The following is a 449648-nucleotide window of genomic DNA, read 5'->3' on the forward strand; positions in this document are numbered from 1 at the left end:
CCGGTGCTGGACTTCCTGCAGAAGGATGGCCTTGTCGCGAACCAGGTCGTCTTTCAGACGAGCCTCAGCGCGCATGTCGGTCACGTCGGTGATGGCGACAAGCAGGCGAATATGCTCAAGATCGCCGTCATCGAGCTTGCGCGCGTTGATGATCAACTGCCGCGTTTTCCGGTCCGATCGCTTCAGGTCGATCTCATAGGCATCAATGCTCGCACTGCCGGTGACGGTCGCCGTCAACAGGGACTCGAGCCTGGGCATGGCCCATTCCCCGTGTCCGAGTTCGCCAAGGCGCTTGCCTGTGACGGAGGCCGGGGCAATCTCGAATGCTCGGCAGAAAGATGCGCTCGCTGCGATGATCCTCAGATCATCGGACAGAAACAGCAGCGGTTCGTTGGACGACATCACCACGGCAAGTGTGCTCGCCGCTTCGAAATGTACTTTCGGTATCTGTGACATGATAGGGCCCTCAAGGGCCGGAGACTCACGGCGCAAGTCATGACTCGGCAGGAGCGTTGGACAAGGCGCTGAAAGCCGTATCCTACTGAAACACAATAACACACCTCATGCGTAGTTTTGCTTTAATTCTGTCGGGCAGACGTGAACTCTGCCCTAGCTCGAGCAAAAGGCGCCCGAGCCGATCATGAAGCCGCCCGCTTCGCGGAACATGCGCGCGCTAGCACCGGACTGGCGCGGTCGCATTTGGTGAGTATGGGGCGCATCGGTTGGCGTGTCGCCATCTGTTGCCGGGACGGTCGTGGCCTGGATAGGCAGACAAAACGCGCGCTACACCATATCGGCTGGCTTTCTACTGGTGGAACATGACGTTGAAAGCGCCGTCTGCGGGGGAAATAGGTTAAGCGCTGTTGCGCGGCTCTCATAGTCGAATTTATCCGTCGATTGGACCGGAACCTTCCAGCAGCCATGCCGTTGAGCGGAATGCAAAGATCTTTCTTCCGCGAGCGTAATGACCTGGAGCTCGATGTGAAGGCATCGAGTTTACCGATGATGTTGCTTACGTGTCGCGCCTTGTCTGCGAAAACATCCAAGTTGAACCGACCCGGTGATGGCTGATCAACGCCAGTGTTCTGGTGTCATGAGGTAGGAAATCGGCGGATTGCAGTCGCGAACCAGTTATGGCGAAACTACTCGAAGATTGTTGTCTCGCTCTCCAGAGCCGCGACATAAGGAACATGCCAGAATGTCCATCCAAAGAGCCAGTTTTTATGTGCTCCTGGTCATCGTGACGATTGCATTTGTGTGGCTGCTCATTCCCTACTACACTGCGGTCCTCTGGGCTGTGATCCTTGCAATCTTGTTCTTCCCCGTCCACAGACGGCTAGACCGAATGATTGGTGGTCGTTCCACGATCGCGGCACTGCTGACCGTGCTTCTATGCGTCTGCCTCGTCATCCTGCCGGCCCTCGGCATTCTGGCATCGCTCATCCAGGAAGGGACCAGCCTCTACCAGCGCATCAGCAGTAACGAAATCAACCTGAATGCCCACCTGCTGCGTCTTCAATCCATCCTCCCTGCCTTCGTCGACGACTGGTTGACTTCCCTCAAGCTCGATGGCTTTGCTGAAGTCTGGACGAAGCTGTCGTCCGGCTTCATGGAGGCAGGCCAGTCGATTGCCGGCGGTGTGCTAAGCTTCGGACAGAACACGCTGCAGTTCTTCATCAGCCTGGGACTGATGCTCTATCTGCTGTTCTTCCTGTTCCGCGACGGCGCATCGCTGGGGAGGACTTTACGTCACTCCATTCCGCTCAGTGACGACTATACGCGCCAGTTCGTCGATAAGTTCGCCGCCGTTGTCCGCGCCACGGTTCGAGGCAATGTGATCATCGCGATCACACAGGGTCTGATTGGCGGCCTGAGCTTCTGGTCCCTGGGGATCGAGGCCGCATTGCTCTGGGGCGTCGTCATGACTTTCCTGTCCATGCTGCCTGCCGTCGGTGCCGCGATCGTCTGGGTACCGGCTGCTATCTGGCTCTTCCTTATCGGCGCTTGGATCAGGGGCATCCTGATGGTGGTGATCGGCATCTTCGTGATAGGGCTGATCGATAACATCCTTCGTCCTCCGCTGGTCGGGCAGGGAGCGCGGCTGCCGGACTATGTCGTGCTCATTTCGACTGTCGGTGGAATTTCCCTGTTCGGCCTCAGCGGCTTCGTGATTGGTCCCCTGATCGCCGCCCTCTTCATCTCCGCGTGGTCCCTGTTCACGCTGCAACAGCAGGAACCCGCATTACCTTCAATCAGTCCTGACATCGAGAAAAGAGGCTATTGAGGCGCGCGGAACGTGTCGCGAAATGAAGAATGCATGTGCGGTGACGGAGCTAAAGCCGCTGCCAGCCGCAACTCGAGACCGCCGATTTGATTTTCCGGGCGTGTCTTTTTCCCGCGCAGAAAGGAACTATTCGAGGCTGGAGACATGATTTCAGCGTCTTAACGGTCATTGCCTTCGTTCTCGTGCGAGTTACACGGGTCTGGATCAGATATCGCTGATAGAGGGAAGGTGAATCTCGATCTCCCTGCGCCTCTTGTCATCTAATGATGCAACATTCGCATTCCAAAACGCATCGGCCTCGGCAGGCTCATCTTCCCACTTCCGCGTGCTGACAATGTTGTCATCGACCTTTACACGGCGTCGCCCTCCAAGCCTCATGTATTCTTCAGCCATTTCCAGCGATGGTGTCTTTCCATCGTCCGATACGACGATCTCGTTTGGCTGTTTTTCTTCCGCGAGAATGGCACGTAGTGCGTCATGCTCTGGCCCGAAGGGTTTTTGCGCCAGAAACGCTTCCACAGTCGAGCGTGTCTCATGGCCACCTGAAGGCGAATTGCCGACATGCAGAACCATCGATTCACCGCCAAAGCTATCTTTTCGAACAAACCAACGGTCTCCGTTGGAGCTTTCTGCGAATTTCTGATCGTCCATAATGTTGTCCCTTCCGATGGGATCGGATCCATTAACTTCTAAATCGCGGCGCAGCCACGAGGAGCGAAAATAAGGCATTACGCAAAGGCCCGATCGTGTTGACCGGGCCTTTGCAAGTCATCGATTAATAGGGAGACCTGCACTGCTGGCGCGGACCATTATTGGGCTGATAGGTGTTGTCATAAGCCCGATACGACCGATAGCGATTGGCACACCAATTGGCTGATTGGTCATCAATTTCGACAACCCGCTCTCGCCTGGTTCCATTCGTCAACGCACCGCCGATGATCGCTCCTGCTCCAAATGCCGCAAGCGGATACCAGTAGCCGTCATTGTGACGGCGATATCCGTCACGGCGTTCGCGGTATCCCTGGTTGCCATTCCAGTGGCCGCGGCGCATGTCACGACGATATTGGACAGACTGAATGTCGGGGCTAACTTTGTACAACATGGGCGTAGCGGGAGCCGCTGCCGCGGGGGTGTACGTCGACAAGCCGATCGTGGCGGCAAGCGTTGCCGTGCAAACTGCAGATATGATGTTTTTCATTGGATCTTCCTTGGTTGAACCAGGATTTCCTGGTTCACAAGGCTAACCATCGTGTGGGGTTAATGTTCCGAACCTGTGACATACTTCGCGAAAGAGCGTGAGCCGCCGCGATGAGAATGTCGGGAGCCAGGCCATACAGTTTAGTTATGGCTTAGAGCGTTGCTTGCAATAACAAGAAAACATCGGAAACGTGCGGAACCAACTGTGCATTGCGCGGTTATGCTGCGTTGCACAAATGTCAATTTGGAAACTCACGCGGATGAACAAGATTCACTGGACAAAACCGGTACGGATATCGGCCCTTCAAGGCGGCGAGCAGGTGATCAATGGGCCTTTGGAAGCACTGGAGAGCCTTAACTCCTGGCTTCATCATGAAGGATGGTTCTTTGAGCGCGCAAAAGACAGGTGTCACGCTGCGCTGGAGATTGGTCTATCACCAGAAGAAGCGCGCCGAGCTTTCATCGCCGCAGCCCTCGATATGAACGTACCGTTTGCATGAAGTCCCATTTGGGGGCTACCTTAAACATAGTCCATTTTTATCCGTGAAATTCGCGTCGCGTTCGTCATAGTTGACGTCCCATTTCTTGCCGATCGGCTTTTGTCGAGCAGGCGCCTTGTGGGCTGTGGCGTTGTCGGAGCCGGTAATAATCCGTGGCTTTGCACTCGCCAAACCGTTGTTACCGCTAGTGCCAGGCCTTTGGCATATTGACCCTTTGCATCCTGATGAATGGCCGCTACCCCTGCCTGTTTCTTCTTCGTTATCACTTGTCTCCCTTCGTCTTGCCTGCATCCGTCAGTTTTGAGCGATTGGGGTCATCCAAATTTTATCCGGCCGCGTCACGATCGGTCGCGTGATTGTCGACAGCCGGTAGATAGCCGCGCGGGCGCGATTCTTCCGGTCCCTCCCACCGCGGAGATTGATCTGTAGTCCCGGCTAGTTTCGCCACAATTTCGGCCGAAAGCGAAGATCATTTCCGCTTCGCGGCTTCATGCCGGTTATCGGCGCCGTGGTCGCCCATGCCCGAAAGCGGACGAGACCGTGCTTCGGCGTAGCGTTTGACCCTACCTTTTCGACGCTTTGGGACTGACGGCCAAGGATCTTCTGCGCCGCTGCGAACGGGCGACGCCGGATCGCGGCGACGCCTGCATGTTGTTCTGGACGCTCGGCGGCAATCAAGTCGGTAAGGCCGCATTAGCCGGCTGGCGTGAGATTATCCTGCCGAACCTCGGGGAGCTATCGCTATGGCCGTTCGACGGGCCGCTCCCATGAACTGATGATACCGGGTGCCACTGTCGGGACCGAGACCTATCCCGGCGACGTTTGTGGCCAGCTTGGAATTCCCCGACGTCCGGTATGGAGTAAGCGACAGCAAGACGGACGCCGGTCCGTGGCAAGTCATCTGGTGCGGTGGCTGGAAAACAGGCCACACGTCGACGGGAGCGCACTCCAAAGTCTGATCAGCGATGGTTTCGGAAATGGCAAGGATGGTGAGGACCGGTTCGACGCCACGGTCGGCCTGCTCGGCATGATCGACGTCGTCGATGGTAGACGGAGCGAAGGGGTACCGGAAGCTGATAATGTCAAAACCTGGGAAGGCTGGATCCTCGGTCAGCGGGCTTAAGTCTCCCGCACGTTGATCCACAGCGAGACGATTTGATGCAGGTTGCTCGCAACTCGAAACAAATTGCGCTCATTCGCTTCGAACTTCCGGGCGAACGATTCGAACGTCTAGGGCAACGTTTCCAAACTCTGGGCGAACGTTTCATTCGTCCAGATTTCCGATTCATCCGAAGTCGGAATGGTCGCACTCTGTACGTCCGGAGCCGTGAATATAGCTGTAGGATTGCCGGCAACCTCTCGACGTGCCCGCAACCTGAAGCAAATTGCGCTCATTCGATTCCAAACTCGAAAATTCCGATTCAAAACAAAATGATTCCGTTTCGGCGAAAAACGCCTTGCGCCATGCCGCCGGTCCTCTGACCATTATAGTGCCATCAACGAGAACAGGGAGGACAACGTGGCACGACAGACCTTAGAGCAGCGGAACGCGAAGCAGCGGGAACGGCAGCAGCGGCTGAGGGACCGGCATCGGGCCGAGCGGCGCCCGGATCGAGACGACGTCGCGCGCACCATGCTGTTCTGGGCGATCACCGGCTATCTAAAGGAAGATCGGCCCGATCGGATCGATCAGCTAGCCGACGCCGTGACTGCCCTGCTGGTCGACCAAGGATTTGACGAGCGGGCAGCCTACGAGGTCTTCGATGATCTCGTTGACCGCTATGCCCGCGACGACCAGCCCTTCCGCCGTAAGCCTCACCTGCGGGGCTGAAGAAATCAGGCCATCTGCTCTGCTGGATCACCAACTTTTTGCAAACGGCGTTATCATCAGAGACTTCGTCCCCCCGTTACTTCGTGAAACGCCGTTTGCAACTGAATCGTTTTTATAAAAAAGCCTTTCGCTTCCGGTAACCCGCGGTTACCAGAGGTTAACCCCATTCCCATAGCTCGCGTGCCCCGCATCTGCGGGAACGACCAACAACAGCTACGTGAATGGAAATGAACCAGTTTTCTGCCAAAACCTTTCAACGCAAGATCGACGCCTTCTGCCAACTGCGGCTAGCGCCGCTGTTGGAGGATGACGAACTTCTCCGACTGAAGTGGTATATGCACACGCTCATTCAGACGAGGAAATCGGCGCCAAGAACGAGCGGCAAGACGGACTGGGACGTTGTCGCGGCAGCCTGCGGCGTGGACGCCAAGCTCCTGGCGAACAATGCGCGGCAGATCAACCCGGCGTTCGACGCGATTGCTCGGTGGATCCGAGACGCTCACCCTTCAGCAACCGCCGCAACTTCCAAAGTCCTCCAAACACAGAAGACGCCGAGGACGCAGGCGCCGCCGACGGTGCCTCGGCCTGCCTCGCGGATGCCAAAGCATCCGACCGCGGCGCGGCCGGCTCCCGCAGCGAGCACAGGCGCAAATCTCGAATTTCCAGAAGCACTGTTCGAGGTCTGGGAGGATCCGGCTGACTTTTCGGAGGCCTTGCAGCTTCATCTTCGGCGGCATGGCGAAACTTACTGGACACTCTATCGCGGCATCATCGGTTCGGATGACACCACGGACAAGAATACGCTTTTAAGCTGGATCGAAGGTCGGAGGATCCCGCGCACCACCGAGAGCTTTGAGATCTTGTCGCGGATCGAGCGGCGGTACCGGCTTCCGGCCGGTTATTTCAAAGCCAAGTTACCGCACCCCTCACGATCGGCGTCAGGGTTTGAACTGTCTGGTATCGAACCTGCCGAGCGGCGTCGGATCGCGTGGCATCTTCCTGAGGATTTCAACACGCTGTCCTTCCAGAAGAGGGAGGAGATCGTCGATTGGGTGCGGCGGGTTATTATCAGCGGCACGACGGACTACCGGAAGTACCAGGCTGCCGCCGCCAAGCAACGCTACGCCATCCGATTTCCCGGCGTCTCCTATGGCGGCCGGGCGCCACGCGACGGTAAAATCATTGTGCCTGCGAACTACGAGCAGACATGGGTCGAGGATCCTGATCTGCTGTCCGGGGTGATCGAAGCGCCACCAGCTCTTGCCATGGAAATGGCTGACCTCGTGCGCTTCAAGACGTCGGCTCTGACGTCTGTGGGTTTTCAGCGAAACGGGGTTTGGGGCGAAGAAACCGCCTCGCAAAAGATCGAGCACCTCGGGCTTATGTTCGGCGCCCTTGCGGCAGCGAGAGATGGAGAGGTGAAGGGCTACGGGGTGCCGGTCCGACAGTTGACGTTCGGGCTCCTCATTTTCCCCGGAGTCTAGGATTGGTATCTGCAGTGGCGGGAGACGCGCCGCGGCTTCTTCACCGCTTGGGAAGTTGACATGTTGCGGATCGCTTTGGCGATCACCAAGGAGGGGACGGGATGGCTTCGGCAGCATCCGGAGCTTCTGGCGCGGGTTCAACCGATCGCCGGCCTCGTCTCGCAGAATGAGATCGACTATGCAAATGCGGACTGGCACGGTGCCTGCGACGACTTCCACAAGCATGCCGCTCATCGCGTCAAGGAAATCCAACGGATCGCGCGCGTCCATCGCGATCCGTTCGAGCCGATCATGCCGGTCCTTGAGGCGGCGAGCCCCGTTGGCGAGTATCGCAAGATCACCGAGGAGATCATCCGCCTGATGCCGGATGAGCATCGTTATCCTCGGCCGGCTGCCGAAGCGGTCCGGTCATTTCTGATGCTGAGGCTTGGCTTGCACCTGGGGCTTCGCCAGAAGAACCTCCGGCAACTGATGCTCAATCCGAAAGGGTCCATGCCGCGCTCGGAACGCGCGTTGGAAAAGATGAAGCGCGGCGAAATCCGGTGGAATGATCGGGAAGATGGCTGGGAGGTCTTCATACCTGCGGTCGCCTTCAAGAACGCACACTCATCCTTCTTTGGCGACAAGCCGTTTCGGCTCGTGCTTCCGGACCTCCTGGATCTCTACAAGTACATCGACGCCTATGTCGACCGGTACCGCTCGGTGCTCCTGCGGTCGGCTGCGGATCCCGGCACGTTCTTCGTCAAGACTGTCAAGACGACCAGCACGAACGCGGCCTATGACACGACGAGTTTCTACGAGGCCTGGCGTCACACCATCCAGCGCTACGGCATCTACAACCCCTATACCGGACGAGGCGCGATCAAGGGGCTGCTCCCGCACGGGCCTCACAATGTCCGTGACGTTCTGGCAACCCATATCCTGAAGCAGACTGGCTCCTATGAGCAGGCGAGCTACGCCATACAGGACACCGCCGAAATGGTCGCCAAGCACTACGGGCGCTTCCTGCCCCAAGATAAAGCAGCGCTTGCGGCACGCATCCTCAACCAGGTATGGGAAGCCGCCTGACGCGGAAGGAGGCGTCGGAAATTATTTCCGGCGTCTTGCCTCGTTCTTTGCCTCGCGCGCCCAAGGCGGCGGCTGCCGTTTTTCGATCCATGGGAGAAGCTTGATCGGCTTGGGTTCGATGCCGGCGGTGATAATCGGATACTTGCTGAGAGCATCGCGCATCAACGGCAGACCAGCGGGGTTGGTATAGCGAAGGCTCGTTTCACCGCCCTGACTGAGTCGTCCCGAGATGTCGTCGATGACCAGGGGCGGGACGCCTGCCTGAAGGAGGGTATCTGCCATTCCGTGGCGTAGCGCATGGAAAGCGCGATCCCACATGTTCTCTCCGAGGGACTGCTTCATGATCGGGAGGAAGACGTCGTAGAAGCGGTCGCCCGGATCGTTCACGGTTTTATCGGAGAAGAGGTCAGGGAACACGGCCTCGTACCCCAGGTTCTGGAGCGCAGCGCAATAGTCCATGAAGCCCAAGCGAACCAGCTCTTCCGGGACTGGCAATAACCGCTCTGATTGCTCAGTCTTCAACCGCCGAAATTTGTTTGTCCGCAGGATCAGCACGAGACCGCCATCGTCTTCGGCAATATCGTCTAATGCAAGCCCTGCAAACTCGCGCCGCCGGGCCCCGAGGTATGAGAACATGATCGGCAAGAAATAGGCGGCGTCATGAAAGACGTGCGGTCCCGGCTTTTTGCGGCCCCGGTCGTGGTTTAGCGAGCCTGTATAGATCGGGCTGGAGAAAATGGGTTTGATCTCGTCGGGCGTCGGCTTGTGCTGCTGTTTGCGAATACTGCCAAGCTTCGGCTTTTTCGGCCTCAAGCCTTCGAAGGTCCAATCTTCGACGTCAAACCCGTGGCCGCGAACATGTTTCAGGAAATGGTTCACATTCCCGATATGCTTTCGGATGGTAGCGGCGCTTAAGCCCACGGCGGCATCCTCGCCCTTCGTTTCGGCCTGCTCGCGGAGTCTCTCGCCCGCGGCCCGAAGCTCAGGTGCCGACATCGCCCTCATTCTGGCGCTCTGCCCCCAGCGGAGGGGGATCTCGTTGAAGTGCTTACGAAGCTTGCCGATATGGTACTGGGTAATCTGGCCGGTGTGTTCAACACCGTGTTCTTCGAGTACGCCCTTGAACATGCGAACCGCTGCGCGTGCGTCACGTGCGGTACTATCGTCCCAGGCATCCTTCATGTTCTTGACGAGCTGCTCGCACTCAGCTTCGAAATCCGCGAGGTGAATGACGGGGCGGGTCTTTTCCTCAACCGGCTCATTGATGGCGGCTACCCGCGGCGAGGGAGTGAGATCGAGCGTTACGATCGGTCGATCTTCGGGCGCCAGGGGCTCGACAACGTCATCAGCGGGAGCTGCGATCTCCGACGGCGGCGGCGTCGTGTTTACGGAGGGAACTTCAATGGAGACAGGTTGTGGCCTGGGACCCGAGCCGCCCGTGAGTTCGCTAAGGTCACGATCGGCGAGCGGATGCCGTTCCGCGACGTCGAACAGAGCTTCTGCCCGGCCGCTGAAATAGGCCTTCATGGCCTTTTCCTCGTTGAGCGGGTTTGGGCTGATTTCGAAGAGGTGCATCAATCTTCGAATGCCCGCCTTGAAGCCGCGCGTGTTGGCCTCGTGAAGCAGTTCGAAATAATTGGAGCCGACCGCGAAGATATGGGAGGCGGGAACCCCGTTTTGCCTCAGGTAGGCTAAGCCGCGGCAATCTTCCTTCAGCGTCAGGTGATGGGTGATGCCGAATATGCCGAGCAGTCTATAGGCCCATGCATTTTCCAGATCCATTTCCAGCTCTGAAATATCGGCGGGACGGCCATAGCGCCGCGCCACGATCGAAACATCTTCCAGATGCATGAGCATCATGTCTCGTTCGTGTTCGCAAAGCTTTTGGAGCTGCGCCTTGGACATGGGTTCCTTCTGCTTCAACTTCAGTTCGGCAACCAGCATGTTGAGCTTGCGGCCGATCGCCTGCGCTTTCTTATGATCAGAACAGTGAAGGCTCAGTGAAAGCCGGCTGCCTGGTCGGCACTGCCCGAAGGCGCTTGGGACGCGCGCACGCCAATAGAAGATATTGCCGCGGCGGGTGAGGTTTTCGACGTCGTGGCGGACCGCCATCAGGTTGTTGCTCTTGCCTGCCACCGGCGTCGCCGCCGCGCATATTTCGCGTGGGCATCACCTGTGGGCTACAGTTCTGGGCATCAGGTCGCCAATGATGCCAAAACGATATCCGGCGCGACTGGAAAATCAAGGAATCAAGGGGATTTAGAGAGAATTGGCTGGGGAACCTGGATTCGAACCAGGACTAACGGAGTCAGAGTCCCTAACGCAAGTCTGTAAAAGTGACGCTTTTTCTCCAAATGCGGAGAAAACGCCTTATGACATATCAACAGGTTACGAGCAATCCGCCAAATGGATTATGCCCGGTCAATGCCGCTGCTGAATGGTTGGCGGCTCATCGTGGCGAGTGCAAAGGCGCACTTATCCCTCAGGTGCGCGAGCGTTTCGGTCTCTCCAATCTCGAAGCCATTGAGGCTCTGAAACGCGCCAATGTTCTCCGACATGCGAGGGCAATGTAATGGGAGAGGCGAAATTCAAAGGGCTGAGCTTTGTCATTTACAAACAACGCGCCAACGTTTCGGGCAGTAACGTTGGCAAGTGTGGCTCTGTTAAATTGGCCACCCTGTTCGGTGAGCGGGATGTGCGAATGTCTTGTTGCAAGTTGCATCAGGAAGTAGGTACCCGTGCGTGACAATTTCACACGTTTCAGGTTGGCGTGGCTCGATCAGATATGGGCGGACAAAACGCTGACGCCAATGTCTCGTGACATCGCTATGCGTATCAGCACACGTTTCAACCGAAGGCGCTATTCTGAGAGTGGTTCTTTTTCAGCTTGGCCGTCCTATGAAACGCTTGCGGATGAGGCCGGCTGCTCCAGTAAGACGGTGCAGCGAGCGGTTTCCTTGCTCAAAGTCAAAGGTCACATGGAGACGAAGGGGGCCGGCGGGCGCCACTGCTCGCTCACCTATTACGCGATAATAAAGCCAATCGAGGCAGCTATTGAGGGTGGCGACGAAGTGGAGAAAGGTGGACATGTGTGTCCACCTTTCGAAGCGGGTGGCAATGTCGATGGTGAAAACGTGGACATCGTTGTCCCGAAACGTGGACAAATGCGTCCCCAAAAGGTGGACACCAGTGTCCTACTAACCTCTTTGAATAAACCCTTTGATGAAATCTCTGATAAAGCGCGCGCGACTGTTGAAGCTTCGCCGGCTCGTGCTCCGATCGGAACAGTCGTCCTTTCCATTCTTGCAGGCGGTCCCACGGTAGACGTGGTGCTGCCGCCAATGCTGCGAGGCAAGGAAGATCAATATCCGGAATTGGTCAAAGCTCATCGGGCCGACAAGGGATGGCCTGATTTGCATAAGCGATGCCTCGACCCGTCGCTCCGCACCGGAGCGATAGCCCGCATGGCTTTGGAAATGGAACCCGTGAAGGCTGATAGTGCGGAATGGCAGGCTTGGAAGTCGGAATACCGCGAGCGTGGCTGGCCCCTGCCAACACCGATGGACGGCATTGCCTGCTTCCCTTCGGGAGGCCCCGAGAAGCTTGAACGCTTTCTCGTACGCATGAGCATTTTAATGCTGAATGAAGCGGTCGACGAGGCTCAGAATGTTGTGCGGCTCGAAAGTGGGCGATCGAGAAGATAGATTTGCTGCTCCCTGGGAGCAATGGGTCCTTCCAGCGAGAAGCATGCCCCACGGGTAATTCGCACCCCGGTCGGTTTGACCGCGTTCCACTGCGTGCAGGTTAGTTTTTAGCTTGTTGTTGTTGTTCTTCAGAGGGTTAAGTGCCGTGAACTGTTCACTGGAGCCGCAAAAGTGAAATCTGAAAATCATCAAGTGCCGGTTGGCTACGTGTGGGTTGATCTGCCAGAAGCTGCCGCATTCTTCAAAATTCGACAGTTCAGAAACCTCTCTGCGCTGGCAGGTGTTTCTGCCAGGGGGCGGGTCGGCGGGCCTCTGAAATGCAAAACCGAGATACCGCCGACCGCATGGCTGCATCTGAGTTGCAAGGTCGAGAACGGCGATTTTTTGGCCATCACACCTGAGGGAACGCGCATCTATGACGTTCAGATCGCCTTGCCATTGGACGACGGGCGGCCGACGCCCGCCGACGCTTCTACGCCGCCGCCTGTTGAGCAACGCGCCAGTCAGGATGTATCGCAAGAGCCGGCCGACGTTTTTCGTCGCATCGCGGCGCAGGAGCGTCCTGCGGGCGCGTTCTGGACCATTGAGGAGTACAACGACCACCTGAGCAAAGCTGGGCTTTGTGTCAAGCCAGACAAGCAGCGTGTGCCTCGCGTTTCGATTGGGCCGGGAGGAAAAATTACGCGGGGTACGGCCTCAATTTCGTTGCACAATCTGTTGCTCGTCTCGCGCTTCGAGGTTGAAACTGAACGCGGCGGTTTTGCTGGCTTTCGGTTCAGTCGTGATATTGCACGCGAATTGCTTCGTTGGCTTGCGGCTGATCATGGCGGCCTATCAGCCGCACGCGGTCCCATCGATGACAAAGCTCTTGACAGCTTAGTCGATGATTTTCGCCGGCGCTGGAGCGTGCAGATCAGGCCACAGCGAGACGTCGCGGAAAGTACCGCAAATCAAATTCCGTACTACGGCAAACCATTTGCCGTATAGTTTTCCGTACTCACTCCATGACAGGCTTCTTGCTGCCGGGTCAGCCGAACGGATCGCCGCCGGCCGTTGAACCCGTGAAGGAGCGAAGGCATGAGAGACCTTGAATTCGATATCAAGGGCCATAACAAAACCCGGCCGGCCTTCAACCAGGTCATAGACGATGCGCGCGACGCCAACCGTCATATCGAGATGATGGCGCGTAGCTGGAACCTGGCCGGGACCGCCGCAAAATTGTTCGCAGCCGGCTTCACGGTCTCGGCTGCTGTCGATTTCGGGTCGCGGGTGCGCGGTGTTATCACTGAAGCTGCTGATCTTGTCGATCTCGCCGATAAGGTCGGCGTTGCGACCGAAGACCTTCAGCGGATGCAGTACGGTTTTGAGCTGGCAGGCGTGGAGGCTTCCAATCTCGACCAGGCGCTGTCGCAGTGGTCGAAGCGGATCGGCGAGGCCTACACCAACGGCGGCCGGCTCGCCAACATCCTCGCGGCAAACAATGTGAGCCTCGTTGACGGAGAAGGTCGTCTTCGCTCTTCCGTAGATCTGATGCGGGACTACGCCGATCTTGTTGCTCGCGCAGGCAGCGAACAGGAGCAGATGACCCTTGCGACTGCTGCGTTCGGCAAGTCCGGCGCGGAAATGGTGCTTGCACTCAAAAACGGCTCTGCGGGCATGGATGAGCTGATGCGCGCCGCCGACGAAGCCGGCGGTGTGTTGAAGGATGGCTTGTTGAGGCAGGCCGGTGAAATCGACGATGCCTTCAATGCAATGTGGCGGGATTTCGAAATTGGCGCGAAAGGTGCAATCTTGACTGCAGTCACAGCTATGGCACCGCTGCGGGCGGCGGCTGTTGAATGGAATAGGTCCTATAAGGCGGACATTGCTGCGGCATATGAACAAATTCAGGCGCAATCAGCGGCCGATGGCGCAATACTCGATAAAGGTGATCGCTTGAGTGGTCCTGTTGACAAGCGGATCAACAATGCATTCGGCGATCCGCGCGTGCTCAACGATAACGACCGGAAGTTAGCGGAGGCAGCGCGGCTGTGGGGGCTGAAGAAGCTCGGGGACACGATTATCCCCGGCGGCAATGATGACGACGAAGAAGGTGGCACTGGCTCGCGCTCGCGGTCCATTGCGGTCGCCCGCGAGCAAGAAAGCGCATACCAGCGGATCATCGATAAGCTCAACGAAGAGCGCGCTGTCATGGGGTTGAACACGATAGACCGTCGCATCGCGATTGAACTGCAGCGGGCCGGCGTCGAAGCGACCAGTGCTGAGGGTATGGCGATTGCTGATCTTGTCGCCAACATCGAAAGGCAGAGGGAAGCTTACGACGCAGCGGCGGAAGCCGGTGAATTCATGAACGACAATCTGCGCGAAAGCTTTTCCGACCTGCTTCCCCAGATCGAAATGGGCAACCAGGCGCTTGACGGTTTCATTAACAGGCTTGCTCAAGCTGCCATGGATGCGGCTTTCTTTGGTGAAGGCCCTCTTTCCGGCGTTTTCGGCGGGGGTGGCGGCCTGCTTACGTCGCTGTTCGGCGGTGGTCGAGCCATCGGCGGCGGCGTCGATCCGTGGCACGACTATCTCGTCGGCGAAAACGGCCCAGAAATCGTACGTATCGGTGCGCGGGGTGGCGTAGTCGGCAGTGCCGGCGCCAGCGGCGGCGGCTCGATCACATATTCGCCGGTCACCAACATTAGCGCGCCTGGCGCTGATCAGGCTGCAATCGCCCGGCTTGAGCGCACGATTGCGGAGCAGAACCGTACGGAGTCCAAACGTTTCGCTGCGTTTGTGCACACGAGCCAGGTCCGGGGTGTTCGCCCCTGAGGATACCTCGCCAGTCGCTGGCGAGTGGTAGCAAGCAAACCCTTTCAATGAAATTGGAGAGAACGATGTTGAGCATTATCCGTGACAATGTTCGCAGCCCGAAAGCAAAGGCTGAAGACACCCTCGACCGCGTCCGCCGCGCGCTGGCGGCAGCAGACACCGCCGCGAGTGTGATGGCGTGCGGTGAGGATATCCCCGCTCTCATTGGCGATATCGAGCTCGCTCGCGAAAAATTCGATGACGATATCGCCGCTGAAGCCGAGTCCATCGACCGGACGCGCGCCAATGCCCTGCGCAGCGAGCGGAGCGCGTTGAGCGACTTGCTCACCGACGCCGAATATCTGCAGCGCCGCATCGAGGAAAAGCATCGAGCGATGCTGAAATCAGAGACCGATGCCGAGATGAAATCCCTTGCCGCCGCCGCCGCCGCCAAACAGGCAGAGGCGAAAGCGTTGGTGATCAAGCTGGCCGGGCCGCTGAAACAGGTTGTTGACGCTGCAGCCGCCTATCAGGCACTGGCTGACGAAATCACCGACATCAACGCAAAGCTTCGCAACGCCGACCGCAACGAACTCTGTGTGCGTCCGCCGCTCCACTCTGTCACTGTTCGGGACGAAAATCTCGGCGCTGCTTTCGGGTTCCTGTATTCGGGCCGCCTGACCGTGCCCGGGGTGGATGGGCCGAACCTGCTGGAAATCGCGGATCGTCTGAAGCGCGAAGCGGCGCAGAAGTGAGGTGTGAGATGAACTATGGTGAACAGGTAAACGTCTGGCACGAGGAATGGCAGGCGAACGCCGATCTGCAGTTTCAGTTTCCGCTCTGGACTGATTATGCATTCGGCCGGCGGCTGCGCGAAGCCTGGGACGCGTCTCCGGAGCTTCAGGCAAAGCATGCGGGCGATTTCCGCTCCTTCAAGACAGTGACGAAGAAGCACGCCAGCGATGCCGCCCTCAGAGTGCGCGAGAAGGCAAGCCGCGACGCTGCCAAGCGGACGGGCGCGAAGGGGCCTGTCGGCTTGTTCGTCGAGAAGATGCTTGGCAAACAGCAATCCTGATCAAATCAGGGATGAAGCAAGGCGCAGTTAGCGAAGGTCGAAGAGCCAGACCCACAACGGAAAGCTGATCTCCCCGCGCCCGAGCCATGTTTCGAGGGGTCAAGGTTGGCGAGGCAATACACGAGGTACTTCTGAAATTAGAAATCTGCGGGGGTGTCATATAGCCACCGCTTATTTACTTCGCATTAGTTGAATCTGGTTTGACAGATCGACGGGTCCGAGAACAGTCGGACCCGGTAAAGGCGATCCTCGGGCTTCGCGGATTGATTGATGTGGATCGCTTCGGCCATGGTCCATATGCAGGAGCGTCCGGTTCCGCCGCATTGGGGCATGTCGAGATTGTCTGCGACGCTGAGCGCGACCAGCATACTTTGATGCCGCAGACCTCCTGATGAGGCTCTTAAGAATCGCCTCCGTCGTCTGCGTTCACCGCCTCGGGCAAGACTGTCATCCATAGCTTGGCGCGGGCCTGGACGGGGCCTCATTTGGTGGGTGGCCGCGTATCGAACGCTATTATTTTTGTCAATGGATCAATATTCATGTCTGTGCTGGTCTCCGCCAGCAAAGGAGACCCTTTGACCAAGTCCACCCCCTTCGCCATTCAACTAAGCGACAAAGACTGGCTTGTGACTTTTGTCCGCGAGATCGGTATCGCTGAGACAAGACGAATGACGGCGGCTGAGTTCGTAGCCATGGTGCTGGTTGAAGCCAATTTGACCCACCAATGTCCCCGCACCCCACTCGTAATCGAGAGCTTCAACTCTGGTCCATCGAACGGGTACTTAGGAAAAAGGATTCTCCGATTGGGTTTTCGGCTCTGGCAGAGGGGGAATCAGGGGAGCATCTGGTTTTGGCAATTTGAGCCACGCCGAAATTGCGGCAAGAGCCTGTGGATGTGAATACGACCAAGAATGCGTGAGAAAAGCATCTATGCGCGCGGTATCGTCGCCTGATTCAACCTCGTATCGGCCAGGTGGCGTAGCTTCAACCGAGACCACTACCGTGGCGGCACACGGGCCCAGCTCCGGCACGCTCGTGATAGCGAGGAAAGCAGTGCATGAAACGGCTACCAAAAAACACAGCCCTAGAAAAACTCCCGCGCTGACTGCAAGTGAGAATGCGAAGCCGGTTAAGCAGAGGAAGATGAATGTTGGAAATGCGGTGATAGCGATCGCTGATATCAACCAGAATGGCAGTACCGCTGTTGAGTAGTGGTAGATTATTCCTAGCATTGGCCATAAATGCGAGCGCGGATTGAACGGTGCCCACGCGGTTCTCTTTATTTCCTCAGTTTGTTCTGGAAAGTTTAGACTAAAAATCGCTGCGGACATAAAAGCGACAACAGTCAACAGGTTGCCAAGCCAAAACCAAGCCCATGATATCGCGCAAAACCACATTGGAACTGCATTCAGAATCCTTTCGACACCATTCGAGAGGCGTCGCGCGCTTGCAAGGATAAACCTATCAAAAGGCCCTCGGCGACCCCAAATTGCTGTCACAAGCAATTCCAGTCCGTGAAACAAGCTGATAAGCGCACTTGCCTCGTCGCTTGGTCCGCGCACGATCAGTAGACGACCAGAGTGGATGTTCGGGATTTTCATTGTCGTGAGAAACCAGTTGGTGAGTTTTTCGACGCCAATAATTATTCCGGCTATCGCCATCAGGCCCACTACAGGCAAAGCTAGTCCGACCAAAAAAATCGGTGCTCCTAAATACCATGGCAGCTCGGAGTCGATATAGGCCGCAAACGGGATAGGGGCGAAGCTCGCTGGTATCGCGAAAAAGGCGATAAAGCCGAAGATGAGGGCGATCATGCCTAAGATGCTCAGCTCCCTCGGCCGGGCGATCAAGAATGGGGTCGATAGCGATATGACGCCTTCAATTCGTTTTGCGAGGTCTTGGTCTCGAACGGCGTACAAGCCGACTAGGGCGCCGTGACTATGCCCGATTACAAAATGCCTTCCAGGATGGCTCGTTGTTAAGTCCCATAGGTACTTTTGAAGCCGCATCCCGGCAACATGTCGGTTCAAGTGGCTGGGAAGCCCCCACCACCAGAAGTCACTGTGGAATTCGATGCGGCCATCAAATTCCTCAGAGATCGTATTTCGAAAGAGCGAACCGGGTTTTGTCCAGGCAGCACCGGGAGCGAAGGTGCCATGGATTAAGGTGATGTGGATTGTCTCTTTAGGGTCGCTCAGAGGGGACCGCTGTGCATCCTGCCGTTTTGCCACGGTCTCCTCATTACTTCGTGGCGCACGACTCGGCCGGCTGTTCGATCCACTACCGATGTTTACGCACTTCGGCTCCAGCAAGGATCATAATGGTTGTTGTATTAAGATCAATCTTCGAAGGTAGATGTAGAGCAGCTACGTCTTCGTCTGGCGCGGATCACGTTGTTGCAATTGTCCGACGGGTTGCAGTTGACGCGGCTTTGGAATTGCAGTGAGGAATTGTTGTTTGCAAAAAAAAACGAGACCAGTTGCGAAGCTCGAAATCATCGCGATTGTTCTGCTGCTTAATATTGGTTTTGTAAGTTGCACACGAAAAGAGACGTGAAAACGTCAGCCGCTGCCGGTTATCAGTATGATTGCAGAAATGAGCGCACTGAATGCGAACAAGAATATTGATCCGTAGATGAGCGCGCTCGACCAGACAAGCGCTCTATTCAGAAATCGGTCTACATAGCGTGAAACCGCGTAAAGCCGCCGATGACGCATATGGCCAACCATCACACCTCTGACCCGCGAGGCAACACCTTCGACTTGCACAAATGCCATGACATGGCCGCCAGCCATCATAATCAGGCTTACGATGGAGAAGAAAATCATTACTTTCGCCGCGAGGACGGCTGCTGGACTTGGTGTTGAAATTTGGCCGGACAACAGTGTAAGGCAAGCCAGGATCGAAGCGCCATTTATTAAGACCATGCTGCGCAAGGCTTCGAGGGCCAAGTTTGCCATTCCGGAGTAATTTCGATCAAGCCATTCGGACCACATTTTTCGAAGGTCATCATTGTGGGCCCTGCGGTTCGCAACAAAGTCACGCTTTAGATCGTGATGCCGGACAGCAGCTAGCCAGTCGCCTTCCCAGTCGAAATCTCCCTCCGCTGTGCCTGAAACAAAAACCTTCTCACGCTGGAACTCGATGTAGTCTTCCAAACGGTCGATTGCAGACTCAGAGTGCCATCCTCTCCGCCAGAGTTCCAGGATGCTCTCCCATTGTCGGCGGACGGAGCATTCAATGCTGATGCTTTCGGGCGGACGTGGGAGCTTGTGATCGTCTGTCATCTCAGTTCCAAGACAATGGCTTTGCCGCTGTGCTGGTGGCTCATGCGGTTACCTTTGCAAAACTGGCAAGCCAAATAAGCCTACCGGTGGCGGCCACGAAGCGTATGCCTGAAGTGAAATAACAACAGGCTCTAATGCGGTCGAGTATCGGCCCATGATGTTCTTTTAGAAGTCTTTGGTGAAGCTAGGCGCTTGTTCCAAATTGCATCAATCTGAGCGACTGAACCAGCTCACGGAAGAGACAAGCCGCGATCGCTGATACAGAAAAGCGAAAGCGACGCACTCTAAGTAGATTTTGCCACGAGCTGCATTCTCGCCATACTGGGCCGTCCATCGGGGATGCAAATCTTCTAAGTTGGAAAGGAAATCTGACGCTCGCTCAAGGGGCATCAATTTACCGACAAGTGCAGACGCTGATCGAATGACACTCATTGAGCGCGCTTTGCATGTTGCCCGTTCGGCCAGCACCTTCGCGAGATCATATCCCGACTCGGTTTCTATTGCGAAAATGGCATCCGCGAGGTTCGCCATCTGCCTTCTTATCAGTATTTCGGAGGGAAGAGGTTGCATGGCGCGTAACTGGCGATCAGTTGCGTGGATCGCTTTCATGTAGACGCGCTCTCGGGTTTCGGGTGATTGCTCTGGCAGCCCGTTCAGTACGTTACGAAGAACGCGCTCGAAATTGGCCATCAAAGTTTCTCCGTTTCACCAGATTATTTTACGAATTGCGGTAAACGTCTCTGTGATGCGATCAACCCAATGGCGCGCTGCCATACGAGCGCACTGAGAGTGCCACAGCATATTAGCCTGCCGCTTCCCATATCGTGTCAGCCATTTTTCAGAATAAACGATTTCAAGATTTGCGAGAAAATCACCAGACAAGGCTACTGGCACCAGCAACTCGAACAAGAAGGCAGACGGTAGGGCTGGCTCAGCTTTTTTCGTATGGCCGTCTAGAATTTGGGTCGCGCGATCAATCGCATTCTGTGTTTGAAGCAGCTCAGTCGTTGCGGCGAACCCGGTAGAAAGAGACACTCTAACCATTCCAGGCTGGTCAGGTTCTTCTTTGAGCGCATTGAAGGCGGCAATATCCCGTTCGGTTAGCGTGAGATCGAATATTTCGCTTGCTTTTCGCCCCGAAGGGGAAGTCATGCCGTTCGCGTCAAATGTACGAAGAAGCATTTTCAGCCCTAAATTATTCAACTTCCGAAGGGGCGGTTTATCCATCGAAGGCGTGCTTTCATCCATTGAAAGAACCTCCCAATGCAAGCTTCCCCCCGTAGGAATTCACAGCATGCGTTGCATTGTAAGCCTCGTCCAGCGCTTTGCGGCCCGCGCCGGTGATCGTGAACAAGCGCTTACCGCGTTTGTCCTTTTCATCTTTGGTCTCAGAGACCATTCCTTTTTTGACCATGCGATCGATCGCGGTATAGAGCGCCGCGAATTGCGGGGCCTTTTCAAGGCTTGTCTCCAGAACCTCGAAAACCTTTGCGGCGTGCGCGTCAGGTCCAGCTTTTACCAATGCCAATAGCGTCAATTCTTCGAATTTCCCTATCAACGAGCCACCTCATGAGCTTGTTTATATATGCAGTGCATACTTGTAATTGGTTTGCGCTGCATACGTCAATAGGGTCTATCTTATGCGACGTAGTTTGTGGTGATGTCGATTAGGCTTGCTTGTCCCATGCAAAATTGGAAACGTTCGCATACTCGGTCTTGCATTCCGGGCACATCATATTGAGCATGCCTTTGCCAAACCTGGTAAGTCGATAAAATCGCCCGTGGTTTTCTTCACATCGAGGGCAAAACGGGCGGCCTCTGGGGCTTCCGTCCTCGAAGGCTTCATACTTGAACCCGTGATACTCGGCGAGTGTGCTGCGAAATTTGAAGGCCTCTTGGAGGCGTGCGATTTCCTCCTCTCTCGCCTTCATCTCGCCTTGGGCGTCCGCAAAAGCCATTTTTGCATCAGCTAGTGCCGAGTATAAATCGGCCATTTTTGCCTTGATCTCTCCCTGATCAAGGCCCCTGTCAATCTCGCGGATATCCTTTGCGATCCCGATCGCTTGAGCAAGCATGCCCATCCCTGCAACTATATCGACCATACTTCTCTCCGCGTTGGCAATGCAGCCACTGGGTTGCGAGTTCTTGTATGTGACGCGGTTCGGCTAAGCGCGACCGTATGAAAAGGCGTTGCATGGTCGGCCGGATACGTCAACAGCAGGTCCGGAAGGCCGGCCTTACCTCAAACGCGAAAAGCATTCCTGATGAGAATGCTTTTCAGGTTACTCATGGCTTGCAGACGCTGCATTCTTTCATACCAGAGCGATTTAGAGAATTTGCTTTGGTCGACGCCGTGTCGCGATCATAAGGGCCGTGCCACTTGCCGTTTTTGCCACCATCCTCGGCCTGGAATCCTTTGCCGAAATTGCAATAGCGACACTCGGCACGGTGGATACCGCCTCGGTCACGCCGCCAGTTTTCATAAACGTAGAATTCGCTACTCATTCGGCTTGCCGCCATCGATGACGGAAAAGCGCGGTCGTGAGTCGCTTTCGTCGGAATATTCCGCCCTGAAGCGCTCGATTTCGGCTATCCCTGCTTCGATCTGTGTCCTAGTCGCGGGGCTACAGTCCTCAAGCTCCGTTTTCCAAAATTCCGTATCCCCGGCAATGCTATCGTTCCAAACCTTCGCCAGCTCTTCATCATTGACCAACAACAAGGACATAAGCCGCCGGATTATCGTCCGGTGAATAAGCGCCTCGCCTTGCATTTGCAGAATTTTGTTACTGTGAACATTGATCACGTCAACTGCTGCGCTGAGCGCGCCTTCTACGTTTTCATAAACCACGGTCGCCTCCGCTGTTCCAAATTCGGTTTCAGCCGTTTTTAGTTTCCGTACAGGTGGCAATTAATTGTCGCCTACTTTGCTTGAACCCAGGCTTTGCGCCTGGCACAAATGCGAGAAGCCGTTTCGGCCGAAAACGCCGGTCGCGATCTACTGTTGCTCGAAGTGCACAAAGGCGGCCAGCAAATTGCGCCGGCGAGAGGCGGAGCGCGAGAGCAACGTCTTTTACCTCACGCGCGAAATCTTCGACCGCTGGTTCCGGCAGGCGGCCTAATTATGCCTACTGGGTACGCTTTCCTTGGAAATCTGTAGATTTGTCTGCAAGTACCTCGTACATCTCAGATGCAACAATCTCTCCTTGGTCGTTTACCGCGACAACACGAAGACGTCCGCTTTCATCTTTCAGCACTATCTCATGAACCTCACGGATCGATTTACTCCGAAAGGGCCGTGACCTTCTTTTGATTCTCAGAAACTGTTTGACCCGCTTGGGCGGCGTGTCTAGGCGTCTGAGCTCAAGCTCTCGCTCCAGAAGGTCTTCTGCTTGTTTTAATGCCCACATTTCCGCGCGTAGGGAGAGCCTCACTTTTTCGGATTGAGAGGTCTCGCTATCGTCGATCTGGGAAATCTCCGGATTGTCTACTTCACCCACTGTCACTTCGCTATTCAAAGTGGCAGATAGCACCGGATCCTCCGGCCTCTCCTCGCTACCAACCTGTTCGGAATCCCCAGACAATTGGGCTCTATTTAGCGAATAGGCAGTTCTGAGCCCACGGGCAGTCAGATGCTGATGAACGGCAACACCAACACCAAAAATAAGGGCTATACCGGAGGTTATCAAAACAAAGGATAGGGTCACGCCGTCTCCTCTACCAGGTTATTCAGAATTTTATGGCCTACGAAATAAAGGAACAATGCGACGAAAATCCAGACCCAAGTGTGTGGCTCTTCAACAATTCTGATCTGGCGTTTTTCAATTGCTGGTGACAGAAGAAAGGAGATGAGAAACGCCAAGGCGCCATTCCCATAAACCTCTGCCCACCAAATTGTGCGAGCATTTGCGACCTTAACACGGCGGTGCAGTTCCTCAGGCGGAAGGTCTTGAAAGCGGTAAAGTGTTTTCACGAAGTCAGGGAGTATCATCTAGTCGAGCTCTTACAACCATGGGCAAATAACGTTCCCAACTGGAACACTTATCGCGAGATGGAAAACCTTCCAAGTGAGAAGGCTTCAACTTCGTGAGCTGCGACATATAAAAATTGTCGCAGCTCACGACCTTTTCGGATCAGCAAATTTGCTGGCCCTAAGGCGATGAGCGCTTAGGCGTTGTTATCCGTTCTCACATTGAATATTCGACGTCCACGGTCGCCTATAGGCTTCATTTCAAGCATCCTTTTCATCTCGCCGGATGTAAGGCCAATGCCATTCTTTTTATTGGTGTAATATTCCCGCTCTTCAAGCACTAGTCGCTCATAAGGAGTTGCTTGCATTAGGAGCCTCGTAAGTTCGTCAACTTTCTCCTGTAGGCGCCACTTCTCTTTTTCTAGGTCGTAAATTCTGTTTTCAACTTTGGCGTGCGAGTGCAGTGAGTTCTGGAGGCGCTCAATAACTTCCTCTTTGAAGGACCGGTTGTTCCAGCTCGCCTCATTCAGCAAATGGAAAGTGAGTTCTTCGGGAAACTCCCAAGCCGCCTGTTCCGCAAACGCAACGTGAATTTTTAAGGTCGCTGCCAGCCTGTGAATGATCTCGCCATTCATGGAACGGCCGCTTTTTTCCGCTTCCGCTTTTATCTGGTCGCGCATCCCGTCTGGGAAGCGCACCACATACTTATCCTGCGGTTGAAGTGTTTTCTCGTTCATAGAGGCTACTAGCCATGAATTCAGCCTTGATGCAAGTATGGCTATAAGCCATTTTGTGCCGCATGGCTAATAGCCACTAAAAGGAATCGCGAATGGAACAGAAAACCGAAAGAGTGCCCATTATGCTGGAGCCATCTCTGCTCCGTGAAATTGATGATTATCGTTTCGAGGCGCGAATAGGGTCAAGGGCGCAAGCAATTAGGTTGCTTGTTCGGAATGGTCTTGACCTAACCCAAAACGAAAAAAGCCAATCGGTAGCTTGAGACCCGCCGATTGGCTTTACGCATCAGAAAGGAATCTGAAATGCCCGATGATCCTAATACCGAACCTTTGCAAGATGCAACACCACTCGAATTGGTGGACATCATTGATGACATAGAAGATCGCCTGCGCTGCGTTTGGCTGGCTTTGTACACGCTTGAGGATGGCGGCCTAAAAGGGTCGAAATGCCTGCGCGATCTCGTCAACAGATCGATCGAAGACCTCGAAGCCCCTCGCGCCTGGCTCAATCGGAATGTGTTTGCGGAGGCTAGCCGATGACCGCTCTTTCTCGACGTACCCTTTTGGGCGGTGGCGCGGCTGTTGCAGCGGCGGCCGTAGTTTCCCGTGATGAACTCGCGTGGATCGAAGACGCTAAGGCGGAAGCTACAGGTCCATCGCCGGATATTGCGTTGAAAACCGAGATCGACGCAGCGTTCGAACATCTACGTAGCCTTCTGATGAAGATGCACCCGCAGGCGGTGAATGTCGCTCATGGGTGGGTGACCAATCAGGATGGAAGCTTCCGGGGTAACTTCTACAGCCAGATCAAGTACCAGCCGTTCGACGGTGATGGCTTGTATCTTTTGAGCATGGACGGTTTGGCGGTCCCGTACTGGATCGAGGCGTTCACGGTACTTAACGGCAAGGGTGAGCCGATGCTGATCGGTGGCAAGCCCATCACGCATTATTGGGGTTGGCAGCTAGTTGATGGCGAATTCTTCGACCGTAGCCAGCGCTTTGTCTCCCTCAACATCATTCGAAAGCTGGACGATCCTTCCGATGGTTTTTCTGACCGGCCGATGAGCGCCTAGCATGTCAACCAGAGCGAGGGACTGAAATGGCAGCCGACAAAAAGAGACCGTTGAGCATTGGCGAAATCGCCCACGAGCTGGGTGTCTCCACGAAAACAGTCCGCCGCTATCATGCGGCGGGCAAGCTGAGGACATTCGAGGGGGACGGCAAGACCAGTCCGATCAAGATGCGGGCCATCGACCTCACCCGATACATCAAAAAAGGCGGTGGCTGATGGCGCGTCTTATTCCCTTTAAAGAGGCGGATGTCATGCGTGCAGTGCGGGGCGCAACAAAAGCGGGCATGACGATCGGCAGTGTTGAAATCGATCCAAAGACAGGGCGCATCGTGATCGCTGCGCCTGGCGCGGTGGAAAGTGAGGGGGCGGCGTTGGATAAATGGCTGTCGAAGCAAAATGCGGGTTAGGCTGAAGGGCGTAAACCGCGTCAAGACGAAGCTCGCTGACGGCTCTGAAGCCGTCTACTTTTACGCTTGGAAAGGCGGGCCTCGTTTGCCCGGCAAGCCGGGTGACCCTGAATTTATCGCTGCGTACAATGCGGCGGTTGCAAAGAAGGTGCAGCCGCCGAGCGGGGCCCTTCTCTCCATTCTCAGTGCCTTTCAATTCAGCAGTGATTGGGACGAACTCGCGCCGCGCACGCAGAAAGACTACGTGGGGCTGATCAAGGTCATTGAAGCGAAGTTTGGCGACTTCCCGCTATCGGCGCTGTCCGACCGCCGGACGCGGGGCATTTTCATGGAGTGGCGGGACGCGCGGGCGAAAGCCTCGCGCCGACAGGCTGATTACGGTTGGCAGGTGCTGGCCCGCATTCTGTCTTGGGCGCATGGGCGCGGTCTGATCAGCGCTAACCCCTGTGAAAAGGGTGGCCGTCTTTATCGTGGATCTCGGGCCGAGAACATCTGGACCGACGATGACGAGGCCCGGTTCATTGCCAGCGCTCCGCGTCATCTCCATTTGCCGTTGATGCTGGCGCTTTGGACGGGGCAGCGGCAGGGCGATCTCTTGAAGCTCGCGTGGACGCAGTACGATGGCGAAGTGATCCGTCTCAAGCAGGGGAAGACTGGAATGCGCGTCGTCATTCCGGTGGGTGCGCCGCTCAAGGCCATGCTGGACGAAGCGAATCGCCGCGACGGCCTGTTCCTCCTTAACAGCGACGGTGAGCCGTGGACTGCGGACGGGTTTCGCTCCTCATTTAACAAGGCTCGAAAGGCGGCAGGTGTCGTCGGGGTTACCTTCAACGACCTGCGAAGAACGGCCGTAACGCGGCTTGCGATCGCGCAATGCACCGAAGCAGAGATCGCGACAATCACCGGGCATAGCCTACGTGACGTGCGCTCGATCCTCGACGCCCATTACCTCAAACGTGATCCGAAACTAGGGGAGAACGCCATCCGGAAGCTCGAAGCAAGAACGAAAACTCCCAAATGAACGCCCAAACGTTCGAAGATGTTCTGATTTCAATGTGGGAAAAGCGTAGCGAAAACAGTTGGCTGGGGAACCTGGATTCGAACCAGGACTAACGGAGTCAGAGTCCGTGGGTCTACCGTTAACCTATTCCCCAAAAGGGCCAAGCAAACATGATGTGTTTGCGCAAAAGCGAGTTGAAGGCAGATGCCATTCTGTCCCGGTCAGACAGACTTGAGCTCGTTTCGTGGCGCCTTCTAGCATATTCGCGCATTCAGGCAAGAGGCTTTTTGGCGCCCTGTGGAAAATTGCAGGTGTCGATGAAGGCTTTTTTTACAGCCTGATGTTTCTCCAAAATCAGCGCCTGCCATCCTCTAGCCGGGCAGGTGGGTCGAAATGGTACGCAAAGCCGGCGCGAAAGCCGGTGGAACCCGTTGATTGTCCCGGCCTGACCGGACGCGTCTGATGTGCCCAAAAATGAACCAGATTTTCCTGCCGTCAATTAACCATTCGGCTCAACTTCGGCATTGCACAATCTTGCCAAAGACGCTTATATTTAATAAGTAGTTAAAAAAAGAAAAAAGCCATCAAGCCTCAGTTCACTTCCGGGGTGGAATTACATCCGTTCAGGGAAATGTCATGGCGGAATGCGCCTGTTGGTGCAGGTTTGCCTGTTTTTAAAATAAAGATTTTTTTGGGGACCGGGGCGGAAGGCCTTTCCGCGTTTTGGAGAGGCAATGTCTTGGTCTGAAGTCAAAAATTCCAGAGGTATTGGAAGTTATGACGGAAAATATTGTTTTACATCATTCGTCTGCTCTTTCGATCGACGGGTCTGTTCTTGCTCCGAAGTCCTCCGGGCGCGGTGAATTTGCATCCCTGCGCCAAAAGCGCGCCCCGGAAGAGAGCAATTTCTACATTAATCCGGCAAGCGCTCCGACCAAGTCGGCGCAACTTGTCGCCAAGCGCGTCATCGATATTATCGGTGCTTTCGGGGGGCTTCTCGTTCTTGCCCCCTTGCTGATCCTGGTCGCGGCCCTCATCAAGATCGAGAGCCGTGGTCCGGTGTTCTTCCGTCAAATCCGCACGGGGCGGAACGATGTCCCGTTCGAAATCCTGAAATTCCGCTCGATGTATACGGAGCAGTGCGACACCTCAGGCGTCGCGCAGACCACCGACAACGATCCTCGCATCACGCGGTTGGGCAAGGTTTTGCGCAAGACCAACCTCGATGAAATTCCGCAGCTGTGGAATGTTCTGATCGGTGACATGTCACTGGTTGGTCCGCGTCCGCATGTGCCGGATATGCTGGCGGCCGGGCGCAACTATTCGGATCTTGTGCAGGGGTATGAATATCGCCATCTGATGCGGCCGGGCCTCACGGGGCTGGCGCAGGCGCGGGGTCTTCGTGGCCCCACCACGCACCGCTGGCTGGCGATCCGCCGCATCGTCTGCGATGTCGAGTATATCCGCAATTTCTCGCTGATGCTCGATATCAAGATCATGATCCGCACGGCCATCAACGAGCTGCGGGGCGGCACGGGTTTCTGAGAAGCCTTGCAGTCACATTTCAATGGACGTCGCTGATCGGAAAAGGTCGGCGGCGTTTCTTTTTTCGATGAGCAGGCTTTTGCTTGCCTTACTGTCCCAGTCCAGGCACCCGCGCGCAGGTCTCATCAGTTCTCTGGAGCGCAAACCTGTGCCTTGAGGCGCGTTGACGCTGTGATTGGATCCGCCAAGGTGCTGCCCAGAAAAAGAGTTTGGTGAAATTCCCGCTCGCTGGTAAAGTCCCTGCCAACGAAGATCAAGATGAGCGCCTTGAGCGGCAAGTTCCGCGCGGTGCAATGGACAGTTACGTGAGAGACCCCGACAACGGCGAAAAGCCGTCCGTTTCCGGGGCGTCGGCAGCAGGCCGTATCGAGGGGCAAACTGTGTCCCGGTCCGGCAAAGGGAAGCGCAGGCGGGGCAAGCCGTCGCGTAGCCCGTCTGCGAATGTCAGCCTTACCGGCGTTGCCGGCGAGGCAGGGCGTCCCGAATTGAAAGATAACCCGGGCGCGGAGCCCGTTCGCAAGCGCAAGCGCAGGCGGCGGTCCAAGGCCGCGCAGCCTGTGAATACCCTTTCCGCGGGCAGCGAAGCCCCAGGCGAAAAAAAATCCCAGGATGGCAAGTCTGCTCTCCACAAGGAGCACGGGCGAAAGCAACGCAATCGGCGTGGCTTGCAAGGGCGGCCGCTTGCTGCGGAAAAATCAAAGAGCAGCGGCACGGCGGCAACCCGCGTGAACCCGTCACCTGTTGCGGAGACGTCTCGGGCGCACGATCGGCCGGTCGGCCCGCCATCGGGAGAACGTCGTCAGTTCCATGGCGCGGAGGGCGTGTCCACCGATCACGGCGCGCCGCTCTATGCCGCGCTCGATCTCGGCACGAACAATTGCCGTCTCTTGATTGCCCAGCCGACACGGCCGGGGCAGTTCCGCGTTGTCGATGCCTTTTCGCGAATCGTTCGTCTGGGCGAGGGGCTTGGTGCATCCGGGCGTCTTTCTCCGGAAGCGATGGATCGTTCCATCGAAGCCCTAAAGATTTGTGCGGCCAAGCTTAAAGGCCGCAATATCCGCCGCAGCCGCCTGATCGCCACGGAAGCGGCGCGTGCCGCCGAAAACGGCGAAAGTTTTCTGGAGCGAGTGCGGGAAGAAACCGGTCTCGAACTGGAAATCATCAACCGCGAAACGGAAGCCCGGCTTGCCGTGTCCGGCTGCTCGTCGCTTGTCGGACGCGAAACGAAATCTGTTGTACTCTTCGATATCGGTGGCGGCTCTTCGGAAATCGCCGTGATCCGTATCGGTGAAAACCGCTCCAGCCGCCTGGCCAATCACATCACCCACTGGACGTCTCTGCCCGTCGGCGTCGTTACCCTGTCGGAACGTCATGGCGGGCAGGATGTGACGCCGGAAAGTTTCGAGGCGATGGTGGTCGAGGTGGAGGGCATGCTGGCGCGGTTCGATTGCCCGGCGATCCATCTGCTCGACGATGCCGGCAATGACAGTGGCTTCCATCTCATCGGCACCTCCGGCACGGTGACGACCCTTGCCGGCGTGCATCTGGATCTGCCGCGTTACGATCGCCGCAAGGTCGATGGCGTCTGGTTGTCCGATGATGAGGTTTCGGCCATGCAGGCGCGGCTTCTCTCCTGGGATTTTTCCGCCCGTGCCGCAAACCCGTGTATCGGGCCGGATCGCGCCGATCTGGTACTCGCCGGCTGCGCCATTCTGGAAGCGATCCGTCGCCGCTGGCCGTCGCAGCGCATGCGCGTGGCGGACAGGGGGCTGCGCGAAGGCCTGCTCACCGATATGATGGCCGACGATGGCATCTGGCGCCGCGGCCGCGGTCGCCGTCATCCCCGCGGCAGCGCGCCGCATGGTTCGCGCGAAGGGAACGCATCATGACGAAACCCCCGATCGGCGGAAACCGCACCGGGCGAAAACTGGGTCAGAAGGTCAAGAAGGGCAAGCTGAAGGCATCTTCGCGCCGCTGGCTGGAACGTCATATCAACGACCCCTACGTTCAGCGCGCCCAGCTCGAAGGCTATCGCGCCCGCGCGGCTTTCAAGCTCTTGGAGATCGACGAGAAGCACAAGATCCTGACCGGTGCGAAGCGCGTCATCGACCTTGGCGCCGCGCCCGGCAGCTGGTCGCAGATCGCCGCGAACGTGACGCGCTCGACAGATGCAGACCCTAAGGTCGTGGCCATCGACTTTCTGGAGATGGACCCGCTTCCGGGCGTGCGCATCTTACAGCTCGATTTCCTCGATCCGACCGCGCCGGATCAACTGATGGACGCGCTGGGGGGCTCTCCCAATCTCGTCCTCTCCGATATGGCAGCCCCGACCACGGGCCATCGCCAGACGGACCACCTGCGCACGATGCACCTCTGCGAAGTCGCGGCCCATTTTGCTATCGATGTTCTGGCGCCGGGTGGCCATTTCCTTGCGAAAACCTTCCAGGGTGGCACGGAGCGCGAGCTGCTGACGCTGCTGAAACAGAATTTCAAGCAGGTCATCCATGTGAAGCCGGCCTCATCGCGCGCCGAATCGGTCGAGATGTTCCTGCTCGCCAAGGGCTTCAAAGGCCGCTCTGGTGCTCGGCCGACGGCGGGTGATGAACTGCACGATGACATCGATGATCTCGATGTGGATCGCGATCTCGCCGACGACGTCGAGGCAAACTGAAAGCATGCTGCTTTATGTGACGATCGGCACCAATGATCTGGCGGCTGCCGGTCGTTTCTATGATGCGGCCCTCCTTCCGCTCGGCTTCGAGCGCAGGAAAGAAGATGCGGTCGAGATCGGTTATGCCGCACCAAGCGACAGTCGCTGCCGCCTCTGGGTCGTCACGCCCTATGATCGCCGACCGGCAACGATCGGCAATGGCTCGATGGTGGCGCTTGAGGCTGAAAGCCGGGCCGCCGTCGATGCGTTCTACCAGGCGGCTCTGGCGGCTGGCGGCACGGATGAAGGCCCGCCGGGGCTTCGACCCTTCCATGCGAACTTCTATGCCGCCTATGTGCGTGATCCCGATGGGAACAAGCTGTCCGCCGTCTGTGAAAAGCCGGAAGAATAAGCGATCCGGCCTCTCTTGCGATCCCGCAGTGTTTCACCAGCCGATGAGACAGATTTCACCGGCTGGCATTTGCCTGTCGTCAGTTCCCGACGACGCCGTTGTCGTCGCGGGTAATCACGATCAGCGAGGGGCGGGCCGGCATGCCTTCGGCAAAATCCGGCCAGGCCGTTCCCGCATCGGCAATCGCGGTCGCATCTTCATTGTCCGAGAGACGCAGTTCGCCCGGATGCTGGACGGAAACGAAAACGTTCGTTCCATCCGGCGTGAAGGTGGGCGAGCAGCATTCCGAACCGACCGGGGCGATGTAGAACAGTTTCGGCAGGGCGCGGCCCGGGCCTTCCGTGTCCATCACATACATCGAATCGGCGATGCCTTCCGGCGGCGGGCCGTCGGTGGTGACCCAGAGGCGACCCGCGGGATCGACGCCGAGATTGTCGGGATCGGTAAACCAGCCGGATGCCGAGGTGCCGGGGTTGAACATCGCTTCATCCTCCGCCTTGGCCGGATCGCCGCAGAGCACGAACACATCCCATTTGAACGTGTCGGCGGCATGGTCCGGCTTGTCCGGCGCGCCGGGCGGCACGAGTTCCAGCAGGTGGCCATGCGGATTGGGGCCGCGCGGGTTGGCGACATTCACCGTCTCGCGTTCGTCACCCTCGCCAGCCGCCAGCCGGTCTTCGTTCTCGGTCATCGCGACATAGAGCTTGCCGGTGCCGTGGTGAGGAACGAAACCTTCCGGCGCATCCATCGGCGTTGCGCCGACGAGATCGGCGGCAGCGCGGGTGTTCAGCACCACATCGGCCTGTGTCGCAAAGCCGGCTTCCGCCGTCAGCGGGCCGCTGCCGGCGATGAGCGGTATCCACGTCATGGTGCCGTCGCTGGCAAACTTGGCGACGGAGAGCGTGCCGTCGTCGAGCAGGTTCTTGTTGGCGGCGCGATCATTGGGGTTCCACGGATCGCGAGTGACGAAGCGGTAGAGATATTCGAAATCGTCGTCATCGCCCATGAACACGACCACGCGGCCATCCGGCGCGACGGTGACCTGCGCGCCTTCATGGGTCATGCGGCCGAGCGAGGTGCGCTTCACCGGCTTGGCCTCGGGATCGAAGGGATCGATCTCGACCACCCAGTCGAAACGCATCCATTCGTTCGGCTCTTCCTCGAACTTGAAGCGCGGCTCGACGCGGCTGACGGAATAGATGTCGTTCTCGTCTTCATCCCAGCCTTGACGCTCGACCAGTTCCTGGTTCGGCAGCGTCTTGTAGTCGCCGGCAAAAACGTCCATCGCGCCTTCCTCACCGGAGAGCATCGTGCCCCATGGGGTGATGCCGCCATTGCAGTTGGAGATGGTGCCGAAAACCTTACGGCCGGTCGGGTCTGCCTTGGTCTTCAGGCGCTCATCGCCGGCGGCCGGGCCGGAAATATCCATTTCCGTGCCCAGGTGGACGCGGCGGTTGTACTTGCTGTCGAGAACGACCTTCCATTCTTTGCCCGTCTTCCTCACCTCGAAGACGCTGACGCCAAGACAGCCCATCAGCGCGCGGATCTGGTCGTCGCTCAACTTCTCGCGGTAGTCCTCTTCGGTGAGGCCAGGGAACATCAGATAGGGCGTCGCGTATTCGTGGCTGACGACCATCAGGCCGTGATCGGCCGTCGTCGATCCCTGCGGCAGCGGCAGAAACTGGGTAAAGTCGTTGTTGTAGCCGAACTGGCGCTCGGCCGCCTTGCCGTTCAGGCTCGCTATGTCGAACGCCGGACTGTCGGGAAACAGCGCATCGCCCCAGCGCGCAACGATCTGGCGGCTGTAGCCCTTCGGCCAATGGTCGGCGGGGTCGCGAACCCGTTGCAGTTCCTCGAAGGTGAGGGTCGTCGAAGCGGCGGCTTCGGCTCGCAGAAGGGACAGACCCTGCCCGAAGGCGGCGATGGCCGCCGATCCGAAAAGGCCCTTGAGAACGGTGCGGCGATTGACGCCTTCGGCGAGGATTTCGCCGTAGGATGCGGAAAAGGCGCGTCGGGGATTGGGCCGTGCGCGGGTCTTCTGACGGTCTGACATGCGAGCCTCCGGTTGAGCTGACGAAGGGGATATTGCATGGCGCCGTGAACCTGCTGTGACGTTCGGTCGTGCCCGGAAAAATAAGGGTTGCACGGGAAAATCGGCGAGTAATCAGGCTGCCTTCGAGGTGCGGTATCCATCGATTCCGCATCGCGGCTGAGCTCACATGAAACAGCGCGGCCACCACCTCCCGGGATCGGAAAATTCATGCGAAATCTTTATGTCTTCGCCGATTTCGACCAATGGATTTCAAATGGGCGGCCCCTCTATTTTCCTGGCATCGAAACTTTTCGAGGCCATGACGTCGATGTTTTCCACGTATGCGTATCTGTCCTGTCGTGACGGCTTTGCCGAAACGATGCCCCAAGCCGGTCGGCAGGATGTTCCTGCGCACTGCTGCACTAGCTCTGTCTCCGGCACGTTCCACATTCGCGCCGCCGCCTTTTCGGTGCTTGCCGTCGGCGCCCTTCTCGTCTTTTTCGGGTGAGGCGTCCCATGCTGTCGATATCGTCGGCGCAGTCTCCAAGAGAGGCGCGCGCTGTTTCTTCCGAGCTTGAACACATGACACCGCCGGAGGCGCTGGCGAGCCTGATGGCCCGCGTACAGGCCGGCAGAGTGCATGAACACCACATCTGGGAGGCCGTCCGCATCCTGTCGCAGGCCGGCCAGCTGTCGGATGACTTCAGGTATTCGCCGGAGTTCCGCGCCCTTATGGAGCGAAATGCCCTCCGCGACGCCCTGCTTTTGGTCGTGCAGAGCACGCGGCCAGCCCGGCGGATCGAATTTCTTCATCCGTCCGATAGCGATTGGACCTGCATTGTGAAGTTCGTCGATTTCCCCAGCGCGTCGTTCAAGGCGACGCAACGGGATGCGGTCGCCGCAATCCTTGCCGCCCTGCTTTTCAGTGTCCGCCAGCACATGGTCTTATCCGGAAACACGGAGGGTGAAGCCGATGTCTGAGAGTTTGCGAGCATCGCTCCCCGGCAATGTCATCTGCGACCTGGTGACGCCGTTCAATGGACTGGCGCTGGACGAAGTTTCCTTCGTCCGCCTTATCGAGTGGCAGATTGCAAGCGGCGTCGGCGGTCTTCTGGTCGCCGGCACGGCCGGCGAGGCCTGGGCCTTGACGGACCGCGAGCGCGCAACGCTTCTGCGCCTTGCCGTTGCGGCGACGCGCGGGCAGGTTCCGGTCATCGCCGGCACGGGAACGAATTCGACCGAAACGACCATCACCCGAACGGCCGAGGCCAAATCGCTCGGTGCGCAGGCGGCCTATGTCGTGACGCCCTATTACAGCAAACCGTCGCAGGAAGGGCTGTTCCGTCATTTCGAGGCGATTGCCCAAAGTGTCGATATGCCGATCCTCGTCGGGCTTTCGCCGTCCCATTGTGCCGTCGATCTCGCGCCGCGCACGCTGGAGCGGCTTGCCGGACTTGCAGCGATCAGGGGCATCGTTGATGCGACCGGCGATATCACCCGGCTCATGACGATGCCGGCGGCGCTGCGCCAGCGCTTCGAGCTTTATTCCGGCCATGACCTGACGGCGCTGCCCTTCAATCTCGCGGCCGGTGTCGGCACCGTTTCTGCCGCCGCAAATGTCGTGCCGCGCCTTGTGGTGACGCTGCATCACGCGGCCTCAACAGCCAATCTCGCCTCGGCGCAGATGTTGCAGGAAAGGCTCATCCCGCTGTTCCATGCGCTGGAGCGGGAAAGCGCGGTTGCTGCCCTTAAATACGGGCTCTGCCTGCTACGCGGCATGAACGACGATGTCCGCCTGCCAATCACGCCTATCGTGGCGGAGACCGCCGCCGCGATCCGCATGGCGCTTGCGCCGGTGCTCTGCCCGTCGCCGGCTGCTCCCCGTCAACCCCAGCATTACCAGAAGTGAGAAGACAATGCCTGACATGGCCGATGAACCGCGAATTCACGCCGTGAAACTCAACCCCGTCACACAAGCAACTAAGCCGTTCGACGGCTTCCGCTACACGATGATACGGCTCGGCGGCGTGCTCGTCTTCGCCGGCGGCCTGCATGTCATGGCCGGCTGGCTTGCCCGTCAGACGTTTTAATCAAAATCAAAAGGCAGCAGAATTATGGGTAGTCAATTTCCGCTCAAATCGGCGACGCCGCGCTTCACCGTCGGCCGCGATCATCATGGCTGGTGGGTTGTCGAAGACAAGCTTGATCGCGTCGGCGGGCTGTTTGCCTCCGAGGCCGCAGCCCTGCATTTTGCGCAGGAGGAAAGCAACCGCGATCCCTCCGCCGTCTGCCGTGCGCCGATGGGCAAGTTCATCGAGTTCAAGCGGATAGCGCCGCCGCGTCAGGCGACACGTCGGTAGGGCATCACTTGCCGCTGCCCATGCTCTCTGCCCCGATTCCTTCCTTGCGCGGCATCCGGTGACCGGACACGGAGGCGCCAGCCGATTTCGACATGCGGATGAAGGGAATGATGGACGTGAGCGTGATCGCCGAAATCACCATGAAGGCTAACTGGAAGTCCTGCAATTCAAGGGCCGAACCGCTAAACGTCGATTCGATTTCCAGGATGCCGCCAGCAATCGCGACCCCCATGGCAAGGCTCATCTGCTGAAGCACCGCGCTCATCGAGGTGGCTTTGCTGGCGTCCCGATCCGGGATGTCGGCAAAGGAAAGCGCGTTGACGCTGGTGAAGAAGAAGGAGCGCACGAAGCCAGCCAGCAGAAGCACGCCGATCATGACGAGTGCCGGTGTGGCGGGCGTGAAGAGGCCGTTGATGAAGGTGAAAATCGTGCCGCAGATGCCTGCAACGATCAACGTCGTGCGAAAACCGGTGACCGTCAGCACCCGCTTGGCGATGAACTTCGTGGTGATCGCGCCGATGGCGCCGGAGAAGGTGATCAGGCCGGACTGAAAGGGCGTCAGCCCGAAACCGACTTGCAGCATCAACGGCAGGAGGAAGGGCGTTGCGCCGATCGAGATGCGAAACAGAGTGCCGCCGATCGCCGCTGCGCGAAAGGCGCTGTCGTGGAAAAGCTTGAGATCGAGAAGCGGGGCCGGGTGCGAGCGCGCATGACGCACATAAAGAAAACCCGCGACAACGCCAATCACGACGGACATTGCGCCGACCACCGGCGGAAGCGCCGGCAGGCTCATCACGGAGAGGCCAAACATCGTGCCGGCGGCGGCGATGGCGCTGAGGATGAAGCCGGTGACATCGATGGGCGGCGGTTGATCGCTGCGCACCTCCGGCAGGTAAATTCCCGACAGGATGAAACCGACGATGCCGACCGGCACGTTGATGAGAAAAATCCAGTGCCAGGAAAAATAGGTGGTGATGAAACCGCCAAGCGGCGGACCGGCAAGCGGCCCGACCAGCGCCGGAATGGTCAGAAGCGCCATGGCGTTGACAAGCTGGCTCCGCGGCGTGCTGCGCACCAGAACCAGGCGGGCGACCGGCGTCATCATGGCGCCGCCCATGCCCTGCAGGAAACGGGAAACGACGAAAGCGAAGATGCTGTCGGCCACCGCGCAGAAGATCGAGCCTATGACGAAGACCACGATGGCCGCCCGGAAAATGCGTTTTGCACCGAACCGGTCCGCCATCCAGCCGCTCAACGGAATAAAGATTGCCAGCGAAACCATATAGGCGGTCAGCGCCAGCTTGAGCGTAATCGGCCCGACCCCCAGATCGTGCGCGATTGCCGGCAGCGATGTCGAGATAACGGTGGAATCCATCTGCTCCATGAAAAGAGCAACGGCAAGGATCAGCGGGACGATACGATTCATGCGGGGCGGGCCTGGGCAAATGCGGATGTCGATGCGGGAAGATAGGCTTCTTGCGGCGGAAAAGACGGATGCGCAGTCACTTTGCCATCACTTCCCTGTGAGCCCCCGCACAGCGTACCGTTGTGGCGCTATGTTTCCCGTTGCCTATAGAGCATGTCGCAAAACTGTGCAGCGGTTTTGCGAGAGAGAACGTGAAAAACCGAAAGCCGAAGCGTCGGGCGAGAACCTCCGTCGGTATCGGTTGAAACGGGAAGTTGAGACAACGGCGAAACCTTGGAGGCACTTTCGATGACATCTTTTTCATCAGACCGTCGCGGACTATTCAAGATCACGGCTGGCGGCGCGCTCGCCGCTCCTTTCATCATGACCGGTGCCGCGCAGGCGCAGGACCAAGCCACGGAAACCGCCATGCCACCCGCCAGGACCAACAGCTTCAATATCGGTGCCTTCAAGGTCACCGTCATCAGCGACGGCACGCGACTTTCTGAAAATCCGCATGAGACCTTCGGCACCAATCAGCCGCAGCAGGCCGTTGCGGACTTGCTGCAGGCGAACTTCCTGCCGACCGAAAAATTCGTCAACGGCTTTTCGCCGACGCTTGTCGATACCGGCTCGGATGTGGTGCTTTTCGATACCGGCATGGGCGAGGCGGGCCGTGAGGCCGGCGCCGGGCGTCTGCTGGATGGGCTGAAGCAGGCCGGCTATTCGCCGGAGCAGGTCAGCGTGGTCGTGCTCACCCATATGCATGGCGATCATATCGGCGGCGTGATGGAAGGCGGCGCGCCGGCCTTCAAGAATGCCCGTTATGTTGCCGGCCAGGTCGAATATGATTTCTGGAAGGATCCTGCGCGTGTCGGCACGCCGGCGGAAGGCGGCCACAAGGGCGTCGTTTCGAAAGTCGTACCGCTGGCTGAAAAGATGACCTTCATCAAGGAAGGCAGCGAAGTTGTCCCCGGTATCGTCGGGGTCGAAGCCTTCGGGCACTCGCCGGGCCACATGATCTTCCGGATCGAATCCGACGGCAAGCAGCTGTTGCTGACCGCCGATACGGCCAACCATTTCGTTCTGTCGCTGCAGAAGCCTGACTGGGAGGTGCGCTTCGACATGGACAAGGCGCAAGCGGCGGCAACGCGCAAGAAGGTCTTCGACATGGTATCGACCGATCGTCTTCCCTTCGTCGGATACCATATGCCGTATCCATCCGTCGGCTTTGTCGAGAAGGCGGGTGAGGGATATCGTTTCGTGCCCGCGACCTATCAGTTCGACATCTGACGTTCGAAAATGCGAAAAGGCCCATGCGTGATGGGCCTTTTTGCCTGAAGTCGGCGGACTTTAGTAGCCGCGCATGTCCTTGGCGACGTCCTTCAACAGGGCGATCATGCGGTTTTGCAGTTCGTCGTCGGAACAGTTGACGCCGGCCGTCTTGAAGTCGGAGCGGACGCGATCATAGGCGCCGCCCGGTGTGGTGACATCGGCAACCGCCAGCTCGCGGGCATACTGCTCGCCATCGGTCCGGCGCATTGTATTGGCAGCCCAGATGCCCAGCATCGCGTTGCGGCGTGCCGTGGCCTTGAACATGAATTCCTGCTGATAGGCAAATTCGTTTTCGAGCGCTTGCGCTCTCTTCTTCAATGCAGACATTGCTAATCCCCGTTTACTTTGCGTTGTTTCTTGACGTGACCTTGTTTTGCCCCGGTCACGGAAAGTCTTTTACAGGATAAGCTTTAAAAGACCGGCAGCGGATACACCTAAGAATTGATGAAAACGCACGCGATGCGGGAATGCGGCCTTGACGCCGGTTTTTGCTATTCCTTTCTTGTCAAACTCGTGTTACGAGCCCTCGCCAACTTCCAAGAATTTCTTGCAAGCGATCAAGGTGGACCACTCCCAATGTTCCCCCTTGGATAGCCCGTTTTTACCCTGAAGGAACTTGGCCCATGGCGCGCATCATCGAAACGGCAACCGGTCTCGAAGCTTTGACCTTCGACGACGTCCTGTTGCAACCCGGACATTCCGAAGTCATGCCGGGGCAGACGAACATCGCCACCCGCATCGCCCAGGATATCGATCTCAACCTGCCGATCCTCTCGTCCGCGATGGACACAGTCACCGAAGGCCGCCTCGCGATCGCCATGGCGCAGGCCGGCGGCATCGGCGTCATTCACCGCAACCTGACGCCGGCCGAGCAGGCCGAGCAGGTCCGGCAGGTGAAGAAGTTCGAAAGCGGCATGGTCGTCAACCCGGTCACCATCGGCCCGGATGCGACGCTTGCCGATGCGCTGAACCTGATGAAAATCTACAGCATCTCCGGCATTCCGGTTGTCGAGAACGTAGGCCCGACCGGCAAGCCCGGCCGCCTCGTCGGCATCCTGACGAACCGCGACGTGCGCTTCGCCTCCGATCCGAACCAGAAGATCTACGAACTGATGACCCGTGAGAACCTGATCACGGTCAAGGAAAACGTCAACCAGCAGGAAGCCAAGCGGCTTCTGCACGCGCACCGCATCGAAAAGCTGCTGGTGGTCGATGGCGACGGCCGTTGCGTCGGCCTCATCACCGTCAAGGATATCGAGAAGTCGCAGCTTAACCCGAACGCGTCCAAGGATGCCCAGGGGCGCCTGCGCGCCGCCGCCGCCATCAGCGTCGGTGACGATGGTATCGAGCGTGCCGAGCGCCTTATCGATGCCGGCGTTGACCTCATCGTCGTCGATACGGCGCATGGCCATTCGCAGCGCGTTCTCGATGCCGTCACCAAGGTCAAGACCATGTCGAACTCCGTTCGCATCATGGCCGGCAACGTCGCGACTGCCGACGGGACCAGGGCGCTGATCGACGCCGGTGCCGATGCCGTCAAGGTCGGTATCGGCCCGGGCTCGATCTGCACCACCCGTATCGTGGCCGGCGTCGGCGTGCCGCAGCTCGCGGCCATCATGTCGGCTGTCGAAGCGGCTCAGGACTCGGGCATTCCTGTCATCGCCGATGGCGGCATCAAGTTCTCGGGCGATCTCGCCAAAGCCATCGCCGCCGGTGCCTCGGCCGTCATGATCGGCTCGCTGCTTGCCGGCACGGATGAAAGCCCGGGCGAGGTGTTCTTGTATCAGGGCCGCTCCTTCAAGGCCTATCGCGGCATGGGCTCCGTCGGCGCAATGGCCCGCGGCTCGGCAGACCGTTACTTCCAGGCGGAAGTGCGCGACACGCTGAAACTCGTTCCGGAAGGCATCGAAGGTCAGGTTCCCTACAAGGGGCCGGTCTCGGGCGTGCTGCACCAGCTCGCAGGCGGCCTCAAGGCCTCCATGGGTTATGTCGGCGGCAAGGACATCAAGGAGTATCAGGAGCGCGCGACGTTCGTGCGCATCTCCGGCGCGGGCCTGCGCGAAAGCCATGCGCACGACGTCACTATCACCCGTGAAAGCCCGAACTATCCGGGCGCCGTATAAGCGGGTTTCATATCGGCTAAATGGCGAACGGCGGGCTTGTCCCGCCGTTTTGCTGCCAGGATCAATCACGTCCTGCCAGCTTGGCGGTGCTGCAAAAGTTCTTCCCCATCCTGTGCTTTCCGGCGAAACGTTCTACGTATGAAACGATCGATTCCATGGGAGCCCGCATGAACGCCAATACCGCTATTTTCTGGCCGATGATCGCGCAGACGGCGCTGATCTTCGCAATCTACTTGCTGATGTCCCTTCGCAGGGTTGGCGCTGTCAAGGCTGGTCTCGTCAAGGCCCACGACTTTAAAATTCCGTGGATCGAGCCCGATCCGAGCGCCACGGTGGCACGAAGCCTCATCAACCAGTTCGAACTGCCGATGTTGTTCTACATCGTCTGCATTCTCTTCAACATCACGTCCGGGGCTACCTATCTCGCGCTCGCCATCGCATGGCTCTTCGTGATAAGCCGCTATGTGCATGCCTATGTGCATGTCACGTCCAATCGGCTGATGCTGCGCCGGCGTCTCTTCCTGTTCGGATTTTTCTGCGTGGTCGCGCTGTGGGTGCTGTTTGCCGTTCACATCGCATTTCCGTGATCCGGCGGGTCTTTGTTTGCGCGCTGCACAAAGCTGGATTATGGTGCCTTCATCCGGCCTGCCGGGTCTGAACGGATTGCCTGATAAAATATTGATTATCATGATCTTGGCTCTGATCTCCTTCATGCCTCCCACTGTCATCTTTCCATGATTTAATCTTTGCGATGGGAACCGCGATGCTGCTCGTTTGGTTGATTGATGCAATGCAGCATTCAAGAGGTGGCGTTTATGAGGGATGAGAAGATCGTGCTGGTGTTTCAGGGCGGCGGCGCGCTCGGGGCTTACCAGGCAGGGGCCTATGAGGCGCTGCATGAGGCCGGCATCCGGCCGGAATGGCTGGCCGGCATCTCCATCGGTGCGATAAACTCGGCGATCATCGCCGGTAGCCCGATCGACCAGCGCGTCGAAAACCTACGCCGGTTCTGGCACAAGGTCTCGTCGGGGCTGTCGGGGGTGTTTTACGGCAATGGCGATATCATGCGGCGATGGTTCAACGAAGCCTCGGCCTTGATGGGCTCGTTCACCGGCGTTCCAGGCTTCTTCACCCCGCGTCTGATGGAGCCTTGGGCGATGATCGGAGACCCGATGGCCGCGATCAGCGTTTATGATACAGCGCCGCTCTGCGAGACGCTGGGCGAACTCGTCGACTTCGACCTCATCAACAAGGGTGATGTCCGCGTGAGCCTCGGGGCCGTCGATGTCGAGAGCGGCAATTTCCGCTACTTCGACAACACCGTGGGCAATCTCGATTTCGCCCATGTGGCCGCCTCCGGGGCGCTTCCGCCCGGCTTTGCGCCGATCGAGATCGATGGCCGGCATTACTGGGATGGCGGCATCGTTTCCAACACGCCGTTGCAAAAGGTGCTGGGGCAGCAGCTAGAGAGTGATCTCTGCATCTTCCAGGTGGATCTCTTCAGCGCCACCGGCCCGATGCCGAAGACCATGTTCGATGTCGAATCGCGGCAGAAGGAAATCCGCTATTCCAGCCGCACGCGCATGAACACCGATCTCTTCCGGCGCATGCAGCGGGTTCGCATGGCGGCCAAGCGCCTGATGGCAAAGTTGCCGCCGGAATTCGCAGATGATCCCGATGCGCGGCTTCTGGAGGAAATTGGCAATGATGCCGCAGTCACGATCGTTCACCTGATCTACCGTCAGGCGGCCTATGAGAGCCATTCGAAGGACTATGAGTTTTCACGCCTCTCGGTCGAAGAACATTGGCGGGCCGGTTATGACGATGTTGTCGAGACCCTGTCTTCGCCGGAATGGAAGAACCGCAAGCGGCCGAAACACGGCATCGAGATTTTCGACCTTGCCGAGAAGCGGCTGAAACCCTCAAACTGAGACAAGGACCGGCCGCTTGAAACCGCGGTCGCCTAAAAAGGGAGCGACATCATGAAATTGAAGGAAAAGATTTGCATCGTCACCGGCTCCGCCAGCGGCATCGGCCAAGCGATTGCCAAGCGCTATGTCAGCGAAGGTGCAAAGGTCGTGATCGCCGATCTGAAACTCGATGCGGCGGAAAAAACAGCAGCCGAGTTGACAGCCGCCGGTCCCGGCGAAGCCATCGGCATCGAGATGGACGTGACCAGCGAAGAAGCGGTCAACAGCGGCGTTGCCGCCGTCATTTCGAAGTGGGGCAGGGTGGATGTGCTGGTCTCCAATGCCGGCATCCAGATCGTCCACAAGATCGAGGACTTTCCCTTCGCCGATTGGAAGAAGATGCTCTCGATCCATCTCGACGGTGCCTTCCTCACCACCAAGGCCTGCGTGCCGCATATGAAGACGCAAGGCGGCGGTGCGATCATCTACATGGGCTCCGTGCATTCGCATGAGGCTTCGCCGCTGAAATCGGCCTATGTCACCGCCAAGCATGGCCTGCTCGGCCTTGCCCGCGTAGTCGCCAAGGAAGGCGGGCCTCATGGCATCCGCTCGAACGTCATCTGCCCCGGTTTCGTGCGCACGCCATTGGTGGAAAAGCAGATACCGGAACAGGCCAAGGCACTTGGCATTTCCGAGGAGGACGTCGTCAAGAAGATGATGCTTTCCTGCACGGTCGATACGGAGTTCACCACCGTTGAGGATGTCGCCGAAGTCGCCTTGCTGTTTGCCGGTTTCGAGACCAATGCGCTGACCGGCCAGTCGCTGGTCGTCAGCCACGGCTGGTATATGCAGTAGGGGAGATGGCTGCTCACGGGCGCATCACGCAATTTTGTGATGCGGACGGGTTTTCCGTTCCACCCGCCTCTGGTCCTCTCATGCGCATGGACTAATCTTTCGGCCACTGGCGGCGTAAAGTCCGCCGGGAAGTGAGGGCCATGAGGGCCAGAGGAGGATGTGGTATGGATAAACCGGTCATTACCCAGGCGATGATCAACGCCTACGACGAATATACTCACCTGTCGCTGGATCGCCGGCGGTTCATGGAAAAGCTCACGGGCCTTGCCGGCTCCGCGGCCGCTGCCGCCGCAATTGCGCCGATGCTGGCCGCCAGTAGTGCCAAGGCGCAGATCGTCGCGGACAACGACGAGCGTATCAAGGGCGAGGATATCACCTATCCTGGCGCAGCCGGCGAGATGAAGGGCTATCTGGTGCAGCCCGTTAACGCCGCTGGCAAGCTGCCGGCCGTGATCGTCATCCACGAGAACCGTGGCCTCAATCCGCACATTCGCGATGTGACACGGCGCATGGCTCTGGAAGGTTCCATCGCGCTCGCGCCGGATTTCCTGTCGCCCGCCGGGGGTACGCCGACCGACGAAGACAAGGCCCGCGAAATGATCGGCACGCTCGACCCCGCTGCAACCGTTCAGAACGGCGGCGCAACCATTACCTATCTGCAAGGCAACGCTCTGACCAATGGCAAGGTCGGGGCGATCGGCTTCTGCTGGGGTGGTGGCCTCGTCAACCGGATGGCGGTCAATCTGCCGGACCTGAAGGCCGGCGTCGCCTATTACGGCTCCCAGCCACCGGCGGAAGATGTGCCGAAGATCAAGGCCGCGCTGATGCTGCACTATGGCGGTCTCGACGAGCGCATCAATGCCGGCATCGATGCTTACCAGAAGGCGCTGACCGACAATGGCAAGGAGTTCCAGCTCTTCGTCTATGACGGCGTCAATCACGCATTCAACAACGATACCTCGTCTGCCCGCTATGACAAGGCGGCCGCCGATCTTGCCTGGGGGCGAACGGTCGAGTTCCTGAAGACGAAACTGAGTTGATGCTCTCGATTATCGTCTGCAACATCGGCAGGAGCGCGCAAGGCGCTCCTGCCGATTGATCGCCGCGTTCAGTCCCGGGTTTCGAGCAATGCGGGTTTTGGTCCGCCGTAAGCCCAGTCGAGCAGTTCCACTGTGTGCAGGATCGGCATTGCCGTTCCCGTTGCAATCTGGGTGATGCAGCCGATGTTGCCGGTGGCGATGATATCGGCTTTGGTCGCCTCGATGTTTCTGATCTTGCGAGCCTTGAGCGTCGTCGAAATCTCCGGCTGTAGGATGTTGTAGGTGCCGGCAGAGCCGCAGCAGAGATGTCCTTCGCCGGGATCGCGCACGGTGAAACCCGCGTTGCTCAGCAAAACCTTCGGCGCCATCGTGATTTTCTGGCCGTGCTGCATGGAGCAGGCGGAATGATAGGCGACGGTCAGCGCCCGTTTCTCCAGCACAGGCAGTTCGAGGCCTGAAAGGTATTCCGTGATATCCCTGGCCAGCGCCGAAACCTCTGCCGCCTTTTCGGCATAGTCAGGGTCAAGCCGCAGCATATGGCCATAGTCCTTGATCGTCGTGCCGCAGCCGGAAGCGGTGATGATGACGGCATCGAGGCCACCGTCTACCTTCACCTTGAGCCAGGCATCGACCATGCGGCGGGCGGCTTCCAGCGCCTGTTCCTCGCGCCCCATGTGATGCACGAGCGCGCCACAGCAACCCGCGTTTTCCGGCACGACAACTTCGACGCCGAGCCGGGCCAGCAGCCGCAGCGTCGCCTCGTTGATCTCTGGTCGCAGGACCGGCTGGGCGCAGCCGGAAAGGATTGCCACGCGGCCGCGCTTCAGACCATCGACGCGGTGGGTACCCGGCGTGTCCGCGATGGAAGCGGGCGCGACCTTCGACGGCGCCAGATCGAGCATCGTGCCAAACGGTTTCAGCGGACCGATACGCTTCAGGAGCCCGGCAAAGGGTCGGCCGAGGCCGGCGGCCTTCAGTGCCAGCCGGAAGCGGCCCGGATAGGGCAGAACCGCCGCCAGCACGGCGCGCACCAGACGGTCGCCGAGCGGACGTTCATACGTCTTTTCGATATGAACGCGGGCGTGATCCACAAGGTGCATGTAGTTCACGCCGGAGGGACAGGTGGTCATGCAGGAAAGGCAGGACAGACAGCGGTCGATATGGGTCACGACCTCCTCATCCGCCGGACGATCGTTTTCCAGCATGTCCTTGATGAGATAAATGCGACCGCGCGGACTATCGAGCTCGTTTCCCAGCGTCACATAGGTCGGGCAGGTGGCGGTGCAGAAGCCGCAATGCACGCATTTGCGCAGGATCTGCTCCGACGTCGCAATCTGGGGATCGGCGAGCTGGGCGGGCGCGAAGGATGTTTGCATCAGGCGACCGCCTTACACGTTTCGGAGATGGCAGGAAATTCTTGCATCATCACCCCATCAGCCCCGGATTGAAGATACCCTTCGGATCAAACTTCTCCCGCAACCGTGCCGACAAAACGGAGACCGCCGGAGTTTCGGGTTCGAAGGCGGGCGTCACGGCGCGGACTGCGCTTGAGGCGCGCATCAGTCGCGCGTGCCCGCCACCCAGCGCCTTGATGAAGCGACGCACGAGGTCTGCTTCCGGATCAGCCTCCATGCGCAGCCAGACGCGCCCGCCCTGCCAGTCGTAAAAGGCATCGACACCGGTTTCGAGACGAAGCGCTGCGACCAGTTGATGGCCGACGGTCGGGGCGACGGACACGCACCAGAGCGCGCGTTCGGTTCCGTCGGCATACGGTTTCACATCGCGAACCTCGCGCCACAGCGCACGGCTGTCCTGATCCTCCAGAACCGTTACGGGGCCCGCGACTGCGCAGGCGGACGTCAGCTTTTCCGCACGCGCCGAGACGGTGGCGGGCAGGCCTTCAAGCCGAAAAATCGTTGCCGGGCCATCCGGCAATCGCCCGCTGATGAAGCGTCCGCGCACGCTTTCCGGCAGATGCGCGGCACTTGAAACCTCGGATGGCATCGACATCACCCGCGCCATGGCACCCGCCGCCTCGGCATCGTTGAGGCTCGAAAGCACGATCGTTGCCGATGCCGGCGGCAGCGGCAGGACCTTGAACGTCACCTCCGTCATGAGGCCGAGCGTCCCGTGCGCACCGGCCAGCAGCTTGACGAGATCGAGACCTGTCACGTTTTTCATGACCCGGCCGCCCGATTTGATCACGATGCCCTCGCCATTGACGAAGCGGAGGCCGAGCAGGTGATCGCGCGCGGCACCGGCCGAAAGCCGCCTTGGGCCGGAGCTGTTGGTGGCGAAAACGCCGCCGATCGTCGGCTCGCCGGTAGCGCCCGAAAGACCGCGCGGGTCCATCGGCTCGAAGGCCAGCATCTGACGATGCTCGGCAAGCTTCACCTCGATCTCGGACGCCGGCGTACCGGCAAGCGCGCTCATCGTCATTTCGGCGGGGTTGTAGCTGACGATGCCCGAGAGCTTGCGGGTGGACAGGACCGCATCGGCCTCTATGGCCGCGCAGATGCCGCGCGTACCGCCACCCTGTATCCTGAGCCGGGCCGAACGCTGCGCAGCCGCGCGCACGATGGCGGCTGCGTCGTCTTCCGTCTGCGGTTCGAAATCGATGTTCATGCGGTCGGGCGCCCCTCAAGCGGGAAGACCTTGGACGGGTTCATGATCCATTGCGGATCGAAGGCGGCACGGGCGGCCATCTGCTGGTTGAGGTCGGCCTGCGTGAACTGGTGCAGCATCAGGTCCCGCTTCTCGATGCCGACGCCATGCTCGCCGGTCAGGCAGCCGCCGGCATCGACGCAGAGTTTCAGGATATCGTTGCCCGCCGCTTCCGCGCGGGCGGCGTCTTCCGGATCGTTGATATTGTAAAGGATGAGCGGATGCATGTTGCCGTCGCCGGCATGAAAGACGTTGGCGACGCGCAGGCCGTAACGCGCCGCGATCTCGCCGGTCTTGCGCAACACCTCCGAAAGTTTCGAAAGCGGCACCGTGCCGTCCATGCAGATATAGTCGGCGATCCGGCCGGTGGCGCCAAAGGCGGATTTGCGGCCTTTCCAGATCAGCGCCGCCTCGGTCGCGGACTGGCTTTCGCGGATGGTGGTCACGCCATGACGCCGGGCGATGTCGATGATGCTGGCCAGCGTCGCATCCATTTCCGCTTCGGAGCCTTCGACCTCGACGATCAGCAGTGCCTCGACATCCATCGGATAACCCGCCTTGGCAAAAGCCTCGCAGATGCCGATCGCCGGCTTGTCCATGAACTCGATGGCAACCGGAATGATGCCCGAGCCGATGACTTCAGCGACACAGGCTCCCGCCTCTTCAGACGAGGAAAAGCCGAAGAGTACCGGCCGCGCTCCTTCCGGCCGCGCCAGAAGCCGTACCGTTGCCTCGGTGACGATGCCGAGTTGACCTTCAGAGCCGCAGACGAGACCAAGCAGGTCGTAACCCGCCGCATCCAGCGCCTTGCCGCCAAGCTCGATGATCGTGCCGTCGAACAGCACCATTTTCACGCCCAGCAGATTGTTGGTCGTGACCCCGTATTTGAGGCAGTGCGCCCCGCCCGAGTTCATGCCGATATTGCCGCCGATGGTGCAGGCGAGCTGCGAGCTTGGGTCCGGCGCGTAAAAGAAGCCTTCGGGCATCACGGCTTCGGAGATGCTGATATTGGTGACGCCCGCCTCCACGGTCGCGGTGCGATTGGGAAAGTCGATGTCGAGAATGCGCGTCATCTTGGAAAGGCCGATGACAACGGCATCTTCCTGCGGGATCGCGCCGCCGGAAAGCGATGTGCCCGCGCCCCGCGGCACGACGGGAATGCCGTAGCGGCTGCAGTATTTCAGAACCGCCGCCACCTGTGCCGTCGTTTCGGGCAGGGCGACAGCCAGCGGCACACGACGATAGGCGATAAAGGCATCCGTCTCGAACGGCACGAGGCCCCTGACATCGCTCACGAGACAGCCCGGCGGCAGCAGATCGGCGAGATCGGCGACAATCGTTTCGCGGCGATCGAGCACGGATCGCTTGGGCTCCAGGAATGCGATCTGTTCAGACACGCCGTGATCTTTCGCTTTCGAATTGGTCTAGTTTCTTTACCACTATCGAACCTGCTCGACAAATGCTATTGCATCTTTTCCATTCCCGAAACAATCAAGTCCATTCATGACAAATCTGGGCGATCTCGAAATCTTCACCCGCGTTGTGGCAACCGGCAGCATGTCCGCGGCGGGCCGTGCGCTCGGGTTTTCTCCGGCGGTTACTTCCAAACGCATCAAGCGGCTGGAAGATCGGCTGGGCACGCGGCTTTTCCAGCGCACCACCCGGCAGATTTCCCTCACTGAAGCCGGGCAAGGCTTTCACGATCGCATTCTAGGGGTCTTGGCGGGCATCGAGGAAGCCGAAGCCTTCGCGGCCGGCCGCTCGCAACTGGCGCAGGGGCGGCTGCGCATCACGGCGCCCACATCCTTTGGCCGGCTGCACATCGCGCCGCATCTGCCGCGCTTCATGGAGGCGCATCCGGCCCTGGTAATCGATATCGTCCTGACCGACGAGTTCACCGATATCGTTGCGGATGGTTTCGATCTCGCGATCCGTATCGGCGAACTGGTGGATACCAGCCTCGTCGCCCGCCGGCTGGCGCCTGTCCGGCGCATTCTCTGCGCCGCACCGGACTATATCGCCCGGCATGGACATCCCGAAACCATCGCCGATCTCGTGCACCACATCTGCCTGCCAGCCCATAACAATGAAAGTTGGCGGCTGGAAGGTGCGGAAGGCCAGATCGTTTACCGCGCCGAGGGGCCGCTGGTCACCAACTCGTCCGAAATCATCCGCGAAGCCGTCATCGCCGGCGCCGGTATCGCCCTGCGCTCGACCTGGGATATCGGGCCGGAGCTCAGAAGCGGAAAGCTGATCCAGGTTCTTCCCCAATGGGAGGGCTCGAAACATCTTGCCGTGTCGGCCCTTTACCCCAGCCGTCAGTTTCTGCCTGCCAAGGTGCGCGTGTTTATCGATTTCCTGGCCGATCTTTATGGTCCGGTGCCCTATTGGGAAAGTTGAAATTAGTACCAATATACGGTACTAGTAGCCCATGCAACGGAAGCATGTCGCGACACTTCGGCAGATATTCAGTCGTCCTGTGAGCGGCACCATCCGCTGGTCGGACATAGAGGCGCTTTTTCTGGCGCTTGGTGCCGAAATCAGCGAACGCGAAGGATCGCGCATCGGCGTTTTTCTGTTTGGCGAAGTCAGGGTCTTCCATCGGCCACATCCGTCGCCGGAAACCGACAAGGGTGCAGTTGCCAGTATTCGCAAATGGCTTGAAAGCAATGGGATCACACATGAAAAACACGATTGAAATCGATGGTCACCGGGCGGTCGTGTCGCTTGATCCGGAGATCGGCCTGTTCAGGGGGGAGTTTCTCGGCCTCAACGGTGGTGCCGATTTCTATGCGGACAGCATCGATAACCTGCGGAAGGAAGGCGCGATCTCGCTGAAAGTCTTTCTTGATATGTGCGCGGAAAAGAACGTTCCCGCCTTCAGGAACTTTTCCGGCCGCTTTAACGTCCGGCTTTCGCCGCAAACACATGAAGCCGCGGCCATTGCCGCGAAAGCGGCCGACAAGAGCCTTAACGAATGGGTTTCCGACGTCATCGAAGAAGCGGCAAGCCGCTGATCTTCACTGACCATCCTCCTCCGCGTGATACTTGCGGATGCGGCGGACGATGAACCACATGGCGATGATGGCGATGGGCACAAATAGACCCGTCAGCACGCTGGATTTGACCGGCAGACCTTCGCTGTCGAGTGCTTTGGCGAGATAGCCGAACAATCCGACGATGTAGTAGGAAATCGCGGCGACCGAGAGGCCTTCGACGGTCTGTTGCAGGCGCAGTTGCAGTTTCGCCCTCTGGTCCATCGAGTTGAGGATCGCCGTGTTCTGGCGCTCCAGTTCGAGATCGACCCAGCTGCGCAGCAGTGCGGTGGCGCGGGTGAGTTTGCGCGAGAGGTTCGCCTGCCGCTCCTCGACGGACTGACAGGTGCGCATCGCCGGCGCCAGACGCCGTTCAAGGAAACTGCCGATGGTCTCGTAGCCATGAACGCCGGTTTCCCCCAGCGCACGGATACGTTCCTGCACGATGCCGTAATAGGCGCGACTGGCGCCGAACCGATAGAGGCTGAGGGCGGCACTCGCCTCGAGCTCCGCTGCCAGTCGGGTGATCTCGCCCAGCATGGTATCGGCATGCTCGCGCGCATCGTTGCGCATCTGTTGGGTTATCGCCGTCAGGCCGTCCTCGATGCGGCGCAGGTCAGGAGACAGGGATTGCGCCATCGGCAGGCCGATCATCGCCAGCGTGCGATAGGTCTCGATATCCAGCAGACGCTGCACCAGCGCGCCGGTTCCGGCCTCGCTCATGCCGTCGTCCAGCACCAGAATGCGGGTCAGCCCGTCGCCGTTCTGGCGAAAATCTGTAATCACGGCCCCTTGGCCACCCTTTACATCGCCGTAACATAGGCTGGTCGGATCGAAGGCGGCCATGGCCTTGCGGATTTCCGGCGTGTCGGGACGGATCTCCAGCCGGATCCCCGAGATCAGGGTACCCGGCGGCTGGAAGCCGTCGCCGAAAGGATGGAGCGTCACCGGATCATCAAAGTTTTCCGGTGCCGGACAGTCCCAGAAGTAGGTCGAGAATTCCGTGTGCCGTTCCCACCGCAGCGTGCCCTGACCCCAGGGCATGGCGTGATGATTGGCTTCGCGACCGGGAGGGGTCACACCCCGCGCGCGTGACAGCTCCGATAGAACCGCATGATCGACGACGGAACCGCCATCCGTCATGAAGGCAAGCTGGAAGATGACCCGCGGCGCACTGACCAGCGCATAAGGCCGCGCATGGATTTCTCCCAGAGCCTGCGCCCTTGCGGCCGCGGCCGGAAACGAAAAATTTCCCACGAAGCGTGTCCCCTCTGACGCCTTCATCAGCAAGGTCTTACCAACCTCGGACGTAAAAAGAAAAGGGCAGTTTGACGCATGGACAAACTTTGCAGCACTGAAAGTGGCCAAACAATTTGACCACTTTTTGCGGTGCAGCTAGATTTGCCGCCAAGGAGCCAGCCGTGACCGACGCCCCCATCGATACCTATTCCCGCATCGCGCCGAGCCGCACGGCAGATGAGATCGTTCATCAGATCGAAATTCTCATCCTCGAAGGCGTGCTGCGCGATGGAGAGCGGCTGCCGAGCGAGCGCGACCTGTCCGGCCGTCTCGATGTTTCCCGCCCCATCCTGCGCGAAGCGTTGAAGGAGCTTGAGGCGCGTGGGCTGCTCGTCAGCCATCATGGCGGCGGCACCTTTGTCGGCGATGTCATCGGCCAGATCTTTTCAAAGCCGGTCATCGATCTCATTGCCCGCCACCAGAAGGCGACGCTGGATTATCTGGAATACCGGCGGGAACTGGAAGGCATGACGGCGGCCCTTGCCGCGCGCCGCGCTACCCGCTTCGATCGCGACATGCTGACCCGGATCATGGAAGAGATGCGCGCCGCCCATCGCGACGGGTCAGCCGAAGGCGGGCTGAAGACCGACGTGGAACTGCACAACGCCATCGGCGAAAGCGCCCATAACATTATCCTCCTGCATACGCTGAGGGCCTGTTACCGGCTTTTGAGCGAAGGCATCTTCTTCAATCGTGCCGTGCTTTTCGATGCCCCTGGCGCAGGGGAGCGGCTGCTCGCCCAGCATGAAGCGATCTACGCCGCCATCATGTCAGGCGATCCGGACGCGGCGCGCGACGCCGCCCACGCCCACATCGATTTTATCATCACCGCCACGCGGGATGCCGAGCGCAGCGGCGAGTGGAGCCGGATTTCGCAGATGCGCATGCAGCAGCGCGACGTCGGCACCTGAGCGTATCGCGGGCCGCCTTTAGAAATGTGCGACACTTTTGTCGCATGTGCATCGCCTTTTATCGCATTCGGAAGAGCGGCGTTCGCAACGCTTGCCTAGTTTGACCTTTTTTAGGCCGTCGGGCTCTTCTTTGCGACAACCTTAAATACTATATGTGTATCACTAGATCTGCGCGTTTACAGGCTTCGCGAACGGAGCATACTGACACGAACGCATCGGAGATCGTGATTCCCTTTAAAAAACTGAAAGGATGCCCTGACATTGAACTTTTTGGACCGTATCACCAGTGAAGTACGACTGATGTTTCGCCGCCCCGTGCGCGTTCAGTGTGCTGCATTGTGTTATCGGTTCAAGAAGAAGAGCGCCCAGCCGGAGATGCTCGTCATCACCAGCCGCGATACCGGCCGTTGGGTCATTCCCAAGGGCTGGCCGATGGATGGCAAGACATCCCATGAAGCCGCCGCGCAGGAGGCTTGGGAAGAGGCGGGCGTCAAGGGTGAGGTCAGCGAGCAGAGCATCGGCTATTACACCTATTCCAAGGGCCTCGATCACGGCATGAAGGTGGCTTGCCGCGTTCAGGTCTATCCGATCGTCGTGTTCGAGATGGCTAGGCGCTTCAAGGAAAAGGGGGTGCGCAAGCTCGAATGGGTAAGCTTCCCGGAAGCGGCGTCACGCGTGGCAGAGCCGGAGCTGAAGGAACTCATCCTGCGGTTTGAGCAACAATTGCTCGATACGATGCGTCCGCAGCCATTATCGGCCGCCGGCTAAATATCTTCATCCCCTGATCGCATGGAAGATGCCGCTTTCCCTCGTGGCGCGCAAAGTGGATGCACACGCTTGCATTTCACAAAGAATCATTCGAAAGCGGCTAGAATGCGGGGAAACAAGCCGGTCGAGGGCTGGCAAAACAACAAGCCCCGAATGGAGACGTGTCTGTGGCAAAATCACCGCCCAGCCTTGAAAAGCTGACGCTCGACAAGGATTTGGAGAAGGTCACCTTCAATGAAGAGGCATCGCATTTTGTGCTGAAGCCCTGGGCCGGGCTTGGTCTCGGCCTGCTCTTCATGCTGACCAGCGGCATGTTCGCAGCCCTCTATGTTCTGGAACAGCCCGGCTTCCTCATCATCGTATTTGCGGCCGTGATCGCCGGTTACATGGCGATGAACATCGGTGCCAACGATGTGACCAACAATGTCGGCGCTGCCGTCGGTTCGCGGGCGATCAGTCTGCCCGTGGCTCTTGTAATTGCCGCGGTCTTCGAAATCCTCGGCGCCTTGCTTGCAGGCGGCAATGTCGTCAGGACCGTGGAATCCGGCATCGTTTCCGCCAGTTATATGCCATCCGGCATGGCCTTCGTGTGGGTCATGATGGCCGCACTCCTGTCTTCCGCCATCTGGATCAATATCGCGACATGGTCCGGGGCGCCGGTTTCGACGACGCATTCGGTGATCGGCGGCATCATGGGTGCCGGTATCGCCGCAGCCGGCTTTTCCGCGGTGCAATGGCTGCCCCTGGCCGGCATCACGCTGAGCTGGATGGTTTCTCCCCTGCTGGGGGGTGGCATTGCAGCGGTGTTTCTCGCTTTTATCAAGACATTCCTGATCTATCGGGAAGAAAAGATCACGGCGGCGGTCTTCTGGATGCCGATCCTCATCGCCTTGATGTTCGGCATGTTCACCAGCTATTTCCTGCTGGCCGCGCTCGATCGTATCGTCGAAATTGCCACATGGAAGGGTCTCGTGGCGGGGATCGGCGTGGGGCTGCTCACGTTTTTCGTCATGCGCCCCGTCATCCGGCGGCAGGCAATCGGCCTCGACAACCGCAATCAGTCTCTGCGCAAGCTGTTTTCGATCCCTCTCATCTTTTCCGCGGCCCTGCTTTCCTTTGCGCACGGCGCAAACGACGTGTCTAACGCCGTAGGGCCGCTGTCGGCGATCGTCACCGAACTGACTACCAGCAGCGTCGGACCGTATTCCGCAGTTCCGCTCTGGGTCATGCTGATCGGGGCATTGGGCATTTCCTGCGGGCTTTTGCTGTTTGGCCCGAAACTGATCCGGGTGGTCGGCGAGGAAATTACGCGTCTCAATCCCATGCGCGCCTTTTGCGTGGCGCTCGCGACAGCCGTCACCGTGATCATGGCATCCGCCATGGGCCTGCCCGTCTCCACGACCCACACCGCTGTCGGCGCCGTCTTCGGCATCGGCTTTTTCCGCGAATGGTACACCCGCAATTCCGCGCGGCGGCTGGAGTATGTGCGCAAGAAAACCGGCCATGAAGAGTTCCAGCGCCGCGCGCCGCAAAATCCCGATGAGAAACATCGCCGCCGGCTCGTTCGCCGCTCGCATCTTTTGACAATCGTGGGCGCATGGGTGATCACGGTGCCGATTTCGGCATTGCTTTCGGCCGCCATGTACGGTCTTTTCGACCTGTTTTTCATGTAAGAGGCTTTGATGCGGGCCAATTTCCGGATGCAGCGGCTGTTCATCGATACGCCGCTTTCAAAGGGCGCCACCTATGAGGCGACCAAGGAGCAGTACAATTATCTCGTCAATGTGCTTCGGTTCGAGGAAGGTGCCGTCGTGCTCGTCTTCAACGGGCGCGATGGCGAATGGCAGGCGGAGCTTTCATTTCCAACCCGCAAGCGGCTGATCCTGATCGCGACCGAACAGGCCCGGCCGCAGCCGGCGCCATGCGATCTCCATTATCTGTTTGCGCCGCTGAAAGTGGGCCGGCTTGACTATCTGGTGCAGAAGGCCGTCGAGATGGGGGCAGGGCTGCTCCAGCCGGTGATGACCCAGCATGTGCAGGGCAAGCTCGGAAGCCTCGATCGCGTGCGGGCCAACGTCATCGAGGCCGCGGAGCAATGCGGCGTGCTCGGTATTCCCGATGTGGCCGAACCGCGCAGGCTCACGGATATCCTTGAGACCTGGCCGAAGGAGCGCCGTATCATCTTCTGTGATGAAGGCGATGAAGGACAAAATCCCCTGCCGATCCTCTCGCGGATCACGGAAAGCAAACACGCGCTGCTGATCGGTCCGGAGGGCGGGTTCTCCGACGACGAGCGCAGGCTGCTTCGAAGCCTGGAATTCGTCACAGCCATTCCACTTGGGCCGCGTATCCTGCGGGCCGATACGGCAGCGGTTGCCGCCATGGCCGTCATTCAGGCCGCGATCGGCGACTGGAAGTAACGTCCTCGCCTGTTTGCGACATGCTTTTTCATGCTGTTGATTTTTTGAACGCGCCTTGAAAGAATTTCACTTGCGCGGTGGCCCAATCCGGTTCAAGCAGCCGGAGCCTTTCCGCCTGTTCCATCCATTCAGAAGAAGATGCCCATGGCTCGCGATACCACCGATCAGACCCCGATTGCCTCGATCGCCGAACTGAGCGACTATCTGGCTCAAGGGTCCAAAACGGTAGATCGCTTCCGCATCGGCACCGAGCACGAAAAATTCGCCTTCTTCAAGGCCGATAACAGTCCTGTTCCCTATGATGGCGAAGCCAGCATTTCCGCGCTGCTCAACGGCATGGCGAAGAAGAGCGGCTGGGAGCCGATCATCGACGCCGGCAAGATCATCGGCCTCGTCGAGCAGTCCGGCCGCGGCGCGATTTCGCTGGAGCCGGGCGGCCAGTTCGAGCTTTCGGGCGCGCCGCTCGAAAACATCCACGAGACCTGCAAGGAATCGAACCGGCATCTGGCTGATCTGCGCGAGATCGCCGAGCCGCTCGGCATCCGTTTCCTCGGCATGGGCGGTAGCCCGAAATGGTCCCTGGCGGAAACCCCGCGCATGCCGAAATCCCGCTACGACATCATGAGCCGCTACATGCCGAAGGTCGGCACCAAGGGCCTCGACATGATGTATCGCACCTGCACGATCCAGGTGAACCTCGATTTCTCCTCGGAAGAGGACATGCGCCGCAAGATGCAGGTGTCGCTGAAGTTGCAGCCGCTGTCGACGGCGCTGTTTGCCAGCTCGCCCTTCACCGAAGGCAAGCCGAACGGCCTGCAGTCCTGGCGCGGCGACATCTGGCGCGATACCGATAACCAGCGTGCTGGCGTTCTGCCCTCCGCCTTCAAGCCGGAGTTCGGTTTCAAGGATTACGTCGAATGGGCACTGGACGTGCCCATGTATTTCGTGGTGCGCGACGGCCGTTATCATGACTGTACGCATGTGACCTTCCGCCAGTTCATGAATGGCGCGCTGAAGGGCGAAATCGCCGACTGGCAGCCGAACATGGGCGACTGGACCAACCACCTCTCCACGCTCTTCCCTGACGTGCGCCTGAAGCGCTTTCTCGAAATGCGCGGCGCCGACGGCGGTCCGTGGCGTCGCATCTGTGCGTTGCCGGCTTTCTGGGTCGGCCTTCTCTATGACGATGCGGCGCTGGATGCAGCAGAACAGCTGACACGCCACTGGAGCTATGAAGACACGCTATCCATGCGCGATGCCGTGCCTGCAGAAGGTCTGAACGCCAAGCTCAACGGCGTCTCGCTCTTCGATATCGGCCGCGAGGTTATCGGCATCTCCCGCCTCGGGCTCCAGAATCGCAAGCGACTGAACGGTGACGGCATGGACGAAAGCATCTTCCTGTCGCCGCTCGACGAGGTCATCGCCAAGAAGGCGACTCTCGCGGAAGACATGCTGGCGCTTTATAATGGCCGCTGGAACGGTTCCGTAGAGCCGGTCTTCGAGGATTATCAGTATTGAGTTAGCCGGCATCGCAGAAAGCGATTTGCTGCGGACTTTTTCCCGTTATAGTGCAACGACATGGGTCGATTTGCCCGAAGCGCTCCATCGATTGTGGAACGCTTCAGCTGGAGAGGGTCTTACATGCTTCCGCTTTTTGACGTGATGCTGAATGCGCAGAATGGCCAGGCGATGGAGGTCATGGCCCGACAATTCGGACTTGCGCAAGAGCAGATGGCGAAGGCGACCGCGGCCCTCATGCCGGCATTTTCGACGGCGATGAAGCGCAATGCTTCCAATCCCTACGATTTCAGTGCCTTTCTCGCCGCCATGACGAGCGGAAACCACGCGCAATATTTCGAGGACATGACGAAAGCCTTTACTCCGCAGGGTCTGGCGGACGGCAATGGCATTCTCGGCCAGCTTTTCGGCTCAAAGGAAATGTCGCGGGCAATCGCGGCGCAGGCGGCGCAGATGACCGGCATCGGCCAGGAGATCTACAAGCAGATGCTGCCGGTCATGGCGACGGCGCTCATGGGCGGGCTCTTCAAGCAGGCGACGGACCAGATGACCGGTGCCGGCAATGCTTTTGCCAACACGCCGTTCGCGCCGATGATGCAATCCTGGCTGGAGGCCGCGGGCCTTGCCCGGAAGCCCGAGCCGGTCGCCAATCCTTTCGACAATCCCTTCACCCAGGCCATGCAGGCCTTCTTCCAGCCGACACCGGTCGAAAAGAAACCCGCGCCGGCAGACATCTTTGCCGGCAATCCCTTCATGAAGGCGTTTCAGGACATGATGACGGCCGGCAGCCCGCCCGGTGAGAAGCAGAAGCCGGCTGATAAAAGGATGATGGCGCCGTTTGCGGAGATGGTCGGCACCATGTTCGACAGCGGTATCGAGGCCCAGAAAGAATATCAGAAGGCGATCGACGGCCTGTTCGAGACATACCGTCCGAAGGGCGTTTAAGGCATATGTCGCAAAAGTGTGCCGCGGTTTTGCGGAAAGACATGCGTAAAAACAAAAACCTAAAGCGTACGCGAATCTGAAAGATCGCGAGACGCTTTAGTTTTTCAGGTGCCAACCGCGCCGTAACGGAGGCCATCCAGAAACAGCGCCACCATTCGTCTTGCTTGAGACGTATCGCCGTTCGCATCGGGTGCGGAGAGGCTGGCCACAGCGCGCAGCAGGTCCTGAGGCTCGATGCCGCTTCTAATTTCCCCGGCGGATGCGGCCGCATCCAGCAGGTTTTGCAGAGCCGGGCGAAGCCGCTCCTGGAAATAGGCAGGCAGACCGTCGAAGGCCGGATCGCCGGAATGCAAGGCGGCCGCAAGCCCTCGCTTGGTCGCGATGAAATCCATATAGCGCTCCATCCAGCGCGACAGCGCCTCGCCGGGCCCGTGGGAGGCCGCCAGAACCGGGGCCGCATCCGCGCAGGCGTCGACCTCATGGCGAAAAACGGCAATCACCAGATCCGATCGTTCCGGAAAGTGACGGTAGACCGTGCCGATCCCGACGCCGGCTTTTTCGGCTATTTCTCGCACCGGCGCATCCACACCCGATGTCGCGAAGATTTTTGCTGCGGCCTGAAGCAGTAAATCCAGATTGCGTTTTGCGTCCGCCCGTACGGGCCGGTCCGGATTTTTGCCGGTCTCCAACACCTGTCTCTCCTCACATTTCGAATTATCCGACGCGCCACCTTGATAAACGGAACAATGTTCCGTATATAAATGGAGCGACGTTCCGTTTGTTCTTTTAGCACGGAACGTCAGTCTAATCCACACATCAGCATATATAGGAGACGGATATGCAATATCGAACGCTGGGACGGATAGGCATTAAGGTCAGTCCGTACTGCCTCGGGGCGATGATGTTCGGTGCCGCCGGCAATCCGGATCATGATGATGCCATTCGCATCATCCACAAGGCGCTGGATGCCGGCATCAATTTCATCGACACGGCCGACATCTACAGCCGGGGCGAATCCGAGGAAATCGTTGGCAAGGCCATCAAGGGGCGGCGCGACGATATCGTGCTCGCCACCAAAGCGCATCTGCCGATGGGGGACGATCCGAACCAGCAGGGAAACTCGCGGCGCTGGATCACCCGCGCGATCGATGACTCCCTTCGTCGCCTGCAGACCGATTACATCGATCTCTACCAGATCCATCGGCCGGCGCCGGACACCGATATCGAGGAGACGCTCTCCGTCCTGACCGACCTGATGCGGGCCGGCAAGGTTCGTGCGATTGGCTCCTCGACCTTCCCGGCATCGGAAATCGTCGAGGCGCAGTGGGTGTCAGAGCGTCGGGGGCTCGCCCGATTCCGTGCGGAACAACCGCCTTACTCGATCCTCAATCGTGGCATCGAGCGGGAGGTTCTGCCTGCGTGCCAGCGCTACGGCATGGGTGCCATCGTCTGGAGCCCTCTGGCGATGGGTATGCTGACCGGACGTTATCGCCGCGGGCAGGAAATGCCGGACAGCGCCCGCGCCCGGCGGTTCCCGCGGCAGATGGCGGATGAGCGCCGTCTCGATGCCATCGAACGACTGATCCCGGTCGCGCAGGACGCGGGCCTGTCGCTTACCCACATGGCCATGGCATTTGTCGTTGCCCATCCCGGCGTGACCTCGGCAATTCTAGGCCCTCGCAAGATGGAGCATCTCGACGATCTTCTGCTCGGCGCCGACGTCGCCCTTGGCGACGACGTCCTCGACAAGATCGACGCCATTGTTCCGCCGGGCACAGATTTGGGGCTGCTGGAAGCGGCATATAACCCCCCGGCAATCACCACGGCAACGCTGCGCCGTAGACCACTGGTCGAGCGCAACGCCGCTTGAACATACCCCGGTCGCGGACATCCGGTCCGCGGCCGGATCGCCACCGGCCGGCCGTCGCATCTCCCGGAAGGCCGTGGGCATAATTGAAATCAGGAGAACGGATATGAGTCTCAACAGAATGTTTTTCAAACGCAAGCGCGACCAGCTTGTGCTGCAGGAACTCCAGTCCATGAGCGACCACTCGCTGGATGACATCGGCCTTTCGCGCATGCAGGTTCTTTATCCCGCGCCGCGGCGATCCCTGCGCAGATGGCTTTCGCGTCGGGCTGAATCTGGCGCCACCGGCAAGCCGATGGATAGTCAGGCCTGACCCAGGTTTCGACTGAGGGGCGTGACCGTCCCTCTGTCTTTTCATTTTGAGGATCAAACGACAGCCGAAGAAAGAAAAAGCCCGGTGTCGATCTTGGGATCGGGACACCGGGCAAGCAGCAGGGTCTATTGGCTCTAACCCTGCGGGGAAGGAGGGGCGCGCAGAGGCGGCTGCGCGCCTGCCATGGCAGCCCGCGGGACATGCGGACGCACGGCAAATCGGGAAATCGGACGGATTGCTCAAGCCTCACGCTTTTCGAAATCCGCCGGGGCAGGCAGGTCAGGCTTCGGACTGCTCCTTGTAGAGAGCATCCCGATAATAATTGCGCGTACGGTGCCGCGCAGCCTGGGTCAGATGGGCACCGACATCATCGAAGAAAGCCGACGTCATCGCTGTACGCACGTCTTCGCGGCAGAGGCCTAGATCGAGCAGCTGGCGGTCGTCGAGTTCGTCGAGGCGGACGAGTGCGGTTCGGTTTCGCAATACGCGCCAGATCGTCGCCATCAGGGCGACCAGGCCGTTGCGTCGGGAGGCAGCCGCCGTCCCTGCAAGGGTGGGGCCAAGGGCGTAATCTGTCGTGCGCATCGGGAAGCTCCTTTTCACAGGCACGAAAAGACCCATCCTCCGGGGAGGTCATGAAGAGAATGGGTCAAACTGGATGATCCGGAAGAGTTGGTCTCGCCGGAGCGGTGATTTGCGGTGTTTGCAAAATCAAATTCGCAAATCCTTATTGATCAGTCCAACGAATGTTTCTAATGATATCTATCAAACAATCTTATGGGTATTTCGGCCATGTCCGCACCGCTCGATATCGATCAGTTGCAAACCTTCGTTGCCATCGCCGATACGGGCAGTTTTACCAAGGCGGCCGAGCGGGTCTTCAAGACCCAGTCGGCGGTCTCCATGCAGATGCGCCGACTGGAAGAGCGGATCGGCAAGCAGCTTTTCGCCAAGGACGGGCGCGGCAACCGGCTGACAAGCGAAGGCGACCGGCTTCTCAACTTCGCCCGCCGCATGATCCGTCTCAACAACGAGGCCATAGCCTCCTTCGACGACAACCGGCTGGAAGGCATGCTGCGTATCGGCACGCCGGACGACTATGCGGACCGCTACATGCCCGAAATCATCATGCGCTTTGCCAAGACACATCCGAACGTCGAGCTCTATATCGTCTGCGAGCCTTCCGTGGATCTCGCGGAAAAGATGGCAAAGGGTGATCTCGATATCGCGCTGGTGACCCACAATCCCCGCGCCCGCGCCTCGGATGTTGTGCGCACCGAGCCGCTCTGCTGGGTCAGCTCCATCAACCATCCGCTGCCGGAAAACGCGCCGGTGCCGCTTGCGGTCGGCAAACGGGATTGCCTCTGGCGGCAGGCGGCCTGTGCGGCGCTCGATGCGACCGGCAAGGAATATCAGATCCTGTTTACGAGCTGGTCCTCCACCGTGGTCGCATCGGCCGTGCTCGCCGGCATGGCGGTGTCGGTACTGCCGGAATCGGCGTTGCGAACCGGCATGAAAGTGCTCACGCAGGCCGATGGTTTCCCCGCATTGGCACCGGTGCAGATCGGCATCATGAAGCGTCCGGGGCTTTCCCCTTCGCTCTCGAATGCCATCAGCAACCACATCACCGCCTGCCTCGACAACATCACGCCGGTTTCCGCCAGCGACGATCTCGATGGCGATGTGAAGAGTTTCCCGCGCTACCCGCGCCTGCGCCAGAGCCATATGCTGCCTGGCTGGTAAGGGATCCGACCCAATAAAAAGGCCGCATCCTCGAAGTGAGGCTGCGGCCTTTGCATTATCGCTCTATTATAAAAATCGGCCGCGGGGCCTAAATGCCTGCAATAGGTTTTGGTAAAAAATCACCGCCTTCGTGGCCAGCGGTGGCGCATCAATAGCTGAGCTCGATGACAAACCGAAGATGGTGCATGTGACCATTTTTGGGTCAGAACTGAAATTTCGCTCACACATGGTTAACCCGGACATCGGCTGCGTGCGCGCGCCCGTGATGCCTTTGCCGTTGTATTCATGTCGAGAATCTAATGTTTGACGAGAATGGAGTCTTGCGCGGCCGCACGCCAAACCGCGCGTCTCGATGACGCGCGGCAGAAGCGGACGAAAGGATCAGCCGCCGAAAATGGTGCGCAGGATATCCACGCCCCGGTCGTCATAGGACACTTCGCCCTGCTTGTTTCCGGGACCGATGACGATGACCTTGGTGCCGATCGCCGTGCGCTCGTACAGATGTTCGACATCCTGGTTCATCATGCGGATGCAGCCGGAGGACATATTCTGGCCGATCGTCCAGGGCTGGTTGGTACCGTGGATGCGGAAGCCCGAGTCGGACCTGCCCTTGTAGAGATAGAGCGCGCGGGCGCCGAGCGGGTTGTCGATGCCGCCTTCCTGATAGGCGGGAAGGATGTGGCCCTTCTTGCGTTCGCGGGCGATCATCTCCGGCGGGGGCGTCCATCCCGGCCATTCGGCCTTGCGCTGCACCTTGACCACACCCGACCAGCCGAACCCTTCGCGGCCAACGCCGATGCCGTACCGAATGGCCTTGTTGCGGCCCTCGACGAGGTAGAGATATCGGTTGTTGGTATCGACGATGATCGTGCCGGGCGCCTCGTCCGTCTGCAGGCGGACCTTGGTGCGCCAATATTGTTTCGGCGGCTTCTTCTGCGGCATGGCGACGAGCGTGACGTCGCTTTGGGTTGCGCCGGTCGTCGGTGCATGCCCCGGCGTGAAGGCGGCGGCATGGGATGCGGTCAGCAGCAGCGCGGCCGTCACGGCGGCCGCAAAGGATGTGCGCAAGGTATATTTCATGAAAATCTCCCCTCTCAAACAATCGGTCTGGCAGCCACGCCTTCAGCGGTCGATCATTGGTCGCAAGACGCTAACCGATAACGCTTTCAAGGCAAGGCTGGGTTCCATCCGATAGACCGAAAGTGATTGCTTCTGCTGTATCGCGGGGAACAGTTGTTGCAGAAACGACACGGGCGGCGCCGCGGAAACCAAGTCTTCCGCAGCCGCCGCCCGTTTGTGCGTATGTCGTCCTGTCAGATCACGACCACTTTGGTGCCGACCGGCACGCGTTCGTAGAGGTCTACGACGTCCTCGTTGCGCATGCGGATGCAGCCGGAGGAAACGGCATAGCCGATGCTCCAGGGCGCATTGGTGCCGTGGATGCGGTAGAGCGTCGAGCCGAGATACATGGCACGGGCGCCCAGCGGGTTTGCCGGTCCGCCTTCCATCGAAGCGGGAAGATAGTGCCCCTTGGCGGCCTCGCGGGCGATCATCTCCGACGGCGGCCTCCAGGTCGGCCATTCGGCCTTGCGGGTGATCTTGTGGGAGCCGGCCCATTCGAAGCCCGGTTTGCCGACGCCGACGCCGTAACGACGGGCCTCGCCCTTGCCGGTTACCAGATAGAGAAAGCGGTTGTTGGTATCGATGACGATGGTGCCGGTTTTTTCGTTGGTGTCGTAGGCCACCGTCTGCGGCAGGAACTGCGGGTCGATTTGCCGGGCCGCGGGCTTCTGCGGGCGCACCATGGCGACAGGTTGAGCCTGGGGCCGGGCGAATACGCCGGGAAGCTGGCGCATCGGCTCGCGAACGCGCATGTTTCGGGTGGCGGTGCGGCGCTGCGGTGCTACGGCTTGCGGCTGGCGCTTGCGATAGACGCCGGGTGCTGCCTGCACGCCGAGCTGCATCACCCACGGGGCGGTGAGATCGGGGCTGACCACAACGGGCGGGCGGTTGCCGTAGCGGTCCTGCGCTTCTGCAACGGAGGCGAGGGCGACAAACAGGGCAGTGGAAAGGATCAGGCTTTTCTTGAACATGGCGGACAAAATACCTTTCGCCGAACGGGGTCGATTGCACCGGCGGCCGCGGGAAAGCCTGTCGCCGATGTCATGTTGCTCGGCCGGATCGTGGCACCGCGGGGCAAGCGAATGGTAAACGCGCGACGTGTAAAAGGCCGTTGATCCCATAAAGCTTTCGGTAGGGTTATCGGCGGCTTTAGGACTATGGTTGGCGATTGGTAAAACAGTGAATCAGAGGTTAAGACGTGACGAAAGAGGCGCTTCCACGGGGTATCATCACCGGCAGCGATGGCCGCAACCGCTGTGCCTGGCCGGCGGGCCTGCCGGATTACGAGCACTATCACGACGAGGAGTGGGGCCGCCCGGTCACCGACGATATCCGCCTGTTTGAGAAGATTTGCCTTGAAGGGTTCCAGTCCGGTCTGTCCTGGCTGACGATCCTGAGAAAACGCGAGGCCTTCCGGGCAGCCTTCGCCGGTTTCGATTTCGACGTCGTCGCCGGGTTCGGAGAAGCCGATATCGAGCGTTGCCTCGCCGACAAGGGGATCGTGCGCCATCGCGGCAAGATCGTCTCGACCATCAACAACGCCCGCCGGGCTCAGGAGATGAAGGCCGAATTCGGCTCGCTGGCGCGGTATTTCTGGGCTCACGAGCCGAGCGCCGCCGAACGCCCCGATGTCGTCACCTGGGAGACGATCGCCGCCAATCCCACGACGCCGGTTTCCGTGCGGATTTCAAAGGATCTGAAGAAGCGCGGCTGGACCTTCGTCGGTCCGACAACCGTCTACGCCTTCATGCAGGCCATGGGACTGGTGAACGACCATATCGAAGGCTGCATCTGCCGGGGCAGGGTGGAGGAGATGCGAAGGAACTTCGCGAGGCCTTGACACTGTCTCCCTCTCCCCACAAGCGGAGAGAGGGGACGTGCGGCCAGCTTTCAGCCGCCATTCCTGGCGAGCCACTCCTTCATCATTCTGATCTCGCCTTCCTGGGCGGCGATGATCGCCTCGGCGAGTTTTCGAATGGCTTCGTCCTTGCCGTATTGCAGTTCGATCCTGGCCATGTCGATCGCACCCTGATGATGGGCGATCATGCCGCGCACGAAATCGACATCGGCGTTGCCGCTATAGGTGATGTCCATGTCCTTGTGCATGCGGGCATTGGCCTCCGCAAAGGCCTTGCTTGATGGCCCGTTGTCGCCCTTGGGTGTTGCGGTTTCCATGGTGCCGTGGCTGCCGTGGTCCATGGCGTTCTGATCCTGCGCGATGGCAGGGCTGGAAAGCGCCAGGGCGATCGCCGTGGCAGCAAGAATGTGTTTCAGGAACATTGTCTTTCCTCTTTTCCTGGTCTTGAAGATGCGGGCACGAGGCCCGTGCTGTTACAGGAGGAAAGAGGGCTTGGGCGGCGGGAACTGCGGCTCCAGCGGGGTCTCGTCAAGGCTTACCTGCAGCGCCGGCGGAACGCCGCGGTTTTTTATGACCGGATGCGGCGAGAGCAGATTTTCGGCCGGGATAGCGTAACAGGCGGCGCACAGCATCGGATGGCCCGCCCGCTTGCCGCATTGCTCCGCATCCGTATCGCAAGCGGCGTGCTGGACCATCGTGCCGTGCGCCGCATGCCCGCTTTGCCCTGTCGCATGCAAGCCATGGTTCGGATTGCTGCCACCCAGTTGCTGCGCCTGGCCAAGCGCCGACGTCCAGCCGCTGAGGATGGCACAGACAATCGAGAGCACGAAAACGATGCGACGCATGCCAAGAGCATAAGCGGGAGACGGCGGGAATAAAAGATGCTTCTTCGCACGGCGCAGCACAGATGCCGCGATCAGGAAGGCTGGCGCCCATAGGCGAAAACGCCCTGCATGCGGTCGCCGGTCGTCTCGTTGCCGAGCGTCGAGGTGCCGATGCACCAGACCGGATGACCCTTATCTTCCCCCAGTCGGACAAGGGTGCAGAAACAGAAACACGAGGCGACGGCGGTTGCCTCCTCTAGGATCGTCAGTGCGGTTTTGCGGCTTTCGGCGTCATAGGCGCGCATGATGTCGAGGAGCCCGCAGATCGTATCGGCCAGACCGTGCCGGTTTCGGGTGATCTCGCCGACCGAAAAGAGCCCGGTATCGAGGTCGCAATGCCATTCCTCGATCTCGTGATCCCCCTGCATTAGCTCGCGCAGCCACTGTTCATGGGCCCAGCTTTCCTCGGGCTCGATCACGCCGAAGCCGGGTTGAGGGATTCTAAACATGCGGACAGGCGCTCCTGCAGGCGGAATTTCAAATTTGAGACAGTTTCAGGCCCGCCGTTTTGGCGAAAACGAGAATGCGCTTTACCCGACAGGCAAAAAGGCCTGAAATCGCAAACCGATCGCCCCATCGGTTTTGCGAAAGGCCTTCCCCTTGATTTTAGAGAGTAATCGACCACGAACGGCTTCGAAATGGCCCGGATTGATCATTTGCTGTCCTCATGGTCGAGTGATTGGTGTTGATTCTTCTTCCGGTTGCGTGAGGGGCGCATGCTGATCTCGAATGTAGGCGAACTCGTGCGGCAATTGCGGGAGTACCGGTTGCGGGCAGGCCTCAGCCAGGGCGACATCGCCTGGAAGCTCGGCTTCTCGCTGCCAACGGTTTCCCGGTGGGAGCGGGGAACCTGCACACCCGATCTCAGAGCCGTCGGCGCCATCGTCGATTTTCTGCGCCGGGCCGACAGTCACGACGAAAAGGCGCTGATCCGCGCCGTGCTGATGGCCCGCGACAGCCGCAACCTGTGGGAGGGCGAGCATGTGCGCTATCTCGCGGGCTCGCGGCAGGAATATATCGATACCCCGCAGATGCGCGCTGCCGTGGGCACCAGCATCCGTCATCACCTGACCGGCCTCTACCAGGATTTCATCGAGGATAAGGCGATGATCGCGAGCCTGAAGGCGCGGGAGCTGTCCAGTGTCGAGGTCTACAGCGGCGCGGCCCTGGCCACCACCAGCATTCCGGAAGGGTTCGTGCAGCTCAAGCGCATGACCTTCCAGTCGCAGGTGAAGGGCATCATCCGCGCCGAAACCCACTCTATCCTCATCCCGAAGGCCGATGCGCCGATGGAGCATGGCGCGCGGCTGCACAGCTGGGATACGCTGTCGCGCCCCCTGTGACGCCTCAAAGGCTTGCCGCCGTAGGTGCGATCGTTTAGGGAAAGCCCAACAGCGCACAAGCCCGGACGTAATCCCCATGAACGACAAGAAGAAAAAGCCTCAGAAGCTCAGAGCCCGCCTGCCGCGTGGCTTCGTCGACAGGTCCGCCGCCGATATCCGCGCCGTCGACGAGATGACCGCGAAAATCCGCGAAGTCTATGAGCGCTACGGTTTCGATCCGGTCGAAACACCGCTGTTCGAATACACCGATGCGCTCGGAAAATTCCTGCCCGACAGCGACCGTCCGAACGAAGGCGTCTTCTCGCTGCAGGATGACGACGAGCAGTGGATGAGCGCGCGCTATGATCTCACCGCGCCGCTCGCCCGCCATGTCGCCGAGAACTTCAACGACATCCAGCTGCCTTACCGCACCTACCGCGCCGGCTACGTCTTCCGCAACGAGAAGCCGGGTCCGGGCCGCTTCCGCCAGTTCATGCAGTTCGATGCCGATACGGTCGGCGCCGCTGGCGTCCAGGCCGATGCCGAAATGTGCATGATGATGGCCGATACGATGGAAGCGCTCGGCATCAAGCGCGGGGATTATGTGATCCGGGTGAACAACCGCAAGGTTCTGGATGGCGTGCTCGAAGCCATCGGCCTCGGTGGCGACGAGAACGCCAATGCGCGCCTGACCGTGCTGCGTGCCATCGACAAGCTCGACAAGTTCGGCCCGGAAGGCGTCAAGCTTCTGCTCGGTGCCGGCCGCAAGGACGAAAGCGGCGATTTCACCAAGGGTGCGGGCCTGAATGAAGAGCAGATCGCCAAGGTCCTGTTCTTCGTCGGCATCACCGATTACGCCAAGAGCGCCGATGAACTGGCCGCTCTCGTTGCCGGCACCTCCAAGGGTGCCGAAGGTGTCGAGGAGCTGAACCTGATCGGCAGCCTCGTGACGAGCGCCGGTTATGACGCTGGCCGCATCAAGATCGACCCGTCTGTCGTCCGCGGTCTCGAATATTACACCGGCCCGGTCTTCGAAGCCGAGTTGCAGTTTGCGGTCACCAACGAGAAGGGCGAGAAGGTCGTCTTCGGTTCGGTCGGCGGCGGTGGTCGTTATGATGGTCTCGTGTCGCGCTTCATGGGCCAGCCGGTGCCGGCCACGGGCTTCTCCATCGGCGTCTCGCGCCTGATGACGGCACTGAAGAACCTCGGCAAGCTCGGTATGGAAGAGGTTGTTGCCCCCGTCGTCGTCTGCGTCATGGACCGCGATATAGAGAGCCTCGGCAAGTACCAGCAGTTCACCCAGACGCTGCGCCATGCCGGCATCCGCGCCGAGATGTATCAGGGCAACAAGAAGAATTTTGGCGACCAGCTGAAATACGCCGACCGCCGCAACGCTCCGCTTGCCATCATCCAGGGCGGCGACGAGCGGGCGCAGGGTGTCGTGCAGATCAAGGACCTCATCGAGGGCAAGCGCCTTTCCGGCGAGATCGAGGACAATGCGACATGGCGCGAGGCGCGCGTGGCGCAGGTGTCGGTGCCGGAGAGCGAACTGGTCGATAAGGTCCGCGAAATGCTGGCGGCGCAGGCCGAGGATCGGGCGAAAACAAAGGGTCTCTGACGTGGCGAGAGCCTACCCCCCTCTGTCAGCTTTGCTGACATCTCCCCCTCAAGGGGGGAGATCGGCCCGGAGCATGCTGCTTGCTTCCTCTTCTCCCCTTGTGGGAGAAGGTGGCGCGCAGCGCCGGATGAGGGGGACGGCTGGCTCTGAATTCGCGGCGAAGACCCCCTCATCGCCTCGCATTGGCTCGGCACCTCTCCCCGTGGGGGAGAAGAGGGATGAGCGGCAAACTCCATCGTCCCCTCTCCCCGCGTGCGGGGAGAGGGCTAGGGTGAGGGGCAAACTTTCATCCTCGATATCGTCACGATACAGCCCCTCATCCGGCCTGTCGGCCACCTTCTCCCCGCAGGCGGGGAGAAGGGATATGCCGCACCCTCTCGCTTCCGCTCTTTCCTTTTCGGTAAAATGCCTTCTGGCGGACATCGGAATAAACCCATGACTCTCATCAACCTGCCGGATTTCGCCGGCGATCTCATCGCGGATTTCGAGCGGCTCGGCACCACGCGGGTCGACACGCCGGTCATCCAACCGGCCGAACCTTTCCTCGATATGGCCGGCGAGGACCTGCGCCGCCGCATCTTCCTCACCCAGAGCGAGACGGGCGAGAACCTCTGCCTTCGGCCGGAGTTCACCATCCCCGTCTGCATGCGCCATATCGAGACCGCAACCGGCACGCCGAAGCGTTACTCTTATCTCGGTGAAGTCTTCCGTCAGCGCCGCGAAGGCGGCAGCGAATTCTATCAGGCCGGCATCGAAGATCTCGGCACCCGCGATTTCGCCGGTGCCGATGCTCGCGCCGTGGCCGATGCCGTGGCGATCCTCGGCAAGCTCGTGCCGGAACAGCCGCTCGCCGTCACCATGGGCGATCAGGCGATGTTCGAAGCTGTGGTTGCCGCGCTGGGCCTGCCCGCCGGCTGGCAGAAGCGCCTGATCCGCGCCTTTGGCGAACACGCACAGCTCGAAGCGCTGATGCAGCGGCTGGCCAAGCCGGAGCACGTCTCGGGCCTCGGCGCGGAAGTCGAAACTCTTGCGAAAGAAGATGAAGAAGGCCTGATCGCCCATATCGATGGCGTGATGGAAGCGACCGGCTATCTCACCAATGCCAGCCGTTCGCCGAAGGAAATCGCCCGGCGGCTGAAGGAGAAGCTGGCGCTGGCCGGCACCTCGCTCGATCCCGCAAAGCTCGATGTGCTCAGGGAATTCCTGTCGCTGAATGTCAGCCTGCGCTATGCGCCGGGCGTGCTGGCCGATTTCGCCGAGAGTACCGGCCTGCCATTGCAGGCGGCCGTCGATCGTTTCGATGCGCGCGTTGCTGCTTTTGCCAATGCCGGCGTCAAGCTGTCGGACATCACCTGGCGGGCCGCCTTCGGCCGTCCGCTCGATTATTACACCGGCCTCGTCTTCGAGGTCACCTTGCGCAATGATCATCGGGTTCTGGCCGGCGGTGGCCGCTATGACGGCATGCTGACGCTGCTGGGCGCTGAAGAAAATATCCCGGCTGTCGGCTTCTCGCTGTGGCTGGACCGGATAGAAGCGGTGAGGGGAGAGCGCTGATGATCACCATAGCCTTGCCCTCCAAGGGCCGCATGAAGGACGATGCCTCCGCGATTTTTGGAAAAGCCGGTTTCAAGGTCGTCGCCGTCGGCAACGAGCGTTCCTATCGCGGCCGCCTCGAAGGAGTCGACGATGTCGAGATCGCCTTCCTTTCGGCGTCGGAGATATCCCGCGAGATCGGCAATGGCTCGATCGATTTCGGCGTCACCGGCGAAGACCTGATCCGCGAAGGACTGGCTGAGGCAGATGTCCGCGTCGAGTTCTGTGCCCGCCTCGGCTTCGGTCATGCCGATGTTGTGGTCGCCGTGCCGGAGATCTGGCTCGATGTCGACACCATGGCCGATCTCGGCGATGTCGCCGCCGATTTTCGCGCCCGCCACGGCCGGCGCCTGGCGATCGCCACCAAATACTGGCGGCTGACCCAGCAATTCTTCTCCAGCCAGCACGGCATCCAGCTTTACCGCATCGTCGAAAGCCTGGGCGCAACGGAAGGGGCTCCGGCTTCCGGCTCGGCCGATATCATCGTCGATATCACCACGACCGGCTCGACGCTGCGGGCCAATCACCTGAAAATCCTGTCGGACGGTGTGATCCTGAAATCGGAAGCCTGCCTCGTGCGGGCCCGCAAGCCGGAGCATGAGGGCGATGCGACGGTGGCTGAGATCATCAGCCGCGTGCGCGCCGTCGTCTGAGACCGGCATGGGAGAGAAGGACGCCGACGCCATTCCCTCTCTATACAGCCGCCACGCGGATGCCTTCGACCGGCTGCGCGGAAAGACGCTGTTCGAAAAGCCATGGCTCGATCGTTTCACGGAAGGCCTGCCGAAAGGCGCGGATATTCTCGATCTGGGCTGCGGTTCCGGCGAGCCGTTGGCTGCGGCCCTCATCGCCTGCGGTTTCAAGCTCACCGGCATCGATGTCTCGCCACGCCTGATCGAGCTTTGCCGGGAGCGCTTTCCGGAGCATGACTGGCGGGTCGGCGACATGCGCGCTTTGCCGCCGCTAGGCAGCTATGCGGGCATTCTCGCCTGGCACAGTTTTTTCCATCTCGATTTTGAAACCCAGCGCCGGATGTTTCCGGTCTTCGCGACGCTCGCCGCGCCGGGTGCCGCGCTGATGTTTACGTCCGGCCCGTCCCATGGCGTGGCGATGGGGACGTTCGAGGGGGAGCCGCTGCATCATGCGAGCCTTGCGCCCGAAGAATACCGTGCGCTTCTCACTGAAAACGGCTTCTCAGTTGTCCGCCATCAGGTCGAGGACCCGGATTGCGGCGGCGCCACGATCTGGCTGGCGCGCAAGCGATAGCGTTTCGATGCGGGATTAAGCCATCGCCCGTCGCTGGCTTCAGTTGACGGCGCTCGGGCCGGCAGGCTACGTCTGGTGAAAAGCATATCCATAAGGGTGGAGCAGACGTGGCAGGAAGACTTGTTGTAGCGGGCGGCGGTCAGGCCGCCTTTGCCCTGGTGGCCAAATTGAGGGCGCTGAAGGACGAGCGCCCGATCACCGTCATCGCCGGCGAAGCGAGCCTTCCCTATCAGCGCCCGCCGCTTTCCAAGAAGTATCTGCTGCGCGAGATGGATCTCGACCGGCTGCTGTACCGACCGGCCGAATGGTACGGCGAGCACGATATCGATATCCGTCTCTCGACGACGGTGACCGGTGTGGACCGCAGTGCCCGCAGTGTGACGCTTAGCGATGGCACGGTTCTGGACTATGAAACTCTGGCGATCGCCACCGGCTCGACGCCCCGCCGGCTGCCGGCTGCCGTCGGCGGCAATCTGGATGGCGTTTACACCGTCCGCGATTTCACCGATGCCGACAAGCTGGCCGAAGACATGAAGCCGGGTCGCCGCGCGCTGATCGTCGGTGGTGGCTATATCGGTCTGGAGGCCGCCGCCGTCGCGCGCAGCCTTGGCCTTGAGGTCACAGTCATCGAGATGGCCGATCGCATCCTCCAGCGCGTCGCCTCGGCCGCAACATCCTCCATCGTGCGGGAGATACACAGGAGCCGGGGCGTGGATATCCGCGAGGGCCTCGGTCTTGTGAAGCTCGTGGGCACGGGTGGCCGTGTTGCCGAAGCGGAACTCACCGATGGCACGACCTTGCCGGTGGATCTGGTCATCGTCGGCATCGGCGTTGTCGCAAACGACACGCTTGCCCATGATGCCGGTCTTGCCGTTGCAAACGGCATTCTCGTCGATCAGTTCGGCCGCACGGAAGACCCGGCCATCCACGCCATGGGCGATTGCGCCGTCCTTCCGTTCCAGGGGCTGAATATCCGGCTGGAATCGGTCCAGAACGCCGTCGATCAGGCCGAGGCCGTCGCCGCGCTTCTGGCAGGCGGCAGCGCGCCCTATGAGCCGAAGCCCTGGTTCTGGTCGGATCAGTATGACGTAAAGCTGCAGATCGCCGGTTTCGGCCTTGGCCATGACGAAACCATCGTGCGCCCCGGGCAGCGCGAGGGGGCGGTTTCCGTTTGGTATTTCCGCCAGGGCAAATTCATTGCCGTCGATGCGATCAACGACGCCAAGGCTTACGTAACAGGCAAGAAGCTGCTCGATCTCGGCGTGACGCCGGATCGTACGGTGCTGGAAGATCCTGCAACGGATTTGAAGACGCTGCTGCAGTAGCGCCTTGCCCTATTGGTGGCTGGCCAGATAGCTGCGGGTTTCGAGCTGGAAACGCGGGAAGAAAAAGATGCCCTGCAGCGTGCCGGAGTAACGCTGCTCGAGGCCGGAGGATTCGCCGACGCAGAATACCGGCTGCTTGCGGCCGGAAAGCGTCACGATCGTCGTGGAGTAGCAGAACGAAGATGACGTGGTTGCCGCCTGCTCGAAAAGCTCGAGCACATGGTTGCGATCGGTCTGATCGTAGCAACGCACGAGGTTGAGCAGGCCGCATTCCGTCTGCTCAAGGCCATGAAGCGACGCGGCATTGTCGCCGATGCGGAAAAGCCCGTTCGAGAGATCACCCGACCACGCTTCCGAAACGCAGAATTGCCCAAGCATTTCCTGGCTGCATTCCGAGAGGGAAAGAGCGCCGGGAATCGGGAACTGAGAAAGACCCGCTCTGGCAATTTTAAACACGTTCTGCTCCGGAATCGGCGCGTCGTTTCGGACGCATCCGTCTGATTTATCGGTATGTTCAACAAGATCTCACGATACGAAAAGTATCCGGTCGCAATTCCGGTTGTTTTTGCATCTCGTTATATCTTGCGCCACGGTCTAAATGCGTTGCCGTATTCTTCTTCGTTGAGAAATCAAAGAAGAAGGGCAAGCATCACACGAAATGAACTAAACGATCCATGCAGCCGAATCAAAGCGATATTCTCTGCACGGTTAATACGAAAAAATTGAACGATTTTATTTTCGAATCTTTCGCATTTCTACTCCCCGTGAATCTAACGTTCACTTGGGGCGCTTTTATAATTGCTTTTTTTTGGGCATCAATGGGGTCTGTGCAAATATTTCACACCCCTTGTTATATTAGATAACGCTCCATGTTGCCTTCCTTAGAGAATACGCCATGAGATCGTGCTGGCAATGGGCTATTTACCGTAGGTAGCGACCAATCTTGGGGGCTTGCAAGGGTATTTTTACGGCTGAAAAAAGAAAGGGCGGCCCGAAGACCGCCCCTTCAAATTGTATGTTTGTGATGCCGTAGTTAGGCTTGCGCCTTATCACATCATGCCACCCATGCCGCCGTTTCAGCGCGCTTGACGCGCTGAAACGCTTTTGAACATGGGCGAAGCTTTATGGTCGTCATTCGTAATAAGGCTGACGCCTTATTACATCATGCCGCCCATGCCGCCCATGTCAGGCATGCCGCCGCCCATCGGAGCGTCCTTCTTCGGCAGCTCGGCGATCATGGCTTCGGTGGTGATCAGCAGCGAAGCAACCGAAGCTGCGTTCTGCAGGGCCGTGCGAACAACCTTGACCGGGTCGACGATACCCATGGCAATCATGTCGCCATATTCGCTCGTCTGAGCGTTGTAGCCCCAGTTGTCTTCGTCCTTGTCGAGGATCTTGCCGACAACGATCGAGGCTTCATCGCCAGCGTTCTCGGCGATCTGGCGAACCAGAGCCTGCAGCGCGCGGCGGATGATGTTGATGCCGGCTTCCTGGTCGTCGTTCGCACCCTTGACGGTGATCTTGACGGAGGAACGCAGCAGAGCGGTACCGCCGCCGGGGACGATGCCTTCCTGAACGGCAGCGCGCGTCGCGTTGAGGGCGTCGTCGATGCGGTCCTTCTTTTCCTTGACTTCGATTTCCGTCGAGCCGCCAACGCGGATAACGGCAACGCCGCCGGCGAGCTTGGCAAGGCGTTCCTGCAGCTTTTCGCGGTCGTAGTCGGAAGTGGTTTCTTCGATCTGAGCCTTGATCTGGGCAACGCGGCCTTCGATTTCAGCCTTGGCACCGGCGCCATCAACGATGGTGGTGTTTTCCTTGGAGATCGAGATCTTCTTCGCACGGCCGAGCATGTCGAGCGTGACGTTTTCGAGCTTGATGCCGATGTCTTCGGAGATGACCTGGCCACCGGTCAGGATGGCGATGTCTTCGAGCATAGCCTTGCGGCGATCGCCGAAGCCCGGAGCCTTAACGGCAGCGATCTTCAGGCCGCCACGCAGCTTGTTGACGACGAGGGTCGCAAGCGCTTCGCCTTCGACGTCTTCAGCGATGATGACGAGCGGCTTGCCGGTCTGGACAACAGCTTCGAGAACCGGGAGCATTGCCTGCAGGTTCGAGAGCTTCTTCTCGTGGAGGAGAACGAAAGCGTCGTCGAGGTCTGCGACCATCTTTTCCGGGTTGGTGACGAAGTAGGGCGACAGGTAGCCGCGGTCGAACTGCATGCCTTCGACGACTTCGAGTTCGGTTTCAGCGGTCTTGGCTTCTTCGACGGTAATAACGCCTTCGTTGCCAACCTTCTGCATGGCTTCAGCAATATCGAGACCGATCTGCTTTTCGCCGTTTGCGGAGATCGTGCCGACCTGGGCAACTTCTTCCGGGGTGGTGATCTTCTTGGCCTTTGCCTGCAGGTCCTTGACGACTTCGGCAACCGCGAGGTCGATACCGCGCTTCAGGTCCATCGGGTTCATGCCGGCTGCAACGGCCTTGCCGCCTTCGCGAACGATGGCCTGGGCAAGAACGGTAGCAGTGGTGGTGCCGTCACCGGCGATGTCGTTGGTCTTCGAAGCAACTTCGCGGACCATCTGGGCGCCCATGTTTTCGAACTTGTCTTCGAGTTCGATTTCCTTGGCGACCGATACGCCGTCCTTAGTGATGCGCGGAGCGCCGAAGGACTTGTCGATGATGACGTTGCGACCCTTCGGGCCGAGCGTGACCTTCACTGCGTCAGCGAGGATATCGACGCCGCGCAGCATCTTTTCGCGCGCGGTACGGCCGAATTTAATTTCTTTGGCTGCCATGATAAAAACTCCCGGGCTTTAGCCCAATTGGTTTTTGGAATGAGGTGAGAAGAACCGGCCGGATCAGCCGATAACGCCCATGATGTCGGCTTCCTTCATGATCAGAAGGTCTTCGCCGTTGAGCTTGACTTCGGTGCCCGACCACTTGCCGAACAGAACGCGGTCGCCAGCCTTGACGTCGAGCGCGATGAGGGCGCCCTTGTCGTCACGGGTGCCGGTGCCGACAGCGACGATTTCGCCTTCTTGCGGCTTTTCCTTGGCGGTGTCCGGAATGATGATGCCGCCCTTGGTCTTGGCTTCGGACTCGACGCGACGTACAACGACGCGGTCATGCAACGGGCGGAAGTTGGTGGTTGTCATTGTCTAATCCCTCGATCAAATGACTTCACGGATCGCCTGGTGGATCCGATGGATGATATTAGCACTCTACGGAAGTGAGTGCTAGCGGTTCCGAGATAAGGACGGCGGGAAGACGAGTCAAGGACGGGCCGTCGAAAATATTTCACGAAAACTGGTTACTAGCGGCCATGGATATCTCTCAGCAACACGACCTCAATGTGACAACCGCACGGCCGACGTTCCTTGAAGCCGCCAGGGTCTGGTCACGCATCGGTCTTCTCGGTTTCGGCGGGCCTGCCGGCCAGATCGCCCTCATGCATCGGGAAATCGTGGAAGAACGGCGTTGGGTATCCGAAAACCGGTTCCTGCATGCGCTAAACTACTGCATGCTGCTTCCCGGCCCGGAAGCCCAGCAGCTGGCAACCTACATCGGCTGGATGCTGCATGGCACACGCGGCGGGGTCGTTGCGGGCACACTTTTTGTTCTGCCCGGCTTTCTTGTCATGCTGGGGCTGTCTCTCCTTTATGCCCTCTACCAACAGTCCGGCTGGCTGGAAGGGCTGTTCTTCGGGCTGAAGGCGGCAGTGCTGGCGATCGTCATCGATGCCATGGTGCGCCTGGGCAAGCGGGCGCTGAAAAGCAATTTTGCGCGAACGGTTGCGGCGCTCGCCTTTCTGGCGCTGTTCGTGTTCAACGTGCCGTTTCCCCTGGTTATTCTCACGGCAGCCCTTGCCGGCTATCTTGCCGCGAAGGCTGGACTTCTGCAGCCGCCGGCAGGCTCCGCACAGGAACGGGCGGAAACGTCATTGCTGTCGGCTCACGCCCAAGCCGAAGGTTCCGGCTTGTATCGCGCCGCAAAGGTTCTGGCGCTCTGGCTTTCGCTCTGGATCGCCCCCTTCGTGCTGATTGCCGCGTTCGCGGGCATCGACAGTGTTTTCATGGACATCGGTCTGTTCTTCTCGAAGATGGCGGTGGTGACCTTCGGCGGTGCCTATGCCGTCCTGTCCTATGTCGCCCAGCAGGCGGTGGACGTCCACCAATGGCTGAAGCCGGGTGAGATGCTCGACGGATTGGCGCTCGCCGAAACCACGCCGGGGCCGCTGGTGCTGGTCCTGTCCTTTGTCGGTTTCATGGGCGCATTGCGCGGCGCAACCGGGCTCGATCCCCTGTTCGCCGGCACGCTTGGCGCCGTCCTCACCACATGGGTTACGTTCGTACCCTGCTTCCTCTGGATTTTCCTCGGCGCACCCTATGTGGAAGGCTTGCGCAGCAACCGGGTCCTGTCTGCGGCGCTCGCCTCGATTTCCGCGGCGGTAACCGGCGTCATCCTCAATCTGGCTCTGTGGTTCGGTCTGCATGTGCTTTTCGCCAGTACGGTCAAGGCCGATAGGGGGATCGTTTCCGTGACGCTTCCCGATCTTTCCAGCTTCCAGCCGATGGCATTTTTCCTCACGCTGCTTGCTCTTGCCATTACCTTCATCGGCAAGAAGGGCGTGGTATGGGTTCTCGCTGTCTGTTCTGCGGTGGGTTGGCTCGGCAGTCTGTTTTAGGCTTTGCTGTGTCCGTTCGGGCTCGATTGTTTGGGATTTGGCGTCGAAATGACGGTCACAGACTTGTTTTTTCGCTGTCCGCCTGCGATGTCACCCGCACCCATGTTTTCAACGGAAGTCGGAATGGCCGCCCGGATCAACAGTTTTCGCGATATTGCCAGCCGATACGATGTGGTGCTCTGCGATGTCTGGGGCGTGCTGCACAACGGCGTCGCGGCGTTCAAGGAGGCTTGCGAGGCGCTGACCGAGGCGCGCGCCCGCGGATTGACTGTCGTTCTCATCACCAATTCGCCGCGTCCGCATCCAGGCGTCATCGTCCAGATCCGCGGCCTCGGCGTGCCGGATACGGCCTATGACCGGATCGTCACCTCGGGCGACGTGACCCGTGCGCTCATCTCCGCCGGGCCGAAGAAGATTTATTTCATCGGCGCGGAGAAGGATCTGCCCCTGCTCGACGGGCTCGGTGTCGACATGGTTTCCTCGGAAAGCGCCGAGATCATCGTCTGCGCCGGCTTCTTCGATGACGAGACCGAAACGCCGGACGATTACCGCGCCACGCTGATGGGTCTTGCCCGGCGAAAGATCCCGTTCATTTGCGCCAACCCGGATCTGGTCGTCGAGCGCGGTCACAAGCTCATCCCCTGCGCGGGTGCGATTGCCAAGGTCTATGAGGAACTCGGCGGCGAAACCCGGATTTCCGGCAAGCCCTATGTGCCGATGTATCGCGCATCCCTCTCCGAAGCCAAGGCGATCCGCGGCAGTATCGATCTGTCGCGCGTCATCGCCATCGGCGACGGCATGCCGACGGACGTCAAGGGCGCGCAGGATTTCGGGCTTGACGTTCTCTATATCAGCGCCGGCATTCATGCCCGCGAATACATGGCCAACGACAAGACCGACGAGGCAAAGCTCAATGCTTTCCTCAAGGCCGAAGGCGCGACGCCGAAATGGTGGATGCCGCGACTGGCGTAAGAAAAATGGCTTTCAGCCTTTATGAAATGGCATTGTGACGATGACCGTATTCCACCGCAACGAGACCCGCCAGCCGCTTCCTGAAGCCCTCTGGGGCGGCGTGGTCGCCATCGGCAATTTCGACGGCGTGCATCGCGGCCATCAATCCGTCCTGAACCGCGCCCTGGAGGAAGCTCGCGCCCGTGGCGTCCCGGCATCGGTCTTGACCTTCGAGCCGCACCCGCGCACGGTGTTCCGGCCGGATACGCCGGTCTTCCGCCTGACGCCTGCGCCGCTGAAAGCCCGCATCCTCGAAGGCATGGGCTTTTCCGCCGTCATCGAATATCCCTTCGACCGCACCTTCTCCGAACTTACGGCTTCCGCCTTCATCAAGACGATCCTGCTCGACTGGCTGCATGCAAGCCATGTCGTCACCGGCTTCGATTTCCATTTCGGCAAGGGCAGGGAAGGCGGCCCGGCCTTCCTGATGGCGGCCGGTGGCGAAAACGGTTTTGGCGTCACGCTGGTCGATGCCTTTCGCGACGAGAACGCCTCGGTCATTTCCTCCAGCCATATCCGCGCGCTGCTCGGCGAAGGCGACGTTTCGCAGGCGGCCGGACTATTGGGTTATCGCTATACGGTCGAAGCCGAAGTGATCGACGGCAAGAAACTCGGCCGCACGCTGGGTTATCCCACCGCCAATATGCAGCTCCCACTCGAAGTCGAACTGCGCAACGGCATCTATGCCGTCAAATTCCGCCGTCCTGACGGCAGCGTCCACAATGGCGTCGCCAGCTTCGGTCGCCGCCCGACCGTTGATAGCGATGGCCACGCGCTGCTTGAAACCTTCGTCTTCGATTTCAACGACAGCCTCTATGGCGAAATCTGCTCCGTTTCCTTCTTCGGCCACCTGCGCGACGAGCTGAAATTCGACGGCCTCGATCCGCTGGTCGTGCAGATGAAGCAAGACGATGCCGAGGCGAGGGCGTTGCTTGCGGGTGTGACGCCGCTCAGCGAGATCGATCGGAAAATCTGCTTCTAAATCAAAAGCCGACTGTCGAACGGATAGCGGATGGTCTTCTCGATCACCAGCCGCTGCGCATCGGGATGCTGTGTGTTGATCAGGATATTGCGCGCCTCCGGCATGATTGCCGAGGGCACATCCAGCAGGCAATGTTTCGCAGCCTTCAGCAGTCGCGTGCCTTCCCTGCGTGTCCAGCCCGCGTCGTGAAGCTTCTTCAGCTCCACCTCCAGCCGAAACACCCCGATCTCCTCCGGACAACGGATTTTCAGAAGCTGAAAGTCCTCCGGCATGTCTTCGGGGTCGACATGGACAAGAATTTCCAGAAGCGCGGTGGAAGGGTGATCGCAGCAATAGACGACGGGATGGCCCTGTTCATGCCAGCGGCCGGCCGCGATCAGGCCGCCGCGCCCGGAAAGATCGGCATAATTGGATATCCGCCAGAGGATCATCAGGCCGCGATGCCGTGATCCAGCTGGTGCAGGCTCTGCTCGACGATATAGGCGCCGCTTTCCGATTCGAGCAAATCGAGCGGTACGACGCCTTCCAGCGCCCGGCTCGGCTTGCGCAGCCAGCGATGCGCCTTGTCCCGATTGCCGAACACCCGCTCGGCCAGTTGCACGACGCGCACGATGCGAAAGGCGCTGTCATTTTCGGCGACTGTCAGCGGCTCGCTCTTCTCCATGCGCCGCGCCAGCGTTCGCCGTGGCACGACAAACCGGTAGATTTCATCCATGGTGAGGCCGAAATCCGTCAGCGAAACGATCGTCTGGGCATCGTAAACCGGCAGCCGCCCTTGTGAGGCAAGCTTCAGCCGCGAGCGGATCGGTTCCTGAAAGACGGTTTGCGAGGACGTATCCACTGGGTTATCCTTTGACAATCTGCGCATCAATATAGTGGCACTTGGCACAAACGACAAGCCGGCGTTCCGTCGCCTTGTTCCCCGTTTTCCCCTTCCTTTCCGCAATAAAAACCCGTATGAACCGCCCTCATGATGCTCATGTGGCTGACCATCGACCTGCGAATTATTGGCCCGGCCTTCCGCGCGCTTTGAGAGCCGCCGGAAGGTCCGGGTTTCCGGCGCTTGCCTGAGCGCCCTCGTCATTTCCCCATTCCCGTTCGCATGCGCCTTTGCTGCGCTGATCAAGACGATTGAAAACCATGACCGATACCGCTGAAACGCTCGATTATTCGAAAACCCTCTATCTGCCCGAAACCGATTTCCCGATGCGCGCCGGCCTGCCGCAGAAGGAGCCGGAAACCGTTGCCCGCTGGCAGCAGATGGACCTCTACAAGAGGCTGCGCGCTTCCGCCGCCGGCCGCGAAAAATTCGTGCTGCATGATGGCCCGCCCTATGCCAACGGCAACATCCACATCGGCCACGCGCTGAACAAGATCCTCAAGGACGTCATCACCCGCTCGTTCCAGATGCGCGGCTTTGACAGCAACTATGTTCCGGGCTGGGATTGCCATGGCCTGCCGATCGAGTGGAAGATCGAGGAAGAAAACTACCGCGCCAAGGGCAAGGCGAAGCCCGACCTGAAGCAGCCGGACGCGATGATCGAATTCCGCAAGGAATGCCGCGCTTACGCTGAAAAGTGGATCAAGATCCAGGGCGACGAGTTCAAGCGTCTCGGCATCATCGGCGATTTCGACAATCCGTATCTGACGATGAATTTCCACGCGGAAAGCCGCATCGCCGGCGAACTCCTCAAGATCGCCATGAGCGGCCAGCTCTATCGCGGCTCCAAGCCGATCATGTGGTCGGTCGTCGAGCGCACGGCACTGGCGGAAGCCGAAGTCGAATATCACGACTACGAGAGCGACACGATCTGGGTGAAGTTTCCGGTTGCCTCGCTGCGAGTTGCTCACTCCCGTTTGGATGGCGAAGGCTCTGCGGCTGACAACATGAGCAGTGCTGGTGAGCAGAGCAGAGATCTGCAGGGCGCCTTCGTTGTCATCTGGACCACCACGCCGTGGACCATCCCCGGCAACCGCGCCATCGCGTTTTCGCCGAAAGTTGCTTACGGTCTCTATGAGATCACGGCTGCCGAGAACGATTTTGGCCCGCGTCCGGGCGAAAAATTGATCTTTGCGGATGCGCTCGCAGATGAATCTTTCAAGAAAGCGAAGCTTGAAGCCAAACGGCTGAGCAACGTCTCCGCTGATGAACTGGCCTCGATGACGGCTGACCACCCCCTCAAGGGCCTTGGCGGCGGTTACGACTTCGCCGTTCCGCTGCTCGCCGGTGATCACGTCACTGACGACGCCGGTACCGGCTTCGTCCATACCGCGCCATCCCACGGTCGCGAAGACTTCGAGGCCTGGATGTCGAGCGTCAAGGAACTCGAAGCCCGTGGCATCGATCCTCGCATCCCGTTCCCGGTCGATGATAGCGGCACCTATACCGCCGATGCCCCCGGTTTCGAGGGTGCCCGCGTCATGGATGACAACGGCAAGAAGGGCGATGCCAATGATCGCGTCATCAAGGCGCTGATCGAGCGCAACGCGCTCTTCGCCCGCGGTCGCCTGAAGCATTCCTATCCGCACTCGTGGCGCTCCAAGAAGCCGATCATCTTCCGCAACACGCCGCAGTGGTTCGTCTATATGGACAAGGACCTGAAGGACGGCACGACGCTGCGCACCCGTGCACTGACCGCGATCGACGACACCCGCTTCGTTCCCGCCGCGGGCCAGAACCGCCTGCGCGCCATGATCGAGCAGCGCCCGGACTGGGTTCTGTCGCGTCAGCGCGCCTGGGGCGTGCCGATCTGCGTCTTCGCCGACGAAGAAGGCAATGTCCTGCAGGACGAAGCCGTCAACCAGCGCATCCTTGAAGCCTTCGATGCCGAAGGTGCGGACGCATGGTTTGCCGCTGGCGCCAAGGAGCGCTTCCTTGGCAACCGCGAGGATGCCGCCAAGTGGACCCAGGTCATGGACATCCTCGATGTCTGGTTCGACAGTGGCTCGACCCATACCTTCACGCTGGAAGACCGCCCGGACCTCAAGTGGCCGGCCGATGTCTATCTGGAAGGGTCCGACCAGCATCGCGGCTGGTTCCATTCCTCGCTGCTGGAATCGGCTGCCACCCGCGGCCGCGCGCCTTATGACACGGTCATCACCCATGGCTTCACCATGGATGAGAAGGGCCAGAAGATGTCGAAGTCGCTCGGCAACGTCGTCTCGCCGCAGGACGTGATGAAGGATTCGGGCGCCGACATCCTGCGTCTCTGGGTCATGACCACGGATTATTGGGAAGACCAGCGCCTCGGCAAGACGATCATCCAGACGAACGTCGATGCCTATCGCAAGCTCAGGAACACCATCCGCTGGATGCTCGGCACGCTGGCTCACGACAAGGGCGAGGAGATCGCCCGCGACGAAATGCCGGAACTCGAGCGCCTGATGCTGCATCGCCTGGCGGAACTCGATATCCTCGTGCGCGAAGGCTATGATGCCTTCGACTTCAAGAAGATCACCCGCGCGCTGATCGATTTTTCCAACGTCGAACTCTCGGCCTTCTATTTCGACGTCCGCAAGGACACGCTCTATTGCGATGCCCCGTCGAGCCTGCGCCGCCGCGCGAGCCTTGCCGTCATCCGCAAGCTGTTCGAATGCCTCGTCACTTGGCTGGCACCCATGCTGCCCTTCACCACCGAAGAAGCCTGGCTGTCGCTGAAGCCGGATGCGGTTTCGGTGCATCTGGAGCAGTTCCCGCATGTGCCAGCCGAGTGGCTGGACCCTGAGCTGGCCGAGAAGTGGAAGAAAATCCGCACCGTGCGCAAGGTTGTGACCGGCGCCCTGGAAATCGAGCGCCGCGAAAAGCGCATCGGTTCTTCGCTGGAAGCAGCGCCCGTCGTGCATGTCGCCGATCCGGAACTGTTTGCGGCCCTCGAAGGCCAGGATTTCTCGGAAATCTGCATCACCTCGGACATCCGCATCGTCGCCGATGCAGGCCCCGCCGATGCCTTCCGTCTGGATGATGTCGCAGACGTCAGCGTCGAGGCGAAGGCGGCGGAAGGCCGGAAGTGCGCCCGCTCGTGGCGCATTACCGCCGATGTCGGTTCCGATCCGGCCTTCCCGGACGTCTCGGCGCGCGATGCCGCGGCGCTGCGCGAACTCGGCTACGGCGCCTGATTTTCACGAAGCCCCGGTCATCGCCGGGGCTTCTTTTATGCTGGGCCGGCTGCGATCACGCTTTTCCGCAGTTCGTTTTACGCTTTGTTTACCGGGTCAATTGCTCTTTGAAAGGTCCTCCGGTAAAACGCTGCCTGAAATTTGGCGGATTTTTACGCCAAGGGGGCGCGGGGCGGCTGTTGTGCCGGCTTTTGCTGGAAGGGTTTTCATGGGAATGACACGAGAGTTTCGAGTGTATGCCGCCGTCGCGGGCATCGTTGCCGGCAGCGCAGTCCTGACGGGTTGCCTGGGCGATCCGACCTACGGCACCAACAAGTCGTCAGGCGAGCACCTGATCGACGATCTCGGCAGCGCCATCAGCCTCGAAACCCCCAACGCCAAGGAAGCCGCCTCGGTCAAATATCAGCCGCGCGGTTCTCTCGTCGTTCCGGCCGAGGAACAGCGGACTGCGCTGGTCCAGCCGCAGCAATCCCTGACCAAGGACAATCCGGAGTGGGTGGAATCGCCTGAAGAAATCCGCCAGCGCCTGCGCGAGGAAGCCGATGCCAACGCCGATCGTCCGGGCTACGTATCGCCGCTGGCCAAGGGCAACGCCAACAGCCGCGCCTTGACTGCCAAGGAACAGCAGGAAGCCTACCGCGAAGCCCGCAAGGTCCAGATGGGGGCCTATGCCGACAAGCGCCGCTTCCTGAGCGATCCGCCGCTCGAATACCGCAAGCTGCCGGAAGAGGCGACCGCCGATCTCGGCGAGCCGGAAAAGGACAAGGAACGCCGCCGCAAGAAGGAAGCCCAGATCCAGGGCACCGGCAAAAAGTGGTGGCAGGTTTTCTAAGTCCAAAAGGCCCGAGGCTCGCTTCGGGCTTTTTGCTGCCGGCAGCAGCTACTCTTGCGATCGTTCCATTTTTCCAATCTTAGCAGGCCCTCCATGACGCTTTCCATCCGTGAAGCCGTGCGCGCCGATGTGCCGGTGATCCTGAATTTCATCCGCGAACTGGCTGTCTACGAAAAGGCCGGCCACGAGGTGGAGGCGACCGAAGCTTCGCTGGAGGAAGCCTTGTTCGGCCCAGCCACGGTAACGAAGGCAGCCATCTGCGAAAAGGATGGCATCGCCATCGGCTTTGCCTGCTGGTTCCTGAGCTTCTCCACCTGGCAGGCGAAGAACGGGCTCTATCTCGAAGATCTCTACGTGACGCCGGAGCACCGCGGCTCCGGCGCCGGCAAGGCACTGTTGCGGCATCTGGCGAAAATCGCCCTTGAAAGCGGCTGCGGCCGTTTCGAGTGGAGCGTGCTGGACTGGAACGAGCCTGCCATCCGCGTCTACGAGGCCATTGGCGCCGAGCCGATGAGTGAATGGACACGCTACCGCCTTTCCGGCGATGCGCTTGCGGCTTTTGCCGCAGGCTGAATTTTTTTTAAGAAAAATTTCGTCGGCCTGTCGATCTTCATCGGGCTCGTTCGTCGTATGGTCAGGAAAGCCGCAGTGGCTTCCATGATCAGAGGAGTGAGATTATGCGTGTAATGGTGATCGTAAAGGCGACCGAGGATAGCGAAGCCGGCATCATGCCTTCGACCGAGTTGCTGGAAGCCATGGGCAACTACAACGAGGAACTGGTCAAGGCCGGCATCATGCTGGCAGGCGAGGGGTTGCACCCGTCGTCCGCCGGCGCGCGGGTCGCCTTCGATGGCCTAAGCCGCTCCGTCATTGATGGTCCCTTCGCCGAAACGCGCGAACTGATCGCCGGCTTCTGGCTGTGGGAAGTCAAGGATATGGCGGAAGCGATCGAATGGGTGAAGCGCTGCCCCAACCCGATGCTCGGACCCAGCGAAATCGAAATCCGCCGGGTGTTCGAAGCCTCCGATTTCGGCGAGGCGCTAACGCCGGAAATCGCCGCGCAGGAAGAGCGTCTGCGCGAGCAGTTGTCGAAGTAAACGTCCATCCCGTCTTGTCTTGCGCCACGTTGCGGCTAAGTTCGCAGTGTGGCGACGAGAGAAACACACCAGGCAATCGAAACGGTATTCCGCATCGAGCGGGCAAGGCTGATCGGGGGCCTTGCCCGGATGGTCCGTGATATCGATCTGGCGGAAGAACTGGCGCAGGACGCGCTCGTCACCGCGCTTTCCGAATGGCCGCAGAACGGCCTGCCGAAAAATCCGGGTGCATGGCTCATGGCGGCTGCGAAGCGCCGGGCGATCGACGGTTTCCGCCGCCGCGAGATGCTGGCGCGCAAACATGCCGAGATCGGCCGCGATCTGGAAGATGTGCAGGAAACCGGCGTCGATGCCATCGAGGCTGCCATGGATGACGATATCGGCGACGAGCTTCTGAGCCTCATCTTCACCGCCTGCCATCCCGTTCTGACGGCGGAGGCGCGTGCAGCGCTGACGCTGCGGCTGATCGGCGGCCTGACGATGGAGGAAATCGCCCGCGCTTTTCTTTCCAGCGAGGCGACGATTGCGCAACGCATCGTCCGGGCAAAGAAGGCGATCTCCAGGGCCGGTGTTGCCTACGAGGTGCCGCGCGGCGCGGAGCGGTATCAGAGGTTGCAATCCGTCCTGTCCGTCATCTATCTGATCTTCAACGAAGGCTATGCCGCCACCAGCGGGCCCGACCTGCTGCGCCCTGCACTGTCGATCGAAGCCCTGCGGCTTGCCCGCATTCTCGCCGGCTTGATGCCGCGCGAAGCCGAGGTATTCGGTTTGCTTGCCTTGATTGAAATTCAGTCCTCCCGCTTTGCCGCCCGTGTCGGCGCAGATGGTCTGCCGATCCCGCTGACGACGCAGAACCGGGCGAAATGGGATCGTCTGGCGATCCGCCGCGGTCTCGCTGCGCTGGAGCGGGGCCATGCGCTCGGCGGTCAGGCGAGCCCTTATGTGTTGCAAGCTGATCTTGCTGCCTGTCATGCAAGAGCGCTGACGGCGGAGGATACCGACTGGAAAAGGATTGCCGCGCTCTATGATCGGCTCTCCGAGGTGATGCCGTCACCCGTGGTCGCGCTTAACCGGGCGGTGGCCTGCTGCATGGCGTTTGGACCGGATGCGGGACTTAAGATCATTGAGGATATTGAAAGAAGCGGCGCGCTGGCGTCCTATCCCCTGCTGCCTGCGGCGAAGGGCGATTTTCTGTTTCGGGCGAACCGTTTGTTGGAAGCAAAGGTGAAATTCGAGGAAGCGGCGGCACTTAGCAGCAATGAAAAGGAAAAGGCTTTCCTCCTGAAGCGTGCAGAAGAGTGCAAAGTCTAGTCTTGCCGGGAGGCGGCGGCATATCCCTTCTCCCCGCTTGCCGGGAGAAGGTGGCTGAGAAGCCGGATCAGGGGCGAAAGCTTCGGCAATCTGGAAGACAAGAGTTTGCCCCTCACCCTAACCCTCTCCCCGCAGGCGGGGAGAGGGGACGACTGCAGCCTCATCCCGCCTCTCCCTAAAAAACTCTCTGAGGATCGCTGCCGCCTCGCTCTCCGCCATGCCCGAATACACATCCGGCTGATGATGACACGTCGGCTGCGCATAAAACCGCACGCCGTTATCGACCCCGCCGCCCTTTGGGTCTTCCGCGCCGTAATAAAGCCGCCGGATGCGGGCAAAGGAGATCGCCGCCGCGCACATGGTGCAAGGCTCGAGCGTGACGTAGAGATCGGCATCGACCAGCCGTTCCGAGCCGATGTTGGCTGCGGCTTCCCGGATTGCCTCGATCTCTGCATGCGCAGTGATGTCGCTTCGTTCGCGGGTGCGGTTTCCGGCGCGGCCGATAACCTTGCCGTCATGAACGACCACGGCCCCGATCGGCACTTCGCCCCGTCCGCCTGCCTTGCGCGCCTCGTCGAGGGCGATTTCCATGAAGCGGTTGCGCTCAGTCATCCCGTCGACCTGTGATATTTTCTCTTAACCCTTGGCCCCCGACCTGATAGGAAGCCTCAAAAGGCAGGCAACACAAATGACATCAAAAGACAAGTCCGATCGCCCCGGGGCCAAGCGTCCCGGCCAGGCGAGCAAATTCTCCGCAGGCAAGGCCCGGAGCGACAAGAGCCATGGCGACAAGCCATTTGGCAAAAAGGCCCAGGGCGAGAAGAGCTACGGCGACAAGCCGCGCGGCGAAAAATCCTATGGCGACAAGCCGCGCGGCGCAAAGCCGTTTGCGGCGAAATCCGCACCGCGCGATGCGTCGCCGGAAGGCGGCTTCGACAAGCCGCGCCGTCCGCGGCCTGCGGCGGTCGAGACCGCACCGGATGCGCCGCAGCGCATCTCCAAGATCCTGGCCCGCGCCGGCGTCGCCTCGCGCCGCGATATCGAGCGCATGATCATGGAAGGCCGCGTGTCGCTGAATGGCAAGGTGCTGGAAAGCCCGGTCGTCAACGTGACGCTCGCCGACAAGATCGAGGTCGATGGCCAGCCGATCCGCGGCATCGAGCGCACCCGCCTCTGGCTTTATCACAAGCCGGCCGGTCTGGTGACCACCAATTCCGATCCGGAAGGCCGTCCGACGGTGTTCGATCACCTGCCGGAAGACCTGCCGCGCGTGCTCTCCATCGGCCGCCTCGACATCAACACCGAAGGCCTGCTGCTGCTCACCAATGACGGCGGTCTCGCCCGCGTGCTCGAGCTTCCCGCCACCGGCTGGCTGCGCCGCTACCGCGTGCGCGCCCATGGCGAAATCGATCAGGCCGGCCTCGACAAGCTGCGTGACGGCATCGCCGTCGATGGCGTGCTCTATGGCAGCATCGAAGCGACGCTCGACAAGGTGCAGGGCTCCAACGTCTGGATCACCATGGGCCTGCGCGAAGGCAAGAACCGCGAAATCAAGAACGTGCTCGGCGCGCTTGGCCTTGAGGTCAACCGCCTGATCCGCATTTCCTACGGCCCGTTCCAGCTCGGCGAACTGCCGGAAGGCCACGCCCAGGAAATCCGTGGCCGCACGCTCCGCGATCAGCTCGGCCCACGCCTGATCGAGGACGCCAAGGCCAATTTCGACGCGCCGATCTTTGACGCGGCCTCGGAAGAAGAGGAAAAACCGCGCAAGACCGAGCGGGCTGCAGGCGGAGAAGCCCGTGGCGAGCAGCGCGGCGGTTTTCGCGAGAAGCCGGGCGACAAGCGCGAGCGTGCCTTGTCGCGCCTCGATACGCGCCGTGATGACAGAAGCGACAGCCGCCCGGATCGCAAAGGTGGTCGCGACGACCGCAAGGGTGGTCGCGATGCCGCTCCCTCGTTCGATGACCGGCCGAAACGCGAACCGGGCTTCCGCGCCCGCAAGACCAATGTCTGGATGGCGCCCGGCGCCCGTCCCCTCGCAGAAAAGAAGACGAAGGACGGCGAAGCCGCAGCAACAGCCGAAAAGCCTGTTCGCCGCGAGCGGCCGGAAGGTGCGCCGAAGTCGAAGCGCTACGGCCGCAATGCTGAGGGTCAGCAGGTAAAATCGTCCCGCAAGTTCGATCCGGATCGCAAGCGGCCTTCTGCCGCTGATCGGCCGGATAGCGGACCGCGCGTCATCGTCAATCGTGCAGAAGAGGACAAGGACTGGATTCGTGGTGTCGATGCACCGGAACGCGGGGGTCGCCGCGACGACGGTGATCGCAAGGGCGGTTTTGGCGGCGGTGATCGCAAGCCGAGAGATTTTGGAGACCGTCCGCCGCGTCGTGAGGGTGCTGGTGGTGTCTCAGATCGCGCGCGTGGAGACCGCCCCGATCGTGGAGATCGTCCGCCCCGTGGAGACCGCCCGGATGGCGAGCGCCCGCGCCGGTCCTTCGGCGACAAGCCCTTTGGTGATCGCCCGCCCCGCGAAGGCGGCGATCGCAAGCCCCGTGATTTCGGGGATCGTCCTGACGGCGATCGTCCCCGGGGAAAAAGCTTTGGCGACAAGCCGGCGGGCGGACGTCCGGGCGGCAAACCGTTTGGCGCGAAATCCGCTGCGCCGCGTGGCGGCAAGCCCGGTGGTGGCCGTCCTGCGGGCGGAAAGCCGGGTGGCCGTCCGTTCGGCGGCGGCAAACCGTCCGGCGGCGGCAAGCCGCGCGGACGCGGGAACTGATAGATCGTGCGGATCGTCGGCGGTGAATTCCGGGGGCGCGCGCTTGCCGCGCCCAAATCCAACGATATCCGGCCGACGACCGACCGGACGCGCGAAAGCCTGTTCAACATTCTGAGCCACGCCTATCCCGACGTGCTGGACAACACTCGTATCCTCGATCTTTTCGCGGGCACGGGTGCAGTCGGCCTGGAGGCGCTCTCACGTGGTTGCCGCCAGGCGCTGTTCGTCGAGCAGGGCGTCGAGGGGCGGGGGCTGTTGCGCACCAATATCGAAGCCTTCGGTTTGCAGGGGCGTGCGAAAATCTATCGCCGCGATGCCTGCGATCTCGGTTTCGTCGGCACGGCCGAGCCCTTCCATCTGCTGTTTGCCGATCCGCCCTATGGCAAGGGGCTGGGCGAAAAGGCGCTCGCCTCCGCCGCTTCCGGCGGCTGGCTGGTGCCGGGCGCCCTGGCCATTCTTGAGGAACGTGCCGACGTGAACCCTGCGCTGCAGGATGGCTTTACCTTCCTTGAAGAGCGTCAGTTCGGCGATACGCGCATGCATTTTTATCGCTACACGGCCTGATCATCCGGAGGCGGCATGGCAAAAGAGACAGTCGAACATGCTGCTTCAGGCCCGACCATCGCCCTTGCTCTTGGCGGCGGTGGCGCGCGGGGCATCGCCCATATCCACGTCATCGAGGCGCTGGATGAACTTGGGCTGAGGCCCACGGTGATCGCCGGTTCCTCCATTGGCGCCATTATGGGTGCCGCCATGGCGTCTGGCATGCGCGGCACGGAAATCCGCGAGCATACGCTGACGGCGATCAGCCGCCGGGGCGAGTTGATGAACCGCCTCTGGCGGCTGCGCCCGACTAGTTTTTCCGAAGCGATGAGCGGCGGTTTCGGGCTCGGCCAGTTCAATCTCGAGCGCGTGCTCGACGCCTTTCTGCCGGATGCCATCCCGCGCGATTTCGCCGATCTCGCCATTCCGCTGAAGATCATGGCAACCGATTACTACGGCCAGAACGAGCATGTCTGCGTCAGTGGCGATCTGCGGAAGGCGATTGCCGCTTCCGCCGCCATTCCCGCGCTCTTTCGCCCGGTCAAGATCGATGGCAGGGTGATGATCGACGGCGGCATCTACAATCCGGTGCCGTTCGATCATTTGCACGGCAAGGCCGATATCGTCATCGGCGTCGATGTCGTCGGCGGGCCTGAAGGTGACGGCGAAACCCTGCCAAGCCGCATCGATAGCCTGTTGGGCTCCAGTCAGCTGATGATGCAGTCGATCATCGCCATGAAGCTGAAAGCGCATCCTCCGCACATCTTCCTGAGGCCGGAGGTCAATCGCTTCCGGGTCATGGATTTCCTGCGCGCGCAGGAAGTTCTGGATGCGACGGCAAGCGTGGCGGATGATCTGAAGCGGGCGTTGGAGCAGGCGATTTCATCTTAGAAAATCCGCCGATTTTTCCAAATCCGGCTCTCAATCGAGCTTGCCTTTCGCTCTCGCCGGCTCCGGCAAAATCCGGTCGTCATCGTCGTTTGCCGGTATTTCTCGTTTGGGCTTGATCAGCGGCTCGGGTTTGACCGGCGCGTGATGCAGCATGTCGCGACCGGCGGAGATGCCTTCTGCCGCCTGCACCGCCAGACGCGCTTCGTCACGACGGCGGATGTCGTCGGTGATGGCTTGCGCGGTATCGTCAGCCACGCCGAGCCCCTGCAGGGTTTCCCGTCCGAAAACGAGACCGGACTCGAACGTCTCGCGCAGCTCGTAGTCGACATTGCGCGCCCTTAGCGCCAGCGTATGCACGCGATCGTAGGAGCGCACATAGAGCTTGATGCTGGGATATTCGGCCTGAAGCAGATCGACGATACGGTTGGTGATGTCCGGGCCGTGCGTGCAGATCGCCACGATCTTGGCTTTCTCGATGCCGGCCGCGCGCAGCACGTCGAGCCGGGTCCCGTCGCCGAAATAGATGCGAAAGCCAAAACCGGCCGCTTGGCGCACGCGCGCGGCCGAGTGATCGATGACGGTCACCTCGCGGCCGCCGGCAAGCAGGATTTGTGCGGCAATCTGCCCGAAACGCGAGAAGCCGATCATCAGCACGTCGGCGCCGGCGCCCGCGAAATCCTCCTCTATCTCTTCGGTTGCCTCTTCCTGCTCCTGCAGGAGCAACCCTGCAAGGGCGGAAGCAACCGGTGTCAGCGCCATGGAGACGGTGACGATGACGATCAGCAGCGAGGATGTTTCGTCGGTGAAGATGCCGGCAAGAGCGGCCGCCGAAAACAACACAAAGCCAAATTCGCCGCCCTGCGGCAGGAGAAGGCCAATGCGCACCGCGTCGTTGTGGTTGGAGCCTGTCAGCCGGCAGAGGCCGTAGATCAGGACGGACTTTACCAGCATCAGCACCGGCACCGCGACAAGGATCAGCGGATAGAACTTGAAGATCACGTCAATCTGCAGCGATAGCCCGACGGCCATGAAGAACAGCGCCAGCAGAATGCCGCGGAAGGGCTCGATATCCGCCTCCAGCTCATGGCGATAGGACGATTCCGCCAGAAGCACGCCGGCCAGGAAGGCGCCCATGGCCATGGAAAGGCCGGCAAGCTGCATGAGGGTTGCCGCTCCCAGAACGATCAGAAGCGCGGCCGCGATCATGACCTCGCGCGCGCCCGTGCGGGAGATGATCTGAAACAGCGGATTGAGGACATAGCGACCGGCGATCACCATGATCAGGATCGCGCCGACGGCGATGCCGAAATCCTCAAGCGGTGGCGTCGTGTCTTCCGGGGCCTGCAAGGCCAAAAGCGGGATGAGGGCCAGAAGCGGCACGATCGCGAGATCCTGCAACAGCAGGACCGAGAACGCACGCTGGCCGTATCGGGTGTTGGCGTCGTTCTTTTCTTCGAGAACCTGCAGCGCGAAAGCGGTCGAGGACAACGAAAGCCCGAACCCGGTGATGATGCTGCCGGCAAAGTCGAGCAGCCCAAACCCGAAAATCAGCCCTGAAAGCACACCGCCAGTTAGCACGACCTGCGCCGTGCCCAGCCCGAATATATCCTTGCGCATCTGCCACAGGCGCGACGGATTGAGCTCCAGCCCTATGACGAACAGCAGGAACACCACCCCGAGTTCGCCAAAACCAAGGATCTGCTCGCCATCGGTAATCTGGTGCAGCAGCGGGCCGATGATCACGCCGGCCGCGAGATAGCCCAGAACGGTACCCAGGCCGAGTTTCTTGAAGATGGGGGCGGCCAGAACGGCCCCGCCGAGCAGAAGCACGGCCTGGGAGGTGAAGGCGGACGTCGTCGACATACCAGTTTCTTCCTCGTTCGGCCCCTGGGACCGCTGTGAATTTCAGTGTTTGGAGAGCGGAGACCCGTGATAGGCGACTTTCTCTGAGTGCACGGGGCAAGAATCGGTGAATGCCCTTGATGCTTAAGCCACTGCACAATAAATGGAACGGGAATGAAAGGCTAAATCATGTCCGATGTTATCGATTCCGACGTTCTCCTGAAGCGGGCTTCAGAGCTTGTGAATCTCGCTAAAAAGGCAGGCGCGGATGAGGCGGATGCCGTTGTTGTGCGCGGACGCTCGCGCTCCGTGTCTGTGAGGCTCGGTAAGGTCGAAGCGACTGAATCTTCCGAGAGCGACGATTTCTCGTTGCGCGTCTTTGTCGGCAAAAGAGTAGCCAGCGTTTCCGCCAATCCCGGTTTCGATCTTAAGACCCTTGCCGAGCGTGCCGTCGCCATGGCCAAGGCCTCGCCGGAAGATCCCTATGCCAGCCTCGCAGATCAGGATCGGCTGGCGAAATCCTATCCCGATCTTCAGCTCTTCGACCCGACCGAAGTTTCGACCGAAGCCCTGACGGACGCCGCGCTCGCGGCCGAAGCAGCGGCCCTGGCCGTTGCGGGCGTCACCAATTCGAGCGGTGCCGGCGCATCCGCCGGCATGGGCGGGCTGGTTCTCGTCACCTCCCACGGCTTTTCCGGGTCCTACATGGCAAGCCGCTTCGGCCGCTCGGTCAGCGCCATTGCCGGTGAAGGCACCAAGATGGAGCGCGACTACGACTTCGACAGCCGTCTCTATTTCGCCGATCTGAAGGCAGCCGAGGACATCGGCCGTACCGCCGGAGAGCGGGCGATCGCCCGGCTTTCGCCGCGCCAGATGCCGACCCAGCAGAACCTTACGGTGGTTTTCGATCCGCGTATGGCGCGCGGTTTTGCCGGCCATATCGCCGGCGCGATCAACGGCGCATCCGTCGCCCGCAAGACGAGCTTCCTGCGCGACAAGATGGGCGAGCAGGTGCTGAAGTCGGGCCTGAATGTTACAGATGATCCGCTCATCGTGCGCGGCTCGTCTTCGCGCCCCTTCGATGGGGAAGGCATCAGCGGCAACAAGCTGTCGATGATCGAGGACGGCGTGCTGCGCCATTGGTTCCTGTCGACCTCGACAGCGCGCGAACTTGGCCTTCAAACCAACGGCCGCGGCGTGCGCGGCGGTCCTGCCGTCAATCCGGGATCGACCAATTTTGCCCTGGAGCCGGGCGATATCTCGCCGGAAGACCTGATCCGCTCCGTCGGCACAGGATTCTATGTCACCGAATTGATCGGCCAAGGCGTCAACATGCTGACCGGCGAATACAGCCGCGGCGCCTCGGGCTTCTGGATCGAGAACGGCGAGATCGCCTTCCCGGTTTCGGAAGTCACCATTGCCTCCAACCTGAAGCAGATGTTTATGTCGGTGACGCCGGCAAACGACATTGATCGCAAGTTCGGTGTCGCTGCCCCCACCCTTGCCATCGAAGGCATGACGCTCGCCGGAACCTGATTGCAAAGGAAACCCGTCGCATCGAAGATCGTGCCGCGGCTTTGTCGCGGCAGAAAACGGAAAGACAAACCATGACCGCCGTCCACCCGTCGCCCGAGCAGTGGCTGAAGGATCTCGAACTGATCGCTTCCGCGGCGCAGCTCGCGGGTGAGAAGGCGCTGAGTTTCTTCGGCCGCAACCCGGATGTTCAGTGGAAGAATGGTGGCCGCTCGCCGGTCAGCGAGGCGGATTTTGCCGCCAACGACATCCTCAAGGAAAAACTTCTTTCGGCCCGCCCGAACTATGGCTGGCTCTCGGAAGAGACGGATGACGACGAAGCCCGGCTCGGCTGTGAAACAGTCTTCGTGGTCGATCCGATCGACGGCACCCGTGCCTTCATCGCGGGCAAGAACGTCTGGTGCGTCAGCGTCGCGGTTGTCCATCGGGGGCGGCCTGTCGCGGGCGTGCTGTATGCTCCGGCTCTGGAGGAGCTGTTCGAGGCGTCTTTGACATCGCAGGCGCGCAAGAACGGTCAGCCGATCGCCGCATCGCCGGGCAAGGCCGGCGTCTCCCGCCGCATCGCGCTGGCGGAGGATGTCGTCGGTATTCTGGAAACCGGATATCGCGCGGGTGTGACCCGCGTCCCGCATGTGCCGTCGCTCGCCTACCGGCTGGCGATGATCGCCGACGGCTCGATCGATGGAACCATCGTCAAGAAGAACTCCCACGACTGGGATCTGGCGGCTGCCGATCTCATTTTGCAGCGGGCCGGTGGTTCGCTCTGCGATCTTGAGGGACAGGCGATTGTCTACAACCGGCCAAGCGTTTCCCATGGCGTGATGTGCGCGGCAGAAAACGCCGCACTTCCGGCGTTGATAGCAGCGACCCAGGCCTTGGAGAACCATTGACCTTTGCGCCTGAATGCCGCAAACCACCCACCAAAAATAAGTGTAATGGAACGGACGACAAAATGGCTCAGGATAGCGACAAGAAGCAGTTGCTCCACCTCGTATTCGGCGGCGAATTGACCTCGCTCGCCGGCTTGCATTTCCGCGATCTCGACAAGCTCGATATCGTCGGCATCTACCCGAACTACGAGACCGCGCTGACGGCCTGGAAGTCCAAGGCGCAGCAGACGGTCGACAACGCGCATATGCGGTACTTCATCGTCCACATGCACAAGCTTCTGGATCCGGAACAGGCCTGATGGGCTTGGTGAGCGGTTCGATGGCCTTGCCGATCAGCCCCCGCCGGGAGCGGCATGTCCGCTGCCCGCGTAACGGAAATGCGTCTTCATGAGTGGCCTTCTGGCAAAGATCGCCCTGTCGACCTATCGATGGGTTGGAACAGCGATGTATCCCTTTGTCTGGGGCTATCTTGCCATGCGCGCCGCCAAGGGCAAGGAAGACCCGAAGCGCAAGCAGGAGCGATACGGCTATGCCAGCGCGCCGCGCCCGCAGGGGCCGCTCGTCTGGTTCCATGCCGCAAGCGTCGGCGAAACCAATGCCGTGGTACCGCTGATCAAGGAAGTGTCCCGGCGCGGTGTTTCCGTCGTGTTGACGACGGGCACGACGACGTCTGCCCGCGTTGCCGCCGAACGCCTCGATCCCGGCATCATCCATCAGTACGTGCCGCTGGATTTCAAGCCGGCTGTCAGCCGCTTTCTCGACTACTGGGAGCCGGATCTCGCCATTATCGCCGAGTCGGAAATCTGGCCGATGACGATCATGGAGCTTGGCGAGCGTCATATCCCGCAGGTTCTGGTCAATGGCCGGATCTCCGATCGCACCTTCGGTCGTTGGAAGAAGCGTCTGTGGCTGGCCGATGCCCTGTTTGAAAACCTGGCGCTGGTGATTGCCCAGTCGGAGCTAGACGCCGACCGGTTCCGCGCGCTGGGGGCCTTGCCCGTCATGGTGTCCGGCAACCTGAAGGTGGATACGGATGCGCCGGCCTATGACGCGGAGGCGCTGCGCCGTTACCGGGCGCAGCTCGGCCCCCGCAAGACCTGGGCGGCGATCTCCACCTTTGACGGCGAGGAGGCCGCCGCCGGCATCGTGCACCGGGCGCTCAAGGAGCGCACCGGCCTGTTGACGATCATCGTGCCGCGCCATCCCGAGCGCGGCGACCAGATCGAGGCGATGCTGGTTGGCAAGGGGCTGACGGTCGCGCGGCGCACCCGCAACGATCCGCTGACCGCCGATACCGATATTTTCCTGGGCGACACGATCGGCGAAATGGGACTGTACCTGCGCCTGACCGAGGTTGCGTTCGTCGGCCGATCGCTCTTTGGCGAAGGCGGTCAGAACCCGCTGGAGCCCGCGATGCTCGGCTGCGCGATCCTGTCGGGCAGCAATGTCCAGAATTTCCGGGATACCTACCAGACGCTTGCCAAGAACGGCAGCGCCAAGATCGTCCGCGATGTCGAGATGCTGGCCAAGGGCGTAAACTACCTGCTCGTCAACGACGAGATGCGTCGCAAGATGATCGATGCGGGGCAGGAAACCGTGCATGAAATGCGCGGAGCGCTTTCGGCAACTGTCCGGGGGCTTGAACCCTACATCAATCCGCTGACGGTCAAGGCGCGGCTGCAGCCGCGCAAGGAAACCTGAAGCCCTTCCCGGTTGGCACATATGACGAACCCGCAGGCGATCTCCGGCATCCTCTTCGACAAGGACGGCACGCTGCTCGACTATGTAAAGAGCTGGGTGCCGGTGAATTACGAGGTGGCACGCATTGCCGCCGATGGTGACGAAGAACTGTCTTGGACGTTGCTTCGGGCCTGCGGCATGGACCCGGAGACCGGTTACGTCCTGCCTGACAGCCTGCTGGCCGCCGGCAACACCGTGGAGATCGCGACCGGCATGGTCGCGGCTGGCGCGCCCTACACCGTCGAGGGCCTGACCGCGAAGCTCGACGGTCTGTTTGCCAATTCCGCGGATTACGCCGTGCCCGTTACGGATCTCGCGGCGTTTTTCTCTGCGCTGTATGCCAAGGGATACCGTCTCGGCGTCGCCTCCAGCGACAACGAGCGCTCCATCCGCCAGACGGCAAAGCGCTTCGGTTTCGAAGATTACCTGCACTATGTCGCCGGTTACGACAGCGGCTTCGGCACCAAGCCGGAGCCCGGAATGGTGCTGGGCTTTTGTGCGGCTACCGGGCTTGAGCCCCATCAGGTCGCCGTGGTTGGCGACAACAATCACGATCTCCATATGGGACGAAATGCGGGCGCCGGCATGACGGTGGCGGTTTTGACGGGAACCGGCTCGCCGGCATCGCTTTCGGCGGCTTCGGATTATTGTCTGAAGGATATAACCGAGCTTGAGGGCGTCCTGCGGTAGGCGCGTCCTGCTCCTTCTCCCGCTGCGGGGAGAAGGAAAGCGGATACCTTACTGGAAGAGCTGCATCAGCAGGGACGGCGAGTTGTTGGCAATGTTCAGGGCCTGCACAGCAAGCTGAACCTTCGCCTGAACGGCCTTCAGCTTCATCGACGCCGTGCTCATGTCGGCATCGACCAGACGACCTATGCCTCTGTCGATCGTGTCGGAGAGCGATCGGTTGAAGTCCGTCTGGATTTCGACGCGCATGCTGAGCGAGCCGATCGTTGCCGCCCGGTCCGTCAGCTTCCGTTCGATCTCGTCGTACCGGCTGACGAGCAGGTCCGTGGCGTAGTCCACGAGATCATCCGGCACTTCGCCCATATGGGCGGCGCTGAAGGTGTCGTCGATATGGCCGGAATGGTTGAAGCCGACGGAGGTATGGCCATTGAAGGCGGGCAGCCAGGCGGTGGTCTTGGACGGGTCCGCATTGGTGACACCACCGCTCATCCCGTCCGCGCTCGGGACGTCCGCAAGGCCATCCATCAGCGTCAGGCCGCCATCCTCGTTCTTGTAGTTGGCCTGACCGAAGATGTTCAGGTTCATGTAGTCGTAGATGTGGATGAGGCCGATCTTGCCCTTGGTATAGCTCGACACGATGCCGCCGAAGACGAGATTGTCCTCCGGCGGGCTCATCTCGATGTACCCCAGTTCAACACCGTTGGCGTCGGTATAGGTTTTCTCAACGTAGTTCAGTTCGCCCGGTGCCAGCAGGTTGCGGCCATTGAACGAAGCGGATTCGATGACCGAAAGGAACTGCTTCTGCAATTCGTAGACCTCGGCGCTGACCTTGTAACGGTCGATGCTCTGGTCCTTCATCAGCACCAGCTTGTTCTTGATCTCGGAGGTGATGTCGATCAGGTTTTCCATCGCCTCGTAGCCGACGTCGATGAGGGCCGCGCCCAGTTCCAGTGCGTCGATAACGGTTGATGTTGCCTTGTTCGTGTTGCGCATGTCGGTGGCGATCGACCAGTAGGCGGCATTGTCTGCCGCCTCGGAGATACGCAGGCCGGTGGTCACGATATCCTGCTGCTTTGCGGCAGTGGTGTCGTTGTGGCGCAGGATCGCCAGCGCGGCATTCGCCGCTGCGTTGAAACTCATGTCAGTCATTACAAAATCCGCGACGAAAAACAAAAAACGGAGGTTACCAAGTGTGGTTAACCGACTGTCGCTGAGAGTGGTTAAAACTCGGTATAATTGTATTGCCGGAAATTGCCCTAAACTCTTGTTTGAGCGCTTTCTAATGGGCGGCGCGTGACAGGCGGCAAGCCCGGAATTTCTCGCGGATATGACTTTCCGCAGCGCTTGAAACATGCCAAGTCGTTAACCTACCCGGTTGATTTTTTTGATGCATGCGGCATTTTCGCAGGATGTCGATTGGGATGAAATGGTGCGAAATTCTGCCGTGAGAGAAAAGGTCTGATCGCCGATGGTTTCCGAAGCACCACCATTCTGGTGGACCAGGGCGGACTGGCGTGCCCATGCTCTTTCTCCGTTTTCGTGGATTTACGGGCGCGTTGCCGGCATGCGCATGGATCGCGCCCGCCGTGCAACTGTGCCGGTACCGATCATCTGCGTCGGGAATTTTACGGTCGGCGGGGCGGGCAAGACACCGACGGCGATTTCGCTCGCCCGGGCCGCCCGGACCAAGGGGCTGAAACCCGGATTTCTCTCGCGCGGTTACGGCGGCTCGCTTGATGTGACGACGGTCGTGGATATCGACCATCACCGGGCCCGGGACGTCGGCGACGAACCGCTGCTGCTTGCCCGCGAGGCGCTGACCGTCATTTGTCGCCGGCGGGTGGAGGGGGCTCGCAAACTCGTCACCGAGGGCGCCGATCTGATCATCATGGACGACGGGTTCCAGAGCGCGCGGCTCCATTTCGACTACGCGCTGCTGGTGATCGACAGCCGCCGCGGCATCGGCAACGGCCATCTGGTGCCGGGAGGCCCGGTTCGCGCACCGCTCGCCACGCAGTTGCGCCACGCTTCGGCGCTGCTGAAACTCGGGAACGGGGATCAGGCCGATGCCCTCATCCGCAGCGCGGCCCGGGCGGGAAAAGCCATCTTTGAGGCCAATGTCCTGCCCGTCGGCGGGCCGCAGGCGGATCGCCGGCCCGTGCTGGCCTGGGCTGGGATTGCCGATCCTGAGAAATTCTACCGAACGGTCCGGGAGATGGGGCTGGAAATTGCCGAGACCCGCAGTTTTCCCGATCATCATCATTATTCGGAAGACGAGATTGCCGATCTTCTCGACCGCGCGGAGAAGAGCGGTCTACGCCTGTTGACCACGAGCAAGGATCGAGTCCGGCTCGAACCCGGGCACGGGCGGGCCGGGGAGCTTGCGGAAAGGACGGATGTGATCGAGGTGGAGGTTCGTTACGACGATCCGGCATCCCCGGCGAAGATCATCGAGGCGGCGGTCAATGCCGCCAGACAGCGGCGGCTGCGCGGCGCGTGAAGGCGTCTCAGGCCGGAGTTTTCTGGTTCGGAAGGGCGCCGGCGCGTTTCTCAGCGTCGAAAGCGGCCTGTGCGTCGATATAGGGCTCCTGTCGGGCAACGCTCCAGTAACGCAGTTCATCCACCGGGATGGCCGCGCCCGTCATGGCGCAGGTTACGAAGGAGCCCGGCAGCACGATCTGGAAATCGCCGTCGAGGTAGCGAATTTTCGCTTCCCGGCCACCGCTACTTTCGAAACGGTTCATCATCCGTCGCCCTCGCATCGTCTTGACCCGATTTCAGCGGCCTGCGGGCCGTCGTGTCACATCGTTTACACTCACCTGCCTTTAAAACGGGTAGAGGCGGATTTCCAGCGTAATCGTACGATCTCAACTGCGGCCGAACAATCGTTCGATGTCGCTGAGCTTGAGTTCGATATAGGTCGGACGCCCGTGATTGCACTGGCCAGAGCCCGGTGTTGCCTCCATCTGCCGCAGAAGCGCATTCATTTCCTCCGGCCGCATGCGTCGGCCTGAACGGACCGAACCGTGGCAGGCCATGGTCGCAGCGAGATATTCCAGGCGGCTCGAAAGTCCGGAGGCCGTATCCCATTCCGCCAGCTCGTCGGCGAGCTGCCGCACGAGGCCGGCGGCATCCATCTCGCCGAGCATGGCGGGCGTTTCGCGCACGGCGATGGCGCCCGGCCCGAAGCGCTCGATGCCAAGACCAAGACGCGAGAATTCTTCCGCATGGGCGATCAGGCGATCGCAGTCATCTTCGGCAAGATCGACGATCTCCGGAATGAGGAGCGCCTGCGCCGGGATCGACCGGGAATTCAGGCCCTTGCGCAGATGTTCGAAGACAAGCCGCTCATGGGCCGCGTGCTGGTCGACAATCACAAGTCCGTCTGCCGTCTGGGCCACGATGTAGTTTTCATGCAGTTGGGCACGGGCGGCACCGAGCGGATGAAGCGGCTCGGGTGTCGCTTCGCCTTGCGGGGCCGGTTCGACCATCTGGGTGCGCGCTGAAGGAGCGGCCATCTCCTGAAAGCTCTGCTGCGGCGCTTCCCGGAAAGCGAAGGCCGCCGTGCCGTCGAAGCTCGCGGGGCGGTAGGGCGAGGTTGCTGCGTTCCAGTTGGCTGCGGGGCGGGGCGGCTCGGGCCGAAAGGCGCGCATCAGCCCGCTGGCACCGGTCGTGGACGCGCGGTCGCCATGCTGCGCCAGCCCCTGGCGTATCGCGCCGATGATCAGGCCGCGAACCAGACCGGGATCGCGGAAGCGGACATCCGATTTCGCGGGATGCACATTCACATCGACAAGGTCAGGATCGATGGTGAGGGAGAGTACGGCAACCGGATAGCGTCCCTGCGGAATTGTTTCCGCATAGGCTGCCCGCAGCGCCGACCAGATCAGCTTGTCCTGCACCGGACGCCCGTTGACGAAGGCATACTGCTGCAGGGAGTTTCCGCGGTTGAAGGTCGGCACACCGGCAAAGCCGGTAAGATGCACGCCCTCGCGTTCGGCGTCGATTTCAATGGCGTTGTCGCGGAAATCCCGGCCAAGGACCTGCGCGATCCGGGCGAGCCTGTCGTTGCCGGTCGCCGCAAATTCAAGCGTCGTGCGGTCCGAGCCCGACAGGACGAAGCGCACATGCGGGAAGGCGATCGCCATGCGGCGCACCACCTCCGAGATGGCCGATGCCTCCGCCTTCTCCGTCTTCATGAATTTCAAGCGGGCAGGGGTGGCAAAAAACAGGTCCCTGACCTCGACGACGGTGCCGTTGTTGGCGGCTGCCGGACGCACGGGTTCAAGCTTGCCACCGACGATCGAGATTTGCGAGCCCTGGGCTGCACCGGAGGTCCGGCTGGAAATCGTCAGTTTGGCAACCGAGCCGATGGAGGGCAGCGCCTCGCCGCGAAACCCCAGCGTGCGGATATCGGCAAGCCCGCTGTCGAGCTTGGAGGTGCAGTGCCGCCGCACCGCCATCTCCAGGTCTTCGGGGCTCATGCCGCTGCCGTTGTCGGTGACGCGCAGCAAGGTTTTGCCGCCACCGGCCGTGGCGATTTCGATGCGGGTGGCCCCGGCATCGAGCGCGTTTTCGATCAGTTCCTTGGCGGCGCTGGCGGGCCGTTCGATGACTTCGCCGGCGGCGATCTGGTTGATCAGGGTTTCGGAGAGCTGTTTGATCGGCATGGCCTATTGTCGTGGATTCGCCGCGTCGTGGGAAGGGTGCGGCGGCGCGCGTCCCCAACTGCGCGCGTTACCCTTTGTTACAATCTCGCCAAAGCCCGTATGCGTGTTTTAATCAGCTCTTAATATAAAGCTGCAATTTTTAGCGAAGAACCTGAATGAACACAGGTTTTGTCCTTCGGAAGCTCGTGCGTCGCTGGCCGCGCGGGTAAATATCTCCTCGGCGTTGCCCTTGGCAGCTTCGTCAGCATGTCCCCCAAAATAAGCCGTCAAGGCGGAAATGAGGACCATGCGATGACCGATGTGGCGTCTTCCGGCGCAGACATCCAGAAAACGATGCTCGAGGCGACGCTGGACGCGCTGGGCCTTGCCATTCTTGTCTGCGACAAGAATGACGAGATCGTGTTCGCGAGCCGTCCGGTCCTGCAGTTCTATGCCATAGCGCCGGAGTTCGTGGCACCCGGCACGCGCCTGCGCGATTTCCTGTGTGCTGTCTTCGACAGCGGCCTGCATGGCACCCATTCCGAAAAGAACCGGCGTCGCATCGGTCGTGACGACTGGATCGCCGAACGGATTTCCCATCACTGGCGCGAACGTTATGAAGCCGTCGAGCGCATCGGTCAGCAACGCTGGGTCAGCGTGCGCATGCGCCGGCTCTCCAACGGCATGGGCGTCGTGTCCTTCACGGATGTTTCCGAACAGCGCAAGCGCGAGGATCAGCTCCAGAGCGAGATGGAGCGGATAAGCGTTACCGAAAACATCCTCGACAACCTGCCCAATCCGGTCTTCGTCAAGGATCGGGGCCTGAGTTATATCGGCGTCAATCGGGCTTTCTGCGAAATCCACGGCACGGTGCCGGAATCCATGCTCGGGCGCTCCGCATGGGATCTCGTCGAGCCCGATCTGGCGGAAAAGTTCGAACGGTCCGATCGGTATGTGCTCGAAACCGGTGAGGTCTACACGCTGGCGGAGCAGATCGTCCGCAGCAATGGCGAAGATATGTGGGTTCTGACGCGAAAGTTCCGTGTCGGTGATCCCGGCAAGCATATGGTCGTGACCTGCTTGAGCGATATCAGCGAACTCGTGGCCGGCACGGGCATCGACGGCATTCTGCCGCTGCGCATCAAGGACTACGATATCTTCGAGCCTGCGCAGAATTGCTACGATCCCTTCCGCTCGATCGATGTCCAGCATCTGAAGGAGGCGGTGTCGATCATCGAGCCGACGGCGATGAGCGCGAAGCGGGCGCTCGTCGTCAGCCAGTCGCAGACATTCGCCCAGACCCTTGTGCCGCAGTTGCGCAAATGGGGTTTCGACGCGTGCGCTGTGACCGGCCTTGAGGAGGTCACAGCCTTCGCCGAGGCCGCTGCCCGCTCTGGCGTTGGCATCGATGTGCTTCTGGTCGATTCAGCGTGCTCCGACATCCGGTCGCTGCTCTCATCCTGGCAAAACTCGCCGTTCCTGCTCGTCAACCGCGAATGGAAGCGCGCGGAACTGCACGCCGATATCACTGCCCTTCTCAGCCATGCTGAGGACGTGGCGATCGAGGAGACGGTGCTGCCGTCCGAATGGGATATCATCGTTGCCGAGCCCAATGTCGATGTCAGCCCGATGGTCGAGGTTATCGTCGCCGAGGATAACGAAATCAACCAGTTCGTCTTTGCCCAGATCCTCGAAGGGCTCGGCATCAGCTACCGCATCGCGGCCAATGGCGAGGAAGCGGTCCGGCTCTGGCAGCAGCACCGCCCGAACCTTGTGCTGATGGATGTGGCGATGCCCGTGATGAACGGTTTCGATGCGGCCATCGCAATCCGTGCCGCCGAAGCCGGAGGGGCTGCCAAAACGCCGATCGTGGCGGTCACGACGCCCGCCTTCGATCTCGATATCGAGCGCAGCCGGGCCGCCGGTATGGACGACCACATCACGAAGCCGATCAGCCCCGATATGATCGAGGCCGTTTACCGGCGCCATGTCGACGCCAGACGCAAGGAGGAAGCGCTGGCCGGCTGATCGCCGTGCGTTACGGGAAGGAGAGAGCGGCGCAGGAGGATGTCGCGATGCGCAATGACGTGTGCCATGTCAACTCACTAAACTTCGGGATGCTCCTGCCGGAACTGGCTATTGTTTGCTTTCAAAATCTTAACTCTCGTCGGCCATGGTCTAGCCAGCGAAGAAGCCATGAACCAAGGCCGGGAATTTGTTTATGAATTCTGCTGAAGCGTCGTCTCAGCACATCAGCCGAAGCGACCCGCAGGTCAATATCGATCCGCTGACGGGGCTGGGCAATGCCCAGGCGCTGCGCGAAAAGGTATGCCAGCTCGCCAGCGATCGCGCGGCCGACCCGGCGCCCTTTACCATCGGTCTTGCCAATCTCGACGGCTTCAAGCCGATCAACGACCTTTTCGGACCGGCTGCCGGCGATGCAATCCTGCGGCAGGTGGCAAACCGGCTCGTCGCCTGTGTTCCGGACGGTGTAACCGTCATTCGTGCCAGCGGCGACGAGTTCGCGTTTGTCCTGCCTCTCATCTTCGAGCGCAAGACCGCGGAGAAGATGGGGCTGATGCTCAAGGAAGTGCTTTCGGCGCCCTTCGACCTTGGCGAGCGCAACGTGCGTCTGTCCGCATCCTTCGGTTTCGCGATCTATCCTTTCGCCGGCAGCGAATTCGACGATCTCCTGAAAAGCGCCGACACCGCGCTCTACCGCTCGAAGCGCCGCGGCCGTGGTCAGGTCACGGTGTATTCGCAGGAAATCGCCCAGGAAATGAAGCGGGCGACCCAGCTGGAACAGGCCTTGCGCAATGCGATCATCGCCGACGAGGTCGATGTGCATTTCCAGCCGATCGTCAATCTCAAGGACGACATGGTGGTCGGCTTCGAGGCGCTGGCGCGCTGGTGCGATCCGGATCTCGGCTATGTCTCACCCGCCGTTTTCGTGCCGCTCGCCGAAGAACGCGGCTTCATCGATTCGCTCTCCGAGGCCCTGTTGCGCAAGGCGGCCCACGCGGCCCTTTCCTGGCCCAAGGAGCTATTTCTGTCGTTCAACCTGTCGTCCGCGCAGTTGACCGACCCGAACACCAGCGCCAACGTGCTTGCCATCGTCAATCGCGCCGGGCTGGAGCCGCGCCGACTGGAGCTGGAGATCACCGAAACCGCTGTCATGATGGACGCGGAAATCGCCAAGAAGATCATCGACGATTTGCGCTCAGCCGGTATCCGGGTGTCGCTGGACGATTTCGGCACCGGCCAGTCCAGCCTCGGGCGCCTGCGGGAGTTTTCCTTCGACAAGGTGAAGGTCGATCGCGCCTTCGTTTCGCAGATTTCCACCGACCGGGCTTGCGAGCACATCGTCAAGGCAATCGTTGCCATGTGTGATGGCCTGCATCTGGAGGTCGTGGCGGAAGGCATCGAAAGTTTCGCCGAAGCGCTGAAGCTGAAGGCGCTTGGCTGCGGCATGGGGCAGGGCTATTTCTACGGCAAGCCGGCCGACGCCGTGACCACGCTTCGCTATATCGCGGAAAAATACCAGGACAAACCGACCGCGATCGCCGTTTAAAGACTTAGGGAGCCTCGCGCGGCGACTCGCGTTCTTTCCTGCCTTCCTCAAGCAGCCAGTCGCGGATGCGGCGTGCCTGATGGTTCAGCTCCCGTGAACGGGGCCAGACGACGTAAAATGCAAGGCCCGTCTCCAGAACATGGCCACCGACCGGGACGAGCGTTCCCGAACGCATCTGCTGTTGGATCAGATGCTGCCAGCCGAGCGCAACACCTTCGCCCGCCAGCACCGCCTGCACGACCAGCACATAATCATTGATCGCCAGCCGGCGGGATTGCGGGGGATAGGAAATGCCGGCGCTTTCGAACCAGGCCGGCCAGTCGCAGGCCTGCCGCACGGGCTCTTCCAGATGGATGAGGCGATGGCGCAGAAGCTCTGCCGGTGTCTTCGGCAGTCCATTGGCTTCGATGAAGGACGGCGAGGCAACCGGAAAGATGACCTCCTCGGCCAGCAGGGCGGCGTGATAGCGCGGCCAGTTTGCGGGATCGCCGCCGCGCACGCCTAGCGGAATGGGCTCGTCGTCAAGGTCCAGATCGCGCACGCTCGTCTGGATGCGCAGGTCTATTTCCGGAAGATCGGCCCGCAGTTGGGCGAGACGCGGCAACATCCACATGGAGGCAAACGCCGTTGATGCGGCAAGCGTGACGTTCGTTTCCCGCTTCTTGGCACGGATGTCCTCGGCGGATTTCTGAATCCGTGACAGGCCAAGCGAGACATCCACATGGAATTTCTCGCCCGCCTCCGTGAGATGCACGGCGCGGTGCACCCGCTGGAAAAGCGGAACGCCAAGCTGATCTTCCAGGCTGCGCACGGCATAGGAAACGGCCGCCTGCGTCATGCCCAGTTCCTGGGCGGCACGGGTGAAATTCTGGTGCCGACCGGCGGCCTCGAAGACCACGAGGCTGGATGCGGAGGGCAGCAGTCGACGAAATGTTTCCATAAGTTCAGTTTATATGATGAAGCGATTTTTTCCAGCGTTACAGCTTGGTTTTTCCCCACTAGCATCAATTCAAACGAGGGGAGACAGGATTATGGATACACTCGACGCGACTCAAGCCGCACCCCAGCGCCGCAGCCGCGGTGCACGGCCTCAGCGAGGCCATAGCGGTCGCGCCCTCGGGGTGCCCTATATCGTCAGGAATATTCCGACCTACGATATTCTCGGCGAGGAAAATCTCCTGAAGATCGAAAAGGTCGCGGAGCGCATCCTGTCCGAAGTCGGGATCGAGTTTCGTGACGATCCCGTGGCACTCGATCATTGGAAAAAGGCCGGTGCCAATGTCGATGGCGTGCTGGTGCGTTTCGAGCCCGGCATGCTCAACGAGATCGTCTCTTCGGCGCCGTCACAGTTTACCCAGCACGCCCGCAACCCCGCCCACAATGTCGAGATCGGCGGCAAGAACGTTGTTTTCTCCCCTGCGTACGGCTCACCGTTCGTCATGGACCTGGACAAGGGCCGGCGCTACGGCACGCTGGAGGATTTTCGGAACTTCATCAAACTCGCCCAGTCGAGCCCGTGGCTGCACCATTCCGGCGGCACGATCTGCGAGCCGGTCGATATTCCCGTCAACAAGCGCCATCTCGATATGGTTTACAGCCATGTCAAATATTCCGACCGCGCCTTCATGGGCTCGATCACGGCGGAAGAGCGTGCCGAGGATTCGATCGACATGGCGCGCATCGTCTTCGGCAAGGATTTCGTCGATCGGAATTGCGTCATCCTCGGCAACGTCAATGTCAATTCGCCGCTCGTGTGGGATGGCACGATGACGAAGTCGCTGCGCGCCTACGCGCGGGCAAACCAGGCGGCGGTCATCGTTCCCTTCATCCTGGGTGGCGCCATGGGCCCGGTCACGAACGCCGGCGCCATCGCGCAATCCTTTGCCGAGACGCTGGCTGGCTGTGCCCTGACACAGCTGGAGCGCAAGGGCGCCCCGGTCATCTTCGGCAACTTCCTCTCCTCGATGTCCCTGCGCTCGGGTTCGCCCACCTTCGGCACGCCGGAGCCGGCGATCGGCTCCATGGTTATCGGCCAGTTGGCGCGGCGGCTTAAATTGCCGCTGCGCTGCGCCGGCAACTTCTCCAACTCGAAGCTGCCGGATGCGCAGGCAATGCAGGAAGGCGTGATGTCGATGTTGTCTGCCGTGCATTGCGGCGCAAACTTCATCCTGCACTCCGCCGGCTTCGTCGATGGCCTGCTTGCCATGTCCTATGAGAAGTTCGTGATGGACACGGATTTCTGCGGGGCGCTGCATTCCTATCTGGCCGGCGTCGTCGTCGACGACAACACGCTCGCCATGGATGCTTTCCTGCAGGTCGGCCCTGGCAGCCACTTCCTCGGCTGCGACCACACGATGCGCAACTACCAGACGGCCTTTTGGGATTCTGCCCTGTCCGACAACGAGCCTTTCGAAAAGTGGAGCGAAGAGGGTGGCTCGACCGACATGGCGACCCGCGCCAACCGTCTCTGGAAAAAGACGCTCGCCGAATACGAAGCGCCGCCATTGGACGTAGCCATCGACGAAGCGTTGCTGGACTATATCAGCCGACGCAAGACCAGCATGGCGGATGCCTGGTATTGATCTGTCTCCGCCAAACCTCCCAAGGCATATGATGACACTTTCGAAAGACCCGCTTCTCCAGCCCTACACGCTCAAACACCTGACCCTCAAGAACCGGATCATGTCGACCTCCCATGAGCCGGCCTATTCCGAAGACGGCATGCCGAAGGATCGCTATCGCCTTTATCATCTCGAAAAGGCGAAGGGTGGTATGGCGCTGACGATGACCGCCGGCTCGGCCATCGTCTCCGAGGATTCGCCGCCCGCCTTCGGCAATCTCTACGCCTATTCCGACGAGATCGTGCCGTGGTTGAAGAAGATCGCCGACGACTGTCACGAGCATGACTGCGCGGTCATGATCCAGCTCACCCATCTTGGCCGCCGCACCGGCTGGAACAAGGGCGACTGGCTGCCGGTTCTGAGCGCTTCCCCGGTGCGCGAGCCGGCGCATCGTGCCTTCCCGAAAGAGATCGAGGATTGGGATATTGAGCGTATCGTTGCGGACTATGCCGTTGCAGCACAGCGCATGCAGGCGGCCGGTCTCGACGGTATCGAGATCGAGGCCTACGGCCACCTGATGGACGGTTTCTGGTCGCCGGCCACCAATCATCGCGAGGACGAATATGGCGGTTCTCTCGAAAACCGCATGCGCTTCTCCAACATGGTGCTTGAAGCAATTCGCAAGGCGACGGGACCGGATTTCATCGTCGGCATCCGCATGGTTGCCGACGAGCAATGGGACATAGGCCTTTCGAAGGATGACGGCATCGAGATCGCCCGCAAACTGGTGGCCGGCGGAAACGTGGATTTCCTCAATATCATCCGCGGCCATATCGATCACGACGCGCATCTCAACAATGTTATCCCGATCCAGGGCATGGCGGCATCGCCGCATCTGGATTTTGCCGGCGAGGTGCGTGCGGCAACCAAATTCCCGGTCTTCCATGCGGCCCGGATCGCCGATGTCGCGACCGCGCGCCACGCGATTGCCGAGGGCAAGCTCGATATGGTCGGAATGACGCGCGCCCATATCGCCGATCCGCATATCGTGAAAAAGATCGAGGAGGGCAGGGAGGCGCAGATCCGCCCCTGTGTCGGCGCCACATACTGTCTTGATCGCATCTACGAAGGCGGTGGCGCGCTCTGCATTCACAACGCGGCCACCGGTCGCGAAGCGAAGATCCCGCATGTCATCCCGAAAACCACGGGCTCTGTCCGCAGGGCCGTCGTGGTGGGCGCCGGTCCGGCGGGGCTGGAAGCGGCCCGGGTTCTGGCCGAACGCGGCCATCGGGTGGACGTGCTGGAGGCGACGGGAGAGGCAGGCGGTCAGATTCTGCTCGCCGCCCGCAACCCGCGCCGAAAGGAACTGATCGGCATCGTCGACTGGCGGCTGGCGGAACTCGAGCGGCTCGGTGTCGCCATCCACTACAATGTCTTTGCCGAGGCAGCGGACGTGCTTGAGCACCATCCGGACCTTGTGATCGTTGCGACGGGCGGTATTGCCCAGAACCCGGTTCTATCGGCGGGCGACGACCTGGTAGTCTCGAGCTGGGATATCATCGCCGGAGCCGTCAAGCCCGAAGGCCCGGTTCTGCTCTACGATGACAACGGCGCACATTCCGGCATGACGGCAGCGGAGCTGATTGCCAATGCCGGAGCAGAGCTGGAGGTGGTTTCGCCCGAGCGCATGTTCGCACCGGAAATCGGCGGCATGAACCATGTGCCGTATGCGAAGGCATTTGCCGAGAAGAACGTGCGCGTAACGATCAACACCCGTCTCAAATCCGTTCGGCGGGATGGAAACAGCCTGGTGGCAACCCTTGCTTCGGACTATTCGGAAAGTGCAACGACGGAACGGCGCGTGGCGCAGGTGGTGGTGGAACACGGCACGATGCCGATGGCCGATCTTTATCTGGAACTGAAACCGTTATCGCGCAATCTCGGCGCCGTGGATTACAAGGCGCTGATCCGGCGGGAGCATCCGGTCGTCGTGAAGAACCCGGCGGGCAGCTTCGACCTGATCCGTATCGGCGACGCGGTTGCGAGCCGCAATATTCATGCCGGCATCTATGATGCCATGCGTTATGGGCTGCTGTTTTGACATAGAAAAACGGCGGCACCTGTAAGGCGCCGCCGTCGATACTCCTAAGGCGCTAGCCTTAGTTGTTGGTTGCTGCCGGATCAGCCGGCTGAGCTTCGCCTGCCGGCGCCATTGGCGTCGTGGACGAAGTGGTCGAGGTATCGACCGGGGTGTTGGCGTTCTGCTCGGCGACCTGCTGCGAGCGGGTCTTGAATTCCGGAGCCGCCTTCAGCGATTCAGCGGTTTCCTGCGTGGTCAGCTTCAGGTCGTCGGAATCCGGAACGGTTGCGACTGCAATCGTGTCGAGCGGGACGGCGACGTTCTTTTCACCGATACCCAGGAAGCCACCGACGCCGATCACAGCGGCTTCGACAGAGCCGTCCTTAGTGAAAATCACATCGTTGATCTCGCCGATGCTTTCATCGCTGGAGTTGTAGACCGACTGGCCGATATAGCTGCTGGCAGCGATCTGGTCTTCGGTCTGCTCGGCGATAAAGCCGGTTGCACCGCCAGCCGGGGCCGAAGCGTCGGCGGCCTGATCAGCCGGGGTAACAGGCTTCATGGCCGGCTGTTCGCCGGTCATCGGGGTTTCCATCTGCTGGGTGGCAGCGGGATCATTGGCCGGCTGGGTTGCACTCTGCGCGAAGGTCATCGGGGCAAATGCGGTAACGCCAGCAAGAAGGGCACCTGCGGCGACGGAAGCTACGAGTTTATTGGTCATTGTAAACCTACCTTTCGTTCTCTTTGTCGATCAGGGCGCGTGGTCCAAACCGCCGCACCGGTGATGACCTGAAAACGTCGGGGTCCCCAACTGGTTCCGAAAATATTCTGCAGGTTTTTGTGGAACCTTCCTGGATTCTGGTGGATTCCAGATGGTTTTGCATCAGCCCAAAAAACTAAGCCGGGAGGACCCGGCTTCAAATGACTGGAAAGTTCGTTCCATCTCACAGGATGAAAGCAGGCTCGAAACGACCGTTGACGGTGATGCCGAGATCGAAGGTCTTGCCGGCATGAGGGTCGGCCTGGCGGGCCGCGTCGTCCATGTCCGCCCAGGCGGATGTGACGAGCAGTCTGTCAGCCTTTGCACCGATGAAGGCGGGGCAGCTCGATTGCAGAGCCGGAACGGCGTAACGCTTCAGATGGGTGGCGTCCGGGCTGTAGACATCGACCGCGCCCTGACCCCAGCGGGCGTTCCAGATCAGCCCGTCCGTATCGCAGACGGAGCCATCGACATCGCCCGGATTTCCGCTCTGGTCGGAAAAGACCGTTGCATCGCCGGTCGGGAGGCCGGTCGCAGGATCGACATCGACACGCATGATGTGGTTGACCATGGAATCGACGAAGTAGGCGATCTTGCCGTCGGGCGAGAAGCAGATGCTGTTCGGGATGCTGACGCCGTCGTAGAGCTTCGTCACCGTGCTGCCGGCAACGTGATAGATCGCGCCGGCGCCCTTTTCGGCGCTGCGTCCCATCGTGCCGATCCAGAGGCTGCCGGAGGCATGCACGCGGCCGTCGTTCGAGCGGTTGCCCGGCTTGTCTTCCAGGGAGCCGAACTTTGTCAGCGAGCCGGTCTTTGTCTCGCGGACGAAAAGGCCGTCGTCTGAGACGATCAGCTGCCGCTCCGGATCGATCACGGCAATCACGCTCGACAGGAACGGCATCTCGTGAACGCGCTTCACGCCGCTGTCGAGGTGCAGCTCATGCAACTGCTGGCCCTTGATGTTGTGCCACCAGGCGGTTCCGGTCGCGGGATCGAAGGCCGGGCCTTCGCCCAGCTGCAGGGCATTGTCGCAGAGGATATTGCCGGAAAACGCTGTTGTTTCGACCATGGATCAGGCTCCGTAAACACTGTTATAGGCGGCGATTGTCGCCTTGGCCCGCTTGCCGACTTCGGCGGCATCCATGTCGGCCTTGTAGAGGCTGGACCCGAGACCGAAGCTCTTGACGCCGATTTTGGCGTAGTCGCCGAAATTGGCTTCCGAGACGCCGCCCACGGCAGCGATCTCCAGTTCCGGCGGCAGCACGGCGCGGATCGCCGAGATGCCGGAGGGCCCGAGCACGCTTGCCGGGAAGAATTTGAGGCCGGTCGCACCGGCGCGTGCGGCGGCGAGCGCCTCGGTCGGGGTGAAGACGCCGGGCATCGTCACCATGCCCTTTTCCGCGGCAAGGCGGATCACGGCGGGTTCGACATTCGGGCTCACCATCAGCTTGCCGCCGACAGCATCGAGCTGCTCGACCTGATCGGTGGTCAGCACGGTGCCGGCGCCGATCAGGCAACCGGCCGGTGCCATCTTCACGGCGATCTCGATCGACGTGAACGGGTCGGGCGAGTTCAGCGGAATTTCGATGGCCGTAAAGCCGGCTTCGATCAGCGTGCCGACCACGGCTTCGGTTTCGGAAGGCTTCAGACCGCGCAGGATGGCGATCAGTGGATATTTCATCGGTGGAAAGGGAATGCGGCTCATGGAAGTCTCTTTCTCAGGCAGGCCAGAGGCTGCGGGCGGCGGCGGCGAGGCCGCGACGAACGGCATCGTCGGCGTCGATGATGGTGGGTTTCAGGTCAAGCGTTGACAGCGCCGACTGGTAGAGGGCGGCGAGCGGGCCGGAGGCGACGAGGCAGACGCTGCTGCCGGCCCTGGCGGAGGAAAGCGCACCGGCGATTTCCAGGCCGATCAGCGTGCCGGAAAGCCGGGCCTTGGCGTCGAGCGCCGACAGGGCGTGAAGCAGCTGGCCCGAACGCACCGTAAACAGCTGGTTCGTCGCCATGGCCGGATTGCGGGCTGCATGGGCGACGGCATCGAGAAAGCTCTTGTTCTCGCCGCCGAAAGCTCCGGCATCGACCATCGCCTGCGCCAGGATCGAATGTTTGGAAATGACGTCGAAAAGCTCGCCGGTCATATAGGTGGAGAAACCCTCGACCACGCCACCGGTCAAGCGCACCCATTTGCTGTGGGTGCCGGGCATGCAAACGAGGTGGTTTCCATTCCCGAGAGAGCCCGCGGCACCCAGAAGCTGGGTTTCCTCGCCGCGCATGACATCGGGATGCTGCTCGCTGCGCTGCGCCAGTCCCGGAAGAATCCGGATGTCGCGGTTTGCGTCGGCAACGGTGACAGCCGCCCCGACGATGCCGGAGAGAGGTGCCGGCGTATCGAGATAGCCTGCCTCCATCCACGCCTGACGCGCCCCGGCCATGCCGCAGACGATGACCGGCAGGTGCGCGGGCGCTGCAAGGGCCGCCAGATGCGTTTCCAGAATGGTGGAAAAGCCGTGCTTAACGGCCGTCGTCATGCCCTCGCCACTGCGGCGCTCGCCGATCACGTCACCGTTTTCACCCACGAGCCACAGGCGAAAGCTCGTCGTGCCCCAGTCGACTGCCGCATAGGATGCTGCCGTCATTAAAATACGCCTCCGTCGATAATCATCGTTTGCGCCGTCATCCGCGCCGAGCAGTCGGAGGCGAGGTACAGGCATGGCCCCACCATATCCTCCGCGAACAGCGAATGTTTCAGGCATTGTTTTTCAATCATCGCGGCAATCGCGGCGTCGTCGATCCAGAGATCTTTCTGCCGTTGCGTGACGACCATGCCGGGCAGAATGGCATTGACGCGGATATCGTCCGGCCCGAGCCGCCCGGCAAGCGATTTCGTCAGGCCGATGATGCCGGCTTTGGCCGTCGCATAGGCGGGAATTTCGCCCATGTTCAGCATGAAGGCGATCGACGAAAAATTGATGATCGAGCCGCCGCCGGCACGCTTCATAATCGGGGCAACCGCCTGGCACAGGAAAAAAACATGCCGCAGGTTGACCGCCTGGTTTTCGTCCCAGCTTTCCAGCGTGACGTCTTCCAATGCCTGCCGGTCGTCGCGGGCGGCGTTGTTTATGAGCACGCGGATCGGGCCGATTGCGGCTTGCGCCTTTTCGACGACGCCGGCAAGCGAAGCCGCGTCACGCAGGTCCGCCGGCAGGAAAACTGGAGCGTGGGCACAATCCTTGGCGAGCCGTTCGGCAAGGGCCCGGCTTTCCCTTTCGGCAATGTCTATGAAGGCGACCCTTGCGCCTTGCCGGGCAAAGGCTTCCACCAGGGGAGCGCCAATACCGGAGCCGCCGCCGGAAATGAGAACGCCACGCCCCTTGAGGTCGTGAAACTCGGCGGCCGGAAAAGCCATGAGATTTTTGCTCCCTGCACATGCCACCGGAAAAACCAGTAGAACAGTTCCATTATTCGGAACTTAGTCTTATTATATGGAATAATCGCGCTTGCGGTACACGCTTGTCAAGGTCGGATATGGTAATGCTCGAAGGGAACGGATCAGAAGGAGGAACCGGCACGCTCGGCAAGGCTCTGGCCTTGCTCGATCTTGTGGTCGCAAGCGATCGTCCTCTTCGCTTCACCGATATTCTCGCGCTTTCGCCGCAACCGCGCGGCACGCTGCATCGCCAGCTTTCCCATCTGGTGGAGGAGGGGCTGCTGTCGCTGCGGGCCGATCTCACCTACGAACCGGGGCTTCGTCTTCTCAAGTTTGCGGCACGCGCCTGGTCCGGCAACCAGTTCCGGGTGATCGCCGAACCTTATCTGCATCGACTCCACGAGGAAGCCGGCGAGACCGTTCACCTCGGCGTGCTGCGGGGTCAGGAGGTCATCTATCTCGACAAGGTGGAAAGCCGGCAGACCGTGCGCATGCAGTCCCAGATCGGCAACGCCTCGCCGGTCTATTGCACGGGGCTCGGCAAGGCGGCCCTCTCCGCCCTTCCGGTTGAGGTGCTGGAAGAGACGATCGCCGGATTGTCCTTTCAGAAGTTTACCGCCCATACCCTCACGGACGGCCAGTCCCTGAAGCGCGATCTCGATGAGGCGCGCCGTGTCGGCCATGCGTTCGACAGGGAGGAACATGAGGCGGAAATCCGCTGCGTCGCGGCGCCCATTCATGCGCCGGGCCTGAGTTTTGTCGGCGGCATTTCTGTGACGGGGCCGGCCTATCGCGTCACCATGGCGCAGCTCGAAAACTGGGCGCCGGCAGTCCGGCGAATCGCCGCCGGGATCAGCGAGGAGGCGGCGCTGAAGCTTGGACCCGGGCGCTGAAGCGGCCCGGTTTTCTTCGTTTTACAGTAAATTAGGAATTTAAGGTGGACGGGGTGGACCCGTGGCGATAGCAATACCATATATAGCGGTGCCATGGCACCTTGTGCTCAGTTGCTCCGGGATTATCCGGAAGGCCCGCCGACCAGACAAAAGCCGCTTTCGATCCAGACGGGCGTAGACTCGTGAGGCTGATGTTATAGGTTCGGGATTGTCCTGCAGATTCGTGCCCGTCCTGCCCGAAGCTGCAAGTCCGATAGCAAAAGGACAAGCTTCCGCCGTGCATGAGACGCGACGGATTGCACGACCGGAAGTGTGGGAAAAATGAATGATTTCAGCCGCGAAGTGACATCTCTGGCGCTCCCGACAGGTGCCCATATCTCCGATAGCCTCAAGGTTGAGGAGGATGTGCGCCACGTCTTCGATCAGGTCATGACAGCTTATGGTTTCCAGGGATTTCTGGTCATGACCGTGCCGGGCAAGGATGTGCGGTTTCTCTCCGATACGGTCATGATGACCAACTGGTCGAAGAAGCTGCTGCGCGGCTATGACGCGGCCTGCATGTTGACGGGCAGCCCCGTCATCGAGCAGCTTCGTCGCAGCACGGTGCCCTTCACCTACGATGCCCGTGCCGACAACCGTCGCCGTGTCGATGGCAAGAACGAAATGGCGGTCGAGCTGTTCGAGCGGGCCGGGCTGGTTCGCGGTGTCTACATTCCGGTTCACGATATCCATGGGAACCGCGGCGCGGTCGGCTTTGGCGGGGTTCGCGAAACGGTCAACGCCAAAGAAATGACCGAACTGACGTTTCTCTGCGGTTATCTCTTCAGCCGGCTTTGCGAGATCAACGGAAAGAAGGGCCGCAAGCACGGACCGCTTTCCAGACGTGAGATCGAATGTCTGCATTGGGCTGCCGCCGGCAAGACCACGACGGAAATGGCACGCATTCTCGACCTTTCGGAATACACCGTAAACCATTATCTGAGCCGGGCCACGCGCAAGCTTGACTCTGTAAACCGCGTCCAGACGATTGCGAAGGCGCTGCGCGCCGGGTTGATCCATTGAAACGTGGGACAGGGTATCTCGTATGCAAGAACTGATGGCCTTTTGTGTACGAGGGGGCTATAGCACTGGTCCCAGCGCCGAACTTGCCAGCCACTTCGGGTTGCTGAAGCGAGAAGCGGCGGAGACCGTGAATGCCTGATGTCATAATGAGTGATACAATCGAGAAAGAGCAGCCGCGTGGGGGCGATTTCGCAGCGGAGATTGCCGGCCTGCAGACGCAGTTCGATCTCATTCGCTACATGCGCCGCACCAGCCACGCCTTCGGCTTCAAGAGCTTCCTGATCTGTCAGATCCCGGGTTTTGACGCGGAAAAGCTGGCGGTGTCGTCGCTGCTTTCCAACATGCCGCCAGAGCTTGTCAGCCGCTACGACAGCACCTCCATGGTGCAGCACAGCGTCGGTCTGCGCCGACTGCGGGAGACCACCACACCGTTCCAGATCACGGTCGAGGATTGGGAACGGCAGAACCCCACTTCGCCGGAGCTTTCGAGCTATCTGGCGCTGCTGCGCGAGCATGGGCTGCTGCAGGCGAACTATTTTCCGGTGCATGATGCCGAAGGACGCCGCGCGACCGTCATCTGGCTGGGCGAGCGCGTGGATCTTTCCATGGCGACGATGATGGAATTGCAGATGATCGCAATCCACGTCTTCAATCGCCTGATGGAGATCGGAGCGGTCTTCAAGGACAATTCGGTTGTCCTGTCCGAGCGCGAAATCCAGTGCCTGAACTGGACGGCTGCGGGCAAGACCAGCGCCGAAATTGCCGGTATCCTCGGTCTGTCCGAGCATACCGTGAACCACTACCTCAACCATGTGACCAAGAAGCTCGACGCCGTAAACCGGACCCAGGCGGTCGTGAAGGCGATGAAAAAGGGCTATATCAGCTGACCGCCGGCTTGCCTGTGGACAGCTTTTTCTCGTCGTGTCGCTCGCGCGTATTTTAGACGATCATTAATCTTTCGGGTGCAGTCTTTTCGCGGTGAAATGATTTCGCCGGCTGGCGGCTCCTGCCGGCCCAGAGCTTTCCTCTTTCCCCTCTTTGGCCAACAGGCACGTGCTGACCGGAAACGGCCGCATGGCAGCGATTGTGCGCCCACAAGGACCCGAGATGCTGTTCAAGACCGCAACCTCCCGCAATATCTTTTCCATTGTCGCAACCGGTCTCTTGGCAACGGTCGTGACGGCCGGAACGCTCTTTTCGATTTCCTATTCCGAGGTGGAACGCCGAAGCATCGACGAGATGAACAGCGCCGCCCAGCTGACGGCCGCCGAGATCAAGGGCGATATCGCCCTCGGAATGCAACTCGTGCACACCTTCCAGAGCACGTTCTGGGCCTTGACGAAGACCGGCGGTGCGGATCGCGCCGTGGCCGATGCCATATTGAGCAGAGCGCTTGAGGACAACCCGTTCGCGCTTGGCACCTGGAGCGGCTGGGAGCCGAACGCCTTCGACGGCAAGGATGCCGATTTCGCAGGCAAACCCGATCATGACGATACCGGCCGCTATGTCCCTTATTGGGTGCGCTCCGGCGGCAAGATCATGGTCACGCCGCTCGTTGACTACGACAAGTCCGGGGCGGGCGATTATTACCAGATACCGTTCAAAAGCCAGAAGGCCGTGGTGATCGAGCCTTACAGCTACCCGGTCGATGGCAAGAATGTGATGATGACCACGCTCGCCGCGCCGGTGACGGTGGATGGCAGGCCGCTGGGTGTGGTCGGCATCGATATCGCGCTGGACAGCCTTGCCGGCAAACTCATGCAGATAAAGCCGCTCGGGAATGGCAGTGTCTCTCTGGTCTCCCAGGGCGGCACGATCATCAGCCATCAGGATACCGCCAATCTCGGCAAGGCACTGAAGGACAGCAACGTCGACGTCGCTGCATGGCAGCAGATGATCGATCGCCCCGGCTCGCCTGTGGAAACGGTCGGGGGCGACGGCATCGCCTATCTTTCCGTTGCGGTGCCGGTGCAGCTGCTGCCGGAAACATCCTGGTATGCCGTGGTAACGGTGCCGAAAGCGACGGTCTTTGCCTATCTTACTGACATGGCATGGATTTCGGTCGCAATTATTGCGCTTGCCTCCATTCTGCTGGTCCTGCTCGGCATGATGATCTCCAGCCGGTTCCGCCGCCGGCTTGAGGCTGTCGTCGAAGCGACCGCCCAGATCGCCCAGGGAAACACCGGCGTCGTGATTGCCGATGCCTATCGCAAGGATGAAATCGGTGGCATGGCGCGGTCTCTTGCGGTCCTGCGCGACGCGACGATCGCGAAGCAGCGGCTGGAAGCGGAGGCGGAAGCGTCCCGCAACGCCGGCGAGGACGAGCGCCAGCGCCGGGCTGACGAGGCCGCACGCAACGAGCGTGACATGCGTTTTGCCGTCGAGGAACTGGGCACCGGCCTGCAGCGCCTGTCGGATGGCGATATGACGTTCCGTCTTTCCCGTCCCTTCATCGGCACGCTCGAGCAATTGCGTACGGATTTCAACCGCTCGATGGGCACCTTGCAGCAAGCGCTGCAATCGGTTGGCCAGAATGCGCAGGGCATTCGCGCCGGTTCCGCCGAAATCCGCTCGTCCGCCGACGATCTGGCACGCCGCACCGAGCAGCAGGCTGCGTCGGTCGAGCAGACCGCGGCGGCGCTCGACGAGATCACCGCCTCGGTTCGCGATTCGACCGTCAGGGCCGAGGAGGCGGGGCAGCTTGTCGCCGCAGCCCGTTCCGGCGCTCAGGCCTCCGCAAATGTCGTCCGAAACGCCATCGATGCCGTCGGCCAGATCGAATCGTCGTCGCGCGAGATATCGAGCATTATCGGCGTGATCGATGAGATCGCCTTCCAGACCAACCTTCTTGCCCTGAACGCCGGTGTCGAAGCTGCCCGCGCCGGCGAGGCGGGCAAGGGCTTTGCCGTCGTTGCCCAGGAAGTTCGCGAGCTGGCCCAGCGTTCCGCCAATGCCGCCAAGGAGATCAAGGCCTTGATCTCGAAGTCCGGCGATCAGGTGCGTATCGGCGTCGATCTCGTCGGGCAGACCGGGACGGCGCTGGATGCCATCGTGCACGAGGTGGACGAGATCAACCTGAGGGTCGCGGCAATCGTCGAGGCGGCGCGCGAGCAGTCGATCGGCCTCAATGACATCAATCGTGCCGTAAACGTCATGGACCAGGGCACGCAGCAGAATGCCGCCATGGTCGAGGAATCGACGGCAGCCAGCCATACGCTGGCGGCGGAGGCTGCCGCGCTGGGTGAGTTGTTGTCCAAGTTCAATCTCGGGGAAGGCGCATCCGTTTCCTACGCTTCCGCCGCCCCCAGCCACACCTCAGCCGCGCCGCGGCGCGAACCGGCGCCCGCTCGTCCTGCCATCGTGCCGGCGGCGAAGATACGCACCGCATCGGCTCTGACACCTGCCACGCAATCTCCGGCTCGGGCGCTTTCCCAGAAGCTTGCGGGCGCCTTCGGCAACAGCGCGCCCGTGAAAAGCGACGACGGCTGGGACGAGTTCTGAGCTTCCGGACGATCGCAACCTCTCGAACACCGGGCCCGATGCCCGGTGTTTTATTTGATGCCGTGTAAGCAGGCATTCCGTGTCGCGCTGCACAAAAAGGGTGCAGTGCCGTTTGCAGATGCGATCAAATCTTTCAGCACCCCTTGATTTTCCGGGGTTTTCCAAACTGGCACGTTTTCTGCATTCGTTAGATCAGGTCCAGAGGGGACTTTAATAAAACAGCGCCCTTGAAGGTCGCGATTGCAAAGACCGTTTCCTGCCGCAGGTGATCCCGGATGTACGGACACAGGCGGCGGGAGCGGTCTTTACTTTATCCGCAGATTTGTTTTCCACGCATTGGCGAAACGCTTCGCCTTGATTATCTATGGCTTGGCGTCCGGTCCGGGCGGCTCAAGGCATGACAGGAAAGTGTGGATAATGGCCGAGGTGACCAAGGAACAGGTTCTGGAAAAGCTCAAGGGCGTTCGCGGACCGGACATGGATGGCAACATCGTCGATATGGGGTTGGTCTCCGACGTCTTCATTTCCGATTCCAAGGTCTACTTTTCGATCACGGTCCCGGCCGAACGGGCAAAGGAACTCGATCCGCTGCGGGCTGCCGCCGAGCGGGTGGTGAAGGATATTCCGGGCGTCAAGGGCGCCATGGTGGCGCTGACGGCGGACAAGCGCGCCGCCGCCGGTTCGGCACCGGTTCGCCGCCCGCCGCAGCCCGGCGCGCACGATCATGCCGGCCATAACCATGCGCACAGCCATGCCGCCCCGCCGCAAGCTCAGCGCCCGCAAGCCAAGCCGGGTATTCCCGGCGTCGGCGCGATCATAGCCGTCGCCTCGGGCAAGGGCGGGGTGGGCAAATCGACCACCTCCGTCAATCTGGCGCTCGCACTTCATGCTAACGGCCTGCGAGTCGGCATTCTCGACGCGGATATCTACGGCCCCTCCATGCCGCGTCTGATGAAGATTTCCGGCCGCCCGCAGCAGCTGGAGGGACGGCTGATCAAGCCGATGGAGAATTACGGCCTGAAGGTCATGTCCATGGGTTTCCTCGTAGACGAAGAGGTCGCGATGATCTGGCGTGGGCCGATGATCCAGTCGGCGCTCCTGCAGATGCTGCGCGAAGTCGCCTGGGGCGATCTTGATGTTCTGGTCGTCGACATGCCGCCGGGCACGGGCGATGCGCAGCTGACCATGGCCCAGCAGGTCCCGCTCGCCGGTGCCGTCATCGTTTCCACGCCTCAGGATCTTGCGCTGATCGATGCGCGCAAGGGTCTTGCGATGTTCCGCAAGGTCGAGGTTCCGGTGCTTGGTATCATCGAAAACATGAGCTTTTTCATCGCCCCGGACACGGGAAAGCGCTACGATATCTTCGGCCATGGCGGTGCTCGCAAGGAGGCCGAGCGGATCGGTGTCCCCTTCCTCGGCGAAGTGCCTTTGACGATGGGCATTCGCGAGACCTCGGACGCCGGAACGCCGCTCGTCCATTCCGAGCCGGATGGCGAAGTCGCTAAAATCTATCGGGAAATTGCGCGCCGCGTCTGGGATCAGGTCGCCGCGCAGCGGGCAGGGGGCGCGCGCGCCATGCCGAACATCGTCTTCGAATAGCCATTTTTTCGCCATAATTGAGCGTCGCCGGTCGCGGCAAAAACGCTTGATCTGTTGACATCTGCGGTTTCGCCCAATTAATTCTTTGGGCGGAATAACGGCGGATTGCCACATTCCGCATTGATTTTGGCAAGGCCTTGCGCCATATGGCTGCCCGCGTCGCCCGACCGATGGTTTCGCCTCAATAGAGGTGCAGCTGTGATCGTGGTGAATAAAAGTCTGTCGTCGTCGACGAAAGTTTTTTGATGATCCTGCCGCCCGCAGCCGTCTTCATATCAAGCCCCCTTCGGTGGGCTCGCCCTGCTGCGATCCGCACCTGTGACGGGCGGCTCGTCGATATCGCTTGCCCGAAGGATGCGCGATGATCAAAGCCTATTGCGCCAATGGCGAGGCCGTTGCGATCAGCGCGGCCACGCCGCCAGCCGCGTTGCCTGACGGAACCGTCTGGATCGACATGCTGTGCCCCGATCGGGAAGAGGACAAGCTGATCGAGGGGTTCCTCGGCATCGAGATTCCGACCCGGGAAGACTTGAAGGACATCGAGCCTTCGAGCCGCCTCTACACGGCGGACAACGCCGTGTTCATGACGGCCTCGCTGGTCTGCCGCGCCGATAGCGAGCAGCCGGAGATCACCGATGTCGCCTTCGTTCTCGCCAGAAACCTGCTGGTGACCGTGCGCTACGGCCAGCCGCGCTCGTTTGACCTGTTCATCGCGGCGATGCATCGCATTCCCGGCGGCTGCACGAACGGCACCATGCTTGCCACCCGTCTTTTCGAGACGATCGTCGACCGCACGGCGGAAATTCTGGAAACGGCGGTTTCGCGGGTCGATAATCTTTCGCTTCAGGTGTTTGGCACCAGGAGCGCCGGCAAGCGCCGGCCGCCCCATTATCTCGAAGCGCGCCTCATGGATGTCGCGGCTCATCACCGGCTTGTGGCCAAGACGCGCGACAGCCTTGCCTCGCTCTCCCGTGCGCTGACGTTCCTCTACACCCTGCCGGCCGTGCAGGAGAGCAAGGAAACCAAGGAGCTTTGCCGCACCATCTCGCTCGATATCCAGTCGCTGTCCGAGCATGCGTCCTTCATTTCCGGCAATATCACCTTCTTGCTTGATGCCTCGCTGGGCCTGATCAATGTCGAGCAGAACGCCATCATCAAGATTTTCTCGATTGCCTCGGTGGTTTTCCTGCCGCCGACGCTGGTCGCGTCGCTCTACGGCATGAATTTCGATTTCATGCCGGAGCTGCACTGGACCTTCGGTTATCCGCTTGCGCTCGGCGCCATGGTGATCTCCGCGATCATCCCCTTTTACTTCTTTCGCTGGAAAGGCTGGCTCTGAGAGCCTGACAATGCCCATGCCCCATCACAAGAAGGGAGAGCCGGAGAACATGCGCAAGCTGCTGACGCTGGCGCTTGGCTCCATCGGTGTGGTCTATGGCGACATCGGCACCAGCCCGCTCTATGCCTTCCGCGAGGCGCTGCGCCCTGTGGCGGTCGATGGCGTGAGCCGCATCGAGATCATCGGCCTGATCTCGCTGATGATCTGGACGCTGACGATTATCGTCACGCTCAAATACGTGCTCTTTCTGCTGCGGGCTGACAACAACGGCGAAGGCGGCACGCTGTCCCTTCTCGCGCTTCTGATGAAGTTTTCCACCGACAAGACCGGCTGGCTGTTCTTCTTCGGTATCGCGGGAGCTGCCCTCTTTATCGGTGACGCGATCATTGCTCCGGCGCTCTCCGTTCTCTCCGCCGTGGAAGGCCTGAAGCTCGTGACGCCCGCGCTGACAGATTATGTCGTGCCGATCTCCGTCGTCATCCTGCTCCTGCTCTTCACGGTCCAGTCGCGCGGAACCGAGGCGGTCTCCAAGTTTTTCGGGCCGATCATGGCGGCGTGGTTTCTGGTGCTGGCGCTGGCAGGGCTCAGCCATATCGCTGATGATTATGGTATCCTTGCTGCCTTCAATCCCTATTATGCGGTCTACTTCCTGCTCCATGCCGGCTTTGTCGGCTTCATCGTGCTGGGCGCAGTCTTCCTGACCGTGACCGGCGCGGAAGCCCTCTACGCCGACCTCGGCCATTTCGGTCGTCGTCCCATCCAGTGGGCCTGGATCTGTTTCGTCTTCCCGGCGCTGGCGCTGAATTATCTGGGGCAGGGCGCCCTGGTTCTGAAGCATCCCGAGGCGATGTCGGACCCCTTCTATCTCATGTTCCCGGAGTGGGCGCTGCTGCCGGTCGTGCTGCTCGCCACCTGCGCGACCATCATCGCCAGCCAGGCCGTAATCACCGGCGCCTTCTCGCTGACCCGTCAGGCGATCCACCTCGGCTTCTTGCCGCGCATGGCGATCTTCCATACATCGGAGACCCAGACGGGCCAGATCTATTTGCCGAACGTCAACGTGCTCTTGATGTTCGGGGTCATGCTTCTGGTCTTCCTGTTCGAATCTTCCGAATCCCTGGCAACCGCCTATGGCATCTCCGTCACCGGCGCCATGCTGGTCGATACGGTGCTCGCCTTCGTCTTCGTGCGCTTGCGCTGGCGCTGGCCGCTCTATGCGGCCTGCGCCGTGTTGCTGCCGCTCGCCTTCCTTGAAACCATCTTCCTTGGCGCCAACCTCTTGAAGATCCATGACGGCGGTTATGTGCCGGTGCTGATCGCGGCGGCCATCATCATCGTCATGTGGACATGGCGGCGCGGCACCAAGATCCTGCACGACAAGACGCGGCACACCGACATTCCGCTCGCCTCCTTCGTCAAGTCGATCGAGCGCAAGAGCGAGCATGCCCCGGTGTCCGTTCCCGGTACCGCAATCTTCCTGACCAGCGATCCGGAATCGACGCCAGCGGCGCTGCTACACAACATCAAGCACAACCACGTCCTGCATCAGCAGAATTTCATCCTGACGATCCGCACGGCAAACACCCCGATCGTCTCGAAAGATCATCGGGTAACCGCCTCCAGCCTTTCGGAGCGCTTCAGCCTGCTGGAGATGAATTTCGGCTATATGGAAACGCAGAACGTTTCCCAGGCGCTCGGCCTCTTCCGCAAGACCGGCCTGAAGTTCGACATCATGTCGACCTCCTTCTATCTCGGCCGGCGCAAACTGGTTCCGGATGCCCAATCCGGCATGCCCCACTGGCAGGACCGCCTGTTCATCGCGCTCGCCAATGCCGCGATCGACCCCTCCGACTACTTCCGCCTACCCACCAACCGTGTGGTCGAGCTTGGGTCGCACGTCATTATATAGCCTTCGGGTGGGATGAGTCTTGGCTGCCCGCACCCAGAATAGTGAGCGGGGAAATTATAGCTTGTTCTTTGTCGGTGGGTCGCTCGTGAGGCTACAGAATGAAGTCGCTGATGCTTAAGGCTTTCAGGTCGACGAGATGGATGCGCATGTCGTCGAGCCCGTCGCCATTCGTGTCAGCGAGGACGACAATACCGGCATCCGCCACATAGTAACGAAGCTCGCCAGCGCTGCCTGAGAACGGCAGCGTGCCTTTAAAAGTAAAACCCTGATCGCCATATTTGCTGGAAGATGCGTCGATTAACGAAAGATCGATCTTGTCCTGACCACGCATAAAGTCGGCGATAACATCCGTATAAAACTCATTATACCCGATGCTATCCGATTTAATCTCGTAGACGAAACGGTCCGATCCGCTCCCGCCCGCCATATAGTCGGCGAATGCGCCGCCGATGAGGGTGTCGTTCCCTTTGCCGCCGTAAAGTGCGTCCGCTCCCTTGCCCCCACGAAGCACGTCGTTTCCTGCGCCGCCCTTCAACGTGTCAGCTTTCGATCCGCCGACGAGCGTGTCCGCAAGTTGGCTGCCGGTTACGTTCATGATGCCGGGGCTGATGACCTTGACGTCCAGAGACTTTGTGGCGAGCATGAGGGCTCCCGTTCTTGCATCCCTGTCCACGAGCATTCCGGACTCACTCTTTGACATGTCGATGACAATATTCTCGAAGTTTGCAACGATATACCCACCCTTTGTGCTCGCATCGATTCTCAGGGTATCGCTACCCTTTCCACCGTTGACGACTGTGGCGATATCCTTCGATAGCTTGAATTGAATATTGTGCAATTTTACAACATCGTCGCCTTTTCCGAACATTAAAACTAAATGCTCGAAGCCTGTCAGCGTCGTCGCCTTATCGAGCTGCAAGACGCGGTCCTTCATGCCGAGGATGGAGAAATTGTAGTTGGTTTTTATCGAGGAGAAATCGAAAATAGCGGCGTCCTTTCCAGATCCGCCAATCATTGTCATTCCGCGGCTCGCATAGATCAAGTCATCGCCAGCTCCACCGTTGAGCGTGGCTCCTGCTTCGCCGTAAAGTTTATCGTTGCCGTTTCCGCCGTAAATGAAATCTTTGCCACCCCGCCCACGGATAATGTCGTCACCACCGTTGCCATATATGATGTCGATGGCCGCCGTACCCGCGGCGTCGTCGTCGCGGTCGGAGAGCCTAAGCTTGAGCTTCTGGTAATTTTGGAGGGTGACGAAGTTCCAGCCAACTTCGAGCGAGATCGAAGTGTCGTAAGCGCCAAGCACGGTCGCCGCTTTTCCTGACGTTGTAAAGTCGAGGTCTATGGTCTCGACTTTGTCGAGCGAAATCATTCCCGACTTGTAGTCGCCTAGGAAAGTGTCCGTGCCCGCAGTTCCATCCAGGAAAACACCACCTGGCGTTCCATCCAGAGATGTGTTTTTTGCACCTCGCGCATCAAGGAAGTTCTTGCCTTTTCCCGTCTTGAAGTCGATGACTTCAAACCCGCGTATCCATGTTTCCGGCGCTATCTCGGTGTATGTGTTGAGCCGACCGGTCAATGTCAGATTGAGATTGTGTTTCTGCGCGCTGAAGTCGAACTTCAGGGTATCAGCGCCCGCACCGCCATCCAATTTGTCCCCGACATAGCCTTTTATCTCATCATTGCCCTCTCCGCCGGATACGAAGTCTCCGCCACCTCTACCATCGATGACATCATTTCCTGCTAACCCGTAAATCTTCTCTTTGGCTCCGGTGCCAACGAGCTCGTCTGGGAATTCATTTCCTTCAATAAGAGAAGTTTTCGCGGCAGAAAATTTGAGTGGCATAATGCTATCCTGGAAATATATGGCTGTCGTAGTTATAGCGTGGGTTGTGGTCTGGTAAAGTGGGATATCCCGCGTTTTTTGATGGGGTGCCTGCCTCGGTCAATGGAGAGACGATCGCCAGTTTCCGTAGCATTCTGCCGCAGACATATATGTGCGCAAACGGCATAGGCACTGATCTTGGTTGCCTTCCATTAAACAGGCATTAACCATGTTGCTTCTATAGTTTACGCAGAAGGTCAGAGAAGCAGCACTAATCGATTGCAAAATGTGCAAAGCACGTAAGCATCAAGGTTAATAGCTGATTATCGACCTTGATCGAAGCGGCGATCCGGCTCTGGGGCAGGGCGCGCTTCATGGATTTACACCATCGCTGATGTCAGCGCGCCGGCAGCCCTTGCCGGGCGAACGGTCGCGATTTGCCTGCGCGTGGAGTACGGTTGGTGCGTCAGAGTAAACAGTTTCGTCGGTCCGGCGCGTCGCGCCGCCTCGCAAGTCCGCTGCTTCTCGGTCTCGGCCTGCTTCTCGGCTTTCCGTCCTTTTCCGGCCATGCCGATCTCGCCACCTTCCTGTCGGGTATCAATCGCGGCGGCGAGCGCTGGCGCATGCATATGACGCGGTCACCGGCCGGTTCCCTGCATGATGTCGAAGTCGTCTTCAACGATCCGATCACCACGGGCGCCATCGCCGATGGTGCGGGCCTTAGCCTGCCCGATGGTGAGAAGGTCGCATTCTCCTCCGGTGCAAAAGACACCGAAGCTTTGACCGACGAAGAGCGCGTCAACCGCAAGGCAAAGAAAGGCCGCATCGTGGCGGTCGTTCCGGTGACGCCGCCAAAGGATTTCACCGCCGGCTCGATCCTCCAGCGCACGAGTTTCCTGATCGAGCCGAAACTCGACGGTGAGCGCATGGTCTTTGCCAAGTCGGACATCAAAGGCAAGGAAATCCAGATCGCCACGGCCTTCTACAAGAAGAAGCCGCCTCAGGTGGATACGTCGATGTCGCCGATGGTCGCCAGCCTCGTGACCAACGAGAAGGCCGATATTCTGGCAACCGCCTATGCGCCGGTAAAGCCGGACTATGCCCGCCAGTCGCCCTTCGATTCCATTCTGCGCGACGACAAGACCGGTGGTCGCTTCATTCCCGAAATCGCGCCTGAAGATCATGCCTGGGCGGCCAATCCGCTGCCGGCGGAGGTCTTCAGCGAGGCCGAGCAGAAGTGTCTGACCTCCGGCATCTATTTCGAATCCCGCGGCGAGAGCGCCAAGGGGCAGGCCGCCGTTGCGCAGGTCATTCTCAATCGCGTCCGCAACCCTGCCTATCCCGGCACCGTCTGCGGCGTCGTCTACCAGAACAAGACCTGGTACAACCGCTGCCAGTTCTCCTTCACCTGCGACCGCATTCCGGACATCGTCTGGTCGCCCGCTGCATGGCGCACCGCCAAGGAAGTCGCGCTTGCGGTCACGGCCGGCAAGATCTGGCTGCCGGAAGTCGGTTCTTCAACACATTATCATGCCACATACGTCAAGCCGAACTGGGGGCCGACGATGAAGCGCGTGGCCAAGATCGGCAAGCATATCTTCTACCGCACCTATGGCGGCGGCTGGAGCTGACCGGCTTTGGTGTGAGACAACGATTCCGTCAGGCCGGCGCCAAAAGCCGGCCAACGGCTGCGGCAGATTCTCCATCTGCCTGGGCAATTGGGCTTAAGTCACTGATTTAAAATAATAATATTGTGCCTTCACAAGCGCCTTCCACGCCTTGACTACAAAGGCCCCGAAAACTATGTTGCGGCCGACTTCAGAACGGGCCGACGGTGGCTTCAAATCCGGCCTTTCTATGGCGAAGTTGATGGTCTAAGACCGTCGCGGAGCGATAAGAGGAGGATGCCACATGACGGACGACCGGAAAGAGGGTCTGGAAGAGCGGCGCGCGCGGCTCCAATCCGAGTTGTCGGCAAAGCTGGGCAAGGACCCGGGCGAAGCTGCCAGCGAGGCGAGGGCTGCGGAAAACCGCAAAGGCTATCAGGTTGCCGTCAAGCTTTCGAGCGAATTTGTGGCGGCGATCATTGTAGGCGCGCTTCTGGGCTATCTTTTGGACCATTTTGCGGGTACAGGGCCGTGGGGGATGATCGTACTCCTCCTTCTTGGCTTCTGTGCCGGTGTGCTGAACGTTCTGCGTTCGGCGGGAATGGTGGCGTCGCCCCATCCCGCGGATGAGCTGGGCAGGGTCGGCAAGGATAAGGGCGACGACGTTTAAGCGTCTGTTGCAGTATGAAAAAGGACCGCTCCCGAGCGGTGAAAACGAGAGAGAGCGGCTGTGGCAGGCGATAAGGTAGATCCGGTACACCAGTTTGTGGTCAACAAGATCGTCCCGATCGAAATCGGCGGTATTGATTTTTCGTTCACCAATGCATCGCTGTTCATGGTCGCGACGCTGGTCGTTGCTGTAGGCTTCCTCTATTTCACGACGTCGAGCCGCGCGGTTGTTCCGGGTCGTCTCCAGTCAGTCTCCGAAATGTCCTATGAATTCATCGCCTCGATGCTGCGCGAAGGCGCAGGCTCCCACGGCATGAAGTTCTTCCCGATGGTGTTCTCGCTGTTCATGTTCATCCTGACGGCAAACATGCTCGGCATGATCCCTTACTTCTTCACCGTCACCAGCCAGATCATCGTGACCTTCGCGCTTGCGCTGTTCGTCATCGGCACGGTTCTGGTCTACGGTTTCTACAAGCACGGCTTCGGCTTCCTGAACGTCTTCGTTCCGAGCGGCGTTCCCGGCATCCTTCTGCCGCTCGTCGTTGCCATCGAAGTCATTTCCTTCCTGTCGCGTCCCATCAGCCTTTCGGTTCGTCTCTTCGCGAACATGCTGGCTGGCCACATCACGCTCAAAGTGTTCGCGGGCTTCGTTGCCACGCTTGGAACCATGGGTGCAGTCGGCATCGGCGGCGCGATCCTGCCCATGATCATGACCGTCGCTTTGACGGGTCTCGAATTCCTCGTCGCCTTCCTGCAGGCTTACGTCTTCGCGGTACTCACTTGCATGTACCTCAACGACGCTGTCCATCCGGGTGGCCACTAGGGAAAAGTCACGGAGTCCCGGCCGGCCTCGTCCGGCCTGGGTGCCAAATCCAGCCGCAACACCATTCGAAGGAGTTTAACATGGAAGCGGAAGCAGCAAAGTTCATCGGTGCAGGTCTCGCTTGCCTCGGTATGGCCGGTACGGCTCTCGGCCTCGGCAACATCTTCGGCAGCTACCTGTCGGGCGCTCTGCGCAACCCTTCGGCCGCTGACAGCCAGTTCGGCCGCCTCGTATTCGGCTTCGCCGTTACGGAAGCTCTGGGCATCTTCTCGCTGCTCGTAGCTCTTCTCCTCCTTTTCGCTGTTTAATAACAGCTTTAAGGCTGGGCCGCGGGATCAAACCCGCGGCCCGCAAATCATTTGAGTGCACCTGGAGGTGAGCATGTTTGTGACGGCGGCCTATGCCCAGTCAACCACCACCGAAGGCACAGAAACCCATGACGCCGCTGCCGGCGAGGTGCACACCGAAACCGGTGTCGCGCATGAAGGCGGTCACGGCTCTGGCGTGTTCCCGCCCTTCGACCAATCGACATTCGCATCGCAGCTCCTGTGGCTCGCGATTTCCTTCGGTCTTTTCTACGTCCTGATCTCGAAGGTCATCCTTCCGCGGATCGGTGGCATTCTGGAAGCCCGCTCCGGCACGATCGCCCGCGATCTTGACGATGCAGCGCGCTCGAAGGCCGAAGCTGACGCCGCCATTGCCGCCTATGAGCAGGACCTTGCAGCTGCAAAGGCCAAGGGCAACGCCATCGCCGGTGAAGCACGCGAAGCTGCCAAGGCCAAGGCCGCCGCAGAACGCGCCGCTGTGGAAGCCGAGCTGAACGACAAGATCACCGCCGCCGAAGTCCGCATCGCGGACATCAAGGCGAAGGCTCTGGCCGACGTCGGTGCCATCGCCGAAGAAACCGCCGCCGCCGTCGTCGAACAGCTGATCGGCAAGGCAAGCAAGGCCGAGATCGCTGCTGCGGTCAAAGCAACGGCAAAGTAAAGGAGCGCCATCATGGATTTGACCTCACTGGCGACATTCTGGGCCTTCGTTGGCCTCATTCTCTTCTTTGTCCTGATCGCCTACCTCAAGGTTCCGGCGATGCTTGCTAAGTCGCTCGACGAGCGCGCTGGTCGCATCAGCAACGAACTGAAGGAAGCAAAGCGTCTTCGTGAAGAAGCCCAGGCACTTCTGGTCGAGTACCAGAAGAAGCGCAAGGAAGCCGAAGCAGAAGCCGCAAACATTGTTGCCGCTGCCGAGCGTGAAGCCACAGCGCTGACGGCCGAAGCCAAGGCCAAGACGGAAGAATTCGTCGCGCGCCGTACGTCGCTCTCCGAGCAGAAGATCAAGCAGGCTGAAAGCGACGCGATCAACGCCGTACGCGCGACTGCCGTTGATCTGGCGATTGCCGCTGCCGAACAGGTGATTGCTTCGAAATCGGATGCAACAACGCAGAACGCGCTGTTTGCCAAGGCTGTCGGCGACGTGAAGACACGGCTGAATTAATCAGCGCCTGATCCGAATGAACTGAAAAGGCTGGCCTCGCGCCGGCCTTTTTTCGTTACACAGGCCTGAAGATTTGGCTTTCAACACGATGCCGCGGAAGAGGCGTGGTTGAGGCGAGTAAATGGGCAACGGGCGTCGGTATGCACGTTGTGGCTGCAGCGCACGTACGGCAGCATTTAGAAAAATGAAATGCTCCCGTGGCAGATTGCGCAGGCAACAGGCTGATTTGCATGTGAAACAACCCCCTGCTCAACAACGGGGGCAGCGCATCAAAGATTGCCTGGTCGGTGTAATGTGGGAAGGCGACTGCGTGTTTACCCAGCAACAATTAAGCTCGATACTTTCGTCTCTTCCGGACCCCGCCTTCATCCTGACCCGAAGCGGGCGCTACGCGGCGATATTCGGGGGCAAGGACAGCCGCCATTATCACGACGGCAGCGCCCTTGTGGGCCTCAGCATGTTTGATGTGCTGAAGGAGGAGAAGGCGGCCTGGTTCGCCGCTGAAATAGAAAAGGCGCTTGAAAGCGGTGTTCTTCACATTGTCGAGTATGAGCTGAGCGGCAGTGACGTGAAGGGTGCCGGCGATGGCCCGGATTACACCATCTGGTTCGAGGGCCGCGTTCAGGCGCTGAGTTTTCCGGTCGACGGCGAGGCCGCTGTTGTCTGGGTGGCCAGCAACATAACGGAGAAGAACGAGGTGCAGCGCAAGTTGCGCCAGTTGAGCGAGACCGATGCCCTGACCGGCCTTTACAACCGGCGCAAGCTCATCGAAACCCTGGACCGGCGGCTGGAGATCTTTGCACGGGAAAAGACCCCGACATCCGTCCTGGTCTTCGATCTCGACAATTTCAAGCGGCTCAATGACGAGATGGGACATCAGACCGGCGATGCGGCTCTGGTTGAGATCGCGCGCCTGTGCCGCCAGCATTTGCGCCAGAACGATGTGATCGCCCGTTTCGGCGGCGACGAATTCGTGGTGGTGATGCCAGAGACGCGTCGTGGCGATGCGTTGCAAATCGCCGAACGATTGCGCGAGAATGTTCCGATCGTTCTGAGGGAGAGCCTGCGTTACGAATCGACGATCAGCGGCGGCGTTAGCGAATTCGGCCAGCCGGATCGTTTATCCAGCGATATCCTGAAACGTGCCGATGAGGGGCTCTACCTCTCGAAGCGGGCCGGCCGGAACCGCGTTTCGGCCTTGTAAAGGCGTTGCCAAAGGCCAGCTCAGCAGGTCACTCGCTTTTCGCCTGGGACGGCGCGATCGTAATGCAGGCCTGTTCAAACTCTTCCATCGTTTCCGCCGTGTTGTCCTGCGGCAGCACTGCGTCCGTCGCAACGTCGGTTGCGGTTCCTGTTGGCTGGCCGTCATAGACATAGGACTCGATGTAATAGGCGAGCCCGCCCTTCCAGACCTTCCGGCCATCGATATCCTTGCAGGGATAGGCGGTCTGCAGGTCGGACTGCAACGCCTCGGCGGTCGGCTCCGCTGCTGCGGGCGGTGTCTCGGCCGTAGCCATCAATCCTATAAGCGTGAGTGTGAAGAGCACGAAACAAGTCCTTCCCGCGAATCGCCAGGCTGCGATCCCATGGCCAGTCTATAGTCGATCGTTTTGCACCCTTGTTACAGGCGTGACGTCATCCAAGGGAAAATCCTGAAAAACTCGACCGGCGTCACCTGGCCGCCACATCCGGGCGTTCGACACGCCAATGCAGCTTTCCGTGCCATTGTTCCAACGGCGCGCGATGACAAAGTGGTGAAACCGCGACGCATTATGACGTCAACTTGTGTGGGCGATCGACGGCACGAAATTCGACTCCGTTCAGAAGCCGTCGAATACGGTCACGTCCTGCCCGTTCTCCCCGTCTTCCTCGTCACGGCGCAGCGGGCGAAAACTCATGCGGTGCAGAGGGCAGGGGCCATCGTCGATAATGGCCTTGCGATGGCGCGCTGTGGCGTATCCCGCGTGTACGGAAAAGCCGTAGGCCGGGAAGACCAGATCGGCCCGCGCCATCATCCGGTCGCGGGTGACCTTGGCGACGATCGAAGCGGCGGCGATCGAGACGGAACGGGCATCGCCCTTGACGACAGCCTTGCCGACGCAGGCGAGGCCCGGCGGAACATCGCGACCATCCGCCAGCACGCAGGACGGCGTAAGAGCGAGGCCTGCGACAGCCCGGCGCATCGCATCCAGGCTTGCTTTGCGGATATCCGTCCCGTCGATCCTGCGCGCGCCGGAAGAGGCGACAGAAACGATCGCATTGGCGAGGATGATATCGTAAAGCTGCTCACGGCGGGAAAGGGTGAGCTTCTTGCTGTCGTTCAGCCCTTCCGGAATGTTGTCCGGGTCGAGGATAACAGCGGCGGCAACAACCGGCCCTGCAAGCGGCCCGCGCCCTGCCTCATCCGTTCCGGCCACCGGCCAGAGCCCCTCGCGCCGAACGCCAGTTTCTATTGAAAAATCAGGCCCGCCGGCATCGTCGAAAAAAAAGGGGGAATCGGGCACTGTGCTTCGTGACATTGGCGGACCGTTGCACGGAAGCCCGATTCCCTGCAAGTCCCCCGGCCGGATGCGGCGACGGCCGGGGGATTGGCCGTTCCCGTCACAGGGACGAACGGGAACGGCAGAAACATGAGCCGGCATCGCCGGCCGGGCTCACAGCAGCGACAGCTGAACGCCTGACCCCAGCGGCGGCACGAACAGATCGCAGTTGAGCGGGCGTTTCGAAAGGTTCAGCTCCAGCCGCTTGGCGGCAAGCTCGAAACGTCGGCCGATCTGCCAGGCATAGGGGCCAGCCCCTTTCATGCGTTTGCCGAAATCGGCATCGTAATCCTTGCCGCCGCGCATGGAGCGCACCAGCGACATCACATGGCGGTAGCGATCTGGATAGTTGCGCAGCAGCCAGTCGCGAAACAGCGGACTGACCTCCAGCGGCAGGCGCAGAAGAACGTAGCTCGCGGACGACGCGCCGGCGGCCTTGCCGGATTCCAGCACGCGCTCGATCTCGTGGTCGTTGAGGGCCGGTATGATCGGCGCCATCATTGCAGTGGTCGGAATGCCCGCCTCTGACAGTATCCTGATCGCCTCCAGACGTTTGGAAGGCGTGGAGGCACGCGGCTCCATGAGCCGCGCCAGCTTGCGGTCGAGCGTCGTCACCGAGAGCCCGACCTTGGCCAGCCCCTTTTCCGCCATCGGGCCGAGAATATCGATGTCCCGCGTTACCATCGCCGATTTGGTGACGATCATGACTGGGTGATTGCAGGCCTCCAGCACTTCGAGAACCTGACGCATGATGCGCCATTCCTTCTCGATCGGCTGGTAGGGATCCGTGTTGGTGCCGATCGCGATCGGCCGCACCTTGTATCCCGGCTTTGCAAGCTCGCGCTCCAGAAGCCGGGCAGCGTCCGGCTTGGCAAACAGTTTCGCCTCGAAATCAAGCCCCGCCGAAAGGCCCATATAGGCATGCGTCGGCCGTGCAAAACAATAGATGCAGCCGTGCTCGCAGCCACGGTATGGATTGATCGAACGGTCGAAGGGGATGTCCGGGCTGTCGTTGCGGCTGATGACGGAACGCGGCTTCTCCACCTGCACTTCGGTCTTGAAAGGCGGCAGGTCTTCCAGCGAGTTCCAGCCGTCGTCTTCGGCTTCCCGGCTCAGCGGCTCGAAGCGCCCGGCGGTGTTCAGTCCGGCGCCGCGACCGCGCCGACGATCGATATCGATGCGCAGGCCCGTGCCGGCGATCATCGCTTCGGCCATGTCAGCCGTGTGGGCGGGCGCAAACGCACCCTGCCTGAGATCAGACAGATCGGTCATGTCGAGACAACTCCGGGAAACCAGAAGTGCCGCATCCTGCGACGGTTTCTGATTATTTTCCTAACGCGAAATTGAGAACAATGCAAGAACAAAAAATCGGCACGGTTGGGTGAAGGCAACGTCAGCGGCCTTAAAGTGTTGAGATTCATGATTAATGAAGAGCGAACGTGTCCCGCTTCGTTGCAATGTGGCAATTCCTGCTGCGATGCGATAGGAGGGGCGATGCTGACGATCATCCTGGAAACCCGCAACAACGAAGCCGAACTCGCCCAGAGCCTGTCTGCGCTTGTTTCCGCGGCGGTGGAAGGCTTGATCAGCGATGTCATCGTTCTGGATCATGGCTCCGACGACGGGTCTTTGCGCGTGGCGGATGCGGCGGGTTGCCGGTTCCACGATCTCTGGGACCTGGCGGATATCATCCGCTCGGCGCGCGGCGAATGGCTGCTGTTTCTCGAGCCGGGTGCGCGGCCGACGGGGCGCTGGATCGACGATGTGGCCGAATACATGGCTCTGAACAGGGAGCCGGCCCACTTCTCGCCCGCGCGGCTTTACCGCAAGCCGCTGCTGAAGCGGCTTTTCATCCGCCCCACACCGCTGGAGCACGGCATTCTTGTGTCCCGGCAACAGGCTTCGGCCGCTGTGCGTGCCAACAGTCCCGGTGATATAGCCAAAGCGCTTTCGACCCGCCGCCTGTCTGCCGAGATCATACCCGCCTGGGTCGCTACCGAGGCACGCACCCCCCTGCGCGGATGACGGCCATGAAAAGGGCAGGCCCTTTCGAGCCCGCCCGCGCTTCATGGAAAATTGCTGCCTGAAAATGTCTTGTCGCGGACTGCCGCGTTGTATAGCCACTCGCTCCGCTTGGACGCGGAAACCGCGTCAGAGGATGAAATCCGCTGCATTCATGCTGGTAACATTGATGGCGATCTGGAAGTCGGCCGTACCATTGCCATCGACGTCGCCGGAGACCACGCCGCCGGAGAAGCGCAACTCGCCCGCATGGTTGCCGAAAGCGGCCGAGCCGATGAACGAGAACGCCTGATTGCCGGCAACCGTGGTCTTGGCGTCGATGCCGCCGAGATCGACTTTGTCGCCCTGGGCGCGGGAGAAATCCAGGATACTGTCGCGGTTCGCCCCGACAACGCTTTCGTTCTTGTTGTTGAAGTCGAACTTGTCGGCACCCGTCCCGCCCCGCAGTTGGTCGCGGCCGGTCCCACCCGTCAGGACGTCATTGCCGCCGAGGCCGGAAAGAATGTCGTTGCCGCCGCGACCGTTCAGCGTGTTTGCGGCAGACGAGCCGACGATCGTGTCGCCGACATTGGTGCCCGCCGCATTCTCGATGCTGACGAGAGTTTCGAAGCGATTGGCGCCCGTCTGGGCAAAACCCTGGCCGAGATCGATGCCGACGCCGGTGCTGCGCAAGACAGAGCTGTCGTCGCGCGGCTCGTAGCTGATGCTGTCTGTGCCCGCACCGCCGTTGAAGACATTCTGCCAGCCTTCGGAGAAAAAGCTGTCATTGCCGTTTTCGCCGAAATAGTCGCTGTGGAAGGTGGAAACCGCAATGGTATCGTTGCCGTCGCCCGCCCGGATGGTGTCGAACGGCGAGCCCGAAAAGGCGAAGCCAAGGCCGACATAGGCGTCGTCGCCGGTGCCCAGGCGGATATCGTTGCCGCCTTCGAAGTGGTTGACCACGCCATCATTGCCGGCGCCTGCATCGACGAAATTGAAGCCGCCGAAATCGTCGCTGCGGTTCAGGATGATGGTGTCGTTGCCGTTGAGGCCGAAAATGCGGACCTCGATTTCATTGCCTTGCTGGATGGTGTCTGCGCCGTTGGTGCCGTTGATCGTCCTGCCCATTGTCTTTCTCCCTCTGTCTGTCTGTTGGGAGGTTTATAGACCGGACAGGAGGGGTCGCGCTGTTTCGGATGGAACAGGGGCGTGCGGTGGCGCGTGAAAATATCAGCTGCGCTTCAGGTGTTCGTCGAGACGCGGCATGATCTCCACGAAGTTGCAGGGCATGTGCCGATAGTCGAGCTGCTGCTTGAGAATGCCATCCCAGGCGTCGCGGCAGGCGCCGGGGGAACCGGGCAGAACGAAGACGAAGGTCGTGCCGATGAGGCCCGCGGTAGCGCGCGACTGGATGGTCGATGTGCCGATCTTGTCGTAGGAGTTGCGATGAAAGACCGCGGAAAAGCCCTCCATGCGCTTGTCGAAATGCGGCTCCAGCGTATCGGGCGTGACATCGCGTCCGGTAAAGCCCGTGCCGCCCGTCGTGATAATCACGTCGATGGCATCGTTTCCCGACCAGCCCAACACCCTTTCGGCGATGGCCTCCTTGTCATCGGGGGAAATGGCACGATCGACGAGCCTGTGTCCAGCCTCCGCGATACGGTCCGCCAGCGTGTCGCCGGATCGGTCGTCCGCCAGCGTGCGGGTGTCGGATACCGTGAGAACGGCAATGCCGAGCGGAATGAAAGGCCGGTTATCGTCAGACTTTGCCATCGTCGTCTCCTGCAACACTGAAACAGCGTAAAACGTACCAGTCGGGATGGTTCGCCGAAAGCGCCTCCGCTGCCGCGTCGCGTGCCTGCTCCGTTTCATAAAGACCAAAGCAGGTGGCGCCGGAGCCGGACATGCGCGTGAACAGCGCATCTGCGGCAAGCGCCTGCGATACCTCGGCAATCACCGGCTCAAGCAGCCGTGCCGGCGGCTCCAGATCGTTGCGCATCGCAGCCAGCGCAGAGAACCATTCGCCGGCGGAAGCCTGTTTTCCCGGCAAAACGAGAGGCGGGTTGGTCTTGTTGGTCAGGAGGCGAAAGATCGCAGGTGTGGAAACCGGCACAAGCGGATTGACCAGCAGCATTGGAAAGCGGGGAAAATCCCGCAGGATTTCCGTGTGTTCGCCGATGCCGCGTGCCACCAGCGGCCGGCCCTGAAAGCACATCGGCACGTCGGCGCCAAGCCGGATGGCGATCTCTGCGAGTTCGCCGGCATTGCTTGTGTCGGCGAGCCCCTCCGGCGCCTGCCAAAGAGCAAGCAAGCCCTTAAGCGTCGCTGCAGCATCAGCCGATCCGCCGCCAATGCCGGAAGCGACCGGGAGGTTTTTTTCCAGATGCAGATGAACGGGGCCAGCGGCATGGCCGTACCGTTGCAAAAGTGCCCGAAGGCTGTCACGCGCCGTGAGCACGAGATTTCCGCCCGCGGCGGCGCCATCAGACGGGATATCGGCGCAAAATGCGCCCGAAACCGTAAATCGGTCCGCGGTGGAAGCGGAAAAACCGATGCGATCGCCCCGATCCGCAAAGGTTACGATGCTTTCTAGCAGATGGTAACCATCGGTCCTCTGACCGACCACATGCAGCGCTAGATTGATCTTGGCAGGGGCCGTCAGAACCAGCTCGAACTGCGAGAGATCGTTTCTACGCATATCAGCCGCGATCATCAAAAGACTTTCAGGGAATACGGATTGCCGCTTGCTCCCCCTTCTCGCCGAAACGGGAAGGGGAAACGTCATGGAAGGCGTACCTGTTTGGGATCAGCTCTTCTTGCCGGCCGTATCGACCGGATCGGTTTTTTCCGGCAGCTTCTCATTGGCATCGGCGGCATTGGGAACGTTGTCGTCAAGCGGCGGCAAGCCGTTTTCGATCTTGGCCTTGATCTTCGGGATTTCCGCTTCTTCCGGCTTAAGATCGAGCGTCTGGTTCCATTTGTAGACCGCCTCAAGCTTACGGCCAACACGCCAGTAGGCATCGCCCAGATGGTCGTTGATGGTCGGATCGCCAGCCAGAAGCTCGGCGGCGCGCTCGAGTTCGGTCACCGCGTCCTCAAAACGTCCCATGCGGAAATAGGCCCAGCCGAGCGAGTCGATGATGTAGCCGTCATCCGGCTTCAACTCGACAGCCTTGCGGATCATCTCCAGGCCCTTTTCGAGATTGATGTTCATATCGATCCAGGAGTAGCCGAGATAGTTCAAAACCTGCGGCTGATCCGGGTTGAGCTCCAGTGCCTTGGTGAAGTTCGGTTCCGCCTTCGGCCATTCCTTTAGGCGTTCATAGGCGATGCCGCGCTGGAAGTAGATCGACCAATCCTGCTTTTTCGGGAGCGGTCCGAGAGAATCCACCGCCTGATCGTAGACCCGCGACATCTCTCTGTAATCCTTGGCGTCCGAAAGCACGCTGCCATAGGCGACATAGCTGCGGATATCTTTCGGATCGAGTTCGATCAAACCCTTCAGGTGTGTCTTGGCTTCCTCGACCTTGCCGACGGAAGCGAGCGCCAGTCCAAGCTGCATCTCGGACAGACGACGCATCGGCGAGCCTTCCGGCACCTGTCTGTAGAATTCGATCGCCTGTTCCGGCTTCTTCAGGTTTTCGGCAACGCCACCGAGCATCACGAGCACGTCGGAACTGTCGGGATCGAGCGCACGCGCCGACTGGAGATAGAGCGAGACGATGTCTTCCGCGCCATCGCGGTTCAACGCGGCACCAATGCTGAACAGCACGGCGGCTGCGCCCTGCGCGGCATCGCGAACCTGCTGCTCCTGCGGCTGGCCTTTCTCGATGCTGATGCGCAGGGAGCTGAGCGGCGCGTAGTTGTTGAGGAAGTTTTCGCCGACTGCGATCGCGTCGAGCGCTTTCTGCTTGTTGCCGTCACGGGCTTCGAGGCGGGCAAGAGCGGTGATGGCGCGCAGGAATGTGTCCGGCGCCGCGCCGCCGCCGTTGCGGTCGAGAATTGCATCGTTGAAGCGCGCGCGGGCCGTGGCCTTGTCGCCGGCAGCAAGCGCGATCGCGCCTTCATGGTAATTCTTGAAAATGGCGAACCACTCAGGGCCTTCCAGCGCCTGGATCGAAGCGATCGCGTTCTTGGGATTGCCGGAACCGGCCTTCGCCCAGCCGATCAGCAGGCCGTTCAGCAGCCGGTCCAGATCGTTCGGACCCTTGTAGACGAGCAGCTTTTCAGCATTCTTGAATTCCTTCTTGCGGATAGCATCCACAGCCCTGACGACAGTAGTGATCCGCTCGACCGACCTGTCGCCCTTCAGCTCCTCGGCGATCTTCACGCCATCTTCCAAATCGCCGTTCATCAAAAGCGTGATCATCAGCCGCTGCTTGACGTCAACGTTGTCCGGCTGGAATTCGAGGGCCGTGCGATAAAGTTTTGTCGCGGTCGCGAAATCGCGATCGACATCGGCGGTGCGCGCCGCAAGAAAGGCGCCGGAGAAGCTGTTGATCGAGTTGACATCGAAAGGCTTCGTTTCGGCGGCTGCGGCGGGCGTCTCCTCGGCAAGGCTCTGGGGCACGCTGGCAAGGGATGCCAGGGCAAGGAGCGCTGCACCGCTGAGGAGGCGAAGAATGTGTGTCTGCCGCATGACAAGCCTTTCGTTGCGGAGCGTGCCGGTGGCCGCTGCCGGATAAGCGCGGAATCAATTCCGAAATAGTAGCGCATAACCCGATGGACCGGAATCGGTCGCTTTGCGGATCATGCAGCATGACCGATCTGTCCGTCATGGACCACCGGCAGCCTTGGGTCGGGAGGCCGTACAATCCTCCCGAGGGCCATTCTACAAAACAGAATGGCTTTTTTGGCGCAACGCAGCAAGAATTTCGTGATTCCGGAAAGGTGTGCCGGGAAAAAGTCAGCTCACCCGGTCGATGCAGAAATCGATGACTTCCAGAAGAGCCGACTTCCACGGCGATTGCGGTAGCGGCGCCAGAGCATCGCGGGCGATCGTGCCGTAATGCTGTGCGCGGGCGATCGTGTCCGTCAGGCCATTATAGCGCGCGATCAGGCCCATCGCCTTTTCCAGGTTTCGGTCATCGCTCTGGCCACCTTCGATTGCCTCCCGCCAGAAGCTGCGCTCTTCCGGCGTGCCGCGTCGATAAGACAGGATGACCGGGAGCGTGATCTTGCCCTCACGGAAATCGTCACCGACATTCTTCCCGAGATCGGCAGCCTTGCCGCCGTAATCCAAGACGTCATCAACCAGTTGGAAGGCGAGGCCGAGATTCATGCCGTAGGATTTCAGCGCATTGCGGCTGGCCTTGTCCGTGCCGGCAACGATCGGGCCGACTTCGGCTGCAGCGGCAAACAGCGCGGCCGTCTTGGCGCGGATGACCGAGAGATAGTCGTCTTCAGTCGTTTCCATGTTCTTGGCGACGGAAAGCTGCAGCACTTCGCCTTCGGCAATGACGGATGCGGCGGTCGAAAGGACATCCAGCGCATCCAGCGAGCCGACATCAACCATCATCCGGAAGGCCTGGCCGAGGAGAAAGTCGCCGACGAGCACGCTTGCCTGGTTGCCCCAGATCATGCGCGCAGTGGATTTGCCGCGCCGCAGATCGCTCTCATCGACCACGTCGTCATGCAGGAGCGTTGCGGTGTGCATGAACTCGACGGAGGTCGCCAGCTTCACATGGGCATCGCCGGTAAAGCCGAACATGGACGCGGAGGCGAGCGTCAGCATCGGGCGCAGGCGTTTTCCGCCCGAGGAAATCAGGTGGTTCGCCACTTCCGGGATCATCTGCACGTCGGAACCTGCCTTGGAGAGAATAAGCTGGTTCACCCGCTCCATATCGGCTTTTGTCAGGTCGACGAGAGGCTTGACCGATGCCTGTTTGTTTTTGCCGTCTTCCAGCGGTATCACTACGCCCAACGCGAGCCACTCCTGTTCAATTTCAGTCCGGACAATAGAAAGGGGGGCTTGCGGCGGCAAGTGGGGATTTGGCCGTCCCAAGTAAAATTCGCCGTGATTTTGAGGCATTCCATCCGTGAGGCAGCGAACCCCGCATGAAAGAACTGATCCGCACCAACGACGCCGTGCTCCTCTCCTTTGCCGAAAGCCTGATGAAGGATGCCGGTATCGGCTGCATGATTGCCGACCAGAATATGAGCATTTTCGAAGGTTCGCTCGGGCTTTTGCCACGGCGGTTTCTGGTGGTGGAGGATGATGCGGAGGAGGCGCGTAAGATATTGATCGATGCGGGGCTGGAAGCGGAGTTGCGGGAGTAGGGCGGTGCGTTTTTCTAGACGACTGAGCGTGCCGCTTTACCCCCTCTGCCCTGTCGGACATCTCCCCCTCAAGGGAGTAGATCGGCTGGAGCCAGCCTCTCGCGTCCGATCTCCCCCCTTGAAGGGGAGATGTCACGAAGTGACAGAGGGGGGTATCTGGCCACCAACGCAAAAGCTTTCTGTGCTTCGAAAATGGCCATTGCCCAATGACCTCGACTGAATCCATCGACAGCTTCCACCGTGGCCGTTTCCATGTCGTGCAGCCGCTCGGCCAAGGGCATCGCTCCGGCATGGATGCGATGCTTCTTGCGTCCCTCGTCGCCGATGAACGCCCGATCCGCGTGGCCGATCTCGGCGCCGGAGCGGGGGCCGCCGGCATGGCCGTTGCTTCCCGTCTCGACACCGCGCAGGTAACTCTGGTCGAGCGCTCTCCAACCATGGCCGCGTTTGCCCGCCGAAGCCTCGAACTCCCGGAAAACGCCCGGTTCGCCGCCCGCCTTGATGTCATCGAGGCCGATGTCGCCTGGAAGGGGCGTGAGCGCGCCGCCGCGGGTCTTGTCGACGACAGCTTCCATCATGTCATCATGAACCCGCCCTTCAACGATGGTTCTGACCGGCGCACGCCCGATCCTCTGAAGGCGGAAGCCCATGCAATGGAAGAAGACCTGTTCGAAATCTGGATACGCACGGCCTGCGCCATCACGCGACCCGGCGGCCAGTTGTCCCTGATCGCCCGCCCCGAATCGATCTCCGAGATCATCGCCGCCTGCGGCCGACGCTTCGGCGGCCTGGAAATCACCGCTCTTCATCCAAGGCCTGGTGAAAATGCTGTGCGCATTCTTGTGACGGCGATCAAGCAGAGCCGGGCACGGCTGGCGTTTCGCGCACCGCTCATCATGCACGAGGACGATGCCCACCGTTTCACGGCTTACGTCGACGACCTCAACAACGGCCGGGCCGCCTATGCCCGCAAGACGCTTTCCGCCCGGCGATGACGGATTTTTGACGGGGGATATTGCGTTCGCCCCGCCAATACATACATCCACCTCACGATTTTGTTGCCAAACGGAGGTTTTATGGCCGGATTCTTCAGAAAGCTGATGCCGAAGCGTTTTCGCAAAAGCGGTGTCACGATCCCTGTGGTCCGGCTGCACGGAACGATCATGGCCGGAGGCGGCCAGTTCCGCCCGCCGCTCAATCTGGCATCGGTTGCCTCCGTGCTGGATAAAGCCTTTGCTGTAAAAGATGCGCCGGCCGTTGCCATCTCCGTCAATTCGCCCGGCGGTTCGCCGGTACAGTCGCGCCTGATCTTTCAGCGCATCCGCGATCTGGCGGAGGAAAAGAAGAAGCGGGTGATTATCTTCGTCGAGGATGTCGCGGCATCCGGCGGCTACATGATCGCGCTGGCCGGCGATGAGATCATCGCCGATCCGACCTCGATCGTCGGCTCGATCGGTGTCGTTTCCGGCGGGTTCGGTTTTCCCGAATTGCTGAAGAAGATCGGCGTCGAGCGCCGCGTCTACACGGCTGGCGAAAACAAGGTGATGCTCGATCCTTTCCAGCCGGAAAAGGAAAAGGACATCGAATATCTGAAGACCTTGCAGCAACAGATTCACGCCGTGTTCATTGATATGGTCAAGGCGCGGCGCGGCCATCTGCTGGCCGACCACGGCGAAATTTTCTCCGGCCTGTTCTGGACCGGCGGCCGGGCGCTGGAACTGGGACTGATCGACAGCCTCGGCGATATGCGCGGCGAACTGAAGAAGCGTTACGGCGAAAAGACCGAACTGCAGCTGATCTCGCCAGCCCGCGGCCTGTTTGGTCGCCGCCAGCCGGGGGCAGCGATTGCCGGTGCGGTTGCGGAGCGTTTCGCGGCGTCTGCCGTATCGGGCCTTGCTGATGTGGCAGAGGAAAAGGCATTATGGGGCCGATACGGGCTCTGACACTTAAAGGAAAAGGCTCCGGGGGACACGCATGCCGCAAATCATTCTCTTTCTGCTCATCGTCGGCATCGCGTGGTTCGGCTACCGAAAGTTCATAGCCGATGCCGAAAAACTCTCACGCCAACGCGAACAGGTGCGCCGCGAGAAGGAAGCCGGCTCGCAGGGCACGCTGGTCAAGGATCCGGTGACGGGGGAATACAGGCTGAAGAAGCCGGAGTGAGAGATTGTTGCTGAAGCATCAGCATTATGAGATGATATACGTATAGGATGTATATCCGGAGACGAATGATGCAAGTATCAAAGTGGGGCAACAGCCTCGCCATTCGCATTCCCTCAAGCGTCGTCGAGGCGCTCGATCTTTCCGAAGGAGACGAGGTGGTAATCCGCCTTGCGGGTAATCGAGAGTTCGAGATCGAAAAGGATCACGGGCGCGCGGATGCTTTGGCCCGCATCCGCGCTTTGGCTCGAAACCTTCCCGCAGATTGGAAATTTGACCGGGAAGAGGCAAATGCCCGGTGAGCGTTCCGCCACTCCTGGATACGAATATTCTTGTCTACGCCGCTTCGAGTGACATTCGGGCATCAAAAGCACAGCTTCTCTTGACCCAGCCCTTCATCGTCAGCGTGCAGGCCTTCAATGAATTTGCCAATGTTTCTCGTCGCAAGATGGGCATGAGCTGGCAAGAAACGCGCACCGCTATCAACGATTTCAGTAAGCTGGCGACAGTGGTATTGCCTGTCGATACGGCGATCCACACACTTGGAATGGAACTGGCGGAGCGCTTGAAGCTCTCGATTTTCGACGCCATGATGGTAGCTAGCGCCCTTCGTGCGGGGTGCTCGCAATGCTATTCGGAAGACATGCAGCACGGTCTGGTGGTGAATGAGCAATTGAGGATCGTTAATCCGTTCATCGAGTGACCGGCCTATTCGCCATTAATACTCGTCTCTTGACCCCTCCGGCCCATCGTGGCACCAGACAGCCAGAAGTTTCCAAGCTGGACATCCGATCATGACTGCTGCCGCCCTGCCGGACCATATGAACCCGAAGCGCTCCTTCCAGGCGCTGATCCTGACGCTGCATGCGTATTGGGCGGACAAGGGTTGCGCCGTGCTGCAGCCCTATGACATGGAAGTGGGCGCCGGTACGTTCCATCCGGCAACGACGCTGCGCGCGCTCGGCCCCAAGCCCTGGCGTGCCGCTTATGTCCAGCCCTCGCGCCGCCCCACGGACGGTCGTTACGGCGAAAACCCGAACCGTCTCCAGCATTATTACCAGTATCAGGTGATCCTGAAGCCGAACCCGTCGAACCTGCAGGAACTGTATCTCGGCTCGCTTGAAGCGATCGGCCTTGATCCGCTGCTGCACGATATCCGCTTCGTCGAGGACGATTGGGAAAGCCCGACGCTTGGCGCCTGGGGTCTCGGCTGGGAGTGCTGGTGCGATGGCATGGAAGTGTCGCAGTTCACCTATTTCCAGCAGGTCTGCGGCATCGAATGCTCCCCGGTCTCAGGCGAACTGACCTACGGCCTCGAACGCCTCGCCATGTATGTGCAGGGCGTCGACAATGTCTATGACCTGAACTTCAACGGCCGCGAAGGCGATGAGAAGATCAGCTATGGCGATGTCTTCCTGCAGGCCGAGCAGGAGTATTCCCGCTACAATTTCGAATATGCCAACACCGCGATGCTGCACCAGCATTTCATCGACGCCGAGAAGGAGTGCGTGGCGCTGCTCGTCGCCGGAGCGCCGGGCGATACGGCAAACCAGCAACTGCACAAGTGCGTATTCCCGGCCTATGACCAGTGCATCAAGGCCAGCCACGTCTTCAATCTTCTGGATGCGCGCGGCGTGATCTCGGTCACGGAACGCCAGAGTTATATCCTGCGCGTGCGCACGCTCGCCAAGGCCTGCGGCGAAGCCTTCCTGTTGACGGATGCCGGCGGCGCAAATCTCGTGCGTGACGCGGCGTAAGGTTCCGAAATTCAGGGAAATGAGGAAAACGACTTGCCCGGAATGGGTGAGCGTAGTTTGTTGACAAACCCTCCGGCGCCATCCTCGGGCTTGTCCCGAGGATCCAATCCCGGAAGATTTATCCTCTTATTTTATTGCTTTAAACAGATTTCAGCAGATCCTCGGGACGAACCCGAGGATGACGCCGGAGGACGTGGTCAGGTTTGTCAGCAATCTGGGCTCGCCCGGAATGGAAGTGCGGGCTCAGGTGTCCATTTCCGTGATAACAGGCCGGTTGGTCCGCACCGGACGCAGCTTTGCCTGTTGCTGGCGCTCGACGCGCAGTGCGACGAAATGGGTAGCAGCCATCAGCGCAAGCGCGCTGGTCGTGATCAAAGTCAGGATGGTCATCTTAGCCTCGCTTGTATCGGCCGCCTCGGCCGTGAACCTGCTTTCATGGCAGGAGCAAGCGGTCATCATCGACCGCAAGACGCAAGTTACTAACGAGGCACAGGATAGGGGTTTCTCCCCTTTTCGCTATCGCTGAAATTCACTAGATCGATCGCTCTTTACAGCGTGTCGCTCATGCCGCTGCCGATTTCCCAGACCGGCTTCAGGGTGGGGTAGGTGCCCGTGGGCAATTGGCCGGCATAGGTCTGGAGGGCGCGGCGGACGCCGCTCGGGCGCTCCGGTGTGGTGACGCTCGCATAGGCGACGAAGAGGGCCGAGAAGGCGATGACGTTGATGAGGGTTGCGAGCGGTTTCATGGTCGTTGGCTTCGTTTGAATGTGCCGGTTCATTCCGGTTGTTGAAGCCACTATCGATCAGAACGGAAAATTTCGCGGTTCCCAATGAAACAGGGAAATCAAGGTGTTACTTACGTAACAGGATTGCTTTCACTTGCGCGCCGGCGGATACCCATTTGCCGCGTTATGTTCTAAGGTCGCGCAAAAGGCTTGAAGCGAGAGGGTGTTTCATGATCGGCTTGGCAATTGGCGCCGCGGTAATCCTGTACCTGATTTTCATCTATAACGGGCTGGTCAAGGCCCGGCAGGTGAAGGAAGAGGCATGGTCCGGCATCGACGTGCAGCTGAAGCGCCGCGCCGACCTGATCCCCAACCTGATCGAGACCGTCAAGGGCTACGCAGCCCATGAAAAAGGTACGCTTGAACAGATCGTCGAGCTGAGGAACAAGGCACAGTCGCTGCCGACGGGTGACGTCGCCGCCCGCGCTCAGGCGGAAGGGCTGCTCAGTCAGGCGCTTGGCAAGGTTTTCGCGCTTGCGGAAGCCTATCCGGACCTCAAGGCGAACCAGAATTTTTCCGAGTTGCAGCAGTCGCTTGAAACCATCGAGGAAGAAATCCAGATGTCGCGGCGCTATTACAACGGCGCCGCCCGCGACCTGAACGTCAAGGTCGAGAGTTTCCCGTCGAACCTGATCGCCGGTCCCTTCGGCTTTGCCAAGGCGCCGTTCTTCGAAATCACCAATGAAGCCGACCGCGCGGTGCCGACGGTCAAGTTTTAAGCCGTTCTTCCATCGCCAATGGCTTGCAATCGCGGCAATGCGTGCCGATAAGAACGGCGCGCATCCGCTATCCAAGAGTTTCCCGCATGAGCAAAGACCAGAAACTGACCGTCGTCCCGCCGTCCCATCCGTTGAAGGGCCGCGTCAGCCCGCCCGGCTCGAAGTCGATCACCAATCGCGCGCTGCTGCTCGCCGGTCTCGCCAAGGGCACGAGCCGCCTGACCGGGGCGCTGAAGAGCGACGATACGCGCTATATGGCGGAAGCGCTGCGGGCCATGGGCGTCGAGATCAGCGAGCCGGATGACACGACCTTTGTCGTCACCGGCACCGGCAAGCTTCTGGCCCCGGCAAAGTCGCTCTTCCTCGGCAATGCCGGCACAGCGACCCGCTTCCTGACGGCAGCTGCAGCGCTGGTTGAAGGCGAAGTCATCGTCGATGGCGACGAGCATATGCGCAAGCGTCCGATCGCGCCGCTGGTCAAGGCGCTGACGGCGCTCGGCGTCGATATCCGCTCCGAAACCGGCTGCCCGCCGGTCATCGTCAAGGGCACCGGCGATTTCGGCGCCGATCGCGTCGAGATCGATGCCGGTCTTTCCAGCCAGTATGTCTCGGCGCTCTTGATGGCCGCCGCCGGTGCCAGCCGCCCGATCGACATCATCCTGGCCGGCGATGATATCGGCGCCCGCGGTTATATCGATCTCACGGTTGCCGCCATGCGCGCCTTCGGTGCCGAAGTCACCCAGCCGAGCGCTTCCGTCTGGCAGGTGCAGCCGACCGGCTATACCGCGACCGATTACCTGATCGAGCCGGACGCTTCGGCCGCCACCTATCTCTGGGCTGCGGAAGTGTTGACCAAGGGTGAGATCGATCTCGGGGTGAAGGCGACGACCTTCTCCCAGCCGGATGCCAAGGCTTACGACGTCATCGCAAGCTTCCCGCACATGCCCGCCGTGATCGATGGCTCGCAGATGCAGGATGCGATCCCGACGCTTGCCGTGCTCGCCGCTTTCAACGAAACGCCTGTTCGTTTTGTCGGCATCGCCAATTTGCGCGTCAAGGAATGCGATCGTATCCGTGCGCTGTCGACCGGCCTCACCAACATCCGCGCAGGCCTTGCGACGGAGGAGGGCGATGATCTCGTCGTCGCGGCCGATCCGGCCCTTGCCGGACAGCGTCTGCCGGCCGATATCGATACCTTCGCCGATCACCGCATTGCCATGAGCTTTGCGCTCGCCGGCCTGAAGATCAAGGGCATCACCATTCTTGACCCGGCCTGCGTCGCAAAAACCTATCCGCGCTACTGGGACGAGCTTTCGTCTCTCGGCGTCGAACTCGAAGGCGATCGCCCGGATATCTGAATAAACAAACGCCGCGGGAGGGAAGGGCAGCATGATCCGACTGATCAGGGCATTCGGTGTAGCGCTTTTCCTTCTGGGCGCGCTCGTCGCGTCCAGCGCCTTTGCCGAGGAGGTCATCACCTCCTACAGTTCGGCGATTAATCTCGAGAAAAGCGGCCGGCTGATTGTTACCGAAACCATCCGCGCCCATGTCGAGGGCGACCGTATCAAGCGCGGCATCTACCGCGATTTTCCGCTGACCTTCCTTGATGACGGCGACCGGCGGCGCAAGGTGGAGTTCAAGCTGCTCTCCGTTTCCCGCGATGGCCAAAGCGAGCCCTATCGCACAGAAACCATTCAGGACGGCATCCGCATCTATACCGGCGATAAGGATGTTTTCCTGCCCTCCGGCGAGCATGTCTTCGAGATCGCCTATCAGACGGACCGCCAGATCCGCTATTTTCCGGATCATGACGAGCTTTACTGGAATGTCACCGGTACGGAATGGGCGTTTCCAATCGAGGAAGCGATCGCCACCGTAACCTTGCCGGATGGCGTGCGGGCGCAGGCGCTCGATGTCTTCACGGGCGGCTATGGCTCGCGCGAAAAGAACGCGACTGCGGTGGAAGATGGCCGCGAGGTGGTTTTCACCACCACCCGGCGCCTGCAACCGCAGGAAGGTCTCACTATCGCCATCAAGATGCCGAAAGGCAGCATCGATCCGCCCTCGGCTTCCACGGAAAAGCTCTGGTGGCTGAAGGACCATATGGCACCGGTTTTGGCGATTGCGGGGCTGGTGGTCGTTGTTCTCTACTACGCCCGCATGTGGCTGAAGGTGGGGCGCGATCCGGCGCGCGGCGTCATCGTGCCGCGCTGGGATGCGCCGGACGATATCTCTCCGGCGCTCGTCAACTACATCGACAACAAGGGCTTTTCCGGTCAGGGCTGGACGGCGCTTTCGGCGGCGGCACTCAGCCTTGCGGTGCAGGGTTACGTCGTGCTGGAAGACCTGAAACAGTCGCTCACCATCACCGCCACGGCCAAGACGCCGCCGACGAAGCTGCCGACCGGCGAGGCCGTGTTGATGCAGGCGGTGAAGGCGCAGGGCGGAAAGCTTGCCATCGACAAGGCCAACGGCAAGACGGTGCAAAAGGTCGGAGCCGATTTCCGCAGCGCCATGGAGAAGGAACACCGCAACCGCTACTATCTCGCCAACACATGGTATGTGCTGGGCGGCGTCGCGCTCTCCGCGGTGTTCCTCGTTTCGATCTTTCTGTTCGGCGATCTCGACGAAAACAATATCGCCATCGTCATGGTGCCGGCTTTTGCATCGGTGGTCATCTCGATTGTCGCTGTCGGCCTCGTAAAAAGCCTGCGCAAGAGCGGCACCCTCTTTGCCCGCGCCCGCGCCATCATCGTCTTTGCCTTCTTCGGGTTCATCCTCTGCTCCGTCGGCATCGGCATGGCCGCCTTCGTCTTCGAAACCGCCGTGCAGAGCCACCAGATGCCGCTGCTGGTCGCCGTCTGCGGCATCATCATCGCTAATATCCTGTTCTATTACCTGATGGGCGCGCCGACACCGCTCGGCACCCGCATGATGGATGGCATCGACGGCCTGCGCCAATATCTGACGCTCGCGGAAAAGGAGCGGATGAACATGGCAGGCGCCCCTGAAATGTCGCCGCGGCATTTCGAAAAGCTGTTGCCCTATGCCGTGGCGCTCGGCGTCGAAAAGCCCTGGTCGGAAACCTTTGACCGCTGGCTGCTTGCCGCAGCGGCAGGGGCGGCCGCCTATCAGCCGGCATGGTACCATGGCGACAGCTTCTCGGCCGGCTCGTTTGGCGATCGCATGGGCGGCTTTGCCGGCTCGATGGCGAGCACCATGACGGCCTCCTTGCCCCCGCCGCCGAAGAGCAGTTCATCCGGCTTTTCGAGTGGTGGCGGTTTTTCGGGCGGCGGCGGTGGTGGCGGTGGAGGCGGCGGCTGGTAAAGCCGTAGCGTCTTGCTCCCTCTTCTCCCCAGTGGGGAGAAGGTGGCCCGAAGGGCCGGATGAGGGGGCGGCTTGTTCCAAGATGCGCGGCAAAGACCCCCTCATCGCCTCGCTTTCGCTTGGCACTTCTCCCCGCTGGGGAGAAGAGGGCAGCCGAGGCGGCTGCCCCGCCGTAAACCCGCTTAACCGCGTGACTTTTCAGCCGCGGCTTGCTAAGTCCGCCGCAACCATCTGAACAACCCGCAAAGTGCCCGCCATGCCCGATCTTCTGCTTGAACTCCGCTCTGAGGAAATCCCGGCTCGTCTGCAGCGCAAGGCTGCCGGCGATCTGAAGAAATTGCTCACCGATGCGCTGGTCGATGCGGGCCTGACCTATGAGGGCGCACGCGAATACTGGACCCCGCGCCGGCTGACGCTGGATATCCGCGGTCTCAACACCCGCTCGGCGGATGTGCGCGAAGACATCAAGGGCCCCGCAACCTCGGCACCCGAACAGGCGATCCAGGGCTTTCTGCGCAAGGCAGGCCTTGCCTCGATCTCCGAGGCGCACGTCCATAGCGATCCGAAAAAGGGTGACTTTTACGTCGCCCATATCGTCAAGCCCGGCCGCCCGACCGAAGAGATCGTCGCCGAGGTGATGCCGGGCATCATCCGCAATTTTCCCTGGCCGAAGCCGATGCGCTCGGGTGCCGCCTCCGCAAAACCCGGCTCGCTGCGCTGGGTGCGCCCGCTGCAGTCGATCGTCTGCCTCTTCGGGCCGGAGCATGAAGAAACCCAGGTCATCCCCTTCGAGGTCGATGGCATCGTGGCGAGCAACGTGACGTATGGCCACCGCTTCCACGCACCGGAAGCTTTCACCGTGCGCCGCTTTGCCGATTACATCGAGAAGCTGGAAAAGGCCAAGGTCGTGCTCGACGCCGAGCGGCGCAAGCAGATCATCGCGTCGGACGCCGCCAACATCGCCTTTGCCAGCGGACTTGAGCTGGTCGAGGACGAGGGCTTGCTGGAAGAAGTCTCCGGCCTCGTCGAATGGCCGCAGGTGCTGATGGGCACCTTCGAGGAAGATTATCTGGCGATCCCGTCGGAAATCATCCGCCTGACGATCAAGACCAACCAGAAGTGTTTCGTCACCCGCGTTCAGGGTGAGGAAGGCCTGTCGAACAAGTTCATCCTCGTTTCCAATGTCGAGGCGAAGGACGGCGGCACGGAAATCATCCACGGCAACGGCAAGGTCGTGCGCGCCCGCCTGTCGGACGCCAAGCATTTCTGGACCCGCGATCAGGGCGACCTGCCGGACCTCAATACGCTCAAGGCCTCGGCCGAGAAATTCAACCTCGATCTCAAGAAGCCGCTCGACCAGCGCATGGCCAAGCTCGATGCGCTGAACGTAACGTTCCACGCCAAGCTCGGCACGCAGGGCGAGCGCGTTGCCCGTATCCGCACGCTCGCGGCCGAACTCGCCAAGGTCACCGGCGCCGATCCGGTTCTGGTCGACCGCGCTGTCGTGCTCGCCAAGGCTGACCTGCGCACCGAGGCCGTCGGTGAGTTCCCCGAATTGCAAGGTGTCATGGGCCGTAAATATGCGACCCTGCAGGGAGAAAACCCTTCCGTCGCCACGGCTATTGAAGATCACTGGAAGCCGAACGGCCCGTCCGACCGTGTACCGGACGACAAGGTCGCGATCACCGTCGCGCTTGCCGACAAGCTCGATACGCTTGTCGGTTTCTGGGCCATCGATGAGAAGCCGACCGGCTCGAAGGACCCCTATGCGCTTCGCCGCGCCGCGCTCGGTGTTATCAGGATGATGCTGGAGCGGAAGATCCGGTTGCCTCTTCTAGGCACAACTACAAACCAAGCTCTGAACTACCTCAAATTTTTTGATGAGATCAAAGGTGGAACATCTGAGCAGGAAGCCTACGCTCTGGAGTTTAATCATTCCGAGAAACGAGGCATCTTCGATCCCGCATCGCTTGCGGGTATTTCCTTTGAGTTTACCGGTGATATCCCGGAGACCGAATTGCAGAAGTCTGCAAAGCAAATCGGCGCGGACCTTCTCTCCTTCTTCCACGACCGCTTCAAGGTCTACCTGCGCGATCTCGGTGCCCGTCATGACCTGATCGATGCCGTGCTGACGCCGGACGCCGACGATCTGCTGATGGTCGCCCGTCGCGTCGAGGCGCTGACGGCGTTTATCACCTCGGAAGAAGGCCTGAACCTGCTCGCCGGCACCAAGCGCGCCACGCAGCTTCTCGCCGCCGAGGAGAAGAAGGGCACCGTGGTTTCCGATACGGTCGATCCGTCGCTGTTCAAGCTCGATGCCGAAAAGGCGCTGTATGCGGCCGTCACTGAGGCGGCAAGCGAGGCCCGTCAGGCCATTGCCGGCGAAGACTTTCGCTCCGCCATGGAAGCGCTCTCCAAGCTGCGCGGTCCGGTCGACCAGTTCTTCGCGGATGTGCTCGTCAATGATGACGATCCGGCCGTGCGTGCCAACCGCCTGGCGTTGCTCGCGCAGATCCGCGCTGCCACCGGTACCGTGGCCGATTTCTCCAAGATCGCCGGCTGACGATGGCGACGGGGGCGAAAATCCTCGTCAGCGCCTGCCTGATGGGCCATGCCGTGCGCTACGACGGCAAGGCCAAGCCGCTCATCCACCCCGCGCTCGATCGCTGGCGCGAAGAGAGGCGGCTTGTCACCATCTGTCCGGAAATGTCCGCCGGCATGCCTGTGCCGCGCCCGCCTGCGGAAATCGCCCAGGCGGCCAATGGCAATAATGTTCTGGAAGGCCGGGCGCGTGTTGTCGAAATCACTGGCGGCGATGTCACGCAAGGGTTTGTAGCCGCCGCGCGTAATGCGCTCGATTTGGCGAAAGAGACCGGCTGCCGCTATGCGCTGCTGATCGATGGCAGCCCGTCCTGCGGCTCCGGCTTCATCTACGACGGCAGCTTTTCCGGCAACAGGCAGGCGGGCGAGGGCGTCACCGCAGCCCTTCTGCGGCGACACGGCATCGAGGTCTTTTCGGACAGGGATGTCGATGCGCTGGTCAAAAGGCTGGCGGGGGAAGCGTAGGCATCGTTTGCCGTCACAAAAAATTGCGCCCCTGCTTCTCTTCAGGGGCGCAATTTCCGCCTCGGAGGCGATGCCCGTACTGCAACTCGGTCGCAGGCGAGGGCAGGGACCTGTAAATTCTTCGTTTATTGTAGACGAAGTTGGTAGTTTTCGAGATCAATTTCCTGTGATCGCGGTTCCTCCCGCGTCGCCGTGGCCAGTTGTTCTGCCGAATCAAGGCTTAACGACGCCGTCTTTGCTGTCGCATCTACCGAAAGATCGATCGTCGCAGACGCCGTTGCTGCAGCCGGCATCGGGTCGATCACGGTTGCGGCGGCCTCGCCCTTCAGAAGCTTGGCGGCCTCGGAAGCCTTGACGACATCCTCGGATGCCTTCGAGACGAAAACGATCGGGGACCCGCCAAGCCAGGCCTCGGTGCGCACCAGATGCTTTTCGCCGTTGATTTCCCTGATCTCTACGTGCTCGGTGCCGGGAGCGACCTCGGGCACGACATAGCTCGAGGATTTCTTCACGACCAAGGGCGGGCATTGGTTGCAGGGCATCTGGGTGATGCTAGGACCCTTGGAGCCGCCGGTGATAACCGCTTCGATCGATGAGGCATGTGCAGAGGCGGCGACAAGGCCGACAAGGCTGAACAACAGAACGCGCATGGACGGTCTCCCCTGAATGGACAGTAAACCATAGACGCCGTACCGTTACATTCCCGTCAGGAGAACTGGTAAAGATTGAATTAAAGCCTGTCGAAGATCGCTTAAGACTTTTCGCGGGCAACCGCCTGCCAGCCGATGTCGCGGCGGCAGAAGCCGTTTTCCCAGCGCACCCGGTCGACGGCGGCATAGGCCGTGTCCTTGGCCGCGCTGACCGTCGCTCCCATGGCGGTGACGTTCAGAACCCGTCCGCCGGTCGCCACCAGCTTGCCGTCCTTCAGCGCGGTGCCGGCGTGGAAGACCTTGGTGGCCGCGTCCTCGCCCGGAAGCGCATCGATCGGCGTGTTTTTCTCATAGCTGCCCGGATACCCGTTCGATGCCATGACCACGGTTAGCGCCGCATCCGGCCGCCATTCGGCTGTGAGCTTGTCGAGGCCGCCCGTCGCCGCGGCATAGAGGATCGGCAGAAGGTCGCTTCTCATCCGCATCATCAGCACCTGGCATTCCGGGTCGCCGAAACGGACGTTGTATTCGATCAGTTCCGGCCCCTTGGCGGTGATCATCAGGCCGGCAAAGAGCACGCCCTGGAACGGGTGGCCACTCTCGGCCATGCCACGGATCGTCGGCTCGATGATGTCCTTCATCGTGCGCTCGGTCATCTCGGCGGTCATCACCGGAGCGGGGGAGTAGGCACCCATGCCGCCGGTGTTCGGGCCGGTGTCGCCGTCGCCGACGCGCTTGTGATCCTGCGCGGAGGCGAGCGGAAGCGCATTCACGCCGTCGCACAGGCAGAAGAAGCTCGCTTCCTCGCCGTCAAGGAAGGCTTCGACGACGACTTCGGCACCGGCCGCGCCAAACGTGCCGGAAAAGCAGGCGTCGATGGCGTCGAGCGCTTCATCCAGTGTCATCGCAACGGTCACGCCCTTGCCGGCGGCAAGACCGTCGGCCTTGATGACGATCGGCGCGCCCTGTTCACGCACATAGGCCTTGGCGGGCTCGGCCGCTGTGAAGCGCTGGTAAGCGCCGGTCGGGATGCCGTATTTGGCGCAGATATCCTTGGTGAAGCCCTTCGAGCCTTCAAGCTGGGCGGCGGCGGCAGAGGGACCGAAGACGGCGATGCCGGCATCGCGCAGGGCGTCGGCAAGGCCGGCAACGAGCGGTGCTTCCGGCCCCACGACGACGAAATCGATGCCTTCCTGTTTGCAGAAGGAAACGACGGCGGCGTTGTCTTCGGTATCGAGCGAAACGATGGTCGCTTCCTCTGCGATGCCGGGGTTGCCGGGGGCGGCGTAAAGTGTCGTCAGCTTCGGAGATTGGGCGAGTTTCCAGGCCAGAGCATGCTCGCGTCCACCCGAACCGATCAACAGAACCTTCATCGCCATCTCCCGCTTGTGCCTAAGCTGGTGCGGTTAAGGCGAGGGGTGCCCAAGGTCAAGGGAAAAGCAGCAATCGTGCCTAAAGAAGCCCGCGTGTACCGCTGCGGCGGGCACGGCCGGGAACCAGACGCCGATCGCCATCGCGTGCCGCCATCTCGACGGTCCGCTTCAGCGACCAGATCGCGAGATCTTCCAGCGTCAGCGGCTTGGAGATCAGGTAGCCCTGATAGTGATCGCAGCCGGCCGCCGAGAGGATTGTCATCTTCTCTTCCGTATCGACGCCTTCGCCGATGACCTGCATGTCCTGGGCATGGCAAAGCGCGATCACGGCCTTCAGCGCTGGCAGCATTTCCTCGCGGGCGAGATTGTCGACGAGCGCCCGATCAAGCTTGATCGTGTCGGCGGTGTATTCGATGATCTGCTGCACGGAGGTATAACCGGCACCGAAATCGTCGATCGAGATACGGAAGCCGCGGTCTCGCAGACCTTCGATATTCTGGTGAAGCTGGTCGCCGAGCGTGACCGCATAGGTCTCGGTCAGTTCGATTTCGATCGCGCCGGGCTGAACATCATGCCGCTTCAGGCAAAGATCGAAATGATCGACGATCGTCTTGGAATGCAGCTCCGCGGAAGAGATGTTGATGGCGAGCGTCGTGTCCGTGCCGAAAAGCTGCTGCAGCGTTGCGTGATCGGCCATGGCGCGATCGATGACCCAGCAGTCGATCTTGGTGAACTGGCCGAAGCTTTCGGCAATCGGCACGAACTCGTCGGGACGGACATTGCCGAGGATGGGCGATACCCAGCGCAGCAGAGCCTCGCAACCGACGACCTTTCCGAGACCATCGACGATCGGCATGTAGACGAGGTGGAACTGTTCGTCCGGATCGACCTGCCGCAATTCGTCCTGAATGAGACGCACGCGGTCGCGCTTGTCCTTGAGATCGCGGGAGAAGCGGGCGGAGCGGTTCTTGCCGTTGGTCTTTGCCTGGTACATGGCCGCATCGGCGTTGGAGATCAGCTCGGCGAGGTTGCCGGCATCCGTCGGGCAGATCGCGACGCCGATGCTGGCCGTGACGGGGTATCGCTTGCCCAGCACCTCGAAACCGCCGGAAAACAGGCTGAGGATACCCGCGCACATTTCGCGGATGGTGCCGTCGCCGGGCTGCGACTGGATGAGCACGGCAAATTCGTCGCCCGAGAGGCGGGCCAGGATCGCGGGCGGCAGGCTGCGGCGTTCGGCGGTCGCATCGACCGTCTCGCGCAGGCGCACGGCCAGCTTGCGCAGCAGTTCGTCGCCCACTTCATGGCCGTATTTGTCGTTGACGAATTTGAAGTTGTCGATGTCGATGAAGAGCAGGCTGCAATGGCCGCCATTCTCCACCATGTCCTGCACGATCGCTGCGGCCAGGCTGTTGAAGTGGCCGCGATTGCTGATGCCGGTCAGCGTGTCGGTCCAGGAAGCGGTCTGCACGAGCCGCAGGGCACGGCTCGACTGGTCATGCAACTGCTTGATATTGGCGGTCAACCGGCCGATCTCGCCGGCCGAGCCGGTTTCGATGATGCCGTCCTTGCGACCGCTCATGACCGCGGTGACCTGCCGGTCGAGAGCCGAGATCGGATTGGTGATGAAGCGGGTGATCAACACGGCCATCAGGCTTACGGATATGAAGCTCATGGCAAGCGCGCCGAAGCCGAGTAGCAGCTTGAAACGCCCCAGGCTGGCGGTTTCGTGGCTTGATGAGGCATCGAGGATGAGGAACAGAGATGGCGCCAGCCGAACGCCGGCGGCGAGCTTGTCATGCCAGGCGGAGGGCGAGGTCGGCATGAATTCGGCTTCCACGCCATATTCCCGTTCCAGGGCGCGTTTCATCGCCAGAAACTGGGTCGGCTCGACGGCAACCTGGATGAGGATCGCTGACGATTTGGCGCTGGGCAAAGGCCGGCTGAAGGTGGTCGGATCGATAAATTCCGAATAGATGATCAGAGGCCGGGTGCCCTGCAGGAACGTCCAGTCCCGGAGCTGGTTGCCGGCCGTCAGGCGCTTTGCCAGCGTCATCTGCGCGTTGCCTATTTCGGCGAAAGGATCGTCGCTGTTCTCGAAATAATAGGTCGGCGACATATCCGGTTTGAGGATCGAGAAGGAGAGGAACTTCTTCGGGTCGTCCGACAGCGAACGCACGCTCTGTTGCAGGCGAAGCCCAAGCGCGTTGTTGCGGTAGCTTTCGTCCGTCTCCGAAAGGAACCGCCGGATCGCGTTGCCTTCAAGGATCGTGTAGAGAAAGCTGCGGCTCTGGTTGACTTCGTTGCGGTAGAGGGCACCCAGATGGTCGAGCTGCTGGGAAAGACGAGCCTGTTCGAGATTTCGGACCGAACGGCTTTCGGCAAGATAGACGACAACGGCCGCAAGCAGATAACCGGTCAGAACGACCGGAAAGATCAGGAGAAATGCGCGCTTGCCAAGGGTCACTGGAAGTTTGCCATCGAGCTTATGATGCGTCGGCGCGTCTGGACGGACTGTATGCTGAGCTCCTGCTGGTATTGGCTTTTCGCCAGAATGGCGTCCGGCGTATAGATTTCCGGGTTGTTGCGGGTTTCTTGCGGTATCAGCTTCAGCGCCTCCGAACTTGCCGTCGGCATGGTGAGGCTTTCGGCATTGGCGGCAGCGCTTTCCGGCGAGCCGACGAAATCGAGGAACCTGAGCGCCAGCCCCTTGCGCGGCGAGGCCGAGGTCACCGCCATGCAGTCGAGCCAGGAGAGTGTACCTTCCTTCGGCACGGCATAGCGCCAGACGCCGGGCGTGCCCGCCTTGTCGTTCAGCACATGCTGGTCGCCGCTATAGGCGAGCGCTATGTAGATGTTCCTGCCAATCTCGGGGTTCTGGATCGAGGTGATCACGTAATCATAGGTCAGGACGTAAGGGGCCTGCTTCTTCATCACCTCGAAGGCGGCCTTGAGGGTCTCGCTGTCATTGGCGTTGATCGATTTGCCCAAAAGCACCAGCGGCGCAATGAATGCCTCGTTGTGATCGTCATACATGGCGATGTGCTTTTTCAGTTCCGGCTTGGGCGCCATCAGGGCGTTCCAGGAGCTTGGGGCTTCCTTGACGACGTCCGAACGATAGACGATGCCCATCGTGCCCCAGAGATAGGGAAGCGCATATCCGGCGCAGCGTGAGCGCCATTTCTCGCTGTAGTCCTTGAGCGAAGGGACGTTTGCCTCCGTCAGGGGCTCCAGAATGCCGCGCTTGCCGAAGAGATCCGCGCCGTTTTCGCCGACCACGACAAGATCGATGTTGCTTGCCGGGTCAGACAGGATCTCGTCGCGCGCATCGCCGCTGTCGTAATAGGTCTGGCGGATCGTGACGCCCGTCTCCTTGTTGAAACGGTCGAGGATGCCCTGGTCGATATAGGCTTCCCAGATCAGCAGGTTCAGCGTTTCGGCGCGAACGCCAGAAACATGCGCAGTCGTGGAAAGCAGAATCGCGGCGGCAATCGTTTTCTTTAGCATGGCCCGTCCCCTGGCAGCCTTGCCGGGAAGTGTAGGTGCCAAAGCTTGATGAATACTTACAAGGGGATGCAGTTTTTTGGGTTGCAACCAGAAAGCTGCCGGGAAACGTGCCTGCGGAAAAAACAGGCGGCTTTTCGTCAACAGGGGCTCGTTTCCAAGCCGATGCAGTGCCAGATATAGCGTAACCACGCGGGAGGCGTTCCATGACCTATCTGTTGCTGAAATCCCTGCATATCGTTGCCGTCGTCATGTGGATGGGCGGCATGGTGCTGTTGTCGGCTGCTTCGCTGTGGCTCGCGCGGGCGGGCTCACCGCGCGGCGAACGGGAGCTTTCCGTCATATCGGCCGTTCGCAAGTGGGACGCGCGCGTGACCAACCCTGCTCTCGGGCTCGTCTGGCTCTTTGGCGTTGCGATCGCCTGGATGGGGGACTGGTACATGGATGCCTGGCTGCATGCCAAGCTGGTGCCGGTGATCATCCTCTCAGGCCTGCATGGAAACCTTTCGGCCTCCTTCCGGCGCATGGAAAACGAGCCGGCACGGGCTGTGCCGAAACATCTGCCGTATGCGGCCGCCATCACCTTTGGCGGCCTGCTGATCATCGTGCTGCTGGTGGTGATCAAGCCATTCTAACGGCTTCATCGATGTCCGGGAATCCTCGGCAACAGGATGGTGAGGATGCCGAGCAGCGGCATATAGGACGTTATGACGTACACGAACTCGATGCCCTGTTTATCCGCAAACACCCCGAGCACGGCTGCGCCGAGGCCGCCGAAGCCGAAGGCAAAGCCGAAGAACATGCCGGCAATGAGCCCCACCCGGCCGGGGATCAGTTCCTGCGCGAAGACCACGATTGCGGAGAAGGCCGATGAGAAGATGAGGCCGATCAGGACAACCAGTACGCCGGTCCAGAACAGGTTGGCATAGGGCAGCACCAAGGCGAAAGGGATCACGCCGAGGATCGAGAACCAGATCACGAACCGAGCGCCGTAGCGATCGCCAAAGGGACCGCCCAGAAGCACGCCGGCGGCACTCGCGCCGAGGAACAGGAACAACAGCATCTGCGCATCCTGCAGGCCAAGACCGAACTTCTCGATCGTATAGAAGGTGAAGTAGCTGGATAGGCTGGCCATGTAGACGTTCTTTGTTGCCGTCAGCAGGATCAGCACGATCAGCGTCATGATCACCTTGTTTTTCGGCAGCGGCAGGGCGCGGCTCACGGCCGGGCGATTGATGTTGGCGAGGCGGTGGCGGGTGTACCAGCCGCTGACGAAAGTGAGGATGACGAAGCCGAGGAGCGCGATACCGGAGAACCAGCCGAGGCTGCCCTGGCCACGCGGAACGACGATGAAGGCAGCAAGCAAGGGGCCGATCGCCGTGCCGGCATTGCCGCCCACCTGAAACAGCGACTGGGCCAGTCCATGACGGCCGCCGGAAGCAAGACGCGCGATGCGCGAGGATTCCGGATGAAAGATCGCCGAGCCGAGGCCGATCAGGCTGGCCGCGACGATCAGCAGCGGGAAACTATGGGCGTTCGCCAGCAAAAGCAGGCCGGCGCAGGTGCTGAGCATGCCGGCCGGCAGCGAAAACGGCATCGGCCAGCGATCGGTGACCACGCCGACGGCAGGTTGCAACAAGGATGCGGTGACCTGAAAGCTGAAGGTCAAAAGGCCGATCTGCACGAAATCAAGCGCGTAGTTTTCCTTGAGAAGCGGATAGAGCGAGGTCAGCAGCGACTGCATGATGTCGTTGAGCATGTGGCAGAAGCTCACCGCCACGATGATCGAAAAGGCCGTCCGCTCCGCGGGGCCGCTGCTGCTGGCTGCTACGCTTGCCATGAGATGTCTCCACCCGGTTCCAAATTCAGTCCGGCGTGTCTACGCTCATTGCGCCTGGCCTGCTTTTGTGCTCTGGTCTTGTTTTTACGCAAGTGGGCCAAATGCGCATCATCACCCTGCCAAGCAAGGATGCCGAGGACGAACTTCAGCATCAGCAGAGCCTCTCCTGGATCGATTCCAGCGGGGATGCCGTGCTTGCGCTTGGCAGAAACTATCCGGCCGGCTTTCGGGTGCCTCTGCACAGCCATGCCAAGACCCAGCTCTGGTGCGCCCGTGAAGGCATCGTCTTGGTCGGGACAGCGCGCGGGCGCTGGATGTTGCCGCCCGGGCATGGGCTGCTCATTCCCGCCGGCCTCGAACATGCAACCGAGATGGTGAGCGCGGTGCGCATGCAGTCGCTCTATGTGAATGCCGATGTGGTTGCCGCGGCCGACCCTCGGGTGTTGGAGGTCACGCCGCTGGCTGCCAGTCTCATGGAGGAGCTTGTGCATTCCGAAGAGACGCCGCTATCCGACAAGCGCAAGTGGCTGATCATGGAGCTTCTGCTGGATGAGATCGGCCGTCTGCCGGAACGGCCGCTCGGCTTGCCTTTTCCCGCCGATCAGCGCCTCGCACGACTTTGCCGCCACTTCCTCAAGACCCCCGCTGCCAATGCCGGCATCGATGACTGGGCGCGCGATCTCGGCATGAGCCGCCGCTCGTTTACCCGCTTCTTCCGCGCCGAAACGGGTCTGAGTTTTGTAACATGGCGCCAGCAGGCCTGCCTGTTCGCCTCGCTGCCACGGCTGGCGGAAGGGCAGTCCGTGACCTCCGTCGCGCTCGATGCAGGCTACGAAAACATCGCCGCCTTCACCACGATGTTTCGCCGCATGCTCGGCAGCTCGCCCAGCAACTACCTGCGGGCGCGGGCGGGGTAGAATGGGGGAAGCAAGCCGCTTGACCGTCACTGCCAACAGCGGCAAACAGATTGCATGAACACGTCCAGCCTCGATTCCGGCCGCGTCTATGACGCGCCGTCCAACAACTGGGTCTACCGCGTCCTGCCACGGGCGCTGTGGCCCTATGCGCAGCTTGCCCGCTGGGACCGGCCGATCGGCTGGCAGCTCCTGATGTGGCCCTGTTTCTGGGCGGCGGGACTTGCGGCCAACACCGCGGCGAGCCTCGGCAGCTTTTCCTTCGGCCGCTTTGCATTCCATCTTTTCCTGTTCTTCGTCGGCGCGGTCGCGATGCGCGGTGCCGGCTGCACCTACAATGATCTCGTCGATCACGATATCGACATGGAAGTGCTGCGCACCCGCTCGCGTCCCCTGCCATCCGGGCGGGTCTCGCGGCTGCAAGCCAAGATTTTCCTGGTGGCGCAGGCGCTTGTCGGCCTCGTGGTGCTGTTGCAGTTCAACGGTTTTTCGATCGGGCTTGGCATTTTCTCGCTCGCGATCGTCGCGATTTATCCCTTCGCCAAGCGTTTTACCGACTGGCCGCAGTTCTTTTTGGGCCTTGCCTTCTCTTGGGGTGCGCTGATGGGCTGGGCCGCCGAGTTTGGCGGCATCAGCGTGGCGGCTGTGCTGCTTTACCTCGGCGCGGTTGCCTGGACGATCGGATACGATACGATCTATGCCTATCAGGATCGGGAGGATGACGAACTGATCGGCGTACGCTCCACCGCCCGTCGCTTTGGCGACCATCCGCGCCCCTGGCTGGTCGGGCTCTACGGGATCACGACGCTGCTGATCCTGTTGGCCTTCATGGCCGCCGGCGCCGGGTTCGTAGCCTATCTGGCACTTCTGGCTGCTGCCGTGTTGCTGGTTTACCAGATCTTGGTGCTCGATATCCATGATGCCGGCCAGTGCCTTGCACTCTTCAAGTTCAACAATATCGTCGGCCTGATCATCTTCGCCGGGCTGTTCGCCGCGCTTCTCATCCGCCTGATCTGACAAAAAAACCCCTGCCGACTGGAGTGTCAGGCAGGGGCTTCGAGGTCCACCGCAGTAAACTGTTCGGGTTTCGCGAAACGACGGTTTCGAAACCAAATCCTGAAGGTTCAGGGCCGGATGTTCTCTGATGAGCGTCCTTCTTTCAGCCCGACGTGCAAAATCCGCGCAACTACGGCAACCAAAGGTCGCATGACCATCGCCTTCACCTGCCATCAGTGTGCAAAGCGCTTGTGGCATGAAAAAGGCAGAGGGGCGCTTTTCCGTCACGAAAATCTCAATGCCCTGAAACCAAAACGGAAAAACCGACCGCAGGGAACGGCCGGTTTCCGATGGAGGCAAGAAGCAGTTGGTCAACTGCGGGCGATGATCTCGCGGCCGTCGATCTTCATGTTGACGCCGAGGCTGCCCGTCGAGCGGCGCATCAGGAAGCGCGGGCGGCGGCCTTTGAACAGCGAGTGGCGACGGCGCGGCTTGATATCACGGGTGCGGACTTCGCCAAGATGCTCTTCGAGTGGGCGGGCAACGCCATCGGCTTCGACCATCAGCATCGGAATACGGTAGGCTTCGGCCCAGGCGCGCCAGTCGGCGGCGATATCGGAGAGATCGTGCGCCACCAGAAGCGGAATGCAGAGTTCCGGATCGTCGTGATGCAGCTCGAGTGTCACTGTAACCTCCCCATCGCCATGGTCGATCGCACGGGCGGCGACCCCTTTGAACGCGCGGGAGGGCAAGGCGATCGACAGCGGTAGGCCGCTGGCGGGAAGAACCTTACGCATCACGGCACCGCGTTCGTCGAGGCTTATCGTGACATCGCTTGCCTGTCCAGGCAAGCGATACGTTGCCTGCTGCGGAAAGCGCATCGGATCGAGACGCAGGGTGTTTTCAACCCATGCCGGTTGGGTAAGTGTCTTCAGCATTTCAATCGCCCTTGTTTTTCCTTGAGAGCCGGTTCCCGGTCTTCTCTTTTCGGGACTTCGCGTCCTCTGTGATCCGGACGATAAGCGGGCGATGTTTGAGACCGCTTAAAAATCGCGGTTAAAAAACTTTGCATTTCCCGATGGTTAGCAAAAGCCGACGCTTCACGGTTTTTGAAATATGAAGATCGGGGGGCAAATTGTCGGGATCATCACGTCCAAAAGCCACGCGCAAGGCACGCGCGCGAAGATGCGGCACGCTCAAATCCGCATCATGCGGCATCGCGCGCCCGTGCGCGCTTCAGGCACAGTCAGGCAGGCGTCCGATGGTTTCCACCTATATCGATTACAATCTCGTCACGCGCGATATGAAGACCAGCCTTCAGCGCACGGCGGAGCAGACCCTGGTGGCGCGCGAGACCCAGTATTACAAGGACAACATCGGCAAGATCACATCCGTCGACGAGTTCATGGATGACTACCGGCTTTATTCCTACGCGATGAAAGCCCATGGCCTTGAGGACATGACCTATGCTAAGGCCTTCATGAAGAAGGTTCTGGAAAGCGACCTCAACGACGACACGAGCTACGCAAACCAGCTGACCGACGACCGCTACCGCAATTTCGCCATGGCCTACAGCTTCTCGCAGGCGACGACGGTGGTTCAAAGTGATGCACAGGAAGAGGATGTCATCGGTCTCTACAAGCAGACCATGATCGATCAGGAAGATGCGGTCAGCACCGATACGGCCTATTTCAAGGCGGTCATGGACACCGTAACCCATGTCGATCAGCTCTGGCAGAACGACAAGCTTAAGAACTACGTGCTGACCGCTTACGGCTTTGATTCCAAATATATGTCCTACGAGCACTTCAAGGGCATCGTCACCAGCGACGTGAGCGATACGACGAGCTACGTGAACACACAGGCCGCGGCCTACAAGCAGAGCCTGCAGGCCAAGATCGACGCCATCACCTCGACCGCGTCGGCCGCCGACCTCGCGAACTCCTCGAGCACGGCCTACAAACAGATCGCCCAGTACCAGTCGGCGATCAACAATGCGCCGGACTACACGACGCTCGCCGCCGCCTTCAACTTCCAGTCCGACGGAACGGTTGCCGCCGGTGAAAAGGCGATGACCGACGATCAGAAGACCACGACCAGCACCGCCTATATCTTCGCCCAACCCCGGACGTCGTCCAGCGCTGCCCTCGCGACCAAATCCTACTACGAGGCGACGATGGCAAGCGTTACCTCGGTCAGCAACATCAAGTCCAACAGCACGCTGTTTTCCTATATCGTCACCGCCTATGGACTGCCGTCCAGCACGCTGACATCGACGTTCGAAAACATCGTCACCAGCGATCTCAGCGATGCCAACAGTTACGCCAATACGCAGGGCGGAGAATACAACGCGATCTACAAGAAGATCGCGGCCGACTTCAACTTCCAGGCGGACGGCACCGTTGCAAGCGGCGAGACGGCGCAGACGGCTGCGCAAATGACCTCGACCTCCAATGGCTGGATGGTTCGCTACAACGACAAGCAGGATGCGGCCGACGAGACGCTGATCTCGAACTTCCAGACCCTGATCCAGACCGTAACGGATGTCGACAGCTTCCTCGCCGATACCAAAATCATGTCGCTGGTGCTGAAAGCCTTCGCACTGGAAGACGAAGGCGATTCCACCCGCAAGCTGAAAAAGGTCCTGACCAGCGATCTCACCGATCCGAAAAGCTACGCCAATACACTGAAGGACAGTCGCTACACCGAACTGGTGAAGGCCTTCAACTTCAATGCCGACGGCTCCATCGGCACGCCGACGCTCGCCCAGTCGGAATCCGAAATCCTGATCACGGCCAAGAACTACGTTCTGGAAAAGAGCCAGTTCGGTACCGAGGACGACAAGACCAAGGCGACGGAAGAATCGCAATATTACAGCTCGACCATCGAACAGATCGAATCGCTGGACGACCTGCTGTCGAATACGCGCCTTGTCGAATTCATCCTCGTCGCGCATGGCATAGATCCGGAAGAGGTCGAGCCGGGATACCTGCGCCAGATGTTCGAATCCGATCTCGACGATCCAGACAGCTTCGTCAACACGGAGCCGGACACCAAGTATCGCGAACTCGTCGCCTCCTTCAACTTCAACACGGAAGGCGAAATCGAAAAGCCGGATCAGGGCATTCAGACCCGCCGCGGCCTGTTGGAAACGGAAGATCTCTATTACAACCAGACGCTTGAAGAACAAAAGGGCGAGGACAATGCCGGCGTCCGCCTGGCGCTCTACTTCCGCCGCATGGCCGATGGCATCACCAACGCCTATGACATTCTCGCCGACAGCGCCCTGCTGCAGGTGATCCAGACGACCTACAGCATTCCCGAGGAAATGACGAATGCGGATGTCGACGTGCAGTACGACTATATCAACCGCGTGCTCGATATCGAGGACCTGCACGATCCGGAGGCGCTGGAGAAGATCCTCGTCCGCTTCACCTCGCTCTACGATGTCGAGAACAACACCGATATCTCGCCGGCCGAGATCGTTCTGTCCGGCAGCGGTGGCAACGGTATCAGTGCGGATACGCTCTTGAGCCTCACCCAGCTGCGCAGCGGCGGATACTGATCTCAGCCTTTGATCTTCAGCACCTTGTCGGGGTTCATGATCCCGGCGGGGTCGAAGGCGTGCTTGATGCGCTGCATCAGGTCGATTTCGATCGGGGCGCGCACCTCCGCAAGCTCATTGCGCTTCAGCTGACCGATGCCGTGCTCGGCGGAAATCGAGCCGTTGTATTTCAGCACGATGCCGTGGACGAGAGCGTTCATCTCGCGCCAGCGATCGAGGAAGGCCTGTTTGTCCGCGCCCACAGGCTGCGAGATATTGTAGTGGATGTTGCCGTCGCCCATATGGCCGAAGGAGCAGATGCGCGCGCCGGGAATGGCCTTCATCACGGCTTCGTCCGCTTCCGCCATAAAGGCGGGAATGCTGGAGACCGGCACGGAAACGTCGTGCTTGATCGAGCCGCCCTCCGGCTTCTGCGCCGGCGACATGCTTTCGCGCATATGCCAGAGCGCCTTGCCTTGCGCATCGTTGGCAGCGATCACGGCATTTTCCACGAGCCCGTCGGCGATGGCGCTTTCCAGCAGGCTCTCCATCATGCGGTTGGCCGTTTCGGCGCTGTCCGAGGTGGAGATATCGATCAGCGCATACCAGGCGTGTTGCGTTGGCAACGGGTCGCGAACACCGGCAATGTGCTTCGAGGTAAACTCGACGCCAAGCCGCGGCATCAGCTCGAAGCCCGTCAGCGCCTGTCCGGCAAGGCTTGATGCGCGATCGAAAAGTGTCAGGGCATCTGCGACGCTGCTGACACCTGCGAAAGCCACCTGATGGCCGAGCGGCCGCGGGAAGAGCTTCAGCACGGCGCCGGTGATGATGCCGAGTGTACCCTCCGCGCCGATGAACAGGTCGCGCAGGTCGTAGCCGGTATTGTCCTTCTTCAGGCGGCGAAGCCCGTCCCAGATTTCGCCGGTCGGCAGCACGACTTCGAGGCCGAGGCAAAGCTGGCGCATGTTGCCATAAGCGAGAACGGCGGTCCCGCCGGCATTGGTCGAGAGGTTACCGCCGATCCGGCAGGAGCCCTCGGAGCCGAGCGACAGCGGAAACAGTCGGTTGACGTCTTCGGCGGCCTTCTGGATATCGGCGAGAATGCAGCCGGCATCGGCAACAATGACGTTGCCCACGGGATCGACATCGCGGATGCGGTTCAGCCGCTGCAGCGACAGCACGACATCGTTTTCCCCCGTCCGCGGAATGCCGCCGGCGACATGCCCGGTATTGCCGCCTTGCGGCACGATCGGCGTGCCGGTCGCGGTTGCGAGTTTCATTATAGCGGCGACTTCCTCGATCGTGCCCGGCCGCAGCACCAGCGGCGTGGTCCCCTTGTAGAGCCCACGCGATTCAACGAGATACGGCGCGATGTCACTCTGGCTGATCAGGGCATTGGCCGGACCGACGATCGCTGCGAAACTGGCAATGAGTTCGGGGGAGAGGATTGTCATTGGAGGTGGCTCCTTGAGTGGCGCGCGAAAACTTGCCGCTTGTCCCTTCTCCCCGCCCGCGGGGAGAAGGTGGCCGACAGGCCGGATGAGGGGCGACACGAAAGCAATGACAAGGATGAGAAACTGCCCCTCACCCTAGCCCTCTCCCCGCGCGCGGGGAGAGGGGACGATAGAGCGCGTATCCGACTCACACCGCTTCCCCATCCCGGGGCGCGGCCGCGCGTTCGATACGGTCGAGGATCGCCTCGCCCAGACCCTCGTTCGGAATCACCCCGAATGCGATTGTCTCGGCCCCGGACGCATCGGCCCGTTTCATATAGTCGAAGAGATGGGCAGCCGCCTCCCGCAGATTGCCGCTTGGGCTGAGATCAAGCACGACCACCGCCTTGTCCTCACCCGCGATCTTGCCCCCGCCAAACCGGATCAGCGCCTCGCCAGCCTGCACGCTCGTCGCATTGAGCCTCACCCGCGCGCCGGGCGCATAATGCGAGGCGAGCATGCCCGGTGCCTCGATTGCGGCGCCGGCGCTCGCGGGACGTTCGACGGAGAGCCCCGTCAACTTCTCGACATCGGCGACATCCAGCCCGCCGGGACGGAGCAGCTTTATGCTGTCGCCCTCTACCTTCAGAATGGTCGATTCCAGCCCGATTTCCGCCGGCCCGTCATCAAGGATCAGCGTCAGCTTGCTGCCGAGATCTGCCTCCACATGGGCCGCCGTCGTCGGGCTGATCTTGCCGGAGGTATTGGCACTCGGGGCCGCCAACGGTCGGCCGAAGCGGGCGATGACCTTTCGCGAAAACCCGTCAGGCATGCGCACGCCCAGCGTATCGAGGCCGGCGGATGCCAGGGCATGCACTTTGCTTGTCGGTTTCAGCGGCAAGATCAGCGTCAGCGGTCCCGGCCAGAAGGCGTCCGCAAGCCGGCGCGACAACGGATCGAAGATGACATACTCCTCCGCCATCGCGAAATCGCTGACATGGCAGATGAGCGGATTGAACCGCGGCCGCCCCTTCATTTCATAGATGCGGCTGATGGCGTCCGGATTGGTGGCGTCTGCGGCGAGCCCGTAGACGGTCTCGGTCGGGATCGCGACGGGAAAACCTTCCGACAGAACCTTCTCGGCGCGGACAAGCGCTGTCTCCGGGTCGGTTCGGGTGTCGATGATGTCCGCCATGCCTTCTTGCCTTCAGCGCGTCTGATGACGGCTTCTTTAGAGCATGGGGCGGCATCCGCAAAGGATGAAAAGGCGGAGTTTTTTCAGAGTTTCTGGATGATCTTGCGCAGCGACTCGTTGACGGCGCCGAGCATCAGCACGTTCTTGAGTGCCGCTTTCGGATCGCGTGTGCGAAACAGAAGCCCGTCGTCACGGATCTTGCGATCAACGACCAGCTTGCCTTCCTCGGCGTCCCTTTCCATCGCGACGGCAAAGAACATGCGGGAATAGCCAAGGCTGATATTCTTGAAGAACAGGTCCTTGTCGCTCACATCGGCAAAGAAGTTGGCGATGTAGAAGGACCAGCGCACATCGTCGAACTCGGCAAACTTGGTCTTTGCGGAGGTGACGTGGCAATACCCCAGATGCGGCCGTCCGCTCAGCGTCCTGTGATAAACGATCTTGGGAAAGCGGATGGAGGCATGAAAGCTGTTGATGCGCTCATGCGCCTGGCTGCCGGCGGCTTCCAGCTTGCGGCCCGTGCGTTCCGCCACTTCCTTGTGGGTAAGATAGCGCTTTTCCGCCGGATGCCAGTCGTCGCCGCGACGGGTAATGCGGCCTGTGCGCAGGAATTCGGTGTGCACGCCTGTCTTGGTGACCGGAGTGTCCTTTTCGGCCTTGGCGGTGTCGAAGTAACGCAGTTCTGGCATGGTCCATACCCGTTTTGCATGCTGCGGCAGCGGCGGCTGCCGATCGTCCATTAGAAGATACTATTCCAGCGTGGTTAACGCCGTCTTCCTTCTAGCCACCCACGATGTCGCGAAGCTTGCGTGATCGCAAAGGGCCCGTGGATCGATGTCGCAATGTGACATCCGCTCGCTCTGGTATCAGCGGCCGCCCGAAAAAGCGCCATATGCTGAAAAAATCTGCATATCGTTGTTTCTAATGGATAAATTATAGTGAAGCAGAATATGTGTAGTGTCGTCTTTCTTGAATCGTCTGTCGCTAATTGACGATTGCGACATCCATCTCTCGGCTTAAATGAAACCACTCAACGGTGCCGCCTTTTAGGGAGGGCGGAGAATTGGGAAGCCGGTCGAAATCCGGCGCTGCCCCCGCAACGGTGGTGGAGCGAAACCTCGGCAAAAAGCCACTGGAGCAATCCGGGAAGGCGTCGAGACAGTCCTGCCAAGGACAGCTCCAGAGCCCGGAAACCAGCCTTTGAGGCGAAATTGATGTCTTGGTTGCGGCGGGCAGCCGGAATGTGAACCATCAGACGGCGTGCACTCCCGCACGACGGCGGTTCCTTTCCTGCTCGCTAAAACTTCAAATGATGTGGCGAACACAAGGAAAGAACCATGGATCTTCGCAGCGAAGTCCTCCGCAAGCTCAAGACCCGACGCGACGGCTACAGCCTCGAACAGGCCTTCTACACCGATCCCGATCTCTACAAGCTCGATCTGGAGCAGATCTGGTACAAGGATTGGCTGTTCATCGGCCATGATTGCGAAGTGCCGAAGGCCGGCAATTATTTCACCGTCCAGGTCGGCGATTATCCGGTGGTCATCACCCGCGATCGCAAGGGCGAGGTCCGGGCGCTGCACAATTCCTGCCGCCATCGCGGCTCGCGCGTCTGCGCGGGACAAAAGGGTTCGTCTGCCAAGCTCGTCTGTCCCTATCACCAGTGGACCTATGAACTCGATGGTTCGCTGCTGTTTGCCCGCCAGATGGGCGAGGATTTCGACAAGGCGGCGCACAGCCTGAAGCCCATCGCCTGCGAGACCGTCGGCGGCTACATCTTCATCTGCCTTGCCGACGAGCCGATCGACTTTCAGCCGATGCGCGACATGGTGACCCGCTATCTTCAGCCGCATAATCTGAAGGACACCAAGGTCGCTTTTGAGAGCACCATCATCGAGAAGGGCAACTGGAAGCTCGTCTGGGAAAACAACCGCGAGTGCTACCACTGCGCCGCCAACCATCCGGAACTCTGCCGCACCTATCCGGAGGCTCCGACCGCGACCGGCGTGCAGGGCGCCAAGGACGATCCGGTTATCGCCGAGCACTGGGCGCGCTGCGAAGCCCAGGGGCTTCCGAGCGAGTTCAAGATCGATCACACCGGCCAGTTTCGCATCGCCCGCATGCCGCTGATCGAAGGTGCGGAAAGCTACACCATGTCCGGCGCCCGCGCCGTCAAGCGCCAGCTGTCGGACGATGTCAGCCAGAGCCATATCGGCACGCTGCTGATGTTCCATTATCCCTCGACCTGGAACCATGTGCTGGCCGATCACGCCATCACCTTCCGCGTCCTGCCGCTCGGGCCGGAACTGACGCAGGTCACGACCAAGTGGCTGGTGCACAAGGATGCGGTCGAAGGCGTCGACTACAATCTCGACGAGCTCACCCATGTCTGGACGGAAACCAACGACCAGGATCGCCAGATCGTCGAGGAAAATGCCTTCGGCATCCGCTCGCCCGCCTACCAGCCCGGCCCCTATTCGCCGGAGCACGAAGGCGGCGTCATGCAGTTCGTCGAATGGTACGTCAACTTCATGCAGGACCGCCTGAAGGGCGCGACTGCTCCTCTGTTCAAGGTCGCCTGAGATGACGATTGCCTCCTCCTTCCGTCACTTCGATGAGCTTCAGCCGTTCAATGACCGCCAGCAGATGCTGGAGTGCATCGCGGTGACCGTCGAGGCGCCGGATGTCATGACCTTCACCTTCAAGTCCGAGAAGGACGCCTGGTTCCGGTATCTGCCGGGCCAGTTCGTCACACTCGAACTGCCGGTGAAGGCAGATGATCCGGTCATGCGTACCTACACGCTGTCTTCGACGCCATCGCGCCCCTTCTCGGTTGCGGTAACGGTCAAGGCGCAGGCAAACAGCATCGGCACCCGCTGGATGTTCCAAAACCTGAAGCCCGGAATGAAACTCCGGGCTTTCGGCCCGCTCGGCGATTTCTCCTTCGTGCGCCATCCGGGTGAAAAGTACCTGTTCATCTCGGCCGGTTCCGGCATCACGCCGATGATGTCGATGACCCGTTGGATGGCCGATTGCGCGCCGCAGACGAACGTGACGTTCCTCTCCTGCGCCCGCGCACCGGACGATCTGCTCTTCCGCGAGGAGCTTGAAAATATCTCGCGCAACATGCCGAACCTCAACCTCGGCTTCATCGTCGAAACCCATGCGCCGCGCCACGGCTGGCACGGCCTGCGCGGCCGCATCGAAACCTCGAAGCTGGCGCTCTTGGCGCCCGATTTCCGCGACCGCACCGTCTTCTGTTGCGGGCCGGAGCCGTTCATGAAGGGCGTCAAAGCCATGCTCGAAAGCGTCGGCTTCGACATGACCCGCTATCATGAGGAAAGCTTCCAACCGGCGGCAGCGCCTGCCGAAGAAGAGCTTGCGATCCGGGCAGGGGCCGGCGAGGCGGATGCCAACGCCGTCTCCACCATCACCTTCACCATGGCCGGCAAGGAAGCCAAATGCCAGCCGGGCAAGACCATCCTCCAGACGGCCCGCGCCAACGGCGTGCGCATCGGCGCTGCCTGCGAGGGCGGCATTTGCGGCACCTGCCGGGTGATGAAGATCTCGGGCGACGTCGAGATGAACCACAATGGCGGCATTCTCGATGACGAGATCGCGGAAGGCTACATCCTCGCCTGCTGTTCGCGGCCCATCGGGGATGTGCAGATCGAGGCTTGAGCCTTCAGCCTGCGTGTGTCTGGGCGTTTTGATGGGCTGAAAATAGCCCTTCCGTCATGCTCGGGCTTGACCCGAGCATCTTCCACTGTCTCCGCATCGATGTGCCGCCAGCAGATCCTCGGCTCAAGGCCGAGGATGACGCGGAGTGTTTGTCAACTGACTGTGTGTCAGCGTTTCAGAACAGAAAATCGCCGGCATCCAGATGCCCGATCTTCACGTTCTCAAGCGTTATGCTATCGCCGTTCAGTCCATTGATATGGACGTCTGAACCGACCTGCTTCATATGGTTCTTCACCAGATCGTTGAAACTGGTGATACTGGAAAGCCCTGTCAGGTCGAGGATATCGTAGCTTGATCCCGTCGCGGTAAAATCCTTGATCGTGTCCTTGCCGTCGCCGGTTGCGAAGACGAAGGTATCTGACCCCGAGCCGCCGGTCAGGGTGTCAGCGCCGGCGTGACCCCAAAGCATGTCGTTGCCGCCACGGCCGCTGATGTCGTTTTTGCCGCTGTTGCCATGGATCTGGTTGGCGAGCGTGTTGCCCGTGGCGTTGCTGTTGCCGGAGCCGAGCAATGTCAGGTTCTCGAAGTTGTCCCTCAGGGTGTATGTGGCGCTGGATCTGACGAGATCGGTGCCTTCCCCGGCCTTTTCGACGAGCGTGGTGGATGCGCTGCCGATGACATAAGTGTCGTTGCCCTTGCCGCCATAGACGCTGCCGGTGACGGTGCCGATCAGGCCCTCGAAATAATCGTTGCCGCCGCTGAGATGGATCGAGCCTTTGATCGTGCCGGTGTTGAAAACCTTCTGCACGCCATTGCCGCCAAGGAACGCCGTGCCGGTGCTTTCGACAAGGCCGGAATTCTTGAACTGCGAAGCCGCGGTGCCGGAAAAATCAATTGCGGCGATTCCCGTCTTGGTGGCCGTTATTGTGCCCGTGTTGGTCAGCACATTGCTGGCGCCATCGATGGTGACCCCGCCGGCAGCCTTGATCACCTTGTTGTTGGTGACGATCGCTTTGTCGGCATCGACGGAAATGCCATAGGCCGACGAGGTGATGGTGCCGTTGTTGGTGACGGTGCCGTTGTCGCCGGTGAGAACGATGGCATCCTTTACCGCTTTGATCGTGCCACCATTGTTGGTGACGATCGCGGAGATGCCCGAGGCCAGAATAGCCAAGGCCTTGGTTGAGGAGATCAGGCCGTTATTGGTGATGGTCGCCTCGCTTCCTGAGGAAACGATAGCGTCCGTCGCGGATTTCAAAGTCCCGTGATTGGTGAGCGTCGCAGAACTGCCCGAGGAGACCAGCGCCCGCGCCTTGCTGGAACTTGTTTCGCCATTGTTGGTGAACTCGGCCGAGGAGCCGGTAAGCACGATGGCATCGCCAACGGCTTTCGTCGCGCCGTGGTTGATCACCTTTTCGTCCTTGCCGCTCGCCTTGATGGCGGTGCCGGCGGAAGAGGTGATCAGGCCATTGTTGACGATTTGGGTCGCAGCACCCGTGACCAGAAGCGTCGTCTGCTTGCCCTCGATCGTGCCGTGATTGGTAAGCTCCAGCCCGCCGCTCATGATCTCCATGGCGCCGCCGGTGGTGCCGGAAACCTTGCCCGCCTTGCTGATGACGAACATGCTGTCGCTATCGGCCACACCGCTAGCGCCAAACCGCACGGCATAGCCGGAAGCCGAGGTGACGTATCCGTTGATATAGAAATCGCGGTCTGTGGCGACGCCGGTCGCGACGATGGCGGTGCCGGACGTGGTGAGGCTGATGTTCTGGTTCACGACCAGCTGGCTGTCGGCCTTGAGCACCGACACGGGTGTCGTGCGGTTGCTGGAAATCACAATCTTGGTCGTCATCTGCTCATCATGTGCAGTGGTATCGAGCTTGGCGTTCTAAACCATTCTGCGGGGGAGACGGACAAAACCTGCCCGGTCGGCAACGTTATTCGCGCGCGGTGGTAAACATATGCTTGCCGGAGCGGGAAAACACAAGTGCTGCCCCAGCAGGGCAGCCTCCCCAAAACTGGGGACTTGCCGTTAGTTCAAGAGTTCAAAATGGTTCTTTTGACGGTTGCGCAAGTCCAGCGGGAGCGGTTTCTGCGGTTTGATCGAGGCCGTCAGCATCATGTCCACGCCGATGCCGCTTCCGGAGGAGGAGGAGCCTGCCTCTGCGGACGCGATAAGGAGCGGTGTGGCAAATGGCTTCTCCGGCACCAGTTCGCCCTTCGCCCAGATCTTCTTGAGCTCCGCCGCGTTCATCGCCGCGACATTGACGTCGATATCGTTGAGCGTTCCCGCCACCCGGTAAGGGCAGCGCCGCTTGCCGCAATTGGCGGCCGCCGAAAACTGCCAGAGCGCATAGCTGTCCCAGTTGCCCATCGGAAAGATGTCGCGAATGCCCGGTTTGTAGCGGGCGTACCAGAGCGGCAGGCGCGACAGGATCGGATATCGATCCCGATGCTGGGCAATGTGTTTAGCCGTCGCGTGGTTGGTGTAGAGCATCGGATAGCGTCCGGTGCGGGTCTTGATATGCCCGGCAAAAATGCCGGCATCCTCCAGCGACATGAATTTCTCCGCATCGATGCCTTCGATGTCGAGCGCCATCAGCTCGTCGTCGCGCGGCGCGGCGTAGTCGATGAAATGATTGGCCTGATCGATGGGATTGCCGGGGCGGGCCAGATGATAGGCGCCCCACAGCAGGCCGTTAGCGCGGGCGATCATGCGGCGCGTCAGGTAGAGCTCGCGGCTGACGGCATATTTGCGCCACATGGTCTTGCAGTGGTTGACCGTGTCGCCGTTGTGATCGCCGGTGCAGGAAAAACTTTCCGGGAGCCCGTCGGACGCCTTGGCAATGAAGCCGGCTATGCGCTTGTCGGTCAGCATTTTCTCCCAGTCGATGATGTTCATCTCGTAGGCATCGATCACGATCGCGTTAGATGGCGTCTTCCAGGGCATGACGTCGCGCGCGCTGAGCGGTGTCGCGAACATGGTCGCGGCAAGGGCGAAGGAGAGGCTCAAAAGCCCTGAAACCAATGTTTTCCGGCGTTTTGTCATGGGACACAGCGTGCCGGCGTCATGGTTAACGAACGGTAAATGGGCGGATCACGATTTCTGGCGATGCGGCGCGGTGCAGGCGAGGGCGGAACAAAATCGGCGACCCTGCAGTTTTAAGGGGCAGAACGACAACCTTGAACCCAACGGAGGAACCCAAATGGGTCGCTTGAGCAAACTTATCCCCGCCGCCCTTTCGGCCGTGTTTCTGATCACATCGGTTGCACCGTCGCAGGCTTTCACGTCAATTCCGGTGCCAACAAAGGCGGAACGCGTCTCTGACGTCCAGACCGTACAGTATCGCCGCGACCGTGATCGTGACCGCGATTATCGCCGCGGCTACTATCGCAATGGCGGCCGCTATTACTACAACGGTCACCGCGGCTATCGTTATTCGCGTCCGGGCTATCGTCAGTATAACGGCGCCTGGTTCCCCCTTGCTGCATTCGCGACCGGCGCAATCATCGGCGGTGCCGTTGCCCAGCCGCGTCCGGTTTACCCGGCTCCGAGCTACAGCGGCGGCGGTTCCCATGCGCAGTGGTGTGCAAACCGTTATCGTTCGTACCGCGCGTACGACAACACGTTCCAGCCGTATAACGGCCCGCGCCAGCAGTGCTATTCGCCTTACTCGTAAGGTTGAATGCAATCGAGACATCAAGAGGGTCGGCATCGCCGGCCCTTTTTCCATCATACGGTCTACAGGATGCCGATCCGTTTCAGGATCGTCCAGGCAAGCCCCATTGACATCAGAATGAACATGCCCGCAACCAGGGTTCCGTGAATGCCTTCCGCAAGCGGCAAGCCGCCGGTGTTCATGCCGAAAAAACCGGTGACCAGCGTTGGCGGCAGCAGGAAGGCCGTCATCAGCGAAAGGATGTAGAGATGGCGGTTGGTTTCGGATGAAAGCTTGCTGTCGATTTCTTCATGCAGCAGCCGCGCCCGCTCCTGAAGCGCGAACACGTCGCGATCAACCGTTTCCAGCCGGTCCGACAGGCGCTCGGCAGCGTCGAGAAAACCGGGCGGCACCTCGTCTTCCTCGGATGTGCCGACACGCCGCAGGAGCGCCAGCAGTGTCCGTAGGTGCCGATGCAGCCTCACAGCCGTCCGGCGCAGGGGCGCCAGGCGCGGCTGGCTGTTGTGCCCCGCCTCTCCATAGACATCGTCCTCGATGACATTCAGTTCTTCCGTCAGTTCCAGCACAAGGCTGATCAGCGTGCGCTGGAACTCGACGACCATCATTTCAAAAAGATCGATTGGGCGGGCGCAGCGGTTCGCCTGCTCGACGGCAGACTTTACCCGGTCGATGCTGCGCAGCGGGTGCAGGCGCGTTGTGATGACGAAACGGTCGCTGACGGCAAAATGCAGCCATCCGATCGTCTTCGTCTCTGCATCGAAGGTGCGTTCGAAATCGACCAGCGTCCCGTGCACGATATCGTCCGTCACGGCGATGGTGGCTTGGGTGTCGTGGCTGGTGAGGGTGGAGATGACGTCCAAAGGCAGGTCGAAAATCTTTTCGATCAACGCCGGCGTCCGGGCGTCGCTCAGCGCCAGATGCACCCAGATCCAGCCTTCACCCGTCTGCCGCAGGTTTTCCACCGAGGAATCGATGGCGATGCGGCTGCAGCGCGTTTCGCCCGGCGTGAAACGATAGGCCCATACCAGTCCGGGAATGTCGCGCGATAACAGGTTCATGTGGTTGAATGTCCTAACCCGGGGCAGAAGACGCTTAGGCGCGTTTCATGACATTCTTGTTGCAGATGGCGTCGGGGTAAAGGGGCAATCGATCCGTATCGGATATTGACGTTTACGTAAAAATCAATAATTTCGCCACTAGGAGACATCGCCTGACGCATGGGCGAGGTTATCATGGGATGGCAGGAGGAGACGACCATGTACAAGGCGCCCGTCGAAGATATTCTTTTCACGCTGAAGCATGTTGCCGGCCTCGATGCCGCGCTCGCGGAAGGCGCCCTTGGCGATCTCGATCAGGATACCGTGGAGGCCGTGGTCAATGAGGCCGGTCGTTTCGCCAGCGATGAGGTGGCCCCTCTTGCCACCGTCGGCGACACGCAAGGCTCCAAGCTGGTCGATGGCGCCGTCAGGACACCGGATGGCTGGCGTGATCTCTACCGCAACTGGGCGGCCGGCGGCTGGAACAGCCTGACGGCGGATGCCGAATTCGGCGGGCAGGGGTTGCCGCACATGCTGCACATCGCCGCCATGGAAATGTGGAACGCCGGCTCCATGGCCTTCGCGCTCGGCCCGATGCTGACCATGGGCGCGATCGAGGCGCTGGAAAAGCATGGCTCCGACGACCTCAAGGCCACCTATCTCGAAAAGATGATTTCCGGCGAATGGACCGGCACGATGAACCTGACGGAGCCCCATGCCGGCTCCGATCTCGGTGTGCTGAAAGCCCGCGCCGAGCGCCGCGATGACGGCAGCTACCGCATTTTCGGCCAGAAAATTTTCATCACCTGGGGCGAACACGATTTCACGGACAATATCGTGCATCTGGTGCTTGCCCGCCTCAGCGATGCGCCGGAAGGGACGCGCGGCATCTCGCTTTTCCTCGTGCCGAAATTCCTCGTCAATGCAGACGGTTCGCTCGGCGAACGCAACGACCTTTTCTGCCACGCGCTGGAGCACAAGCTCGGCATTCACGCCTCACCCACCTGCACGATGATCTATGGCGACGGCCGCTTCGGTGAAGAGAAGGGTGCGATCGGCTACCTGATCGGCGAGGAAAACCGTGGTTTGAACTGCATGTTCACGATGATGAACAATGCGCGCCTTGCCGTCGGCGTGCAGGGCGTCGCCATGGCCGATGCCGCGACCCAAAAGGCGATCGCCTATGCCCGCGAGCGCACGCAGGGCAAGGCGCCGGGCTTTTCCGGCAAGGGCATGAGCCCGATCATCGATCATCCCGATATCGCCCGCACGCTGCTCACCATGAAGGCGCTGACGCAAGGTGCGCGCGCCATCGCCTATAGCTGTGCCCACGCCGTTGACAAGTCGCACCATCTGCAGGGCGACGAGGCGCGCTTCTGGGCCGACCGCTCCAGCCTCTTGACCCCGATCGCCAAATCCTTCGGCACCGATGCCGGCGTCGATGTCGCCTCCATGGGCGTGCAGGTGCATGGCGGCATGGGCTTCATCGAGGAGACGGGCGCCGCCCGTCTGCTGCGCGATGCCCGCATCGCCCCGATTTATGAGGGCACCAACGGCATTCAGGCGATCGACCTCGTGACCCGCAAGCTGCCGATCGGCAACGGCGATCATGTGCGCGGGTTCATCGTCGAGCTCGCCAAGATCGCAGGCGCCGTCGCCGCCTCAAATCTCGAAGGGTTTGGCGAGACCAAGGACCGCCTGAACGCCTCGCTGCGCGATCTCGAAACGGCAACCGTCTGGCTGCTGGAGCGCCTCGCCGCCGGCGAAACCGCCGCCGCTCTCGCCGGCGCCACCGCCTATCAGCGCCTGTTCGGCCTGACGCTCACCGGCATCTATCTCGCCAAGGGCGCGCTTGCCGATGCCGGCGACGGTCAGCAGCCGGCCCGCATCGCGCTCTGCCGCTTTGCCGCCGAAAATCTCATCGGCGAGACCGCCGCCCTGAAACATAGCATCGTCTACGGCGCCGAGAGCCTCGCCGCTGCCCGAATTGCCCTTGGCTGAGGAAAAACCATGACCGACGACGTCCTCATTGAACGACCAGACGCTCATCCGGGCGTCGAGGTTATCCGCTTCAACCGGCCGGCCAAGAAGAATGCCATCACCAGCGCCATGTACCGCAAGATGGCGGCAGCGCTCGTTGCGGCCTCCACCGATCCGGAGGTCAAGGCCGTCGCCTTTCTCGGTACCGAAGGCTGCTTTTCCGCCGGCAATGACATGGCCGATTTCATCGCGGTTGCGATGGGTGGCGCCATGGGCCGCGATGTGATCGAGTTCCTGCGCGCCCTTGCTACAATCGACAAGCCGGTGGTGTCCGGCGTGGACGGTTTGGCGATCGGCGTCGGCACGACGATCCATCTGCATTGCGACCTGACGGTCGCCTCCGCCCGTTCCGTCTTCCGCACCCCCTTCGTCGATCTGGCGCTGGTGCCGGAGGCTGCCTCCAGCCTTCTCGCGCCCCGCGTCATGGGCCACCAGCGGGCCTTTGCACTGCTGGCCATGGGGGACGCCTTTACGGCAGAAGACGCGCTTTCCGCTGGCCTCATCCGCAAGATCGTCGAGCCGGAGGCCGTCGAAGGCGAAACGCTGGCGCTTGCCTCCAAACTCGCTGCAAAGCCGCCGGCAGCGCTCGCCATTGCCCGCCGCCTGCTGCGCGGTGACCGCGGCGATGTCATCGCCCGAATCGATGAGGAGGCCGTGCATTTCGCCAATCAGCTGAAGAGTGCCGAGGCCCGCGCGGCCTTCGAGGCATTCATGCGCCGGTAGCTCGGCAAGATACCAGCAAGGATTGTGCCGTCACTCGTCCGGTAAACGGAAAGAGAGTGTTTACGCCTTGTTTACCATCGTCGCTCATGGCGTCACATGCCATCTTCACTGCAACTCTGAATAGTGTAAGCCTTGGGAAAACCAAGGTGGACACGATGCGGATTATTCTTCAGATTTTTACGGCAACAGTGTTTTTGGCGATCATGGCGATCTGGCTGGGTAGCCTGCGCATCGTGGTTGTGCCGGCGGTTTCCTTCGCCATGAACGAAGGCGTAGCGCTTGTTTACAGCGGTCATGATTACCGGCTGCTGGATAGCACCACAGCTCTCTGCCAGAGAAGCCGCATCACCGACAAGGAATGCGAGCGTACCGCAGCTTTGGAACTGGCGTCCAAGGTCATTCTGAAGTTTCCCTTCAGCCGCTCGCTGCACGATTTCACGCTATTCGGCGCATCGTCATCCCCCGGGCCTTTTGAAAGCTTTGCGCTGAGAAGCTGAGCAAAGGATCGCAGCCGTCCCTTGCCGCCAATAGTGATCCGCACCATATTCTCTTCCGGGTGGAGCATATTGGCCGTGCCGCACGGCAGGCCCGGCTGGAAGGACATGCCTTGCGATCACCTTTCAAGTTTTCTTTCTCGTCCATGCTGCGCCAGCAGCGCCGCCTAGAAAAGACCGTTCTGAAAGCGGTCAAGGCTTCCCGAAAGGCCATAGCGCTTTCTCCGTTCTCAGCGCCGGCGCCGCTCAAGCCGGCCGCCAAATCCCAGAAGGTGCCGGCCGGTCGCCTGGAGGAGGTGACCGGTTTCGGCAGCAATCCCGGCCGGCTCCATATGCTTCGCTACGTGCCGCCGCATCTGCCGCGAAAGGCGCCCCTGGTGGTGGTGCTGCATGGGTGCCGGCAGAATGCTCGCGACTATGATCATGGCAGCGGCTGGTCGACGCTTGCGCGCGAGCGCGGCTTTGCGGTTCTCTATGCCGAGCAGACCCGCAGCAACAACCCGAATTATTGCTTCAACTGGTTTCGCCCCAGCAACGTCACGCGCGACCGGGGGGAGGTGATGTCGATCCGCCAGATGATCGAGCGCATGGTCAACGCCCACGGCATTGATCGAAACCGGATCTACATCACCGGCCTTTCGGCCGGTGGCGCGATGACGGCGGCAATGCTTGCGGCCTATCCGGAGCTGTTTGCCGGCGGCGGCATCATCGCGGGGCTTCCTTACGGGGCTGCGCGCGATGTGCACCGCGCCCTGGCCGCAATGAAAAAGGCGCCGGAGCGGTCGGCCTCGGAGTGGGGCGATCTCGTGCGCGCTGCTTCGCCGCACCGTTTTGCGGGCGGCAGGGCCCGGATCCCGTCTGTCTCGATCTGGCACGGCACGCACGACCAGACGGTCGCCCTCTCCAATGCCGAGGCATTGTTGCAGCAGTGGCTGGATCTGCACGGCCTCGACCCGTCGGGTTCGACGCAAAGCACGGTGGACGGCCACTTGCGCAGGGAATGGAAAGACCGGACGGGGAAAACCGCGGTGGAATTCTACCGCATCGAGGGCATGGGCCATGGCACGCCGCTGAAGCCGAGGCCCGCGTCGCGCGGCCGTGCCGATACCCCCGGCCCGTTCATGCTAGATGCCGGCATTTCCTCCACAACGCGCCTTGCCGATAGCTGGGGCCTGAAGAAGCCGGTGCTGGCGCGCTGAATTTGTCGATCTCGCCGGCAAAACCGGCGCTTCAAATTTAACGGGCTTTTAAGTACGTCATCATATTCTGCGTCGCATCGAGTCCGTCGGCATGATGCCGACGTTTCCGCCCGTTCGGGCATGTCCCCGCATTCTTCAAGATGACCCGCAAAGCGTCCTGCTTTTGTGGAGCGCGCGTTTGCACGTTTCAAGCTCCGAGCCCGCTTCGCCGTATTGTAAAAGGAAGGCCCGCCTTGGTCCGCACATCCAATCTCATGACGCGTATTCTGCTCGCCGCGTCTTTCGTTGTCGTCGCCGCGCTTGCCGGCTTCTCCATCTATATCGATAGCCTTCAGCGCGCCGCGACCACCCGCGCCGTCGAGGAAAACATCTCCTCCTCCGGCAAGCAGGCCGCCCAGAGCGTTGCCAACTGGCTGAACGGCCGCCTGACGCTCACCGAAATGGCTGCAAATGCTGCCGGCAACGCTGCCGACAATACCGGCCTCATGAACGCCCTGAAGAACGACGTACTCGTCAAGGAATTCATGACCACCTATGTCGGCGAGGAAACCGGCACCTTTACCATGTGGCCGGATTCCCCGATGCCGGAAGGTTACGATCCGCGCCAGCGCCCGTGGTACCAGGATGCCGTCAAGGCCAATGGCAGCGTGCTGACCGAGCCGTATATCGACGCCTCGACCAACGACCTGATCATCAGCGCCGCCGTTCCGGTCAAGCGCGACGGCAAGCTCATCGGCGTCGCCGGCAGCGATTTTTCGCTGAAGACCCTCGTCGAGATGATCAAGGGCGTCGATGCCGGCAGCGGCGGTTTTGCCTTCCTGGCCAACAAGTCCGGCCAGATCCTTGTCCATCCGGATGCCAAGCTCGTCACCAAGACGCTGACCGATGCCTTCCCGGTCAACACCCCGTCCATCGGCTCCGCGATCATGGAAACCGAGCTTGACGGCAAGCCGATGCTCGTCAGCTTCGTGCCGGTCGCGGGCCTGCCTTCGGTCGAATGGTATATCGGCTTCGCCGTCGACGCCGATATTGCCTATTCCGCGATCGGCCAGTTCCGCATTGCCGCGACCATCGCCACCGTCTTGTCGGTCGGTGTCATGATCGCCTTCCTCGCAAGCCTGCTCAGCCACCTCGTCATCCGCCCGGTCACGGCGATGACGGGCGCGATGGCAAAGCTGGCTGCCGGCGACCTGAAGGCCGAAATCCCCGGCCAGGATCGCCGCGACCAGATCGGCTCCATGGCTGCAGCTGTCGCCGTGTTCCGGGACAACGCCATCGAGCGTGTGCGTCTGGAAGAAGAGGCCAATGCCGGTCGTTCGCTGTCCGAAAAGGAGCGCCGCGAGCGCGAGGCCCAGAAGGCCCGCGAAACCGCCGATATCCAGCATGCCGTCGATGCCCTGGCGACCGGTCTCGGCCGTCTGGCGGAAGGCGATCTCGGCTACCGGATTGCTTCGCCCTTCGTCTCCCATCTCGATCGTCTGCGCGCCGACTTCAACAACTCGGTCGCCAAGCTGCATGACGCCATGTCGACGGTCGGGATCAACGCCCGTGCCATTGATGCCGGCGCCCATGAAATCCGCCACGCGGCAGACGATCTCGCCCGTCGCACCGAACAGCAGGCCGCTTCCGTCGAGGAGACCGCCGCAGCGCTGGAAGAGATCACCACGACGGTCAAGGATTCGGCGCGTCGTGCCGAGGAAGTCGGTGCGCTCGTCGCCCGCACCCGCGCCGGCGCCGAAAAGTCCGGCACGGTTGTCCGCGATGCGGTCAACGCCATGCAGGGCATCGAAAAGTCCTCCGGCGAAATCTCCAACATCATCGGCGTGATCGATGACATCGCCTTCCAGACCAACCTCCTGGCGCTGAATGCCGGTGTCGAAGCTGCGCGTGCCGGTGAAGCTGGCAAGGGTTTTGCCGTCGTCGCGCAGGAAGTTCGCGAGCTCGCCCAGCGCTCGGCCAATGCCGCCAAGGAAATCAAGGCCCTGATCACCGCGTCCGGCACGCAGGTTCAGGCGGGCGTGACGCTGGTTGGCGAAACCGGCAAGGCGCTGGAAGTGATCGTTGCCGAGGTGCAGGAGATCAACACCCACATCAGCGCCATCGTCACCGCCACCCGCGAACAGTCGACCGGCCTGCAGGAGATCAACACCGCCGTCAACACCATGGACCAGGGCACCCAGCAGAACGCCGCTATGGTGGAAGAACAGACCGCCGCCAGCCACGGCCTTGCCCAGGAAGCGGCAGCGCTGAACGCCCTGCTTGCCCAGTTCAAGCTCGGCGACAGTGCTCAGGCAGGTCAACGTCAGCAGGGGTATGCACGCCGGGCTGCTTGAGTGTTGATGAAATGAAATGCAAAAGGCCCGGTTCTTCCGGGCCTTTTCGCGTCTTGCCGAGAGAAAAGAGGTTGTCAGCCGTGGCGGGCGGCCTCGATTGCCGCAACATCGATCTTCTTCATGGTCATCATCGCATCGAAGGCCCGTTTTGCCTCGCTGCCGCCGGCCTGCATGGCTTCCATGAGCGTGCGCGGCGTAATCTGCCACGAGATGCCCCAGCGATCCTTGCACCAGCCGCATTCGCTTTCCTGCCCGCCATTGCCGACGATAGCGTTCCAGTAGCGATCCGTCTCCGCCTGATCCTCCGTCGAAATCTGGAAGGAGAAGGCCTCGCTGTGCTTGAACACCGGACCACCGTTCAGCCCGATGCAGGACACGCCGGCAACGGTGAAATCAACCATAAGCACGTCACCCTGCTTGCCATCCGGATAATCGCCGGGAGCCCGCGTCACGGAACCGACGGAACTATCCGGAAAAGTCTTGGCATAGAAGTTGGCTGCCTCCTCGGCATCCTTTTCGTACCACAAGCAAATTGTGTTCTTCGCCATAGCGGTATCCTCCATACTGGTTGCGTTGTCGTCGGTAGCAGCTTGTCCTTCACGGCACTGCAAGCTAACGCGATCTGCGATCAGAACGAAGACATAGGGCGAAACGTCGAAACGCCCACATTCAATTTTGCCGAAAACCAGCCGTCAGCTCGTCATCACTTCTCCAGCGTCGCCACCACTTCCACATGACTGGACCAAAGAAACTGATCGATCGGCACGACGGACGTAATCCGGTATCCGGCATCGACGAGAAAGCGCAGATCGCGCACCAGCGTCTGAGGATTGCAGGAGACGGCGGCGATCTTTTTCACGCCGGAGCGGGCGATTTCCTTCACCTGCGCTTCAGCGCCGGCGCGTGGCGGGTCGAAGACGATGGCGTCGTAGACCTTGAGTTCGGAGGCCATCAGCGGGCGGCGGAAGAGGTCGCGTTTCTCGACCGTCACCGGCTTCAGCCCCTGCGTGTTGCGGGCGGCGAAATCCAGTGCCTTTAGCGCCTTGTCCTCGCCCTCGACGGCATGGACGCGGGCCGTGCGGGCAAGTCGCAGCGAAAAGGTGCCGGAGCCGGAAAACAGGTCTGCCACCCGCTTTGCCTTGCCGACATGGCGGATGACGAGATCGGCCATCGCCTCTTCCGCCGGCTTCGTCGCCTGGGTAAAGCCGCCCGGCGGCGGCGAGACCTGGATACCGCCAAAATCGATCAGCGGCTTGATCGGCTCGACGAGAACTTCGCCATTCACCGAAACCCGCGCCACGCCACGCAGCGAAAGCACGGTCTCCACCGTCCTCCGCCGGCTTTTGTCATCGAGCTTCTTGATGCCGTCGGCAGCCAGATCAAGCCCGGTCAGCGTCTCCAGAACGGTCAGACGGAAAGGCTCGGCATTGTCAGCCAGCGCCTCGGCGACGGCCCTTATGGTTGCAAGCCGCGACACGATGCCGGGGCTTGCGATGGGACATTCCGAGATGGAGACGATGTGATGGCTTTCCGGCGTGTTGAAGCCGAGCAGCAGCTCCTTCTCCGTGCGCCGAACGATGAAGACGACGCGGCGCCTCTCGCCGGGCTGTGCCGTGATCAACGGCGCGACGTCGACCGAAAGCGCCTTGGATTTCATGGCGTCGATGACAATCTGACGCTTGAAGTCGTGATACAGCGCATCGCTCGCATGCTGCAGCGAACAGCCGCCGCAGGTGCCGTTCTCGCCCTCGGGCCCGAAATGCCGGCACTTCGGCGGCACACGATCCGGGGAGACATCGCTCATCGACATCACCGTGCCGTGGTTCTTGTTGACGGCAAGGACGGCCGTCTCGCCCGGCAGGGTAAAGGACACATAGACCGGGCCGAACGGACCGCGCGCAACGCCATCGCCGGAAAGGCCGAGCTTTTCAATGGTCAGCGTTTCGGTGCTCATGCGTCCTCGCCGTCGTCTTCGTCGTCGCCTTCCGGTTTGCGGCCAGCCAGCAGGTATTCTTCATTGCCGTCACCGCCGGCAATCGGTGAGGGGATGAGCCCGAGGCTTTCCCAGCCCATGTCCTCCACCAGCCAGCGCTCCAGCTCGGCAGCAACAGCGGGAGCAGTGGATGGGTCTTTCAGAAGGCCGGCCTTGCTGATCGCCTCCCGCCCGGCTTCGAACTGCGGCTTCACCAGCAGGATGCAGTGCGCCCCTGGAGCTGCAAGATCAAGCGCCGGCGGCAGGGCGAGCTTCAGCGAGATGAAGGAGACATCCGAAACGACGAAGGAGATTTCGCGGTCGTCCAGATAATCCTCATCCAGCACGCGGGCATTCAGGCCCTCGATGTTGGTGACACGATCGTCGGCCTCGAGACGGGGATGGAACTGGCCATGACCGACATCGATCGCGATCACATGATTTGCGCCATTGTGGAGGAGGATTTCGGTGAAGCCGCCGGTGGAAGCGCCGATATCGAGACAGTCGCAGCCTTCTGGCGAAAGGGCGAAATGCTCCAGCCCGGCCTTCAGCTTCAGCGCCGCGCGCGAAACATAGGCCTGCACCGGATCGTCGATTTCGACCTTGGCATCTTCGGAGACATTGGCGCTCGCCTTGGTGACAAGCTTGCCATCGACGGTCACGGTGCCGCGCTGGATGGCGTCGCGGGCGCGAGAACGGCTGGCGACGAGGCCACGATTGAGCAGCAGCTGATCGAGGCGAATAGGGTTTTTCAGGGTGTAGGACATTGCTCCTCATGCCGCGTCAGCCCATGGAAGGCAAGGGTTTTGGGCGTTTTGCGGCAAATATTGGCAGCCGCCCGATGCAGGGTGCCAATTTGGCACAAAATGCGGGATTGCTAAAATTATATCATTTGGCCGGCGCGAAAGAGTAAGGATTTCAATCTATAACATTGACCGAAGGGCCTATGCCGAAGGATGGCGAACCGGGGATTGGGGATGAGCGGTCAGCGCGAGAACAGGATTGACCTGTTGAGGGGTCTTTCTCTCCTGTTCATTTTTGTCGGGCATGCGGAATTTACATTCTCGCAGACCTTTCAGCATGCGCGTGGCTTCTCCGATGCGTCGGAAATTTTCGTGCTGCTCTCCGGCATGTCCGCGGCGCTTGCCTATTTCCGCCCGTCCACGGGCCTGCAGCTGGAACGCCCGTGGAAACGGGCGTTGCGCCTCTATTTCGTCCATCTGTTGCTGTTCGCCATCATGGCGTTCGAGGGGGCCATCGCCCTGCACGTCTTCCACGATGCGGCCTGGGCGATCGATATGGTGGATTTCTGGCGTGAGCCCTGGCAGCACAGTTTCGAGGCTCTCTCGTTGCGCTACATGCCGGGCAACCTCGATATCCTGCCGATGTATGTCGTCCTTCTGCTGCTGGCGCCCTTCGTCTTCGTGCTGCATGAGCGATCCCTGCCGCTGCTGCTTTGCCTTTCCGTCCTGGTCTGGATCGCAGCCGGGCTCGGCCACATCAATTTCGTCAACGTCGCACTCGAAGGCCATGCATGGTATTTCGATCCGCTGTCATGGCAGCTGATCTTCATCATCGGCATTTGCCTTGGCATCCGCATGAAACGTGGCTTGCCGGTCCTGCCTTACAATCGCGTGGTTTTCGTCGCCGCGGCGCTGTTTGCGCTCGCAGCCATCCCGGCCAATCTGGTGATCTATCTCGGTGTCGCGGAATCGCCCTTCGGCAGCCTTCATCACGAATTGGTGTCGAAAACCAATGGCGGGCCGCTTCGCATCATCAATGTTCTGGCGATCCTGTACCTGGCCTGGAATATTCGCGCCGTGAAGCGCGCCGCGGATCATCCGTCCCTGCAGCTTCTCTGCGCTGCGGGTCGGCACAGCCTGCCGGTCTTTTCCGTCGGTATCCTGCTGTCCTTCTGCGCGATGGTCATCATGAACGTGCATCCGCAGGCGCCGCTCTCCGTTCAGCTCTGCATGCTCGGCATTGGCTGTGCGATACAGCTTGCACTGGCAGCCTTTCTGGAAAAACGGAAGACGGCACGCAAGGCAGGTGGCCAATCCCAGACGTCAGCCGCCCCTACCGACTTCTCAGCTGCACGATAAACTGGCGAGATGCTATAAATCTATCCCGCAGCGCCAAGCCCGACTGTTTTCTTCTGGCCGAGCGCCTTGAAGACGGTCGAAACGATGCCGGCGCGATCGAGACCCGCCTTGGCATACATGACGTCCGGTTTGGCCTGCTCCATCCAGACATCCGGCAGCACCATCGGGCGCACCTTCAGGCCGTTGTCGAGCAGGCCTTCCAGCGCGAGAAACTGCAGCACATGGCTGCCGAAGCCGCCGATGGCGCCTTCCTCGATGGTGATCAGGACTTCATGGTGACGGGCAAGCTGGCGGATCAGATCGAGATCGAGCGGCTTGGCAAAACGGGCATCGGCAACCGTGGTCGAAAGCCCGGCAGCATCGAGGTCTTCGGCGGCAGTCAGACAGTCCGTAAGGCGGGTGCCGAAGGACAGAAGCGCCACCTTGGAGCCCTGCTTGATCACCCGGCCCTTGCCGATCTGAAGGATTTCGCCGCGCTCCGGCATCTCGACGCCGACGCCTTCGCCGCGCGGATAACGGAAGGAGATCGGGCCGTCATCATAGGCGGCGGCAGTGCGTACCATATGCTTCAATTCGGCCTCGTCGGCAGCCGCCATGACCACGAAGCCGGGCAGGGTGGCGAGATAGGTGGTATCGAACGAGCCGGCATGCGTCGGCCCGTCTGCGCCGACGAAGCCCGCGCGATCGATCGGGAACCGAACCGGCAAGCTCTGGATCGCCACGTCATGCACGACCTGATCGTAACCGCGCTGCAGGAAGGTGGAATAAAGCGCGCAGAAGGGCTTGTAGCCTTCCGAAGCCAGGCCAGCCGCAAACGTCACGGCATGCTGCTCGGCAATGCCGACATCGAAGATGCGGCTCGGATGGGCGAGCGCAAACTTGTCGAGGCCGGTGCCCGACGGCATGGCGGCGGTGATCGCGACGATCTTCTCGTCGAAGCCGGCTTCCTGCGTCAGCGCTTCGGCGAAGACGGAGGTGTAAGCCGGCGCGTTGGGCTTTGCCTTCGCCTGTGCGCCGGTGATGACGTCGAATGTGTTGACGCCGTGATACTTGTCCGCAGCCGCTTCGGCTGGCGGATATCCCTTGCCCTTCTGGGTCACGACGTGAATCAGAACCGGGCCCTTGGAGTTGTCACGCACATTGCGCAGTACGGGCAGCAGGTGATCGAAGGAGTGACCGTCGATCGGGCCGATATGGTAGAAACCCATCTCCTCGAACAGCGTACCGCCGGTCACATAGCCGCGGGCATGCTCCACCGCACGGGTAATGGCGCGATCGACCTTCTTACCGAGATAGGCCGTCAGTTTCTTGCCGAGATCACGAAAGCCCATATAGGTGCGGCCGGATGCGAGACGCGCCAGATAGGCGCTCATCGCGCCTGTAGGCGGCGCAATCGACATGTCGTTGTCGTTGAGGATCACAATGAGGCGCGCATCCAGCGCACCGGCATTGTTCAGCGCCTCATAGGCCATCCCGGCCGACATGGCGCCGTCCCCAATGACAGCGATGACATTGCGCGGCACGTCCGAAAGCTGCGAGGCAACCGCCATGCCGAGACCGGCGGAAATCGAGGTGGAGGAATGGGCGGCGCCGAAGGGATCGTATTCGCTCTCAGCCCGGCGGGTGAAGCCGGAAAGGCCATTTTCCTGGCGAAGCGTGCGGATGCGGTCCCGTCGGCCGGTCAGGATCTTGTGCGGATAACACTGGTGACCGACATCGAAGATCAGCCGGTCATGCGGCGTGTTGAAGACTTTGTGGATCGCGATCGTCAGTTCCACGACGCCGAGCCCGGCGCCCAGATGCCCGCCGGTACGCGACACGGCATCGACCATTTCGGCGCGCAGTTCCGTTGCCAGCTGCGGCAAATCCTTGTCGTCGATCTTCTTCAGGTCGTCAGGGTATGTCACCTTGTCGAGAAGGGGTGTCGCCGGCAGGGGCTGGGCAGGCAGTTGTGTCACGCTGAAGGCCTCATTCCCGCGTCGCACCGATGCGCCGCGATTCTGGATGTAGTGTCTGCAAATCTGGGTCTTTAAACAGAAACCACAAGGATTGCAAAAGCAGGTTTTTCTGCGACACGAACCAGAAGTTTAACGAAAATCAGCTTTCCGGCAAAGGGATAAACTCTTCTTCGTCCCCCGGCACGATATCGAAACGGCCGGTTCTCCACTCTTCTTTGGCCTTTTCGATGCGTTCCTTGGATGAGGAAACGAAGTTCCACCAGATATAGCGCTGCGAGCCCATCGCAGCACCGCCGAAGAGCATCACATGACAGCCCGTCGGTCCGCCCGTGATGGTGATGGCATCGCCCGGGCGGAAAACGAGAAGCTGGTTCTCCGCAAAATGATCTCCGGCAATGATGGCTTCGCCCGACAGAATGTAGAGCGCGCGCTCCTCCCAGCTCGCCGCGAACGGCGCGCTTCTGCCGGCCTCGATCGAGAGATCGACATAGATCGTGTCCGAAAACACCTTGACCGGAGAGGCCATGCCTTCGAAGGATCCGATGACGACACGACCTTCCAGCCCGTCCTGACGAAACGCCGGCATGTCGTGCTTTTCCGTATGGGCGAAGATCGGATCGATCTCTTCGTGTCGATCCGGCAGCGCCAGCCACGTCTGCAGGCCGGAGATCGAATGTTCTGTCCCGCGCAGGTTTTCCGGAGAGCGCTCCGAATGCACGATACCGCGCCCGGCGGTCATCAGGTTGAGATCGCCCGGCCGGATGACCATCTCCGTGCCGAGGCTGTCGCGATGTTTGATCTCGCCGTCGAAGAGATAGGTGACGGTGGAAAGCCCGATATGCGGATGCGGCCGCACATCCATCGCCTGATCCGCCCTCAGGATCGCCGGGCCCATGCGGTCGAAGAACACGAAAGGCCCGACCAGCCGGCGTTTTGCCGTCGGCAGCGCTCGCCGCACCTGGAAATTGCCGATATCGCTGGTGCGCGGAATGATCATAAGCTCGATGGCATCACAAGCCGGCGCATCACCCGCCTCAGGGTCTTTTCCGGGAAAAAAGGACATAGGCGTCTCCTTAGCACTGATCGCCTTGGAGACTACAGTATGAAATCGCTCTGCGTCAGGGTGATTTTGCCGGCAATGCCAAATCCGATGTCGGCAAAACTATCACCGTCACTGTCAATCTGGACGTAGGTGTTGCCGCCCTCAAGGTAGCTGCGAACTTCGCCTGCCTTACCTTGGAAAGCGCCGGCGCCTATCATGGATACGCTCGCAAGATCTGTGTATCTGAGCTTAATCTTGTCACCCTCAGCGCGGTTGAAATCCGTGAAGAAGTCTTGTGTGGATGCTCTAGGGAGTGACTCAAACATGTCGATAACGAAGTGGTCCGCGCCCTTTCCGCCTGCCAGCCGGTCAGCCCCCTCGTTTCCGTTCAGCGTGTCATTGCCATCACCACCACGCAGGCGGTCATTTGCTTGTCCACCTGAGAGAATGTCATTGCCCTTGCCGCCGATTACCAGCAATGCCGCTTTTGTAAAGCCGTTAGTCGAGAAATTCACCAAAAGGGTATCGTTGGTGCTCAGTTGGCTGCCGTCGATCGTCATGGCTCGATCACCTTGAATCGTGACATAACTTTTGAGGCCTTTACTGAAATTGTTGGCGATTTTTATCGTCTCAATTCCTTCGACTGACGCGCCAATGATGGTTTCATGTCCGTCTGCAACAAGAACCGTATCAACGCCAGCCCCGCCGATGATGACGTCATTCTCCGTTATGCCGGTGTACCAGTCATTTTTCTTGAGAAGGGAGAAGTCGAACACATCGTTGCCAGCGCTGCCGATCAAATGGGTCTCTGCTTGCCCCTTGAGAGCAATATAGACCGAATACTTGGCATCTATGACATCAGAGGCGTCAACCTTTCTCGTTGAAGCCTGTATGCGAAGACGTCCATTTTCGTAATGATTATTCGTCAGAAAATCTTGAGTTATGCTGAAGGCGGTCGATGACGTTAAATCGATGATTTCAATACCTGATACCTTGCCGCTATCGAGCACGGCTGCAGTCGGGGAGTCTCCTGAAAACCTGAGAGTATCTGTGCCAGTTCCCCCAGATATCTCGACATTGAATTTGGGTTGAACAGTCAGCAAGAAATCAAAGACGTCATTGCCTTCCTCACCGTACATCTTGGTTATTCCGCGACTGCCCTGGGCGGGGCTCGTGAGTTCGTAGTCGCCCTCATACAAGGAAGAACTGTTTAAAAACAAATCATTTCCGGCTCCTCCGCCAAGCCAGTCGGCGCCATATCCGCCGATCAGTATATCGTTTCCTTTTCCGCCGGACAGGCGATCATCAGCGAGGCCTCCGATTAGAAGATCGTTGGCATTCCCACCATTAACAGTCAGCTTGCTGTATTTTGAACTCACAGCGCCTCCATCAACGATGAGCGTGCCATCGATTGCGGTTGCAGCCTTGCCCGTTCCGTAATTGCGATCTGTCGTTATTGTAATCGCATTGGTACCTTTGTAGTTCTCCGGTACGCCGAAATCGACCACCCGTGACTGCCCGGCGGCGAGATTTGTCACCACAATATTTTCAATGTTCTTGGTGTTTTGAATATTGCTGATGCCGTTTGGATCTGTCTTGTTGCTCTTGGTTTGGCCTGCGCCTGAGATTACGAGGGTGTCGGTACCTGCGCCACCATCGATAGCGTCGTATATCAAGGTGTTGGCGTAGTAAGTAAAAGTGTCATTCTTTGCGCCGGTTTTCAGAGTATCCTTGGTTCTGTCCGCACTATTCAATGATCGGTCCGTTGATCCGAAAACGTCGAATGCTGTGCCCGTAACCGAAGATGCATTCAATTGTAGGGCCGATTTATCGGCGCCCAACTTGGTCGCATCGATAGAGACACGGCCAACCTTGTTCGTCTTGAACACGGTATCGTCAAATGTCAGGTTGAAGCCGAAAGCGTCGGCGCCGCCGGACGGTTTCGTCGCCAATGTTATACCGTCAATTTTCGAAAATAGTGGCCAGCCGCTGCTCGGAATGGACCAAAGCGAGGCGAGTTCATTCGTAAGAAATAGCGTATTGCTTCCTGTCCCGCCGTCCAATTTGTCGGTGGACTTCATACTGCTACGGGTAAAATAGAAAACATCGTCTGCGCTACCGCCAACAAAACGATCGACACCTGCCGTGCCATAAAACTTCGCCATTACAAACTGCCCCTAAAACCGGCGCGATGTCACTATGGGCCGGCACTGAGGCAGATATCCATTGAAGCGAACCGAAGACCGTTAAAAAAGTAAATTAATCAACGATATTTAAGTCTGCTTCGAAAGTCCTGTCAAGGCAAAATACAACTTTTCCGCGCGATCACTCCCCGTCCAGCGGCTCCACGCCCTGCGGCTTTCCGGCGCGGTCGAGGCGGATTTTTTCGATGCGGTTTTCGGCGGCGTTGAGCAGGCTTTCGCAATGCTTTTTCAGCGCTTCGCCGCGTTCGTAGATCTCGATCGACTTGTCCAGCGCCACATCGCCGCGCTCCAGTGCGGAGACTATGGCTTCGAGTTCCTCCACGGCCTTTTCGAAGGAGAGGCCGGAAACGTCGGTGTTCGGTGTCGTGCTCATGTCAGCCCCTCATCAGGCGATATATGTGTGTGCCGGCGGATTCCGCCAGGCCTTGCAGGTCGTAGCCGCCTTCCAGCAGGCTGACGACGCGGTTGTTGGCGCTCTTGCCGGCGATCTCGAGCAGCCGGCCCGTTGCCCAGTCGAAATCGTCGGCGACGAGATTGATCTGCGCCAGCGGATCGCGGTGGTGGGCGTCGAAGCCGGCGGAGATGATCAGGAAGTCCGGGCGGAAGTTTTCGAGGGCCGTCAGAACGCGCGACCGGAAGGCCTCGCGAAAATGATCGCTGCCGGTGTCGGGCGAGAGGGGTGCGTTGACGATGTTGCCGGCCCCCGTCTCATCCTTGGCGCCGGTTCCGGGATAAAGCGGCATCTGGTGCGTGGAGCAGAAGAGTACGGAGGGATCGTCCCAGAAGATATCCTGCGTTCCGTTGCCGTGATGCACGTCCCAGTCGACGATGGCGACACGCTCGGCGCCGTAGGTCTGCTGCGCGTAACGGGCGGCGATGGCGGCATTGTTGAAGAAGCAGAAGCCCATGGCCTTGTTCTTCTCGGCATGATGGCCGGGCGGGCGCGAGGCGACGAAGACGTTGTCGGCCTTGCCCGTGAAGACGGCATCGACAGCGGCGGTTGCGCCGCCGATCCCGGTGAGTGCCGCCTGAAGACTTGCGGGGCTTGCATGGGTGTCGGCCTCGAAGGAGTTGATGCCTTCTTCGGGAATGACCGACATGACGGTGCGCAAATGCTCTTCCGGGTGGGCGAGCAGCACCAGATCCTCGTTGCCCTGCGGCGCCTTCTCCCGCTTCAGGTCGCCAAAACGCTCATGTTCCAGCGCAAGGTTGAGCGCGCGCAGCCGGTCCGGTCGCTCCGGGTGGCCTTCCGGCACCTGATGTTCGAGAAAGATCGGATTTTCGAAAAGGATCGTTGTCATGGGCGAAAACCTAGGGCGTGGCTGCCATAAGGTCCATGGAGGCCACAGACAATTGCACTGTTTTCAACAGCGAGGCGTGATGGCGAAAAGGGATCGCCATCACGCAGGGGCCTAATCAGGCGCGCTGGGGCAAAAGCGGATAGCCGACGATGACCGCGCGGGCGGCAAGCGCGGCAATGGCGGCTTTCAGGATGTCGCCGGGGATGAAGGCGAGCGAGCCCATGACCGCCTTTTCGATGCCAAGGCCGGTCACGAAGGCGAGCCATGCGATGCCGAGCAGATAAACGACGCCGATGCCGCCGACAACGGAGGCGATGAAGAAGCCGGCGAGCTGGCGGGTGCCGGTCTGGCTTTCACGCACGAGCTTTTCCGCGATGATGCCGGTAACGAAGGTGCCGACCACCCAGCCGGCGATGTAGCCGGCTGTCGGACCGGCCAGAATGGCGAGGCCGCCGCGACCGCCGGAGAGAACCGGGAGACCGACCGCGACCATCAGGATCACCAGAAGATAGGCAAGCGCACCGCGCTTGGCGCCGATGATGCAGCCGGCGAGCATCACGCCCATGGACTGCGCAGTGATCGGAACCGGGATAAAGCCCAACGTGATCGGCGGGATAACGCCAAGGAAAACAATGATGGCGGCGAACAGGGCGATAAGAACGAGGTCTCTGGTGGTCATTCCAATTTTTCTCCGGCGGGGAATCATGTGGGGTTCATAAGGAACTGCTTGACTCCTGACGCCTGAACCCGCGGGCGTCAATGGCCATGGCGATCGTGTCGGCGTCCTTGAGCGTCAGGATGATCAGCGGCGCAAACAGTGTGAGCGGTCGCATCGGCAAGCCGCGGGCGCGGTGTGCCTCGCGGATGTTTTCGTAGCGATCGAGGATTTCCGGCACGAAGCGGATCACCAGCGCCAGCGCCAGCCCGACGTCAGCGGCCCTGACGATCCCAGCCCTTTCCAGGGGCTGAAGAAGAACCGTGATTTCGTCCATGAAGGCGCTGATCGCCGTGGTGGCGGTGATGGCGGCAGCCAGAAAAACGACGGCGCCGATCCGCAACGTCAGCGCGGCGGCTTGCCTTGCCCCATCGAAATAGAACGTCGCAAGCGCAAGGATCAGGATGGCGAAAAATATCCAGGCAACCCTTGCCAGCGCGTCGCGCAGCGGCAGGCCGAGGCTGAAGTAAGCGACCGCGCAAAAGAGGAAAACCGGCAGCAGAACGAGCGGCGACGCAATGAAGAAAAGCACGACGCCCGCCGCCATCAGCAGCAACAGCTTGGCCCGCACCGACATGCGGTGAAACGGTGTGCCGCCCTCGACGTAAAGGCTCTTCAGCATGCCGCAAGCTCCCTGTAGCGGGAGATCACATCGTGTGGGGCGCCATCGGCGGCAAGCCTGCCCCCGTCGAACAGCAACACCCGTTCGAAATCCTCGACCAGCGAAAGGTCGTGGCTGATGACCAGGACCTGCTGTTCGAGACCCATGATGGTGTTTGATACGAGCGCGCGGTTCTTGAGGTCGAGCTGGTTCGTCGGTTCGTCGAGGATAAGGATGTCCGGTTCCGTCACCAGCACGCTCGCCATGGCGACGAGCTGCGTCTCGCCACCGGAAAGCTCGTGCACCCGGCGGCGGGCAAGATGCGAAATGCCGAAGCGGTCGAGAATTGCCGCTGTCCGCGCCGATATGTCTCCGCTTTTCAAGCCACGATTCTTCAGTCCGAAGGCGATATCTTCCTCAACGATCGGCATGATCAGCTGGTGCTGCGGGTTCTGGAAGATGAAGCCGGCTTTTCCGAAAACCTTCTTTTCATCCGCCACCGTATCGAGCCCGCCGACCAGCACCTGGCCGTCGCTGGGCTTCACCAGGCCGTTGATCAGCCGCGCAAAGGTGGTTTTTCCGGAGCCGTTGAGGCCGATGATGCCAATGCGCCGCTCTGTAAGGACGAGGCTCAGGGCATGAAGCGCGGTCTTGTCGCCGAAGCGGACCGAGCAATCGGCAAACCGGATATCCAAAAAGCAGTCCCCTCGCTGTCTCGCCCCGTTCTATAATCGAACCTGTCACAAACGCAAATCCGCCAGTTTGACTGTTGGGAATAAAAGCCTAATCTTCCGTCTATGGCGATTCTGGTTTCGAACCGCGACGCGCGGCTGATCTTTCTCAACAAGCAGGGCCTTGCCGCTCCGCCGCATCGGGCATTGGGCAAGGAAGGGCTGTTGCAGCTCATCCACGATATGGGTTTCGTGCAGGTCGACAGCATCTCGACCGTCGAGCGCGCCCATCACCAGATCCTGTTTTCCCGAAACCAGACCTATCGGCGCGAACACCTGACCGAGCTTTTGGAGAAGGACGGCGAACTCTTCGAACACTGGACGCACGACGCCTCGATCCTGCCCGCCGCATTTTTTCGCTACTGGAAACATCGCTTCGCCCGACGCGAGCCGGTTCTGAAGGAGCGATGGCTGAAATGGCATGGCGAAGGGTTCGATAGCAGCTTCGAGGAAACCTTGAAGCGGATCTCAGACGGCGGCGCGGCCATGTCACGGGACCTCAAGGTAGCGGACCACAAGTCAGGCGGCTGGTGGAACTGGCATCCCAACAAGACGGCGCTCGAATATTTCTGGCACACCGGAAAACTCGCTATCGCCGGCCGCCAGAACTTCCAGAAAATCTACGACCTCGCAGAACGCGTCATTCCCGGCCATCACTATGAGCCCGAGGTCAGCGAGGCCGCGTTCCTCGATTGGACCTGCCGCAGCGCCCTGCAGCGGCTTGGTTTTGCCACGCGCGGCGAGATTGCGGCTTTCTGGGGTTTGATATCGCCGGAAGAAGCCGGCGTCTGGATCGAGACCCATCGCGACGAACTGACAGAGGTGGCGATAGAACCGGCCAATGGCGATAAACCACGGCTGTCCTATGCCTTTCATGGCTTTCCCGACAATCTCGGCGAGCATTTCGATCCGCCGGCGCGGCTTCGGGTGCTCAGCCCCTTCGATCCTCTCATCCGCAACCGGGATCGCACCGAGCGCCTGTTCGGGTTTTATTATCGCATCGAGATTTTCGTGCCCGAGCCGAAGCGGGAATATGGCTACTACGTCTTCCCGCTGCTCGAAGGGGACCGGATCGTCGGGCGCATCGACATGAAGGCAGATCGCAAGGCCGGTTCGCTCGACGTCAAGCGGCTGTGGTGGGAGAGGGGCGTGCGCGCCTCTTCCGGACGCATGGACCGGCTGGACGCGGAGCTTGCCCGCGTCGCCCGCTTCGCCGGCGTGGAGAGGGTGAACTACCTGGAAGGCTGGCAGGCGGAGTAGGTCGCCGCTTCAGCGGAAGGCGACTTCGAGGTTCTGCCGGTCGCTGGCGATCACCCGGCATGCCATTTCGCGGCCTTCGCCGGTGAGCAGAAGGGCAAATTCCGGCGGTATGCCGGTGCTGTTCGAAACGGAAAGGCTTGCGCCGTCTGCGCCGAGCGAGCGCACAGTGCAGTCGATCGTCGAGCGCCGGTCGTTGAACAGGATCGAACCGGCCTTCAGCACGCGCCGTCTGGCGCCCATGGCGTCTTCGCCCGAGATCGAGGCCCAGGATACGCAGCGATTGCGGCCATCGGTTTTTGCCCGGTACATGGCGGCATCCGCCTGAGCAAGCAGGGTATCGATGTCTTTGGTGACGATGGAAAGGGACGACAAGCCGAAGCTTGCGGTTACCTTCACGACCCCGCTGCCGTTTTGCACCTGTTGCGATGCAATGACCGTCCTCAGCCTTTCCGCAGTGGCGGCGGCGCCATCGCGGTCGATATGGGGAAGAAGGATCGCAAATTCCTCGCCACCGAGACGCCCGAGAACATCACCCGTCCGCAGAACGGGCCGGCAAGCCGCGACCACCGCTTTGAGCACCTCATCGCCGGTGGCATGACCATGGGTGTCGTTGATGGTCTTGAAGTGGTCGATATCGAGCACGATGCAGGAAAGATCGTGCTGGTGGCGCGTTGCGAGCGAGATCAGCTGATCGGCTTCCTGCTTGAATGCGCGACGCGTCAGCGCCTCCGTCAAGCTGTCGGTGGAGGCCGAGTGAATAAGCTCGATGCGGTCCATGGCGGCACCGGAAAGCTCTTCAAGGATGGAAAGGTCCCTGGTGTTGAAAGACCGCGCACGGCGGTCGATCGCGCAGACGGTGCCGACCGTATGGCCGGACCTTGTGCGCAACGGAACACCCGCATAGAACCGGATGTGCTCCTCGCCTGTTACCGCGGGATGCTGCGCAAAACGCTGATCCTTGCTGGCATCGGACACGACGATCGGTTCTTCGCTATCCACAACGAAGCGGCAGAAGGAGCCGCCACGGGGCACCTCTGAGGCGCTGAGCCCGGAGCAGGCCGAATACCACTGCCTGTGCGCGTCGATCAGCGAAACCAGGCCGATATCGATCGAGAAGATCGCCCTGATGAGACGGACGATGCGCTCGAAGCCTTCGTCCCTCGGGCTATCGAGAAGATCCAACTGTGCCAGAGCCGCCAGACGCTGGTTTTCACGCTCGATCGCCTCCGCCGATGATTTCCCGAACACCCGTGCCACGGCCACCTCCGGTTCAAAGGTTTGCGCGATGCGCTCCGAAACCATTCAGGGAATCGGTGTTTAAAGAATGCACGATCCGGTCGCCAAATCCACAGCGTCAGGATCGTGCTTGTCCGTCATCAAATGATATCGGTTGCAGCGATCTTGATGCCGAAGCCTTCGAGGCCGACATAGTGACGCTCGCGGGAGGCGAGCAGGCGAATGGAGGTGATGCCGAGATCTTTGAGGATCTGCGCGCCGAGACCGATTTCCAGCCATTCGCTTTCGCGGGCCTGCGCCTCGTCATGTCCCTCGCGTTCATGCTTTGCGGTGCGCGCCGTCTTGGAGATGCCGACGCCGACGGAACCTTCGCGCAGATAGACGATGACGCCGCGGCCGTTTTCGGCCATGCGCTTCATGATCTTGTCGAGCTGGCAGTCCTTGCCGAACACGTCGGCACCGACGTTTTCCAGATGCAGGCGCACCGGGATGTCCTCGCCATCGCGGATGTCGCCGAAGACGACGGCCAGATGCTGCATCGGGTCCCAGGGCAGGGAGTAGGCATGGCCCTTGGCCTTGCCGTAGGCCGTATCGATGTCGAAGGTGTTTTCCAGCTCGATCAGCTTGTCCTTGCGCTGGCGATAGGCGATCAGGTCGGCAACCGAGACCTGCTTCAGGCCATGGTTTTCGGCGAAACTTGCGACCTGCGGGCCGCGCATGACGGTGCCGTCATCGTTGACGAGTTCGCAGATGACGCCGATCGGCGGCAGGCTGGCGAGCCTGCAGAGATCGACAGCGGCTTCCGTATGGCCGGAGCGCATGAGGACGCCGCCTTCGCGGGCAACCAGCGGGAAGATATGGCCGGGACGGGTAAAGTCGCTCGGGCCGACATTCGGATTGGCGAGATTGCGCACCGTCAACGTGCGGTCATCGGCCGAGATGCCGGTTGTCGTGCCGTGCTTGAAATCGACGGAAACGGTGAACGCCGTCGTGTGGGCCGAATCGTTTTCCGCGACCATGGCGTTGAGGTTCAGCCGCTTGGCTTCCTCGCGCGGCATCGGGGTGCAGACGATGCCGGAGGTGTAGCGGACGATGAAACCCATCTTTTCCGGCGTGCAGTGAACGGCGGCGACGATCAGGTCGCCTTCGTTCTCGCGGCCGTCATCATCGGTGACGACGACGATCTCGCCGGCTTCGAAGGCGCGGATGGCGTCGACGACGCGCTTCTGGTCATAGGCCATGGGGTTCTCCTTGTTCGTCCGGCAGTTATTTCAGGCGACCTGTCACTTCAAACGGCCTGTCTGGCCGCGATCGCGCAGGTAATGATCGGCAATGGTGCAGGCGACCATCGCCTCGCCGATCGGCACGGCGCGGATACCGACGCAGGGGTCGTGGCGGCCCTTGGTGCGGACGTCAACATTGTTGCCGTCGCTGTCGATCGAGCGGCGCTCGGTGAGGATCGAGGAGGTCGGCTTGATGGCGAAGCGCGCGATCACCGGCTGGCCGGTGGAAATGCCGCCGAGGATGCCGCCGGCATGGTTGGACAGGAAGATCGGCTGACCGTCATTGCCCATGCGCATCTCGTCGGCATTTTCCTCGCCGGTGATTTCAGCGGCGCCAAAGCCGTTGCCGATCTCGACGCCCTTGACGGCGTTGATCGACATGAGGCTCGAGGCGATATCCTGATCGAGCTTGGCATAGATCGGCGCGCCGATACCGGCAGGCACGCCTTCGGCGATCACTTCGATCACCGCGCCGATCGAGGAGCCGGCCTTGCGGATGCCATCGAGGTACTCTTCCCACACCGGCACTATCTCAGGGTCGGGCGAAAAGAACGGATTTTCGTTGACCTGCGCCCAGTCCCAGTTGGCGCGGTTGATCTTGTGCTTGCCGATCTGCACGAGGGCAGCGCGGACATTGAGGCCGGGCACGACCTTGCGTGCGAGGCCGCCGGCCGCCACGCGCGCCGCCGTTTCGCGGGCAGAGGAACGCCCGCCGCCGCGATAGTCGCGGATGCCGTATTTCACGTCATAGGTAAAGTCGGCATGGCCAGGGCGGTAACGCTTGGCGATCTCGCCGTAGTCCTTGGAGCGCTGGTCGGTGTTTTCGATCATCATCGATACCGGCGTGCCCGTGGTGATCATCGTCTCGCCGTCCTCGTCCAGCATCACGCCGGAGAGCACTTTCACCAGGTCATCCTCGCGGCGCTGCGTGACGAAACGCGACTGGCCGGGCTTGCGCTTGTCGAGCCATGCCTGCAGTTCGGCAAGCGTGAAGCGGATGCCGGGAGGGCAGCCGTCGACGACGCAGCCCAGCGCTGGTCCGTGGCTTTCGCCCCAGGTGGTGACGCGGAAGAGATGGCCGAACGTGTTGTGTGACATAAACCGGAAACCGTGAACTGACGGGGAGGGGCGAGCCCCAGACTTCGGCGGAGACTATTAGTGGAAAATGGCGGAAAGGGAAAAGCCTTTCTGGTGAAAAAGCTTCGGCTTGGGAATTTGCAACGAGCCTTGCCCCTCATCCGGCCTGTCGGCCACCTTCTCCCCGTTTTCACGGGGAGAAGGGACAAGCGGCAAACTCTATCGTCCCCTCTCCCCGCATGCTAGGGTGAGGGGCATCTTTGTCGTTTTATGAGAATGATTTCGTTGATCAAGAAGCCAGCGCCAGAGCGTCGCTCTTGGCAAATGCGAGAAAATCGTCGGCGCTCTTCGCCTTCGAGAAGGCAAAGCCCTGCAGGAGGTCGCAGCCGAGTACGCCGAGCATCTCAGCGTGTTCCATGGTCTCGACGCCTTCCGCCACCGTTTCGATGCCAAGCGAGCGGCCGATTTCGATGATGGAACGAATAAGAGCCTGCTCCTTGCGGGCGCCAAGGATCGGGGCGACCAGCTGGCGATCGATCTTCAGCCGCTTCGGCTTGATCTTCAGGAGGCTGACGATCGAGGTGTGGCCTGTGCCGAAGTCGTCGATCTCGATATCGATGCCGAGCTTCTTGATGCCCTCGATATTGGCAGTGACGATATCGTCGCTTTCGTCGAGGAAGATCGATTCCACCAGTTCGAAGGAAAGCTGGCCGGGCGTGAAGCTCAGGCCTTGCAGCGAGTTCAGAAGCAGGTCGTCCGACAGACGCTTTGCCGAAACATTGACCGAAATCTTCGGCACATGAATACCCTTGGAGGCCCAGACCATGGCATCGAGCAGCGCACGGTCGAGCACGATCCGGTCGAGTGTCGCCACCACATTCAGCTCCTCGGCGATCCTGAGGAACTTGTCGGGGGTCAGCAGGCCCTCCGTCGGGTGGTTCCAGCGGATGAGCGCTTCCACGCCGGCAAGCTTCAGCGTGCCCGCCTCGAACTGCGGCTGATACCAGGCGACGAACTGGTTCTTCTCGATGCCTTCGAGGATTTCGTCGGCGATGCGCTTGGTCTTGACGATTTCGGCCTGCAGCGTTTCGGTGAAGAATTCGAAGCGATTTCGGCCATTTTCCTTGGCGCGGTAAAGCGCGATATCGGCATTGACCAGCAGCTTGCGTTCGTCCACAGCGAGATCGCCCGCCGTCGCAATGCCGATGCTGACGCCGAAGCGGCAGGGGAAACCGTTGTAATCCACCGGCTGGCGCATCTCGTGAATGATCCGCTGCGACAGCTTTTCGAGATAGGCCTTTTCCGGCACGTCGGTCACCACGACGACGAATTCGTCGCCGCCGATGCGAGCCACCATGTCGTCGGCCCTCACGTTGGAACGCAGAATCTTCGAGGCGTGCACGAGCATCGCGTCGCCGGCTGCATGGCCGAGGGTGTCGTTGATCTGCTTGAAACGGTCGAGGTCGATGTGCAGCAGCGCAATGTTGTTTAGCCCGCCGCTGCGGCCGGATGACAGCGCTTCGAGGGTGGCATCCAGCATGCGGCGATTGCCAAGGCCGGTGAGCGGATCGTGCAGCGCATTGTGCTCGATCCGGTGGTTCGCCTCGGCCAGCTCGTCGTTCTTGATATCCGCCACGGCCTTGGCCGCGCGCAATTCCTCTGTCAGCTTCACGTCCTCGCTGATATCGAAGGCGATGCCGATCAGGCGGCGCGTGCCATCTGGGGCCGTGTGGATCTTGCCGACCGACCGGACATGGCGAAGGCCGCCATCTGGCAAGATGACGCGGGATTGCTGCACATAGGGCAGCGTTTCGCTGATGGCGTGGTTCACGCTGGTTTCGGCTTCGATGCGGTCTTCAGGATGCAGCGCATCGAGCCATGTCTGATGGGTGACGGCACCATCGGTGAACGCCAGACCGTAAAGCTGGTGCATGCGTTCGTCCCAATAGGTGAGATTTCGGTCGAGATCGGCTTCCCACATGCCGCACTGATAGGAGGCGAGCGCCAGATCAAGCCTGCGGGTGATCTCTTCCAGCTGCTGTTCGCGTTCGGAGAGGCCGTCGAGCGCATCCTTCAGTTCGGTGTTGCGTGCCTCGGCGAGTGCCTTGGCGGCACGCAACTGCTCGTTCATCAAAACGTCGTCAGTGACATCCCAGCTGATGCCCGTGATCTTGGCCTTCCCATCGGCCCCGACATGGGTCGAGCCGACGTGGCGCAGGTAGCGTATGCCGCCGCCAGGCATGACGATCCGGTATTGCGAGCGGTATTCCTGATTTTCGTCCAGGGCCTGAAAGAGCGTCAGCGTCGCGGCTTCGAAGTCGTTGGGGTGAACGGTGGCACGCCAGTCCGCGTAGCTCGGAGCGCCGGAGCCCGGCGGCATGCCGTGCAGGTGATACATGCGCTCGTCCCAGGAGCGGGTCTGGCTGTCCAGATCGATTTCCCAGATGCCGATGCTTGATGATTCGAGCGCCAGATTAAGGCGATGAGACAGCGTCAGCAGTTCGCGGTCGCGCGAGCGCAGGGTGGCGATGGTGCGCTGACGCTCGCTGACAAGTCCAAAGGTCAGGATGATCGGGATGACGATGACCGCCGCGGCAGAGCAGATCGCCGTCATCAGCCATTTGTTGTTGGCGGGTTCCTGTTCCCAGCCGGCGGCTGGAATGGCGGCAAGTTCCCAGGTGCCGCCTGGAAGATGCATCTGCCGGATGACCGGGCTTTGTTCGAAGATTTCGGCGTCGCCGAAGAACGGGTCCTGAATGTTGTTACTGACGGAGATATCGCGGATCGCCAGCTTGATCTCGATATTGCGGTCGTTGGCCTCGCGGTCCTCGCTCCCGGTCGTCTCCAGCAGCCGTGCGGCGCGGTACAGTTCCTTCTCGTCGACGATCGCTTCCATGAAGCCCCAGAAGCGCATATGGGCGAGCTTCTTGGCAAACACCGGCGAGAACAGGTTGAAGCCAGTGCTGCCGTTCGGCAGCCGAACAGGGCCGGCGATGATCGGACGCGCCTTGGACTGGGCGCGATCGGTTGCAACACGCGAAGAGCCGAAACGCTTGAAATCCGTACCGATCATGCGCTCGTTGCCGTCGAGCGGCGTGACCATGGAAACCACGGCTTCCGGGGCAGCGCTGATTCGGGTCATCTGCGGATTTTGAAGCAGAGCGCGGGAGGAAAGCTGATCGAATTGCTTTTGCGTCATCTCCGGATTGGCGGCGACAGTGTTGGCAATGCCGCGCAGCGCCGTGATGCTGGTGGTGATTTCGGCCTGCAGACGGGTCGAGATCAGGCTCAGTTCGTTCTGCACCTTGATCTGCAGTTCGCTGCGGAAGTTATGGCGATTTTGCTGGTCGAAGAAGTATCCGCCGGTAAAGACGACAGCCGCGGCAATGACAGCCGGTATAAGCGAGGGTCTCGCCAACCTCGCAAGCATTTCCGCCCGATGGCGAAGTTTCGTGCCGATGCTCAAGCCAGTATTCCCCTGTTTTAAATGAGGACGGTAGTGGTTGAGTCTTAAGATTGGCTTTAGAGGTTGATCCTGTTATGAAAATGCCGCTTAAAACCTGTAAGACGCGAGGGGCGTCAACGCAGCGTTAACCATAATCCGGAGAATCCGGGAAACTTCGAAAAGCCACAACACTGGGCAACTTTCGCCACAATCGGGAGGCAACCATGCGACCAACAAAATTCAAGGAATCATTCAAGAGGGTAACCCGCATGAAGTTCGTGGTAGCGGCACTTATGGCCACGGCAAGCCTGCTTTCACCGCTTGGCGCATTCGCCGAGAGCGCAGACGTCGAGGCGACGATCACCTCGGTCGATACGCAGGGGCTCAGCCTTTCGCTCGACGACGGCAAGAGCTATCAGGCGCCGGAAGAGTTCAATTTCGATGGCCTGAAGGCCGGCGTGAAGGTTCTGGTTTTCTACACCGAAGTCGATGGCAAGCGCGTCATCAACGACCTCGAGATCGTTCAGTAAAGTTTCAGGGCTGGCTTACAGCCAGCCGATCTTTCCATTTTCCATTTTCAGGATGCGGTCCTGCGGGATCGCGCCCATGGCAGCCTCCTCTGGCGTCATTTCTCCGCAAAGCTTGAAAAGGGTCCGGATCACGCCGCCGTGAGCAACGGCAACCGTGGGCGTCGTGATATCGGCAAGCCATGCGCCCACGCGCCATGACAGGATCTCGTAGCTTTCGGCATCCTGTCCCGGCGGGATGAAGTCCCACTTCGAAAGTTCGCGCTCGGCAACCCGTTCCGGCGCGATGCTTTCCAGTTCCTCCAGCGTATGTCCCTCCCAGTCGCCGAAGGACAGTTCCTTCAGACGGTCGTCCGTGCGATAGGCGAGGGGGGGGAGGCCCATCGCGGCGCGCATCCGTTCCATCGTTTCGCGCGTGCGACCGAGGGGGCTTGCCACGAAATCGTAGGTCGATGCCGATTGGCCCAAGAGTTCTGCAAGCTTTCGACCGTTGCCGCTCGCCTGCGCCCTCCCGGTGTCGTTCAGGGGAATATCCTTCTGTCCCTGCAGCCTGATCTGGGCGTTCCAGTCTGTCTGGCCGTGGCGGATCATGTAGATAAGCAAGGGATTGCTCCATGGATCGCAACAAGACAAAGGCCCCGCCTGTGTGAAGCGGGGCCTTTCGGGATGAGATCGAGCCTGTCAGTCCTTGACGACGCTGATGTCAGGCGCGTCGACCGCCTTCATGCCGACGACATGATAGCCGCTGTCGGCATGATGTGTTTCGCCGGTCACCGAGCGCGAAAGGTCGGACAGCATGTAAAGGCCGACATCGCCCACTTCTTCGATCGTGACGGTGCGACGCAGCGGCGCGTTGTATTCGTTCCACTTGAGAATGTAGCGGAAATCACCGATGCCGGAGGCTGCGAGCGTCTTGATCGGGCCGGCCGAGATCGCGTTGACGCGGATGTTCTTCGGGCCGAGATCGACGGCGAGATACTTGACGCTGGCTTCGAGTGCCGCCTTGGCAACGCCCATGACGTTGTAGTTCGGCATCACCTTCTCGGCACCGTAATAGGTCAGCGTCAGCATCGAGCCGCCGTCTGTCATCAGCTTTTCGGCGCGGCGCGCGACGGAGGTGAAGGAGTAGACCGAGATCTGCATCGTCTTGGCGAAGTTGTCAGGAGACGTGTCGACGTAACGTCCGGTCAGTTCGTCCTTGTCGGAAAAGCCGATGGCGTGAACGAGGAAATCGATCTTGCCCCACTTCTTTTCGAGATTGTCGAAGACTTCGTCGATGGTGGCTTCGTCGCTGACATCGCAGTGGCCGGCGAGGAAACCGTCGAGTTCGGCGACAAGCGGCTCAACACGCTTCTTGAGGGCATCGCCCTGGTAGGTGAAAGCGATTTCGCCGCCCTGGGCGTGAATGGCTTTGGCAATGCCCCATGCGATCGACCGGTTGTTGGCGACGCCCATGATAAGCCCGCGCTTACCCTTCATCAGACCTTGCGACATTTGAATGTCCCCATAATGCTCATGCGTTCCCCCGCAGTCGCGAGCGGAATTGCCGATAGATTGACGTGCCGGGAAACCGGGGGCGGCAATTCGCCGCGCCGGTTCCGAAATTCGAAGTCATCGCTATGGCATAGGCGTCCGGGTGGTTCAAGCGCGGCGCCCATCAGGAACTGTTAGTTCCCGTAATAATGGGTCAGCGTCCCCCGGCGATGTCACGGTTGCGTCACGAACCGCGTTTCCGGTTAAAGAACAAGACCGTCACGGCGCGCGCGCATCAGGTCGGTGATTTTCTCATCGGGTTTTTCCCAGAGCATGAGGCGCAGTTCGACCACCAGAGCGCCGCGTCCGCCTTCGGCATCCGGCAGGCCGTGGCCTTCGACGCGGATGGTCTGGTCGGACCCGGACCATGCGGGAACCGTCACGGTGGTCGCGCCCGTCGGGGTCTCGACCTTGGCTTCGCAGCCGAGCACGGCATCCTGGATGTTGATCGGCAAGGTCGTATGGAGATCGACGCCGTTTGGACGGAAGGTGTCGTCGGCGGCGATATGAACGTGAACGACGAGGTCACCCCGGATCATGCCGTTCAGGCGATAGCCCTGTTCCTTCAGCCGGATGACGCTTCCGTCGACGGTGCCGGGCGGCAGCGTGACCTTGAGCGTCTGCCCGTCGGGCAGCATCGCGGTCGCCTTCTCGCGGCGGAAGATGTCGGCAATCGTGACCGTTACCTCGCTGAAGATATCCGGCACCTTGTCCACCGGTTTTTGCGCACCGCGGATGCGGCGCACGATCGCCGAGACGAGTTCGGCGGCGGGGGCGGCGGCGCGTGGAAGAATGCCGAAGCGGACATTGCGGTCGTCGTTCTCCGCGGGAGCCTCGGATTTCTGGTCGGTCGCCTCCGCCGTCACGGACGGTTCAACCTTCGGCTCCGGCTTCGGCTCGGACTTTGCTTCGGGCTGCGGTTTCGCCGCAGGTTGCGGCTTTGCCTGCTGGCGGGTTTCGGCGCCGAATATGCGCGAGATCATCTCTTCTGCGGTTTCCGGATCGATGTCGCGCGGCGTCTCCTGCTTGCGCTTCATTTCCTCCATGCGGCGCAGATCGGCCTCGCGGCGCGCATTGTCGTAGCGGTTGCGCAGCTTCGGGTCTTTGAGAAGTTCATAGGCGCGACCGGCTTCGGCAAAGCGTGCGGCGGCATTCGGATCGTCGCGATTGTGGTCGGGATGCACAGCCTTGGCGACATTGCGCCATGCCGACTTTATCTCGTCGGCACCGGCATTTCGCCTCACACCCAAAACTGCATAGGGATCACGCATGCCCATCACCGCCCGTTTGGCCGCATCCCTCTGTGGGGCTGTCGGCTTTCGTTCAAATAGTGGAATGGATGATGAGAAGGAGGCGCTTAAATAAGGGTTAGCCGCGGCCGTTGCGGCGGCGCTTCGGGGCCGATTTGCCAGGCCGAATTGAAACTGTGGTTAACACGCAGTCAGCGTGTGAGGGGGCGGGCTGTGGCTCAGCTGCGCGGCCCGAAGCTGGTCAGCGTCCATTCGCCGTTTTGCATCAGGCACGTGTTGCCATCGAACTTGGCGATGCCTTGATAGGAATGGCGCGTGGTCGTGAAGCGGCGGCACGTGACGCCGTTGACCTGTTCCTCGTTGATGCTGCTGATCACGCCGGCACTGCCGGAATTGGAATTCGCCCACGGAATGGGGCCGAGGTCGGCGCGGCTGACATCGGCGGAAGAAACCGCATTCTGCACGGTCACCGCGTCGGAAAAGCTTTCATTGTTCTTCAGCGGAACCGAACCGGTGGAAACGCTTCGATCGACGTCGTTTGACGTAAGATCAAGGCCGGCACCCATGCAGCCGGTCAAGAAAATCCCCGCAGCGCATACCAGGGCAATCCCGCTCCGCCGGGATAAAGCCTTGGTGTCACTGATGCTGTTTGCTATGTCTTGCACGGCCTACCTGTCGAACTCGGGAGAGCCGAAGCGAACGGTGGGCGGACCTGATCGCGGCGACTCTGACATATTCACTGGCGGGCGGACATCCGGGGTTCTCTCCGCACCACAAATCACGGCATTGGAAGACAATATGAGCGAGACTGGGTTAACAACTGGTGACTTCACCGCCGAAAACGAGCCGTTTACGCTTTTCGGAAACTGGCTGAAGGAGGCGACAGCCAGCGAGATCAATGATCCCAACGGGGTAGCGCTGGCGACGGTGGACGAGAATGGATTGCCGAACGTACGGATGGTGTTGCTCAAGGATTTCGATGCCAGGGGATTCGTCTTCTACACGAATTTCGAGAGCCAGAAAGGCCGCGAAATTCTGGGCAGCATGAAGGCGGCCATGTGTTTTCACTGGAAATCGCTGCGGCGGCAGGTTCGCATCCGTGGCCCGGTCGAGATCGTGACGGACGAGGAAGCCGACGAATATTACAAGACACGGCCCCGTGGCAGCCGCATCGGCGCCTGGGCATCGAAACAGTCGCGACCGCTCGAAAGCCGCTTTGCGCTGGAAAAGGCGGTGGCCGAATATACCGCGCGCTACGCGATCGGCGAAATCCCGCGCCCCGGCCACTGGTCCGGCTTCCGCATCCGCCCGACCTCGATCGAATTCTGGAAGGACGGCGCGTTTCGCCTGCACGACCGCATCGAGTTTCGCCGCGCCGATCCGGAGGGGACTTGGGATAAGGTACGGATGTATCCGTAACCGCAAAGCTGAGTTTGCCGCATCACCCCCCTCTGCCCTGTCGGGCATCTCCCCCTCAAGGGGGGAGATCGGCTGAGGGTACCTCTCGCTTTTTCGCGAAGGCTGCAAGGGAAAAGAACGATCTCCCCCCTTGAGGGGGGAGATGTCACGAAGTGACAGAGGGGGTTATCGCACGGCACGCGGGTTGCCAGCCGTTCACCCCGTCCGCATCATCTTGAACGGAATACCCGATGCCAGTGCGCCGACATAGGCCGCTTTCTGGAAATGGCCGTTCAGCGAAATACGGGGCAGGGCGGTGCGCTCCTGCTCAGCCGAAAGTGTGCCCGGCTGGGTGGTGACCGCAACCGTCAGCCCGAGTTCGCGCGCCAGCAGGCGATCCCGCGCAGACACCGCCCAAGCGAATCCGTAAGGGTAGGCAAGCGTCTTCGGGCGGCGGCCGGTGATGTCTTCGATCGACGCAATCGAGCCGGCGAGCTCAGCCCGTGCCGTGTCGTCGGAGAGCCGAGCGAGCATGCGGTGGCTGACGGTGTGGACGCCAAGGGTCGCGAGCGGATTGGCAACGAGCTGCTTGAGCCCATCCGCATCCAGCGTCAGCTTTTCCGTGATCGCCAGCGGATCGATGCCTGCGGCGCGGGCAGCCGTATCGACGGCGGCGACGGCTTCGGCCTCGTCGCGTCCATTGACGAAATCGGCGAAACGGTCGAAAGCCGCCTGCTTCTTTGCGCCGGTCTCGATGAGCAGCGTTTCAAGGCCGTTGCCGAAATCGAAGTCGATCCTGTCCCGGGGTTCCAGAAGATCGGCCAGCGTTTCCCACCAGAGGCTGTGCGTCCGCTCGACAAAGCCCTTCGTCGCGAAAACCGTGAAGGGCACGCCATGGCGGGTAAACACCGGCGCGGCATGTTCGAGATTGTTGCGGTAGCCATCGTCCAACGTGAAGACAGCGACCGGGGCGGGATCGCTGGACGTGAGAGCCGCCGGCAGGTCGTCCAGCGCGACGAAACGGTAGCCCTCGCCCATCAGGGTCGAAATTGCCGTGTCAAGAAACTGCGGCGTCACTTCCAGATGCGCGTTCGGATCGAAGGTGCGAGGCTGTTTCGGGCGCACATGATGCAGGGTGAAGATCGCGCCGCGTCCGCGCGCGCCTTTCATGAGCCCGGCCATTTTCACGATGCGTGCGGTTTCAAGTCCGCCGGTGATCAATGTGCTTTTCACGAACCGTTTGAGCATGGAGCCCGGCCTTATCTCTGCGTGCCGTCATGGCGCCGCTTCAAAGGCCGGCAGGATAAGGGTTTCGTGTTAAGCCAAGTTGAATCGAAAAGGAAAAAGGCGGGCCGTTCGTCACGACCCGCCTTCTGTGTTGTTCGCCGTTTTGTTTATCGCGTCATATACAGCGATTCATCGTCCCGCTGGCGGCCGGCAATGGCTGCGGCGACACCGGCAACGAAGGCACCGATGAGAAGCGATACTGCCCCGATCAGAGCGATGGTCGCGCTGGTCTTGCGGGCGGTATCGGCGGCTTCCTGCGCCTTGACCTTCGCGTCTTCGATGCTCTGAAGAACGCTGTCGACACGGGCGGTGGCGTCGGCCTCCGAAAGACCGGTGCGGGCGGCGACGAGCTGACCAAGATAGGTCTTGTCGCCTTCCGACATTTCGCCGTTGGCAGCGCTGTTCACTAGAATACGCGAGACTTCAGCCGTTGCGTCGCCGGTAGAAGCGGCGTTCGCCGGCGTCCGCGGATCAGCGGGGCGCAGAAGCGAATCGACGAAGTAGCCGGTCAGCGCATTTCCCGACCCAGCGGTGTTGCCACCCTCGTCGCCGGAAGCGGCAGCGGTTGCGGCCGTGGCACCGGCAGCCAGCGTCGCGGTCTGTACGCCGGAGCCGATCGTCGAGATCGTGGAGGAAACGGCAGAGCCGAGAGCGCCTGCGACAAGCAGCGTCGCCACCGCCCAGGCCAGCAGGCCGTGCGCCGTATCGCGGAAGAACACTTCGTCCGTGTGGACACCAACCCACTTCGTGCGCAGACGGCCCGTGATGTAGCCGCCGAAAGCCGAAGACAGCCATTGTACCAGCACAAGCCAGACTGCCGTCGAGACCGCGAATGTCGTCGCGGTGACACCTTCACTGGACCAGGGAGAAATCATGGTGAGGCCTAGACCGGAGCCGACCAAAATCAGCACCGAAGTCAGCGCGGTGGCGGCAACCGCGCCTGCAAAAATCGCCCCCCAGCTGACAGCCGAGCGGGACGATTCTTCCGGAAGAACCGCAGTCGATGAAACAGGTATCGCCATCAATCACCTATCGGAAGAAGAGAGCGAGAAGGATGATAATGGGGATCGGAACCCCCAGCAGCCAAAGCAGAATTCCACGTCCCATGATGTCTCTCCTTTCGTGGTTCAATAGCGTCCCGATGCACTCGGGATCTGCCATTCAACTTTGCAGGAGAGCTTTGGTTCCGGCGCTAAGTGCCGAAACGACAAAGAATTAATGCGTGATTATGCCTTGGTGCCACCGACCGTCATGCCGTTCATGCGCAGATGCGGCTGGCCGACGCCGACCGGCACGCACTGGCCGGCCTTGCCGCAATTGCCCATGCCGTTGTCGAGCCTGCTGTCGTTGCCGATCATGGTGATGCGCTTCATCGCATCCGGCCCGTTGCCGATCAGCATCGCGCCCTTGACCGGTGCGCCGACCTTGCCGTTTTCGATGAGATAGGCCTCGGTGCAGCCGAAGACGAATTTGCCCGAGGTGATATCCACCTGTCCGCCGCCGAAGGAGACGGCATAGATGCCCTTCTTCACGGAGGAGATGATTTCTTCCGGGGTCTTGTCGCCGGAGAGCATATAGGTGTTGGTCATGCGCGGCATCGGCACATGGGCGTAGCCTTCACGTCGGCCGTTGCCGGTCGGCTTCATGCCCATCAGCCGGGCATTCTGCCGGTCTTGCATATAGCCGACGAGCTTGCCGTCATCGATCAGCACGTTATAGGCGGACGGCGTGCCTTCATCGTCGATGGTGAGCGAGCCGCGGCGGGATTCGATCGTGCCGTCATCGACGACAGTCACGCCCTTGGCGGCGACCTGCTCGCCCAGAAGCCCGGCGAAAGCGGAGGTCTTCTTGCGATTGAAGTCGCCTTCCAGCCCGTGGCCGACGGCTTCATGCAGCATCACGCCCGGCCAACCGGAGGAGAGCACCACGTCCATCGTGCCGGCCGGAGCCTCGATCGCTTCGAGATTGACGAGCGCCTGCCGCAAGGCCTCGTCCGCGCCACGCTGCCAGCTTTCCGTCAAAACGAAATCGCCGAAGCCGCGACGGCCACCGACACCGTAGGAGCCGGATTCCTGCCGGTCGCCGTCACCGACGATCACGGAGATATTAAGCCGCGTCATCGGGCGGATGTCGTGCATGCGCTCGCCATCGGCACGCAGGATATCGACAACCTGCCAGGACGCGGCGATGGATGCGCTCACCTGCCGCACCTTGGGGTCCTTGGCGCGCAGATAGGCGTCGATCTCGGTGAGCAGTGCCACCTTGGCTTCAAAGGTCGGCTCGCCGATCGGGTTTTCGTCGCCGTAAAGCTTGACGTTGGTGCGCTGCGGTGCTGCGGCGTAAGAGCCGGAATAGCCCCGGGTGACGGCGCCGACGGCATCGGCCGCGCGCTTCAGGGCGGCAACGGAAAGATCGCCGGCATGGGCGTAACCCACCGCTTCGCCGGCAACGGCGCGCAGGCCAAAACCCTGATCGGTGTTGAAGCTGCCGCCCTTCAGGCGGCCATTGTCGAAGGACAGCGCCTCCGACTGAATGTGCTCGATGAAAAGCTCGCCGTCATCCGCGCCATGGAGCGTATCGGCCAGCACCTTGCGCACCGCCGCCTCGTCGCTGTCGAACAGTTTGATGAGATCGGTGTTCATGGGGCTTGCTCCTGCATCTGGTGTTGCAGGTTATGTAGAGGCTCGCCCCTTCAAGGGCAAGCAGCGCGGCAAGTGCGAAACCTGCGTCAAGGCTTTCCGGTCACACGCTCGCGCACGCTCTCCAGAATTTCGTCTGAAAGGGTAGGGTCGTTGACGGCCCGCGACAGCACCAGCGCCCCGACAAAACTCGCGACATCGGCGACTGCGCGCGGGCGGTCAAGCTCGCCGTCATCCTCCGTCTGCCATTTTTCCATATGGGCGATGAGAACCTTGATATGCTCGGTTACCGGGCCGCGCTCTGCATCGGGCAGGCGTGCCAGTTCCGGCCCTAGAGCGGCGACCGTGCAGCCAGCTCCCGCTGCTTCACGATGCTGGGGGGAGAGGTAGGATTTCGCAAAGTCTGCCAGCGAACCGTTCAGCGCGTCGGTCTTCAGCATGTCCTGCATGGCGTGGGAAAGTGCCTGCTCGGCCAGATCGCTCTTGGATTTGAAGTGGCCGTAGAAGCCGCCATGGGTAAGCCCCGCGCCTTTCATCACGGCATCGACGCCGACCGCATGGATGCCGTTCTCCCGAAACAGCTTTGCCGCCGTATCGAGAATGCGCTGCCGGTTTTCCTTCGCCTGTTCCTTGCTCGGACGCATAATCGTCTCCTTCAAAAAATGCCTCTTGACAAAATATATGACGATCGTAATTTAAACACAATACATGACGATCGTCATTTAAATTTGAACTCAAGGCTGCGGCCCAGATTGAAGGATGAAGCACATGAGCATGCGTTACAAAGTTTTCGGCCGCACTGGCCTTCGCGTTTCCTCGCTGGCGCTGGGCACCGGCAATTTCGGCACAGGCTGGGGCTACGGCGCTGACCGCGAAACCGCGAAGCAGATTTTCGACGGCTACCGCGCCGCCGGTGGCAATTTCATCGATACGGCCGACCAGTACCAGTTCGGCCAGTCGGAAACGCTGACCGGCGAGTTCATCGCCAGTGACCGCGATGACATCGTGCTCGCCACCAAGTTCTCGCTGGGCGATGCTCCTACCAGCGGCCTGCAGCGCACCGGCAACAGCCGCAAGGCGATGATCCAGTCGGTCGAAGCCAGTCTCAAGCGTCTGAACACTGACCGCATCGACCTGCTCTGGGTGCATATGCCTGACGATGTCACCCCGATCGACGAAATCGCCCGTGGCCTCGACGATCTCGCTCGCTCCGGCAAGATCCTTTATGCCGGTCTCTCGGATTTCCCCGCCTGGCGGGTCGCCACCGCCGCCACGCTTGCCGACCTGCGCGGCTGGTCGCCGATCTCGGCGCTGCAGATCGAATACAGCCTCGTGGAGCGGACCGTCGAGCGCGAGCTGATCCCCATGGCCGATGCCTTCGGTCTCGGCACGGTCAGCTGGTCGCCGCTCGGTGGCGGTTTGCTGACGGGCAAGTATCGCAAGGGCGAGACGGGCAGGGCGCAAGGCCTCGGCGTCGTCATTCACGGCGAAAGCGATGCCCGCAAGACGGCGACGGTGGATGCGGTTCTGGCGATATCCGAAGAAACCGGCGTACCGGCCGGCCAGATCGCCATCGCCTGGGTGCTGGCCAAGGGCACGACCCTGCCGATCATCGGCCCACGCACCACGGCGCAACTGGATGATAATCTCGCCGCGCTCGATGTCCGCCTGACGGATGAACAAATCGCACGCCTCGATGCTGCCAGCGCTATTCCGCTCGGCTTCCCATATGATGTCGTCTCCGGCAGCCGTGGTCGTCTGGCGGGCGGCAAGGCGGATGTGATGGATTGGCCGGTTGCTGCGGTGAAGTAATTGAAGGGTAGCGAGAGCTTGCCGCTTGTCCCTTCTCCCTGCTTGCGGGGAGAAGGTGGCCGACAGGCCGGATGACGGGCTCAATATCGGCATTCTCGGAGGATGAGAGTTCGCCCCTCACCCTAACACTCTCCCCGCAAGCGGGGCGAGGGGACTAGAAGGTGCTGCCATCAAGGCAGCGCGTCATATCCTTCGCCGAACCCCTTGAGGTCGACCGGAATACCGATGCCTTCCTCCGGCGACTGGAAGACGATGAAGGTCGCCGTAGCGCCCGAGCGGAAGGTCTTCAGGAGTTCGTCTTCCAGCACGACCTCGGCATAACAGCCGTCATTGAAGCAGCGCACGAAATAGGCGCGGCCGATATCCTTGCCATCGACATTGAGGCCAAGGCCGTTCGGCAGCAGAACGCCGAGCGGCGCCAGCACGCGCAGGATCTTCGCCTTGCGGTCGGCGGTCTTCAGCACAACGACCGACAAGCCCACTTCCGGACGGTCCTCGGCGATCACGTTCTGCATCAGCGCGCATTGTTCGGCCGAAGCGCCCGCCGGCTGGTCGCAGACGATCGACCAGGCGCCGTGGTTGGATTTTACCGTGCCGGGGGTGTTTGGCTGCTGGGCCTGGGCGAATGCCGAAAGGGGCAGGACGGTTGCGGCAAGTCCGATGGCTGCTAGCCGCGAAAGGAGGGACAGGCCCATGTAAACCTCGAAGTACGAATCATCCGGGCTATTCTTGAAGCGCGTCCGCGCAAATGAAAAGCCCTTGCCCCCACATTCACCAGCCGTGCGGCAGAAAAGCGGCGGAAGATGCTGTGTTCGCGTGTCTTTCCACACTCTGGCGCCGTCACGAAGCTGCTGCTCACTTTATTCTATGGTATAGAACCAAATATCGGGTCTGGCGCATGGCTTTGGGGAGGTTGCCGACAAGGCTGCGCTGTGGCCGGAACGCCATGCCGGCAAGTCCTTGTGCGAAAAGCAAGCTTTTGCGCAAAAATGCCGCATGGAGGTGAATGGACAGATGTTGCGGCGTTGGTCAAACTGTGGTTTGAAGCGCTTCAGTATCGCAGGATTCTGCGTTTCTGTTTGATCGAGATCAAACGCCCAGGGGAGACATATTGTGAAAAACAAGGCTTTTGCAGCTCTGGCAACCACTGCCTGTCTGCTGTTTGCCACCAACGCCTTGGCTGACAAGCCGGTTGCATGGCAAACGAATTTCCAACCTGCCGCCACCGGTATCATGGAAGAAATTACGTGGTTCGAGCATTATACGCTCTGGTTCATCATACCGATCACGCTTTTCGTCCTCGCTCTTCTGATCGTCGTGGTCGTGAAGTTCCGCGAAAGCGCCAATCCGGTTCCGTCCAAGACCAGCCACAACACGGCGATCGAAATCGTCTGGACGCTTGGCCCGGTGGTTATTCTCCTCTTCCTGGCAATTCCCTCGTTCCAGCTTTTGACGGCGCAGCTCACCCCGCCGGAAAATCCTGATCTCACCCTGAAGGCAACGGGCAACCAGTGGTACTGGTCCTACGAATATGAAGTCGGCGAAAGCCCGCTTTCCTTCGACAGCCTGATGATGAAGGAAGAAGACCGTGCCGCCCTCGGCAAGGAAGACAAGACCGAATATCCGCGTCTTCTCGCCGTTGATAACGAAGTCGTCGTTCCCGTCGGCAAGACGGTTCGCGTTCTCGTGACCGCCGCAGACGTCATTCACGCTTTCGCCATGCCGGCTTTCGGCGTGAAGATCGACGCCGTTCCGGGTCGCCTCAACGAAACCTGGTTCAGGGCAGAGCGCGAAGGTCTCTACTACGGCCAGTGTTCCGAGCTCTGCGGCAAGGATCATGCCTATATGCCGATTGCCATCCGTGTGGTCAGCGAAGACAAGTACAATACCTGGCTCGCTGCCGCCGCCACCAACATTGGTGATGCGAACAAGGCACTCATGGCTTCCATCGACGGCGCGGCCAAGACCGTAGACGTCGCTGAAAACGCCGCACAGTAATTTAACGGGGAGCTCGAGACCCATGGCCGGAACATCCGCGCATCACGATCATCATCATGATCATGCAGATCATGATCATCACGACGACCACGCCCACAAGCCGCTGACCTTCTTTCAGCGCTGGTTTCTGTCGACCAACCACAAGGACATCGGCACGCTCTACCTGATCTTCGCGATCATCGCCGGCATCATCGGCGGTACGCTGTCGGTCTTCATGCGCGCCGAGCTGCAGGAACCGGGCATCCAGATCTTCCACGGTCTGGCCCAGATGGTTTACGGCTTCGAGGGCGATGCTGCCATCGATGGCGGCAAGCATATGTTCAACGTCTTCACGACCGCGCACGCGCTCATCATGATCTTCTTCATGGTCATGCCGGCGCTGATCGGCGGCTTCGCCAACTGGATGGTCCCGATCATGATCGGCGCGCCGGACATGGCGTTCCCGCGCATGAACAACATCTCCTTCTGGCTGATCGTCCCGGCCTTCCTGCTGGTTCTGCTTTCGATGTTCGTCGAAGGCCCGGCAGGTGCTTACGGCGCAGGCGGCGGCTGGACGATCTATCCGCCATTCTCGACGTCGGGCATGCCCGGGCCGGCCATGGATTTCGCGATCCTTGGCCTGCACATCGCAGGTGCCTCGTCGATCCTCGGCGCGATCAACTTCATCACCACCATCCTCAACATGCGCGCTCCGGGCATGACGCTGCACAAGATGCCGCTCTTTGCTTGGTCGGTGCTGATCACCGCCTTCCTGCTTCTGCTCTCGCTGCCGGTTCTGGCGGGTGCGATCACCATGCTTCTGACCGACCGTAACTTCGGCACGTCGTTCTTCGCGCCGGAAGGCGGCGGCGATCCGATCCTGTTCCAGCACCTGTTCTGGTTCTTCGGTCACCCGGAAGTGTACATCCTGATCCTGCCCGGCTTCGGCATCGTCAGCCACATCGTTTCCACCTTCTCGCGCAAGCCGATCTTCGGCTACCTCGGCATGGCCTACGCCATGGTCGCGATCGGCGCCGTCGGCTTCATCGTGTGGGCGCACCACATGTACACGGTCGGCATGTCGCTCGACACGCAGCGCTACTTCGTCTTCGCGACGATGGTTATCGCTGTTCCGACAGGCGTGAAGATCTTCTCGTGGATCGCAACGATGTGGGGCGGCTCCATTCGCTTCACCACCCCGATGGTCTGGGCGATCGGCTTCATCTTCCTGTTCACCGTCGGCGGCGTCACGGGCGTCCAGCTCGCCAACGCCGGCCTCGACCGCGCCCTTCATGACACCTACTACGTGGTTGCTCACTTCCACTACGTTCTGTCGCTCGGCGCCGTCTTCGCGATCTTCGCGGCCTGGTACTACTGGTTCCCGAAGATGAGCGGCTACATGTACTCCGAGTTCATCGGCAAGCTGCACTTCTGGGTCATGTTCATCGGCGTCAACCTGGTGTTCTTCCCGCAGCACTTCCTCGGCCTCGCCGGCATGCCGCGCCGCTACATCGACTATCCGGATGCCTTTGCCGGCTGGAACTTCGTGTCCTCGATCGGTTCCTACATCTCGGCTGTCGCGGTTCTCATCTTCCTCTACGGCGTCTTCGAAGCCTTCGCCAAGAAGCGCATCGCCGGCGACAATCCGTGGGGCGAGGGTGCGACCACGCTGGAATGGCAGCTGACGTCGCCGCCGCCGTTCCACCAGTGGGAACAGCTGCCGCGCATCAAGTAATATGCTGATGGCTCAGGCCGCCGATGAAGGCGGCCTGATTTAACCTCGTGGGGCGCGGGCAATATGCCGCGCCGTCATCCTCGGGCTTGTCCCGAGGATCTGCGGTATAACTGCAGGGGTGAAGCAGATCCTCGGGACAAGCCCGAGGATGACGGAGCAGAGGCGTTGAAACGAAGCGCCTCGAAATTAAGAGTACGGAAACGACATGGCACTCGTCGACAATCACGAAGCAATCGGAGCCAATGGCGTACCGCGCCTGTCGGAAGCCTCTGCGCGCGATTTCTTTGAGCTCCTGAAGCCGCGGGTAATGTCGCTGGTGGTCTTTACGGCGCTCGCCGGCATGGTGCTGGCGCCGGGACACATCCACCCCGTCATCGGCTTCATCGCGATCCTCTGTATCGCCGTGGGCGCCGGAGCCTCCGGCGCCCTGAACATGTGGTACGACGCCGATATCGACGCCGTCATGAGCCGCACCGCCAAGCGCCCGATCCCCGCCGGCAAGATCCTGCCGCAGGAGGCGCTCGCCTTCGGCCTGACGCTCTCGGCCTTCTCCGTCTGCATCCTCGGGGTTGTCGTCAACTGGCTGTCGGCCGGCCTGCTCGCCTTCACCATCTTCTTCTATGCCGTCATCTATACGATGTGGCTCAAGCGCTCGACCCCGCAGAACATCGTGATCGGTGGCGCGGCCGGCGCTTTCCCGCCCATGATCGGCTGGGCCTGCGTCACCGGCGGCGTCTCGATCGAAAGCATCGTGCTTTTCCTCATCACCTTCCTCTGGACGCCTGCCCATTTCTGGGCCTTGGCCCTGTTCAAGATGCGTGAATACGGCGCCGTCAACGTGCCGATGATGCCGAATGTCTGCGGCGAGGCGACCACCAAGAAGCAGATCGTCATCTACGCCGTGCTGACCGCCGTGATTGGTGTCGTGCCGACCGTGCTCGGCTTCGCCAGCCTCGTTTACGGCGCCTTTGCCGCCGCCCTCGGCCTCGGCTTCATCTGGTATTCGCTTCTCGTGCTGCGTATGCCCGATGGCGACGAGAAGATGGTGCCCGCCAAGAAGCTGTTTGCCTATTCGATCGTCTACCTGTTCGTGATCTTCTCGGCGCTGATGGCCGACCACCTCGTCACGACCCTGTGGCTGACTGCCGGAGGTGCCCTCTGATGGAACTCATGAAGCTCAATGACGCGCAGAAAAAATCCCGCCGCGGCCGCAACATCGCGCTCGCTGTCGTGCTTTTCTGTCTCGTGGCCCTCTTCTATGTCGTGACGCTGATTAAGGTCGGCAACGGCATGGTCAACTGATCGAGGTCGCCATGAGCAACGCATCAAGCCATAAGGGCAAGGAGAGGGCAAACGGCATCATTGTCGTGTCCTGCCTCGCCTTCGTCGCGGGCATGACCGGCATGGCCTATGCCGCCGTGCCGCTCTATGAGATGTTCTGCAAGGTCACCGGCTACAACGGCACCACCAAGCGCGTGGAACAGGCGTCGGAGGTGATCCTCGACAAGACGATCGAGGTGACCTTCGACAGCAACACCGCCTCCGATCTTCCCTGGGATTTCAAGCCGGTGCAGCGCTCCGTCAATCCCAAGATCGGCGAGACCCTGCAGGTGGAGTTCACTGCAAAGAACCTGTCGTCGAAGCCGACGACGGGGCAGGCGGTGTTCAACGTCACACCGATGCAGGCGGGCGCCTATTTCAACAAGGTCCAGTGTTTCTGCTTTACGGAGACGACGCTGCAGCCCGGCGAGGAAATGACCATGCCGGTCGTCTTCTTCGTCGATCCCGAGATTGCCAATGCGGTTGAGACCAAGGGTCTCAAGACATTGACGCTGTCCTACACCTTCTATGCCCGCGAGCCGTCCAAGCCGGTTGCCGCGGTCACGACGACGCCAGCGGACGCTGACAAAAAGCTTTGAAATATATGTGTTTCCGGCTAAGCCGGGGACGTGGAGAGAGAAAGACTTTCGGGGATTATCACATGGCCGATGCGCATCAGAAGAACCACGACTATCACATCATCGACCCCAGCCCATGGCCGCTTCTGGCATCCATCGGGGCTTTCGTCATGGCGTTCGGCGGCATCGCCTACATGCGCTATCTCTCCGGCGGCTCGCTGAAGCTGTTTGGCCTGGAAATGGCCAATCCGTGGATCATGTTCATCGGTCTGGCGATCGTGCTCTACACCATGTACGCCTGGTGGGCGGATACGGTGAAGGAAGCGCATGAGGGCCACCACACCCGCGTCGTCGCCCTGCATCTGCGCTACGGCATGATCATGTTCATCGCGTCGGAAGTGATGTTCTTCGTCGCCTGGTTCTGGGCCTTTTTCGATGCCAGCCTCTTTCCGGGCGAAGCCATCCAGGCTGCGCGTGTCGAGCATACCGGCGGGGTCTGGCCGCCGCAGGGTATCGAGGTTCTCGATCCGTGGCATCTGCCGCTCTACAACACGGTGATCCTGCTGCTCTCCGGCACCTGCGTCACCTGGGCGCACCACGCCCTCCTGCACAACGACCGCAAGGGCCTGATCAACGGCCTGACGCTGACGGTGGTGCTCGGCGTCCTGTTCTCCTTCGTTCAGGCCTACGAATACGCCCACGCGCCGTTCGCCTTCAAGGATTCGATCTACGGCGCCACCTTCTTCATGGCCACCGGCTTCCACGGTTTCCACGTCCTGGTCGGCACGATCTTCCTGCTCGTCTGCCTGATCCGCGCGCTGCGAGGTGATTTTACCCCCAAGCAGCACTTCGGCTTCGAAGCCGCCGCCTGGTACTGGCACTTCGTTGACGTCGTCTGGCTGTTCCTGTTCTTCTCGATCTACATCTGGGGAAGCTGGGGCGCCCCGATCGCCCACTGATCGCAGAGGCCATGATATCGAAAGGGCGGGTGCTTCGGCATCCGCCCTTTGTCGTTGAGGGATCGCGTGTCACGAGGGAATGGGCTAAGGACGTGCGGCATATCCCTTCTCCCCGCCTGTGGGGAGAAGGTGCCCGACAGGGCGGATGAGGGGCAAGGGCCACGGGGCAGTCTCAAGGATGACACTTTGCCCCTCACCCTAGCCCTCTCCCCGCAGGCGGGGAGAGCGGACGATCGAGGGCTTGGCTCGCCTTCGCACCACGAAACGAAACGGACAGAACGATGAACGAGGACAGCGCACATTTCCCCCCGGTGGATCCGGTGAAGTCTGGCCTTTCCGGCCATTGCCCGCGCTGCGGTCAGGGCAAGCTGTTCGATGGCTTCATCAAGCTGAAACCGTCCTGCGCCGCCTGCGGGCTGGACTACAGCTTTATCGATGCCGGTGATGGGCCCGTCGTCTTCGTCATCCTGATTGTCGGCTTCCTCGTCGTCGGTGCGGCGCTCTGGATGGAGGTCAACATCAACCCGCCGCTCTGGCTGCATTTCCTGCTCTGGATACCGCTCGCCTGCGGTTTGAGCCTCGTTCTGATGCGCATGCTGAAGGGGCTGCTCGTCAATCTGCAATACCGCAACAATGCGCGGCAGGGTGAAATCGATCGTGGCTGACAATATCGAGAAGAAGGGCAGGGGCCGCACTATTGCCTCCGCCGTCACAGTTCTTGTCGCGCTTGCAATCCTGCTCTCGCTCGGCACCTGGCAGATGGAGCGTCTCGCCTGGAAAGAGGGCCTGCTCGCAGCCATCGCCGAGCGCCGCGTGGCGCCTCCTCTGGATGTCGCCGAGATCGATCGCATGGTGAAGGCCGGCGAGGATGTCGATTATCGCGCCATGACCGCGACCGGCGTCTATGCCAACAACAAGGAACGCCATTTCTTCGCGACCTACGCGGGGCGCACCGGCTATTACGTCTATACCCCTCTCCAGCTTGCCGATGGCCGCTTGCTGCTGGTCAACCGCGGCTTCGTGCTCTTCGACAACAAGGAGCCGGAAACCCGGAAAGAAGGCCAGTTGACCGGCGAGCAGACCGTGCGCGGCCTTGCCCGGGCCGAACTTTTAGAAAAACCTTCCTGGGTTGTTCCAGATAATGATGTTGCCAAGAACATCTTTTACTGGAAGGATCATCACGCAATGGCAACGAGCGTCGGGCTTGACCCGGCAAAAGTCCTGCCGTTCTTCATGGATGCAGATGCGACGGCCAATCCCGGCGGTTGGCCAATCGGCGGTGTCACCCAGTTCGATCTGCCGAACAACCATCTGCAATATGCGGTGACATGGTATGGATTGGCCGCCGCGTTGGTCGCCATCAGTATCGCCTTCATGATTAAGCGCCGCCGTAAGTCGTAGGCACGGTAGATGACGCTTGCAAATTATGTGCGGTCGATGTCGGCCCCTCATCCGGCCTGTCGGCCACCTTCTCCCCGCAGGCGGGGAGAAGGGACAAGCGGCAAACTCCATCGTCCCCTCTCACCGCGTGCGGGGAGAGGGCTAGGGTGAGGGGCAAAGGGGTATGCCGAATGCCGCGCGGTGTAATGTGGTCGCAGAGCGTTTGGTAGTTTAAAAACCAGATTTTACGCATTCATTGTTGAAACACCGCCGCGCAATTTTGGCGCGACACGGTCTAGGTCCGGGGCTGCCTGGCGGCGCCGTCTATCGTGAAGGGGGAAATTTGATGGCTACGCTTGCCAATCTGTTCGTCGCCCTGACGGCACTCCTGCATATCGGTTTTCTCGGTCTCGAAATGATCCTGTGGAGCGGCCCGACCGGCCGCAGCGTCTTCCGCATGAGCGAGGAACAGGCCGAGGCAACGAAGGTGCTTGCCGCCAATCAGGGGCTATACAACGGCTTCCTCGCCGCCGGGCTGATCTGGGCACTGCTGCAGCCGGTGCCTGAATTTGCCTTCCAGCTGAAGCTCTTCTTCCTTGTGTGCGTGATCGTTGCCGCTATATATGGCGCATGGTCGGTTTCCCGGCGCATCCTCATCGTGCAGGGTGCCCCGGCGATCGTGGCCCTCGTTCTGACGTTTCTGGCAATGTGATTTCATGGCATCTTCCGCGGCAAAGAAAGCGCTCACCATCCGCCTGTGCGGCCCCCGCGGATTTTGCGCCGGCGTCGATCGGGCGATCCAGATCGTCGTTCTGGCGCTGAAGGAATTCGGCGCCCCGGTCTATGTCCGCCACGAGATCGTGCACAATCGTTATGTGGTCGAAGGCCTCGAGGCCAAGGGCGCGATCTTCGTCGAGGAACTGGACGAAATCCCGGAAGAGCATCGCAAGCAGCCGGTGGTGTTCTCCGCCCATGGCGTGCCGAAATCGGTTCCCGCCGATGCCGAAAGCCGCAATCTCTTTTATCTCGATGCGACCTGCCCGCTGGTCTCCAAGGTCCACAAGCAGGCGATGCGCCACCAGCGCATGGGCCGCCATGTCGTGCTGATCGGCCATGCCGGCCACCCGGAAGTGATCGGCACCATGGGCCAGCTGCCGGAAGGTGCGGTCTCGCTGGTCGAAACCGTCGAGGATGCCGACGCCTACGTGCCCGTCGATCCGGACAACCTCGGCTTCGTCACCCAGACGACGCTCTCGGTGGATGACACCGCCGGCGTCATCAAGCGCCTGCACGAGCGTTTCCCGAACCTTACGGCGCCCGCCGCGGATTCCATCTGCTACGCCACGACCAACCGGCAGGAAGCCGTGAAGCAGGCCGCTCCCGGCTGCGATCTCTTCCTGATCGTCGGCGCCCCGAACTCGTCCAACTCCAAGCGTCTTGTCGAAGTCGCGCTCAGGGCCGGGGCCAAGCAATCGGTTCTCGTCCAGCGAGCCTCGGAGATCGACTGGGATACGCTCGGTGATATCGAGACGGTCGGCCTGTCGGCCGGCGCATCGGCCCCGGAGGTCATCGTCAACGAGATCATCGAAGCCTTCCGCGAGCGTTACGATGCCGTGGTCGAACTCGCCGATACGGTCGAGGAAACCGAAAATTTCCTCGTCAACCGCGAACTGCGCCATGTGCCGCTCACCGTGGAAGACATGGCCTGGGTCAACGGCGAATAGGCATGGCAGGATTGACCGCTGCAACATGCTTGCTCCCTGGCGCGGCTAACTCTTGCGTCTCCATGCGCTTTCGGCGTTTGCCGCATCACCCCCCTCTGTCACTGCGTGACATCTCCCCCTCAAGGGGGGAGATTGAGCCGAGAGGCCGCCTCCTGCTGATCTCCCCCCTTGAGGGGGAGATGCCCGACAGGGCAGAGGGGGGTATAGGCGGCACTCTCAAAGTTTGTGGGGACACTACCTCTGCAATTCTTCCCGCAGGGGAAAACAGGAATATGATTCGACATCGCTCACCCGAAAGCCGCTGACCCATGGCCGTTTATACCGACATCTCCGAAGACGATCTGAAGCGCTTTCTGTCCGTCTATGACGTCGGCGAGCTCACCTCCTACAAGGGCATCGCCGAGGGCGTGGAAAACACCAATTTCCTGCTGCACACGACCAACGGAGCCTACATCCTGACGCTTTACGAAAAGCGCGTGGACCGGAACGACCTGCCGTTCTTCCTCGGCCTGATGCATCATCTGGCCGAGCGCGGCCTGTCCTGCCCGTTGCCCTTGCCCCGCGCCGATGGCGCCCTCTTGGGCGAGCTGTCAGGTCGCCCCGCCGCCGTCATCTCCTTCCTCGAGGGCATGTGGCTGCGCAAGCCGGAGGCGAAGCATTGCCGCGAAGTTGGCCGGGCACTGGCCGAAATGCATGTGGCCGGCGAAGGGTTCGATATCACTCGCCGAAACGCCCTGTCCGTCAGCGGCTGGCGCCCGCTCTGGGACAATTCGCGCGACCGCGCCGATGAGGTGCAGACGGGCCTGCGCGAGGAAATCACCAGCGAACTCGATACGCTCGAAGCCGCATGGCCGAGGGACTTGCCGGCCGGCGTCATCCATGCCGATCTCTTCCCCGACAACGTCTTCTTCCTCGGCGACGAGCTTTCCGGCCTGATCGACTTCTATTTCGCCTGCAATGATTTCTTGGCCTATGACGTGTCCGTCTGCCTGAATGCCTGGTGCTTCGAAAAGGATGGCGCCTTCAATATCACCAAGGGCACGGCCTTGCTGGCCGGTTATAACGCCGTGCGGCCGCTATCGACCGCCGAAGTCGAAGCCCTGCCGCTGCTTTGCCGCGGCTCTGCGTTGCGCTTCTTCCTGACGCGCCTCTACGACTGGCTGATGACCCCGCCCGGCGCGCTGGTGGTGAAAAAGGACCCAATCGAATATCTGCGCAAGCTGCAGTTCCACCGCACCGTCACGTCAGCCGCCGCTTACGGCCTTGATGGGGCGGGCGCACCATGAAGCACGTCGATATTTTCACGGACGGCGCCTGCTCCGGCAATCCGGGACCGGGCGGCTGGGGCGCGGTGATGCGTTACGGCGAGAAGGAAAAGGAAATGTGCGGTGGTGAGGCTGAGACCACCAACAACCGCATGGAACTGCTCGCTGCGATATCGTCATTGTCGGCGCTGAAGGAAGCGTGTGAGATCGATCTCTACACCGACAGCAAATATGTCATGGACGGCATCTCGAAGTGGATTCACGGCTGGAAGAAAAACGGCTGGAAGACCGCCGACAAGAAGCCGGTGAAGAACGGAGAACTCTGGCAGGCGCTGGACGAAGCCAACCGCCGCCACAAGGTTACCTGGCACTGGGTCAAGGGCCACGCCGGCCACCCGGAAAACGAGCGCGCGGACGAACTGGCTCGCAAGGGCATGGAGCCGTTCAAGAAGACGCGGGGCTGAGCGTGGCTTGAAGATGAGCCTCGTACTCCGTTGTCCCCTCTCCCCGCAAGCGGGGAGAGGGCTAGGGTGAGGGGCAAAACTCTCATCCTTGAGAGCGCTGATGCTTTCGCCCCTCATCCGCCCTGCGGGCACCTTCTCCCCGCAAGCGGGGAGAAGGGACAAGCGGCTAACTCGCAGTGTCAGCGCGCCCGGCGGGCCGGGCGATCAATCGATATTTCAGAGCTGCTCGAGCATGGCGGCGGCGGCGGAAACGGTCGCCTGGCCGGGGCTTTCCTCGATGTTCAGCGACTTTACCACGCCATCTTCGACCAGCATCGAATAGCGCTTGGAGCGCACGCCGAGCGTGCCGGCGGAAAGGTCGATGTCGAGGCCCAGCGCCTTGGTGAAGGCCGCGTTCCAGTCGGAGAGGAAGTGGATCTTGCCCATGCCACCGGAAGCGGTCGCCCACGCGCCCATCACGTGGATGTCATTGACGGCGACGACGGCGATGTCATCGACGCCGCGGGCGAGGATCGCATCGCGGTTTTCGAGATAGCCGGGAAGGTGGTTCAGCGAGCAGGTGGGCGTAAAGGCGCCGGGAACGGCAAACAGCACGACCTTCTTGCCGCCAAAAAGCTGCTCGGTGGTGATTTCGACCGGACCATCCGCGGTCTTCTCCTTGAAGGTTACGGCAGGCAACTTGTCTCCGACGGAAATGGTCACGGGTATCTCCTCATAGGATTGGAAAATGGCGGGCACCGGAAGGCCGATGGGTCTTGCGGAATATAAGTTCGACTCAGTCAAAGGCAAGCGGGGTTTCGATGCTGCGCTTGCCGGCCTTGACGGTGACGAGCACCGATCCGCTCTTCAGCGCGCCACCGGCCTTCGGTGCCCGCACAGCAACTTCGGCGTCGATCATGCCGTTCGAAGCGGGTGTCAATGCAGGCTTTCCGAAGCCGTATCCGGGTGGCCCTGCGATAAAAAGCTCCGTGGTCTGCGATGCTGTCTCTTTCGGCAAGGCGAGGCTCAGACGCAAGCGCTTTGCCTGCGGGTCGTAACTGGCCGAGGCGATCCTGAACGTGTCGTCCGGCGCCGTGGGAAGGGCATCGACCGCCGCATCGATCCGCGCCCGCTCCAGCGGGTTTTCGACAAGCGCGTCCGGCAGCGCAACGGTGAGCTCCGCCTGCAAGGGAATACATATGTCCTTGCAGATACCCAGGAAAACAGAGGCCTTCAACAAAAGATCGCCCGGCCTGCTGCGCTTGAGGTCGAGCGGCAGCGCGACGGTGGTGTCGTAGCCGATGTAGCGGACCGTGCCATCGTCAAAGGTTTTTGGTGCAGGAAAGCGCATGCCTGAAAAATCAATGCCACCCATGGGGTCAATGCTGATTTCAGGTGGAATGCCGCTCGCACCTGGCTCTCGCCAATAGGTCTTCCAGCCGGGCTCGAGCTTGATCTCCAGGATCGCGGGAACGCGACCGTCCGGTTCGGGCTTCGCCGCGACGATCCTGACCTCGCCGCCTTGCACCTGAGTCCACGCGCTGCCGGCGGCAAGGCTGTGTTCAGCAAAAAAATATCCCGCAAGGCTTGCCAGCGCCAGGAAATGCGTCACATTCTGTAGGGCAGTACGACGTTTCATGACGGTGAGGATTATCGGTTTTGTGAAGCGGATGAAAGGGCGCCCGGTCTTCTCCGGAGATCATATTCCGGTGATGGAGCGGTGCCTTGAGAGGGCGTGCAGGATAGATTCCGTAAGTGGCGACACGTCTGACTTTGGCTCTGACCGAATAGGCTGACACCATGATGACCACATTGCAGAACAAGCGCGAACGCGGCCAGCTCGACGGGCAGTTCCTGATCGCCATGCCGGGCATGACCGACAGCAATTTTTCCCGGACCGTCATCTATATCTGCGCCCATTCCGCCGATGGCGCCATGGGCTTCATCCTCAACCGGCCGCAGCAACTGAGCTTCTCTGATGTGTTGCAGCATCTGGATATCGTCGATTCCCATGAGGCGATCCGGCTGCCGGAGCGCGCCCGTCGTTTCCAGATTCAGACCGGAGGCCCCGTTGAAACGGGACGTGGCTTCGTCCTTCATTCGGACGATTACATCAGCACCTCCAGCATTCCGATCAGCGACGATATCTGCCTCACGGCAACGCTCGACATCATCCGCGCCATCTCTCGCGGCGAGGGCCCGGTGCGCGCCACCATGATGCTTGGTTATGCCGGCTGGGGTGCGGGGCAACTGGAAAATGAGATCGCCAACAATGGCTGGCTCAATTGCCCGGCCAGCGAAGAACTGATCTTCGATCGCGATTTCGGCGACAAGTATGATCGCGCCCTGGCGCTAATGGGCGTCGCGCCCGCCATGCTGTCCATGAATGCGGGCCACGCCTGAGCGGCGCGCTCACGCTTTGTTTCTTTTCGAAAAACAGCCGGAACCTTTTTCATTTTTCCCCGTTTTCCAGACGCAAGCATGAACAACTGATCATGCTCAACCCATCAAGGAGAACGTGATATGGGCAGTGTGTCTGATAAGATTGCCGGTGCCGCCAACCAGGCAGCCGGCAAGGCCAAGCAGGCAGCAGGCAAGGCGACCGGCAATGACAAGCTGCGCGCCGAAGGCAAGGGCCAGGAAGTCAAGGGCAAGGTTCAGACCACGTCCGGCAAGGCCAAGAGCGCCGTCAAGGGTGCCGTTGACCGCATGTAATCTTCTCATCGCTGCGCCTTTCGCCCGATAGGGAGAGGCGTGGCCACGAGGTGCGCAACCAGCTTCTGTCCTGACGGGTTCAACTGGATGGGAGTTTCTGCGCCGATGCCCGCTGTGCCTCTGTGCCAGCGGGCATTTCCTATGTTTGAGCCTGTCCTATATCTTCTCAAAAGCCCCACCCACCTTCATGCAGGAACGGACCCTTCTCCATGAGACTCTTTGCCTGTGAAAACTGCGGCAATCCCATTCATTTCGACAATCGCTTCTGCATTTCCTGCGGCTCCCGGCTTGGGTTTTCTTCGGAAGATCTCGCGCTTCATGCGCTCCAGCCAGTCGACGGTGGCTGGAGGACGATGACCTCTTTGCCGCAAAACGTGATTTTCTGCGCCAATGCGGAGCACGATATTTGCAACTGGCTGGTCGCAGCGGGCGACAGCAACGCTTACTGCGTCGCCTGCCGCTACAATCGCATCGTGCCCGTCACCGATAACCCGGAAGGGTTGGAGCGCTGGCAGCGCATCGGGCAGGCGCAGCGGCATCTGTTCTACTCCTTGCTGCGCTGGCGGCTGCCCATTCCCGGGCGCGACGTCGACCCGCAGGGCGGTCTGGTATTCGATTTCCTCGCGGATGAGGTCGATGCCAACGGTAATGTTATTCCCGCGATGACCGGGCATGAGGACGGGCTCATCAGCCTGCGCGCGGCTGAGGCCAACGACGCAACCCGCGAAAGCGTACGCGTCTCCATGGGCGAACCGTACCGGACGCTGCTCGGCCACTTCCGTCACGAGAGCGGCCATTTCTACTGGGCGCAACTGGTCCGAGACGAGGATACGCTCACGCTTGCGCGCCAGCTGTTCGGCGACGAGCGCGAGGATTATGCCGCGGCCCTCCAGCGCAACTACGAGCAGGGACCGCCGGCCGACTGGCAGACCCGCTTCATCAGCACCTATGCCAGCTGCCATCCCGCCGAGGATTTCGCGGAATGCTGGGCGCATTTCTTTCATATCGTCGATACGCTGGAGACGGCGCGCTCCTTCGGCATCTCCACCGACGCGCGCCGCCATCAGGACATGGCCGCGGAAGTGGATTTCGATCCCTATCGCGCCGAAGACGCGCAGGCCCTGGTGGATGCGTGGATACCGCTCAGCGTGGCGCTCAACAGCCTTCAGCGCAGCATGGGGCAGGCAGACAGCTACCCGTTCATCTTATCCCCGCCGGTGGTGCAGAAGCTCAATTTCATCAACGCGCTGATTCAGAGGGCGGGGAACAGGCAGTATGTGTTTTGGACGTAGATGAGAGCGAATAGCGAATAGGGAGTAGCGAATCGGCAAGATGCTACGAATTTTGCTATTCGCTATTCGCTATTCGCTATTCGCTATTCGCTATTCGCTATTCGCCCTCACGCCCGCTTCATCAACGGAAACCGCTCCTTGAGCAATCTCAGGATCGAATCCGGTCCGATCGGCGGGCCGAAGAGGAAGCTCTGGCCAAAATCGCAGCCCATCTTTGCAAGCTGCACGGCATCCTCTTCCGACTCGATCCCTTCCGCAACCACCTCCATATCGAGTTCGCGGGCCATGGAAATGACCGAGCGCAGCAGGATCGCGCGCTTGTCGCTCGGGTCCTTCACCAGCGCCTTGTCGATCTTGATGGTGTCGAAGGGAAAACGGGTGAGATAGGCGAGCGAGGAATGGCCGGTACCGAAATCGTCGAGCGCCAGCTTCAGCCCGGCATCCTTCAGTTTCTCGAGGACAAGGCGCGCCTGTTCAGGGTTTTCCATGACCAGCGATTCCGTCAGCTCAACCCTGATCTTGTTGGGATCGCAGCGGTTCTTGCTTAAAACTGCGCGGATATCGTCATAGAGCTCGTTGTTCAGCAGCTGCGCGCTGGACAAGTTGACGGACACGAAGACGGGCAGATCGCCGGTCTGGAGCTGCCATTCTGTCAGGTCGCTCGTGGCGCGGTCGAAGGCGAAGAGGCCGAGTTCGCCGATCAGATCGCAGCTTTCCGCGACGGGAATGAATTCGGACGGCGAGATGTTGCCGCGCTTGGGGTGATCCCAGCGCATCAGGGCCTCGAAGCCGGCGATCTCCGCATCGTTCAGCCGCACGATCGGCTGATAGACGAGGCTCAGTTCCTTGCGCTCTATGGCGCGCTTCAGGTCGTGTTCCAGCTGCAGGCGGTCGGTGCCGGAGGTGCGGAAGGCCGGGCGGAAAGGTTCCACGCGGTTGCCGCCGGCTTTCTTGGCGCGGAACATGGCAAGCTCGGCGTCATCAACCAGAACGGCGGCATTTTCCTGCTGATCGACCCAGGAAACGAGGCCGATTGAGGCGGTGAGGTTCACCTCGCGATTGCCGAAGGACAGAGGCACCATGATTGCCTTGGATACGGCATCGGCAAAATCCGCAACCTTGGCCGGATCGCGTTCCGACATCAGGATCAACCCGAATTCGTCGCCGCCGAGGCGCGCAAGCGTATCCTGCGGCTTGAGGAGACGGCGCAGGCGCCGGGTCAGGGCGATCAGGATGTTGTCGCCGGCGGCGATGCCGAGCGTATCGTTGACGTGCTTGTAGCGATCGATGTCGATGGTGATCACCGTCGGACGCACCGAGTTGGTGCCCGAGGCCAGCGACAGGATCGATTGCAGCCGGTCGAGGAACACCTGACGGTTCGGCAGGCCTGTAAGATTGTCCTGCATCGCATTGTGCAGGAGCCGGTCGATCGAATTCTTCTGTTCGGTCACATCGACGATCGTGCCGACACAGCGGATGATTTCGCCGTTGGCGCCGAGCACAGGCCGGGCGCGGATCGAAAGCCAGTGGTAATGCCCGTCCTCGGCGCGGATGCGGAAATCGTGGTTGAGGCGGCCGCGGCGGTGTTCCAGCAAGATGTCCAGCGTCGCGCGGAAGCGGTCGCGGTCGTCGGGATGCAGGCGCGGCAGCCAGTTGCGGGCCGGGCCGTTCATGCTGCCGGGCGAAAGACCGAGCTGGGCGGAAATGTCGGGGATCGTGACAACCCGGTCGCGCGCCACATCCCAGTCCCAGACGGTATCACCCGAGCCCGTCAATGCCAGCGACTGGCGCTCGAGATCGGAAAACAGGCCCTGGCTGTAGGCGCCGCCGGCAAAGGCGTGCTGCATGACGGTGAAGCCGATCAGCAGCACGATCAGCACAAGCCCGCCGCCGAGCGCCGGCTGGACGATATCATTGGCAAGCTGGCCGGTGACCGTCAGCCATGCGCCAAAGAGCCAGACGAGGGTCAGGAGCCAGGCCGGAACGAGCAGGATGGCGCGATCGTAACGGTTGAAGCCGAGATAGGCGATCAGGATGATACCGACCGTACCAGTCAGCGCAAACGAGAGGCGGGCAATGCCGGCGGCGATCGCCGGATCGTAGATCGCGACGCCGAACAGCAGGCCAAGGCCCAGGATCCAGGCGAGCGTCGCGTAGGACAGATGCTGGTGCCAGCGGTTGAGGTTCAGGTAGGTGAAGAGGAACACCACGAGGCCCGCCGCCAGAAACACTTCCGTTCCAGCGCGCCATATTCGATCGTCGCCGGCCGTCACGCTGATGAGCTTCGACAGGAAGCCGAAATCGACGCAGATATAGGCGAGCACGGCCCAGGCCAGCGCCGCGGTCGCCGGCAGCATGGAGGTACCCTTGACGACGAAGAGGATCGTCAGGAACACGGCGAGCAAGCCGGCGATTCCGAGAACAATGCCGCGATAGAGCGTGAAGGCGTTGACCGTATCCTTGTAGGCGTCCGGCTCCCACAGATACAGCTGCGGCAGCTCAGGGGTCGCCAATTCCGCGACGAAGGTGATGACGGAGCCGGGGTTGAGCGTGATGCGGAACACGTCCGCCTCGTCACTCGGCTGCCGGTCCAGCGCGAAACCTTCGCTTGGCGTGATCGACAGGATGCGCTGCGAACCAAGATCGGGCCAGAAGATTTTCGAGTTCACAAGGCGGAAATGCGGCGCCACGATCACGCGGTCGATCTGTTCTTCCGAAACGTTGGCGAGCGCGAAAACGGCCCAGTCGCCCTGATGGTTGTCCGTGCTGGAGCGCACCTCAATCCGGCGCACGATGCCGTCCGTTCCCGGAGCGGTGGAGACCTGGAAGGCTTCGCCGCGGCCCGTATAGATTTCGGTCGTCGCCGTCAGGTCGAGCGCGGTGTCCTCGCGGGAAATTTTTACAGGTTCGATCGCCAGAGCCTGACTGGTCCACAGCAGTGCGAACATCGCCAGCACGAACGCCATGAACCTCTGGACCGGCTTGATCCTCCGAACCGGTAGGAGAAGGGGCGAACGGGTGAACGTCATCAGTTACTCGAATTCCTGGCTGGCGCGCTGTCCTGCGAAAGCAGGGAGAACATCAGATGATCCCGCCATTGTCCATTGATCTTCAGATATTCCCGCAAATAGCCTTCGCGCTGAAATCCGACCTTTTCAAGAAGCCTGATGCTTCTCTGGTTCTCGGGAATACAGGCTGCCTCGACGCGGTGCAACTGAAGGCTCGAAAAGATGTAGGGAAGCGCAAGACGCAGCGCCTGTTCCATATGCCCCTTACCGGCGTAACGTTCGCCCATCCAGTAGCCGATCATGCAGCATTGGGCGACGCCGCGGCGGATATAGCCGATGGTGAGCCCACCCATCAGCTGGTTGTCCGGCCGGGAGATCAGAAACAGCGGTACGGCCTGCCCGGAGGAAAATTCCTGCTCGTTGCGGATGACGCGGGTGCGAAACGCGCTCTCGGTCATCTCGTCCGCCCGCCAGGTCGGCTCCCACGGTTCGAGGAATGCGCGGCTTTCGCTGCGCAGCAGAAACCATTGCCGATAGTCCGAGATCTTGGGCAGGCGCAGCAGATGCGTGGCACTGGCAATTTCGACCGGGTCCGGCTGCCGTGACAGAAACCGAAAGACCGATCGTGTCATATATGCCTCCGCGGGCGGGCCGGATGGTGTTTGCGCGGGCTGCGACTTTTAGCCGGCAGCCGCGCGGGGATGGCGGGCGCCGTTCGACAGCGCTCCGAGAATGTCGTCCATCGGCGCCAGCTTGTCTACGGGACCAATCGCCGAAAGTGTGGGGATCGTATCGAAGAACAGCCGGCCGGCAAGATCCTTGAGGCGCTCGACGGTAATGCCCTGCAGGCGTTCCATCAGCTCCTCGTTCGGGATCGGGCGGCCGTAGAGCATCATCTGGCGGGCGATCTGGCCGGCGCGGGCAGCCGGGCTTTCCTGACCCATCAGCAGTTGGGCGCGGATTTGCGCGCGGGCGCGGTCGATTTCCTGCTGGTCGATCTGCATCGAAGACTTGCGCAGTTCGTCGATGATGACAGGCATCAGTTCCGGCAGGTTCTCGCCACCGGTTGCCGCATGGACGCCGAAGATGCCGGTATCGGAAAAGCCCCAGTGGAAGGCATAGACCGAGTAGCAGAGGCCGCGATGCTCGCGCACTTCCTGGAACAGGCGGGAAGACATGCCGCCGCCGAGGATGTTGGCGAGAATCTGCGAACAGTAGAAGTCGCGGGCGTGATAGGCCTTGCCCTCGAAACCGAGCAGCACCTGCGCATCCATCAGGTCGCGGTCTTCGCGCACCTCGCCGCCGATATAGCGGGCGGGCTGCGAGGCCTGCGGGCCGGTTGCTTTCTCCGGCAGGCTGGCAAAACGTTCTTCAGCCTGTCGTACAAAGCTGTCATGGTCAATCGCACCGGCACCGACGACGAACATACGGTCGGTCGTGTAGTTGCGGGCGAGATAGGCGCGGATCTGGTTGGGCGTGAAGGATTGCACCGTTTCCGGCGTGCCGAGGATCGGGCGGCCGATGGTCTGTCCGGCAAAGGCGGTTTCGGCAAAGCGGTCGAACACGACATCGTCGGGCGTGTCGTTGGCGGCGCCGATTTCCTGCAGGATCACCTGCTGCTCACGCTCCAGTTCCTCGTCTTCGAACGACGATTCGGTGAGGATGTCGGCCAGTATATCGACGGCAAGCGGCACGTCGTCCTTGAGGATGCGCGCATAATAGGATGTGGTTTCCGTCGATGTCGCGGCATTGACCTCGCCGCCGACATTTTCGATCTGCTCGGCGATATCGCGCGCCGAGCGCCGGGCCGTGCCCTTGAAAGCCATGTGTTCGAGAAGATGGGCAATGCCATGTTCTTCGGTGGTTTCATCACGCGAACCAGACTTGATCCACACACCGAGGGCGACACTTTCGAGGTGCGGCATGTTCTCGGTTACGACCGTCAACCCGGATTTGAGCCGAGTGCACTCAACTTTCATCGTCTGTCTTTCTGCGTCCTACTTCCGGATGCGCGCATGCTCGTTGACGAAAGTTTCAACGATCTTAAGCTCGGGCTCCAGTATATCGAAACGCTCCTCCCTGACCATCAGGTCAGCAAGCCACGTTGGAAGCGCCGGGTCAATACCGCTGGCCGATTTTACTGCGGCGGGGAATTTTGCGGGATGGGCGGTCGCAAGCGTCACCATCGGGGAGCCGGGCTTCGCATTCTTCTCCGCAACAAACACGCCGATGGCGCTGTGCGGATCGAGCAGATAGCCGGTATCGGCCAACACCGTCTTGATCGTGCGCGCCACTTCCTTCTCGGTGGCGCGACCGGCGCGGAACTCTTTCCTGATCGCCTTCAGCGCCTTTTCCTCGATCTCAAACGCGCCGGATTGCTTGAGGCCTGCCATGGCGAGGCGCACCTTCGAGGCATCACGATCAAAGGCTTCGAACAGCAGCCGCTCGAAATTGGAGGAGATCTGGATATCCATCGACGGCGAGGTCGTCGCCTTCACCGCGCGCATCTCGTAACGGCCGGTCTTCAACGTGCGGGCGAGAATGTCGTTGTCATTGGTGGCGACAACCAGCCTGTCGATGGGCAGGCCCATCTTCTTGGCGACGTAGCCTGCGAAGATATCGCCGAAGTTGCCGGTCGGTACCGTGAAGGAGATTTTCCGGTCCGGGCCGCCGAGCGCGATGGCCGTCGTGAAGTAATAGACGACCTGGGCCATGATGCGGCCCCAGTTGATCGAGTTGACGCCGGAAAGCGCCACGCCGTCACGAAACGGGGTGTCGTTGAACATCTCCTTGACGAGATTCTGGCAGTCGTCGAAATTGCCCTTGATCGCCAGCGCATGGACATTGGAGGCGGTGGAGGTCGTCATCTGGCGCTGCTGCACCGGCGAGACCTTGCCTTCCGGGAACAGGATGAAGATATCGGTGCGGTCACGCCCGGCAAAGGCATCGATCGCCGCACCCCCGGTATCGCCCGAAGTGGCGCCGACGATGGTCGCGCGCTCGCCGCGCTCGGTGAGAACATGGTCCATCAACCGCGCCAGCAGCTGCATCGCGACGTCCTTGAAGGCGAGCGTCGTGCCGTGGAAGAGTTCGAGCACGAAGCTGTTCGGGCCGGTCTGCACCAGCGGCGTCACGGCGGGATGGCGGAAGGTAGCATAGGCCTCGTCGATCATCGCACGGAACTTGTCGTCCGGGATTTCGCCGTCGACGAAGGGCGTCAGGACGGCGAAGGCGATCTCCTGATAGGATCTGCCGCGCAGTGCCCGGATTTCCTTCTTGCTCAGCGTCGGCCAGTGTTTCGGCACGTAAAGGCCGCCGTCACGGGCAAGGCCTGCCATGAGCGCATCGCAGAAACCGAGGGTAGGGGCTTCGCCCCGCGTCGAGACATACTTCACCGTTACCATCCTTCGTCATGCATTCGCCGTTCCGTGTCCGAAGCGGCCGGATCGAGGCGACGTTACGGGAATGACGCGAAAACTGCGGTTCTCTTTGCGTCAAGCCATGGCGAAGCCGCCGGAATTCTGCATCGGAGCTATCGGTGTGGCGGCATTCGAATGCGTTTCGGCCATAAGCCGAACTTTTTAGAAAGCCTGCGGATTCACCAATCGATTTTTCAATGCGCCGCTGCTATAGACCATCGCCAAGGGTCTTGAAAGGCCCAGTTGCGGCGAGTTTGCCCTGCTTGCAGGTACAAACAGGCCCGCAGCGCCAACGATGGGAGTTGCGGCGTTTCGCGCCATGCGATCCAGCCGCCATGCGTAGAGCAGAGGGTTCAGTTACGTGATCGGTAAAGTCTCCAGCCGGATTCTCGGCATATCTCTTCTTCTCATCGCAGCCGGCTGCAACAAGACAGATACCGGCGGCGCGATCGACGCCGGCGGCAGCGCCGCCACTCCGACCCCGGCCGTCATCCAGGGCGCCTGCCCGCAGGTCTTCCTGCTCGACGGCACTGCCATCCACACAAGTTACGCCGGCACGCAGGGCGACCCGACCAAGCTTGCCTATCAAGCGACGCTCGTCGACACGACCCGCCAGTGCGTGCAGAACGAATCGCAGCTCGTCATAACCGTAGTCGCCCAGGGTCGCGTCGTCGCCGGCCCGGCCGGTAGCGCCGGCAGCGTCAACCTCCCGATCCGCGTTGCCGTGACGGATGGCGAAAACACGCTTTATTCCGAACTGACCCAGTATCCGGTCACCGTTCAGCAGGGCGCAGGTGCCGCCCAGTTCATCTTCACCAAGGCCAACATCGCCATTCCGGGCGGTGCCGGCTCCTTCGCGAAGGTCTATGTCGGTTTCGACGAGGGCCCGCAGGGCAAGAAGAAAAAGTAAGCAACAAAAAACCGGCGTTACAGCCGGTTTTTTTACGTTCTATGGAGGGCGCTTTTATGCGCTCATCTCTTCCGACCAGGCCGAAAGTGCTTCGATCGTGCCCGGCAGCGCGCTCATGCGCGAGATGACGGTTTCCGCGCCCGCATCCGTGAGCTGATCGGCGTGGGACGGATAGCTGTGTGAGGCGCCGGTAAAGCCGACGACGCGCATGCCGGCCGCGCGGGCAGCGTGAACGCCATGCACCGAATCCTCCACCACCAGAACCCGCGACGGATCGATGCCGAACTGCTTGGCGCCGTGCAGGTAAATGTCCGGCTTCGGCTTCACCCGGTCTTCGCCGAGATCGCGAGCGGAATAAATATGCTTGCCGAAATGATCCTTGATGCCGAGCTTGCCGAGCATCATGGCAAGCCGCTCCGAGGTCGAGTTGGAGCAGATGCCGTGTGGCAGCTTCAGGCCGGCGAGCATCGGGCGAACGCCGTCGATGATCTTCAGATCGCGTGCCAGCCGCTTGTCGAGAACCTCGTCGTGGCGCTTGATGAGCGAGGCCGAGAGCGGAATGTCGGCTTCCTTCTCGATCTGCAGCAGGGCGTGATGCCAGGTAAGGCCCGCAAAGCGCTCCGCCATCTCCTCGGTCGAGATCGGATAGCCCGCCTCTGTCAGAAGTTCGGCTTCGACTTCGCTGGCGATAATTTCGGAATCGACGAGCACGCCGTCGCAATCGAAGAGAATGAGATCGATGCTGTTCATGGGATATCCTTTGGGAAGACCGCCGCCGTTTACACGATGCGGCCGCAAAGCTCAACCGCGGGCGGCGGGTAGCTGCCATGCAAGGGCGCGATCAAGTGGCAGGCGGCACCGCAAAAAGGTCGAGAAACGTCCGCTCCCCGCTGCGGGTGAACGCGATGCGCCGGCTTTCGGCCTCACGCTTTGCCCAGCCCTTGTCGAGAAACAGGCTGAGCAGCGCTTCCCCGAGCGAACCCGCCAGGTGCGACCGCCGCTCGCTCCAGTCGAGGCAGGTGCGGCAAAGTGGCCGGCGGCGTTTCGTCAGGCTTTCCAGATCGATCCCCAAGCCGGTCATCCGCATGCTGCCGCTATCGGTCAGCACCAGTTCGTCTTCGCGGCTCTCGATGATTTCCTCGGCGATCATGCTGTCGAGCATGCGCACGCCATAGTCGCCGGCGAGGTGGTTGTAGCAGATGCGTGCCTTGCGCAGCGAAGGGTCCTTGGGTCCGAGCCGCTGGCGCAACAGACCGCGGCTCGCGGCAAAGCCCATCAGGTTTTCCAGCAGCAAGCCCACATCGTCGTCGAACAACGAGAAATAGCGGTGCCGGCCCAGCTTGCGTTGTCGCACCAGCTTTCCGGCTTCAAGCTTCGAGAGATGGGAACTTGCCGTCTGCAGCGTGATGCCCGCGGCTCCCGCAAGCTCGGTTGCCGTCAGCGCCCTGCCGCTCATCAGTGCGGTCAGCATGTTGGCGCGGGCGGGGTCGCCGATAAGGGCGCCGATCTGGGCGATGTCCGGTCCTTCTTTCATAGTTCGACCGTAACCGAAGCATCCCATGCGTTCAAGATGGCAAAAAGCATCATCGAAAGACGAAGGGAAAAACGATGATCACCTGTTTCATCCGCTACGAAATCGACCCGTTCAAGAAGGATCAGTTCGCCGACTACGCCCGCAACTGGGGCCAATGCATCCCTCGCTGCGGCGCCGATCTCATCGGTTATTTCGGCCCGCATGAGGGCTCCGCGACGACGGCCTACGGCGTCTATAACATCGAAAGCCTCGCAGCCTACGAGGCCTATCGTGCCCGGCTTGCCGTCGATCCGCTCGGGGGCGAAAACTACCAGTTTGCCAAACGCGAGCGCTTCATCCTGAAGGAAGACCGCATCTTCCTCAAGAACATGTCCCTGCCGCATGCGCCAAAGGTGACGCCATGATCGCGGTGATCTTCGAGGTGACACCCGCGCACGGACGTCGCGACGTCTATTTGCATCTGGCTTCTGAACTTCACGCGCGGCTGAAGGAGATTGATGGCTTTCTCTCGATCGAGCGTTTCGAAAGCCTCAGCACCCCCGGCAAGATGCTGTCCCTGTCTTTCTGGCGGGATGAGGAGGCGGTGCGCCAATGGCGCAATCTTTCGCAGCACCGTGCCGCCCAGGAAGCCGGTCGCCACGGTGTTTTCGCCGATTATCGCCTGCGGGTCGCGGGGGTAATCCGGGACTATGGCCTGAGCGAACGCGAGGAGGCGCCCGGGGATAGCAAGCAGTGGCATCCACAGGCAGTGGAATAGTGATGTGCTGCAGAACCTGATGCGCAGGTCGGTAGCGGCTGCTCGCTACATTTTCGATACCTTGGATCGCTTCGAGAATATCATCAAGCGCGTGGCAATAGTCCCTCGGCATCAGAAGACCCTGATTGCGGATTCTTCTATTCGGTCTTTCAGGCGCGGATGAAGGCCATCGCGCGTGGTGATGTCCACGGCCGTTTTCAGTTTTTCTTCGAGAAGCAGCTTGATGCTCATGAGGTCGAGCGCATTGAAGCGGCTGTTGTCATCGTAATCGATGAAAATGTCGATGTCGCTGGTCGCCTTCGTCTCATCGCGGGCTGTCGAGCCGAAAAGATAGAGAGCTGTTGCCCCCAAATCCTTAATGGCAGCGGCATTGTTTTCAAGCGTGGCGATGGCTTCGTTTTTCAGCATGGCCTGCAAGATAACGTATCCACGATATCCCCGCCATTCCCGACGCTCATTTTTGTAAATCTCGGAGGAAATTCAGCTTTTGGTAACCAACTTCGGTAACCATAAGAGCCTGAAATCTGTTCCGAGTAAGCGTAAGAGCGAGTTGTCCATGTCCATTGTTGTTTCGCCGGCCGATATTTCTCGCGCCGCCCGCCCTTCCGGCTGGCTGGATACCATCATCAAGGGCGACTGCGTTTCAGCGCTCGAAGCTCTCCCAGACAATTCCGTCGATGTCGTCTTCGCCGATCCGCCGTATAATCTGCAGCTCGGCGGCGCACTGACGCGTCCCGACCAGAGCCACGTCGATGCCGTCGATGACGAGTGGGACCAGTTCGTCTCCTTCGATGCCTATGATGCCTTCACCCGCGCCTGGCTGCTCGCCTGCCGCCGCGTCTTGAAGCCTACCGGCACCCTCTGGGTGATCGGCTCCTACCACAACATTTTTCGCGTTGGCGCGACGCTTCAGGACCTCAACTTCTGGATACTGAACGACATCATCTGGCGCAAGACCAATCCGATGCCGAACTTCAAGGGCCGCCGGTTCCAGAACGCCCATGAAACGCTGATCTGGGCGTCTCCCAGCGCCAAGGGCAAGGGTTACACGTTCAACTACGATGCCCTCAAGGCCTCGAACGACGATGTGCAGATGCGCTCCGACTGGCTGTTCCCGATCTGCTCGGGCGGCGAGCGTCTGAAGGGCGAAGACGGCAAGAAGGTGCATCCGACCCAGAAGCCGGAAGCTCTGCTCGCCCGCATCCTGATGGCTTCCACCAAGCCAGGTGACGTCGTGCTTGATCCCTTCTTCGGTTCCGGCACCACCGGCGCCGTCGCAAAGCGTCTCGGCCGCCATTTCGTCGGCGTCGAGCGCGAGCAAGAGTATATCGATGCCGCCGCCGAGCGCATCGCCGCCGTCGAGCCGCTTGGCAAGGCGACACTCTCGGTGATGACCGGCAAGAAGGCCGAACCACGCGTTGCCTTCAACACGCTGGTCGAAAGCGGCCTGATCAAGCCCGGCACGGTGCTGACCGACGAACGCCGCCGTTACAGCGCCATCGTCCGCGCCGACGGCACGATCGCCAGCGGCGGCGACGCCGGCTCGATCCATCGCCTGGGCGCGAAGGTGCAAGGGTTCGATGCCTGCAACGGCTGGACCTTCTGGCATTTCGAAGACGAGGGCGCGCTGAAGCCGATCGATGCGCTCCGCGCCATCATTCGTGCGGATATGGCCAAGATCAATTAAGAGATAGGGTTCCCTGCCCACACCAAAGCCATCGTGCGGTCCCGTACGGTGGCTTTGGTGTTTTTTTAGGGGGGGGCAAGGGCGATGGGCTGCTCTTGGCCCGTTGTGGATGTTCGGTCGTGCTGTCATTTTAGCGCAGACGACAAGAAATCGAGGCAGCACTGCAATGACCGGAAAATTCCTGAAGCGCGGTGCGATCTTTGACACCATTAAGAGCGAAGAGCGCATGAACGCCGTGCAAAAGCGAGCGGGAAAAACCAGGCACCATGTGGACGTCGTCTCCTGTGGTTGCCCTGACGAAAACTGTGGCGCATTTCATATCTTAAGATCAGAGCGCCCTTTGCCCTCAATTGAGGAGGCCGAACAGACCCTGCTCGTCACTCGACAGCAGAGAAAATCGGCTCGGAAGTGAACAGGACTATCTGATGACCACAATTGGGCGCAAAGCGGTCATAAACGATTACATTTGGCTTCAAGGCGACAGGCTTTAGCGAACGAGATTATGCTATAATTTGAGGTGTGGTAGCGTCCCCTTTGCGGGAGAGTATTGGCGGCTCCGATCCTCTGCAGAGGTTATATAAAGCAAATTTCCGAGCGAGCAGATGTACGAGATCAGAAAAAAGACCGGCGATTTCACAAAAACGAGAAAACTGCTTTGGAGAACGGTTATCATTATTGCGAAATCCGTGTTCAGAGAGGAAGGGAAATTCATTTATTTCCTAAAATCAATTGGCCGAAGTGACGCCTTCTGTGTCAATGCTTTGGGATTGGCCTACGGTTTGGAAAGCAACACGGCAAAGATATTGTTATCCAAATTTATCGCGGCCCCCTTTACTGAGCCGAAACACTAGTGACCACACGCATTCTTGAATGCCTGCACGCACGGCAAAGCATAGTTTTTCTCCGAATTAATCCATGGGCGCTAAGCAGTCAGACGTTGGCGAGGGGCTGTCGTCAACGGTGAAAAGGAGCCCCTACAGCATCTTGTCCGGGTCCATGAGCGTCTCAAAACAGCTGTTGCAGTACCCATACTGATACCCCTCGGTCTGCCATGGCTCGACCAGGGTGTCGCAGGCGATGCATTCGATGATCCATCGCTTGGGGCTTTCCCCGACAGGACCGGTGCGCCCTTCGGTCTTTTTCCATGTTTCGGAATTTGAGTTCATCGCCACCACCTTCCTGTCGGTCAGGAACGGAATTCAGAAACAATTTGTTTCCCATTTACCATAAATTTTTATGGGTTTCACGCGCCGATCTCGTATCAAAACAGAATATTCTAAAATAAGAGGTCGCGACCTAACCACTTCTATTTTTTAGAAGAATTTAACCATCCTAGGCCTATCCTTCAGGCAGGCAAACAAGCGTCTGATCCGGCCGGCCGTCCGTGTATCGCATGTGTTTCCGAGTCGGAAGATACCCGGACCGGAACCTCCGCGTGAAGCAGATTAAGCGGGTCGGAGTTTTCGACGGCGCAGGGATGGCCTTCTTCCGGTTTTAGTACCTTCAGTCCCGGGGGAATGCTAAAACGCCCGGAGTTCCAAGGGAACTCCGGGCGTTTCTGTTTTCAGGCGTTATCGTTTTTCTCTCAGAGGAAAAAGTCGTTCGAATACATCTTGGTGACGCCGTTCATCCGGATATCGAAATCCGCGACGCCATCGCCGTTGACATCACCGGAAAGCACGCCGCTTGAGAAACGAAGTTCGCCAGCCTTGTCACCGAACGACGCGCCGCCAATGAAGCTGAAGGCCTGGTTGCCGCTGCGGCCAGTATTGGCGTCGATGGTGGTAAGGTCGATGACGTCTGCCTCGGAATGGCGGAAATCCTGGATGAAATCGCGGGTGCTGCCACGGCCGATTTCGCTCACCGAGTTGAAATCGAACGTATCCGCGCCGCTGCCGCCGACCAGAAGGTCGCTGTTGGCGCCGCCGGTCAGGATGTCGCGGCCTGCGCCGCCATAGAGGTTATCAAGTCCGGAGTCACCCCAGAGGTCGTCATCGTTATTGCCGCCGTAGAGATCGTCGTGGCCCGAGCCGCCATAAAGGTCGTCATGACCATCAAGGCCTTCCAGAAGGTCGTTACCGCCCAGGCCCTTCAGGATGTTGCGGGCGCTGCTGCCGGTGATGTCGTCACTGTAATTGGTGCCGATCGCATTCTCGATGCTGATCAGGTCTTCGTAGTGACCGCTGCCTGTCAATGCCTTCTTGCCGGCAAGGTCGATGTCCACAAACTTGCCGCGCTGCTCGTAGCTGATCGTATCGACGCCCGTGCCGCCGTTGAAGGAGTTGTCATAGCCGATCGAGAGGAATTTGTCGTTGCCGGCATCGCCGTAATAGACGCTGGCCAACGTATCGACCTCGAAGCGATCGTTGCCGTCGCCACCGTGCACGATGTCATACTCGCCCTTGGCGCCGGCGCGGATGTCGGCGATGTAGAGGTCGTTGCCGGTGCCGAGATAGATGTCGTTGCCGCCCTCGAAATAGTTGACGACCATGTCGGAGCCAGCGCCGGCGCTGACGTAGTTGTTGCCGCCGTAGCTGTCGGTGCGGTTCAGGTAGATGTCGTCGTTGCCGTCATAGGCGTAGATTTTCACCGCCGCATACTTGTTCTGAACAATCTTATCGTCGTCGTCGGTGCCGTAAATGGTAGCCATGGAACTGTACCTTTCATGATGAGACGCTGAACTCGATGGGTGCGATCATGCGGCCATCAAGGTGAACGATGGCTGAACCGATTGTGGCGCTTTGGTGATCTTGCGGTGAGCTTTTCGTGGCGCCGTTCAGCTTGCCGCGTCGTAGTCCGTTACATCGACATTCACGATTTTTCCTTCGCTGTCGAAAGTGATCGTTTCCTCGCCGCGGCGGGTCAGGGGGGCTCCCGTTTTGCTGCTGGTAGCCTTCAGGCTCCAGACGGCGCGGGCGGCGAGCGGCGAAACCGGCTCTATCAGGCTGTCTTCGGCCACCTGATCCGGATACTCCTCGAAATAACGCCGGAAGGCGATCATGATCTCTTCGCGACCCTTCAGACCACCGACCTTTCCGGAGGCGTAGCGGGCATCGTCGCTGAAGAAGCTTTCGATCGTGGCGAAGTCGAGTTCGTTGATGGCCTGGTGAAAACGCGCAACGAGCGCGCACGGGTCTATGTCGTCACTCTGGATTGCCTCGTGGAAGCCGTTTTGGGAGATTGGCGCAGCCCGGCATCAGAGCCCGTAATAGGCGAGGTCTGATTTCAGGGTCTGCGGATCGGTGAAATGGATCGCGTGCCAGCCTGCGGCGCGGGCGCCTGCCACATTCGCCATGCTGTCATCGATGAAGAGCGTGGCCGAAGGCGTGAGGCGAAAGGTCTCGGCATGCAATTGGTAGATCGCCAGATCCGGCTTGATCACGCGGGCATCGCCGGAAACCGTCACGCCGCGTGGCAGGGTGAGGAACGGGAAAAGCTTGATCGCCTCCTTGAAAGTGTCCGAGGCGAAGTTGGTGAGCAGGGTCACGTCATGCCCCTGCGCGATCAGTCCTTCCATGATCGAAACGCTTTCGACATAGGCATGCGGCACCATCTCCGTCCAATGCTTGCGGAAGGCACGGATGCTCTCGACGTGGTCCGGATGTTTCGCGATCAGCAGTTCCTCTGCCTCCACCCAGTCGCGGCCGCGATCCTGCTCCAGGTTCCAGTCGTGGGTGCAGACATTGGCGAAGAACCAGCTGCGCTCGGCATCGTCCGGGATGATTCGGCTGAAGGGCAGGTTCGGGTCGTAGTGGATCAGCACCTTGCCGATATCGAACACGATGTGGCGGATCTCGGCCTTGGCCTTGTCGGAACTCATCTTGGCATGCTCCTCGATTTCGGCGTCTGCCGGAAGGCGTCCGGTATAGCCTGGGCGATTGCTTTCTTCATGACGGTGGGCAGCGCCTGATCCTTCAGGGTTTCAGGATGTTCCCACCAGCCATTGCCCGTCTTGAAGCCCTGAGGCTCGTCGCGGGCGGCGAGATTGGCCCGATAGACCGACAAGCGCAATTCAAAATGCGTAAAGACGTGAACGATGGCGCCGCAGGCCTGCCAGTCGGCATCGAAGGGCCGTCCGGCCATCGTGGTGTCGCCATCGATGCGGGCGGTCCATTCCGTGCCCGGCACTTCCGTCATGCCGCCGAGAAGCCCGGTATCCCCGCGCTTTTGCAGGAAAACCGCGCCATCCGGGCGTATCGCGACGAAGGCCGCGCCGACACGCACTGGCTTTTCCTTTTTCGCGGCCTTGCGCGGAAAGCTCTCGGGATCGGCCTCTTTCAAGGCAAGACAGTCTTCGTTGAGCGGACAGAGCGCGCAGGCGGGTCGCTTTGGCGTACAGATCGTTGCGCCGAGGTCCATCAAGCCTTGCGCGAAATCCCCCGGCCGGTCATAGGGCGTCGCTTCGCCCACCAGTGCCCGGAGTTCAGGCTTCGCGGCCGGCAGCGGCGTTTCCACCATGAAGAGCCGCGAAAACACCCGCTCGATATTGCCATCCAGCACAGCGCTCCGGCGGCCGAAGGCGATGGCGGCAATGGCGGCGGCCGTATAGTCGCCGATGCCGGGCAGGGTTTTCAGGCCTTCCTCGGTATCGGGAAAAATGCCGCCATGCCGCTCAGCCACGGCTTCGGCGCATTTCTTCAGGTTGCGGGCACGGGCATAGTAGCCAAGGCCGGCCCATGCCTTCATCACCTCTTCGGTATCGGCCTTCGCCAGATCGGTGACGTCAGGCCAGAGCCGCAGAAACTTCTCGAAATAGGGTTTGACCGCCTGCACCGTCGTCTGCTGCAGCATGACCTCCGAGAGCCAGACATCATAGGGCCGCGCCACGATCCCGCTTTTCGCCATAGGCGGCGAAACGCGCCAGGGCAGGTCGCGGTGGTGCCGGTCGTACCAGGCGAGAAGTCGTTGCGCGATCGGGACCGCAGGCGGTAAAGAGAGCATGATTTGCCGGAAGAGTGATTTGTCGCCTATACTTGGCGGAGTGATCGGCCTCCTTCAAGGCCTATTCGGACAAGGATTTTTCCGGTGAAAGAAGCATGGCGCCCGACGGGCGCGCGCCAGATCAGCGAAGTCGCAAACCGCCTGATCGACCCGGTGCTCGCCAAGCGCGCCGGGATCAGCACCCTTCTGCTCGGCTCCTGGGACGAGATCGCCGGCGAGGACTTTGCCGATTGCACCCGGCCGGAAAAGATCGCCTGGCCGCGCCGCGCCTCCGAGATCGTCGATGGCAGCGGCCATCAGCCGGGCACGCTGGTCGTTGCCTGCGAAGGCGCGCGGGCGCTGTTCCTTACCCATGCTCAAGGGCAGCTGATCCAGCGCATCAACGGCTTTTTTGGCTTCCCCGCCGTCAACCAGCTGCGCATCGTCCAGAAGCCGGTTTCGGTGGCGCCAAAACATCGCGGCAAGCCCCGGCCCTTGACCGGCGAGAAGGCGCGCCAGCTTGAGGATATGGTGGAAGGCATTGAGGACGATGCTCTGAAACAGGCCCTGAGGCGGCTCGGAACGGCGGTGCTTTCGCCACGCCGGCGGTGACTGGGTGTTTTAAGCCCCTCATCCGCCCTTCGGGCACCTTCTCCCCGCAGGCGGGGAGAAGGCGAAACCCGCCGACTTTGGCGGTCGTTAAAGCCTCGCGGGAAGGTGCGGCATATCCCTTCTCCCCGCGAACGGGGAGAAGGTGGCCGACAGGCCGGATGAGCGGCACGTCCGGTTTCGGTTAAATGCGATCCCCGCTCATTCCAACAGCCTTACAGCTTGCTTCTCCAGTCTTATCGCCTTTTGCTGAGATAGGCCTTGAGCCGGTCACAATTGTTTGAACCTTGGTGAGCCGCGGCCCCTTGTGGCTGTCATCAAGGCGCGTTATCGCAATGTCACTCTATTCTCACATCAGGTGTTCCATGTTGCTTTCCGAAATGAGCCCTTTCAAGCGCCTCCTGAGCGGCGTCGCCGTTGCCGCGATCGCCCTGACACTCGCTGCCTGCAGCGACGAAAAGAAGGAAGCCGCCGAAACCGCAAAGCCGGCCGAGACCACCGATACGGCAACCAAGACCGAGATGAAGCCGGCCGACAACATGATGACCTCGTCGACCATGGCGGCAAACACCATGGCCGCCACGCCGATGACGGCAGCTGCCAACCAGACCCCGGCCGCCGCCGAGACGCAGGTTGCCCAGGCGGCTGCTCCCGCCGCCAAGGTCGAACTGCCACAGCCGGAAGGCGAGATCGACGTCGCCAAGCTGATGGCGCCCGGAGCGCTGCCGGAAATGGCGATCGGCAAGGACGACGCCAAGGTGACGATCGTCGAATACATGTCGATGACCTGCCCCCATTGCGCCCGCTTCCACAATGATACCTTCGATACCATCAAGGCGAAGTATGTCGACGGTGGTCAGGTTCGCTTCATCGTCCGCGAATTCCCGTTCGATCCGCGCGCGGCAGCCGCCTTCATGCTGGCGCGCTGCGCGCCCGAAGGCCAGTATTTCCCGATGGTGTCCATGCTCTTCAAGCAGCAGGAACAGTGGGCCGCCGCCCAGAATGGCCGCGACGCGCTCTTGCAGATGTCGAAACTCGCCGGTTTTACACAGGAGAGCTTCGAGGCCTGCTTGACGAACCAGAAGCTTCTGGATGATGTGAATGCCGTGATGCAGAAGGGCGCCAAGGATTTCGGCGTTGCCGCCACCCCGACCTTCTTCATCAACGGCAAGAAATACTCCGGAGAAATGTCGGTTGACATCATGTCGGGCCTCATCGACTCGATGCTGTAAGGTTCCACCGCTTTTTGCAGGGATCAGCGGGCGCAGAAGTGCGCCCGCTTTTTTGTTTGACCGTTCTTTTCTGCGGCTGCCATACCCCCCTCTGTCGGCTGCGCCGACATCTCCCCCTCAAGTGGGGAGATCATTCTTTTCCCATACTTCGCCCAAGCCGAGAAGGTGCGGCATCCTCCCGATCTCCCCCCTTGAGGGGGAGATGTCACGAAGTGACAGAGGGGGGTATGACAGCCGCAAACTGGTAAGATTCTTGGGAGGCTCTTATGCCTCACGCTGACGTTCGCCCCGCCACCCGCAAGAATGCTCGCAGCATGCGCAAGGTTATGACCGATGCGGAGCTGAAACTTTGGAACGAGCTTCGCGCGCATCGTCTCATGGGGCTCGGGTTCCGCCGACAGTTGCCGATCTCCGGATACATCGCCGATTTTGCCTGCCCCGAACATCGCATCATTGTGGAAGTCGATGGCTCTGGTCATGGGGATGACAAGCAGATACGACATGACGCATCTCGCGATCAGATATTGACGTCGCTGGGCTGGACGGTGCTTCGTTTCTGGAACGGTGATGTGTTGACCGATATGGATGGCGTCTGCTCGCACATCGTTCGGGTGGTGGAGATGGCGAGGAAATGAGACCGAGGTCAGATACCCCCCTCTGTCACTTCGTGACATCTCCCCCTCAAGGGGGGAGATCATTCTTTTCCCACTCTTCGCCCAAGCCGAGAAGGCGCGGCATCCTCCCGATCTCCCCCCTTGAGGGGGAGATGTCAGCAGGGCTGACAGAGGGGGGTAAGCGCTCCGCATACTCCGTCCCATCAACGGAGCCCACTCCATGAAATTCACCAAACTCCGTCTGCTCGGCTTCAAGTCCTTCGTCGAACCGTCCGAATTTGTCATCGAGCGCGGTCTCACCGGCGTTGTCGGGCCGAATGGTTGCGGCAAGTCCAATCTTGTCGAAGCGCTGCGCTGGGTGATGGGGGAAAACTCCTACAAGAACATGCGCGCGTCGGGCATGGACGACGTGATCTTCTCCGGCTCCGGCAACCGCCCGGCGCGCAATACCGCCGAAGTCGGCCTCTATCTCGACAATTCCGATCGCACCGCGCCCGCTGCTTTCAACGACAGCGACGAAATCCAGGTCACCCGCCGTATCGAGCGCGAAAACGGCTCCGTCTATCGCATCAACGGCAAGGAAGCCCGCGCCAAGGATGTGCAGTTGCTGTTCGCCGATGCCTCGACGGGTGCGCGCTCGCCTTCCATGGTGGGGCAGGGCCGTATTGGCGAACTGATCGCGGCAAAACCGCAGGCCCGTCGCCAGCTGCTGGAAGAAGCCGCCGGCATTTCCGGTCTGCATTCCCGCCGCCACGAGGCGGAACTGCGCATGCGCGGCGCCGAAACCAACCTCGAGCGTCTCGATGACGTCACCTCGCAGCTTGAAAGCCAGATCGAGAGCCTGAAACGCCAGTCGCGACAGGCCAACCGCTTCAAGATGCTCTCCGCCGATATCCGCCGGCATGAGGCGATGCTCTTGCATATCCGCTGGGTGCAGGCCAAGGAGGCCGAAGCCGAGGCCGACAGCCAGCTGAACCAGATCACCTCTCTGGTTGCCGAAAAAGCGCAGGCCCAGATGGAGGCGGCCAAGAACCAGGCCATCGCCAGCCTGAAGCTGCCGGAGCTGCGCGAGGCCGAAGCCCGCGTAGCCGCCGCCCTGCAGCGCCTGCAGATCGCAAAGTCTCAGCTGGAGGAAGATGCCGGCCGCATCCTGCGTCGCCGCGATGAACTGCAGCGCCGTCTTGCGCAACTCGCCGAAGACATCCTCCGCGAAGAGCGGCTGGTTGCCGACAATGCCGGCATCCTCGCTCGCCTCGATGCCGAAGAGACTGACATCCGCGACATCCTCGGCGAAGCCGGCGAACGGGCCGAAGAGGCCCGTGAACGTCTCGCCGATGCCGCGGATCGGCTGGCCGAGAGCGAAAGGGCGCTCGGCATCCTGACGGCCGAGCGCGCTGAAGCCATGGCGACCCGCAACCAGCTTGAAAAGACCATCCGCGATCTCTCCGACCGGCAGATGCGCCTGACCCGCCAGCTCGCCGATCAGGCCCGCGATCTCGATGCGCTCGACAGCCAGATGTCCGCCTTGCCGGACCCGGAGCAGAAGCGCGAGGAGGTCGAGGCCGCCGAGATCGCTCTGGAAGCCGCAGAAGTCACCATCGCCGAGATCGAGATGGCGCTTTCCGAAGCGCGTAGCGCAGAGGTCGCTGCCCGCCCGCCGGTCGATATGGCGCGTGCGGCGCTGAACGGCATCGAGACGGAAGCCCGTACCATCCGCCGCATGCTCGAAGCCTCGCGCCAGCAGGGCAGCGCGCCGCCGGTTGTCGACGAGATGATCGTCGATCGCGGCTTCGAAACGGCGCTCGGCGCCGCCCTCGGCGACGATCTCGATTCACCGCTCGATCCCGCGGCCCCCGCCCATTGGCGCATGCCGGGCGATGCGCGTCTCGATCCTGCCTTGCCGGGCGGCGTCCAGCCACTTTCGGCCCATGTGAAAGCGCCGGCGGAACTCGCCCGCAGCCTGCGCCAGATCGGGATCGCAGCCGATGCCGAAAGCGCCGAAATCCTGCAGAAGGAACTGAAGCCCGGCCAGCGGCTCGTCACCCGAGATGGCGCCGTCTGGCGCTGGGATGGTCATGTCACCGGTGCCGATGCCCCGAGTGCCGCAGCCCTGAGGCTTGCCCAGAAAAATCGGCTGGAGGAACTGGACGAGGAGGCGGAAAGCGCCCGCGACCTGCTCGATGCGCGTGAAGCCGATCTTGCTGCAGCGGCGGCCCGTATCCGCGCCGAGGACGAGCGCCTACGCCATTCCCGTGACGAGCAGCGCCTTGTCGCCCGCAAGCTGGCCGAAGCCCGCGAGGCTCTGGCCGCCGCCGAGCGCGCGTCGGGCGATCTCGTGCGTCGCCGTGCGGTGCTGGCCGAGGCCAAAAGCCAGCTGGAACTGCAGAACGAAGAGCTTGCCGCCCAGATGGAAGAGGGCAGGGAGGCGCTGGAGGAACTGGCTGATGTCAGCGATCTCGAACAGCGCGTCTCCCATCAGACGGCGGCCGTGACGCTCGACCGAGCCGCCGTGGTCGAAGCCCGCGCCATCCATGATGGCCTTGCCCGTGAAACGGAAGCTCGCCAGCGCCGCCTTTCGGCAATTTCAAGCGAGAGGCAGACCTGGGCCGATCGCGCCAGGAGCGCGCAAGAGCATATCGAGACCTTGCGCGACCGCGAGGCTGAAGCGCGCGAGGAAGCCGAAGAGCTGAACGACGCGCCGGATGCCTTCGACGACAAGCGCCGCGCGCTGATGAACGAACTCAGCAAGGCCGAAGCTTTGCGACGCGAGGCAGCAGACGAACTGGCACTGGCAGAAACCGGTCAGCGTGAAGCCGATCAGCGCGCCGCGACAGCTCTTTCGGAGCTGGCCGAAAACCGCGAGAAACGTGGCCGCGCCGAAGAGAGACTGGTGTCTAACCGCGAAAAGCGCATCGAAATCGAAGCCCGTATCCGCGAGGCGCTGTCCTGCGCCCCGCATAAGGTGATGCGGCTCACCGGCCTTGCCGCCGATGCCGCGTTGCCGGATATCCGCGCTATCGAGCGAGAGCTTGAGCGGCTGAAGATTGAGCGCGAGCGCCTGGGGGCTGTCAACCTGCGCGCCGAGGAAGAGCAGAAGGAGCTTTCCGACAGGCTCGAAGCCATGTTGAAGGAGCGCGAGGACGTCATCGACGCCATCCGCAAGCTGCGCTCGGCGATCCAGAGCCTGAACCGCGAAGGCCGCGAACGGCTGCTGGCCGCCTTCGATGTGGTCAACGCCCAGTTCCAGCGGCTGTTCACCCATCTCTTCGGCGGCGGCACGGCGGAATTGCAGCTGATCGAAAGTGAAGACCCGCTGGATGCCGGCCTCGAAATCCTCGCGCGACCGCCGGGCAAGAAGCCGCAGACGATGACGCTGCTCTCGGGCGGCGAGCAGGCGCTGACGGCGATGGCGCTGATCTTCGCCGTCTTCCTCACCAATCCAGCGCCGATCTGCGTGCTGGACGAGGTGGATGCCCCGCTCGACGACCACAATGTCGAGCGCTACTGCAACCTGATGGACGAGATGGCGGCCTCGACCGAGACCCGCTTCGTCATCATCACCCACAATCCCATCACCATGGCCCGCATGAACCGCCTCTTCGGCGTCACCATGGCGGAGCAGGGCGTTTCCCAGCTGGTATCGGTCGACCTGCAGACCGCCGAACAGCTGCGCGAGGCAAGCTGAAGCGGGAACTATTTCGTGATCTGGCCGTTACCTCCCGGTAACCCGTCAATTTCACAAGGAAATTCCCTTTGAACAAGAATGCCCTCTACATGATCATCGGTGCCCTCGTTGTTGTGGTCGCCGGCTTTTCCTATTACGCCTATCAGGAAGAAAAGAAGCCGGATGGCGTTGAGATCCAGGTCGATCAGAACGGGCTGTCGATCGAAGAGAACTGATCTTCCTCTGAAGTGTCTGATATCCCGTCTTTCGCCCGAAAGACGGGCTATTTTTATGTGGCCACGTTGTGATTTTGGGCCGTTGGAAAATTAACACTGTCTAAAGAAATGTGCTGCAGTGCCCTCGTTTGGGGATTTTATCGCGCTGCGGTCGATGTTAGTCTGCACTTATATTTGAGGGGCTATTGCAGTCGATTTTCAAACGGGCGCCTTGGCCGATATATGGCCCAGGACTTTAGCCGTCGCGGCACCGGCGGCGTGTGGAGCATCAATGAGATTACCTTTACCGTTCGGTGGCGCGCTTTATGTGAAATCCGCCCGGCGATTGAAATGGGTCGAAGACAAGCGGCAGGTGCCGATGGTCATTGTTGCCGGCCTCTGCATTTCCTACTGGACACGTTCGACACTCGATTGGGATCGCCGCCACGAGGAAAGCGCCCGCAAGCTGCAGCGCGCCTCGCTGTAAAGCCGTCCGATCTGGGCATGGCAAGCCGCCTCGTCGCGTCAAGGTCGTGCGCCGGTAACAGTGCCGGTCAGCATCTTGCCAAAACCCTTCTTTCGCTGCTGCTCGGCTTCGTCGCGCAGTCGGCTATCCTCGGCGATGTCGAACCGGAGGAGATCGCTCTAGGCATGACCGTCCTCGCAAAAACACGACCTCGTTCAGAAACCCTCTCGTGAGGCTATTCTGTTTGCAATTGAGCCCCGTTGCGGCATGACGCCGATCCAGAATCGCGACCTTTTGCTGCGCCGCAACAAGTTATCGTTCGCGCCACATTTTCAACGGGATGCACATGCTGTAGTCTCTTGCGACGCAAGTGGGGGAAATTGTGATGAGGAAGTGGGTTTACACCTTCGGCGACGGAACCGCCGAAGGCAGTGCCGCTGATCGGGACCATCTGGGAGGCAAGGGCGCCAACCTTGCTGAAATGTGCAATCTCGGCCTGCCCGTGCCGCCCGGTTTCACCATCGTTACCGATGCCTGTTCGCAGTTTTATGACAATGGCCGCACCATTTCCGACGCGGTGAAGCAGGATGTGCGTCGGGGTATCGCCTTCATGGAAAAGGCAACGGGCCGCGTCTTTGGGGATGTGAGGCGCCCGCTGCTCGTTTCCGTTCGCTCCGGCGCCCGCGCCTCCATGCCGGGCATGATGGATACGGTCCTCAATCTCGGCCTCAATGACATCACCGTCGAGGCGCTGGGCCATGACGCGGGCGATGCCCGCTTCGCCTGGGACAGCTATCGCCGCTTTATCCAGATGTACGGTGATGTCGTCATGGGGCTGGATCATGAGGTCTTCGAGGACATTCTTGAAGACGAGAAGGGCCGGCTCGGCCACGAGAACGACACGGAGCTTTCGGCCGTCGAATGGCAGCATGTGATCGCGCTCTACAAGGCCGCGATCGAGGAGGAACTGGGCGAGACTTTCCCCCAGGATCCGCAGGTGCAGCTCTGGGGGGCGATCGGGGCAGTGTTTTCGAGCTGGATGAATGCCCGCGCCATCACCTATCGTCATCTTCACAACATCCCGGCGGAATGGGGCACGGCCGTCAATATCCAGGCCATGGTCTTCGGCAATCTCGGCAATGCGTCCGCCACCGGTGTTGCCTTCACCCGCAATCCCTCGACGGGTGAAAATGCGCTTTACGGCGAGTTCCTCGTCAATGCGCAGGGAGAGGATGTCGTTGCTGGCATCCGCACGCCGCAGAATATCACCGAGGCCGCACGCATCGATTCCGGCTCCGACAGGCCATCGCTGGAAAAGCTGATGCCGGAGGCCTTCGAGGAGTTCCGGGCCATCTGCAACCGGCTGGAAACCCACTACCGAGACATGCAGGATCTTGAATTCACCATCGAGCGCGGCAAGCTCTGGATGCTTCAGACGCGCTCCGGCAAACGCACCGCCAAGGCCGCGCTGCGCATCGCAGTGGATATGGCGGAAAGCGGCATGATCACGCCGCAGGACGCCGTGAGCCGCATCGATCCAGCCTCGCTCGATCAGTTGCTGCATCCGACCATCGATCCGCGCGCCCGCCGTGACATTATCGGCTCCGGCCTGCCGGCCTCGCCGGGGGCGGCAAGTGGCGAGATCGTCTTCACCTCGGAGGAGGCCGTCACAGCCGAGAAGGAAGGCCGCAAGGTCATCCTCGTGCGTGTCGAGACGAGCCCCGAAGACATACACGGCATGCACGCGGCCGAAGGCATTCTCACCACCCGGGGCGGCATGACGAGCCACGCGGCGGTTGTCGCCCGTGGCATGGGCATCCCCTGTGTTTCCGGCGCCGGCAACCTGCGCGTCGATGTCAGGAACGAACTTCTGGTGGCGGCGGGGATCACGCTGAAGAAGGGAGATGTGATCACCATCGACGGCTCCTCAGGCCAGGTTCTGAAGGGCATCATCGCCATGCTGCAACCGGAGCTTTCCGGCGACTTCGGCAAGATCATGGCCTGGGCGGACCAGAACCGGCGCATGACCGTGCGCACCAATGCGGAGACCCCGACGGACGCCCGCGCCGCCCGCTCTTTCGGTGCGGAAGGCATTGGCCTTTGCCGAACGGAGCATATGTTCTTCGAGGGCGAACGCATCAATGTCATGCGCGAGATGATCCTTGCCGCAGACGAGGCGGGCCGTCGCGTGGCGCTGGCCAAGCTCCTGCCGATGCAGCGTTCGGATTTCGCCGAGCTGTTTTCGATCATGCATGGCCTTCCGGTGACGATCCGCATGCTCGATCCGCCGCTGCACGAATTCCTGCCCAAGACCGATGCGGAGATCGACGACGTCGCCACGCGTCTCGGCATGAAGCCTTCGGAGCTTCGACAGCGCGTCGATGCCCTGCACGAGTTCAACCCGATGCTCGGCCATCGCGGCTGCCGTCTCGCGATTTCCTATCCGGAGATCGCCGAGATGCAGGCCCGCGCCATCTTCGAGGCGGCGGTGGAGGCTGCCCGGGAGACAGGGGCCGCCGTCGTGCCGGAGATCATGGTCCCGCTCGTCGGCCTGAAATCCGAACTCGACTACGTCAAGGCGCGCATCGATGCGGTGGCCAGGGAGGTGATCGGCGAGGCCGGCATCGAGATCGAATATCTCGTAGGCACGATGATCGAACTTCCGCGCTCGGCGCTGCGCGCGCATGTGATCGCCGAATCCGCCGACTTCTTCTCCTTCGGCACCAACGATCTGACACAGACCACCTTCGGCATTTCGCGCGACGACGCGGCCCAGTTTCTCAACACCTATATCCAGAAGGGTATCGTCGAGAAGGATCCGTTCGTGTCGCTCGATTTCGATGGCGTCGGCGAGCTGATCCAGATCGCTGCCGAACGGGGCCGGCGCACCAAGAACGGCCTGAAGCTCGGCATCTGCGGCGAACACGGCGGCGACCCGGCCTCCATCCGCTTCTGCGAGGAGACGGGCCTGGATTACGTCTCCTGCTCCCCATTCCGCGTGCCGATCGCACGGCTTGCTGCAGCGCAGGCGGCGATCAACGGGAAGGGGTAGTTACGATTCTGAATGAAGGATGACACCGGAGGCTTTCGCGGCAACTGCGAGAGCAGTATCGAGCGTCGCCAGGGGTAGGCGCCGCCGCTGCGCAAGCTCAAGGTAGGACGCATCGTAAATCGAAAGATTGTGAATATCTGCAAGCTTAAGCGTCGCACCCCACGCATGAACATGCGTCTCGTCATCGACATCAATGCCAAGCCCGCCGAGATGACGGAGAAAGTCAGAACGCGCGGAGGCGGGAATGCGTTTTCTGCGTACCGCCACACTGAGGCTATTGGCGACCTCCAGATACCAAAGGGATGGAACGACAGCGCCATCTCGAACGATTTTATCAAGCAGCGAAGATGCGGCAGGCGTCAGTTCATCGTCCAAAAGAAAGGCAAGGGTGGCAGAGCAGTCGAGTACGACGCTCATCTCCGACCCTCATCACGAAACCCTTTCCATTCAAGCCAGTCGAAACCTTCCGGCCGGATGCTTTTTGCAAGCTCCCGAATACCTTCTGCGGCCGCCTTCGCGACACCGGCATCTTTCGAGCCAGCTTCCCGGATCATCCGCGCGACGGGCTTGCCATGGCGCGTGATGACAATTTCTTCACCGCTTTCAACGAGTTCGAGAAGTGTTCCGAAGGTATTCTTTGCCTCGAAGGCTCCAACTTTACGCATTATGACGATGCTCCCGGCTAGCTGAGCTAGCTTAGTTTACAGCGATCCGCAGCAAGAAGCAATTTTGGAGGAATCGTTCGATTTCTGGAGTATCGCCGTCACATCAGCGGTAGACCACCACCGGTTTGTCCCAGCCCCACGGGCCGCCGTCATAGCCATAGCGAAACGCCCGGCGTTCGGCGCTGCGGTCGAGATCGATCTTCTGCAGGCAGTTTGCGAAGCCATCCGTGCCCCGGCGAAATCCGTAGGAGGCGCATCTTGCCTCATCGGCCGCGCGCCGTTCCTCCGGCGTCGTTGTCTGGCAAGCGGAAAGAACACCTGCAACGAGTGTGAGCACGACGACGGTACGCGGACGCATGGGATACCCTTTGACAACCGATTGCCTGTCACGCCCACATGGAGAGAATTAGTTGAGCGAACAGGTCATGTTTGAGGCTATCGTCAAGGCAGGGATATTTCAAGCCGGGCGTCAAATGCGACGCAGCACGTCCACGAAGGCATCCGCGAAATTCTTGAGATCCGCCGTTTCCTCGCTCGGATTTTCCATCCGGATCGTCGTGCCGCCGGTCTCCAAGCAGGCAAAGATCGTCATAGCCTCGCCGGCATCGTCGCGCGGGATACGAAGAACGGCGATGCGTTCGCAATTCGCAACCAGGCCAGAGGCCGGCAATTCGAAGAGAAAGCTGCCACCGAGCGCCGATGCGGCCTCCGTGACATAGGCAGTAAAGCCTTCGCGGCCTTCGGAAAAGCCGTCCACCGAGAGTTCGAGTTCCAGCAGTTCCATGGTGAAGCCACTGTCGTTGGCGGCTTCGCGCGGCTGGCTGTTCCATGACGAGGCGTGCGGCTGCGTTGCGCTCTGCGGGCCTTGCTGGACGCTGACGTCACCAGATGCTGTTTGGGATGGGAGCATGTTTTTTCTCCTTCGGGGCCTTGAGCGCAAAATTGAAGAGCGAGCATGGCGAATTTGCGGCATGGTTAATAAAGCATTTCCGGCTGGTCTGCCCGGCGTGCATCCGTGCGAAACCGCTTCACAGCCTTCGCCCTGATGATCTAAACAGGGTGAGCTTGGCGGTGTTCGCGCCGGCCATCTGAAGGGACCGGCAGACGCATGATGATCAAGTATGAACGCCCGATATCCTACGCGGCCCTTTGGGCGCGGCGGATTGCCCGGTTTTCCTGCGGCCTGTTTCTCGTGGCCATGCTCGCCCACCGGTTCGGCCCGCTTGTGACCCCCCATCTCCTGGCAATCGTTGCCTTTGCGGCCGGTTTGGCGCTGCTTGCGGTGGTGCTCGCCGTCATCGGCTTCGTGCGCCTCTGGCAAGTTGCGGCGGTCGGCGGCGTCGCCTCTGTCTCGGCGCTGGTCTATTCAGCCGTGCCGCTCGCCGCCGTCGGTCTCGGTGCCGAGCGCTATTTCCAGAGGCCGGCGATCTACGACATCAGCACGGATACGGTAACCGCGCCGGACTGGATAGAGCCCCCAAAGGCGGATCAGGGCTGGCTTCGCCGCGCGGCGGCGGTCATGCCACAGGATCGGGAAGCCCAGATCGAGGCCTATCCCGGCTTGACCGGACGGCGGTATGACGGAGCGTTGGACCGCGTCTTTACAGGCGTGAAGACGGTCGCGACCGATCTCGGCATCCGCATCGTTGCCACCGAGGGCGAGGAAAACGCCGAAGCCGATCTCGAGGATCTCGTCGTCAAGCCCGAAGCCAATACGCCGCCCGACAGCGAGCCCGCGACGGTGCCCATTCCAATGGCGCGGCCGAATGCGATGATCGGCCTGAGGCCCGCCGGCATGCGTGCTTCGGACATCTTGCTGCAGGGCGAATGGCGAACGCCGGTTTCCGGTTTCCGCTTCGATGTTCTCGTGCGGTTGCGCGAGGAGGCGGAAACCACCTTCGTCGATATCCGCGTGGCCTCACGCTACGGTCCCCATGAACTCGGCCTTGCGGCAGATTTTGCCGATCGCTTCCTGCATGCGCTTGACGCCGAACTGCTCGGCATCGCCGGCGATTGATCAGCCGATGAACCGGCTCTTCTGTTCCGCCGTCGGCACCATGCAGGTCGCGCGCTGGCCGGCGATGCGGTATCGGTTGCGCGCCACGATGGCGTAGGCGGCATCGAGCAGGGGCCGGGGAACAATCCGCAACGCGCCGGCCAGCGACCAGGGAAGGCCAAGCCTTGAAAGCACGCGAAAGGCCGCCGCTGACTTGGTCCAAACCCGGCCATCCTCGATCACCAGATTGGTTTCGTAATCGCGATCGTCGAGGCCGTAGTGCCGATAAAGCGCCGTTCCGAGCGCCGATTGTGCGGTCAGCAGCTTGAAGGCGAGGGCGCGATCGTGGCGCAGAACGAAATGCGCCCAGGCGGAGCAGAAAACGCAGGTGCCGTCGAAGACGATGATCGGCGCCGTATCGTCAAAAGCCGGCACGAGCGGATCGTCGCGGTAGCTGTAGGCCGGTCGATCGGGTTTCAAGCGCCGTAGCCTTTCTTCATGAGGCGCCGCCGGCTGCGAGCCTGTAGTCGCCCGCAAGCGAGGGCGGCCCGTCGGTTTCCACCTGGCCGCGCTCCACAAGGTCTTCGATATGGGCAAGGACGGACAGCGCGGCCGCCCCGTGCAGGCGGGGATCGGTGCTGGCATAGATGATCTTCACCATGTCGGCAATGAAGCGGTCTCCCGCCCGGATGCGTTCCAGAACGGCGCGTTCACGCATGCGCCGATGGGCGCGCAAGCCCCGCAGGAAGGCGGCAGGTTCGCCAAGCGCGCCGCCGTGGCCGGGCAGATAGAGCCGGTCGTCGCGCGCCAGCAGTTTGTCCAGCGAGGCCATGTAGTCGCTCATCGCCCCATCCGGCGGCGCAACGATGCTGGTTGCCCAGGCCATGACATGATCGGCGGAAAACACGGTGCCGGTGTCTTCCAGCGAAAAAGCCATGTGATTGGCCGTGTGCCCGGGCGTTGCCAAAGCCCGCAGCCTCCAGCCGTCGCCTTCCACGAGATCGCCGTCGGCAAGCGATATATCCGGCCGGAGGTCCATGTCGGAGCTTTCGGCAAAGGGGTTGGTCTCGCCTTCATGCAGGGGCCGGGCGGCCCGGTGCGGTCCCTCCGCGACGATGAATGCGCCGGTCTCGGCCTTCAGCCGCCGGGCGAGCGGGGAATGATCCCGGTGGGTGTGGCTGACGGCAATGTGCGTCACCTCGCGGCCCGCGAGCGCCGTCATCAAGGCCTGGAAGTGCGCCTCGTCCTCCGGTCCGGGATCGATCACGCAGACGGACCGTTTCCCGACGATGTAGGAATTCGTGCCGTGGAAGGTAAACGGGCTCGGATTGTTGACGGTGATGCGCTCGATGCCATCGGCCACCGTGACGGCCTCTCCGTAGGCGGGCTTGAAATCCAGGTTGAAGGCGGGACCATCCATGCGCCGTCGCCTCACTTGTATTCGATCTCGATAAAGGACATGGGCTCCGTCCCGGCATTGACGACATTGTGCTCCACGCCGGCCTCGCGGCGGTAAGCCTCGCCCTTCGCAATATCCACGCGCCGCTCGCCCGTCGGCTCTTCCAGGAGGAAGCGGCAGTCCGTCATCGGCACCACGACATAGCCGAGCCCGTGCACATGATGGCCGGTATCGGCGCCGGGCTCGAAATCCCAGCGGGTGATGCGGACCACGGCATCGTCGAGAAGGATGGTGGGAATGGCAGGCGGGCGGGCGCGAAATGCAGTCATCGTGATCTCCAGTCGCGGGACCGTAAAGGGTTTAACCCGGGCCGAAAAGAACCGGGGGGCAAAATTTCGTCCGTTTTCCGTTGTCGGGGACCGGCTCGGCGGCCTTCAAAGAAATCGACCGAAAGCCGAAACTAATGATTGTCGCCCGGCACTAGCTTTGCTAATCAGGCGCTCGATCGAACGGCCTTTGCGTCGTTTACGCGGAGAAGTTCTGCGTTTCCCGATCCTGCTGGGGCGTCGCCAAGCGGTAAGGCACCGGTTTTTGGTACCGGCATTCCCAGGTTCGAATCCTGGCGCCCCAGCCATTTTTGTTGTGTCCGGTCTGGGCACGTCGGTTACGATTTATTCTCGAGACACCAGTAGCACTTTAGACCGAAAGGGTTCGGCAAGGCCACGAGCTCTACAAGCGCCACCTACGTCGTTGATTTTTCAGAAAATTGCCTCATCAACCGCTTTTTAAGGTTTCGTTGACCATAATTCCAGGATGTCATGCGCGCGGCCATGGAGCATCGCGGCGTCCCCCAGGTAGCTTGTGGACTGGAATTATCGTGTTTGAGTATTCAGCAATTGCCGCCATTGTGCGGAAGCTTCGCGACCTCGGCAAAGAACACATCTCGCAGCCCGTCCGGATCTTGGGTGCGGCGGCGGTCCTGGTTTCGGCTTTGAGTGCGGCGACGTCCGCCGCAGCCGAAACGCGCTCCCTCAAGCTGCTTTTCACCCATACGGGCGAGAAGGCGACCATCACCTTCAAACGCGACGGCAAATTTGACCAGAAGGGGCTCGCCCAGGTCAATCGTATCCTTCGGGACTGGCGCCGGAACGAGCCGGCGAAAATGGATCCCCGTCTTCTTGACCTTGTGTGGGAGGTCTATCAGCGGACCGGCTCCAACAATTATATCAACGTCGTTTCCGCCTATCGCTCGCCAAAGACCAACAACATGCTGCGCGGACGATCGCGCAGTTCGGGTGTGGCCAAAAACAGCCAGCATACGCTGGGCAAGGCCATGGATTTTTACATTCCGGGCGTGAAGCTTGCCACGTTGAGAAAAATAGCCATGCAGATGCAGGTTGGCGGCGTCGGCTATTACCCGACCTCCGGCTCTCCCTTCGTGCATCTGGACGTGGGCAATGTCCGAGCCTGGCCACGCATGTCGCGCAAGGAACTTGTCAGCATCTTCCCGAAAGGGAAAACCATGCACCTTCCCGCCGATGGCCGCCCGCTGCCGGGTTATGACTATGCCGTTGCCGACTACAAGCGACGCGTCGGTTCGAAATCGATCGTGGCCGCGAGCACCGTCGGCACGGCGAATGGACTTGTGACGGCATTGCTGCCGAAGCATAAAAGTCGCGCGGAGGAAGCGCTCGACCTGCAGACATCCGCTCAGGCCTCTGTCAAACCGCCGGAGTTCTTTGACCTTGCGGCGATTGATGCACCGCTTCCGATCTTCCGCAGCCCGGAGATGGAACCCAGCGTTATCGTCGGGACATCTGCATTCATTCCATCCTCGTCGTTCAAGGCGATGCGGGGCCTCAGCATGACAGGCCGCGCTTTGCGCCAGCCCACGGCCGATGAATCGGCTCTTTTCAACGTCCGTCATCAAGGAGCCTGGAACGTTTCCGGCACCGTGATACGCGAGTGGGCGCTCGCCCCGGCTGAAGCCCATGAGCGGCTTGCCCTGCCTGCCGGTCTGCAGCGCGCTGTCGCAAGCGCGGATGACCCTGGACGTCGTGGCAAGCTTCATCCTTCAACGGCATTCAACGCCGATCGTTTCGGTTCAGACGGCTGACGTCGTGCAGAGAGACGCCGATGCAGCTTCACAAGGCTTTGTTGCCTGTGCTGCCCGTGTCCAGTGCGGAATCCGCGAGACGACTCGTTTTCTCGTGTTATGACTGTTGCCGGAGGACCGGTCGGGGCAGGAGGGCTTATCTCCTCGGTCTGCACCGCACACACGACACCGCGCCTCGCATTCGACAGCTGTCATGGAGGAACCCACTTGGCTCACAAGTTCGAAATCTACAAGGACAAGGCCGGCGAATTTCGTGTTCGCTTCAAATACAACAGCGAGGTCATGTTCATGACCGAGGGCTATGCCAGCAAGGCAAGCGCCCAGAACGCGATCGATTCCATCAAGAAGAACGGGCCGGAAGCCCCTGTGGAAGATAACAGCTGATACCGAGGCGTAAGCCCGCCCGGTCATTATGCGGGCGGGCTTTCCTGTCTTGAACGGCTGGCTCAGCCCGCCTTCGGCGCGTCCGTCTTGGCGCCGCCGAGGAACTCTTCGCACCAGCTCGGCCCTTCGGCGCGCTTGCGATCGCCTGAAATGCGGATGGAGCGGATGACGTAGTCGGACGAGACCGTCAGCTGGACGGAGCAGCTCAGATATTCCGTGCGGGCTGCGGAAATGCGCTTGCCGCGTTTGCCGTCGGCGCCCTTTTCGTATTCGGCCGGGATGCGGCGGGTCTTGTAGCCACCCTTCCAGGAATAGACCGTGGTTTCGCCGGTTTCGACATCGGAGACCGGCGGGCCGAACTGGGCAAAGAAGGTGCCGGCGGGCTGGCCGTTCCAGCGAGCCTCGACCGCGTTTCGCGCCGGCCCGACGGTCGTGCAGCCTGCAAGCGCCAGTGCAAGACCGGCAGCAATCGTCATGCGAAAATTCATTTCGGGATCGTCCTTCGATTTCGTTCTGAAACAGGTGCTTTCCGGCACGACGCAAACACCTGTGCGGCCGGGGTTTTCCACCTGCCTCTAGCTCCAAACGCGACGAAAGAAAATCGCTGCCCGGCCATATTTCGGCAATTATTTGCAAAGAACGCGTTGCAGCGCCTCCGCGTTCGGCCGGAGGTGGAAAACACCCCCGTTCCGGCCGATCCCTGGCGGCTTTACTTCTGGACTTCCAGGACCTCGGCGCAGCGCGAAAGGCTGAGGCCTTCGCCGGTCGTGTCGTTGCTGGCGCGGATTGTCGTGATGCGGTCGTCCGGACCCGTGGAAATCTGCACTTCGCAGAACAACTGCTCGGTTCGCGCCGGCGCGATCATCCGCGGCGTGTTGTCCGAAATGCCGAAAGAGGTGCGGGTGGTGGTCACCGTCGTCTCATTGCCATCCTCGCGGGTCGTCGTCTTGGTAACGGACTTGCCGAAGACATCGTCATCATCGGTGGAAGGCTGCGCATATTGTGCGGGAATGTAGTTGGTCTTGTCGCCGCCGCGCCAGCTATAGATCGAGCCTCCGTCGTTGAGCGGGAAGCGGCTTTGCGGCGGGCCATAGCGGGTGAAGAACGCGTCGGCCGGCTGGCCGATCCAGCGGGACTGGATGGCGGTGTTGGCCTCTTCGGTGGTCGTGCAGCCGGAAAGCAGGGCGGCAACGGCGGCGGCAAGCAGAATTCGGATTTTCATGGTGTCCCCTAGAGTGTCTGAATGCCGGCGCGGTCCCTCCGCCAGCGCGCGCGAGCCAATCAGCGGGACCTATGCCCGGTCAAGTGAAAGCGCAGGATTATCGAATGCTTCCATGACCTTATCTGGGTGCATCCGCTTTTCCCGCGCTTCGCTGCGCGCCGAGGCCAAGATTTCCAACGCCGCCGGTCACTTTTCGTGAATTTGCCGCTTGTCTCTTCCCGGATGCTGTTCTATAGAGGCGCCGCTGGTCACGGAGTGTAGCGCAGTCTGGTAGCGCACCACGTTCGGGACGTGGGGGTCGGAGGTTCGAATCCTCTCACTCCGACCAGCTAAAAGCCTGTCCCGAAAGGCATTTTTCAAAAAAATTGAAGTTGAAATTCCGCCGTCGTGGTCGCGTTTTTCGCGATCGTGCGGTACGGGTATTATCCTGCGCGTCGACATTCAACGGGAGGCATCATGCCCAAGCAAGCCAAACTCGAGCATTCCGAACTTGCGGGGGAATTCACCGAGGATGGCGTGACCGTGCTCGTCGATATCTTCCGCCCCGCCGGGACCCAGAACGACTGGGTGCTGGAGGTCGTGACGGAGGAAGACGACGTCACGACATGGGAAGAACCCTTCGCGACCGACCGGGAAGCCTTCGACGAATTCCTGGCGACGGTTGCCCGGGACGGGATCCGGTCGTTTTTCGACAGCGACGACCCGCTGGTGCATTGAATCTGCCCGCTGCCGACCCGCTGATTGCGCTGATCCGGTGACTGGTTGGCCGGTCTCGAAAACGTGATTTCGGCATCTGCCGTGTGGCCGTTACCCCTGTGGCGTAACTTCAACGGAGACACGAACGATGAAAACGCTTCTTGTAATCGGTGCAGTCATGGGGTTTTCGGCAACATCCGCTTTTGCCGAATGTGAGTACCACAAGGTCAATGCGGCTGCGGATGTGGACACGACGCTGACCACGGCGAGCATCCAAACTGAGCCGAAGACCGAAACGCCGATCCTGCTCAAGGGCGAGCGCCTGCCGAGCGAACAGCCGGCCGCCGAATAACCGCAAATTTCGCATCGTTGAGGACGGTTGGCGACTTGCCAGCCCCTCATCGTTTGCTTCCAACACTGCAAGCTTGCGAACCTGATCCATCATGGAGGGTAGCCGGCGGCGCGCGGAGCGTTTGTGCGCATCCCGATGAAAACGCTCGCAGTTTTCTTCCACCCGTATTTCTACCCCCCAATTTTGCCAAGGGCGTTAACGTCTTGTGAACCATAGTGCTCGTGCAGCGGAGGGCTGCATTGGCGTCATGAGGACGACCAGCATTCAAAAAAATCAAAGAATGAATGGTTTTCCAGATGACGAGTATTCTGACGAATATCTCCGCCATGGCGGCATTGCATACGCTGCGCGGCATCAATTCCGGCATGAGCGAGACGCAGGCGCAGGTATCGAGCGGCCTGCGCATCCAGACCGCCGCGGATAATGCGGCCTACTGGTCGATCTCCACCACGATGCGCTCGGACAACAAGGCGATCTCGGCGGTTGTCGATGCGCTGGGGCTTGGGGCGGCGAAGCTTGATCTGGCATCCGCGGGCATGGATAACGTCGTCGATCTGCTTGGCGACTTCAAGGCGCGCCTTATCGCGGCGAAAGAGCCCGGTGTCGATACGGCCAAAATCCAGACCGAACTCGACCAATTGAAGCAGGAAGTGCTGTCGGTTGCCACTTCGAGCTCGTTTAACGGCGTGAACTACCTGAATACCAATATTCCGGACATGTATGACGCCTCCCAGACAGGAACGTCGATTGTTTCGTCTTTCGTTCGCAGTACGGATGGTGGCGTGTCCGTAAAGACCATGGACTTTGATCTCAACGGGGTCTCGCTTTTCAATTCTACAGGCGGTGGCCTGCTGCAGGCCGATCCGCGTGACGTCGATACGCTCGGCGGGTTGCGTTTCGCCTATATGAGCGGAGGCGATTCCGTTCAAGAGATGAGCACCTGGAGTTTGGACAACGCCTACGGGAGTGGCCCTGCGACCCGCAGTTTCATGTTCACCGGCCCGATGGATATAGCCGCCGGTGAGACGATGACATTTGATGTCATCGTCGATGTCGATAATCCCCTGGATGGGATTTCCCCCGCATACGATGACGGGACCAGCGCGAACGTGATCATCGACCAGTCGGTGGTGAATGCGGCTTTGGGTGTTTCGGATGGACACATCGAGACCTATGTTGACTACACGAGGGTTCTCAACCACGCCTTCACCATCGCCGGCGCCAATGCCCGGGCGGTCAACTACACGCATCCAGAGCCGCCCGATCAGAGAGTGATTTACGTTCCGACGATCGATGTCATCGGGATCGCGAGGGTGGCGGATCCGAGCAAGAACGGCTCCTCCTTCGAAATCAAGAACCTCGTGTCGACCTTTTCGGACAATGGCGGTTTTACCGATACCGGAGGGATCAGATTCGGCACCCGCAACTCGACGATGACACTGGATTTCAAGCCGTTCGAGGTGAAAGCGGGTGTGATCATCGACTTCGATTTCACGGTCGATGAGGAGGCGCCCGCACATTTCTCCTTCGACAAGGACTACATCAATACTCTCTTGGGAAAGACCGACGGCATCGTTGAAACCGCCGCCGAGATGGCGGTCCTGCTGCGCTCATTCATCCCGAACACGGATATCATCATCGAGGATAATGGCACCGGCGGCGTGACGGTGAAAACCGATGTTCTGATCAACAGAAAATCCGGTGAAAAGTCGGGCGTCCAGTTCACCGGCGTCTCAGTGAATATCGAACCGATCCCGCGCCTGAACTTCATGGATATCGACATCGAGGCCAATCCGGGATTGCTGACGACCTATCTGGACTATGTCGAGATCGCCTCGAACCGCATCATTGACGCCGCGTCACAGCTCGGCGCGCTGACGACGCGCGTCGAGATGCAGAGCGACTTTGCTGTCAAGCTGATGGATACGATCGACAAGGGCGTCGGTCGCCTCGTGGATGCGGACATGAACGAGGCCTCCACGCGGCTGAAGGCGCTGCAAACGCAGGAGCAGCTTGCCATCCAGTCGTTGTCGATCGCCAACAGCAATTCCGACAATGTGATGCAGCTGTTCCGGTAAGGTGCTGCCCGCTTTTTAAGCGCGCGAATCCGGTATCGAGCGGTCGATGTGGGTGGCGATCAGCATCGCCACCAGATGCACGATGTTGCGCGCGCCAAACCGTTCCTTCATGCGCTCCAGGCGATGTTCCACCGTGCGGTGCGACATGCCGAGGGTGGCGGCGATTTCCTTTGCGGTGTAGCCCTCGATCAGAAGCTGGATGATGGTCTCGTCGGCAACGTCGAGCTTTTCGTTCCGCGCCGGCGGGTTCAAGAGGAACTGCGCGTTGGAGGAGGAGATGATCCATTCCGGCCGACCCACATTCTTCTGCGGCAGCAGGATGCGGTCGTAGCCGAGATTGACGCCGAGCAGCTTGGTCTTCACCAGTTCCATGGCCGGCTGCTGGCGGGCCAGCACATCCTTCAGCCGCGGGATCACCGCCTGTTCCATGTAGTTGCGGTCCTTGAACTCGCCGATGCGACAATCAGCAAAGATCTTGTTGATGTTCAGGACGCGGGTGACGAAACCAGAATGGCGGATCGCCTTCATATGCCAGTTGAGAGGGTCGTCGCCATCGATGCGAAACAGGGTCAGCCGCATCTTGATGGTCAGCTTGTCGAGGATGCCGCGATAGACGTCTTCGGCCGCCGCCGGTTTTTCCGGCGTGGTTTTGAGCCATTCGTCCAGCAGGGTGCGGGTCACGACATTGAAGGACGTTTCTTTTGACATTCAGAAATCATTAACCCTTAAATTTTAAGGAAATACAACGGAAGGTCGCAGAAAAAGCAAGAGGGTAGAAATACCTCGCGCCTATCTTTCTCATTATAATAATTTGATAAAATACGTTCTGTTGGCGCTTGAGAGAATAATATGGCTCAAATGTTTCTGAGTATAACTAAATTAGAAATTGCATAAATATACACGTCAGCAAGAAAAATCCCACGAACGATGTCCGTGGGATTTTTCGTGGTTGCAGCGTGCGTTCGAAGAACGATCAGCCGTCGATATCGTCGAGGATCTCGGCAGCCTTGCCTGTGGAAATGCGGCGCACTTCCGCTTCCTCGCGGCGATTGGCGAAGAGTTCGCTTGCCATGATCTTGTCGGCGAGATCGGCGGGAAGCGACAAGAGCACGCGCGTATCGTCCGTGTGGATGCCGCCGAGCGCCGAGCGCTTGGCCGTGATCATGCCGCCGGCCACCGTGTTATTGGTGTCCGGATCGATCAGGATGAAGGCGCCGGTCGTGCGGTTCTGCTCGTATGAATCGAACACCGCCTGCTCGTCAAAGGAGAGGTGCACCTTGCCGATGGCATTCATGCCGAGGGCTTCGGTGTGGTGGTTCCACTTGCCGCTCTTTAGGTCGAGCAGGCTCGACGGCTGCACCGTGACGCGCTGGCGACGCGAACCGCTCTTCAGCCAGTAGCGCTTGCCGGGCTGGATGCCATCCGGCTGCAGCGCAACGAGCTGGGCGTCGAAAGCAAGGCCGGTCTGCGGCTGGGCGTCGATCGAAACGATCATGTCGCCACGCGAAACGTCTACCTGACGGTCGAGCACGAGCGTGATCGCATCGCCGGCCACAGCGGCATTGCGAACGAGGTCGAAGGTGACGATCTTGGCGACGTTGGCCACCATGCCCGAAGGCAGGATGACGACGCTGTCGCCGGGCTTCACGGCGCCGCCGGCAACCGTACCCTGATAGCCACGGAAGCTTTCGCCCGGACGCGATACGCGCTGCACCGGCAGGCGGAAGCCGACGGTCTGGGCGGAGCGCACGGTCGCAAGCTCCAGCACTTCGACCAGCGTCGGGCCTTCATACCAGGGCATCGAAGCCTTGCCGTCATACACGACGTTTTCGCCCTTCAGCGCCGAAACCGGGATCGCGGTAATCTGGCGCACGCCGAGCGACAGCGCCAGTTCCTTGAACTCGTGGCTGATCGCCTCGAAGCGGGCACGGTCGTAGCCGGTGAGGTCGATCTTATTGACGGCGAGAACGAACTGCTTGATGCCCATCAGCGTTGCGATGGTGGCATGGCGGCGGGTCTGTTCCAGCAGCCCGACGCGGGCGTCGACCAGCAGGATGGCGAGATCGGCGGTCGAAGCGCCGGTTGCCATGTTGCGGGTGTACTGCTCGTGGCCGGGGGTGTCGGCAACGATGAAGGAGCGCTTGTCGGTCGCGAAATAGCGATAGGCGACATCGATGGTGATGCCCTGTTCGCGTTCGGCCTGCAGGCCATCGAGCAGCAGCGCGAAATCGGGCAGACCGAGATCGTTCTGCTTGCCTGAGTCACGGCGCAGGGTCGCGGCCTGGTCTTCCTTGACGGCCTTGGTATCCCAGAGCAGGCGGCCGATGAGGGTCGATTTGCCGTCATCGACGCTGCCGCAGGTGATGAGGCGCAGCGGGCGCGTGTCGCGCGGCTGGCGCTGGGCGTCAGCGGCCGGAAAGGCGGTGATGGTGGCGGCGCCGGTCTCGGTCTGTGTAGCGGCAGCTTGGGCGGTAGCGGAAACGGTCATCAGAAGTATCCTTCGCGCTTTTTCTTTTCCATCGAACCGGATTGGTCGCGGTCGATGGCGCGGCCCTGACGTTCGGAAACGGTTGCAATTTCGAGTTCGGCGATGACTTCGTCGAGTGTCCTGGCTTCGGAGCGGATGGCACCGGTCAGCGGCCAGCAGCCCAGCGTGCGGAAGCGGATGTTGTCTTCCTGGACCTGTTCGCCCGGCAGCGGCTCGAAGCGCGGGTCCTCGGCCCAGACCAGCATGCCATCGCGTTCAACGAACTTGCGCTTGGCGGCGTAGTAGAGCGGCACCAGCGGAATGTCTTCCGCCTGGATGTAGCGCCAGATATCGACCTCGGTCCAGTTGGACAGCGGGAAGGCGCGCACGCTCTCCCCCTTGCGGATCATGCCGTTGTAGATGCTCCACAGTTCCGGGCGCTGGTTGCGCGGGTCCCATTTGTGATCCGGCGTACGGAACGAGTAGATGCGCTCCTTGGCGCGGCTGGCTTCCTCGTCGCGGCGCGCGCCGCCGAAAGCGGCGTCGTACTGGCCGGCGTCGAGCGCCTGGCGCAGCGCCTCGGTCTTCATGATATCGGTATAGAGCGCCGAACCATGGGTGAAGGGGGTGATGTTTTCGGCTGCGCCGCGCGGATTCTTGTGTTCGATCAGGTCGAGGTCGTAGCGCTTGGCGATCTCGTCGCGAAACGCGATCATCTCCGGGAACTTCCAGCCCGTGTTGACGTGCAGGAGCGGGAAGGGAACGCGACCGGGATAAAAGGCCTTGCGGGCCAGATGCAGGAGCACGGACGAATCCTTGCCGATCGAATAGAGCATGACCGGCTTGTCGAACTCGGCGGCCACCTCGCGGAAGATGTGGATCGCTTCGTTTTCCAGCGCCTTCAGGTGCGGATCGAGCGGGGTTTTCGAGGTCTGCGGATTATGCAGTTCCGTTTCCGGAAGGGTCAGGGGCATTTCAAGTCTCCGGGAGTATCTGGGAGGCGAGGTTCGCGCGGTTATCGCGCGATGCTGCTCGCGGGAAGGGGTGACTGCGGGATGGAGGAAGATGCTTCCGCGACGTGAAGACCGCATTCGCGCTTCTCGTCGTTTTCCCACCACCAGCGGCCGGCGCGTTCGGGTTCGCCCGGCTTGATGGCGCGGGTACAGGGCTCGCAGCCGATCGACGGGTAACCGCGCTTGTGCAGCGGATTGACCGGTATTGCTTCTCTTGCAACATGCTCGTTGATCGCTTCGATGGTCCAATCGGCCAGCACGTTGATCTTGATCATGCCGCGATCGAGATCGGCCTCGGCAAACGGCGTTTCCGCACGGTTGCCGGACTGGCCGCGACGCAGGCCGGTGATCCAGAAGGATGCCCCTTCGAGTGCGCGCGCAAGCGGCTTCAGCTTGCGCACGCCACAACAGGCGTGGCGGGCTTCGACGCTGTCGTAAAAGCCATTGAGGCCATACTTGGCGGCATAGGCATCGATATCGTCCTGCTCCGGATAGAAGCGGCGAATGAGGATACCGTAGGTTTCCTCGGTCTTGTCGATGAGGGCGACCGTTTCATTAAACAAGCGACCGGTTTCAAGCGTCGAAACTTCGATGTCATGCTTGCCGGTCGCGATTGCGGCCGTAATGACCTGATCCTCGATGCCGAGGCTGGTGGTGAACACCGCCTTGCCTCCAAGGGCGGCGACCGCAGCCAGCCGGCCCTGAAGGTCGAGACCTTCGAGTTGCTGGCTCAATGCCTGTGCGGCGGTTTCAAGCGGATGGGATGCCATGAAAACAGAAATCCTGATGTTGTCCGCGGAATATCGCAGCCACAGCCGCGAAAAGACAGGAAAACGGATTTCTAATGCCGCCGGTGAAGAGCAAATATCTCTCTATTCTCGGGCGATGAAAGAATATGGCGGAAATGTGCAGGAAGTAAATGGTAAAATATATAAAAATTGTAGATTAAATGGGTTGAGTTTTGGGTAATGGAAACGTCGCTAGAGGCGGGCTATCAATTGTGAAGTCGTTGCTTTTGTCAGAATTTAATCTCGATCAGCTCGGGCGGCTCTTTGTTGAAATCGGAATATCGTATCCATCGCGGCGTCGCTTTGAACATTACCGCTCCTCTCTCGATGAATTCCCTGTCAGCCGGTACGCTGCTCAGAAAGGCTTTCTGGTATTGTTCGGTATCAGCGGCGGGAACCCTTGTTGCCTCGCCCTCGTATTGAACGGTGATATTGTCGTCCCATCCGACAACGAATGCGACGCCGGGACGATCCGCGAGATTGGTGAACTTCCGTGTCTCTTGGAAAGCGCTGAACACGATCTCAAGATTGTCCAAAACAGAGAAGTCAATCGTGGCTGCCTCAGGCGTTCCATTGCGATGGCAGGTCGCGATGACCGCCAGAATGTGCTTTCTCAGGAATTCAAGGATCAAGCGTTTCTTATGAAAATCGTCCATTGTCTCGTCCCCGGTTGGCAAAAGCGGACATATACGGCGGGATTGCACTTGCTAGCTTGGAGCATCGATCTCACTTCATCTCGATCGCATCCCGCACCTTTGCCAGCCGGTCGTAATGCGCCGGTCCGCCGCCCGTCGGATATTGCGTGATCATCAAGAGCATGGCCGGCCCATCGGCCCTGAACCATGCCGTGCCGCCCAGTAGCGCCTTGGCGCCCTGCGGCTGGCGTGAATAACTTACTTCCAGCACCGCGCCTTTGGGGCTGTCGCGCATTGTGGTGCCGAGGATCGTGGCATCTGGGTATTCCTGAAGAATGCGCTGGCGGGCGGCCTCGCCATCCCGTTGAAGGTCGAGCGTATAGCTCTGTCCGCTCATGGCGAAGACGAGGGCATAGACCTGATCGAAATCCTCGTTGAATGTGGCGCTCGGGCCATCGGTCACCACCGCGAAGGAGCCGACGAGCAACTCCGCGACACGCATGCCGGCAAGATCGCCGAAGCGATAGGGCAGGGCCTCGATGCGCTGCTCCATGCTTTGCAGCACTTCCTCTGCCGTTTTGAGGGACGTTTCGATGGCGGCGAGATCGACCGTGCCGATGGCTGTCGCCGGCACGGAGCCGATGACCATGCCGATGCTGGCTTCGCCAATCACCATAACGCTCATCATTTCCGCGTTGCGCTCGATCATGTGTCCTTTCATCAGGAAGGCTTGTCGACCGTTGACGATAAGCTCTGCCGTTTCCGAAAGTTTCGTCGCGTTCTGCCCGGTGCCCTGCACGCTGCCGATTTCGCCGAGATCGGAGAGTTTCAACGGCTGAAGCGGCATTTGCATGATGGTGACGACGGCCTTCGACGGATGGAGAAACATCGTCACCGGATTGCGCTCCAGCACGAAGCCGGGCGGCGGGATGATGCTCCAACTGGTGCCGGGAACAAGCTGCCGGTCTTCGGCGCGCAGCGGAAACCATGACAGAAAAAGAAGCAAGATGGTGACAAGCAGGCGCATCGCGGCTCTCCCATTGCAATAATCTACTTTAGGGGAAGCTTGCGTTTCCCTCAAGCGGATGACCAAGTCGGGCTGCGTTCAACTCTCGGTGAAAGCGCTTTTACCTCCGCCGTAGCTGCCCCACTTAACCAAGATTATCCCGGGTAGAGGAGAAGACCGATGCATCCCTTCTATTTTTCGAGACGTATGGCGATCACCATCGCCGCAACGCTGACCGCCACCGCAGCACTCGCCCATCACGGCTGGTCCTGGGCGGAGGCAGACCAGATAGAACTCAAGGGCACGATCCAGACGATTTCCATGGCGCCGCCACACCCGACGCTGGATGTCGCGACGACAGATGACGGTGTCTGGCGTGTGGAACTGGGCAACCCGCGACAGACGGAACGCTCCGGTTTCGTTCAGGGCGTTGCCAAGGATGGCGACGAGATCGTCGCGCTCGGCAACCGCTCCGAGGACCCGAACGAAAAACGCATGAAGGCCGTGCGCATCACGGTCGCCGGCAAGCAGTACGATATCTATCCGGAGCGGATAAAGACGAACTGACGGACCCGTGCTCACGGATCTTTTCGAATGGCTGGCCGCGTCGCCGCTCGCCTTGGCGCTCGGCCGTCATCCGACGCTCTATATCGTCCTGAACGCTACCCACATTCTCGGGGTGGCATTTCTGGTGGGGGCGATCCTGCCGCTCGATTTGCGGCTGATGGGCTTTTTCCGCGCTGTCCCAGTTGCCGTCATTGCGCCGTTCCTGTCGCGCATCGCCGCAAGCGGGCTGTTGCTCGCGATCGCAACCGGCCTTTGTCTTTTCAGCGTCCGGCCCGCCGAATACGCCGCCAATCCGGCTTTCCTCACGAAACTCGCGTTGCTCGTGCTGGGCAGCCTGAACGCGCTCGCCTTGCACCGGACCTCCGGCTGGCGCGATGTTCTTGAAGGTGAGAGCGTTTCGCGATGGGTGACGCTGTCTGCGGCACTTTCCGCAATCATCTGGCTGGCGGCCTTGCTGGCGGGGCGCTGGATCGGGTTCTCGGCGTAACTACCGGTCGCTCACTTCCCAGCGCGGATTGATCCATGGTTCCTGGTTTGAGCGGGGCAGCGGCTGCTTGCCGAGGATGTGGTCGGCTGCCTTTTCGCCGGTCATGATCGAGGGGCCGTTGAGGTTGCCGTAGGTGATATCCGGGAAGATCGAGCTATCCGCCACCCGCAGGCCATCGATACCGATGACCCGCGTTTCCGGGTCCACCACCGCCATCGGGTCGTCCTTCGATCCCATCTTGCAGGTACCGCAGGGGTGATAGGCGCTTTCCAGATGCTCGCGCAGGAAGTCGTCGATCTGGTCGTCCGTCTGCACGTTTTCGCCCGGCTGGATTTCCGGCCCGCGGAACGGATCGAATGCCTTCTGGCCGAAGATCTCTCGGGTGAGCCGCACGCAATGGCGGAATTTCACCCAGTCTTCCTCGGTGCTCATATAGTTGAAGCGGATGACGGGGTCTGCCATCGGATCGGACGAGGCAAGCGTGACATTGCCACGCGATTTCGAGTGGTTGTAGCCGACATGCACCTGAAAACCGTGGCTCTTCGCCGCCGCCTTGCCGTCATAGGAGATGGCGACGGGCAGGAAGTGGAACTGGATATCCGGCTGCTTGACGCCCGGTGCCGAGCGCACGAAGGCGCAGCTTTCGAACTGGTTGGACGCGCCGAGCCCGGTCCCGGAAAACAGCCACTGCGCGCCGGCAACCCCTTGCCAGAACCACGGCAGCCACGAATAGAGCGACACCGGCTTCAAGGACACCTGCTGGAAATAGAATTCCATATGGTCCATCAGGTTTGCGCCCACACCCGGCCGGTCGAGCTTCACCTCGATGCCCATCTCCTGCAAATGCGCCGCCGGGCCGATGCCCGAGAGCATTAGCAGCTTCGGCGAGTTGAACGACGAGGCGGCGACGATAACCTCGCGATTGGCCCTGACAACCTCGATCTTGCCGGGGCGTTCGATCTCGACACCGACGGCGCGGCCATTCTCGATCACAATCTTGCGGGCAAAACACTGCACGAGTTCGACATTCGGCCGCTTCAGCGCCGGCTTCAGATAGGCATTGGCGGCAGACCAGCGGCGGGATTTCCAGATGGTCTGCTCCATCAGACCAAAGCCTTCCTGCTTCTCGCCGTTGTAGTCCTCGGTCGTTTCAAAGCCCGCCTCGCGGCCGGCCTCGACAAACGCCTTGAACAGCGGGTTCTTCACCGGGCCGCGCTGGACATGCAGCGGCCCATCCATGCCGCGCCAGCCATCCTGGCCGCCATGGGAGCTTTCCATGCGCTTGAAGTAGGGCAGCACATCCGCATAGCCCCACCCCTTGGCGCCGGCGTCTTCCCAGCGGGTATAATCCTCCGCCGATCCGCGCACATAGACCATGCCGTTGATCGACGACGAACCGCCGATCACCTTGCCGCGGGGGGCGGTGATGCGCCGGTTGTTGAGGTTCGGCTCGGGCTCGGAGAGATAACCCCAATTGTAGCGCTTCATGCTCATCGGCCAGGCAAGTGCCGCCGGCATCTGGATGAACGGCCCGACATCCGACCCGCCATATTCCAGCACCATGACGGTGTTCTTGCCGTCTTCGGAGAGCCGGTAGGCCATGGCGGATCCAGCCGAACCGGAGCCGATGATGATGAAGTCTGCGTTTTGCATGTGTAAAACTCGTGTGTCGCGTCGGTTGCGGTGGGTATCGCTCTAAGCTATAATGTCTATTGCGAACATCGCGATTGGTGAATGTTGGAATGAAGCAGATCATCTATTCGCGGGAAGCCAGCAAAGCCCTTGCCCGTATGCAACCGCATCGTCAGGCCGCGATCTTGCGGAAACTTGAAGCGTATGCCCGCGGCGAAACCGTCGACATCAAGAAAATGGTCGGAACGCGACTCTTTCGCATCCGTGTCGGCGGTGACCGTGTCGTTATAGACGATAATGGGGTTGTTGTTTCTGTTGTCGAAGTCGGCCCACGCGGCAGTATCTATAAGGAATAAATCCAGATGGGTGACATTCAGAAATTGGTCATTGACGGAAAGAACTATGTCCTCCTCAGCGAAGAGGATTACGAGGACTTGATCGATGGCATACGGGCTGAGGCGATTATGGCAAGAATCGCGGCCGGCGAGGAAACGTGGCCACACTCCTTGATCGTGGAGCTGTCCGAGACCGACAGCCGCATCCGAACGTACCGAAACTATCGCGGCATGACGATTTCCGAACTTGCTGCAAAGGCCGGCATTTCCCAGCCCTACCTTTCCGAGATCGAGGCCAACAAGAAGACCGGCTCGGTCGATGTCCTCAAGCGCATCGCCGTCGTCCTCAAGGTCGATCTGGACGATCTCGTGGTCTGGGAACCCGGCGAAGAGTAGCCGCCTATTGCCGTCATCCTCGGCCCTGAGCCGAGGATCTGCCGGACGTTGAAAGGTCGCACGGCGGCAGATGCTCGGGACAGGCCCGAGCATGACGGCAATAGGTTTTTTGCCTTCCGCCTGTTCGACCGCGCCTCTCATCTCAATACGGCGCCTCGACCTTGCCCATCGCCACATACACCGTCTTCAGCTCCGAATAATGCTCCAGCGCGGCTGCCGAGTTCTCGCGGCCGAAGCCGGATTGCTTGGAGCCGCCGAAGGGGATTTCGACCGGGCAGAGATTATAGGTGTTGATCCAGAGCGTGCCGGCTTCCAGCTGGTCGACCACGCGATGGGCACGGGCAATATCGGCGGTGAAGACACCGGCCGAAAGGCCGAATTCGCTCGCATTGGCCCGGGCGATCACCTCTTCCTCGCCGTCGAAGTTGAGCACGCACATCACCGGCCCGAAGATCTCTTCGCGGGCGATCGTCATCGTGTCCGTGACATCGGAGAAGACGGTCGGCTGGATATAGGTGCCCTCGGAAGACACCGAGTTCGGAATGCCGCCGCCGGTGAGCAGCGTCGCGCCCTCGGCCTTGCCTTTGTCGACATAGGAGAAGACCGTCTCAAGCTGGGCGCGCGAAACCATCGGGCCGAGCTGCGTCGCCTCGTCCATGGGGTCGCCGATGACGATAGCTTCCGTCCGCTCCTTCAGTCGTGACAGGAACCTGTCCTTGATGCCCTTCTGCACGAAGACGCGGGTGCCGTTGGAGCACACCTGTCCCGTGGAATAGAAGTTGCCGAGCATCGCCCCGCCGATGGCGCTTTCGAGATCGGCGTCGTCGAAGACGATCAGCGGCGACTTGCCGCCGAGTTCCATCGTCACATGCTTCAGATGGCCGGCAGCGGCGGCCGCCACCTTGCGCCCGGTCGGTACCGAGCCGGTGAGCGACACCTTGGCGACATCGGGATGATTGACGAGCAGCGGCCCGGTTTCGCGGTCGCCCTGAATGACGTTGTAGAGCCCCTTCGGCAGGCCGGCTTCGATCAGGATCTCCGCGATCTTCAGGGCGCCGAGCGGCGTATTTTCCGATGGCTTGAAGACCATGGCATTGCCGGCGGCAAGCGCCGGTGCACCCTTCCAGCAGGCGATCTGCTGCGGATAGTTCCAGGCGCCGATACCCACACAGACCCCGAGCGGCACCCGCTTGGTATAGGCGAAATCGCCGCCGAGCGGGATGTAGTCGCCATTCAACGCTGTCGCGATCACGCCGCCGAAGAACTCGAAGCTGTCGGCGCCCGAGGTCGGGTCAGCGACGATGGTTTCCTGGATCGGCTTGCCGGTATCGAGCGTTTCCAGCTCGGAAAGTTCGCGGTTGCGCTCGCGCATGATGTCTGCGGCGCGCTTGAGGATACGGCCGCGGGCCGTCGGGCTCATCGCAGCCCATTCGCCTTGCGCGCGCTTGGCGGCGGCAATCGCCTTTTCGACGATGGCCGGTGTGGCGGCATGGAGTCGTGCAATCACCTCGCCGGTGGCGGGATAGATGCTTTCGAAGACAGTGCCGGCGGTATCCTCGACATAGTCGCCGTCGATGAAGTGGGAAGCTTTCGGTTGTGCGCGCATTATTTGGCTCTCAATTCTTCGTAGGACACCATGACATGCTCCTGAAACGCGGGGCGCTCTGTCAGCGCCTGATAGTAGCGTTCCAGAACAGGCCTAGGCCGGCGTTCGATATCGATGGTGAAGTAGCGATACAGCAGATGGCCGAACTGGATATCGGCCACGCTGAAATTTTCGCCGGCAAGATGTGCGTGGCGGGAAAGCTGGGCTTCGGCAATGTCGAGCTTGCCCTGCAGTGCCTTGACGGCGGCGGCAATCGCGGCCGGGTCCTGATCCTTTGGCGCGGTGCGGACGACGCGCCAGAAGATCGGCACGGTGAAGCTGGGCGAGAAGGTGACCTTCGCCCATTCCGCCCACTTATCGACCGGCGCACGCGCCACCGCATCCTTCGGCCAAAACCTGTCATCGCCGTAGCGGGTGGCGAGATAGCGGACGATCGCGCCGGCCTCCCACATCGGCTCCAAACCGTCATCGACAAGCACCGGCACAAGGCCGTTCGGGTTCATTGCCAGAAACTCCGGCGTATCGACGACGCCATAGGTAAAGCCGGCGTCGGTGCGCTCGTACTCAAGGCCGAGTTCGCCAAGGCACCACATCACCGACTGCACGTTGGACGACGATTTTCGTCCCCAGATCTTGATCATCGTGTCACTCCCCGCGTGGATAGCGTTTAGATTCTTCGAGGTTGTCGAGGTTCATGTGGTTGCGCATGTAGCGCTCCGAGGCCTTCTGCAGCGGCTGGTGATCCCAGGGATAATAGGAGCCGTTGCGCAGCGCCTCGTAGACCACCCAGCGCCGTGCCTGGCTTTCGCGCACGGCGGCGTCGAAGGCTTCCATGTCCCAGCGCGCATCGCGCATTTCCTGGAAGGCGCGCAGCGTCGGCGCGTGCGCCGGCACGCCGGCAACATTGGTAAGCTCCAGCGGGTCGGCGTCGAGGTCGAAGAGCTGGTCGGGATCAAGCTCGCAGTGGATGTATTTCCATTTGCCTTCGCGGATGCAGACGAGAGGCGCATAGGAGCCTTCCGCCGCATATTCCATGATGACGGGCGAGGTCCGCTCTTCGCCGTTGATCACCGGTACGAGACTTTCGCCATCCGTCCACGGCATGATCTCGTCCATCGAGATGCCGGCGAGATCACAGAGCGTCGGCAGGATATCGAGGTTGGAAACCGGCGCGAGATGGAGGGCAGGCGTAACGCCCGGACCGGCGACCATCAGCGGCACGCGGGCCGAGCCCTCGAAGAAGTTCATCTTGAACCACAGGCCGCGCTCGCCGAGCATGTCACCGTGGTCGGAGCAGAACAGGATGATCGTGTCCTCCAGCATGCGCGTGCGCGTCAGCGTGTCGATCAGCTCGCCCACCTTCTCGTCCAGATAGGAGATATTGGCGAAATAGGCGCGGCGCGAGCGGCGGATGTTGTCTTCCGTCACCGTAAAGTTTTGATAGTCGCAGGAATGGATGAGCCGCTGAGAATGCGGGTCCTGCTCGGCGAGCGGGATATCGCCGACGTCCGGCAGCAGGTGCTCGCAATTCTCATAGAGATCCCAGAACTTCTTGCGCGCCACATAGGGATCGTGGGGATGCGTGAACGAGACGGTCAGCGCCCAGGGGCGACGGGCGTCATCGTCCTGCTCGCGCGAAAGCTGGTAAAGCTTCTGGTTGGCGAGAAAGGCGACTTCGTCGTCATATTCCATCTGGTTGGTGATTTCGGCCACGCCGGCGCCGGTGACGGAGCCGAGATTGTGATACCACCAGTCGATGCGCTCGCCGGGCTTGCGGTAATCCGGCGTCCAGCCGAAATCGGCCGGATAAATGTCGGTCGTCAGCCGCTCTTCGAAACCGTGAAGCTGGTCCGGCCCGACGAAGTGCATCTTGCCGGACAGCGCCGTGTAATAGCCGGCGCGGCGCAGGTGATGCGCATAGGTCGGGATCGACGAGACATATTCCGCGGCATTGTCATAAACGCGCGTGCGGCTCGGCAATTGCCCGGCCATCATAGAGGCGCGGGCCGGCGCGCAGAGCGGCGAGGAGGTATAGTTGTTGCGAAAGCGCGCCGAACGCTTCGCCAGCGCCTTCATGTGCGGCGCATGCAGGAACTCCGCCGGACCATCGGGAAACAACTTTCCGTTCAGCTGGTCGACCATGATGATGAGAATATTGGGTCGCCCAGTGGTCATGCGGCATGTCCTTTGTCAGTATCGGTCAGGCTGGAAAGCGCCTGGAGATTGAGCGTGATGTAATCGTCGGTGAGGCGCATCGAGGCTTCTGCGGTCACGGGCGAGGAGCCGAGCGCACGGCGAATATAAAGCCCGTCGATCATCGCCGCTGTCCCCTCTGCGATGCGGTGTGCGTCGTCTGCGGAACAGAGCCGCTTGAGGCTATCGACCAGATTGGAATGCAGCCGCCGGGCATAGATCACCAAAAGCCGCCGTGTCGCTTCCGAACGTTGCGCTTCAGAATAGAAGGCGAGCCATGCGGCGATGGTTTCCGGCGCGAACTGATCGGCCTGGAAGCTGACGCGGATGATCGCCGAGATGCGGTCGCGGGGAAGCTCCGCCGCCTGCAATGCCCGCACCGTGTCTTGCCGCAGCTGGCGCAGCAGGAAGCGGATGGTCTCCGTCAGCAGCTGTTCCTTGGAGCCGAAATAATGATGGGCAAGGGCAGGGGAGACGCCGGCCTTGCGGGCGATATCCGACATGGTGACGGACAATGTGCCCTGATCGCCGATCACCTGTAGTGCGGCATCCACCAACGCCCGGCGGCGCACCGGCTCCATTCCGATCTTCGGCATGCGTTTTCCCCTTGATTGCATGTCATGTTATTTTTGATTGACCCATCAATCAATAAAAAACTTCGCGAAACCGGATGAGGTTTTCCACTTCCCTTATGGGTTGAAATGCGCCTTTATCTCTGCGTTCGCAGAGGGAGTTTTCGCATGGCCTTGGATCTGGTTGCCAAAGAAAGTTTGACCCGGAAGTGGGCATGGTTCGTCGCGCTCGGCGTGCTGCTCGTCATGGGTGGCGGCATCGCGCTCGCCAATCTTTTCGCAGCGACGGTGGTCTCCGTCTACTATGTCGGGGTCGTCATGCTCGTGGCCGGCTTGCTTCAGCTTGGCCATGCCTTCCGCGTCAAGGACTGGAAAAGCGTGCTTTATTGGGGGCTTGCCGGCGGTTGCTACACGCTGGCCGGTATCTTCGCCTTCATAAACCCGCTGCTCACCTCCGCCGTGCTGACGTTGATCATGAGCGCGGCTTTGCTGGTTGCCGGCGTTTTCCGCATCTGGTCCGGCTTTGCGCTCAGGCCAATCAAGGGCTGGGGCTGGATCGCGCTTGGCGGTCTCGTCACCTTCCTCGCCGGCCTGATCATTTTCGCCGGCTGGCCGGTCAACAGCCTCTGGATTCTGGGCCTGTTCCTGGCGATCGATATCACCATGCAGGGGCTGGCGCTGATCGCCTTCGGCGTGTTGGCGAAATCTTGAAAATCGGCCCGACGGTGCACCGGTCGCCGGGTGAATCATCTTTTCATCAGCTTGTTCTAAATTGTTGAAATCCTAAGTTGTTCTGGCCGCCATCCTTGACTGATGGCAGGCCCTTCCGCTGTCGTGAAAGCTTCACAAAACTTTCATGCCCCGGAAAGCTTTCATTGACGTTTCAGCTCGAATGTCAAACTACGCCGCGCTGGCAAAAGGCGAGGCACAATGATCGTTTGTCCGGAGATTTCATGTCTGCCGCCGCTGCCGCCGAAATGTTGTCGCTTCGCCGTTTTGGCGATGACCAGATCGTCACGCTTGCCAAATTGGTGATCGAGAACGCCTTCCAGCCCATCGTCGAAGCAGGCACCGGTGCGGTGTTCGGCTATGAGACGCTGATGCGCGGCTTCGAGCGGCTCGGCTTCGAGTCCCCGCTGGAGCTGCTGGACCGCGCTGAAGCGACCGGCCAGCTCATGCCGCTGGAGCACATGATCAACAGCCGTGCCTTTGCCGGTTTCGCCGGTCTGCCGGAATTTTCCTCCCGCACCCTGTTCGTCAATTTCGACGCCCGGCTGATCGGCATGGAGGGCGATATCGTCGAGCGCCTCGGCAGCCACCTGAAGCGCTCCGATATCCCGCCGTCCTCCATCTGTTTCGAGCTTTCCGAGCGTTTCGACAATCTGCGCATGCCGGCTTTTGCCGATCTCATCAAGCGGCTCAGGCTCGCCGGTTTCAAGCTGGCGCTCGATGATTTCGGTGTCGGCTTCAACGGCCTGAAGCTGCTCTGCGACCAGCCGGTCGATTACGTGAAGATCGACCGCCATTTCATCTCCGGCATCGACGCAAGCCCGCGCAAGCGCCATCTGGTGCGCCATGTCGTCAGCACCGCCCATGCGCTCGGCACCCGCGTCGTCGCGGAAGGCGTGGAGACGGAGGCGGAGTTTTCCACCTGTCGCGATCTCGGCTGCGATCTGGTGCAGGGCTATTTCGTCGCGCGCCCCACCGTGCATTTCGCGGAACTGCAGCCATCCTATCCGCATCTGGTGCAGACCGCGGAAGTGCGCCGCCCTTCCGCCTCCATCGACAGCATCCTCATCCGCAAGCAGATCGAGCAGGTGCCGGCCGTCAACGAGGCAAGCGGGCTGGACAGCGTCTTCGAGCTGTTCCGCAAATCGCCGCAGCGCAGCTTTTTCCCGGTGCTGAACGCCAATGGCGAGCCGCGCGGCGTGCTGCACGAATATCATGTGAAGGAGATGATCTATCATCCCTTCGGCCGCGACCTCCTGAAGAACCACATCTACCAGCGCCACATCGCCCATTTCGTCAGCCCTGCGCCGATTGCCGATCTCGAAACCCCGGCTGAGGAAATGCTGAAGATCTTTGCCGGCATGGATGGCAGCGATTGCGTTATCCTGACTGAGAACATGCGCTACGCCGGCATCCTCTCGGCCTCGTCGCTCCTGAAGATCATCAACGAAAAGCAGCTGAAGCTCGCCCAGGAGCAGAACCCGCTGACCGGCCTGCCGGGCAATCGCGCGATCCGCGATTACGTGCAGGAAGCCGTGCTCGACGAGGATGAAACGCGCTATTTCTGCTATTGCGATTTCGACAGCTTCAAGCCGTTCAACGATTATTACGGCTTCCAGAAGGGCGATGTCGCCATTTCGCTGTTTGCCGCGCTGATGCGCCGCCATTTCATCGGCGAGGAGAAGTTCCTGGGCCATGTCGGCGGCGACGATTTCTTCATCGGCGTGCGCGGCTGGACAAGAGCGGAACTGGAGGAGGTGCTGACCCGCATTCTCGAGGAATTCCGCGCCGATATCCGCCAGCATTATTCCGCCGAACATCAGGCCGCCGGCTACATGACCGGCCACGGCCGCAGCGGCGAAACAACATACTTTCCCCTGATGCGCTGCTCGATTGCCGTTCTCGAACTGCCGGAGGGACTTGTTTTCTCGGATGCGCTTGCCGTCAGCGCCCGCATCGCCGAAATCAAGTCGCTCGCCAAGGAGAGCGATGATGGACTGGTTTTCGGGACGTTTGGGCACGGGGCTGAATAGTTTTTAAGCCGGCATGTGCCCGCGGACCTACCCCCCTCTGCCCTGTCGGGCATCTCCCCCTCAAGGGGGGAGATCGGCTGGAGGTCACCTCTCGCCCACCATCTTCTATGGAGCGGATGAGGGAAAAGAATGATCTCCCCCCTTGAGGAGGAGATGTCACGAAGTGACAGAGGGGGGTATCGCAACCGTCGTCACCAATCCTGTTCCACAAAACGAAACGAGCCGGAGCCCGTCATGGACCCCGGCTCGTCCTGCATGATCCCAAAGCGTCTTAGCCGCGATCGGGTACGCTCATGCGCGAGAACGTCGGCGCGCTCACTGCAAGATGGTCACAGCGGTTGCCTGATGCTTCTTGCCCACCATGTCGTAGGCGATCTTGACCTTTTCTCCGATCTTCAAGCCGGGGTTCTTGAAGTTCGCGGGCAGCAGGTAATGCGACCCGTCCTTGAGGGTGAGCGTCATCGTCTTGGCGTCGAAGGCCTTGACGGTGCCGGTCGTCATCGTGGCGGCAAAGGCAGCCGACGACAGGGTAATGGCGGAGAGAACGGTAAGAGAAGTCAGAAGAGCACGCATCGGTGTCGTCCTTGAATGGTCCGGGTATGGACCGGTAACAGCGAAACCGTCCCGAAACGTCGAGTCGCGGCCAAGAGGGGGAGGAGCCGCCGGCGTTTCCCGGTTTCGAGGTGAAAGCTATACCCGCGCGTCAAACCGTTCAAATTAAAGAAGTTTAATTTTCCAGCCGGCGTTTCGGACGCAATTTTGCCGTGGTGCAGCGCAGCAACGCATGCTTCGCGCGGGTTTCGCCGCAATGGTTAAGGGCAGCGCCTCGCTCCCGCTTCTCCCCTTGTGGGAGAAGGTGGCGCAACGCGCCGGATGAGGGGGCTGCTTGCTCGGAATTCGCGGCAAAGACCCCCTCATCTGTCCTTCGGACATCTTCTCCCACAAGGGGAGAAGAGGGCGCGCGCCGCTGAAATCACGCCTCTAGGAAGCGTACATCATCAGCGCTAGATATCTGCGGACATATGCGAATACCAGCCGAAAGGACTTGCCCGTGACGCTTCCCACAGAGATGACCTATGTCGCCCTGCCATCGCCCGGCGGTCCGGAAAACATGGTGATGGCCAGGGGGCCGCTGCCCGCGCCTGGCTCCGGCGAAATCCTCGTGCGCGTCGAGGCGGCCGGCGTCAACCGGCCGGATATCCAGCAGCGCAAGGGTCTTTACCCGCCGCCGCCCGGCGCCAGCCCGGTCATGGGGCTGGAAGTCGCGGGCGAGGTCGTCGCGCTCGGCGAGGATGTCGAGGGCTTTGCGATCGGAGACCGCGTCTGCGGCCTGGCCAATGGCGGCGGCTATGCCGAGTTCTGCGCCATCCCGGCCGCCCAGACCTTGCGCTGGCCCCATGGCTATGACGCCGCCCGCGCCGCCGTTCTTCCCGAAACCTTCTTCACCGTCTGGGCGAACGTCTTCCAGATGGCGGAGCTCGTGGAAGGCGAAACCTTCCTCGTCCATGGTGGCACCAGCGGCATCGGCACCACCGCCATCCAGATCGCCAACGCTTTTGGCGCCCGCGTTTTTGCGACCGCTGGTACTGCGGAAAAATGCAAGGCCTGCGTGGAACTCGGCGCCGCGCGTGCGATCAACTACAAGGAAGAAGACTTCAAGGCTGTCGTCCTGGAGGAGACATCAGGCAAGGGCGTCGACGTCATCCTCGACATGGTCGGCGGCTCCTATTTCTCCCGCAATGTCACCAGCCTTGCGAAAGACGGCCGCCTCGCGATCATCGCCGTTCAGGGCGGCACCAAGGTCGAGAATTTCGACGTCCTGCCGATCATGACCAAGCGGCTGCGGCTGATGGGCTCGACGCTGCGCCCGCGCACTGCTGCTGAAAAACAGGCGATCCGCGACGATCTCGAAGACAATGTCTGGCCGCTTCTCGACGCCGGCGAAATCGCCCCTGTTATGCACGCGATCGTGCCTTTTGCCGAGGTTGCGGAAGCGCACAGGCTGATGGAGGCGGGCGATCATATCGGCAAGATCGTGCTGACGATGTGAGGCGGTTTTTCGGAGGGGGTGCCAATCCAATTGCCCCTTGCCACCCTTTTGCTAAAGGGCAGGAAAAATAACAGGCCGCAGATCAAAGGCGAATTGTCCTTCCGCCTTTGGTTGTCATAATTGCGAATAGAAACAGCGGATTAAAAGCGAATTGCTTTTTCTAAATTTTATAGGTAGTTCCTGACTTATTCGCAACAGGAAGTAGAAAACATGGCGTGGAGATTTCCAACATCGGTTTCAGGTTCGGGAACTCAAATCGATCTCGGCGATGGGGTTGGTGATCTTTATGTAGCGCCGCAGGTGTTCATTGCGTCCACGAGCGGTATCGCTGTTTACGGTAATGGCAGCAACCATGAGGTCCGCGTTTACGGAACTGTAGCATCGGCATCTGGTGCGATTTTGTTAGGGAACGGTACAACCGACAGCGGCAACCGCATACTGATCGAGAATGGAGCACGCGTAGATTCGATCTCTTCTTCAGCCATCACTGTCAGGGGAGTGGAAGCGGAGATTACTAACCGCGGAGTGATCACTGGCCACTATGGGGCACATTTCGATACGTACGGCTATTTACACTCAAATCTTTTCAACGCTGGTAAGATCGAGGCAGATAACTTTGGAGTGTACCATACCGGAAACGAGACCTTGAATGTTTCAAATACAGGTTTGATATCGGCCGAAAATTTCGCCTTTTACTCTGAAAACATCGCGATTGATAACCTCACAAATACGGGCACCATAAACGGTGACGTGAGCTTGGGAGATGGTGAAGACACTTTCGACAGTCGGGTTGGCAGCTTAACCGGTGTTGCAAATGGAGGGGAGGGTGATGACACGCTCTATGCCGGCGCCGGCAACAACTCGCTTCTTGGAGGCGCAGGGTACGATATCCTTGCCGGGGGTGCCGGGGCCGACCGTATTGATGGTGGTGCAGACACCGACACCGTAACGTACTTCTATGCTACCACTGGCGTGACCGTTAGCCTCACGACGCCCTCAACGAATAAAGGCGACGCTGCCGGCGACACGTTCGTTTCAATCCAGAATATCAGCGGTTCCGGATTTAACGATATACTCACCGGCAACTCGGTTGCGAATAAAATCAATGGCAACGGCGGGAACGACGTCATCCGAGGGTACGCCGGAAACGATACGTTAACGGGGGCGAGCGGGAAGGATACCTTTATATTTCATACAGCTCTTAGCGCCATGACCAACGTCGACAAGATCAGCGACTTTAGCGCGGTTTATGATACGATCCAGTTGGAGAATGGCATTTTTACCGCTCTAACCGCGACTGGAGCGCTCTCCGCAGCGGCGTTTCGTGCGAATGGCACCGGTATTGCCGGAGACGTTACCGATAGAATTATCTATGAAACCGATACCGGTAAGCTCTTCTATGATCGGGACGGCTCAGGATCCTCATATGACGGCGTACTGTTCGCGACGCTGGTGAGTAAGCCGACAATATCAAGTTCGGATTTCATCGTCATTTAAAGAGCTTCCGTTTATAGGTTGGCGGTCGCTGGAATTAGAACGCTTTGGCTAAAGGGGGCTCGCTACGATCAGCGGCGGGACCTTTTTCTATTGCCACCCCCGGATAGCGCGAGCTTGCCCCCCCCCCCCCCTTGCATTCCNTGCATTCCTGTCACAAAGGACTACCTTTCTCCTATGTTCAACGTAATGAAAGGAAGGTGATCCAATGTCTAATGAGATTTCGGCTCTCGTGGCTGGCATGGAAATCGTGTTGAGCGAAACGAGGCAGCCCTCGTTCTGATCCCCGCCTTCCTTCGGGTGGCGTCAGCTGTCCGGGTCTGTCACAGGCCAAAACTCATGGAAAGGGTCGCCTCGCGCGACCCTTTTTACGTTTCGGGGAGCAAGCCTCAAATTCCCACCCTTCCGATCGCCGGTATCTTCAGCCCCGGCCGGGCCACGTCGATCCCCGCCACCAGCCCCATGAAATGTACCTCGAAGCCGCTGCGCAGGCCCATCGAGACGCCCAGCAGCCCGTAGAGCGTCGCGTGCAGGTCGCGCGCGTCGGCATCGATGTGAAACAGCTTGCCCTCCGGCAGGTAGTCGCGCCCCACCGCATCCGGCGGCAGCACCGCGTCGAGTTCCGGCACGGAGCGCAGCACATGTGCGACGAAGGTGTTGGAGTTCGGGCCGGGCCAGATGCGATAGGCGCCCGGCGTGGCATAGGGGTAGGACTGGATCGCCTGCTCGACCTTCGGGATCAGCCGGCTTGCCGCATCGCCCTTGATGCTCACCACCATATGCGGCGTGTTCGAATACCAGCGGGCATCGGCCGGATAGCCGTTGCGGCGGATGGGCGATCCCCAGCCAACCTTGTCGTAGCGATTGTAGGTGGTATCGCCCGCCGCCTTGGTGACGATCCAGGAATGGCTCGCGACTGCGCCCTTCATGCCGCCGGTTGCGGCGGAAAAGACGTAGATCGCCGCTTCCTGGTTCGCGTCGGCCTTCGGAAGGATGCCGGCGGACGACCAGTCCGCTTCCCGCCAACTGCCCGGCCTTTCCTTGACATACCACCAGCCGGCAGAGGCAAGCGCCGGCAACAGGTAGACGATGAGAATGGCAAGCAGCAGGCGTTTGATGAATGTCATGAGCAAGTCCGTGAAAAGACAATGTTGGACGGATGGCAATCGTGGGATATGACGCATTCGAACTTGGAATTTTTGAGGGCAAAGCATGTCGAACCCCGTAACTGTCGAAGTCACTCGCGGCGCGCTGGTGGAAAGCCGCCATCGCGGCATGGTCATTGCGGTCGATGGCGACGGCAAGACCGTGTTTTCGCTGGGTGATGTCGAGGCAAACGTCTTCCCGCGCTCGGCCTGCAAGGTCATGCAGGCGTTGCCGCTGATGGAAACGGGCGCCGCCGATGCCTATGGCTTCGGCGCGAAGGAGCTGGCGCTCGCCTGTTCCTCGCACAATGGCGAACCCGAACACGTCGCCCTAGCCGCAAAAATGCTCGCCGCTGCCGGCCGGGATGTCGAGACGCTGGAGTGCGGAGCGCACTGGTCCTCCAGCCAGAAGACGCTGATCGATCAGGCTCGCAGCCTTGATCGGCCGACCGCGCTGCACAACAACTGCTCGGGAAAACATGCCGGTTTCGTCTGTGCCGTCTGCCACGATGGCGGCGATCCGAAGGGCTACGTCACCTACGGCCACCCGCTGCAGCGCGATATCCGCGGCACCATGGAGGCGCTGACCGGGGGTGTTCTCGGGCACGACAATTGCGGCACCGACGGCTGCTCGATCCCGACCTATGCCGTGCCGCTCAAGGGGCTCGCCCATGGTTTTGCACGGATGGCGACGGGTGCCGGCCTTGAGCCGCAGCGCGCCCGTGCTTCGAAGCGCCTGATCGAAGCCTGCATGGCCGAGCCATTTTATGTTGCCGGCACCGGCCGCGCCTGCACCAGGCTCATGCAGCTTGCTCCGGGCCGCATCTTCGCCAAGACCGGGGCCGAAGGCGTATTCTGCGCGGCGATCCCGGAAAAGGGCATCGGCATCGCGCTCAAATGCGAGGACGGCACCACCCGTGCCGCCGAAGCCATGGTCGCCGCCACGCTCGCCCGCTTCTTCAAGGACGAGCCCGACCTTCACGCCTCACTGCGCGGCATGGCCGATCATGCCATGCACAACTGGAACGGCCTGTTCGTCGGCGATATCAGGGTAACGGACGCCTTCGCCTGAACGGCCGGGCCTGCGGGGCGGCCGGCTTCCGCATCGTGGTCGGTGACAAAGGTCCGCGGGAAGGGAAGGTCTCCCAGTTCGCGGGTGTCCATGCGGGCGATATCGGGATGATCGAGAAGATCGGCCGCCGGGACGGTGTCGTTCCGTACACTCTTCTGTCTTGAGAAAAACTTTAGCATCGGATCTGCTTCCCTGTTGTCAGGGTGCTATAATCGGCTTGTTCCAGCGCATTCTCAATTGAGATTGCCGGCATTCTGATATAGTTTTTCTATATGAAAAATTTGAATGTAATCCATCTGAACGGCCTTCGTGCCGTGGAGGTCGCAGGCCGGCTGGGCTCGCTGCAGGCCGCGGCCGATGAACTGGGCGTCACCATCGGCGCCGTCAGCCAGCAGATCATCAAGACGGAAAGGCAGCTCGGCCGCACGCTGTTCACGCGCACCCCGCGCGGGCTTGTGGCTAGCGAGTTCGCGGACCGTTTCCTCCCGCGGCTTCAGGCCGGCTTCGAGATCCTCGATCAGGCGGTCGGGGCGGCCCGCAAGCGCGACGAAGGCATCCTCACCATCTCCGTCGCTCCGGTTTTCGCCGCCCGCTGGCTGGTGGCGCGGCTCGATCGTTTCGCCAGGCATCACCCGGATATCCAGCTGCGCATCGATGCGACCACGAGGCTGGTCAGCATGGAAACCTCCGATGTCGATATCGGCATCCGCGTCGGGCGGGGCGACTGGCCGGGCGTGCATGCCGAGCTGCTGCTGGCGCAGGAGGTGTTTCCCGTCTGCTCTCCGGGCATGGCGCGCCAGTTGGCAAAGCCCGAGGACATCCTGAATTTCCCCGCTGTCATCGACGGTCACTCGATGTTTTCCTGGGAGACCTGGTTTCGGGAAGCCGGGCTTTCCGGGCGCACCATGGGCGAACGCCATGTCTTCAACGAAGCCTCGATCTGTCTCGACGCGGCCATTGCCGGGCAGGGGCCGATGCTTGCCTGGCAGACGCTGGCGGGCGACAGCCTCATCGAGGGGCGGCTCGTCGCTCCCTTCAAGATCAGGGCGCGCAGCGGCTTCGGCCATTATTTCGTGACCGCGCCCGATCGGCGCGAGACGGCAACGGTCAGGGCCTTCAAGGCCTGGGTGCGCGCCGAGATTGCCGAGAGCATGAAGCGTATCGACGCCCTCTGAGAAGCCTTGGCCTGGATAAAAAACGCGGCAGCATCAAGGTGTTCCATCCGGAACTGCGCGGCTGCCGGCTTCCCGCCATAGTAAAGCCATGACGCGGCAGGCAGGCCGCAAAACCATGGAGGCGAAGATGGCGACGTTCAATGGCGGCTGGGGCAAGGACCGGATGTACGGCAACAACAAGACCACCGACTGGGGCGGTCGCAACGACGATATGTTCGGACATGAAGACGATGACACGATGTACGGCATGCGCGGCAACGATCGCCTCTTCGGCGGTCAGGGTAACGACACGCTGGTCGGTGGCGAAGGCAACGACGACCTCTTCGGCGACGGCGGCAACGACACGCTGATCTATGAACGCGGCAACGACACGTTCAACGGCGGCTCCGGCACCGACACGCTGCAATTCCGCGAAATTCTCTTCGTGACCGGAAGTTTCGATTCGGTGTCGTCGGTCATCACCTTCGGCATGGGAAAGGGCATCGACTACAATGTTGCAAGCGGCGCGGTGCGCCATGTCGGCGGCGACAGCCTCGGCACGTTGTCCCTGAGCTCCGTCGAAAAGCTGACCTTCACCGCGCATAACGATATCGTCACCAACAACGGCGTCGGCCGTACGATCGAAACCTTCGGCGGCAGCGACAAGGTTCGCGGCGGCAGCGGCGCGGAAACCATCAAGCTCGGCGACGGCCAGGATTTCGTCGATGCGGGCCGTGGCAATGATACGCTGCTCGGCGGCGCGGGCACCGACGAAATCTCGTTTGCATCGTGGAACGATGCGGCCGTCCCGGCCGGTGGCTCCCTGTCGACGCTGATTTCGTTGCAGTCTCCCTTTGCCGGGCCCGGTCAGGCCAGCCTCGTTTCGAAGAACGCCCAGGGCGTCAGCACCGTCGTCGAAAAGGATGTTCTGTCCGGCTTCGAGAATGTGACGGGCACGACGTTCAACGACACCATCACCGGCAGCGATGTCGCAAACCGGTTGGTCGGCGAAGAGGGCGACGACGTGCTGTCCGGCCGCGGCGGCAATGACACCCTGACCGGTGGCGCCGGCAATGACCGCGTTGTCGGCGGCGCAGGGGCCGATGTCATGGCGGGCGGCGCGGGCAACGACACGCTCGATTATGCGACCTCCGCCGCCGGCGTGAATGTCAGCCTGCAAAACGGTCAGGCTTTCGGCGGCGATGCGCAGGGCGACAGCTTCTCCAGCTTCGAAAACATCACCGGTTCGGGTCTTGCCGACGAACTGAAGGGCAGCATCCGCGCCAACACCCTCAAGGGCGGGGCAGGCGGCGATACCATCGATGGCCTCTTCGGCAACGACACGATCGACGGTGGCTTGGGCCGGGACTTCCTCACCGGCGGCATGGGCAAGGACACGCTGACCGGCGGCGCCGGCAATGACGATTTCATCTTCAACGCCACGGCCGAGAGCCGGGGCAGCTCCACAGACCTGATCACGGATTTCCTGCGCGGCAGCGACCGCATCGACGTCTCGGCGATCGATGCCATCCTCGGCAATGCCGGAAACGACAATTTCACCGCGTTCAATCCGGTCTTCGTCCAGCCGCTGCCAGGCGACCCGCCGCCGCTCCCGGTCACCGCCGCCGCCGGCACGCTGGTCCTGACGGCCGACTTGTTTGACCGCAACGGCGACGGCACCGACGAAAGTTTCCTGAATACGGTCTCAGGCCATGTCGATGCGGACAATCAGGCGGACTTCGTGTTCCAGGTGGTGACCTCCTTCGAAAGCGGCATCCTCACCGGCTCGGATTTCCTGCTGTAACGGAAGTCGTCTTGCTTGATTTCGGCAGCCTCACGAAATGTCGCGGGCCGAAATCTGCCGAGTATCCCAATAATGGTCCTGTTCTCGGATCGATTGAAACGTAAACTGCAAATCAGACTGAATATTACGCAAAAATTTCAGGGAAGATATTATGGGCGTTACGGTCAACGGCAACGATAGTGCCAACGAAATCATTCAGGGAAACCGACCGCAGATCATCATAAACGCACGCGGCGGCAATGACGTTATTGTCCTCAATCTTGTCGGCAATCTCGGCGGCGACAACTTCGTCGATGCCGGCAGCGGTGATGACGTGGTGGACAATCGTGTCGAAGGCGGAAACGAGATCCGTCTTGGCGCCAACAACGATACCTATGTCGGGCAGGGCTTTGCCTTCACGACGGAAGGTTTCGATGTCGTCTTCGGCGGCACCGGCAATGACACTATGGCGGTTACCACCTTCAACAGCCGGTATTTCGGCGAGGGGGACAACGACACGTTCATCTCCGAAGGCTGGCAGAATGTTTTTGACGGCGGCTCGGGAACCGACACGCTGAGCTACGAGCTGCGCGACGAAAGCAATACGCTCGGCGGCACCGGCGTCGAGGTCGATCTTGCCCAGGGTTTCGCGATCACCGGCAACAATCGCTTCGAGGATTTCGTAAGCATCGAAAATGCCACCGGAACCAACGTCCGCGACGAATTGTTCGGCTCGTCTGTCGCCAATGTTCTGAAAGGCCGGGATGGAAACGATCAGCTCGTCGGTCGCGCCGGCAACGACACGCTCGACGGTGGTGCGGGGGCCGACGAAATGGTCGGCGGCGCCGGCAACGATACGTACCTTGTCCAGAACGCGGGCGATATCGTCGATGAGCTGAACGATGGCGGCAGCGGCATCGATACGGTCAAGTCTTCGATCAGCTTCAGTCTGGCGCAGAGTTCGCGCGTGGGCGGCGTGGTCGAGAAGCTGACCCTGGTCGGCACCGGCGCGATCAATGCCACCGGCAACAGCAGCGCCAACGTGCTGACCGGCAATTCCGCCGGCAACACGCTCGATGGCGCAACCGGCGCCGACACGATGATCGGCGGCGCCGGCAACGATACCTATGTCGTGCAGGACACCGGCGATATCGTCAACGAAACGGCCAGCGGCGGGGCGGGCACGGATACTGTCAAATCCTCGATCAGCTTCAGCCTTGCGGCCAGCAGCAAGGTGATCGGCACCTTCGAGAAGCTGGTGCTGACCGGCACGTCCGCGATCAACGGCACCGGCAATGGCAGCGCAAACGCGATGACAGGCAACAATGCCATCAACACGCTGAACGGCGCGGCTGGTGACGACCTGATCAATGGCGGACTGGGCAATGACGTCCTGATCGGCGGTTCGGGCAAGGACAAGTTCATTTTCAAGACGACGCTCGGCGCCTCGACCAATGTCGACCGGATCACGGATTTCAACGTTGCCGACGACACCATACAGATCGAAAACGCTGTTTTCACTGCCATCGGGGCGGCGGGCCCCTTGAGCGCCTCGAAGTTCGTCAAGAACACCACCGGTCTCGCTGGCGACAACGACGACCGGATCATCTATGAGACCGATACCGGCAAGCTGTTCTACGACAGCAACGGCAAGGCGAGTGGCGGCTCCGTGCATTTCGCCACCATCGGCTCCAATCTTTCCGTCACCGCCTCGGATTTTCTGATCGTTTGAGGCCGTGTTGGCGGGCCGGGTGCGGGCGCCGTGCGTCCCACCCGTTTACGCTGGCAAAGCGGTTCCTAATTTACATTTTTTTTCCACGTTGATGGTATCGGTTGGGCTGAGCGCTTCGCATCGGGTGCCCGCTTTGGTGGCGGGCGCTGTTCATGTGAAGCTGCAGGGTCCGTCACATGAGGTGACTTCCGCGGTCTGCCGCTGAGAAGGCCGTATCCCGGTTTGTGAGCTGGGAGCGCCGGTGCAACCTTGTCGGAGCAATCCGATCCATCTTCGTCGAGGCAGATTTGAACCCCGTCTGGAATGAGCTTCTCGCCAACATGGCGATCGTCGCATTGTCTATTTCGATCTGGAGCAACATCCAGTTGCCGGAATCGAAGCATTCGCTGCTTATCCGGCGGGTTTTGTTGGGGGCGGTGATGGGCGCAGGCGCGGTCGGCGTCATGCTCATTCCGATCGAACTTCACGGTGGTTATTTCGTCGATCTGCGGCGTACGGTGATCGCCGTTTCCGGCCTCTTTGGCGGGCCGGTCTCCGTGCTCATCACGGCTTCCTTTGCCGCGCTCTACAGGTTTTATCTCGGCGGTGCGGGTTTTGCCATCGGACTGATGGGCATTGCATCGGCCATGCTGGTCGGCGTGGCGACATTCTACGTCCTGCGCGGCAACCGCCCGAGCCCGCTCACCATCGTCGGTTTCGCCATCCTTGTTGCCTTGACGGGCTCGATCAGTCTTTTTGCTCTGCCGACGGAGCGGTGGACCGCCGTCATGGCCGATATGCTGCTGCCCTCGATGATCCTTTCCTTCGTGACGACGTCCATGGCGGGCTTCGCGGTTTCCAACGAGCTGCGCCGCCGCGAGATCATGCGCGCCAATCATATCTACCGGACAGCGATCGAGTGTCTTCCGGATGCCGTGTCGGTCACGGACGTCGATGGCAACCTCATCATTGCCAACCCCGCTGCCGAGAAAGCCTCAAGGCCCGTTGCCGACGGTGCCGTCACCGGTTTCGGTGCCACCGAAAGGGCGGTTCTGCAAAGCGGCGAGGCCACGATCATCGAAGAAACACGAGCGATGGAGAACGACGATCGGCGCTGGTTCTCGACCTTGCTCGCCCCTCTCATCGATCGGCATGGCGACATCTCCGGTCTCATCACCCACAGCCGCGATATCACCGAGCGCAAGGCGCTCGAAGCGGCGTTGAACGAAAGCCAGAAGCGGGTGACCGCGGCCCTCACCAACATGGCCGACGGGCTGGTGATGTTCGACCGGGATCAGAAACTGGTTTTCTGCAATCAGAAATACCGCGAGATGTTCTCCCGCACTGCGGATCTGCGCGTTCCGGGCGCCTCGGCATCCTCCATTCTGTATGCCGCCGTGGCCCGGGGCGAGCTCGTCGGCATACCCCCGGATGCGGTTACGGAATGGGTGCGGGTCGCGGTCTCAAGCCTGCGAGACGCGGGCACGGTCCAGTTTCCCCTCTGGGACGGGCGGTGGATCGAGTCGCGCACCAGCCCTGCGGCCGATGGCACCTGCTTCGTGGTCTGTTCCGATATCACCAAGGCAAAGCAGGACGAAAAGACGCTGCGGGCGCTCAACGACCGGCTTGCCGAGCTTGCCGAGACGGACGGGTTGACCGGGCTTCTCAACCGGCGTGCCTTCGATGCGGCCCTGCGTGAGGAACTGCAGGCTCCGGATAGCGAAGAGCAGCCCTTGAGCCTTCTGTTTTTGGATGTGGACCGGTTCAAGGCCTACAACGACACGTATGGCCATCTTTCCGGCGATGCGTGCCTGCGCGAGATTGCGTCCTGCCTCAAGTCGCTCGATTACTCGCGTCCGCATCATGTCGCCCGCTATGGCGGCGAGGAACTGGCCGTCATCCTGCCGGGCAGCCGGGAAGAGGAGGCCGTCGCGCTGGCGCATGATCTTCGGCTTCGGATCAGGGCCTTGGATATCCAGCATGTGGCTAGCGAAAAGGGCATCGTTACCGCCAGCATCGGCGTCGCCACCCTGCCCAAGCGCGGCGGCGAGGCGGATGCCCGGCTTCTCGTCAAGCGCGCCGACGAGGCGCTGTACATGGCAAAGGCGGCCGGTCGCGACCTCGTGCGCGCATGGTCGCCGTCAAAGCCGCAGTTGATCGCCGTCGGCGGAAACCGGGATTGAGGCGGCCTCACTCCACCTCGAGCTGCCTCGTTTCCATCATGGCCCGGAACGCCGGACGCGACTGGCACTTTTCCAGCCACGCCTTCACAGCCGGGTATGTTTCAAACAGGGCTGTCTGTGACTGGGTGTAGCGAAACACTTCCGCGAGATTGAGGTCTGCGACGGTAAAGCGGTCGCCGATCACATAAGGGGTGTTTTCCAGCTGGGCGGCCAGCCGCGCGAACCCCTTGCCGAGAGCGGTCACGGCGGCGACGATCACGGCCTTGCCGTCCGGCGTCTCCTCAATGCCGTTGTCATAGGCAAGCACGATCTTGACCGCATGCGGCTCGATTTCCGTTGCCGCCCACATGGTCCAGTTGCCGATCAGGCCTTCTTCCGCGATCGTCTGCCCCGCAAGCGGGCCGCCATGCTTGCGGGCAAGATAAAGGTTGTTGACAAGCGATTCCGTGAGCACAAGGCCATCGTCCTCGATCGCCGGTATCAGCCCCATCGGGTTGACGGCCAGGAACTCCGGCGATCGGGTGTTGACCGGCGCGTCCGGGCTCGATGGATCGGCGAGGCGGCGGGCCTGGATCACGGGCACGGAGCGGAAGTCCAGGCCCAGTTCTCCGGCCATCCAGTAGTTGCGCGAGGCGCGGGAGCGATAAACGCCGTAGATCGTCAGCATGGTGTTCTCCTCTTCGGCAAAACGCCTGCGCGACGTGTTGCTGGATTGTTTTGTAGGAAAACCGTCTCCCGGCAGGAAGCCTGAGGCGCTGATGTCATTGATGAAATCTTGTGATGAAAACGTTCAGGCCAGCCTGTTGCCAAAGATCGTCAGGTGCGAGAAACGCTCGGCGCCCTCTGCCGCAAGATCGCCGGTCACCTTGTCGTTCCAGCGATAACCCAGCACAGCGCCGTCGCGAACTTCGCTGAAGACGTTGTCGGTGATGATGGCGGCTCCCGATTCTTCAACGACCGTGACCGCGCAGCCGCCTCCGGCCTTGCGGATGACATTGCCGCTTGCCACCACGTCGCGCATGTAAGGGCCCCAGCCAAGCATCAGCCCCCATTTTGGCGCGTTTTCGATGACGTTGCCCGAAACGACCGTATCGGCCTCGACGGCGATGCCGAACCCGAAGCCCGCGCCATCGTGGAAATACGGGCCCTTCTCGGAGAGATTGCGAACGATGTTGCCGGTGACCGTCGATAGCCGGCCGCCCTCGTTGAAGTTGCAGATGATGATGCCGTTCGCCGCCGCGTCGATTAGATTGTCGCTGACGATGGCGCCCTCAAAGCCGAATTCGGAATAGATCGCCGTCTCGCCCGAGCGCAGGCACTGGTTGCCGGTGATCTGCACATTCGTCGCGGCATTCGCCCGGATCGCGGAAAAGGCGCAGTCCGACACATGATTTGCGGAAACGATCACGCCGGCGGCGCGAAAGATGTTGATGCCGTTGCCGTTCTCACCCGTGCCGCCGTCACGGGCGCGGATGCCGGAAACGCGGTTGCCGGAAACGAGGGTGTTGTCGGCTCCCTTCTCCCAGCGGTGAACGAGAATGCCGCCATTGCCGCAATCGGCGATGCTGTTTCCGGTGATCGAAAGCCCCTCGCTGTCCACGGCCCAGATACCGGCATCGGCGGCGCCTGAGATGCCGCAGCCGGCAATCCGCCCGCCGCAGCGTTCGGCGTAAAGCCCGTGCCGGGCACTGTTGCGGATGCCGATGTTTTCGAGGGTAAGATCGCGCACCCCGCGCAGGTCGAGCGCCCCCTGGCCGTCGTCGCCGAGGGGGCCGCCGTCCGTCTCCAGAATGATGTCCCGCAGGGTGAGCCGCTCCAGCGCCTCGGCGAAGAGAAAACGGCTGTCCTGGCCGTCCTGGACAAGTCGCGTCGCCCCGGGAACTCCTGAAAGCACGGTTCCTTCGGGAAGCCGTATCCCCGAAATCCTGAAATCGCCGGCCGGCAGTTCCACCGGTCTGCGCTCGGATGCGGCCGCTTCCAGCAGTTGCGCGAAAACCCGGCTCTGGTTGCGTCGCTCGTCCGGCACGAGCCCGCCGATATCGCCGGCAGCATGGGCCGGCATCCGGCCTTGCAAGGCAAGGGCAGCCGGTGCGGCAGCAAGGGTCAGGAGGAGCGCTCGTCTTTTCATGGTGCACACGTAGCATGAACCGTGCCAGCCGCGCCTGTCTCGAAACGGCACATCCAGACCGCCCGGATTGGCAAAAGGCAGGCTGTAAGCTCTCTCGATTGCAACCCGGTTCTTTAGGGTCGGATAACCTATCGCTGCTAGTGTGCGAGAAGGAGACAAGGCCATGCCGGTTACAACGGCGCGCCGCCCCCGCTTTGGAGGCTTGCTTGACGAAGGAACTAGGCCGCTACCGAAAGGACAGCGGAGCGAAGATCGCCAGCAATGACGACACCCGACGCCTGCTTGCCGCAAGCCAGCGTCTGGTCGCCGAAATCGCCCGTTTGACCAGCACCGAAGCCGATATCGCCGATCGGTACGACTGGCTCGAAACCATGATCAATCACATCCCCGATTGCATCTATGCCAAGGACACCGAAGGGCGCTTCCTGATGGCAAACCAGGCGACGGTGACGGAAAACGGTTTTGCGTCGATGAGCGAGATCGTCGGCAAGACCGATTTCGACCTGCATGCGCCGGAGGCCGCACAAGGCTTTTTCGATGTCGAGCGCCGGGTGATGGAAACCGGCGAGCCGATGTTCGACATCGAGGAACTGGCCGTCATCGATAAGGGCAGCGAACGCTGGCTTGCTACATCCAAGGTGCCGCTGCGCAACAAGTCGGGCGTCACCATCGGCACGGTCGGCGTCTCGCGCGACATCACCCAGCAGAAGAAGGTCGAGCGCCTGCTTCTGGGGCAAGCAAAGCTTCTGGAGAAGATCGCCCAGAGCGTTTCCCTGCAGGCGTTTTTCAACGAGCTGCTGGCGCTGATCGAAGGGCATCTGCCGGGCATCATCGGCTCCGTGCTGCTGTTGTCGGAAGACGGCAAGCATCTGCTGACCGGGGCCGCTCCCGGCCTCGATCCGGGTTATTCCGCCGCAATCCATGGCGTCGAGATCGGTCCCAAGGTCGGGTCCTGCGGCACTGCGGCCTGGCGCGGCGAGCCCGTCTTCGTCAGCGACATCCTGTCCGATCCCTTGTGGGAGCAATATACCGAGCTGGTGCGTCCGTTCGGTTATCGCTCCTGCTGGTCGATGCCCATCTTCTCCTATCAGGGGCAGGTTCTCGGCACTTTCGCTCTTTATTCCCGCAAGGTTGGCGTGCCGAGCGAGGAGGAGCGGGAGCTCATCTCGATGGCGGCCCACCTGGCGGGCATCGCGATCGAGCGGCAAAAGGCCGAAGATCGCATTCACTTCATGGCGCATCATGATGCGCTGACCGGCCTTCCCAACCGGCTTCTGTTTGATGAGCGCGTGGCGCTGGCGCTTCAGAATGCGCGCAAAGCGAACCAGTGGGTGGCGCTTGCCTTCCTCGACCTCGACAATTTCAAGCTGATCAATGACAGCCTCGGGCACAAGGCCGGCGACGAGCTTCTGCGTATCGTTGCACGCCGGATGCAGGGCTGCGTGCGCAAGACGGATATGGTGGTGCGCGTCGGCGGCGACGAGTTCATTCTGCTTTTGACAGACCTGCCGGCGGAAAACGGCATCATCGTTCCCCGACTTGAGGAAATCCGCCGCGCGATCGCGGCGCCGCTCACCCTTGGCGGGCGCAGCCTGCAGGTCAGCTGCAGCATGGGTGTCGTCGGTTTTCCCGAACATGGCTCGAACGCGGAAGAGCTGCTGGCCAATGCCGATGCGGCGATGTACCGGGCAAAGGAACTCGGCCGCAACAACCTGCAGATATTCGATGCCGAAATGGCGGCCACCGCCCATGAGAAGCTGCGCCGTTACGAGGAGCTTCGCGAGGCCATCGTCCGCCAGGAGTTCGTGCTGCACTACCAGCCGCAGATGAACCTGCGCACCGGCAAGGTGTTTGCCGCAGAATCGCTCCTGCGCTGGGCGCATCCAGAGCGTGGCATCGTCGCACCCGGCGAGTTCATCCCGCTTGCCGAGGAAACCGGCCTCATCGTCGATATCGGCGACTGGACGCTCAATGCCGCCTGCCGCCAGAACAAGGCCTGGCAGGATGCCGGCCTGCCGCCCATCGTCATCAGCGTCAATGTCTCCGCCCGCCAGTTCCGCGAGCGTGACTGGGTTTGCCGGGTGGCCACAGCCCTGAAGGAAAGCGGGCTGGAGGCGCGTTATCTCGAGCTGGAGCTGACGGAAAGCCTGATCATGCAGGACGTGCCGCAAGCGATCGCCACCATGCACCAGCTTGAGGCGCTCGGCGTGCAGCTTGCGATCGACGATTTCGGCACCGGCTACTCCAGCCTTAGCGCGCTCAAGCGTTTTCCCGTCAAGCGACTGAAGATCGATCGGTCCTTCGTCATGGATATCCCCGCCGACGAAGACGACAAGGCGATCACCAGCGCCATCATCTCGCTGGCGCAGGAGCTCGGCATGCAGGTCATCGCAGAGGGCGTCGAAACGCAAGCGCAGGTCGAATTCCTGCGCGACAACGGCTGCAACGAAATCCAGGGGTATTTTTTCAGCCGACCCGTTCCAGCGGACGCCTTTGCCCGGCTGTTGTCCGAGGCATCGTAAGCCTGACGCAGTTTTGAACAATTTTGTGCGGCGCAAGCCTCAATCCAGTCGCATTTGCCATCTTTGTGGCATCGGCCGGTGTTGAATTCCGGTCTGACGGACATAGCTGTCTTGCCGACGTGCCCCACCGGCGCCCCAACCGGAATTAAGAGTTCATGACTGTTTCGCTTTCCCGCCGGAAATTCCTCAATCTTTCCGGACTTGCCGCCACTTCGGCCGTGCTTGCCGGCTGCACCTCCTCGATGAACACCGACCGTTTCCGCGAAGAAACGCGCCCCTATTTCCGCAATCCGGAGCTTGAAGGTCGCCCGCCGCTGACGGGGGACGAATATCTCGGGCGGGTCGGCGAGCCCGCGCCGAGCGGCCTGATGCCGGATACCTCGCGTTACGCAGCGATCTACGGACCGATGCAGGACGAGGGATATTCAATTCCGGCCGTGCCCTACCAGCAGATCGATTCCCGCTACTATCGTCAGCAGGTGGAAAACCCCTTCGGAGAGCGGCCCGGCACCATCATCGTCGATACCGGCGACCGGTTCCTCTATCTCATCCAGCGCGATGGCACCGCCATGCGCTACGGTGTCGGCATCGGTCGCGAAGGCTTTGCCTGGTCGGGCCGCGGCGTCATCCAGTGGAAGCAGAAATGGCCGCGCTGGAAGCCACCGAACGAGATGGTCGCGCGCCAGCCGCACCTGGAGCCGTATTCGATTGCCAATGGCGGCATGCCGCCGGGCCTCAACAACCCGCTCGGCGCGCGTGCGCTCTACATCTTCCAGAACGGCGAGGATACCCTCTACCGGCTTCATGGATCGCCGGAGTGGCAGTCGATTGGCAAGGCGGTCTCGTCCGGCTGCGTGCGCCTGATCAACCAGGACATCATCGACCTCTACGATCGCGTGCCGAACAAGACGCCGATTCTGGTGATTTGATGTTTGAAGGCGAGTAGCGAATAGAGAGTAGCGAATAGACTTTGACAGCCCTGTCGGCGCTGGCATCACCTTATTCGCTATTCGCTATTCGCTATTCGCTATTCGCTATTCGCTATTCGCTACCCCCCGGGCCTTCTCATCCTCATCCAGCAGTGACGCCATGATGCGCAGGTTCTCCGGCGTCAGCGGCTTCTCGAAGTAACTCTTCACGAAATTGTACCGCATTGCCCTCTCGCGGTCTGCCGCGAGGTGCGAACTCGTCAGCATCGCCACCACCGGCGCATGACGCTCGAACTCGATGGCGTAGCGGTCGAGAAACTCGAAGCCGTTCATGATCGGCATGTTGATATCGAGAATGATTGCGTCCGGCGTCGTCGTGTGAAGGACATCGAGGGCTTCACGGCCGTTCAGCGCTTTCAGAACCTTGATGTTCGGATCGAACTTGCGGATCGTGTAGCTGCAGATGAACAAATCTCCCTCGTCGTCATCGACGGTGAGTATCGAATTCAAGGTCATTTTCTGCTCCCGTCCGGCAATGTCACGGTAAACTGACTGCCTTTTTTTCTGCGATGAAAGGATACGCTGCCGCCGAGATGCTCGGCGCTCTTTTTCAGGATGTAGAGACCGAGACCGCTGCCATAGGCCTGCTGGGGATGAAAGCGGCGGAACATCTGGAACAGCTGCTGCTCGTCCTGCTCCTGAATGCCGAGACCGTTGTCGACGACGCTCAGCACGAACTCCCCGTTTTCCTTGCGCGCGAGGATGCGCACCTCCGGCCTATCTTCTCCGGGGTCGCGGTATTTGAGCGCGTTGGAGAGCAGGTTGTCGATGATGATCTGGAAGCGGCTCGCCTTCTTGTGGATCGTGAGCGCGGATGGCACATCGATATGGATGTGGGTTTTCTGCTCCGTATCGATGTAGCGCAGCCGCTCCACCGTATCGTTGACCACCTTGGCCACCGCGATCGGCGTTTCGGTCTCTTCCAGAACCTTGACGCGGGTCAGCAGGATGATGTTCTGGATCAGGCTGTCGAGCTTGCGGAAGCTCTTGTCGATGCGTTCGAGAACCGGCTTGAGATCCTTCGGGGAAACGCCGTCCTCGATCATGTCCTGGACGATGGCGATCATGCCGATCGAGGACGCGATCGGCGAGCGCAGGTCGTGGGAGGTGCGATAGGAAAACTCTTCGAGTTCCGCATTCGCCTCCAGGATCTGCCGCTCGTGGCGCTTGCGTTCGGAGATGTCGCGCACGATGCCGCTGTAGAGCACCTGATGGCCGAGATTGACCTTGGCCACCGACAGATCGAGCGGAAAGGTGCTGCCATCCTTGCGTCGCCCCTCGACCTCGCGTCCGATGCCGATGATCCTGGGCCTGCTGGTCCGGTGATAGTTGCGGATGTATTGATCATGCTCGTGCCGATAGGGTTCCGGCATCAGCATCTTGACGTTCTGCGACATCATCTCCGCCGCCTTGTAGCCGAATATCCTCTCGCAGGCGGGATTGACCGACAGGATCTTGCCCTGGTCGTCTATGGTGATGAAGCCGTCGACCGCCGTGTCGATGATGGCGGCAAACCGCATCTGGCTTTCCGAGAGATCGCGCGCCGCGGCGCGCTGGCGTTGCGCCGTTCTCAGCGCATAGAGAATGAGAAAGGCGTAGGCGATGCCGGAGAACAGCAGTATGGCGATGAGCGTGGAGCGGGCATTGCCGGCCTCGGACGCCGGAAGCTCCTCCGTGAACAGCGTTTCCTGCCGCATGAACTCAAAATAGGTCAGGAGCACGAGAAGCAGGTAGGTGGCGGCCGCGAGAAACGCCCCCATCATCGTGCGCTGGTAACCGAGATCTTCGGGGCGCGAGAAGATCAGGCCGATGGAAAGCGCCATGAAACTGATGGATGTCTGCGCCGACATGCGCGACAGCGGCAGCCAGTCCTGCGTCGTGGTGGCATTCAGCAGATGCCCGATCTGAGCACTGGCGGCGATCATGAAAACCAGTCCGGCAAACAGCAGGCGGATGTGGGAATTGCGGCCGATCCGCAGTGTCAGCAGGATCGAGGCATTGATCAGGATCAGACAGAAGGCGGTATTGGCGGCCATGCGCCCGGCAGGCGCGGTGCCGCTCTGCATGAACGGCGTGATCAGCAGACGATCGATGCCTAGATCGGTCTTAAGAAAATGCTGTATCAGTATGGCGACTGCAAAGGCCACGACCACGCCGGAGAGCAGCGCCGACCACCTGCTGTATGCCGAATGCATCAAGGCCAGTGACAGTCCGCTCAGCACGAAACAGATGCTCGTGTTGAACTGCATCACAAACATCATCGGAAATTGCGCCGCAAGTGCCGCGGGTTCGCTCAGCCAGAGGCCCATAACGGCGGCTCCCACGAGCATGCTGACACCGCCGGCGCATATGCTCAATGGCTCCCATGTCGCGTCGCTCTGCACCGGCCGCCTCTAGCAAGCGTGAATCGCTATTGTGAAGTTTAGCGCACCGGTTGCATATGGGAAGATCACAATTGACGTGAAGAATCAGAATGATTGCTGCGCCTCATCCAGCCGGTCGGTGAGATTGCGCAGCAGATCGCGCAGATTTTCCGCTTCTTCTCGGCTGCATCCGGTGGCGGCGCCGATCTGCATCAGAATCCCGAAGGCCTCCTTCTTCAAGGCCTTGCCGGATGGCGTGAGGCGGATGATGACCTGCCGTTCGTCCTGCTTGTCGCGGGTGCGGCTGATGTGCCCAGCCGCTTCCAGGCGCTTGAGGAGAGGCGAGAGCGTGCCGGAATCGAGGCCGAGTTCCTCGCCGATCGCCTTTACGGTCATTTCATCTGTCTGCCAAAGCGACAGAAGCACCAGATATTGCGGATAGGTCAGCCCGAAGCGCTCCAGCATGGGCTTGTAGGTTCGCGTAAAGGCATGGGCGGCAGAATAGATCGCAAAGCAAAGCTGCCTCTCCGGCGCCAGCATGGCGTCGTCGATTCCGGCCGGGGGTAGGGTTTCCTGTGCGTCCTTCATGATCGACATTATCGCAAAACAAAAAAATAATGCAATTTGCAAAATCATATTGCGCGCAATTTAATTTTGCGATATTTAAAAATCCATCGGCGGAGAAAATGCCTGCCGAGCCAGTTTCACGCCTTTCAGATCGAACCCAAGGAGACCATCATGCCCATTCTTTACACCACCAAGGCATCCGCTACTGGCGGTCGTGCTGGCCGCGCCGTCTCGGAAGATGGCGTTCTCGATGTAACGCTGACGGTTCCCAAGGAACTCGGCGGCGACGGTGCCCGCGGCACCAACCCCGAGCAGCTGTTTGCAGCCGGTTATTCCGCCTGCTTCCTCGGCGCGCTGAAGTTTGTCGCCGGCAAGGAAAAGGTAAAGATCTCAGAAGAAACGACGGTCACCGCGACCGTTGGCATCGGCCCGCGCGAAGACGGCACCGGTTTCGGCATCGAAGTCTCGCTCTCCGTCAATATTCCCGGCGTCGATCGCGAAACCGGTGAGAAGCTGGTGGCTGCAGCGCACATCGTCTGCCCCTACAGCCACGCCATGCGCACCTCGACCGAAGTCTCGGCGACACTCGCCTGATTTCACGTCTCAGGACGCGACCACAAGCCCCGGCCCGGAGAACCGCGCCGGGGTTTTCTTGTGATGCGGCGCCACTTTTGGCACGGGACCGGCGACTTCACAGAAGGTCATGCCAAAGGCGACATGGATGCCGTTTTAGGAGATGCTGAAGTTCTTGATCCGTGCCACTCTTTCGCCGGCAAGGGTGTGCCTGGGAGAGGGGGAGCATGTCCGATATCGACGTCGAACCGATGGATATCCTTGAGGCCATCAGCGGCATGCTGTCGGCAACGGCGGCGGATGCCTGCACGGCGATTTTCCGCAGCCTTCTCGATCGCTGCGGCATCGATACGTTTGCAGCCGGCGAAATCGATCTGCGCAATCGCGCCCGCGCGGTTTTTCATGTCATCGACTGGCCGGAGGACTGGCGGCGTTACTACTTCGCTTCCGGGCTGGTGAACCGCGATCCGCTGCTGGATGCGCTGGAAAACCGCGCAGGCCCATTCACATGGGTCGAGCTCCGCGCCGATCGCACCTTGCCCCGTCTTGGGACCGAAGCGCTGGACAAGGCGGCTGAGGCAGGCTGGATCGACGGTCTCGTCGTGCCCGTTCCGCGCGGCGGCCAGCGGGTCGGCATCATCAGCATCGTTGCCCGCCGCAGCCTCATCTCAGAGCGGCACAAGCTGCTGCTGCCGCCGCTCTGCATCTGTTTCCATGAACGCTTGCGTGGCCTGATCGCAGGCCATGCCCTGCCGGTCGCCCCGGCGGGCCTTACCGCCCGCGAGCTGGATTGCCTGCCGCTCGTTTCCAAGGGATTATCGGACCGGCAGATCGCCGCCGAACTGTCGATCTCGATCTCCACCGCGCACGAGCATGTTGAAAACGCCCGCAAGCGTTTCGAGGCGGCAACCCGCGCCGAGCTTGTCGCCGCCGCCGTTTCCCTGGGCGTGATCCATTTCTGATGGTGCGAAAACGGGTGTCGCGCACGCGCAACGCGCTTTGATTGTGTTTGCGAAAAATGCCGTTTTTTTATGCGCTACCCCTAAAATAGAGGGTATTGCTTCAGGCGGATGGTGCTAAGATTTTTCTGGGGTCCGGAGGATGTCGATCTGGTCACAAGGCAAACAAGCAATCCTCCCCGTATTTCAAATCTTTTCAAAACGATAGCTTAATGCTTCGGACTCCGCTCGCCTGCCGGTCGAATTTCGAGAGTCATGAGGGCTGCGACCACGGCGAGGGAGGAGAGACCAGGCCGGCGCACCGAGATGCGCCGGCGTCAGGCTGCTTCCATTTCAGGAATGGTTTCCAGCTCTTTGGCCAGCATCGGCGCCTGTATTTTCAGATCGTAGCTTGCCTGCATATTCAGCCAGAATTGAGGGGTCGTCCGAAAGAACCGCGCAAGGCGCAGGGCCGTATCCGGAGTGATGCCGGTCTGCTGGCTCGCAATCCGCTCGATACGAGTACGGGGAACCTTGAGAATTTTGGCGAGCGCGCCCGCGCTCATGCCAAGCGGCTCGAGATAGAGCTCCCGCAGGACCTCGCCAGGATGTATCGCCGGGCCGTTGTTAGCGGACATGATCTTTCCTCGGATTAGTGATAATCGACGATTTCGACGTTATCGGCACCATCATCTTTCCACACGAAGCAAATGCGCCACTGTTTGTTGATACGGATCGAGTGCTGACCAGCGCGATCTCCGGAGAGCTTTTCGAGCCGATTTCCGGGCGGCGATCTCAAGTCGTTCAAATCAACGGCTGCATCGAGTAGAGCAAGTAGTAGCTGGCTTCTGCGCACCAGATCTGGTGGAAATCCCTTTCTGACCGATCCGTCATTGATGGAAGCCGTAAACTTGTCGTTGAACGAGCGTATCATCTTTACTTCTTCTGTTGTGTATCATACGGTGATACGCAACTCTGTCAAGCCTACCATGATCCGGATTTGAAGGCGTTACCGCTTCAGGCTCCCCAGAATGCCGCGCACCAGGGCGCGTCCGAGCGAGTTTGCCATGCTGCGGGCCGCCGATTTCATGGCTGCTTCCACAACCGTTTCGCGCTGGCGGCCCGGGCTTGCCGAGCGGGGGCGGGGTGTGCCGCTGGTCGGCGCGCTGTCGTTGCCGAAGCCGGGCAGGGTCCAGATGCTGCCGCCGCCTGAGGATTGTTCGGCTGCTTCCTCTTCGGCTTTCTTTGCCTCTTCCACCTGCTGCGCGGCCTGGGCGGCCTTCTTCGCCAGCATTTCGTAGGCCGACTCGCGGTCGAAATCCTCGTCATAGAGCCCGGCGACGGGACTGATCTTCATCACATGGGCGCGCTCTTCCGTCGTTAGCGGGCCGACCCGGCTGGCCGGTGGGCGGATCAGCGTGCGCTCGACCATCGAAGGCGCACCCTTGCCTTCAAGCGTCGAGACCAGCGCCTCGCCTGTGCCGAGATTGGTGATGACGGTGGCGCAGTCGAATTCGGGGTTGGGGCGGAACGTGTCGGCCGCCGTCTTCACCGCCTTCTGCTCGCGTGGCGTATAGGCGCGCAGCGCATGCTGCACGCGGTTGCCGAGCTGCGCAAGCACGGTTTCCGGCACGTCGAGCGGGTTCTGCGTGACGAAATAGACGCCGACGCCCTTGGAGCGGATGAGGCGCACGACCTGTTCAACCCGCTCGATCAGCACCTTCGGCGCATCGTTGAACAGCAGATGGGCTTCGTCGAAGAAGAAGACGAGCTTCGGCTTGTCGGCATCGCCGACTTCCGGCAGCACTTCGAAGAGTTCGGACAGCATCCAGAGCAGGAAGGTGCCGTAGAGGCGCGGGTTCATCATAAGCTTGTCGGCGGCCAGCACCGAGATCGCGCCACGGCCGTCATTGGTGGTGCGCATGATGTCGGAAATCTTGAGCGCCGGCTCGCCGAAGAAATGCTCGGCGCCCTGCTGTTCCAGAATCAGAAGCTCGCGCTGGATCGAGCCGACCGAGGCCTTTGAGATGAAGCCGAACTGGTTGGACAGTTCCGACGCATTGTCACCCATGTAGGTGAGCAGCGACTGCAGGTCCTTCATGTCGAGGAGCGGCAGCCCGCCCTTGTCGGCGATCTTGAAGGCGATGTTCAGGACGCCCTCTTGCGCATCCGTCGCGTTCATCAGCCGCGACAGCAGCAGCGGGCCCATTTCCGACATGGTGGTGCGGACGCGGTGGCCCTTTTCGCCGTAGAGATCCCAGAAAATCACCGGGAATTCCTGGAAGTCGTAGGGTTCGAGGCCGATCTGCTGGGCGCGTTTCAGGAGGAAATCCTTGGGCTCGCCCATGGCGCCGATGCCGGAAAGGTCGCCCTTCACGTCGGCGCAAAACACCGGAACGCCGGCATTGGAAAAACCTTCGGCAAGGATCTGCAGCGTAATCGTCTTGCCGGTGCCGGTGGCGCCGGTGACGAGGCCATGGCGGTTGCCGAATTTCAGGTCGAGATATTCGGGCTTGTTGTTGGTATCGTCCGGCTTGCGGCTGGTGCCGATATAGAGTTTCCCGTCCTCGATCATCGCGGCCTTCTCCATGGTTCGGCGGCAGGCAACGAGCTTAAGGCCGTGCCGCAATCCTGTGTCGTCGGATAGTTATAGGAGGGGAAATTGCGGGCGGCAACTGGCGGATTCATCTTGGAAAAACGTCACCGGATTGCCATCACCGCATTGTATTTCCTGACGCATTGTAAATGGCGCCAAGCCATGAAACGATATCGGCAATGGCTGGGGACGAAGCGCTGAGAAGACGCTGACCGCCGCTTGAGTTTCGATTTCGAATAATTTACGTTCACGTACACGTCAAAATTAACGAGGAGATTTCACCATGAACGAACTGATCCAGCGCGTCGTCGACAATGTCGGCATCGACCCGGCAACCGCCGAAAAGGCGATCGGCATGATGCTCGGCTTCCTGCAGCGCGAAGCCGCCGACGGCCCGGTTGCCCGCATGATCGAAGCGATCCCCGGCGCGACCGAGATGGTTGCGAAATTCAACGGCGAAGGCTCGGGCGGCGGTGGGCTGCTCGGCGGTCTGCTGAGCGCCGTCGGCGCCGGCGGTGGCGTCATGGCGCTCGGCCAGCAGCTGATGAGCCAGGGTCTTGGCATGGGCGAGATCACCTCGCTCGCCAAGGAAACCATCGGCTATGCCAAGGAGCATGCCGGCGAGGAAACCGTCGACGAAGTCGTCAACTCGGTTCCGGGCCTCAGCCAGTTCGTCTGATCCCATCGCTTTGAAATGAAAACGGCGGCCCCGGGTTCCAGGGCCGCCGTTTGCGTTTGTCGAGATGTCACTCGGGCTTGGCGGAGCCGATACCCTCGAGTTCGGCGACGGTTTCCGCCGACAGCGTGATATCGGCAACCGCCAGATTCTCCCGGAGATGGGCGCGCGACGAGGTGCCGGGGATCAGCAGGATGTTCGGGGCACGCTGCAGGAGCCAGGCAAGCGCCACCTGCATCGGCGTCGCGCCGAGTTTTGCCGCGACATCCGAGAGCGTCGAGGACTGCAGCGGCGAGAAACCGCCGAGCGGGAAGAACGGCACATAGGGCGTGCCGGCAGCCGCCAGCTCCTCGATCAGCGGATCATCCGCACGATGCGCGAGATTGTAGAGGTTCTGCACGCAGACGATGTCGGTGATCTTGCGCCCATCGGCTACCTGCTTCGAGGTGACGTTCGAAAGGCCGATGTGCTTGATCAGGCCTTGGCGCTGCAGATCGGCGAGCACGCTCAACGGTTCTTCCAGCGAGCCTTCCTCCGGTCCGTACGTTCCGTGCATCGAGCGCAGGTTCACCACCTCGATCACATCGAGGCCGAGATTCCGGAGATTGTCGTGGATCGCCTGCGTCAAGGCTTCCTTCGAGAAAGCCGGGTTCCAGGAGGCATCCTCGCCCCTGACGGCACCGACCTTGGTGACGATGACGAGATCGTCCTTGTAGGGATGCAACGCTTCTTTGATAATCTGGTTGGTGACATGCGGACCGTAGAAATCGCTGGTATCGATGTGATCGACGCCGCTTTCAATGGCTTCGCGCAGCACCGCGACAGCCTCGGCGCGATCCTTCGGCGGGCCGAAGACACCCTTGCCGGCAAGCTGCATGGCGCCGTAGCCGAGACGTTTGACGGTACGGTCGCCGAGCGTGTAAGTGCCGGATTTTTCTAGATTGGACGTTTGCATACTGGACATGGGATTTACCTCCGTTTCAGGACATGAGGTAAGATAGCTCGATTATTGTTTTCGATAATCGGGATGGAGCCGCATGGGTTGTTCGCTTTTCTGCACAATCATCAAGCCCGATCCGTGCGCGGCGGATGTGTCAGCTCCGACGCGAAAAAGCGAACAGCGCGGTAAAAGCGAGCAGCGCCGCGCCGACGCAGAGCGGGCCTGCTGCGGGGCCGCCGGCCGCCATGATGCTGCCGGTGAGGCCGGAACCTGCGCCGCTGCCGATGGCATAGGCGAGGGAATAGGCGGCGCTGCCGGCGACCAGCATGCCGCCGCGAAAGGTTTCGCCGAGCATCGTCAAGGCGCAGGTGTAGAGCGAGAATGCGGCTCCACCCATCAGCGCATAGTCGATCAGGATCAGCACCGGATGCTCGATGAAGGGAATGGCAAGAAAGCCGAGGGCGGCGGTGAGCGAGGCAGCGATCGCCACGCCATGGCGCGGCAGACGGTCGAGCGCCAACCCGATGAACGGCTGCGCCAAAGCCGTCGGCAGGGCGAGGATCGTGACGCTCAGGGCCGCAAAGGCTTCGCTGTGGCCCATCTTGACGAAATAGACGGGCATGGCGGAGATCGCGGCGATATCGGCGAAGCCGAAGGCAAAGACCATCAGAATCAGCAGCGGTGCCGCCTTGAAGAAGCGGAAGAGATCGCGCGTCGAGGAAGGCTCCGGCGTCGTGCGGGTGGAAAACATCAGCATGGCCGTCGCGAAGGCAACGATCGCCAGGTAGATCGCCGAGATGGCAAAGCCGAAGCCGCTCTCGCTGCCGAGCAGCGGGATCGCCAACGGCCCTGCGGCAAAGCCGGCGCACATGCCAGCGCCGTATATTCCTGAAATCCGGCCACGCAACCGATCCGGGCAGGCGGCATTCAGCCATGCCTCGCCGATCATGAAGATCATGCTGGCGAAGTAGCCAAGCAGAAAGCGGGCGAGGAACCAGGTGGCGAGCGAGGACGTCGCCGCAAAGGTGGCCAGGCAGAGCGAGCAACCGATCAGGCTCGCGATGATCAGCCGGTCCGCACGGAAACGGGCCGTGAGCGCGCCAAGCGTCAGCGTTGCGGCTCCGAGCCCGATGGCAAAGCCGACAGCATTGAGCCCGATCAGCGTGGTGGAGATGCCGCGCGCCTCAAGCGTCAGCGAGATCAGCGGATAGGTGAGCCCCTGCGCCACCGAAAAGGCCGTAACGCCGAGAACGACTGCGGCAATCGCCGACCAGTCCGGCATGGTGATTTCGGTGTGGCCTGCCGACTGCATAGGGTTCGATCTCGCGTGTGTTCGCGGTCTCTTACAGCAAAACTGGCGGGTGGGATATGGTGAGCAGCACGTGTCGGCCGGCAGGCGCGCGATTAGACTTTTGAGCAATAACCCAGCGGCTTGGCAGATGCCATCGACTCTTATAAGGATTCATTCGAATCCTCTAAAATGTTAGTCGGGAGGCTAATTTGCGTATTGTGTTCGAGCTCGCCAGCGATCCGGATGGTGCAATCTATGTCGTGGATGTCAAGACCGTGGACGACAAGATGCTGGTGAGCGACTATCGCGGCGCGCTGCGATCTTTCCCGATCAGCGATGTTCGCGGCGCAACGACCGTTTCGGGCCGACCCTTTTCCCTACGACCCTACGACGTGGAAAAAGTAAAGGTGGCCGGCTGAAGCTTGGTCGCGAAGCTCCCCACGGTTCTTAAAACTGACAGGCGTTGAAAGCGAATCTTGCGGGGATCAACGGCTGGAAATCACGCCGATCTTGCAGCTTTAACCAGCCCGGAGGAGGTCATCGTCCGGTTCCTGCCGCTTGCCTTTGCCTCCAGCAGGGCGGCATCGGCGCGGGTGAGCAGCGTTGCCGCCGGCCCGTTGAGCGGTGCTTCCGCCACCCCGATCGAAACGCTGACCGTACCGAGCATCCGACCGCGATGGCTGAGCGGCGCGGAGGCGATACGCTCGCGCAGACGTTCGGCGCATTCGAAGGCCGGCGTTTCCTGCATGCCCGGCAGGAGAATGGTGAATTCCTCGCCGCCGAAGCGATAGACGGCGCCGCGTGTGTCTGTCGTATCCAGCATGATCTTCGCGACATGCTGCATCACGACATCGCCGGCGTCGTGACCGAACTCGTCGTTGAAGCGCTTGAAGTGGTCGATATCGATCATCAGCACGGAGAGAGTTCCGTCCTCGCGGCCATGACGGTTCAAGGCTTCGTCAAGGCAGCGGCGGTTCAGCAAACCGGTCAGCGCATCGCGAAGCGCCAGGGTGGTCAGCCGTTCGCGCAGCCGCAGATTGGCGAGCGCGAGGCCGATATTTTCGGCGATCAGCTCCAGATAGAGTCGCGAGGCCTCTATGGCCGGTGCGTTGCCCTCCCTCTCTTCGAAGTAGAGCAGGCCGACCGTATCGCCCTGCGCCGTCAGCGGCACGCAAAGCCCGGCGGTTTCGCTTTCTTCCAGATGCTGGCAGATCACATCGCTGTGGCCGCGGTTGCTGATGTGCGGCCGCCCGCGCCGCAGCGCCCAGCAAGCGCTCGCCTCGAAACCGGGCGCGGAATGGTGCGGCTCGTGCCATGTGCCGACCAGCGCCAGCGCCGTGTGGCTGTCGTTCTGCACATAGAGATGGCCTGCGAGATGGGGAAAAATCTGCGGCGCGAAGCGCGAGACGACTTCGGCAAGTTCGGCTTGCGCCTGGCAGGCCTGCAGGCGGTGCATCATCTGCAGAATAAGGTCCTTGGTCTGCTGGTCGAGGCGGCGTTCGGCATCCAGCCGATCGCGCTCCAGCCCGTTGTCGCGAAAGATCTGGATGGCTTCGTTCATCTCGCCGATCTCGTCGCGGCGCGGGTCGTTCGGCACTTCGACCAGATAATCCTGCTTGGCAAGGCGCGTGACGATGCCGGTCATGCGCGTCAACGGAGCGGCGACCCGGCGTTTCAGCACGAAATAGAGAACGCCGAGAAACAAGGCGGCGGTCAGCGCGAGCATGGTCTTGGCGGCGATACCCCACCAGTCGGCCTGCAGTTTTGCAGCATCGAGCGCGGCGCTGGTGCGGGTGTCTGCAAGAGCGCGAAAGCGCGTCACGGTTTCGAGAAGGGCTGTCTGCTGGCGCTCGTGCTCGGGGCCGAAGAGCGCCGCCTGGGCGCCCGCGCGGTCGCCTGCCTGATAGGCCGCAATCGCCTCGACTTCGATCTTGTCCAGCGCCTCGGCATGGGCTTCGACTTCCGCAAGGGCGGCGAGCTCGGCAGGCGAGGCTTCGAGCGCACGCACGCCGCGTATTGCCGCCTGATGGTGGCGTTCTTCGTCTTCCCGAACATGGAAGGCCTGAAGGTGACGCTCTTCACCGCGCATCACGTAGAGTCGCGCTTCGTCGGAGCGCAGTTCCGCCCCTAGCGCCAAATCCTCGCCAAGCCGGTCCAGCGCCAGATGTTCCTCGACGGCAATCCGCTCCCGCTCGGCGCTGCGGGCCGAGAGGATGAAGGCACCACCCGAAAGAACGGTCAGCAGCACCGTAATCCCATAGGCCCAGTTGGTGATCGTGCTTATCCGCATGCGGCTCGAATATCCCTTGCTGGATTGCTTTTACCAAGTCACCGGTCTTGGCTCCATCCCGAATAGTACGGGGTCCGGGACAGGTTGCGTTATCGGCCACCATTGACGAGGGCAAGGATCAACTGGTGCACATTGCCGCCCGCATTGAGCTCCACGCGATCGAAGTCGCGGTTCTTTGCCTGGCGGGCCTGGGAGATAGGCCCGAGGATTTCGACCATGCGATTGCGGATCTTGCGGCAGCCTGGGTCGTTCTCGACGGTCAGGCCAACGGTCTGGCGCTCGATCTCATGCACCATGTCGATCAGGATCTGGCCATGCACTTTTTCATGGGCGGCGACGCCCGATGCGAAGCTTTCCCAGAGCGTACGGGTGGCGCCAACCAGTTTCTGCGTTGGCTTCGGCAGTTTATAGGTGATGATCAGCTTGGGCCGGGCCGAGGCGAGTACGCATGCGCTGCCGCGTTGCTGGTAGTCCCGCCTCCAGGTCAGCTTGAAATCGGTATAGGCGATGGTGCGCATGCCGTTGCCGATCTCCGGCCCCCGCTCGCCGATGGAGGCGTAAAGCTCGGGACCCGTCGTGCCGCTGATCTGGTAAAAGCTGTTTTGCTCGACCGGCTGCCAGTCGCTGGCATGAGCGGAAAGGGCCGGCAAGAGCAGGAAGAGAGCCACTGCAAGGCGTTTGAGCACAGATGTCCCCGGTCGTCGGTCACGATCCGCGGACCCTACTTCATAATCTGTGGCGCTGGTATGGCTTTTGAGGGGTTATGCAGCCCTTTTGGCGCGGTATTACGCCGTCGGCAGGGCTTGCCGGCGCTCTTCGTCAGAGAGCGCCTGCCGCGTCCGGAAGCTTATTCCTCTTCCTCTTGGAGCCGAAGAACTTCCGTCAGTCCAAGCCGGACCATCTGGCCGGCGATAAAGGAATTGGCATGTTCTTCCAGGCCGAATTCCCGCTCTCCGGCGAGGTCTCCATTTTCAACAATACGCACGAGCCACTTGTCCTGCGCAGTAATCAGGCTGATCGAATTGGGAGCCATAACTTCCTGCCTTCGTTTGGGGCGGAAGCTTTTCAAGACTTTCAGCGATAGCGCCCTGTTCAATGGCTACCGATAAGGAAATTATAATCGGCGCGATCTGCCAAGTCGATTATCATATGTTAATGCCGTGGCTACAATTCGCGTTCCAGCGGCCATGTCCTTGTTCACGCCGGACTTTTTCACACGGCATGGTGGTTTTCATGCCGCGAACGCTCGCCCGCGGCATGCGCAATTAAGGCATTTATCAGGCAGCCTTGTCCCAGACGGGTGCCAACCCCTGCGGGTTGACGATGCGGCCGTCGGGCCGGGCGAGGCCATGAATTGCCTTCATCTCATCCGCCGTCAGGTGAAAATCGAAGATATCGAAATTCTCCTTGAGGCGGCTTGCCGTCGAGGTCTTGGAAAGTGCCACCACGCCGTGCTGCTGGATGAGCCAGCGCAACACCACCTGCGCGGCCGTCTTGCCATGGCGGCTGCCGATGTCGTTCAGAAGCGGGTCCTTCGGCACCTTGCCATCGGCCATCGCATAATAGGCGGTGATCGACATGCCGAGACGCTCTGCATCCTCCAGCACCTTCAGCTGGTCGAGATAGGGGTGATATTCGACCTGGTTGGTGACGAGCGGTGCCTTGGAAAGCTTGGCCGCTTCGTCCATCTGGTGGGTGTTGAAGTTGCTGATGCCGATATGGCGGACCTTGCCGGCCTCAACAGCGGCGTTCAGTCCCTCGATCCGCTCGGCCATCGGCACCGGGCTGCCCGGCCAGTGGAGAAGCAGCAGATCGACATAGTCGGTCTTCAGCTTGCGCAGGCTCTCATCGACGGATGCCGCGAAGCTGTCGCGACCGTATTCGACCGGGCGGTTGTGGGGTAAGATGGGACAAAAAGCTGATGGGTCAAGCCGGTTGGCAGATCGCTTGCGGCTTGCGGTCTAGCGCCTGGCTCAGAAGCGTGAGCGCAAGCGCGCCGGCCACGAGCAGGCCACCCACCCACGGCGTTGCCTGCAAGCCCAGCGGGGAGGCGACGACCAGACCGCCGATCCACGCACCCGCCGCAATGCCGAGATTGAAGGCGGCAATGTTGAGCGCCGAGGCGACATCGACGGCGCCCGGGCGATGCTGCTTGGCGAGCTGCACGACATAAAGCTGTAAGCCGGGCACGTTGGCAAAGGACAGGAAGCCGAGGGCTGCCAGTGTGACCAGCGCCGGAATGGTCGAGATCGCGGTGAACGAGAACAGCACGAGCACCAGAGCCTGTGCTGCAAACAGCCATCCGAGCGCCTTCACCGGATTGCGGTCGGCAAGCCGGCCGCCGAGGATATTGCCGGCGGCGATCGCAAGGCCATAGAGCACCAGCACGAGGCTGACGGACGAGGCGGCGAAGCCGGTCACTTCCTGCAGCATCGGGGCAAGGAAGGTGAAGGTGACGAAGGTGCCGCCATAGCCGAGCGCTGTCATGGCAAAGACGATCAGCAGGCGGCCGCTGCCCAGAACGCGCACCTGATCCATGAGGCTTGCCGGTGCGGCCTTGGAAAGGGTCGCGGGCAGGAGGGCGGCAATGCCGGCAAAGGCGATGACGCCGAGACCGGCAACGGCGAAGAAGGTCGCACGCCAGCCAAAGCTCTGGCCGATGAAGGTACCGAGCGGAACGCCGGTGACGATGGCAACCGTCAGGCCCATGAACATCATGGCAATCGCTGAGGCGCGACGGTTTTCCGGCACCAGATCGGCGGCGATGGTCGCGCCGACGGAGAAGAACACGCCATGGGCAAAGGCCGACAGCACGCGGGCGACGAGCAGAAGCTCATAACTCGGCGAGAAGGCCGCCATGGTGTTGCCGGCGATGAACAGCGCCATCAGGCCGAGCAGAAGCGGCTTGCGCTCGATCCGGCCGGTGAGCGCGGTGAGGATAGGAGCGCCAAACGTGACGCCGAGCGCATAGATGGACACGATCAGGCCGGCGAGGGGCAGGGTGATGTGAAGGTCGGTTGCGACCGTCGGCAGCAGGCCGACAATGACGAACTCGGTGGTGCCGATCGCGTAGGCCGAGATCGTGAGCGCAAAGAGGGCAAGGGGCATGGGACACCTTTTCGCCCGGCCAAGGCGGGCGGCTGGGAGCGCTCTGACTGGGAGCATCAGAACGCCGGTTGAATCGAATGCCCGGAATATGATGGAAGAGGACTTGCGCGATAATCCGCAGGAATGGATAAATACCTGTGAACTGAATTCATAAGGTGCAGCTATGGACAATCGCGCAGGTGAGATGGAGGTCTTTGCGACCGCCGCGGAACTCAAGAGCTTTTCGGCTGCCGGCCGGCGGCTGAAGCTTTCGCCATCTGCCGTCAGCAAGCTGGTAACGCGCATCGAAGACCGGCTCGGCACCCGGCTTCTGGTGCGCACCACGCGCTCGCTGCAATTGACGCCCGAAGGCGAGGTCTATCTGGCGCGGGCGCGGCGCATCCTTGCCGATATCGCCGAGACGGAGATCATCGTGTCCTCCGGCGCAGAGGCCGTTCCGCGCGGCCTGCTGCGGGTCAACGCGCTGATGGGATTTGGCGAACGCTATATCCTGCCGATCGTCAGCGAGTTTCTGGCGCTCTATCCGCATGTCCAGCTCGATCTTTCCCTGACGGATGGTGTGATCGATCTGATCGAGGAGCGGACGGATATCGCCATCCGCTCCGGCATCTTGCGGGACTCGAGCCTCAAGGCGCGCAAGCTTCTGGAGACCCGCCGGGTGCTGGTGGCTTCGCCGGATTATCTGGAACGCCGGGGTACGCCGCACACGCCGGACGATCTGGATCGGCACAACTGCCTCGATTTCAGTTTTCGCCGTGCGCGCGAGGGGTGGCCCTTTGTCGATCCGGAAAGCAGTAGTGTCGTCTTCCGTCCCGTCAGCGGCAACATGCTGGTCAATTCCGGGGTGATTATGCGCCAGATCTGCCTCGCCGGCATCGGCATCGGCCGCATCGGCTATTTCCATGTCAGCGAGGATATCCGCGAAGGGCGCCTTGTGATGCTGCTGGAAGATCATCGGCCGCAGGACGAGGAAATCATCCAGGCGGTCTTTGCCGGCCACGACCATCTCGCCGCCCGCATCCGCGCGTTCATCGATTTTCTGGTGGACAGAAGCGGAAAGGGTGGGGAAAGGCGCAGATAGTTGCCACGCATTCCCTCTTCTCCCCAGCGGGGAGAAGGTGGCCCGAAGGGCCGGATGAGGGGGCCTCGGGCTCTAAATTTGCCGCACCACCCCCTCATCGCCTCGCATGCGCTCGGCACTTCTCCCCGCCGGGGAGAAGAGGCAAGTCGCCTTATTCCACAACCTTCAGCGACGAAATCATCGCCTGCAGTTCCGCGCCATGGGCTTCTTCCATGCCCTTGGTGCCCCAATAGGTGATGACGAGAATCTTGCCCGGCTTCGGCGAAGCGAAGGTGAGGCTGATGCTGACGTCGCCGTCATTGTCCTTGCCGGACCAGTCGAGGCTGGTGGCCTGCATGCCGTTCAGCGTGCCGCTGCTCTCTTTCTGGGTCGCGGTATCGACGGTGACGCCGGCGCCCTTCAGGTATTCGATGCACTCGTTGACGACTTCTTCGGTGCCGGCCTCGTCGGTCACGTCGATAGCGAGATAGATCGCATCGTCGGCGGCATTGGCTTCGATACCGCCGTCTGTTTCCTTCGGGCTCCAGTCATCGGGAATGGTGATCGAGGCGACCGGCTCGTCGCTCGGAAATTCGAGCGTCGCGGCAAAGCCCGTGCCCGGCAGAAAAGCGGCGAAAAGAGCCGCAGCAAGCATTTTTTTCATGATGTCCTCCCGCGATCGCAGGCGCGCAGCCTCCGTCGCATGTCACTGTTTGAATGCGGAAATCGTGGTTCTGAAATGTCGATTGCAGGTAAGGCGTATAAACCCACCCATCGCCTTGGCTGCGGGGCAAACATTAGCGTGTTTCGATCCGATCCGGTTGGGCCAACTTTGGGGGAATCGGGTGGCGCCGAATGCCTGCCCTGTCCAGACTGATGGCCTTTCAACTTGACGCGGCAAGCGCCGACAGCCATCTAAAAGGCAAGTCGGTGTTGCACCGCAAAAAAATGATCCGAGGCCTGCCATGTCCGCAAAGCGCACCATGTCGCTCACATCCGAACTCGTCGCCCTCTGCCATCGCGAAGTACCCGATCAAGGGCTCGATGGCCGCTTCACGCCGCTGACCGACGACGACTATCGCGTTCTCGCGGAAAAGCTGGAGGCGGAATCGGATCATGGCCCGCTCTGGGTCTTTGCCTATGGTTCGCTGATCTGGAAGCCGGAGTTCGAGTCCGTCGAGATGAAGCCCGCCACCGCCTTCGGCTGGCACCGGGCCTTCACGCTGGAGATCAACAGCTGGCGCGGCTCGCGCGAGCAGCCGGGTTTGATGATGGCGCTTGCCAAGGGCGGCCGCTGCGACGGCGTGATCTACCGGCTGCCGGACGGCAACCGGCTGGAGCAGATCGAGCGCATGCTGCGCCGGGAAGTCAGCGAAACCGAAGGCGTTCAGGCGGTGCGCTGGCTGCCGGTGAAAACCGCCGACGGCCCGCAAATGGCGCTCGGCTTCTGGGTGGGCGAGACGGCCCGCAGCATATCCCATCGCCATCCGCCCTCCGAGGTCGCCCATATCCTGGCGCGCGCCTGCGGCCATATCGGCTCCGGTGCCGAATATCTCTACAACACCGTCTCGCATCTCGAAGAATTCGGCATCCGCGACCGCAACCTGTGGCGCCTTCAGGCGCTGGTCGCCGATGAAATCCGCAAGCTCCACCGGCTGGAAGAAGGCCCGCACAGGCCGGCGGCGGAGCGGCGGCACTGAGGGTAGACGCCATCACCCCCGCGCCGTCATCCACACCCCAACCATCGTCACCGCCAGACCGATGAACATCGCCGGTGTCAGCGGCTCGGAAAATAGCGCCCAGGCCCAGAGCATGGTGACCGGCGGGCTGAGATAGATCGCGGCGCTCACCTTTGCGACGGGAAACAAACGAAGACTGGTGTAGTAGACGGAATAGGCGGCGAAGGTCGCGATCAGCACCAGCCAGACCATGCCGATGGCAAAATTCTGGGTCATCGGCGGCGCGATGTTGCCTTGCATCAGGGCGCAGATCCCGAACAGAACGGAGCCCGTCAGCGTATGAATGCAGAGGCTTTGATGAACGGGCATCTGTGTCGCGCGGTTGCGCCGGAGCAGCACCGAGGCGACGGCGAAGACGAGCATCGATCCGACCGTCAGCCCATAGGCCCAGAGCGGTGCTGCGCCGAAGCTCAGGCTGTCGAACGAGACGATCACCACGCCGGCAACCGCAATCGCGGTTCCAAGCCACTGCCGGCCGCTCAGCCTTTCGCCGAGCACGGGCTGCGACAGCGCGGCAATGGCCAGCGGCAGCAGGTCGGAGATGAGCGCGACGAGGCCGGTCGGCACCCGCTGCTCGATCGCCAGCGCAAAGCCCCCCAGATAGAGAAACACCGATATCACGCCGAACAGCATCTGGCCCCGCACCGCACGCAAGGTGAGTTTCGGACCGATCGTCAGCGCGAAGGGCAGGAGGATAAGTCCCGACAGAAGCGTGCGCCAGAAAAGCACCAGCACGACGCTGGCTTCTTCGCTGGCATAGCGGATGCCGATGAAGCCGGAACTCCAGCCGATCACCAGCAGCGTGGCCATCACAGGCCAGAGCAGGGGATGGGGGCGCGGGGTGGAATGTTCTGCTGTGGTAGATTTCATGAGGGTTCCGTGGCCTGAAATTTACCCATCAATACGCAGACACAGGTGCTTACGCTCATGACAAATTTCGATCATAGCATGAAATTCAGCTCAATATCGTAATGGAATATTGCCGCGAACCGTCGCCTCAGGCATAGTTTCGGAAAGAGTTTGGAGTTTGAGGCATGTCGGAATTCCCCGGTCGACGTCTGGAAATAGATGCGCTGCGCGCCCTGGCTGCCATCCGCAATCATGGCGGGGTCACCCGCGCGGCGGAGGCTTTGGGCCTCTCCCAGTCGGCGGTCAGCCACAAGATCAGGCGGCTGGAGACGAGCCTCGATTGCGAGCTGCTCAACCGCAAGGCCGGCGGCTCGCTGTTTACGTCGGCGGGCGAGGATTTGCTGGATTATGCCGCTCGTATCCTCGGCCTGCATGACGAAGCCGTGCTCAGCCTGTCGAAAACTGCGCTTTCCGGGCGTATCGCGCTCGGCCTCACCGAAGACACCGCCTGCACCGATCTTGCCCGCATCCTCGGCCGGTTCGGCCGCCTGCACCCGCAGGTCTCGGCCAGGACAAAGGTGCGCATGAGCCTTGTTCTGAGGGAGTTGCTGGAGCGGGGCGAACTCGATGCCGCCATCGTGCAGATCTTTGCCCATGAAGTCCGCCCCACGGATGTCGTGCTGTTTCAGGAGCAGCTTCATTGGGTGAAGCATCCGGAACTGACGCTGCCGGAGCAGGGGCCGGTCCCGTTCCTCTCCTTCGACGATCAGTGCTTCTATCGCCGATGGGCGCACGATATCGGGCAGGATGGTGGAGTGGTGCTCGAGACCGTCTTCGAATGCGCCAGCGCCGCCGGCATCGTCGCAGCGGTCAAATCGGCCATGGGCGTGGCGCTTCTCAGCCAGCGCCATATCCGCCCTGAGATGCAGATCGTCACCGATCGCCTGCCGAAACCGCCCGGCCTCGTCTACGTCGTCCGCCGCGCCCGCAAGACCCGAAACCCGGTGCTGGATACGCTTGTGAGCGAAATAAAGGCCGAAATCACCCGCTACGGCGGCTTGGCGCTGGCAAGCTGAAGCGCCCTTGAGGAAGGCTTATGCCTTCACCGCCACGATAAACAGACGCGGAAAACGCAAGAGCACGCGCCCGTCGGCCAGCGGCGGGTAAGCGGCGCGGATGCGCTCCAGATAGGCGGCGAGATAATCCGCCCGCAGCTCTTCCGGCAGGGCGTCGAGATAGGGGCGAAGGCCCGTGCCCTTCACCCATTCGACAATTGCTTCTGCATCGGCGAGCCGGTGATAGTAGATGGTATGCCAGACATCGACACGGGTGCTGTGCGGCGAAAGCCGGTCGATATAGACGGCCGGCACCGGCAGGGCGGTCCGGTCACGCGGGTTCTTGGCGAAATGCGCAGCAAATGGAGCCAGGGCGGCAACCTCGCGCATCGCCACATGGCTGGGTTCAGAAAGGTTGTCCGGCATCTGCACAGCAAGCGTTCCGCCGGAGACGAGGCTCCCCATCAGCCGTTCGAGACTATCGAGATGGTTCGGCAGCCACTGGAAGACGGCATTGGCATAAAACAGCGCGGCCGGGGCGGGTGGCTGCCATTCCGCCAGATCGCCCTTTTCGAACGTCAGTTGCGGCAACCTTTTTCGCGCTGCCGCCAGCATGTCCTCGTCGCTGTCGATGCCGATGGTCAGGCGGTCGGCAAACCGATCGTTGATCAGCGCCGTGGAGTTGCCCGGACCGCAGCCAAGGTCGTAGAGCGCACCTCCCGGCACGTCCGAAACCTGTGCCAGAAGGTCACGCGCCGGCCGTGTGCGCTCGTCTTCGAATTTCACATACTGCGCCGCCGACCACGCCATGACCTCATCCTTCCTGATGCTGCTGCAGGCTTTCGAGCGACGGCAGGATCACCGCCGGACCGAAATCCACATATTCGTCCGGCCGGTTGGCGCGGTTTATCCAGACGGTGCGGAAGCCGAATTTCGTGGCTCCCGCGATATCCCAGCGGTTCGACGACTGGAAGGATACGGCGCTCGGATAAAGCCGGTAATGGGTGGTGACGATATCATAGGCGGCAGGCGCCGTCTTGAAGGCGCGCACGGCCTCGACGGAAAAGATATCGTCGACGACGAGATCAAGCCCGGCCTTGCCGACCGCGGATTTGAGCATCGCATCCGTGCCGTTGGAGAGTATGGCGATGCGCGCGCCTCCGGCCTTCAGGTTTTTCAGGACGGTCGGGACTTCCGGGTAGCAGTCGAGCTGCCAATAGGCATCGAGCAGGGGCTGTTTCAGGGCGGGATTGGCGGATGGAAAGCGCTGGAAGGTGTGGTCGAGTGCCTGCATTGTCAGCGTCCAGAAATCGGCGTAGGCGCCCATCAGCGTCCTGATCCAGGAATATTCCAGCTGCTTTGCCCGCCACATCTCCGAAAAAACCTCGGCGTCCGGCCCCATCGCGTCCGCATGCCGGCGCACGGCGGCATGCACATCAAACAGCGTGCCATAGGCATCGAAGACATAGGCGGTAAAGGCCATGGGAACCTCTCGGGGATTGTCCGACGGACGGGATCAGGTGACCCCTTGCGAATGTCGGTCACGATGGGGGCGGTGGCAAGGCATTGTCAAAAGAGATTGGGAGAAGAGGGAGCCCAATCCCGCGAACCTCACACCTTACCCGTTTTCCAAACCTTCGCCGGAAAACGCAGAGCCTGTTTCGAAAGCTTGCCCTTCAGCCCCAGCACCGTATCGCAGAGCCCCACGACATGCCGGTTGGGCTTCGCCTCCGGCCTGAGCGCATGCAGGTTGGCGGCGGCATCTTCCGGCTCCATGTAGCGGCCGAGAATGCCGAGCGTCAGCGCCGTCGAGCGGCCGATGCCGCGCAGGCAGTGGACGAGCAGATGTGCATCCTTGGGCAGCCCATCGATAAAGGCGAAGGCTGCTTCGATATGGGCGATCTTTGCCGCATCCGGCTCGTCCGGGTCCATGGCATCGCCGAACTGGAGCTGCAGGTGGCGCTCTTCCGGCAGGTCGATCATCGAGAGCAGCTTCGTGCCGGTGGCGCGGATCGAAATGAGATGGCTCGGCGCCCAGTCCGCCCGGTTATGGCGAGCCTCGGTCTGGGAGGAAACGATGATGTGCAAGGGCCAGCCATTGGGGTGGGCGGCATTGCTGGCAAGGATGGGTGCGTAGAGCATGTCCGTCTGTTTTTCCGCCGCCAGTGCCATCTGCTTTCTCCCTGATTCCACCCCGCCAAACTACCAGCCGGATGCCGGATCGGGGAGGGGGAAAATCGTCTGTCCCTGCCGTGCTGGCCCAACACGACGATCAAAATTGGAACATCCGCGCCTCCGATTGGTTGGCACTTATCTGGAAGGAGTTTTGTGATGGCAATCGAAAAACCAAAGGACGGCGCTGCCGGCACGACGGATCAATCTCCCCGCTGGGAAGGACCGGAGGCCACCCGGCCGCGTGGATACCTCCCCGCCAGGGACAATCCCGATGTGGAAAAAGATGCGGTGGGCGAAACCAACGCCAATCCGAAGCGTACGAAGGCGACCGATGCCTTCAAAACGAAGGAGAGCTAAAATGAAACCGGAGTCCCACGCCAAAGGCCAGTTCGCGAAGTCGCAGGCCGATCGAAAAAGCACCGGTGTCGCCAGTGCCAAGCCAACGGTGATCACCGGGTCGGAAGACATGACCAATCATCGCACCCCGCCGGGACGAAAAAAGCCGAAGAAGGATTGGGACACGAATTTTGACGACAAGGCCCCCGATCTGTCGCGAGACTAACTCCCCTTGATCGCAGCCGCATCTCCGTCCCTCAAACGATTTTCCATCCTCATGGATCACTGCTATGACGGCGGAAAATCAGACCCCGGAGACGTAGACGTGAGCAAGAGTTGGAGCAAGGGCGTGACCCTGGCGCTGGAAGGCCCGGATAAATTCACGACCATCACCACCATTCAGGAAGCCTCCTGGGCGCTGATCGAGGATTGGCCGGTGGAGGATGGCGAAGCGCTGGACGCGGCCTTGCTCATCATCGAGGCGACGCTGAAGGGCAAAAAGACGCCCGAGGATGCCAGACGCGCGTTTATCGCCGCGGCGCAGGAGGCGGGGATTGAGGTCAAGGGGTAGAGCGTGGAATATACGCCTGAGAGACATGACCTTACGTAAACTGAAGCAGCTGGATTCTTTATGCTGACTTGAAGCCTTTTCCTCGTCGCTGAGTAGAATCGGTGCGCTTCATCCGATGTTTACTTGGACAGAAATTTGCCCTCCGCAACGCGGTATTGTGAGCGAGAGGGCTGATCAGGACTTGTTTTATGCGGATTCAACGACGACCCAAAACAACATGGCCAATGGGAAGGACGGTAGGTGTCATTTTCGTAGCGTGGTTTCTGATTTCGTTTATCCCGATTGTCATTGCCGGGTTTGGCTTCAATTTTTTGCCATCGACTAGTTGGGTGGATTCCACCTCAAGCTTTGCAAACATTTTTGGCGGACTGTCAGCTTGCCTTCTAACGTGGGTGTTCTGGAGGACAAGGAAGGTTGCGGCCAAGGGCAGCCTCAAAATGGTTGCGTTGCTTATTGGTGCGCCGGCCGTCGGGTATCTCCTTGGGCGAAATCTGGTGATGTACTCGATCCCTATTATGTCGGCAGTACTCGTAGGTGGAACTGTGGATTTGAGATTTACGATAGCTGCAATAGATCAGCCCGGTACAAAGCGCTGCCGTACGCCCGTTGAGCTACAAGGAATGCCATTACTGTTCCCCAAGCTCTGCCGGGTCCCACAGGAGTTTCGACAAAAACTTGCCCCTGGTGACGAAATTGTTGTGAGCGGTCGTGGAACGTCACAAGGACTGTTCGTCGAAAATATCAGGCGTTAATCTCCGCTGCTTTGCTTCGACATTCGTGTTGAATTGCTCGTGAACATTTCCACATTTGACCTTGGATTCAAGTCCTCATCTTATGGCCGTCGTGCGTCAGGCCGCGGCGGCCTCGATCTCTCTTTTGGCGGCCCTTGCGATAAATCCGGATCTCGTGAGCCCATGGGCTTCAGCAAATGCGTCAATCTGCTGGAGCACGTCTTCCGGAAGAGTGACGTTCACTCTGACCGCTCTCTTGGCCTCAGTCTTCAGTGCCACGAGAATGGCCACGCCATCCCGATTTTCAGTGTTGCTCATGATGGCCTCAAGCGTAGAGGGTTCGGGGATGGCATCGCCGTCTTCGATTAGCCCTTCGATGTGAAGCGCCAAGGCTTCCTCGGCCATATCACGAGCGTCATCCAGCGACGTACCCGCAGTGACAAGGCCAGGAAAGTCGGGAAAGGAAACGCCGAAATCGCTCTCGGAGTCCTTATGGATGAGACCGATATAGTTGCGCATGGTGTTACCTCAATTTTAAGCCGGCTTGTTTCTCTATGCTTTTGAGCGTGCCGATGGGGATATCGCGCTTTGGATGCGGAACAGTGACGCGCCCCGTCTTTTCAGGGTGCTTGAACTGTGCGTGGCTGCCTTTGCGAGCAACCTCGATCCATCCATCAGCCAACAATGCGTCAATAACATCGCCACTCTTCATGCGAAAATTATACACACTAGTGTGTATATTTCAAGCGTGACGGTAGGACATATTCGGAGTAGCTGCGCTCGTCTGCTTTCCTCAAAACCGCGTAATCACGCTGATCCCCAAATCCGTCGCCGTATCCATCGTCGTCAGCACCGGTATCGCCTCTTCCAGCGTCACATGCCGGCCGATCAGCTTCTGCGGGTTGAGTTTGCCCGTCGCGATCATCTCCAGCATGGCGTCGTAGCGCCAGGCCTGCATGCCGTGGCTGCCGTAGATTTCCAGTTCGTGGCCGATCACCTGCGCCATCGGGATCTGCGGCGCGGAATGGTCGCCGAGCATCAGGCCAACCTGCACATGCCGGCCGCGGCGGCGGAGATTCTTGATCGAGTTGAAGCAGGTGACGGGCGAACCAAGCGCATCGATCGAAACATGGGCGCCACCGCCGGTCAGCTCCCGCACGGCTTCGGCGACATCGCCAACCGTCGTTGCATCGATGGTCGCGACCGCGCCGATCTCGCGGGCGAAGGAGAGTTTCGTTTCGGCGATATCGATGGCGATGACGTTGGCGCCGAGCGCGGACGCGATCATGATGGCCGAAAGCCCAACACCGCCGCAGCCATGAACAGCCACCCACTCGCCGCCCTTGACGCGGCCCTGATCGGCAATGGCGCGGAAGGAGGTGGCGAAACGGCAGCCGAGGCTTGCGGCAGTGGCGAAATCGATGGTTTCCGGCAAGGCCACGAGGTTCTGCTCTGCATAATCGATCGCCACATATTCGGCGAACGAGCCCCAATGGGTGAAGCCGGGCTGGAACTGGTTGGGGCAAACTTGCGCATTGCCCGAGTGGCACTCGCCGCAGCGGCCGCAGCCGGAGACGAAGGGCACGGTGACCCGGTCACCGATCTTGTAGCGCATCACGCCCTTGCCGGTGGCGGTGATGATGCCGGCAAGCTCATGGCCGGGCACATGCGGCAGGTTGATATCCGGGTCGTGGCCCATCCAGCCATGCCAGTCGCTGCGGCAGATGCCGGTCGCCTCCACCTTGATGACGACGCCATCTGCCGTCGGCGTCGGGTCCGGCAGAGTGCGGATGTCCGGTGCTTCGCCGAAGGCTTCGTAATACATGGCTTTCATGGGGTTGCTCCGTTGTCTGTCGGCAGCCGGCGGGTTCTCCGGGCCATGAGGATTTCGTCAAATTCCTGGCCGTCCTCAAGGAAGCCGCCAGGGATGCGACCGATCTCGGCAAAGCCGGCCTTGAAATAGAAGGCGATGGCGCCGGCATTGTCCGCCCTGACGGCAAGCTCCAGTTGGCGGATGTTTGTTATCGCGGCGTGGCTCTCCAGCGCATCGAGCATTGCCTTTGCGAGACCCGAACCGCGCCAGCTTGCGCGAATATAGACCATGACGATCGTTGCGCGATGGGCCATTTTCGCCGCGCGCTGGCGCATCAGGCCCATGATCGCAACCGGTGTCTCGCCCTCGAAGGCGGCGAAGATGGTGTTGCCGACGAGGTGCTGCCGCCAGTCGGATTCGGATATGGTCAGCCAGTCTTCTTCACGGCTGGCAAAGGCGTGTGGGTCCTGGCGCAGGGATTCGAGGCGGATGGCACGAAAGGCGGCGACATCTCCCGGGGAGAGCATGCGGATGGCGGGGATGTTGCTGGAGTTGGTTTCTGCGTGAGGCACTGACGGACCGGTCCCTTGAGGCATGACTTTCATGTGGTGCGTCCCCCTCGCGAGACCAAGGGACAACGGACGGAGCGGCATATCCCTTCTCCCCGCCTGCGGGGAGAAGGTGCCCGATAGGGCGGATGAGGGGCAGAGACCAGCCTGTCGCGCGTGCCGATGCCTTTCGCCCCTCACGCTAACCCTCTCCTCGCAAGCGGGGAGAGGGGACGACCGTGACTCCGGCCTCTCCCTCGTTTCCATCGGCGTGCCCGCAACCTATCCAACCCCATCTTTCCGATCCAGATTGCTTGCCCATGACTTTTTTTGATGGACCTATTTACCCCAATGCTCGATTTTCCGGATATGCCGGAGGAAAGAGCCAGCAAAGGAGACTATCATGGCCGTCGATACCAAGGCACGCAGCACCACATGGACCTATGTGGATGGGGAGTGGCTCTCCGGTAACCCGCCGCTGATCGGCCCGACGTCCCATGCCATGTGGCTCGGCTCCACCGTGTTCGATGGCGGCCGCTGGTTTGACGGCATCGCGCCGGACCTCGACCTGCATTGCCAGCGCGTCAACCGCTCGGCGCTTGCGCTCGGCCTGAAGCCCACCGTGCCGGCCGAGGATATCGAGGCGCTCGCCTGGGAAGGCGTCAAGAAATTCGACGGCAAGACTGCGATCTACATCAAGCCGATGTATTGGGGCGAGCACGGTTCGCCGGGCAGCGTCGTCACGGTCGATCCGGACTCGACCCGCTTTGCCCTGTGCCTGTTCGAAGCGCCGATGGGCGAGGGGCCGGGCGGCCAGTCGCTGGCCGTCTCGCCCTTCCGCCGCCCGACCATCGAGACGATGCCGACAGACGCGAAAGCCGGTTGCCTCTATCCGAACAACGGCCGCATCCTGGCCGAAGCCCGCTCGCGCGGCTTCAGCAATGCTTTGGTGCGCGACATGCTCGGCAATATCGCCGAAACCGGCTCGTCCAACGTCTTCATGGTCAAGGATGGCGTCGTCTTCACGCCGGCCGCAAACCGCACCTTCCTCGCCGGCATCACCCGCTTCCGCGTGATCGGGCTTCTGCGGGAGGCCGGTTTCGAAGTGGTGGAGACATCCCTGACGCTGGCCGACTTCCAGGGCGCCGACGAGATTTTCACCTCCGGCAATTATTCCAAGGTCGTGCCGGTGACGAAGCTGGAAGACCGCGACATCCAGCCCGGCCCCATCGCCGCCAAGGCGAAGGACCTTTATATGGACTGGGCGAACTCGAAGACGTCTGATTTTTGAGACAAAACTCTCGGTCGCCATCCTCGGCCTTGTGCCGAGGATCTTTCAGGCTGTCGTCAAACGACAGGTCGGCAGATGTTTGGGACAGGCCCAAGCATGACGGCAGCGAGGGCGTGAGCCTTCCGTCAAACGGCCTGCGCCCCGCTCACCGGATGACGGTGCATCGACCAGGCCTGCCAACAGATGCCGATCAGGAAGATCACTGCCCAGGCCGCCGTCGTCGCCTGCACGGGCGGCGATTCCGGGCCGTTGCCGATCGGGTTTGATGGCGGCACGCGCGAGAGCGTTTCGTTGATCGCCGGCACCATCAGCAGGAAATAGGTGAACGACATCGAGAGAACCTGCAGATAGCGGTTCAGTCGTCCGAACCAGCCGAGTTTGGCGATCGCGAAGGAAAAGGCGATGGCCAGCAGCGTCAGGATGCCGATCGCGTGGCCGGGGTTGAAGCCGCCGGTGCTCGAAAGCCCGAAGGATGTCACCACCGAAAGAACGATCGTGATCAAATAGAGGCGCCCCGCATCGCTCTTTGGCACGATCGCGCCGTATTTCGAGAAACTGTAGATGCCGGCGATGACCGGAATGACGCTGACGACGGTGTGGATGATACCGAGCGTCGACATGGGATTTGCCATGCTGTTTCCCCTCAAGTCACAAATCGAATTTTTCAATATGAACTGAAATTTTGGGCATGCGTCTTGTACGAAACGCATGTGGCAGCGGGTGCGTGGACGGAAAATTCGCGCTCAGCCTTATGGAAATTTTATATTTTCGGGGCCGCCTCGCAATCGAAATAAAATGCGCATCGGGAATAGACCATCCGTCGTCGGAGATGCTGCCGCCAGGGCAGCAGGCGTTCCGTCGTCAGACTGACTGGAGTGTGTCATGCCCCATTTTCACAGATTGCACGTCGATGCCCATGCCGGTCGGCCGATCCGGCCGATGAGGCGGCGCGAGCCGCAACGGCCGGCGCGGCCAGTGGAGATGTCGGCCGAAGCCGAAATCGCCACCTTTCTGCGGGCTTTCGCGGTGGTGGCGCTGGCCATGGCCGGGGCGGCCGCTGTCATCATTCTGGGATAGCTTGCTGACGAGATCGCGGCGGTTTCCTCTTCTCCCACCAGGGTAGAAGAGGGGCCTGCCGTGCCCGTATCAGTCCTTCAGCATCTCCTCGGTAAGCTCGCTGCCGAGCTCCACCGTTTTGGCCTGCTTGTCATAGACGCAGATCTGCGAGATCGTCGCCTCCGCACCCTTGGCCTTGCCGCTCACCAGCGCCAGTCCGAAGCGCTCGGAGCCAAACGGATCGACGACGGCCTTCGGGCTCTCCATCGAGGATGCCACCGCCGCGAGGCATTTTTTGCTGACATCGGCCCGCATTTCCTCCCACGCATCACCGGAAGAGGCCTGGGCAAGGCCCGGCGCGGTAAGGAGGGTAGCGATGATGACGGCGCGGCGAAGAAGAAAGGGCATCAAAAATCTCCTGATTGGTTTGCCCCGAGCTTGGCGAAGAACGTGGCCATTCTGTGGGGCCGGGCAGTTTTTGCGGGAGAGTAAGGGGAAGTATTTTCCAAAGGCGTACCGAAATTTGGTGGAGGAGCAGTTGCCACCCGCAGCCATGGTCCCTATGTTCCCGAACGACAGATTTTATTGAGAAATTCCATCGCCAAGAGGAGATACCACCATGGCTTTCGAATTGCCGAACCTTCCCTATGACTACGATGCGCTCGCGCCCTACATGTCGCGCGAAACGCTCGAGTATCATCACGACAAGCACCACCAGGCCTACGTGACCAACGGCAACAAGCTGGCTGAAGAAGCCGGTCTCGCCGACCTGTCGCTCGAGGAAATCGTCAAGAAGTCCTACGGCACCAACCAGCCGCTGTTCAACAATGCCGGCCAGCACTACAACCACCTTCATTTCTGGAAGTGGATGAAGAAGGGCGGCGGCGGCACGTCGCTGCCGGGCGCGCTGGACGCTGCCATCAAGTCCGATCTCGGCGGCTACGACAAGTTCCGCGCCGACTTCCTCGCGGCCGGCGCTGGCCAGTTCGGCTCGGGCTGGGCATGGCTCTCCGTCAAGAACGGCAAGCTGGAAATTTCCAAGACCCCGAACGGTGAAAACCCGCTCGTTCACGGCGCTACCCCGATCCTCGGCGTCGATGTCTGGGAACACTCCTACTACATCGACTACCGCAATGCCCGTCCCAAGTACCTCGAAGCCTTCGTCGACAGCCTCGTCAACTGGGACTACGTGCTGGAACTCTACGAAGGCGCGACCAAGTAATCATTTCAAGCCAAAGGCTTGTGACATCGAACCCGGTCGAGAGGCCGGGTTTTTTGTGGGGACAATGCCTGTCTTTGTTGCGCAGGAAAGCTATCGGCCAAGCCCGGCGCGAAACGCCGTCAGCAGGTTCAGGCCTTCCCGCCAGTCGCCAAGGCCGCTTTGCCCGTTTATGTGGCCTGCCGCGCCGATCTCAATCAATCCACATTCCCACTCCGCCGCCCGCCGTCTCGAAGAGTCGGGCGTGCCAAAAGGATCATTGCTGCTCGCAACGATCAGCGACGGCATCCGCAATGGGCTTTCGGGCGGGTTGGCAAAGCTTGCCGCTTCCTGCGGAAAAGCGTCCGAGCCCGGATCGGGAACCGCAACCAGAAAAGCACCTGCAACGGCCGTTGTCGAAATCGCCTGCCAATGGGCAACCAGAAGGCACGCGAGACTGTGCGCCACCAGCACCGGGGGCTTTGCCGCACCCTGAACCGCCGTCTCCAGCGCGTCGATCCACGCCCCGCGTTCGGGCTTGTCCCAATCTCCGGGCTGGAACCGCGTCATGGCGGCGTCCCGCCGTTCCCAAAGCGTCTGCCAATGGCTTTCCCCGGAACCGCCGATGCCGGGCAATAGGATGATGTCGCTCATTTTGTCTCCTTGAATGAATGTCAACAAAATGATGGACACGGGATTTCTTTGGAATGAGAATTCATCGGAAAACCCTTGCTGCAGCCGATGAATTCAAAGTCGAAAGACGAATTATGCCTGATCCCGTCACCCTCGACCCCACCGATATTGCCATTCTGGAGGCGATGCAGGAAAACGGTCGCATCGGCATGTCCGAGCTTGGCCGCCGCATCGGGCTTTCTCAGCCGGCGACCTCGGAACGGGTGAAACGGCTGGAGGAGCGTGGCGTGATCAGCGGCTACGGCGCGCGGCTCGATGCGGCGCGGCTTGGGCTTGGCATGATGGCGGTCATCCTCCTGCGCACCACGCATGAGCATATCAAGCCCTGCCTTGCCCTCTTTGCGGAATTGCCGCCGGTGATCGAGGTCCTGCGCCTGACCGGCGAGGATTGTTTCCTGCTGAAGGTGCTCGTGCCCACCCCCGGCGACCTTGAAACCATCGTCGATACCATCGCCCGCTACGGTTCGGTCACGACCTCGCTTGTGCTGCGCAGCGAGCCGGAAAAGCCGATCGGCCGAAGCCTGCTGAAGCGCCTCTGAAGCCCGGATCGTCCGGCCTGTCACCACCCTGTCACCAAGCCGCGGTAACCAGCCTCTCATGCCCGATCAAACACCGCTCCTCCGCTTCGGCATCATCGCCGATCCCCAATATGCCGATCTCGGTCCGGACCCGGCGCTGAACCGCTATTTCCGCAAGAGCCTTGACCGCGTGGCCGAGGCGATCGAGGTTTTCAATGGCGAAGAGCTCGATTTTGTCGTCACGCTCGGCGACATCATCGATCGCGGTTTCGAGAATTTCGACGATATCCTGCCCCTCTACGAAAAATCGCGTCATCCGACCTATTTCCTGCTCGGCAACCACGACTATGCCGTCTCGGCGCAGCATCTGCCCGCCGTCGCCGGGCGCGTCGGGCTGGAGCGTGGTTACTACGATCTGGTCATAGGCCAGTATCGTCTGGTTTTCCTCGATGGCAGCGATGTCAGTGTCTTCTCCGCCCCCGTCAATGACCCGCGCACGGCTCTGGCGAAAGAGCGGCTCTCGGCTCTGAAGCAGACCGGCGCCAGAAATGCCCAGACCTGGAACGGTTCTCTGGGTGACGAGCAACTCACCTGGTTGGCATCGGTGCTGGCAAAGGCGGATGTGGACGGCGAACAGGTCATCGTCTTCAACCACTATCCGGTCTTTCCACCAAACCGGCACAATATGTGGGACAGCCAGCGCATTCTCGACACGCTTGCAAAATTCGAAAGCTTCACCGTATATTTCTGCGGCCATAACCACGACGGCGATTTCGGCCTCCTGCACGGGCGCCCTTTCGTGACCGTCAAAGGCATGGTCGATACGCCCGAGCACAACGCCTTTACCATCGTCTCCGTCTTCACCGACCGCATCGAGATCGAAGGCTATGGCCGCGAGGAGAGCCGGGTGGTTCCTCTGGGAACGGTTCTCGCCTGACAGGAACAGACGGCACCCTTGCAGGGCGGCAACATGCCTCCCATAATGCGGCATATTGCCGGAGAGGTTTGCCATGTCCGTTGCCATCGTCGAGGAAGTCGCCCGCAAGCTGGGCGGCAAGACTGTGCTGGGAACCATTGTGCGTTCCCAGGCCGATCTGGCCTTGGTTGTTCGCAATCGCCTGCCTCTCTCCGCCCTGGCCGGTTTAAGCCGGGCAGGGATGACGGAGCAGGAAATCGATGCCTTCGTGATCCCGCAACGAACGCGCCGACACAGGGCGGAAAAGAAACGACCGCTGACGGTGGATGAGTCGGATCGTGCCGTTCGCCTTCTGCGTATTCAGTCGCTTGCGGATCAGACCTTCGGAAATGAAGAGAAGGCCAACCGCTGGCTGCGCCGTCCGTTGAGCGAGCTTGGCGGTGAAACGCCGCTGGTCGTTTCACAGACGGAGACCGGAGCGCGGGTCATCGAGACGATCATCGGCAAGATTGCCTGGGGTGCTGCCGCCTGATGCGGCTTTGGCGTCTCTCCGGTCGCCAGTTTGCGCGTGCCCTCGATGGGGGTTATGGCCTGCATTTCGATGGCCGCTGGAATACGGTCGGTCATGCCGTGACCTATTGCGCAACCTCTCCATCCCTCTGCGTTCTGGAAAAACTGGTCCATGTCGAAGATCCCGACCTGCTGCCGGACCTCGTCATGGTCACCTATGAACTCCCCGATGATACCGAAATCGAGGATATCGCCTTGTCCGATCTGCCGGCCGACTGGCGTCGCCACGAGGCATTGACCCAGGGTATGGGGGACGACTGGCACGCGGCACAATAAGCGCTTCTCTTGCGCGTTCCATCGGCCATCGTGCCGATCGCCGGTTCACCCGATGTGAATATTCTGGTCAACCACGCGCACCCGGATGCTCACAGGCTGCGCATCGTCGATGAGCAGCCGTTTGTCTTCGACGTCAGGCTGCTGTGATCAGTTGGAGACTGCGACAGGCGGCATGTTCCAGCCGCTGATCCACAGGTCGCGAAGGTTATCTCCGTCTCCGCGAAAATGCTCTTCGAGCAAATCGCAGGCTTCCACCCGGTCGGCCCGGAAATTGCGGATTGCTTCTCTCAGTTCGCACCAACCGACGACGACGGCGGTCGCGGGCTGCTGCTGGCCGGCGCGCTCTATATCGCCTGGATCGGCTACACGCTGCTGCGCTCGAATATCGCGATCGCCGCCGTCGAACCGTCTGCCCGCCTATCCCACTGGACGAGCTTTCGCCGCGGTGCGCTGACGAGCCTGATGAACCCCAAGGCCTATCTCTTCATGCTCGCGGTCTATCCGCAATTCCTCAAACCCGAATTCGGGCCGCTCTTGCGGCAGGTGCCGGTCATGGGCGTCATGATCTCTCTCACCCAGCTGGCGATCTATGGAAGCCTTGCGATTGCCGCCGGTCGCAGCCGCGATGTGATCACCTCAAGTCCTTATGCAACCGCGATGCTCGGCAAGGGCGTCGGGCTGGTGCTGGTGCTTGTTGCCGCGTGGACCGCATGGCAGGGCTGGAACACGCAGATCGGTTAGGAAACATGATATTTTTACTCCTGTATTTTCCGTCTAAATGCTTCGAAATAAACAGGTTTTCAAAAAAATGTTACTTCCCTCGCGCCATCAACATGCAATGATCCCGCCCGTGCGCGGGAATCCATTCTGCGGTTTCCGCCTTGCCGGTTCAAAGGGAGATTTTGATGAAGCTGAAAACCATTGCACTGGCGATTGCCGTTGCGAGCATCGGCCTTGGCGCCGTCAGCGCGGCCGATAATCCGGTCGAAATTCGCGAAGGGCTGATGAAGAAGATCGGCGGCTCCATGGGCGCGCTGGCCGGCATCGCCAAGGGCGAAAAGCCTTACGATGAAGCGGTTGTGAAGGCGTCGCTCACCACCATTAGCGAAAGCATCAAGGCATTCCCGGACCAGTTCCCGGCAGGCTCGGAGGCTGGGTCGGAAGCGAGCCCGAAGATCTGGGAAAACATGGATGACTTCAAGGCGAAGGCCGCCAAGCTCGGCGCCGATGCCGATGCGCAGCTTGCCCAGCTGCCGGCAGATCAGGCCAGTGTCGGCGCCGCCCTTGGCGTGATCGGCAAGTCCTGCGGCGACTGTCACCAGTCCTACCGGGTGAAGAAGTAGCCCGCAAAAGCATGTCTCGCAAACGTGTGCAGCGGTTTTGCGAAATGACATGCGCAACAGCAAAAGCCTGAAGCTTGCGAGCGCATCTGAACGATCGCGGCACGCTTCAGACGGCTTTCATTTGTGACCGATGCACGGGATACTCTTCCGGTGCATCGGCGCATGCGTATGTGACGGCTGGAGGGGCATATGGCGGCAAGAGCGCGCAAATTTCTGACATCGGTGGTGCTGTTTGTGGCGGTGGCCGGCACGGCAGCCTGGTTCCTCACGCGGCCTGAGCCTTGGCCGGCAAGCCATTGGGAAGGTCTCGGCGAGCCGGATGTCGCCAATGGCGCCTTGGTGTTTTCCGCCGGCGGCTGCGTCAGCTGTCATGCCAAGCCCGGTGCGGAAGGCGATGCCCAGCTCGTTCTTGCGGGCGGCCTTTCGATCAAAAGCGATTTTGGCACCTTCCATGTGCCGAATATCTCGCCGGATGAAACGGCCGGCATCGGCGGATGGAGCCTTGCCCAGTTCGGCAATGCCATGACCCGCGGCGTCGGGCCGCGAAACGAACATCTTTATCCGTCCTTCCCCTACACCTCCTATGCCCGCATGACGCCGAAGGACGTCAACGATCTCTTCGGCTATCTGAAAACCCTGCCGAAAAGCGCCGAAGTCGCGCCGTCGCACGAACTGCCTTTTCCGTTCAATCTGCGCGTGGCGCTCGGTGGCTGGAAGCTGCTTTTCTACAGCGACGGGCCGCGCGTGACGGTCGATACAGCGAACGCCAAGCTTGCCCGCGGGCAATATCTGGTCGAAGGCCCGGGCCATTGCGGCGAATGCCACACGCCACGCAACGCGCTTGGCGGTTTCGAGGCCAGCCAATGGCTTGCCGGTGCTGCCAACCCGGACGGCGAAGGCCGCATTCCCAACATTACCCCTGGTTCTCAAAGCATCGGCAGCTGGAGCGAAAGCGACATCGTCAACTATCTAGAGACCGGCTTTACCCCCGATTTCGATTCCGTCGGTGGTTCGATGGTCGAAGTGCAGAAGAACATGGCCAAGCTCCCCGCCAGCGACCGCGAGGCAATCGCGGCCTATCTCAAGGCGGTGCCGGCAGTGCAATAGCGGTCGGCGCGCTATTTCCCTGCTCTGTGCTCGTTGGCGAAAAGCGCGAGATAGGCGCTGAGGTCTTCCGAGGAAAAGCCGATGGCGCGGTAGATTTCGGCGGTGAAGCTGACTGGGGCAGTTTCGGCGGCTGTAATCACGCCCTGGTCGCTCACCGCCTGCGGTTGGTCGATATAGAGATCGGCGCCGCGATAGCGCGGTTCGCGCTCCAGAAGGCCGATTGAATTGCTGGTATGGGCGACGGTATCCAGCAAGCCCGCACGGGCAAAGGCGATCGTTGCACCGCAGATGGCGGCAATCGGTCGGCCGTGATCGTTGAACCGGCGATAGACGAGCGACAAGTCCGGCGCGGCCTCTGTCTGCCAGATCGTTCCGCCGCTGACGACAAGCGCATCGAAGGAGGCGGGGTCCAGCGTTTCGGCATCCCTGTCGGGGACGACCTTGAGGCCGCCCATCGACATGACACCCCGCCCGCCCGGTGTTGCGGTGACGATCTCGAAGCCGAGATCGCTGCGCGCCGAAGCCATCAAAAGCGCGCATTCCCAATCCGCAAAACCTTCCGTCAGGATGATCGCAAGCTTCATGGCTTCCTCCCTCAGACGCGGGATACCTAAAGCATGTCTCGCAAAAGTGCGCAGCGGTTTTGCGAACAGACATGCGTAAGACAACGAACTAAAGCGTCCCGAGCGAATCCGAAAGATCGCGATACGCTTTAGACGACACCCCGAAAGCTTAGCGCATCTCTCTCGAAAATGGGAACGTTTTTGAGAGAAGAGGGGCGGGAAAACAAAAGCTTAACATGCTGATGTCGCGGCTGGCGGAAGGCCAAGGCCATCAAGCCAGCTTTTGCAGATAGCGCATGCCGGTGACCGGGCCGGGCGTGAAGTTTTCCGATTCGTAGAAGCGGTGCGCCTGGAAATTGCCGGTGGCGGCGCTGACCGAAAGATAGGTGCAGCCGGCCATCCGCGCCTGCTCGCGCGCCTTGGCGACGAGTTGGCGGCCGATGCCTGTGCCGCGATGGGCGGGGCGAACGTAAAGCTGGTTCACTTCCATGCCGCGCAGGCCCTGCGGCGCGCGGTAGAGCGGAACGAGGATGGCGTGGCCGATGAGCTCGCCCTCGGCTTCGGCAACAAGCGCGGTGATCCAGGGCATCTTGCCGAAGAGGTCGCGTTCCAGGTCTTCCGCGGTGATCGGGGCGGCATCGCCATGATGGGCAGCCAGTTCGCCGATCAGTTCGCGAAGCGCGGGCAGGTCGCGGATTTTCGCATTGCGGATGGTCACGAGCGGCGCGCGGGTGGCGGCGGAATGTGGCAGTGTCTGGCGATGGGGAAGGGCAGTTTCGAGCATTTCGAGGTCTCCTGATGGCTTCTTCCCGCCATCAGGTGCCGTTCAAAACAAAAGCCGCCTGACGGCGGCTTGTTGAACATGATCAGACAGCCGCACCCTATGAGAGCAGCGTAAAATACCAGCGGGCAGTGGTTGCAGTCGTGATCATGGCAGCTTGGTTCGCGCTTTTCCGGGGGAATGTCAACGGGTATTTCGAAGCGGAAAATTGTTTTCCGGTCTCCTGTGAATTCACTTCAATCCAACTGCCTTGCGCAGAGCCTCGTTCATTCGGCCCTGCCAGCCTTTTCCGCCTTCCCGGAATTTGCTGATAACCTCTTCATCAAGGCGAAGTGTGATCTGCTTTTTCGGCTGATCCAAGGAAGGGCGTCCGCGAGATCTCCGATGCTCCTCCATGGCTTTGAAAAAGTCCGGTGGAAGAATATCTTTCGCCGGACGCATGTTTGCCAGTTCGTCATCGGTCAATTCCGGAGAATCGACGGAATCCCAATCTTCCTTCGAGTAGCCGCGACCAGCTTCAAACGGTTTCACGGTGTTGGTTTTGGCCATGGCAGCCTCCGTCTTTCCTGTTCGCTCGCCTGTCGGAAGCTGATGATCGAAATAGCTTCGGTCCCGAGCGTCGCGAAGATGATTATCGCAGTTCCGTCGCGGAAATACCCCAATGCCTTCAATCGCTGTCGGCCAAAGGCATCGATTTTACCTGCCGAGATAAAAGCAGTCGTCCAGTCGAATTCCCCGGCATCGGCGAAATCGAAGCCGTGCTTTTCGAGGTTTGCCAGACGCTTTGGCTCATCCCATGTGATTTTCATGATTAAATGTAGCTACATTTAATGAAATGGCAAGACCCGTTTTCGAACCTAATGCTCCCCTTCGCAAAGGCCATGATCCGCCAGCGCCCGGATGACGTAGCAGTCGCCCACCGTGTGGTTGCCGTCGCAGGCGACGATACGCTCCAGTTCATGTTCCAGTTTCCTCAGCTTCGTGATCTTGTCGCGAACATCGGCCAAATGCTCCGAAGCGATCCGGTCGGCGTCGCCGCAGGGCTTTTCCGGATGACCGCTCAATTCCAGCAGGTCGCGGATCGCCTCGATCGACAGGCCGAGATCACGGCCGTGGCGGATGAAGGCAAGGCGTTCGAGGTCGCGCTTCTCATAGCGCCGCTGGTTGCCCTCGCTGCGTTCTGGAGCGGAAATCAAGCCCATCTGCTCGTAATAGCGAATGGTCGGCACCTTGACGCCGGTCCTGCGGGAAAGATCGCCGATGGAAAACATGGATGGCTCCAAACCTATAGTCTCTAGAGCAATATAGGTGCTGGAAGAACGAAATGCCAGCGTCAGGCCGCAGCCTTCTCCATCTGCGCCAGCGCCCGGCAGAGGGCGTCGAAGCAGAGCGGATCGATGGCCGTGCCGATATCCTTCTGCATGATCGACAGCGCCTGCGAGATTGGCATGGCGGCGCGGTAGGGGCGGTCGGCGGTCAGGGCGTCGAAGATGTCGGCTGTCGTGACGATGCGGGTTTCCGGGCAGATTTCGTCGCCGCTGATGCCGTTGGGATAACCCTTGCCGTCCAGCCGCTCGTGGTGGGCGCCGGCAATGCGGGCGACGTCATTGAAGGCGGCGATCTTCGACAGGATGTTTTCGCCGGCACCGGGATGGCTGCGGATCGACTGCCACTCGTCCTCGTCCGGTTTGCCGGGCTTGTCGAGAATCTGGTTGGAGACGCCGAGCTTGCCGATATCGTGAAGCAGGGCGGCGCGTTTCAACGTGCGTCGGGCTGCTTCGTCATAGCCCATTTCCTCGGCGATCAGCTCGGTGAACAGGGCGACGCGCTTGCTGTGGCCGCTGGTGAAGGGGCTCTTGCTGTCGACCACGTCGGCGAAGGCTGCGGCCACGTCGTCGAGATAGTCTTCGTCCACGCCATCGGCCGTCTCGTCCGGGGCGATGGCGATCACTTGCTCGGGAAGCCTGGGGTCAGCCAATGCCTGCCAGAATGCGGTATCGCTGGCGATCTTCGCGAAAGCCTCTGCAAGATCAGGATCGAACCAAGAGCCGGATCGCTTCGCGATCTCGCGCATGGCTACATCGGCACCGCCGCTGGTGTGGAAGACATCGACAACTTGAGACAGTAGCCCGATGCGGGCATTCAGCGAAATCTCCTCGCCCTTCAGGCCGTTCGGCTTGCCCTTGCCGTTCCAGTATTCGTCGAGGTCGAGGATGCCGGAGGCGACGCGCTCGGAAAAGCGCATCATGCGCACGATATCGGCGCCCCGCTGGCAACGGGTCTCGATCAGTTCGCGGGCGATGGTGCCGCCGGTGGTGAAGATGGTGACGAGCGAGCGGAAACGTTCGGAGAGACCGGCCTTCAGGCCGGTGTGCGAGAGCACGAAGCGCAGCACCTGCGGCAGGCTTTCGTCCAGCAGCTTGGCATCACGTTTGAATTCGCGGTCATCGGTGAGATAGAGCTGGCAGATGCGGGCGGCGTTGCTGCTGCAGCCGATGTCCTTGAGCAGCAGCGTATAATAGAGATCGCCCAACGACTCCGCGGGCACTCCGATGGCGCGGCCGATGGCCATGCCGATAAAGCAGCAGCGAACCCCATGGCCTTCGGGCTGACCTTCCGTCAGGTCCAGCGCGTAGCTGAGCGCGCTCAGAAGTTCGGCCTTGCCGATATGCTCCCCGTTTCTCATCCGCAACCTGCCACTATTACCGAGAGCGATATCCCCCGGATCAAGTTGTATGCGCGGAAGCTGAAGGAAGAGTGGAGATTTTCCTTACAATCCGACACCCGGCGCTCATACGGACAACGGGCGCGACATGACAATGGGGCCGGTGACAATGCCGGCCCCATTTTCTGCTTCGACTATTCCTTCGGCAGCCGGTAAGCAATCACATAATCGCCCGGTTTGGTGCCGATGGAGCCGTGGCCGCCGGCGACGATCACCACATATTGGGTGCCGTCATCGGTGGCGTAGCTCATCGGCGTCGACTGGCCGCCGGCGGGCAGGCGGCCCTTCCAGAGTTCGCGGCCGGTCGTCAGGTCGTAGGCGCGGATGTAGTTGTCGACGGCCGCACCCAGGAAGGCAACGCCGCCCTTGGTGATCATCGGCCCGCCGATGCCGGGCACGCCGACCTTGAAGGGCAGGGGCAGCGGCGTCATGTCGTACACCGTGCCGTTGCGATGCTTGTAGGCGATCTGGCCGGTCTTGAGATCGACGCCGGCGACATAACCCCATGGCGGCGCCTGGCAGGGGATGCCGAGCGGGCCGAGGAACGGGCCCATGAACACGCCGTAAGGCGCGCCGTCGTTGCGGTTCAGACCCTGCTCGGAGCCCTTTTCACCTTGTCCCTTCGGCGGGATCTGGTCGCGCGGCACGAGCCTGGAGGTGAAGGCGAGATAGGTCGGCATGCCGAACATCACCTGCCGCTCGGGATCGACCGCAACCGAGCCCCAGTTGAAGACGCCGAAATTGCCGGGATAGATCAGCGAACCCTCGATCGACGGAGGCGTGTAGCGGCCCTCATATTTCAGGCTCTTGAAGCGGATGCGGCAGGCGAGCTGGTCGAACATCGTCACGCCCCACATATTCTTGTCCGTCAAGGGTGGCGGCGAGAAGGTGAGGTCGGAGATCGGCTGGGTCGGGGAGGTGAAATCCTCAGGAATGGCGCCTGTCGGCGCCGGGATTTCCTTAACCGGGATGATCGGCTCGCCGGTGCGCCGGTCGAGCACATAGATGTCGCCCTGCTTCGTCGGGCCGACAAGCGCCGGAACCGGCTGGCCGTCCTTGCCGGTGATGTCGAGCAGCACCGGCTGGGCGGGAACGTCCATGTCCCAGAGATCGTGATGCACCGTCTGGCGCACCCAGCGCACCTGTCCGCTGGTGATATCGAGCGCCACGATGGAGGACGAGTATTTCTCGACATGCTCCGAGCGGCCCATGCCGAGCTGGTCGGGCACCTGGTTGCCGAGCGGGATGTAGACGAGGTTCAGGCCCTCGTCATAGCTGAAGACGGACCAGCTGTTCGGCGAGTTCGTCGTGTAGGTCTGGCCTTCCGGCAGCGGCGTCGTCACATCCGGATTGCCGCTATCCCAATTCCAGATCAGGGCGCCGGTGTTGACGTCGAAGGCGCGGACGACGCCGGACTGTTCCTGCGTCGAATAGTTGTCGTTGACGGCGCCGCCAATGATGATCTTGCCGGCGACGATGACCGGCGGCGAGGTGGAGTAGTAGTAGCCGGCCGGCTTGTACTTCATGCCGGTTTCGAGATGCAGCGTGCCCTGGTCGGCGAAATTCGAGCAAACCTGCCCGTTGGCTGCATCGAGCGCAATCAGGCGGGCGTCCGAGGTCGGCAGGTACACGCGCTCTGCGCAAGGCGTGCCGGCCGTTGCGGCCGCGTCGGCATAGTAGCTGACGCCGCGGCAGGTCTGGTGCTGGCGGTCCGGGTTCATGCCGGAATTGGCATCGAACTTCCACTTTTCCTGGCCCGTCGCCGCATCGATGGCGATCGCCCAGTTGTGCGGGGTGCAGACATAGAGCGTGTCGCGGATTTTGAGCGGCGTCACCTGATAGGTGGTTTCGCCGACGTCATCCGGCAGCTTCACGTCGCCGGTCTGGTACTGCCAGGCGACTTCCAGCGAGGAGACGTTGTCGGTGTTGATCTGGGCGAGCGGCGAATAGCGCTGGCCAAAAGGCGTGCGGCCATACTGGTGCCATTCATTGTCCGGCACGTTGCCGCCGTAGTTCGGGGTGGCGGCAGCGGTGCCGGCTGGCAGTTCGCCGGCCAGATCGAGCGTATCCACAGTCATGGAATAGCCGGCGACGCCGATTGAGAGAATGACGGCTGCGGCGAGCGGCAATGCGCTGGCCTTGTAAACCTGGCCCGTCGGGCTGACGAAGCCGAGCCCGCGGCGGATCGCCGGGATCAGCAGCCAGAGGCCGAGCAGAATGACGATGCCGCCGCGGGGCCCGAGCTGCCACCAGTCGAAGCCGACTTCCCAGATCGCCCAGGCAAGCGTGCCGACGATAAGGAGCGCATAGGCCGTGAGCGCCGAGGCGCGGCGTTTGAAGAGCAGGAAGGCCGTCAGCAGAAAGCCGAGGCCGGCGATGAGATAATACCAGCTGCCGCCGAGCACGATGAGCCAAAGCCCGCCGGCCCCGATCGCCAATCCGATAAGGGTGAAAATAAAAGCAGTTACGCCAATGATCATGGAGTGTCTCCTGCCGCATCTTGGGAGCATGCGACTTTCAGGGATGCCGAAGCGACAACGGTGCCCACCGCCGGCTTCTGTGGCAAAACTAGGGCAGGGGACAGGGGTTTCAACCGTCGGCGATCCCTTCAAGCCAGGTAGATGTAGAAGCGCATGGTGATGGGATATCGTGCTCAGGCACCAGCAGGACGTTGTATTTGGGGGAAAAGGCGTTATCGGTAGGGTTGTATCCGTCGCTTTGATTGAAAGTTGCAAGCTGTCAGATGAAAACCGTTGATGAAGACATGAAATCGCGCGCCGTCGGCTGCCTACTCGGTCAGCTGGCGGGGGATGCGCTGGGGTCTCTGGTAGAGTTTCAGACGCCGAAACAGATACTTGAAGATTACCCCGATGGCGTAAGACGCATGCACGATGGCGGCACATGGAACACCCTTGCCGGGCAGCCGACAGATGATTCCGAAATGGCCCTGGCGCTGGCCAGATCGATTCTTGCTGGAGGTATGTTCGTTCAGGATGGGGCACGACGGGCCTACGAGGACTGGCTCGCCTCCGCGCCATTCGACGTCGGTAACACAGTCTATCGCGGCATCGGCTACGATCCCAATCATGACAGTCAGGCCAATGGTGCTTTAATGCGCGTATCGGTGCTCGGCATTTTCGGTTCCCGGTTCCCGCTGGAGGACGTAGGGATATGGGCGGAAAAGGATGCCATCATCACGCACCCCAATCCCATTTGCCGACAAATAAACAATCTCTTCGTCCGGGCGATTGCCTTTGCCGTCGCTGATGGGCCTCATCCGGTGGATGTCCACAATGCCATGCGCGGATGGGCGGATGAGCTGGACGTCAGTCCTGTGGTCAAAGAGGCTATTGCGGATGCTGCCCACGAACCGCCAAGGGATTTTCTCAATCAGCAAGGTTGGGTTGTTATTGCTTTTCAGAACGCAGTTTTTCGGCTGCTGCACTCGAAGTCGATCGAAGACTGTATTGTCGATACCGTTATGCAAGGCGGCGATACGGATACGAATGCAGCGATTGCGGGAGCACTCGTCGGTGCCGTGTACGGCGACGGCCTTGTTCCGGAACAGTGGCGTCAATGCCTTCTCTCTTGCCGCCCGCAGCGCGGTGACCCGAGGGTGATGCGTCCACGTCCGGAAATTTACTGGCCGGTTGATGCGATAGAGCTGGCCCACCGGCTTCTGGATGCCTGAAGTGGATGAAAAGCGCCATGGGAGCAAGCGAGCATGCGCAAAGGAACATCATCTCAGAACGCGTTCGTCTTGAGTGTAGTACCCGCGCAGAGAGCGTTGATCAGGACGCCCAGCGCGTGTCGGCGGACGAGCGTTATGTCCCGCAAAACGTCCGTAGCACTTCTTCGCCCGGCTTCGGCGGCTCGGCATAGGCGGCGAAGGTGGGCTGGTCCTCGTAGGGACGCGACGTCACCTCGAGCAAGGCCTCGAACAACGAGACATCGCCATCCTCGACAGTTGCCTTGATCACCTCTTCGATACGATGGTTGCGGGGGATGAAAGCCGGGTTGACGGTCCGCATGTCGCTGGCGCGTTCTTCACGCGAGGTGTCCTCGCGGGTCAGGCGATTGCGCCACGCCGAAAGCCAGGGACCAATGGTTGCCGGATCGCGGAAGGTCGAGGCGAAATCCTCTTCAGCCGCATCGTTTTCCGCAACAGCCGAGAGCCGGCGGAAGGCCAGCGTGAAATCGGCGTCGCCCTCGTTCATGCGGGCCAGCAGGTCCTGCACCAGTGCAAGATCGCCGTCTTCCGAGGTCGCAAGGCCGATCTTGCGGCGCATACCGTCCAGCCAGTGGGTTTGGAACACGCGTCCGTAGTCGGCGAGGATGTCGTTTGCCGCTTCCACAGCCTTTTCCGTGTCGTCATCGAGGATCGGCAGCATGGCTTCGGCAAGCCGCGCGAGGTTCCATTGGCCGATGCCGGGCTGATTGGCGTAGCCGTAACGCCCGCCCTGATCGATCGAGGAGAAGACCTTGGCGGGATCGTAGGCATCCATGAAGGCGCAGGGGCCGAAGTCGATGGTCTCGCCCGAGATCGTCATGTTATCGGTGTTCATCACGCCGTGGATGAAACCGACGCCAAGCCAGCGGGCGATCAGCGCCGCCTGCCGCTCGCTGACGGCCTTGAGCAGCGCCACATACGGGCGCTCTTCGGTTTTCAGTTCAGGATAATGCCGATCGATGACGTAGTCCGACAGCACCCGGAGATTGGCATGGTCGCCCCGGGCGGCGAAGAACTGGAAGGTGCCGACGCGCACATGGCTTGCGGCAACGCGGGTGAAGACTGCGCCGGGCAGCACCTGCTCACGGTAGACGGGATCTCCGGTCACGACCGCCGCCAGCGCCCGTGTGGCGGGGATACCGAGCGCGTGCATGGCTTCGCTGACGATATACTCGCGCAGCACTGGACCTAGCGCCGCGCGTCCATCGCCGCGGCGGGAATAGGGGGTGGGGCCGGCGCCCTTCAGCTGGATGTCGCGCCGTGTGCCGGTGCGGTCGATGACCTCGCCCAGAAGGATCGCACGGCCATCGCCGAGCAGCGGCACAAACTGGCCGAACTGATGGCCGGCATAGGCCATGGCCACCGGTTCGGCGCCTTCGGGAATGCGATTGCCGGAAAAAATCGCGGCACCGTCGCGCCGGAGTGCGGCCGTATTGAGCCCGAGCTCTTCGGCAAGACCGGTGTTGAGCTTGATCAGCCAGGGTTCCGACACCGGTGTCGGATCGACCTTCGAGAAAAACGGTTCCGGCAGACGCGCATAGCTGTTGTCGAACGGGAAGGGCGCGGTTTGCGACTTGCGTTGAACGGCTTCGGTCATGGCTGCGCCTCCGTGGTCGCCCAAAGGCGAAATATCCTTCTTCCTAGATAGGGTTGTTTGCCCGGAGGTGAAAGGCCGACGGCAAGGATAGCCATTTTTGGGCTGGCCGGCGTGGAGGTTGGCAAGTCGCACCTGCACGCGGTAGCCTCACCCCCACTGCGTTCCAGACGAGTAAAACCAATGATCGCCAAGACCCTTTTCCGCACCGCCCTCTGCGCCGCCATTTCGATTTCAAGCGTTAACGCCTATGCGCAAACGCCTGTGGCATTCGATTTCAACGTCATTCTGTCACCGAAAGCGGAAAAGGCGCTCGTCTCGGCAAAGGAGGGCATCACCTTCGCAGCCTCCTATTACGCCGATCCCAAAAAAGGTGCGGAGAAGCATGCCAACGAGGTCGGCCAGATCGATCTTGGCATCGAGCGGGTCGATCTGCCGGGCAAGCCGGGCAACGTCCATGTCACTGGCGGCGATTTCGATCCCAAGCGGCTGAAATGGATCGAGGGTCCCATTTATGTGAACGTAAACGTGTTTTCGTCCCGCAAAAGCGGCCCGGATAATATCCTGAGCTGCGATTTCATTGATACGGAACTCAAGAACGTCACGGGGCAGGTGACGACGCTCACCTGCTTCCTGATCGAAGAGAATGCGCAGACGCAGGTCAGGCCCTGATCGCCATTAATGCCGCTCGATCGAGGCTGCGATCTCGGCGAGCTTGGTCACCGTCGTCAGGTTGCGGGAGGTGGCGTTGCGGATGCAGCGCAGGCTGAGCCGAGAGCGGCCGGAGCCTTTGGGATAGTGGATATAGACCTCGCGCCCGTCGATCTTGGCCTGCTCCCCATCCGGCGCCACGAGGCTGGCGAGCGCATTTTCCGGCGGCGCTTCGGGCAGGAAGTTGACCATCAGATAGCTTGGCTTGGCATCCGGAAAGGGATTATGAGCCACGATCTCTTCGATTTCGCGGCTGTTGCGCACCATGACGCCCGGCGATTTTCCGAGGATGCGGCCGAGCGCATCATTGAGCTGCCTGCCAGCCTCCTCATCCGAAAGCGCGCTGCGGAAAACCACATTGCCGCTCTGGATATAGGTTCTGACGTCCTCGAAACCGATCTGCTCGCAGAGCGATTTCAGCTCGCTCATCAACAATCGCCCGGTGCCGCCGACATTGACGGCACGAAGAAGAGCAATGTGAACTGCCATGTCCGACCTCGATCCGAAACATCCGAATCACCCTGTTATAAGGTGCTTCGCGGTTTCGGCAAAGTCAGCCTCACATCTTGCCCGCGACCTTGATGGCGAAGGCGTATTCAAAGGCGATTTCTTCCAGCCGCTGGAAGCGGCCGGATGCGCCGCCATGGCCGGCATCCATGTTGGTCTTCAACAGGATCGGATCCGAGCCGGTGGTCTTTTCGCGAAGACGCGCGACCCACTTTGCCGGCTCCCAGTAAGTGACGCGCGGATCCGTGAGGCCGCCGAGTGCGAGGATCGCAGGGTAAGGCTTGGCGCCGACATTGTCGTAAGGCGAGTAGGCGGCCATGCGCTCGTAGGCTTCCCTTGAGTCAATCGGGTTGCCCCATTCCGGCCATTCCGGCGGGGTGAGCGGCAGGGTGTCGTCGAGCATGGTGTTCAAGACATCGACGAAGGGAACGGCGGCGATGATGCCCTTGAATTTTTCAGGCGCCATGTTGGCGATCGCGCCCATCAGCATGCCACCGGCCGAGCCGCCCTCGGCGATGATGTTCGCGTAAGACGTGAACTTCTGTTGATTCAAATAATCGGCCGCTGCGATGAAGTCCTTGAAGGTGTTGGTCTTCTTCTCCATCTTGCCGTCTTCGTACCAGGCGAACCCCTTGTCCTTGCCGCCACGGATATGGGCGATGGCATAGACGAAGCCGCGATCGGCGAGCGACAGGCAATTGGTGTTGAACGAGGCCGGGATAGAGATGCCGTAGGCACCGTAGCCATAGAGCAGGCAGGGTGCGGAGCCGTCGAGGGGCGTGTCTTTCCGGTAAAGCAGGGTGACCGGAACCTCGACGCCATCCCAGCCCGGTGCCATGACGCGGCGAGTGACGTAATCATCCGGATTGTGGCCGGAGGGTACTTCCTGCGTCTTCAGAAGGGTGCGCTCGCGGCTCACCATGTTGTAGTCGAACAGTTGGCTCGGCGTCGTCATCGAGGAATAGGAGAAGCGGATGACATCGGTGTCGTATTCGCCGGCGCCGGAGAGGCCGAGCGAATAGGCTTCCTCGGCAAAGGCGATGGCGTGTTCTTCGCCGGTGGCGCGGTCGCGGATCTTGATCTGCGGCAGGCCGTTTTCGCGCTCCAGCCAAACGAGATGGCGGGCAAAGGCCATGTGGCTGATGATCAGCCGGCCCGGCGTATGGGGCACGACATCTTTCCAGTTGTGACGGTCCGGTGCATTCACCGGCGCTTCCATGATCTTGAAATCCTTGGCGCCATCGGCATTGGTCAGGATGTAGAAAACGCTGCCGCCTTCGGTCATCGAATATTCGAGGCCGGTCTCGCGCGGCGACACGATCTGCGGCTTGGCCGTCAGGTCCGAGGTTGGGATCAGGCGATACTCGCTGGTCTCGTGGTCGTGGATATCGATGTAGATGAAGTCGTCCAGCATCGAGCCGCCGACGCCCATGAAGAAGCCCGGATCCTCTTCCTCATAGACCAGCCGGTCGGAGGATTGCGGCGTGCCGATGATGTGATGGAATATTTTCGACGGGCGGTGGTTGTCGTCGAGCACCGTGTAGAAGAAGCTCTTGCCATCCGGCGCCCAGGCGCCGCCGCCACCGGTGTTTTCGATGATGTCGGAGAGGTCTTCGCCGGTCGCGAGGTCACGGACGCGGAGCGTGTAATATTCCGAGCCCTTGTCGTCATAGCCCCAGATGCCGCGACTGTGGTCAGTTGAATGATCAATGCCGGCCAGACGAAAATAGGCCTTGCCTTCCGCTTCCTTGTCGCCGTCGAGCAGCACAGTGCGCTCGCCGCCATCGCGGGGCTGGCGGAAGTAACGCGGCTGCTCGCCGCCGGTCACGAAGAACGTGCCGTAGGCAAACGGGCCATCCTTCACCGGAACGGATGAATCATCTTCCTTGATACGGCCCTTCATCTCGGCAAACAGCGTCTTCTGCAGCGCCTCGGTATCGGCCATGGCCGCCTTCATATAGGCGTTTTCGGCTTCGAGATGGGTGCGGATATCCGGGTTCAGGATCGACGGGTCCTTGAACATCGCCTGCCAGTTGTCGTCGCGCAGCCAGGCATAGTCGTCGGTGCGGGTGATGCCGTGGCGGGTATCGGTAACCGGCCTTTTGGGAGCAACGGGAGCGGCGGGAAGGTTCGTGAAGATGGACAAGCAATGTCTCCGGCGATGCGAGAAGTGAGGATTTCGGAGATAGAGGTGGGGAAGGGTGGGTTCAAGGGAAAAGGTGGAGGAAGCGTGCGCGCATACCTGGCCCAAGTCCCATTAGCGCGTCGCCACGGATGCCCGTCGGCGAGAGGTTTTCATTTTCGGTGCCGTACCCGCGGCTGCAAGGCCTGGATCAAGCGTGAACAATTCCTTGGCTTTTCCAACGCCTTTCAACGCAAATCGCCCGACGGAAACGAGCTTGTCTCGTTCCGCCCCAAGCAGAAGGTCGGCGAACTCCGACGAGCACAGCATGTCTCGGCCAGTGGATTGGCACATGTCGCTGATGCGACTGACTTCGTTGACCGGCTGGCCAACAACAGTGAAATCGAGCCGGTCGGGCGTGCCGATGTTGCCGTAGAACACATCGCCCGCATGCAGGCCGAGATGGATGTCGGCGACAGGCAGACCCTCTGTTTTGCGGCGTTGTGCAAGCCGGTCGAGCCGCAGCCGTAGATCGTGCTCCGCTTCAACGGCCGCCCGGCACGCATATTCCGGTCGGGAACTCCTGAACATCGCCAGCACACCGTCTCCGATCAGCTTAAGGACGTCGCCGCCGGCCGACCTGACTGCCCCGATCACCGCCTCCGCATAGTCGTTGATCAGAGGGATCAGCTGATCGGCCTGCACGGACTCGGAGAGATGGGTGTAGCCGGTGATATCCGAATACCAGAGCACGGCCCGGATACGCCTTACGGAATCATGCCGGATCGCGCCGTTCAGCACACGCCGGCCGGCATCGCGACCGAGATAGGCTTCCGCGAGCGTCTTCGTCAGCCGGGTTTGGGCAGCGGACCTGATCGCGAGACCGAGGTGAGGCGTAAGTTGCGCCAGGCAGGCGACATCACCGTCGGTGAATCCGCCCGGCCGGGCCGTGGTGAAATACGCATAGAATGCATTGACATCCTCGACCCGTATTGCCTGCCGCGTGCGGTAGACGAATGCCAGATAATCAGTCTGACCGGCGTCACACAGGTCCTGGATCGCTGGATAGCCTTGGGTTTCGCCGTGCTCCAGCCGGCAGCGCAACGAGGTCTCGCGCCGATGCAGCATTTTCAGGAAGGGGCTGCTCGACCACTGACCCACATCTTTCGGATCGCGACTGCCGACATGGTCCTCTTCGCGGAACGGGTTCTCTGGGTTCTCGTCCCAGAAAAACGCGCGCGCCTGATACATCGGATGAAGCGTGTCGATCATCACGAAGACTTTGCCGAGCGGCAGTCCGGCCTCGACGCATCGTTCGCAGAATGCCTGCGTCAGCGAGGCCTCGTCTCGAATCCCAAGCAGGCCAGCCTCGGCCAACCACGCAGCGATCTCTTTGCAATTATGGCTATCCATGACGCGATCATAGCGGCATCATAAGCAGGTAAGAAGACGAATTGCGCCGCCGCGCGCGTTAATCTTGCCAGCGCCATGAACAGCGGTTTCGGGCGCATAGCGGTTGTCACTGCAGCCAGTGAAATCAAAGTTCCATCGACGCTTAAAGGACGGCGTCAGCGTCGCTGCCAACACCGCTCTTCCAGCCGACCACTTCATCCGCGTGTCCCGGGCCTATACCGTTCCCATGCCGGGGTGACGGCTTTTGCTGCTTTGCGGTGGCAACCCCCGCACCTGCGAGAAAACAGTTGAAAATTTAACTTAAATTTAGGGCAAGTGCGGGAGTCTCGCGCCAACGGGCGCAATGTCTCATCCGCGCTTTTTTCCGGGCATCAGGCCTTTTCCCCTTGTCTTTCAGCATGCGGGCTAAAACGCCGCGCCGGAGTTTTCGATGACGTTTCGCAATCTTTCCATTCTTCAGAAGATCGGCCTTGTCGTCTTCGTGATGGGGCTTTCGTCCCTTATCATCGGCCTTGTCGGGGCGCGCGGCATCGCGGCGCTGGAGGCGGCGATGATCTCCGTCGGCGCCAAGGAAGAGGTCGCCCGCGAGGCGATGGACCTGCGCGTCGATATCATCGCCATCAGCCGCATGACCTACCAGCTGGCGGCAGCGCCGGAAAAGGCCGCGGATTTCCGCGCCGAGACCGAGAAACGCTCCAGCGAAATGCTGGCCCGGCTGCCGAAGATCGAGGCTGCGGCGGATGCGACGGAAGTGCAGCAGCTCGCGAAGATCAAGCAGACGCTGGAAAGCTATTTCGCCAGCATCCGTTCCATGGTCGATGTCGCAGAGGCTGATCCGGCCAATGCGCAAGCGATCAAGGCGGCACTGGGCGTTGCGCTCGATGGCCAGAAGGTCGTGACCGCAGCCGTCAAGGAATACAGCACCTATTCCGGCGAGGCTCTTGCCGGCGCGCGTGCCGCCGCGCTTGCCGAATCCAACACCGCCATGATGATCGATGCCGCTGCCGTCATTGCCTGCATCCTGTTTGGCGCGGCCGTCAGCCTGCTCGTCGCCCGTCGCGGCATCTCCGCTCCGGTGCGCGGCCTGACCGCCGCCATGAGCCGCCTGGCCGAAGGCAATCTCGCCGAGACCGGCGTCGATGCCGCCCGCAAGGACGAGATCGGCGAGATGGCCCGCGCGGTGGAAGTGTTCCGCACCAATGCGATCGCAATGCGTGACATGAAGGCGCAGGAAGAGGCGCTCCATGCCCGCTCGAGCGATCTGCAATCAAGCATCAGCACGGTGGTTGCCGCCGCCGTCGCCGGCGATTTCACCGCCCGCATCCGCAAGGATTACGGTAATGCCGACCTCAACCGCTTTGCCGGCAGTGTCAACGAGCTGGTCGACAGCATCGACCATGCCGTGACCGAAGTGCGCCGCGTCATTGCAGCGCTTGCCGATGCCGACCTGTCGCAGGCGATGGAGGGCAGCTATCAGGGCGCCTTTGCCGAGCTGCAGGCGAACGTCAACTCCACCATGGTCACGCTGCGCTCGACCATGAGCAATGTGCGCGGCTCCGCCGGCACGATCAAGGACAGCTCCGCCGAGCTTTCGTCTGCCGCCAACGACCTTTCCAAGCGCACCGAGCAGCAGGCCGCAGCGCTGGAAGAGACCGCCGCCGCCCTCGACGAGATCACGGCAACGGTCCGTACCTCCTCGACCCGCGCCAACGAGGCGCGCGACATGGTGCGCGAAACCAAGGAAAGCGCCGGCAAGTCGGGCGAAATCGTTCGCAGCGCCGTGACCGCCATGGGTCGCATCGAGGATTCCTCCAGCCGCATCGGCCAGATCATCGGCGTCATCGACGAGATCGCCTTCCAGACCAACCTTCTGGCGCTCAACGCCGGTGTCGAGGCAGCGCGTGCCGGTGAGGCCGGTCGTGGCTTCGCCGTCGTGGCGCAGGAAGTGCGCGAGCTTGCCCAGCGTTCCGCCAATGCCGCAAAGGAGATCAAGACCCTGATCAGCGCATCGGCCAACGAAGTCGAGACCGGCGTTTCTCTCGTGCGCGCCACCGGCGATGCGCTGCTCGAAATCGAGCGGCTGGTGCTGAAGGTCAACGATCACGTCGAATCGATCGCAACGGCATCGCGCGAGCAGTCCACGGCGCTGGCCGAGATCAACACCTCGGTCAACCACATGGACCAGATGACCCAGAAGAACGCGGCCATGGTCGAGGAAACCACCGCCGCCAGCGAAACGCTTGCCGACGAAAGCCGTCAGCTGCAGACGCTGCTGGCCCGCTTCAAGCTGGAGGGTGGCGGAAGCGCACTCTCCGGCATGGCCCAGCGCATGCGCAGCGCCGCATAACCTGATCCAAATCAATATCTTGAGCGGCCGCATGTGATCGCACATGCGGCCTTTTTCGTTTCTCCCCGTGAAATTTGCGGTTCCGGCCTGGACATTGCGAATGTAACTTTATAACGGACGTAACGTTATTACATTTTATCAGGAGAAGCCAATGCGAACCCATTTCACCCGGATGTTCAGGGGTGCCGCCCTCGTGAGCGCGCTCGTTCCGGTTCCCGTGATTGCGGACGAAGGCGCGGATACATGGCGGCTGTTCGTGGCCGATCACACGTTGCCGGTCGTGAGGGCGATTGATGCGAAGAGCGGCGCCGAACTGGGGCGTTACGATCTCAAGGGTTATGCGGCACTGAGCGCCAGCGAGACCGGCAGAACGGTGTTTGCGGTGCAGGGCGATGCCGGCACGGTGAATGTGCTTTCGACCGGCATTGCCCTTTCCGATCACGGCGAGCATCGCGATATCGAGGTTGCGGAACCGAAGCTTCTGCCCGTCACCATCACCGGCGAAAAACCCGGCCATGTCGTGACCCATGGCGATGATGTGGTGGTGTTTTACGATCGCGGCGGCAAGGCCGATCTGCTCACGGAAAGCGCTTTGCTCGAGGGTAAGGGGCAGGGGACTGCGATCGACACGACCGCGCCGCATCATGGTGTGGCGGTTCCGATGGGAAAGAACATTCTCGTTTCCGTGCCGAACATGGCTGTTGAGGTGAAGCCGGACGAACTGCCGCCACGGCTCGGCCTTCGCGTCGTTGATCGGAACAGCAAGGCGCAGGGCGAGGTCGCGACCTGCACGGGCCTGCATGGCGAGGCGGTTTCGGCGCGGCTTGTGGCCTTCGGTTGCGAGGAAGGCGTGCTGATCGCCCGGCCGGGCGGCATCGACGGGCCGAAGCTGCAGATGCTGGCCTATGGTTCGGATCTGCCGGAAGGCAAGGTTTCGACGCTGCTTGGCGGAAAATCCATGCAGTTCTTCCTGGGCAATTACGGGGAAGACAAGGTCGTGCTGATCGATCCCGACAGCGATACGCCTTACCGTCTCATCGAGCTTGCGACCCGCCGCGTCGATTTCGTGCTCGATCCGGCGGATGTCCGCCATGCCTATATCCTGACCGAAGACGGCAAGCTGCATCGGCTGGATGTGGTGAAGGGCGAGATCACCGGCTCGGAAACGATCACCGAACCCTACAGCAAGGACGGCCACTGGCGCGACCCGCGCCCGCGTCTTGCGATCGCCGGCGACGCGATCGCCGTTACGGATCCGCGCCACAGCCTCGTGCGCATGATCGATCCCAAGACGCTGAAGGAAGCGCGGACGATAGCGGTGGAGGGCCAGCCGTTTTCAATCGTCGCGGTCGGCGGTTCGGGGCAGACGCATTGAACGAGCGACCGACTGTCCTTCTCCCCGCTTGCGGGGAGAAGGTGCCCGAAGGGCGGATGAGGGGCGGAATCATCCACCCTCTCAAGGATGAGAGTTTTGCCCCTCACCCTGGCCCTCTCCCCGCAGGCGGGAGAGGGGACGATCGCGCTAAGCCGCCAGCTTCAACCCGATCCCCCATGGATCGACCAGCGAATGGCTGTCGCCCGAGCGGCTCACATTTATCTCCAGCTTCTCAAGCGCCGCCAACGCGGCCTGCAGCTTGGCCGGATCGTTGAAGCGGATCGTGTAGTCCGACAGGCCGGTCATATTTCCCTCGCGCTTCGGCGCGCCGCGGGAGTTCCAGATGTTGGCGCCGATATGGTGGTGATACTTGCCAGACGCGAAGAAGCTTGCGCCGGGATAGGTCGCCATCAGGTCGAGGCCGAGTACGCCGCGGAAGAAATTGTTGGCTTCCGGAATATTCGATACCTGCAGGTGGATATGGCCGATCGCTGTGCCATCCGGCATGCCGTCCCACGTGTCCTTCGGGGCTTCGTCGTAGATCGCCTGCAGGTCGAGCGGCAGCGTCGCCATCTTGACCATGCCGTCCTGCAGATAATCCCATTCGGCGCGCGGACGGTCGCGGTAAACTTCGATGCCGTTGCCTTCGGGGTCGCCGAGATAGATCGCCTCGCTCACCAGATGGTCGGACGCGCCCTGCAGCGGCACGTTGTTGTGGGCGATGTGGGTCAGCCAGCGGCCGAGTTCGGTCCGGTTCGGCATCAGGAACGCGGTGTGGAAGAGGCCGGGCGCATTGCGCGGCGCAAGGTCGGCGTTGCCCTGTGTGGTCAGCGTCAGCAGCGGATGGCCGTCGACGCCCAGCACTTCGCCGGAAGCCGTGTTCTCGAGCGGTTTCAGGCCCATGATGTCCTGATACCACGCCGAAATCATCGGCAGGTCGCGCACGACGAGGTGCGAGTGGTCGACATAGGCGGGCATTTCAATTGCGTGTGTCGGCGCGGAGGTCGGTTCGGTCATGGCTGTGCTTTCTGCGCGTGCGTTCGCCGCGATGCCGCCTGCGGCAATGGCGCCGGAAAATTTCAGGAAATCGCGTCGGTCGAGATCTGTCATGGCGTCTTCCTTTCTCGATGCCGAATATGGCCTTTCGGCCAAGGTGGCGAAAGACGCGATATTGGAGATGGATTGTTCTCCTTTTGGAGACGATGGTCCACGACGACAGGCGCTTGTTATGGTTGCAGGCACGGCCCTATAATCTGCTTGACCTGCATCAATGCGGGCGGGCGTCTTTCCGCCTAGAAGGAAGAGGGCAGGGGCGCTGGACGGCCCTGCCGGTTGGCCGCCATCGTCGCGGCAAGCAAAGGAGAGTGTGATGTATTCCAAGATCGTCGTGCCGATTGCCATGGATCACCTGGAGCATGGCGAAGCTGTGCTCGAACGGGCAAAATCGCTGCTCGATCCCGGCGGAGAGATCATCCTTCTCAATGTCGTGGAAGACCTGAACGCCTATGCGCAGGGTTATATGATCGTCGATTTCCCGCTCGAAGTGATCGACGCTTCGCGCGATCACGCTAAGAAGACGCTCAACGAACTCAAGGAAAAACATGGCGTGACCGGCCGCATCGAAGTCCGCATCGGCGGGGCGGCGGGCGTCATCAACACCTTTGCCGAGGATGAAAAGGCCGACCTCGTGATCATCGCCTCGCATCGGCCGGGCCTGATCGATTATTTCATCGGCTCGACCGCCAGCCGCGTCGCCAGCCACTGCAAATGCGCGGTTCTGATCGATCGGTAAGCCGCACGTTCATTCTCCCCGCAGGCGGGGAGAAGGTACCCGACAGGGCGGATGAAGGGCAGGCATCGGCTTTCTCAAGACTGAGAGTTTGCCCCTCACCCTAACCCTCTCCCCGCAAGCGGGGAGAGGGGACGATCGATGCATCAATCCACCCGAACCCCATATATCCGGTCGATGGCCTCCTGCGTCCTCGGGCCGAAGCCGCCGTCGATGGGGCCGGTATAAAGCAGTTGCTCACGAAGGCGCCGCTGCAGCGCCTTGCGGAAGGCGAGCGACCAGTTGCCGCTGTTGTCGCGCATCTGGTTGCGGCTGAACACCGCGCCGTTGCGCAGCGCCTTTTCCATCCATTCCGCCGCTTCCGCCGGATCGGGATCGATGCCGAGACCCTTGTCGTAGAAATTGGCGATGTTGTTGAAGGCGACGGCATCTCCGCCTGCGGCGGCGCGGCGGTAGTAGGAGAGCGCCTGGGCGTAGTCCTGGGTCTCGCCCACGCCGGTCTCGAAGGCGAAGCCGATATTGGTGAGCGCGGTGGCATTGCCACCTTCGGCCGCGCGACGATAAAGCGCCATGCCCCGCGTCACGTCCTTGTCGACCCCGAGACCCTCGTAATACATATAACCGAGGCCGTTCATCGCGTCGGCATTGCCATGTTTTTCGGCCGCCTCATACCATTTGAGCGCGCCTGGCAGGTCGGCAGGGCCGCCGATGCCGTTCAGCATGAAATTGGCGATATTGGCCATGCCGATGATGTTGCCGGCCTCGGCGGCCTTCAGATACCAGCGGCGCGCTTCCGGGATATCGCGCGGCACCTGGTTGCTGGTTTCTAGCAGGTAGCCGGCATCGTTCATCGCGCGGGCATTGCCGCCTTCCGCGGCCCGGCGATACCAGTCGAGCGCGGTTGCATCATCCTCTGCGACGCCACGGCCGGAATCGTGGAAATAGGCGACGTTGAACATGGCCCAGGCATTGTTGCGGTTGGCGCCTTCCTGATACCAGCGCAGCGCTTCCGTCTCGTCCTGGGCGACACCTTCGCCGTTGTCATAGGCATAGCCGACGGCGGCATAGGCGATCGCATAGCCACGGCTTGCGGCCTCTCGATAAAGCGCCAGCGCTCCGGCATAATCCTTCATCTTCTCCTTGGCTCGGCCGTACTGATAGATGAAGCGCAGCGTGTTCGTGCTGCCCCGGTTGGATTTTTCGCAAGCCGCAAGGGCCGCCGGGCCGTCGAGATTGACGAATTCCACCGGCGCGATCGCCCGGACGCGGTCGTGATCGAGCGGATCGGCGGCCAGCGTGTCGCACGGATCGGCACCCACCCGGACGACGCGCGGCGTCAGCGGCTTGATCCGGCCGATCGAGCTCGGATCGCGGGTGTTGGCGGCGGGCGGGGCGGAAACAGCGGGTGCGTTGTAGGCGCCGGGATCACCCTGGGCCGCAGCCGGCACCGTCTGCGCCGCAATTCCGATCACCAGCCCCAAAAGGGTGTGTAGCCTTGCGTTCCTGAATTTCCAATCGTTCCGTGACATGGTTTTGCACACCCGCAGCCGTCGTTTGCCGTCTCATTGTGTAGAAAAGCAGTGGGCTTGCAAGTCACCGGAGGAACAGCTGGCAAGAGGCCAAGCGTTTCTTTCTGTTTCAATTCTTGATGGCCTGCGACATTCAGGATGCTGTTTTGGTAACGATGCCTGTGGCAGATTGTGCCATGAAACAGTCGTATGCCCGCGATAGCCTTGCGGGAGGAAATGATGGGGAAGCGACATGCATATACCGGGCGTCAAATGGAACTACGACAAGTCGGAGCTGATTGCCGACGGCGTGGTTCATGGCGTCGGTCTGGTGTTTGCGCTGATCGGCGTCACGGCGCTGATTTTCTATGCGACGGTCTGGGCGTCCGCCGGGCAGCTCGCTGCCGCCTGGATTTACGGGGCCGGTCTGGTCGCGACGCTTTCCATATCCTTCATGTATAATCTCTGGCCTGCTTCTAAGACCAAGGTCTGGCTGCGGCGGTTCGATCATTCCTCGATCTTCATCCTGATTGCGGCGACCTATACGCCGTTCCTGCAGCGCGGCTGGGCCGATCCGTTCCTGTTCGGCATGCTGATCTTCATCTGGTCGATTGCGGTCTTTGGCGTGTTCATCAAATGCGTCTTCCCCGGCCGCTTCGACAAGCTGGCGATCGTTCTCTATCTCGCCATGGGCTGGAGCGGCGTTTTTGCGGCGGAACCATTGCTGACGGAACTGAGCGTGACGACAATGACGCTGATCGTCATCGGTGGCGTCATCTATTCGCTGGGCGTGATCTTCCATGTCTGGGAAAAGCTGCGCTTCCAGAATGCCATCTGGCATGGTTTCGTCGTGGTGGCCGCCGCCGTTCATTATGGTGCGGTGGTAACCTGCATCAGCAGCAGCGTTGTCTGATCCGGTTTCTTTGGAAAGTGTCCGGTTTTCCTTGAACTCCCCGTCCGCCTATCCTATCCCCTGAACTGCAAGATGCGGCCGCTTGGGGCGCATCCGGGAATTCTGCGGACAGATCCACAGGGGAGCGTGGCGATCCGCGGCACCGGGAGAGGAATATTTCGGACGCATGTCTGCCGCAAGCCTGACCCTTTTTGTCCTGCTGTCGCCGTTCATCGCCGCTGCGCTGGCGCCGCTGGCAACACGGCTTATGGGATATCGGGCCGCATGGCTTCTGGCCCTGATCCCCGCCGGCATCTTTGTCTATTTCGCGCGGTTGTCCTCCGGCGTTTCCGGCGGCGGTACCGTCACGCAGGGTTATGACTGGATACCGTCGCTTGGCCTGCGCTTCTCCTGGCTGATCGACGGCCTGTCCCTGAGCTTTGCGCTTCTCATTTCCGGCATCGGTGCGCTGATCGTGCTCTATGCGGGCGGCTACCTTAAAGGAAATGCGCAGCAGGGGCGGTTCTTCGCCTATATCCTTCTGTTCATGGGATCGATGCTGGGCGTTGTGGTTTCCGATGGCCTCTTCACGCTCTTCGTCTTCTGGGAGCTGACATCGATCACCTCCTTCCTGCTGATCGGCTTCGAGCATGAGCGCGCGGCTGCGCGCCGCGCGGCCTTTCAGGCTCTGGTGGTGACCGGCGGCGGCGGGCTGAGCCTTCTGGCCGGGCTGCTGCTGATCTGGAACGTGACCGGCATCTCCGATCTCTCCGGTCTGCTCGCCGCGGGTGAGGTGGTGCGCGCCGCGCCGCTCTATCCGGTCATGCTGATCCTGATCCTGGGTGGCGCATTTACCAAATCGGCGCAGTTCCCGTTCCATTTCTGGCTACCCAACGCCATGGAGGCACCGACACCGGTGTCCGCCTACCTGCATTCGGCAACCATGGTAAAGGCCGGCGTCTATCTGCTGATGCGGCTTTTCCCGGTGATGGGCGGCACGGTGCTGTGGGAAACCGTCCTGCCGCTGTTCGGGGCGGCGACGCTTCTGTTCGGGGCCGTTCTTGCGGTTCGCCATGTCGATCTGAAGATGATGCTCGCCTACACGACCATGGCGTCGCTCGGGCTTTTGGTCATGCTAACCGGCTTTGGCACGGAACGCGCCATCGATGCGGCCGTGCTCTATCTCGTGGCGCATGCGCTGTTCAAGGGCGCGCTCTTCATGGTGAGCGGCATCATCGATCATGAGACCGGCACGCGAAACCTCACCAAGCTCGGGGGGCTGCGGAGCGCCATGCCGCTGACATTCGCGATTGCGATGGCGGCGGCGCTTTCCATGGGCGGCTTCATACCCTTCCTCGGCTTCGTCGCGAAAGAGGAGATTTACGCGGCGCTCGCGCAGGGCGACGCCGCCTTGCTTGCGGCCTGCCTTGTCGCGGTCCTCGGCAATGCCCTGATGTTCGCGGTGGCTTTCGCCGTCGCGCTGAAGCCCTTCTGGGGCGAGACATTGGAAACACCCAAGCATGCGCACGAGGCGCCCGTGCTGCTCTGGCTCGGGCCGGCCGTCATGTCGCTTGCCGGGCTGCTTGCCGCGCTTTTCGCCCCGTCCTTTCACGCTGCCATTTCGTCGCCCATGGCCTCCGCCATTGCGGGTGAGGCCCGCGTGATCGATCTCCTGCCGCTGCCGCATTGGGGCCTGCCGCTTGCGCTCTCGCTGCTGACGGTCGCGATCGGTATCGCCTTCTATGTCGGTCTTGCCAGCCTGCGCGCCGCCGTGACCCGGCTTCTCGATGCCATCGGCTGGGGACCGGATCGCGGTTTCGATCAGACCATTGCCGGACTGGTCAGGTTCGCCACGGCCGTTACGCGCAGCCTGCAGCCGGGCAGGCTGGACAGTTACATGACCGTGACATTCGTGCTTGTGGCGCTGGTGCTGCTGCTGCCCCCGGTCGTCTATGGCGAATTGGCCCGGGCGCCGTTTTTCCCCGCGCATATTCCCTGGCACGAGCTTGCCATCCTCCTCCTGGCGGCGGTCGGCCTGCCGGCGGTGATTTTTGCGAAAGACAGGCTGACGGCCATCGTATCCCTCGGCATACAGGGTTTTTCCGTCGCGATGATCTTTCTGCTTTATGGGGCGCCCGATCTCGCCTTCACCCAGTTCATGGTCGAGACGCTGTCGGTCGTGATCCTGACGCTCGTGATGACACGGCTCCGGCTGTCGCCCTCGGACAAGCGCCCGCTCGTCCAGGTCTTGCCGGATGCGGCGATCGCCATCGCCTGCGGACTCGGCGTCATGCTGTTCCTGATGAAGGTCACGGAGGTCCCGTTCGATTCGACGCTTTCGGATTTCTTCGAGCAATTCTCCAAGCCGCTCGCCCACGGCGCCAACATCGTCAATGTCATCATCGTCGATTTCCGCGGAACCGATACGCTGGGCGAAATCGCCGTGGTGATGATCGCGGCCCTGTCAATCCTGTCGCTCATCCGGGTCAGGGCAGGCGGCTTGCGGCAGGCCGAAGATCCGGCAGAGGAAACGCCAGCGCAGGGAGGCCGCCGATGAACTCCGTCATTCTGCGAACGGTGGCCCCGGCGCTGGTAAGCCTGATGGTGCTGTTTTCGATCTTCGTCCTGCTGCGGGGGCATAACGAGCCCGGCGGCGGCTTCATTGGCGGCTTGATCGCCGTGGCGGCCCTTTCGATCTACGGCATTGCCTTCGGAGTCGGCGCGGTGCGTCGGGCCCTGTATTTTCATCCGATCGTCATTGCCGGCAGCGGGCTGTTGCTGGCGACGGTCTCGGGGCTGGTCTCTGCGTTTTTCGGCGTGCCGTTCATGACCGGGCTCTGGGTGACGCCCGTCATCCTCGGCACAGAGATCCCGCTCGCCACCGTGATGAGCTTCGATGTCGGCGTCTATCTCGTTGTCGTCGGCGCGATCGGGGCGGTCGCCTTGTCGCTCGAAGAAGAGGAGGACGAGACATGATGGAGCCTGTGCTTGCGATCCTGACCGGCCTGTTCTTCGCCGCCGCTGTCTATCTGATGCTGTCGAAGTTCATCATTCGCGTGCTGCTCGGCGTCGCGATCCTCGGCAATGCCGTGAACCTGCTGATCTTCACCAATGGGCGGCTTCTGCGCGAGGTGCCACCGGTGCTGGCTGCGGGGCTGGACGTGCCGGCCGGGCCCGTCGCCAATCCGCTGCCGCAGGCGCTGATCCTGACGGCGATCGTGATCTCCTTTTCGTTCTTCGCCTTCCTGCTGGTTCTGTCCTGGCGCGCCTATGAGGGGCTGGGCACGGATAACACAGACCGCATGCGCGTGGCCGAGCCGGAAGACGCCCCCTTGCCGCCGGAAGGATATTGAGACGGCATGGCCTCTTCCCCGATCGATCTCTCCCTTGCCCTTGTAACCGAAGCGCCCGATGCGGCGGATTGGCTTGTCGTACTGCCTGTCGCGCTCTGCATTGCGACCGGCGCGCTCATGACCATGCTGCGCGGCCGCCCTAGCCTGCAGGGCTGGCTGGCGGTGCTGGCGCTCGGCGTTCTCGTCATGCTCAATATCGGGCTCGTTTTCCACATCGGCGCCTCCGGGCCGGTCACGATGATGGTCGGACGCTGGCTGCCGCCCTTCGGCATCGCCTTCACGGCGGACATGACCGGCGCGCTTTTCTCGTTGAGCGCCTCCGTCGTCGCATTCGCCTGCGCCCTTCATTCCCTGGGCGATATCAGCGAAACGGGCCGGCGCCACGGCTTCTACCCGTTCCTCCTGCTGCTGATGGCCGGCGTCTCCGGCGCTTTCCTGACGGGCGATATCTTCAACCTCTATGTCTGGTTCGAGGTGCTGCTGATCTCGTCCTTCGGGCTGCTGGTGATCGGTTCCGAACATCGCCAGATCGACGGCGCGGTCAAATACGGCTTCCTGAACCTGGTTGCGACGACGCTGTTCCTGATTGCCACCGGCTATCTCTACGGCATCTTCGGCACGCTCAACATGGCCGATATCGCCCGCAAGGCCGGGACGCTGCCCGACAGCGCGCCGCTGATGACGCTTGTCGCGCTCTACCTCTTCGCCTTCGCGATGAAGGCCGCCGCCTTTCCTGTCAATTTCTGGCTGCCGGCCTCCTACCATACGCCCCGGATCGTCGTATCGGCGCTGTTTGCCGGCCTGTTGACGAAGGTCGGCGTCTACGCGCTGCTGCGCATCGGCGTCATGCTGTTTCCGACCGAGCGCGAGGCCTTGTCCACGGTGATCGCCGTCGTCGCCGGGTTCACCATGATCACCGGTGCGCTTGGCGCGCTGGCGCAGGCGGATATGCGCCGGCTGCTCGGCTATCTCGTCGTCTCAGGGATCGGCGCGATGCTGGCCGGCCTCGCCCTCGGCGGAGCCGATGCTGTTTCCGGCGCGATCGTCTATGGCGTGCATTCTATGCTGGTGATGAGCGCCCTCTACCTCGCCATCGGACTTGCCGGACGGGCCGCAGGCACGTTCTCGATCGGCGGGGCCGGAGGGCTCTGGCAGCGTGAACTGACCCTTTCGGCGTTGACGCTGGTTCTGTTCTTCTCGGTGTCGGGTCTGCCGCCCTTCTCAGGTTTCTGGCCGAAGCTGATGCTGGTCAAGGCGGCTTTGGCGCAAGGAGCGGGCTGGCTTGCCGCTGCGCTGCTCGTCAGCGGTTTTTTGACCACGATCGCCGTCGGACGCCTGTTCCTGATCGCCTATTGGCGGCCGGCTCCCCTTGCGTCTTCAGCGGGTGCAGAGCGCGACCCGTCCTCCGGTGGGCGCAAGAGAGGCTCTGCCGCATCGCTCCTGCCGGTTTTCGCCCTGATGCTTGCCAGCATCGGCATCGGTCTCTATCCCGAGCCGCTGATTGCCGCGGCCACAACGGCGGCGGAAGGTCTTGTATCGCCGCTGGCTTATGTCCAATCGGTCTTCGGTACGGAGGCGACGCCATGAGACGCTTGGGGATCGTGCTGTTGCTGACACTCGCCTGGTTGGCTGTGACCGGCAGCCTGACCGTTGCCAACCTGCTGCTCGGCCTTCTCGTCGCGCTTCTGTCTCTCTGGATTACGCGCGCGCATGTGAGCGAAACGAAGCTGAAGGTGCGCCCCGGGGCCGCGGTTCTCCTCGCGCTGCTGTTCGTCAAGGAGCTGGCGCTGTCCGCCTATCGGGTGGCGCTGCAGGTGATGAAGCCGCAGCTGGTGCTGAAGCCCGGGATTTTCGCGTTCCCGCTCACCGTCGAGCGGGATTTCGAGATCACGCTCCTGGCCAATCTCATCACCCTGACGCCCGGCACGCTCTCCGTCGATGTCTCCGAGGATCGCAGGGTTCTCTACGTCCATGCGCTCGATTGTTCCGATCCCGCCGGGGTGAAGCGGGACATTGCCGATGGTTTCGAACGTCGTATCCGGGAGGCTTTTCCGAGATGACACCGGACATGGTTCTCGACGCGGCGACGTTCGTCGCGCTGCTCCTTCTCTCCGCAGGCCTGCTGGTCACGGCTGTCCGTATCGTCAGGGGGCCGACCCTGCCGGACAGGATCGTCGGGCTCGATATGCTCGTGGGCATCGCGATCGGCATGATTGCCGCTATTGCAATCCGCACCGACGTCAATCTCTATGTCGACATCGCGATCGCGCTGGGTCTTGTCGGCTTTCTCGCAACCGCCGCTTTTGCCCGCTTCGTGCTCGCACGGGGTCTGGAGCCCGAAGGTGAAGCGGATAAGCCGCATGCGACCGCAAAAAGCCTCGCCGCCTCCCGCAAGGGCGCCGGGCATCAGCAGCGCAGCTCGAAACGCAAGGGGAAGCGCTGATGCCAGTCGTTGAAATGGTGTTTGCCATCGTGCTTTCGCTGCTGGTCGTGCTCGGTGGAGTCTTCGCGCTTCTTGCGGCCATCGGCGTTCTTCGCTTTCCCGATCTTTACACCCGCATGCATGCAGCCTCCAAGGCCGGCACCGTCGGCTCGAGCCTGCTGCTGATCGCCGCGGGCCTTCACGCAGGCGATAGCGCGACCCTGTTCCGCGCCCTGGCCGGGGTCGTTTTCCTGCTGATGACGGCGCCGGTCGCCGCCCACCTGCTGGCCAAGGCCGCGCACCGCTCCGGCCACAGGCTCGATCGGTCCTCCGTGATGGATGCCCTGGAGCATCCTGCGGATCGGGAACGACGCCGGTAGGTTTCGCTTACTCCCGAACTCTCCTCGACATTATCTCAGGTTGCAAGGTAAGGCGCCGGACACTTCTCCGGCGCTGCTTCGAGTTGAGATATCTTCAGAAACAATTTACCAGTCGGCTGGGGAAATAAAGGCTTTGCCTCGAAGATGTCACAATTGAAGATGAGTGGCCGAAACACCTCACAAAATATTATTGGACTTTTATTCGATCAGTGTTAATCGAGTAATGGCAAAGTGTCATTGGTCATATTACTTGAACCTGAAATTCCATTAAGGGTTGAGAAGCCGCCATTGCTTTGAGATGTCGTGTGGCCGGCATCTTGGCGGAGGTTGCTTCGACCTGGAACGATGTTCTCGTGTTGCTCGCGCGGCGTGCGGAAGCATGCCTGTGCCTTGTCGCAACATGGCTTGCCGGCTTATGGCGCTTTCACAACAATAAACATGGCTGCCGCGATAAACCCGTCGCGGCGCATCTCGATTCCGATAGGAGAAGAAGAATATGACGGATATCCAGACTGGCGTGGCGCATGATCTGCTCGTCGAACTCACCGCAGAAATCGTTGCCGCTTACGTCAGCAATCACGTCGTCCCCGTGGCTGAACTTTCGACCCTGATTGGCGACGTGCATTCCGCGCTCAACAATACCGGTAGCCCGGCTCCGGTTGCCGTTGCCGTTGAAAAACCGAAGCCGGCCGTCTCCGTCCGCAAGTCGGTGCAGGACGACCAGATTACGTGTCTAGAATGTGGCGGCAACTTCAAGTCGCTGAAGCGCCATCTGATGACCCATCACAGCCTGTCGCCGGAAGAATACCGCGACAAGTGGGAACTGCCGGTCGATTACCCGATGGTCGCGCCGGCCTATGCCGAAGCGCGTTCGCGTCTTGCCAAGGAAATGGGCCTCGGCCAGCGCCGCAAGCGCGGCTCCAAGTAAGCTCTTTGCGCCGCCCGCCTCCCTTTGGGGGACGGGCGGCGGTTCCCGCCTGTTGGCCCGCGACCATCGCCCGGCCTGCCGCTCAGCGGCCCCCATGTCCCCTCTCTCACATTCTCCTGCGGGTATCTCCTCGTTTCTGCCGTGACCATAAGCCGGCGGAAAATCTTTCGATGGTAGAGGAAAAAATACCTATTTTGTTTCAGCCGTTAACCGGAAAACTGAGCGAAAACAGCATTTAGTTGTGATTTGGCGGCTTCCCATGTCCCCGCTTAATCCCTAGGGTGTATGAAATAATTCCTATTTTAAGAGGAGTATGTCATGCGCTTTGTCCCTCAGGAATTCCCGCAACCCCCGTCTGCCAGCCGCCGCAGCCGGTCCTTGCCCACGCCCGCGCGCTCGTTATCCGGCGGACTCGAACTCAAATCGCAGGTGATCCCCGGCGAATCGGAAGCCGTTTGCGCTTCCCCGGTGGGCCTCTCGGTTTCGGCGCAGGTGCGCTGCCGGATCGTGCGGCAGGTGACGGCGGAAATGGTGATGCTGGTCTCCGAGCGGGTGCAGGTGCGACGCGATCGCCGCCGCGCGACGTGCCATATCCGCCAGATCGCGATGTATATCTGCCATGTGGTTCTTCAGTTGTCCCTGACCGATATCGGCACGGCTTTCGGGCGCGACCGCACGACGGTTGGCCATGCCTGCAACGTGGTGGAGGACCGGCGCGACGACAAGGCCTATGACGAGTTCGTCGCGGCGATCGAGCGGGTTGTGATTTCCGTGTTCGGTGCCACGGGGGGCAGCGAAGATGCGCGATAACGGTGACCGGGAATCGAGGGACCTCGTGCAACTGGTGCGTTTCGTTGCCGGGCAAACGCGGCGGGCGGCGGCGCAGTTTGCCTTCGAAGGCGACCGGGTGCGTATCGGAGCCGAGGGCGGACCGGGTTTTTCCGTGGCGACCCTTAAGGATGCCCTTGCGCGCGGGCTTCTGGTGAGCGTGGATGGCGGCGTCCGCGCAAGTCCTACGGCATCCTCGTTCCTGCGGCGTGCCCAGCTTTCGCGCGAGACCGGCTTTCAGGATCAGCACCGCGATCTCGCCGAAATGAACGATCCGGAAAGCGGTTTGCGCTACCGCGTCAACCGCGCCGAATCGCCGCTCGGCGCCATGGCGCGATTGAAGGAGAAATCCGGTTCCGCCTTCCTGCCGCCCGAGGCGCTGGCCGCCGGCGAGCGGCTGCATGCGGATTTCGTCCGGGCGGGGCTGCAGCCGCGTCTGACGATGATCTACGAGCCGCGACTTGCGGCAACGCCGCGCGGCGGAGCGCGCAATGCGGCAGCCGATCTTTCCGACACGGCCCTTGCCGCCCGCGAACGGGTAGCGCGGGCGATGGAGGCGATCGGCCCCGAGCTCTGCGGCGTGGCGCTCGATGTCTGCTGCTTCGAAAAGGGTCTGGAAACGGTGGAACGCGAGCGGCAATGGCCGGCGCGGTCTGCAAAGCTCATGCTGCGCACGGCCCTGATGGCGCTCTCGCGCCACTACCAGCCGCCAGCGAAGGGCAAGGCGATACACCGCTGGGGGGCGGAGGGATACCGGCCGGACATGCGCGATGCCGCGGTGACATCGCCGCGTTGACACACGCCAAATCAGAGGAGCAGGCGAGGGGCGGGCAAAATCAGGCCTGCCGCCGGGCTGCCTCGTCCTTGATGCGCTTGATCATGGACCGCAGGCCGTTGGCGCGCTGGGCCGTCAGGTATTCGATCAGACCCATGCGGCCGAAGAGATCCAGCGCATCGATGCCGGCGATGTCGGAGGCGCGTTTGCCGGAGAAGATCGAAAGCACGATGGCGACGAGGCCGCGCACGATATGCGCGTCCGATTCGCCGCGAAAACTCATGACCGGATCGTCCGCGGCATCCGCCTGGGTCACGAGCCAAACCTGGCTGGCGCAGCCCTGCACCTTGTTTTCCGCCGTCCTGTCTTCCTCGGGCATGACCGGCAGCTTGCGGCCGAGCTCGATCACATAGCTCATGCGATCCTGCCAGTCGTCGAGAAACGCGCAGTTGTCGATGATTTCGGAAAGCGGCGTGAGGCCCGTGGTGTTCATCTGATCCATGGCGGTTCATATAGGGGATTGCGGGTGCGAAGAAAAGAAAAAGCCGTGAGGGATGGGCGTTCCTCACGGCGGCCGAAAACCGGCAGTTCAGGCAGTAACAGGCAAATGGCTCACCCGGCGTTTGACGCCTTGGGTTCGACGCGCTTCTCCGGAACAGGGATGCGCTTTACGGGGAGGCCGTCGGCGTCCGCAGTCGGGTCGATGGTGACATATTGGGTCGGTTGCGCCGGTGCGGTGTCCACCGGCTTGTCGGCTGCAGCGGGCTCCATGGCCGAAGCGGCGATCGTTCCGGTCAGGACGGCATCGCCCGGCTCGGCAAATTGTGTATCGAGGAATTGATAGGCGATGCGGGCGCCTTCGCGGGCCCGGTGGCCGAGCGCCACGAAGGTTTCGGCGCCTTTTTCGCAGACGTCCGGCTTCTCAGCGCACATCGCGGATATATAGGTGAACGCTTCGGTCGCGGCCGAAACCGTGTCGCCGACATCGACCTTCGGCCCGGTCTCCAGCGTCTTCGTGCTCGACGCATCGAGAAACGGCAGAAGCACCAGCACCAGCGAGAACCAGAACGTTCCCTTGATCAGAAACCACATCGTCTTGCCCATCCTCTGTGACTGGCAGCGGGCGGTGTCCGGTCTTCGCCGGCTTCTCGGTACCGCTGCCTCGTGATCCCACATTAGGGGAGGGTTCGAAACACGGCTTTGCGAAAACCGGTCGCATTTGCACCGTGTTTTCTTAAAATTCGAAACAATGGCATTTGAACGGCATTTTCATCGCATTTTATCGACCGCCGTTAAGCATCGTGGCCACAGCTGCGGCTGAACGCCCTTCGACACCGGGATTCTCGCGTCAGCCGCTTTGCCACAAGCGTTAACGTTCCGGAGAAAGACAACTAAAATCCGATGCTTACGCCCCATTAACCACAAAATACAAAGCCCCTCCGAATCGTCCCGGAATGGCACTTTCAGCCGTTTTGACGGGCTTTCGCAGCTGCTCACTTATTCTTTCATTAAGTCGCCGGTGCGACATTCGAAGGGTCGGCAGACGTGTCCGCGATGGTCTTTTTCGAACGCGCCGGGTAGCCTGTCGACCACATGAATAACGGCACCCATGACGGGTCCTGAAGAAAACGAATACAGGGTCGAAAGTGAGAGTATTGCGTAACATTGCCGGCAGGATGGCGTCCCGGGTGGACGACATCGCGCGCCTCTGGCTGCCGCCGCGCGTTGCGGGCGAGCCGGCGAGAGATCGCGAGTTTGCCGCCATTCGCAGTGTTGCCGCCTGCGCCCTTGTTGCGTTTCCGATCGTTCCGCTCGCGCTTTCGACCGTTCTTCCCGCTTCGCTGGCCATGCCTGTCGGGGCAGCCCTTGTCGCATCGTCCGCCCTTGTCGGCGCCGTAGCCACCGTTGCCTATCAGCGCGGACGCGCGCGCATGCTGGGCGTTTCGATACCGGTCGAGGCAATCGTGGCGATGGATGGCGAACCCTATGATCTGTTTGCCGGCCTTGTGACGGTGCACGATATCCGCGGCACGGTGCTGGCGGTTCACGGCCGCGACGCTGCAAGCTACCTGCAATGGATGCGCGACCCGGCAGGGCGGGGTTTCATCGAGCAGATCCATGTGTCCGACCGCCTGCTGTTCCTAACCGCGATCGATGGGCTGCGCCAGGGCGAAGGGCAGGCAACGGTCGAGATTCGCTTCGAACGCCCCAGCCTGACCGCCGAAGGCGAGCAGTTCATGCATATGCGCTGCGAAATGACGGCGCTGAACGGCACGGAAACAGGCGCTGCCTCGCAACCCTCGATCCTCGTCCAGTCCTTCGATATTTCCGCCGAAGCGCGGCTGCGTCACGAAGCGGCGCACAAGGCAGCACTTGCGGAAACCGCAAACGAGGCGAAATCCCGCTTCCTCGCGGCCGTCAGCCATGAGCTGCGCACGCCGCTGAACGCGATCCTTGGTTTTTCCGATATCCTGTCCGGCGAATATTTCGGCAAGCTGGAGAACGACCGCCAGCGGGAATATGTGAAGCTGATCAACCAGTCCGGCGCGCATCTGCTCTCGGTCGTCAACACGATGCTCGACATGAGCAAGATCGAGGCGGGCCGCTACGAACTGATGCCGGAACTCTTCCCCGTGACCGATGCCGTCAAGGCCTGTGAAAACATGCTGGCCCTGCAGGCCCGCGAAAAGGGCGTGCAGCTGACGAGCCGCATCCGTCGCGGCATGGGCGAGGTCAACGCCGACGAACGCGCGATCCATCAGATCCTGATCAATCTGGTCGGCAACGCCATCAAGTTCACGGATGCCGGCGGCCTTGTGACGATCGACGCGGAAACCGCGCGCGGTATGCTTTTGCTGACCGTCAGCGACACCGGCATCGGCATTGCCGAAGACAAGCTTGCGCTGATCGGCCAGCCTTTCGTGCAGGTACAGAACGACTACACCCGCAAGTATGAAGGCACCGGCCTCGGTCTGTCGCTGGTCAAGGGTCTGGTGGCGCTGCATGGCGGACGTTTCGAGATTGCCAGCCGACCGGGCGAGGGCACCGTCATCACCATTGCCATCCCGCTTGATGGCTCGGGCATGCTGACCGGCGAGAAGGCGACCCTCGACCGCGTGGCGCCGCCTGCGACCATGGTGGAGTTTCCGCCGCGGTTGAAGGATCGCGAGGCCGCAGATCAGGACGACAAGAACGGCGCACAGCGTGCCGCAAGAAGCAGCGAGAAACCGCAGCATGGCGCCGCGCAAGCGAAAACAGCCTGAGAAGAAACGCAAGTCCGCACAGCGTCGTCCGTCGTTGGCCATAGCGGGCCTTGGCCTTGCCGGCAGCGGCCTGATGGCGGCCGGTCGTCTCACCGCGCGCAATCCCGGCGTGGTCGGCGGCTCGGTTGCATTCATCGTGGTTTTCTCGTTCGTCGCGGCCAACGCACTCTGGTACCAGCCGGGCGCGCATCCTTCGCCGTTCCTGCGGACCCGCCTGCCGTTAACCTATCCCGACCCGGCGAGTCTGGGCGCGAACGAGACGGGTCTCGATCCGAAGAAGGTGACCACCTTCGTCATCAAGCGTGAAGACGAGATCGCGGCTGAGACGGCCGAAACGACCGGAACGACCCAGACGGCGGTGCAGCGCCCTGCCATGCCGCAACCGTTGCCGGCCGTCGAGGAGGCCGACAACAATGATGCCGATGACGTTGCCGCTCTGATTGAGAATGCTGGGACCGTTCTCGGCCCAAGCCAGGAGACGGTTGCCGCCATCCAGAAGGAACTGGCGCGTCGCGGCCTGTACGATGGCGAAGCCGACGGCAAGCTCGGGCCGAAGACCCGCGCGGCGATCGAGGCCTTCGAAAGCAGGAGCGGTCGCGCGGTGACCGGCGAGGCGAACGAGGCGCTGCTGACCCGCCTGCGCGCAGCTGCGAGACCCGCCGCCGTCGCGGCCACGCCGGATGCGCGCCCGTACCAGAACATCAAGGCCGAAAAGGGCGAACTCGACGCGGTTGCAGCCGCGATCCGTCAGGCGAATGTCGATCCCCAATATATTCCCAAGGCGGATATTCCGGCCTCCAGCGAACTGGTGATGCGTATCCAGCAGGGGCTGGTAAACCTCGCCTATGCCGACGTCACCGTCGATGGCGTTGCCAACGAGAAGACCCGCGCCGCCATCCGCCATTTCGAGAAGCATTATCGCCTGCCGCCGACGGGGGAGCCGAGCGACGTGGTTTTGCGCAAGATGAAGTCTATCGGCGCTCTCTAAAGGCAGCAGGGCTTCTGTTCGAAACTACGACTTTAGTCTCGCTTCGGTTGTAAGTCTTCTTGTCTTTCCCCTTTGTTAACCATGCTCGACTAGCCTCTTTCGATCATCGCGGGAGGATGGGACATGGATGCGGCAGTGCGGTTCGAGGAAGGCCAGCAGTCCGGCGAGGCAGTAGAGCAACCGGGAAACGGCGATCTGAAGCAGGTCGTTTCCGCCCTCGCGCAGGAGGCGGCCGGCCTCGGTGTCGATCTCGTCGATATCGCCGGCGCCATTCAGGACGCCGCCGGTCTTTCAGCGCGGCACGCGAGCGCGTTTTCCGGCGTGACAGAAACGGCCCGCGCGATTGCCGCCGCCAACGGCGAGGTGGTCCGCTCGCTGCACGAGACGGACGCTTCCGCCAACAGCGCGCGGCAGGTGCTGGGTGAGCAGGCAGAACGCCTCAATGCGTCGCTGGGCGAAATCGACCACATGGTCTCGACCACCCGCGATATGGGCGAGGAAATCCACTCCTTTTCCGGCGCGCTCGCCGATGTCGACCGGTTCGCGGGCGAAATCAGCACGATCGCCCGGCAGACCAACCTTCTGGCCCTGAACGCCGCCATCGAGGCGGCGCGGGCGGGCGAGGCGGGCAAGGGCTTCGCGGTGGTCGCGGCCGAGGTCCGGGCGCTTTCGTTGCAGACATCCGAAACCACAGCCTCGATCCAGAAGACCCTTGGCGTATTGCGCAGCCGTATCGAACGGTTGACCGCAGCCGGCACGCAGGCCGCCGCCTCGGCAGCCGGCGTCAAGAACAAGGCAAACGAAATCCAGGGCTCCTTTGCGAGCATGGAAAAGGTGATGTCTTCCATCCTCGACAGCGCCTCCACGGTCGCCGGCACGACCGATGCCGTCGACAGGCAATACGCGGTTTTCGCCGATACGCTGACGGGCATTGCGGAAGAGATCCGCGCCTCCAGCGGCATGTTGCAGAAGGCTTCGTCCCGCGTCGATTCGGTTGTCGCGGTTTCCGAGAAGATCATACAGGTGACGGCGAGCGCCGGCATCGAGACGGTCGATAGTCCCTATATCCGCAGGGCCTGCGAGACGGCGCAGGCCATATCCGCGTTGTTTGAGGAGAGCGTGGCGCAGGGGATCATCGCGATGGACGCGCTCTTTGACCGGCACTACAGGCCGATACCCGGCAGCGACCCGCAGCAGATGATGACGCGCTTTACGGAATTTACTGACAGAGCCCTGCCTGCCCTGATCGAGCCGGTGGCAACCGACGACGAGCGCATCGCCTTCTGCGCGGCCATCGACGAAAACGGCTATCTGCCAACGCATAACCGCAAGTTTTCACAGCCGCAGCGTCCCGGGGATACCGACTGGAACACGGCGAATTGCCGCAACCGGCGGATTTTCAATGATCGCGTGGGGCTTGCGGCCGGGCGCAGCCTCAAGCCTTTCCTCGTTCAGACCTATCGCCGCGACATGGGCGCCGGCAACTTCGTGGTCATGAAGGATATCTCCGCGCCGATCTTCGTGCATGGACGCCATTGGGGCGGACTGCGGCTGGCGATCCGGGTCTGACGCCCAGGCTTGCAAAAATTGCGCGGTTTGCGCCACGTCTCGCCCGCGTGTATCACCCTGCCATGCGCATCAAATCCGATATTTTCGTTTCCGCTCTTGTTCGCCGGGTTTTTTCCGCAGGCGAATATGCCGCCGTTCTGCGCAAGGGGGCGGCCGAGGCGGGGGCGATTTTCGTCCTGCAGCGCCGCCGCGATGGTCGCGCGACGCTCTACGCTCCCGCGCCGCAAAGCTTTTTCGACGATGGCGAACAGGACGGACGCCTGTTCGAACAGCGGCTTGAAACCGACGATCCCGGCGAAATCGATGGCTTGATCGAGCGGGAAGTGCGGTTCGATCCGGATTGTTGGGTCGTGGAGATCGAGGTCGAGGAGATCGGAACGCTCGTCCCCCTCAGCGATGAGGCTCCCTAGAGCGCTTCCTTGTTAAATGGAACCATTCTGCCGGAAGGAATTTCGGCCAGAACCGAGGACGATGGCGAAGAACGCAGCCTTCGCTGCGGTCGAGACGGCGGCCGACGGTAATGGCCGAAATTCATCCGGCCCGAAGGGTTGGCTGAAACCGGCCCTCCACTTTGTCGGCCGGCTTGTGAGATGGGTCGGCATCGCCCTGCGCCGACCTTCGCGTGGAAGGCCGGTTTGAGCCAACAGAATTGTTTCCATTTAACAAGGAAGCGCTCTAACGCCGGGCCAGATATCGTTCGCTGCGCTGGGTGCGCTGCGGCGTTGCGGTCGTCTGGTTCGCGACGCGCGGATCGGCGCGGCGGTCGGCGGCGAAGTAGGGCTGGTGGGGTTGAAGGCCGTGTTCTTCACGGTCCAGCTGAAGCCAGTGACGCAGCCGCTTGCGGCAGGCCTCCGGTGTAAGATCTGCGATCAGCATCTCGCTGCGGGTGGTGCCACCGAGGCGTTCGTCAAGATCGGGGTAGAAGACCCGCAGGACGACACGCAGATCATCCGTGGGCATATCGAGCGCGGTGAGCGCGACTGCGAGCTGATGGCCTGAGACGTCAAGCAGCATGCGTTCGGCCAGATCAGGGCTCGACGACATCGCGCTCGTCAGCGTCGAGGCGAAGAGATAGATTTCGGCAAGCCGGGCGAAACGCACGAGGAGCGCCGCGTTTAATTCGCTGATTGGCTCGATGACGATTTCGGTATCGGCGGGAGCGGTCTGCCGGCGTGCGAGGGCCTTCAGTTCGGTGCGGAGCCGTTCTTCACGCTGCACTCTTTCTTCGTCGGGACGCGGCATCTCCGGCACGGACATCTGTTCGGAAGGTGCGCCTGCTTTTGCCTGCGCGGGTCCGGGACGGCGGGCCATCGGGATGGAAGATTGACGTCTGTCGACGAGGGCATCGACGAGCTTCACGGACAGGTTCTCACGGCGCGCTATGGCGGTGGCGTGGGCCGGGCTCCGGGTGTTGATGATCTGCAACAGCGTGGCGTCGTCGATTGCCGGGGCCCGCGTCAGGAAGATGGCGGCAATGCCGATGGGGGCGCTGCCGATCTGCAGGGCGACGGAAGCCGGCACGTTTGCGCAGCGGGAAAGTGCGGCGGCCGCCTGACGGCGCGCTTCGTCACTGGACGCTTCAAAAAGCGGCATGAAAAGTTCGGCGAACTGGTGAAGGTCGGACTTGCGCGGATGCCGCAGACTTTCGAAGCTGGTCACGGTTGCCAGCAGCACAATATCCTTGCGCCGCCCGATGCCCGGACTTTCCAACTCGCGAAACCGCTCCGACACGAACACACCTACTCTTACGCAACGCCAACAGGTCCGGTGACCGGCGCAATGGGGAAAAGTCAGGCGTAAGCTGGAGAGAAGCCATGATTTTCCGCGCAATCGCGCCTGGGAAGACGGTACGTCCTCATGGTTAACATCCGGTTTACCGATGGGGCCGGTGTTGCGCCATGAAGCATTCTCAAACAGCAAGGGCGGCCGAAGCCGCCCTTGAATGCGATGTCGTGGATATCAGGGGCAATCGGGTGTGCCCGGCACGCAGCGAGGGCGATTGCGTTCCCGTTCACCGTCACGCGACCGCGCGTCGTTGCGGTCCCGGCTGCGGTCGCGCGCGTCATCGCGATTCCTGTCCCGGTCACGGGCCTGTTCCCGGTCTCTGTCGCGGTTACGATCACGGGCCTGCTCGCGGTCTCTGTCACGGTTACGGTCGCGAGCCTGTTCACGGTCTCTTTCGCGGTTGCGGTCGCGTGCCTGCTCGCGATCTCTTTCGCGGTCACGATCGCGTGCCTGTTCACGATCGCGTTCGCGCTCGCGAGCCTGATTACGATCCCGATCTCGGTCGCGATCTATCCGGTCAGGTCCCCTGTTCCAGTCAGGCCGATCCCGGTCACGATCCCAATCCGGGCGATCTCTGCCGGGGCGGGCCCAATCCGGGCGGTCCCGGTCACGGTCCACCCGATCCGGGCGTCGGTCCGGCCGGCGGTCAGGGCCGCGATCCCAACGGTCGCGGTCGCGATAGAAGGGGCGATCCCGGTAGTAACGGTCCCAGTAGTTGCCGACCGAGAAGGTGATTGTCGGAATGCCGAGCGGGCGATAATAGCGGGGTTCGAGGTAGACGCGGTTGCGCTGGTATACCGTCTGGACATAGCGACCTGCGACCCAGCCGCGGCCGTTGTAGAAGGAGACGTCACACCATGGCAGATCGGCAAGGCAGCCGTGAATTTCAACGGGCGTGCCGTTGGGGATGACGGTGACGGCGGGGTAGGATGTGCTGGGGCCGGAGCGCATGTTGACGTTTGCCGTGGCATAGCCCTCGGCAGCTTCCGCCAGTGCGGGGCTCAGGCCCGCCACCAGCGTCATGGCTCCAAAGAGGATTTTCTTCACTGAATTTCTCCGAATGTCTCTATTAGGGTGGTTCCAGTCATCCCTCATCGGCCTCTAGGTTCATTGGCCGACACGCGGTAACGAAGTTCTTGTTTTTGTGTTTTTTTTGAGATCGCAGCTTCAGTTCGCTCTCTTTGCGTGCGACGGGCGCACTGATAACGTTCGAACGAGCGCTTCGTTCCCGCGGCGAAAATCGGTGTGAAGGAGGCGGGAACCATTGGGAAGAGACCGCGTTCTTGAGACAAAGCGTTCGCATTCTCAAATCCGGGCGATAAACCCAGTCACTCGAACCGCACGATCCACCAAGCCGATCCAGTAAGGAGCTCCCATCATGGTCGAAAAGAAATTCGCAGCCGTCTCCGAAGAAACCGCAAAGGTCGAGGCCGAAGTCGAAGCGACGGTAGCCCGCGCCGAGCTCGACAGCCAGATTGCCGAGCTGCGCTCGGAAATCGCGCGGCTGACCGATTCCCTCAGCGCGATCGGAAGCGGCGCCAAGGCGGTTGCCCAGTCGGAAGCCGAAGTGCTGGTGGAAAGCATGCGCAACAAGGTGCGTGAAGAGCCGGTAACGACGCTGCTGGCCGTAGCCGGCTTCTCCTTCGTTCTCGGCTTGCTTGCACGGCGCTGAGCGAAAGATTTCGAAGTTGTGATCGGCGGGGTTCCCAATGGAACACCGCCATTCTCAAAAAGGCCCTATAGTGCTTCTGCTTTCGGGGCGATGCAGATCATTTGCAAATCAGTTCCGCCGGCCAGTGTTTCGATATTTGCCTATCGCTAATCCTAGGGTTTTGACCGTTAAGGCGCCATTAACTATCGTGTGGCTGAAATAGGGCGTAGTCGAAAGACTGATTGAGTTTGTTACGAATCCGGATGGTCCGGAAAAGGAGCAGAAACGAGAAAGGCGCAGATGTCCGGAAAAGGACGTGCGCCGGCCCGTGAAGCGGGCAGGGTGAAATTTGTACGGTAGTTCATCCGTCTCAATTTCCGATGGAGATGAGAATGGCAGACATCATACGCATCGAGGAGCGCCTTCCGCGCTTTGCGCGCAGGATGCCGGCGGATGTAGCGGCCGGCAAGGACGCCACGATCCTTCTTTTCACTGGCATTCGCTACGAGCGTCTGGACAAGGAAGAGGTGGCCGAGCGTGGCGCATCCCTTCATAACGGCAAGACGCACTGAAGAGCGGTCGTAGTTTCTGCGACGCTCTTGTGAGGTGTGGCGTTATTCGTTTGGGCGCGACCGGGATCGCGGTTATCACTGGTTCAATCAGGGTCGTAGCGTCTGGCAGCTGGATTCAGTCAGGAAATTACGCGCGGTCTCCTCATAGCTGGGCGTTGGCGCGAGAGCTCTCAGCACGGCGTAGCCATCCTCTCCCGACATCTGGACCAAAATCGACTGGGAAAGCGCCTCCGCTGGCGTCTTGCGCAACTCGACGAGCTGGATTGGCGTGGCCACAACGAGGTCGAGATTGCCGTTGACGGCGGTCTGATCGTTCATCGAAAAGACCTCGTTCGAATTTTCATCATAGACCGCAAACGACCAGAACGGCACGCGGCCGCGGGCGACGAAGCGCGTCGGTCCGTTGTTGACGGAAAAGGCGCAGACGGCAACGCGCAGGTACGGGTCTTCATTGGCAAGGCCGGTCGCGCCCGGCTCGTTGGTCAACGAGAAGAAGCTGTCCATCTCGAACAGCCCGAGCACCCGGCTATAGGCGTCCTTGCCTGTGAACTGCGGCAGCGCCAGAATGATGACGATGTGCAATAGCGCAGCGCCGACAAGGCCGGCGACGATGGCGAACAGGATCCTAAACATTGCCGCAACCCGTCCTGACGATCTTCGGCATGGAAAGATCGATGACGCCTGACGAGCCGGCGGCGGGCGTGTCCAGCAAAGTGAGAACCAGCTTGAAGGCACCGATCCGCGGAACGGCAATCCAGTTGTCCGGCCGGGCGGTTGTTGAAACGTGAATGACAAACGAGGTGTCGGCCTTGCGCAGCACCGTCCAGGCATTGAGACCGCCCGGCAAATCCGGGGTTGCCTTCAGCGGCATATCGGTCGGCGTGGTCGTATAGAGCGTCCAGAAGCGTGCGGGTGGCGTTAATCCGGAAATCTCGTAGCTGCAGGCGGTGTTGAGCGTTTCGCCACTGTCGTCCGTTGTCGCTGTGAACTGCAGGCCTTCCGCGCCGCCGTAAAGTAGTTTTCCCGCCCGGGCGCGGTGGGCCTTTGCATAGGGATCGGTATCGGCTGTCTGGGCATTGGGGAAGGCGATCCACGGTCCAAGCGCGATCGCGCCGAAACCGACCGTCGCCTTGAGAGCCGACACCGTTGAGAGGATGCCGACACCGAAGGTGATCGAGAGGGCGAGAGCGATGAGGAGGGGAACGCGAAACAACAGCTTTACCGGGTGGTCAGGTCAGACGATGGCGTGGATAGCGGAGACGATTTTGCTTGCTCAGTTCGCAATGTTGCTGGCCTCCGTTCTTGCGCCCTTCCGCGCCGGCGGCGTGCCGGCTTCGGCAATCTTGCCGGAGGCAGGGATTTTCAGCGGTGACGCCTTGTCGAACTTTTCGCCGATCGATTTCAGGAGACGGGTGACGTCCGCGGACAAAGAGCGGGGACGGACAAGCGGCGGCAGCGCGTTGTCATCGGGTTTCGCGGTCTCCACCGACGTGTCCGCGCTCGGATCGGGCAGCGGATTTTCGATGCCTGGGATGGCGCGGTGCTCGATGCCCTGTTCGGCATAATCCATCAGGCGCTTGAAGGTCATGGCGGGCAGCGAGCCGCCGGTCATGTTGTTGGTCGAGGTGTAATCGTCGTTTCCGAACCAGACGGCGGTGGTGTAATCGCCGGTGAAGCCGACGAACCAGGCGTCGCGATAGGCCTGCGTCGTGCCGGTCTTGCCGCCTGTCACGATACCGTGGTCGAGGGCGGCCTTGCGGGCCGTGCCGATGATCGGGATCTGGGTCAGCATGTAGTTCATCGAGGCATTGGCCTGTTCTGACAGCACCCGCTTGGCCGGCGGAGCGTCGCGGCCGAAATCGTAGAGGATATCGCCGTCGTAGTTCAGGATCTGGCTGATGCCGTGGCGGCGCGACTGCATGCCGCCGGCGGGGAAGACGGCATAGGCTGTCGCCTGATCGAGGACCGTGACTTCCGAGGTGCCGAGCGGCATGGTCTTGTCGGTGCGGATCGGCGTCTCGACGCCCATTTTCTTTGCCGTTTCAGCAATGATCTCGGTGCCGAGTTCATCCTTGGCAAGGCGCACGGGGACGGTGTTGATCGACTTGGCAATCGCGGTGAGCATCGTCACGCGGCCCGAATAGGAGCGGGCATAGTTTTGCGGAGACCAGCCGCGCCACGTGACGGGAGCATCGCTGATGGTCGATTCGGGCGTGAAGCCTTTTTCCATCGCGGCGGCATAGGTATAGACCTTGAAGGACGAGCCCGGCTGGCGCAGGGCCTTGGTGGCGCGGTTGAACTGGCTTTCGCCATAATCCCGCCCGCCGACCATGGCGCGCACGGCGCCGCCGTTTTCGACCATCACCAAGGCACCCTGCTTGACCTTGTAGCTTTCGCCATACTGGCGAAGGCTGGATTCGACGGATTCTTCCGCCGCCTGCTGCAGGCCCATGTCGATGGTGGTGCGCACGATGAGGGAATGCTGGGCGAAGGGTGCGGCGATGCGCTGGACTTCGTCGAACGCCCAATCGAGGAAGAAATCCGGCGCACTGACCTTGGCGCGGTCGACGACCGTTGCCGGAGTGAGGCGGGCGGCAATGACCTGGCCTTCCGTCATCAGGCCACCCTGGACGAGGTTGGTCAGCACCTCGTTGGCGCGGGCGCGGGCGGCGGGCAGATTGACGTGCGGGGCGTAGCGGGCCGGTGCTTTGAAAAGACCCGCAAGCATGGCGCTTTCGGCCAGATTGATATCGGTGATGTTCTTGCCGAAATAGAACTGCGAGGCGGCTGCCGCGCCGAATGTGCCGCCGCCCATATAGGCGCGGTCGAGATAAAGGCGCAGGATTTCCTTTTTCGACAGGTTGCATTCCAGCCAGACGGCGAGGAAAGCTTCCTTGATCTTGCGCTCGATGGTGCGCTCGTTCGACAGGAACAGGTTTTTCGCAAGTTGCTGGGTGAGCGTTGAGCCGCCCTGCACGACGCCGCCGGCCTGGGCGTTGATGGTCATGGCGCGGGCGAGGCCGAGGAAATCGATGCCCCAATGATCGAAGAAGCGGCGGTCTTCCGTGGCGAGCACGGCCTTGATCAGCGTATCCGGCAGTTCGTCGATGGGGACGGAATCCTCGTGGATGATGCCGCGGTGGCCGATCTCGTTGCCGTAGCGATCAAGGAAGGTGACGGCGAAATCGCTTTGCGCCCGCCAGTTGCCCTTGGTTTCCTCGAAGGCGGGCAGCGCCAGCGCCAGCATCAGAACGGCGCCGACCGTGCCCCAGGTCATGCCCTCGCCGAGCACCTCGAACAGCGCCTTCTTCCAGCCGCGTACGCGAAAACGGCGGAAGAAGATGGTGATGTCTTCCCACCAGACGGCAAGGCGGAAGCCGGCATTCCACACCGTCGAATCGATCCAGGAATCGATGCGCAGCAGGATATGGCGCTTCTTGGCGGGAGTTTCCTCCGGGGTATCTTCCTGCACGGTCTGAATGTCCTGATCGCCTGATGTCATGAGCACCCTGATATTTGCACGGGGCGGGTTTCCAATCTACGCCGGTATCGGTAAACAGCCTTAAAAAACCGGCAATCTTTTGTAGACTGCCAGCAGATATCCTCAAAAAGAAGACGATATGTGATGGGGGCCGAGCCCTTCTGGAAAACGAAATCGCTTGCCGAGATGACGGGCGCGGAGTGGGAAAGCCTCTGCGACGGCTGCGGGCTCTGCTGTCTCAACAAGCTGGAAGACTGGGATACGGGCGAGATCGCCTGGACCAATATCGGCTGCACGCTGCTCGACGGCGAGAGCTGTCGCTGTCGCGACTACCCGAACCGCCAGGCGACCGTGCCGGACTGTCTGCAACTGACGCCGGAGATGGTGGCGGAACTCTCCTGGCTGCCGCCGACCTGCGGCTACCGGCTGGTTCGCGACGGACACGACCTCTACTGGTGGCATCCGCTGGTATCCGGCGATCCCGACACGGTGCACGCCGCCGGCATTTCGGCGCGCGGGCGGACGGTGAGCGAAGATGATGTCGCGCTCGATGACTACGAGGACTATATCGTGGAGTGGCCGTTGACGGTGGGCGAGGAAAGCAAGGCGAGGGCGTAGTTTTTTCCTTCTCCCCGCAGGCGGGGAGAAGGGACTACGGAGTTTGCGGCGCCACATTGCGCCAGGCGGTTTCCATCACGCTGTCGATGATGTCTTCGTCGGCCTCGGTGAAATAGACCGAGGTCCAGCCCTTTGCGCCCCAGCCGCCGGGGACGGCGGAGCAGAGGCCGGGTTCCGTTTCGATCAGGAATCGCTGCTGGTCGGGCGTGAACTTGAAGACGGCGCGGCCGGGCTCGGGTAGGGTCATGAAGATGCGCTTGCCGACGCGAAAATCGCGTTTGCCGAAATGGGCGCTCTCCACCGCGCCCGGCAGGCTCAAGGCCCGCTTTTCCAGGTCCTCCGTCCTCATGGCTGAAGGGTAACATGAATCCGCCGGTGCGCAATGAAAAGAAAATTTGCCTACATAGGAAAATAATCCTAATTATATACTTGACGTACCAAGATTGGAAATGGCATGATTCCCGAGCGTGACAGGCCGGTGATTGAGAGTGTTGAAAAGCTACCTTCTGGCGCTATCGATGCGGGCGTTGACGTATTGTTGAGGTATTGCCCTGACAGCGCATGTGGAGATGGAATGGACAGGGAAATGGTGGCGGAAATCTACGCCGCTATTCGATGCCGGGTAACAGAGTCCTGAGACGCTTAGCGTGTTGTCCGAAGAGTGTTACAGTGGTCGAGGATATCGTGAGCTTTCACAGGCTTCATCCTGCCGTTGCCCTCTCTAGCCCTGAGGTTGAAGACAACTAGTTCTTTGGTGTTCTTATTGGCTGACCATATGCCATGAACCCAGCCGTTTCTCGTCCCGGATATGCCGCTGATACTTTTTATGGCCTTGGCGATCTCTGGCCTGTCGAATTTATCTGTTTCCCATTCATCGACCAGCGCAAGGATGAACTTTACACGGGCTTCGAAAGTCGGGATTCGATAATATCCCATCATAGACATGTTCGCGCTTGAGCCCATAACGGCGGCAAGTGCGAAAACCATGGCTGTTTCTGCGTCTGCCCATGCCACAACCATATTGCCGAGCGCCGCTGCGACATCCGGGTAGTCCTCCAAGTTATTAATGTCGGTGAAGTGATCCATGAGTGATTCCGAAAAACAGGTTGACGAAAAGAAGGGTGACGAGGTTCTTCGGCGCATGCTGAAGACGCCGCCGGAACCAAGAAATTTGGAATCTCCGCCAAAGAAGCGGCTACCTAGAAATACAAAGGACGACTCCCCGGCTCATACATCTGGTACAAGCCGGGGCGACGTTAAGAGTTAATTTGGCGGGCCATTCTGGGTCTGAACCAGAAGTTTCCAGCGGATATCGCCCTTAGTGGTCGAGTGCTGGCGGTGGTTCTGAGGTGGAAATGGGTCGCCCGCATTGCAGGCGACTTCATCTCTGCAATTTGTGCAGAGGTATATTCCAGAGTGCGGCACTTTCGCCCCAGGCAAGTGAACTGCATCGAATTGGGCCGAAGTCGAGTGTGATAGCTCATTGCCATTCTTGTATAAGGCCATGGTGGATTATCTCCTGTGTATGCCACAGGATGACTTGACGACTCTGCCCTCAGGCTTAAAGTCTGCAATGGAAGCATATCGAGCCGTCCTGTGGCTTGGTTACGTTGACGGCGGCGAATCACCACAATTCGCCGCCGTTTCCATTGGAACGCAACGAGAACGATCTCGACAAGACCCGTTAAAGAGATTCAATCAGGAGTTTCTTACTTATCCCGCGCTAATTTTCGTCGTTTGCACAGAATTTTGCGCGCCTTTTGCTTAGGCGTGAGCGCTTTCGTTAGTCCGCCGATAGGTCAGCCGCTTGTCGCGAGCATTGCGAAGCAGGTCTTCTGCGCGTTCTGCGTCTGAAATTTTCAAGGCGGCGCGGCGGTTATACCTAAAATCGAATTCCGCAAGGTAGCGATGAAGATGGGCTTCGCCGCAATGCTGATATACGCCGATCATGCCACGCTTGAAGACTGAGAAGACGCCTTCGATTGTGTTCGAATGAATAGCAAAGCCGTCCTCATAGCGGACGTATTCTTTTCGGGAGTGCTTCGTTGTCTTGTGGCTGGCGTATTCCCTGCCAGTCTCGGTGTAAAGGCGGCTTTCATCGGTGATGAGGTTCGTCTCGCGGGTGACGTTGCGGACGAGGACTTCGCGAACGCTATCCTTGGTGGCGTGATTGATATGGAAGGTGCGAACCTTCCCGCCGCGCTCGACAAGACCAATGATGACACGCTTCTGTGCGCCGCCAGCCTTGCCGCTCTTTGTCGGGGTGGCGATACGGCCACGGGAAAGCTTGGCAGGGGTTTCGCGCTTGCCGATATAAGTCTCGTCGGCTTCAACAGTTTTGCCTTCGCCGCCGAGAGGGCCGGAAGACTTTACGTTTTCTTTCATGGCTTCGCGAATGCGATGGGCCATAAACCAAGCAGTCTTGTAGGTGACGCCAAGCATGCGGTGAAGCTGGTGGGCGCTCATGCCCTTCTTTGAAGCGGCCATTAGGTGCGTAGCAAGTACCCACTTGTTCAGGGCGATCTTGGAGCGCTCGAAAACGGTGCCAACGGTCACAGTGAAAGGATCGCGGCAAGCGTTGCACTTGTAGACGCCGGGGCGAGTGGACTTGCCAGCCAGCTTGGTAATCGTCTGCTGATCGGAGTTGCCGCAATGGGGGCAGATAGGGCCGTTCGGCCAATGGATCGACTCAAGGTGTTCGCGGGCCTTTTCGGCGTCGGTGTAAATGGCGTTTGTCAGGTCGAACATGGCTAATCCCTCGATTGATTTCGTTGTACAAAATCTTTCGTGGTACGTCAAGTATATAATTAGGAAAATAATCCTTGACGCCGTGACGGTGCTTTGATAGGGTTATGGCACAGTCGAAAAACTGCGGATGAGGCCGGGGCATCGGAGGATGCGACGGCCTTTTGTATTTGCGCGGCGTGGTTTGGCGCCGCTCAACTTTTGAGGACATCGGGGATGATTGCTGATCTGGATTTCGATCCGGACGTCTTCGGCTATTGGCCGTCGGTGCCGGGCTATGACGGCGCTGGTCGCGATGAATGGCTGGCGGATGTCGCGGGGCGGGTGGTGCTGGACACCAAGTCCCAGAACACGGTTTCGCCGCTCGACGAGTTGCAGGACATGCTGAACGGCATGACCAAGGAACTGAAGCAGCAGTTGCAGCAGTTTCAGGCCTTGCGGCAGGCAGCCACGGAGGCGCTCGGCGAGGAGGGGATCGACCGCAAGGCGGTGCAGGCGGATGCGAAGGCGAGCCTCGAGGCGATGTCGCTGATCATCCGCACGCTCGAAAAGATCGACAGCCTGCAGAGGACGATTGCCCATGACCGACGAGTCGAGGCCGAAGCCGCAGGCGCCGATGAAAGCTACGAGGCGCTTGTTGCCCACTTCGACGCTCTCGTCGAGCAGCGGGCTGAAGAGCTTGCCAGGTCCCGGGGGGAAAAAGTTGCCGGTCCCGGCGGGGACGACGGGAGTGGCGGGAAGGATGGAGAGCCGAGCGGCGAGGCGGAAGACCAAGGCGGTGGTGCAGCGGGCAGAAAAGATTGCCACGCAGCATGAAGATGGCATGGGGAGGCTGGGCGATGCGCTCTGTCGGGCGGTTGAGGCGGGGCGGGGTTTGAGTGAGAGGCTTGCTGGGTTTTCTCGGCAAAATGCGGACGGAGCGAGTTTGATCGGTGACAAGGAGACGGATTCGCCCGTTCAGAGTTCGTCGGACGATACCCCCCTCTGCCCTGTCGGGCATCGCCCCCTCAAGGGGGGAGATCGGCAAGGGGTGGCCTCTCGCTCCCAATCTCCCCCCTTGAGGGGGAGATGTCACGAAGTGACAGAGGGGGGTGATGCGGCGAATACGGAATTTGTGGACGGCTGCCTCTCATCCGTCCCTTCGGCACCGTCTCGTCGCTCGGGGGGAGAAGAGGCTGGCGGGAGTGAGGACAGTCCGGCTCCTAAGCTTGAAGCCGCACATGGCGACGCGGCGGCGGATCACCAACCGGACCAGCGCAAACTCTATCGGCGCGTTCTCGCCGACTGGCGGCTGAGCGGGCGGTTGGAGCAGAAGCCTCCCGCCGGCGACTGGCGGGTTTGGCTGCTGATGGGCGGGCGCGGGTCGGGCAAGACGCGGGCAGGGGCCGAGTGGGTGCAGGGGCTGGCGACGATGCCGGGCGGGCGACCGTTGCGCATCGCGCTGGTGGCGGAGACGCTGGGGGATGCGCGCGAGGTGATGATCGATGGCATCTCCGGTATCTGCCGGATCGCGCGGCGAAACCGGCCGGATTTCGAGGCCTCGCGCAAACGGCTTGTCTGGCCGAACGGCACGGTGGCGCAGATTTTCTCCTCCGAAGACCCCGAAAGCCTGCGCGGGCCGCAGTTCGATTATGCCTGGGCCGATGAGGTGGGGAAATGGCGGCATGCTGAGGAGACTTTCGACATGCTGCAGTTTGGCTTGCGGCTGGGGAGTGATCCGCGGCTGATGATTACCACGACGCCGCGTCCTCTGCCGCTGTTGAAGAAATTGATGGCGGAGTCGACGACGGTGATGCGGCGCATCCGCACGCTCGACAATGCAGGTAATCTCGCACCGGGGTTTCTGGAGGCTATGGCCGGGCGCTATAGCGGCACGCGGCTGGGCCGGCAGGAGCTGGACGGCGAGATGATCGCCGACCGGGAGGACGGGCTCTGGTCTCGCGCGGCGCTCGAGGCTTTGACGTTGCGCGGGGCGCTGGGCGAGTGCGGGCCGCTGCAGCGGATTGTCGTGGCGGTCGATCCGCCCGCTGGCATCGGGCCGAGTTCCTGTTGCGGCATTGTGGTTGCGGGGCTCGACCGGACGGGGCGCGGCGTGGTGCTGGCGGATTGTTCGGTGGAAGGCGCAAGCCCTGCCAGCTGGGGCGCTGCGGTGGTGCGCGCCTTCCGGCGGTTCGATGCCGATCGGGTCGTGGCGGAGGTGAACCAGGGCGGGGAGATGGTGTCAGCCGTGCTGCGCGGGATCGATGCCGGACTGCCAGTGACGACGGTTCGGGCGACGCGCGGGAAGTGGCTGCGGGCCGAACCGGTGGCGGCGCTCTACGAGCAGGGGCGGGTGGTGCATGCCGGCGCTTTTGCCGATCTGACCGACCAGATGTGCGACTTCGGACCGGACGGGCTGTCTAACGGGCGCTCACCGGACAGGCTGGATGCGCTCGTCTGGGCGCTGACGGCGCTGATGCTGGAAGGAAACGGGGAGCCGCGCGTGCGGGGAATATGAAAAGAGAGGCATCGCTGCCTCTCATAATCTGACGGACGATTGGGGCTACTCGGCCGGTTCCTTACGAGCCGGCTTTTCCTCGGATGCACCTTCGCGCATCTGGCGCCACTCGTTCTCGAAACGGTCGAAGAGTTCCCGGGATACGGTCCAGGATGCTGGCTTGGTCATCGCGATACTCCTGTTTCAAACGCAAATGCGGTGTAGCCACAAATGGGCCGGGCCTGAAACTCTGCACGCCGCGAATGGTTCCGGCGTGTTTCGGATTTTTCGATCAGCGCTTATCGGGAGTGATGAAGGCGGGCTTCGGCGTTTCGGCTGCACTGGTGCGCATCTGGCGCCATTCGTTTTCGAAACGATCAACGAGGTGTTGAGGTACGGCGGCGGTTTCGGCTGTGGCCTTGCCGGTGTTCTGCATGCAGCATCTCCTCCAAGAGAAACAATATCATATTGTTGTAATCGTCCTGTCACATCTCAAAGCCGAAGTAAATCAGGGCATTAAACAGTTTAAACGATTGAAATGCATTAAATCGATTAGAACTTCGGCCATGGTTAAAGTGGAAATTGGAGTTTCCACAGGTCGATGCTTGCAGGCCTGGCGTGACGGATCGGTTGATCTGTCGCGCTCGCGATCTTGAATTTTCACGGAAGGATGGTCGATGAAGAACCCGTTGCGAAAGATGTTCCGGCGGCAGGATGACGCGCGCGAGGCGAAGGCAGCCTCCGGTTTTATCGCCGTCGCGCACGAGGCGGCGGCGCATTGGACGGGGCGGTCCTATCGGGCCTTGTCGGAGCAGGGATACCAGCGCAATCCGGTCGCCTACCGGGCCGTGCGGATGGTGGCGGAGGCTTCGGCGGCGGTGCCGTTGCTGCTTTATGATGGGGACGAGGAGATTGCCGAGCATCCGGCGCTGTCGCTCCTGGCGCGGCCGAATGGGCAGATGGCGGGGGCGGACTTTCTGGAGGCGCTCTACGGGCACCTGATGCTCTCCGGCAATGCCTATGTCGAAGCAGCGCGGATCGGGGCGGAGCCGCGGGAGCTGCATCTTTTGCGGCCCGACCGGGTGCGCATTCTGGAGGATCGGGACGGGTGGCCGGAGGGCTACGAATACCGGATCGGCGGTCGCGTTCGGCGCTTTGCCGCCGGAGAGGGCGGCATTCTGCATCTGAAGCTGTTTCATCCGCTGGACGATCATCTGGGTTTTCCGCCGCTGGCGGCGGCGCAGATGGCGCTCGATCTTTCCAATGCGGCGGCGACCTGGAACAAGGCGCTGCTCGACAATTCTGCCCGGCCTTCCGGCGCGCTGGTCTATCAGCCCAAGGAGGGCGGCAATCTTTCCGCCGATCAGTACGACCGGCTGAAGAGCGAGCTGGAGGAGGGATACTCCGGCGCGACGCGGGCGGGGCGGCCGCTGTTGCTCGAGGGCGGGCTCGACTGGAAGGCGATGGGGCTTTCGCCAAAGGACATGGATTTCGTCGAGGCGAAGAACGGCGCGGCGCGGGATATCGCGCTCGCCTTCGGGGTGCCGCCGATGCTGGTGGGGATACCCGGCGACAACACCTATGCCAATTATCAGGAGGCGAACCGGGCGTTTTATCGGCTGACGGTGTTGCCGCTGGTGATGCGGACGGCGGCGGCGCTTTCGGGGTGGCTGTCTGATCTCTACGGCGAAGGGGTGTCGTTGCGGCCGGATTTGGATCAGGTGGCGGGGCTGACGGGCGAGCGCAACGAGGTCTGGGCGCGGCTGAAGGATGCGGCGTTCTTGAGCGACGAGGAGAAGCGGCGGGCTGTGGGGTATTGAGGGCTTGGAGTTTGCGGCCATACCCCCCTCTGTCGGCTGTGCCGACATCTCCCCCTCAAGGGGGGAGATCGGGAGCAAGGAGCTGCCTCTTGCCAATCTCCCCCCCTTGAGGGGGAGATGTCCCGAAGGGACAGAGGGGGGTGTCGCGCGGCACCCGGAGTTTGCCCTGTCTGCCTCGTTTTTGGAATATTGCTATTAAAAACAAATGACTACCGCGGCGAGGTGAATCTAGGCCGCGCCAAACTGGAATCAATCTGTGAAGGACTTGAATCAGCTTGCGAGCTGATTGCCGCAAGGGATTCCAAAGATTCAGGAAATCGGAAAGCTCACGCTGCGGCATGACCTTGCGGGAAGGGTAGCGGGCGGGGCCTTGGCGCGTTTGGGCGCGGGCCTGGATTGAGATTTCATACTAGTCGGAGAGGCTTAACAAATGGCTGACATCGGTAATGATCCCGGCCTGTGGGCCGCCAATGTGCTGGGCTCGGTGGCGGGGGCGGCGGTCTCGCTTGTCTATATGCTGCCGCGCAGCCGGCAGGAGGCGGTGTCGCGGTTTTTTACCGGCATGGCCTGCGGGATGATTTTTGGGGCGCCGACGGGGTTGTGGCTCGTCAGCCGGCTTGGGATTGGCGGGCAGATTTCGGGTGGCGAAATCCTGCTGGCGGGTTCGGCGGCGGCGAGCCTTTGCGCCTGGTGGGTGCTGGGGGCGGCGGCGCGCATTGCGGCGCGGTTTGGCAAGGGTGGGGGCTGAGGGCTTTCAGACGATGGTTTTTGCCGGGTGGCCCCCTCTCTGTCAGCTGCGCTGACATCTCTCCCAAGAGGGGGGAGAGGGGCGCGAGCGGCACATTTCAAACATGGAGATGTCAATGACAACCGACGGCCTTCCGGTCTGGCGGACGAAGAAGTTTGCCAATTTGAACCTTGCCGGCGTGACCGGCGAGGGACGGTTTTCCGGCTATGCCAGCGTCTTCGGCGAGATCGATCTCGGCAAGGATGCGATCGAGCCGGGGGCTTTTGCGCAATCCCTGTCGCGGCGTGGAGCGAGCGGGGTGAGGATGTTGTTCCAGCACGATCCGGCCGAGCCGCTCGGGACCTGGAAGACCATTCGCGAGGATGCGCGGGGGCTCTATGTCGAGGGCGTGCTGGCGCCGGGCGTCGAGCGGGCGCGCGAGGTGCACCAGCTGATGAAGAACGGGGCGCTGGACGGGCTTTCCATCGGCTTCCAGACGGTGAAGGCGAAGACGGACAAGGGCGGTGTCAGGCGCATTCTGGAGGCGGATCTCTGGGAGATCTCGATCGTCACCTTTCCGATGCTGCCCTCTGCCCGCGTTTCGAACGTGAAGAATGCGCGGTGGTTCCGCGACACGGAAACGGAGCTCGTGCGCGGCATGCGCCGGGCGGCCCGGATGATGAAAACCCAAGGAAGGATGTGCCGATGACAGAGACTGCGATGACCACGCTCAAGGTAGCGCCGGAAACCAAGCATGTGCCGGAGACGATAACGGCGGCTTTCGAGGACTTCATGGGGGCTTTCGAAAGCTTCAAGGAGACCAACGAACGCCGGCTCGCCGAAATCGAGGGCAAGCTGACGGCCGATGTCGTGACCCGCGACAAGATGGACCGCATCTCCCGCGCCATGGATGAGCAGAAGCGCACCATGGACCAGATGCTCTTGAAGAAGGCGCGGCCGGCGCTCGGCCGCGACGATACCCTTTCGCCTGAAGCGGAGGAGCATAAGGCGGCCTTCGAAAGCTATGTGCGCCGGGGTGACGAGCAGGCGCTGAGGTCGCTGGAGGCCAAGGCGTTTTCGATCGGCTCGGCCAGCGACGGCGGCTATCTGGTGCCGAACGAAACCGACAGCGAGATCGGCCGCAGGCTTTCGGTGCTGTCGCCGATCCGCTCCATGGCGACGGTGCGGCAAGTTTCGGGCGCTGTGCTGAAGAAGCCGTTTGCGCTGGCCGGCATGGCAACCGGCTGGGTGGCGGAAACGGCGGCGCGACCGCAGACCACGACGCCGCAGCTGGCCGAACTTTCCTTCCCGACCATGGAACTCTACGCCATGCCGGCGGCGACGGCGGCACTTCTCGACGACGCGGCGGTCGATATCGAAAGCTGGATTGCCTCGGAAGTCGATATCGCCTTTGGCGAGCAGGAGGGGACGGCCTTCGTTTCCGGTGACGGGACCAACAAGCCGAAGGGGTTTCTCGCATACACCAATGTTGCCGAAAGCAGCTGGAGCTGGGGCAACATCGGCTACATCGCCACGGGCGCGGCGGGTGCCTTCAAGACATCCGGGCCTTCCGACACGCTGGTCGATACGATCTATGCGCTGAAGGCGGGACATCGGCAGAATGCGAGCTTCGTGATGAGCCGCAAGACTCAAGCCGAAATCCGCAAGTTCAAGGATGCCGACGGCAACTATCTGTGGCGGCCGCCGGCGACTGCCGGACAGCAGGCCTCGCTGATGGGCTTTCCGATCGCCGAGGCCGAGGACATGCCAGACATTGCGGCCAACAGCTTCTCCATTGCCTTCGGCAATTTCGCGGCCGGCTATCTGGTCGTCGATCGCACGGGGGTTCGGGTTTTGCGCGACCCCTATTCGGCCAAGCCCTATGTGCTGTTCTACACGACCAAACGTGTCGGCGGCGGGGTGCAGAATTTCGAGGCGATTAAGCTCGTGAAATTCGCGGCCTCCTGATTTTTCACCTCTTGATCTTTTCCAACGCGGCGCTTCTTTTAGAAGGGTCTGATGTATTCGGCTGCTGACCCTCCCTGTCGGCGGCCGTCCGGGCGGACGCGGCTTCCCTCCCGCCGCGTCCGCCTTTCCCTTATCGACACCGTGGAGATTTCCATGACCATTGCCGAACTGACGCCGCCTGATGGCGAGCCGCTGACGCTTGCCGAGGTGAAGGCGCATCTGCGCCTTTCCGGCAGCGCCGAGGATGACCTGCTTTCCGGGCCTATCACGGCTGCTCGCCAATATCTGGAGCGGGAAACGGGGCTGGTGCTGATGACGGCCGGCTTTCGCCTCTATCTTGACGACTGGCCGGACGGGCCGGTGATTCAGATCGGGAGAAGTCCGGTACAAACGATTGATGTCGTTACGGTTTATGACGATCTGGGCGATGCTTCCGAAGCTGATACCACGGGCATGGTGCTGGACGGGCGGGCGCATCCGGCCCGGCTGATGCTGCCGCGTCGGGTGCGGCCGGGCCAGTCGCTGAACGGGATCGAGATCGATTTCACCGCAGGCTTCGGGGCGAGTGGCGCGGACGTTCCGGATACGCTGAAGCGAGCGCTGCTGCTGCACATTGCCCTTCTCTACGAGTTTCGCGGGGCGGTGGCGCCCGACAATCAGCCGGCGGCGGTGCCGGCCGGTTACGAGCGGCTGATCGCGCCGTTCCGGCGGCGGGGGCTTTGAGATGGGGCGCGTGTTCTTCGATCCGGGCGCGCTCAGCGCGTCTATCGAGATCGAGAGGCCGGTCTTGGTTTCGGATGGGCAGGGCGGCGAGATCGGCGGGCTCGAACTGGTGGGCGGTGCCTGGGCACGGATCGAACCGGTCTCGGCGGTGATGCGCGAGGCAGGCGGCCTGCAGCAGGTAACGGTGACGCACGAAATCCTTGTCCGGTACCGCGACGACCTCGTTTCCGGAATGCGGCTCGCCAAGGGCGCGCGGCGGTTCCTGGTCCAGGCAGTGCACGATCCCGACGAGAGCGGACGGTATCTCGTCTGCCGCTGCACGGAGGAAGGGACTCCCGAGATGCCCCTGGAAAAGATCAAAAGACCCAAGGTCACCGCCAGCTTTGTCGTCGCCGCGGCAAGATGCGGCACGACCAATGCCCTTCGCCCTTTCCTCGTCCCCCGAGAAGCGGCCTTCGTAGCCATCCTTCACGTTCCTGAGGGTACATGCGAGTTCTACAAACGTGCGGCCCATGCTTTGATCGCCGAGCCGATGCCGATCGACGAGGCCTTCAACGAACTCGCGGTCGTCGTCGCGCTGTATGACCGGGCCGTCGATGCCAGTACGGTCTTCAAGCAATACCGCTATGGACGTCAGATCGTCCTCGTCACCGAGAAGCTCGAGCACGTTCCGCTGGAGACCATCGCGTCTGCCGATATCGTGAGGGAGATCAAACCGCCAACGCCGGTGCATTTCATGGCGGCCGCACGGGATGTCGGGCTTCGCGGCGTTACGCCTGAGATCGCCGAGTTCTTCACCGAGTTCTCCTTCGATGTCCTTGCAGCTGTCGTTCGGGGCAACCGGCCAGTCGCCAGTGTCGTCCGCCATCTCAAGCGCATGAAGTTCGAGAAGGCGAAAGCCGACGCCGTCCCGGTGAAGCCAAAGGGACCGGGTCTGGAAGGCATGTCGGGGTATGGAGATGCCAAGACCTGGGGTCTGCAGCTTGCCGAGGACCTGCGCGCATGGAAGGCAGGGGAACTGGAATGGGAAGACGTCGACAGAGGCATGCTGCTCCATGGTCCTCCGGGGACGGGGAAGACCAGCTTTGCGAAGGCACTGGCGAACACGTGTGATGTCAACCTGGTCGTCGCGTCCGCTGCGCGCTGGCAGGCGGCCGGTCATCTCGGAGACTTCCTCAAGGCGATGAGGTCTTCCTTTGCCGAGGCCAAGCGGAACGCCCCGTCGATCCTCTTCGTCGACGAGTTCGACAGCTTCGGAGACCGCGAAGGCGGAGGGGACGACCACCATCGTGATTATCGACGGCAGGCCATCAACGGCATGCTGGAATGCCTAGACCCCGCCGAGGGCAGGGAAGGCGTCGTGGTGGTCGGCGCGACCAACAATCCATCGGGGATCGATCGCGCCCTGCTGAGATCGGGAAGACTGGAGAAGGTCATCGAGGTGCCTTTGCCGGACGCCGTCGCGCGGGGGGCCATCCTGAAGCATCATCTCCGCGACGCCGAACTGAAAGGCGACGTCCAGCGGGAAGGGCGAGCGTCCGCTCGAATACCTCAGAGACCGGGACCCCGATCTTCGTCGGCTCGTGGACGCGCGCCTCAAGGCGCAGTTCGACAGGGCTTTGGAGATGCTGTCGGAAAGGCGGGTGCAGCTTGATCTGCTCGCCGCCCAGCTTTTCGTCCGTGGCCATGTTGGCGGCGAAGAGGTTCGCGCGCTCTGCCGAGCGGGCGTCAGGAATACCGCATCCGTCGTGGCTTGACGGCTAGCGGTCATAAAGCCGCCGCCCCGCGCTCGCGAGCGGGGCGGCGGCTCAAAGCTCAGTCACTGCAATAAAAGGAAAACGGGATGGCCCACGTATCCATGAGGAGAGACTGGGTCGCGGCAAGAACCTCAAGCTGTCCCTTGTCCTGCTGACGAATGGCCTCGGCTTTGGAGTATCCTGGTTGAACTGCCGTCATCTCGAAACGATAGTCGAACTCGCTCCAGCGGTTATGCCAGTTAATAAGGTCGGTGATCTTTCCCTTTTCGAGCCTGGTCACCGCGCGTCGTTTTTGGCTGTCGGCCTCCCGCTTTCGCAAACGGGCTAGGAGCAAATCCGGGTGTTCCCGCCGGCGAATTGATTTTTGGGTCTGGCCGCAGACTTCGTACAGGTCATCGACGCGCGCCCCTGGATTCGGTCCTCCCGAATACTTGCAGTGGAACATCGCGACTTTCAGAACGTCACCCTCCTTTCGGATCGCCACGACGTCCGCAGACTCGCCTGCACCGTCATCGTCAAACACCAGGTCGTATTCGTTAGCCTGAAGAAGCTCGTCGATGACCCGGCGTTGAATGCTCTTGGGGTCTTTGCCTTTCCCCTGGGACTCCTTCTTGATGTCGATACCAGTCCAGTCTCGCGGCACCAGCTTTTCCGGATCGAACGCAGGCGCATGGTCCTCTGGAAGCTTGAGCATTTCGGAGGCCAAGAGCATGTTTCCGTCGGCGTAGTAGATGTGCGGCGGGTCTTCCTTGAACCACGCGACAAGGTCCATCGTCTTCTTGCCGATGCGGACGCCGCCGTCAGTGTTTCCCGAATAGTGCGCACCCGTAGTGTCTACCGTCATCGTGAGGTCATTGAAATGAGTGTCGTTGCCGACCCTCATGACGATATCCGAACCTGGTGTCTGTGAGACGATACGAATGTCGCAGTCGTAAAGCGGGACGATCGTGTCCCCGAATGTTAGATCGACCTTGTCATCGTTTGTATGAAGGATGGCCTCTGGCCAATTTATGGCGATCGCGTGCTTCGCTGGGAGGCTGTCAAGTTTTACGGGCTGCACGAGGCGGCGGAGAATGCCGTCTTCGGTTATGGTGGAGTCCTGCAATTTCCTGCCAACGTCCTTGCACCAATCGATCCAGCCGGCAAATCCGTGAACGGACTCATAAGACCAGATTTTCCCCTTCATGGAGCAGCCGATCGTAGACTTGCCAGCGCTCGTATATCCCTGGCCGAACAAGTTGGTCTTCATGCGACCACGGTTCGCGGGGTCGTCTGTCAGTTGCGGCGCGATATCGGTCCCCATGAACTGAGAGTACCGTATTGGTTTCCTGACCGCTTCTGAAAGGCCGAGGTGGCTGAGTATAAGGCGCTTGTATCCGTCGAGAACCCTGAAGACCTGATTGCCGCGAATTCTCTTTACGTCCGTTCCAGCGATCTTTTCAGCGAGCTTGGTGTGCAAGTCGCTTAGGTCCGAACTGCTGACGTATAGGAGATTTCGCTCGTCATCCCAATGACAGGCATAAAGGTGATAGGCGGTGTCTACAGGTTGCTTCAGCGGCGTCCATCGAAGCTTCTCCTCCTTGCGAAGAACCCAAATCGCTAAGCGCTCCGCATGGTTGATGGACGGGCCATCGATGATCCAACCAGGCGTATAAGCTTCCTCGATCTTGCTCGGGTCCCATCGGTCACAAGAAGTTTCGTAGACGACGGCACCAAGCCGAGGATTTAGTTGTTCCAGCGGGAAGGTGGCTGGAAGCTCGTCGAAACCTTCGAACACTTCTTGCCGACGCTCCTCTCGAGCGGTGTTCCGAGTTCCGAGTCCTTCCAGAATGAAGTTCCAGTCCGCGTCTTCGGCATATAGCGCCTGAAGGCTTTCCTTCATGCCAGCGGCGACGACGTTGGCGATGACCGTTGCGTTGCCGAGGTCTTTACGGGTGCGGGTAAATCTTCCCACGAACTGGACGGTAATTGCCTCGCTTTTGTGCTTGTCGTGCAGCGCCGCGACCTTCAGATCGGGAAGATCGAAGCCCTCGCCAAGCATGTCAACGCAGACGATGATCCTGCTCTCGCGGGCGCGAAGCTTCCTGAGGACCTCTGCCTTCGCCTTCGCAGACAGCTTGCTGTGAACAACCTGCGGATTGAACTCTGGGGTCATCCGGCAGTAGAGCGCATGAAGCTTAGTCGCGATCTCGATCGTCCTGCATCTGGCCATCGCGAGATGAATATGGCCTTGCTCTTCGTCGTTGCGAAGAGTGTTTCTGACTTCAAGAATGATTTGCTCGTCGCCAGCTTCTCTGTCGAGGCCGTACACGGGCTTGAAGTGGATTTTCCTGAAGTAGCCTTCGGAAAAGGCTTTCTTCAGGGGATATGTGTAGATGAACTTTCCATCGACACGCCGGCCGTCCGTTCGATACGGCGTCGCCGTAAACTGGAGAACAAGGCTGTCGGCAAACTGGGCTTTGAATTCTCGCCAGGTCCTCGCGCCGATGTGATGGGCTTCATCCACGAAGAGGTGGCTTGTAAGTTCCGCCATACGTTGTTGAATTGCCACGTCCGCCTTGGCTACCGCATCCATGGTAGTGACCACGACGTTCGCACGGAGGAAGATGTCGTCCACCGCCTCCACAGTCTTCGGGACTTCTTCGAGTGTAGCGACGACTGGGAGCTTGGCGGTAGCAGACACGCTGCCGCAATCCTTCAGAACACCGAGTTCCAAGAACTTCTCCGAAATCTGCGTGCGAAGGGCGTCGCTAGGGACGACGACCAAGAGCCGCTTGATTTGAGCAACGACGAGCAGCGCCAACATGGTCTCGGTTTTACCAGTCCCCGTCGGCATCACTATCGTGGCTGGAATGCTCGATGAGGTCCAGTGGCCAAGGGCAGCATGTATCGCGCCGATCTGTGGGGTGCGGAGCCCCTTCTGATGAACGACTCCATCGATCACGAGTTCTTCGTCGTAACTGAAGGCACCGCGCCAGGATTGTCGGATCGCGGCCAATTCCTTTTCGAAGTCAGGAACTCCGATGATCATCGGCTCCGCAGCCACGGGTTTCACCCATGCGCCGACCTGAGACGACGAGCGCATTGCAGTGAGCGACGAGGCCTTGGGATGGCGGAGGACCTCCGCTGCATCTAGTTGGACATCAGTTTTTCTCGGAACAACAGCGATCTCCCGCTGCCCGTCAAGGGATCGAAGAAACACCCCTTGAAGACGATTTCGGGTGAATTCGTTTGCGGTCAGCGAGACCATCCGCTTGGGGTGCTTCACCTTGCGGACAACGGCTCCATGCACTTTTCCCGCCAGTTCGAACTGCGCTGGAAGCAGTAACTCAAGTTCCTCTTTGAATAATGTGTCCACCTGTCCTCCGAGTCTGCGCGCACCTCGATACGTCAGATGGTAATGTCGGATTTAGATGCGGGCAATTCGATTCGAATGCTCGGCAAACTTGTTGACAAGACAAGGCATTATCAAGCCGCGTTCAATACCCGCTGACCTCACAAGGGAATGCCAGAAAGTCGGTGTCTTCAACGCAGGTATGCCAGAAAGCAGGGTAAGGAATGCCAGAAACACGGCTTCTAAGTCATTGATTCTTGGTCGTAGGCTCACAAGGGGATACAGGAAGCCACACCTGGGTCTATCGTTACAAGGATCTGGAGGGCTGGTGGGGGAGCCTTCATCATGACCGGATCGGCGGCGTGGAACTGTCCGTGCCGAGCCCATGGGTGCCGGGAGGCAAGCCGATCTGGTTTACGGAGGTGGGGTGTCCGGCGATCGACAAGGGGGCGAACCAGCCCAACGTGTTTGTCGATCCGAAATCGTCGGAGAACGCGCTTCCCTATTTTTCCAGCGGTGGGCGCTGCGATCTCGTGCAGCGGCGGTTTCTTGAGGCGCATCACGCGCATTGGCGGGAGGTCGATGGGGCGGTTGATCCGCATCATCTTTTCGTCTGGACCTGGGATGCGCGGCCGGTGCCGGCTTTTCCTGAAAATACCGATCTCTGGGCGGATGGCGGTAACTGGCGCACGGGCCACTGGCTGAACGGACGACTGGGGGCCTCTACCGCAGGCGATATCATTCAGGCTGTGCTGGCGGACCATGGGTTTGAAGGGGCCGATACGTCCGCGGTCACCGGAGATATCACTGGCTATGTGCAGGCGGAGCAGGCGTCCGCGCGGGATGTGCTGGAGCCCCTGATGCAGGCGCTGTCGATCGATGCGGTGGAGTATGGCGGCGTGCTTCGCTTCCGCTCGCGGCTGAAGCTGGCGGCCCGGACGCAGCATATCGAGATTTTGGCGGAGGATGGGGAGGCTGCGCAGTTTGAGGAAACACGCGAGCATGACAGCGATTATGCCGGGGAGGCGCTGATCGATTTCTTCGATGCGACGGCCGACTACGGTCAGGCGACGGTACGCTCGCGAAGAACCGGAGCGAAAAGCGATCGGGTCTTGCGGCTTTCGCCGCCGGCGGTGCTGCATGAGGGAATGGCGTCCGCAACAGTCGAAGACGCGCTGAAGGACCATCAGGCCGGGCGGCGGCAGGTGCGGTTCAGTCTTTCGCCATCGGCGTTGGCTCTGGAGCCGGGCGATGTCGTGACGTTCGAGGATGGGCCGGCGGGGCTCTTCATCGTCGAGCGGATCGAGGATGGAAAAAAGCGCCGTGCCGAGGCGCGGGCGTTTCAGCCCTCCGCCAATGGCGTTGGTCAAACGGACAACGCGGGACTCCGTCCGGCACGGCAGGCATCCGATGGGTTTTCGCCCATCATGCTGCTCATGGACCTGCCGCAGTATGATGGGGGCGAGCCGGCAAGCTTTGCGCGGGCGGCGATGTTTGCCCGGCCATGGCGGCCGGTCGTTCTCTCGTCTTCGGCAACGACGGAAGGGTACACGGCAAGGCAGCGTTTCGACAGGCCGGCGAAAACCGGCATGTTGGCCGCGCCCCTGGGGCCGGGTGTCACCGGTCGTTTCGACTGGTCGCAGCCGCTTTTGCTCAATCTCGACTTCGGCGGTTTGTCGTCCGCGCCGCGGATCGCGGTGCTGGGCGGTCAGAACCGCGTCGCCGTCGAGGCCGCGAACGGTGTCTGGGAAATCATCAGCTTTCTGGAGGCGGAGGAGGTTTCCGCCGGGCAATGGCAGGTGCGTGGCCTGTTGCGCGGTTTGCATGGCACCGGCGATGCGATGATGGCGGGAAGCGGTACCGGTGCGGCCATCGTTTTGCTCGATGGGGCGGTAAAGCCGATCGGGCTCTCACTGGACGAGGCGGGACGGCCGCTGAACTATCTCGCCGAGGCGACAGGCGAAGCGGCCATCGGACCGATCGTCTTTGCCGGCGGTTTGCGGGCGCAGACGCCGGTCGCTCCGGTGCATCTGAGAGCGGAAAGATTGCCCGGCGGCGATATCCGGCTGAGCTGGGTGCGGTGCGCGCGGCAGGATGCCGATCACTGGCTGGATGGTGACATCGCGCTGGACGAGCCGGAGGAGCGTTATCGCATCGATATTCTGGACGGAGAGAGCGTCAGGCGGCGGACGGACGTCTCGACGCCCAGCTTCCTATACTCCGCTGCGAGCGAAATGGCGGATTTCGGAGCCGCGCAGGACGCCATCTCGTTTCGGGTGCGGCAGGTGGGCAAAAAGGTGTCGCTCGGTGTTTCGGCACAGGCTTTGGTGGAACTGTAAACGGAGGCAGGCATGATGGAACCGAAGGATTGGTATCGTTCCAAGACGATCTGGGGCGCTCTGGTGGCAATATTCGCTTCCTGCGCGAATTTGGCGGGCTTCGACTTCGGAGCGCAAGATCAGCAGCAGATCGTTGACGCACTGACAACGATCGCGGCTGCTGTCGGCGGCGTTATCGCCGTCTATGGCCGGATTTCGGCTCAGAAAAGGGTGCGTTGACGGGACCCAAAACGCTGTGGGAGGCCACTTGAGACTTCCTGTCAAATCAGGTGAAGTCGTTGTAACCTGACATTCATTTGCCATTCAGACAGTATGGTTTATTAAAATCGCAAGAAACGTCAGCCTTGAAAGTGCTTTCATGTCCTCACCCTTGATCATAGCAGCGCTTGCAGCGGGTCTTTCCGGATTCGCGCCGCCTGCGCTCGATCTGCCATCGAAGGTTGTTACCGTCGATGGGGATTGCAGCGCGGCCGCAGCACAGGTCGTTGCCGAGACGGGCGGTGAATTGCTTTCAGCCCAGCCGACGTCCGACGGCAAATGCGTCGTGACCGTGCTGATCCCGGGAAATGGTGGCCGGCCGAAGAAGGTGACGGTGCGTGTGCCCATGTAATGCCGCATTGCTCTTCCAGAGCAGGTTGAGGGCTTGCATAATCCCGCTAGCGCGATGGAATAGGCAGGGTTCGTGATTCTGCCGCTCCGCACGAACAGGGCGATTGCAGAGGAATAGAGGATAATCCTTTCATGCGCATTCTCGTGGTCGAAGACGACATCAATCTCAATCGCCAGCTCGCCGAGGCGCTGAAGGAGGTGGGCTATGTCGTCGATCAGGCGTTCGATGGCGAGGAAGGGCATTATCTCGGCGACGGCGAACCTTACGACGCCGTGATCCTCGATATCGGCTTGCCGGAGATGGACGGCATTACCGTTCTCGAAAAATGGCGTGGGGCGGGCAAGACCATGCCGGTGCTGATCCTGACGGCGCGCGACCGCTGGAGCGACAAGGTGGCGGGTATCGATGCGGGCGCCGACGACTATGTCGCAAAGCCGTTTCATGTCGAGGAAGTGCTGGCCCGTATCCGGGCGCTGATCCGCAGGGCGGCGGGGCATGCCAGCTCGGAAATCGTCTGCGGGCCGGTGCGGCTCGATACCAAGGCTTCGAAGGCGACGGTGGATGGCGTGCAGCTCAAGCTCACCTCGCATGAATTTCGGCTGCTTTCCTATCTGATGCACCATATGGGGCAGGCCGTGTCGCGCACGGAACTTGTCGAGCATATGTACGATCAGGATTTCGATCGCGATTCCAACACCATCGAAGTGTTTGTCGGTCGGCTTCGCAAGAAGATCGGCAACGATCTGATCGAGACCGTGCGCGGGCTCGGCTACCGCATGCAGCCACCCGGCGCGCTTGTGGAGAAGGGCTCTAAGTCCTGAGCGGGGACTGGCCGATATGCTGAAACCGCAATCGCTGACGGCGCGCGTTCTTCTCGTCTCCACCATCTGGGCTGTGGCAGCGCTGGTGGTGATCGGGGTGGTGATTTCCACACTGTATCGACAGGGCTCGGAGCGCGGGTTTCAGGATCTCCTGCGGGCTCAGCTTTACAACGTCATCAACTCCGTCGTGGTCAACGACAAGACGGTGCTGGCCGGAAGTCCGCAGCTGGGAGATCTTCGGTTTTCGCAGCCGCAGACGGGCTGGTACTGGATCGTCGAGCCGATCGGCGAGTTCGACACGCCGACGCTGATGTCGACTTCGCTGGGCAACGGCAAGCTGCCGATCCCGAGCGTAGACGAGGTGCCTTTCGATATCCGTTATGAGCGGTTCTACACCACGACCGATTCCTTCGGGAATTCGGTGGAAGTGGCCGAGACGGAAGTCGTTCTCGACATTCAGGGGCATACGGCCCGGTTTCGCGTCGCGGGCAACCGCGATGTGCTGGAAAGCGATATCAACGACTTCAACCGCAATCTCTATCTGGCGCTTTCGATCTTCGGCTTCGGCGGGCTGGGGATGAATGCGCTGGCGATTCTCTTCGGGCTGCGGCCGCTCGATCAGGCGCGCCGGTCGCTGGAGAAAATCCGCGCCGGCGAGAGCGAGCGGCTGGACGGAGAGTTTCCGCGCGAAATCCAGCCTCTGGCGAGCGAGGTCAATGCGCTGATCGACAGCAACCGGCGCATCATAGAACGGGCGCGCATGCAGGTCGGCAATCTCGCCCATTCGCTGAAGACGCCGATCGCCGTTCTGATCAACGAGGCGCGGGTGCTGGAGGCGCCGCATGGCGATCTCGTCAAGACCCAGGCCGATGCGATGCAGATGCAGGTGCAATCCTATCTCAACCGGGCGCGAATTGCCGCACAACGCGAGAGCGTTCTGGCGCGCATGGAGGTGGAGCCGGCGCTGGAGCGGCTGGTGCGCGTCATGCGACGGCTGCATCCGGAAAAGACGTTCGAACTTTCCGTCTCTCCGCCCGGGCTGATGCTCGCCATGGAGCAACAGGATGTGGAAGAGACCGTCGGCAACCTGCTCGACAACGCGGCGCGCTATGCCGACACGAAGGTTCGCATCATCGCACATCCGGCCGAAGAGAATATCCAGGGCGGTGATCCCGGGCGTCGGCACTGGATTACCGTGGATGTCGAGGATGACGGGCCAGGGCTGGAGCCCGACCAGATCGCGGTGGCGATCAAGCGCGGCAAAAGGCTGGACGAGAGCAAACCCGGGACGGGGCTCGGCCTTTCGATCGTCAAGGAAATTGCAGGGGAATATCACGGCAAGCTGGGGCTTTCGAGGGCGGAAATCGGTGGCTTGAGGGCTCAGTTGATTCTGCCTGGGATCAGTTGAGCCGCGACGCAACCTTGTGTCGGGGGCAAGCGTGACTTTTTTGACAGGGTTGCCGGCAAAATAAGCAAAAGCTTGTGCGAATGCCGGACCCCCATGGATCAAAGGTTGCCTGCCTGCTGAGCAAATGCAAAAAGACGAGGAGTCACGGAGTCGTGCGTTTGCCGGAATGGCCGAACGTATGATGATAACCGCGACACCAAACGCGAGAGCTGGATAGTCCCGCATCATGTACCAGAACGCCTGTTTGACGATATCGACCACTGCCCAGGCCGGCTTAGTATTGCTCGGCTGCGCATTGCTGCTTGGCGGCTGCGCTTCGACTGGAAAAGGCGGCGCCGCACAGGCCGCGACCGGTTCGTCGTCGTATATCGCGGCGCTCGGCGGCGGGATCATCGGCAAGGAAGCGAGCCTGTCGATAAGCCAGGCGGATCGTCAGCGGGCCCTGGAAGCCGAATACAGGGCACTGGAAGCAGCACCCGGCGGACAACCGGTGACATGGGAAGGTTCGGGAGTTTCCGGCGCGGTCGTTGCGACGGCACCCTATCAGGTTGGCTCGCAGAACTGCCGCCAGTATAGCCACACGATCACCGCAAAGGGGCAGGGCAATGTCGTGCGCGGGGTTGCCTGCCGCAATACCGACGGAACCTGGACGCCGCTGACCTGATCTGCTTCACGCTTGCGGCGAAACGCCTCAAGTTTTTGTCAGAATGGGTTTTCCAGTTGGAAAGCCAGGGGGCGCATAGTATTGAGCGCCATGCTGTTCTGGATCGTTGTTTCCGTTCTGACGGCGGCTGTTGCCGTCGCTTTGCTTTTGCCACTGATGCGGGCTGAGGCCCAGACCGATATTCCGCAATCCCATGACGTCGAGGTTTATCGCGATCAGCTCGCCGAGCTGCAGCGCGATCAGGCGAATGGACTGATTTCCGGAGATGAGGCCGAGTTTGCAAAAGCAGAGGTGGCGCGGCGCCTGCTGGCGGCCAACGAAGCCGTGAAAGCGACGGCTCCGGTTTCAGGGCGGCGCGCGAACCGTATCGCGCAGGCCGCGGTGATCGTTTTCCTGCCGCTTCTCGGGCTCTGTCTTTATTTGGCGACGGGCCGTCCGGATCTGCCGGACGCCCCGCTTGCCATGCGTCTTGCCAACCCCGGCGAAGACATCAATATCCTGATTGCCAAGGCCGAGCAGCATCTTGTGCAGAACCCGGAGGATGGGGCGGGCTGGGATTTGCTGGCGCCGATCTATTACCGCGAGGGGCGGATCGAGGATGCTGGCGCGGCCTATCAGAACGCGATCCGGATTCTCGGGCCGACGCCGATGCGGCTCGCCGGTTACGCGGAAAGTCTGATTGCGCTTTCCGGCGGATTGATCACGACCGAGGCGCAGGATGCGCTGAGGCAGTCACTGGCGATGGCGCCGGACGATCCACGGTCGGAGTATTATCTGGCGCTGGCCTTGAAGCAGCAAGGCAAGACCGAGGAGGCCCGAACCGCCTTCGAGGCGCTTGTCCGTTCCTCGCCGAAGGACGCGCCGTGGCTGCCACTGGTCAACAGCCATCTGGCGGAACTGGGCGGTGACGTCGCCCAGAACGACAAGGCGCCCGGCAATCCCACGCAAGCCGATGTGGCGGCGGCGCAGGCCATGGACGGAGCCGACCGGAATGCGATGATCGAGGGCATGGTTTCGAGCCTTGCCGAAAAGCTGAAGCAGGACCCGGACAATTTCGAGGGCTGGATGCGGATCATCCGATCCTATGCGGTGCTCGATCGCAAGGCGGATGCAGCCGAGGCGCTGCGACAAGGTTTGCAGGCGTTTCCCGCCGGAAGCGAAGAAGGACGCAGCCTGCTGGCTCTCGCCAGCGAATTGGGCATCGACGCCGGCAAGGATGTGAAATGACGCGCAAGCAGAAGAGACTGGCGGTTATCGGTGGCGGTGTCGGCTTTCTGCTGGCGGCGGTCTTGCTGGTCATGTTCGCTTTCAGCCAGTCTGTCGCCTATTTCTACGTTCCGGGTGATCTGGAAAAGACCGAGATCGCGCCCGGCACCCGCATCAGGCTTGGTGGGCTTGTCGAAAACGGCTCTGTGAAGCGGGGCGAGGGGAAGACGGTTAGCTTTGTCGTCACCGACACCATCGGCACAGTGCCGGTGACCTATTCCGGCATTCTGCCTGATCTGTTTCGCGAAGGGCAGGGGGTCGTGACGGAGGGGGCGTTCGATCCGGCGGGCAAACTTTTCGTTGCCGATACCGTGCTTGCCAAACATGATGAGACCTACATGCCGAAGGATGTGGCCGACCGGCTCAAGGCACAGGGCGTTTCGCTGGGCGGCAAGGAGACGATCCGATGATCGTTGAGTTTGGTCATTACGCTCTTGTGCTGGCGCTTGCCACCTCGATCCTGCAATCGCTGTTACCCGTGATCGGCGCGTGGCGCGGTGAACGCGCCCTGATGCAAAGCGGCACGACGGCGGCGATCGCGAGTTTCTGTCTTTTGGCGCTGTCCTTCGGCGCGCTGACCTATGCGCATGTGACATCGGATTTCTCGGTCGTCAATGTGTGGGAGAATTCCCACTCGATGATCCCGCTGCTGTACAAATATTCGGGTGTCTGGGGAAACCATGAAGGATCGATGCTGCTCTGGCTGCTGATCCTGATGTTTTTCTCCGCTCTGGTCGCCGTCTTCGGGCGAAACCTGCCGGATACGCTCAGGGCCAATGTTCTGGGCGTTCAGGCCTGGGTGGCGACAGCGTTCGCGCTGTTTATCCTGCTGACCTCAAACCCCTTTGCGCGGATCATACCGGCGCCGGGCGAGGGACGGGATTTGAACCCCGTGCTGCAGGACGTCGGCCTTGCGATCCATCCGCCGCTGCTCTACCTCGGTTATGTCGGTTTCTCCGTCTGCTTTTCCTTTGCCGTTGCCGCCCTGATCGACGGGCGGATCGATGCCGCCTGGGCGCGCTGGGTACGGCCCTGGACGCTTGCCGCGTGGAGCTTCCTGACCGCCGGCATCGCCATGGGCTCCTACTGGGCCTATTACGAGCTTGGCTGGGGGGGCTGGTGGTTCTGGGACCCGGTGGAAAACGCCTCCTTCATGCCCTGGCTGGCGGGAACGGCGCTCCTGCATTCGGCACTCGTGATGGAAAAGCGCGAGGCTCTGAAGATCTGGACCGTGCTGCTGGCGATCCTGACGTTTTCGCTGTCGCTGCTCGGAACCTTCCTTGTGCGCTCCGGCGTGCTGACATCGGTACACGCCTTCGCGACCGATCCGACACGCGGCGTCTTCATCCTGATTATCCTGATGCTTTTCATCGGCGGGGCCTTGTCCCTGTTTGCTTTCCGGGCGGTGCGGCTGAAGGCGGGCGGGCTGTTTGCGCCCATCTCGCGCGAAGGCGCGCTGGTCTATAACAACCTGATCCTGACGACCGCGACGGCGACGGTTTTGACCGGAACGCTCTATCCGCTGGCGCTCGAGGCGATGACCGGCGCCAAGATTTCCGTCGGTCCTCCCTTCTTCAACATCACCTTCGGCCTGCTGATGCTGCCTCTGCTCGTGGCCGTCCCCTTCGGCCCGCTGCTGGCATGGAAGCGCGGTGATCTGCTGGGGGCCGCGCAGCGGCTGTTTGCGGCGATCGGAGCGGGGCTTATCGTTGCGATGGGTGTGTTCTACGCGCGCTATGGTGGGCCGGTGATGGCTGCGGCCGGCATCGGGCTCGGCATTTACATGATCGGCGGCGCGGTGACGGATATCGTGCTGCGGTCGGGTTCTGGCAAGCTGCCGCTGGCAACGGCGTGGGCGCGGTTGAAAGGCCTGCCGCGCTCGTCCTTCGGGACCGCACTTGCGCATGCCGGCGTTGGCGTGACGCTGATCGGCATTGTGGCAGTCACGGCTTACGAGACGGAAACGATCGTCGAGATGAAGCCGGGCATGACGGCAGAGGCCGGCGGCTTTACGCTGCGCTTCGACGGCATGCGCGAAGGCCAGGGGCCGAACTACACCGAAGAAGCGGCGCATTTCGATATTCTCAGAGGCGGCGTGGTCGTCGATGACTTCTGGTCTTCGAAGCGGATCTACACGGCGCGGCGCATGCCGACGACGGAAGCCGGCATCCGCACCTTTGGCTTCAGTCAACTCTATGTCTCGCTTGGCGATCCCGCCCCGAACGGCGCCATGGTGATCCGCATCTGGTGGAAGCCGTTCATTCTCTGCATCTGGCTCGGGACCGTCCTGATGATGATCGGCGGTGCGGTATCGCTCAGCGACCGGCGCCTGCGGGTCGGCGTGCCGAAGCGGGCGAAGGCGAAGCTTGCGATGGGAGCGGCGGAATGATGCGGCGGCTGGCGCTTTTTATCATTCTAATCCTGTCGGCGATGCCCGCGCTTGCCGTCAATCCCGATGAGGTGATGAAGGACCCGGCGCTGGAGGCGCGGGCGCGGGCACTTTCGGCTCAGCTGCGCTGCATGGTCTGTCAGAACCAGTCGATCGATGATTCCAATGCCGAACTCGCAAAGGATTTGCGCGTCCTTGTGCGTGAGCGCATCGCCGATGGCGACAGCGATGACGAGGTGATCGCCTATGTCGTTTCGCGCTACGGCGAATTCGTGCTCCTGAAACCGCGATTCGAGACGAAGACACTGCTGCTCTGGGGCACGCCCGCCGCTTTGCTGCTGATCGGTGCCGGCGTGATGTTTTTTGCGGCGCGGCGCAAGAGGGGCAAGGTGACGGGGACATCGCTTTCGGCAGACGAGAAGGCACGGCTGGATGCCCTTCTGAAAGAGGACGTGCGTTGAGCTGCCGGACGCGCGGGATCAAAGCGATTTATCCTGCCGTTTCAGCTGTTTGCTGATGTTCCGTTCCTGAGCCTTCAGGAGCAACGGGCAATTTCGCAGTGCTTTGTCCCTACATTACCAAAAATTCATGCCTCGGACATTCATCGGTAAGGTGGCGCGCTCTATCTCTTATCCCAACGATCGCTTTTCCCGTTGCGATCCGTAGCTGAAGAGAGAAGGCAAAACCAATGTTCAAACCCTCGCGTCCCTCCCTGAAAACCGTGCTGCAGACAACGACAGTCGCCGGTCTCGCGGCGGTCATGCTGTCGACGGGTATTCCCGCTGCGGTCAACTATACCTTTGCCGCACCTGTGAAGGTGGAAGCCCCGCAGGTTCCGAGCTTTGCCGATGTCGTCGATGCCGTTTCCCCGGCCGTCGTTTCCGTGCGCGTTCAGTCCCGGGCTAATCCGGTTTCCGACGATGCTTCGAACGGCTTCAGCTTCGATTTCGGTGGCCCCGGCTTCGACCAGCTGCCCGACGATCACCCGCTGAAGCGCTTCTTCCGTGAATTCGGCGGCCCGGACGGCGGCGAGCGCCGCGCAGAGCGTCCGCATCTCGGCAAGCCCGGCCCCGGCCGTCTGCGCCCGACCGCACAGGGCTCCGGCTTCTTCATCACCGAGGACGGATATCTCGTCACCAACAACCACGTTGTCTCCGACGGCTCCGCCTTTACCGTTGTCCTGAACGACGGCACCGAGCTCGATGCCAAGCTGATCGGCAAGGACAGCCGTACCGACCTCGCCGTGCTGAAGGTCGATGACAAGCGCAAGTTCACCTACGTCAACTGGGCTGACGACAGCAAGGTTCGCGTCGGCGACTGGGTCGTGGCTGTCGGCAATCCGTTCGGTCTCGGCGGTACGGTCACCTCCGGTATCGTTTCGGCCCGTGGCCGTGATATCGGCTCCGGCCCCTACGACGACTACCTCCAGGTCGATGCTGCCGTGAACCGTGGTAACTCCGGTGGTCCGACGTTCAACCTCTCCGGTGAAGTCGTTGGCATCAACACCGCGATCTTCTCGCCGTCGGGCGGCAACGTCGGTATCGCCTTCGCTATTCCGGCCTCGGTTGCCAAGGATGTCGTCGCCGACCTGATGAAGGACGGCACGGTCTCGCGTGGCTGGCTCGGCGTCCAAATCCAGCCGGTGACCAAGGATATCGCCGACTCGCTTGGTCTGGCCGAGGCAAGCGGCGCGCTCGTCATCGAGCCGCAGGCCGGCTCGCCCGGCGAAAAGGCCGGTATCAAGAAGGGCGACGTCGTGACCGCCGTCAACGGCGAGACGGTCAAGGGCCCGCGCGAGCTTGCCCGCAAGATCGGCGCGCTCCGTCCGGGCACGAGCGTCGATGTCTCGCTGTGGCGTGACGGCAAGGCAACCAGCGTGAAGCTCGAGGTCGGCACTTTGCCGCAGGAAGAGCAGCAGGCCGCGGCCGATCCCGACCAGGGCCAGGAAGATACCGCTCCGGCCTCTGAAAAGGCGCTTGCCGATCTCGGCGTTACCGTTTCCCCTTCGGATGACGGCAACGGCGTGACGATCTCCTCGGTCGATCCGGAATCCGATGCGGGCGATCGTGGGCTGAAGGAAGGCGAAAAGATCGTCTCGGTGAACAACCAGGAGATCAAGTCCGCCGACGACATCCTGAAGGTGATCGCCGATGCCCGTAAGGACGGCCGGACCAAGGCACTGTTCCAGATCCAGGCCGAAAACGGCAGCCGCTTCGTGGCCCTGCCGATCGATGCACAGGGCTAAGGCGCTCGACTTTTTTTGAATATGGGCGCCGCGGGACCTTACGGTTTCGCGGCGTCTGCCGTTGATTAAGCCAAGGTAAAGCCGGTTGTGGAAGGTGAGGGTCCGGGACTATGGTCACCCGCATGAAGATTCTGATTATCGAAGACGATCTGGAAGCCGCTGCCTATCTCGCCAAGGCCTTTCGTGAGGCGGGCATTGTGTCCGATCACGCGAGCGATGGCGAAAGCGGGCTTTTCATGGCCAGCGAAAACTCCTACGACGTGCTGGTCATCGACCGCATGCTGCCGCGGCGGGACGGGCTTTCCGTGATCTCGGAACTGCGCCGCAAGGGTATTCACACGCCAGTCCTTATCCTTTCGGCTCTCGGGCAGGTGGATGACCGGGTAACGGGCTTGCGCGCCGGTGGCGACGACTATCTGCCGAAACCCTACTCCTTCAACGAGCTTCTGGCGCGTGTCGAGGTGCTGGGCCGCCGAAAGGGTACGCCCGAGCAGGATATGGTCTACCGGGTCGGCGATCTGGAACTCGACCGGCTGTCCCATACGGTGCGCCGGCAGGGCAAGGAAATCGTCCTGCAGCCCCGCGAATTCCGTCTGCTGGAGTACCTCATGAAGAATTCCGGGCAGGTGGTGACCCGGACGATGCTGCTGGAAAATGTCTGGGATTACCATTTCGATCCGCAGACCAATGTGATCGACGTGCATGTCTCGCGGCTGCGCTCGAAGATCGAGAAGGATTTCGACGGCCCCCTGCTCAGAACCGTGCGCGGTGCTGGTTACATGATCAAGGAAGAGGGTGCGCACTGACGGATGAACCGGCTGCGCGTTCTTTTTCGCACGACGGCGGTTCGCCTTTCCGCCGTCTATCTGGTTCTGTTTTCCATCTGCGCGGCCTTTCTCGTCTTCTATGTGACGGCGATGTCGCAACGCCTGCTTGAGCAGCAGACGCGCGAAGCCGTGAGCACCGAAGTCGCCCAGATCGAGGCGATCTACGACCGGGCGGGCATCAACGGACTTTTACGGACACTGGAACGGCGCGCTCGCCAGCCGGGCGCCAACCTCTATGTGATTGCCGGTCCAACCGGCGAGATTCTCGCCGGTAACGTTGCGTCTCTCGAGCCAGGCCTTCTCGACAAGGAAGGCTGGACGGGGCAGGCCTTCCGCTACCAGCGCTATACCGACGAAAGCCGCAAGGATAGCCATGTTGCACTTGCGCATGTTCTGGTTCTGGAAAACGGTCTGCGTATTCTTGTCGGTCGAGATCTGCAGGAACCGGAAAAATTCCGGGTTCTGGTCCGTCAGGCGCTGATGGTGGCGCTCGGGATCATGGGGTTTGGCGCGCTGGTGATATGGTTTGCGATCGGCCGCAATGCCTTGAAACGTATCGACCGCATGTCGGATGCCAGCACCCGCATCATGGCCGGCGACCTTTCGCAAAGACTGCCTATGAGCGGATCGGGAGACGAATTCGACCGGCTCTCGGAATCCCTGAATGCCATGCTCGAAAGAATCGAGAAGCTTAACGAAGGGCTGCGGCAGGTCTCAGACAATATCGCCCATGACCTGAAGACCCCGCTGACGCGCCTGCGCAACAAGGCAGAAGCGGCCCTTGCCCACAAGAACACCAGTGCAGGGTATCGCGCGTCGCTGGAGGAAATCATCGGCGAGTCCGACCAGTTGATCCGCACCTTCAATGCTTTGCTGATGATCTCGCGGGTGGAGGCGGGCGGGGCTGCCGCCGAGATGAGCGATATCGATCTTTCGACCATCGTGGCCGATTGTGTGGAACTCTACGAACCGGTGGCTGAGGAACAGGCGCTGGAGTTGACGGCCGACATCTCCGGGCCGTTGCATATCAACGGCAATCGGGAACTGGTCGGGCAGGCGCTTGGGAACCTCATCGACAACGCGATCAAATATGCCGAAGGAGCCGCCGATCCGGGAATCAGGGTTTCCTTGGTGCGTCGCGGAGATGCGGTGGTCATTGCCGTTGCCGATCACGGACCTGGCGTGCCTGCAGACAAGCGCGACCAGGTGGTGGCCCGCTTCGTTCGCCTCGACGAGAGCCGATCAAAGCCGGGGACGGGATTGGGTTTGTCGCTGGTCGAGGCTGTCATGGAAATGCACCACGGCTCTCTGGAATTGGGCGATACCGCACCCGGTCAGAGCAGCCCTGGCCTGACTGTCACCATGGTCTTTCCAGTGCCGGCTGCGTAAATTACGCTATTCATCGCATGGTCTCCCTGTTTTCCCTTTTCCCGCGAATGGGTTAGTTTGCGACCGCCGGAATCAGGCGGGAGGAAAGCATGACCGAGACCGTGACGCGGCGCCTTGAGGATATCGCGGCATCGCCTATCCGCCCCATGAGCCAGTCCGATGCGAAATTGGTTCTTTCGGATCTCAAGGATATGGGCAAGGCGGAGCCTGCTCTTGGCGCAGCGCTCTCCTCGAACGCAGCGCTTCGTGACTTTCTTGTCGCTGCCTTCTCGCTCTCTCCCTATCTCCGTGATGGAGCAGTCGCGCGCCCGGCGATGGTGGCCGACATGCTGAAGACGCCGCTCGACACCTACCTCCGCAAGCGCATCGACACGGCCCGTGATGCATGGCGAAGCGACGTGCAGGGCAAGGCGCTTCCCGATGCCGAGATCATGGCGCGGCTCAGGGTTGCCAAGCGGGAAATGGCTTTCTGTCTCGCGCTTGCCGATCTGGCCAAGCTGATGGACGGGCGGGAAACCACACGCCGGCTTTCCGAATTTGCCGGTGCCGCTGTTTCGGCGACCGTCGATCACCTATTGCTGAGTGCCGGCGAGGCCGGCAACCTTCACGTTTCCAATCCGGAACAGCCAAGCGAAGGTTCCGGTGTCGTGGTGCTCGGCATGGGCAAGCTCGGCGCCTTCGAACTCAACTATTCCTCAGACATCGATCTCGTGGTTTTCTACGAGCCTGACGCCTCCTTGATCGCGGATGCTTCAGAGGCTCCCGAAACGTTTGGCCGCCTGCTGCGGCGCCTCATCCGCATCCTGCAGGAACGCACCGGTGACGGCTATGTGTTTCGCACCGATCTCAGGCTTCGCCCCGATCCCGGCGCAACGCCACTGGCGATCCCAGTTGAAGCCGCGATGCTCTACTATGAGGGGCGCGGGCAGAACTGGGAGCGGGCGGCCTTCATCAAGGCTAGACCCGTGGCCGGCGATCTGAAGGCAGGCGAGAACTTCCTTCGGGAACTGACCCCCTTCGTTTTCCGCAAATATCTCGATTACGCGGCGATTGCGGACATTCATTCCATCAAGCGACAGATCCATGCCCATAAAGGGCATGGCGAGATCGCGGTGAAGGGCCACAATATCAAGCTCGGTCGCGGCGGTATCCGCGAGATCGAGTTTTTCGTCCAGACGCAGCAGTTGATTGCCGGCGGACGCATGACCGACCTGCGGCAGCGCGCGACGGAGCCCATGCTGGAGCAACTGGCGAAGGCCAACTGGATCGATGAGGAAACTGCGGCCGAATTGACGGAGGCCTACTGGTTCCTGCGCGATGTCGAACATCGCTTGCAGATGGTCCGCGACGAGCAAACCCATGTCCTGCCGACGACCGAAGCGGAGCTGAAGCGTATCGCCTATATGCTGGGCTTTGCCGATACGACCTCTTTTTCCCAGCGGCTTTCCACTGTCTTGAAGACGGTGGAACGGCGTTACGCGCAGCTTTTCGAACAGGAGGCCCGGCTTTCCGGCGATGCCGGCAACCTCGTCTTTACCGGCCAGAAGGACGATCCCGATACGCTGGAAACCTTGAAAACGCTGGGCTTCGAACGGCCGCAGGATATCTCGCGCATCATCCGCACTTGGCATTACGGTCGTTATCGCGCCACGCAATCCGTCGAGGCGCGGGAACGGTTGACGGAGTTGACGCCGGAGCTTCTGCGCGTCTTCGGCCAGAACAAGCGGGCCGACGAGGCGCTGCTTAGGTTCGATCAGTTCATCTCCGGTCTGCCGGCGGGCATTCAGCTGTTCTCGCTGCTCGGCAACAATCCCGGCCTGCTCTCGCTGATCGTCAATATCATGTCGACCGCGCCGCGACTGGCGGGCATCATTGCCGGGCGCCCACATGTGTTCGACGGCATGCTCGACCCGCGCCTGCTGGCGGAACCGCCGACGCGCAGTTATCTCTCCGAACGGATCGGAGCCTTCGTCTCCGGGGCACGCCACTACGAGGAAATTCTCGATCGGCTTCGCATCATCGCCGCCGAACAACGGTTCCTGATCGGCATACGCCTGCTGACGGGCGTGATAACCGGGGCCCAGGCCGGCCATGCCTTCACCGACCTTGCCGATCTGATCATCGCCGCGGCACTGGATGCGGTGCTCGCTGAAGTGCGCTCCGTTCACGGCGATTACAAGGGTGGACGCGTTGCGATCGTCGGCATGGGCAAGCTCGGCAGTTGGGAACTGACGGCTGGTTCCGATGTCGATCTCATCCTGCTCTATGACTACGATTCCGAAACGCTGGAATCAGACGGCGCCAAGCCGCTGGATGCCATGCGATACTTCACCCGGATCACGCAGCGGCTGATTGCAGCGCTTTCGGCGCCCACGGCAGAAGGCGTTCTCTACGAAGTCGATATGCGTTTGAGGCCGTCGGGCAACAAGGGACCGGTCGCAACCCGCATCCAAGCCTTTGCAAAATATCAGCGCGGCGAAGCCTGGACCTGGGAGCATATGGCCCTGACCCGGGCGCGGCCGCTCTGTGGCGATGCAAGCCTGATGGCCGAAGCGCAGGAAATTTTCCGTGAGGTGCTGGGGCAAAAGCGAGATATCGGGAAGGTCACGGCTGATGTTGCCGAGATGCGCGGGCTGATCGACAAGGAGAAGCCGCCGAGCGATCTCTGGGATTTCAAGCTCATTCCCGGCGGCTTGGTGGATATCGAGTTCATCGCGCAATATCTGGCGCTTATCGCGCCCGCGCGCGGTGTTGCGCCCTTGCCCGCCGGCACACCGACGGTCGATGCCCTGAAGGTGCTCGGCCCGCAATTGATGGAGCCTGCGAACCTCGATACGGTGTTGGAAGCGCTCGATCTGTTTACGGAGCTTTCGCAGATGGTGCGGCTCTGCATCGAGGGCGACTTCGAGTTCAAGGATGCGCCGTCGGGCCTTGTCGATCTGCTGTGCCGGGCGGCGGATGCGCCTGATCTCAAGGTTCTGGAGGCAGATATCCGCCGGCTCTCCAAAGCCGTGCGCCGGATTTTTCAAAGCGTCGTAAAGGCCTGAGATTACGCGTCGCAGTTGGGAATGCGCACGCAGATGATGGTGCCGACCTTCTCCTGCGAATAGATCTTCATGGCGCCGCCATGCAGCAGCGTCAGGGACCGGGAGATGGCAAGGCCCAGACCTGAGCCGCCCTTGCTCTTCGCATATTGGCTCTGAACCTGCTCGAAGGGCTGGCCGATCTTCTGCAAAGCGCTTTTGGGGATGCCGATACCGGTATCGGCGATCGTCAAGGTTACCGCCCCTCCCACCTTCTTGGCGCGAAGGGAAATCTTTCCGCCCTCATTGGTGAATTTCACGGCGTTGGAGAGCAGGTTCAACAGCACCTGCTTCATGGCTCGGCGATCGGCGACGATCGTTAGGCCGGAGGAAATCTGCTGATCGACGCAGATGTTCTTTTGCTCGGCCGGGATTGTGGTCAGCCGCAGGGTCTCCTCGATCAGCGGTGCCAGATCGATCGTCTCGCGATTGATCTGCATATGGCCCGCCTCGATCTTCGACATATCGAGAATGTCGTTGATGACGTTCAGCAGATGCTTGCCGCTATCGTGGATATCGCGGGAATACTCGTCGTATTTTTCAGAGCCCAGTGGCCCGAACATCTGGTGCTGCAGGATCTCCGAGAAGCCCAGAATCGCGTTGAGCGGCGTGCGCAGCTCATGCGACATATTCGCCAGAAACTCGGACTTCGCCCGGTTGGCTGCCTCGGCGCGCTCCTTTTCCTGAAGATAGTTCGAGTTGGCGACGGAGAGCTCGGCTTTCTGGCGCTCCAGCGTGATGCGCGATGCCGAGAGGTCGCCGATGGTCGCCATCAGCCGGCGCTCGGATTCGCGCAGCCTGACCTGATGGCGTTTCAGAAGGGTAATGTCCGTGCCGACGGAAACGAGGCCACCGTCGCGGGTGCGACGCTCGTTGATCTGCAGCCAGCGTTGATCCGCAAGCTGCACTTCGAAGGTCTGCGAGTGGTTGGAATGGTCGGGATCGGCGATGCGACGCTCGATGATCGGGCGGGCCGATGCGTTCATGACCGTCTGACGGTCGGTGCCGGGAACCAGCACCTCATCCGGAAGGGCGTAAGCCTGCTGGTAGTGGGTATTGCACATGACGAGACGCTGATGCTTGTCCCAGAGCACGAACGCTTCGGAAGTACACTCGATCGCGACTGCGAGGCGTTGATCCGCTTCGGCGTAGCGCTGGGCAAGCCGGTGCTGCTCGGTCACATCCATGGCGATGCCGATCAGATGCACGCGGCCGGATGCCGTGCGCATGACCTGGGCACGGGCGCGCAGCCAGACATAGTGGCCGGCGGCGTGCCGCATGCGAAAGACCTGATCGATCTGCGGCGTGTCGCCCTTCGCGATGGCGCGGGCCACCTTGTAGATGCCGTTGTCATCGGGGTGCATCAGGCGTGCCGCGTCACCGAAGGAAAGCACGCTTGTATTCGGTGCCATTCCGAGCATCTCGTACATGGAGCGCGACCAGAACAGGCGCCGGTTCGGCAGATCGAAATCCCACAGGCCGCAACGACCGCGAGACAGCGCGGTTTCGACCCGCAGATTCGACTCCGCGAAAATCTGGTCGGCATCGCGCGCCCGCTTGGCCTGGATGTAGTAGGCGTAGAGCACGACCAGCAGGATGGCCGAGATGCCGGCAAAAAGCGTGACATTCAGCGAAACTTCGTCGCGCCACATTTTCTCTATGGCCGCCATGGGGGTCGCGACGAGAAGTGTGCCGGTCGTTCCCGGCACCTGTACCATCGCGACGATATGAGCGCCGCCGCCGATGAAGGTCTTCACCACCATCGAACGCTCGCCGTAATACTGAAACGCGGCAACCTCGGGCGTGATCGCCGAAAGCGGGCGCCCTGTGTAAAGCGAGCCGGGCGGTGAGCTGGCAAAGATGCGGCCATCAGCACGCACGGCCAGGATGAAAGCTTCCTTGGCAAGCATCTCCGGCGCGATGTGCTCAGCAAGCTTCTGCTCGACATCGACCTTGCGAGCGTCTTTGAAGAGGTCTTCCGCGCCATCTTGCAGGCTGGTGCTGGCCGCGACGGCGGCAAGCAACGTGCTGTGACGGATGCTTTCCTCCATCCGCGCGTATTCGACCATGATACCGTTCGCCCGGGACATGGCGACGATCATCAGAAAGGCGATGATCAGGACCGGGATGGACCGCTTGAGCAAAGGCTCCGCGCGTGAGAGGCGCAACGCCGCCGGCTCGGTGAAAATCCGGGCGTGCTGGATGATTTCCTGCTCAAGAGCCAGAAAATCAGGAAATTTGGGTCGCAGCCGCCCACCGGCCGCGCGTCCCCGCTGCGCTTCCGCCATCTTCGTCAAATCTGTAAACCCTCGTTTGATTCGTCGCGCCGCTCGCTCGAACCTGTCCCAATGAATCAATTGTGATTCGGGTTGTCCAGAGGAAATCGTAAAACTTTATTAACCAATTATAATCATTGGGAAATGGTAGGTTTCATGCGCGAACCGGATGGTGCGCTACTGAATTGTGATTCAAAATCAAATGCTTGAAAACAATGCGGCCGAGCGGCTCTGAAAAGCCGCTCGGCCGTGCCGCATATTTTGACTCGGAAGGGTTGAATGGCCTTGCCGACTACCCCTTCAGCATGCGTTCGACGATATCGCTGACATCCGGCGACAGTTTCGAAGCCGCCGCGATTTCGCGAAGCGCGTTACGGGCGTGGTCGGCACGCTGCGATTCGAGCGAGCGCCAAGAACGCATCGATGTCAGGATGCGGGCAGCCAATTGCGGGTTTTTCGGATCGATCGCCAGGATGTTCTGGGCCAGGAAATGATAACCTTCGCCATCCAGCCGGTTGAAACCGGTCGGGTTCGCAAAGGCGAAAGTGCCGAGAAGGGAGCGGACGCGGTTCGGGTTGGAGGCGTTGAAGAGCGGGTCGTCCATCAATGACTTCACGCGCTGCAGCGCGCCATCGCCGGGGATGGTCGCCTGGATGGCGAACCACTTGTCGATGACGAGGGCATTGTCTTCGAAGCGGGTCTTGAATTCCGCCAACGCCTCGGACGTCCCGGCATCGTGCGGAAAGCGATGCGCAAGGATGGTCAGCGCCTGGCTGAGATCCGTCATGTTGTTGGCTTCGCGGAAGGCCTTGAGAGCGCGGTCCGGCTGGTTTTCGGCATAGACGAGATAGGAGAGGGCAGTGTTGCGCAGCGCCCGGCGGCCTGCGCTGTCGGCATCCGGCGTGAACGGGCCTGTCACGTTCATCTCGTCGGCAAGCTGCGCGAAAACGTCCTTGCCGGCCTTTGCGATAGCGGTCATCACCTGCTGGCGGCCCGCATGGATCGCATCCGGATCGTTGTTGCTGCCGATCTCGCGGGCGATGTCGGCTTCGCTCGGCAGCGACAGCGCCTGGGCCCGGAAGGCCGGCTCCAGCGTGTCGTCGGCTGCGGCTGCAAGCAATGCCTGGATCAAGGCCGGATCGGACGTTACGGGCTCACCGTTGCGGGCGCTTTCCGTTGCGGCGACAAGGTTCGGGGTCGCAAGCTCGTTCAGGGCCTGCCAACGGGCAAAGAGATCGCTTTCATAACGGGCGATATGGGAACGGTCGGCAACGGTATGTTCGAAATGCAGGTTGATCGGGGCCGAGAATCCCCGGTTGAGGGACACGACCGGACGTGCCGGGATACCTTCGAAGACAACAGTTTGCTTGCGTTCGGTCAGATGCAGAACGTCGCCGGTGACCTCGCCGCCGGACACGGATGTCGGTGCGGCCTGCGCGCCATCGGGCAGGATCAGGCCGAAGCGCAGGGGAATGTGCATCGGCTCCTTGTTCGGCTGGCCGGGCGTTGCCGGAACCATCTGCTCCAGCGATAGCGTCAGGGTCTGTTTGGCGGCGTCGTAGTCGGTCGAAACGGTCACCAGCGGCGTGCCGGCCTGGTGGTACCAGAGCGCAAACTGGGTGAGATCGCGGCCGCTTGCGTCTTCGAAGCAGCGGACGAAATCCTCGATTGTGACGGCTTGGCCGTCATGGCGATCGAAATAGAGGTCCATGCCCTTCTTGAACAGTTCGGCACCGAGCAGCGTCGCGATCATGCGTGTGACTTCGCTGCCCTTCTCGTAGACGGTGGTCGTATAGAAGTTGTTGATTTCACGGTATTTCGTCGGACGAACCGGATGCGCCAGCGGACCGGCGTCCTCCGGAAACTGCTCCGATTTCAGATGACGGACCTCGGCGATGCGCTTGACGGTGCGCGAGCGCATGTCGGCGGAAAATTCGTGGTCGCGGTAGACCGTCAGGCCTTCCTTGAGGCACAGCTGGAACCAGTCGCGGCAGGTGATGCGGTTGCCGGTCCAGTTGTGGAAATATTCATGCGCAATGATCGCTTCGATGTTGGCGTAGTCGGCGTCCGTTGCGGTTTCCGGGTCGGCCAGAACGTATTTGTCGTTGAAGACGTTCAGGCCCTTGTTCTCCATGGCACCCATGTTGAAGTCGGAAACGGCGACGATCATGAAGATGTCGAGATCGTATTCGCGGCCGAAAACCTCTTCGTCCCACTTCATCGAGCGCTTCAGCGCATCCATGGCATAGGCGGCACGCGACTCCTTACCGTGCTCGACGTAGATTTTCAGCGCAACCTCGCGGCCGGACATGGTGGTGAACGTATCTTCGACGACGCCGAGATCGCCGGCGACGAGCGCGAACAGGTAGCTCGGCTTCGGATGCGGATCGAACCAGGCGGCGAAGTGGCGGCCATCGCCCATGCCGGCGCCACCGAGGAAATTGCCGTTCGAGAGAAGCAGAGGTGCGGTCGCCTTGTCGGCAATGATGTTGACGGTATAGACAGCCAGCACATCCGGGCGATCCGGAAAGTAAGTGATACGGCGGAAGCCTTCCGCCTCGCATTGCGTGCAGTAGACGTTCTTCGTCCGGTAGAGCCCCATCAGGGTGGTGTTGGCTTCCGGATTGATTTCGGTGGTGATGGTGATTTCAAACGGCGCTTCGGCCGGCAGGTTGCGGATTGTCAGGCTCTCGTCGGTCGCGTCGTAGTTCGCGGGATCGATCGGTTCCTGATCGAAGAGCAGGCCCGTCATCTTGAGCTCGTCGCCATCCAGGACCAGCGGCGCACTGGTATCGACGCCTTCGCGGCGGTGGAAGATCAGTCGGGCCTCGACCTTGGTTTCGGTCGGATCAAGTTCAAAGGTGAGGTCCACACGTTCCAGGACGAAATCGGTCGGCTTGTAGTTTTCGAGATGAGTGATTTCGCCGGTGTCTGTGCGCATCGTATCTTCCGTATTGGTCTGCCACGCGTCTGGGCGCGCGGCGTCGCCTGAGATCTGTTTTCAGAGGCCTTGGGCGGGCCATCCTTCGCTCGACACGGGACGTTGTGCCCGATGTCTGTGAGAGACTTACGAAATTCGCCCTAACAATACTTAAATCCGTGGATCATTTCGGCACACTTACGGTAAATTTACCGATCCATGGCGGTGCAGAGTAGGGGATAGACGGCGCGACATCAAATATTTCAGTCCCACATCACGAGAATTGATCCCTCATTTCCGGGCACCGCGTTAGGATCGCGGTAATCATGCGGATTCGTCCGTATCTCGAGACCTCCCCAAAAGCCTTGCGCTTGCCGCATACCCTCAGACCGAGCATGTCATGGACGAAGAACACCCCCATCCGCTGAAGGGAATATCCCTCAAGGTTATGTCCGTGGTCGTTTTCGTTGCCATGGCGACGCTGATAAAGGCCGCAGGCGAGGGGATCGTGACCGGCCAGATCACGTTCTATCGCTCGGCCTTCGCGATGGTGCCGATCCTTTGTTATCTGGCTTTTACCGGAAACCTGCGCACGGCCTTTTACACAAAGGAGGTCTGGGGCCATCTCGCCCGAGGTTTTATCGGTATCGTCTCGATGAGTTTCGGCTTCTACGGTCTGGTGCATTTGCCTCTGCCGGAGGCCATCGCCATCGGATATGCGATGCCGCTTCTCGCCGTCGTGTTCGCGGCCGTGTTTCTCAAGGAGACCGTTCGGATCTATCGCTGGACGGCCGTTCTGGTGGGGCTTGTGGGCGTGATGATCATCACATGGCCGCGCCTGACGCTGCTGGACGAAGGCGGGTTTGGCGGCTCGGAGGCCCTGGGCGCGCTGTCCGTGCTGATGTCGGCCACGCTCGGCGCTGTCGCGATGGTTCTGGTGCGCAAGCTGGTGGTAAAAGAGAAGACGCATACGATCGTGCTGTATTTCTCGCTGTCCGCGTCCTGCTTTTCGTTGCTGACCCTGCCGCTCGGCTGGGAGCCTCTGTCCTGGAACGCCTTCCTGCTGTTGATGGCGGCCGGCTTCTGCGGCGGCATCGCGCAGCTTCTGTTGACCCAGAGTTACCGCTACGCCGATATGTCGACGATCGCGCCGTTCGAATACACCTCGATCCTGCTCGGCATCGTGATTGGCTATCTCCTGTTCGATGACGTGCCTACAACGACGATGCTGATCGGCACGACGATCGTCGTGGGCGCCGGTATCTTCATCATCTGGCGGGAACACCGTCTCGGCCTCGAGCGCCGTGGTGCGCGCAAACACGTAACCCCGCAGGGGTAAGCCGGTTTAGCGGGTCTGATCGTTATTTTCGGGATCGGCATTGATCGCCCGGTTCATGGCGTTGACGGCCTCCGTTCCCGGTGTCGGCACCGTGTTCGCCTGAAAGTCGGTCTTGCTGACAAGGCCATCCTCGGCGTTGCGCTGGGCGATGCGCCATGCGGCATAGGCGGCGTAGGCGGCGAAATAGATCGCCAGCACGACGAAGAGCGAGGCCGGGCCGAAACGGTCCATGACCGGCCCGACCATCAGCGGTCCGGAAATCGTTCCGATACCGTAGGTGATCATCATGCCCGAGGAGACTTCGACATATTCGTCCGAGCGGGCAAGATCGTTTGCGTGGGCAACGTTCAGCGCATAGATCGGAAAAAGCACGGAGCCGACCAGGGCGGCGATCACGTAGAGCGTCAATGGCGACGAACCGACCGAAAACACCATGGCAATGCAGGCGGCAACGCCGACCGCGCCGCAGCCCACCATGACGATACGACGATCCATTCTGTCCGAAGCGCGGCCGATCGGAATCTGCGAGAGCGCGCTTCCGGCCAGCACCGCGGCGAGAAGGGTTGCGCCTTCTGCCGTCGAAAGGCCGATCTTCTGGGTGAAGACGCCGCCAAGGTTGAGCCATGCTCCGGACATAGCACCGGCGAGGAACGCGCCGACGATGGCCACGGGAGAGCGCCGGAACAGATTGACCAGATTGAACCGGGCTTGCGCCGGCGGAGCAGGAGACGTCTGCGAGGAAAGCGTCGTCGGCAACAGGGAAAGCGACAGCAGGACGCTGCAGAGCATGAAGAGAGATGTATTCGTCGGGTCGCCGAGGGGCACGAGATATTGCCCGCCGATCGTCCCGAGCATCGTCGTGATCAGATAGACCGAAAACAGCATGCCGCGATTTTCGTTGTTCACGCGTTCGTTCAGCCAGCTTTCGATGACCAGATACGTTCCGGCCATGGCAAAGCCGTAGGTGCCACGAAAGAGGATCCAGGCCCGCCAATCAACGACAAGACCGCACAGAAGGATGGCGACGCTGAGAAGCGTGATCAGCGCGGCGAAGACGCGGACATGGCCGACGCGCAGCACGAATTTCGGCGTGACGATGCAGGAGAGGGTGAAACCGATCGTGTAGCCGGTCGCGATGATGGAAATGGTCATGGTCGACCATCCCTCTGCGACGGAGCGCACGGGCAGAACATAGCTTGCGAGACCGAACCCGACCATCATCAGGAGCGTGGACAGCATCAGGGTCGAGACGGAGAGAAGGCTGCCCAGCATGAAGGCTCCAAGGCGCAAAGCCCGACAGGCGCTTATCGTCCGGTCGGGTGAGGAAGAGAAGGCAGGTTCAGTAAAACATCGCGCAGAAGCAAAGAGCGGTGCCGCCTGACCGGAAAGAGTGTCGCTCTAATCAATTTTGCGGGCGCTGTCGATTGCGACAGCCGCTGGCGCAAAGGTTGTAAACAGGCGGAGGTGCTTGACGGGCAGGCGCGACATAGCGCTGTGGCCAAAGGCTAGGTGTTCAGAGGCTAGGCGTTTATCAGCGCGGCAGGAGAGCGCTCTGCGCAAGGCGATCGGAAGACTGGCGACCTGCTTCCGTACCCAGGCGGGTGTATTCGCGCGATGCGCGAACTGCAGTCGCAATGTCATGGACGCCGGTGATGAAGGCTCGGATCGAATTCGACATGACAGGTTTTCCAAACTTTGAGACATGACGCGCCGCAGATAGGGCGACGGCGATGATGCTTAGCGCTGGATGAATTCCGCATAGATCTGGGCGGGGCGCGTGGTGCGGCCATATCCCGAAGCGGTCATCTGCTCATTGGCAGCCGAGCCGAAGCTGTTAAACGGCGTGCGCAGCGCAGTGCCGGCGTGGCGGAGAGTTTCGAAGCTGCTGTGCAGCGGGCGAACACGGGCGGTCATGACGTCTTCCTTATCCTGTTCCTCCCGTGGTTCTTATATTGCATCGCAACATAAATTGCGCAATCGGCCCGCATGCGGTGCTGCTATGCACAATGCGCATGGCTTTTTTCATTCTTTGTTCACAAATTGATCAGGCGGCGTAAACGGGGTCTTAACCACGAAGGCGGGATTTGAACGCCAGCAGGTCCTGCCACGCCAGACGCTTGCTGGCAGGCGCGCTGATCAGATCCTGCGGATGAAGCGTCGCCATCGCCTGAACGGTGGTTCCGGCGATGGTAAGATCGCGCCATTCGCCGCGCGTGTGGTGGATCGTATCGGTGCCGCCAAACAGGAAACGGGCGGCAAAATTGCCGAGAATCAGCAGATGTTTCGGCTCGGCTAGGGCGATCTGCCGTTCGATGAAGGGACGGCAGATTTCGCTTTCCCTCGGCGAAGGCACGCGGTTGCCCGGCGGGCGCCAGGCGATAACGTTGGTCAGCAGGGTCGATGTCCGGTCAAGGCCGATGGCAGACAGCATGCGCTCCAGCATCTGTCCCTGCTTGCCGGAGAAGGGCAGGCCGTCACGATCGTCGTCGGCGTTCGGCATCGGGCCGATGACCATGATGCGCGATTCGGGACTGCCATCCATGAAAACGGTGTTGCGCGCGCTTTTACGCAGGCTGCAGCCGGAAAAAGCTTCCATTGCCGTCTTTAGTTCGGCCAGGGAGCGCGCGCTTTCGGCCGCAAACCGAGCTTCCGAGACGGCCTGCTCGTGCGGGATCGCCGCAGCGGCGCTGATCGACACCGGGGCCGGGCGTTCCTCTCGTCGGGCGCCGGATTGCCCGTTCTCCCCGGAGATGCGCGGCTGGGCATCGACCCGGCTTTCCTTGAGAGCCGGGGCCTCCTGTTGTCGTTGCACCGAACGCGCGGCCCGGGAGGCGGCAAACTCCGCGAAGCGATCGATAGGATCGTCTTCCAGCAGCCATTCGACGCCGGCGTCTGCATGAAAATGCAGAAGGGTGGCAAGTTCGGCCGGGCTCATATGGTCGATGGAGATCATTGAGGAACTTTATAGAAGCGTTTGCGGGCGGGGAAGAGCCCGCCGCGCCATAAGCTGTGCAGCATTACGCCGCCATCGCCGTCCAGCGGTCGATGTCGTCGCGTTCGCCAATCAGCGCCAGCCCATGGGCAATCGACAGAAGCTCGCCGCCGCTTTCGATATCACCCTTGTCGAAGCGATTCTCGAACAGGCGACGCACGGCCGGCACGAACGACGTGCCGCCGGTCAGGAACACCTTGTCGATATCGGCAGGCTTCGTTCCGGTTTTTTCGAAAACGTCGTCAAGTGCGGTTTCGATGCGAGCGATGTCCGGTGCGATCCAGCTTTCGAAATCGCTGCGTCGAATGACGCGGCGGCTTTCTTCGCCAAGCGGGGCGAAGTGGAACTCGGTTTCCTCCTCGCTCGAAAGCCGCATCTTGGCTGCCGAGATTGCCTGATAAAGCGGGTAACCTTCGTCATGATCCACCAGATCGATGAAACGCTCGAGCTTTTCCGGCTCGACGGCCGAACGGACGAGCTGCTTCAGATCGGTAAAATCCTTCAGCGTCTTGAAGATCGAGAGCTGGTTCCAGCGGCCGAAATTCGCGTAGTAGCTGGTCGGAACATCCAGCAGCTTGTCAAAGCTGCGGAACTGGCTGCCCTTGCCGATCAGCGGCGAGACGACATTGTCGATGATGCGGAAGTCGAAATGATCGCCCGCGACACCGACGCCGGAATGGCCGACGGGAACAGCCGTCAGATGGCCGGCATGGCTCTCGAAACGGATAATCGAATAGTCCGTCGTGCCGCCGCCGAAATCGGCAACCAGCACCGTCGCGTCCCGCTTCAGGCTCTGGGCAAAATAGAATGCCGCGGCGACCGGTTCGTAGACGAAGTGGATTTCCGGGAAACCGAATGTTGAAAGCGCCTTGTTGTAACGCTCCAGCGCGAGGTTTTCGTCCGGGTTGCTGCCGGCAAAATGCACCGGGCGGCCAACGACAAGGCGCTTGTAGCCGCCTTCCCATCCGTTGCCGGCATAGTCAGCGATGCGGCTGACAAAGGCGCGCATCAAGTCTTCGAAACCGTTGCGCTTGGCGAAGATGAGTGTGCCCTGAAAAAGCGGGCTCGCCGCGAAGGTCTTGATCGACTGCAGGAAGCGCACTTCGCCGGGATTGTCGATGAATTCGCGGATGGCGGCCTGTCCGGCTTCGACCTTCAATGCAGAAGCCCCGAGCTGCGCATGTTTCATATAAGACAGCGCCGTGCGCATGCTGTCGCCGGTGCCGGCGGAGCTGGTGAAGCTCAGGGAGCGTGTCGTTTGCCCTTGAGAGGCTGCCAGCACGGAATTGGTCGTGCCGAAATCGAAGCCGAGCGCCTTGGTCATGTCATCTCTCCTGAACGCGCCGCCGCGAATGCACCGGACGGCGTGGCCGGGCGTCAATCAACATCCGTCTTGGGTCGGGTGACTGGCTGCCTGGGCAATCATAATGAAATGGGAATGGTCCCTCGCGGAATGCCGCGATGCGCTTTCGCGCGGATTGAGGTGGGCTCGTCGCACAGGCCTGAGACAAAAGCAAGGCGCAAGCGCGATCAGATTTTGACGTTTACGTACAAGTCATATAAATCTTGTTCTCATGCATGATGTCATGCGCAAATGCTGGTGGTGCAGGTCGCATCCCGGCTCGACAAGCAATGTCGTATTTGCCATGACGGAATGGAATGGGAACAGACCGGTGAAGTCCGGCAATACCGACTGGAGACGAGGAAATGACCGAGGCGCTTGAGCTTCCCGAACGCGAAAGCATGGAATTCGACGTCGTGATCGTCGGCGCCGGGCCTGCGGGGCTTTCGGCGGCGATCCGGCTGAAGCAGGTCAACCCGGAGCTTTCCGTCGTCGTTCTGGAGAAGGGGGCCGAGGTCGGCGCCCATATCCTGTCCGGCGCTGTCGTCGATCCGATCGGCATCGACCGCCTGCTGCCGGGCTGGCGCGAGGAGGCGGACCATCCTTTCAAGACCGAGGTGAAGGACGACCAGTTCCTGCTGCTCGGCCCAGCCGGCTCCATCCGACTGCCGAACTTTGCCATGCCGCCGCTGATGAACAATCACGGCAACTATATCGTCTCTCTCGGCAATGTCTGTCGATGGCTCGCCACCAAGGCGGAAGAGCTTGGTGTCGAGATCTATCCGGGCTTCGCCGCCGTCGAAGTGCTTTATAATGATGAAGGTGCTGTCATCGGCGTTGCGACCGGCGACATGGGCATAGAGAAGAACGGCGAGCCCGGCCCGAACTATGCCCGCGGCATGTCGCTTCTTGGAAAGTACACGCTGATCGGCGAGGGCGTGCGCGGCTCGATCGCCAAACAGCTGATTGCAAAGTACGAGCTTTCAAAGGACCGCGAGCCGCAGAAGTTCGGCATCGGCATCAAGGAACTCTGGCAGGTGAAGCCGGAGAACCACAAACAGGGCCTTGTACAGCACTCCTTCGGCTGGCCGCTCGGCATGAGGACCGGTGGCGGCTCGTTCCTCTATCACCTCGAAGACAATACGGTCGCCGTCGGGTTCGTGGTGCACCTGAATTACAAGAACCCCTATCTCTATCCCTTTGAGGAGTTCCAGCGCTTCAAGACGCATCCTGCGATCCGCGGCACGTTCGAAGGCGGTAAGCGCATCTCCTACGGCGCCCGCGCCATCACCGAGGGTGGTTATCAGTCGGTTCCGAAGCTTTCCTTCCCGGGCGGCGCGCTGATCGGCTGCTCGGCCGGTTTTGTCAACGTGCCGCGCATCAAGGGCAGCCACAATGCGGTTCTGTCCGGCATGCTGGCCGCGGACCGGATCGCGGCTGCGATCGAATCCGGCCGCGCCAATGACGAAGTGATCGAGATCGAGAACGACTGGCGCTCCAGCGACATCGGCAAGGACCTGAAGCGGGTGCGCAACGTCAAGCCGCTGTGGTCAAAGTTCGGCACGGCGGTCGGCGTGGCGCTGGGCGGCCTCGATATGTGGACCAACCAGCTCTTCGGCTTCTCCTTCTTCGGCACGCTGAAGCACGGCAAGACCGATGCCGCCTCGCTGGAGCCGGCATCCAAGCACAAGAAGATCGACTATCCGAAGCCGGATGGCGTGCTGACCTTCGACCGTCTGTCGTCGGTGTTCCTGTCCAACACCAACCATGAGGAAGACCAGCCGGTTCATCTCAAGGTCAAGGACATGGAGCTGCAGAAGCGCTCCGAGCACGATATCTTTGCAGGCCCCTCGACGCGCTACTGTCCCGCCGGTGTCTACGAATGGGTGGAGAAGGACGGCGAGGAAGTCTTCGTCATCAACGCGCAGAACTGCGTGCATTGCAAGACGTGCGACATCAAGGACCCGAACCAGAACATCAACTGGGTGCCGCCGCAAGGGGGCGAAGGGCCGGTCTATCCGAATATGTGATGGCTGAATCAAGCCGCGAAAACATACGTCTTCGCCCCGCGTGGGACACCGAGTTCGAGCGTTTGCGCGAGATCGAAGTGGATGCTTTCGCAACGCTTGCCGAGGCTGGCGGGGCCGATGATCGCGACCCGCATCCGGCTGATATCGAGCAGTTCGGGCGCTGGCTGCGTGACGGTCTGCTCCTTGTGGCCGCAGATGCCGATGATCGAGCCATCGCCTTCATCTCCGCATCGATCGCTGGTGATGTTCTGCATGTTGATGAGCTGGACGTTGCCCGCGCGTGGCAAAGGCGTGGCATCGGACGCCTGTTGATGAGCCAAATACTTACGGAAGCGGAGCGCCGTGGTTTAAATGGCGCGACACTCACCACCGATCGCCTTGCGCCGTTCAACGCACCTTTTTATATGTCGATAGGGTTCCGTATCCTGGATGCCGCCGAACTGGATGCGCGGCTGGCCGCAATTCTGCGAACAGAGATAGCGCACGGTCTTGATCCCGCGCGACGCATCGCGATGGTCATGGAATTTCCCAAAGTATGAACGGACAGCGACCCCGCTTAACTCAGTATTAACCATAAATTCCGTAATTTCGGCCTCATAACCGACCGTTAGGGAATTTTTCCGATGCCGATTTCGCGCCGTGGCCTGCTGCTTGGAATGTCTGCACTTCTTGCCGGATGCTCGACCAATGCTCCGAACCACAAGCTGAATTACGCAGCTTTGCCGGACGAGAAATTCCCGTTGCCGGCCATGCCGCTCGAAAAGATCGATCCGGAACTTCGTCGCCAGGAAGTGGCCTACACCACATCCGAAAAACCCGGCACGATCGTCGTCGATACGCCCGCCCGCCGGCTCTATTACGTTCTCGGCGATGGCAAGGCCATGCGCTACGGCATCGGCGTCGGCCGCAACGGTTATGCGCTTGCGGGAAGCGCCTATATCGGCCGCAAGGCTGAATGGCCGAGCTGGACACCGACCAGCAACATGATCCGCCGCGATCCCGGCAAGAACCTGCGCTATGCCGGCGGCCTTCCCGGCGGCCCGAACAATCCGCTCGGTGCACGCGCCATCTATCTCTATCAGGGCGGTAACGACACCATGTTCCGCATCCACGGAACCAATCAGCCGCAATCGATCGGCCTTGCCATGTCGAGCGGTTGCGTGCGCATGCTCAACCACGATGTCGTGGATCTGTACCAGCGCGTCGACGTGGGTGGCCGCGTCGTCGTCAAGCAGGCCTGATTCCGCATATACGAAAAACGCCCCCGGAAAACCGGAGGCGTTTCGCTTCACGAATAGACTGGCGGGTCATCAGCCCTGTGTGCGTTTCATATCAGCTTCGGGCGAAGGCCGGCGCCTTGCTCGCTTCGCCCTGCGACTGCGGCGCCGACTTCCACGCAACGACCATCAGCGCGCCGATCACCGTGATGTGTTCCATCACCACATAAAATTCCAAGGTTCTCATCGGCTCTTCCATCAGCCAGAACGTGTGGGCGATCGGGATTGTCAGCGCTGTGAAAACGGCAAGCGCACCGGCGCCGAGCCATGTCCAGCGATTGGCGATGATGAGAGCTGAACCGCCGAGTTGCGTGATGATGACGGCAATATTGAAGAGGCGTGCGGGTTCCAGTCCGAAATGCGTCATCTCCGCCACGCCGGCATTGAAGTCGATGAGCTTGGCCAGGCCGCTGGCCCAGAACATGTAGGTGAGGAGCGTTCGGGCGAAATAACCGAACGCGGCGCTGCTGGTGATCGCTTGAATAAAAGAAGGCATGTCGTTGTCTCCGGTGGGTGGTGCAATGGTGCCGCCCGCAACCGAACCGGCCGGGAGGTCGCCGGTCGGCTGCGGGACAACGCGGCATCACCGGCTCGGGAGGATCATGTGGCTTTCGGTGCGCCGCGTTGAATGCATCTGTAGACCATGCCGGCGCTGATCCGCGTTCCCGCGGGAACACGCTGCGGGCAGGTCCTGCGTTTGCGCTGCCGTGATTGTTTTTGCCGGTATTTCAGCAAAGTATATTTTTCGCAGAACGGCTGAAATTTCGCGGCGCGGTCCCATATCTGCATTGCAGCAACAAGGATATGCGACATGAAGATGAAGGCCGTTTTCAACCGCGACGGCGGCACGTTCAGAACGACCGACATGGAAGCCTATTGCGCGAAGGTCGAAGAGGTTTTTCGCGCTGCGGGCCACGAGATCGAGATTGAAGCTGTGTCAGGCAGTGAAATGGGCGATGTGTTGGAAAGGGCGGCGCGCCGCGACGATCTGGATGCGATCATCGCCGGCGGTGGGGACGGAACGATCTCGTCCGCTGCCTCCGTCGCCTGGAAGAACGGCATGCCGCTCGGTATCGTCCCGGCAGGAACGATGAACCTCTTTGCCCGCAGCCTGAAATTGCCGCTCGATATCTGGAAAGTGCTGGATGTACTGGCCGCCGGGCATATCATCGATGCCGACATCGGCAGCGCGGACGGACGTGCCTTCGTCCACCAGTTTTCGGCCGGGCTGCACGCCCGCATGGTGCGCCTGCGCGACAGCTACAGTTTCGCGTCCCGTCCCGGCAAGATCATGGCCAGCACCCGCGCGGCCGTTGGCGTCATTTTCAATCCGCCGGAATTCGAGGTCGATATACATATTGACGGCAAGGAGGAGCGGCGCAAGATTTCCGCGATCTCCGTGTCGAACAACCATTTCGGCCGTGACACGCTGATGTATGCCGACAGTGTCACCGGCGGACATCTTGGCTTCTACACCGCGCCACCCCTGAAGCCGGTCGGCGTGGCAAAGCTTGCCTTCGATATTGTACGCGGCAAGTTTCGCGACAGCGCGATCATCACCGAAACCACCGGCCAGGCTGTCGATCTGCACTTTCCGAAATCAAAGGGCCGCACGAACTGCGTGATCGACGGCGAGCTTTTGCCGCTCGGTCGCGAGGTCGCACTGCGAGTGCATCCCGGCGAACTGAAGCTGCTCGTTGGCGAAGACCTCGACTGATTCTTGCTGCCCGTTACTGAAACGCCGTTTCAAAGAAGCTTCTGAGCTTGCGCGAATGCAGCGTCTCGACCGGCATGGCAGCGAGCTTCTGCAATGCGAGAATGCCGATCTGCAGGTGCTGGCTGACCTGGGTCTTGTAGAAAGCGGTCGCCATGCCCGGCAGTTTCAGCTCGCCGTGCAGCGGTTTGTCCGACACGCAGAGCAGGGTGCCGTAGGGAACGCGGAAGCGGAAGCCGTTGGCAGCGATGGTGGCCGATTCCATATCGAGCGCAATCGCGCGCGACTGCGAAAGCCGCTTCACCGGTCCGCGCTGGTCGCGCAGCTCCCAGTTTCTGTTGTCGATGGTCGCCACTGTCCCGGTCCGCATGATCCGCTTCAGATCGTAGCCTTCATAGCCTGTCACATCCGCAACTGCTTCCTGCATGGCCACCTGAACTTCTGCCAGAGCCGGGATCGGCACCCAGACGGGCAGATCGTCATCCAGAACGTGATCCTCGCGCACATAGGCGTGGGCCAGCACATAGTCTCCCAGCATCTGGCTGTTGCGCAAGCCGGCGCAGTGGCCGAGCATCAACCAGGCATGCGGCCGCAGCACCGCGATATGATCGGTGATCGTCTTGGCGTTGGAAGGGCCGACGCCGATATTGACGACGGTGATGCCGCCATGGCCTTTCTTCTTCAGGTGATAGGCCGGCATCTGCGGCAGGCGTGCCAGCGTCAGATCCTGTTCCGGCTTGTCGGAGCCCGCCTGCGTAATAATGTTGCCGGGCTCTACGAACGCCGTATAGCCATCGCCCCCGTCTGCCATCAGCTTACGGGCCCAGCTGCAGAACTCGTCGATATAGAACTGGTAGTTCGTGAAAAGCACGAAGTTCTGGAAATGTGTGGCGCTGGTGGCCGTATAGTGGCTGAGCCGCGCGAGGGAATAGTCGATGCGCTGCGCGGTGAACGGCGCAAGGGGCGATGGTTCCCCAGGCCCCGGCTCATAGGAGCCGTTGGCAATTTCGTCATCGGTTGTCGTCAGATCCGGGGCGTCGAACAGGTCGCGTAGGGGAACATCGATGTTTTCCGCAAGCGATGCCTCGACATAGGCGCCTTCTCCAAAGGCGAAATGAAGCGGGATCGGTGTCGACGATTCCGAAACCGTGACCCCGATTCCGTGATTGCGGATGAGAAGGCCAAGCTGCTCCTTGAGATAATGCCTGAAAAGCTTCGGTCGGGTCACCGTCGTCGTGTAGACGCCGGGCGCGCTGACATAACCGTAGGAAAGCCGCGAATCGACCCGGCTGAAGCTGCTCGTCTCAATGCTGACCTGAGGATAGCAGGCCCGGTAACGGGTATTCGCAACGCCTGTTCTGCCCAACTCTGTAAAGGCATTCACGAGAAAGGTCGTGTTGCGCTCGTAAAGCGCCGTCAGTGCATCGACGGCTGCGGCAGGATCATCGAACGTCTGCGGTTCAAAGGCGTCCGGAGTTGCAACGGGAAGGGCGGAGGGGGAGTGGATTCGCGTGTTCATGCGCCATTATAGGCAGCGCCTTCTGACAAGCAAACGACAAGATAAAGTCGCCAGGCTGCGCCCGATGTGATCTGCAGACAGGTGTCTGATCTCGCTGTTGTGGCGAGGACCGGTCCTCCTTCTCCGATCACCTCTGCAGGACGAGCTTATATATAAGGTAAGGTTCGTCCATGCTGATCGGTTCTGTTGGCGGGTCGTTTTGGCGCACCGGATCGCGATTCTCTGCGAATCTCCTTCTGCCCGATTCTGTCATCCAGCTCCTTCACGCCTCTTTCGTCAGGGCAGCGCGACCCGCTTGCTGCGGTCGGGAATCGCTGCCGGGGCCCAACGATCGCCGCCTTTTTGCCTCGTTCTGACACGAAACGGCGTCTGTTCGGGTCTGCTAACCCCTGATGGATAAAGGATTTTCTTAACGATCTGTTAAGAACTTGCCGGGCTGCGGGGCGATTTTGTGTCGTTTCAGCAACAGGGCCATGGGAAGGCGGGATCAAAGTGGCTGAACTGGCAAGATGGAGATTGCGCCAACGGTCCGGTCTTGTATTTTCAACTTCGGAAGCGAGGGCGGTTGATCGTCCGACTTTCTAAATGTTGGGGATGGGGCAGGGAACGCTGTCCTTCAGCAAAATACCCAGACCCGTTTGAAACTTTTGACTGGAGGTCAGAAATGAACATCAAGAGCCTTCTTCTCGGCTCCGCTGCTGCTCTCGCAGCAGTATCCGGCGCACAGGCTGCCGACGCAATCGTCGCTGCCGAGCCGGAGCCCATGGAATACGTTCGCGTTTGCGACGCTTTCGGCACCGGCTACTTCTACATCCCGGGCACCGAAACCTGCCTGAGCATCAGCGGTTACGTTCGTACGCAGATCAACTATGACGATCAGGAATTCACCGCTGCTGGCGCCGACTGGGATGCCCGCACCAAGGGTTACCTGACCTTCGCTGCTAAGAACGACACCGAATTCGGCACGCTCTCCAGCTACATCAACCTGGAAGCAAACGACACGTCGGACACGTTCCTTGATGGCGCGTGGATCAACATCGCTGGCTTCGACATCGGTTACTTCTACAACTGGTGGGACGATTTCGGTCTGTCCGGCGAAACCGACAGCTCTGGCGGTAACCTGACGAACTCCATCCGTTATACCTATGACGGCGGTTCGTTCCAGGCTGGCGCTTCGGTTGAAGAAATCGACGGCGACGGCGAAAACGACAACGTTGGCGTTTCGGGTCTTATCCGCGGCACCGTTGGTGGCGTTGACGCCCTCCTCATCGGTTCCTACGACTTCGACGCTGAAGAAGCTGCCTTCAAGGCTCGCCTCACGGCTGCTGTCGGCCCGGGCACCATCGGCCTGATGGGTATCTACGCAACCGACCCGAACTTCTACTGGGATACGTCCGAGTGGAGCGTTGCTGCTGAATACAAGATCCAGGCAACCGACAAGTTCTTCATCACGCCGGCTGCCCAGTACTTCGGCGATGTTGACTTCGCAGACATCGATGCATGGCGCGTTGGTGTAACCGCTGGTTACCAGATCACTGAAGGCCTGCGTACCCTCGCAACGGTTAACTACACGGACATCGACGAAGCTGGCACCTCGCTGGCTGACGACGACAGCCGCGTAACCGGCTTCCTGCGTCTGCAGCGCGACTTCTAATCTGATCTGACTTTTGTCAGTGAAGAGAAAGCCCGGCCGAAAGGCCGGGCTTTTTGCGTATTGCCGCCAATGACAAAGGCTGAAAGCGAGCAAGGCTTGTCGCTGCGTCCATCATCAGCCGTTCCGATTGATTTCCTGAAATGGCGCGCTCAGCTCGGTTTCGCGAGAAAACGTTCGATCGCTTGTCTTGGCCCCGGAAAATGCAGAAGAGGGGCGTGGCCTTGTCCTTCGACCTCCAGTAGCGTCGCATCGGGATGGCGGTGTGCCATTTCTAAGGCCGTTTCCATTGTCAGCAGCCCGGAATTTTCACCGCGTATGATCAAGAGGGGACAGGGTTTCAAGCCTTCGAACAGTGCCCAGAGATCAGCCAGTTGTGTCTCCAGCGTCAGGTCCTTGAAGCCGTTGACAAGGGCGGGGTCGAAATCCGCGACAATGGCATTGCCTTGTCGACGATAGAGTGCCTGCGCCATTTCATCCCAGTCCTGCCGGGAAAGCGCCGGAAAGGCCGCTCCGTGCAGATGCGCCAGATACAGGGAGACTTCCTCCCAGTCGTCGAATTGTCGGTGATTTGACAGATAGTCGCGGATGTTAAGGAGCCCCGCAAGCTCGATCACCGGACCGATATCGTTGAGAACAACCCGGTTCAGTAGGGTGGGATTGCTGTTGGCCAAGAGATGCAGGATCAGACCGCCGCGCGATGTGCCGATGAAGTCTGCCTTGCCTATGCCGAGCGCAGCGCAGATATGGGCGACATCAGCGGCTTCGACCGGAAGCTGGTAGTGGCTGCTATCCGGGTCGCGCTCGGAAAGTCCGCGCCCCCGATAATCGATGGCGACAACCCGACGGGCGTGTGGACCATTGGATGAAAGCGAGACCGCGAGCGGGTGAAAATCACGGCTGTTTCGGCTTAAGCCCGCGAGGCAGACCACGGGTGGCAGCCCTGCGTCGGGTAACTCTGCGCTATTGTAATCTCTTGCGTACAACATGAGCCCGTCTTCGGCCGGGATGAAATGCTCGGTGAAAACGGGCTGTCCCAAGGTCATCCTCCAGAACGTCATCGCCAAATACGGTTGTCGTCACACGGCAGAGGAGCAAGCTCTGAAGGCCCCGTCAAGGCAGGGGCATTTAAGAAAAGCTGGCGCGAGGCACGCGGTAAACGAGGTTTAACCGTTTCGTCCCATGCGCAGATCCTTCACGATATCGGGTCGCTGGCCGAGGCGCGCCTTGTAGACCTGATAATTTTCCATGACACGCTGAACGTAACCGCGGGTTTCCGCAAACGGGATGCGTTCGATCCAGTCGACAACCTCGTCGATCGGTTTGCCGCGAGGATCGCCATATCGGTTCAGCCACTCTGGCACGCGCCGCGGCCCGGCGTTGTAGGCAATGAAGGTCAGGATGTAGGAGCCGCCGAAACTGTCGATCTGCTCACCGAGATAGTGGGCGCCAAGGGTCGCATTGTAGGCCGCATCGGTGGTCAGGCGATCGCCGGAATAGGCAAGGCCATGCCGGGCCGCGATGCCCTTGGCCGTGCCTGGAAGAATCTGGAGAAGGCCACGCGCATTCGCAGGCGAAATCGCTGCGGGATTGAAGGCGCTCTCCTGGCGCGCGATCGCATAGGCGAGGGCTTTGCCCGATCCGCCGATATTAGCGCTTGCAGGGATGACGCCAAGCGGAAAGGCGAGGGCCGCCACGTCGATGCCACGGCCAAAGGCGAGCTTGCCGATCTGCAGCGAAAGCTGATGTCCGCGGGTCGTTTCCGCGCGGGCGGCGAGGATGGAGAGTTCCCCCGGGCTTTGCAGTTCTTCGGCCAGCGCCCGATAGAGGTTGTCGGCGCGCCATCCATGTCCCGCAGCTTCCAGCCGGGCTATGGCCTGCACGGCTTCCCGCTTATCGAAGGCGGCACGGTCCTCTGCCGTTGGGGACGGATAGGTGACGTCAAGTGCGTTTTCACCCAGCCGCGACGCCGCAAGTTGGCCATAAAAGGTCCCTGAAAAATGGGCAGCCTTTGAAAAATACTCTCTGGCAGAACCGGTAGCGCCAGCTTCCGCAGCGCGACCCAGCCAGTAGTAGGCGCGAGAAACAGAAATCGGCCGGTTCGAAACATCGAGAATACGGCGGAAATGCCCGGCGGCCAGTTCGGCTTTCTTCAAGCCGCGCAGCGCATACCAGCCGGCATGAAACTCCGCATCCACGACATCGCTCGCATCCCGGGCGGAGTGATTGGCCGCCACCCTGTAGGCACTGGTAAAGTCACCTTTGTCCTGCAGACCGCGGCTGACGATGCGTTGTTCGACCCACCATTCACCCGGGTTGACGAGATCGGCGGTCTCTTTGGGTACGCTTGCAAGCAGTTGGGCAGCCTGTTCGTATTTTTCCTGCTTTCGCAGGAGCTCGATACGAATGAACAGGTAGGCGGAACTCTTGGCCCAGGATGGATCGACCGAAGAGACCAAAGATGACGCATTGCCGGCATTTTTCGCAACGGCGACCCAAGCCCGATAGAGGGATTGCGCCTTTCCAAGGTCGCTGAAACGGGCCGCCTGCTCGAATTTGCCGCGATAGAGCAGCATCTCCATCCTTTTGCGGTGACCGGCAGTCGCGAGCAGATCGGAAAACTCCGCAAGAATCTTGTCTTCGACGCCGGTGTCCAGCCGCTCTGTCGACCAGAGGGTTCTGATAAGTTTCGTCGCTTCCGCCTTGTCGCCGGTTTGCATGCGGGCACGGGCAAGCGCCAGCGTGCCTTCCGCCGTTTCGGGTCGACTGTTGCCAAATGCTGCAATGACGTCTTCTGCCGGAGGGGTTTCGCGTGCCAGCGCCCGCTCCGAATTCGCCCTCAGCGCTGATAGACCGGGCCAGCCTTTGAGCTCCTGCTGGGCTGCTGCGATCTCAAAGGAGGGAACACCCCTTTGCGCAGAGAGTGCGATCGCCCAGGTAAGGATATGCCGGTCGAGCGTGTTCTTTGGCATGCCATCGCGAATGGCGATAGCATCGGCAGCTTTCCGGTCGGAAAGCGCATCAAGCCCCTGCTTCAAAGATGAATTGGTGACGATAGTGCCGGTCGCTGCGGCGATCGAACCGGTCAGGTCCGCGCGTGCGGGGGCGAAGCCTGTTTGCAGTGACGAGTCCGGCCGGGCGCGGGGCAGGGGCGCGCTGCCGTCGAAGGCGGAGGCCGACGGCGCGGCAAGCAGAGCACTCGATGCGCATACCACTGCAACCGTTAACCGGGATAAACCGTAAGCACGCATGAAGCGCCCCATGATCGCCAGCAATCTTCCCTCATTTGCTGCTGCAATTGCTAACGAAAGCTTACCGGGAAAGATAGAATTCGACAAATATCCCCCTAATGCTGGTCCTGTGCTTGCGAACTTAAATCCGCCTGCCGAACTTTGACGGCGGCGGAACGAAGTATTCGCGCATGCATGCAAGTGGATATGCGACGCGCGAATGCCGTATAGATGCTTGCCGCAGCCATTTCACATGATTATGGTGCGCCAGTTTTCTAACCAAGAAATGCGGCCAAAGCGTGGGTTGGTTTTTCGCGCAACCCGGGCCGTCAGGAGTCGTTGATGTTCAAGGGATCAATTCCCGCACTCGTTACCCCGTTCACGGCCACCGGTGCCGTCGATGAGGAAAGCTTCGTTGCTCATGTGGAATGGCAGATCGCGGAAGGAAGCCACGGTCTCGTGCCCGTCGGCACGACCGGCGAATCGCCGACCCTGTCCCATGCCGAGCACAAACGGGTGGTTGAACTCTGCATCAAGACCGCAGCCGGTCGTGTACCGGTGATCGCAGGCGCCGGTTCCAACAACACCACCGAAGCCGTCGAACTCGCGCAACATGCCGAAAAGGCAGGCGCCGACGCAATCCTTGTCGTTACACCGTACTACAACAAGCCAACGCAGAAGGGCCTCTTCGCCCACTATGCGGCTATTGCGGAAAGCGTGAAGCTGCCGATCGTCATCTACAATATTCCCGGTCGCTCCGTCGTGGACATGAGCGTGGAAACGATGGCGGCGCTGCATAAGGCGTATCCCTCGATCATGGGCGTCAAGGATGCAACCGGCAAGATCGAGCGTGTTTCGGAGCAGCGCATGGCCTGTGGCCCGGATTTCGTTCAGCTCTCCGGCGAAGACGCGACCGCGCTTGGCTTCAACGCCCATGGCGGCGTCGGTTGCATCTCGGTTACGGCAAACGTCGCGCCTCGCCTCTGCGCCGAGTTCCAGGAGGCGACGCTTGCCGGTGACTATGCCAAGGCACTCGCCTATCAGGACAAGCTGATGCCGCTGCACAAGGCAATCTTCATGGAGCCAGGCCTCTGTGGTGCAAAATATGCGCTGCACAAGCTGCGCGGCCTGAGCCGCACGGTTCGTTCCCCGCTTGTGTCGACACTCGAACCGGCGACGGAAACCGCACTTGATGCGGCGCTACGCCATGCGGGGCTGATGAACTGATGGCACCCAAGGGCAGCCAGCGCGTGGTCAACAAGGTTGTGGCGGAAAACCGGAAGGCCCGCTTCAACTATGAGATCGTCGATACCTACGAGGCTGGCCTTGTTCTGAGCGGCACCGAGGTGAAGTCGCTGCGCGAGGGCAAGGCCAATATTGCGGAATCCTACGCTTCGGACGAAGGCGGGGAGATGTGGCTCATCAACGCCTATCTCCCGGAATATCTGCAGGCCAACCGGTTCAATCACGAGCCGCGCCGCCGTCGCAAATTGCTGCTCTCGAAACGCGAGATCAATCGCCTGCGTGGCGCCATCAATCGCGATGGCATGACGCTCGTTCCGTTGAAAATCTATTTTAACGAGAAGGGCCGCGCCAAAATGGAGCTGGCTCTGGGCAAGGGCAAAAAGCTGCACGACAAGCGCGAAAGCGAAAAAGAACGCGACTGGAACCGGCAAAGAAGCCGGCTTTTGAAGGATCATTGATCCCTTCGTCGATCGGCGCAGCGAAGCCACGTCACGCCACCGCTCCGGCTTTGCGGAGCGGTGTGATATCGACGTTTATTCGTCTCCGCCGATACCCAAGGATTCCGGCAGTCTTGCGGGCCGCTCCGATGGGTCGCGTCCGACTTCGGATTTCAAGGTCATCAGTTCGATGAAGTGATCCGCCTGCCGGCGCAGATCGTCGGCAATCATGGGCGGCTGCGTCGACATGGTCGAGACGACGGAAACCTTGCGACCCTTGCGCTGAAGCGCTTCTACAAGCGTGGTGAAGTCGCCGTCGCCGGAGAAAATCACCAGATGATCGACCGTTTCGGCCTGTTCCATCGCATCGATGGCAAGCTCGATATCCATGTTGCCCTTGATCTTGCGACGGCCGAGCGAGTCGGTGAATTCCTTGGCGGGCTTGGTCACCACCTTGTAGCCGTTATAGTCCAGCCAGTCGATCAACGGGCGGATCGACGAGTATTCCTGATCTTCGATCAGCGCGGTGTAGTAGTAGGCGCGCAGCAGGTAACCCCGCTTCTGGAAGGCCTTCAACAGCTTGCGGTAATCAATGTCGAAACCCAGGCTCTTTGACGCCGCATATAAATTTGCACCATCGATAAAAAGCGCGATTTTCTCGCGTGGATCGAACATATGAGTATTCCTTTTGTTGTCTCAATGTTTTTGTTCAATCTGAGCGAGCGAAAAACAGGCGCTGAAGCAGAGAATCTATTAACATTAAGAGATTTTTTTGGGTTCATGAACCGGGTTCGAGGCTCGACTTAAACCAACAAATTTAATGGCGAAAGTGCGAGTTTTCGCAGGATTTTTCAAATAAGATCATCAATGAGGCATTTTTTAGTATTTTTTCCCCCACAAGGATATTCCGAAGGCATAAAACTTTTGCGCGCCTTCGTCGGCCGTTGCATTCCAGAAATCCAACTCTTTCTCCCCCACCCGCATTCAATCATCATTCTTGTAGAAGTCAAAGGATATCAGCGACTTCTATGAAACGCTCATATTCGTTCTGCCACGCGTTCGCGACGGATCGGGTGCTCCGAAGCGATCCATCAAGCGGGAGCAACGGTGTCTTAAAGGCGCAGACACTCAACTTATGCGTCTTGTTTCGAGACTTCGCGAGGCGATTCTTTCATGCAAATGTCCTGAATCCCCGCGGATATCTTTTTGTGGCCTCCAAAGGAAAAACTTGAATTTGCCGGCTTTTGATTGTATCGGGCAGGTTAATTCCGAAAATTGGAGCCAAGCGTACCGTCCGCCGACGGCTGGATGCGGGCTCCGATGTTGTCAATCGCACGGCCGGCAGTTCCCCTTCGTGAACGCACCGCGCACTCAAGACCCAAAGGACAGGCAATGGCTCGCGTCACCGTTGAAGATTGCATCGACAAGGTCGATAACCGTTTCGAACTCGTGCTGCTGGCAAGCCACCGCGCGCGCCTCATCTCGCAGGGCGCTGCAATCACCGTCGATCGCGACAACGACAAGAACCCGGTTGTAGCACTGCGCGAAATCGCGGATGAAACCCTGTCTCCGGGCGATCTGAAGGAAGATCTGATTCACTCGCTTCAGAAGCATGTCGAGGTCGATGAGCCCGAGCCCGATCCGGCTTCGATGATCGCCAACGAGGCAGCGACGGTTTTTGCCGATCAGTCCGAGGATGAGGATCAGCCCGAAGTCGTAACCTTCGATCGCATGTCCGAAGAGGAACTGCTGGCCGGCATCGAAGGTCTCGTTCCGCCGGAAAAGAGCGACGACTACTGATACTGAAAAAGGCGAGGCGCGGTTTGCGCGCCCCCTGCCAACGGCGTATCGCAAGCTGCGATCGCGCCGTTTGACGCAAGCAGCTGACTTTGCAAAGCGGTGCGCCACTCCTATGATTGGCGCGCCGTTTGTTTTTTCAAGCCTTCCCCGGGAGCTGTTCAGGAAATGATGCGCCAGTACGAGCTCGTTGAGCGCGTTCAAAAATACAAGCCCGATGTCAACGAGGCCCTGCTGAACAAGGCCTATGTCTACGCCATGCAGAAGCATGGCCAGCAGAAACGGGCGAGCGGCGACCCTTACATTTCCCATCCCCTCGAAGTCGCGGCCATCCTGACCGAGATGCATCTGGACGAGTCGACCATTGCGGTCGCGCTGCTCCACGATACGATCGAGGACACCACGGCCACCCGTGCCGAGATCGATGAACTTTTCGGCGAGGACATCGGCGCACTGGTAGAAGGTCTCACGAAGATCAAGAAACTCGATCTCGTGACCAAAAAGGCCAAGCAGGCCGAAAACCTGCGCAAGCTCCTGCTTGCGATTTCCGATGACGTCCGCGTGCTGCTGGTCAAGCTGGCGGATCGCCTGCACAACATGCGAACCCTGGACCATATGTCGGCGGAAAAGCGTGCCCGCATTTCCGAGGAGACGATGGAAATCTATGCGCCCTTGGCTGGCCGCATGGGTATGCAGGACATGCGCGAGGAGCTGGAAAACCTCTCCTTCCGTCACATCAATCCCGAGGCGTTCGAGACCGTCACGAGGCGGCTTGAAGAGCTTTCCACCCGAAATGAGGGGTTGATCAAGAAGATCGAGGACGAACTTCGCGAGCTTCTGGCAGTCAAGGGGCTCACCGATCCCCTCGTCAAGGGGCGCCAGAAGAAGCCTTACTCCGTCTTCAAGAAGATGCAGTCCAAGTCGCTCTCCTTCGAGCAATTGTCCGACGTGTGGGGCTTCCGCATCATCGTCGATGACATTCCCGCGTGTTATCGTGCGCTCGGCATCGTCCATACCCGTTGGCGCGTCGTACCCGGCCGGTTCAAGGATTACATCTCCACGCCGAAGCAGAACGACTACCAGTCGATCCACACGACGATCGTCGGCCCTTCCCGTCAGCGTATCGAACTGCAGATCCGCACCCGCTGGATGCACGAGATCGCCGAATACGGGATTGCCGCCCATACGCTCTACAAGGATGGCAGCGAGGCCTCGGGAGACGTGAAGCTGTCGCCCGGCTCGAATGCCTATTCATGGCTCCGCCGGACCATTGAATCGCTCGCGGAAGGCGACAATCCGGAAGAGTTTCTGGAGCACACGAAGCTAGAATTGTTTCAGGATCAGGTCTTCTGCTTCACGCCGAAGGGGCAACTGATCGCGCTGCCGCGCGGCGCGACCCCCATCGATTTCGCTTATGCGGTGCATACCAATATCGGGGATACCTGTGTGGGCGCCAAGATCAACGGTCGCATCATGCCGCTTGTCACCCGTCTTTCGAATGGCGATGAGGTGGAGATCGTTCGCTCGGGCATTCAGGTGCCGCCGGCAGCCTGGGAAGAGATCGTGGTGACCGGCAAGGCGCGTGCCGCCATCCGCCGCGCAACCCGTGCCGCCATCCGCAAGCAATATTCCGGACTCGGATATCGCATTCTGGAGCGCACCTTCGAGCGCGCCGGCAAAACCTTTACCCGCGAAGGCCTGAAGCCGGTCCTTCACCGGCTTGGCCAGAAGGATGTCGAGGATGCGATCGCCGCCGTCGGGCGAGGGGAGCTTTCGTCGCTCGACGTCCTGCGCGCCGTTCATCCCGATCACCAGGATGAACGGGTGACCGTCAAGCCCGTCGATCAGGGCTGGTTCAACATGCGCAGCGCCGCCGGCATGGTGTTCAAGCTGCCCGAACGTCCCAAGGATATGTTCGAGGAAAGTGCGGGACCGGAAGCTTTGCCCATCCGCGGGCTTTCCGGCGAGGCGGAGGTGCATTTCAGCGCATCCGGCGCCGTGCCCGGCGACCGTATCGTCGGCATCATGGACAGGGACAAGGGCATCACCATCTATCCGATCCAGTCGCCGAGCCTGCAGAAGTTCGACGAGGAATCTGAGCGCTGGATCGACGTGCGCTGGGATCTCGATGAAGCCAACAACACCCGCTTCATGGCCCGTATCCAGATCAATGCCCTGAATGAGCCTGGCACGCTTGCCGAAATCGCCCAGGCGATCGCGACCAGCGATATCAACATTCGCGGCCTCACCATGGGACGGGTCGCCGCCGATTTCAGCGAATTCCAGATCGATGTGGAAGTCTGGGATTTGCGTCAGCTCAATCATTTGCTCTCTCAGATACGAGATCTGCCGAGCGTGTCGACCGTCAAGCGCGTGTTCGAATAGTTAGAAGTCGCTGTTTCTGCTTGGTTATGGGGCGATTGCCCCATAAATAGGCGGATGATGACGGCGGGATGGGCTGCCCATGCGTCTGGTGCATGGCTGCTGGCAGTATCCGGCGCTGGTAGAAAAGCAGTTGCTCACCTATCTTCATGCTCGGGAGGTAAACGAAAAGAGGTTTACCATGTTCAAGCAATTGAAGAAGTTCACCGGCGCCCTGCGTGGCCCGTCTGTCGAAGAACGCGAATTGAGCTATCTCAACGGTTCTGTCGATCGCATCGATCTCGAATATCGCCAGCGTCAGATCGATCGCGGCCTTTTCCGTAGCGGTTTCTGATCGCCGGAAATCTCCGACCGCCCATTGAGGGCGGTCAGGAGCTATGCGATGTGCGAATGACTGGTCATGCAGGCGCGCAAGTGTGCGGGTTTGGCCAGGCGTCGGTCGCGTCGATTTGACCCTCATCTGTCGCCTTCGGCATTGTCTCCTGCCGTGGTCTTCGTCTATCAAGCATCCTATGTTGTTCCGTCGCAGAAAACCGGCGACCCTTGCGGGCAGGGTTCGTGCCTTTCTCTGGCCGCGAAAGGGTTTTTCGCGTGGATTGCGCTATATGACTCTCAGGGTGCTGCGGCTGTCTTCAACGCCGCATTGCATCGCGGTGGGTGTCGCCGCCGGTGCCGCATCCTCGGCCACACCTTTTCTCGGACTTCACATCATCCTCGCCGTGGGAGTTGCTTACCTGCTGTCGGGCAATCTGATTGCCGCGGCCCTTGCAACGGCTATTGCCAATCCGCTGACGATCCCCTTCATTCTGACCGGGACCTATGAAGCGGGTGTCGCCGTTCTGGGCGTCGAAAGCCACCAGACGCTTTCCGGCCATGAAATTATTGACATGCTTGGCCATCTGGAGTTTTCGCATCTCTGGGAACCCGTTCTGAAGCCTATGCTCGTGGGAGCCATTCCGCTCGCGCTTACGAGCGCTATCGTCTTCTATACGCTTGCCTATGTCGCGGCGCGGATGTTCCAGCAACGTCGGCAGGCACGCCGTTTGCTGCGCACGCCCGCTTTCCAGTCATCGGACAAGTCGTGAGCCAGTGAAATCGACCGGTTGCCGCGCGCGCGGGTCCAGCAAGTGAGATCACATGATTATAGGCATCGGAAGTGACCTGATCGACATCCGCCGCATCGCCGGCTCGATCGAACGTTTCGGGGAGCGTTTCACCCAGCGTTGTTTCACCGAGGTCGAAATTCGCAAATCCGAGGGGCGCAAGAACCGGGCGGAATCCTACGCCAAGCGGTTTGCGGCCAAGGAAGCCTGCTCCAAGGCGCTGGGCACCGGTCTTGCGAACGGCGTCTTCTGGAAGGATATGGGTGTAGTCAACCTGCCGGGCGGCAAGCCCACCATGGAACTCACCGGGGGCGCAGCCGAGCGTCTCAGCGCAATGACCCCCGAAGGTCATCGTGCCGTGATCCACCTGACGATTACCGATGATTTTCCCCTGGCGCAGGCCTTCGTGATAATCGAGGCGCTGCCCGTTGCTCCGGCATCGGGAAACGTTTAGAGCATGTCTCAAACAACGCTCCGCCTTGAGGAGCGTATTATTTGCATAATCCCTTGCTGAGCGAACATCGTTCCGACGGATTTTAAGTGAAAACACCGGCTGACTTTCGCAGAGCCCGATCCTATCTGAAGGGCGGCGTGAAACAGCACACAAGGAAAGAACGGCGTGGCAGAGAAGATTGAAAAAAGCCAGGGTGGCCTGTGGGAAAACGTCAAGGTCATCATCCAGGCATTGTTGCTCGCCGTGGTGATCCGCACCGTGTTCTTCCAGCCCTTCACCATTCCCTCGGGCTCGATGATGCCGACGCTTCTGGTCGGTGACTATATCTTCGTCAACAAGTTCGCCTACGGTTATTCGAAATACTCGCTGCCGTTCTCGCCGGACCTCTTCGAAGGCCGCATCTTTGCAAGCGAGCCGGAGCGTGGCGACGTCGTCGTCTTCCGTTTCCCGCCCAACCCCGACATCGACTACATCAAGCGCCTGATCGGTCTGCCGGGCGACCGGGTGCAGGTGCGTGACAGCGTCCTCTATGTGAACGACAAGCCCGTCGAGCGTGTGGCAGACGGGGTGTTTCGCGCCGACGACCAGTATGACACGGGCGCTGATGTACCGGTCTATCGCGAAACGCTCGACAATGGCGTGACTTTCGACACGCTGGACCAGTTTCCGGACAGTCGTGGCGATAACACCCGCGAGTTCATCGTGCCGGAAGGCCATTATTTCATGATGGGCGACAACCGCGACAACTCCGCCGACAGCCGCTTCGATGTCGGCTTCGTTCCGGCGGAAAACCTTGTCGGTCGCGCCAGCATGATCTTCTTCTCGCTCGGCAACGACACCTCCTTCCGCGAAATCTGGAAGTGGCCGACCAACCTGCGTTACGACCGCCTGTTCAAGAGCGTGCAATGATCAGGAAGCCACTGAACGCGGAAAACCGGCACACGCTTGAAACCGCGATCGGCTATCATTTCGTTCAGCAGGAGCGGCTGGACCGGGCACTCACCCATTCCAGCGCCCGCAACGCCAAGGGCTCGAACTACGAACGCCTGGAGTTTCTGGGCGACCGCGTGCTCGGGCTTTGCATTGCAGAGCTTCTGTTCCAGACGTTTCGCGAGGCAACGGAAGGCGAGCTTTCTGTGCGTCTCAACCAGCTTGTCAGCGCGGAAAGCTGCGCTGTCGTGGCCGACGCGCTGGAACTTCATCTTTACATTCGCACCGGTGCCGACGTGAAGCGCGTTACCGGCAAACATATGCTCAACATCCGCGCTGATGTGGTCGAATCGCTCATCGCCGCGATCTATCTGGATGGCGGGCTTGAGGCTGCCCGCGGCTTTGTGTTGCGTCATTGGGGTGCGCGTGCGGTTCGTGCCGATGGTGCCCGCCGTGATGCCAAGACGGAGTTGCAGGAATGGGCCCATGCGAAATTCGGCGTGGCGCCAAGCTACCGCGTTGACGAGCGTTCCGGCCCGGACCATGATCCGCGCTTCACGGTGACGGTCGAGATTGCGGGCACAGCGCCCGAAACCGGAACCGACCGTTCCAAGCGCGCCGCCGAGCAGGTGGCCGCGACGAAGGTTCTGGAGAGGGAAGGGGTCTGGAAGGCCTCCGAACTCAAGTAGAATAACAGTCAGAGCGCCCTTTGCGCCCGTAAGCAAGACCGATTTAAACAGAACATCCGGGCTGGTGCCCGCAGCAATAAAACCCTGCGCCGGACGGGATGTCCGCCGCCATTTGGATTTGACCGAGACCATGACCGAAGAGATCAAAGACACCGCCGAGACCGAAGCTGTTGCAACCCGTTCGGGCTTCGTCGCCCTGATCGGCGCGACCAATGCCGGCAAGTCGACGCTGGTCAATCGCCTCGTCGGCGCCAAGGTGTCGATCGTCAGCCACAAGGTGCAGACGACGCGCGCCATCGTGCGCGGCATCGCCATCCACAACAATGCCCAGATTGTCTTCATGGACACGCCCGGCATCTTCAAGCCGCGCCGTCGGCTCGACCGCGCCATGGTCACGACCGCCTGGGGCGGCGCCAAGGATGCCGATGTCATCATGCTTCTGATCGACAGCGAGCGCGGCCTGAAGGGCGATGCCGAGACCATTCTCGAAGGCCTGAAGGAAGTGCCGCAGCGCAAAATCCTTGTCTTGAACAAGATCGATCAGGTTTCGCGCGAAGACCTGCTGAAGCTTGCTGCCGCCGTCAACGAGTTCGTCAATTTTGATCGCACCTTCATGATCTCGGCGCTCAACGGTTCGGGCTGCGAGGACGTCATGGACTACCTCGCCACCGAGCTGCCGGAGGGCCCCTGGTATTATCCGGAAGACCAGATTTCCGACCTGCCGATGCGCCAGCTCGCTGCCGAAATCACCCGCGAAAAGCTGTTTCTGCGCCTGCATCAGGAGCTTCCCTATTCCTCTCATGTCGAGACGGAAAAGTGGGAGGAGCGCAAGGATGGCTCCGTGCGCATCGAACAGGTGATTTACGTCGAGCGTGACAGCCAGAAGAAGATCGCGCTCGGCCGCAACGGCGAAGCGATCAAAGCCATCTCCATGGCGTCGCGTAAGGAGTTGTCGGAAATCCTGGAACAGCCCGTTCATCTCTTCCTGTTCGTGAAGGTGCGTGAAAACTGGGGCGACGATCCCGAGCGTTTCCGCGAAATGGGGCTGGAGTTTCCGCGCGGGTAATGCAGCAGGCCACTGTGCCGCAAACGCTATCGTCCCCTCTCCCCGCGAGCGGGGAGAGGGCTAGGGTGAGGGGCATAACTCTCATCCTTGAGAATGCCGGGCATTGCCCCTCATCCGCCCTTCGGGCACCTTCTCCCCGCACGCGGGGAGAAGGACCGTACCGTGCCCAATCATCGAACAGTCTGTCTTAAACCCGCTGGCTTGTGGCCCCTGTCTCTGTGTGACACGTCATGATCATGCGGCGCGCAAGTGCTGCGCCTTGGTCGAGGGAGTGACGCATGCCGCAGCTGGTCGATGGAAAGTGGGAAAAGGGCGATGTCGCCGCAAGCGAGATGAAGGGCGGCGCCTTTCATCGCGAGCCGACCAGCTTCCGCAACTGGATCACGCCAGATGGTTCTGAAGGCCCCGACGGCCAGCCCGGCCTGCCGGCCGAAGCGGGGCGCTACAAACTCTTCGTCTCCTATCTCTGCCCCTGGGCCTCGCGCACGCTGATGATGCGCAAGCTGAAAGGCCTGGAAGAGATCATCGGCCTTTCCGTCTCCGAGCCCGAGCTTGGCGAAAGCGGCTGGACCTATAGCGAGCCGCAGGATGCCGGTGAGCGTGTCGGCAAGATCCGCTACCAGTACGAACTCTATGCCGCCTCCGATCCGCATTACACCGGCAAGGTCTCGGTTCCGGTTCTCTGGGATCTGAAGGAGGGCCGGATCGTCAACAACGAATCGGCCGATATCCTGCGCATCCTCAACAGCGCCTTCGATCACCTGACCGACAATGATCTCGATTTCTATCCCGAGCCGTTGCGCGCCGAAATCGACCACTGGAACGCGCCGATCTATGACAAGGTCAACAACGGCGTCTACCGCGCGGGCTTTGCCAAGACGCAAAGCTCCTATGAGGCCGCCGTCGCGGATGTCTTCGAGATGCTGGACACGCTCGAAGCCCATCTGGCCGAGAACCGCTATGTCGCGGGCTCACACCTGACCGAAGCCGATATCCGCCTGTTCGTCACGCTGATCCGTTTCGATACCGCCTATAACGGCGTGTTCAAGTGCAACATCCGTCGGCTCGAGGATTACCCCAATCTCTCGAACTACCTTCGTGAAATCTATCAGTGGCCGGGCATTTCCGAGACCGTGAAGATCGACCAGATCAAGCGCGGCTATTATTCCATCGCCCATATCAACCCGACACAGATCGTCCCCGTCGGCCCGGTCCTTGATTTCAATCGGCCGCATGACAGGGCGCGGTTGAACGGCGAAGGCGTGTTCCGCAAGCGTTCGTAGGCTCCGGCTGTCGTCATAATCCCGCATCGACCTGTGGAAGTCGGGGAGGGTGTTCACGCCCTCACTTGGCCTTGATGCTCTGCACATCTATGGTCCGCCGTACTTGCCTCATGTGACGGGCCTCATCTGACGGGATACCATGACCAGCTCTGCCAAATCCGCTTCCGCAACGCCGATCGCCATCATCATCGCCCGTGAGGTTAACGCCACCCCGGCGCAGGTGATCGCTGCGGTCGAGCTGCTTGACGAGGGTGCGACCGTTCCCTTCATCGCCCGTTACCGCAAGGAGGTCACCGGCGGTCTCGATGATACGCAGTTGCGCACGCTCTCCGAAAGGCTCGTCTACCTGCGCGAACTGGAAGCCCGCCGCGCCGCGATCCTGGATTCGATCCGCAGCCAGGACAAGCTGACCGACGAGCTGACGGCCAAGATCGCTGCCGTCACCACCAAGGCGGAACTTGAAGACATCTATCTGCCCTACAAGCCCAAGCGCCGCACCAAGGCGGAGATTGCGCGCGAACGTGGCCTCGGCCCCCTCGCAGAAGCGATCCTTCTTGATCGCC

At 60.8% G+C, this 449648-nt stretch carries 442 protein-coding genes, 3 tRNA genes, 1 pseudogene and 1 riboswitch (1 of these 447 running past the window's edge); of the genes and pseudogenes, 251 read left to right on the forward strand and 195 right to left on the reverse strand.

Annotated elements, in window-relative coordinates:
- Positions 1 to 456 (reverse strand): PAS domain-containing protein (locus BLX89_RS06490; RefSeq protein ID WP_143523528.1); only part of this gene is annotated, 456 nt, incomplete at its 3' end.
- Between the two features lie 742 nt (positions 457 to 1198).
- Between BLX89_RS06490 and BLX89_RS06495 the strand changes: the two genes are divergently transcribed.
- Positions 1199 to 2284 carry an AI-2E family transporter gene (locus BLX89_RS06495; RefSeq protein ID WP_075289873.1) on the forward strand — a complete coding sequence of 362 codons (1086 nt, stop codon included), beginning with the start codon at positions 1199 to 1201 and terminating at the stop codon, positions 2282 to 2284.
- Between the two features lie 204 nt (positions 2285 to 2488).
- On the opposite strand, the gene BLX89_RS24960 is transcribed toward BLX89_RS06495, so the two are convergent.
- Positions 2489 to 2935, reverse strand: a complete 447-nt coding sequence (locus tag BLX89_RS24960; protein WP_245292772.1) for a glycosyltransferase — start codon at positions 2933 to 2935, stop codon at positions 2489 to 2491.
- Between the two features lie 124 nt (positions 2936 to 3059).
- Positions 3060 to 3482 carry a BA14K family protein gene (locus BLX89_RS06505; RefSeq protein ID WP_075289874.1) on the reverse strand — a complete coding sequence of 141 codons (423 nt, stop codon included), beginning with the start codon at positions 3480 to 3482 and terminating at the stop codon, positions 3060 to 3062.
- Positions 3483 to 3741: 259 nt separating this feature from the next.
- Between BLX89_RS06505 and BLX89_RS06510 the strand changes: the two genes are divergently transcribed.
- The 4 genes and pseudogenes from BLX89_RS06510 (at position 3742) to BLX89_RS06535 (ending at position 8364) form a co-directional block, all read left to right on the forward strand.
- A complete protein-coding gene (locus BLX89_RS06510; protein WP_075289875.1) occupies positions 3742 to 3981 on the forward strand; it encodes a DUF982 domain-containing protein in 240 nt (79 codons plus the stop codon).
- Positions 3982 to 4870: 889 nt separating this feature from the next.
- Positions 4871 to 5104: a hypothetical protein gene (locus tag BLX89_RS06525; RefSeq protein ID WP_143523529.1), complete on the forward strand. Its 234-nt coding sequence runs from the start codon at positions 4871 to 4873 to the stop codon at positions 5102 to 5104.
- 396 nt (positions 5105 to 5500) lie between these two features.
- On the forward strand, positions 5501 to 5812 hold the full coding sequence (locus BLX89_RS06530) for a hypothetical protein (protein ID WP_075289878.1): 312 nt from the start codon (positions 5501 to 5503) through the stop codon (positions 5810 to 5812).
- Positions 5813 to 6033: 221 nt separating this feature from the next.
- Positions 6034 to 8364, forward strand: a pseudogene (locus BLX89_RS06535) (hypothetical protein).
- Between the two features lie 21 nt (positions 8365 to 8385).
- Here BLX89_RS06535 and BLX89_RS06540 read toward each other — a convergent pair.
- Positions 8386 to 10500, reverse strand: coding sequence for a site-specific integrase (locus BLX89_RS06540; protein ID WP_245292773.1), 2115 nt, complete (start codon positions 10498 to 10500; stop codon positions 8386 to 8388).
- A 602-nt stretch (positions 10501 to 11102) separates the two neighbouring features.
- On the opposite strand from BLX89_RS06540, the gene BLX89_RS06545 reads away from it, so the two are divergent.
- From BLX89_RS06545 to BLX89_RS06565, 5 genes are all read left to right on the forward strand, one after another.
- Positions 11103 to 12068, forward strand: coding sequence for a helix-turn-helix domain-containing protein (locus BLX89_RS06545; RefSeq protein WP_075289879.1), 966 nt, complete (start codon positions 11103 to 11105; stop codon positions 12066 to 12068).
- Between the two features lie 171 nt (positions 12069 to 12239).
- A complete protein-coding gene (locus BLX89_RS06550; RefSeq protein ID WP_143523530.1) occupies positions 12240 to 13055 on the forward strand; it encodes a hypothetical protein in 816 nt (271 codons plus the stop codon).
- Between the two features lie 90 nt (positions 13056 to 13145).
- Positions 13146 to 14885 (forward strand): hypothetical protein, encoded by a 1740-nt coding sequence (locus tag BLX89_RS06555; RefSeq protein WP_075289881.1) that lies wholly within the window; start codon positions 13146 to 13148, stop codon positions 14883 to 14885.
- A gap of 65 nt (positions 14886 to 14950) precedes the next feature.
- Positions 14951 to 15619, forward strand: a complete 669-nt coding sequence (locus tag BLX89_RS06560; protein ID WP_075289882.1) for a hypothetical protein — start codon at positions 14951 to 14953, stop codon at positions 15617 to 15619.
- Positions 15620 to 15627: 8 nt separating this feature from the next.
- On the forward strand, positions 15628 to 15939 hold the full coding sequence (locus BLX89_RS06565; RefSeq protein ID WP_075289883.1) for a hypothetical protein: 312 nt from the start codon (positions 15628 to 15630) through the stop codon (positions 15937 to 15939).
- Positions 15940 to 16721: 782 nt separating this feature from the next.
- Here BLX89_RS06565 and BLX89_RS06575 read toward each other — a convergent pair.
- The 11 genes from BLX89_RS06575 to BLX89_RS06625 all read right to left on the reverse strand — a co-directional run bounded on the left by BLX89_RS06575 (position 16722) and on the right by BLX89_RS06625 (position 23930).
- On the reverse strand, positions 16722 to 18170 hold the full coding sequence (locus BLX89_RS06575; RefSeq protein ID WP_075289885.1) for a lipase family protein: 1449 nt from the start codon (positions 18168 to 18170) through the stop codon (positions 16722 to 16724).
- A 330-nt stretch (positions 18171 to 18500) separates the two neighbouring features.
- Positions 18501 to 19226, reverse strand: a complete 726-nt coding sequence (locus BLX89_RS06580) for a hypothetical protein (RefSeq protein WP_075289886.1) — start codon at positions 19224 to 19226, stop codon at positions 18501 to 18503.
- A gap of 207 nt (positions 19227 to 19433) precedes the next feature.
- Positions 19434 to 19916, reverse strand: a complete 483-nt coding sequence (locus tag BLX89_RS06585; protein WP_075289887.1) for a hypothetical protein — start codon at positions 19914 to 19916, stop codon at positions 19434 to 19436.
- Positions 19917 to 19931: 15 nt separating this feature from the next.
- Positions 19932 to 20474, reverse strand: a complete 543-nt coding sequence (locus tag BLX89_RS06590) for a hypothetical protein (protein ID WP_075289888.1) — start codon at positions 20472 to 20474, stop codon at positions 19932 to 19934.
- Positions 20467 to 20784, reverse strand: a complete 318-nt coding sequence (locus tag BLX89_RS06595) for a PadR family transcriptional regulator (protein ID WP_083637359.1) — start codon at positions 20782 to 20784, stop codon at positions 20467 to 20469. Before BLX89_RS06595 ends, BLX89_RS06590 begins: the two co-directional genes overlap by 8 nt.
- 109 nt (positions 20785 to 20893) lie before the next feature.
- On the reverse strand, positions 20894 to 21328 hold the full coding sequence (locus BLX89_RS06600) for a hypothetical protein (RefSeq protein WP_075289890.1): 435 nt from the start codon (positions 21326 to 21328) through the stop codon (positions 20894 to 20896).
- 184 nt (positions 21329 to 21512) lie between these two features.
- The gene (locus BLX89_RS24155) at positions 21513 to 21731 is read right to left on the reverse strand and encodes a hypothetical protein (protein WP_143523532.1); all 219 of its coding nucleotides are present in this window, start codon (positions 21729 to 21731) and stop codon (positions 21513 to 21515) included.
- Positions 21724 to 22074, reverse strand: coding sequence for a hypothetical protein (locus tag BLX89_RS06605; protein ID WP_075289891.1), 351 nt, complete (start codon positions 22072 to 22074; stop codon positions 21724 to 21726). The genes BLX89_RS24155 and BLX89_RS06605 overlap by 8 nt, the downstream gene beginning before the upstream one ends.
- A 277-nt stretch (positions 22075 to 22351) precedes the next feature.
- Positions 22352 to 22930 carry a hypothetical protein gene (locus BLX89_RS06615; RefSeq protein ID WP_075289893.1) on the reverse strand — a complete coding sequence of 193 codons (579 nt, stop codon included), beginning with the start codon at positions 22928 to 22930 and terminating at the stop codon, positions 22352 to 22354.
- Positions 22927 to 23214: a hypothetical protein gene (locus BLX89_RS06620; RefSeq protein ID WP_075289894.1), complete on the reverse strand. Its 288-nt coding sequence runs from the start codon at positions 23212 to 23214 to the stop codon at positions 22927 to 22929. The genes BLX89_RS06615 and BLX89_RS06620 overlap by 4 nt, the downstream gene beginning before the upstream one ends.
- A gap of 176 nt (positions 23215 to 23390) precedes the next feature.
- Positions 23391 to 23930, reverse strand: a complete 540-nt coding sequence (locus BLX89_RS06625; RefSeq protein ID WP_075289895.1) for an Arc family DNA-binding protein — start codon at positions 23928 to 23930, stop codon at positions 23391 to 23393.
- A 303-nt stretch (positions 23931 to 24233) separates the two neighbouring features.
- Here BLX89_RS06625 and BLX89_RS06630 point away from each other — a divergent pair, with 303 nt between their 5' ends.
- The 5 genes from BLX89_RS06630 (at position 24234) to BLX89_RS06650 (ending at position 26430) form a co-directional block, all read left to right on the forward strand.
- Positions 24234 to 24470, forward strand: a complete 237-nt coding sequence (locus tag BLX89_RS06630) for a hypothetical protein (protein ID WP_075289896.1) — start codon at positions 24234 to 24236, stop codon at positions 24468 to 24470.
- Positions 24467 to 25003, forward strand: coding sequence for a hypothetical protein (locus BLX89_RS06635; RefSeq protein WP_075289897.1), 537 nt, complete (start codon positions 24467 to 24469; stop codon positions 25001 to 25003). The genes BLX89_RS06630 and BLX89_RS06635 overlap by 4 nt, the downstream gene beginning before the upstream one ends.
- A 26-nt stretch (positions 25004 to 25029) precedes the next feature.
- Positions 25030 to 25218, forward strand: coding sequence for a MerR family DNA-binding transcriptional regulator (locus BLX89_RS06640; RefSeq protein ID WP_075289898.1), 189 nt, complete (start codon positions 25030 to 25032; stop codon positions 25216 to 25218).
- Positions 25218 to 25409, forward strand: coding sequence for a hypothetical protein (locus BLX89_RS06645; protein ID WP_075289899.1), 192 nt, complete (start codon positions 25218 to 25220; stop codon positions 25407 to 25409). The genes BLX89_RS06640 and BLX89_RS06645 overlap by 1 nt, the downstream gene beginning before the upstream one ends.
- Before the next feature lie 85 nt (positions 25410 to 25494).
- A complete protein-coding gene (locus BLX89_RS06650; protein ID WP_342587589.1) occupies positions 25495 to 26430 on the forward strand; it encodes a tyrosine-type recombinase/integrase in 936 nt (311 codons plus the stop codon).
- A gap of 59 nt (positions 26431 to 26489) precedes the next feature.
- Here BLX89_RS06650 and BLX89_RS06655 read toward each other — a convergent pair.
- A tRNA-Gln gene (locus tag BLX89_RS06655) sits at positions 26490 to 26563 on the reverse strand.
- Positions 26564 to 27186: 623 nt separating this feature from the next.
- Here BLX89_RS06655 and BLX89_RS06660 point away from each other — a divergent pair.
- The 4 genes from BLX89_RS06660 to BLX89_RS06675 all read left to right on the forward strand — a co-directional run bounded on the left by BLX89_RS06660 (position 27187) and on the right by BLX89_RS06675 (position 31016).
- Entirely contained in the window at positions 27187 to 27954 is a 768-nt protein-coding gene (locus BLX89_RS06660; protein WP_083637360.1) for a sugar transferase, read from the forward strand.
- A 305-nt stretch (positions 27955 to 28259) separates the two neighbouring features.
- Entirely contained in the window at positions 28260 to 29843 is a 1584-nt protein-coding gene (locus BLX89_RS06665; protein ID WP_075290374.1) for a Ppx/GppA phosphatase family protein, read from the forward strand.
- The gene (locus BLX89_RS06670) at positions 29840 to 30625 is read left to right on the forward strand and encodes an RlmE family RNA methyltransferase (RefSeq protein ID WP_075289901.1); all 786 of its coding nucleotides are present in this window, start codon (positions 29840 to 29842) and stop codon (positions 30623 to 30625) included. Before BLX89_RS06665 ends, BLX89_RS06670 begins: the two co-directional genes overlap by 4 nt.
- Positions 30626 to 30629: 4 nt before the next feature.
- A complete protein-coding gene (locus BLX89_RS06675; protein ID WP_075289902.1) occupies positions 30630 to 31016 on the forward strand; it encodes a VOC family protein in 387 nt (128 codons plus the stop codon).
- A gap of 79 nt (positions 31017 to 31095) precedes the next feature.
- Here BLX89_RS06675 and BLX89_RS06680 read toward each other — a convergent pair whose 3' ends face one another.
- On the reverse strand, positions 31096 to 33069 hold the full coding sequence (locus tag BLX89_RS06680; protein ID WP_075289903.1) for a PhoX family protein: 1974 nt from the start codon (positions 33067 to 33069) through the stop codon (positions 31096 to 31098).
- A gap of 166 nt (positions 33070 to 33235) precedes the next feature.
- On the opposite strand from BLX89_RS06680, the gene BLX89_RS06685 reads away from it, so the two are divergent.
- From BLX89_RS06685 to BLX89_RS06700, 5 genes are read left to right on the forward strand one after another with little or no spacing between them, the layout of a single operon-like run.
- Positions 33236 to 33556, forward strand: coding sequence for a hypothetical protein (locus tag BLX89_RS06685; protein WP_143523535.1), 321 nt, complete (start codon positions 33236 to 33238; stop codon positions 33554 to 33556).
- An 8-nt stretch (positions 33557 to 33564) separates the two neighbouring features.
- A complete protein-coding gene (locus BLX89_RS24160; RefSeq protein WP_143523536.1) occupies positions 33565 to 34029 on the forward strand; it encodes a hypothetical protein in 465 nt (154 codons plus the stop codon).
- Positions 34022 to 34957 (forward strand): 4-hydroxy-tetrahydrodipicolinate synthase, encoded by a 936-nt coding sequence (dapA, locus tag BLX89_RS06695; protein WP_075289906.1) that lies wholly within the window; start codon positions 34022 to 34024, stop codon positions 34955 to 34957. Before BLX89_RS24160 ends, dapA (BLX89_RS06695) begins: the two co-directional genes overlap by 8 nt.
- A gap of 7 nt (positions 34958 to 34964) precedes the next feature.
- On the forward strand, positions 34965 to 35138 hold the full coding sequence (locus tag BLX89_RS24610; RefSeq protein WP_158025939.1) for a hypothetical protein: 174 nt from the start codon (positions 34965 to 34967) through the stop codon (positions 35136 to 35138).
- A 24-nt stretch (positions 35139 to 35162) separates the two neighbouring features.
- Positions 35163 to 35408, forward strand: a complete 246-nt coding sequence (locus BLX89_RS06700) for a hypothetical protein (protein ID WP_075289907.1) — start codon at positions 35163 to 35165, stop codon at positions 35406 to 35408.
- Positions 35409 to 35412: 4 nt separating this feature from the next.
- Here the strand turns inward: BLX89_RS06700 and BLX89_RS06705 are convergent, their stop codons facing one another.
- A complete protein-coding gene (locus tag BLX89_RS06705; RefSeq protein ID WP_075289908.1) occupies positions 35413 to 36834 on the reverse strand; it encodes a DHA2 family efflux MFS transporter permease subunit in 1422 nt (473 codons plus the stop codon).
- A gap of 288 nt (positions 36835 to 37122) precedes the next feature.
- Between BLX89_RS06705 and BLX89_RS06710 the strand changes: the two genes are divergently transcribed.
- Positions 37123 to 38106, forward strand: coding sequence for an MBL fold metallo-hydrolase (locus BLX89_RS06710; RefSeq protein ID WP_075290375.1), 984 nt, complete (start codon positions 37123 to 37125; stop codon positions 38104 to 38106).
- A 60-nt stretch (positions 38107 to 38166) separates the two neighbouring features.
- Here BLX89_RS06710 and BLX89_RS06715 read toward each other — a convergent pair whose 3' ends face one another.
- Positions 38167 to 38475, reverse strand: a complete 309-nt coding sequence (locus BLX89_RS06715; RefSeq protein ID WP_075289909.1) for an ATPase inhibitor subunit zeta — start codon at positions 38473 to 38475, stop codon at positions 38167 to 38169.
- A 296-nt stretch (positions 38476 to 38771) separates the two neighbouring features.
- Here BLX89_RS06715 and guaB point away from each other — a divergent pair, with 296 nt between their 5' ends.
- The 5 genes from guaB (at position 38772) to BLX89_RS06740 (ending at position 44076) form a co-directional block, all read left to right on the forward strand.
- Positions 38772 to 40271 (forward strand): IMP dehydrogenase, encoded by a 1500-nt coding sequence (guaB, locus tag BLX89_RS06720; protein ID WP_075289910.1) that lies wholly within the window; start codon positions 38772 to 38774, stop codon positions 40269 to 40271.
- Positions 40272 to 40438: 167 nt separating this feature from the next.
- Positions 40439 to 40858, forward strand: a complete 420-nt coding sequence (locus BLX89_RS06725) for an MAPEG family protein (RefSeq protein WP_075290376.1) — start codon at positions 40439 to 40441, stop codon at positions 40856 to 40858.
- Between the two features lie 228 nt (positions 40859 to 41086).
- Complete coding sequence (locus tag BLX89_RS06730) at positions 41087 to 42202, forward strand: patatin-like phospholipase family protein (protein ID WP_425348596.1); 1116 nt, start codon at positions 41087 to 41089, stop codon at positions 42200 to 42202.
- Between the two features lie 51 nt (positions 42203 to 42253).
- Positions 42254 to 43036, forward strand: coding sequence for a 3-hydroxybutyrate dehydrogenase (locus BLX89_RS06735; protein ID WP_075289911.1), 783 nt, complete (start codon positions 42254 to 42256; stop codon positions 43034 to 43036).
- Positions 43037 to 43200: 164 nt separating this feature from the next.
- On the forward strand, positions 43201 to 44076 hold the full coding sequence (locus BLX89_RS06740) for a dienelactone hydrolase family protein (protein WP_075289912.1): 876 nt from the start codon (positions 43201 to 43203) through the stop codon (positions 44074 to 44076).
- A 68-nt stretch (positions 44077 to 44144) separates the two neighbouring features.
- Here the strand turns inward: BLX89_RS06740 and glcF are convergent, their stop codons facing one another.
- From glcF to BLX89_RS06755, 3 genes are read right to left on the reverse strand one after another with little or no spacing between them, the layout of a single operon-like run.
- On the reverse strand, positions 44145 to 45452 hold the full coding sequence (gene glcF / locus BLX89_RS06745) for a glycolate oxidase subunit GlcF (RefSeq protein WP_075289913.1): 1308 nt from the start codon (positions 45450 to 45452) through the stop codon (positions 44145 to 44147).
- Positions 45453 to 45501: 49 nt separating this feature from the next.
- Positions 45502 to 46701: an FAD-binding protein gene (locus BLX89_RS06750; RefSeq protein WP_075289914.1), complete on the reverse strand. Its 1200-nt coding sequence runs from the start codon at positions 46699 to 46701 to the stop codon at positions 45502 to 45504.
- On the reverse strand, positions 46698 to 48137 hold the full coding sequence (locus tag BLX89_RS06755; protein WP_075289915.1) for an FAD-binding oxidoreductase: 1440 nt from the start codon (positions 48135 to 48137) through the stop codon (positions 46698 to 46700). The genes BLX89_RS06750 and BLX89_RS06755 overlap by 4 nt, the downstream gene beginning before the upstream one ends.
- A gap of 106 nt (positions 48138 to 48243) precedes the next feature.
- Here BLX89_RS06755 and BLX89_RS06760 point away from each other — a divergent pair, with 106 nt between their 5' ends.
- The 3 genes from BLX89_RS06760 to BLX89_RS06770 are packed head-to-tail and all read left to right on the forward strand — an operon-like array spanning position 48244 to position 49757.
- Entirely contained in the window at positions 48244 to 49140 is an 897-nt protein-coding gene (locus BLX89_RS06760; RefSeq protein WP_075289916.1) for a LysR family transcriptional regulator, read from the forward strand.
- A 31-nt stretch (positions 49141 to 49171) separates the two neighbouring features.
- A complete protein-coding gene (locus tag BLX89_RS06765) occupies positions 49172 to 49438 on the forward strand; it encodes a type II toxin-antitoxin system HicA family toxin (RefSeq protein WP_075289917.1) in 267 nt (88 codons plus the stop codon).
- Positions 49422 to 49757: a type II toxin-antitoxin system HicB family antitoxin gene (locus BLX89_RS06770; protein WP_075289918.1), complete on the forward strand. Its 336-nt coding sequence runs from the start codon at positions 49422 to 49424 to the stop codon at positions 49755 to 49757. Before BLX89_RS06765 ends, BLX89_RS06770 begins: the two co-directional genes overlap by 17 nt.
- 3 nt (positions 49758 to 49760) lie before the next feature.
- Here BLX89_RS06770 and BLX89_RS06775 read toward each other — a convergent pair whose 3' ends face one another.
- Positions 49761 to 51032, reverse strand: coding sequence for a DUF3422 family protein (locus tag BLX89_RS06775; RefSeq protein WP_425348597.1), 1272 nt, complete (start codon positions 51030 to 51032; stop codon positions 49761 to 49763).
- 164 nt (positions 51033 to 51196) lie between these two features.
- Here BLX89_RS06775 and BLX89_RS06780 point away from each other — a divergent pair, with 164 nt between their 5' ends.
- From BLX89_RS06780 to BLX89_RS06805, 6 genes are all read left to right on the forward strand, one after another.
- Complete coding sequence (locus BLX89_RS06780) at positions 51197 to 51985, forward strand: FCD domain-containing protein (RefSeq protein WP_083637362.1); 789 nt, start codon at positions 51197 to 51199, stop codon at positions 51983 to 51985.
- A gap of 261 nt (positions 51986 to 52246) precedes the next feature.
- Positions 52247 to 52753, forward strand: coding sequence for an NUDIX hydrolase (locus tag BLX89_RS06785; RefSeq protein ID WP_143523537.1), 507 nt, complete (start codon positions 52247 to 52249; stop codon positions 52751 to 52753).
- Positions 52754 to 52920: 167 nt separating this feature from the next.
- Positions 52921 to 54426, forward strand: coding sequence for an inorganic phosphate transporter (locus BLX89_RS06790; RefSeq protein ID WP_075289922.1), 1506 nt, complete (start codon positions 52921 to 52923; stop codon positions 54424 to 54426).
- A 9-nt stretch (positions 54427 to 54435) separates the two neighbouring features.
- Positions 54436 to 55173, forward strand: a complete 738-nt coding sequence (locus BLX89_RS06795) for a 16S rRNA (uracil(1498)-N(3))-methyltransferase (RefSeq protein ID WP_075289923.1) — start codon at positions 54436 to 54438, stop codon at positions 55171 to 55173.
- Between the two features lie 144 nt (positions 55174 to 55317).
- Positions 55318 to 56691 carry a glutamate--cysteine ligase gene (locus BLX89_RS06800; RefSeq protein ID WP_075289924.1) on the forward strand — a complete coding sequence of 458 codons (1374 nt, stop codon included), beginning with the start codon at positions 55318 to 55320 and terminating at the stop codon, positions 56689 to 56691.
- A gap of 123 nt (positions 56692 to 56814) precedes the next feature.
- A complete protein-coding gene (locus tag BLX89_RS06805) occupies positions 56815 to 57636 on the forward strand; it encodes a DUF937 domain-containing protein (RefSeq protein ID WP_075289925.1) in 822 nt (273 codons plus the stop codon).
- Between the two features lie 104 nt (positions 57637 to 57740).
- On the opposite strand, the gene BLX89_RS06810 is transcribed toward BLX89_RS06805, so the two are convergent.
- Positions 57741 to 58328: a TetR/AcrR family transcriptional regulator gene (locus BLX89_RS06810; protein WP_425348598.1), complete on the reverse strand. Its 588-nt coding sequence runs from the start codon at positions 58326 to 58328 to the stop codon at positions 57741 to 57743.
- A gap of 146 nt (positions 58329 to 58474) precedes the next feature.
- Between BLX89_RS06810 and BLX89_RS06815 the strand changes: the two genes are divergently transcribed.
- Together BLX89_RS06815 and BLX89_RS06820 are read left to right on the forward strand one after the other, a co-directional pair.
- On the forward strand, positions 58475 to 59506 hold the full coding sequence (locus tag BLX89_RS06815; protein ID WP_075289927.1) for an aldo/keto reductase: 1032 nt from the start codon (positions 58475 to 58477) through the stop codon (positions 59504 to 59506).
- A gap of 103 nt (positions 59507 to 59609) precedes the next feature.
- On the forward strand, positions 59610 to 59816 hold the full coding sequence (locus BLX89_RS06820) for a YjiS-like domain-containing protein (protein WP_075289928.1): 207 nt from the start codon (positions 59610 to 59612) through the stop codon (positions 59814 to 59816).
- A gap of 279 nt (positions 59817 to 60095) precedes the next feature.
- Here BLX89_RS06820 and BLX89_RS06825 read toward each other — a convergent pair whose 3' ends face one another.
- Positions 60096 to 60401, reverse strand: coding sequence for a YjiS-like domain-containing protein (locus tag BLX89_RS06825; RefSeq protein WP_075289929.1), 306 nt, complete (start codon positions 60399 to 60401; stop codon positions 60096 to 60098).
- A 207-nt stretch (positions 60402 to 60608) separates the two neighbouring features.
- Between BLX89_RS06825 and BLX89_RS06830 the strand changes: the two genes are divergently transcribed.
- On the forward strand, positions 60609 to 61559 hold the full coding sequence (locus tag BLX89_RS06830) for a LysR substrate-binding domain-containing protein (protein ID WP_075290378.1): 951 nt from the start codon (positions 60609 to 60611) through the stop codon (positions 61557 to 61559).
- A 381-nt stretch (positions 61560 to 61940) separates the two neighbouring features.
- On the opposite strand, the gene BLX89_RS06835 is transcribed toward BLX89_RS06830, so the two are convergent.
- Together BLX89_RS06835 and BLX89_RS06840 are read right to left on the reverse strand one after the other, a co-directional pair.
- Positions 61941 to 62639 (reverse strand): L,D-transpeptidase, encoded by a 699-nt coding sequence (locus tag BLX89_RS06835; RefSeq protein ID WP_075289930.1) that lies wholly within the window; start codon positions 62637 to 62639, stop codon positions 61941 to 61943.
- Positions 62640 to 62872: 233 nt separating this feature from the next.
- On the reverse strand, positions 62873 to 63652 hold the full coding sequence (locus tag BLX89_RS06840; protein WP_075290379.1) for a L,D-transpeptidase: 780 nt from the start codon (positions 63650 to 63652) through the stop codon (positions 62873 to 62875).
- 227 nt (positions 63653 to 63879) lie between these two features.
- Between BLX89_RS06840 and BLX89_RS06845 the strand changes: the two genes are divergently transcribed.
- The gene (locus BLX89_RS06845) at positions 63880 to 64521 is read left to right on the forward strand and encodes a DNA-3-methyladenine glycosylase I (protein WP_075289931.1); all 642 of its coding nucleotides are present in this window, start codon (positions 63880 to 63882) and stop codon (positions 64519 to 64521) included.
- Positions 64522 to 64571: 50 nt separating this feature from the next.
- Here the strand turns inward: BLX89_RS06845 and copM are convergent, their stop codons facing one another.
- The 3 genes from copM to BLX89_RS06860 form a co-directional block, all read right to left on the reverse strand.
- Positions 64572 to 64961 carry a CopM family metallochaperone gene (gene copM, locus BLX89_RS06850; RefSeq protein ID WP_075289932.1) on the reverse strand — a complete coding sequence of 130 codons (390 nt, stop codon included), beginning with the start codon at positions 64959 to 64961 and terminating at the stop codon, positions 64572 to 64574.
- Positions 64962 to 65012: 51 nt separating this feature from the next.
- A complete protein-coding gene (locus BLX89_RS06855) occupies positions 65013 to 65384 on the reverse strand; it encodes a hypothetical protein (RefSeq protein WP_143523538.1) in 372 nt (123 codons plus the stop codon).
- Between the two features lie 71 nt (positions 65385 to 65455).
- Positions 65456 to 65872: a hypothetical protein gene (locus BLX89_RS06860; protein WP_075289934.1), complete on the reverse strand. Its 417-nt coding sequence runs from the start codon at positions 65870 to 65872 to the stop codon at positions 65456 to 65458.
- A 267-nt stretch (positions 65873 to 66139) separates the two neighbouring features.
- On the opposite strand from BLX89_RS06860, the gene BLX89_RS06865 reads away from it, so the two are divergent.
- From BLX89_RS06865 to BLX89_RS06895, 6 genes are all read left to right on the forward strand, one after another.
- On the forward strand, positions 66140 to 66766 hold the full coding sequence (locus BLX89_RS06865; RefSeq protein ID WP_075289935.1) for a helix-turn-helix domain-containing protein: 627 nt from the start codon (positions 66140 to 66142) through the stop codon (positions 66764 to 66766).
- 76 nt (positions 66767 to 66842) lie between these two features.
- Positions 66843 to 68363, forward strand: a complete 1521-nt coding sequence (gene hisS, locus BLX89_RS06870) for a histidine--tRNA ligase (RefSeq protein ID WP_075289936.1) — start codon at positions 66843 to 66845, stop codon at positions 68361 to 68363.
- 435 nt (positions 68364 to 68798) lie between these two features.
- Complete coding sequence (locus BLX89_RS06880; RefSeq protein ID WP_075289938.1) at positions 68799 to 69917, forward strand: ATP phosphoribosyltransferase regulatory subunit; 1119 nt, start codon at positions 68799 to 68801, stop codon at positions 69915 to 69917.
- Positions 69917 to 70609 (forward strand): ATP phosphoribosyltransferase, encoded by a 693-nt coding sequence (gene hisG, locus BLX89_RS06885; RefSeq protein WP_075289939.1) that lies wholly within the window; start codon positions 69917 to 69919, stop codon positions 70607 to 70609. Before BLX89_RS06880 ends, hisG begins: the two co-directional genes overlap by 1 nt.
- A gap of 7 nt (positions 70610 to 70616) precedes the next feature.
- Positions 70617 to 71222 (forward strand): class I SAM-dependent DNA methyltransferase, encoded by a 606-nt coding sequence (locus tag BLX89_RS06890; RefSeq protein ID WP_075289940.1) that lies wholly within the window; start codon positions 70617 to 70619, stop codon positions 71220 to 71222.
- 107 nt (positions 71223 to 71329) lie between these two features.
- Complete coding sequence (locus tag BLX89_RS06895; protein WP_075289941.1) at positions 71330 to 72547, forward strand: NAD(P)/FAD-dependent oxidoreductase; 1218 nt, start codon at positions 71330 to 71332, stop codon at positions 72545 to 72547.
- A 9-nt stretch (positions 72548 to 72556) separates the two neighbouring features.
- Here the strand turns inward: BLX89_RS06895 and BLX89_RS06900 are convergent, their stop codons facing one another.
- From BLX89_RS06900 to groES, 3 genes are all read right to left on the reverse strand, one after another.
- The gene (locus BLX89_RS06900) at positions 72557 to 73003 is read right to left on the reverse strand and encodes a hypothetical protein (RefSeq protein WP_075289942.1); all 447 of its coding nucleotides are present in this window, start codon (positions 73001 to 73003) and stop codon (positions 72557 to 72559) included.
- A gap of 701 nt (positions 73004 to 73704) precedes the next feature.
- Entirely contained in the window at positions 73705 to 75342 is a 1638-nt protein-coding gene (gene groL, locus BLX89_RS06905) for a chaperonin GroEL (protein ID WP_075289943.1), read from the reverse strand.
- Positions 75343 to 75405: 63 nt separating this feature from the next.
- Positions 75406 to 75702, reverse strand: coding sequence for a co-chaperone GroES (groES, locus tag BLX89_RS06910; protein WP_018330012.1), 297 nt, complete (start codon positions 75700 to 75702; stop codon positions 75406 to 75408).
- 167 nt (positions 75703 to 75869) lie between these two features.
- Here groES and chrA point away from each other — a divergent pair, with 167 nt between their 5' ends.
- From chrA to BLX89_RS06925, 3 genes are all read left to right on the forward strand, one after another.
- Positions 75870 to 77231 carry a chromate efflux transporter gene (chrA, locus tag BLX89_RS06915; protein WP_075289944.1) on the forward strand — a complete coding sequence of 454 codons (1362 nt, stop codon included), beginning with the start codon at positions 75870 to 75872 and terminating at the stop codon, positions 77229 to 77231.
- Positions 77232 to 77354: 123 nt separating this feature from the next.
- Positions 77355 to 78203: a TIGR01459 family HAD-type hydrolase gene (locus tag BLX89_RS06920; RefSeq protein WP_075289945.1), complete on the forward strand. Its 849-nt coding sequence runs from the start codon at positions 77355 to 77357 to the stop codon at positions 78201 to 78203.
- Positions 78204 to 78243: 40 nt separating this feature from the next.
- Positions 78244 to 79224 carry a bifunctional riboflavin kinase/FAD synthetase gene (locus tag BLX89_RS06925; RefSeq protein WP_075289946.1) on the forward strand — a complete coding sequence of 327 codons (981 nt, stop codon included), beginning with the start codon at positions 78244 to 78246 and terminating at the stop codon, positions 79222 to 79224.
- On the opposite strand, the gene BLX89_RS06930 is transcribed toward BLX89_RS06925, so the two are convergent.
- Complete coding sequence (locus BLX89_RS06930) at positions 79221 to 79655, reverse strand: RES family NAD+ phosphorylase (protein WP_075289947.1); 435 nt, start codon at positions 79653 to 79655, stop codon at positions 79221 to 79223. The two genes, BLX89_RS06925 and BLX89_RS06930, sit on opposite strands and share 4 nt — an antisense overlap.
- Positions 79655 to 80065, reverse strand: coding sequence for a type II RES/Xre toxin-antitoxin system antitoxin (gene parS / locus BLX89_RS06935; RefSeq protein ID WP_075289948.1), 411 nt, complete (start codon positions 80063 to 80065; stop codon positions 79655 to 79657). The genes BLX89_RS06930 and parS overlap by 1 nt, the downstream gene beginning before the upstream one ends.
- 299 nt (positions 80066 to 80364) lie before the next feature.
- On the opposite strand from parS, the gene ileS reads away from it, so the two are divergent.
- The 5 genes from ileS to BLX89_RS06960 all read left to right on the forward strand — a co-directional run bounded on the left by ileS (position 80365) and on the right by BLX89_RS06960 (position 86580).
- Entirely contained in the window at positions 80365 to 83340 is a 2976-nt protein-coding gene (ileS, locus tag BLX89_RS06940) for an isoleucine--tRNA ligase (protein ID WP_075289949.1), read from the forward strand.
- Positions 83341 to 83548: 208 nt separating this feature from the next.
- Positions 83549 to 84172 carry a hypothetical protein gene (locus BLX89_RS06945; RefSeq protein WP_075289950.1) on the forward strand — a complete coding sequence of 208 codons (624 nt, stop codon included), beginning with the start codon at positions 83549 to 83551 and terminating at the stop codon, positions 84170 to 84172.
- Positions 84173 to 84265: 93 nt separating this feature from the next.
- Entirely contained in the window at positions 84266 to 84745 is a 480-nt protein-coding gene (locus BLX89_RS06950; RefSeq protein WP_075289951.1) for a GNAT family N-acetyltransferase, read from the forward strand.
- Between the two features lie 104 nt (positions 84746 to 84849).
- Positions 84850 to 85269 (forward strand): YciI family protein, encoded by a 420-nt coding sequence (locus BLX89_RS06955; protein WP_075289952.1) that lies wholly within the window; start codon positions 84850 to 84852, stop codon positions 85267 to 85269.
- 48 nt (positions 85270 to 85317) lie between these two features.
- Positions 85318 to 86580 carry an RNA polymerase sigma factor gene (locus tag BLX89_RS06960; RefSeq protein WP_075289953.1) on the forward strand — a complete coding sequence of 421 codons (1263 nt, stop codon included), beginning with the start codon at positions 85318 to 85320 and terminating at the stop codon, positions 86578 to 86580.
- A gap of 117 nt (positions 86581 to 86697) precedes the next feature.
- Here the strand turns inward: BLX89_RS06960 and BLX89_RS06965 are convergent, their stop codons facing one another.
- Positions 86698 to 87192 carry a nucleoside deaminase gene (locus tag BLX89_RS06965; RefSeq protein ID WP_075289954.1) on the reverse strand — a complete coding sequence of 165 codons (495 nt, stop codon included), beginning with the start codon at positions 87190 to 87192 and terminating at the stop codon, positions 86698 to 86700.
- Positions 87193 to 87268: 76 nt separating this feature from the next.
- Here BLX89_RS06965 and BLX89_RS06970 point away from each other — a divergent pair, with 76 nt between their 5' ends.
- Genes BLX89_RS06970 through BLX89_RS06980 form a run of 3 tightly spaced genes read left to right on the forward strand, consistent with a single transcriptional unit; the run spans position 87269 to position 90787 of the window.
- Complete coding sequence (locus BLX89_RS06970; RefSeq protein WP_083637364.1) at positions 87269 to 89353, forward strand: pseudouridine synthase; 2085 nt, start codon at positions 87269 to 87271, stop codon at positions 89351 to 89353.
- 6 nt (positions 89354 to 89359) lie between these two features.
- Positions 89360 to 89917 carry a 16S rRNA (guanine(966)-N(2))-methyltransferase RsmD gene (gene rsmD / locus BLX89_RS06975; RefSeq protein ID WP_075289955.1) on the forward strand — a complete coding sequence of 186 codons (558 nt, stop codon included), beginning with the start codon at positions 89360 to 89362 and terminating at the stop codon, positions 89915 to 89917.
- Positions 89918 to 89932: 15 nt separating this feature from the next.
- Positions 89933 to 90787 carry a patatin-like phospholipase family protein gene (locus BLX89_RS06980; protein ID WP_075289956.1) on the forward strand — a complete coding sequence of 285 codons (855 nt, stop codon included), beginning with the start codon at positions 89933 to 89935 and terminating at the stop codon, positions 90785 to 90787.
- Between the two features lie 30 nt (positions 90788 to 90817).
- Here the strand turns inward: BLX89_RS06980 and BLX89_RS06985 are convergent, their stop codons facing one another.
- A complete protein-coding gene (locus BLX89_RS06985; protein ID WP_075289957.1) occupies positions 90818 to 92650 on the reverse strand; it encodes a monovalent cation:proton antiporter-2 (CPA2) family protein in 1833 nt (610 codons plus the stop codon).
- Positions 92651 to 92818: 168 nt separating this feature from the next.
- On the opposite strand from BLX89_RS06985, the gene BLX89_RS06990 reads away from it, so the two are divergent.
- From BLX89_RS06990 to BLX89_RS07010, 5 genes are all read left to right on the forward strand, one after another.
- Positions 92819 to 94165: a TldD/PmbA family protein gene (locus tag BLX89_RS06990; protein ID WP_075289958.1), complete on the forward strand. Its 1347-nt coding sequence runs from the start codon at positions 92819 to 92821 to the stop codon at positions 94163 to 94165.
- 71 nt (positions 94166 to 94236) lie between these two features.
- On the forward strand, positions 94237 to 95052 hold the full coding sequence (locus BLX89_RS06995; RefSeq protein ID WP_075289959.1) for a 3'(2'),5'-bisphosphate nucleotidase CysQ: 816 nt from the start codon (positions 94237 to 94239) through the stop codon (positions 95050 to 95052).
- Positions 95053 to 95114: 62 nt separating this feature from the next.
- Positions 95115 to 95351 (forward strand): DUF4170 domain-containing protein, encoded by a 237-nt coding sequence (locus tag BLX89_RS07000; RefSeq protein WP_075289960.1) that lies wholly within the window; start codon positions 95115 to 95117, stop codon positions 95349 to 95351.
- Between the two features lie 88 nt (positions 95352 to 95439).
- Positions 95440 to 96753, forward strand: coding sequence for a lipid IV(A) 3-deoxy-D-manno-octulosonic acid transferase (gene waaA, locus BLX89_RS07005; protein ID WP_075289961.1), 1314 nt, complete (start codon positions 95440 to 95442; stop codon positions 96751 to 96753).
- Between the two features lie 21 nt (positions 96754 to 96774).
- Entirely contained in the window at positions 96775 to 97482 is a 708-nt protein-coding gene (locus BLX89_RS07010) for an HAD family hydrolase (RefSeq protein WP_075289962.1), read from the forward strand.
- Positions 97483 to 97530: 48 nt separating this feature from the next.
- Here BLX89_RS07010 and BLX89_RS07015 read toward each other — a convergent pair whose 3' ends face one another.
- Positions 97531 to 98628, reverse strand: coding sequence for a flagellin N-terminal helical domain-containing protein (locus tag BLX89_RS07015; RefSeq protein ID WP_075289963.1), 1098 nt, complete (start codon positions 98626 to 98628; stop codon positions 97531 to 97533).
- A 319-nt stretch (positions 98629 to 98947) separates the two neighbouring features.
- Between BLX89_RS07015 and lpxK the strand changes: the two genes are divergently transcribed.
- Positions 98948 to 99979 carry a tetraacyldisaccharide 4'-kinase gene (gene lpxK / locus BLX89_RS07020; RefSeq protein WP_075289964.1) on the forward strand — a complete coding sequence of 344 codons (1032 nt, stop codon included), beginning with the start codon at positions 98948 to 98950 and terminating at the stop codon, positions 99977 to 99979.
- A gap of 7 nt (positions 99980 to 99986) precedes the next feature.
- On the opposite strand, the gene BLX89_RS07025 is transcribed toward lpxK, so the two are convergent.
- Positions 99987 to 100223 carry a DUF2093 domain-containing protein gene (locus BLX89_RS07025; protein WP_075290380.1) on the reverse strand — a complete coding sequence of 79 codons (237 nt, stop codon included), beginning with the start codon at positions 100221 to 100223 and terminating at the stop codon, positions 99987 to 99989.
- A gap of 123 nt (positions 100224 to 100346) precedes the next feature.
- Positions 100347 to 102149 (reverse strand): DNA mismatch repair endonuclease MutL, encoded by a 1803-nt coding sequence (mutL, locus tag BLX89_RS07030; protein ID WP_075289965.1) that lies wholly within the window; start codon positions 102147 to 102149, stop codon positions 100347 to 100349.
- Between the two features lie 291 nt (positions 102150 to 102440).
- Here mutL and BLX89_RS07035 point away from each other — a divergent pair, with 291 nt between their 5' ends.
- Both BLX89_RS07035 and BLX89_RS07040 read left to right on the forward strand, forming a co-directional pair.
- Positions 102441 to 104156, forward strand: coding sequence for a response regulator (locus BLX89_RS07035; protein ID WP_083637367.1), 1716 nt, complete (start codon positions 102441 to 102443; stop codon positions 104154 to 104156).
- 193 nt (positions 104157 to 104349) lie between these two features.
- Entirely contained in the window at positions 104350 to 105699 is a 1350-nt protein-coding gene (locus tag BLX89_RS07040; RefSeq protein ID WP_075289966.1) for a putative bifunctional diguanylate cyclase/phosphodiesterase, read from the forward strand.
- Between the two features lie 4 nt (positions 105700 to 105703).
- Here the strand turns inward: BLX89_RS07040 and BLX89_RS07045 are convergent, their stop codons facing one another.
- The gene (locus BLX89_RS07045; RefSeq protein WP_075289967.1) at positions 105704 to 106639 is read right to left on the reverse strand and encodes a LysR substrate-binding domain-containing protein; all 936 of its coding nucleotides are present in this window, start codon (positions 106637 to 106639) and stop codon (positions 105704 to 105706) included.
- A gap of 91 nt (positions 106640 to 106730) precedes the next feature.
- Between BLX89_RS07045 and BLX89_RS07050 the strand changes: the two genes are divergently transcribed.
- Entirely contained in the window at positions 106731 to 108281 is a 1551-nt protein-coding gene (locus tag BLX89_RS07050) for a trimethylamine methyltransferase family protein (protein ID WP_075289968.1), read from the forward strand.
- 31 nt (positions 108282 to 108312) lie between these two features.
- The gene (locus BLX89_RS07055; RefSeq protein ID WP_075290382.1) at positions 108313 to 110361 is read left to right on the forward strand and encodes an NADH:flavin oxidoreductase; all 2049 of its coding nucleotides are present in this window, start codon (positions 108313 to 108315) and stop codon (positions 110359 to 110361) included.
- Positions 110362 to 110419: 58 nt separating this feature from the next.
- On the opposite strand, the gene BLX89_RS07060 is transcribed toward BLX89_RS07055, so the two are convergent.
- From BLX89_RS07060 to BLX89_RS07080, 5 genes are all read right to left on the reverse strand, one after another.
- Positions 110420 to 111061: a PRC-barrel domain-containing protein gene (locus BLX89_RS07060; protein ID WP_075289969.1), complete on the reverse strand. Its 642-nt coding sequence runs from the start codon at positions 111059 to 111061 to the stop codon at positions 110420 to 110422.
- Between the two features lie 223 nt (positions 111062 to 111284).
- On the reverse strand, positions 111285 to 112169 hold the full coding sequence (locus BLX89_RS07065) for an SMP-30/gluconolactonase/LRE family protein (RefSeq protein WP_075289970.1): 885 nt from the start codon (positions 112167 to 112169) through the stop codon (positions 111285 to 111287).
- A 3-nt stretch (positions 112170 to 112172) separates the two neighbouring features.
- Complete coding sequence (locus BLX89_RS07070; RefSeq protein WP_075290383.1) at positions 112173 to 112805, reverse strand: 2-dehydro-3-deoxy-6-phosphogalactonate aldolase; 633 nt, start codon at positions 112803 to 112805, stop codon at positions 112173 to 112175.
- Positions 112806 to 112818: 13 nt separating this feature from the next.
- The gene (locus BLX89_RS07075; RefSeq protein ID WP_075289971.1) at positions 112819 to 113736 is read right to left on the reverse strand and encodes a 2-dehydro-3-deoxygalactonokinase; all 918 of its coding nucleotides are present in this window, start codon (positions 113734 to 113736) and stop codon (positions 112819 to 112821) included.
- Positions 113736 to 114506 (reverse strand): SDR family NAD(P)-dependent oxidoreductase, encoded by a 771-nt coding sequence (locus BLX89_RS07080; protein WP_075289972.1) that lies wholly within the window; start codon positions 114504 to 114506, stop codon positions 113736 to 113738. Before BLX89_RS07080 ends, BLX89_RS07075 begins: the two co-directional genes overlap by 1 nt.
- Before the next feature lie 125 nt (positions 114507 to 114631).
- On the opposite strand from BLX89_RS07080, the gene BLX89_RS07085 reads away from it, so the two are divergent.
- The 7 genes from BLX89_RS07085 (at position 114632) to BLX89_RS07115 (ending at position 124830) form a co-directional block, all read left to right on the forward strand.
- Positions 114632 to 115420 (forward strand): IclR family transcriptional regulator, encoded by a 789-nt coding sequence (locus BLX89_RS07085; protein WP_083637368.1) that lies wholly within the window; start codon positions 114632 to 114634, stop codon positions 115418 to 115420.
- Positions 115421 to 115741: 321 nt separating this feature from the next.
- Positions 115742 to 116482, forward strand: coding sequence for a helix-turn-helix transcriptional regulator (locus BLX89_RS07090; protein ID WP_075289974.1), 741 nt, complete (start codon positions 115742 to 115744; stop codon positions 116480 to 116482).
- A 131-nt stretch (positions 116483 to 116613) separates the two neighbouring features.
- Entirely contained in the window at positions 116614 to 117369 is a 756-nt protein-coding gene (locus BLX89_RS07095) for a LuxR family transcriptional regulator (RefSeq protein ID WP_075289975.1), read from the forward strand.
- A 220-nt stretch (positions 117370 to 117589) separates the two neighbouring features.
- Entirely contained in the window at positions 117590 to 119983 is a 2394-nt protein-coding gene (locus tag BLX89_RS07100; RefSeq protein WP_075290384.1) for a methyl-accepting chemotaxis protein, read from the forward strand.
- A gap of 417 nt (positions 119984 to 120400) precedes the next feature.
- Positions 120401 to 121582, forward strand: coding sequence for an iron-sulfur cluster carrier protein ApbC (gene apbC, locus BLX89_RS07105; protein ID WP_075289976.1), 1182 nt, complete (start codon positions 120401 to 120403; stop codon positions 121580 to 121582).
- A 361-nt stretch (positions 121583 to 121943) separates the two neighbouring features.
- On the forward strand, positions 121944 to 122921 hold the full coding sequence (locus tag BLX89_RS07110) for a magnesium transporter CorA family protein (RefSeq protein ID WP_075289977.1): 978 nt from the start codon (positions 121944 to 121946) through the stop codon (positions 122919 to 122921).
- Between the two features lie 10 nt (positions 122922 to 122931).
- Positions 122932 to 124830, forward strand: a complete 1899-nt coding sequence (locus tag BLX89_RS07115; RefSeq protein ID WP_198935128.1) for a potassium transporter Kup — start codon at positions 122932 to 122934, stop codon at positions 124828 to 124830.
- Positions 124831 to 124921: 91 nt separating this feature from the next.
- Here the strand turns inward: BLX89_RS07115 and BLX89_RS07120 are convergent, their stop codons facing one another.
- Positions 124922 to 126676, reverse strand: coding sequence for a calcium-binding protein (locus BLX89_RS07120; protein ID WP_075289979.1), 1755 nt, complete (start codon positions 126674 to 126676; stop codon positions 124922 to 124924).
- Positions 126677 to 127113: 437 nt separating this feature from the next.
- Here BLX89_RS07120 and BLX89_RS07125 point away from each other — a divergent pair, with 437 nt between their 5' ends.
- From BLX89_RS07125 to BLX89_RS07155, 7 genes are all read left to right on the forward strand, one after another.
- Positions 127114 to 128286 (forward strand): cell wall hydrolase, encoded by a 1173-nt coding sequence (locus BLX89_RS07125; RefSeq protein ID WP_075289980.1) that lies wholly within the window; start codon positions 127114 to 127116, stop codon positions 128284 to 128286.
- Between the two features lie 280 nt (positions 128287 to 128566).
- Positions 128567 to 128932: an AtpZ/AtpI family protein gene (locus tag BLX89_RS07130; protein ID WP_075289981.1), complete on the forward strand. Its 366-nt coding sequence runs from the start codon at positions 128567 to 128569 to the stop codon at positions 128930 to 128932.
- A 60-nt stretch (positions 128933 to 128992) separates the two neighbouring features.
- Positions 128993 to 129754, forward strand: a complete 762-nt coding sequence (locus BLX89_RS07135; RefSeq protein WP_075289982.1) for a F0F1 ATP synthase subunit A — start codon at positions 128993 to 128995, stop codon at positions 129752 to 129754.
- Positions 129755 to 129834: 80 nt separating this feature from the next.
- On the forward strand, positions 129835 to 130062 hold the full coding sequence (locus BLX89_RS07140; protein ID WP_018330055.1) for a F0F1 ATP synthase subunit C: 228 nt from the start codon (positions 129835 to 129837) through the stop codon (positions 130060 to 130062).
- A gap of 73 nt (positions 130063 to 130135) precedes the next feature.
- Positions 130136 to 130741, forward strand: a complete 606-nt coding sequence (locus tag BLX89_RS07145) for a F0F1 ATP synthase subunit B (RefSeq protein WP_075289983.1) — start codon at positions 130136 to 130138, stop codon at positions 130739 to 130741.
- A 12-nt stretch (positions 130742 to 130753) separates the two neighbouring features.
- Positions 130754 to 131245, forward strand: coding sequence for a F0F1 ATP synthase subunit B (locus tag BLX89_RS07150; protein WP_075289984.1), 492 nt, complete (start codon positions 130754 to 130756; stop codon positions 131243 to 131245).
- Positions 131246 to 131366: 121 nt separating this feature from the next.
- Positions 131367 to 132449: a sensor domain-containing diguanylate cyclase gene (locus BLX89_RS07155; RefSeq protein ID WP_245292774.1), complete on the forward strand. Its 1083-nt coding sequence runs from the start codon at positions 131367 to 131369 to the stop codon at positions 132447 to 132449.
- A 28-nt stretch (positions 132450 to 132477) separates the two neighbouring features.
- Here the strand turns inward: BLX89_RS07155 and BLX89_RS07160 are convergent, their stop codons facing one another.
- The 3 genes from BLX89_RS07160 to BLX89_RS07170 all read right to left on the reverse strand — a co-directional run bounded on the left by BLX89_RS07160 (position 132478) and on the right by BLX89_RS07170 (position 135057).
- Positions 132478 to 132792 (reverse strand): hypothetical protein, encoded by a 315-nt coding sequence (locus BLX89_RS07160; RefSeq protein ID WP_245292775.1) that lies wholly within the window; start codon positions 132790 to 132792, stop codon positions 132478 to 132480.
- Positions 132793 to 133065: 273 nt separating this feature from the next.
- Positions 133066 to 133764 (reverse strand): ribonuclease HII, encoded by a 699-nt coding sequence (locus tag BLX89_RS07165; protein WP_075289986.1) that lies wholly within the window; start codon positions 133762 to 133764, stop codon positions 133066 to 133068.
- A gap of 135 nt (positions 133765 to 133899) precedes the next feature.
- Positions 133900 to 135057, reverse strand: coding sequence for a PA0069 family radical SAM protein (locus BLX89_RS07170; protein WP_075289987.1), 1158 nt, complete (start codon positions 135055 to 135057; stop codon positions 133900 to 133902).
- A 222-nt stretch (positions 135058 to 135279) separates the two neighbouring features.
- Here BLX89_RS07170 and BLX89_RS07175 point away from each other — a divergent pair, with 222 nt between their 5' ends.
- A complete protein-coding gene (locus BLX89_RS07175) occupies positions 135280 to 135810 on the forward strand; it encodes a glycosyltransferase family protein (RefSeq protein ID WP_075289988.1) in 531 nt (176 codons plus the stop codon).
- A gap of 126 nt (positions 135811 to 135936) precedes the next feature.
- Here BLX89_RS07175 and BLX89_RS07180 read toward each other — a convergent pair whose 3' ends face one another.
- The 5 genes from BLX89_RS07180 to BLX89_RS07200 form a co-directional block, all read right to left on the reverse strand.
- On the reverse strand, positions 135937 to 136914 hold the full coding sequence (locus BLX89_RS07180; protein ID WP_075289989.1) for a calcium-binding protein: 978 nt from the start codon (positions 136912 to 136914) through the stop codon (positions 135937 to 135939).
- A gap of 102 nt (positions 136915 to 137016) precedes the next feature.
- Positions 137017 to 137559 (reverse strand): molybdenum cofactor biosynthesis protein B, encoded by a 543-nt coding sequence (gene moaB / locus BLX89_RS07185; RefSeq protein ID WP_075289990.1) that lies wholly within the window; start codon positions 137557 to 137559, stop codon positions 137017 to 137019.
- Positions 137546 to 138484 carry a 4-(cytidine 5'-diphospho)-2-C-methyl-D-erythritol kinase gene (locus tag BLX89_RS07190; protein WP_075290386.1) on the reverse strand — a complete coding sequence of 313 codons (939 nt, stop codon included), beginning with the start codon at positions 138482 to 138484 and terminating at the stop codon, positions 137546 to 137548. Before BLX89_RS07190 ends, moaB begins: the two co-directional genes overlap by 14 nt.
- Before the next feature lie 108 nt (positions 138485 to 138592).
- A complete protein-coding gene (locus BLX89_RS07195; protein WP_075289991.1) occupies positions 138593 to 140425 on the reverse strand; it encodes a tetratricopeptide repeat protein in 1833 nt (610 codons plus the stop codon).
- A 267-nt stretch (positions 140426 to 140692) separates the two neighbouring features.
- A complete protein-coding gene (locus BLX89_RS07200; RefSeq protein WP_075289992.1) occupies positions 140693 to 141709 on the reverse strand; it encodes a polyprenyl synthetase family protein in 1017 nt (338 codons plus the stop codon).
- Between the two features lie 134 nt (positions 141710 to 141843).
- Here BLX89_RS07200 and BLX89_RS07205 point away from each other — a divergent pair, with 134 nt between their 5' ends.
- From BLX89_RS07205 to BLX89_RS07235, 7 genes are all read left to right on the forward strand, one after another.
- Positions 141844 to 142065: a putative signal transducing protein gene (locus BLX89_RS07205; protein WP_075289993.1), complete on the forward strand. Its 222-nt coding sequence runs from the start codon at positions 141844 to 141846 to the stop codon at positions 142063 to 142065.
- A 206-nt stretch (positions 142066 to 142271) separates the two neighbouring features.
- Positions 142272 to 143060, forward strand: a complete 789-nt coding sequence (locus BLX89_RS07210) for a tRNA1(Val) (adenine(37)-N6)-methyltransferase (RefSeq protein ID WP_075289994.1) — start codon at positions 142272 to 142274, stop codon at positions 143058 to 143060.
- A gap of 81 nt (positions 143061 to 143141) precedes the next feature.
- Positions 143142 to 144008, forward strand: a complete 867-nt coding sequence (locus BLX89_RS07215; protein ID WP_075289995.1) for a S49 family peptidase — start codon at positions 143142 to 143144, stop codon at positions 144006 to 144008.
- A gap of 31 nt (positions 144009 to 144039) precedes the next feature.
- Positions 144040 to 144228: a hypothetical protein gene (locus BLX89_RS07220; RefSeq protein WP_075289996.1), complete on the forward strand. Its 189-nt coding sequence runs from the start codon at positions 144040 to 144042 to the stop codon at positions 144226 to 144228.
- A 68-nt stretch (positions 144229 to 144296) separates the two neighbouring features.
- Entirely contained in the window at positions 144297 to 144527 is a 231-nt protein-coding gene (locus BLX89_RS07225; protein WP_075290387.1) for an AbrB/MazE/SpoVT family DNA-binding domain-containing protein, read from the forward strand.
- Complete coding sequence (locus BLX89_RS07230; protein WP_075289997.1) at positions 144524 to 144928, forward strand: PIN domain-containing protein; 405 nt, start codon at positions 144524 to 144526, stop codon at positions 144926 to 144928. The genes BLX89_RS07225 and BLX89_RS07230 overlap by 4 nt, the downstream gene beginning before the upstream one ends.
- A gap of 91 nt (positions 144929 to 145019) precedes the next feature.
- Positions 145020 to 145982, forward strand: a complete 963-nt coding sequence (locus tag BLX89_RS07235; protein ID WP_075289998.1) for a glycine--tRNA ligase subunit alpha — start codon at positions 145020 to 145022, stop codon at positions 145980 to 145982.
- A 243-nt stretch (positions 145983 to 146225) separates the two neighbouring features.
- Here the strand turns inward: BLX89_RS07235 and BLX89_RS24615 are convergent, their stop codons facing one another.
- Together BLX89_RS24615 and BLX89_RS07245 are read right to left on the reverse strand one after the other, a co-directional pair.
- Positions 146226 to 146372 (reverse strand): hypothetical protein, encoded by a 147-nt coding sequence (locus BLX89_RS24615; RefSeq protein WP_158025940.1) that lies wholly within the window; start codon positions 146370 to 146372, stop codon positions 146226 to 146228.
- A gap of 158 nt (positions 146373 to 146530) precedes the next feature.
- Positions 146531 to 146728, reverse strand: a complete 198-nt coding sequence (locus BLX89_RS07245) for a hypothetical protein (RefSeq protein WP_075290388.1) — start codon at positions 146726 to 146728, stop codon at positions 146531 to 146533.
- 209 nt (positions 146729 to 146937) lie between these two features.
- On the opposite strand from BLX89_RS07245, the gene BLX89_RS07250 reads away from it, so the two are divergent.
- From BLX89_RS07250 to BLX89_RS07270, 5 genes are all read left to right on the forward strand, one after another.
- The gene (locus tag BLX89_RS07250; RefSeq protein WP_075290000.1) at positions 146938 to 147486 is read left to right on the forward strand and encodes a LemA family protein; all 549 of its coding nucleotides are present in this window, start codon (positions 146938 to 146940) and stop codon (positions 147484 to 147486) included.
- 86 nt (positions 147487 to 147572) lie between these two features.
- On the forward strand, positions 147573 to 148844 hold the full coding sequence (locus tag BLX89_RS07255) for a 3-phosphoshikimate 1-carboxyvinyltransferase (protein WP_075290001.1): 1272 nt from the start codon (positions 147573 to 147575) through the stop codon (positions 148842 to 148844).
- Between the two features lie 31 nt (positions 148845 to 148875).
- Positions 148876 to 150813, forward strand: coding sequence for a DUF2207 domain-containing protein (locus BLX89_RS07260; protein ID WP_075290002.1), 1938 nt, complete (start codon positions 148876 to 148878; stop codon positions 150811 to 150813).
- A 256-nt stretch (positions 150814 to 151069) separates the two neighbouring features.
- Positions 151070 to 153376, forward strand: coding sequence for a glycine--tRNA ligase subunit beta (gene glyS, locus BLX89_RS07265; RefSeq protein ID WP_075290003.1), 2307 nt, complete (start codon positions 151070 to 151072; stop codon positions 153374 to 153376).
- Positions 153377 to 153378: 2 nt separating this feature from the next.
- Positions 153379 to 153879 (forward strand): 2-thiouracil desulfurase family protein, encoded by a 501-nt coding sequence (locus BLX89_RS07270; RefSeq protein ID WP_075290004.1) that lies wholly within the window; start codon positions 153379 to 153381, stop codon positions 153877 to 153879.
- Between the two features lie 125 nt (positions 153880 to 154004).
- Here the strand turns inward: BLX89_RS07270 and BLX89_RS07275 are convergent, their stop codons facing one another.
- The 4 genes from BLX89_RS07275 to BLX89_RS07290 all read right to left on the reverse strand — a co-directional run bounded on the left by BLX89_RS07275 (position 154005) and on the right by BLX89_RS07290 (position 159409).
- Positions 154005 to 154529, reverse strand: coding sequence for a plant virulence effector HPE1-like domain-containing protein (locus BLX89_RS07275; protein ID WP_075290005.1), 525 nt, complete (start codon positions 154527 to 154529; stop codon positions 154005 to 154007).
- Between the two features lie 101 nt (positions 154530 to 154630).
- A complete protein-coding gene (gene purD / locus BLX89_RS07280; protein ID WP_075290006.1) occupies positions 154631 to 155902 on the reverse strand; it encodes a phosphoribosylamine--glycine ligase in 1272 nt (423 codons plus the stop codon).
- 79 nt (positions 155903 to 155981) lie between these two features.
- Complete coding sequence (locus BLX89_RS07285; protein ID WP_075290007.1) at positions 155982 to 158369, reverse strand: putative bifunctional diguanylate cyclase/phosphodiesterase; 2388 nt, start codon at positions 158367 to 158369, stop codon at positions 155982 to 155984.
- Complete coding sequence (locus tag BLX89_RS07290; RefSeq protein ID WP_075290008.1) at positions 158366 to 159409, reverse strand: polyamine ABC transporter substrate-binding protein; 1044 nt, start codon at positions 159407 to 159409, stop codon at positions 158366 to 158368. Before BLX89_RS07290 ends, BLX89_RS07285 begins: the two co-directional genes overlap by 4 nt.
- Positions 159410 to 159612: 203 nt before the next feature.
- Here BLX89_RS07290 and BLX89_RS07295 point away from each other — a divergent pair, with 203 nt between their 5' ends.
- Positions 159613 to 160041: a CopD family protein gene (locus BLX89_RS07295; RefSeq protein WP_075290009.1), complete on the forward strand. Its 429-nt coding sequence runs from the start codon at positions 159613 to 159615 to the stop codon at positions 160039 to 160041.
- Between the two features lie 5 nt (positions 160042 to 160046).
- On the opposite strand, the gene BLX89_RS07300 is transcribed toward BLX89_RS07295, so the two are convergent.
- Complete coding sequence (locus BLX89_RS07300; protein WP_075290010.1) at positions 160047 to 161246, reverse strand: MFS transporter; 1200 nt, start codon at positions 161244 to 161246, stop codon at positions 160047 to 160049.
- A 101-nt stretch (positions 161247 to 161347) separates the two neighbouring features.
- On the opposite strand from BLX89_RS07300, the gene BLX89_RS07305 reads away from it, so the two are divergent.
- Positions 161348 to 162163 (forward strand): AraC family transcriptional regulator, encoded by an 816-nt coding sequence (locus tag BLX89_RS07305; protein WP_075290011.1) that lies wholly within the window; start codon positions 161348 to 161350, stop codon positions 162161 to 162163.
- A gap of 54 nt (positions 162164 to 162217) precedes the next feature.
- Positions 162218 to 163177, forward strand: a complete 960-nt coding sequence (gene ubiA, locus BLX89_RS07310) for a 4-hydroxybenzoate octaprenyltransferase (protein ID WP_075290012.1) — start codon at positions 162218 to 162220, stop codon at positions 163175 to 163177.
- Positions 163178 to 163527: 350 nt separating this feature from the next.
- On the opposite strand, the gene BLX89_RS07315 is transcribed toward ubiA, so the two are convergent.
- Complete coding sequence (locus BLX89_RS07315) at positions 163528 to 164094, reverse strand: DUF6101 family protein (RefSeq protein WP_075290013.1); 567 nt, start codon at positions 164092 to 164094, stop codon at positions 163528 to 163530.
- Positions 164095 to 164417: 323 nt separating this feature from the next.
- Here BLX89_RS07315 and BLX89_RS07320 point away from each other — a divergent pair, with 323 nt between their 5' ends.
- Positions 164418 to 166721 (forward strand): DUF1217 domain-containing protein, encoded by a 2304-nt coding sequence (locus BLX89_RS07320; protein WP_075290014.1) that lies wholly within the window; start codon positions 164418 to 164420, stop codon positions 166719 to 166721.
- A gap of 2 nt (positions 166722 to 166723) precedes the next feature.
- Here the strand turns inward: BLX89_RS07320 and BLX89_RS07325 are convergent, their stop codons facing one another.
- The 3 genes from BLX89_RS07325 to BLX89_RS07335 all read right to left on the reverse strand — a co-directional run bounded on the left by BLX89_RS07325 (position 166724) and on the right by BLX89_RS07335 (position 170017).
- Positions 166724 to 168154, reverse strand: a complete 1431-nt coding sequence (locus tag BLX89_RS07325; RefSeq protein WP_075290015.1) for an FAD-binding oxidoreductase — start codon at positions 168152 to 168154, stop codon at positions 166724 to 166726.
- Positions 168155 to 168341: 187 nt separating this feature from the next.
- Positions 168342 to 169328 (reverse strand): L-threonylcarbamoyladenylate synthase, encoded by a 987-nt coding sequence (locus BLX89_RS07330; protein ID WP_075290016.1) that lies wholly within the window; start codon positions 169326 to 169328, stop codon positions 168342 to 168344.
- An 83-nt stretch (positions 169329 to 169411) separates the two neighbouring features.
- Positions 169412 to 170017 (reverse strand): DUF6656 family protein, encoded by a 606-nt coding sequence (locus BLX89_RS07335; RefSeq protein ID WP_075290389.1) that lies wholly within the window; start codon positions 170015 to 170017, stop codon positions 169412 to 169414.
- A 328-nt stretch (positions 170018 to 170345) separates the two neighbouring features.
- A riboswitch (cobalamin riboswitch) is annotated at positions 170346 to 170544 on the forward strand.
- 121 nt (positions 170545 to 170665) lie between these two features.
- On the opposite strand from BLX89_RS07335, the gene BLX89_RS07340 reads away from it, so the two are divergent.
- A complete protein-coding gene (locus BLX89_RS07340; protein WP_075290017.1) occupies positions 170666 to 171910 on the forward strand; it encodes an aromatic ring-hydroxylating oxygenase subunit alpha in 1245 nt (414 codons plus the stop codon).
- Position 171911: 1 nt separating this feature from the next.
- A complete protein-coding gene (locus BLX89_RS07345; RefSeq protein ID WP_075290018.1) occupies positions 171912 to 173009 on the forward strand; it encodes an FAD-binding oxidoreductase in 1098 nt (365 codons plus the stop codon).
- A 175-nt stretch (positions 173010 to 173184) separates the two neighbouring features.
- Here the strand turns inward: BLX89_RS07345 and BLX89_RS07350 are convergent, their stop codons facing one another.
- Positions 173185 to 174861 carry a calcium-binding protein gene (locus BLX89_RS07350; protein ID WP_075290019.1) on the reverse strand — a complete coding sequence of 559 codons (1677 nt, stop codon included), beginning with the start codon at positions 174859 to 174861 and terminating at the stop codon, positions 173185 to 173187.
- Between the two features lie 180 nt (positions 174862 to 175041).
- Positions 175042 to 176058, reverse strand: coding sequence for a glycoside hydrolase family 25 protein (locus BLX89_RS07355; RefSeq protein WP_083637369.1), 1017 nt, complete (start codon positions 176056 to 176058; stop codon positions 175042 to 175044).
- A 157-nt stretch (positions 176059 to 176215) separates the two neighbouring features.
- Here BLX89_RS07355 and BLX89_RS07360 point away from each other — a divergent pair, with 157 nt between their 5' ends.
- Positions 176216 to 176689: a BA14K family protein gene (locus tag BLX89_RS07360; protein WP_075290020.1), complete on the forward strand. Its 474-nt coding sequence runs from the start codon at positions 176216 to 176218 to the stop codon at positions 176687 to 176689.
- 62 nt (positions 176690 to 176751) lie between these two features.
- Here the strand turns inward: BLX89_RS07360 and BLX89_RS07365 are convergent, their stop codons facing one another.
- Positions 176752 to 177747 carry a transporter gene (locus BLX89_RS07365; RefSeq protein WP_075290021.1) on the reverse strand — a complete coding sequence of 332 codons (996 nt, stop codon included), beginning with the start codon at positions 177745 to 177747 and terminating at the stop codon, positions 176752 to 176754.
- Positions 177748 to 177945: 198 nt separating this feature from the next.
- Here BLX89_RS07365 and BLX89_RS07370 point away from each other — a divergent pair, with 198 nt between their 5' ends.
- The 5 genes from BLX89_RS07370 to mcpU all read left to right on the forward strand — a co-directional run bounded on the left by BLX89_RS07370 (position 177946) and on the right by mcpU (position 184515).
- Positions 177946 to 179727, forward strand: a complete 1782-nt coding sequence (locus BLX89_RS07370; RefSeq protein ID WP_075290391.1) for an acyl-CoA dehydrogenase — start codon at positions 177946 to 177948, stop codon at positions 179725 to 179727.
- Between the two features lie 9 nt (positions 179728 to 179736).
- Positions 179737 to 180489 (forward strand): crotonase/enoyl-CoA hydratase family protein, encoded by a 753-nt coding sequence (locus BLX89_RS07375; RefSeq protein ID WP_075290022.1) that lies wholly within the window; start codon positions 179737 to 179739, stop codon positions 180487 to 180489.
- Between the two features lie 155 nt (positions 180490 to 180644).
- Positions 180645 to 180986, forward strand: coding sequence for a hypothetical protein (locus BLX89_RS07380; RefSeq protein WP_143523540.1), 342 nt, complete (start codon positions 180645 to 180647; stop codon positions 180984 to 180986).
- 110 nt (positions 180987 to 181096) lie between these two features.
- A complete protein-coding gene (locus BLX89_RS07385; protein WP_075290024.1) occupies positions 181097 to 182182 on the forward strand; it encodes an extracellular catalytic domain type 1 short-chain-length polyhydroxyalkanoate depolymerase in 1086 nt (361 codons plus the stop codon).
- Between the two features lie 233 nt (positions 182183 to 182415).
- Complete coding sequence (mcpU, locus tag BLX89_RS07390; RefSeq protein ID WP_075290025.1) at positions 182416 to 184515, forward strand: methyl-accepting chemotaxis protein McpU; 2100 nt, start codon at positions 182416 to 182418, stop codon at positions 184513 to 184515.
- Positions 184516 to 184589: 74 nt separating this feature from the next.
- On the opposite strand, the gene BLX89_RS07395 is transcribed toward mcpU, so the two are convergent.
- From BLX89_RS07395 to BLX89_RS07405, 3 genes are all read right to left on the reverse strand, one after another.
- A complete protein-coding gene (locus BLX89_RS07395) occupies positions 184590 to 185063 on the reverse strand; it encodes a VOC family protein (protein WP_075290026.1) in 474 nt (157 codons plus the stop codon).
- 155 nt (positions 185064 to 185218) lie between these two features.
- Complete coding sequence (locus tag BLX89_RS07400; RefSeq protein ID WP_075290027.1) at positions 185219 to 186469, reverse strand: class I SAM-dependent RNA methyltransferase; 1251 nt, start codon at positions 186467 to 186469, stop codon at positions 185219 to 185221.
- Positions 186466 to 187254 carry a TlyA family RNA methyltransferase gene (locus BLX89_RS07405; protein WP_075290028.1) on the reverse strand — a complete coding sequence of 263 codons (789 nt, stop codon included), beginning with the start codon at positions 187252 to 187254 and terminating at the stop codon, positions 186466 to 186468. Before BLX89_RS07405 ends, BLX89_RS07400 begins: the two co-directional genes overlap by 4 nt.
- An 8-nt stretch (positions 187255 to 187262) precedes the next feature.
- Between BLX89_RS07405 and BLX89_RS24620 the strand changes: the two genes are divergently transcribed.
- Together BLX89_RS24620 and BLX89_RS07410 are read left to right on the forward strand one after the other, a co-directional pair.
- The gene (locus BLX89_RS24620; protein ID WP_158025941.1) at positions 187263 to 187400 is read left to right on the forward strand and encodes a hypothetical protein; all 138 of its coding nucleotides are present in this window, start codon (positions 187263 to 187265) and stop codon (positions 187398 to 187400) included.
- Between the two features lie 64 nt (positions 187401 to 187464).
- A complete protein-coding gene (locus BLX89_RS07410; RefSeq protein WP_075290029.1) occupies positions 187465 to 188589 on the forward strand; it encodes an OpgC family protein in 1125 nt (374 codons plus the stop codon).
- Between the two features lie 20 nt (positions 188590 to 188609).
- On the opposite strand, the gene dxs is transcribed toward BLX89_RS07410, so the two are convergent.
- The 8 genes from dxs to BLX89_RS07450 all read right to left on the reverse strand — a co-directional run bounded on the left by dxs (position 188610) and on the right by BLX89_RS07450 (position 197105).
- Positions 188610 to 190547: a 1-deoxy-D-xylulose-5-phosphate synthase gene (dxs, locus tag BLX89_RS07415; protein WP_075290030.1), complete on the reverse strand. Its 1938-nt coding sequence runs from the start codon at positions 190545 to 190547 to the stop codon at positions 188610 to 188612.
- Between the two features lie 139 nt (positions 190548 to 190686).
- Positions 190687 to 191610, reverse strand: coding sequence for a pirin family protein (locus BLX89_RS07420; protein WP_075290031.1), 924 nt, complete (start codon positions 191608 to 191610; stop codon positions 190687 to 190689).
- A gap of 32 nt (positions 191611 to 191642) precedes the next feature.
- Positions 191643 to 193754, reverse strand: coding sequence for a calcium-binding protein (locus BLX89_RS25320; RefSeq protein WP_075290032.1), 2112 nt, complete (start codon positions 193752 to 193754; stop codon positions 191643 to 191645).
- A 160-nt stretch (positions 193755 to 193914) separates the two neighbouring features.
- Positions 193915 to 194166 carry an exodeoxyribonuclease VII small subunit gene (locus BLX89_RS07430; RefSeq protein WP_075290033.1) on the reverse strand — a complete coding sequence of 84 codons (252 nt, stop codon included), beginning with the start codon at positions 194164 to 194166 and terminating at the stop codon, positions 193915 to 193917.
- Position 194167: 1 nt separating this feature from the next.
- Entirely contained in the window at positions 194168 to 195094 is a 927-nt protein-coding gene (locus BLX89_RS07435) for a histone deacetylase family protein (protein ID WP_075290034.1), read from the reverse strand.
- Between the two features lie 115 nt (positions 195095 to 195209).
- Positions 195210 to 195773, reverse strand: a complete 564-nt coding sequence (locus BLX89_RS07440; protein WP_075290035.1) for a biotin transporter BioY — start codon at positions 195771 to 195773, stop codon at positions 195210 to 195212.
- A gap of 34 nt (positions 195774 to 195807) precedes the next feature.
- Complete coding sequence (locus tag BLX89_RS07445; RefSeq protein ID WP_083637374.1) at positions 195808 to 196431, reverse strand: energy-coupling factor transporter transmembrane component T family protein; 624 nt, start codon at positions 196429 to 196431, stop codon at positions 195808 to 195810.
- Positions 196425 to 197105, reverse strand: a complete 681-nt coding sequence (locus tag BLX89_RS07450) for an energy-coupling factor ABC transporter ATP-binding protein (protein ID WP_075290036.1) — start codon at positions 197103 to 197105, stop codon at positions 196425 to 196427. The genes BLX89_RS07445 and BLX89_RS07450 overlap by 7 nt, the downstream gene beginning before the upstream one ends.
- A gap of 102 nt (positions 197106 to 197207) precedes the next feature.
- On the opposite strand from BLX89_RS07450, the gene BLX89_RS07455 reads away from it, so the two are divergent.
- On the forward strand, positions 197208 to 198401 hold the full coding sequence (locus BLX89_RS07455) for a winged helix-turn-helix domain-containing protein (protein ID WP_075290037.1): 1194 nt from the start codon (positions 197208 to 197210) through the stop codon (positions 198399 to 198401).
- 9 nt (positions 198402 to 198410) lie between these two features.
- Here the strand turns inward: BLX89_RS07455 and BLX89_RS07460 are convergent, their stop codons facing one another.
- From BLX89_RS07460 to BLX89_RS07475, 4 genes are all read right to left on the reverse strand, one after another.
- Positions 198411 to 199664: a sensor domain-containing diguanylate cyclase gene (locus tag BLX89_RS07460; RefSeq protein WP_075290393.1), complete on the reverse strand. Its 1254-nt coding sequence runs from the start codon at positions 199662 to 199664 to the stop codon at positions 198411 to 198413.
- A gap of 113 nt (positions 199665 to 199777) precedes the next feature.
- Complete coding sequence (gene ribB, locus BLX89_RS07465; protein WP_075290038.1) at positions 199778 to 200878, reverse strand: 3,4-dihydroxy-2-butanone-4-phosphate synthase; 1101 nt, start codon at positions 200876 to 200878, stop codon at positions 199778 to 199780.
- A gap of 42 nt (positions 200879 to 200920) precedes the next feature.
- The gene (gene aroC, locus BLX89_RS07470) at positions 200921 to 202018 is read right to left on the reverse strand and encodes a chorismate synthase (protein WP_075290039.1); all 1098 of its coding nucleotides are present in this window, start codon (positions 202016 to 202018) and stop codon (positions 200921 to 200923) included.
- A gap of 268 nt (positions 202019 to 202286) precedes the next feature.
- On the reverse strand, positions 202287 to 205463 hold the full coding sequence (locus BLX89_RS07475) for a bifunctional diguanylate cyclase/phosphodiesterase (RefSeq protein ID WP_342587590.1): 3177 nt from the start codon (positions 205461 to 205463) through the stop codon (positions 202287 to 202289).
- Positions 205464 to 205711: 248 nt separating this feature from the next.
- On the opposite strand from BLX89_RS07475, the gene BLX89_RS07480 reads away from it, so the two are divergent.
- On the forward strand, positions 205712 to 205972 hold the full coding sequence (locus BLX89_RS07480) for a DUF1344 domain-containing protein (protein ID WP_075290395.1): 261 nt from the start codon (positions 205712 to 205714) through the stop codon (positions 205970 to 205972).
- A gap of 15 nt (positions 205973 to 205987) precedes the next feature.
- Here BLX89_RS07480 and BLX89_RS07485 read toward each other — a convergent pair whose 3' ends face one another.
- The 4 genes from BLX89_RS07485 to BLX89_RS07500 all read right to left on the reverse strand — a co-directional run bounded on the left by BLX89_RS07485 (position 205988) and on the right by BLX89_RS07500 (position 209417).
- On the reverse strand, positions 205988 to 206572 hold the full coding sequence (locus BLX89_RS07485; RefSeq protein ID WP_075290040.1) for a histidine phosphatase family protein: 585 nt from the start codon (positions 206570 to 206572) through the stop codon (positions 205988 to 205990).
- 78 nt (positions 206573 to 206650) lie between these two features.
- Positions 206651 to 207463: an enoyl-ACP reductase FabI gene (gene fabI / locus BLX89_RS07490; protein ID WP_198935129.1), complete on the reverse strand. Its 813-nt coding sequence runs from the start codon at positions 207461 to 207463 to the stop codon at positions 206651 to 206653.
- A gap of 242 nt (positions 207464 to 207705) precedes the next feature.
- On the reverse strand, positions 207706 to 208773 hold the full coding sequence (locus BLX89_RS07495; protein ID WP_075290397.1) for a DnaJ C-terminal domain-containing protein: 1068 nt from the start codon (positions 208771 to 208773) through the stop codon (positions 207706 to 207708).
- A 197-nt stretch (positions 208774 to 208970) separates the two neighbouring features.
- Positions 208971 to 209417 carry an RT0821/Lpp0805 family surface protein gene (locus BLX89_RS07500; protein ID WP_075290041.1) on the reverse strand — a complete coding sequence of 149 codons (447 nt, stop codon included), beginning with the start codon at positions 209415 to 209417 and terminating at the stop codon, positions 208971 to 208973.
- Between BLX89_RS07500 and pdxH the strand changes: the two genes are divergently transcribed.
- Positions 209407 to 210171 (forward strand): pyridoxamine 5'-phosphate oxidase, encoded by a 765-nt coding sequence (pdxH, locus tag BLX89_RS07505; protein ID WP_083637397.1) that lies wholly within the window; start codon positions 209407 to 209409, stop codon positions 210169 to 210171. The two genes, BLX89_RS07500 and pdxH, sit on opposite strands and share 11 nt — an antisense overlap.
- Positions 210172 to 210366: 195 nt before the next feature.
- On the opposite strand, the gene BLX89_RS07510 is transcribed toward pdxH, so the two are convergent.
- From BLX89_RS07510 to BLX89_RS07525, 4 genes are all read right to left on the reverse strand, one after another.
- Positions 210367 to 211398: a polysaccharide deacetylase family protein gene (locus BLX89_RS07510; protein ID WP_143523541.1), complete on the reverse strand. Its 1032-nt coding sequence runs from the start codon at positions 211396 to 211398 to the stop codon at positions 210367 to 210369.
- 146 nt (positions 211399 to 211544) lie between these two features.
- On the reverse strand, positions 211545 to 212459 hold the full coding sequence (locus BLX89_RS07515) for a hypothetical protein (RefSeq protein WP_075290044.1): 915 nt from the start codon (positions 212457 to 212459) through the stop codon (positions 211545 to 211547).
- A gap of 204 nt (positions 212460 to 212663) precedes the next feature.
- A complete protein-coding gene (tldD, locus tag BLX89_RS07520) occupies positions 212664 to 214079 on the reverse strand; it encodes a metalloprotease TldD (protein ID WP_075290045.1) in 1416 nt (471 codons plus the stop codon).
- 86 nt (positions 214080 to 214165) lie between these two features.
- Positions 214166 to 214720 (reverse strand): TetR/AcrR family transcriptional regulator, encoded by a 555-nt coding sequence (locus BLX89_RS07525; protein WP_075290046.1) that lies wholly within the window; start codon positions 214718 to 214720, stop codon positions 214166 to 214168.
- Between the two features lie 130 nt (positions 214721 to 214850).
- Here BLX89_RS07525 and BLX89_RS07530 point away from each other — a divergent pair, with 130 nt between their 5' ends.
- Positions 214851 to 215888: an aldo/keto reductase gene (locus BLX89_RS07530; protein WP_075290398.1), complete on the forward strand. Its 1038-nt coding sequence runs from the start codon at positions 214851 to 214853 to the stop codon at positions 215886 to 215888.
- Positions 215889 to 216058: 170 nt separating this feature from the next.
- Here BLX89_RS07530 and BLX89_RS07535 read toward each other — a convergent pair whose 3' ends face one another.
- Positions 216059 to 216583 (reverse strand): invasion associated locus B family protein, encoded by a 525-nt coding sequence (locus BLX89_RS07535; protein WP_075290399.1) that lies wholly within the window; start codon positions 216581 to 216583, stop codon positions 216059 to 216061.
- A 418-nt stretch (positions 216584 to 217001) separates the two neighbouring features.
- Between BLX89_RS07535 and coxB the strand changes: the two genes are divergently transcribed.
- The 12 genes from coxB to rnhA all read left to right on the forward strand — a co-directional run bounded on the left by coxB (position 217002) and on the right by rnhA (position 227290).
- Positions 217002 to 217886: a cytochrome c oxidase subunit II gene (gene coxB, locus BLX89_RS07540; RefSeq protein WP_075290047.1), complete on the forward strand. Its 885-nt coding sequence runs from the start codon at positions 217002 to 217004 to the stop codon at positions 217884 to 217886.
- Between the two features lie 22 nt (positions 217887 to 217908).
- Positions 217909 to 219600, forward strand: coding sequence for a cytochrome c oxidase subunit I (gene ctaD, locus BLX89_RS07545; protein ID WP_075290048.1), 1692 nt, complete (start codon positions 217909 to 217911; stop codon positions 219598 to 219600).
- Between the two features lie 205 nt (positions 219601 to 219805).
- On the forward strand, positions 219806 to 220762 hold the full coding sequence (locus BLX89_RS07550; protein WP_075290049.1) for a heme o synthase: 957 nt from the start codon (positions 219806 to 219808) through the stop codon (positions 220760 to 220762).
- Positions 220762 to 220902, forward strand: a complete 141-nt coding sequence (locus BLX89_RS24175; RefSeq protein WP_143523543.1) for a hypothetical protein — start codon at positions 220762 to 220764, stop codon at positions 220900 to 220902. Before BLX89_RS07550 ends, BLX89_RS24175 begins: the two co-directional genes overlap by 1 nt.
- Positions 220903 to 220913: 11 nt before the next feature.
- Positions 220914 to 221519 (forward strand): cytochrome c oxidase assembly protein, encoded by a 606-nt coding sequence (locus tag BLX89_RS07555; RefSeq protein ID WP_075290050.1) that lies wholly within the window; start codon positions 220914 to 220916, stop codon positions 221517 to 221519.
- 62 nt (positions 221520 to 221581) lie between these two features.
- Complete coding sequence (locus tag BLX89_RS07560; RefSeq protein WP_075290051.1) at positions 221582 to 222457, forward strand: cytochrome c oxidase subunit 3; 876 nt, start codon at positions 221582 to 221584, stop codon at positions 222455 to 222457.
- Between the two features lie 281 nt (positions 222458 to 222738).
- Positions 222739 to 223122, forward strand: coding sequence for a DUF983 domain-containing protein (locus BLX89_RS07565; protein WP_075290052.1), 384 nt, complete (start codon positions 222739 to 222741; stop codon positions 223120 to 223122).
- Complete coding sequence (locus tag BLX89_RS07570) at positions 223091 to 223858, forward strand: SURF1 family protein (protein ID WP_075290053.1); 768 nt, start codon at positions 223091 to 223093, stop codon at positions 223856 to 223858. The genes BLX89_RS07565 and BLX89_RS07570 overlap by 32 nt, the downstream gene beginning before the upstream one ends.
- 325 nt (positions 223859 to 224183) lie before the next feature.
- Positions 224184 to 224549 (forward strand): DUF1304 domain-containing protein, encoded by a 366-nt coding sequence (locus tag BLX89_RS07575; RefSeq protein ID WP_075290054.1) that lies wholly within the window; start codon positions 224184 to 224186, stop codon positions 224547 to 224549.
- A 4-nt stretch (positions 224550 to 224553) separates the two neighbouring features.
- Entirely contained in the window at positions 224554 to 225561 is a 1008-nt protein-coding gene (gene ispH / locus BLX89_RS07580; RefSeq protein WP_075290055.1) for a 4-hydroxy-3-methylbut-2-enyl diphosphate reductase, read from the forward strand.
- A gap of 308 nt (positions 225562 to 225869) precedes the next feature.
- Complete coding sequence (locus BLX89_RS07585; RefSeq protein ID WP_075290056.1) at positions 225870 to 226847, forward strand: homoserine kinase; 978 nt, start codon at positions 225870 to 225872, stop codon at positions 226845 to 226847.
- Positions 226844 to 227290 carry a ribonuclease HI gene (rnhA, locus tag BLX89_RS07590; RefSeq protein ID WP_075290057.1) on the forward strand — a complete coding sequence of 149 codons (447 nt, stop codon included), beginning with the start codon at positions 226844 to 226846 and terminating at the stop codon, positions 227288 to 227290. The genes BLX89_RS07585 and rnhA overlap by 4 nt, the downstream gene beginning before the upstream one ends.
- Positions 227291 to 227506: 216 nt before the next feature.
- Here rnhA and BLX89_RS07595 read toward each other — a convergent pair whose 3' ends face one another.
- Positions 227507 to 227992, reverse strand: a complete 486-nt coding sequence (locus BLX89_RS07595) for a peroxiredoxin (protein WP_075290058.1) — start codon at positions 227990 to 227992, stop codon at positions 227507 to 227509.
- A 73-nt stretch (positions 227993 to 228065) separates the two neighbouring features.
- A complete protein-coding gene (locus BLX89_RS07600) occupies positions 228066 to 228908 on the reverse strand; it encodes a protein-disulfide reductase DsbD domain-containing protein (protein ID WP_075290059.1) in 843 nt (280 codons plus the stop codon).
- A gap of 161 nt (positions 228909 to 229069) precedes the next feature.
- Between BLX89_RS07600 and BLX89_RS07605 the strand changes: the two genes are divergently transcribed.
- From BLX89_RS07605 to BLX89_RS07615, 3 genes are all read left to right on the forward strand, one after another.
- Positions 229070 to 229672: a YqgE/AlgH family protein gene (locus BLX89_RS07605; protein WP_075290060.1), complete on the forward strand. Its 603-nt coding sequence runs from the start codon at positions 229070 to 229072 to the stop codon at positions 229670 to 229672.
- A 120-nt stretch (positions 229673 to 229792) separates the two neighbouring features.
- Entirely contained in the window at positions 229793 to 229984 is a 192-nt protein-coding gene (locus BLX89_RS07610; protein WP_075290061.1) for a CsbD family protein, read from the forward strand.
- Between the two features lie 209 nt (positions 229985 to 230193).
- Entirely contained in the window at positions 230194 to 231276 is a 1083-nt protein-coding gene (locus BLX89_RS07615) for a zinc-binding metallopeptidase family protein (RefSeq protein WP_075290062.1), read from the forward strand.
- Between the two features lie 107 nt (positions 231277 to 231383).
- Here BLX89_RS07615 and BLX89_RS07620 read toward each other — a convergent pair whose 3' ends face one another.
- From BLX89_RS07620 to thrC, 4 genes are read right to left on the reverse strand one after another with little or no spacing between them, the layout of a single operon-like run.
- Positions 231384 to 234305: an EAL domain-containing protein gene (locus BLX89_RS07620; protein WP_083637375.1), complete on the reverse strand. Its 2922-nt coding sequence runs from the start codon at positions 234303 to 234305 to the stop codon at positions 231384 to 231386.
- Positions 234305 to 234916: a GNAT family N-acetyltransferase gene (locus BLX89_RS07625; protein ID WP_075290064.1), complete on the reverse strand. Its 612-nt coding sequence runs from the start codon at positions 234914 to 234916 to the stop codon at positions 234305 to 234307. Before BLX89_RS07625 ends, BLX89_RS07620 begins: the two co-directional genes overlap by 1 nt.
- Positions 234917 to 234964: 48 nt before the next feature.
- Positions 234965 to 236263: a M16 family metallopeptidase gene (locus tag BLX89_RS07630; protein ID WP_075290065.1), complete on the reverse strand. Its 1299-nt coding sequence runs from the start codon at positions 236261 to 236263 to the stop codon at positions 234965 to 234967.
- An 18-nt stretch (positions 236264 to 236281) separates the two neighbouring features.
- Positions 236282 to 237688 carry a threonine synthase gene (gene thrC / locus BLX89_RS07635; protein ID WP_075290066.1) on the reverse strand — a complete coding sequence of 469 codons (1407 nt, stop codon included), beginning with the start codon at positions 237686 to 237688 and terminating at the stop codon, positions 236282 to 236284.
- A 376-nt stretch (positions 237689 to 238064) separates the two neighbouring features.
- Between thrC and BLX89_RS07640 the strand changes: the two genes are divergently transcribed.
- Entirely contained in the window at positions 238065 to 238613 is a 549-nt protein-coding gene (locus tag BLX89_RS07640; protein ID WP_075290067.1) for a hypothetical protein, read from the forward strand.
- Between the two features lie 54 nt (positions 238614 to 238667).
- On the opposite strand, the gene BLX89_RS07645 is transcribed toward BLX89_RS07640, so the two are convergent.
- Complete coding sequence (locus BLX89_RS07645; RefSeq protein WP_075290068.1) at positions 238668 to 239363, reverse strand: HAD family hydrolase; 696 nt, start codon at positions 239361 to 239363, stop codon at positions 238668 to 238670.
- A gap of 91 nt (positions 239364 to 239454) precedes the next feature.
- Entirely contained in the window at positions 239455 to 240147 is a 693-nt protein-coding gene (locus BLX89_RS07650) for an ArsR/SmtB family transcription factor (protein ID WP_075290069.1), read from the reverse strand.
- A 74-nt stretch (positions 240148 to 240221) separates the two neighbouring features.
- Here BLX89_RS07650 and BLX89_RS07655 point away from each other — a divergent pair, with 74 nt between their 5' ends.
- Complete coding sequence (locus BLX89_RS07655; RefSeq protein WP_075290070.1) at positions 240222 to 240551, forward strand: NIPSNAP family protein; 330 nt, start codon at positions 240222 to 240224, stop codon at positions 240549 to 240551.
- Positions 240548 to 240904, forward strand: a complete 357-nt coding sequence (locus BLX89_RS07660; RefSeq protein ID WP_075290071.1) for an antibiotic biosynthesis monooxygenase family protein — start codon at positions 240548 to 240550, stop codon at positions 240902 to 240904. Before BLX89_RS07655 ends, BLX89_RS07660 begins: the two co-directional genes overlap by 4 nt.
- Positions 240905 to 241015: 111 nt before the next feature.
- Here BLX89_RS07660 and BLX89_RS07665 read toward each other — a convergent pair whose 3' ends face one another.
- Positions 241016 to 241312, reverse strand: a complete 297-nt coding sequence (locus BLX89_RS07665; protein ID WP_075290072.1) for a nucleotidyltransferase family protein — start codon at positions 241310 to 241312, stop codon at positions 241016 to 241018.
- Between the two features lie 148 nt (positions 241313 to 241460).
- Here BLX89_RS07665 and BLX89_RS07670 point away from each other — a divergent pair, with 148 nt between their 5' ends.
- Positions 241461 to 242591 carry a site-specific DNA-methyltransferase gene (locus tag BLX89_RS07670; protein WP_075290073.1) on the forward strand — a complete coding sequence of 377 codons (1131 nt, stop codon included), beginning with the start codon at positions 241461 to 241463 and terminating at the stop codon, positions 242589 to 242591.
- A gap of 974 nt (positions 242592 to 243565) precedes the next feature.
- Here BLX89_RS07670 and BLX89_RS07685 read toward each other — a convergent pair.
- The 5 genes from BLX89_RS07685 to mutY all read right to left on the reverse strand — a co-directional run bounded on the left by BLX89_RS07685 (position 243566) and on the right by mutY (position 247532).
- Entirely contained in the window at positions 243566 to 243757 is a 192-nt protein-coding gene (locus tag BLX89_RS07685) for a hypothetical protein (RefSeq protein WP_075290076.1), read from the reverse strand.
- A gap of 419 nt (positions 243758 to 244176) precedes the next feature.
- Positions 244177 to 245241 (reverse strand): calcium-binding protein, encoded by a 1065-nt coding sequence (locus BLX89_RS07690; RefSeq protein ID WP_075290077.1) that lies wholly within the window; start codon positions 245239 to 245241, stop codon positions 244177 to 244179.
- Between the two features lie 126 nt (positions 245242 to 245367).
- Positions 245368 to 245730, reverse strand: coding sequence for a nuclear transport factor 2 family protein (locus BLX89_RS07695; protein ID WP_075290078.1), 363 nt, complete (start codon positions 245728 to 245730; stop codon positions 245368 to 245370).
- A 57-nt stretch (positions 245731 to 245787) separates the two neighbouring features.
- Positions 245788 to 246411 (reverse strand): HAD family hydrolase, encoded by a 624-nt coding sequence (locus tag BLX89_RS07700; RefSeq protein WP_075290079.1) that lies wholly within the window; start codon positions 246409 to 246411, stop codon positions 245788 to 245790.
- Complete coding sequence (mutY, locus tag BLX89_RS07705) at positions 246408 to 247532, reverse strand: A/G-specific adenine glycosylase (RefSeq protein WP_075290080.1); 1125 nt, start codon at positions 247530 to 247532, stop codon at positions 246408 to 246410. The genes BLX89_RS07700 and mutY overlap by 4 nt, the downstream gene beginning before the upstream one ends.
- An 84-nt stretch (positions 247533 to 247616) precedes the next feature.
- Between mutY and BLX89_RS07710 the strand changes: the two genes are divergently transcribed.
- The 8 genes from BLX89_RS07710 to ppdK all read left to right on the forward strand — a co-directional run bounded on the left by BLX89_RS07710 (position 247617) and on the right by ppdK (position 257363).
- The gene (locus BLX89_RS07710; RefSeq protein ID WP_075290081.1) at positions 247617 to 248123 is read left to right on the forward strand and encodes a DUF721 domain-containing protein; all 507 of its coding nucleotides are present in this window, start codon (positions 247617 to 247619) and stop codon (positions 248121 to 248123) included.
- Between the two features lie 362 nt (positions 248124 to 248485).
- Positions 248486 to 249352 carry a DsbA family protein gene (locus BLX89_RS07715; RefSeq protein ID WP_075290082.1) on the forward strand — a complete coding sequence of 289 codons (867 nt, stop codon included), beginning with the start codon at positions 248486 to 248488 and terminating at the stop codon, positions 249350 to 249352.
- A 266-nt stretch (positions 249353 to 249618) separates the two neighbouring features.
- The gene (locus BLX89_RS07720; RefSeq protein ID WP_075290083.1) at positions 249619 to 249987 is read left to right on the forward strand and encodes an endonuclease domain-containing protein; all 369 of its coding nucleotides are present in this window, start codon (positions 249619 to 249621) and stop codon (positions 249985 to 249987) included.
- A 199-nt stretch (positions 249988 to 250186) separates the two neighbouring features.
- Positions 250187 to 253651 (forward strand): chromosome segregation protein SMC, encoded by a 3465-nt coding sequence (gene smc / locus BLX89_RS07725; protein ID WP_075290084.1) that lies wholly within the window; start codon positions 250187 to 250189, stop codon positions 253649 to 253651.
- 68 nt (positions 253652 to 253719) lie between these two features.
- Positions 253720 to 253866 (forward strand): hypothetical protein, encoded by a 147-nt coding sequence (locus BLX89_RS24775; protein ID WP_198935130.1) that lies wholly within the window; start codon positions 253720 to 253722, stop codon positions 253864 to 253866.
- A gap of 271 nt (positions 253867 to 254137) precedes the next feature.
- A complete protein-coding gene (locus BLX89_RS24185; RefSeq protein ID WP_143523544.1) occupies positions 254138 to 254332 on the forward strand; it encodes a hypothetical protein in 195 nt (64 codons plus the stop codon).
- Between the two features lie 17 nt (positions 254333 to 254349).
- Positions 254350 to 254544 carry a hypothetical protein gene (locus BLX89_RS07730; protein ID WP_075290085.1) on the forward strand — a complete coding sequence of 65 codons (195 nt, stop codon included), beginning with the start codon at positions 254350 to 254352 and terminating at the stop codon, positions 254542 to 254544.
- 152 nt (positions 254545 to 254696) lie between these two features.
- The gene (ppdK, locus tag BLX89_RS07735) at positions 254697 to 257363 is read left to right on the forward strand and encodes a pyruvate, phosphate dikinase (RefSeq protein ID WP_075290086.1); all 2667 of its coding nucleotides are present in this window, start codon (positions 254697 to 254699) and stop codon (positions 257361 to 257363) included.
- Here the strand turns inward: ppdK and BLX89_RS07740 are convergent, their stop codons facing one another.
- The 4 genes from BLX89_RS07740 to BLX89_RS07755 all read right to left on the reverse strand — a co-directional run bounded on the left by BLX89_RS07740 (position 257364) and on the right by BLX89_RS07755 (position 258938).
- Positions 257364 to 257780, reverse strand: a complete 417-nt coding sequence (locus tag BLX89_RS07740; RefSeq protein ID WP_075290087.1) for a type II toxin-antitoxin system VapC family toxin — start codon at positions 257778 to 257780, stop codon at positions 257364 to 257366.
- On the reverse strand, positions 257777 to 258028 hold the full coding sequence (locus tag BLX89_RS07745; RefSeq protein WP_075290088.1) for a type II toxin-antitoxin system Phd/YefM family antitoxin: 252 nt from the start codon (positions 258026 to 258028) through the stop codon (positions 257777 to 257779). Before BLX89_RS07745 ends, BLX89_RS07740 begins: the two co-directional genes overlap by 4 nt.
- A 103-nt stretch (positions 258029 to 258131) precedes the next feature.
- Positions 258132 to 258386, reverse strand: coding sequence for a hypothetical protein (locus BLX89_RS07750; protein WP_075290089.1), 255 nt, complete (start codon positions 258384 to 258386; stop codon positions 258132 to 258134).
- A 111-nt stretch (positions 258387 to 258497) separates the two neighbouring features.
- Positions 258498 to 258938, reverse strand: coding sequence for a hypothetical protein (locus BLX89_RS07755; protein WP_075290090.1), 441 nt, complete (start codon positions 258936 to 258938; stop codon positions 258498 to 258500).
- Between the two features lie 198 nt (positions 258939 to 259136).
- Here BLX89_RS07755 and BLX89_RS07760 point away from each other — a divergent pair, with 198 nt between their 5' ends.
- Complete coding sequence (locus BLX89_RS07760; protein ID WP_075290091.1) at positions 259137 to 260045, forward strand: DUF1499 domain-containing protein; 909 nt, start codon at positions 259137 to 259139, stop codon at positions 260043 to 260045.
- Here the strand turns inward: BLX89_RS07760 and BLX89_RS07765 are convergent, their stop codons facing one another.
- From BLX89_RS07765 to BLX89_RS07775, 3 genes are read right to left on the reverse strand one after another with little or no spacing between them, the layout of a single operon-like run.
- Positions 260046 to 260504, reverse strand: coding sequence for a thiol-disulfide oxidoreductase DCC family protein (locus tag BLX89_RS07765; protein ID WP_075290092.1), 459 nt, complete (start codon positions 260502 to 260504; stop codon positions 260046 to 260048).
- A gap of 16 nt (positions 260505 to 260520) precedes the next feature.
- Positions 260521 to 261444, reverse strand: coding sequence for an MBL fold metallo-hydrolase (locus BLX89_RS07770; RefSeq protein ID WP_075290093.1), 924 nt, complete (start codon positions 261442 to 261444; stop codon positions 260521 to 260523).
- 11 nt (positions 261445 to 261455) lie between these two features.
- Positions 261456 to 261752, reverse strand: a complete 297-nt coding sequence (locus BLX89_RS07775; RefSeq protein WP_075290094.1) for a cupin domain-containing protein — start codon at positions 261750 to 261752, stop codon at positions 261456 to 261458.
- 230 nt (positions 261753 to 261982) lie between these two features.
- Here BLX89_RS07775 and BLX89_RS07780 point away from each other — a divergent pair.
- The 3 genes from BLX89_RS07780 (at position 261983) to BLX89_RS07790 (ending at position 263923) form a co-directional block, all read left to right on the forward strand.
- Positions 261983 to 262057 (forward strand) — tRNA-Gln (locus BLX89_RS07780).
- 270 nt (positions 262058 to 262327) lie between these two features.
- Positions 262328 to 263539: a peptidoglycan L,D-endopeptidase MepK gene (locus BLX89_RS07785; RefSeq protein ID WP_425348602.1), complete on the forward strand. Its 1212-nt coding sequence runs from the start codon at positions 262328 to 262330 to the stop codon at positions 263537 to 263539.
- A gap of 207 nt (positions 263540 to 263746) precedes the next feature.
- Positions 263747 to 263923, forward strand: coding sequence for a YegP family protein (locus tag BLX89_RS07790; RefSeq protein WP_075290096.1), 177 nt, complete (start codon positions 263747 to 263749; stop codon positions 263921 to 263923).
- A 62-nt stretch (positions 263924 to 263985) separates the two neighbouring features.
- Here the strand turns inward: BLX89_RS07790 and BLX89_RS07795 are convergent, their stop codons facing one another.
- Together BLX89_RS07795 and BLX89_RS07800 are read right to left on the reverse strand one after the other, a co-directional pair.
- Positions 263986 to 264411, reverse strand: a complete 426-nt coding sequence (locus BLX89_RS07795; protein ID WP_075290400.1) for a hypothetical protein — start codon at positions 264409 to 264411, stop codon at positions 263986 to 263988.
- 221 nt (positions 264412 to 264632) lie between these two features.
- Positions 264633 to 265145: a hypothetical protein gene (locus BLX89_RS07800; RefSeq protein ID WP_075290097.1), complete on the reverse strand. Its 513-nt coding sequence runs from the start codon at positions 265143 to 265145 to the stop codon at positions 264633 to 264635.
- Positions 265146 to 265396: 251 nt separating this feature from the next.
- On the opposite strand from BLX89_RS07800, the gene BLX89_RS07805 reads away from it, so the two are divergent.
- From BLX89_RS07805 to BLX89_RS25465, 4 genes are all read left to right on the forward strand, one after another.
- A tRNA-Pro gene (locus BLX89_RS07805) sits at positions 265397 to 265473 on the forward strand.
- A gap of 128 nt (positions 265474 to 265601) precedes the next feature.
- Entirely contained in the window at positions 265602 to 265862 is a 261-nt protein-coding gene (locus BLX89_RS07810; protein WP_075290098.1) for a hypothetical protein, read from the forward strand.
- Positions 265863 to 265989: 127 nt separating this feature from the next.
- Positions 265990 to 266193: a hypothetical protein gene (locus BLX89_RS07815; RefSeq protein ID WP_075290099.1), complete on the forward strand. Its 204-nt coding sequence runs from the start codon at positions 265990 to 265992 to the stop codon at positions 266191 to 266193.
- Positions 266194 to 266489: 296 nt separating this feature from the next.
- Positions 266490 to 268271: a flagellin N-terminal helical domain-containing protein gene (locus BLX89_RS25465; RefSeq protein ID WP_075290401.1), complete on the forward strand. Its 1782-nt coding sequence runs from the start codon at positions 266490 to 266492 to the stop codon at positions 268269 to 268271.
- Positions 268272 to 268286: 15 nt separating this feature from the next.
- Here BLX89_RS25465 and BLX89_RS07825 read toward each other — a convergent pair whose 3' ends face one another.
- From BLX89_RS07825 to BLX89_RS07840, 4 genes are all read right to left on the reverse strand, one after another.
- Positions 268287 to 268979, reverse strand: a complete 693-nt coding sequence (locus BLX89_RS07825; RefSeq protein WP_075290100.1) for a helix-turn-helix transcriptional regulator — start codon at positions 268977 to 268979, stop codon at positions 268287 to 268289.
- A gap of 265 nt (positions 268980 to 269244) precedes the next feature.
- Positions 269245 to 270759, reverse strand: a complete 1515-nt coding sequence (gene cysN, locus BLX89_RS07830; RefSeq protein ID WP_075290101.1) for a sulfate adenylyltransferase subunit CysN — start codon at positions 270757 to 270759, stop codon at positions 269245 to 269247.
- Positions 270759 to 271712 carry a sulfate adenylyltransferase subunit CysD gene (cysD, locus tag BLX89_RS07835; RefSeq protein WP_075290102.1) on the reverse strand — a complete coding sequence of 318 codons (954 nt, stop codon included), beginning with the start codon at positions 271710 to 271712 and terminating at the stop codon, positions 270759 to 270761. Before cysD ends, cysN begins: the two co-directional genes overlap by 1 nt.
- 41 nt (positions 271713 to 271753) lie before the next feature.
- Positions 271754 to 272521, reverse strand: coding sequence for a phosphoadenylyl-sulfate reductase (locus tag BLX89_RS07840; protein WP_075290103.1), 768 nt, complete (start codon positions 272519 to 272521; stop codon positions 271754 to 271756).
- On the opposite strand from BLX89_RS07840, the gene BLX89_RS24190 reads away from it, so the two are divergent.
- On the forward strand, positions 272520 to 272720 hold the full coding sequence (locus BLX89_RS24190) for a hypothetical protein (RefSeq protein WP_143523545.1): 201 nt from the start codon (positions 272520 to 272522) through the stop codon (positions 272718 to 272720). The two genes, BLX89_RS07840 and BLX89_RS24190, sit on opposite strands and share 2 nt — an antisense overlap.
- 49 nt (positions 272721 to 272769) lie before the next feature.
- Here the strand turns inward: BLX89_RS24190 and BLX89_RS07845 are convergent, their stop codons facing one another.
- Together BLX89_RS07845 and BLX89_RS07850 are read right to left on the reverse strand one after the other, a co-directional pair.
- Entirely contained in the window at positions 272770 to 273195 is a 426-nt protein-coding gene (locus BLX89_RS07845) for a pyridoxamine 5'-phosphate oxidase family protein (RefSeq protein ID WP_075290104.1), read from the reverse strand.
- A 70-nt stretch (positions 273196 to 273265) separates the two neighbouring features.
- The gene (locus BLX89_RS07850; protein ID WP_075290105.1) at positions 273266 to 274201 is read right to left on the reverse strand and encodes a hypothetical protein; all 936 of its coding nucleotides are present in this window, start codon (positions 274199 to 274201) and stop codon (positions 273266 to 273268) included.
- Positions 274202 to 274360: 159 nt separating this feature from the next.
- Here BLX89_RS07850 and BLX89_RS07855 point away from each other — a divergent pair, with 159 nt between their 5' ends.
- Positions 274361 to 274747 carry a DUF6152 family protein gene (locus BLX89_RS07855; protein WP_245292777.1) on the forward strand — a complete coding sequence of 129 codons (387 nt, stop codon included), beginning with the start codon at positions 274361 to 274363 and terminating at the stop codon, positions 274745 to 274747.
- A gap of 7 nt (positions 274748 to 274754) precedes the next feature.
- Positions 274755 to 275234: a DUF6644 family protein gene (locus BLX89_RS07860; protein WP_075290106.1), complete on the forward strand. Its 480-nt coding sequence runs from the start codon at positions 274755 to 274757 to the stop codon at positions 275232 to 275234.
- Here BLX89_RS07860 and betA read toward each other — a convergent pair whose 3' ends face one another.
- Positions 275235 to 276887, reverse strand: coding sequence for a choline dehydrogenase (gene betA, locus BLX89_RS07865; protein WP_075290107.1), 1653 nt, complete (start codon positions 276885 to 276887; stop codon positions 275235 to 275237).
- 89 nt (positions 276888 to 276976) lie between these two features.
- On the opposite strand from betA, the gene BLX89_RS07870 reads away from it, so the two are divergent.
- Together BLX89_RS07870 and BLX89_RS07875 are read left to right on the forward strand one after the other, a co-directional pair.
- Positions 276977 to 277222 carry a type II toxin-antitoxin system RelE family toxin gene (locus BLX89_RS07870; protein ID WP_075290108.1) on the forward strand — a complete coding sequence of 82 codons (246 nt, stop codon included), beginning with the start codon at positions 276977 to 276979 and terminating at the stop codon, positions 277220 to 277222.
- A 6-nt stretch (positions 277223 to 277228) separates the two neighbouring features.
- The gene (locus BLX89_RS07875) at positions 277229 to 277597 is read left to right on the forward strand and encodes a helix-turn-helix domain-containing protein (protein ID WP_075290109.1); all 369 of its coding nucleotides are present in this window, start codon (positions 277229 to 277231) and stop codon (positions 277595 to 277597) included.
- A gap of 142 nt (positions 277598 to 277739) precedes the next feature.
- Here the strand turns inward: BLX89_RS07875 and betB are convergent, their stop codons facing one another.
- Genes betB through betI form a run of 4 tightly spaced genes read right to left on the reverse strand, consistent with a single transcriptional unit; the run spans position 277740 to position 281992 of the window.
- Positions 277740 to 279203, reverse strand: a complete 1464-nt coding sequence (gene betB, locus BLX89_RS07880) for a betaine-aldehyde dehydrogenase (protein WP_075290110.1) — start codon at positions 279201 to 279203, stop codon at positions 277740 to 277742.
- The gene (locus BLX89_RS07885) at positions 279203 to 279844 is read right to left on the reverse strand and encodes a glutathione S-transferase family protein (protein ID WP_075290111.1); all 642 of its coding nucleotides are present in this window, start codon (positions 279842 to 279844) and stop codon (positions 279203 to 279205) included. The genes betB and BLX89_RS07885 overlap by 1 nt, the downstream gene beginning before the upstream one ends.
- Before the next feature lie 4 nt (positions 279845 to 279848).
- Complete coding sequence (betC, locus tag BLX89_RS07890; RefSeq protein ID WP_075290112.1) at positions 279849 to 281378, reverse strand: choline-sulfatase; 1530 nt, start codon at positions 281376 to 281378, stop codon at positions 279849 to 279851.
- The gene (gene betI, locus BLX89_RS07895; protein ID WP_075290113.1) at positions 281375 to 281992 is read right to left on the reverse strand and encodes a transcriptional regulator BetI; all 618 of its coding nucleotides are present in this window, start codon (positions 281990 to 281992) and stop codon (positions 281375 to 281377) included. The genes betC and betI overlap by 4 nt, the downstream gene beginning before the upstream one ends.
- Positions 281993 to 282136: 144 nt before the next feature.
- Here betI and BLX89_RS07900 point away from each other — a divergent pair, with 144 nt between their 5' ends.
- Together BLX89_RS07900 and BLX89_RS07905 are read left to right on the forward strand one after the other, a co-directional pair.
- Entirely contained in the window at positions 282137 to 282679 is a 543-nt protein-coding gene (locus BLX89_RS07900) for an HdeD family acid-resistance protein (protein ID WP_075290114.1), read from the forward strand.
- Positions 282680 to 282921: 242 nt separating this feature from the next.
- Positions 282922 to 284730 (forward strand): bifunctional diguanylate cyclase/phosphodiesterase, encoded by a 1809-nt coding sequence (locus BLX89_RS07905; protein WP_075290115.1) that lies wholly within the window; start codon positions 282922 to 282924, stop codon positions 284728 to 284730.
- 315 nt (positions 284731 to 285045) lie between these two features.
- Here the strand turns inward: BLX89_RS07905 and BLX89_RS07910 are convergent, their stop codons facing one another.
- Positions 285046 to 285303 carry a DUF1344 domain-containing protein gene (locus BLX89_RS07910; protein WP_075290116.1) on the reverse strand — a complete coding sequence of 86 codons (258 nt, stop codon included), beginning with the start codon at positions 285301 to 285303 and terminating at the stop codon, positions 285046 to 285048.
- 478 nt (positions 285304 to 285781) lie between these two features.
- On the opposite strand from BLX89_RS07910, the gene BLX89_RS07915 reads away from it, so the two are divergent.
- Positions 285782 to 286780, forward strand: a complete 999-nt coding sequence (locus BLX89_RS07915) for an NAD(P)H-quinone oxidoreductase (RefSeq protein ID WP_075290117.1) — start codon at positions 285782 to 285784, stop codon at positions 286778 to 286780.
- Between the two features lie 210 nt (positions 286781 to 286990).
- Positions 286991 to 288277 (forward strand): calcium-binding protein, encoded by a 1287-nt coding sequence (locus BLX89_RS07920; protein ID WP_075290118.1) that lies wholly within the window; start codon positions 286991 to 286993, stop codon positions 288275 to 288277.
- A gap of 386 nt (positions 288278 to 288663) precedes the next feature.
- Here the strand turns inward: BLX89_RS07920 and BLX89_RS07925 are convergent, their stop codons facing one another.
- Positions 288664 to 289401, reverse strand: a complete 738-nt coding sequence (locus BLX89_RS07925; protein ID WP_075290119.1) for a DUF3750 domain-containing protein — start codon at positions 289399 to 289401, stop codon at positions 288664 to 288666.
- An 85-nt stretch (positions 289402 to 289486) separates the two neighbouring features.
- On the opposite strand from BLX89_RS07925, the gene BLX89_RS07930 reads away from it, so the two are divergent.
- The 5 genes from BLX89_RS07930 (at position 289487) to BLX89_RS07965 (ending at position 297322) form a co-directional block, all read left to right on the forward strand.
- Entirely contained in the window at positions 289487 to 290491 is a 1005-nt protein-coding gene (locus tag BLX89_RS07930) for an asparaginase (protein WP_075290120.1), read from the forward strand.
- 272 nt (positions 290492 to 290763) lie between these two features.
- Complete coding sequence (locus BLX89_RS07935) at positions 290764 to 291666, forward strand: LysR substrate-binding domain-containing protein (RefSeq protein ID WP_075290121.1); 903 nt, start codon at positions 290764 to 290766, stop codon at positions 291664 to 291666.
- 127 nt (positions 291667 to 291793) lie between these two features.
- Entirely contained in the window at positions 291794 to 293449 is a 1656-nt protein-coding gene (locus tag BLX89_RS23885) for a calcium-binding protein (protein ID WP_158025942.1), read from the forward strand.
- 151 nt (positions 293450 to 293600) lie between these two features.
- A complete protein-coding gene (locus BLX89_RS07960) occupies positions 293601 to 295160 on the forward strand; it encodes a calcium-binding protein (RefSeq protein WP_075290122.1) in 1560 nt (519 codons plus the stop codon).
- 287 nt (positions 295161 to 295447) lie between these two features.
- On the forward strand, positions 295448 to 297322 hold the full coding sequence (locus BLX89_RS07965; RefSeq protein WP_143523547.1) for a diguanylate cyclase: 1875 nt from the start codon (positions 295448 to 295450) through the stop codon (positions 297320 to 297322).
- Between the two features lie 7 nt (positions 297323 to 297329).
- On the opposite strand, the gene BLX89_RS07970 is transcribed toward BLX89_RS07965, so the two are convergent.
- Positions 297330 to 297989 (reverse strand): glutathione S-transferase family protein, encoded by a 660-nt coding sequence (locus BLX89_RS07970; RefSeq protein ID WP_075290123.1) that lies wholly within the window; start codon positions 297987 to 297989, stop codon positions 297330 to 297332.
- Between the two features lie 123 nt (positions 297990 to 298112).
- On the reverse strand, positions 298113 to 299450 hold the full coding sequence (locus BLX89_RS07975; RefSeq protein WP_075290124.1) for a TIGR03808 family TAT-translocated repetitive protein: 1338 nt from the start codon (positions 299448 to 299450) through the stop codon (positions 298113 to 298115).
- A 206-nt stretch (positions 299451 to 299656) separates the two neighbouring features.
- On the opposite strand from BLX89_RS07975, the gene BLX89_RS07980 reads away from it, so the two are divergent.
- Both BLX89_RS07980 and BLX89_RS07985 read left to right on the forward strand, forming a co-directional pair.
- Positions 299657 to 301972 carry a sensor domain-containing protein gene (locus BLX89_RS07980; RefSeq protein WP_075290125.1) on the forward strand — a complete coding sequence of 772 codons (2316 nt, stop codon included), beginning with the start codon at positions 299657 to 299659 and terminating at the stop codon, positions 301970 to 301972.
- Between the two features lie 155 nt (positions 301973 to 302127).
- Positions 302128 to 302901 carry a L,D-transpeptidase gene (locus BLX89_RS07985; protein WP_075290126.1) on the forward strand — a complete coding sequence of 258 codons (774 nt, stop codon included), beginning with the start codon at positions 302128 to 302130 and terminating at the stop codon, positions 302899 to 302901.
- A 105-nt stretch (positions 302902 to 303006) separates the two neighbouring features.
- Here the strand turns inward: BLX89_RS07985 and BLX89_RS07990 are convergent, their stop codons facing one another.
- The 3 genes from BLX89_RS07990 to BLX89_RS08000 all read right to left on the reverse strand — a co-directional run bounded on the left by BLX89_RS07990 (position 303007) and on the right by BLX89_RS08000 (position 305912).
- Entirely contained in the window at positions 303007 to 303417 is a 411-nt protein-coding gene (locus tag BLX89_RS07990) for a response regulator (RefSeq protein ID WP_075290127.1), read from the reverse strand.
- Positions 303414 to 305291 (reverse strand): sensor histidine kinase, encoded by a 1878-nt coding sequence (locus BLX89_RS07995; protein ID WP_083637379.1) that lies wholly within the window; start codon positions 305289 to 305291, stop codon positions 303414 to 303416. Before BLX89_RS07995 ends, BLX89_RS07990 begins: the two co-directional genes overlap by 4 nt.
- 138 nt (positions 305292 to 305429) lie before the next feature.
- Positions 305430 to 305912, reverse strand: coding sequence for a MarR family winged helix-turn-helix transcriptional regulator (locus BLX89_RS08000; RefSeq protein WP_425348599.1), 483 nt, complete (start codon positions 305910 to 305912; stop codon positions 305430 to 305432).
- Positions 305913 to 306062: 150 nt separating this feature from the next.
- On the opposite strand from BLX89_RS08000, the gene BLX89_RS08005 reads away from it, so the two are divergent.
- Together BLX89_RS08005 and BLX89_RS08010 are read left to right on the forward strand one after the other, a co-directional pair.
- Positions 306063 to 306485 (forward strand): organic hydroperoxide resistance protein, encoded by a 423-nt coding sequence (locus tag BLX89_RS08005; protein ID WP_075290129.1) that lies wholly within the window; start codon positions 306063 to 306065, stop codon positions 306483 to 306485.
- A gap of 206 nt (positions 306486 to 306691) precedes the next feature.
- Entirely contained in the window at positions 306692 to 307426 is a 735-nt protein-coding gene (locus BLX89_RS08010; protein WP_075290130.1) for a helix-turn-helix transcriptional regulator, read from the forward strand.
- A 314-nt stretch (positions 307427 to 307740) separates the two neighbouring features.
- Here BLX89_RS08010 and BLX89_RS08015 read toward each other — a convergent pair whose 3' ends face one another.
- The 3 genes from BLX89_RS08015 to BLX89_RS08025 all read right to left on the reverse strand — a co-directional run bounded on the left by BLX89_RS08015 (position 307741) and on the right by BLX89_RS08025 (position 309977).
- The gene (locus BLX89_RS08015; RefSeq protein ID WP_075290131.1) at positions 307741 to 308040 is read right to left on the reverse strand and encodes a HigA family addiction module antitoxin; all 300 of its coding nucleotides are present in this window, start codon (positions 308038 to 308040) and stop codon (positions 307741 to 307743) included.
- A gap of 14 nt (positions 308041 to 308054) precedes the next feature.
- Positions 308055 to 308336, reverse strand: coding sequence for a type II toxin-antitoxin system RelE/ParE family toxin (locus BLX89_RS08020; RefSeq protein WP_075290132.1), 282 nt, complete (start codon positions 308334 to 308336; stop codon positions 308055 to 308057).
- 75 nt (positions 308337 to 308411) lie between these two features.
- Complete coding sequence (locus tag BLX89_RS08025) at positions 308412 to 309977, reverse strand: helicase HerA-like C-terminal domain-containing protein (protein WP_075290133.1); 1566 nt, start codon at positions 309975 to 309977, stop codon at positions 308412 to 308414.
- A gap of 304 nt (positions 309978 to 310281) precedes the next feature.
- Here BLX89_RS08025 and BLX89_RS08030 point away from each other — a divergent pair, with 304 nt between their 5' ends.
- The gene (locus tag BLX89_RS08030) at positions 310282 to 310677 is read left to right on the forward strand and encodes a DUF2780 domain-containing protein (RefSeq protein ID WP_075290134.1); all 396 of its coding nucleotides are present in this window, start codon (positions 310282 to 310284) and stop codon (positions 310675 to 310677) included.
- 67 nt (positions 310678 to 310744) lie between these two features.
- On the opposite strand, the gene BLX89_RS08035 is transcribed toward BLX89_RS08030, so the two are convergent.
- Positions 310745 to 311629 (reverse strand): aldo/keto reductase family oxidoreductase, encoded by an 885-nt coding sequence (locus BLX89_RS08035; RefSeq protein ID WP_075290135.1) that lies wholly within the window; start codon positions 311627 to 311629, stop codon positions 310745 to 310747.
- 139 nt (positions 311630 to 311768) lie between these two features.
- Complete coding sequence (locus BLX89_RS08040) at positions 311769 to 312926, reverse strand: MFS transporter (RefSeq protein WP_075290136.1); 1158 nt, start codon at positions 312924 to 312926, stop codon at positions 311769 to 311771.
- Positions 312927 to 313114: 188 nt separating this feature from the next.
- On the opposite strand from BLX89_RS08040, the gene BLX89_RS08045 reads away from it, so the two are divergent.
- A complete protein-coding gene (locus BLX89_RS08045; RefSeq protein WP_075290137.1) occupies positions 313115 to 313324 on the forward strand; it encodes a hypothetical protein in 210 nt (69 codons plus the stop codon).
- 80 nt (positions 313325 to 313404) lie between these two features.
- On the opposite strand, the gene BLX89_RS08050 is transcribed toward BLX89_RS08045, so the two are convergent.
- The 5 genes from BLX89_RS08050 to BLX89_RS08070 all read right to left on the reverse strand — a co-directional run bounded on the left by BLX89_RS08050 (position 313405) and on the right by BLX89_RS08070 (position 318303).
- Positions 313405 to 315195, reverse strand: a complete 1791-nt coding sequence (locus BLX89_RS08050) for a sensor domain-containing diguanylate cyclase (protein WP_075290138.1) — start codon at positions 315193 to 315195, stop codon at positions 313405 to 313407.
- A gap of 89 nt (positions 315196 to 315284) precedes the next feature.
- Positions 315285 to 315881 carry a DUF922 domain-containing Zn-dependent protease gene (locus tag BLX89_RS08055; RefSeq protein ID WP_075290139.1) on the reverse strand — a complete coding sequence of 199 codons (597 nt, stop codon included), beginning with the start codon at positions 315879 to 315881 and terminating at the stop codon, positions 315285 to 315287.
- 161 nt (positions 315882 to 316042) lie between these two features.
- Positions 316043 to 316228, reverse strand: coding sequence for a hypothetical protein (locus BLX89_RS08060; RefSeq protein ID WP_075290140.1), 186 nt, complete (start codon positions 316226 to 316228; stop codon positions 316043 to 316045).
- A gap of 244 nt (positions 316229 to 316472) precedes the next feature.
- Positions 316473 to 317102: an aldo/keto reductase gene (locus tag BLX89_RS08065; RefSeq protein WP_280950573.1), complete on the reverse strand. Its 630-nt coding sequence runs from the start codon at positions 317100 to 317102 to the stop codon at positions 316473 to 316475.
- Positions 317103 to 317121: 19 nt separating this feature from the next.
- Positions 317122 to 318303, reverse strand: a complete 1182-nt coding sequence (locus BLX89_RS08070; RefSeq protein ID WP_075290141.1) for an MFS transporter — start codon at positions 318301 to 318303, stop codon at positions 317122 to 317124.
- Between the two features lie 163 nt (positions 318304 to 318466).
- Here BLX89_RS08070 and BLX89_RS08075 point away from each other — a divergent pair, with 163 nt between their 5' ends.
- Positions 318467 to 319384, forward strand: a complete 918-nt coding sequence (locus BLX89_RS08075; protein ID WP_075290142.1) for a LysR family transcriptional regulator — start codon at positions 318467 to 318469, stop codon at positions 319382 to 319384.
- Positions 319385 to 319535: 151 nt separating this feature from the next.
- Here BLX89_RS08075 and BLX89_RS08080 read toward each other — a convergent pair whose 3' ends face one another.
- A complete protein-coding gene (locus BLX89_RS08080) occupies positions 319536 to 320027 on the reverse strand; it encodes a histidine kinase (RefSeq protein WP_075290143.1) in 492 nt (163 codons plus the stop codon).
- 301 nt (positions 320028 to 320328) lie between these two features.
- On the opposite strand from BLX89_RS08080, the gene BLX89_RS08085 reads away from it, so the two are divergent.
- Positions 320329 to 321063, forward strand: a complete 735-nt coding sequence (locus BLX89_RS08085) for a gamma-glutamylcyclotransferase (RefSeq protein WP_245292778.1) — start codon at positions 320329 to 320331, stop codon at positions 321061 to 321063.
- A 12-nt stretch (positions 321064 to 321075) separates the two neighbouring features.
- Here the strand turns inward: BLX89_RS08085 and BLX89_RS08090 are convergent, their stop codons facing one another.
- Positions 321076 to 321972 carry a DMT family transporter gene (locus BLX89_RS08090; protein ID WP_075290144.1) on the reverse strand — a complete coding sequence of 299 codons (897 nt, stop codon included), beginning with the start codon at positions 321970 to 321972 and terminating at the stop codon, positions 321076 to 321078.
- Positions 321973 to 322136: 164 nt separating this feature from the next.
- Between BLX89_RS08090 and BLX89_RS08095 the strand changes: the two genes are divergently transcribed.
- Positions 322137 to 323027, forward strand: coding sequence for a LysR family transcriptional regulator (locus BLX89_RS08095; RefSeq protein ID WP_075290145.1), 891 nt, complete (start codon positions 322137 to 322139; stop codon positions 323025 to 323027).
- Between the two features lie 18 nt (positions 323028 to 323045).
- On the opposite strand, the gene tam is transcribed toward BLX89_RS08095, so the two are convergent.
- From tam to BLX89_RS08110, 3 genes are all read right to left on the reverse strand, one after another.
- Positions 323046 to 323816, reverse strand: coding sequence for a trans-aconitate 2-methyltransferase (gene tam / locus BLX89_RS08100; protein ID WP_075290146.1), 771 nt, complete (start codon positions 323814 to 323816; stop codon positions 323046 to 323048).
- A 4-nt stretch (positions 323817 to 323820) separates the two neighbouring features.
- Positions 323821 to 324489, reverse strand: a complete 669-nt coding sequence (locus BLX89_RS08105; RefSeq protein ID WP_075290147.1) for a haloacid dehalogenase type II — start codon at positions 324487 to 324489, stop codon at positions 323821 to 323823.
- A gap of 128 nt (positions 324490 to 324617) precedes the next feature.
- On the reverse strand, positions 324618 to 325178 hold the full coding sequence (locus BLX89_RS08110; protein WP_075290148.1) for a phosphatase: 561 nt from the start codon (positions 325176 to 325178) through the stop codon (positions 324618 to 324620).
- Between the two features lie 159 nt (positions 325179 to 325337).
- Between BLX89_RS08110 and BLX89_RS08115 the strand changes: the two genes are divergently transcribed.
- The 3 genes from BLX89_RS08115 to BLX89_RS08125 all read left to right on the forward strand — a co-directional run bounded on the left by BLX89_RS08115 (position 325338) and on the right by BLX89_RS08125 (position 326088).
- Entirely contained in the window at positions 325338 to 325538 is a 201-nt protein-coding gene (locus tag BLX89_RS08115) for a hypothetical protein (protein WP_075290149.1), read from the forward strand.
- A 1-nt stretch (position 325539) separates the two neighbouring features.
- The gene (locus BLX89_RS08120; protein ID WP_075290150.1) at positions 325540 to 325743 is read left to right on the forward strand and encodes a hypothetical protein; all 204 of its coding nucleotides are present in this window, start codon (positions 325540 to 325542) and stop codon (positions 325741 to 325743) included.
- Between the two features lie 99 nt (positions 325744 to 325842).
- The gene (locus BLX89_RS08125; protein ID WP_198935131.1) at positions 325843 to 326088 is read left to right on the forward strand and encodes a DUF982 domain-containing protein; all 246 of its coding nucleotides are present in this window, start codon (positions 325843 to 325845) and stop codon (positions 326086 to 326088) included.
- Between the two features lie 848 nt (positions 326089 to 326936).
- On the opposite strand, the gene BLX89_RS08135 is transcribed toward BLX89_RS08125, so the two are convergent.
- The 4 genes from BLX89_RS08135 to BLX89_RS08150 form a co-directional block, all read right to left on the reverse strand.
- Entirely contained in the window at positions 326937 to 327338 is a 402-nt protein-coding gene (locus BLX89_RS08135) for a type II toxin-antitoxin system HicB family antitoxin (RefSeq protein ID WP_075290152.1), read from the reverse strand.
- Between the two features lie 4 nt (positions 327339 to 327342).
- Positions 327343 to 327531, reverse strand: coding sequence for a type II toxin-antitoxin system HicA family toxin (locus BLX89_RS08140; RefSeq protein ID WP_075290153.1), 189 nt, complete (start codon positions 327529 to 327531; stop codon positions 327343 to 327345).
- A gap of 81 nt (positions 327532 to 327612) precedes the next feature.
- Complete coding sequence (locus tag BLX89_RS08145) at positions 327613 to 328653, reverse strand: zinc-dependent alcohol dehydrogenase family protein (RefSeq protein ID WP_075290154.1); 1041 nt, start codon at positions 328651 to 328653, stop codon at positions 327613 to 327615.
- The gene (locus BLX89_RS08150) at positions 328650 to 329159 is read right to left on the reverse strand and encodes a GNAT family N-acetyltransferase (protein ID WP_075290155.1); all 510 of its coding nucleotides are present in this window, start codon (positions 329157 to 329159) and stop codon (positions 328650 to 328652) included. Before BLX89_RS08150 ends, BLX89_RS08145 begins: the two co-directional genes overlap by 4 nt.
- Positions 329160 to 329583: 424 nt before the next feature.
- Between BLX89_RS08150 and BLX89_RS08155 the strand changes: the two genes are divergently transcribed.
- Complete coding sequence (locus BLX89_RS08155) at positions 329584 to 330471, forward strand: branched-chain amino acid aminotransferase (protein ID WP_075290156.1); 888 nt, start codon at positions 329584 to 329586, stop codon at positions 330469 to 330471.
- Between the two features lie 125 nt (positions 330472 to 330596).
- Here the strand turns inward: BLX89_RS08155 and BLX89_RS08160 are convergent, their stop codons facing one another.
- Positions 330597 to 331103, reverse strand: a complete 507-nt coding sequence (locus BLX89_RS08160) for a hypothetical protein (RefSeq protein WP_075290157.1) — start codon at positions 331101 to 331103, stop codon at positions 330597 to 330599.
- A 250-nt stretch (positions 331104 to 331353) separates the two neighbouring features.
- Between BLX89_RS08160 and BLX89_RS24200 the strand changes: the two genes are divergently transcribed.
- Positions 331354 to 331548 carry a hypothetical protein gene (locus tag BLX89_RS24200; protein WP_143523548.1) on the forward strand — a complete coding sequence of 65 codons (195 nt, stop codon included), beginning with the start codon at positions 331354 to 331356 and terminating at the stop codon, positions 331546 to 331548.
- 69 nt (positions 331549 to 331617) lie between these two features.
- Here the strand turns inward: BLX89_RS24200 and BLX89_RS08165 are convergent, their stop codons facing one another.
- Positions 331618 to 331935, reverse strand: coding sequence for a hypothetical protein (locus tag BLX89_RS08165; RefSeq protein ID WP_075290158.1), 318 nt, complete (start codon positions 331933 to 331935; stop codon positions 331618 to 331620).
- 211 nt (positions 331936 to 332146) lie between these two features.
- Here BLX89_RS08165 and BLX89_RS08170 point away from each other — a divergent pair, with 211 nt between their 5' ends.
- The gene (locus tag BLX89_RS08170) at positions 332147 to 332749 is read left to right on the forward strand and encodes a superoxide dismutase (RefSeq protein WP_075290159.1); all 603 of its coding nucleotides are present in this window, start codon (positions 332147 to 332149) and stop codon (positions 332747 to 332749) included.
- A gap of 90 nt (positions 332750 to 332839) precedes the next feature.
- Here the strand turns inward: BLX89_RS08170 and BLX89_RS08175 are convergent, their stop codons facing one another.
- On the reverse strand, positions 332840 to 333379 hold the full coding sequence (locus BLX89_RS08175; RefSeq protein ID WP_075290160.1) for an RBBP9/YdeN family alpha/beta hydrolase: 540 nt from the start codon (positions 333377 to 333379) through the stop codon (positions 332840 to 332842).
- Between the two features lie 113 nt (positions 333380 to 333492).
- Here BLX89_RS08175 and BLX89_RS08180 point away from each other — a divergent pair, with 113 nt between their 5' ends.
- The 5 genes from BLX89_RS08180 (at position 333493) to BLX89_RS24980 (ending at position 335845) form a co-directional block, all read left to right on the forward strand.
- Positions 333493 to 333957: an Lrp/AsnC family transcriptional regulator gene (locus tag BLX89_RS08180; protein ID WP_075290161.1), complete on the forward strand. Its 465-nt coding sequence runs from the start codon at positions 333493 to 333495 to the stop codon at positions 333955 to 333957.
- 58 nt (positions 333958 to 334015) lie between these two features.
- A complete protein-coding gene (locus BLX89_RS08185) occupies positions 334016 to 334873 on the forward strand; it encodes a metallophosphoesterase (protein WP_075290162.1) in 858 nt (285 codons plus the stop codon).
- A gap of 73 nt (positions 334874 to 334946) precedes the next feature.
- Complete coding sequence (locus BLX89_RS08190) at positions 334947 to 335384, forward strand: antitoxin Xre/MbcA/ParS toxin-binding domain-containing protein (protein ID WP_075290163.1); 438 nt, start codon at positions 334947 to 334949, stop codon at positions 335382 to 335384.
- On the forward strand, positions 335384 to 335698 hold the full coding sequence (locus BLX89_RS08195) for an RES family NAD+ phosphorylase (RefSeq protein WP_245292779.1): 315 nt from the start codon (positions 335384 to 335386) through the stop codon (positions 335696 to 335698). The genes BLX89_RS08190 and BLX89_RS08195 overlap by 1 nt, the downstream gene beginning before the upstream one ends.
- A gap of 9 nt (positions 335699 to 335707) precedes the next feature.
- Positions 335708 to 335845, forward strand: a complete 138-nt coding sequence (locus BLX89_RS24980; protein ID WP_245292780.1) for a hypothetical protein — start codon at positions 335708 to 335710, stop codon at positions 335843 to 335845.
- Here BLX89_RS24980 and BLX89_RS24985 read toward each other — a convergent pair whose 3' ends face one another.
- Positions 335846 to 335989 (reverse strand): hypothetical protein, encoded by a 144-nt coding sequence (locus tag BLX89_RS24985; RefSeq protein WP_483428648.1) that lies wholly within the window; start codon positions 335987 to 335989, stop codon positions 335846 to 335848. It lies immediately after the preceding gene.
- Here BLX89_RS24985 and BLX89_RS08205 point away from each other — a divergent pair.
- The 3 genes from BLX89_RS08205 (at position 335924) to BLX89_RS08215 (ending at position 338148) form a co-directional block, all read left to right on the forward strand.
- Positions 335924 to 336439: a LysE family translocator gene (locus BLX89_RS08205; RefSeq protein ID WP_083637382.1), complete on the forward strand. Its 516-nt coding sequence runs from the start codon at positions 335924 to 335926 to the stop codon at positions 336437 to 336439. The two genes, BLX89_RS24985 and BLX89_RS08205, sit on opposite strands and share 66 nt — an antisense overlap.
- Before the next feature lie 164 nt (positions 336440 to 336603).
- Positions 336604 to 337041 carry a c-type cytochrome gene (locus tag BLX89_RS08210; protein ID WP_075290164.1) on the forward strand — a complete coding sequence of 146 codons (438 nt, stop codon included), beginning with the start codon at positions 336604 to 336606 and terminating at the stop codon, positions 337039 to 337041.
- A 189-nt stretch (positions 337042 to 337230) separates the two neighbouring features.
- Positions 337231 to 338148 carry a cytochrome c gene (locus tag BLX89_RS08215; protein WP_075290165.1) on the forward strand — a complete coding sequence of 306 codons (918 nt, stop codon included), beginning with the start codon at positions 337231 to 337233 and terminating at the stop codon, positions 338146 to 338148.
- Positions 338149 to 338159: 11 nt separating this feature from the next.
- Here BLX89_RS08215 and BLX89_RS08220 read toward each other — a convergent pair whose 3' ends face one another.
- The 7 genes from BLX89_RS08220 to BLX89_RS08250 all read right to left on the reverse strand — a co-directional run bounded on the left by BLX89_RS08220 (position 338160) and on the right by BLX89_RS08250 (position 344697).
- Positions 338160 to 338732 carry a type 1 glutamine amidotransferase family protein gene (locus BLX89_RS08220; protein ID WP_075290166.1) on the reverse strand — a complete coding sequence of 191 codons (573 nt, stop codon included), beginning with the start codon at positions 338730 to 338732 and terminating at the stop codon, positions 338160 to 338162.
- A gap of 250 nt (positions 338733 to 338982) precedes the next feature.
- Complete coding sequence (locus tag BLX89_RS08225) at positions 338983 to 339495, reverse strand: GNAT family N-acetyltransferase (protein ID WP_075290167.1); 513 nt, start codon at positions 339493 to 339495, stop codon at positions 338983 to 338985.
- Positions 339496 to 339723: 228 nt separating this feature from the next.
- Complete coding sequence (locus BLX89_RS08230) at positions 339724 to 340041, reverse strand: BrnA antitoxin family protein (protein WP_075290168.1); 318 nt, start codon at positions 340039 to 340041, stop codon at positions 339724 to 339726.
- Entirely contained in the window at positions 340020 to 340301 is a 282-nt protein-coding gene (locus BLX89_RS08235) for a BrnT family toxin (protein WP_075290169.1), read from the reverse strand. The genes BLX89_RS08230 and BLX89_RS08235 overlap by 22 nt, the downstream gene beginning before the upstream one ends.
- 48 nt (positions 340302 to 340349) lie before the next feature.
- Positions 340350 to 340763, reverse strand: a complete 414-nt coding sequence (locus BLX89_RS08240; protein ID WP_075290170.1) for a MerR family transcriptional regulator — start codon at positions 340761 to 340763, stop codon at positions 340350 to 340352.
- Positions 340764 to 340825: 62 nt separating this feature from the next.
- Positions 340826 to 342178 carry an HD-GYP domain-containing protein gene (locus tag BLX89_RS08245; RefSeq protein WP_075290171.1) on the reverse strand — a complete coding sequence of 451 codons (1353 nt, stop codon included), beginning with the start codon at positions 342176 to 342178 and terminating at the stop codon, positions 340826 to 340828.
- Between the two features lie 173 nt (positions 342179 to 342351).
- Positions 342352 to 344697, reverse strand: coding sequence for a glucose/quinate/shikimate family membrane-bound PQQ-dependent dehydrogenase (locus BLX89_RS08250; protein WP_075290172.1), 2346 nt, complete (start codon positions 344695 to 344697; stop codon positions 342352 to 342354).
- A gap of 263 nt (positions 344698 to 344960) precedes the next feature.
- Between BLX89_RS08250 and BLX89_RS08255 the strand changes: the two genes are divergently transcribed.
- The gene (locus tag BLX89_RS08255; protein ID WP_075290173.1) at positions 344961 to 345908 is read left to right on the forward strand and encodes an ADP-ribosylglycohydrolase family protein; all 948 of its coding nucleotides are present in this window, start codon (positions 344961 to 344963) and stop codon (positions 345906 to 345908) included.
- Positions 345909 to 346041: 133 nt separating this feature from the next.
- Here the strand turns inward: BLX89_RS08255 and BLX89_RS08260 are convergent, their stop codons facing one another.
- Complete coding sequence (locus BLX89_RS08260) at positions 346042 to 347544, reverse strand: protein adenylyltransferase SelO (protein ID WP_075290174.1); 1503 nt, start codon at positions 347542 to 347544, stop codon at positions 346042 to 346044.
- Positions 347545 to 347724: 180 nt separating this feature from the next.
- On the opposite strand from BLX89_RS08260, the gene BLX89_RS08265 reads away from it, so the two are divergent.
- Positions 347725 to 348213: a hypothetical protein gene (locus tag BLX89_RS08265; RefSeq protein WP_075290175.1), complete on the forward strand. Its 489-nt coding sequence runs from the start codon at positions 347725 to 347727 to the stop codon at positions 348211 to 348213.
- Between the two features lie 6 nt (positions 348214 to 348219).
- Here BLX89_RS08265 and BLX89_RS08270 read toward each other — a convergent pair whose 3' ends face one another.
- The 3 genes from BLX89_RS08270 to BLX89_RS08280 form a co-directional block, all read right to left on the reverse strand.
- Positions 348220 to 348741 (reverse strand): DUF1697 domain-containing protein, encoded by a 522-nt coding sequence (locus BLX89_RS08270; protein ID WP_075290176.1) that lies wholly within the window; start codon positions 348739 to 348741, stop codon positions 348220 to 348222.
- A 70-nt stretch (positions 348742 to 348811) separates the two neighbouring features.
- Positions 348812 to 350905, reverse strand: a complete 2094-nt coding sequence (locus BLX89_RS08275; RefSeq protein WP_075290177.1) for a S9 family peptidase — start codon at positions 350903 to 350905, stop codon at positions 348812 to 348814.
- 111 nt (positions 350906 to 351016) lie between these two features.
- Entirely contained in the window at positions 351017 to 352294 is a 1278-nt protein-coding gene (locus BLX89_RS08280) for an adenylate/guanylate cyclase domain-containing protein (RefSeq protein ID WP_075290178.1), read from the reverse strand.
- 430 nt (positions 352295 to 352724) lie between these two features.
- Here BLX89_RS08280 and BLX89_RS08285 point away from each other — a divergent pair, with 430 nt between their 5' ends.
- A complete protein-coding gene (locus tag BLX89_RS08285) occupies positions 352725 to 354641 on the forward strand; it encodes a methyl-accepting chemotaxis protein (RefSeq protein ID WP_075290179.1) in 1917 nt (638 codons plus the stop codon).
- Between the two features lie 151 nt (positions 354642 to 354792).
- Positions 354793 to 356016 carry a zinc metallochaperone AztD gene (gene aztD / locus BLX89_RS08290; protein ID WP_075290180.1) on the forward strand — a complete coding sequence of 408 codons (1224 nt, stop codon included), beginning with the start codon at positions 354793 to 354795 and terminating at the stop codon, positions 356014 to 356016.
- A gap of 147 nt (positions 356017 to 356163) precedes the next feature.
- Here aztD and BLX89_RS08295 read toward each other — a convergent pair whose 3' ends face one another.
- Positions 356164 to 357126, reverse strand: coding sequence for a VOC family protein (locus BLX89_RS08295; protein WP_083637383.1), 963 nt, complete (start codon positions 357124 to 357126; stop codon positions 356164 to 356166).
- Between the two features lie 259 nt (positions 357127 to 357385).
- On the opposite strand from BLX89_RS08295, the gene BLX89_RS08300 reads away from it, so the two are divergent.
- Positions 357386 to 357808, forward strand: a complete 423-nt coding sequence (locus BLX89_RS08300; protein ID WP_075290181.1) for a universal stress protein — start codon at positions 357386 to 357388, stop codon at positions 357806 to 357808.
- Between the two features lie 143 nt (positions 357809 to 357951).
- Here the strand turns inward: BLX89_RS08300 and BLX89_RS08305 are convergent, their stop codons facing one another.
- The gene (locus BLX89_RS08305; protein WP_083637384.1) at positions 357952 to 359334 is read right to left on the reverse strand and encodes a tetratricopeptide repeat protein; all 1383 of its coding nucleotides are present in this window, start codon (positions 359332 to 359334) and stop codon (positions 357952 to 357954) included.
- Positions 359335 to 359566: 232 nt separating this feature from the next.
- Between BLX89_RS08305 and trhA the strand changes: the two genes are divergently transcribed.
- From trhA to BLX89_RS08360, 11 genes are all read left to right on the forward strand, one after another.
- Positions 359567 to 360226, forward strand: a complete 660-nt coding sequence (gene trhA, locus BLX89_RS08310) for a PAQR family membrane homeostasis protein TrhA (protein ID WP_075290183.1) — start codon at positions 359567 to 359569, stop codon at positions 360224 to 360226.
- A 166-nt stretch (positions 360227 to 360392) separates the two neighbouring features.
- Complete coding sequence (locus BLX89_RS08315; RefSeq protein WP_075290184.1) at positions 360393 to 362762, forward strand: putative monovalent cation/H+ antiporter subunit A; 2370 nt, start codon at positions 360393 to 360395, stop codon at positions 362760 to 362762.
- Positions 362759 to 363181, forward strand: coding sequence for a Na+/H+ antiporter subunit B (locus BLX89_RS08320; RefSeq protein ID WP_075290185.1), 423 nt, complete (start codon positions 362759 to 362761; stop codon positions 363179 to 363181). The genes BLX89_RS08315 and BLX89_RS08320 overlap by 4 nt, the downstream gene beginning before the upstream one ends.
- Positions 363181 to 363558: a Na+/H+ antiporter subunit C gene (locus BLX89_RS08325; protein ID WP_075290412.1), complete on the forward strand. Its 378-nt coding sequence runs from the start codon at positions 363181 to 363183 to the stop codon at positions 363556 to 363558. Before BLX89_RS08320 ends, BLX89_RS08325 begins: the two co-directional genes overlap by 1 nt.
- A 6-nt stretch (positions 363559 to 363564) precedes the next feature.
- On the forward strand, positions 363565 to 365145 hold the full coding sequence (locus tag BLX89_RS08330; protein WP_075290186.1) for a Na+/H+ antiporter subunit D: 1581 nt from the start codon (positions 363565 to 363567) through the stop codon (positions 365143 to 365145).
- Positions 365142 to 365618, forward strand: coding sequence for a Na+/H+ antiporter subunit E (locus BLX89_RS08335; RefSeq protein WP_075290187.1), 477 nt, complete (start codon positions 365142 to 365144; stop codon positions 365616 to 365618). Before BLX89_RS08330 ends, BLX89_RS08335 begins: the two co-directional genes overlap by 4 nt.
- Positions 365615 to 366001: a cation:proton antiporter gene (locus BLX89_RS08340; protein WP_075290188.1), complete on the forward strand. Its 387-nt coding sequence runs from the start codon at positions 365615 to 365617 to the stop codon at positions 365999 to 366001. The genes BLX89_RS08335 and BLX89_RS08340 overlap by 4 nt, the downstream gene beginning before the upstream one ends.
- Positions 366001 to 366360, forward strand: a complete 360-nt coding sequence (gene mnhG, locus BLX89_RS08345) for a monovalent cation/H(+) antiporter subunit G (RefSeq protein WP_075290189.1) — start codon at positions 366001 to 366003, stop codon at positions 366358 to 366360. Before BLX89_RS08340 ends, mnhG begins: the two co-directional genes overlap by 1 nt.
- Before the next feature lie 496 nt (positions 366361 to 366856).
- On the forward strand, positions 366857 to 367288 hold the full coding sequence (locus tag BLX89_RS08350; protein WP_075290190.1) for a Ros/MucR family transcriptional regulator: 432 nt from the start codon (positions 366857 to 366859) through the stop codon (positions 367286 to 367288).
- 318 nt (positions 367289 to 367606) lie between these two features.
- Positions 367607 to 368098, forward strand: coding sequence for a helix-turn-helix domain-containing protein (locus BLX89_RS24990; RefSeq protein WP_245292782.1), 492 nt, complete (start codon positions 367607 to 367609; stop codon positions 368096 to 368098).
- The gene (locus BLX89_RS08360; RefSeq protein WP_075290191.1) at positions 368088 to 368912 is read left to right on the forward strand and encodes a DUF6456 domain-containing protein; all 825 of its coding nucleotides are present in this window, start codon (positions 368088 to 368090) and stop codon (positions 368910 to 368912) included. Before BLX89_RS24990 ends, BLX89_RS08360 begins: the two co-directional genes overlap by 11 nt.
- Before the next feature lie 40 nt (positions 368913 to 368952).
- Here the strand turns inward: BLX89_RS08360 and BLX89_RS08365 are convergent, their stop codons facing one another.
- Together BLX89_RS08365 and BLX89_RS08370 are read right to left on the reverse strand one after the other, a co-directional pair.
- On the reverse strand, positions 368953 to 369393 hold the full coding sequence (locus BLX89_RS08365; RefSeq protein ID WP_143523549.1) for a SufE family protein: 441 nt from the start codon (positions 369391 to 369393) through the stop codon (positions 368953 to 368955).
- A 110-nt stretch (positions 369394 to 369503) separates the two neighbouring features.
- Complete coding sequence (locus BLX89_RS08370; protein WP_075290418.1) at positions 369504 to 369983, reverse strand: DUF5330 domain-containing protein; 480 nt, start codon at positions 369981 to 369983, stop codon at positions 369504 to 369506.
- A 584-nt stretch (positions 369984 to 370567) separates the two neighbouring features.
- Here BLX89_RS08370 and BLX89_RS08375 point away from each other — a divergent pair.
- The 4 genes from BLX89_RS08375 (at position 370568) to BLX89_RS08390 (ending at position 375121) form a co-directional block, all read left to right on the forward strand.
- The gene (locus BLX89_RS08375; protein WP_083637385.1) at positions 370568 to 372154 is read left to right on the forward strand and encodes a sensor histidine kinase; all 1587 of its coding nucleotides are present in this window, start codon (positions 370568 to 370570) and stop codon (positions 372152 to 372154) included.
- Positions 372126 to 373142 (forward strand): peptidoglycan-binding domain-containing protein, encoded by a 1017-nt coding sequence (locus tag BLX89_RS08380; protein ID WP_075290193.1) that lies wholly within the window; start codon positions 372126 to 372128, stop codon positions 373140 to 373142. The genes BLX89_RS08375 and BLX89_RS08380 overlap by 29 nt, the downstream gene beginning before the upstream one ends.
- Positions 373143 to 373265: 123 nt before the next feature.
- Positions 373266 to 374711 (forward strand): methyl-accepting chemotaxis protein, encoded by a 1446-nt coding sequence (locus tag BLX89_RS08385; RefSeq protein WP_075290194.1) that lies wholly within the window; start codon positions 373266 to 373268, stop codon positions 374709 to 374711.
- 62 nt (positions 374712 to 374773) lie between these two features.
- On the forward strand, positions 374774 to 375121 hold the full coding sequence (locus tag BLX89_RS08390) for a DUF1491 family protein (RefSeq protein WP_075290420.1): 348 nt from the start codon (positions 374774 to 374776) through the stop codon (positions 375119 to 375121).
- Between the two features lie 265 nt (positions 375122 to 375386).
- Here BLX89_RS08390 and BLX89_RS08395 read toward each other — a convergent pair whose 3' ends face one another.
- The gene (locus BLX89_RS08395) at positions 375387 to 376442 is read right to left on the reverse strand and encodes a DUF2336 domain-containing protein (protein WP_075290422.1); all 1056 of its coding nucleotides are present in this window, start codon (positions 376440 to 376442) and stop codon (positions 375387 to 375389) included.
- 228 nt (positions 376443 to 376670) lie between these two features.
- A complete protein-coding gene (locus tag BLX89_RS08400) occupies positions 376671 to 377519 on the reverse strand; it encodes an SH3 domain-containing protein (protein ID WP_143523568.1) in 849 nt (282 codons plus the stop codon).
- Between the two features lie 355 nt (positions 377520 to 377874).
- Here BLX89_RS08400 and BLX89_RS08405 point away from each other — a divergent pair, with 355 nt between their 5' ends.
- The gene (locus BLX89_RS08405) at positions 377875 to 378168 is read left to right on the forward strand and encodes a hypothetical protein (RefSeq protein ID WP_075290196.1); all 294 of its coding nucleotides are present in this window, start codon (positions 377875 to 377877) and stop codon (positions 378166 to 378168) included.
- Between the two features lie 371 nt (positions 378169 to 378539).
- The gene (locus BLX89_RS08410; RefSeq protein ID WP_143523550.1) at positions 378540 to 378719 is read left to right on the forward strand and encodes a hypothetical protein; all 180 of its coding nucleotides are present in this window, start codon (positions 378540 to 378542) and stop codon (positions 378717 to 378719) included.
- Between the two features lie 87 nt (positions 378720 to 378806).
- Here BLX89_RS08410 and BLX89_RS08415 read toward each other — a convergent pair whose 3' ends face one another.
- Genes BLX89_RS08415 through BLX89_RS08425 form a run of 3 tightly spaced genes read right to left on the reverse strand, consistent with a single transcriptional unit; the run spans position 378807 to position 382221 of the window.
- Positions 378807 to 379352 (reverse strand): DUF1254 domain-containing protein, encoded by a 546-nt coding sequence (locus BLX89_RS08415; RefSeq protein ID WP_075290198.1) that lies wholly within the window; start codon positions 379350 to 379352, stop codon positions 378807 to 378809.
- The gene (locus BLX89_RS08420) at positions 379345 to 379932 is read right to left on the reverse strand and encodes a DUF1214 domain-containing protein (RefSeq protein WP_075290199.1); all 588 of its coding nucleotides are present in this window, start codon (positions 379930 to 379932) and stop codon (positions 379345 to 379347) included. Before BLX89_RS08420 ends, BLX89_RS08415 begins: the two co-directional genes overlap by 8 nt.
- A 60-nt stretch (positions 379933 to 379992) precedes the next feature.
- A complete protein-coding gene (locus BLX89_RS08425) occupies positions 379993 to 382221 on the reverse strand; it encodes a transglycosylase domain-containing protein (protein ID WP_075290200.1) in 2229 nt (742 codons plus the stop codon).
- 123 nt (positions 382222 to 382344) lie between these two features.
- On the opposite strand from BLX89_RS08425, the gene BLX89_RS08430 reads away from it, so the two are divergent.
- The gene (locus tag BLX89_RS08430; RefSeq protein WP_075290201.1) at positions 382345 to 382818 is read left to right on the forward strand and encodes a YcgN family cysteine cluster protein; all 474 of its coding nucleotides are present in this window, start codon (positions 382345 to 382347) and stop codon (positions 382816 to 382818) included.
- 34 nt (positions 382819 to 382852) lie between these two features.
- On the opposite strand, the gene BLX89_RS08435 is transcribed toward BLX89_RS08430, so the two are convergent.
- The 3 genes from BLX89_RS08435 to BLX89_RS08455 all read right to left on the reverse strand — a co-directional run bounded on the left by BLX89_RS08435 (position 382853) and on the right by BLX89_RS08455 (position 385566).
- Positions 382853 to 383167: an MmcQ/YjbR family DNA-binding protein gene (locus BLX89_RS08435; RefSeq protein WP_075290202.1), complete on the reverse strand. Its 315-nt coding sequence runs from the start codon at positions 383165 to 383167 to the stop codon at positions 382853 to 382855.
- 293 nt (positions 383168 to 383460) lie between these two features.
- A complete protein-coding gene (locus BLX89_RS08445) occupies positions 383461 to 383904 on the reverse strand; it encodes a hypothetical protein (RefSeq protein ID WP_075290204.1) in 444 nt (147 codons plus the stop codon).
- A 678-nt stretch (positions 383905 to 384582) separates the two neighbouring features.
- Positions 384583 to 385566 (reverse strand): IS1595 family transposase, encoded by a 984-nt coding sequence (locus BLX89_RS08455; RefSeq protein WP_075290206.1) that lies wholly within the window; start codon positions 385564 to 385566, stop codon positions 384583 to 384585.
- A gap of 213 nt (positions 385567 to 385779) precedes the next feature.
- Between BLX89_RS08455 and BLX89_RS08460 the strand changes: the two genes are divergently transcribed.
- On the forward strand, positions 385780 to 386379 hold the full coding sequence (locus BLX89_RS08460; RefSeq protein ID WP_075290207.1) for a hypothetical protein: 600 nt from the start codon (positions 385780 to 385782) through the stop codon (positions 386377 to 386379).
- Between the two features lie 241 nt (positions 386380 to 386620).
- Positions 386621 to 388060 (forward strand): DNA-packaging protein, encoded by a 1440-nt coding sequence (locus BLX89_RS08465; RefSeq protein WP_425348603.1) that lies wholly within the window; start codon positions 386621 to 386623, stop codon positions 388058 to 388060.
- A gap of 45 nt (positions 388061 to 388105) precedes the next feature.
- On the opposite strand, the gene BLX89_RS25325 is transcribed toward BLX89_RS08465, so the two are convergent.
- Together BLX89_RS25325 and BLX89_RS24780 are read right to left on the reverse strand one after the other, a co-directional pair.
- Positions 388106 to 388228: a hypothetical protein gene (locus BLX89_RS25325; protein ID WP_280950569.1), complete on the reverse strand. Its 123-nt coding sequence runs from the start codon at positions 388226 to 388228 to the stop codon at positions 388106 to 388108.
- A 103-nt stretch (positions 388229 to 388331) separates the two neighbouring features.
- Complete coding sequence (locus BLX89_RS24780) at positions 388332 to 388475, reverse strand: hypothetical protein (protein ID WP_198935132.1); 144 nt, start codon at positions 388473 to 388475, stop codon at positions 388332 to 388334.
- A 241-nt stretch (positions 388476 to 388716) separates the two neighbouring features.
- On the opposite strand from BLX89_RS24780, the gene BLX89_RS08470 reads away from it, so the two are divergent.
- The 6 genes from BLX89_RS08470 (at position 388717) to BLX89_RS08495 (ending at position 394931) form a co-directional block, all read left to right on the forward strand.
- Complete coding sequence (locus BLX89_RS08470; protein WP_075290208.1) at positions 388717 to 389859, forward strand: phage portal protein; 1143 nt, start codon at positions 388717 to 388719, stop codon at positions 389857 to 389859.
- A gap of 430 nt (positions 389860 to 390289) precedes the next feature.
- On the forward strand, positions 390290 to 390607 hold the full coding sequence (locus BLX89_RS08475; protein ID WP_075290209.1) for a DUF6107 family protein: 318 nt from the start codon (positions 390290 to 390292) through the stop codon (positions 390605 to 390607).
- A gap of 115 nt (positions 390608 to 390722) precedes the next feature.
- Positions 390723 to 391295, forward strand: coding sequence for an HK97 family phage prohead protease (locus tag BLX89_RS08480; protein ID WP_075290210.1), 573 nt, complete (start codon positions 390723 to 390725; stop codon positions 391293 to 391295).
- Positions 391292 to 392554, forward strand: coding sequence for a phage major capsid protein (locus tag BLX89_RS08485; RefSeq protein ID WP_075290211.1), 1263 nt, complete (start codon positions 391292 to 391294; stop codon positions 392552 to 392554). Before BLX89_RS08480 ends, BLX89_RS08485 begins: the two co-directional genes overlap by 4 nt.
- Before the next feature lie 153 nt (positions 392555 to 392707).
- Positions 392708 to 393277 carry a head-tail connector protein gene (locus BLX89_RS08490; protein WP_075290212.1) on the forward strand — a complete coding sequence of 190 codons (570 nt, stop codon included), beginning with the start codon at positions 392708 to 392710 and terminating at the stop codon, positions 393275 to 393277.
- A 1-nt stretch (position 393278) separates the two neighbouring features.
- On the forward strand, positions 393279 to 394931 hold the full coding sequence (locus tag BLX89_RS08495; protein ID WP_075290213.1) for a phage head closure protein: 1653 nt from the start codon (positions 393279 to 393281) through the stop codon (positions 394929 to 394931).
- Positions 394932 to 395092: 161 nt separating this feature from the next.
- Here BLX89_RS08495 and BLX89_RS08500 read toward each other — a convergent pair whose 3' ends face one another.
- Positions 395093 to 398392: a DEAD/DEAH box helicase gene (locus BLX89_RS08500; protein ID WP_083637387.1), complete on the reverse strand. Its 3300-nt coding sequence runs from the start codon at positions 398390 to 398392 to the stop codon at positions 395093 to 395095.
- 233 nt (positions 398393 to 398625) lie between these two features.
- Here BLX89_RS08500 and BLX89_RS08505 point away from each other — a divergent pair, with 233 nt between their 5' ends.
- The 14 genes from BLX89_RS08505 (at position 398626) to BLX89_RS08570 (ending at position 415373) form a co-directional block, all read left to right on the forward strand.
- Positions 398626 to 400707 carry a baseplate megatron protein TIM-barrel domain-containing protein gene (locus BLX89_RS08505; protein WP_075290215.1) on the forward strand — a complete coding sequence of 694 codons (2082 nt, stop codon included), beginning with the start codon at positions 398626 to 398628 and terminating at the stop codon, positions 400705 to 400707.
- A 12-nt stretch (positions 400708 to 400719) separates the two neighbouring features.
- Positions 400720 to 400926: a hypothetical protein gene (locus tag BLX89_RS08510; protein WP_075290216.1), complete on the forward strand. Its 207-nt coding sequence runs from the start codon at positions 400720 to 400722 to the stop codon at positions 400924 to 400926.
- A 139-nt stretch (positions 400927 to 401065) separates the two neighbouring features.
- Complete coding sequence (locus tag BLX89_RS08515) at positions 401066 to 401317, forward strand: hypothetical protein (RefSeq protein ID WP_075290217.1); 252 nt, start codon at positions 401066 to 401068, stop codon at positions 401315 to 401317.
- Positions 401318 to 401448: 131 nt separating this feature from the next.
- Positions 401449 to 402138, forward strand: a complete 690-nt coding sequence (locus tag BLX89_RS08520) for a response regulator transcription factor (RefSeq protein WP_075290218.1) — start codon at positions 401449 to 401451, stop codon at positions 402136 to 402138.
- 19 nt (positions 402139 to 402157) lie between these two features.
- Positions 402158 to 403546, forward strand: coding sequence for a sensor histidine kinase (locus BLX89_RS08525; RefSeq protein WP_075290426.1), 1389 nt, complete (start codon positions 402158 to 402160; stop codon positions 403544 to 403546).
- Positions 403547 to 403772: 226 nt separating this feature from the next.
- Positions 403773 to 404210: a hypothetical protein gene (locus BLX89_RS08530; protein ID WP_075290219.1), complete on the forward strand. Its 438-nt coding sequence runs from the start codon at positions 403773 to 403775 to the stop codon at positions 404208 to 404210.
- A 90-nt stretch (positions 404211 to 404300) separates the two neighbouring features.
- Positions 404301 to 405437 carry a c-type cytochrome biogenesis protein CcmI gene (gene ccmI / locus BLX89_RS08535; protein ID WP_075290220.1) on the forward strand — a complete coding sequence of 379 codons (1137 nt, stop codon included), beginning with the start codon at positions 404301 to 404303 and terminating at the stop codon, positions 405435 to 405437.
- Positions 405434 to 405886, forward strand: coding sequence for a cytochrome c maturation protein CcmE (gene ccmE / locus BLX89_RS08540; RefSeq protein ID WP_075290221.1), 453 nt, complete (start codon positions 405434 to 405436; stop codon positions 405884 to 405886). The genes ccmI and ccmE overlap by 4 nt, the downstream gene beginning before the upstream one ends.
- Positions 405883 to 407865, forward strand: a complete 1983-nt coding sequence (locus BLX89_RS08545; protein WP_075290222.1) for a heme lyase CcmF/NrfE family subunit — start codon at positions 405883 to 405885, stop codon at positions 407863 to 407865. Before ccmE ends, BLX89_RS08545 begins: the two co-directional genes overlap by 4 nt.
- Positions 407862 to 408326 carry a cytochrome c-type biogenesis protein gene (locus tag BLX89_RS08550; protein WP_075290223.1) on the forward strand — a complete coding sequence of 155 codons (465 nt, stop codon included), beginning with the start codon at positions 407862 to 407864 and terminating at the stop codon, positions 408324 to 408326. The genes BLX89_RS08545 and BLX89_RS08550 overlap by 4 nt, the downstream gene beginning before the upstream one ends.
- A 227-nt stretch (positions 408327 to 408553) precedes the next feature.
- On the forward strand, positions 408554 to 410110 hold the full coding sequence (locus tag BLX89_RS08555) for a Do family serine endopeptidase (RefSeq protein WP_075290224.1): 1557 nt from the start codon (positions 408554 to 408556) through the stop codon (positions 410108 to 410110).
- Between the two features lie 110 nt (positions 410111 to 410220).
- On the forward strand, positions 410221 to 410916 hold the full coding sequence (locus BLX89_RS08560) for a response regulator transcription factor (protein ID WP_075290225.1): 696 nt from the start codon (positions 410221 to 410223) through the stop codon (positions 410914 to 410916).
- Between the two features lie 3 nt (positions 410917 to 410919).
- Entirely contained in the window at positions 410920 to 412326 is a 1407-nt protein-coding gene (locus BLX89_RS08565) for a sensor histidine kinase (RefSeq protein WP_075290226.1), read from the forward strand.
- A gap of 89 nt (positions 412327 to 412415) precedes the next feature.
- Positions 412416 to 415373 carry a bifunctional [glutamine synthetase] adenylyltransferase/[glutamine synthetase]-adenylyl-L-tyrosine phosphorylase gene (locus BLX89_RS08570; protein ID WP_075290227.1) on the forward strand — a complete coding sequence of 986 codons (2958 nt, stop codon included), beginning with the start codon at positions 412416 to 412418 and terminating at the stop codon, positions 415371 to 415373.
- A gap of 2 nt (positions 415374 to 415375) precedes the next feature.
- Here the strand turns inward: BLX89_RS08570 and BLX89_RS08575 are convergent, their stop codons facing one another.
- Both BLX89_RS08575 and pepN read right to left on the reverse strand, forming a co-directional pair.
- Positions 415376 to 417706 (reverse strand): PAS domain-containing sensor histidine kinase, encoded by a 2331-nt coding sequence (locus BLX89_RS08575; protein WP_075290228.1) that lies wholly within the window; start codon positions 417704 to 417706, stop codon positions 415376 to 415378.
- A 271-nt stretch (positions 417707 to 417977) separates the two neighbouring features.
- Positions 417978 to 420626: an aminopeptidase N gene (gene pepN / locus BLX89_RS08580; protein ID WP_075290229.1), complete on the reverse strand. Its 2649-nt coding sequence runs from the start codon at positions 420624 to 420626 to the stop codon at positions 417978 to 417980.
- A gap of 379 nt (positions 420627 to 421005) precedes the next feature.
- On the opposite strand from pepN, the gene BLX89_RS08585 reads away from it, so the two are divergent.
- Complete coding sequence (locus BLX89_RS08585) at positions 421006 to 421944, forward strand: DMT family transporter (protein WP_075290230.1); 939 nt, start codon at positions 421006 to 421008, stop codon at positions 421942 to 421944.
- Between the two features lie 6 nt (positions 421945 to 421950).
- On the opposite strand, the gene BLX89_RS08590 is transcribed toward BLX89_RS08585, so the two are convergent.
- The 5 genes from BLX89_RS08590 to BLX89_RS08600 all read right to left on the reverse strand — a co-directional run bounded on the left by BLX89_RS08590 (position 421951) and on the right by BLX89_RS08600 (position 426260).
- Positions 421951 to 423216, reverse strand: coding sequence for an MFS transporter (locus BLX89_RS08590; protein WP_075290231.1), 1266 nt, complete (start codon positions 423214 to 423216; stop codon positions 421951 to 421953).
- 259 nt (positions 423217 to 423475) lie between these two features.
- Positions 423476 to 423622 carry a hypothetical protein gene (locus tag BLX89_RS24785; RefSeq protein WP_198935134.1) on the reverse strand — a complete coding sequence of 49 codons (147 nt, stop codon included), beginning with the start codon at positions 423620 to 423622 and terminating at the stop codon, positions 423476 to 423478.
- Between the two features lie 59 nt (positions 423623 to 423681).
- Entirely contained in the window at positions 423682 to 423858 is a 177-nt protein-coding gene (locus BLX89_RS24205) for a hypothetical protein (protein ID WP_143523552.1), read from the reverse strand.
- Positions 423859 to 424009: 151 nt separating this feature from the next.
- Positions 424010 to 424897, reverse strand: a complete 888-nt coding sequence (locus BLX89_RS08595; RefSeq protein WP_075290232.1) for a uracil-DNA glycosylase — start codon at positions 424895 to 424897, stop codon at positions 424010 to 424012.
- Positions 424898 to 424961: 64 nt separating this feature from the next.
- Positions 424962 to 426260, reverse strand: a complete 1299-nt coding sequence (locus BLX89_RS08600) for an Hsp70 family protein (protein WP_075290233.1) — start codon at positions 426258 to 426260, stop codon at positions 424962 to 424964.
- 383 nt (positions 426261 to 426643) lie between these two features.
- On the opposite strand from BLX89_RS08600, the gene BLX89_RS08605 reads away from it, so the two are divergent.
- From BLX89_RS08605 to BLX89_RS08615, 3 genes are all read left to right on the forward strand, one after another.
- On the forward strand, positions 426644 to 428308 hold the full coding sequence (locus tag BLX89_RS08605) for an electron transfer flavoprotein-ubiquinone oxidoreductase (protein WP_075290234.1): 1665 nt from the start codon (positions 426644 to 426646) through the stop codon (positions 428306 to 428308).
- A 62-nt stretch (positions 428309 to 428370) separates the two neighbouring features.
- A complete protein-coding gene (locus BLX89_RS08610; RefSeq protein WP_245292783.1) occupies positions 428371 to 428847 on the forward strand; it encodes a GNAT family N-acetyltransferase in 477 nt (158 codons plus the stop codon).
- Between the two features lie 84 nt (positions 428848 to 428931).
- Complete coding sequence (locus BLX89_RS08615) at positions 428932 to 429549, forward strand: L,D-transpeptidase (RefSeq protein ID WP_075290235.1); 618 nt, start codon at positions 428932 to 428934, stop codon at positions 429547 to 429549.
- A gap of 91 nt (positions 429550 to 429640) precedes the next feature.
- Here BLX89_RS08615 and BLX89_RS08620 read toward each other — a convergent pair whose 3' ends face one another.
- Complete coding sequence (locus tag BLX89_RS08620; protein ID WP_075290236.1) at positions 429641 to 430081, reverse strand: DoxX family protein; 441 nt, start codon at positions 430079 to 430081, stop codon at positions 429641 to 429643.
- A 315-nt stretch (positions 430082 to 430396) separates the two neighbouring features.
- On the opposite strand from BLX89_RS08620, the gene BLX89_RS08625 reads away from it, so the two are divergent.
- Entirely contained in the window at positions 430397 to 431302 is a 906-nt protein-coding gene (locus BLX89_RS08625) for a diacylglycerol/lipid kinase family protein (protein WP_075290237.1), read from the forward strand.
- A 13-nt stretch (positions 431303 to 431315) separates the two neighbouring features.
- On the opposite strand, the gene BLX89_RS08630 is transcribed toward BLX89_RS08625, so the two are convergent.
- Positions 431316 to 432818: an AMP nucleosidase gene (locus tag BLX89_RS08630; protein WP_075290238.1), complete on the reverse strand. Its 1503-nt coding sequence runs from the start codon at positions 432816 to 432818 to the stop codon at positions 431316 to 431318.
- A 664-nt stretch (positions 432819 to 433482) separates the two neighbouring features.
- Between BLX89_RS08630 and BLX89_RS08635 the strand changes: the two genes are divergently transcribed.
- Entirely contained in the window at positions 433483 to 434472 is a 990-nt protein-coding gene (locus BLX89_RS08635) for a porin (RefSeq protein ID WP_075290239.1), read from the forward strand.
- 149 nt (positions 434473 to 434621) lie between these two features.
- Here BLX89_RS08635 and BLX89_RS08640 read toward each other — a convergent pair whose 3' ends face one another.
- Positions 434622 to 435530, reverse strand: a complete 909-nt coding sequence (locus tag BLX89_RS08640) for an alpha/beta fold hydrolase (protein ID WP_245292795.1) — start codon at positions 435528 to 435530, stop codon at positions 434622 to 434624.
- Positions 435531 to 435635: 105 nt separating this feature from the next.
- The gene (locus tag BLX89_RS08645) at positions 435636 to 437720 is read right to left on the reverse strand and encodes a lytic transglycosylase domain-containing protein (RefSeq protein ID WP_075290430.1); all 2085 of its coding nucleotides are present in this window, start codon (positions 437718 to 437720) and stop codon (positions 435636 to 435638) included.
- Between the two features lie 10 nt (positions 437721 to 437730).
- Between BLX89_RS08645 and BLX89_RS25330 the strand changes: the two genes are divergently transcribed.
- The 3 genes from BLX89_RS25330 to smpB all read left to right on the forward strand — a co-directional run bounded on the left by BLX89_RS25330 (position 437731) and on the right by smpB (position 439402).
- A complete protein-coding gene (locus BLX89_RS25330) occupies positions 437731 to 437865 on the forward strand; it encodes a hypothetical protein (protein ID WP_280950570.1) in 135 nt (44 codons plus the stop codon).
- A gap of 176 nt (positions 437866 to 438041) precedes the next feature.
- Positions 438042 to 438926, forward strand: coding sequence for a 4-hydroxy-tetrahydrodipicolinate synthase (dapA, locus tag BLX89_RS08650; RefSeq protein ID WP_075290241.1), 885 nt, complete (start codon positions 438042 to 438044; stop codon positions 438924 to 438926).
- Positions 438926 to 439402, forward strand: a complete 477-nt coding sequence (smpB, locus tag BLX89_RS08655) for an SsrA-binding protein SmpB (protein ID WP_075290242.1) — start codon at positions 438926 to 438928, stop codon at positions 439400 to 439402. Before dapA (BLX89_RS08650) ends, smpB begins: the two co-directional genes overlap by 1 nt.
- Positions 439403 to 439477: 75 nt before the next feature.
- On the opposite strand, the gene BLX89_RS08660 is transcribed toward smpB, so the two are convergent.
- A complete protein-coding gene (locus tag BLX89_RS08660) occupies positions 439478 to 440056 on the reverse strand; it encodes a LabA-like NYN domain-containing protein (protein WP_075290243.1) in 579 nt (192 codons plus the stop codon).
- 717 nt (positions 440057 to 440773) lie between these two features.
- Here BLX89_RS08660 and rpoZ point away from each other — a divergent pair.
- The 10 genes from rpoZ to BLX89_RS08710 all read left to right on the forward strand — a co-directional run.
- A complete protein-coding gene (gene rpoZ, locus BLX89_RS08665; RefSeq protein WP_075290244.1) occupies positions 440774 to 441181 on the forward strand; it encodes a DNA-directed RNA polymerase subunit omega in 408 nt (135 codons plus the stop codon).
- A gap of 165 nt (positions 441182 to 441346) precedes the next feature.
- Positions 441347 to 443563, forward strand: a complete 2217-nt coding sequence (locus BLX89_RS08670; RefSeq protein ID WP_075290245.1) for a RelA/SpoT family protein — start codon at positions 441347 to 441349, stop codon at positions 443561 to 443563.
- Positions 443564 to 443741: 178 nt separating this feature from the next.
- Entirely contained in the window at positions 443742 to 443894 is a 153-nt protein-coding gene (locus BLX89_RS08675; protein ID WP_075290432.1) for a DUF3563 family protein, read from the forward strand.
- A gap of 178 nt (positions 443895 to 444072) precedes the next feature.
- The gene (locus BLX89_RS08680) at positions 444073 to 444645 is read left to right on the forward strand and encodes a DUF2062 domain-containing protein (RefSeq protein ID WP_075290246.1); all 573 of its coding nucleotides are present in this window, start codon (positions 444073 to 444075) and stop codon (positions 444643 to 444645) included.
- A gap of 52 nt (positions 444646 to 444697) precedes the next feature.
- Positions 444698 to 445117, forward strand: coding sequence for a holo-ACP synthase (gene acpS / locus BLX89_RS08685; protein ID WP_075290247.1), 420 nt, complete (start codon positions 444698 to 444700; stop codon positions 445115 to 445117).
- A 165-nt stretch (positions 445118 to 445282) separates the two neighbouring features.
- The gene (lepB, locus tag BLX89_RS08690; RefSeq protein WP_075290248.1) at positions 445283 to 446026 is read left to right on the forward strand and encodes a signal peptidase I; all 744 of its coding nucleotides are present in this window, start codon (positions 445283 to 445285) and stop codon (positions 446024 to 446026) included.
- Complete coding sequence (gene rnc / locus BLX89_RS08695; RefSeq protein WP_075290249.1) at positions 446023 to 446736, forward strand: ribonuclease III; 714 nt, start codon at positions 446023 to 446025, stop codon at positions 446734 to 446736. The genes lepB and rnc overlap by 4 nt, the downstream gene beginning before the upstream one ends.
- 130 nt (positions 446737 to 446866) lie before the next feature.
- The gene (era, locus tag BLX89_RS08700; protein WP_075290434.1) at positions 446867 to 447802 is read left to right on the forward strand and encodes a GTPase Era; all 936 of its coding nucleotides are present in this window, start codon (positions 446867 to 446869) and stop codon (positions 447800 to 447802) included.
- Positions 447803 to 448080: 278 nt separating this feature from the next.
- A complete protein-coding gene (locus BLX89_RS08705; RefSeq protein ID WP_075290250.1) occupies positions 448081 to 449085 on the forward strand; it encodes a glutathione S-transferase family protein in 1005 nt (334 codons plus the stop codon).
- A 139-nt stretch (positions 449086 to 449224) separates the two neighbouring features.
- Positions 449225 to 449648, forward strand: the 5' end (the start) of a protein-coding gene (locus tag BLX89_RS08710; RefSeq protein WP_075290251.1) for a Tex family protein. The gene runs 1916 nt beyond the window's last position; the window shows 424 of its 2340 coding nt (coding positions 1–424); the start codon lies at positions 449225 to 449227; its stop codon lies off the right edge, out of view.

The sequence above is a fragment of the Pararhizobium arenae genome, from assembly GCF_001931685.1.
Classification (GTDB): domain Bacteria; phylum Pseudomonadota; class Alphaproteobacteria; order Rhizobiales; family Rhizobiaceae; genus Pararhizobium; species Pararhizobium arenae.

What these genes read in the sequence shown, in the direction of transcription:
- BLX89_RS24200 (WP_143523548.1), top strand. Translation starts at nt 331,354, where the DNA reads ATGCCCCATTTTCACAGATTGCACGTCGATGCCCATGCCGGTCGGCCG.
- BLX89_RS07930 (WP_075290120.1), top strand. Translation starts at nt 289,487, where the DNA reads ATGTCGAACCCCGTAACTGTCGAAGTCACTCGCGGCGCGCTGGTGGAA.
- BLX89_RS07920 (WP_075290118.1), top strand. Translation starts at nt 286,991, where the DNA reads ATGGCGTGGAGATTTCCAACATCGGTTTCAGGTTCGGGAACTCAAATC.
- BLX89_RS07900 (WP_075290114.1), top strand. Translation starts at nt 282,137, where the DNA reads ATGGCCTTGGATCTGGTTGCCAAAGAAAGTTTGACCCGGAAGTGGGCA.
- cysD (WP_075290102.1), bottom strand. Translation starts at nt 271,712, where the DNA reads ATGCCCCTGACCCTTCCGGAAACGGAACTGCATAATCCGCAGACCTCG.
- ispH (WP_075290055.1), top strand. Translation starts at nt 224,554, where the DNA reads ATGGCATCTTCCGCGGCAAAGAAAGCGCTCACCATCCGCCTGTGCGGC.
- ubiA (WP_075290012.1), top strand. Translation starts at nt 162,218, where the DNA reads ATGAACACGTCCAGCCTCGATTCCGGCCGCGTCTATGACGCGCCGTCC.
- guaB (WP_075289910.1), top strand. Translation starts at nt 38,772, where the DNA reads ATGGCGCGCATCATCGAAACGGCAACCGGTCTCGAAGCTTTGACCTTC.
- BLX89_RS08635 (WP_075290239.1), top strand. Translation starts at nt 433,483, where the DNA reads ATGAACATCAAGAGCCTTCTTCTCGGCTCCGCTGCTGCTCTCGCAGCA.
- BLX89_RS08285 (WP_075290179.1), top strand. Translation starts at nt 352,725, where the DNA reads ATGACGTTTCGCAATCTTTCCATTCTTCAGAAGATCGGCCTTGTCGTC.
- BLX89_RS07665 (WP_075290072.1), bottom strand. Translation starts at nt 241,312, where the DNA reads ATGCTGAAAAACGAAGCCATCGCCACGCTTGAAAACAATGCCGCTGCC.
- BLX89_RS06670 (WP_075289901.1), top strand. Translation starts at nt 29,840, where the DNA reads ATGACGAAACCCCCGATCGGCGGAAACCGCACCGGGCGAAAACTGGGT.
- BLX89_RS08630 (WP_075290238.1), bottom strand. Translation starts at nt 432,818, where the DNA reads ATGAACACGCGAATCCACTCCCCCTCCGCCCTTCCCGTTGCAACTCCG.
- BLX89_RS08380 (WP_075290193.1), top strand. Translation starts at nt 372,126, where the DNA reads ATGGCGCCGCGCAAGCGAAAACAGCCTGAGAAGAAACGCAAGTCCGCA.
- BLX89_RS08325 (WP_075290412.1), top strand. Translation starts at nt 363,181, where the DNA reads ATGGAGCCTGTGCTTGCGATCCTGACCGGCCTGTTCTTCGCCGCCGCT.
- BLX89_RS06565 (WP_075289883.1), top strand. Translation starts at nt 15,628, where the DNA reads ATGAACTATGGTGAACAGGTAAACGTCTGGCACGAGGAATGGCAGGCG.
- BLX89_RS07395 (WP_075290026.1), bottom strand. Translation starts at nt 185,063, where the DNA reads ATGGCGAAGAACACAATTTGCTTGTGGTACGAAAAGGATGCCGAGGAG.
- BLX89_RS06760 (WP_075289916.1), top strand. Translation starts at nt 48,244, where the DNA reads ATGACAAATCTGGGCGATCTCGAAATCTTCACCCGCGTTGTGGCAACC.
- BLX89_RS07585 (WP_075290056.1), top strand. Translation starts at nt 225,870, where the DNA reads ATGGCCGTTTATACCGACATCTCCGAAGACGATCTGAAGCGCTTTCTG.
- BLX89_RS07150 (WP_075289984.1), top strand. Translation starts at nt 130,754, where the DNA reads ATGGATTTGACCTCACTGGCGACATTCTGGGCCTTCGTTGGCCTCATT.
- BLX89_RS08115 (WP_075290149.1), top strand. Translation starts at nt 325,338, where the DNA reads ATGGCAATCGAAAAACCAAAGGACGGCGCTGCCGGCACGACGGATCAA.
- BLX89_RS24785 (WP_198935134.1), bottom strand. Translation starts at nt 423,622, where the DNA reads ATGTCGAATTCGATCCGAGCCTTCATCACCGGCGTCCATGACATTGCG.
- BLX89_RS25320 (WP_075290032.1), bottom strand. Translation starts at nt 193,754, where the DNA reads ATGGCGAAGTTTTATGGCACGGCAGGTGTCGATCGTTTTGTTGGCGGT.
- BLX89_RS06625 (WP_075289895.1), bottom strand. Translation starts at nt 23,930, where the DNA reads ATGAACGAGAAAACACTTCAACCGCAGGATAAGTATGTGGTGCGCTTC.
- BLX89_RS06725 (WP_075290376.1), top strand. Translation starts at nt 40,439, where the DNA reads ATGAACGCCAATACCGCTATTTTCTGGCCGATGATCGCGCAGACGGCG.
- BLX89_RS08530 (WP_075290219.1), top strand. Translation starts at nt 403,773, where the DNA reads ATGTACCAGAACGCCTGTTTGACGATATCGACCACTGCCCAGGCCGGC.
- BLX89_RS06770 (WP_075289918.1), top strand. Translation starts at nt 49,422, where the DNA reads ATGAAAAACACGATTGAAATCGATGGTCACCGGGCGGTCGTGTCGCTT.
- purD (WP_075290006.1), bottom strand. Translation starts at nt 155,902, where the DNA reads ATGAAGGTTCTGTTGATCGGTTCGGGTGGACGCGAGCATGCTCTGGCC.
- BLX89_RS07905 (WP_075290115.1), top strand. Translation starts at nt 282,922, where the DNA reads ATGTCTGCCGCCGCTGCCGCCGAAATGTTGTCGCTTCGCCGTTTTGGC.
- BLX89_RS25330 (WP_280950570.1), top strand. Translation starts at nt 437,731, where the DNA reads ATGATCGCCAGCAATCTTCCCTCATTTGCTGCTGCAATTGCTAACGAA.
- fabI (WP_198935129.1), bottom strand. Translation starts at nt 207,463, where the DNA reads ATGTCGCAAGGTCTGATGAAGGGTAAGCGCGGGCTTATCATGGGCGTC.
- BLX89_RS08005 (WP_075290129.1), top strand. Translation starts at nt 306,063, where the DNA reads ATGCCCATTCTTTACACCACCAAGGCATCCGCTACTGGCGGTCGTGCT.
- BLX89_RS07330 (WP_075290016.1), bottom strand. Translation starts at nt 169,328, where the DNA reads ATGGCGGACATCATCGACACCCGAACCGACCCGGAGACAGCGCTTGTC.
- BLX89_RS06660 (WP_083637360.1), top strand. Translation starts at nt 27,187, where the DNA reads ATGACGGAAAATATTGTTTTACATCATTCGTCTGCTCTTTCGATCGAC.
- BLX89_RS07910 (WP_075290116.1), bottom strand. Translation starts at nt 285,303, where the DNA reads ATGCGTGCTCTTCTGACTTCTCTTACCGTTCTCTCCGCCATTACCCTG.
- BLX89_RS08320 (WP_075290185.1), top strand. Translation starts at nt 362,759, where the DNA reads ATGAACTCCGTCATTCTGCGAACGGTGGCCCCGGCGCTGGTAAGCCTG.
- BLX89_RS06630 (WP_075289896.1), top strand. Translation starts at nt 24,234, where the DNA reads ATGCCCGATGATCCTAATACCGAACCTTTGCAAGATGCAACACCACTC.
- BLX89_RS08640 (WP_245292795.1), bottom strand. Translation starts at nt 435,530, where the DNA reads ATGACGTTCTGGAGGATGACCTTGGGACAGCCCGTTTTCACCGAGCAT.
- BLX89_RS07090 (WP_075289974.1), top strand. Translation starts at nt 115,742, where the DNA reads ATGAATGATTTCAGCCGCGAAGTGACATCTCTGGCGCTCCCGACAGGT.
- BLX89_RS07335 (WP_075290389.1), bottom strand. Translation starts at nt 170,017, where the DNA reads ATGCCAGAACTGCGTTACTTCGACACCGCCAAGGCCGAAAAGGACACT.
- BLX89_RS08170 (WP_075290159.1), top strand. Translation starts at nt 332,147, where the DNA reads ATGGCTTTCGAATTGCCGAACCTTCCCTATGACTACGATGCGCTCGCG.
- BLX89_RS08050 (WP_075290138.1), bottom strand. Translation starts at nt 315,195, where the DNA reads ATGCGGATAAGCACGATCACCAACTGGGCCTATGGGATTACGGTGCTG.
- BLX89_RS08705 (WP_075290250.1), top strand. Translation starts at nt 448,081, where the DNA reads ATGCCGCAGCTGGTCGATGGAAAGTGGGAAAAGGGCGATGTCGCCGCA.
- BLX89_RS08210 (WP_075290164.1), top strand. Translation starts at nt 336,604, where the DNA reads ATGAAGCTGAAAACCATTGCACTGGCGATTGCCGTTGCGAGCATCGGC.
- BLX89_RS08595 (WP_075290232.1), bottom strand. Translation starts at nt 424,897, where the DNA reads ATGATCTCCATCGACCATATGAGCCCGGCCGAACTTGCCACCCTTCTG.
- BLX89_RS08375 (WP_083637385.1), top strand. Translation starts at nt 370,568, where the DNA reads ATGGCGTCCCGGGTGGACGACATCGCGCGCCTCTGGCTGCCGCCGCGC.
- BLX89_RS07440 (WP_075290035.1), bottom strand. Translation starts at nt 195,773, where the DNA reads ATGACCACCAGAGACCTCGTTCTTATCGCCCTGTTCGCCGCCATCATT.
- BLX89_RS06995 (WP_075289959.1), top strand. Translation starts at nt 94,237, where the DNA reads ATGACCGCCGTCCACCCGTCGCCCGAGCAGTGGCTGAAGGATCTCGAA.
- smc (WP_075290084.1), top strand. Translation starts at nt 250,187, where the DNA reads ATGAAATTCACCAAACTCCGTCTGCTCGGCTTCAAGTCCTTCGTCGAA.
- BLX89_RS07630 (WP_075290065.1), bottom strand. Translation starts at nt 236,263, where the DNA reads ATGAAAGTTGAGTGCACTCGGCTCAAATCCGGGTTGACGGTCGTAACC.
- BLX89_RS07600 (WP_075290059.1), bottom strand. Translation starts at nt 228,908, where the DNA reads ATGAAACGTCGTACTGCCCTACAGAATGTGACGCATTTCCTGGCGCTG.
- rnc (WP_075290249.1), top strand. Translation starts at nt 446,023, where the DNA reads ATGATCAGGAAGCCACTGAACGCGGAAAACCGGCACACGCTTGAAACC.
- BLX89_RS07015 (WP_075289963.1), bottom strand. Translation starts at nt 98,628, where the DNA reads ATGACTGACATGAGTTTCAACGCAGCGGCGAATGCCGCGCTGGCGATC.
- hisS (WP_075289936.1), top strand. Translation starts at nt 66,843, where the DNA reads ATGAACGACAAGAAGAAAAAGCCTCAGAAGCTCAGAGCCCGCCTGCCG.
- BLX89_RS07480 (WP_075290395.1), top strand. Translation starts at nt 205,712, where the DNA reads ATGAAGTTCGTGGTAGCGGCACTTATGGCCACGGCAAGCCTGCTTTCA.
- BLX89_RS06985 (WP_075289957.1), bottom strand. Translation starts at nt 92,650, where the DNA reads ATGTCGACGACGTCCGCCTTCACCTCCCAGGCCGTGCTTCTGCTCGGC.
- BLX89_RS06750 (WP_075289914.1), bottom strand. Translation starts at nt 46,701, where the DNA reads ATGAACATCGATTTCGAACCGCAGACGGAAGACGACGCAGCCGCCATC.
- BLX89_RS08030 (WP_075290134.1), top strand. Translation starts at nt 310,282, where the DNA reads ATGAACGAACTGATCCAGCGCGTCGTCGACAATGTCGGCATCGACCCG.
- BLX89_RS07165 (WP_075289986.1), bottom strand. Translation starts at nt 133,764, where the DNA reads ATGTCACGAAGCACAGTGCCCGATTCCCCCTTTTTTTTCGACGATGCC.
- BLX89_RS06820 (WP_075289928.1), top strand. Translation starts at nt 59,610, where the DNA reads ATGAGTCTCAACAGAATGTTTTTCAAACGCAAGCGCGACCAGCTTGTG.
- ribB (WP_075290038.1), bottom strand. Translation starts at nt 200,878, where the DNA reads ATGGCCTATGACCAGAAGCGCGTCGTCGACGCCATCCGCGCCTTCGAA.
- tam (WP_075290146.1), bottom strand. Translation starts at nt 323,816, where the DNA reads ATGGCGTGGTCGGCGGCGCAGTATGTGAAATTCGAAGACGAGCGCACA.
- BLX89_RS07960 (WP_075290122.1), top strand. Translation starts at nt 293,601, where the DNA reads ATGGGCGTTACGGTCAACGGCAACGATAGTGCCAACGAAATCATTCAG.
- era (WP_075290434.1), top strand. Translation starts at nt 446,867, where the DNA reads ATGACCGAAGAGATCAAAGACACCGCCGAGACCGAAGCTGTTGCAACC.
- BLX89_RS06510 (WP_075289875.1), top strand. Translation starts at nt 3,742, where the DNA reads ATGAACAAGATTCACTGGACAAAACCGGTACGGATATCGGCCCTTCAA.
- BLX89_RS06830 (WP_075290378.1), top strand. Translation starts at nt 60,609, where the DNA reads ATGTCCGCACCGCTCGATATCGATCAGTTGCAAACCTTCGTTGCCATC.
- BLX89_RS08015 (WP_075290131.1), bottom strand. Translation starts at nt 308,040, where the DNA reads ATGTCCGCTAACAACGGCCCGGCGATACATCCTGGCGAGGTCCTGCGG.
- BLX89_RS08105 (WP_075290147.1), bottom strand. Translation starts at nt 324,489, where the DNA reads ATGGCCTTTACCGCCTATGTCTTCGATGCCTATGGCACGCTGTTTGAT.
- BLX89_RS07085 (WP_083637368.1), top strand. Translation starts at nt 114,632, where the DNA reads ATGCTCGAAGGGAACGGATCAGAAGGAGGAACCGGCACGCTCGGCAAG.
- glcF (WP_075289913.1), bottom strand. Translation starts at nt 45,452, where the DNA reads ATGCAAACATCCTTCGCGCCCGCCCAGCTCGCCGATCCCCAGATTGCG.
- BLX89_RS07255 (WP_075290001.1), top strand. Translation starts at nt 147,573, where the DNA reads ATGAGCAAAGACCAGAAACTGACCGTCGTCCCGCCGTCCCATCCGTTG.
- BLX89_RS07605 (WP_075290060.1), top strand. Translation starts at nt 229,070, where the DNA reads ATGATGACCACATTGCAGAACAAGCGCGAACGCGGCCAGCTCGACGGG.
- BLX89_RS08250 (WP_075290172.1), bottom strand. Translation starts at nt 344,697, where the DNA reads ATGATCATTGGCGTAACTGCTTTTATTTTCACCCTTATCGGATTGGCG.
- BLX89_RS08660 (WP_075290243.1), bottom strand. Translation starts at nt 440,056, where the DNA reads ATGTTCGATCCACGCGAGAAAATCGCGCTTTTTATCGATGGTGCAAAT.
- BLX89_RS08300 (WP_075290181.1), top strand. Translation starts at nt 357,386, where the DNA reads ATGTATTCCAAGATCGTCGTGCCGATTGCCATGGATCACCTGGAGCAT.
- betA (WP_075290107.1), bottom strand. Translation starts at nt 276,887, where the DNA reads ATGCAAAACGCAGACTTCATCATCATCGGCTCCGGTTCGGCTGGATCC.
- rnhA (WP_075290057.1), top strand. Translation starts at nt 226,844, where the DNA reads ATGAAGCACGTCGATATTTTCACGGACGGCGCCTGCTCCGGCAATCCG.
- BLX89_RS07215 (WP_075289995.1), top strand. Translation starts at nt 143,142, where the DNA reads ATGGCCGGATTCTTCAGAAAGCTGATGCCGAAGCGTTTTCGCAAAAGC.
- BLX89_RS08215 (WP_075290165.1), top strand. Translation starts at nt 337,231, where the DNA reads ATGGCGGCAAGAGCGCGCAAATTTCTGACATCGGTGGTGCTGTTTGTG.
- BLX89_RS06795 (WP_075289923.1), top strand. Translation starts at nt 54,436, where the DNA reads ATGCGGGCCAATTTCCGGATGCAGCGGCTGTTCATCGATACGCCGCTT.
- BLX89_RS08565 (WP_075290226.1), top strand. Translation starts at nt 410,920, where the DNA reads ATGAACCGGCTGCGCGTTCTTTTTCGCACGACGGCGGTTCGCCTTTCC.
- dapA (WP_075290241.1), top strand. Translation starts at nt 438,042, where the DNA reads ATGTTCAAGGGATCAATTCCCGCACTCGTTACCCCGTTCACGGCCACC.
- BLX89_RS07000 (WP_075289960.1), top strand. Translation starts at nt 95,115, where the DNA reads ATGGCTCAGGATAGCGACAAGAAGCAGTTGCTCCACCTCGTATTCGGC.
- BLX89_RS07845 (WP_075290104.1), bottom strand. Translation starts at nt 273,195, where the DNA reads ATGGACGATTTTCATAAGAAACGCTTGATCCTTGAATTCCTGAGAAAG.
- BLX89_RS06765 (WP_075289917.1), top strand. Translation starts at nt 49,172, where the DNA reads ATGCAACGGAAGCATGTCGCGACACTTCGGCAGATATTCAGTCGTCCT.
- BLX89_RS08025 (WP_075290133.1), bottom strand. Translation starts at nt 309,977, where the DNA reads ATGATCGAGGACGGGAAACTCTATATCGGCACCAGCCGCAAGCCGGAC.
- BLX89_RS07760 (WP_075290091.1), top strand. Translation starts at nt 259,137, where the DNA reads ATGATGATCAAGTATGAACGCCCGATATCCTACGCGGCCCTTTGGGCG.
- BLX89_RS08385 (WP_075290194.1), top strand. Translation starts at nt 373,266, where the DNA reads ATGGATGCGGCAGTGCGGTTCGAGGAAGGCCAGCAGTCCGGCGAGGCA.
- BLX89_RS08360 (WP_075290191.1), top strand. Translation starts at nt 368,088, where the DNA reads ATGCGCGATAACGGTGACCGGGAATCGAGGGACCTCGTGCAACTGGTG.
- BLX89_RS07715 (WP_075290082.1), top strand. Translation starts at nt 248,486, where the DNA reads ATGTTGCTTTCCGAAATGAGCCCTTTCAAGCGCCTCCTGAGCGGCGTC.
- BLX89_RS06925 (WP_075289946.1), top strand. Translation starts at nt 78,244, where the DNA reads ATGACCGTATTCCACCGCAACGAGACCCGCCAGCCGCTTCCTGAAGCC.
- BLX89_RS08165 (WP_075290158.1), bottom strand. Translation starts at nt 331,935, where the DNA reads ATGCCCTTTCTTCTTCGCCGCGCCGTCATCATCGCTACCCTCCTTACC.
- BLX89_RS08490 (WP_075290212.1), top strand. Translation starts at nt 392,708, where the DNA reads ATGACCATTGCCGAACTGACGCCGCCTGATGGCGAGCCGCTGACGCTT.
- BLX89_RS08560 (WP_075290225.1), top strand. Translation starts at nt 410,221, where the DNA reads ATGGTCACCCGCATGAAGATTCTGATTATCGAAGACGATCTGGAAGCC.
- moaB (WP_075289990.1), bottom strand. Translation starts at nt 137,559, where the DNA reads ATGGCAAAGTCTGACGATAACCGGCCTTTCATTCCGCTCGGCATTGCC.
- BLX89_RS07795 (WP_075290400.1), bottom strand. Translation starts at nt 264,411, where the DNA reads ATGAATTTTCGCATGACGATTGCTGCCGGTCTTGCACTGGCGCTTGCA.
- BLX89_RS07250 (WP_075290000.1), top strand. Translation starts at nt 146,938, where the DNA reads ATGATCGGCTTGGCAATTGGCGCCGCGGTAATCCTGTACCTGATTTTC.
- BLX89_RS08480 (WP_075290210.1), top strand. Translation starts at nt 390,723, where the DNA reads ATGACAACCGACGGCCTTCCGGTCTGGCGGACGAAGAAGTTTGCCAAT.
- groES (WP_018330012.1), bottom strand. Translation starts at nt 75,702, where the DNA reads ATGACAACCACCAACTTCCGCCCGTTGCATGACCGCGTCGTTGTACGT.
- BLX89_RS07825 (WP_075290100.1), bottom strand. Translation starts at nt 268,979, where the DNA reads ATGTCAAAAGAAACGTCCTTCAATGTCGTGACCCGCACCCTGCTGGAC.
- BLX89_RS08235 (WP_075290169.1), bottom strand. Translation starts at nt 340,301, where the DNA reads ATGAAAATCACATGGGATGAGCCAAAGCGTCTGGCAAACCTCGAAAAG.
- BLX89_RS08315 (WP_075290184.1), top strand. Translation starts at nt 360,393, where the DNA reads ATGTCTGCCGCAAGCCTGACCCTTTTTGTCCTGCTGTCGCCGTTCATC.
- BLX89_RS06840 (WP_075290379.1), bottom strand. Translation starts at nt 63,652, where the DNA reads ATGTTCAAGAAAAGCCTGATCCTTTCCACTGCCCTGTTTGTCGCCCTC.
- BLX89_RS06805 (WP_075289925.1), top strand. Translation starts at nt 56,815, where the DNA reads ATGCTTCCGCTTTTTGACGTGATGCTGAATGCGCAGAATGGCCAGGCG.
- BLX89_RS07770 (WP_075290093.1), bottom strand. Translation starts at nt 261,444, where the DNA reads ATGGATGGTCCCGCCTTCAACCTGGATTTCAAGCCCGCCTACGGAGAG.
- BLX89_RS08220 (WP_075290166.1), bottom strand. Translation starts at nt 338,732, where the DNA reads ATGAAGCTTGCGATCATCCTGACGGAAGGTTTTGCGGATTGGGAATGC.
- BLX89_RS06585 (WP_075289887.1), bottom strand. Translation starts at nt 19,916, where the DNA reads ATGGCCAATTTCGAGCGCGTTCTTCGTAACGTACTGAACGGGCTGCCA.
- BLX89_RS24620 (WP_158025941.1), top strand. Translation starts at nt 187,263, where the DNA reads ATGCCGCGTCAGCCCATGGAAGGCAAGGGTTTTGGGCGTTTTGCGGCA.
- BLX89_RS08230 (WP_075290168.1), bottom strand. Translation starts at nt 340,041, where the DNA reads ATGGCCAAAACCAACACCGTGAAACCGTTTGAAGCTGGTCGCGGCTAC.
- BLX89_RS08035 (WP_075290135.1), bottom strand. Translation starts at nt 311,629, where the DNA reads ATGCAAACGTCCAATCTAGAAAAATCCGGCACTTACACGCTCGGCGAC.
- BLX89_RS07525 (WP_075290046.1), bottom strand. Translation starts at nt 214,720, where the DNA reads ATGCGTCCGAGCAAGGAACAGGCGAAGGAAAACCGGCAGCGCATTCTC.
- BLX89_RS08570 (WP_075290227.1), top strand. Translation starts at nt 412,416, where the DNA reads ATGACCGAGACCGTGACGCGGCGCCTTGAGGATATCGCGGCATCGCCT.
- BLX89_RS06675 (WP_075289902.1), top strand. Translation starts at nt 30,630, where the DNA reads ATGCTGCTTTATGTGACGATCGGCACCAATGATCTGGCGGCTGCCGGT.
- BLX89_RS06990 (WP_075289958.1), top strand. Translation starts at nt 92,819, where the DNA reads ATGTCCGATGTTATCGATTCCGACGTTCTCCTGAAGCGGGCTTCAGAG.
- BLX89_RS08455 (WP_075290206.1), bottom strand. Translation starts at nt 385,566, where the DNA reads ATGTTCGACCTGACAAACGCCATTTACACCGACGCCGAAAAGGCCCGC.
- BLX89_RS07740 (WP_075290087.1), bottom strand. Translation starts at nt 257,780, where the DNA reads ATGAGCGTCGTACTCGACTGCTCTGCCACCCTTGCCTTTCTTTTGGAC.
- BLX89_RS08365 (WP_143523549.1), bottom strand. Translation starts at nt 369,393, where the DNA reads ATGGATCAGATGAACACCACGGGCCTCACGCCGCTTTCCGAAATCATC.
- BLX89_RS08000 (WP_425348599.1), bottom strand. Translation starts at nt 305,912, where the DNA reads ATGAAGGACGCACAGGAAACCCTACCCCCGGCCGGAATCGACGACGCC.
- BLX89_RS07445 (WP_083637374.1), bottom strand. Translation starts at nt 196,431, where the DNA reads ATGCTGAAGAGCCTTTACGTCGAGGGCGGCACACCGTTTCACCGCATG.
- BLX89_RS06555 (WP_075289881.1), top strand. Translation starts at nt 13,146, where the DNA reads ATGAGAGACCTTGAATTCGATATCAAGGGCCATAACAAAACCCGGCCG.
- BLX89_RS07235 (WP_075289998.1), top strand. Translation starts at nt 145,020, where the DNA reads ATGACTGCTGCCGCCCTGCCGGACCATATGAACCCGAAGCGCTCCTTC.
- BLX89_RS07370 (WP_075290391.1), top strand. Translation starts at nt 177,946, where the DNA reads ATGTACAAGGCGCCCGTCGAAGATATTCTTTTCACGCTGAAGCATGTT.
- BLX89_RS08195 (WP_245292779.1), top strand. Translation starts at nt 335,384, where the DNA reads ATGCGGCTTTGGCGTCTCTCCGGTCGCCAGTTTGCGCGTGCCCTCGAT.
- BLX89_RS08040 (WP_075290136.1), bottom strand. Translation starts at nt 312,926, where the DNA reads ATGCAGTCGGCAGGCCACACCGAAATCACCATGCCGGACTGGTCGGCG.
- BLX89_RS24780 (WP_198935132.1), bottom strand. Translation starts at nt 388,475, where the DNA reads ATGCAGAACACCGGCAAGGCCACAGCCGAAACCGCCGCCGTACCTCAA.
- BLX89_RS08410 (WP_143523550.1), top strand. Translation starts at nt 378,540, where the DNA reads ATGGCAGACATCATACGCATCGAGGAGCGCCTTCCGCGCTTTGCGCGC.
- BLX89_RS08295 (WP_083637383.1), bottom strand. Translation starts at nt 357,126, where the DNA reads ATGACAGATCTCGACCGACGCGATTTCCTGAAATTTTCCGGCGCCATT.
- BLX89_RS06495 (WP_075289873.1), top strand. Translation starts at nt 1,199, where the DNA reads ATGTCCATCCAAAGAGCCAGTTTTTATGTGCTCCTGGTCATCGTGACG.
- BLX89_RS08150 (WP_075290155.1), bottom strand. Translation starts at nt 329,159, where the DNA reads ATGCTCTCCCCGGGAGATGTCGCCGCCTTTCGTGCCATCCGCCTCGAA.
- BLX89_RS07990 (WP_075290127.1), bottom strand. Translation starts at nt 303,417, where the DNA reads ATGACCTTGAATTCGATACTCACCGTCGATGACGACGAGGGAGATTTG.
- BLX89_RS08240 (WP_075290170.1), bottom strand. Translation starts at nt 340,763, where the DNA reads ATGTTTTCCATCGGCGATCTTTCCCGCAGGACCGGCGTCAAGGTGCCG.
- BLX89_RS06815 (WP_075289927.1), top strand. Translation starts at nt 58,475, where the DNA reads ATGCAATATCGAACGCTGGGACGGATAGGCATTAAGGTCAGTCCGTAC.
- BLX89_RS07720 (WP_075290083.1), top strand. Translation starts at nt 249,619, where the DNA reads ATGCCTCACGCTGACGTTCGCCCCGCCACCCGCAAGAATGCTCGCAGC.
- acpS (WP_075290247.1), top strand. Translation starts at nt 444,698, where the DNA reads ATGATTATAGGCATCGGAAGTGACCTGATCGACATCCGCCGCATCGCC.
- BLX89_RS07115 (WP_198935128.1), top strand. Translation starts at nt 122,932, where the DNA reads ATGCCCATGCCCCATCACAAGAAGGGAGAGCCGGAGAACATGCGCAAG.
- BLX89_RS07985 (WP_075290126.1), top strand. Translation starts at nt 302,128, where the DNA reads ATGACTGTTTCGCTTTCCCGCCGGAAATTCCTCAATCTTTCCGGACTT.
- BLX89_RS07565 (WP_075290052.1), top strand. Translation starts at nt 222,739, where the DNA reads ATGAACGAGGACAGCGCACATTTCCCCCCGGTGGATCCGGTGAAGTCT.
- BLX89_RS06600 (WP_075289890.1), bottom strand. Translation starts at nt 21,328, where the DNA reads ATGGTCGATATAGTTGCAGGGATGGGCATGCTTGCTCAAGCGATCGGG.
- BLX89_RS07290 (WP_075290008.1), bottom strand. Translation starts at nt 159,409, where the DNA reads ATGCTAAAGAAAACGATTGCCGCCGCGATTCTGCTTTCCACGACTGCG.
- BLX89_RS06640 (WP_075289898.1), top strand. Translation starts at nt 25,030, where the DNA reads ATGGCAGCCGACAAAAAGAGACCGTTGAGCATTGGCGAAATCGCCCAC.
- BLX89_RS07180 (WP_075289989.1), bottom strand. Translation starts at nt 136,914, where the DNA reads ATGGGCAGGACGATCAACGGCACCAACGGCGCAGACACCATCCAGCAA.
- BLX89_RS07685 (WP_075290076.1), bottom strand. Translation starts at nt 243,757, where the DNA reads ATGAACTCAAATTCCGAAACATGGAAAAAGACCGAAGGGCGCACCGGT.
- BLX89_RS07400 (WP_075290027.1), bottom strand. Translation starts at nt 186,469, where the DNA reads ATGAGCACCGAAACGCTGACCATTGAAAAGCTCGGCCTTTCCGGCGAT.
- BLX89_RS06580 (WP_075289886.1), bottom strand. Translation starts at nt 19,226, where the DNA reads ATGACAGACGATCACAAGCTCCCACGTCCGCCCGAAAGCATCAGCATT.
- BLX89_RS06980 (WP_075289956.1), top strand. Translation starts at nt 89,933, where the DNA reads ATGGCAAAAGAGACAGTCGAACATGCTGCTTCAGGCCCGACCATCGCC.
- BLX89_RS07840 (WP_075290103.1), bottom strand. Translation starts at nt 272,521, where the DNA reads ATGGCATCCCATCCGCTTGAAACCGCCGCACAGGCATTGAGCCAGCAA.
- BLX89_RS25325 (WP_280950569.1), bottom strand. Translation starts at nt 388,228, where the DNA reads ATGACCAAGCCAGCATCCTGGACCGTATCCCGGGAACTCTTCGACCGT.
- BLX89_RS08515 (WP_075290217.1), top strand. Translation starts at nt 401,066, where the DNA reads ATGTCCTCACCCTTGATCATAGCAGCGCTTGCAGCGGGTCTTTCCGGA.
- BLX89_RS08280 (WP_075290178.1), bottom strand. Translation starts at nt 352,294, where the DNA reads ATGGATAGCCATAATTGCAAAGAGATCGCTGCGTGGTTGGCCGAGGCT.
- BLX89_RS06620 (WP_075289894.1), bottom strand. Translation starts at nt 23,214, where the DNA reads ATGATACTCCCTGACTTCGTGAAAACACTTTACCGCTTTCAAGACCTT.
- BLX89_RS06685 (WP_143523535.1), top strand. Translation starts at nt 33,236, where the DNA reads ATGAAACAGCGCGGCCACCACCTCCCGGGATCGGAAAATTCATGCGAA.
- BLX89_RS08470 (WP_075290208.1), top strand. Translation starts at nt 388,717, where the DNA reads ATGAAGAACCCGTTGCGAAAGATGTTCCGGCGGCAGGATGACGCGCGC.
- BLX89_RS06860 (WP_075289934.1), bottom strand. Translation starts at nt 65,872, where the DNA reads ATGTTTAGAATCCCTCAACCCGGCTTCGGCGTGATCGAGCCCGAGGAA.
- pdxH (WP_083637397.1), top strand. Translation starts at nt 209,407, where the DNA reads ATGTCTTGCACGGCCTACCTGTCGAACTCGGGAGAGCCGAAGCGAACG.
- BLX89_RS07225 (WP_075290387.1), top strand. Translation starts at nt 144,297, where the DNA reads ATGCAAGTATCAAAGTGGGGCAACAGCCTCGCCATTCGCATTCCCTCA.
- BLX89_RS07055 (WP_075290382.1), top strand. Translation starts at nt 108,313, where the DNA reads ATGACACTTTCGAAAGACCCGCTTCTCCAGCCCTACACGCTCAAACAC.
- BLX89_RS08145 (WP_075290154.1), bottom strand. Translation starts at nt 328,653, where the DNA reads ATGAAAGCCATGTATTACGAAGCCTTCGGCGAAGCACCGGACATCCGC.
- BLX89_RS07175 (WP_075289988.1), top strand. Translation starts at nt 135,280, where the DNA reads ATGCTGACGATCATCCTGGAAACCCGCAACAACGAAGCCGAACTCGCC.
- BLX89_RS08600 (WP_075290233.1), bottom strand. Translation starts at nt 426,260, where the DNA reads ATGACCAAGGCGCTCGGCTTCGATTTCGGCACGACCAATTCCGTGCTG.
- BLX89_RS08095 (WP_075290145.1), top strand. Translation starts at nt 322,137, where the DNA reads ATGTCGGAATTCCCCGGTCGACGTCTGGAAATAGATGCGCTGCGCGCC.
- BLX89_RS08485 (WP_075290211.1), top strand. Translation starts at nt 391,292, where the DNA reads ATGACAGAGACTGCGATGACCACGCTCAAGGTAGCGCCGGAAACCAAG.
- BLX89_RS08140 (WP_075290153.1), bottom strand. Translation starts at nt 327,531, where the DNA reads ATGAAGAGTGGCGATGTTATTGACGCATTGTTGGCTGATGGATGGATC.
- BLX89_RS07800 (WP_075290097.1), bottom strand. Translation starts at nt 265,145, where the DNA reads ATGAAAATCCGAATTCTGCTTGCCGCCGCCGTTGCCGCCCTGCTTTCC.
- BLX89_RS24610 (WP_158025939.1), top strand. Translation starts at nt 34,965, where the DNA reads ATGCCTGACATGGCCGATGAACCGCGAATTCACGCCGTGAAACTCAAC.
- BLX89_RS07315 (WP_075290013.1), bottom strand. Translation starts at nt 164,094, where the DNA reads ATGCTGAAGACACTTACCCAACCGGCATGGGTTGAAAACACCCTGCGT.
- BLX89_RS08550 (WP_075290223.1), top strand. Translation starts at nt 407,862, where the DNA reads ATGATGCGGCGGCTGGCGCTTTTTATCATTCTAATCCTGTCGGCGATG.
- BLX89_RS06715 (WP_075289909.1), bottom strand. Translation starts at nt 38,475, where the DNA reads ATGTCTGCATTGAAGAAGAGAGCGCAAGCGCTCGAAAACGAATTTGCC.
- BLX89_RS06835 (WP_075289930.1), bottom strand. Translation starts at nt 62,639, where the DNA reads ATGAAATATACCTTGCGCACATCCTTTGCGGCCGCCGTGACGGCCGCG.
- BLX89_RS25465 (WP_075290401.1), top strand. Translation starts at nt 266,490, where the DNA reads ATGACGAGTATTCTGACGAATATCTCCGCCATGGCGGCATTGCATACG.
- BLX89_RS07935 (WP_075290121.1), top strand. Translation starts at nt 290,764, where the DNA reads ATGAAAAATTTGAATGTAATCCATCTGAACGGCCTTCGTGCCGTGGAG.
- BLX89_RS06705 (WP_075289908.1), bottom strand. Translation starts at nt 36,834, where the DNA reads ATGAATCGTATCGTCCCGCTGATCCTTGCCGTTGCTCTTTTCATGGAG.
- BLX89_RS08605 (WP_075290234.1), top strand. Translation starts at nt 426,644, where the DNA reads ATGACCGAGGCGCTTGAGCTTCCCGAACGCGAAAGCATGGAATTCGAC.
- BLX89_RS07670 (WP_075290073.1), top strand. Translation starts at nt 241,461, where the DNA reads ATGTCCATTGTTGTTTCGCCGGCCGATATTTCTCGCGCCGCCCGCCCT.
- BLX89_RS07755 (WP_075290090.1), bottom strand. Translation starts at nt 258,938, where the DNA reads ATGCTCCCATCCCAAACAGCATCTGGTGACGTCAGCGTCCAGCAAGGC.
- BLX89_RS08255 (WP_075290173.1), top strand. Translation starts at nt 344,961, where the DNA reads ATGAAAACCGTTGATGAAGACATGAAATCGCGCGCCGTCGGCTGCCTA.
- BLX89_RS07745 (WP_075290088.1), bottom strand. Translation starts at nt 258,028, where the DNA reads ATGCGTAAAGTTGGAGCCTTCGAGGCAAAGAATACCTTCGGAACACTT.
- BLX89_RS08190 (WP_075290163.1), top strand. Translation starts at nt 334,947, where the DNA reads ATGTCCGTTGCCATCGTCGAGGAAGTCGCCCGCAAGCTGGGCGGCAAG.
- BLX89_RS06800 (WP_075289924.1), top strand. Translation starts at nt 55,318, where the DNA reads ATGGCTCGCGATACCACCGATCAGACCCCGATTGCCTCGATCGCCGAA.
- mutL (WP_075289965.1), bottom strand. Translation starts at nt 102,149, where the DNA reads ATGCCGATCAAACAGCTCTCCGAAACCCTGATCAACCAGATCGCCGCC.
- BLX89_RS06930 (WP_075289947.1), bottom strand. Translation starts at nt 79,655, where the DNA reads ATGATCCTCTGGCGGATATCCAATTATGCCGATCTTTCCGGGCGCGGC.
- BLX89_RS08080 (WP_075290143.1), bottom strand. Translation starts at nt 320,027, where the DNA reads ATGAAAAAAATGCTTGCTGCGGCTCTTTTCGCCGCTTTTCTGCCGGGC.
- BLX89_RS07380 (WP_143523540.1), top strand. Translation starts at nt 180,645, where the DNA reads ATGCGGATTATTCTTCAGATTTTTACGGCAACAGTGTTTTTGGCGATC.
- BLX89_RS07025 (WP_075290380.1), bottom strand. Translation starts at nt 100,223, where the DNA reads ATGAACCGTTTCGAAAGTAGCGGTGGCCGGGAAGCGAAAATTCGCTAC.
- BLX89_RS08645 (WP_075290430.1), bottom strand. Translation starts at nt 437,720, where the DNA reads ATGCGTGCTTACGGTTTATCCCGGTTAACGGTTGCAGTGGTATGCGCA.
- copM (WP_075289932.1), bottom strand. Translation starts at nt 64,961, where the DNA reads ATGTTCCTGAAACACATTCTTGCTGCCACGGCGATCGCCCTGGCGCTT.
- BLX89_RS07270 (WP_075290004.1), top strand. Translation starts at nt 153,379, where the DNA reads ATGGCGACGGGGGCGAAAATCCTCGTCAGCGCCTGCCTGATGGGCCAT.
- BLX89_RS07195 (WP_075289991.1), bottom strand. Translation starts at nt 140,425, where the DNA reads ATGCGGCAGACACACATTCTTCGCCTCCTCAGCGGTGCAGCGCTCCTT.
- BLX89_RS08430 (WP_075290201.1), top strand. Translation starts at nt 382,345, where the DNA reads ATGGGGGCCGAGCCCTTCTGGAAAACGAAATCGCTTGCCGAGATGACG.
- BLX89_RS06955 (WP_075289952.1), top strand. Translation starts at nt 84,850, where the DNA reads ATGCGTGTAATGGTGATCGTAAAGGCGACCGAGGATAGCGAAGCCGGC.
- BLX89_RS06680 (WP_075289903.1), bottom strand. Translation starts at nt 33,069, where the DNA reads ATGTCAGACCGTCAGAAGACCCGCGCACGGCCCAATCCCCGACGCGCC.
- BLX89_RS07345 (WP_075290018.1), top strand. Translation starts at nt 171,912, where the DNA reads ATGACGATTGCCTCCTCCTTCCGTCACTTCGATGAGCTTCAGCCGTTC.
- BLX89_RS07100 (WP_075290384.1), top strand. Translation starts at nt 117,590, where the DNA reads ATGCTGTTCAAGACCGCAACCTCCCGCAATATCTTTTCCATTGTCGCA.
- BLX89_RS07130 (WP_075289981.1), top strand. Translation starts at nt 128,567, where the DNA reads ATGACGGACGACCGGAAAGAGGGTCTGGAAGAGCGGCGCGCGCGGCTC.
- ileS (WP_075289949.1), top strand. Translation starts at nt 80,365, where the DNA reads ATGACCGATACCGCTGAAACGCTCGATTATTCGAAAACCCTCTATCTG.
- ctaD (WP_075290048.1), top strand. Translation starts at nt 217,909, where the DNA reads ATGGCCGGAACATCCGCGCATCACGATCATCATCATGATCATGCAGAT.
- BLX89_RS08585 (WP_075290230.1), top strand. Translation starts at nt 421,006, where the DNA reads ATGGACGAAGAACACCCCCATCCGCTGAAGGGAATATCCCTCAAGGTT.
- BLX89_RS08495 (WP_075290213.1), top strand. Translation starts at nt 393,279, where the DNA reads ATGGGGCGCGTGTTCTTCGATCCGGGCGCGCTCAGCGCGTCTATCGAG.
- BLX89_RS08070 (WP_075290141.1), bottom strand. Translation starts at nt 318,303, where the DNA reads ATGCCCCTTGCCCTCTTTGCGCTCACGATCTCGGCCTACGCGATCGGC.
- BLX89_RS08460 (WP_075290207.1), top strand. Translation starts at nt 385,780, where the DNA reads ATGATTGCTGATCTGGATTTCGATCCGGACGTCTTCGGCTATTGGCCG.
- BLX89_RS07495 (WP_075290397.1), bottom strand. Translation starts at nt 208,773, where the DNA reads ATGCGTGATCCCTATGCAGTTTTGGGTGTGAGGCGAAATGCCGGTGCC.
- dapA (WP_075289906.1), top strand. Translation starts at nt 34,022, where the DNA reads ATGTCTGAGAGTTTGCGAGCATCGCTCCCCGGCAATGTCATCTGCGAC.
- BLX89_RS07660 (WP_075290071.1), top strand. Translation starts at nt 240,548, where the DNA reads ATGATCGCGGTGATCTTCGAGGTGACACCCGCGCACGGACGTCGCGAC.
- BLX89_RS07515 (WP_075290044.1), bottom strand. Translation starts at nt 212,459, where the DNA reads ATGGCGATACCTGTTTCATCGACTGCGGTTCTTCCGGAAGAATCGTCC.
- BLX89_RS08305 (WP_083637384.1), bottom strand. Translation starts at nt 359,334, where the DNA reads ATGTCACGGAACGATTGGAAATTCAGGAACGCAAGGCTACACACCCTT.
- BLX89_RS07070 (WP_075290383.1), bottom strand. Translation starts at nt 112,805, where the DNA reads ATGAGCCGCATTCCCTTTCCACCGATGAAATATCCACTGATCGCCATC.
- waaA (WP_075289961.1), top strand. Translation starts at nt 95,440, where the DNA reads ATGAGTGGCCTTCTGGCAAAGATCGCCCTGTCGACCTATCGATGGGTT.
- BLX89_RS07750 (WP_075290089.1), bottom strand. Translation starts at nt 258,386, where the DNA reads ATGCGTCCGCGTACCGTCGTCGTGCTCACACTCGTTGCAGGTGTTCTT.
- BLX89_RS06965 (WP_075289954.1), bottom strand. Translation starts at nt 87,192, where the DNA reads ATGACTGAGCGCAACCGCTTCATGGAAATCGCCCTCGACGAGGCGCGC.
- thrC (WP_075290066.1), bottom strand. Translation starts at nt 237,688, where the DNA reads ATGGTAACGGTGAAGTATGTCTCGACGCGGGGCGAAGCCCCTACCCTC.
- BLX89_RS08265 (WP_075290175.1), top strand. Translation starts at nt 347,725, where the DNA reads ATGATCGCCAAGACCCTTTTCCGCACCGCCCTCTGCGCCGCCATTTCG.
- ccmE (WP_075290221.1), top strand. Translation starts at nt 405,434, where the DNA reads ATGACGCGCAAGCAGAAGAGACTGGCGGTTATCGGTGGCGGTGTCGGC.
- BLX89_RS07530 (WP_075290398.1), top strand. Translation starts at nt 214,851, where the DNA reads ATGCGTTACAAAGTTTTCGGCCGCACTGGCCTTCGCGTTTCCTCGCTG.
- BLX89_RS08445 (WP_075290204.1), bottom strand. Translation starts at nt 383,904, where the DNA reads ATGGATCACTTCACCGACATTAATAACTTGGAGGACTACCCGGATGTC.
- BLX89_RS08350 (WP_075290190.1), top strand. Translation starts at nt 366,857, where the DNA reads ATGACGGATATCCAGACTGGCGTGGCGCATGATCTGCTCGTCGAACTC.
- mutY (WP_075290080.1), bottom strand. Translation starts at nt 247,532, where the DNA reads ATGCTCTCTTTACCGCCTGCGGTCCCGATCGCGCAACGACTTCTCGCC.
- groL (WP_075289943.1), bottom strand. Translation starts at nt 75,342, where the DNA reads ATGGCAGCCAAAGAAATTAAATTCGGCCGTACCGCGCGCGAAAAGATG.
- BLX89_RS08110 (WP_075290148.1), bottom strand. Translation starts at nt 325,178, where the DNA reads ATGGCACTGGCGGCGGAAAAACAGACGGACATGCTCTACGCACCCATC.
- BLX89_RS07610 (WP_075290061.1), top strand. Translation starts at nt 229,793, where the DNA reads ATGGGCAGTGTGTCTGATAAGATTGCCGGTGCCGCCAACCAGGCAGCC.
- BLX89_RS06560 (WP_075289882.1), top strand. Translation starts at nt 14,951, where the DNA reads ATGTTGAGCATTATCCGTGACAATGTTCGCAGCCCGAAAGCAAAGGCT.
- BLX89_RS07570 (WP_075290053.1), top strand. Translation starts at nt 223,091, where the DNA reads ATGCGCGGCAGGGTGAAATCGATCGTGGCTGACAATATCGAGAAGAAG.
- BLX89_RS08625 (WP_075290237.1), top strand. Translation starts at nt 430,397, where the DNA reads ATGAAGATGAAGGCCGTTTTCAACCGCGACGGCGGCACGTTCAGAACG.
- BLX89_RS07145 (WP_075289983.1), top strand. Translation starts at nt 130,136, where the DNA reads ATGTTTGTGACGGCGGCCTATGCCCAGTCAACCACCACCGAAGGCACA.
- BLX89_RS07190 (WP_075290386.1), bottom strand. Translation starts at nt 138,484, where the DNA reads ATGCGTAGAAACGATCTCTCGCAGTTCGAGCTGGTTCTGACGGCCCCT.
- pepN (WP_075290229.1), bottom strand. Translation starts at nt 420,626, where the DNA reads ATGCGCACAGACACCGGCGAAATCACTCATCTCGAAAACTACAAGCCG.
- BLX89_RS08010 (WP_075290130.1), top strand. Translation starts at nt 306,692, where the DNA reads ATGTCCGATATCGACGTCGAACCGATGGATATCCTTGAGGCCATCAGC.
- BLX89_RS07510 (WP_143523541.1), bottom strand. Translation starts at nt 211,398, where the DNA reads ATGCTCAAACGGTTCGTGAAAAGCACATTGATCACCGGCGGACTTGAA.
- BLX89_RS07080 (WP_075289972.1), bottom strand. Translation starts at nt 114,506, where the DNA reads ATGGCTTTTCCGGCCGCCGAGTTTCACGACCTCAAGGGGCGTGGCGTT.
- BLX89_RS07305 (WP_075290011.1), top strand. Translation starts at nt 161,348, where the DNA reads ATGCGCATCATCACCCTGCCAAGCAAGGATGCCGAGGACGAACTTCAG.
- BLX89_RS08260 (WP_075290174.1), bottom strand. Translation starts at nt 347,544, where the DNA reads ATGACCGAAGCCGTTCAACGCAAGTCGCAAACCGCGCCCTTCCCGTTC.
- BLX89_RS08620 (WP_075290236.1), bottom strand. Translation starts at nt 430,081, where the DNA reads ATGCCTTCTTTTATTCAAGCGATCACCAGCAGCGCCGCGTTCGGTTAT.
- BLX89_RS07350 (WP_075290019.1), bottom strand. Translation starts at nt 174,861, where the DNA reads ATGACGACCAAGATTGTGATTTCCAGCAACCGCACGACACCCGTGTCG.
- ppdK (WP_075290086.1), top strand. Translation starts at nt 254,697, where the DNA reads ATGAGGAAGTGGGTTTACACCTTCGGCGACGGAACCGCCGAAGGCAGT.
- BLX89_RS08270 (WP_075290176.1), bottom strand. Translation starts at nt 348,741, where the DNA reads ATGGCAGTTCACATTGCTCTTCTTCGTGCCGTCAATGTCGGCGGCACC.
- BLX89_RS07325 (WP_075290015.1), bottom strand. Translation starts at nt 168,154, where the DNA reads ATGACAATCCTCTCCCCCGAACTCATTGCCAGTTTCGCAGCGATCGTC.
- BLX89_RS24190 (WP_143523545.1), top strand. Translation starts at nt 272,520, where the DNA reads ATGAAAACAGAAATCCTGATGTTGTCCGCGGAATATCGCAGCCACAGC.
- BLX89_RS06890 (WP_075289940.1), top strand. Translation starts at nt 70,617, where the DNA reads ATGGGAGAGAAGGACGCCGACGCCATTCCCTCTCTATACAGCCGCCAC.
- BLX89_RS07620 (WP_083637375.1), bottom strand. Translation starts at nt 234,305, where the DNA reads ATGACGTTCACCCGTTCGCCCCTTCTCCTACCGGTTCGGAGGATCAAG.
- BLX89_RS08180 (WP_075290161.1), top strand. Translation starts at nt 333,493, where the DNA reads ATGCCTGATCCCGTCACCCTCGACCCCACCGATATTGCCATTCTGGAG.
- cysN (WP_075290101.1), bottom strand. Translation starts at nt 270,759, where the DNA reads ATGACCGTTTCCGCTACCGCCCAAGCTGCCGCTACACAGACCGAGACC.
- BLX89_RS07730 (WP_075290085.1), top strand. Translation starts at nt 254,350, where the DNA reads ATGGCAAGCCGCCTCGTCGCGTCAAGGTCGTGCGCCGGTAACAGTGCC.
- BLX89_RS07065 (WP_075289970.1), bottom strand. Translation starts at nt 112,169, where the DNA reads ATGGTCGAAACAACAGCGTTTTCCGGCAATATCCTCTGCGACAATGCC.
- BLX89_RS08510 (WP_075290216.1), top strand. Translation starts at nt 400,720, where the DNA reads ATGATGGAACCGAAGGATTGGTATCGTTCCAAGACGATCTGGGGCGCT.
- BLX89_RS07320 (WP_075290014.1), top strand. Translation starts at nt 164,418, where the DNA reads ATGGTTTCCACCTATATCGATTACAATCTCGTCACGCGCGATATGAAG.
- BLX89_RS06730 (WP_425348596.1), top strand. Translation starts at nt 41,087, where the DNA reads ATGAGGGATGAGAAGATCGTGCTGGTGTTTCAGGGCGGCGGCGCGCTC.
- betB (WP_075290110.1), bottom strand. Translation starts at nt 279,203, where the DNA reads ATGCGCGCACAACCGAAAGCTTCCCACTTCATCGACGGCGACTATGTC.
- aztD (WP_075290180.1), top strand. Translation starts at nt 354,793, where the DNA reads ATGCGAACCCATTTCACCCGGATGTTCAGGGGTGCCGCCCTCGTGAGC.
- BLX89_RS08435 (WP_075290202.1), bottom strand. Translation starts at nt 383,167, where the DNA reads ATGAGGACGGAGGACCTGGAAAAGCGGGCCTTGAGCCTGCCGGGCGCG.
- BLX89_RS08590 (WP_075290231.1), bottom strand. Translation starts at nt 423,216, where the DNA reads ATGCTGGGCAGCCTTCTCTCCGTCTCGACCCTGATGCTGTCCACGCTC.
- BLX89_RS07095 (WP_075289975.1), top strand. Translation starts at nt 116,614, where the DNA reads ATGCCTGATGTCATAATGAGTGATACAATCGAGAAAGAGCAGCCGCGT.
- BLX89_RS07535 (WP_075290399.1), bottom strand. Translation starts at nt 216,583, where the DNA reads ATGGGCCTGTCCCTCCTTTCGCGGCTAGCAGCCATCGGACTTGCCGCA.
- BLX89_RS08160 (WP_075290157.1), bottom strand. Translation starts at nt 331,103, where the DNA reads ATGGCAAATCCCATGTCGACGCTCGGTATCATCCACACCGTCGTCAGC.
- BLX89_RS06970 (WP_083637364.1), top strand. Translation starts at nt 87,269, where the DNA reads ATGACATCAAAAGACAAGTCCGATCGCCCCGGGGCCAAGCGTCCCGGC.
- BLX89_RS07210 (WP_075289994.1), top strand. Translation starts at nt 142,272, where the DNA reads ATGACCTCGACTGAATCCATCGACAGCTTCCACCGTGGCCGTTTCCAT.
- BLX89_RS08675 (WP_075290432.1), top strand. Translation starts at nt 443,742, where the DNA reads ATGTTCAAGCAATTGAAGAAGTTCACCGGCGCCCTGCGTGGCCCGTCT.
- BLX89_RS07340 (WP_075290017.1), top strand. Translation starts at nt 170,666, where the DNA reads ATGGATCTTCGCAGCGAAGTCCTCCGCAAGCTCAAGACCCGACGCGAC.
- BLX89_RS08205 (WP_083637382.1), top strand. Translation starts at nt 335,924, where the DNA reads ATGCTCTTCGAGCAAATCGCAGGCTTCCACCCGGTCGGCCCGGAAATT.
- BLX89_RS08090 (WP_075290144.1), bottom strand. Translation starts at nt 321,972, where the DNA reads ATGAAATCTACCACAGCAGAACATTCCACCCCGCGCCCCCATCCCCTG.
- BLX89_RS08060 (WP_075290140.1), bottom strand. Translation starts at nt 316,228, where the DNA reads ATGGCTCCCAATTCGATCAGCCTGATTACTGCGCAGGACAAGTGGCTC.
- BLX89_RS07455 (WP_075290037.1), top strand. Translation starts at nt 197,208, where the DNA reads ATGGCGATTCTGGTTTCGAACCGCGACGCGCGGCTGATCTTTCTCAAC.
- BLX89_RS06590 (WP_075289888.1), bottom strand. Translation starts at nt 20,474, where the DNA reads ATGGATGAAAGCACGCCTTCGATGGATAAACCGCCCCTTCGGAAGTTG.
- BLX89_RS07655 (WP_075290070.1), top strand. Translation starts at nt 240,222, where the DNA reads ATGATCACCTGTTTCATCCGCTACGAAATCGACCCGTTCAAGAAGGAT.
- aroC (WP_075290039.1), bottom strand. Translation starts at nt 202,018, where the DNA reads ATGTCACACAACACGTTCGGCCATCTCTTCCGCGTCACCACCTGGGGC.
- BLX89_RS08545 (WP_075290222.1), top strand. Translation starts at nt 405,883, where the DNA reads ATGATCGTTGAGTTTGGTCATTACGCTCTTGTGCTGGCGCTTGCCACC.
- BLX89_RS07170 (WP_075289987.1), bottom strand. Translation starts at nt 135,057, where the DNA reads ATGACCGATCTGTCTGATCTCAGGCAGGGTGCGTTTGCGCCCGCCCAC.
- BLX89_RS07560 (WP_075290051.1), top strand. Translation starts at nt 221,582, where the DNA reads ATGGCCGATGCGCATCAGAAGAACCACGACTATCACATCATCGACCCC.
- BLX89_RS08370 (WP_075290418.1), bottom strand. Translation starts at nt 369,983, where the DNA reads ATGTGGTTTCTGATCAAGGGAACGTTCTGGTTCTCGCTGGTGCTGGTG.
- BLX89_RS07040 (WP_075289966.1), top strand. Translation starts at nt 104,350, where the DNA reads ATGAATTCTGCTGAAGCGTCGTCTCAGCACATCAGCCGAAGCGACCCG.
- BLX89_RS24175 (WP_143523543.1), top strand. Translation starts at nt 220,762, where the DNA reads ATGGAACTCATGAAGCTCAATGACGCGCAGAAAAAATCCCGCCGCGGC.
- BLX89_RS23885 (WP_158025942.1), top strand. Translation starts at nt 291,794, where the DNA reads ATGGCGACGTTCAATGGCGGCTGGGGCAAGGACCGGATGTACGGCAAC.
- BLX89_RS07035 (WP_083637367.1), top strand. Translation starts at nt 102,441, where the DNA reads ATGACCGATGTGGCGTCTTCCGGCGCAGACATCCAGAAAACGATGCTC.
- BLX89_RS08415 (WP_075290198.1), bottom strand. Translation starts at nt 379,352, where the DNA reads ATGTTTAGGATCCTGTTCGCCATCGTCGCCGGCCTTGTCGGCGCTGCG.
- BLX89_RS07120 (WP_075289979.1), bottom strand. Translation starts at nt 126,676, where the DNA reads ATGCCACTCAAATTTTCTGCCGCGAAAACTTCTCTTATTGAAGGAAAT.
- BLX89_RS07855 (WP_245292777.1), top strand. Translation starts at nt 274,361, where the DNA reads ATGCATCCCTTCTATTTTTCGAGACGTATGGCGATCACCATCGCCGCA.
- trhA (WP_075290183.1), top strand. Translation starts at nt 359,567, where the DNA reads ATGCATATACCGGGCGTCAAATGGAACTACGACAAGTCGGAGCTGATT.
- BLX89_RS07885 (WP_075290111.1), bottom strand. Translation starts at nt 279,844, where the DNA reads ATGATCAAGATCTGGGGACGAAAATCGTCGTCCAACGTGCAGTCGGTG.
- BLX89_RS07375 (WP_075290022.1), top strand. Translation starts at nt 179,737, where the DNA reads ATGACCGACGACGTCCTCATTGAACGACCAGACGCTCATCCGGGCGTC.
- BLX89_RS07615 (WP_075290062.1), top strand. Translation starts at nt 230,194, where the DNA reads ATGAGACTCTTTGCCTGTGAAAACTGCGGCAATCCCATTCATTTCGAC.
- BLX89_RS06880 (WP_075289938.1), top strand. Translation starts at nt 68,799, where the DNA reads ATGACTCTCATCAACCTGCCGGATTTCGCCGGCGATCTCATCGCGGAT.
- BLX89_RS07875 (WP_075290109.1), top strand. Translation starts at nt 277,229, where the DNA reads ATGGGTGACATTCAGAAATTGGTCATTGACGGAAAGAACTATGTCCTC.
- apbC (WP_075289976.1), top strand. Translation starts at nt 120,401, where the DNA reads ATGGCCGAGGTGACCAAGGAACAGGTTCTGGAAAAGCTCAAGGGCGTT.
- BLX89_RS08335 (WP_075290187.1), top strand. Translation starts at nt 365,142, where the DNA reads ATGAGACGCTTGGGGATCGTGCTGTTGCTGACACTCGCCTGGTTGGCT.
- BLX89_RS07995 (WP_083637379.1), bottom strand. Translation starts at nt 305,291, where the DNA reads ATGCTCGTGGGAGCCGCCGTTATGGGCCTCTGGCTGAGCGAACCCGCG.
- BLX89_RS07075 (WP_075289971.1), bottom strand. Translation starts at nt 113,736, where the DNA reads ATGACGGCAGCATCCTATGCGGCAGTCGACTGGGGCACGACGAGCTTT.
- BLX89_RS07405 (WP_075290028.1), bottom strand. Translation starts at nt 187,254, where the DNA reads ATGTCCTACACCCTGAAAAACCCTATTCGCCTCGATCAGCTGCTGCTC.
- glyS (WP_075290003.1), top strand. Translation starts at nt 151,070, where the DNA reads ATGCCCGATCTTCTGCTTGAACTCCGCTCTGAGGAAATCCCGGCTCGT.
- BLX89_RS24960 (WP_245292772.1), bottom strand. Translation starts at nt 2,935, where the DNA reads ATGGACGATCAGAAATTCGCAGAAAGCTCCAACGGAGACCGTTGGTTT.
- BLX89_RS07060 (WP_075289969.1), bottom strand. Translation starts at nt 111,061, where the DNA reads ATGACCAATAAACTCGTAGCTTCCGTCGCCGCAGGTGCCCTTCTTGCT.
- smpB (WP_075290242.1), top strand. Translation starts at nt 438,926, where the DNA reads ATGGCACCCAAGGGCAGCCAGCGCGTGGTCAACAAGGTTGTGGCGGAA.
- BLX89_RS07975 (WP_075290124.1), bottom strand. Translation starts at nt 299,450, where the DNA reads ATGAAAAGACGAGCGCTCCTCCTGACCCTTGCTGCCGCACCGGCTGCC.
- BLX89_RS06700 (WP_075289907.1), top strand. Translation starts at nt 35,163, where the DNA reads ATGGGTAGTCAATTTCCGCTCAAATCGGCGACGCCGCGCTTCACCGTC.
- BLX89_RS08185 (WP_075290162.1), top strand. Translation starts at nt 334,016, where the DNA reads ATGCCCGATCAAACACCGCTCCTCCGCTTCGGCATCATCGCCGATCCC.
- BLX89_RS07260 (WP_075290002.1), top strand. Translation starts at nt 148,876, where the DNA reads ATGATCCGACTGATCAGGGCATTCGGTGTAGCGCTTTTCCTTCTGGGC.
- BLX89_RS07360 (WP_075290020.1), top strand. Translation starts at nt 176,216, where the DNA reads ATGGGTCGCTTGAGCAAACTTATCCCCGCCGCCCTTTCGGCCGTGTTT.
- BLX89_RS07110 (WP_075289977.1), top strand. Translation starts at nt 121,944, where the DNA reads ATGATCAAAGCCTATTGCGCCAATGGCGAGGCCGTTGCGATCAGCGCG.
- BLX89_RS06635 (WP_075289897.1), top strand. Translation starts at nt 24,467, where the DNA reads ATGACCGCTCTTTCTCGACGTACCCTTTTGGGCGGTGGCGCGGCTGTT.
- BLX89_RS07050 (WP_075289968.1), top strand. Translation starts at nt 106,731, where the DNA reads ATGGATACACTCGACGCGACTCAAGCCGCACCCCAGCGCCGCAGCCGC.
- BLX89_RS06710 (WP_075290375.1), top strand. Translation starts at nt 37,123, where the DNA reads ATGACATCTTTTTCATCAGACCGTCGCGGACTATTCAAGATCACGGCT.
- lpxK (WP_075289964.1), top strand. Translation starts at nt 98,948, where the DNA reads ATGGTTTCCGAAGCACCACCATTCTGGTGGACCAGGGCGGACTGGCGT.
- BLX89_RS08670 (WP_075290245.1), top strand. Translation starts at nt 441,347, where the DNA reads ATGATGCGCCAGTACGAGCTCGTTGAGCGCGTTCAAAAATACAAGCCC.
- BLX89_RS07815 (WP_075290099.1), top strand. Translation starts at nt 265,990, where the DNA reads ATGAAAACGCTTCTTGTAATCGGTGCAGTCATGGGGTTTTCGGCAACA.
- BLX89_RS08425 (WP_075290200.1), bottom strand. Translation starts at nt 382,221, where the DNA reads ATGACATCAGGCGATCAGGACATTCAGACCGTGCAGGAAGATACCCCG.
- BLX89_RS24615 (WP_158025940.1), bottom strand. Translation starts at nt 146,372, where the DNA reads ATGACCATCCTGACTTTGATCACGACCAGCGCGCTTGCGCTGATGGCT.
- BLX89_RS08085 (WP_245292778.1), top strand. Translation starts at nt 320,329, where the DNA reads ATGTCCGCAAAGCGCACCATGTCGCTCACATCCGAACTCGTCGCCCTC.
- BLX89_RS24185 (WP_143523544.1), top strand. Translation starts at nt 254,138, where the DNA reads ATGAGATTACCTTTACCGTTCGGTGGCGCGCTTTATGTGAAATCCGCC.
- BLX89_RS08680 (WP_075290246.1), top strand. Translation starts at nt 444,073, where the DNA reads ATGTTGTTCCGTCGCAGAAAACCGGCGACCCTTGCGGGCAGGGTTCGT.
- BLX89_RS07650 (WP_075290069.1), bottom strand. Translation starts at nt 240,147, where the DNA reads ATGAAAGAAGGACCGGACATCGCCCAGATCGGCGCCCTTATCGGCGAC.
- BLX89_RS08400 (WP_143523568.1), bottom strand. Translation starts at nt 377,519, where the DNA reads ATGACGCTGGTGGCGGGCCTGAGCCCCGCACTGGCGGAAGCTGCCGAG.
- BLX89_RS07700 (WP_075290079.1), bottom strand. Translation starts at nt 246,411, where the DNA reads ATGAGTTCCGACAAGGCCAAGGCCGAGATCCGCCACATCGTGTTCGAT.
- BLX89_RS08555 (WP_075290224.1), top strand. Translation starts at nt 408,554, where the DNA reads ATGTTCAAACCCTCGCGTCCCTCCCTGAAAACCGTGCTGCAGACAACG.
- BLX89_RS08330 (WP_075290186.1), top strand. Translation starts at nt 363,565, where the DNA reads ATGGCCTCTTCCCCGATCGATCTCTCCCTTGCCCTTGTAACCGAAGCG.
- BLX89_RS07045 (WP_075289967.1), bottom strand. Translation starts at nt 106,639, where the DNA reads ATGGAAACATTTCGTCGACTGCTGCCCTCCGCATCCAGCCTCGTGGTC.
- BLX89_RS08155 (WP_075290156.1), top strand. Translation starts at nt 329,584, where the DNA reads ATGGCCGTCGATACCAAGGCACGCAGCACCACATGGACCTATGTGGAT.
- BLX89_RS08520 (WP_075290218.1), top strand. Translation starts at nt 401,449, where the DNA reads ATGCGCATTCTCGTGGTCGAAGACGACATCAATCTCAATCGCCAGCTC.
- BLX89_RS07300 (WP_075290010.1), bottom strand. Translation starts at nt 161,246, where the DNA reads ATGGCAAGCGTAGCAGCCAGCAGCAGCGGCCCCGCGGAGCGGACGGCC.
- BLX89_RS07420 (WP_075290031.1), bottom strand. Translation starts at nt 191,610, where the DNA reads ATGTCCTTTTTTCCCGGAAAAGACCCTGAGGCGGGTGATGCGCCGGCT.
- BLX89_RS07295 (WP_075290009.1), top strand. Translation starts at nt 159,613, where the DNA reads ATGACCTATCTGTTGCTGAAATCCCTGCATATCGTTGCCGTCGTCATG.
- BLX89_RS07555 (WP_075290050.1), top strand. Translation starts at nt 220,914, where the DNA reads ATGAGCAACGCATCAAGCCATAAGGGCAAGGAGAGGGCAAACGGCATC.
- BLX89_RS08390 (WP_075290420.1), top strand. Translation starts at nt 374,774, where the DNA reads ATGCGCATCAAATCCGATATTTTCGTTTCCGCTCTTGTTCGCCGGGTT.
- BLX89_RS07970 (WP_075290123.1), bottom strand. Translation starts at nt 297,989, where the DNA reads ATGCTGACGATCTACGGCGTTTATCGCTCCCGCGCCTCGCGCAACTAC.
- BLX89_RS08405 (WP_075290196.1), top strand. Translation starts at nt 377,875, where the DNA reads ATGGTCGAAAAGAAATTCGCAGCCGTCTCCGAAGAAACCGCAAAGGTC.
- BLX89_RS08135 (WP_075290152.1), bottom strand. Translation starts at nt 327,338, where the DNA reads ATGCGCAACTATATCGGTCTCATCCATAAGGACTCCGAGAGCGATTTC.
- BLX89_RS07925 (WP_075290119.1), bottom strand. Translation starts at nt 289,401, where the DNA reads ATGACATTCATCAAACGCCTGCTGCTTGCCATTCTCATCGTCTACCTG.
- BLX89_RS07550 (WP_075290049.1), top strand. Translation starts at nt 219,806, where the DNA reads ATGGCACTCGTCGACAATCACGAAGCAATCGGAGCCAATGGCGTACCG.
- BLX89_RS07870 (WP_075290108.1), top strand. Translation starts at nt 276,977, where the DNA reads ATGAAGCAGATCATCTATTCGCGGGAAGCCAGCAAAGCCCTTGCCCGT.
- BLX89_RS06855 (WP_143523538.1), bottom strand. Translation starts at nt 65,384, where the DNA reads ATGCGTCGCATCGTTTTCGTGCTCTCGATTGTCTGTGCCATCCTCAGC.
- BLX89_RS06735 (WP_075289911.1), top strand. Translation starts at nt 42,254, where the DNA reads ATGAAATTGAAGGAAAAGATTTGCATCGTCACCGGCTCCGCCAGCGGC.
- tldD (WP_075290045.1), bottom strand. Translation starts at nt 214,079, where the DNA reads ATGAACACCGATCTCATCAAACTGTTCGACAGCGACGAGGCGGCGGTG.
- BLX89_RS07245 (WP_075290388.1), bottom strand. Translation starts at nt 146,728, where the DNA reads ATGAAACCGCTCGCAACCCTCATCAACGTCATCGCCTTCTCGGCCCTC.
- BLX89_RS07690 (WP_075290077.1), bottom strand. Translation starts at nt 245,241, where the DNA reads ATGGCTACCATTTACGGCACCGACGACGACGATAAGATTGTTCAGAAC.
- BLX89_RS07275 (WP_075290005.1), bottom strand. Translation starts at nt 154,529, where the DNA reads ATGCGCGTTCTGTTGTTCAGCCTTGTCGGCCTTGTCGCCGCCTCTGCA.
- BLX89_RS06865 (WP_075289935.1), top strand. Translation starts at nt 66,140, where the DNA reads ATGCTGATCTCGAATGTAGGCGAACTCGTGCGGCAATTGCGGGAGTAC.
- BLX89_RS08245 (WP_075290171.1), bottom strand. Translation starts at nt 342,178, where the DNA reads ATGAGAAACGGGGAGCATATCGGCAAGGCCGAACTTCTGAGCGCGCTC.
- BLX89_RS08615 (WP_075290235.1), top strand. Translation starts at nt 428,932, where the DNA reads ATGCCGATTTCGCGCCGTGGCCTGCTGCTTGGAATGTCTGCACTTCTT.
- BLX89_RS06945 (WP_075289950.1), top strand. Translation starts at nt 83,549, where the DNA reads ATGGGAATGACACGAGAGTTTCGAGTGTATGCCGCCGTCGCGGGCATC.
- BLX89_RS08075 (WP_075290142.1), top strand. Translation starts at nt 318,467, where the DNA reads ATGGACAATCGCGCAGGTGAGATGGAGGTCTTTGCGACCGCCGCGGAA.
- BLX89_RS06920 (WP_075289945.1), top strand. Translation starts at nt 77,355, where the DNA reads ATGGCCGCCCGGATCAACAGTTTTCGCGATATTGCCAGCCGATACGAT.
- mnhG (WP_075290189.1), top strand. Translation starts at nt 366,001, where the DNA reads ATGCCAGTCGTTGAAATGGTGTTTGCCATCGTGCTTTCGCTGCTGGTC.
- BLX89_RS24205 (WP_143523552.1), bottom strand. Translation starts at nt 423,858, where the DNA reads ATGACCGCCCGTGTTCGCCCGCTGCACAGCAGCTTCGAAACTCTCCGC.
- BLX89_RS07205 (WP_075289993.1), top strand. Translation starts at nt 141,844, where the DNA reads ATGAAAGAACTGATCCGCACCAACGACGCCGTGCTCCTCTCCTTTGCC.
- BLX89_RS07850 (WP_075290105.1), bottom strand. Translation starts at nt 274,201, where the DNA reads ATGCGCCTGCTTGTCACCATCTTGCTTCTTTTTCTGTCATGGTTTCCG.
- BLX89_RS08175 (WP_075290160.1), bottom strand. Translation starts at nt 333,379, where the DNA reads ATGAGCGACATCATCCTATTGCCCGGCATCGGCGGTTCCGGGGAAAGC.
- ccmI (WP_075290220.1), top strand. Translation starts at nt 404,301, where the DNA reads ATGCTGTTCTGGATCGTTGTTTCCGTTCTGACGGCGGCTGTTGCCGTC.
- BLX89_RS24155 (WP_143523532.1), bottom strand. Translation starts at nt 21,731, where the DNA reads ATGAGTAGCGAATTCTACGTTTATGAAAACTGGCGGCGTGACCGAGGC.
- BLX89_RS08020 (WP_075290132.1), bottom strand. Translation starts at nt 308,336, where the DNA reads ATGATACGCTCGTTCAACGACAAGTTTACGGCTTCCATCAATGACGGA.
- BLX89_RS07355 (WP_083637369.1), bottom strand. Translation starts at nt 176,058, where the DNA reads ATGACAAAACGCCGGAAAACATTGGTTTCAGGGCTTTTGAGCCTCTCC.
- BLX89_RS06505 (WP_075289874.1), bottom strand. Translation starts at nt 3,482, where the DNA reads ATGAAAAACATCATATCTGCAGTTTGCACGGCAACGCTTGCCGCCACG.
- chrA (WP_075289944.1), top strand. Translation starts at nt 75,870, where the DNA reads ATGGATATCTCTCAGCAACACGACCTCAATGTGACAACCGCACGGCCG.
- BLX89_RS07155 (WP_245292774.1), top strand. Translation starts at nt 131,367, where the DNA reads ATGGGCAACGGGCGTCGGTATGCACGTTGTGGCTGCAGCGCACGTACG.
- BLX89_RS08340 (WP_075290188.1), top strand. Translation starts at nt 365,615, where the DNA reads ATGACACCGGACATGGTTCTCGACGCGGCGACGTTCGTCGCGCTGCTC.
- BLX89_RS07810 (WP_075290098.1), top strand. Translation starts at nt 265,602, where the DNA reads ATGCCCAAGCAAGCCAAACTCGAGCATTCCGAACTTGCGGGGGAATTC.
- BLX89_RS07575 (WP_075290054.1), top strand. Translation starts at nt 224,184, where the DNA reads ATGGCTACGCTTGCCAATCTGTTCGTCGCCCTGACGGCACTCCTGCAT.
- BLX89_RS07365 (WP_075290021.1), bottom strand. Translation starts at nt 177,747, where the DNA reads ATGAACCTGTTATCGCGCGACATTCCCGGACTGGTATGGGCCTATCGT.
- rpoZ (WP_075290244.1), top strand. Translation starts at nt 440,774, where the DNA reads ATGGCTCGCGTCACCGTTGAAGATTGCATCGACAAGGTCGATAACCGT.
- BLX89_RS06645 (WP_075289899.1), top strand. Translation starts at nt 25,218, where the DNA reads ATGGCGCGTCTTATTCCCTTTAAAGAGGCGGATGTCATGCGTGCAGTG.
- BLX89_RS06825 (WP_075289929.1), bottom strand. Translation starts at nt 60,401, where the DNA reads ATGCGCACGACAGATTACGCCCTTGGCCCCACCCTTGCAGGGACGGCG.
- betI (WP_075290113.1), bottom strand. Translation starts at nt 281,992, where the DNA reads ATGCCGAAGATCGGAATGGAGCCGGTGCGCCGCCGGGCGTTGGTGGAT.
- BLX89_RS24160 (WP_143523536.1), top strand. Translation starts at nt 33,565, where the DNA reads ATGCTGTCGATATCGTCGGCGCAGTCTCCAAGAGAGGCGCGCGCTGTT.
- BLX89_RS07220 (WP_075289996.1), top strand. Translation starts at nt 144,040, where the DNA reads ATGCCGCAAATCATTCTCTTTCTGCTCATCGTCGGCATCGCGTGGTTC.
- BLX89_RS07435 (WP_075290034.1), bottom strand. Translation starts at nt 195,094, where the DNA reads ATGACAACGATCCTTTTCGAAAATCCGATCTTTCTCGAACATCAGGTG.
- BLX89_RS24990 (WP_245292782.1), top strand. Translation starts at nt 367,607, where the DNA reads ATGCGCTTTGTCCCTCAGGAATTCCCGCAACCCCCGTCTGCCAGCCGC.
- BLX89_RS07140 (WP_018330055.1), top strand. Translation starts at nt 129,835, where the DNA reads ATGGAAGCGGAAGCAGCAAAGTTCATCGGTGCAGGTCTCGCTTGCCTC.
- BLX89_RS08475 (WP_075290209.1), top strand. Translation starts at nt 390,290, where the DNA reads ATGGCTGACATCGGTAATGATCCCGGCCTGTGGGCCGCCAATGTGCTG.
- BLX89_RS06950 (WP_075289951.1), top strand. Translation starts at nt 84,266, where the DNA reads ATGACGCTTTCCATCCGTGAAGCCGTGCGCGCCGATGTGCCGGTGATC.
- hisG (WP_075289939.1), top strand. Translation starts at nt 69,917, where the DNA reads ATGATCACCATAGCCTTGCCCTCCAAGGGCCGCATGAAGGACGATGCC.
- BLX89_RS07010 (WP_075289962.1), top strand. Translation starts at nt 96,775, where the DNA reads ATGACGAACCCGCAGGCGATCTCCGGCATCCTCTTCGACAAGGACGGC.
- BLX89_RS07645 (WP_075290068.1), bottom strand. Translation starts at nt 239,363, where the DNA reads ATGAACAGCATCGATCTCATTCTCTTCGATTGCGACGGCGTGCTCGTC.
- BLX89_RS07775 (WP_075290094.1), bottom strand. Translation starts at nt 261,752, where the DNA reads ATGACTGCATTTCGCGCCCGCCCGCCTGCCATTCCCACCATCCTTCTC.
- BLX89_RS07430 (WP_075290033.1), bottom strand. Translation starts at nt 194,166, where the DNA reads ATGAGCACGACACCGAACACCGACGTTTCCGGCCTCTCCTTCGAAAAG.
- betC (WP_075290112.1), bottom strand. Translation starts at nt 281,378, where the DNA reads ATGACCACTGGGCGACCCAATATTCTCATCATCATGGTCGACCAGCTG.
- BLX89_RS08120 (WP_075290150.1), top strand. Translation starts at nt 325,540, where the DNA reads ATGAAACCGGAGTCCCACGCCAAAGGCCAGTTCGCGAAGTCGCAGGCC.
- BLX89_RS06740 (WP_075289912.1), top strand. Translation starts at nt 43,201, where the DNA reads ATGGATAAACCGGTCATTACCCAGGCGATGATCAACGCCTACGACGAA.
- BLX89_RS07625 (WP_075290064.1), bottom strand. Translation starts at nt 234,916, where the DNA reads ATGACACGATCGGTCTTTCGGTTTCTGTCACGGCAGCCGGACCCGGTC.
- BLX89_RS08225 (WP_075290167.1), bottom strand. Translation starts at nt 339,495, where the DNA reads ATGCTCGAAACTGCCCTTCCCCATCGCCAGACACTGCCACATTCCGCC.
- BLX89_RS07410 (WP_075290029.1), top strand. Translation starts at nt 187,465, where the DNA reads ATGAGCGGTCAGCGCGAGAACAGGATTGACCTGTTGAGGGGTCTTTCT.